Annotated in this window: 400 protein-coding genes, 3 tRNA genes, 6 pseudogenes and 2 riboswitches (1 of these 411 running past the window's edge); of the genes and pseudogenes, 204 read left to right on the top strand and 205 right to left on the bottom strand. The window is 61.5% G+C overall.

Translation table 11 applies throughout. The annotated features are described in order from the left end of the window. Positions 1–342 precede the first annotated feature (342 nt). The 4 genes from J7U39_RS27010 (at position 343) to J7U39_RS26995 (ending at position 5748) form a co-directional block, all read left to right on the top strand. Complete coding sequence (locus J7U39_RS27010) at positions 343–1290, top strand: ornithine cyclodeaminase family protein (RefSeq protein WP_210632840.1); 948 nt, start codon at positions 343–345, stop codon at positions 1288–1290. Continuing rightward, positions 1287–3752: an ATP-dependent helicase HrpB gene (gene hrpB / locus J7U39_RS27005; RefSeq protein ID WP_210632839.1), complete on the top strand. Its 2466-nt coding sequence runs from the start codon at positions 1287–1289 to the stop codon at positions 3750–3752. The genes J7U39_RS27010 and hrpB overlap by 4 nt, the downstream gene beginning before the upstream one ends. A gap of 21 nt (positions 3753–3773) precedes the next feature. Further along, positions 3774–5102, top strand: a complete 1329-nt coding sequence (locus tag J7U39_RS27000; RefSeq protein WP_210632838.1) for an ActS/PrrB/RegB family redox-sensitive histidine kinase — start codon at positions 3774–3776, stop codon at positions 5100–5102. 67 nt (positions 5103–5169) lie between these two features. Next, entirely contained in the window at positions 5170–5748 is a 579-nt protein-coding gene (locus J7U39_RS26995; RefSeq protein ID WP_210632837.1) for an ActR/PrrA/RegA family redox response regulator transcription factor, read from the top strand. Positions 5749–5760: 12 nt separating this feature from the next. Here J7U39_RS26995 and J7U39_RS26990 read toward each other — a convergent pair whose 3' ends face one another. Next, positions 5761–6255, bottom strand: a complete 495-nt coding sequence (locus tag J7U39_RS26990) for an MmcB family DNA repair protein (protein ID WP_011423458.1) — start codon at positions 6253–6255, stop codon at positions 5761–5763. A 179-nt stretch (positions 6256–6434) separates the two neighbouring features. Here J7U39_RS26990 and J7U39_RS26985 point away from each other — a divergent pair, with 179 nt between their 5' ends. Next, positions 6435–7118, top strand: coding sequence for a L,D-transpeptidase family protein (locus tag J7U39_RS26985; RefSeq protein ID WP_011423457.1), 684 nt, complete (start codon positions 6435–6437; stop codon positions 7116–7118). A gap of 69 nt (positions 7119–7187) precedes the next feature. On the opposite strand, the gene J7U39_RS26980 is transcribed toward J7U39_RS26985, so the two are convergent. From J7U39_RS26980 to hslV, 5 genes are all read right to left on the bottom strand, one after another. Beyond that, positions 7188–9359, bottom strand: coding sequence for a malate synthase G (locus tag J7U39_RS26980; protein ID WP_210632836.1), 2172 nt, complete (start codon positions 9357–9359; stop codon positions 7188–7190). Between the two features lie 85 nt (positions 9360–9444). Next, positions 9445–10857 carry a cytochrome P450 gene (locus J7U39_RS26975; protein ID WP_210632835.1) on the bottom strand — a complete coding sequence of 471 codons (1413 nt, stop codon included), beginning with the start codon at positions 10855–10857 and terminating at the stop codon, positions 9445–9447. 48 nt (positions 10858–10905) lie between these two features. Then, positions 10906–11853: a DUF1402 family protein gene (locus J7U39_RS26970; protein ID WP_210632834.1), complete on the bottom strand. Its 948-nt coding sequence runs from the start codon at positions 11851–11853 to the stop codon at positions 10906–10908. Positions 11854–12041: 188 nt separating this feature from the next. Next, positions 12042–13349 carry an ATP-dependent protease ATPase subunit HslU gene (gene hslU, locus J7U39_RS26965; protein WP_210632833.1) on the bottom strand — a complete coding sequence of 436 codons (1308 nt, stop codon included), beginning with the start codon at positions 13347–13349 and terminating at the stop codon, positions 12042–12044. Positions 13350–13449: 100 nt separating this feature from the next. Next, positions 13450–13977 (bottom strand): ATP-dependent protease subunit HslV, encoded by a 528-nt coding sequence (gene hslV, locus J7U39_RS26960; RefSeq protein ID WP_210632832.1) that lies wholly within the window; start codon positions 13975–13977, stop codon positions 13450–13452. A gap of 175 nt (positions 13978–14152) precedes the next feature. On the opposite strand from hslV, the gene hisB reads away from it, so the two are divergent. The 9 genes from hisB to coaA are packed head-to-tail and all read left to right on the top strand — an operon-like array spanning position 14153 to position 19584. Then, the gene (gene hisB, locus J7U39_RS26955; protein WP_210632831.1) at positions 14153–14761 is read left to right on the top strand and encodes an imidazoleglycerol-phosphate dehydratase HisB; all 609 of its coding nucleotides are present in this window, start codon (positions 14153–14155) and stop codon (positions 14759–14761) included. A gap of 21 nt (positions 14762–14782) precedes the next feature. Beyond that, positions 14783–15268, top strand: a complete 486-nt coding sequence (locus tag J7U39_RS26950; protein ID WP_210632830.1) for a DUF2628 domain-containing protein — start codon at positions 14783–14785, stop codon at positions 15266–15268. A gap of 2 nt (positions 15269–15270) precedes the next feature. After that, entirely contained in the window at positions 15271–15921 is a 651-nt protein-coding gene (hisH, locus tag J7U39_RS26945) for an imidazole glycerol phosphate synthase subunit HisH (protein ID WP_210632829.1), read from the top strand. Between the two features lie 52 nt (positions 15922–15973). Beyond that, positions 15974–16156, top strand: coding sequence for a hypothetical protein (locus J7U39_RS26940; protein ID WP_210632828.1), 183 nt, complete (start codon positions 15974–15976; stop codon positions 16154–16156). Beyond that, the gene (locus J7U39_RS26935) at positions 16153–16710 is read left to right on the top strand and encodes a hypothetical protein (protein WP_210632827.1); all 558 of its coding nucleotides are present in this window, start codon (positions 16153–16155) and stop codon (positions 16708–16710) included. The genes J7U39_RS26940 and J7U39_RS26935 overlap by 4 nt, the downstream gene beginning before the upstream one ends. A gap of 6 nt (positions 16711–16716) precedes the next feature. Beyond that, complete coding sequence (hisA, locus tag J7U39_RS26930; RefSeq protein ID WP_210632826.1) at positions 16717–17463, top strand: 1-(5-phosphoribosyl)-5-[(5-phosphoribosylamino)methylideneamino]imidazole-4-carboxamide isomerase; 747 nt, start codon at positions 16717–16719, stop codon at positions 17461–17463. Beyond that, positions 17464–18252 (top strand): imidazole glycerol phosphate synthase subunit HisF, encoded by a 789-nt coding sequence (gene hisF, locus J7U39_RS26925; RefSeq protein WP_184454375.1) that lies wholly within the window; start codon positions 17464–17466, stop codon positions 18250–18252. A 16-nt stretch (positions 18253–18268) separates the two neighbouring features. Then, complete coding sequence (locus J7U39_RS26920) at positions 18269–18592, top strand: phosphoribosyl-ATP diphosphatase (protein ID WP_085776452.1); 324 nt, start codon at positions 18269–18271, stop codon at positions 18590–18592. Beyond that, positions 18589–19584: a type I pantothenate kinase gene (gene coaA / locus J7U39_RS26915; RefSeq protein WP_210632825.1), complete on the top strand. Its 996-nt coding sequence runs from the start codon at positions 18589–18591 to the stop codon at positions 19582–19584. The genes J7U39_RS26920 and coaA overlap by 4 nt, the downstream gene beginning before the upstream one ends. Positions 19585–19598: 14 nt before the next feature. On the opposite strand, the gene J7U39_RS26910 is transcribed toward coaA, so the two are convergent. From J7U39_RS26910 to J7U39_RS26900, 3 genes are all read right to left on the bottom strand, one after another. After that, positions 19599–20210: an alpha-ketoglutarate-dependent dioxygenase AlkB gene (locus J7U39_RS26910; protein ID WP_210632824.1), complete on the bottom strand. Its 612-nt coding sequence runs from the start codon at positions 20208–20210 to the stop codon at positions 19599–19601. A 1-nt stretch (position 20211) separates the two neighbouring features. Next, positions 20212–20649: an alternative ribosome rescue aminoacyl-tRNA hydrolase ArfB gene (gene arfB / locus J7U39_RS26905; RefSeq protein ID WP_210632823.1), complete on the bottom strand. Its 438-nt coding sequence runs from the start codon at positions 20647–20649 to the stop codon at positions 20212–20214. Between the two features lie 160 nt (positions 20650–20809). Then, positions 20810–22420 carry a phosphoenolpyruvate carboxykinase gene (locus J7U39_RS26900; RefSeq protein WP_210632822.1) on the bottom strand — a complete coding sequence of 537 codons (1611 nt, stop codon included), beginning with the start codon at positions 22418–22420 and terminating at the stop codon, positions 20810–20812. A 338-nt stretch (positions 22421–22758) separates the two neighbouring features. Between J7U39_RS26900 and J7U39_RS26895 the strand changes: the two genes are divergently transcribed. The 12 genes from J7U39_RS26895 (at position 22759) to trxA (J7U39_RS26840) (ending at position 40373) form a co-directional block, all read left to right on the top strand. Further along, positions 22759–23496, top strand: a complete 738-nt coding sequence (locus tag J7U39_RS26895; protein ID WP_210633055.1) for a response regulator transcription factor — start codon at positions 22759–22761, stop codon at positions 23494–23496. A gap of 76 nt (positions 23497–23572) precedes the next feature. Further along, complete coding sequence (locus tag J7U39_RS26890) at positions 23573–25363, top strand: sensor histidine kinase (protein WP_210632821.1); 1791 nt, start codon at positions 23573–23575, stop codon at positions 25361–25363. Next, the gene (locus tag J7U39_RS26885; protein ID WP_210632820.1) at positions 25360–25812 is read left to right on the top strand and encodes a serine/threonine protein kinase; all 453 of its coding nucleotides are present in this window, start codon (positions 25360–25362) and stop codon (positions 25810–25812) included. Before J7U39_RS26890 ends, J7U39_RS26885 begins: the two co-directional genes overlap by 4 nt. A gap of 151 nt (positions 25813–25963) precedes the next feature. Continuing rightward, the gene (locus J7U39_RS26880) at positions 25964–26365 is read left to right on the top strand and encodes a PTS sugar transporter subunit IIA (RefSeq protein WP_011423437.1); all 402 of its coding nucleotides are present in this window, start codon (positions 25964–25966) and stop codon (positions 26363–26365) included. Between the two features lie 9 nt (positions 26366–26374). Next, entirely contained in the window at positions 26375–26650 is a 276-nt protein-coding gene (locus tag J7U39_RS26875; RefSeq protein ID WP_011423436.1) for an HPr family phosphocarrier protein, read from the top strand. 144 nt (positions 26651–26794) lie between these two features. Beyond that, positions 26795–28195: an adenosylhomocysteinase gene (ahcY, locus tag J7U39_RS26870; RefSeq protein WP_088391285.1), complete on the top strand. Its 1401-nt coding sequence runs from the start codon at positions 26795–26797 to the stop codon at positions 28193–28195. A 203-nt stretch (positions 28196–28398) separates the two neighbouring features. Further along, positions 28399–30984 (top strand): PAS domain-containing sensor histidine kinase, encoded by a 2586-nt coding sequence (locus J7U39_RS26865; protein WP_210632819.1) that lies wholly within the window; start codon positions 28399–28401, stop codon positions 30982–30984. Then, on the top strand, positions 30981–32495 hold the full coding sequence (gene tsaE, locus J7U39_RS26860; protein WP_210632818.1) for a tRNA (adenosine(37)-N6)-threonylcarbamoyltransferase complex ATPase subunit type 1 TsaE: 1515 nt from the start codon (positions 30981–30983) through the stop codon (positions 32493–32495). Before J7U39_RS26865 ends, tsaE begins: the two co-directional genes overlap by 4 nt. A 13-nt stretch (positions 32496–32508) precedes the next feature. Further along, entirely contained in the window at positions 32509–33240 is a 732-nt protein-coding gene (locus tag J7U39_RS26855; protein WP_210632817.1) for a nucleotidyltransferase family protein, read from the top strand. Between the two features lie 4 nt (positions 33241–33244). Next, the gene (gene addB, locus J7U39_RS26850) at positions 33245–36439 is read left to right on the top strand and encodes a double-strand break repair protein AddB (RefSeq protein WP_210632816.1); all 3195 of its coding nucleotides are present in this window, start codon (positions 33245–33247) and stop codon (positions 36437–36439) included. Continuing rightward, complete coding sequence (gene addA / locus J7U39_RS26845) at positions 36432–39977, top strand: double-strand break repair helicase AddA (protein ID WP_210632815.1); 3546 nt, start codon at positions 36432–36434, stop codon at positions 39975–39977. The genes addB and addA overlap by 8 nt, the downstream gene beginning before the upstream one ends. Positions 39978–40052: 75 nt before the next feature. Next, positions 40053–40373 (top strand): thioredoxin, encoded by a 321-nt coding sequence (trxA, locus tag J7U39_RS26840; protein WP_004672616.1) that lies wholly within the window; start codon positions 40053–40055, stop codon positions 40371–40373. Between the two features lie 58 nt (positions 40374–40431). Here trxA (J7U39_RS26840) and J7U39_RS26835 read toward each other — a convergent pair whose 3' ends face one another. The 10 genes from J7U39_RS26835 to J7U39_RS26790 all read right to left on the bottom strand — a co-directional run bounded on the left by J7U39_RS26835 (position 40432) and on the right by J7U39_RS26790 (position 50488). After that, positions 40432–41784, bottom strand: coding sequence for a folylpolyglutamate synthase/dihydrofolate synthase family protein (locus tag J7U39_RS26835; protein ID WP_210632814.1), 1353 nt, complete (start codon positions 41782–41784; stop codon positions 40432–40434). A 27-nt stretch (positions 41785–41811) separates the two neighbouring features. Further along, a complete protein-coding gene (gene accD, locus J7U39_RS26830) occupies positions 41812–42717 on the bottom strand; it encodes an acetyl-CoA carboxylase, carboxyltransferase subunit beta (protein ID WP_210632813.1) in 906 nt (301 codons plus the stop codon). Positions 42718–42756: 39 nt separating this feature from the next. Next, positions 42757–43596: a tryptophan synthase subunit alpha gene (trpA, locus tag J7U39_RS26825; protein ID WP_210632812.1), complete on the bottom strand. Its 840-nt coding sequence runs from the start codon at positions 43594–43596 to the stop codon at positions 42757–42759. A gap of 3 nt (positions 43597–43599) precedes the next feature. Further along, complete coding sequence (trpB, locus tag J7U39_RS26820) at positions 43600–44820, bottom strand: tryptophan synthase subunit beta (RefSeq protein ID WP_210632811.1); 1221 nt, start codon at positions 44818–44820, stop codon at positions 43600–43602. Positions 44821–44822: 2 nt separating this feature from the next. Then, positions 44823–45491: a phosphoribosylanthranilate isomerase gene (locus tag J7U39_RS26815; protein WP_210632810.1), complete on the bottom strand. Its 669-nt coding sequence runs from the start codon at positions 45489–45491 to the stop codon at positions 44823–44825. A 75-nt stretch (positions 45492–45566) separates the two neighbouring features. Next, a complete protein-coding gene (locus J7U39_RS26810; protein WP_210632809.1) occupies positions 45567–46325 on the bottom strand; it encodes a SprT family zinc-dependent metalloprotease in 759 nt (252 codons plus the stop codon). A 211-nt stretch (positions 46326–46536) separates the two neighbouring features. Next, the gene (locus J7U39_RS26805) at positions 46537–46971 is read right to left on the bottom strand and encodes a DUF2852 domain-containing protein (RefSeq protein WP_064800136.1); all 435 of its coding nucleotides are present in this window, start codon (positions 46969–46971) and stop codon (positions 46537–46539) included. 144 nt (positions 46972–47115) lie between these two features. After that, positions 47116–48393, bottom strand: a complete 1278-nt coding sequence (phaZ, locus tag J7U39_RS26800; RefSeq protein ID WP_210632808.1) for a polyhydroxyalkanoate depolymerase — start codon at positions 48391–48393, stop codon at positions 47116–47118. A gap of 203 nt (positions 48394–48596) precedes the next feature. Then, a complete protein-coding gene (locus J7U39_RS26795) occupies positions 48597–49439 on the bottom strand; it encodes a fumarylacetoacetate hydrolase family protein (RefSeq protein WP_210632807.1) in 843 nt (280 codons plus the stop codon). A 95-nt stretch (positions 49440–49534) separates the two neighbouring features. Beyond that, positions 49535–50488 carry a glutathione S-transferase family protein gene (locus tag J7U39_RS26790; RefSeq protein WP_210632806.1) on the bottom strand — a complete coding sequence of 318 codons (954 nt, stop codon included), beginning with the start codon at positions 50486–50488 and terminating at the stop codon, positions 49535–49537. Positions 50489–50766: 278 nt separating this feature from the next. Between J7U39_RS26790 and J7U39_RS26785 the strand changes: the two genes are divergently transcribed. Then, positions 50767–51051, top strand: a complete 285-nt coding sequence (locus J7U39_RS26785; protein ID WP_210632805.1) for a DUF2218 domain-containing protein — start codon at positions 50767–50769, stop codon at positions 51049–51051. Between the two features lie 36 nt (positions 51052–51087). Further along, complete coding sequence (locus J7U39_RS26780) at positions 51088–51687, top strand: nitroreductase family protein (protein WP_210632804.1); 600 nt, start codon at positions 51088–51090, stop codon at positions 51685–51687. A 68-nt stretch (positions 51688–51755) separates the two neighbouring features. Here the strand turns inward: J7U39_RS26780 and gyrB are convergent, their stop codons facing one another. From gyrB to J7U39_RS26755, 5 genes are all read right to left on the bottom strand, one after another. Continuing rightward, positions 51756–54191, bottom strand: coding sequence for a DNA topoisomerase (ATP-hydrolyzing) subunit B (gene gyrB / locus J7U39_RS26775; RefSeq protein WP_210632803.1), 2436 nt, complete (start codon positions 54189–54191; stop codon positions 51756–51758). 135 nt (positions 54192–54326) lie between these two features. Next, entirely contained in the window at positions 54327–54704 is a 378-nt protein-coding gene (locus J7U39_RS26770) for a helix-turn-helix transcriptional regulator (RefSeq protein ID WP_210632802.1), read from the bottom strand. Then, positions 54701–55270 carry a Smr/MutS family protein gene (locus tag J7U39_RS26765; RefSeq protein WP_210632801.1) on the bottom strand — a complete coding sequence of 190 codons (570 nt, stop codon included), beginning with the start codon at positions 55268–55270 and terminating at the stop codon, positions 54701–54703. Before J7U39_RS26765 ends, J7U39_RS26770 begins: the two co-directional genes overlap by 4 nt. Then, complete coding sequence (locus tag J7U39_RS26760) at positions 55270–56412, bottom strand: murein transglycosylase A (protein WP_210632800.1); 1143 nt, start codon at positions 56410–56412, stop codon at positions 55270–55272. The genes J7U39_RS26765 and J7U39_RS26760 overlap by 1 nt, the downstream gene beginning before the upstream one ends. Continuing rightward, positions 56405–57109 (bottom strand): Tim44/TimA family putative adaptor protein, encoded by a 705-nt coding sequence (locus J7U39_RS26755; protein WP_210632799.1) that lies wholly within the window; start codon positions 57107–57109, stop codon positions 56405–56407. The genes J7U39_RS26760 and J7U39_RS26755 overlap by 8 nt, the downstream gene beginning before the upstream one ends. 131 nt (positions 57110–57240) lie before the next feature. Between J7U39_RS26755 and J7U39_RS26750 the strand changes: the two genes are divergently transcribed. Both J7U39_RS26750 and secB read left to right on the top strand, forming a co-directional pair. After that, positions 57241–57747 carry an FxsA family protein gene (locus J7U39_RS26750; RefSeq protein ID WP_282615116.1) on the top strand — a complete coding sequence of 169 codons (507 nt, stop codon included), beginning with the start codon at positions 57241–57243 and terminating at the stop codon, positions 57745–57747. Between the two features lie 101 nt (positions 57748–57848). Then, positions 57849–58331 (top strand): protein-export chaperone SecB, encoded by a 483-nt coding sequence (secB, locus tag J7U39_RS26745; protein WP_011423412.1) that lies wholly within the window; start codon positions 57849–57851, stop codon positions 58329–58331. 52 nt (positions 58332–58383) lie between these two features. Here the strand turns inward: secB and dnaQ are convergent, their stop codons facing one another. The 5 genes from dnaQ to J7U39_RS26720 are packed head-to-tail and all read right to left on the bottom strand — an operon-like array spanning position 58384 to position 62013. Beyond that, on the bottom strand, positions 58384–59106 hold the full coding sequence (gene dnaQ, locus J7U39_RS26740) for a DNA polymerase III subunit epsilon (protein WP_210632797.1): 723 nt from the start codon (positions 59104–59106) through the stop codon (positions 58384–58386). After that, positions 59099–59710: a dephospho-CoA kinase gene (gene coaE / locus J7U39_RS26735; protein WP_210632796.1), complete on the bottom strand. Its 612-nt coding sequence runs from the start codon at positions 59708–59710 to the stop codon at positions 59099–59101. The genes dnaQ and coaE overlap by 8 nt, the downstream gene beginning before the upstream one ends. Beyond that, complete coding sequence (locus tag J7U39_RS26730) at positions 59710–60567, bottom strand: shikimate dehydrogenase (RefSeq protein WP_210632795.1); 858 nt, start codon at positions 60565–60567, stop codon at positions 59710–59712. The genes coaE and J7U39_RS26730 overlap by 1 nt, the downstream gene beginning before the upstream one ends. Then, the gene (locus J7U39_RS26725) at positions 60560–61159 is read right to left on the bottom strand and encodes a Maf-like protein (protein ID WP_210632794.1); all 600 of its coding nucleotides are present in this window, start codon (positions 61157–61159) and stop codon (positions 60560–60562) included. Before J7U39_RS26725 ends, J7U39_RS26730 begins: the two co-directional genes overlap by 8 nt. A 32-nt stretch (positions 61160–61191) precedes the next feature. Beyond that, positions 61192–62013, bottom strand: a complete 822-nt coding sequence (locus tag J7U39_RS26720; RefSeq protein WP_210632793.1) for a pyruvate, water dikinase regulatory protein — start codon at positions 62011–62013, stop codon at positions 61192–61194. A gap of 400 nt (positions 62014–62413) precedes the next feature. On the opposite strand from J7U39_RS26720, the gene hemE reads away from it, so the two are divergent. The 8 genes from hemE to J7U39_RS26680 all read left to right on the top strand — a co-directional run bounded on the left by hemE (position 62414) and on the right by J7U39_RS26680 (position 71200). Next, positions 62414–63457, top strand: coding sequence for a uroporphyrinogen decarboxylase (gene hemE, locus J7U39_RS26715; protein WP_210632792.1), 1044 nt, complete (start codon positions 62414–62416; stop codon positions 63455–63457). Between the two features lie 2 nt (positions 63458–63459). Next, entirely contained in the window at positions 63460–63996 is a 537-nt protein-coding gene (gene hemJ, locus J7U39_RS26710) for a protoporphyrinogen oxidase HemJ (protein WP_210633054.1), read from the top strand. Positions 63997–64196: 200 nt separating this feature from the next. Next, positions 64197–65462, top strand: a complete 1266-nt coding sequence (gene rho / locus J7U39_RS26705) for a transcription termination factor Rho (RefSeq protein ID WP_003589536.1) — start codon at positions 64197–64199, stop codon at positions 65460–65462. 101 nt (positions 65463–65563) lie between these two features. Then, the gene (mnmE, locus tag J7U39_RS26700; RefSeq protein WP_210632791.1) at positions 65564–66883 is read left to right on the top strand and encodes a tRNA uridine-5-carboxymethylaminomethyl(34) synthesis GTPase MnmE; all 1320 of its coding nucleotides are present in this window, start codon (positions 65564–65566) and stop codon (positions 66881–66883) included. A 69-nt stretch (positions 66884–66952) separates the two neighbouring features. Further along, positions 66953–68830, top strand: coding sequence for a tRNA uridine-5-carboxymethylaminomethyl(34) synthesis enzyme MnmG (mnmG, locus tag J7U39_RS26695; RefSeq protein ID WP_210632790.1), 1878 nt, complete (start codon positions 66953–66955; stop codon positions 68828–68830). Between the two features lie 24 nt (positions 68831–68854). Continuing rightward, a complete protein-coding gene (rsmG, locus tag J7U39_RS26690) occupies positions 68855–69472 on the top strand; it encodes a 16S rRNA (guanine(527)-N(7))-methyltransferase RsmG (protein ID WP_210632789.1) in 618 nt (205 codons plus the stop codon). Positions 69473–69491: 19 nt separating this feature from the next. Beyond that, positions 69492–70286: a ParA family protein gene (locus tag J7U39_RS26685; protein WP_210632788.1), complete on the top strand. Its 795-nt coding sequence runs from the start codon at positions 69492–69494 to the stop codon at positions 70284–70286. 32 nt (positions 70287–70318) lie between these two features. Next, positions 70319–71200, top strand: a complete 882-nt coding sequence (locus tag J7U39_RS26680) for a ParB/RepB/Spo0J family partition protein (RefSeq protein ID WP_210632787.1) — start codon at positions 70319–70321, stop codon at positions 71198–71200. Here the strand turns inward: J7U39_RS26680 and holA are convergent, their stop codons facing one another. From holA to leuS, 3 genes are read right to left on the bottom strand one after another with little or no spacing between them, the layout of a single operon-like run. Next, positions 71201–72241: a DNA polymerase III subunit delta gene (gene holA, locus J7U39_RS26675; RefSeq protein WP_210632786.1), complete on the bottom strand. Its 1041-nt coding sequence runs from the start codon at positions 72239–72241 to the stop codon at positions 71201–71203. A gap of 10 nt (positions 72242–72251) precedes the next feature. After that, positions 72252–72761 carry an LPS assembly lipoprotein LptE gene (gene lptE / locus J7U39_RS26670; protein ID WP_210632785.1) on the bottom strand — a complete coding sequence of 170 codons (510 nt, stop codon included), beginning with the start codon at positions 72759–72761 and terminating at the stop codon, positions 72252–72254. Beyond that, positions 72751–75381: a leucine--tRNA ligase gene (gene leuS / locus J7U39_RS26665; protein WP_210632784.1), complete on the bottom strand. Its 2631-nt coding sequence runs from the start codon at positions 75379–75381 to the stop codon at positions 72751–72753. Before leuS ends, lptE begins: the two co-directional genes overlap by 11 nt. 201 nt (positions 75382–75582) lie before the next feature. Here leuS and J7U39_RS26660 point away from each other — a divergent pair, with 201 nt between their 5' ends. Continuing rightward, positions 75583–76242, top strand: a complete 660-nt coding sequence (locus tag J7U39_RS26660; RefSeq protein WP_210633053.1) for a YggS family pyridoxal phosphate-dependent enzyme — start codon at positions 75583–75585, stop codon at positions 76240–76242. A gap of 81 nt (positions 76243–76323) precedes the next feature. After that, positions 76324–78234, top strand: a complete 1911-nt coding sequence (locus tag J7U39_RS26655; RefSeq protein WP_210632783.1) for a propionyl-CoA synthetase — start codon at positions 76324–76326, stop codon at positions 78232–78234. 90 nt (positions 78235–78324) lie between these two features. On the opposite strand, the gene J7U39_RS26650 is transcribed toward J7U39_RS26655, so the two are convergent. Next, entirely contained in the window at positions 78325–79026 is a 702-nt protein-coding gene (locus J7U39_RS26650; protein WP_210632782.1) for a DUF1013 domain-containing protein, read from the bottom strand. A 229-nt stretch (positions 79027–79255) separates the two neighbouring features. Between J7U39_RS26650 and acs the strand changes: the two genes are divergently transcribed. Beyond that, complete coding sequence (acs, locus tag J7U39_RS26645; RefSeq protein ID WP_210632781.1) at positions 79256–81211, top strand: acetate--CoA ligase; 1956 nt, start codon at positions 79256–79258, stop codon at positions 81209–81211. Positions 81212–81320: 109 nt separating this feature from the next. On the opposite strand, the gene J7U39_RS26640 is transcribed toward acs, so the two are convergent. Further along, on the bottom strand, positions 81321–81545 hold the full coding sequence (locus J7U39_RS26640) for a DUF1674 domain-containing protein (protein WP_064712464.1): 225 nt from the start codon (positions 81543–81545) through the stop codon (positions 81321–81323). A 109-nt stretch (positions 81546–81654) separates the two neighbouring features. On the opposite strand from J7U39_RS26640, the gene htpX reads away from it, so the two are divergent. The 4 genes from htpX (at position 81655) to purH (ending at position 87683) form a co-directional block, all read left to right on the top strand. Then, on the top strand, positions 81655–82611 hold the full coding sequence (gene htpX / locus J7U39_RS26635; RefSeq protein ID WP_210632780.1) for a zinc metalloprotease HtpX: 957 nt from the start codon (positions 81655–81657) through the stop codon (positions 82609–82611). After that, entirely contained in the window at positions 82602–83990 is a 1389-nt protein-coding gene (locus J7U39_RS26630) for an RsmB/NOP family class I SAM-dependent RNA methyltransferase (RefSeq protein WP_210632779.1), read from the top strand. Before htpX ends, J7U39_RS26630 begins: the two co-directional genes overlap by 10 nt. Before the next feature lie 200 nt (positions 83991–84190). Continuing rightward, complete coding sequence (locus tag J7U39_RS26625) at positions 84191–85864, top strand: heparinase II/III family protein (protein ID WP_210632778.1); 1674 nt, start codon at positions 84191–84193, stop codon at positions 85862–85864. Between the two features lie 202 nt (positions 85865–86066). Continuing rightward, a complete protein-coding gene (purH, locus tag J7U39_RS26620) occupies positions 86067–87683 on the top strand; it encodes a bifunctional phosphoribosylaminoimidazolecarboxamide formyltransferase/IMP cyclohydrolase (protein WP_210632777.1) in 1617 nt (538 codons plus the stop codon). 17 nt (positions 87684–87700) lie between these two features. Here the strand turns inward: purH and J7U39_RS26615 are convergent, their stop codons facing one another. From J7U39_RS26615 to J7U39_RS26605, 3 genes are read right to left on the bottom strand one after another with little or no spacing between them, the layout of a single operon-like run. Then, a complete protein-coding gene (locus J7U39_RS26615) occupies positions 87701–89089 on the bottom strand; it encodes an MFS transporter (protein ID WP_210632776.1) in 1389 nt (462 codons plus the stop codon). A 23-nt stretch (positions 89090–89112) separates the two neighbouring features. Continuing rightward, positions 89113–93888 (bottom strand): NAD-glutamate dehydrogenase, encoded by a 4776-nt coding sequence (locus tag J7U39_RS26610; protein WP_210632775.1) that lies wholly within the window; start codon positions 93886–93888, stop codon positions 89113–89115. Further along, positions 93848–94150 carry a hypothetical protein gene (locus J7U39_RS26605; RefSeq protein ID WP_210632774.1) on the bottom strand — a complete coding sequence of 101 codons (303 nt, stop codon included), beginning with the start codon at positions 94148–94150 and terminating at the stop codon, positions 93848–93850. Before J7U39_RS26605 ends, J7U39_RS26610 begins: the two co-directional genes overlap by 41 nt. 15 nt (positions 94151–94165) lie before the next feature. Between J7U39_RS26605 and pdxY the strand changes: the two genes are divergently transcribed. The 3 genes from pdxY to J7U39_RS26590 all read left to right on the top strand — a co-directional run bounded on the left by pdxY (position 94166) and on the right by J7U39_RS26590 (position 97464). Continuing rightward, entirely contained in the window at positions 94166–95041 is an 876-nt protein-coding gene (gene pdxY / locus J7U39_RS26600; protein ID WP_210632773.1) for a pyridoxal kinase PdxY, read from the top strand. A 71-nt stretch (positions 95042–95112) separates the two neighbouring features. Then, the gene (locus tag J7U39_RS26595) at positions 95113–95754 is read left to right on the top strand and encodes a carbonic anhydrase (protein WP_210632772.1); all 642 of its coding nucleotides are present in this window, start codon (positions 95113–95115) and stop codon (positions 95752–95754) included. Positions 95755–95844: 90 nt separating this feature from the next. Further along, positions 95845–97464, top strand: coding sequence for a GGDEF domain-containing protein (locus J7U39_RS26590; RefSeq protein ID WP_210632771.1), 1620 nt, complete (start codon positions 95845–95847; stop codon positions 97462–97464). Positions 97465–97516: 52 nt separating this feature from the next. On the opposite strand, the gene J7U39_RS26585 is transcribed toward J7U39_RS26590, so the two are convergent. The 3 genes and pseudogenes from J7U39_RS26585 to J7U39_RS32285 all read right to left on the bottom strand — a co-directional run. After that, entirely contained in the window at positions 97517–98341 is an 825-nt protein-coding gene (locus J7U39_RS26585) for a lytic murein transglycosylase (protein WP_210632770.1), read from the bottom strand. 170 nt (positions 98342–98511) lie between these two features. Further along, a complete protein-coding gene (locus tag J7U39_RS26580; protein ID WP_210632769.1) occupies positions 98512–99546 on the bottom strand; it encodes an aspartate-semialdehyde dehydrogenase in 1035 nt (344 codons plus the stop codon). Between the two features lie 110 nt (positions 99547–99656). Then, positions 99657–99860, bottom strand: a pseudogene (locus J7U39_RS32285) (hypothetical protein); the annotation flags it as partial. A gap of 96 nt (positions 99861–99956) precedes the next feature. Between J7U39_RS32285 and J7U39_RS26570 the strand changes: the two are divergent. From J7U39_RS26570 to J7U39_RS26550, 5 genes are all read left to right on the top strand, one after another. After that, positions 99957–101711, top strand: a complete 1755-nt coding sequence (locus J7U39_RS26570; RefSeq protein WP_210632768.1) for an alkaline phosphatase — start codon at positions 99957–99959, stop codon at positions 101709–101711. Positions 101712–101908: 197 nt separating this feature from the next. Next, complete coding sequence (locus J7U39_RS26565) at positions 101909–102370, top strand: hypothetical protein (protein ID WP_210632767.1); 462 nt, start codon at positions 101909–101911, stop codon at positions 102368–102370. 6 nt (positions 102371–102376) lie between these two features. Further along, positions 102377–103069: an ATP-binding cassette domain-containing protein gene (locus tag J7U39_RS26560; protein WP_210632766.1), complete on the top strand. Its 693-nt coding sequence runs from the start codon at positions 102377–102379 to the stop codon at positions 103067–103069. Continuing rightward, positions 103066–104334: an ABC transporter permease gene (locus J7U39_RS26555; protein WP_210632765.1), complete on the top strand. Its 1269-nt coding sequence runs from the start codon at positions 103066–103068 to the stop codon at positions 104332–104334. The genes J7U39_RS26560 and J7U39_RS26555 overlap by 4 nt, the downstream gene beginning before the upstream one ends. A 186-nt stretch (positions 104335–104520) precedes the next feature. After that, positions 104521–106407, top strand: a complete 1887-nt coding sequence (locus tag J7U39_RS26550; protein ID WP_210632764.1) for an MFS transporter — start codon at positions 104521–104523, stop codon at positions 106405–106407. A 39-nt stretch (positions 106408–106446) separates the two neighbouring features. Here the strand turns inward: J7U39_RS26550 and lpxE are convergent, their stop codons facing one another. Further along, positions 106447–107199 carry a phosphatase PAP2 family protein gene (lpxE, locus tag J7U39_RS26545; RefSeq protein WP_210632763.1) on the bottom strand — a complete coding sequence of 251 codons (753 nt, stop codon included), beginning with the start codon at positions 107197–107199 and terminating at the stop codon, positions 106447–106449. A 176-nt stretch (positions 107200–107375) separates the two neighbouring features. Further along, positions 107376–108488: a 3-isopropylmalate dehydrogenase gene (leuB, locus tag J7U39_RS26540; RefSeq protein WP_210632762.1), complete on the bottom strand. Its 1113-nt coding sequence runs from the start codon at positions 108486–108488 to the stop codon at positions 107376–107378. A 166-nt stretch (positions 108489–108654) separates the two neighbouring features. Here leuB and J7U39_RS26535 point away from each other — a divergent pair, with 166 nt between their 5' ends. Further along, positions 108655–109587, top strand: a complete 933-nt coding sequence (locus tag J7U39_RS26535) for a pyridoxal-phosphate dependent enzyme (RefSeq protein WP_210632761.1) — start codon at positions 108655–108657, stop codon at positions 109585–109587. Positions 109588–109689: 102 nt separating this feature from the next. Here J7U39_RS26535 and leuD read toward each other — a convergent pair whose 3' ends face one another. From leuD to J7U39_RS26520, 3 genes are all read right to left on the bottom strand, one after another. After that, positions 109690–110298 (bottom strand): 3-isopropylmalate dehydratase small subunit, encoded by a 609-nt coding sequence (gene leuD, locus J7U39_RS26530; protein ID WP_210632760.1) that lies wholly within the window; start codon positions 110296–110298, stop codon positions 109690–109692. A gap of 237 nt (positions 110299–110535) precedes the next feature. Next, positions 110536–110955, bottom strand: coding sequence for a glyoxalase/bleomycin resistance/extradiol dioxygenase family protein (locus J7U39_RS26525; protein ID WP_210632759.1), 420 nt, complete (start codon positions 110953–110955; stop codon positions 110536–110538). A gap of 106 nt (positions 110956–111061) precedes the next feature. Beyond that, complete coding sequence (locus tag J7U39_RS26520; RefSeq protein ID WP_064708240.1) at positions 111062–111295, bottom strand: hypothetical protein; 234 nt, start codon at positions 111293–111295, stop codon at positions 111062–111064. Positions 111296–111408: 113 nt separating this feature from the next. Between J7U39_RS26520 and J7U39_RS26515 the strand changes: the two genes are divergently transcribed. Together J7U39_RS26515 and J7U39_RS26510 are read left to right on the top strand one after the other, a co-directional pair. Further along, a complete protein-coding gene (locus J7U39_RS26515; RefSeq protein ID WP_210633052.1) occupies positions 111409–112314 on the top strand; it encodes a CoA ester lyase in 906 nt (301 codons plus the stop codon). Further along, positions 112314–112520 (top strand): DUF1737 domain-containing protein, encoded by a 207-nt coding sequence (locus J7U39_RS26510; protein ID WP_210632758.1) that lies wholly within the window; start codon positions 112314–112316, stop codon positions 112518–112520. The genes J7U39_RS26515 and J7U39_RS26510 overlap by 1 nt, the downstream gene beginning before the upstream one ends. A 23-nt stretch (positions 112521–112543) precedes the next feature. Here J7U39_RS26510 and J7U39_RS26505 read toward each other — a convergent pair whose 3' ends face one another. Next, positions 112544–112981, bottom strand: a complete 438-nt coding sequence (locus J7U39_RS26505) for a metallopeptidase family protein (RefSeq protein ID WP_210632757.1) — start codon at positions 112979–112981, stop codon at positions 112544–112546. 162 nt (positions 112982–113143) lie between these two features. Between J7U39_RS26505 and J7U39_RS31945 the strand changes: the two genes are divergently transcribed. From J7U39_RS31945 to bfr, 5 genes and pseudogenes are all read left to right on the top strand, one after another. Then, entirely contained in the window at positions 113144–114100 is a 957-nt protein-coding gene (locus tag J7U39_RS31945; protein ID WP_247241792.1) for a hypothetical protein, read from the top strand. After that, a complete protein-coding gene (locus J7U39_RS26500) occupies positions 114012–115559 on the top strand; it encodes a DNA polymerase Y family protein (protein ID WP_282615118.1) in 1548 nt (515 codons plus the stop codon). The genes J7U39_RS31945 and J7U39_RS26500 overlap by 89 nt, the downstream gene beginning before the upstream one ends. Continuing rightward, on the top strand, positions 115556–119008 hold the full coding sequence (locus J7U39_RS26495; protein ID WP_210632755.1) for an error-prone DNA polymerase: 3453 nt from the start codon (positions 115556–115558) through the stop codon (positions 119006–119008). Before J7U39_RS26500 ends, J7U39_RS26495 begins: the two co-directional genes overlap by 4 nt. A gap of 95 nt (positions 119009–119103) precedes the next feature. Beyond that, positions 119104–119503: pseudogene (locus J7U39_RS26490) on the top strand ((2Fe-2S)-binding protein). After that, positions 119469–119954 carry a bacterioferritin gene (bfr, locus tag J7U39_RS26485; protein ID WP_210632754.1) on the top strand — a complete coding sequence of 162 codons (486 nt, stop codon included), beginning with the start codon at positions 119469–119471 and terminating at the stop codon, positions 119952–119954. The pseudogene J7U39_RS26490 and the gene bfr overlap by 35 nt, the downstream one beginning before the upstream one ends. 81 nt (positions 119955–120035) lie before the next feature. Here the strand turns inward: bfr and J7U39_RS26480 are convergent, their stop codons facing one another. The 6 genes from J7U39_RS26480 to rsfS form a co-directional block, all read right to left on the bottom strand. Further along, a complete protein-coding gene (locus tag J7U39_RS26480) occupies positions 120036–120569 on the bottom strand; it encodes an RNA pyrophosphohydrolase (RefSeq protein ID WP_210632753.1) in 534 nt (177 codons plus the stop codon). Between the two features lie 25 nt (positions 120570–120594). After that, the gene (locus J7U39_RS26475) at positions 120595–121788 is read right to left on the bottom strand and encodes a divergent polysaccharide deacetylase family protein (RefSeq protein WP_210632752.1); all 1194 of its coding nucleotides are present in this window, start codon (positions 121786–121788) and stop codon (positions 120595–120597) included. Positions 121789–121864: 76 nt separating this feature from the next. Beyond that, a complete protein-coding gene (locus J7U39_RS26470) occupies positions 121865–123187 on the bottom strand; it encodes a S41 family peptidase (RefSeq protein WP_003543943.1) in 1323 nt (440 codons plus the stop codon). After that, on the bottom strand, positions 123177–124577 hold the full coding sequence (locus tag J7U39_RS26465) for a murein hydrolase activator EnvC (protein ID WP_210632751.1): 1401 nt from the start codon (positions 124575–124577) through the stop codon (positions 123177–123179). The genes J7U39_RS26470 and J7U39_RS26465 overlap by 11 nt, the downstream gene beginning before the upstream one ends. A 179-nt stretch (positions 124578–124756) precedes the next feature. Continuing rightward, positions 124757–125239, bottom strand: coding sequence for a 23S rRNA (pseudouridine(1915)-N(3))-methyltransferase RlmH (gene rlmH, locus J7U39_RS26460; protein WP_210632750.1), 483 nt, complete (start codon positions 125237–125239; stop codon positions 124757–124759). 117 nt (positions 125240–125356) lie between these two features. Then, positions 125357–125800, bottom strand: coding sequence for a ribosome silencing factor (gene rsfS, locus J7U39_RS26455; RefSeq protein WP_064696433.1), 444 nt, complete (start codon positions 125798–125800; stop codon positions 125357–125359). Positions 125801–126009: 209 nt separating this feature from the next. Between rsfS and J7U39_RS26450 the strand changes: the two genes are divergently transcribed. Beyond that, positions 126010–126387, top strand: coding sequence for a winged helix-turn-helix domain-containing protein (locus J7U39_RS26450; protein WP_210632749.1), 378 nt, complete (start codon positions 126010–126012; stop codon positions 126385–126387). On the opposite strand, the gene modC is transcribed toward J7U39_RS26450, so the two are convergent. The 7 genes from modC to obgE form a co-directional block, all read right to left on the bottom strand. Continuing rightward, on the bottom strand, positions 126388–127455 hold the full coding sequence (modC, locus tag J7U39_RS26445; RefSeq protein ID WP_210632748.1) for a molybdenum ABC transporter ATP-binding protein: 1068 nt from the start codon (positions 127453–127455) through the stop codon (positions 126388–126390). It abuts the gene before it with no gap. Beyond that, positions 127452–128153, bottom strand: coding sequence for a molybdate ABC transporter permease subunit (gene modB / locus J7U39_RS26440; RefSeq protein WP_210632747.1), 702 nt, complete (start codon positions 128151–128153; stop codon positions 127452–127454). The genes modC and modB overlap by 4 nt, the downstream gene beginning before the upstream one ends. A gap of 268 nt (positions 128154–128421) precedes the next feature. After that, on the bottom strand, positions 128422–129213 hold the full coding sequence (modA, locus tag J7U39_RS26435; RefSeq protein WP_210632746.1) for a molybdate ABC transporter substrate-binding protein: 792 nt from the start codon (positions 129211–129213) through the stop codon (positions 128422–128424). Between the two features lie 473 nt (positions 129214–129686). Continuing rightward, complete coding sequence (locus J7U39_RS26430; RefSeq protein WP_247241796.1) at positions 129687–130289, bottom strand: nicotinate-nucleotide adenylyltransferase; 603 nt, start codon at positions 130287–130289, stop codon at positions 129687–129689. Between the two features lie 37 nt (positions 130290–130326). After that, a complete protein-coding gene (locus tag J7U39_RS26425; protein WP_210632744.1) occupies positions 130327–131610 on the bottom strand; it encodes a glutamate-5-semialdehyde dehydrogenase in 1284 nt (427 codons plus the stop codon). After that, on the bottom strand, positions 131603–132772 hold the full coding sequence (gene proB / locus J7U39_RS26420) for a glutamate 5-kinase (protein ID WP_210632743.1): 1170 nt from the start codon (positions 132770–132772) through the stop codon (positions 131603–131605). The genes J7U39_RS26425 and proB overlap by 8 nt, the downstream gene beginning before the upstream one ends. Beyond that, positions 132759–133847: a GTPase ObgE gene (obgE, locus tag J7U39_RS26415; protein ID WP_210632742.1), complete on the bottom strand. Its 1089-nt coding sequence runs from the start codon at positions 133845–133847 to the stop codon at positions 132759–132761. Before obgE ends, proB begins: the two co-directional genes overlap by 14 nt. Positions 133848–133931: 84 nt before the next feature. On the opposite strand from obgE, the gene J7U39_RS26410 reads away from it, so the two are divergent. Further along, entirely contained in the window at positions 133932–134798 is an 867-nt protein-coding gene (locus J7U39_RS26410) for an endonuclease/exonuclease/phosphatase family protein (protein ID WP_210632741.1), read from the top strand. A gap of 95 nt (positions 134799–134893) precedes the next feature. Here the strand turns inward: J7U39_RS26410 and J7U39_RS26405 are convergent, their stop codons facing one another. The 4 genes from J7U39_RS26405 to rplU all read right to left on the bottom strand — a co-directional run bounded on the left by J7U39_RS26405 (position 134894) and on the right by rplU (position 136881). Further along, positions 134894–135481 carry a GNAT family N-acetyltransferase gene (locus J7U39_RS26405; RefSeq protein ID WP_210632740.1) on the bottom strand — a complete coding sequence of 196 codons (588 nt, stop codon included), beginning with the start codon at positions 135479–135481 and terminating at the stop codon, positions 134894–134896. Next, positions 135478–136134, bottom strand: coding sequence for a GNAT family protein (locus tag J7U39_RS26400; protein ID WP_210632739.1), 657 nt, complete (start codon positions 136132–136134; stop codon positions 135478–135480). Before J7U39_RS26400 ends, J7U39_RS26405 begins: the two co-directional genes overlap by 4 nt. A gap of 125 nt (positions 136135–136259) precedes the next feature. Further along, positions 136260–136529: a 50S ribosomal protein L27 gene (rpmA, locus tag J7U39_RS26395; RefSeq protein WP_004676172.1), complete on the bottom strand. Its 270-nt coding sequence runs from the start codon at positions 136527–136529 to the stop codon at positions 136260–136262. A gap of 34 nt (positions 136530–136563) precedes the next feature. Continuing rightward, entirely contained in the window at positions 136564–136881 is a 318-nt protein-coding gene (gene rplU / locus J7U39_RS26390) for a 50S ribosomal protein L21 (RefSeq protein WP_007824851.1), read from the bottom strand. A 302-nt stretch (positions 136882–137183) separates the two neighbouring features. Between rplU and J7U39_RS26385 the strand changes: the two genes are divergently transcribed. Continuing rightward, positions 137184–137273, top strand: a tRNA-Ser gene (locus J7U39_RS26385). A gap of 81 nt (positions 137274–137354) precedes the next feature. Here J7U39_RS26385 and J7U39_RS26380 read toward each other — a convergent pair. Then, entirely contained in the window at positions 137355–137969 is a 615-nt protein-coding gene (locus J7U39_RS26380) for a TetR/AcrR family transcriptional regulator (protein WP_210632738.1), read from the bottom strand. A gap of 95 nt (positions 137970–138064) precedes the next feature. On the opposite strand from J7U39_RS26380, the gene J7U39_RS26375 reads away from it, so the two are divergent. From J7U39_RS26375 to J7U39_RS26360, 4 genes are all read left to right on the top strand, one after another. Next, positions 138065–138793, top strand: a complete 729-nt coding sequence (locus J7U39_RS26375) for an NIPSNAP family protein (protein ID WP_210632737.1) — start codon at positions 138065–138067, stop codon at positions 138791–138793. A gap of 232 nt (positions 138794–139025) precedes the next feature. Further along, complete coding sequence (locus J7U39_RS26370) at positions 139026–140462, top strand: M81 family metallopeptidase (protein ID WP_210632736.1); 1437 nt, start codon at positions 139026–139028, stop codon at positions 140460–140462. 38 nt (positions 140463–140500) lie between these two features. Then, positions 140501–142285, top strand: a complete 1785-nt coding sequence (locus tag J7U39_RS26365; RefSeq protein WP_210632735.1) for a gamma-glutamyltransferase family protein — start codon at positions 140501–140503, stop codon at positions 142283–142285. Between the two features lie 248 nt (positions 142286–142533). Further along, a complete protein-coding gene (locus J7U39_RS26360; RefSeq protein ID WP_210632734.1) occupies positions 142534–143868 on the top strand; it encodes a glucoamylase family protein in 1335 nt (444 codons plus the stop codon). A 35-nt stretch (positions 143869–143903) separates the two neighbouring features. Here the strand turns inward: J7U39_RS26360 and J7U39_RS26355 are convergent, their stop codons facing one another. The 6 genes from J7U39_RS26355 to J7U39_RS26330 all read right to left on the bottom strand — a co-directional run bounded on the left by J7U39_RS26355 (position 143904) and on the right by J7U39_RS26330 (position 152266). Continuing rightward, entirely contained in the window at positions 143904–144941 is a 1038-nt protein-coding gene (locus tag J7U39_RS26355; protein ID WP_210632733.1) for an ABC transporter ATP-binding protein, read from the bottom strand. Continuing rightward, positions 144938–146605 (bottom strand): iron ABC transporter permease, encoded by a 1668-nt coding sequence (locus tag J7U39_RS26350; RefSeq protein WP_210632732.1) that lies wholly within the window; start codon positions 146603–146605, stop codon positions 144938–144940. Before J7U39_RS26350 ends, J7U39_RS26355 begins: the two co-directional genes overlap by 4 nt. A 104-nt stretch (positions 146606–146709) precedes the next feature. After that, positions 146710–147732: an iron ABC transporter substrate-binding protein gene (locus tag J7U39_RS26345; RefSeq protein WP_210632731.1), complete on the bottom strand. Its 1023-nt coding sequence runs from the start codon at positions 147730–147732 to the stop codon at positions 146710–146712. Between the two features lie 187 nt (positions 147733–147919). Then, on the bottom strand, positions 147920–149458 hold the full coding sequence (locus J7U39_RS26340; protein ID WP_210632730.1) for an aldehyde dehydrogenase family protein: 1539 nt from the start codon (positions 149456–149458) through the stop codon (positions 147920–147922). 45 nt (positions 149459–149503) lie between these two features. Beyond that, complete coding sequence (locus tag J7U39_RS26335; RefSeq protein WP_210632729.1) at positions 149504–150787, bottom strand: FAD-binding oxidoreductase; 1284 nt, start codon at positions 150785–150787, stop codon at positions 149504–149506. Between the two features lie 66 nt (positions 150788–150853). Then, positions 150854–152266: a VOC family protein gene (locus J7U39_RS26330; RefSeq protein WP_210632728.1), complete on the bottom strand. Its 1413-nt coding sequence runs from the start codon at positions 152264–152266 to the stop codon at positions 150854–150856. 101 nt (positions 152267–152367) lie between these two features. Here J7U39_RS26330 and J7U39_RS26325 point away from each other — a divergent pair, with 101 nt between their 5' ends. The 3 genes from J7U39_RS26325 to J7U39_RS26315 all read left to right on the top strand — a co-directional run bounded on the left by J7U39_RS26325 (position 152368) and on the right by J7U39_RS26315 (position 154905). Next, entirely contained in the window at positions 152368–153276 is a 909-nt protein-coding gene (locus J7U39_RS26325; protein ID WP_210632727.1) for a LysR family transcriptional regulator, read from the top strand. A gap of 68 nt (positions 153277–153344) precedes the next feature. Then, complete coding sequence (locus tag J7U39_RS26320; protein ID WP_075225001.1) at positions 153345–153581, top strand: Lrp/AsnC ligand binding domain-containing protein; 237 nt, start codon at positions 153345–153347, stop codon at positions 153579–153581. 145 nt (positions 153582–153726) lie between these two features. Continuing rightward, positions 153727–154905: a glycosyltransferase family 4 protein gene (locus tag J7U39_RS26315; RefSeq protein WP_210632726.1), complete on the top strand. Its 1179-nt coding sequence runs from the start codon at positions 153727–153729 to the stop codon at positions 154903–154905. A gap of 7 nt (positions 154906–154912) precedes the next feature. Here J7U39_RS26315 and J7U39_RS26310 read toward each other — a convergent pair whose 3' ends face one another. The 9 genes from J7U39_RS26310 to epmA form a co-directional block, all read right to left on the bottom strand. Continuing rightward, a complete protein-coding gene (locus J7U39_RS26310) occupies positions 154913–158224 on the bottom strand; it encodes an alpha/beta fold hydrolase (protein WP_210632725.1) in 3312 nt (1103 codons plus the stop codon). A gap of 192 nt (positions 158225–158416) precedes the next feature. After that, positions 158417–159595 carry a glycosyltransferase family 4 protein gene (locus tag J7U39_RS26305; protein ID WP_210632724.1) on the bottom strand — a complete coding sequence of 393 codons (1179 nt, stop codon included), beginning with the start codon at positions 159593–159595 and terminating at the stop codon, positions 158417–158419. A 42-nt stretch (positions 159596–159637) separates the two neighbouring features. After that, entirely contained in the window at positions 159638–162118 is a 2481-nt protein-coding gene (locus tag J7U39_RS26300) for a glycoside hydrolase family 2 protein (protein WP_210632723.1), read from the bottom strand. A 16-nt stretch (positions 162119–162134) separates the two neighbouring features. Next, positions 162135–163115, bottom strand: a complete 981-nt coding sequence (locus tag J7U39_RS26295; RefSeq protein WP_210632722.1) for a DUF1839 family protein — start codon at positions 163113–163115, stop codon at positions 162135–162137. Continuing rightward, entirely contained in the window at positions 163106–164014 is a 909-nt protein-coding gene (locus J7U39_RS26290) for an amino acid--[acyl-carrier-protein] ligase (protein ID WP_210632721.1), read from the bottom strand. The genes J7U39_RS26295 and J7U39_RS26290 overlap by 10 nt, the downstream gene beginning before the upstream one ends. 4 nt (positions 164015–164018) lie before the next feature. Continuing rightward, complete coding sequence (locus J7U39_RS26285) at positions 164019–165200, bottom strand: acyl-CoA dehydrogenase family protein (RefSeq protein ID WP_210632720.1); 1182 nt, start codon at positions 165198–165200, stop codon at positions 164019–164021. Next, positions 165200–165451, bottom strand: coding sequence for an acyl carrier protein (locus J7U39_RS26280; protein ID WP_210632719.1), 252 nt, complete (start codon positions 165449–165451; stop codon positions 165200–165202). The genes J7U39_RS26285 and J7U39_RS26280 overlap by 1 nt, the downstream gene beginning before the upstream one ends. Positions 165452–165713: 262 nt before the next feature. Continuing rightward, entirely contained in the window at positions 165714–166766 is a 1053-nt protein-coding gene (locus J7U39_RS26275) for a lysine-2,3-aminomutase-like protein (RefSeq protein WP_210632718.1), read from the bottom strand. Beyond that, entirely contained in the window at positions 166763–167824 is a 1062-nt protein-coding gene (gene epmA / locus J7U39_RS26270; RefSeq protein WP_210632717.1) for an EF-P lysine aminoacylase EpmA, read from the bottom strand. The genes J7U39_RS26275 and epmA overlap by 4 nt, the downstream gene beginning before the upstream one ends. Positions 167825–167970: 146 nt before the next feature. Between epmA and efp the strand changes: the two genes are divergently transcribed. Next, positions 167971–168540: an elongation factor P gene (gene efp, locus J7U39_RS26265; RefSeq protein WP_008528334.1), complete on the top strand. Its 570-nt coding sequence runs from the start codon at positions 167971–167973 to the stop codon at positions 168538–168540. A 173-nt stretch (positions 168541–168713) separates the two neighbouring features. Here efp and J7U39_RS26260 read toward each other — a convergent pair whose 3' ends face one another. Next, a complete protein-coding gene (locus tag J7U39_RS26260; protein ID WP_210632716.1) occupies positions 168714–169388 on the bottom strand; it encodes a GntR family transcriptional regulator in 675 nt (224 codons plus the stop codon). 145 nt (positions 169389–169533) lie between these two features. Between J7U39_RS26260 and J7U39_RS26255 the strand changes: the two genes are divergently transcribed. The 4 genes from J7U39_RS26255 to J7U39_RS26240 are packed head-to-tail and all read left to right on the top strand — an operon-like array spanning position 169534 to position 173270. After that, positions 169534–170460 carry a transporter substrate-binding domain-containing protein gene (locus J7U39_RS26255; protein ID WP_210633051.1) on the top strand — a complete coding sequence of 309 codons (927 nt, stop codon included), beginning with the start codon at positions 169534–169536 and terminating at the stop codon, positions 170458–170460. Between the two features lie 9 nt (positions 170461–170469). Beyond that, positions 170470–171213, top strand: coding sequence for an amino acid ABC transporter permease (locus J7U39_RS26250; protein WP_210632715.1), 744 nt, complete (start codon positions 170470–170472; stop codon positions 171211–171213). 3 nt (positions 171214–171216) lie between these two features. Further along, the gene (locus J7U39_RS26245; protein WP_210632714.1) at positions 171217–172017 is read left to right on the top strand and encodes an amino acid ABC transporter ATP-binding protein; all 801 of its coding nucleotides are present in this window, start codon (positions 171217–171219) and stop codon (positions 172015–172017) included. A gap of 56 nt (positions 172018–172073) precedes the next feature. Continuing rightward, positions 172074–173270: an FAD-dependent oxidoreductase gene (locus tag J7U39_RS26240; RefSeq protein WP_210632713.1), complete on the top strand. Its 1197-nt coding sequence runs from the start codon at positions 172074–172076 to the stop codon at positions 173268–173270. Between the two features lie 47 nt (positions 173271–173317). Here the strand turns inward: J7U39_RS26240 and J7U39_RS26235 are convergent, their stop codons facing one another. The 6 genes from J7U39_RS26235 to metA all read right to left on the bottom strand — a co-directional run bounded on the left by J7U39_RS26235 (position 173318) and on the right by metA (position 179314). Then, the gene (locus tag J7U39_RS26235) at positions 173318–174046 is read right to left on the bottom strand and encodes an SIS domain-containing protein (RefSeq protein WP_210632712.1); all 729 of its coding nucleotides are present in this window, start codon (positions 174044–174046) and stop codon (positions 173318–173320) included. A gap of 17 nt (positions 174047–174063) precedes the next feature. Then, positions 174064–175215 (bottom strand): N-acetylglucosamine-6-phosphate deacetylase, encoded by a 1152-nt coding sequence (gene nagA / locus J7U39_RS26230; protein WP_210632711.1) that lies wholly within the window; start codon positions 175213–175215, stop codon positions 174064–174066. Then, positions 175215–176246 carry an SIS domain-containing protein gene (locus J7U39_RS26225; RefSeq protein ID WP_210632710.1) on the bottom strand — a complete coding sequence of 344 codons (1032 nt, stop codon included), beginning with the start codon at positions 176244–176246 and terminating at the stop codon, positions 175215–175217. The genes nagA and J7U39_RS26225 overlap by 1 nt, the downstream gene beginning before the upstream one ends. Further along, the gene (locus J7U39_RS26220; RefSeq protein WP_210633050.1) at positions 176239–177015 is read right to left on the bottom strand and encodes a GntR family transcriptional regulator; all 777 of its coding nucleotides are present in this window, start codon (positions 177013–177015) and stop codon (positions 176239–176241) included. Before J7U39_RS26220 ends, J7U39_RS26225 begins: the two co-directional genes overlap by 8 nt. 234 nt (positions 177016–177249) lie before the next feature. Further along, entirely contained in the window at positions 177250–178272 is a 1023-nt protein-coding gene (locus J7U39_RS26215; RefSeq protein WP_210632709.1) for an aldose epimerase family protein, read from the bottom strand. A gap of 118 nt (positions 178273–178390) precedes the next feature. Next, positions 178391–179314, bottom strand: a complete 924-nt coding sequence (metA, locus tag J7U39_RS26210) for a homoserine O-succinyltransferase (protein ID WP_210632708.1) — start codon at positions 179312–179314, stop codon at positions 178391–178393. Positions 179315–179362: 48 nt separating this feature from the next. After that, positions 179363–179440: riboswitch (SAM riboswitch) on the bottom strand. A 153-nt stretch (positions 179441–179593) separates the two neighbouring features. On the opposite strand from metA, the gene J7U39_RS26205 reads away from it, so the two are divergent. Beyond that, positions 179594–181453, top strand: a complete 1860-nt coding sequence (locus J7U39_RS26205) for an ABC transporter ATP-binding protein/permease (RefSeq protein ID WP_210632707.1) — start codon at positions 179594–179596, stop codon at positions 181451–181453. Positions 181454–181516: 63 nt separating this feature from the next. Here the strand turns inward: J7U39_RS26205 and J7U39_RS26200 are convergent, their stop codons facing one another. The 3 genes from J7U39_RS26200 to J7U39_RS26190 form a co-directional block, all read right to left on the bottom strand. Further along, positions 181517–183337, bottom strand: a complete 1821-nt coding sequence (locus J7U39_RS26200; protein WP_210632706.1) for an ABC-F family ATP-binding cassette domain-containing protein — start codon at positions 183335–183337, stop codon at positions 181517–181519. Between the two features lie 3 nt (positions 183338–183340). Further along, the gene (locus J7U39_RS26195) at positions 183341–183991 is read right to left on the bottom strand and encodes a thiamine diphosphokinase (protein ID WP_210632705.1); all 651 of its coding nucleotides are present in this window, start codon (positions 183989–183991) and stop codon (positions 183341–183343) included. A gap of 66 nt (positions 183992–184057) precedes the next feature. Then, entirely contained in the window at positions 184058–184585 is a 528-nt protein-coding gene (locus tag J7U39_RS26190) for a MarR family winged helix-turn-helix transcriptional regulator (RefSeq protein ID WP_210632704.1), read from the bottom strand. Between the two features lie 114 nt (positions 184586–184699). Here J7U39_RS26190 and J7U39_RS26185 point away from each other — a divergent pair, with 114 nt between their 5' ends. Together J7U39_RS26185 and J7U39_RS26180 are read left to right on the top strand one after the other, a co-directional pair. Next, complete coding sequence (locus J7U39_RS26185) at positions 184700–186238, top strand: MDR family MFS transporter (RefSeq protein WP_210632703.1); 1539 nt, start codon at positions 184700–184702, stop codon at positions 186236–186238. A gap of 383 nt (positions 186239–186621) precedes the next feature. Continuing rightward, the gene (locus tag J7U39_RS26180) at positions 186622–188166 is read left to right on the top strand and encodes a M48 family metalloprotease (protein WP_210632702.1); all 1545 of its coding nucleotides are present in this window, start codon (positions 186622–186624) and stop codon (positions 188164–188166) included. 52 nt (positions 188167–188218) lie between these two features. Here J7U39_RS26180 and J7U39_RS26175 read toward each other — a convergent pair whose 3' ends face one another. The 5 genes from J7U39_RS26175 to J7U39_RS26155 all read right to left on the bottom strand — a co-directional run bounded on the left by J7U39_RS26175 (position 188219) and on the right by J7U39_RS26155 (position 194540). Next, positions 188219–189082, bottom strand: coding sequence for an RNA polymerase factor sigma-32 (locus J7U39_RS26175; protein ID WP_011427212.1), 864 nt, complete (start codon positions 189080–189082; stop codon positions 188219–188221). 373 nt (positions 189083–189455) lie between these two features. After that, positions 189456–190028: a CarD family transcriptional regulator gene (locus tag J7U39_RS26170; RefSeq protein ID WP_011427211.1), complete on the bottom strand. Its 573-nt coding sequence runs from the start codon at positions 190026–190028 to the stop codon at positions 189456–189458. A 393-nt stretch (positions 190029–190421) separates the two neighbouring features. Continuing rightward, the gene (fdxA, locus tag J7U39_RS26165; protein WP_210633049.1) at positions 190422–190760 is read right to left on the bottom strand and encodes a ferredoxin FdxA; all 339 of its coding nucleotides are present in this window, start codon (positions 190758–190760) and stop codon (positions 190422–190424) included. 190 nt (positions 190761–190950) lie between these two features. Continuing rightward, positions 190951–191355, bottom strand: coding sequence for an RNA-binding S4 domain-containing protein (locus J7U39_RS26160; RefSeq protein WP_210632701.1), 405 nt, complete (start codon positions 191353–191355; stop codon positions 190951–190953). Positions 191356–191357: 2 nt separating this feature from the next. Beyond that, on the bottom strand, positions 191358–194540 hold the full coding sequence (locus J7U39_RS26155) for a helicase-related protein (protein ID WP_210632700.1): 3183 nt from the start codon (positions 194538–194540) through the stop codon (positions 191358–191360). A gap of 797 nt (positions 194541–195337) precedes the next feature. Here J7U39_RS26155 and J7U39_RS26150 point away from each other — a divergent pair. After that, complete coding sequence (locus tag J7U39_RS26150) at positions 195338–195493, top strand: DUF3309 family protein (protein WP_003543790.1); 156 nt, start codon at positions 195338–195340, stop codon at positions 195491–195493. Between the two features lie 27 nt (positions 195494–195520). Next, the gene (locus J7U39_RS26145) at positions 195521–195781 is read left to right on the top strand and encodes a glycine zipper domain-containing protein (protein WP_009991900.1); all 261 of its coding nucleotides are present in this window, start codon (positions 195521–195523) and stop codon (positions 195779–195781) included. 378 nt (positions 195782–196159) lie between these two features. Here J7U39_RS26145 and J7U39_RS26140 read toward each other — a convergent pair whose 3' ends face one another. Both J7U39_RS26140 and J7U39_RS26135 read right to left on the bottom strand, forming a co-directional pair. Next, on the bottom strand, positions 196160–196885 hold the full coding sequence (locus tag J7U39_RS26140; protein ID WP_210632699.1) for a beta-ketoacyl-ACP reductase: 726 nt from the start codon (positions 196883–196885) through the stop codon (positions 196160–196162). 69 nt (positions 196886–196954) lie between these two features. Beyond that, positions 196955–198136 (bottom strand): acetyl-CoA C-acetyltransferase, encoded by a 1182-nt coding sequence (locus tag J7U39_RS26135; protein ID WP_210632698.1) that lies wholly within the window; start codon positions 198134–198136, stop codon positions 196955–196957. Positions 198137–198373: 237 nt separating this feature from the next. On the opposite strand from J7U39_RS26135, the gene phaR reads away from it, so the two are divergent. Next, positions 198374–198949, top strand: coding sequence for a polyhydroxyalkanoate synthesis repressor PhaR (gene phaR, locus J7U39_RS26130; RefSeq protein ID WP_210632697.1), 576 nt, complete (start codon positions 198374–198376; stop codon positions 198947–198949). Here phaR and J7U39_RS26125 read toward each other — a convergent pair. The 5 genes from J7U39_RS26125 to mtgA all read right to left on the bottom strand — a co-directional run bounded on the left by J7U39_RS26125 (position 198944) and on the right by mtgA (position 202052). Then, on the bottom strand, positions 198944–199351 hold the full coding sequence (locus J7U39_RS26125) for a hypothetical protein (RefSeq protein WP_210632696.1): 408 nt from the start codon (positions 199349–199351) through the stop codon (positions 198944–198946). The two genes, phaR and J7U39_RS26125, sit on opposite strands and share 6 nt — an antisense overlap. A gap of 141 nt (positions 199352–199492) precedes the next feature. Then, positions 199493–199678 carry a 50S ribosomal protein L32 gene (gene rpmF, locus J7U39_RS26120; RefSeq protein ID WP_003543812.1) on the bottom strand — a complete coding sequence of 62 codons (186 nt, stop codon included), beginning with the start codon at positions 199676–199678 and terminating at the stop codon, positions 199493–199495. 156 nt (positions 199679–199834) lie between these two features. Further along, positions 199835–200482, bottom strand: coding sequence for a glutathione S-transferase family protein (locus tag J7U39_RS26115; RefSeq protein WP_210632695.1), 648 nt, complete (start codon positions 200480–200482; stop codon positions 199835–199837). Positions 200483–200495: 13 nt separating this feature from the next. Then, a complete protein-coding gene (locus J7U39_RS26110; RefSeq protein ID WP_210632694.1) occupies positions 200496–201218 on the bottom strand; it encodes a DUF1868 domain-containing protein in 723 nt (240 codons plus the stop codon). A 96-nt stretch (positions 201219–201314) separates the two neighbouring features. Next, positions 201315–202052: a monofunctional biosynthetic peptidoglycan transglycosylase gene (gene mtgA, locus J7U39_RS26105; RefSeq protein WP_210632693.1), complete on the bottom strand. Its 738-nt coding sequence runs from the start codon at positions 202050–202052 to the stop codon at positions 201315–201317. Positions 202053–202186: 134 nt separating this feature from the next. Here mtgA and J7U39_RS26100 point away from each other — a divergent pair, with 134 nt between their 5' ends. Beyond that, the gene (locus J7U39_RS26100; RefSeq protein ID WP_210632692.1) at positions 202187–203104 is read left to right on the top strand and encodes a polyprenyl synthetase family protein; all 918 of its coding nucleotides are present in this window, start codon (positions 202187–202189) and stop codon (positions 203102–203104) included. Positions 203105–203112: 8 nt separating this feature from the next. On the opposite strand, the gene hisC (J7U39_RS26095) is transcribed toward J7U39_RS26100, so the two are convergent. From hisC (J7U39_RS26095) to J7U39_RS26080, 4 genes are all read right to left on the bottom strand, one after another. Next, a complete protein-coding gene (gene hisC / locus J7U39_RS26095; RefSeq protein WP_210632691.1) occupies positions 203113–204174 on the bottom strand; it encodes a histidinol-phosphate transaminase in 1062 nt (353 codons plus the stop codon). A gap of 16 nt (positions 204175–204190) precedes the next feature. Next, complete coding sequence (gene ispG / locus J7U39_RS26090) at positions 204191–205441, bottom strand: flavodoxin-dependent (E)-4-hydroxy-3-methylbut-2-enyl-diphosphate synthase (protein WP_210632690.1); 1251 nt, start codon at positions 205439–205441, stop codon at positions 204191–204193. Positions 205442–205537: 96 nt separating this feature from the next. Next, positions 205538–206731 (bottom strand): MFS transporter, encoded by a 1194-nt coding sequence (locus J7U39_RS26085; protein ID WP_210632689.1) that lies wholly within the window; start codon positions 206729–206731, stop codon positions 205538–205540. A gap of 63 nt (positions 206732–206794) precedes the next feature. Continuing rightward, the gene (locus J7U39_RS26080) at positions 206795–207571 is read right to left on the bottom strand and encodes a DeoR/GlpR family DNA-binding transcription regulator (RefSeq protein ID WP_210632688.1); all 777 of its coding nucleotides are present in this window, start codon (positions 207569–207571) and stop codon (positions 206795–206797) included. Between the two features lie 321 nt (positions 207572–207892). On the opposite strand from J7U39_RS26080, the gene J7U39_RS26075 reads away from it, so the two are divergent. The 3 genes from J7U39_RS26075 (at position 207893) to J7U39_RS26065 (ending at position 210314) form a co-directional block, all read left to right on the top strand. Beyond that, positions 207893–208666 carry an amino acid ABC transporter substrate-binding protein gene (locus J7U39_RS26075; RefSeq protein WP_210632687.1) on the top strand — a complete coding sequence of 258 codons (774 nt, stop codon included), beginning with the start codon at positions 207893–207895 and terminating at the stop codon, positions 208664–208666. 209 nt (positions 208667–208875) lie between these two features. Next, positions 208876–209556 (top strand): amino acid ABC transporter permease, encoded by a 681-nt coding sequence (locus tag J7U39_RS26070; RefSeq protein WP_210632686.1) that lies wholly within the window; start codon positions 208876–208878, stop codon positions 209554–209556. Then, positions 209553–210314 carry an amino acid ABC transporter ATP-binding protein gene (locus tag J7U39_RS26065; RefSeq protein ID WP_210632685.1) on the top strand — a complete coding sequence of 254 codons (762 nt, stop codon included), beginning with the start codon at positions 209553–209555 and terminating at the stop codon, positions 210312–210314. Before J7U39_RS26070 ends, J7U39_RS26065 begins: the two co-directional genes overlap by 4 nt. 154 nt (positions 210315–210468) lie before the next feature. Here the strand turns inward: J7U39_RS26065 and J7U39_RS26060 are convergent, their stop codons facing one another. The 3 genes from J7U39_RS26060 to J7U39_RS26050 all read right to left on the bottom strand — a co-directional run bounded on the left by J7U39_RS26060 (position 210469) and on the right by J7U39_RS26050 (position 215622). After that, on the bottom strand, positions 210469–211041 hold the full coding sequence (locus J7U39_RS26060; RefSeq protein ID WP_210632684.1) for an NAD(P)H-dependent oxidoreductase: 573 nt from the start codon (positions 211039–211041) through the stop codon (positions 210469–210471). A 188-nt stretch (positions 211042–211229) separates the two neighbouring features. Further along, positions 211230–214694, bottom strand: coding sequence for a pyruvate carboxylase (pyc, locus tag J7U39_RS26055; RefSeq protein ID WP_210632683.1), 3465 nt, complete (start codon positions 214692–214694; stop codon positions 211230–211232). A gap of 172 nt (positions 214695–214866) precedes the next feature. Next, positions 214867–215622 carry a LuxR family transcriptional regulator gene (locus J7U39_RS26050; protein WP_210632682.1) on the bottom strand — a complete coding sequence of 252 codons (756 nt, stop codon included), beginning with the start codon at positions 215620–215622 and terminating at the stop codon, positions 214867–214869. 385 nt (positions 215623–216007) lie between these two features. Here J7U39_RS26050 and J7U39_RS26045 point away from each other — a divergent pair, with 385 nt between their 5' ends. Continuing rightward, positions 216008–217771, top strand: coding sequence for a glucan ABC transporter ATP-binding protein/ permease (locus tag J7U39_RS26045; protein ID WP_210632681.1), 1764 nt, complete (start codon positions 216008–216010; stop codon positions 217769–217771). A gap of 264 nt (positions 217772–218035) precedes the next feature. Beyond that, a complete protein-coding gene (locus J7U39_RS26040; protein ID WP_210632680.1) occupies positions 218036–218389 on the top strand; it encodes a VOC family protein in 354 nt (117 codons plus the stop codon). 106 nt (positions 218390–218495) lie between these two features. On the opposite strand, the gene opgC is transcribed toward J7U39_RS26040, so the two are convergent. The 14 genes from opgC to J7U39_RS25970 all read right to left on the bottom strand — a co-directional run bounded on the left by opgC (position 218496) and on the right by J7U39_RS25970 (position 239627). After that, positions 218496–219752: an OpgC domain-containing protein gene (gene opgC, locus J7U39_RS26035; protein ID WP_210632679.1), complete on the bottom strand. Its 1257-nt coding sequence runs from the start codon at positions 219750–219752 to the stop codon at positions 218496–218498. Positions 219753–219854: 102 nt separating this feature from the next. Then, positions 219855–228374 (bottom strand): glucoamylase family protein, encoded by an 8520-nt coding sequence (locus J7U39_RS26030; protein WP_210632678.1) that lies wholly within the window; start codon positions 228372–228374, stop codon positions 219855–219857. A gap of 176 nt (positions 228375–228550) precedes the next feature. After that, positions 228551–228820 carry a hypothetical protein gene (locus tag J7U39_RS26025; RefSeq protein ID WP_210632677.1) on the bottom strand — a complete coding sequence of 90 codons (270 nt, stop codon included), beginning with the start codon at positions 228818–228820 and terminating at the stop codon, positions 228551–228553. A 7-nt stretch (positions 228821–228827) separates the two neighbouring features. Beyond that, a complete protein-coding gene (locus J7U39_RS26020) occupies positions 228828–228992 on the bottom strand; it encodes a hypothetical protein (RefSeq protein WP_020922541.1) in 165 nt (54 codons plus the stop codon). Positions 228993–229116: 124 nt separating this feature from the next. Beyond that, positions 229117–229308: a hypothetical protein gene (locus tag J7U39_RS26015; RefSeq protein ID WP_210632676.1), complete on the bottom strand. Its 192-nt coding sequence runs from the start codon at positions 229306–229308 to the stop codon at positions 229117–229119. A gap of 161 nt (positions 229309–229469) precedes the next feature. Beyond that, positions 229470–230219 carry an ABC transporter ATP-binding protein gene (locus J7U39_RS26010; RefSeq protein ID WP_210632675.1) on the bottom strand — a complete coding sequence of 250 codons (750 nt, stop codon included), beginning with the start codon at positions 230217–230219 and terminating at the stop codon, positions 229470–229472. Then, on the bottom strand, positions 230216–231049 hold the full coding sequence (locus tag J7U39_RS26005; protein ID WP_210632674.1) for an ABC transporter ATP-binding protein: 834 nt from the start codon (positions 231047–231049) through the stop codon (positions 230216–230218). Before J7U39_RS26005 ends, J7U39_RS26010 begins: the two co-directional genes overlap by 4 nt. Then, positions 231046–231981, bottom strand: a complete 936-nt coding sequence (locus J7U39_RS26000) for an ABC transporter permease (RefSeq protein ID WP_184454662.1) — start codon at positions 231979–231981, stop codon at positions 231046–231048. Before J7U39_RS26000 ends, J7U39_RS26005 begins: the two co-directional genes overlap by 4 nt. Beyond that, positions 231978–233045, bottom strand: coding sequence for an ABC transporter permease (locus J7U39_RS25995; RefSeq protein WP_210632673.1), 1068 nt, complete (start codon positions 233043–233045; stop codon positions 231978–231980). Before J7U39_RS25995 ends, J7U39_RS26000 begins: the two co-directional genes overlap by 4 nt. Positions 233046–233063: 18 nt before the next feature. Further along, a complete protein-coding gene (locus tag J7U39_RS25990) occupies positions 233064–234707 on the bottom strand; it encodes an ABC transporter substrate-binding protein (RefSeq protein ID WP_210632672.1) in 1644 nt (547 codons plus the stop codon). A 100-nt stretch (positions 234708–234807) separates the two neighbouring features. Continuing rightward, positions 234808–235866 carry a dipeptidase gene (locus J7U39_RS25985; protein WP_210632671.1) on the bottom strand — a complete coding sequence of 353 codons (1059 nt, stop codon included), beginning with the start codon at positions 235864–235866 and terminating at the stop codon, positions 234808–234810. A gap of 160 nt (positions 235867–236026) precedes the next feature. After that, complete coding sequence (locus J7U39_RS25980; protein ID WP_064805578.1) at positions 236027–237052, bottom strand: ABC transporter permease; 1026 nt, start codon at positions 237050–237052, stop codon at positions 236027–236029. Positions 237053–237086: 34 nt separating this feature from the next. Further along, positions 237087–238628, bottom strand: coding sequence for a sugar ABC transporter ATP-binding protein (locus J7U39_RS25975; RefSeq protein WP_210632670.1), 1542 nt, complete (start codon positions 238626–238628; stop codon positions 237087–237089). A 69-nt stretch (positions 238629–238697) separates the two neighbouring features. After that, positions 238698–239627, bottom strand: coding sequence for a sugar ABC transporter substrate-binding protein (locus J7U39_RS25970; protein ID WP_210632669.1), 930 nt, complete (start codon positions 239625–239627; stop codon positions 238698–238700). Between the two features lie 365 nt (positions 239628–239992). Between J7U39_RS25970 and J7U39_RS25965 the strand changes: the two genes are divergently transcribed. Beyond that, on the top strand, positions 239993–240490 hold the full coding sequence (locus J7U39_RS25965) for a DUF1993 domain-containing protein (protein WP_210632668.1): 498 nt from the start codon (positions 239993–239995) through the stop codon (positions 240488–240490). Positions 240491–240586: 96 nt separating this feature from the next. On the opposite strand, the gene J7U39_RS25960 is transcribed toward J7U39_RS25965, so the two are convergent. Both J7U39_RS25960 and galE read right to left on the bottom strand, forming a co-directional pair. Next, entirely contained in the window at positions 240587–242149 is a 1563-nt protein-coding gene (locus J7U39_RS25960) for an alkaline phosphatase family protein (RefSeq protein ID WP_210632667.1), read from the bottom strand. After that, positions 242127–243110 carry a UDP-glucose 4-epimerase GalE gene (gene galE, locus J7U39_RS25955; protein ID WP_210632666.1) on the bottom strand — a complete coding sequence of 328 codons (984 nt, stop codon included), beginning with the start codon at positions 243108–243110 and terminating at the stop codon, positions 242127–242129. Before galE ends, J7U39_RS25960 begins: the two co-directional genes overlap by 23 nt. Positions 243111–243355: 245 nt before the next feature. On the opposite strand from galE, the gene J7U39_RS25950 reads away from it, so the two are divergent. Further along, the gene (locus J7U39_RS25950; protein WP_210632665.1) at positions 243356–244000 is read left to right on the top strand and encodes a ThuA domain-containing protein; all 645 of its coding nucleotides are present in this window, start codon (positions 243356–243358) and stop codon (positions 243998–244000) included. Between the two features lie 63 nt (positions 244001–244063). Here J7U39_RS25950 and J7U39_RS25945 read toward each other — a convergent pair whose 3' ends face one another. The 3 genes from J7U39_RS25945 to J7U39_RS25935 form a co-directional block, all read right to left on the bottom strand. Next, positions 244064–244318, bottom strand: a complete 255-nt coding sequence (locus tag J7U39_RS25945) for a DUF2934 domain-containing protein (RefSeq protein WP_210632664.1) — start codon at positions 244316–244318, stop codon at positions 244064–244066. 221 nt (positions 244319–244539) lie between these two features. Beyond that, positions 244540–245952, bottom strand: a complete 1413-nt coding sequence (locus tag J7U39_RS25940; RefSeq protein WP_210633048.1) for an RtcB family protein — start codon at positions 245950–245952, stop codon at positions 244540–244542. Positions 245953–246538: 586 nt separating this feature from the next. Then, a complete protein-coding gene (locus J7U39_RS25935; RefSeq protein ID WP_210633036.1) occupies positions 246539–248092 on the bottom strand; it encodes a TROVE domain-containing protein in 1554 nt (517 codons plus the stop codon). 210 nt (positions 248093–248302) lie between these two features. Between J7U39_RS25935 and rtcR the strand changes: the two genes are divergently transcribed. Genes rtcR through J7U39_RS25920 form a run of 3 tightly spaced genes read left to right on the top strand, consistent with a single transcriptional unit; the run spans position 248303 to position 252028 of the window. After that, the gene (gene rtcR / locus J7U39_RS25930; RefSeq protein WP_210633035.1) at positions 248303–249949 is read left to right on the top strand and encodes an RNA repair transcriptional activator RtcR; all 1647 of its coding nucleotides are present in this window, start codon (positions 248303–248305) and stop codon (positions 249947–249949) included. Between the two features lie 45 nt (positions 249950–249994). Then, positions 249995–251431: a DUF6880 family protein gene (locus J7U39_RS25925; RefSeq protein WP_210633034.1), complete on the top strand. Its 1437-nt coding sequence runs from the start codon at positions 249995–249997 to the stop codon at positions 251429–251431. Between the two features lie 36 nt (positions 251432–251467). After that, positions 251468–252028, top strand: a complete 561-nt coding sequence (locus J7U39_RS25920; RefSeq protein ID WP_210633033.1) for a thioredoxin domain-containing protein — start codon at positions 251468–251470, stop codon at positions 252026–252028. A 53-nt stretch (positions 252029–252081) separates the two neighbouring features. On the opposite strand, the gene J7U39_RS25915 is transcribed toward J7U39_RS25920, so the two are convergent. Beyond that, a tRNA-Gly gene (locus tag J7U39_RS25915) sits at positions 252082–252156 on the bottom strand. A gap of 257 nt (positions 252157–252413) precedes the next feature. Between J7U39_RS25915 and J7U39_RS25910 the strand changes: the two genes are divergently transcribed. The 4 genes from J7U39_RS25910 (at position 252414) to J7U39_RS25895 (ending at position 254913) form a co-directional block, all read left to right on the top strand. Next, on the top strand, positions 252414–252923 hold the full coding sequence (locus tag J7U39_RS25910) for a prolyl-tRNA synthetase associated domain-containing protein (protein ID WP_210633032.1): 510 nt from the start codon (positions 252414–252416) through the stop codon (positions 252921–252923). A gap of 56 nt (positions 252924–252979) precedes the next feature. Then, the gene (gene trxA, locus J7U39_RS25905; protein ID WP_210633031.1) at positions 252980–253954 is read left to right on the top strand and encodes a thioredoxin; all 975 of its coding nucleotides are present in this window, start codon (positions 252980–252982) and stop codon (positions 253952–253954) included. Positions 253955–254028: 74 nt separating this feature from the next. Continuing rightward, positions 254029–254715 (top strand): LON peptidase substrate-binding domain-containing protein, encoded by a 687-nt coding sequence (locus J7U39_RS25900; RefSeq protein WP_176536246.1) that lies wholly within the window; start codon positions 254029–254031, stop codon positions 254713–254715. 9 nt (positions 254716–254724) lie between these two features. Further along, positions 254725–254913, top strand: coding sequence for a Trm112 family protein (locus J7U39_RS25895; RefSeq protein ID WP_003567459.1), 189 nt, complete (start codon positions 254725–254727; stop codon positions 254911–254913). 15 nt (positions 254914–254928) lie between these two features. Here J7U39_RS25895 and J7U39_RS25890 read toward each other — a convergent pair whose 3' ends face one another. Beyond that, a complete protein-coding gene (locus tag J7U39_RS25890; protein WP_210633030.1) occupies positions 254929–256143 on the bottom strand; it encodes a ubiquinone biosynthesis hydroxylase in 1215 nt (404 codons plus the stop codon). An 84-nt stretch (positions 256144–256227) separates the two neighbouring features. Here J7U39_RS25890 and tesB point away from each other — a divergent pair, with 84 nt between their 5' ends. From tesB to J7U39_RS25860, 6 genes are all read left to right on the top strand, one after another. Beyond that, on the top strand, positions 256228–257112 hold the full coding sequence (gene tesB / locus J7U39_RS25885; protein WP_210633029.1) for an acyl-CoA thioesterase II: 885 nt from the start codon (positions 256228–256230) through the stop codon (positions 257110–257112). 210 nt (positions 257113–257322) lie between these two features. Beyond that, positions 257323–257673, top strand: a complete 351-nt coding sequence (locus tag J7U39_RS25880) for a P-II family nitrogen regulator (RefSeq protein WP_003543684.1) — start codon at positions 257323–257325, stop codon at positions 257671–257673. Between the two features lie 25 nt (positions 257674–257698). Beyond that, entirely contained in the window at positions 257699–259123 is a 1425-nt protein-coding gene (locus J7U39_RS25875; protein ID WP_210633028.1) for an ammonium transporter, read from the top strand. A gap of 270 nt (positions 259124–259393) precedes the next feature. Continuing rightward, positions 259394–262063 carry a DNA translocase FtsK gene (locus J7U39_RS25870; protein ID WP_210633027.1) on the top strand — a complete coding sequence of 890 codons (2670 nt, stop codon included), beginning with the start codon at positions 259394–259396 and terminating at the stop codon, positions 262061–262063. A gap of 139 nt (positions 262064–262202) precedes the next feature. Continuing rightward, the gene (locus J7U39_RS25865) at positions 262203–262871 is read left to right on the top strand and encodes an outer membrane lipoprotein carrier protein LolA (protein WP_210633026.1); all 669 of its coding nucleotides are present in this window, start codon (positions 262203–262205) and stop codon (positions 262869–262871) included. Between the two features lie 151 nt (positions 262872–263022). Further along, complete coding sequence (locus J7U39_RS25860; RefSeq protein ID WP_210633025.1) at positions 263023–263826, top strand: exodeoxyribonuclease III; 804 nt, start codon at positions 263023–263025, stop codon at positions 263824–263826. Between the two features lie 6 nt (positions 263827–263832). On the opposite strand, the gene J7U39_RS25855 is transcribed toward J7U39_RS25860, so the two are convergent. Beyond that, the gene (locus J7U39_RS25855; RefSeq protein ID WP_210633024.1) at positions 263833–264288 is read right to left on the bottom strand and encodes a cyclic nucleotide-binding domain-containing protein; all 456 of its coding nucleotides are present in this window, start codon (positions 264286–264288) and stop codon (positions 263833–263835) included. 136 nt (positions 264289–264424) lie between these two features. Next, positions 264425–265108 (bottom strand): response regulator transcription factor, encoded by a 684-nt coding sequence (locus J7U39_RS25850; protein WP_210633023.1) that lies wholly within the window; start codon positions 265106–265108, stop codon positions 264425–264427. Positions 265109–265276: 168 nt separating this feature from the next. Here J7U39_RS25850 and J7U39_RS25845 point away from each other — a divergent pair, with 168 nt between their 5' ends. Both J7U39_RS25845 and J7U39_RS25840 read left to right on the top strand, forming a co-directional pair. Next, entirely contained in the window at positions 265277–265798 is a 522-nt protein-coding gene (locus J7U39_RS25845) for a L,D-transpeptidase (RefSeq protein WP_210633022.1), read from the top strand. Between the two features lie 131 nt (positions 265799–265929). Next, complete coding sequence (locus J7U39_RS25840; RefSeq protein ID WP_210633021.1) at positions 265930–266760, top strand: aldo/keto reductase; 831 nt, start codon at positions 265930–265932, stop codon at positions 266758–266760. 107 nt (positions 266761–266867) lie between these two features. Here the strand turns inward: J7U39_RS25840 and leuC are convergent, their stop codons facing one another. The 9 genes from leuC to ffh all read right to left on the bottom strand — a co-directional run bounded on the left by leuC (position 266868) and on the right by ffh (position 274797). Then, positions 266868–268277, bottom strand: coding sequence for a 3-isopropylmalate dehydratase large subunit (gene leuC / locus J7U39_RS25835; protein ID WP_210633020.1), 1410 nt, complete (start codon positions 268275–268277; stop codon positions 266868–266870). Between the two features lie 275 nt (positions 268278–268552). Further along, positions 268553–269371 (bottom strand): amino acid ABC transporter permease, encoded by an 819-nt coding sequence (locus J7U39_RS25830; protein ID WP_210633019.1) that lies wholly within the window; start codon positions 269369–269371, stop codon positions 268553–268555. 11 nt (positions 269372–269382) lie between these two features. Further along, positions 269383–270180 (bottom strand): basic amino acid ABC transporter substrate-binding protein, encoded by a 798-nt coding sequence (locus tag J7U39_RS25825; RefSeq protein ID WP_210633018.1) that lies wholly within the window; start codon positions 270178–270180, stop codon positions 269383–269385. A gap of 137 nt (positions 270181–270317) precedes the next feature. Then, positions 270318–270860, bottom strand: a complete 543-nt coding sequence (rplS, locus tag J7U39_RS25820) for a 50S ribosomal protein L19 (RefSeq protein ID WP_064805537.1) — start codon at positions 270858–270860, stop codon at positions 270318–270320. 210 nt (positions 270861–271070) lie between these two features. Then, positions 271071–271772, bottom strand: a complete 702-nt coding sequence (gene trmD / locus J7U39_RS25815; RefSeq protein ID WP_210633017.1) for a tRNA (guanosine(37)-N1)-methyltransferase TrmD — start codon at positions 271770–271772, stop codon at positions 271071–271073. Further along, positions 271772–272338, bottom strand: coding sequence for a ribosome maturation factor RimM (rimM, locus tag J7U39_RS25810; protein WP_210633016.1), 567 nt, complete (start codon positions 272336–272338; stop codon positions 271772–271774). Before rimM ends, trmD begins: the two co-directional genes overlap by 1 nt. A gap of 115 nt (positions 272339–272453) precedes the next feature. Next, the gene (gene rpsP / locus J7U39_RS25805) at positions 272454–272825 is read right to left on the bottom strand and encodes a 30S ribosomal protein S16 (protein ID WP_037116834.1); all 372 of its coding nucleotides are present in this window, start codon (positions 272823–272825) and stop codon (positions 272454–272456) included. A 48-nt stretch (positions 272826–272873) separates the two neighbouring features. Then, complete coding sequence (locus J7U39_RS25800) at positions 272874–273194, bottom strand: chorismate mutase (RefSeq protein WP_011427149.1); 321 nt, start codon at positions 273192–273194, stop codon at positions 272874–272876. 16 nt (positions 273195–273210) lie between these two features. Beyond that, the gene (gene ffh / locus J7U39_RS25795) at positions 273211–274797 is read right to left on the bottom strand and encodes a signal recognition particle protein (protein WP_210633015.1); all 1587 of its coding nucleotides are present in this window, start codon (positions 274795–274797) and stop codon (positions 273211–273213) included. 400 nt (positions 274798–275197) lie between these two features. Here ffh and J7U39_RS25790 point away from each other — a divergent pair, with 400 nt between their 5' ends. From J7U39_RS25790 to J7U39_RS25765, 6 genes are all read left to right on the top strand, one after another. Continuing rightward, positions 275198–275422 (top strand): hypothetical protein, encoded by a 225-nt coding sequence (locus J7U39_RS25790; RefSeq protein WP_042119085.1) that lies wholly within the window; start codon positions 275198–275200, stop codon positions 275420–275422. Between the two features lie 112 nt (positions 275423–275534). Then, positions 275535–276440, top strand: coding sequence for a diaminopimelate epimerase (gene dapF / locus J7U39_RS25785; protein WP_210633014.1), 906 nt, complete (start codon positions 275535–275537; stop codon positions 276438–276440). After that, complete coding sequence (gene mtaB / locus J7U39_RS25780; RefSeq protein WP_210633013.1) at positions 276437–277708, top strand: tRNA (N(6)-L-threonylcarbamoyladenosine(37)-C(2))-methylthiotransferase MtaB; 1272 nt, start codon at positions 276437–276439, stop codon at positions 277706–277708. Before dapF ends, mtaB begins: the two co-directional genes overlap by 4 nt. Positions 277709–277724: 16 nt before the next feature. Further along, positions 277725–279302, top strand: coding sequence for a signal recognition particle-docking protein FtsY (ftsY, locus tag J7U39_RS25775; protein ID WP_210633012.1), 1578 nt, complete (start codon positions 277725–277727; stop codon positions 279300–279302). 78 nt (positions 279303–279380) lie between these two features. Continuing rightward, positions 279381–280025 (top strand): septation protein A, encoded by a 645-nt coding sequence (locus J7U39_RS25770; RefSeq protein WP_210633011.1) that lies wholly within the window; start codon positions 279381–279383, stop codon positions 280023–280025. Further along, a complete protein-coding gene (locus tag J7U39_RS25765; RefSeq protein ID WP_210633010.1) occupies positions 280022–280609 on the top strand; it encodes a DUF2585 domain-containing protein in 588 nt (195 codons plus the stop codon). The genes J7U39_RS25770 and J7U39_RS25765 overlap by 4 nt, the downstream gene beginning before the upstream one ends. Positions 280610–280647: 38 nt before the next feature. Here the strand turns inward: J7U39_RS25765 and J7U39_RS25760 are convergent, their stop codons facing one another. From J7U39_RS25760 to ccmA, 13 genes are all read right to left on the bottom strand, one after another. After that, positions 280648–281544, bottom strand: coding sequence for a DUF4365 domain-containing protein (locus J7U39_RS25760; protein WP_247241795.1), 897 nt, complete (start codon positions 281542–281544; stop codon positions 280648–280650). A gap of 159 nt (positions 281545–281703) precedes the next feature. After that, on the bottom strand, positions 281704–282237 hold the full coding sequence (locus tag J7U39_RS25755; RefSeq protein WP_210633008.1) for an NADH-quinone oxidoreductase subunit B family protein: 534 nt from the start codon (positions 282235–282237) through the stop codon (positions 281704–281706). Positions 282238–282249: 12 nt separating this feature from the next. Beyond that, complete coding sequence (locus tag J7U39_RS25750; RefSeq protein ID WP_210633007.1) at positions 282250–283767, bottom strand: nickel-dependent hydrogenase large subunit; 1518 nt, start codon at positions 283765–283767, stop codon at positions 282250–282252. Between the two features lie 11 nt (positions 283768–283778). Then, positions 283779–285242: a hydrogenase 4 subunit F gene (locus J7U39_RS25745; RefSeq protein ID WP_210633006.1), complete on the bottom strand. Its 1464-nt coding sequence runs from the start codon at positions 285240–285242 to the stop codon at positions 283779–283781. Further along, the gene (locus J7U39_RS25740; protein WP_210633005.1) at positions 285239–285904 is read right to left on the bottom strand and encodes a hydrogenase-4 component E; all 666 of its coding nucleotides are present in this window, start codon (positions 285902–285904) and stop codon (positions 285239–285241) included. The genes J7U39_RS25745 and J7U39_RS25740 overlap by 4 nt, the downstream gene beginning before the upstream one ends. Beyond that, entirely contained in the window at positions 285904–286860 is a 957-nt protein-coding gene (locus J7U39_RS25735) for an NADH-quinone oxidoreductase subunit H (protein ID WP_210633004.1), read from the bottom strand. Before J7U39_RS25735 ends, J7U39_RS25740 begins: the two co-directional genes overlap by 1 nt. After that, positions 286851–288872 (bottom strand): hydrogenase 4 subunit B, encoded by a 2022-nt coding sequence (hyfB, locus tag J7U39_RS25730; protein WP_210633003.1) that lies wholly within the window; start codon positions 288870–288872, stop codon positions 286851–286853. The genes J7U39_RS25735 and hyfB overlap by 10 nt, the downstream gene beginning before the upstream one ends. After that, positions 288869–289165, bottom strand: coding sequence for a helix-turn-helix transcriptional regulator (locus J7U39_RS25725; RefSeq protein ID WP_210633047.1), 297 nt, complete (start codon positions 289163–289165; stop codon positions 288869–288871). The genes hyfB and J7U39_RS25725 overlap by 4 nt, the downstream gene beginning before the upstream one ends. A 268-nt stretch (positions 289166–289433) precedes the next feature. Then, entirely contained in the window at positions 289434–290042 is a 609-nt protein-coding gene (locus J7U39_RS25720) for a DsbE family thiol:disulfide interchange protein (RefSeq protein WP_210633002.1), read from the bottom strand. Next, positions 290039–290206, bottom strand: a complete 168-nt coding sequence (gene ccmD, locus J7U39_RS25715) for a heme exporter protein CcmD (RefSeq protein ID WP_210633001.1) — start codon at positions 290204–290206, stop codon at positions 290039–290041. Before ccmD ends, J7U39_RS25720 begins: the two co-directional genes overlap by 4 nt. A gap of 3 nt (positions 290207–290209) precedes the next feature. Beyond that, the gene (locus J7U39_RS25710; RefSeq protein WP_210633000.1) at positions 290210–290971 is read right to left on the bottom strand and encodes a heme ABC transporter permease; all 762 of its coding nucleotides are present in this window, start codon (positions 290969–290971) and stop codon (positions 290210–290212) included. Between the two features lie 47 nt (positions 290972–291018). Further along, positions 291019–291678 (bottom strand): heme exporter protein CcmB, encoded by a 660-nt coding sequence (gene ccmB, locus J7U39_RS25705; RefSeq protein WP_210632999.1) that lies wholly within the window; start codon positions 291676–291678, stop codon positions 291019–291021. Beyond that, entirely contained in the window at positions 291675–292319 is a 645-nt protein-coding gene (gene ccmA / locus J7U39_RS25700; protein ID WP_210632998.1) for a heme ABC exporter ATP-binding protein CcmA, read from the bottom strand. The genes ccmB and ccmA overlap by 4 nt, the downstream gene beginning before the upstream one ends. A 261-nt stretch (positions 292320–292580) precedes the next feature. Between ccmA and acnA the strand changes: the two genes are divergently transcribed. The 3 genes from acnA to J7U39_RS25685 all read left to right on the top strand — a co-directional run bounded on the left by acnA (position 292581) and on the right by J7U39_RS25685 (position 297072). After that, a complete protein-coding gene (gene acnA / locus J7U39_RS25695; RefSeq protein WP_210632997.1) occupies positions 292581–295271 on the top strand; it encodes an aconitate hydratase AcnA in 2691 nt (896 codons plus the stop codon). Between the two features lie 345 nt (positions 295272–295616). Continuing rightward, entirely contained in the window at positions 295617–296357 is a 741-nt protein-coding gene (locus J7U39_RS25690; RefSeq protein WP_210632996.1) for a thioredoxin family protein, read from the top strand. Between the two features lie 313 nt (positions 296358–296670). Next, entirely contained in the window at positions 296671–297072 is a 402-nt protein-coding gene (locus J7U39_RS25685; RefSeq protein WP_064805507.1) for a DUF2794 domain-containing protein, read from the top strand. Positions 297073–297078: 6 nt separating this feature from the next. On the opposite strand, the gene J7U39_RS25680 is transcribed toward J7U39_RS25685, so the two are convergent. The 4 genes from J7U39_RS25680 to J7U39_RS25665 form a co-directional block, all read right to left on the bottom strand. Continuing rightward, the gene (locus J7U39_RS25680) at positions 297079–297636 is read right to left on the bottom strand and encodes a GNAT family N-acetyltransferase (protein WP_210632995.1); all 558 of its coding nucleotides are present in this window, start codon (positions 297634–297636) and stop codon (positions 297079–297081) included. A 109-nt stretch (positions 297637–297745) separates the two neighbouring features. Further along, positions 297746–298474, bottom strand: a complete 729-nt coding sequence (locus tag J7U39_RS25675) for a Bax inhibitor-1/YccA family protein (protein ID WP_210632994.1) — start codon at positions 298472–298474, stop codon at positions 297746–297748. A 181-nt stretch (positions 298475–298655) separates the two neighbouring features. Next, on the bottom strand, positions 298656–301199 hold the full coding sequence (locus J7U39_RS25670) for an ABC transporter permease (RefSeq protein WP_210632993.1): 2544 nt from the start codon (positions 301197–301199) through the stop codon (positions 298656–298658). Next, positions 301196–301903 (bottom strand): ABC transporter ATP-binding protein, encoded by a 708-nt coding sequence (locus tag J7U39_RS25665; protein ID WP_064805499.1) that lies wholly within the window; start codon positions 301901–301903, stop codon positions 301196–301198. The genes J7U39_RS25670 and J7U39_RS25665 overlap by 4 nt, the downstream gene beginning before the upstream one ends. Positions 301904–301975: 72 nt before the next feature. Here J7U39_RS25665 and J7U39_RS25660 point away from each other — a divergent pair, with 72 nt between their 5' ends. Beyond that, entirely contained in the window at positions 301976–302620 is a 645-nt protein-coding gene (locus J7U39_RS25660; RefSeq protein WP_210632992.1) for an arylesterase, read from the top strand. A 68-nt stretch (positions 302621–302688) separates the two neighbouring features. After that, on the top strand, positions 302689–303282 hold the full coding sequence (gene thpR, locus J7U39_RS25655; RefSeq protein ID WP_210632991.1) for an RNA 2',3'-cyclic phosphodiesterase: 594 nt from the start codon (positions 302689–302691) through the stop codon (positions 303280–303282). Here thpR and J7U39_RS31940 read toward each other — a convergent pair. After that, positions 303189–303688, bottom strand: a pseudogene (locus J7U39_RS31940) (low molecular weight protein-tyrosine-phosphatase). The gene thpR and the pseudogene J7U39_RS31940 overlap by 94 nt on opposite strands. Positions 303689–303721: 33 nt before the next feature. On the opposite strand from J7U39_RS31940, the gene J7U39_RS25640 reads away from it, so the two are divergent. Both J7U39_RS25640 and J7U39_RS25635 read left to right on the top strand, forming a co-directional pair. Then, the gene (locus J7U39_RS25640; RefSeq protein WP_210632989.1) at positions 303722–304027 is read left to right on the top strand and encodes a 4a-hydroxytetrahydrobiopterin dehydratase; all 306 of its coding nucleotides are present in this window, start codon (positions 303722–303724) and stop codon (positions 304025–304027) included. Between the two features lie 66 nt (positions 304028–304093). Next, positions 304094–304486 (top strand): YkvA family protein, encoded by a 393-nt coding sequence (locus J7U39_RS25635; protein WP_210632988.1) that lies wholly within the window; start codon positions 304094–304096, stop codon positions 304484–304486. 15 nt (positions 304487–304501) lie between these two features. On the opposite strand, the gene J7U39_RS25630 is transcribed toward J7U39_RS25635, so the two are convergent. Then, positions 304502–305062, bottom strand: coding sequence for a sigma-70 family RNA polymerase sigma factor (locus J7U39_RS25630; protein ID WP_210632987.1), 561 nt, complete (start codon positions 305060–305062; stop codon positions 304502–304504). A 336-nt stretch (positions 305063–305398) separates the two neighbouring features. Between J7U39_RS25630 and J7U39_RS25625 the strand changes: the two genes are divergently transcribed. The 5 genes from J7U39_RS25625 (at position 305399) to J7U39_RS25605 (ending at position 310277) form a co-directional block, all read left to right on the top strand. Next, positions 305399–305908, top strand: coding sequence for an invasion associated locus B family protein (locus tag J7U39_RS25625; protein ID WP_064805485.1), 510 nt, complete (start codon positions 305399–305401; stop codon positions 305906–305908). A gap of 302 nt (positions 305909–306210) precedes the next feature. Then, a complete protein-coding gene (rlmN, locus tag J7U39_RS25620; RefSeq protein WP_210632986.1) occupies positions 306211–307440 on the top strand; it encodes a 23S rRNA (adenine(2503)-C(2))-methyltransferase RlmN in 1230 nt (409 codons plus the stop codon). Between the two features lie 93 nt (positions 307441–307533). Then, complete coding sequence (locus J7U39_RS25615) at positions 307534–308487, top strand: ABC transporter substrate-binding protein (RefSeq protein ID WP_210632985.1); 954 nt, start codon at positions 307534–307536, stop codon at positions 308485–308487. 120 nt (positions 308488–308607) lie between these two features. Continuing rightward, positions 308608–309486, top strand: a complete 879-nt coding sequence (locus J7U39_RS25610; RefSeq protein WP_210632984.1) for an ABC transporter permease — start codon at positions 308608–308610, stop codon at positions 309484–309486. Next, positions 309483–310277: an ABC transporter ATP-binding protein gene (locus tag J7U39_RS25605; protein WP_210632983.1), complete on the top strand. Its 795-nt coding sequence runs from the start codon at positions 309483–309485 to the stop codon at positions 310275–310277. The genes J7U39_RS25610 and J7U39_RS25605 overlap by 4 nt, the downstream gene beginning before the upstream one ends. A 25-nt stretch (positions 310278–310302) precedes the next feature. Here J7U39_RS25605 and J7U39_RS25600 read toward each other — a convergent pair whose 3' ends face one another. Beyond that, positions 310303–310944 carry a LysE family translocator gene (locus tag J7U39_RS25600; protein WP_210632982.1) on the bottom strand — a complete coding sequence of 214 codons (642 nt, stop codon included), beginning with the start codon at positions 310942–310944 and terminating at the stop codon, positions 310303–310305. A gap of 85 nt (positions 310945–311029) precedes the next feature. Beyond that, complete coding sequence (locus J7U39_RS25595) at positions 311030–311881, bottom strand: SDR family NAD(P)-dependent oxidoreductase (RefSeq protein ID WP_210632981.1); 852 nt, start codon at positions 311879–311881, stop codon at positions 311030–311032. Between the two features lie 177 nt (positions 311882–312058). Between J7U39_RS25595 and J7U39_RS25590 the strand changes: the two genes are divergently transcribed. The 4 genes from J7U39_RS25590 (at position 312059) to J7U39_RS25575 (ending at position 315550) form a co-directional block, all read left to right on the top strand. Then, the gene (locus J7U39_RS25590) at positions 312059–313282 is read left to right on the top strand and encodes an argininosuccinate synthase (RefSeq protein WP_210632980.1); all 1224 of its coding nucleotides are present in this window, start codon (positions 312059–312061) and stop codon (positions 313280–313282) included. A gap of 256 nt (positions 313283–313538) precedes the next feature. Next, positions 313539–314153, top strand: coding sequence for a TetR/AcrR family transcriptional regulator (locus tag J7U39_RS25585; protein WP_311043520.1), 615 nt, complete (start codon positions 313539–313541; stop codon positions 314151–314153). 44 nt (positions 314154–314197) lie between these two features. After that, positions 314198–314656 (top strand): cupin domain-containing protein, encoded by a 459-nt coding sequence (locus tag J7U39_RS25580; RefSeq protein ID WP_210632978.1) that lies wholly within the window; start codon positions 314198–314200, stop codon positions 314654–314656. Between the two features lie 252 nt (positions 314657–314908). Further along, a complete protein-coding gene (locus J7U39_RS25575; RefSeq protein WP_210632977.1) occupies positions 314909–315550 on the top strand; it encodes a LysE family translocator in 642 nt (213 codons plus the stop codon). A 6-nt stretch (positions 315551–315556) separates the two neighbouring features. On the opposite strand, the gene J7U39_RS25570 is transcribed toward J7U39_RS25575, so the two are convergent. Further along, positions 315557–315988 (bottom strand): hypothetical protein, encoded by a 432-nt coding sequence (locus J7U39_RS25570; RefSeq protein ID WP_210632976.1) that lies wholly within the window; start codon positions 315986–315988, stop codon positions 315557–315559. Positions 315989–316206: 218 nt separating this feature from the next. On the opposite strand from J7U39_RS25570, the gene J7U39_RS25565 reads away from it, so the two are divergent. From J7U39_RS25565 to ppa, 4 genes are all read left to right on the top strand, one after another. After that, positions 316207–318294, top strand: coding sequence for a M3 family metallopeptidase (locus tag J7U39_RS25565; RefSeq protein ID WP_210632975.1), 2088 nt, complete (start codon positions 316207–316209; stop codon positions 318292–318294). A gap of 159 nt (positions 318295–318453) precedes the next feature. Further along, entirely contained in the window at positions 318454–320274 is a 1821-nt protein-coding gene (gene typA, locus J7U39_RS25560) for a translational GTPase TypA (protein WP_085779724.1), read from the top strand. Positions 320275–320474: 200 nt separating this feature from the next. Beyond that, positions 320475–320981 (top strand): GNAT family N-acetyltransferase, encoded by a 507-nt coding sequence (locus J7U39_RS25555; RefSeq protein ID WP_011427107.1) that lies wholly within the window; start codon positions 320475–320477, stop codon positions 320979–320981. A gap of 147 nt (positions 320982–321128) precedes the next feature. Beyond that, positions 321129–321665 carry an inorganic diphosphatase gene (ppa, locus tag J7U39_RS25550; protein WP_210632974.1) on the top strand — a complete coding sequence of 179 codons (537 nt, stop codon included), beginning with the start codon at positions 321129–321131 and terminating at the stop codon, positions 321663–321665. A gap of 4 nt (positions 321666–321669) precedes the next feature. On the opposite strand, the gene J7U39_RS25545 is transcribed toward ppa, so the two are convergent. Then, the gene (locus tag J7U39_RS25545) at positions 321670–321981 is read right to left on the bottom strand and encodes a DUF167 domain-containing protein (RefSeq protein WP_210632973.1); all 312 of its coding nucleotides are present in this window, start codon (positions 321979–321981) and stop codon (positions 321670–321672) included. Further along, complete coding sequence (locus J7U39_RS25540; protein WP_011427104.1) at positions 321978–322268, bottom strand: YggT family protein; 291 nt, start codon at positions 322266–322268, stop codon at positions 321978–321980. The genes J7U39_RS25545 and J7U39_RS25540 overlap by 4 nt, the downstream gene beginning before the upstream one ends. Before the next feature lie 142 nt (positions 322269–322410). Here J7U39_RS25540 and J7U39_RS25535 point away from each other — a divergent pair, with 142 nt between their 5' ends. Beyond that, entirely contained in the window at positions 322411–323643 is a 1233-nt protein-coding gene (locus tag J7U39_RS25535; RefSeq protein WP_210632972.1) for an MFS transporter, read from the top strand. A 13-nt stretch (positions 323644–323656) separates the two neighbouring features. Here the strand turns inward: J7U39_RS25535 and J7U39_RS25530 are convergent, their stop codons facing one another. The 6 genes from J7U39_RS25530 to hemC form a co-directional block, all read right to left on the bottom strand. Further along, positions 323657–324409 carry a glutamine amidotransferase gene (locus J7U39_RS25530; protein WP_210633045.1) on the bottom strand — a complete coding sequence of 251 codons (753 nt, stop codon included), beginning with the start codon at positions 324407–324409 and terminating at the stop codon, positions 323657–323659. After that, a complete protein-coding gene (locus J7U39_RS25525; protein ID WP_085860640.1) occupies positions 324399–324884 on the bottom strand; it encodes a TerB family tellurite resistance protein in 486 nt (161 codons plus the stop codon). Before J7U39_RS25525 ends, J7U39_RS25530 begins: the two co-directional genes overlap by 11 nt. Before the next feature lie 17 nt (positions 324885–324901). Beyond that, positions 324902–326521, bottom strand: a complete 1620-nt coding sequence (locus J7U39_RS25520) for a heme biosynthesis protein HemY (protein WP_210632971.1) — start codon at positions 326519–326521, stop codon at positions 324902–324904. Positions 326522–326525: 4 nt separating this feature from the next. Beyond that, a complete protein-coding gene (locus J7U39_RS25515) occupies positions 326526–327794 on the bottom strand; it encodes a COG4223 family protein (RefSeq protein ID WP_210632970.1) in 1269 nt (422 codons plus the stop codon). Between the two features lie 423 nt (positions 327795–328217). Next, positions 328218–328925, bottom strand: a complete 708-nt coding sequence (locus J7U39_RS25510; RefSeq protein WP_210632969.1) for a uroporphyrinogen-III synthase — start codon at positions 328923–328925, stop codon at positions 328218–328220. Between the two features lie 7 nt (positions 328926–328932). Continuing rightward, positions 328933–329862, bottom strand: a complete 930-nt coding sequence (gene hemC / locus J7U39_RS25505; RefSeq protein ID WP_210632968.1) for a hydroxymethylbilane synthase — start codon at positions 329860–329862, stop codon at positions 328933–328935. A 72-nt stretch (positions 329863–329934) separates the two neighbouring features. Between hemC and tsaD the strand changes: the two genes are divergently transcribed. The 5 genes from tsaD to J7U39_RS25480 are packed head-to-tail and all read left to right on the top strand — an operon-like array spanning position 329935 to position 333400. Beyond that, entirely contained in the window at positions 329935–331032 is a 1098-nt protein-coding gene (tsaD, locus tag J7U39_RS25500) for a tRNA (adenosine(37)-N6)-threonylcarbamoyltransferase complex transferase subunit TsaD (RefSeq protein ID WP_210632967.1), read from the top strand. Further along, entirely contained in the window at positions 331029–332012 is a 984-nt protein-coding gene (locus J7U39_RS25495) for an NAD(P)H-dependent glycerol-3-phosphate dehydrogenase (RefSeq protein ID WP_210632966.1), read from the top strand. Before tsaD ends, J7U39_RS25495 begins: the two co-directional genes overlap by 4 nt. A gap of 10 nt (positions 332013–332022) precedes the next feature. Further along, complete coding sequence (locus J7U39_RS25490) at positions 332023–332316, top strand: YciI-like protein (RefSeq protein WP_210632965.1); 294 nt, start codon at positions 332023–332025, stop codon at positions 332314–332316. 2 nt (positions 332317–332318) lie between these two features. Further along, positions 332319–332750 (top strand): EVE domain-containing protein, encoded by a 432-nt coding sequence (locus J7U39_RS25485; protein WP_210632964.1) that lies wholly within the window; start codon positions 332319–332321, stop codon positions 332748–332750. Then, complete coding sequence (locus J7U39_RS25480; RefSeq protein ID WP_210632963.1) at positions 332747–333400, top strand: methyltransferase; 654 nt, start codon at positions 332747–332749, stop codon at positions 333398–333400. The genes J7U39_RS25485 and J7U39_RS25480 overlap by 4 nt, the downstream gene beginning before the upstream one ends. On the opposite strand, the gene J7U39_RS25475 is transcribed toward J7U39_RS25480, so the two are convergent. Further along, on the bottom strand, positions 333397–333909 hold the full coding sequence (locus J7U39_RS25475) for a hypothetical protein (protein ID WP_210632962.1): 513 nt from the start codon (positions 333907–333909) through the stop codon (positions 333397–333399). The two genes, J7U39_RS25480 and J7U39_RS25475, sit on opposite strands and share 4 nt — an antisense overlap. A gap of 410 nt (positions 333910–334319) precedes the next feature. Between J7U39_RS25475 and sdhC the strand changes: the two genes are divergently transcribed. The 20 genes and pseudogenes from sdhC (at position 334320) to J7U39_RS25380 (ending at position 352819) form a co-directional block, all read left to right on the top strand. Then, the gene (gene sdhC, locus J7U39_RS25470; protein WP_168296584.1) at positions 334320–334715 is read left to right on the top strand and encodes a succinate dehydrogenase, cytochrome b556 subunit; all 396 of its coding nucleotides are present in this window, start codon (positions 334320–334322) and stop codon (positions 334713–334715) included. A gap of 10 nt (positions 334716–334725) precedes the next feature. Next, positions 334726–335106: a succinate dehydrogenase, hydrophobic membrane anchor protein gene (sdhD, locus tag J7U39_RS25465; protein ID WP_210632961.1), complete on the top strand. Its 381-nt coding sequence runs from the start codon at positions 334726–334728 to the stop codon at positions 335104–335106. 7 nt (positions 335107–335113) lie between these two features. Beyond that, positions 335114–336955, top strand: coding sequence for a succinate dehydrogenase flavoprotein subunit (gene sdhA, locus J7U39_RS25460; RefSeq protein WP_210632960.1), 1842 nt, complete (start codon positions 335114–335116; stop codon positions 336953–336955). Between the two features lie 18 nt (positions 336956–336973). Next, positions 336974–337753 carry a succinate dehydrogenase iron-sulfur subunit gene (locus J7U39_RS25455; protein WP_210632959.1) on the top strand — a complete coding sequence of 260 codons (780 nt, stop codon included), beginning with the start codon at positions 336974–336976 and terminating at the stop codon, positions 337751–337753. A 5-nt stretch (positions 337754–337758) separates the two neighbouring features. Then, positions 337759–337935, top strand: a pseudogene (locus J7U39_RS31930) (nucleotidyltransferase domain-containing protein); the annotation flags it as partial. 49 nt (positions 337936–337984) lie between these two features. Then, positions 337985–338152 (top strand): hypothetical protein, encoded by a 168-nt coding sequence (locus tag J7U39_RS31925; protein WP_247241794.1) that lies wholly within the window; start codon positions 337985–337987, stop codon positions 338150–338152. Positions 338153–338287: 135 nt separating this feature from the next. Next, complete coding sequence (locus J7U39_RS25445; protein ID WP_088391343.1) at positions 338288–338803, top strand: protease inhibitor Inh/omp19 family protein; 516 nt, start codon at positions 338288–338290, stop codon at positions 338801–338803. Between the two features lie 63 nt (positions 338804–338866). Further along, positions 338867–340030, top strand: coding sequence for a cell division protein ZapE (zapE, locus tag J7U39_RS25440; RefSeq protein ID WP_210632958.1), 1164 nt, complete (start codon positions 338867–338869; stop codon positions 340028–340030). A 174-nt stretch (positions 340031–340204) separates the two neighbouring features. After that, positions 340205–341167: a malate dehydrogenase gene (gene mdh / locus J7U39_RS25435; protein WP_210632957.1), complete on the top strand. Its 963-nt coding sequence runs from the start codon at positions 340205–340207 to the stop codon at positions 341165–341167. 34 nt (positions 341168–341201) lie between these two features. Beyond that, complete coding sequence (gene sucC / locus J7U39_RS25430; RefSeq protein ID WP_097598164.1) at positions 341202–342395, top strand: ADP-forming succinate--CoA ligase subunit beta; 1194 nt, start codon at positions 341202–341204, stop codon at positions 342393–342395. Positions 342396–342414: 19 nt separating this feature from the next. Beyond that, a complete protein-coding gene (sucD, locus tag J7U39_RS25425) occupies positions 342415–343317 on the top strand; it encodes a succinate--CoA ligase subunit alpha (RefSeq protein ID WP_008528022.1) in 903 nt (300 codons plus the stop codon). Positions 343318–343484: 167 nt separating this feature from the next. Further along, entirely contained in the window at positions 343485–346469 is a 2985-nt protein-coding gene (locus J7U39_RS25420; protein ID WP_210632956.1) for a 2-oxoglutarate dehydrogenase E1 component, read from the top strand. Between the two features lie 15 nt (positions 346470–346484). Then, positions 346485–346793, top strand: coding sequence for a YciI family protein (locus J7U39_RS25415; protein WP_210632955.1), 309 nt, complete (start codon positions 346485–346487; stop codon positions 346791–346793). Positions 346794–346832: 39 nt separating this feature from the next. Next, on the top strand, positions 346833–348092 hold the full coding sequence (gene odhB, locus J7U39_RS25410; RefSeq protein WP_210632954.1) for a 2-oxoglutarate dehydrogenase complex dihydrolipoyllysine-residue succinyltransferase: 1260 nt from the start codon (positions 346833–346835) through the stop codon (positions 348090–348092). Between the two features lie 12 nt (positions 348093–348104). After that, positions 348105–348854 (top strand): DUF4241 domain-containing protein, encoded by a 750-nt coding sequence (locus J7U39_RS25405; RefSeq protein ID WP_210632953.1) that lies wholly within the window; start codon positions 348105–348107, stop codon positions 348852–348854. Continuing rightward, positions 348851–349381 carry a hypothetical protein gene (locus J7U39_RS25400; protein ID WP_210632952.1) on the top strand — a complete coding sequence of 177 codons (531 nt, stop codon included), beginning with the start codon at positions 348851–348853 and terminating at the stop codon, positions 349379–349381. The genes J7U39_RS25405 and J7U39_RS25400 overlap by 4 nt, the downstream gene beginning before the upstream one ends. Next, the gene (locus J7U39_RS25395; RefSeq protein ID WP_210632951.1) at positions 349378–350130 is read left to right on the top strand and encodes an SDR family oxidoreductase; all 753 of its coding nucleotides are present in this window, start codon (positions 349378–349380) and stop codon (positions 350128–350130) included. The genes J7U39_RS25400 and J7U39_RS25395 overlap by 4 nt, the downstream gene beginning before the upstream one ends. Before the next feature lie 20 nt (positions 350131–350150). Then, positions 350151–350789, top strand: a complete 639-nt coding sequence (locus tag J7U39_RS25390) for a LysE family transporter (RefSeq protein ID WP_210632950.1) — start codon at positions 350151–350153, stop codon at positions 350787–350789. Between the two features lie 26 nt (positions 350790–350815). Then, positions 350816–352222: a dihydrolipoyl dehydrogenase gene (gene lpdA, locus J7U39_RS25385; RefSeq protein ID WP_210632949.1), complete on the top strand. Its 1407-nt coding sequence runs from the start codon at positions 350816–350818 to the stop codon at positions 352220–352222. 96 nt (positions 352223–352318) lie between these two features. Beyond that, a complete protein-coding gene (locus J7U39_RS25380) occupies positions 352319–352819 on the top strand; it encodes a cytochrome b/b6 domain-containing protein (RefSeq protein WP_210632948.1) in 501 nt (166 codons plus the stop codon). Positions 352820–352831: 12 nt separating this feature from the next. On the opposite strand, the gene J7U39_RS25375 is transcribed toward J7U39_RS25380, so the two are convergent. Further along, positions 352832–353908, bottom strand: coding sequence for a TraB/GumN family protein (locus tag J7U39_RS25375; RefSeq protein WP_210633044.1), 1077 nt, complete (start codon positions 353906–353908; stop codon positions 352832–352834). 179 nt (positions 353909–354087) lie between these two features. After that, positions 354088–355023: a tyrosine recombinase XerC gene (locus J7U39_RS25370; protein WP_210632947.1), complete on the bottom strand. Its 936-nt coding sequence runs from the start codon at positions 355021–355023 to the stop codon at positions 354088–354090. Positions 355024–355162: 139 nt separating this feature from the next. On the opposite strand from J7U39_RS25370, the gene J7U39_RS25365 reads away from it, so the two are divergent. Both J7U39_RS25365 and J7U39_RS25360 read left to right on the top strand, forming a co-directional pair. Continuing rightward, positions 355163–356113: a GNAT family N-acetyltransferase gene (locus tag J7U39_RS25365; protein ID WP_210632946.1), complete on the top strand. Its 951-nt coding sequence runs from the start codon at positions 355163–355165 to the stop codon at positions 356111–356113. A 4-nt stretch (positions 356114–356117) separates the two neighbouring features. Further along, the gene (locus tag J7U39_RS25360) at positions 356118–356558 is read left to right on the top strand and encodes a GNAT family N-acetyltransferase (RefSeq protein WP_210632945.1); all 441 of its coding nucleotides are present in this window, start codon (positions 356118–356120) and stop codon (positions 356556–356558) included. 17 nt (positions 356559–356575) lie between these two features. Here J7U39_RS25360 and J7U39_RS25355 read toward each other — a convergent pair whose 3' ends face one another. Beyond that, positions 356576–357508, bottom strand: a complete 933-nt coding sequence (locus J7U39_RS25355; RefSeq protein WP_210632944.1) for a dihydrodipicolinate synthase family protein — start codon at positions 357506–357508, stop codon at positions 356576–356578. A 185-nt stretch (positions 357509–357693) separates the two neighbouring features. Here J7U39_RS25355 and J7U39_RS25350 point away from each other — a divergent pair, with 185 nt between their 5' ends. The 8 genes from J7U39_RS25350 (at position 357694) to J7U39_RS25315 (ending at position 365736) form a co-directional block, all read left to right on the top strand. Further along, entirely contained in the window at positions 357694–359910 is a 2217-nt protein-coding gene (locus J7U39_RS25350) for a primosomal protein N' (protein WP_210632943.1), read from the top strand. 79 nt (positions 359911–359989) lie between these two features. Next, on the top strand, positions 359990–360379 hold the full coding sequence (locus J7U39_RS25345) for a DUF4345 domain-containing protein (RefSeq protein WP_210632942.1): 390 nt from the start codon (positions 359990–359992) through the stop codon (positions 360377–360379). Positions 360380–360633: 254 nt separating this feature from the next. Then, positions 360634–361200 (top strand): F0F1 ATP synthase subunit delta, encoded by a 567-nt coding sequence (locus J7U39_RS25340; protein WP_210633043.1) that lies wholly within the window; start codon positions 360634–360636, stop codon positions 361198–361200. Then, complete coding sequence (gene atpA / locus J7U39_RS25335) at positions 361200–362729, top strand: F0F1 ATP synthase subunit alpha (protein WP_210632941.1); 1530 nt, start codon at positions 361200–361202, stop codon at positions 362727–362729. Before J7U39_RS25340 ends, atpA begins: the two co-directional genes overlap by 1 nt. A 26-nt stretch (positions 362730–362755) precedes the next feature. Further along, on the top strand, positions 362756–363640 hold the full coding sequence (locus J7U39_RS25330) for a F0F1 ATP synthase subunit gamma (protein WP_168296613.1): 885 nt from the start codon (positions 362756–362758) through the stop codon (positions 363638–363640). A 22-nt stretch (positions 363641–363662) separates the two neighbouring features. Then, entirely contained in the window at positions 363663–365090 is a 1428-nt protein-coding gene (gene atpD, locus J7U39_RS25325) for a F0F1 ATP synthase subunit beta (RefSeq protein ID WP_168296614.1), read from the top strand. Next, the gene (locus J7U39_RS25320; protein ID WP_210632940.1) at positions 365090–365329 is read left to right on the top strand and encodes a hypothetical protein; all 240 of its coding nucleotides are present in this window, start codon (positions 365090–365092) and stop codon (positions 365327–365329) included. The genes atpD and J7U39_RS25320 overlap by 1 nt, the downstream gene beginning before the upstream one ends. Continuing rightward, positions 365329–365736 carry a F0F1 ATP synthase subunit epsilon gene (locus tag J7U39_RS25315; protein WP_210632939.1) on the top strand — a complete coding sequence of 136 codons (408 nt, stop codon included), beginning with the start codon at positions 365329–365331 and terminating at the stop codon, positions 365734–365736. Before J7U39_RS25320 ends, J7U39_RS25315 begins: the two co-directional genes overlap by 1 nt. 289 nt (positions 365737–366025) lie before the next feature. Here J7U39_RS25315 and J7U39_RS25310 read toward each other — a convergent pair whose 3' ends face one another. The 6 genes and pseudogenes from J7U39_RS25310 to J7U39_RS32280 all read right to left on the bottom strand — a co-directional run. Then, positions 366026–366763 carry a sugar transferase gene (locus J7U39_RS25310; protein WP_210632938.1) on the bottom strand — a complete coding sequence of 246 codons (738 nt, stop codon included), beginning with the start codon at positions 366761–366763 and terminating at the stop codon, positions 366026–366028. Between the two features lie 167 nt (positions 366764–366930). Next, positions 366931–368150 (bottom strand): annotated as a pseudogene (locus J7U39_RS25305) (acyltransferase). A gap of 87 nt (positions 368151–368237) precedes the next feature. After that, the gene (locus J7U39_RS25300) at positions 368238–369248 is read right to left on the bottom strand and encodes an ABC transporter substrate-binding protein (protein ID WP_210632936.1); all 1011 of its coding nucleotides are present in this window, start codon (positions 369246–369248) and stop codon (positions 368238–368240) included. A gap of 69 nt (positions 369249–369317) precedes the next feature. Then, positions 369318–370130 carry an ABC transporter ATP-binding protein gene (locus J7U39_RS25295; RefSeq protein ID WP_210632935.1) on the bottom strand — a complete coding sequence of 271 codons (813 nt, stop codon included), beginning with the start codon at positions 370128–370130 and terminating at the stop codon, positions 369318–369320. Further along, positions 370127–370933, bottom strand: coding sequence for an ABC transporter permease (locus J7U39_RS25290; RefSeq protein WP_210632934.1), 807 nt, complete (start codon positions 370931–370933; stop codon positions 370127–370129). The genes J7U39_RS25295 and J7U39_RS25290 overlap by 4 nt, the downstream gene beginning before the upstream one ends. Positions 370934–370986: 53 nt before the next feature. Further along, positions 370987–371103: pseudogene (locus J7U39_RS32280) on the bottom strand (HMP/thiamine-binding protein); the annotation flags it as partial. Continuing rightward, positions 371094–371206, bottom strand: a riboswitch (TPP riboswitch). Its footprint overlaps the pseudogene before it by 10 nt. Before the next feature lie 335 nt (positions 371207–371541). Here J7U39_RS32280 and soxR point away from each other — a divergent pair. From soxR to J7U39_RS25245, 9 genes are all read left to right on the top strand, one after another. Continuing rightward, positions 371542–372012, top strand: a complete 471-nt coding sequence (soxR, locus tag J7U39_RS25285) for a redox-sensitive transcriptional activator SoxR (RefSeq protein WP_210632933.1) — start codon at positions 371542–371544, stop codon at positions 372010–372012. A gap of 123 nt (positions 372013–372135) precedes the next feature. Continuing rightward, a complete protein-coding gene (locus J7U39_RS25280; protein WP_210633042.1) occupies positions 372136–372906 on the top strand; it encodes an SDR family oxidoreductase in 771 nt (256 codons plus the stop codon). 103 nt (positions 372907–373009) lie between these two features. Next, complete coding sequence (locus tag J7U39_RS25275) at positions 373010–373348, top strand: metalloregulator ArsR/SmtB family transcription factor (protein ID WP_210632932.1); 339 nt, start codon at positions 373010–373012, stop codon at positions 373346–373348. Between the two features lie 78 nt (positions 373349–373426). Continuing rightward, the gene (locus J7U39_RS25270; protein ID WP_210632931.1) at positions 373427–374320 is read left to right on the top strand and encodes a LysR family transcriptional regulator; all 894 of its coding nucleotides are present in this window, start codon (positions 373427–373429) and stop codon (positions 374318–374320) included. Positions 374321–374454: 134 nt separating this feature from the next. Then, entirely contained in the window at positions 374455–374934 is a 480-nt protein-coding gene (locus J7U39_RS25265; RefSeq protein ID WP_210632930.1) for a formate dehydrogenase subunit gamma, read from the top strand. Next, on the top strand, positions 374931–376487 hold the full coding sequence (locus J7U39_RS25260) for an NADH-quinone oxidoreductase subunit NuoF (RefSeq protein ID WP_210632929.1): 1557 nt from the start codon (positions 374931–374933) through the stop codon (positions 376485–376487). Before J7U39_RS25265 ends, J7U39_RS25260 begins: the two co-directional genes overlap by 4 nt. A gap of 66 nt (positions 376488–376553) precedes the next feature. Next, positions 376554–379433 (top strand): formate dehydrogenase subunit alpha, encoded by a 2880-nt coding sequence (gene fdhF / locus J7U39_RS25255; RefSeq protein ID WP_210632928.1) that lies wholly within the window; start codon positions 376554–376556, stop codon positions 379431–379433. Between the two features lie 73 nt (positions 379434–379506). Continuing rightward, the gene (gene fdhD / locus J7U39_RS25250; RefSeq protein WP_210632927.1) at positions 379507–380331 is read left to right on the top strand and encodes a formate dehydrogenase accessory sulfurtransferase FdhD; all 825 of its coding nucleotides are present in this window, start codon (positions 379507–379509) and stop codon (positions 380329–380331) included. Further along, positions 380321–380566: a formate dehydrogenase subunit delta gene (locus J7U39_RS25245; RefSeq protein ID WP_184454821.1), complete on the top strand. Its 246-nt coding sequence runs from the start codon at positions 380321–380323 to the stop codon at positions 380564–380566. Before fdhD ends, J7U39_RS25245 begins: the two co-directional genes overlap by 11 nt. 257 nt (positions 380567–380823) lie before the next feature. Here the strand turns inward: J7U39_RS25245 and J7U39_RS25240 are convergent, their stop codons facing one another. From J7U39_RS25240 to rocF, 3 genes are all read right to left on the bottom strand, one after another. Next, positions 380824–381300 carry a chemotaxis protein CheW gene (locus J7U39_RS25240; protein ID WP_064707940.1) on the bottom strand — a complete coding sequence of 159 codons (477 nt, stop codon included), beginning with the start codon at positions 381298–381300 and terminating at the stop codon, positions 380824–380826. 198 nt (positions 381301–381498) lie between these two features. Then, a complete protein-coding gene (gene rocD, locus J7U39_RS25235) occupies positions 381499–382698 on the bottom strand; it encodes an ornithine--oxo-acid transaminase (RefSeq protein WP_210632926.1) in 1200 nt (399 codons plus the stop codon). A 22-nt stretch (positions 382699–382720) separates the two neighbouring features. Further along, positions 382721–383656, bottom strand: a complete 936-nt coding sequence (rocF, locus tag J7U39_RS25230) for an arginase (RefSeq protein ID WP_210632925.1) — start codon at positions 383654–383656, stop codon at positions 382721–382723. 122 nt (positions 383657–383778) lie between these two features. Between rocF and J7U39_RS25225 the strand changes: the two genes are divergently transcribed. Further along, positions 383779–384216: an Lrp/AsnC family transcriptional regulator gene (locus J7U39_RS25225; RefSeq protein WP_210633041.1), complete on the top strand. Its 438-nt coding sequence runs from the start codon at positions 383779–383781 to the stop codon at positions 384214–384216. Positions 384217–384222: 6 nt separating this feature from the next. Here the strand turns inward: J7U39_RS25225 and J7U39_RS25220 are convergent, their stop codons facing one another. The 3 genes from J7U39_RS25220 to J7U39_RS25210 all read right to left on the bottom strand — a co-directional run bounded on the left by J7U39_RS25220 (position 384223) and on the right by J7U39_RS25210 (position 393059). Continuing rightward, complete coding sequence (locus J7U39_RS25220) at positions 384223–390645, bottom strand: translocation/assembly module TamB domain-containing protein (protein WP_210632924.1); 6423 nt, start codon at positions 390643–390645, stop codon at positions 384223–384225. 61 nt (positions 390646–390706) lie between these two features. Then, complete coding sequence (locus J7U39_RS25215; RefSeq protein WP_210632923.1) at positions 390707–392635, bottom strand: autotransporter assembly complex family protein; 1929 nt, start codon at positions 392633–392635, stop codon at positions 390707–390709. A 166-nt stretch (positions 392636–392801) separates the two neighbouring features. Then, positions 392802–393059, bottom strand: coding sequence for a YMGG-like glycine zipper-containing protein (locus J7U39_RS25210; RefSeq protein WP_011427043.1), 258 nt, complete (start codon positions 393057–393059; stop codon positions 392802–392804). Positions 393060–393384: 325 nt separating this feature from the next. On the opposite strand from J7U39_RS25210, the gene hemA reads away from it, so the two are divergent. The 7 genes from hemA to ugpC all read left to right on the top strand — a co-directional run bounded on the left by hemA (position 393385) and on the right by ugpC (position 402206). Then, positions 393385–394599: a 5-aminolevulinate synthase gene (gene hemA / locus J7U39_RS25205; protein WP_210633040.1), complete on the top strand. Its 1215-nt coding sequence runs from the start codon at positions 393385–393387 to the stop codon at positions 394597–394599. 330 nt (positions 394600–394929) lie between these two features. Next, positions 394930–395907, top strand: a complete 978-nt coding sequence (locus J7U39_RS25200) for a LacI family DNA-binding transcriptional regulator (protein WP_210633039.1) — start codon at positions 394930–394932, stop codon at positions 395905–395907. Between the two features lie 54 nt (positions 395908–395961). Then, on the top strand, positions 395962–397200 hold the full coding sequence (locus tag J7U39_RS25195; protein WP_210632922.1) for a sugar ABC transporter substrate-binding protein: 1239 nt from the start codon (positions 395962–395964) through the stop codon (positions 397198–397200). Positions 397201–397273: 73 nt separating this feature from the next. After that, complete coding sequence (locus J7U39_RS25190) at positions 397274–398191, top strand: sugar ABC transporter permease (protein ID WP_210632921.1); 918 nt, start codon at positions 397274–397276, stop codon at positions 398189–398191. Further along, entirely contained in the window at positions 398188–399051 is an 864-nt protein-coding gene (locus J7U39_RS25185; RefSeq protein ID WP_210632920.1) for a carbohydrate ABC transporter permease, read from the top strand. Before J7U39_RS25190 ends, J7U39_RS25185 begins: the two co-directional genes overlap by 4 nt. A gap of 135 nt (positions 399052–399186) precedes the next feature. Continuing rightward, positions 399187–401109 carry a glycoside hydrolase family 127 protein gene (locus tag J7U39_RS25180; RefSeq protein ID WP_210632919.1) on the top strand — a complete coding sequence of 641 codons (1923 nt, stop codon included), beginning with the start codon at positions 399187–399189 and terminating at the stop codon, positions 401107–401109. Between the two features lie 11 nt (positions 401110–401120). Then, a complete protein-coding gene (ugpC, locus tag J7U39_RS25175; protein ID WP_210632918.1) occupies positions 401121–402206 on the top strand; it encodes a sn-glycerol-3-phosphate ABC transporter ATP-binding protein UgpC in 1086 nt (361 codons plus the stop codon). Between the two features lie 18 nt (positions 402207–402224). On the opposite strand, the gene dxr is transcribed toward ugpC, so the two are convergent. Beyond that, positions 402225–403415, bottom strand: coding sequence for a 1-deoxy-D-xylulose-5-phosphate reductoisomerase (gene dxr / locus J7U39_RS25170; RefSeq protein WP_210632917.1), 1191 nt, complete (start codon positions 403413–403415; stop codon positions 402225–402227). Between the two features lie 377 nt (positions 403416–403792). Between dxr and J7U39_RS25165 the strand changes: the two genes are divergently transcribed. Next, positions 403793–404443, top strand: coding sequence for a hypothetical protein (locus J7U39_RS25165; RefSeq protein WP_210632916.1), 651 nt, complete (start codon positions 403793–403795; stop codon positions 404441–404443). 60 nt (positions 404444–404503) lie between these two features. Then, positions 404504–404794: a BON domain-containing protein gene (locus J7U39_RS25160; protein ID WP_210632915.1), complete on the top strand. Its 291-nt coding sequence runs from the start codon at positions 404504–404506 to the stop codon at positions 404792–404794. Between the two features lie 75 nt (positions 404795–404869). On the opposite strand, the gene J7U39_RS25155 is transcribed toward J7U39_RS25160, so the two are convergent. Further along, positions 404870–405022 carry a hypothetical protein gene (locus J7U39_RS25155; protein ID WP_210632914.1) on the bottom strand — a complete coding sequence of 51 codons (153 nt, stop codon included), beginning with the start codon at positions 405020–405022 and terminating at the stop codon, positions 404870–404872. Between the two features lie 114 nt (positions 405023–405136). Next, positions 405137–405394 (bottom strand): hypothetical protein, encoded by a 258-nt coding sequence (locus tag J7U39_RS25150; protein WP_210632913.1) that lies wholly within the window; start codon positions 405392–405394, stop codon positions 405137–405139. 146 nt (positions 405395–405540) lie between these two features. Here J7U39_RS25150 and J7U39_RS25145 point away from each other — a divergent pair, with 146 nt between their 5' ends. Next, positions 405541–406065, top strand: a complete 525-nt coding sequence (locus tag J7U39_RS25145; protein ID WP_210632912.1) for a DUF2937 family protein — start codon at positions 405541–405543, stop codon at positions 406063–406065. Between the two features lie 92 nt (positions 406066–406157). Here J7U39_RS25145 and J7U39_RS25140 read toward each other — a convergent pair. Both J7U39_RS25140 and J7U39_RS25135 read right to left on the bottom strand, forming a co-directional pair. Then, positions 406158–406234 (bottom strand) — tRNA-Arg (locus tag J7U39_RS25140). A gap of 54 nt (positions 406235–406288) precedes the next feature. Continuing rightward, a complete protein-coding gene (locus J7U39_RS25135) occupies positions 406289–407452 on the bottom strand; it encodes a M20 aminoacylase family protein (protein WP_210632911.1) in 1164 nt (387 codons plus the stop codon). A 157-nt stretch (positions 407453–407609) separates the two neighbouring features. Here J7U39_RS25135 and J7U39_RS25130 point away from each other — a divergent pair, with 157 nt between their 5' ends. After that, on the top strand, positions 407610–408743 hold the full coding sequence (locus J7U39_RS25130; RefSeq protein ID WP_210632910.1) for a D-alanyl-D-alanine carboxypeptidase family protein: 1134 nt from the start codon (positions 407610–407612) through the stop codon (positions 408741–408743). Between the two features lie 29 nt (positions 408744–408772). Then, a complete protein-coding gene (locus tag J7U39_RS25125) occupies positions 408773–409948 on the top strand; it encodes a GTP-binding protein (RefSeq protein WP_210632909.1) in 1176 nt (391 codons plus the stop codon). Positions 409949–410008: 60 nt separating this feature from the next. Here J7U39_RS25125 and J7U39_RS25120 read toward each other — a convergent pair whose 3' ends face one another. The 5 genes from J7U39_RS25120 to J7U39_RS25100 all read right to left on the bottom strand — a co-directional run bounded on the left by J7U39_RS25120 (position 410009) and on the right by J7U39_RS25100 (position 413820). Further along, entirely contained in the window at positions 410009–410233 is a 225-nt protein-coding gene (locus tag J7U39_RS25120; protein ID WP_210632908.1) for a sulfurtransferase TusA family protein, read from the bottom strand. A gap of 5 nt (positions 410234–410238) precedes the next feature. Next, the gene (locus J7U39_RS25115) at positions 410239–411471 is read right to left on the bottom strand and encodes a murein L,D-transpeptidase family protein (RefSeq protein WP_210632907.1); all 1233 of its coding nucleotides are present in this window, start codon (positions 411469–411471) and stop codon (positions 410239–410241) included. Positions 411472–411667: 196 nt separating this feature from the next. Beyond that, the gene (locus J7U39_RS25110; protein ID WP_210632906.1) at positions 411668–412621 is read right to left on the bottom strand and encodes an acetyl-CoA carboxylase carboxyltransferase subunit alpha; all 954 of its coding nucleotides are present in this window, start codon (positions 412619–412621) and stop codon (positions 411668–411670) included. A 63-nt stretch (positions 412622–412684) separates the two neighbouring features. Then, complete coding sequence (gene xerD, locus J7U39_RS25105) at positions 412685–413638, bottom strand: site-specific tyrosine recombinase XerD (RefSeq protein WP_210632905.1); 954 nt, start codon at positions 413636–413638, stop codon at positions 412685–412687. A 5-nt stretch (positions 413639–413643) separates the two neighbouring features. After that, entirely contained in the window at positions 413644–413820 is a 177-nt protein-coding gene (locus J7U39_RS25100) for a hypothetical protein (protein WP_210632904.1), read from the bottom strand. A 148-nt stretch (positions 413821–413968) separates the two neighbouring features. Between J7U39_RS25100 and J7U39_RS25095 the strand changes: the two genes are divergently transcribed. From J7U39_RS25095 to J7U39_RS25085, 3 genes are read left to right on the top strand one after another with little or no spacing between them, the layout of a single operon-like run. After that, entirely contained in the window at positions 413969–414556 is a 588-nt protein-coding gene (locus J7U39_RS25095) for a shikimate kinase (protein ID WP_210632903.1), read from the top strand. Then, positions 414553–415686 carry a 3-dehydroquinate synthase gene (gene aroB, locus J7U39_RS25090; protein WP_210632902.1) on the top strand — a complete coding sequence of 378 codons (1134 nt, stop codon included), beginning with the start codon at positions 414553–414555 and terminating at the stop codon, positions 415684–415686. The genes J7U39_RS25095 and aroB overlap by 4 nt, the downstream gene beginning before the upstream one ends. Continuing rightward, on the top strand, positions 415683–416996 hold the full coding sequence (locus tag J7U39_RS25085) for an HlyC/CorC family transporter (protein WP_210632901.1): 1314 nt from the start codon (positions 415683–415685) through the stop codon (positions 416994–416996). Before aroB ends, J7U39_RS25085 begins: the two co-directional genes overlap by 4 nt. Positions 416997–417043: 47 nt before the next feature. Here the strand turns inward: J7U39_RS25085 and J7U39_RS25080 are convergent, their stop codons facing one another. After that, positions 417044–417328, bottom strand: a complete 285-nt coding sequence (locus J7U39_RS25080) for a BolA family transcriptional regulator (RefSeq protein WP_210632900.1) — start codon at positions 417326–417328, stop codon at positions 417044–417046. 102 nt (positions 417329–417430) lie between these two features. On the opposite strand from J7U39_RS25080, the gene J7U39_RS25075 reads away from it, so the two are divergent. The 5 genes from J7U39_RS25075 (at position 417431) to J7U39_RS25055 (ending at position 422940) form a co-directional block, all read left to right on the top strand. After that, positions 417431–418048 carry a J domain-containing protein gene (locus J7U39_RS25075; protein ID WP_210632899.1) on the top strand — a complete coding sequence of 206 codons (618 nt, stop codon included), beginning with the start codon at positions 417431–417433 and terminating at the stop codon, positions 418046–418048. Positions 418049–418357: 309 nt separating this feature from the next. Then, the gene (cobS, locus tag J7U39_RS25070) at positions 418358–419350 is read left to right on the top strand and encodes a cobaltochelatase subunit CobS (RefSeq protein WP_210632898.1); all 993 of its coding nucleotides are present in this window, start codon (positions 418358–418360) and stop codon (positions 419348–419350) included. Positions 419351–419363: 13 nt separating this feature from the next. After that, the gene (gene cobT / locus J7U39_RS25065) at positions 419364–421265 is read left to right on the top strand and encodes a cobaltochelatase subunit CobT (protein ID WP_210632897.1); all 1902 of its coding nucleotides are present in this window, start codon (positions 419364–419366) and stop codon (positions 421263–421265) included. A gap of 24 nt (positions 421266–421289) precedes the next feature. After that, on the top strand, positions 421290–422315 hold the full coding sequence (locus tag J7U39_RS25060) for an esterase-like activity of phytase family protein (RefSeq protein WP_210632896.1): 1026 nt from the start codon (positions 421290–421292) through the stop codon (positions 422313–422315). A 58-nt stretch (positions 422316–422373) separates the two neighbouring features. Beyond that, a complete protein-coding gene (locus tag J7U39_RS25055) occupies positions 422374–422940 on the top strand; it encodes an AAA family ATPase (protein ID WP_210632895.1) in 567 nt (188 codons plus the stop codon). A 9-nt stretch (positions 422941–422949) separates the two neighbouring features. Here the strand turns inward: J7U39_RS25055 and J7U39_RS25050 are convergent, their stop codons facing one another. Continuing rightward, positions 422950–423585, bottom strand: a complete 636-nt coding sequence (locus J7U39_RS25050; RefSeq protein ID WP_210632894.1) for a VUT family protein — start codon at positions 423583–423585, stop codon at positions 422950–422952. Positions 423586–423694: 109 nt separating this feature from the next. Continuing rightward, on the bottom strand, positions 423695–423994 hold the full coding sequence (gene rpmB / locus J7U39_RS25045) for a 50S ribosomal protein L28 (protein WP_003567078.1): 300 nt from the start codon (positions 423992–423994) through the stop codon (positions 423695–423697). 237 nt (positions 423995–424231) lie between these two features. On the opposite strand from rpmB, the gene J7U39_RS25040 reads away from it, so the two are divergent. Together J7U39_RS25040 and J7U39_RS25035 are read left to right on the top strand one after the other, a co-directional pair. Then, entirely contained in the window at positions 424232–425011 is a 780-nt protein-coding gene (locus tag J7U39_RS25040) for a DUF3108 domain-containing protein (RefSeq protein WP_210632893.1), read from the top strand. 30 nt (positions 425012–425041) lie between these two features. After that, positions 425042–425932: an EamA family transporter gene (locus J7U39_RS25035; protein ID WP_210632892.1), complete on the top strand. Its 891-nt coding sequence runs from the start codon at positions 425042–425044 to the stop codon at positions 425930–425932. 3 nt (positions 425933–425935) lie between these two features. Here the strand turns inward: J7U39_RS25035 and J7U39_RS25030 are convergent, their stop codons facing one another. Further along, positions 425936–426358, bottom strand: a complete 423-nt coding sequence (locus tag J7U39_RS25030) for a cupin domain-containing protein (RefSeq protein ID WP_210632891.1) — start codon at positions 426356–426358, stop codon at positions 425936–425938. Further along, positions 426358–427128 (bottom strand): hydroxyacylglutathione hydrolase, encoded by a 771-nt coding sequence (gloB, locus tag J7U39_RS25025; protein ID WP_210632890.1) that lies wholly within the window; start codon positions 427126–427128, stop codon positions 426358–426360. Before gloB ends, J7U39_RS25030 begins: the two co-directional genes overlap by 1 nt. A 53-nt stretch (positions 427129–427181) precedes the next feature. On the opposite strand from gloB, the gene J7U39_RS25020 reads away from it, so the two are divergent. From J7U39_RS25020 to J7U39_RS25005, 4 genes are all read left to right on the top strand, one after another. Continuing rightward, positions 427182–427958 carry a class I SAM-dependent methyltransferase gene (locus J7U39_RS25020; protein ID WP_210632889.1) on the top strand — a complete coding sequence of 259 codons (777 nt, stop codon included), beginning with the start codon at positions 427182–427184 and terminating at the stop codon, positions 427956–427958. Between the two features lie 110 nt (positions 427959–428068). Then, a complete protein-coding gene (gene hisC / locus J7U39_RS25015; RefSeq protein ID WP_210632888.1) occupies positions 428069–429178 on the top strand; it encodes a histidinol-phosphate transaminase in 1110 nt (369 codons plus the stop codon). Continuing rightward, positions 429175–430101, top strand: coding sequence for a prephenate/arogenate dehydrogenase family protein (locus J7U39_RS25010; RefSeq protein ID WP_210632887.1), 927 nt, complete (start codon positions 429175–429177; stop codon positions 430099–430101). The genes hisC (J7U39_RS25015) and J7U39_RS25010 overlap by 4 nt, the downstream gene beginning before the upstream one ends. A gap of 9 nt (positions 430102–430110) precedes the next feature. Then, a complete protein-coding gene (locus J7U39_RS25005) occupies positions 430111–430530 on the top strand; it encodes a GNAT family N-acetyltransferase (protein ID WP_210632886.1) in 420 nt (139 codons plus the stop codon). Between the two features lie 28 nt (positions 430531–430558). Here J7U39_RS25005 and J7U39_RS25000 read toward each other — a convergent pair whose 3' ends face one another. Then, entirely contained in the window at positions 430559–431575 is a 1017-nt protein-coding gene (locus tag J7U39_RS25000; RefSeq protein ID WP_210632885.1) for a DUF2125 domain-containing protein, read from the bottom strand. A gap of 49 nt (positions 431576–431624) precedes the next feature. Between J7U39_RS25000 and J7U39_RS24995 the strand changes: the two genes are divergently transcribed. Next, complete coding sequence (locus tag J7U39_RS24995) at positions 431625–432155, top strand: gamma-glutamylcyclotransferase (RefSeq protein WP_210632884.1); 531 nt, start codon at positions 431625–431627, stop codon at positions 432153–432155. On the opposite strand, the gene J7U39_RS24990 is transcribed toward J7U39_RS24995, so the two are convergent. The 3 genes from J7U39_RS24990 to J7U39_RS24980 all read right to left on the bottom strand — a co-directional run. Beyond that, a complete protein-coding gene (locus J7U39_RS24990; RefSeq protein WP_210632883.1) occupies positions 432156–432953 on the bottom strand; it encodes a 1-acyl-sn-glycerol-3-phosphate acyltransferase in 798 nt (265 codons plus the stop codon). It abuts the gene before it with no gap. An 87-nt stretch (positions 432954–433040) separates the two neighbouring features. Beyond that, positions 433041–433757, bottom strand: coding sequence for a YdcF family protein (locus J7U39_RS24985; RefSeq protein WP_210632882.1), 717 nt, complete (start codon positions 433755–433757; stop codon positions 433041–433043). A gap of 66 nt (positions 433758–433823) precedes the next feature. Continuing rightward, a protein-coding gene (locus J7U39_RS24980; RefSeq protein WP_210632881.1) for an ABC transporter permease crosses the window boundary here: on the bottom strand, positions 433824–433874 show its 3' portion. The gene runs 969 nt beyond the window's last position; the window shows 51 of its 1020 coding nt (coding positions 970–1020); the start codon falls outside the window, past its right edge — the gene reads right to left on this strand; the stop codon is at positions 433824–433826.

Below are 433874 nucleotides of genomic sequence, written 5' to 3'. Positions count from 1 at the left end.
AGAACGAAAGACTTCGTCGCCAGCAGCGCCGCCGCCCTCGTTCAGTGAGTGGGCTTATAGAACCTTCCCCTTTTCTAAGTCAACTGCCATTCCAAAAGTTTTTTGACATTTTTGTAACAGGCTGATTCGTAAAGGGTTTTTGGCTTGCCGTTCGAAATCGCGCAAATTTACTGCCGGATCTGGCAGTTCTGGGGATTCGTTTTCGCCGAACCTCGATAAATCGCTTCGACGGCGAAGCCATGACCTATATGGGAAGCCGCCAGATGAAATTCCAGGGCGCTTGCCTCCCACGCACGGCACTCGCTAGTTTGCCGGGGAGAAAACGATCCGCCGGAGTGAAAAATGCTTGTCCTCAACGAAGAACAGACGCGCGCAGCCCTGCCTTGGCGTGAGCTGATCGAAGCGATCGCCGCCATGTTTGCGAGCGAATGCGTGATGCCGGTGCGTCATCACCACGAGATGGACGTGCCCGGGGAAGAGAGTGCAACGCTGCTTCTGATGCCGGCCTGGGTTCCCGGTCGTTATGCCGGGGTGAAGGTGGTTTCGGTCTTTCCCGGCAATGCGCGGCGAAGCCTGCCGGCAATCTCAGGAACCTATCTTCTTTCCTCGGGCGCAACCGGCGAGATGCTGGCCGTGATCGACGGCGCCGAACTGACGGCGCGGCGGACAGCGGCGGCATCGGCGCTCGCCGCCCGTTATCTCGCCCGCCCGAATGCGGAGGAAATGCTCGTCTGCGGAACCGGGCGGCTGTCGCTCAACCTGATGCTCGCCCACGGCGTGACGCGGCCCATCCAGAGATACAGGATCTGGGGACGCAACGCGCAAGCGGCGGAGAAGATCGCGGCGGAAGCGCGGGCGCTGGGCCTCGATGCCGAGGCGGTGGCCGATAGGGAAGCGGCGGCGCGGACCGCCGACATCATTTCCTGCGCCACGCTTTCCAGCGCACCGCTCATATCGGGGGAATGGTTGAAGCCCGGCGCACATCTCGACCTCGTCGGCGCGTTCAAACCAAGCATGCGCGAAAGTGACGACGAAGCCATTCGCCGCGCTTCGGTCCATGTCGATACCCGCGCGGGCGCCACCAGCGAGGCCGGCGACATCGTTCAGCCGATGAAAAGTGGCCTGTTGGACATGAACGACATCCAATCGGAGCTTGCGGAACTCGTGAGCGGCGCCCATGGAGGGCGGAGCCATGACGAGGAAATCACGCTGTTCAAGTCGGTCGGCGCAGCACTCGAGGATCTCGCCGGCGCCATCCTTGCCTATCAGACGGTGGCGGGCCGCAAGTGACGATCAGTGCATCATTGCCGGAGCTTCCGGTTTCGCATGTCCTGCCCGCCGTCGCGGCGGCGCTGACCGAGCAGAGACGCGCCGTTCTTTCCGCTCCGCCAGGCGCCGGCAAGACGACGCTGGTGCCGCTCTACCTGCTCGATCAGGCCTGGCGCGGCGACGGCAAGATCATCCTGCTCGAACCGCGGCGGCTGGCGGCGCGAGCCGCAGCAAGCCGGATGGCGTCACTCATCGGCGAGCAGGTGGGCGAGACGATCGGCTACCGCATGCGCCTCGACAGCAGGATATCGGCGGCGACCCGGGTCGAGGTGGTGACCGAAGGGGTTTTCGCCCGAATGATCCTCGACGATCCAGAACTGACCGGCGTCTCGACCGTGCTTTTCGACGAATTCCATGAGCGGTCGCTCGATGCCGATTTCGGGCTGGCGCTGGCGCTCGACGTGCAATCAGCGCTCCGCGAGGATCTGCGCATCCTGGTGATGTCGGCGACGCTCGACGTGGAGCGTGTGGCCGCCTTGCTCGATCATCCGCCTGTCATCGAGAGCCTGGGGCGCAGCTTTCCGATCGATATCCGCTATCAACACCGGCCTGGCGGCGAGCGCATCGAGGATGCCGTCACGCGGGCGATTATCGAGGCACATGCCGACGAGGACGGCTCTATCCTCGCCTTCCTGCCCGGCCAGGCGGAAATCACGCGCACCGTGGAGCGCCTGCAGGGGCGATTCGGCCCTGAAACCTTGATTGCGCCTCTCTATGGCAATCTCAGTCAGAAGGAGCAGGATGCAGCGATCCGGCCAGCGCCGAAGGGGACGCGTAAGATCGTCCTCGCCACCTCGATCGCCGAAACCTCGATCACCATCGACGGCGTCCGAATCGTGATCGACAGCGGATTGCAGCGTCTGCCGGTCTTCGAAGCCTCGACCGGGATTACACGGCTCGAGACGGTGCGGGTGTCGCGGGCCTCCGCCGATCAGCGGGCCGGCCGCGCGGGACGAACGGAGCCTGGCATCGCCATTCGGCTTTGGCACCAGGGGCAGACGGCGGCACTGCCGGCTTTCACGCCGCCGCAGATCCTCTCCAGCGATCTCGCCGGCCTGGTGCTCGATCTCGCCCATTGGGGCGTCCAGGATCCGGCATCTCTTGCCTTCGTCGATCAGCCGCCGGAAACGACGCTTAAGGAGGCACGGGCGCTGCTCGGCCAGTTGGGAGCGCTCGACAAGGATGGCGCGTTGACCGTCCGCGGTAAGATGATGCGCAATCTCGCTCTGCCGCCGCGGCTTGCCGCCATGGTCGTTTCATCAGGCGAGTCGGGCCATGCCCGGGAGGCGGCGATGATTGCCCTGCTCCTGACCGAACAGGGGCTTGGCGGACCGAGCGTCGACATTGAGGACCGGCTGCGGCGCTTCAAGGCCGAGCGCGGCGAAAGAGCCGACGCCTCGCGGCGGCTGGCGGGGCGGCTGGCCGCCGGCCTCGATACCGTCACCACTGCCGCACCTGTACTGGCGGGTCAGCTGCTGCTGCATGCTTTCCCGGATCGGATCGCGCTTCAGCGCGGCGGGCGCGGGCGATTCGTCATGGCGAACGGGCGGGGAGCGGAACTGCCGGAAACCGAGAGGCTCGCCGGCAGCCAGATGCTCGTCATCGCCGATCTCACCGGGCGTGCGGCACAGGGGCGGATTCTGGCGGCGGCCGAAGTGACGCGTGCGGATATCGAGGCCGAACTGCCTGGCGAGATCAGAACCGATGACCAGACATTCTTCGACCGCCAAAGCCGGCAGGTGCGAGCGCGGCGGGCAACCCGGCTCGGCTCGATCGTCTTCGAAGAGACGCCGTTGCCGCGTCCCTCCGGGGCCGCCGTCACTCAGGCGCTGATGGAGGGCGTGCGCGAACTGGGGCTCGATCAGCTCGCCTTCTCGAAGGAAGCCCTGCAGCTTCGCGAACGGATCGGTTTCCTTTATCGGACGATCGGTGATCCCTGGCCCGATGTCAGCGACGATGCTCTGCTTTCCCGGCTGGAGGAATGGTTTGCTCCCTTCCAGGAAGACGCCCGAAGCCTCTCCGAGATTTCTGCGGCAGGGCTTTCGAACGGGCTGATGTCGCTGGTGCCGCACGAGCTGCAGCGCGATCTTAGCCGGCTTGCGCCGACGCATTTCGAGGCGCCGACCGGTCAAAGACATCCTATCCAATATGAGGGTGAGGAGCCGGTCTTGACGATCCGGGTGCAGGAGTTGTTCGGGCTCAAACAACATCCAGCGGTCGCCGGAGGCCGCCTGCCGCTGCTCCTGGAGCTGACGTCGCCGGCGCACCGGCCGATCCAGACGACGCGCGACCTGCCCGGCTTCTGGGCGGGCTCGTGGAAGGACGTACGCGCAGAGATGCGCGGGCGCTATCCCCGCCATCCCTGGCCGGAGCGGCCAGAAGAGGCGTTGCCGACGACACGGGCAAAACCACGTGGTACATGAGAGCCATCAAGGAGCCCCGGCATGATCGACAAGCCCGGCGTGATCGACAAGACGCAAAGCCATACGCTGGAAGACCGGCACAGCAGCCGCAGGCTGCGGCTGCAGACGCTGGTGCGGCTGCGCTGGCTTGCGGTCGGCGGCCAGGCGCTGACAGTGTTCATCGTCGCCTTCTGGCTGAAATTTCCCTTGCCGCTGATCGCCAGCTCTTCGCTGATCGCTGCGCTTGCCTGGGTGAATTTCTACCTGACGATCCGCTATCCGCCGACGCACCGGCTGGAGCCGCCCGCCGCCTTCGCGCTGCTCGGCTTCGACCTCCTGCAGCTCTGCGCGCTGCTCTTCATCACCGGGGGCCTCGCCAATCCCTTCGCCGCACTCGTCTGCGTGCCTGTTATCATCTCCTTTGCCTCACAGCCGATCCGCTACAGCACGGCGCTGATCGGCTTTGCGATGGCCTGCATTACCGTGCTTGCCTTTTCGCCTTTCCCGCTGCCCTGGTTCGACGGGGTCGAGATCAATGTCCATAACGTCATGCAGTTCGGCGTCTGGTGCTCGATCGCCTCGACGATGGCCTTTGCCGCCTTCTATGCCTATCGCGTCTCGATGGAAGCAAGCCAGCTTGCCGACGCGCTGGCCGCGACCGAACTGGTGCTGCAGCGGGAAAAGCATCTTTCGCAGCTTGACGGCCTGGCCGCGGCCGCCGCTCATGAACTCGGCACGCCGCTTGCCACGATCAGCGTCGTCGCCAAGGAAATGGAACGCGAGCTCAAGGACGATGATCGCTTCCGCGAGGATGTCATGCTGCTGCGGAGCCAGAGCGAACGCTGCCGTGATATTCTGCGGCGGCTGACGACGCTCTCCTCCGAAGGCGAGGCGCATATGCGCCGGCTACCGCTTTCCTCGATGATCGAAGAGGTCGTCGCGCCGCACCGGGAATTCGGCATCACGCTCGAGCTCATCGAAAAAAGCCCGCGCAAGAACGAGCCGGTCACCGACCGCAATGCCGGCATCATGTACGGGCTCGGAAACCTCATCGAAAATGCCGTCGATTATGCCAGGGAGAAGGTGACCATCACCGTCGAACACGATCACGACAAAGTGCTGATCGTCATCGAGGACGACGGCAATGGTTATTCGCCTGACATCCTAACGCGAATCGGCGAGCCCTATGTGACCAGGCGGCAGAAGGAAGATACGGCCGGCGGCCTCGGGCTCGGCCTTTTCATCGCCAAGACGCTGCTGGAGCGCTCGGGCGCATCGCTGGTTTTCGAGAACCGCGAGCCGGAAAGAGCCGGCGCGCGCATCCGCATCGAATGGCCGCGAATGCTGATCGACGCAAATTCGACAAAATGAGTTTGTGGGCATAAGTAGAATGAGAACGGTTGACCAGGATCAGGCGCAACCGCCGGGACCCGAGACGATGACAGAACAGACTCACGGAAATTTCGCCGCATCGGACGAAAACCATATCGGGCCCGACGCCAGCTTGCTGATCGTCGACGATGACGGGCCGTTCCTGCGCCGTCTTGCACGGGCGATGGAGACGCGCGGCTTCGAGGTGGAGACGGCCGACTCAGTGGCGGAAGGTGTTGCGAAATCGAAAAGCAGGCCGCCGAAATATGCGGTGGTCGACCTTCGCCTCGGCGACGGCAACGGGCTTGACGTCATCGAAGCGATCCGCCAGCGGCGCGACGATACCCGGATCATCGTGCTGACCGGCTACGGCAATATCGCAACAGCGGTGACGGCCGTAAAACTTGGAGCCGTCGATTATCTGGCCAAGCCCGCGGATGCCGACGATGTCTTTTCGGCGCTGACGCAACGGCCGGGTGAAAAAGCGGAACTTCCCGAGAATCCGATGTCGGCCGATCGGGTTCGCTGGGAACACATCCAGCGGGTCTATGAAATGTGCGAGCGCAATGTCTCGGAAACGGCACGCCGGCTCAACATGCATCGGCGAACGCTGCAGCGCATCCTTGCCAAACGCGCGCCGAAATAGACGAAACCTTCGTCAGACATCATCCACGGTGAACGGTTTTCCGTTCGCCCATTCGGCCATCATCAGCCTTTGCGCGGCGGCGCGCGAGAAACTGAGCGTGACGGATTTGCGCGTGGCTGGTGCCATGCGGTGTTCCGGCGCCTCGCGAATCATGTGGGCGCCATAGCCATCCGAGAGGAAGAGCCCGCATTCCTCCGGAAAGATGTCGAGCGGCACACCTTCATGTGTCGCAAAGAACAGGCGGTCGCAATGCAGTCTGTATTCCGGCCATTTGCGATCCACCCGGAAATCCTCGATCGATGTCTTGATTTCGATAATCCAGACTTCGCCCTTTTCCGAAAGCGTGATCAGATCGGCGCGGCGGCCGCTGGCGAGCGGCAGTTCGGGTAGCACGGCATGGCGCATTTCATGCAGCAATATCTGCGTCCCGCGCCGCACCATCATGGCCCTGTCCGATTGCCGGCCATCGATTAACGGATTGTTATTGTAAACGCTCAAAATCGTCATGGATAACCGTCGCAGAGCCGTGTGTGTTGTTGCAAAAAAACCATGCGCTTTTAATTTGCGCAGCAGACGAATTCGTCGCGCCACAGTAGCCTTGCAAAGCGCAAGTTAATCGAAAATAAACCATAATCAACGATGGTCGAAAGACTGTTCTCCTCGCCCAAAAACTTCAAGAGTTATCTATGCGCATCCGCAATGCATTCCCTGTATTTGGCCTGCTGACGACGCTCGCACTGGCCGGCTGCTCCACTAATTCCGAAAGCGCATCCGTCGACGACAAGGGTGCAGGCCCGACGGTACAGACAGCTCAAATCTTCAACGACGCCTATGGCGTGACGAAGGATGCCGGATACTCCCTGCCGGCGATCCCGATCGACAGGGTCAAGCCGCAGTTCCGCCGCCAGGTCGTCAGCTACCAAACCACCGAGCGTCCCGGCACCATCATCGTCAACACGCGCGAGCGTTTCCTCTATTACATCCTGCCGAACGGCAAGGCGATGCGCTACGGCATCGGCGTCGGCAAGCAGGGCTTCGCATGGGCCGGCACCGCCTATGTCGCCTGGAAGCAGGAATGGCCGACCTGGCACCCACCGAAGGAAATGGCTGAACGCCGCCCCGACGTCGCCAAATACGTCGAGGAGGGCATGGGCCCCGGTCTCAGCAATCCTCTCGGCGCGCGCGCCATGTATCTCTTCAACGACGACGGCAAGGACACCCTGTTCCGCCTGCACGGCACGCCGGAATGGGCTTCGATCGGCACCGCCGCTTCCTCGGGCTGCATTCGCCTGATGAACCAGGACGTCATCGACCTCTACAGCCGCGTCCGCCCCGGCAAGGGGACCTCCAAGGTCATCGTCATCCAGTAAGGTAGATACCGAATTCGGTGTAAAAAAGGCCGCCGGACTGTCGTCCCGGCGGCCTTTTCGTATTCTCGGTCACGCCGATTGCTTCGCCTTGAGCTCGAGACGGCGGCGGTGAAGCACCGGTTCCGTATAGCCGTTCGGTTGCTCCCTGCCCTTCAGGACGAGATCGAGGGCGGCCTGGAAGGCAATCGAATCATCGAAATTGCCGGCCATTGGGCGGTAGGCCGGATCGGATTCGTTCTGTCGGTCGACGATGGCAGCCATGCGTTTCATCGTTTCGACGATTTGAGCTTCGGTGACGACTTGGTGATGCAGCCAATTTGCCATGTGCTGGGCCGAAATGCGCAAGGTCGCGCGATCCTCCATCAGGCCGATATTGTTGATGTCGGGCACTTTCGAGCAGCCGACGCCCTGATCGATCCAGCGCACGACATAGCCGAGGATACCCTGAGCATTGTTGTCGAGCTCTCGCTGGATTTCCTCCGGCGTCCAGTTCGGCCGCACCGCAACCGGCACGGAGAGAATGTCGGAAAGTCTGGCGCGAGCACGGTCCTTCAGCCCCTGCTGGACCTTGGCGACGTTGACGCGGTGATAGTGGGTGGCATGCAGGGTTGCAGCCGTCGGCGAAGGCACCCAGGCGGTATTGGCGCCGGCCTTGGGATGGGCGATCTTCTGTTCCAGCATCGCCGCCATCAGGTCCGGCATCGCCCACATGCCCTTGCCGATCTGCGCATGGCCGGAAAGGCCGCATTCCAGGCCGATATCAACGTTCCAGTTCTCATAGGCCGATATCCACGCTGCCTGGCGCATATCGCCCTTGCGAATCATCGGACCGGCTTCCATCGAGGTGTGGATCTCATCGCCGGTGCGGTCGAGGAAACCGGTATTGATGAAGACGACGCGCTCGCGGGCGGCACGAATGCACTCCTTGAGGTTGACCGTCGTGCGCCGCTCCTCGTCCATGATGCCCATCTTGATGGTGTTGCGCGCCATGCCGAGCGCGTCTTCAACCCGAGAGAAAATCTCGACGGCGAAGGCGACCTCTTCTGGCCCATGCATCTTCGGCTTCACCACATATATGGAGCCGGTGCGGGAATTCTTCTTCCGGCCGGCGGGACCGATATCGTAAAGCGCGATCAGAGCAGTGATGACGGCATCCATGATGCCCTCAGGCACTTCGTTGCCGTCCTTGTCGAGGATCGCGGGATTGGTCATGAGGTGGCCGACATTGCGCACCAGCATCAACGAACGGCGATGTACTTCGAACGAAGTGCCATCCGGGCCGGTATAGTCCAGATCCGGGTTGAGCTTGCGGACGAAGGTCGTTCCGCCCTTTGCCACCTCTTCCTGCAGATCGCCCTTCATCAGGCCGAGCCAGTTGCGATAGACGATGACCTTATCCTCGGCGTCGACGGCGGCAATCGAATCCTCGCAGTCCATGATCGTGGTGATCGCCGATTCCAGCCAGACATCGGAAATATGGGCCGGATCGGCCTTACCGATCGCCGTTGTCGGATCGATGACGATATCGATATGAATGCCGTTGTTCTTCAGGAGAACATGGCTCGGCGCCGCGGCATCGCCGCGATAGCCGGCAAAATGCCCGCGGTCTCTGAGCATTGTCTGCTCGCCGTCGACCGATCTGATAACGAGCGTTCCGTCCTTAACGGCGAAGCTGCCGACATCCTTCCAGCTGCTGTCCTGTAGCGGCGCCGCCGTATCGAGGAAATCTCGCACCCAGGCGATGACCTTTTCGCCGCGCTTTGGATTATAGCCCTTGCCCTTCTCGGCGCCGTCGCTCTCGGGAATGGCGTCGGTGCCATAGAGCGCATCATAGAGCGAGCCCCAGCGAGCGTTTGCGGCGTTCAGGGCGTAGCGGGCGTTCATCACGGGAACGACGAGCTGCGGACCGGCGATGGAGGCGATCTCGGGATCGACGTTTCCGGTTGAGACCTGGAAGTCTGACCCTTCCGGCAGGAGGTAGCCGATGCTGCGGAGAAAGGACTGATATTCGTCCATATCCGACGGGGCGCCATGCTGGCGATACCAGTCATCAATCTTCGTCTGCAGCTCGTCGCGTTTGGCCAGCAGTGCGCGATTGCGTGGGGCGAGATCGTGGACGATTGCCGAAAAATCGGCAAAGAATCTGTCCACATCGATCGCCAGACCCGGCAGAACCTCCTGCATCAGGAAATCGTGAAGGACGGTTTCGATGGCAAGACCGTTCTTATCAATGCGGCTCATGCGATATTCTCCTTGGCAACGCCTGTGAATGCTGCCACTTTGCCCGCCTTTCATTCACAGTCAATTCTGCAATGGTTCGAAAGATTTATGCCGTTCGGGAAATTATGCGCGACGTCACGCGCATGGGAAGCCCGTTCTGCGGCTGAGTCGTCAGCTTCTGCACCGGCCAGGGATTGGTGGCTGCCGTCTGATCGAAACGGAAACGGTGCATCATGACCGCCAGTGCGATCACCGCCTCCTGCAGCGCGAAGGTCGCGCCGATGCAGACGCGCGGGCCGGCGCCGAACGGCAGAAACTGGAACCGGCCGATGCTGCCGCGGTTTTCCGGCAGGAAGCGCTCCGGCATATAGGCGCGCGGCTTTTCCCAATAAAGTTCGTGGCGATGCAGCGTCCAGGGCATGATGAGCACGGTGATGTCGGCCGGTATTTCGATCCTTTCGCCCTTGGCGTTTATCCAGAGATCATCAGCGATCGCGGCGCGGTTGATGGAAGGTGCGGGCGGATAGAGCCTGAGAGCCTCTTCGAAGGCCGCCCGTGTCACTGGCATCAGATCTAGCCATTCCACAGGTTCGGCTCCAGTCGCCAGGACGGCATCGATCTCCGTCTCCATCGCCTCGCGAATATGCGGGCTGTTGGCGACACAATAGAGCGTCCAGGCAAGCGCACGCGCGGTCGTCTCGTGACCGGCTCCGATGAAAGTCAGGATATTGTCCTCGATCTCCTCCTTGGTGAGGCCATCCGGACCGGCCTGTTCCAGGAGCAGCGTCAGAAAATCTTCCGGTGCGGCGGCGCGATCGGCCTTCATCTTCGCCAGACGCATATCCATGGTGTCGCGAACGATCGCCCTGAATTTCTCGAGCACCTTCTGGCCGCCAATGCGGGTGAGACGCGGCACCCAGGAGGGCGCGCGCAGCAGGTCCATCGGGTCGACGCGGCCCATGCGGTGGAGAAGCTGGTTGACGTCGTCGGCGAAATGGCCGCTCGACGAAATGATTTCGCCGGAAAAGAGCGTCTCGGCAAGAATCGCAAAGGTCAGATCAGTCATATCGGTGGCAATGTCGAAGTCCTGGCCATCCGCATCGACGTTCGCGTATTTGCGGACAAAATCTTCCGATTGCCGCAGCATCTGGCCGGCAAAACCTTTGGCGTGGCGCGGCGTGAAGACCGGCGCGACCGCCTTTCTCGATCGCTTCCAGACCTGGCCTTCCGCCGTCAACAACCCGTCACGCAGGATTGGCCGCAGCACCAGCTGGCGAATGTCGGACATGCGGTAATTGGCGGCATTGTCGACCAGTATGTGCTTGATCAAGCCGGGATCGTTGACGATCAGGGTGTGTTGCCCGAAGAAGCTCGTCTTGATCCAGGGCAGCGTGTAGGAGGGCTCGCCCCAGAGTTCGAGCGGGTTGCGCAGAATGATGCGGATGATATCAAGCCGGCTCGGCGGCACGGTGCGCGGCAGCGGTGCCGGCGGAACGAAGGGATCCGGACGCATGTCCATCGTCAAAGCCTTTCGGGGAAGAGCGACGCCTTCCCGGCAAGCTTGAAGCTAGAGCAGGCCCTTGAGTTCGTCCAGCTTGTCGTTGATCAGCCAGCCGTAATAATTCTCTTCGGGCCAAACGGTCGCGCCGGAAGAGCGGTTTTTCGCGGCCAGCGCCGCGGCACGCTGACGGGAATTGCCGACATTGTAAAGCGTCGCCGTCAGGCCGGGATTGCCGGAGATGTCCATGCCGGCAATCTCTTTGTAATCGTCGATCGATCTGCGGATCGAGGCGGCGACGAAAGCGAGCGAGATGTCGGGATCCATGATTGCCCTGTAGACGGCGCCGGCATTCTTCTCGTTCAGCTTCGGATAGCCGGAGACGCGGCTGACGAGATCGGAAAGCATCAGCGCCGTCAGGGGATTGACCTGGCCAAGGCCGAAGGTCTGGCCGGCGTAAAAGGGCTGAAAGAAGACCGCACTGAAGCGATTGTTGGGGAAGCTCTCGCCGCCGACGGTCTTGCCGCGGAAATCGCTTTCCCAGACATCTTCCCGGCAGGACCAGAGCGTGTAGGAATCACTCTTGCCCTTGCACCCGGCAAATTGGGGCCGAGCGACGAAATCGTCGACGCTCTCGCCGTCATAGGCGAAACGGAAACTTTCACCGGCGTAGGAGGCGGCCTTGACGTAATAGGCCTGCAGCCGGTCATAGGCGTCGACATTATAGGTATGTTCACCGACGATCGCGCCGATGACATGGATGGGATTGATGCCATAAGCGCTGGAGACCTTGCGGATCTTTGCCATCAGTTCGTGATCGGTCGCGAGAAGCTCATGGACCTTCTCATATTTCAGATCGAAGCTGCTCTTGGTGCCCTTGGTGCGGCGGACGGACGCTCCGGGAATATCGGGCTGCTCGGCATGGCGATTGCCCGCCGGCACCGTCTGCATGGCGAAAGCCGGCTTCGAATTCACCAGGGCAACGGCAATCAAAAGGCTTGTCAAAAGGCGTCGCACGATCCGCTATCCCGTCCGTTCATCGTCCTGTTCGCGATGCGGCTGACTGGACCAGAATCTTGGCCGAATAATGCCGTAGCGGAAAACAAAACGGGCCTTCACTAAAAAGGAAAAGGCCCGCTGTCGATAGTCGAGGTCAACAGAATGCGGCATTCACATCGGTAAAGCCATGCACCGGTGCGGCGATATCACAGAATGAAGCGGGACAGATCGGTATTCTGCGCGAGATCGCCGACATGTTCTCGCACATAGGCTGCATCGATCGTGATGGCTGCCCCGGCCCGATCGGGCGCATTGTAGGAAATATCGTCCAACACCCGCTCCATCACCGTCTGCAACCGGCGTGCGCCGATATTCTCGACCGAGGAGTTCAAGTGAACGGCGACATCGGCCAGCGCGTCGATCGCGTCCTCGGTGAAATCGAGGTTCAGATTTTCGGTTTCCATCAGCGCTCGATACTGGCGGATGAGGCTTGCTTCGGTCTCCGTCAGGATCCGGCGGAAGTCTTCCTTGTTCAGCGGACGCAGCTCGACGCGGATCGGCAGGCGGCCCTGCAGCTCCGGCAGAAGATCCGAGGGTTTGGAGACATGGAAGGCGCCGGAGGCGATGAAGAGGATATGGTCCGTCTTCACAGGGCCGTATTTGGTCGAAACCGTCGTGCCTTCGACGAGCGGCAGCAGGTCGCGCTGGACACCTTCGCGTGAAACGCCGGCGCCCATGCCGCCGTCGCGGGCGGCGATCTTGTCGATCTCGTCAAGGAAGACAATGCCGTCGTTCTCGGTGGAACGGACGGCCTCGCGCTGGATCACCTCGTTGTCGATCAGCTTGTCGGATTCATCGCGGATCAGATCGGTATAGGAGGCCTTGACCGTCGTGCGCACCTTCTTGGTGCGTCCGCCCATCGCCTTGCCGAACATTTCCGACAGGTTGAGCACGCCGATATTGCCGCCCGGCATGCCGGGTATTTCGAAGCCGCCCATGCCAGAACCGGCATCGGCCACCTCGATATCGATTTCCTTGTCATCGAGCTCGCCGTCCCTGAGCTTCTTGCGGAAACTTTCGCGGGTGGCGGGCGAAGCGGTGGTGCCGACCAGCGCATCGAGCACACGCTCCTCGGCGCTGACATGGGCCTTGGCCTGCACCTCGGCCCGCTTCTTCTCGCGCACTAGGCCGATGCCGACCTCGACCAGATCGCGGATGATCTGCTCGACATCACGGCCGACATAACCGACTTCGGTGAACTTGGTGGCTTCGACCTTGATGAAAGGGGCGCCGGCGAGTTTTGCCAGACGCCGGGAGATCTCCGTCTTACCGACACCGGTTGGGCCGATCATCAGGATGTTTTTCGGCATGACCTCGTCGCGCAGGCTCGGGTCGAGCTGCTGGCGACGCCAGCGGTTGCGCAGCGCGATCGCGACGGCGCGTTTGGCATCATGCTGGCCGATGATGTAGCGATCGAGCTCGGAAACGATCTCGCGGGGGGAAAAGGTCGTCATTGCGTATCATTCTCCTGGCGGTCCGGAGCCATCGGCCCGGCCGCAATTCGTTGTTTCGCCGCGGCAGGTCAGCCGCGGCGGCAGCCGAAAGGCCTGGTATTCAGCCTTCGACATCCAGCGATTCCACCACAATATTGTGGTTGGTGTAGACGCAGATGTCGGCGGCGATCTCGAGGGCGCGCCGGGCGACCTCTTCGGCCGATTTGTCGCTATCCATCAGTGCACGGGCGGCGGCGAAGGCAAAATTGCCACCAGAACCGATCGCCGTCGTGCCGTGTTCGGGCTCCAGAACATCGCCGTTGCCGGTGATTGCCAGCGTGATCGACTTGTCGGCGACGAGCATCATGGCTTCGAGATTACGCAGGTATTTGTCGGTACGCCAGTCCTTGGCGAGTTCGACGGCGGCGCGCATCAGCTGACCGGGATATTGTTCCAGCTTCTTTTCAAGCCTTTCGAGCAGGGTGAAGGCGTCAGCCGTGGCGCCGGCGAAACCGGCGATGACTTCGCCCTTGCCGATGCGCCGCACCTTGCGGGCATTGCCCTTCATGACGGTCTGGCCGAGGCTCACCTGGCCATCGCCCGCCATCACCACCTTGCCGCCTTTTCGAACTGTAATGATTGTTGTCATAAAACACCTGTCTGCCCATGAGGCGGGCCTTTACGCGAGACCGCATGCCGGTCCTTGTTGAACCCTATGTAAGCAGGCCTGAGCCGATTGCAAATGGGGGCTTTTCTCCTCCGCGGCTTCTGGATATTTGCCGATGCGCCTGATAAGGAACGGCCTTATTCCGATGGAGGGCCACATGGCCGAGACCGAAGCAAGCCGAACGGGCAGCGTTGCCCGCAAGACCAACGAGACGTCGATTTCCGTTTCCGTCAACCTGGACGGCACCGGCAAATCGAAGATTTCGACCGGCGTCGGCTTCTTCGACCATATGCTCGACCAACTTTCGCGGCATTCGCTCATCGACATGGACATCGAAGCCAAGGGCGACCTGCATATCGACGATCATCATACGGTCGAAGATACCGGCATTGCGATCGGCCAGGCGATCTCGAAAGCGCTCGGCGATCGGCGAGGCATCACACGCTATGCTTCGATCGATCTCGCCATGGACGAGACGATGACCAAGGCGGCGGTCGATCTTTCGGGTCGCCCGTTCCTCGTCTGGAATGTCGCCTTCAGCGCGCCGAAGATCGGCACCTTCGACACGGAACTCGTGCGCGAATTCTTCCAGGCGCTCGCCCAGAACGCCGGCATCACCTTGCATATTCTCAACCATTATGGCGCCAACAACCACCATATTGCCGAGACATGCTTCAAGGCGGTCGCCCGCGCATTGCGCACGGCGACAGAGATCGATCCGAGACAGGCGGGCCGTGTTCCCTCGACGAAGGGCACGCTCGTCTGAGCCCCTCAGGGAGCGGCGACAATGACCTCCAGCTATATTTTCCTGACACCGCCAGGCGGGGCGAGTGTAGCGACCGATGAGGTGCGCACGATTCGCGACGGTTTCACCTGGCTCGGCCTCCTGTTTCCATGGGCTTGGCTTCTGGTGCACCGGCTATGGCTGCATGCGGCTGCGGCTTTTCTCTTGCAGGGAATCGGCGGCGCACTGATGGACGAACCCGGTCTGGGGCCGGCGGGTGCGGCGATCATGCTGGGCGTGAATATAGTGGTCGCTCTCGAAGGCCAGAACTGTCGCATCCGCAATCTTGCCGCCAAGGGCTGGAACGAGGACGCCCTCATTGCAGCCGATAAGCTCGATATTGCCGAGCAGGTCTATTTTGCGGACAAGACGGTGCCTGCGGGCAGTGACGATACGGTCGCACCGGATTGGCAGAACAAGTCCGGTGCAAACAGGCTGCGTGGCCAAGCGACATCTCTTGGTCTCTTTGGTTTTGATGGAGGACGCTGACGATGCGCGTCGCGATTATCGACTACGGTTCCGGCAACCTTCGTTCGGCGACCAAGGCTTTCGAGCGGGCCGCGCGCGAGGCGGGCATCGATGCCCATATCGATCTCACCGATAAGGCGGAGGACGTTGCTGCGGCCGATCGTATCGTGTTGCCGGGCGTCGGCGCATACGCCGATTGCCGGCGCGGCCTGGATGCCGTGCCCGGAATGAGCGAGGTGCTGATCGAGGCTGTCGAGAATAAGGCGCGGCCTTTCCTCGGCATCTGTGTCGGCATGCAGCTCATGTCGTCGCGTGGCCTCGAGAAAACCGTAACACACGGCTTCGGCTGGATCCCAGGCGACGTCATCGAGATGACGCCTGACGATCCCTCGTTGAAGATTCCGCAAATCGGCTGGAACACGCTCGACCTGAAGCGCGAACATCCGCTGTTCGACGGCATTCCCACCGGGACGCAGGGGTTGCACGCCTATTTCGTGCATTCCTACCATCTTGCCGCCAAAAACCCCGAGGATGTCATTGCGACCGTCGATTACGGCGGGCCGATGACCGCCCTCGTCGGGCGCGACAACATGGTGGGCGCCCAGTTTCACCCGGAAAAGAGCCAGAAGCTCGGCCTCGCCCTGATCGCCAATTTCCTGCGCTGGAATCCGTAATACCTGCGCCTTATTTCCTCTTTATGGAAAGGGAGGAACAGGAGTGCGCTCGATGCCGGCTTCGCAGAAATCAGGCAAGGTGTTCTATATGCTGCGGCCCTCCAGGGAGGGTCTGCCTCCCTTCTCGGACATCCGGCTTCCCGACGGGACGATCATTCGTCGTGTCGACGAAGCCCTCCATAAAAGAGCGCTTTCCAACGCGGCCAAGGCATTGAAAGAAAGGCTGGACCGATGATCCACGAATTCCTTGCCGGCAACGAGAATTCGCAGCTGCGCGCCAATGGGATCAACGCCGGGGATATCACCGAAGCCGTGCTGGAATTCTATATCGAAGGCGAAGACGATCTGATCGGCCTGCTTGCCTACGCCCTTTACGAGCGGCAGAAGCGCGATTTCGTCGTCAGCTATCGCAAGCGGAATGCCGGTCGTTCGCCCAATGAGGCCGAGCTTGCCGCAGTTTCCAGCAACTATCTCTCCACCGACCTGCGCAACACTCTGCGCGATCGCGCCTCGCAGATTCTTTCGAGCTATGCCGAGACCTATGTGGAGGCGATGGAGCCAGATATCCGGCTCGCCGCCGTCAACAGCGACGCCCTGCGGCGGGTGCGCGAGATCGAGAAATCGGTGAAGAAGCGCCTCGGTTTCTGGCGCCAGGTGCGTGCCGGCTTCATCGTCATCCTGCTGCTTCTGCTGCTTTTGAGCGCGGCCGCCATTGCCGCTGTCTTTTTCCGCTCGGATATCGTAGATGCGTGGAATGCGCTGATGGCGGCGATCACTCTACGGACGTAAGACGACATGATTCTTTTTCCCGCGATCGATCTGAAGGGCGGCCAATGCGTTCGCCTGAAGCTCGGCGACATGCAGCAGGCGACGGTTTACAACACCGATCCGGCCGCCCAGGCGAAATCCTTCGAAGACCAGGGCTTCGAATGGTTGCATGTGGTCGATCTCGATGGCGCCTTCGCGGGGCATTCGGCCAATGGCGACGCCGTCGAGACGATCCTGAAGGCGACGAAAAATCCGGTGCAGCTCGGTGGCGGCATCCGCACGCTCGACCACATCGAAGCCTGGCTGTCGCGGGGGTTGCGGCGGGTCATCCTCGGCACCGTCGCCGTCAGAAATCCTCAGCTGGTCATCGAGGCCTGCCGGAAGTTTCCCAACCGCGTCGCCGTCGGCATCGATGCCAAGGGCGGCAAGGTGGCGGTCGAGGGTTGGGCTGAAGCTTCCGAACTCGGCATTATCGAGCTTGCCAGGAAATTCGAGGGCGCCGGCGTTGCCGCGATCATCTACACTGATATCGACCGCGACGGCATCCTGACCGGCATCAACTGGAGCTCGACGCTGGAACTCGCCGATGCCGTCTCCATTCCCGTCATCGCTTCGGGCGGCCTGGCCTCCATGGACGATATCAAGCGCATGCTGCAGCCCGACGCGCAGAAGCTGGAAGGAGCGATTTCCGGCCGGGCGCTTTACGACGGTCGCATCGACCCCAAGGAAGCGCTGGCGCTGATCAAGGCCAACAGGGCCAAGGAGACTGCGTAAATGACCCTCAAGGCTCGTGTCATTCCCTGCCTCGACGTCAAGGACGGCCGCGTCGTCAAGGGCGTCAATTTTCTCAATCTCGTTGATGCCGGCGATCCGGTCGAAGCGGCGAAGGCCTATGACGCGGCCGGCGCCGACGAGCTCTGTTTCCTCGACATCACCGCGTCCTCGGACAATCGCGAAACGATTTTCGATGTCGTGTCGCGCACGGCCGATCAATGTTTCATGCCGCTGACGGTCGGAGGCGGGGTCAGAACCATCGCCGACATCCGCAAGCTCTTGCTGTGCGGCGCCGACAAGGTGTCGATCAACTCGGCAGCTGTCAGCAATCCTGATTTCGTCGCCGAGGCGGCCGACAAGTTCGGTGACCAGTGCATCGTCGTCTCGATCGACGCCAAGCGCAGGCGCACGCAAGCGGTCGGCGGCGACAATCTCAGCGCCTGGGAAATCTATACGCATGGAGGCCGCAACGCGACCGGCATCGATGCCGTCGAATTCGCGCAGAAGATGGTGGCGCGCGGGGCCGGCGAACTGCTGGTCACCTCCATGGACCGCGACGGCACCAAGGTCGGCTACGACCTGGAGCTGACGCGGACGATCGCCGATGCGGTGCGTGTGCCGGTCATTGCGTCCGGCGGTGTCGGCGACCTCGACGATCTCGTCGCCGGGGTGAAGGAAGGCCATGCCAATGCCGTGCTGGCCGCATCGATCTTCCACTTCGGCACCTATACTGTCGGCGAGGCAAAACACTATATGTCGAAGTGCGGCATCGACATGCGTCTCGACTGAACCCTGAGAGCAGACAATGAGCGGATTTTCCCTTTCCGACCTCGAACGCATCGTCGAAGAGCGATCGAAAGCCTCACCGGAGCAGTCCTGGACAGCCAAACTCGTGGCCGCCGGCCAGCCGAAGGCGGCGAAGAAGCTCGGCGAGGAGGCCATCGAAGCGGTGATGGCGGCGGTGACAGGCGATCGCGACAATCTGACCTATGAGGCGGCCGACCTGCTCTATCACCTATTGGTCGTATTGAAGATTGCTGAAATACCGCTAGAGAATGTCATGGCCGAACTCGAGCGCAGAACCGCGCAGTCCGGTCTCAAGGAAAAGGCCAGCCGGCAGAGTTCATGAGTATCGCGACTGAGATTATCGGGGTGCCGGAGATATTGGATCACTTCCAGTCTGAATCCTATTCGCCCTACCATTTCTTCTCTTCCGGGCAATGGGCGAAATTCCGCGCCGACACGCCGCTGACGCTGACCGGCGACGAGGTCAAGCGGCTGCGTTCAATGGGCGACCCGATCGATCTCGACGAGGTCCGGCGCATCTACCTCTCGCTGTCGCGCCTGCTTTCGTCGCATGTCGAATCCTCGCAGATGCTGTTCGACCAGCGCAACCGCTTCCTCAGCATGTCGGATGTCACGAAAACGCCTTTCGTCATCGGCATCGCCGGCTCGGTCGCTGTGGGAAAATCGACCACAGCCCGTATCCTGAAGGAGCTCCTGGGGCGCTGGCCTTCCAGCCCGAAGGTCGATCTCATCACGACAGACGGCTTCCTCCACCCGAACGCGGTGCTGCAGCGGGAAAAGCTGATGCAGCGCAAGGGTTTCCCGGAAAGCTATGATACGGGCGCGATCCTGCGCTTCCTCTCGGCGATCAAGGCCGGGCGGCCCGATGTGAAGGCGCCGTGTTATTCGCATCTCGTCTATGACGTGCTGCCGGACGAATACAAGATCGTCGACCGTCCCGACATTCTGATCTTCGAAGGCATCAACGTGCTGCAATCGCGCGACCTGCCGGCCGACGGCAAGATCGTGCCGATGGTATCCGACTTCTTCGACTTCTCGATCTACATCGATGCCGCGGAAGACCAGATCCACAACTGGTATGTGACGCGCTTCATGCGGCTGCGTGAAACCGCCTTCCGCGATCCCAACTCCTATTTCCATCGCTACGCCTCGATCACCGATGCGGAAGCGCTTGAAATCGCCGAAGATCTCTGGAGGAACATCAACTTGAAGAACCTGCGCCAGAACATCCTGCCGACGCGGCCGCGCGCCGATCTCATCCTGAAAAAGGGCAAGGATCATCTGATCGAACAGGTCGCACTCAGAAAACTATAGCAGGCGATCAATTTTCACGAACGAACGCGGCGCAGCGTCAGATTGATGCGGCCGCCGTTCTTCAACAGCGTCGATGTCGCGGGGTAGATCCGGTCGACGCCATGATAACAAAGCCTCCCCTCACCGCCCAGCACGACCAGATCGCCGCTCGCAAGCTTGAAGGACAGCGTGCGATCATTGCGGTTGAGGCCGCCGACCCGGAAGAGGCAGCTGTTGCCGAGCGAGATCGAGACGACCGGCGCCTGCAAATCCCTCTCGTCCTTATCCTGATGCAGGCCCATGCGGGCGTCGTCGGAATAGAAATTGACGAGGCAAGCCTCCGGCGGCTTCTCATAACCCGAAACGTCATTCCAGATATCGAGCAATTGCTGCGGCATATAAGGCCAGGGCCCGCCGGTTGCCGGATGCGTCGGCTGATAACGATAGCCCCGCTCCTTGTCCGTCACCCAGCCGAGCGGCCCGCAATTGGTCATCCTGACCGACATCGGTTTGCCGGTGCCGGGCATGACGGGCACATAGAGCGGCGCCTCGGTGACCACGGCACGGATCACCTCGACCAATTCCTCCTGGCGCGCCCGGTCAAGATAGCCGGGCAGATACCGGATGCCGTTCAGGAGCTCGGGCATGTCATTCACCGCCGCCGGGCCGGCCGCGCATTTTTTTGACTTCCGAGCGGCCGGATTTTTCCTTCAGGCGGCGTTCGACCGAACCTTTGGTCGGCTTGGTCTTCTTGCGCGGCGGCGGCGGCGGCTTGGCTGCCTCCAGAATCAGTTCCTTCAGCCGCTCGCGGGCATCCTCGCGGTTGCGGTCCTGGCTGCGAAAGCGGCTCGCCTCGATCATCAGCACGCCCTCCTTCGACATGCGCCGACCGGAGAGCTTGATCGCGTTGGCCTTGACGCGATCATTGAGGGAAGGCGAATTGGCGATGTTGAAGAACAGCTGGACCGCGGTCGAAACCTTGTTGACGTTCTGCCCACCGGGGCCGCCCGCCAGAACGAATTGTTCCGTCAGCTCCCATCCCGCGATGGTGATCCTGTCATCGATGTAGAGCGCGTCACTGGCCATGCGGCGTTCTATCTCATATCGGCCGCCAATTGAAAATTGGCCCTCAACGAGAAAACCCGGCAATCCTGCAATACCGGGTTTCACGTGAATCAGAGATTTTGTTTAGCGCAATTCCGCGCGCAAAACCGCTGCACACTTTTGCTGGAATTGCTTGCGCTTCTTATTCGGCGGCCACCTTTACGCCCGGGGCCGCATCGCGAACGCCGCCGTCGACGTGACCTTCGAACTTGGCGAAGTTGGCAATGAACATCGAGACCAGCTTTTCGGCCTGCGCGTCGTAGGCTGCCTTATCGGCCCAGGTCGAGCGCGGATCGAGAATGCCACCGTCGACGCCATCGACGGAAACCGGCACGGCAAAGCCGAAGTTCGTGTCTGTGCGGAATTCGAGCTGGCCGAGTTTGCCGCTGAGGGCGGCAGCGAGAAGGGCACGCGTCGCCTTGATCGGCATGCGCTTTCCGGTGCCGTAGGCGCCGCCGGTCCAGCCGGTGTTGACGAGCCAGCACTCGACGCCGTGGCGGCTGATCAGCTCCTTGAGCAGGTTGCCGTATTCGGCCGGATGACGCGGCATGAAGGGCGCGCCGAAGCAGGTGGAGAAGGTCGCTTCCGGCTCGACGACACCCTTTTCGGTGCCGGCCACCTTGGCGGTGTACCCGGAGAGGAAGTGATACATCGCCTGATCGGGCGTCAGGCGCGCGATCGGCGGCATGACGCCGAAGGCATCGGCCGTCAGCATGATGATCGTCTTCGGATGCCCGGCCCGGCCGGTTTCCGAGGCATTCGGGATGAAATGCATCGGGTAGGCGCAACGGGTATTTTCAGTCAGCGAACCGTCATCGAAATCGGGTTCACGCCGTTCGTTGAGGACAACGTTTTCGAGCACGGTGCCGAAGCGCTGCGTCGTTGCGTAGATTTCCGGTTCGGCCTCAGCCGAAAGGCGGATGGTCTTGGCGTAGCAGCCGCCTTCGAAGTTGAAGATGCCGTTTTCGCTCCAGCCGTGTTCGTCGTCACCGATCAGCGTGCGGGCCGGATCGGCCGAAAGCGTCGTCTTGCCGGTGCCGGAAAGACCGAAGAAGACAGCCGCGTCACCGTCCGGACCGACATTGGCCGAGCAGTGCATCGGCATGGCACCCTTGGCCGGCAGCAGGTAGTTGAGCACGGTGAAGACCGACTTCTTCATTTCGCCGGCATAGGAGGTGCCGCCGATGAGAACGAGACCGTTGGTGAGATCGCAGGCGATCACCGTTTCCGAACGGCAGCCGTGACGGGCCGGATCGGCCTTGAAGCTCGGCAGGTCGATGATCGTCAGCTTCGGCACGAAGGTCGGCAGCGCCGCCTCCTCGGGGCGGATCAGCAGATTGCGGATGAACAGCGAATGCCAGGCGAATTCGGTGATGACTCGGGTCGGCAGGGCGTGGCCTTCCTCGGCGCCGCCGACGAGATCCTGAGCGAACAGATCCTTGCCCGCTGCATGCGCCAGCATATCGTCGCGCAGCAGGGCAAAATGCTCCGGCGAGAGGGGCTTGTTGTTGTCCCACCAGATTTGACCATCGGTATTGGTGTCGCGAACGACGAATTTGTCGCGCGGCGAACGGCCCGTATGCTGACCGGTGAGGGCCCGAAGCGCACCCTGAGCTGTCAGTTCGGCTTCACCCCGGCGGATCGCTTCTTCATAGAGCGCTGCGGCGGAAAAGTTATAGCGGACGCTGGCTGCGCCGCCCAATCCAACCGTTGCAAGCTCCGTTGCCGGGTTATGAACTCCGAACTTTTCCATGGCTAGTTCCCTTTGCTCAGGCTCGTTGCCGTTAAAACCAAGCGGGAAAATACGGGGAGAAATTTTAAAAGACAAGAGACAAAAATTGAGAAAATATAGTAATATCAAATAATTAATCGATTTAAATTTGTCTCATTCTTTTTAAATCGTTTGAAGAGCCGCGTTGAAACATTTCCACCTACAACTTTGAGATGCCGTGGAATTTTACAACAATCTTCCCCTTTATCTTTGCCACAATTTGTTCCACCTTTATCCTCCATAAGCGCATCCGGTCATTGAGACCGCCTGGGGACGACCAAAATCCGGGAGATTGCGCACTGATGACGGAGACCAATGCTATGGCGACAATCGCGCTCGTTGACGACGACCGCAACATCCTCACCTCGGTGTCGATCGCACTGGAGGCCGAAGGATATAAGGTCGAGACTTATACGGACGGTGCCTCGGCGCTCGACGGCCTTCTGGCGCGACCGCCACAGCTGGCGATCTTCGATATCAAGATGCCGCGCATGGACGGCATGGAACTGTTGCGCCGCCTGCGGCAGAAATCGGATATTCCGGTCATTTTCCTCACTTCCAAGGATGAGGAGATCGACGAACTGTTCGGCCTGAAGATGGGGGCGGACGATTTCATCACCAAGCCTTTCTCGCAGCGCCTGCTGGTGGAACGCGTCCGCGCCGTCCTGCGTCGGGCCTCGAGCCGCGAAGCCGCAGCCGCCGGCGGCACGAGCCCCAGCGGTGCGCCGAAGGCCGGCGCGGTGCAGCAGGCCCGCTCGCTGGAGCGCGGGCAGCTCGTCATGGACCAGGAGCGCCATACCTGCACCTGGAAGGGTGAGGCCGTGACGCTGACGGTGACCGAGTTCCTGATTCTGCATTCGCTGGCGCAGCGCCCCGGCGTCGTGAAAAGCCGCGACGCGCTGATGGATGCAGCCTATGATGAACAGGTCTATGTCGACGACCGGACCATCGACAGCCACATCAAGCGGCTGCGCAAGAAATTCAAGATGGTCGATACCGACTTTGATATGATTGAAACACTCTACGGAGTGGGATACCGCTTCCGCGAAGCAGCCTGAGCCCGAGCGGCACAGCTGGAAATGTTGAAGGTTGCCGGCCGGTTTATCCGGCCCAACCTTTCGAAAGGGCCTGTCATTGGCACAGTTGGTGCAGGAAAGGGATTTGGACGATGCGGAGGGCGTGAGCACCCGTCGCGTCCGAGGCCGCCGTTGGTCGCATCCCTTCACGCTGATCCGCCGCATCTTCGGCAATGCGGTGTTTTCGAGCCTGACGCGGCGCATCCTGTTCTTCAACCTCGTCGCGCTTGTGGTGCTCGTCGGCGGCATTCTCTATCTCAACCAGTTTCGCGAAGGCTTGATCGACGCCCGCGCCGAAAGCCTGTTGACGCAGGGTGAAATCATTGCCGGCGCCGTTTCGGCCTCCGCGTCAGTCGATACGAACTCGATCACCATCGATCCGCAAAAGCTGCTCGAACTGCAGGCCGGCCAGAGCATCACCCCGGTGCCGAACGACGAGGATCTGGAATTTCCGATTGATCCGGAAAAGGTCGCGCCGGTCCTGCGCCGACTGATCTCGCCAACACGCACACGCGCGCGCATCTTCGATGCCGACGCCAATCTGCTGCTCGATTCGCGCCACCTCTATTCGCGCGGCCAGGTGCTGCGCTTCGACCTGCCGCCGGTCGAAGAAGAGAAGCAGACCTGGAGCGATTGGTTTGCGACGTTGTTCAACAAGGCGCTGCAGCCGGGCAATCTGCCGCTCTACAAGGAAGCACCGGGCGGCGACGGCTCGATCTATCCCGAGGTGATGAACGCGCTGACCGGCGTGCGCGGCGCAGTCGTGCGCACCACCGAGAAAGGCGAGCTCATCGTTTCCGTCGCCGTTCCGATCCAGCGCTTCCGTGCCGTGCTCGGCGTGCTGCTGTTGTCGACGCAAGCCGGCGACATCGACAACATCGTTCATGCCGAACGGCTGGCGATCATGCGGGTTTTCGGTGTGGCGACGCTCGTCAACGTACTGCTGTCGCTGGTGCTCTCGTCGACGATCGCCAATCCGCTGCGCCGTCTTTCGGCCGCCGCCATCCGCGTTCGCCGCGGCGCCAAGACACGTGAGCAAATTCCGGACTTTTCCGCCCGCCAGGACGAAATCGGCAACCTCTCCATCGCCTTACGCGAGATGACGACGGCGCTCTATGACCGCATCGACGCGATCGAGAGCTTTGCCGCCGATGTCAGCCACGAGCTCAAGAACCCGCTGACCTCACTGCGCAGCGCCGTTGAAACACTGCCGCTCGCCAGGTCGGAGGATTCCAAGAAACGGCTGCTTGATGTCATCCAGCACGATGTCCGCCGCCTCGACCGCCTGATCAGCGATATATCAGACGCCTCGCGGCTCGATGCCGAACTCGCACGCGTCGATGCCGGCTCTGTCGACATGGAGGTGCTGCTGCGCGACCTGATCGACGTGTCCCGCCAGATCAGGGGAAGCAAGAAGCAGGTGGAGATCGAGTATACGGTGGAACGCAAGCCGAACATCAAAACCCGTTTCGTCGTGAACGGCCACGATCTGCGCATCGGCCAGATCGTCACCAACCTGATCGAGAATGCCCGCTCCTTCGTGCCCGAGAAGGGCGGCAAGATCACCGTGCGGCTGGTACGCACACGGTCACGCTGCGTCACCACCATCGAAGACAACGGCCCCGGCATTCAGGCGGAAAATATCGACCGCATCTTCGAGCGTTTCTACACGGACCGTCCGGAATCGGAAGGTTTCGGCCAGAATTCCGGCCTCGGCCTTTCGATCAGCCGCCAGATCGCCGAAGCCCACGGCGGTTCGCTGAGGGCGGAGAACATCACCGATGGCGAGAACGGGCGCGTGCTCGGCGCGCGCTTCATCCTCGCCCTTCCGCTCGATGCCGCCGCATGAGCGAGCCGGCTCCCACCATCCATGCGACGGCGATTGTCGTGGGCAGGACGGGGCTGCTGTTCAGCGGGCCCTCCGGCTGGGGAAAGTCGATGCTGGCATTCACCTGCATGACCGAAGCCCGCCGGCTGGGTCTTTTTACGGCGCTGGTCGCCGACGACCAGGTCCTCCTATCGGAAAAAGCCGGGTCGGTGATTGCCACCTGCCCGCCGTCGATCGCCGGGCTCATCGAACTTCGCGGCACCGGCATCGTCCGGCAGGATCACGTGTCCCCGGCAACCATGCACTATGCCGTGCTTCCGGGCAGCGCTTCCGGTGAAAACCGCGTCCCTGCGGAGGGCGAAATCGTCAGTCTTGCCCCTGGTTTTTCGCTTCCCGCATTGCGGTTGCTCACAAATGTTGCCTCACCGCTGGCGATCCTGATGGCGAAAGCGCCTGACATCGGATGCTGAAAGGCTTCCGGATTGATCAATCCGCCTTATATGTTTGCATTTTTATCTTGCACTTCGGCTTTTCATAGCCAAGATGTGCCGCCACCGGTGGACGAAATTGCTGCATTGCGATATCTCAGCCACCGTTTGCGTATATGGGAGCAGTAATATCATGATCGGACTTGTGCTTGTCACTCATGGCAAGCTGGCTGAAGAGTTTCGTCATGCTGTCGAGCACGTCGTCGGTCCTCAGAAATTTATCGAGACGGTCTGTATTGGCCCCGAAGACGATATGGACCAGAGACGGCAGGACATTCTGCAAGCCGTATCCGGCGCCGATGACGGCCATGGCGTCGTCATCTTGACCGACATGTTCGGTGGCACACCATCTAACCTCGCCATCTCGGTCATGAGTAGCGGCCACACCGAAGTCATTGCCGGCATGAACTTGCCGATGCTGATCAAGCTCGCCGGCGTCCGCGGCGAGAACAACATGGAGAAGGCGCTGGTGGAGGCTTCCGAAGCCGGGCGGAAATATATCAATGTCGCGAGCCGCGTGCTCAGCGGAAAATAACGGCGCTTCATGACATCGCTTTCCCGGGAACTCCTTATCATCAACAAGCGCGGCCTTCACGCTCGCGCTTCCGCCAAATTCGTGCAGATGGTCGAGAATTTCGATGCGGCCATCACCGTTTCCAAAGATGGAATGACGGTCGGCGGCACCTCAATCATGGGCCTCATGATGCTTGCCGCAAGCCCCGGGTCCAGCGTCGTCGTCTCGGCAAGCGGCAGCCAGGCTCAGGAAGCCTTGGAGGCCCTTGATCAGCTGATCCAGAACAAGTTCGGCGAAGAAATGTGAGCTCGGCCGAGTTCATATAAACATATAAAGACTTCTTTATATCCTTATTGCCATCCCAGGCGAAGCCTGCTAAACGGCTGATATGCCGTGCGCTTGCTTGCGCCTGCGCCAATTTTTGAGACGTTTTTCAGCCTGGAGACCTCTATGAGCACTGAAAAAGATTATGTCGTCGCCGATATCGGGCTTGCGGATTTCGGCCGCAAGGAAATTACGATCGCCGAAACCGAAATGCCGGGGCTGATGTCGTGCCGCGCCGAGTTCGGCGACGCAAAGCCGCTGAAGGGCGCACGCATCACCGGTTCGCTGCACATGACCATCCAGACGGCCGTGCTGATCGAAACCCTGGTTGCGCTCGGCGCCGAAGTCCGCTGGGCCTCGTGCAACATCTTCTCGACGCAGGACCATGCCGCAGCCGCGATCGCCGCCGCCGGCGTTCCGGTTTTCGCCATCAAGGGCGAGTCGCTCGAAGACTATTGGGTCTATACCGACAAGATCTTCCAGTGGGCCGATGGCGGCCTTTCCAACATGATCCTCGATGACGGCGGCGACGCCACCATGTACATCCTGCTCGGCGCCCGCGCCGAAGCCGGCGAGGACGTGCTCTCCAACCCGCATTCCGAAGAAGAGGAAATCCTCTTCGCCCAGATCAAAAAGCGCCTTGCCGCTTCCCCGGGCTGGTTCACCAAGCAGCGCGATGCCATCAAGGGCGTCACCGAGGAAACCACGACCGGCGTCAACCGCCTCTACCAGCTCAGCCAGAAGGGCCTGCTGCCCTTCCCGGCGATCAACGTCAACGACTCCGTCACCAAGTCGAAGTTCGACAACAAATACGGCTGCAAGGAATCGCTGGTCGACGGCATCCGCCGCGGCACCGACGTGATGATGGCCGGCAAGGTTGCCGTCGTCTGCGGTTACGGTGACGTCGGCAAGGGTTCCGCTGCGTCGCTCTCCGGCGCCGGCGCCCGCGTCAAGGTTACGGAAGCCGATCCGATCTGCGCTCTGCAGGCCGCCATGGACGGTTATGAAGTCGTGCTGCTCGAAGACGTCGTTTCGTCGGCCGATATCTTCATCACCACGACAGGCAACAAGGACGTCATCCGCATCGACCACATGCGGCAGATGAAGGACATGGCGATCGTCGGCAATATCGGCCATTTCGACAACGAAATCGAAGTCGCCGCGCTGCGTAACCTCAAGTGGACCAACGTCAAGCCGCAGGTCGACCTAATTGAGTTCCCCAAGGGCAACCGCATCATCCTTCTCTCCGAAGGCCGTCTGCTCAACCTCGGCAATGCGACCGGCCATCCGTCCTTCGTGATGTCGGCTTCCTTCACCAACCAGACGCTGGCGCAAATCGAGCTCTTCACAAAGCCCGGCCAGTACGAGAACAAGGTGTACATCCTGCCGAAGCATCTCGATGAGAAGGTCGCACGCCTTCACCTCGACAAGCTCGGCGTGAAGCTGACCCAGCTCAGCGAAGAGCAGGCCGCCTATATCGGCGTGAAGCCTCAGGGTCCGTTCAAGTCCGACCACTACAGATATTGATGGCACCATCAATATCCACAAGATGTAGAAGCCGCGGCATTGACAAATGCCGCGGCTTATTTTTTGGCCGCTCTCTTCCCGCCGATTCCCTTCCGAAGTATTGTTTTAAGACTTGATTCGGGACGCCGGACCCCGTCCGACCGCTCCGAAAATGGGATGTCTTGTCGTAATGCGGCACATTGAAGGACGGAGACATACCGCGGATGTCGGAAGTGAAAAACAGCCTGCCCGGTCAGGCGGATGACGGCGCTCGCGCCGGTCGCCGCCCGCTCTCGGCGGGCCGAGAATATAAATCTGCAACGGCACACGAGGCCGCAAAGCAAGAGCATGGATCATTGGCGCGCCTCCTGAAAACGTGCGCGGCCGGCACGGCGCTTGCCGCGCTGGCGCGGCCGGTTCTGGCACAGACCGAGCGGCAGGTGGCCGCCTCGGCTCACCTCTTCACCTCCTCGCAGGTCGTCGGCGTTTCCGTCGTCATCGGCGTCATCTCGGCGGCCCTGCTTTCAACGCTCTGGCTCGTACGCCAGCGCGGCAATCTGGAAAACGAGAGCCGCGAAATCCGCTCGGCGCTTTCCGATGCCCAGCAGCGCATTTCGCAATATCAGGCGCTGATCGCCGACAAGAACCGGCGGATCGTCATCTGGGACGGCAATACGCGCCCCGAGCTTCTCGGCCAGCTTCCGCCCGAGACCGGCGCGCCGCAGGACGGCGAATTCCTGGCCTTCGGCCTCTGGCTGAAATCGCATTCGGCCGCCGATCTGGAAAAGGCGATCGACCGGCTGCGCGACGGCGCGCAGAGCTTCGATATGGTGGTCGAAACCATCCGCGATGAAATCCTCGAGGCGCAGGGCCGGGTTTCCGGCGGACGCGCCTTCGTCCGCTTCGTGGCGCTCAACAATCTGCGCGCCGAGCTTGCCGAACTCAGGATCGAGCGCGACCGGCTGATGACCTCGATCTCGGCCTTCCAGACCATGCTCGACGCGATCGACATGCCGGCCTGGCAGCGCGACCCGGCGGGCCGCCTCACCTGGGTCAACCAAGCTTATGGCGACGCGGTCGAGGCACGCTCGCCGCAGCAGGCGATCAACGAAGGCCGCGAGATGCTGACGACCGTGGCGCGCGAACGCATTCGCGCGGTTACGACGCCGGAATCGCCTTTCCACGACACGATCTCGACCGTTGTGCGCGGCAATCGGACATTCTTCGACGTCGTCGACGTCAAGGTCCCGGGTGGCTCGGCCGGGATTGCGATTGACGTGTCTGATATAGAGGCCGTGCGCGCCGAGCTGGAACGGACGCTGAAGAGCCACGCCGAAACACTTGACCATCTCGCCACACCCGTCGCCATCTTCGACGGCGAGCGCCGGCTGCAATTCTACAACCAGGCCTTCGTCGCGCTCTGGGAGCTCGATATCGCCTTCCTCGAAAGCCGGCCTGATAATAGCGAGCTGCTCGAGCGGCTGCGCGCGGCCAAGAAGCTGCCGGACCAGCTCAACTGGAAAAGCTGGAAGGAAGCGGCCCTTTCCGTCTATCGCGCGCTCGACACGCAATCGGATCTCTGGCACCTGCCCAACGGCCAGACGCTGCGCGTCTTCGCCACCGCCCATCCGCAGGGCGGCGCCACCTGGGTATTCGAAAATCTGACCGAGCAGGTCGATCTCGAAACGCGCTACAACACATTGGTCAAGGTACAGGGCGAGACGATCGATCACCTTTCCGAAGGGGTGGCGGTATTCGGACCGGATGGACGTATCCGCCTGTCGAATCCGGCCTTCCGGGCGCTCTGGGGCATTACGGAAACCGAAGCCAAGCCCGGCACTCATATCCGCGCGCTGGGCGAGGCCTGCGCGCCGTCCTACGACCGGCCGGACGGCTGGAAGACCTTCGCGGAACTGATCACCAGCTTCGATGACGAACGCCGCTCGAGCCAGGGGACGCTGGAACTCTTCTCCGGCCTCGTGCTCGATTACGCCGTCATCCCGCTGCCGAACGCGCAGACCATGCTGACCTTCGTCAACATGACCGACAGCGTGCGGGCCGAGCGGGCTTTGACCGAGAAGAACGAGGCGTTGCGCAAAGCCGACGAATTGAAAAACGACTTCGTTCAGCATGTTTCCTATGAACTTCGCTCACCGCTGACCAATATCATCGGCTTTACCGATCTGCTGCGCACGCAGGGCGTCGGGCCGCTGAATGAACGGCAGGCCGAATATGTCGACCACATTTCGACCTCGTCCTCGGTTCTGCTGACGCTCGTCAACGATATCCTCGACCTTGCGACGGTCGATGCCGGCATCATGCGGCTCAACTATGCCGAGATTGATCTCAACGACCTGCTCGACGACGTCTCGATGCAGATCGCCGACCGGCTGCACGAAAGCGGCGTCGCGCTTGAAATCACCGCCTCCGCCTATCTCGGCTCGATCGTCGCCGATCCGCAGCGGCTGAAGCAGATCCTTCTGAAGCTTCTTGCCAATGCGGCGAATTTCTCGCCCGAGGGCACGTCGATCTCGCTGGAATGCCATCGCGAAGGCACGGATTTCGTCTTCTCCGTCCGCGATCGCGGCCCCGGCATTTCGCCCGACATGATCGCGACCGTGTTCGACCGGTTCGCGACGGGGGCTAAAAGCGGCAAACGCGGCGGCGCCGGCCTCGGTCTCTCGATCGTCGACAGCTTTGTCAGCCTTCATCATGGCGACGTGACGATCGACAGCGAGCCGGGCAAAGGCACGACGGTCGTCTGCCGTATCCCATCGGTCAACATACCGCATTCCGCCGCCGCCGAATGACGACCGATGATACGATCTCGCTGTTCCTGAAAGACGAAGCGGCCACGGTTCGCCTCGGCGAAGACCTGGCGCTTGGCCTGAAGGCCGGAGATTGCCTTGCCCTGTCGGGCGATCTCGGCGCCGGCAAATCCTCGCTTGCCCGTGCGATCCTGCGTGCCATTGCCGATGACGATGGGCTCGAAGTTCCGAGCCCCACCTTCACACTGGTGCAATCCTACGATCTGCGTATCCCGGTTTCGCACTTCGATCTCTATCGGCTCGGTGACCCCGGCGAATTGACGGAGCTCGGCTTCGACGAGGCCCTGCAGAACGGCATCTGTCTCGTCGAATGGCCGGAGATGGCCGCGAGCGAGTTGCCTGGCGAATGCATCACGTTGACGCTGACGCATGAAGGCAACGGCCGCCGGGCGACGATTAGCGCCGCCGGCGCACAGGCTTTGCGCATCCGGCGCGTCCTGGCGATCCGCAATTTCCTCGAAGACGCCGGCTATTCCAATGCCAAACGCCGCTTCCTGACCGGTGATGCCTCGCTTCGCGCTTACGAGGCGATCTATCGCGAGAACGCCGAGCGCCGCATCATCCTGATGGACTGGCGGCCGCATCCCGAGGGACCGCCGGTCCATGACGGCAAACCTTATCCCAAAGTCGCGCATCTGGCACAGAACGCCTATCCCTTCGTTGCGATTGCCGATGCGCTGCGCGAACGGGGTTTTGCGGCGCCGGAGATCTATAAGGTCGATTATCAGCAGGGGATCCTCTTGATCGAGGATCTCGGCACCGAAGGCGTGCTCGATGACGAGGGGCGGCCGATCATCGAGCGTTACCGGCAAAGCGTCGCCTGTCTTGCCCATCTTCATTCCATGCAATTTCCGCCAGACATACCGGTTTCCGCCACGCACACGCATCACATACCGGACTTCGATCGCACGGCGATGAAGATGGAAGTGCAGCTTGTGCTCGACTGGCACATAGCCTGGAAGCGCGGCACCGCCCCCTCGGATACCGAACGCAAGGAATATCTGGCGATCTGGGACGCCCTGATCGATGAACTTGCCACGGCCGAAAAGAACCTGCTGCTGCGCGATTTCCACTCGCCGAACATCATCTGGCGGCCGCAGGAGCCGGGCATCAAAAAGATCGGACTCATCGACTTCCAGGACGCCATGATCGGGCCCACAGCCTATGATCTTGCCTCGCTCGTCCAGGACGCGCGCGTCACGATCGAACCGCAGCTTTTCCGGCAGCTGATGGACGATTATCTGGCGCTTCGCCGCACACAGGGCGGCTTCGACGAAGCCGGATTCCTGAAAGCATGGGCGATCATGTCGGCGCAGCGCAATTGCAAGCTTGCCGGTCTCTGGGTGCGGCTGCTGCAGCGGGACGGCAAGCCCGGCTATCTCAAACATATGCCGCGCACACTTGCCTATCTGAATGTCGCGCTCGAGCACGAGGCGCTTGCCCCCTTGCGCGATTGGTGCACAAGGGCTGGAATAGGCCAGAGCGAATCATAAGTTCCGGATCAAGATGACCATCAGACAAGCCATGGTTCTGGCCGCGGGTCTCGGGACCCGCATGCGCCCGATCACCGATACGATTCCGAAGCCGCTGGTGAAGATCGACGGCAAGCCGATGATCGACTATTCGCTGGACGCGCTGGTTTCGGCCGGCGTCGAGCGGGCCGTCGTCAACGTTCATCATCATGCCGAGCAGATGCTCGACCATCTCGGCAAATATCGCGGCCTCGACATCATCATATCGGACGAGCGGGACGGACTGATGAATTCCGGCGGAGGACTGGCGAAGGGCCTGACGCTGCTTGAACGCGACGACATCTTCGTCATGAATGCCGATCTCTTCTGGATCGGAGAACAGCCGGGACGGCCGACGAACCTGCAGCGCTTAGCTGGATTCTTCGATGCAGAGCAAATGGACATGGCGCTGCTTTGCGTCAGGATCGAAGATACAACCGGTCACAACGGCAAGAATGATTTCAGCCTCGCTGCAGATGGCCGGCTGACGCGGTATCGCGACGATCCGTCCAATCCCGTCGTCTATGCCGGGGCGATCGCCATGAACCCGACGCTGTTTGATGATGCGCCGAAGGATGCCTTCAACCTCAATATCTATTTCGACAAGGCGATCGCGCGCCGACGTCTGTTCGGCATCGTGCTCGACGGCCATTGGCTGACTGTGGGAACGCCAGAGGCGATCGGCGAAGCGGAGGAAACAATCCGCCGACTGCGGGCGTTCGCGTGAGCTCATGGCGGACCGGCACCAGCCACGCATCCTGACGATCCCGGCGGGCCTGCCCTTCCTGAAAACGCTGGCGACGACGCTTTGCGACGGACGCCTGACGCCGCTCTTTCGGCATGAGTCCGATGATCCGCTGTCGCTCGCCAGGGTGACGATCTACCTGCCGACCCGGCGCGCCGTGCGCGTGCTGCGCTCAGAATTCGTCGACCTGCTCGGCGGCCGCTCGGCGATCCTGCCGGTGATCCGTCCTCTCGGCGAAACCGATGACGACAGCGGATATTTCGAAGAGGCGCTGCCGGCGACGATCGATCTCGCCCAGCCGCTGTCGAATACCGCCCGGCTCCTGGAACTGGCGCGGCTGATCCTTGCCTGGCGAAACAAGCTGCCGGAGATCGTCCGCCATATCCATTCCGACTCGCCGCTCGTTGCGCCGGCCAGCCCGGCAGATGCGATCTGGCTCGCCCGCAACCTCGCGGAGCTGATCGATTCCATCGAAACCGAGGATCTTGACTGGTCGGAACTGTCGAAACTCGACACTGGCGACTACGCCGCCTGGTGGCAGCTGACGGCGGAGTTCCTCCAGATCGCCAGCGCCTTTTGGCCGGAGCGGCTTTCCGAGCTCGGCAAGTCCTCGCCGGCGCGGCACAGGAACGCAATTCTGCGGGCCGAAGCAGCCAGGATTTCGGCGGCGAAGCCGGCCGGGCCGATTATCATTGCCGGTTCGACGGGTTCGGTTCCTGCCACGGCCGATCTCATCGCCGCCGTTGCCAATCTGCCCGAAGGCGTGATCGTCCTTCCCGGCCTCGATCTGTCCATGCCCGACAGGCATTGGCAAATGGTGGCGCCGGAACCGGCGCCAGGCCAGCATGCCAATCCGGCCAGCCGGAGCCATCCGCAATATGGCCTGTCCTTGCTGCTGAAAAGGCTGAGGCTGACACGAGCCGACGTCAGCCTCCTGGGGAGACCAGAGGCCGATCTTAACCGGCGCGCCGAAATCCTGTCGCGCGCGCTCGCCCCGGCAGAGGCGACCAGCGACTGGGGGGCCTGGAAGAGCTCGCTACCCGAGGGAGCGCTGACTTCGGCCTTCGGCGATGTTTCGCTGATCGAAGCCGCCAATGAGCGCGAGGAAGCAACCGCGATTGCCATCGCGCTCAGGCTTGCACTGGAAAGGCAGGGACAGGATGGCGAAAGCCGGGCTGCGCTGATTACGCCAGACCGCAATCTCGCCCGTCGGGTGATGGCCGAGCTCTCCCGCTTCGGGATTCTCGCCGACGATTCGGCCGGCACACCGCTTTCGGCGACCCCGCAGGGCACGCTGCTACAGCTGCTGCTGGAGGCGGCGCTTCGGCCGGGTGATCCGGTGGCGATCGTTTCGCTGCTCAAACATCCGCTGGCCCGCTTCGGCCTCGAACGCGACGCCTTGATTTCCGCGACCGAAGCGCTCGAACTGCTGGCGCTGCGCGGCGGGGTGGCGGAGGTGGATATCAACGCACTTGAATTGCTCCTGAGCCAGCAGCTCGGCGAACAGGTCCTCGACCGACACGCGCCGCAATGGCGCAAGACGCTGCCAGCCGAGGCCGTCGAGACCGCATCCGAACTTGCGCGCCGGGTCACCCGCGCAACCGAGCCTCTTGCTTCCGCGCTGGTCCGGCACCGGCCGGAGGAGCGCGGCAAGACAGCAAGTTTCACGCTGTCGGAATGGGCGGAGCGGACCGGCCGTTCGCTCGAAGCGGTCGCGGCAGATCCGCACGGCAATCTTGCCGATCTCTGGGCACACGAGGCAGGGGACGCCCTCGCCTCACTCCTCAGCGAAGTCATAGACACGGACGGCCAGATGGAGGCCGACGGACCGCAATGGATCGACATCATGGCAGCACTTGCCGCCGGCCATGCGGTGAAGCCGCGGGCGCTCAGCCATCCCCGCCTCTTCATCTTCGGCACGCTCGAAGCCCGCCTGCAGAGCGTCGACACGCTCATTCTCGGCGGGTTGAACGAAGGCTCCTGGCCAGGGCAGAGCGCGAACAATCCCTTCATTCCACGTATGATGAAGACGGAGATCGGGCTCGAACCGCCGGAGCGGCGCATCGGGCAGCTAGCGCATGATTTCGAGATGGCGAACGGCACCCGCCACCTGATCTATTCGAGAGCGCTGCGCCAAGGTTCGACGCCGACCGTCGCCTCACGCTGGCTGCAGCGGCTGCTGGCGCTCGGCGGAGGGACCTTTCAAGCGGCATTGAGGGAGCGCGGTAACCGGTACCTGCAATGGGCTGGTCTGATCGATCGGGGAGACGCCCAGGCACCGGCGCAGCGGCCCTCGCCGACACCGCCGCTGGCGCTGCAGCCGAAGTCCTATTCCTTCAGCGAGGTCGGACGGCTGCGCCGCGATCCCTATGCGATCTATGCCCGCCGCATCCTGCGGCTCGATCCGGTGGACGCGTTCAACCGCGACCCGGGAGCGGCCGAACGCGGAACGCTCTATCACACGATCATCGACCGGTTCGTCCGCGGGGCCCATGTGGCCGGCACGCCGGCGGCGGCAGCGGCGATGGAGCGGATCCTTAACGAGCTTTTCGACATGGAGAAGCTGCCACCGCATATCGATGCCGTCTGGCGGCCGCGCTTTCGCGAAGTGGCCCGTGCCTTCCTCGAATGGGAGGCCGGACGACGTCCCGGCATCCGCAGGACGCTGACGGAAGTACGCGGCGGCGTGGAGCTGGAGGCGATCAATATCCGGCTGAACGGCGTTGCGGACCGGATCGATATTACAGGACCGGGGGCGGCCGATATCATCGACTACAAGACCGGCTACAATCCCTCACCGACACAGGCACGCGCGCTTCTCGATCCGCAGCTCGCCCTGGAAGCGGCGGCTTTGAGCGCCGGCGCCTTCCGCGATGCCGGCAGTCTTGTGCCGCAGGATCTGCTCTATGTTCGCCTGCGACCGGGACGTCGCTTCCAGGTCGATACGGTGAACAACGAAAACGCGGCCCGCAGCGACAAGGCGAAATCGGCGATGGACCTTGCCGGAGAATCGATCGACCAGCTGATCAAGTTCGTCAGTTTGCTGCAGTCCGGCGAAAAGGGCTTTACCTCGCGGCTCATCCCGGCGCAGCAGTTTGATTTCGGCGGCGACTACGATCATCTCGCCCGCGTCTCCGAATGGTCCACGGCTGAGACTGAGGAAGGCGGCGGCGATGAGTGACGCTCTTCCGAATGACGACGATCCCGGCGCCTGGATCGGCTGGACCACGATTCAACAGGCGATCGCCTCCGACCCCCAGCGCTCGGCATGGGTTTCGGCCAATGCCGGTTCCGGCAAGACGCATGTCCTGACCCAGCGCGTCATTCGTCTGCTGCTTGCCGGCGCGCGGCCTTCCGCCATTCTCTGCCTGACCTATACCAAGGCCGCGGCCTCTGAAATGTCGAATCGCGTCTTCGAACGGCTGGCGGACTGGGTGGTGCTCGACGACGAAGAGCTCGGCCGGCGGATCATGCAGATCGAGGGGACGGCGCCCGATGCGCTGAAGCTCGCCGAGGCGCGCCGGCTGTTTGCCAAGGCGCTGGAAACGCCGGGCGGGTTGAAGATCCAGACGATCCATGCCTTTTGCGAAGCGCTGCTGCACCAATTCCCGCTGGAGGCCAATGTTGCCGGGCATTTTTCGGTCCTCGACGATCGCGCGGCGGCGGCGCTGCTTTCCGATGCACGCCGGGCGCTGCTGACGGCGACCGCGCCGGAAGAAGGCAGCGCCCTTGCCGAGGCTTTCGCCTATGTGCTCAATCTCGGCGACGAATCCGGGCTGGAGAACCTGCTCGCCGACATCATCGCCAACCGCAACGCCATTCGCCGCTTCACCGCGGCTGCCGAGCGACGCGGCGGCGTGGAGGCAGTGCTGCGCAACAGGCTCGGCCTTGCCGCCGGCGATACGGAAAGCCGGATCGCGGCGCAATATTGGCCGTTGCCGGAGCTTTCGGGCGGCATGCTGGAGCTTTATCTGTCGCTTGCCGACCAGAAAGGCGGCGCCAAGGCGCAGGAAGTTGCTTATGGCCTCAGGCTCGCCGGCCGGGAGCGCGATGACGCCAGGCGCGCCGAAATGCTGGAGAAAATCTTCCTGACGGCGAAGGGCGAGCCGAAATCGGAGACGCAGTTCCTGGTCAAGGCCATGCTTGCGGAAGCACCGCAACTGGCGCGCGCCATCGCCGTCGCCCGCGCGCATGTCGCGGCAAGCCGTGATCGGTTGAAAACGATGCGAATGTTCGGCGCCACGCAGGCCGCGCTGGTGCTCGCCGGTCGGCTGAACCATGATTACGAGGAGTTGAAGAAGCAACGCAGCCAACTGGATTTCGAAGACCTGATCACCCGCACCGCCGACCTGCTGACAAAGAGTGGCGTCGGTCCCTGGATCCATTACAAGCTCGACCGGGGTATCGATCATATCCTCGTCGACGAGGCACAGGATACCAGCCCGATCCAATGGAGCGTCATCCAGTCGCTCGCCGAGGATTTCTTTTCCGGCGAGAGCGCCCGGCCAGTCGTACGCACGCTCTTTGCCGTCGGCGACGAGAAGCAGTCGATCTACTCCTTTCAGGGGGCGCGGCCCGAGCGTTTTTCCGAAGAGAGCGACCGGACGCGGCGGCGGGTCTCCGACAGCGGGCAGAGCTTTTCCTCCGTACGGCTGCCGCTCTCCTTTCGCTCGACCGCCGACGTACTCGAGGCCGTCGACCAGATCTTCAGGATATCGGATAATGCGCGGGGTCTGAGCGCGGTCGGCGAACCGGTCGTGCATCGATCCAGCCGGATCGGACATCCTGGCGCCGTCGACCTCTGGGAGATGGTCGCGCCTGAGGCGGTGGTGAAGGAAGAGGATTGGACGGCGCCCTTCGATGCGACGCCGGAAAGTGCGCCGGCCGCAATCCTCGCGCGGCGGATCGCCCATGCGATCGGCACCCTCGTCGGCCGTGAAACGATCGTCGACAAAGGCAGGGAGCGGCTCATCGAAGCCGGCGACATCCTCGTTCTGGTGCGCAAGCGCGACGCCTTCGTCAATGCCTTGACCCGCGCCTTGAAGCGCCGCGGCGACATTCCCGTGGCCGGCGCCGACCGACTGACGCTGACCAGCCATATCGCCGTCCAGGATCTGCTGGCGCTCGGCCGTTTCCTGCTTCTGCCGGAGGACGACCTTTCGCTCGCTGCGGTGCTGAAGAGCCCGCTTTTCGATCTTTCCGAGGACGATATCTTTGCAATCGCCGGCCTGCGGGGCGACAACGAGAGCGTCTGGAGCCATCTCAAGAGGTTTGCGGCCGACGGCACCGAACGTTTCCGTGCCGCCGTCGAAAGGCTGGAGCTGTTTCTGCGGCAGTCGCGACATCTGTCGGTCCATGATTTCTATGCGCGGGTGCTGGGCAGCCATGGCGGGCGGCGGCAATTCCTTGCCCGTCTCGGCACCGAGGTCAGCGATATTCTCGACGAATTCCTGACCTTCACCCTCGACCACGAGAACTCCGGCCTACCCGGGCTGCAATCCTTCATCTCAATGCTGGAGCTTGAAGCGCCGGAGGTGAAGCGTGAGCAGGACAAGGGGCGCAACGAGGTCAGGATCATGACCGTGCATGCCTCCAAGGGTCTTGAAGCACCAATCGTCTTCCTCGTCGACGGCGGCTCCAAGCCCTTCACGCATACGCATCTGCCGAAACTTCGCCTGATCGAAACCGACCCCGACGAGCCGCCGCTGCCGGCCTGGGTTCCCGTCTCGGACCTCGCCAATTCGCTGACGCAAAACGATGCAACGCGGATCCAGATGCTGGCGGAAGAGGAGTATCGCCGGCTGCTTTATGTCGCCATGACGCGGGCTGCCGACCGGCTGGTCGTCTGCGGCTATCGTGGCGTTCGTGTCAATAACGATACCTGGCACACGATGATCTCCACTGCGCTCAGCGAAGGCCATCCGCATGTGGAGGCGGCCACCTTCTCCGGCCCTGACGGGGAATGGCCGGGTATCCGATGGCGCGTGCCGCGGGTGGAGCGGCGCTTCGAGCGTATCGAACGCAACGAGGCGCGCGACCGTCAGCAGGCGTTGCCGGAAGGCCTATTGCGGCCATTGCCACCACAGGCTGAGCTGCCCCGCCCCCTCAGCCCGTCCGGTATCGGGACGATCATCGACGAAGACGAGGGCAGCTTGTTTGTCGCTTCGCCGCTGTTCGGGGAGAAGGAGCGCAGCGATCGTTCACTGGAAAAGGGCAGACTGATCCATCGCATGCTGCAGGCGCTTCCAGAAATTCCGCTTCGAGAACGACCCGATGCCGCATGCCGTTATGCCGAACGGGCGGCGCGGTTCTGGCCGGAAGCGGAACGCCGCCGGCTCGTCGATTCGGTTCTGAAACTCATGGACGAACAGGCTTTGCAGCCGGTTCTCGGGGCAGAGGCCCAGCCGGAAGTTTCGATCATGGGAACATTGACGCTCGAAGACAGCCGCTATGCGGTCTCGGGCCGTACCGACCGGCTCGCCGTGCTTGCCGATCGCGTTGTCATTCTCGATTACAAGACCAATCGGGTGCCGCCTTCGACCGAGGAGGCGATCCCTTTCGCACATAAGGCTCAGCTCGCGATCTATCGTGAGATCCTGGCGCCGCTCTATCCCGGCAAACGCATCGACTGCATGCTCGTCTATACCGAGAATGCGTCGCTTTATACGCTGAGCGAAAAGGCGCTCGGTTTGGCGCTTGCAGGACTCAAGACAAAGTGAAATACCGGACATTGAAAATTTGGCGCCGCACCATCACATGTGGTTCAACATCTTCTTCGGTCAAAGGAGCAGCCTATGGCTACCGTGAAAGTCGATATCAATAACTTCCAGTCGGAAGTTCTGGAATCCGCAGAACCCGTCGTCGTCGATTTCTGGGCTGAATGGTGCGGTCCGTGCAAGATGATCGCTCCGAGCCTCGAGGAAATCTCCGTCGAGATGGAAGGCAAGGTAAAGGTCGCCAAACTCAATATCGATGAAAACCCGGAACTCGCCGCCCAATTCGGCGTGCGCTCCATTCCGACGCTCGCCATCTTCAAGGGCGGCGAAGTGGCCGATATTTCGGTCGGCGCCAAGCCGAAGACAGCTCTTTCGAACTGGATTTCGAACGCCGCCTGATCGATATCGTCTTTATATTGCATGAAAAGCCCGGCTTCGACCGGGCTTTTTCATTTGCTTATTTCGGAGGCGTGCCGTTGTCGGCAAGCACATCGCCGACGAGATAGAGAGAGCCGCCGATGAGGATGCGGGGCGGCAGTGCCGTCGGGTCGAGGGCCGATTTTATCGCTTCCAGCGCCTCGCCGACCGTCGACATCGGTTCGGCGACCAAACCGGCATCATAGGCGGCGTTCGACAATATCACCGGGTCGATCATCGCCTCGCTGCCGCGGATCGGCACGCAGAACACCTTCTCGACCAAGCCTGTAAAGGCCTTGAAATACCCGATCGGGTCCTTGGTGTTGATCATGCCGATGATCAGGAAAAGCGGCCGCGGCTGGCGCTCCTCGAAATTAGCCATGGCTTCGGCGATCACCTCACCCGCTCCGGGATTGTGCCCGCCATCGACCCAGATCTCGGCGCCGGCGGGCGCATGCGATAGCAGCCGGCCCTCGCTGAGGCGCTGCAGCCGGCCCGGCCATTCCACGAAATTCATCGCCTTTTCCATCATCGTCTCGGTGACGGGGAAGCCGGCGGCCTTGACAGCGCGGATGGCGGCGGCGGCATTGGCATATTGATGGCGACCGGGAAGGCGCGGCAGCGGCAGGTCGGCAAGCCCGTACTCGTCCTGATAGACCAGCCGTCCATATTCCTCATGCGCCATGAAATCCTGCCCGAAGACGGCGCTCGGGCAATGCAGTCGCTCGGCCGTCGACATCAGCACGTCGAGCGCCGCATCATATTCCTGATGGCCGATGACGACGGGCCGTCCGGGCTTCATGATGCCAGCCTTTTCAGCCGCGATCAGTTCCACCCTGTCGCCGAGATAAGGCTGGTGATCCAGCGAGATCGGCATGACGACGGACACAGCCGGATCGGAGATGACATTGGTGGCGTCGAAACGGCCGCCGAGACCGACTTCGATGATCGCGGCATCGGCCGGGTGTTCGGAAAACAGAATGAAGGTGACCGCCGTCAGGATTTCGAAGACGGTGATATGCTGCCCGGCATTGGCCTCGGCCACCCGTCGCAGAGCATCGGCGAAGACGGCGTCGTCGACAAGCTGCCCGCGCCCGCCCGCGACACCAATGCGATAGCGCTCGTGCCAATTGACGAGATGCGGCGAGGTGTGGACGTGGGCGCTGTAACCCCCCGCTTCCAGCAGAGCCCGGCTGAAGGCAGTGACCGAACCCTTGCCGTTGGTGCCAGCGACATGGATGACCGGCGGCAGTTTCCGGTGCGGATTGCCGAGTTGGTCGAGAAGACGGGTGATGCGATCGAGAGACAGATCGAAGCCCTTGGGATGCAATCCCATGAGTTTTTCGATCTCCTGCGCTGCCTCACTCACCGCGGTTTGGCCTCTGGGTATCAATTCGGCATCCCGCCTGCTTGCCTGATATCAGGCGCTCGCCGCCAAGGCGATCGCTCCACGAGTCACGTCGTTGGCTGCCGAGACGGGCTTCTTCGTCAGAATCTTCAGGATGCGCGCCAGCGTTTCCGGAATGTCATGACGTTTGACAACCATATCGACCATACCATGTTCCAGCAGATATTCGGAGGTCTGGAAGCCTTCCGGCAGCTTTTCACGCAGCGTCTGCTCGATCACCCGCTTGCCGGCAAAGCCGATTTCGGCGCCGGGCTCGGCCAGGTGAATATCGCCAAGCATGGCATAGGAGGCCGTGACGCCGCCTGTTGTCGGGTTGGTCAACACGACAATGTAGGGCTGGCCGGATTCCTTGAGCAAGTCGACGGCAACGGTCGTGCGCGGCAGCTGCATCAGCGAGAGAATGCCTTCCTGCATGCGCGCACCGCCGGAAGCCGGGAACATCACCAGCGGGCATTTTTCCGACGTCGCACGTTCGAAAGCCTTGACGATCGCCTCGCCGGCGGCGATGCCGAGCGAACCGCCGATGAAGTTGAATTCGTGCACGACGGCCACGAGTTTCACACCCTGCACCTTTCCGAGGCCGGCGAGGATCGTGTCCTCCTGCTCGGTCTTCAGGCGGCTGTCACGCAGACGATCGCTGTATTTCTTCGAATCGCGAAATTTCAGCGGGTCCTGGGCGACCTTCGGCTGCGGCAGCGATTCATATTCACCATTGTCGAAAAGGTCGGCAAGCCGGGCCTTGGCCGGCATCTTCATGTGATAGCCGGAAGCAGGGATCACCCACTTATTGCCTTCCAGGTCCTTGTGGAAGACCATCTCGCCCGTTTCCGGGCACTTGATCCAGAGATTCTCCGGCACTTCGCGACGGCCCAGCATGGAATTGATCCGCGGGCGAACGTAGTTGGTGATCCAGTTCAACTCGAATTCTCCTGGTTGAATAGCGCCAATGTGGGAAAACTATTCGGCAGCAACAAGGCGTGCCGAGCGTGTTCCCGAGGAAAGGCCGCGCACCAGCGTTGCGACCGCCTGAACCGTGTCCGCCGTCGCCTTGCCATCGCTGGTCAAGCTCGTCGCGACCTGGTTGACGATGGCGGTACCGACGACGACGCCATCGGCCGAGCCGCCGATGACCTTCGCATGTTCCGCCGTCTTGACGCCAAAACCGACGCAGACGGGCAGCTCCGTATGCTGCTTGATACGCTGGACGGCGCCGGAAACCAGCGACGGATCGGGCAGTGCCGAACCGGTGATGCCGTTCATCGAGACGTAGTAGACGAAGCCGGAGGTGTTCTTCAACACGGTGGGCAAGCGCTTTTCGTCGGTGGTCGGCGTCGCCAGGCGGATGAAGTTGATCCCCTTGCGGATCGCCGGAATGCAGAGTTCGTCATCCATCTCCGGCGGCAGGTCGACGACGATCAGGCCGTCGATACCGGCGGCCAGCGCATCGTCCAGGAACGTCTCGACGCCGTAGATGTAGATCGGATTGTAATAGCCCATCATGACGATCGGCGTCGCGTCGTTGCTCTTGCGGAAGTCTGCCGCCAGCTGCAGCGTCTTCTTCAGCGTCTGACCGCCTTTCAGCGCCCGCTGGCCGGCCAGCTGGATGGCCGGGCCGTCGGCCATCGGATCGGAAAAGGGCATGCCGAGCTCGATGATGTCGGAACCTGCTTCCGGCAGTGCCTTCATGATGCCGAGAGAGGTATCGTAATCAGGATCACCGCCCATGAAATAGGTCACAAGCGCCGGACGGCCCTCGGCCTTGAGCGCGGCAAAGCGTTTGTCCATGCGTGCGGTCATGTCTTACAGTCCCATTCCCAGAATCTTGCCGACGGTGAATATGTCCTTGTCGCCGCGGCCGGAGAGGTTCATCAGGATGATCTCGTCCTTGTTCATTGTCGGTGCGCGCTTGATGACCTCGGCAATCGCATGCGCCGCCTCGAGCGCCGGGATGATGCCTTCGAGGCGGGTCAGGGTCTGGAACGCCTCGAGCGCCTCGTGGTCCATGATCGGCACGTAGTCGACGCGGCCGATATCGCTCAGCCAGGAATGTTCGGGGCCGATGCCGGGATAATCGAGACCAGCCGAAATCGAATGACCTTCCTTGATCTGGCCGTCGCCATCCTGCAGCAGGTAGGTGCGGTTGCCGTGCAGCACGCCGGGAGACCCGGCGGTGATCGAAGCGCAATGTTCGTCGCCCTGGAGGCCCTTGCCGCCGGCTTCGACGCCGACGATCTTCACGGAGGGGTCATCGAGGAAGGGGTGGAAGATGCCGATCGCATTCGAGCCACCGCCGACGGCAGCGACGACGAGGTCCGGCAGGCGGCCTTCGGCGGCCAGCATCTGCTCTTTCGCTTCCGCGCCGATCACCGACTGGAAGTCCCGGACCATCTCCGGATAGGGATGCGGGCCGGCCGCCGTGCCGATCAGATAATAGGTATCCTCGACATTGGTGACCCAGTCGCGGAGCGCCTCGTTCATCGCGTCCTTCAGCGTGCCGCTGCCTGCCGTCACGGGCTTGACTTCGGCGCCGAGCAGCTTCATGCGGAAAACGTTCGGTGCCTGACGCTCGACGTCGGTGGCGCCCATGTAGACGACGCAGGGAAGCCCGAAGCGGGCGGCAACGGTGGCCGAAGCGACGCCGTGCTGGCCGGCGCCGGTTTCGGCGATGATACGGGTCTTGCCCATGCGTTTGGCGAGCAGGATCTGGCCGATGCAGTTGTTGATCTTGTGCGAACCGGTGTGGTTCAGTTCCTCGCGCTTGAAATAGATCTTCGCGCCGCCGAGTTCGGCAGTCAGCCGCTCGGCAAAATAGAGCGGGCTCGGCCGGCCGATATAGTGGGCGCCAAGATGCTTCAGTTCCGCCTGGAAGGCCGGATCGCTCTTCGCCTTGTTCCACTCGTCCTGCAGATCGAGAATCAAAGGCATCAACGTTTCGGCAACGAAACGACCCCCATAGATGCCGAAGCGGCCATCTTCATCTGGCCCGGAACGGAAGGAATTCGGTTTAGGCGTTTCGTTCACTATCAACTCCCTGAGGCCATGACAGGCGTATCCGCCTTTTCGACCGCATCGAAAAATTCATCGATCAACGCGACGCTCTTTACGCCGGGCTCGGTTTCGACACCCGAGGAGACGTCGATACCACGTGCCTTGGTCTTCACAAGCGCATCCGCGACATTGTCCTTGTTCAGCCCGCCGGACAGCATGTAGTCGATGCTGCCGTCGAGCCAGCCGAGAAGGCTCCAGTCGAAGGAAATCCCGTTGCCGCCAGGCAGTTCCGAACCCTTCGGCGCTTTCGCATCGAAGAGAAAACGGTCGGCGATGCCGATATAGGCTTCGACGCGCCTGAGATCGTCGGCCGTGCGCACGGAAAAGACTTTCATCACAGGCAAACCATAGAGCGCCTTGATGGTCAGCACATGTTCGGGACTCTCGTTGCCATGGAGCTGGAGGATGTCCGGCTTCAGCAGCGACACGATTTCGTCGAGATCGTCATTTGTGGGATCAACGACGACGGCGACGATCTTCGCCTTGCCGCGCGCCGGTTCGGCAAGTTTTGCCGCCACATCGGGCTCGACATAACGCGGGCTCTTTTCGAAGAAGATAAAACCGATATGGGTCGCGCCGCGTTTCAGCGCACGATCGATCGCTTCGGGCGTCTTCAAGCCACAGATCTTGATATCGGTTTTCATGGCAGCGAAGTGACACGAAATGCGGCAAGAGTCGAGCCAAATTGCATGGAAAGCTGTATTTAGCGGGGCTTGCGGCTAATCGAAATCGATGGCGTGCAGCTGACTGCCGTGCCGCTTCAGCCAGGATTTCGCTTCCTCCATGCCGGGGCAAAGCGTCTTGCAAAGCGCCCAGAAGCGGGGGCCGTGATTCATCTCCTTGAGATGAGCGACTTCATGGGCGGCGAGATAATCGATCACCGAAGGCGGCGCCATGACGATACGCCAGGAGAAACTCAAGTTTCCCTCCGACGAGCAGGAGCCCCATCGGCTGCGGGTATCTTTCATCGAGATCGAGCGGATCGGCGCCCGGATTGTCGCGGCATGCATCATCGCCAGCCTCTCAAGATCGGCGCGCGCCTCCTTCTTGAGGAAGGCCGCGATGCGCCGCCCGACATGCTCGGGCATGCCGCTGACGCGCAGCACAGGACTGCCATCCACGGAGACGACCTCCGTCAAGCCGCGCAGGCTGCCCGTGTGCTCGATGCGATGGGAAACACCGCGCAGGAGGATCTTGCCGCCGTTGCGTAAGCCGGTATCGGTCGAAAACTTGGCAAGCTTGGTGAGCAGCCATCCCTGGTGCCGATCGAGGAAGGCGTTCACCTCACGCGCCGCCAGACCTCTCGGCACCGTCATCTTCAAGGCCCGCCCGCCCGGCTCGATGCGAAGCGTGATCCGGGTTGCCTGATCGTGCTGCTTGATGGTCAGCGGCATGAGCCGGCCGGCGACATCGAGCGTCCGCGTTTCGGGCGGAGCTGGCTTTCGCGCCTTTGGCCGTGTCTTCAGAAGCGGAAACATGGGGGTTTTCTATACGATTCGCCGGGGAATCTAAACGATTTGCGGGGCAGGCGGACATGGAAAAACCGGCATCGCGAGATGCCGGTCATCATTTCATTGCCTAAAGCGCGGTCGCGATCTTCCAGCTTCGCTCCTTGCGCTTTAGGTCTTCGTTTACGCATGTCGTTGCCGCAAAACCGCTTCACACTTTTGCGCGACATGCTTTAGGCCTTCACGGCGTCTGGAACTCCGCGACCGGGCCGTTGTCGTCGCGCTTGGCGTTCTTGCGGTCACGCATGAAGCGGTCGAACTCTTCCTGGTCCTTGGCGCGGCGGAGTTCACGCAGATATTCGTCGAATTCCTCGCGCATTTCGTCGAGCTTGCGGCGCTCTTCCTCGATCCGGTCGAGCTCGGCCTTACGCCAGTCGTCGAAGGCGACATTGCCGGTCGAGAAATGCGGGCGGTGGCGGCCATGCGAACGGCGGCAGGAGGCAAAGAAACCATCGGTCGCCTGATTGACGTCGCGCTTGAAGCCGCGCAGACGATCGCCGAAGATGATATAGGCAAGCATGGCCAGACCCAGAGGCCAGAAAACCATGAAGCCGAGAATCATCAGGGCAATGGTAGCCGGAGTCCAATCCGGTCGAAGCAATGCTGACTGGTTCATCGTGCGGTATCCTCGCTTTCGGCGCCCGGCAAGATGCCGAACGCTGGAAATCGATGTGGTAACCGCAAGAACCGCCTTCAAGACGATTGCCGGCGAAATCGGACAAAGCCTTGAATCGGCGTTGCTAATTCAGACGTCGCTGAATCACGCTGTCCGTCCGCCCTTGATCACACGCGGCACCCGCGGCTTGACGGCGGCGCGGGAATGCTGGCGGACGAAATCGACGATGCGCGGCGCGATCTCGCGACGGAAGCGCGAGCCGTTGAAAACGCCGTAATGGCCGACATCCGGCTGAAGATAGTGCATGCGCATGTCTTCAGGAATGTTGACACAGATGGTCTGGGCCGCCCTGGTCTGGCCGACGCCTGAAATGTCGTCATTCTCGCCCTCGACGGTCAGCAGCGCGACGTTGCGGATCGCGGCCGGGTCGACGCGCTTGCCGCGATGCATCAACTCGCCCTTCGGCAGCGAATGCTTCATAAAGACCTGCTCGACCGTCTGCAGATAGAATTCGGCGGTCAGATCCATGACGGCGAGATATTCGTCGTAGAAATCGCGATGTTTTTCCGGCTCGCCGTCGTTCTTCACGAGATGCATGAAGAATTCCTTGTGGGCGACGAGGTGGCGATCGAGGTTCATCGACATGAAGCCCGACAGCTGCAGGAAGCCCGGATAGACAGGGCGCATGAAGCCCGGCTGCGGCCAAGGAACGTCCATGATGACATTGTCGGAAAACCACTGCAGCGACCGCTCCTGGGCGAGCTTGTTCACCGCCGTCGGGTTGATGCGCGTGTCGATCGGGCCGCCCATCAGCGTCATCGAGGACGGCGAGAGCGGATCGTTGGCTTCCTCCATTACCGCCGCTGCAGCGAGCACCGGAACGGAGGGTTGACAGACGGCGATGACATGGGTGTCGTGACCGAGGAAATGCAGCATCTCGATGACGTAATCGACATAATCGTCGAAATCGAACCTGCCTTCCGTCATCGGCACCATGCGGGCGTCGATCCAATCTGTGATGTAGACATCGGCGCTCGGCAGCAGCGCCTCGACCGTACCGCGCAAGAGCGTCGCATAGTGGCCGGACATCGGCGCGACGATCAGGATACGGGGATCGCTGGCCCGGCCGGGCGGAACGTTCCGTGCGAAATGCAGGAGATTGCAGAAGGATCTCGACCAGACGACCTCTTCGCGGACGGAAACCGTCTGCGCGCCGATCGTCGTCTGCTTCAACCCGAATTCCGGCTTTCCGTAGCGACGCGTCGTGCGCTCGAACATTTCGAGGCTTGCCGCCATCGCCCGGCCGAAGGGTGTGTGAGAGAACGGATTCAGCGGATTGGCATAGGCAAATCGCATGATGTCCGCTGCGGCGCGAAACGGCGCCATAGCGGCATGATTCAATTCATAAAGCTGATAGAACATAGAAGGCGCTGCCTTTCATCTATCGAAAAGATGACGTCGGTTGATAGACATCGAGCTCTTTCCGCACGCTGGCACGTAACGCAGACTAACAGGTTTCTGTTGCACAGCAACATGGACGTCCCGAAGCTGCACAGGAAATGCCGGAGAGTTGATCTCCGGCATCACGTAGACGGAAAACTTAAGGTTCCGCTGAAGTAGCGTCGTTAACGATCCGCAACGAAGCTCTGCTTCTGACTGCCGAGCCCTTCGATGCCAAGCTCGACGACATCGCCGTCCCTGAGGAAGCGCGGCGGCTTCATGCCCATGCCGACGCCGGGCGGTGTCCCCGTCGAGATGACATCGCCCGGATGCAGCGACATGAACTGGCTGAGATAGGAAACGACGTGGGCGACGCCATAAACCATGGTCTTGGACGAACCGTTCTGCATCGTCTGGCCGTTAACCTTCAACCACATGCCGAGGTTCTGGGGATCGGCGATCTCATCCTTGGTGACCAGCCAGGGGCCGATCGGGCCGAAAGTGTCGCAGGACTTGCCCTTGGTCCACTGGCCGGCGCGCTCGGTCTGGAAGGCGCGTTCGGACACGTCGTGGGACACACAGTAGCCGGCGACGTAGTCGAGCGCCTCGGCTTCACTGACATATTTCGCCGTTTTGCCGATGACGACGCCGAGCTCGACTTCCCAATCGGTCTTTTCGGAACCGCGCGGGATCAGCACGGTGTCGTTCGGGCCAACGATCGCCGAGGTCGCCTTCATGAAGATGACCGGCTCGGGCGGCACGGTGGCGCCGGTTTCGGCGGCATGGTCGGAGAAATTGAGGCCAATACAGATGAATTTGCCCGTGCCGGCTACGCAGGCTCCGATCCGGCCGGAGGCAAGTTCCGGCAGGCTCTTCGGATCGAGCGCGGCGATCCTTGCAAGGCCGGCCGGCGAGATTGCCTCGCCGCCGATGTCGGCGACATGCGCCGAGAGATCGCGGATCTTGCCATCGGCATCGAGAAGCGCCGGTTTTTCCCGACCTGCTTCGCCAACACGCATCAGCTTCATGGAATGCCTCCTCATCGAAAACGAATTTGCAGCCACCTATGAACGAATTATTCATCGGTGTCATTACGGCTTTGCCCGGAAGCGGTACGGCGTTACTAGAAAATTTCGGAGAGATCCGGACCGGCAGGAACGATTTTCGCCGGGTTCAGGCTTTCGACCGAGTAGTACCCGCGCTTGATGTGGTCGAGATTCACCGTGTCGGCAATGCCCGGCCAATCCAGCATGCGCCGGCAGAAGGTGCGCAGATTGGCATAGTCCGAAAGCCGGCGCAGATTGCATTTGAAGATGCCGTGATAGGCGACGTCGAAGCGCACCAGCGTCACGAAAAGGCGGATATCGCTTTCCGTGGGGTGATCCGCGAAGAGGAAAGACCTGCATTCGAATTTCGGCTCGATCCAATCGAGGCAGGAGAAGACATCGGCGAAGGCTTCCTCATAGGCGATCTGGGTCGTGGCAAAACCGGCGCGATAGACCCCGTTGTTGAGGGCGGGATAAATACGTTCGTTGAAAGCGTCGATCTCGGCGCGCCTTTCGATGGGATAAAGATCGATCGGATTTTTCGCCAGTTCACCGAAGCCGCTGTTCAGCATGCGCAGGATATCGGCAGATTCATTGTTGACGATGGTCTGCCTCTGCTTGTCCCAGAGAACCGGGACGGTGGCGCGGCCGGTGAAACCGGGCGCTGCCCTCGTGTAAATTTCATGCATGTAGCTCATGCCATTGACATGATCCCGCGTTGCACCGGGATAGTCGCCGAAGCGCCAGCCCTGCTTCGTCAGCACCGGTTCGACGACGGAGACGGAAATGACCTCTTCCAGGCCCTTGAGCTTACGGCCGACCAGGGTGCGCGAGGCCCAGGGGCAGATATAGGCGACGTAGAGATGGTAGCGGCCGAGGCTGGCTTCAAAACCGCCCTCGCCTGTCGGCCCGGCGCTGCCATCCGGCGTCACCCAATTGCGGAAACTCGAAACCTGCCTGACGAAGCCGCCTTTTTCATCCTTCGCCTGAACGGGCTGCCAGTCTTCCGTCCATTTTCCGTTCACCAGCATGCGCACTTCTCCAACCGATCGATTGAAGCAGTCCATTACCCTGCTTCGGCGCACGCGTAAGGCCGCTTTTATGGAGACAGTCCGTCCACGCAACTGCGACGATGCTGCGCTTGCCAAGCCGGCGAAGCAGGAAATATGACTTGGCTCTAAAGCGCGTCACGACCTTTCAGATTCGCTTGGCCCGCGCTTCAGGTCCTTGTTTTACGCATGTCGTTATCGCAAAACCGCTGCACATTTTGGTGCGACATGCTGTCGTCCAACACGAGATGGAGTTCGACATGCACCTCTCCAAGGCCGTCGTACGCACCGAACATGCGAGCCGGTACCTGCAGCAGCTCTGCAAACACTGGAGCCACAAGTTCAGCGTCGATTTCGATCCTCATAAGGGCCGGGTGCCGTTCAGCGATAGCGCCGAGGTGATATTCGCCGCCGACGATGCGGCGCTCACCATGACGCTTTCCGTTGCCGATCCCGACCAGCAGGCAGGGATGCAAAGCGTGATCGACGCTCATCTGAAGCGTTTCGCCTTCCGCGAGGAACTCGACATCGTCTGGACCGATTGACCTCAACGATTTTTATGTCCCAACCCTGGAACAAGCATGACGCAGAGCAATAACCGCGAATCCCAATATCCGATCGATCCGATGTTTCTCGACCGTTGGTCGCCGCGCGCCTTTACCGGCGAAATCATCGAGGAGGCACAGCTGCTCAGCCTGCTCGAAGCCGCCCATTGGGCGCCGTCCTCGTCCAACCAGCAGCCCTGGCGCTTCATCTATGCCCTCAAGGGCTCGGAGCATTGGGAGAAATTCGTCGCACTGCTTGTCGATGCCAATCAGGAATGGGCGAAGAACGCATCGGCGCTGATCTTCGTCGTCTCACGCAGCTTCACCGGCGTTGCCGGATCCGGCGAGGAAAAGCCGAGCTACACCCATTCCTTCGACGCCGGTGCAGCCTGGGGATATCTGGCGCTGCAGGCGCGCCTTTCCGGCTTCTATGCCCATGGCATGGGCGGCATCAAACATGAGGACATCAAAAAAACGTTCGATATCCCCGAGGGCTACCGGGTCGAAGCAGGCGTTGCCGTCGGCCGTCTGGCCGACAAGCGCGTCCTTTCAGAACGCAATCAGGCGCGCGAAATCCCGAGCCAGCGCAAGCCGCTCTCCGATCTCGCCTTTAACGGCCATTTCCTAGCCAACTGAGCGACATCAGAATAAGCGAAAGCCCCGCCGTCCTGCGACGGCGGGGCTTTTTGTTGAAGGCATATCGATCAGATATCGAGGTTTGCGACGCTTAGCGCATTGTCCTGGATGAATTCGCGCCGTGGCTCGACTTCGTCCCCCATCAGGCGGGCAAAGAGCCCATCGGCATCGGTGGCGTCGGCAACCTTGACCTGCAGCAGCGAACGGACATTCGGATCGAGCGTCGTTTCCCAGAGTTGCTCGGCATTCATCTCACCGAGACCCTTGTAGCGCTGCATGCTGAGACCCTTGCGGCCGCTGGCGAAGATCGCGTCGAGCAGGGCGCGCGGCCCTGAAATCTCGATGTCGCCTTCGCGCCGGTGCAGCGACGGCGGTGTCTGGTAGATTTCCTTGAGGCGCGCGGTCAGCTGGTCGATGTGACGGGCATCGGAGGAGCCGATCAACGCCATGTCGAGCACGACCACTTCCTTGACGCCGCGGACCATGCGCTCGAGGCGCAGGCCGCCATCGCTCGCCAGGTCGCCCTGCCAGCCGCGCTCAGTCTCTTCGGCGATGATGTCGAGGCGGCTTGCGACCTCGCTCGCCAATGCCTGCGCTCTTGCCTGATCGCTGACGAGCTCGGCATTGAGCGCGCCGGCGATCGCCGCCTGTTCGACGACGGCGCGATTGTAGCGCGAATGGAGATTGTCGAGCAAAGCGCGCATGCGCAGCGCATCGAGGATAACTTCGCGCAGGTCCTGGCCGGTGCGGACCTCGCCGCTGCCGAGCCTCAACGCTGCATCTTCGAGACCCTGGGCGATGAGATATTCCTCGAGCGCCTTCTCATCCTTCAGATACTGCACCGATTTGCCGCGTGCGACCTTATAGAGCGGTGGCTGGGCGATGTAGAGATGGCCGCGCTCGATCAGTTCCGGCATCTGGCGGAAGAAGAAGGTGAGCAGCAGGGTACGGATGTGGGCGCCGTCGACATCGGCGTCCGTCATGATGATGATCTTGTGATAACGCAGCTTTTCGGCGTTGAACTCGTCCTTGCCGATACCGGTGCCGAGCGCGGTAATCAGCGTGCCGATTTCCTGGCTGGAGAGCATCTTGTCGAAACGGGCCCGTTCCACATTCAGGATCTTGCCGCGCAGCGGCAGGATCGCCTGGTTTTCGCGCGACCGGCCCTGCTTGGCCGAGCCGCCGGCGGAATCGCCCTCGACCAGGAAGACTTCGGATTTGGCCGGGTCGCGTTCGGAGCAGTCGGCGAGCTTGCCCGGTAGCGAGGCGATATCGAGCGCACCCTTGCGGCGGGTCAATTCACGGGCCTTGCGGGCCGCTTCGCGCGCGGCTGCCGCCTCGACGACCTTGCCGACGAGGATCTTGGCTTCGCTCGGATGTTCTTCGAACCAGGTGTTCAGCGCCTCGTTGACGAGGCTTTCGACGACAGGGCGGACTTCCGAGGAAACAAGCTTGTCCTTTGTCTGCGACGAGAATTTCGGATCGGGCACCTTGACCGACAGAACTGCCGTCAGACCCTCGCGGCAGTCTTCCCCCTGCAGCGTCACCTTTTCCTTTTTGGTGATGCCGGAATTGTCGGCATAGGAAACCACCTGACGGGTCAAGGCCGCGCGGAAGCCGGCCATATGGGTGCCGCCGTCGCGCTGGGGAATGTTGTTGGTGAAGCAGAGCACGTTCTCGTGATAGCTGTCGTTCCACCACATCGCCACTTCGACGGTGATGCCGTCCTTTTCGCCGCGGATGGCGACCGGCTTGTCGACGAGCGGCTTCTTGGCGCGGTCGAGATAAGAGACGAAAGCCTCGAGGCCGCCATCATAGCGCATTTCCTCCTGCTTGATATCGGAATGACGCTTGTCGGCCAGGAGAATACGGACGCCGGAATTCAGAAAGGCGAGTTCACGCAGGCGGTGCTCCAGCGTCCCGTAATCGAATTCGGTCATGGTGAAGGTTTCGCTGCTCGGCATGAAGCTGACTTCCGTACCGGTCGAATCGGGGGCATCGCCCGTGACCTTCAGCGGAGCATCGGCGACGCCATGAGTGAAGCTCATTTCATGGATCTTGCCATGGCGGCGGATCTTCAGCTTCAGCCAGACCGAGAGCGCGTTGACGACGGAAACACCGACGCCGTGCAGACCGCCGGAGACCTTGTAGGAATTCTGGTCGAATTTGCCGCCGGCATGCAGCTGCGTCATGATGACTTCCGCTGCCGACACGCCTTCGCCGCTATGGATGTCGGTCGGGATGCCGCGGCCGTTGTCGGTGACCGTTACCGAACCATCCGGATTGAGAGTGACGGTGACGATGTCGGCATGACCGGCAAGCGCTTCGTCGATCGCGTTGTCGACAACTTCATAGACCATGTGGTGGAGGCCGGAGCCATCGTCAGTGTCGCCGATATACATGCCGGGGCGCTTGCGCACGGCGTCGAGGCCCTTCAGGACCTTGATGGAATCTGCGCCATATTCGCTGCTTACGCCGTTTTCCGTCGCGGATGTATCGCTCATTCTGTCGAGATTTTCCCTGTTGTCGTAAAGCGGCGGCGCGCCCTGCGAATCACCGGCTTTCTTCACTCTCGTATATAGGTTTTTTGAGCCCGGTTCCCAATGGCAAGTCCCCTGAACAAGCCATAAAACAGGGGATTATGACGCTTTTCCGTCGCCTTTGCCGTCATTTTCGAGAACAGCCGATAGCCGGCCTATCTCTGCACTGTCAAGGCTGCGGATCCGCCGGGCCAGCCGGTTGGCGAATTCGGTATATTCCGGCGGCAGGCCCGACGTGTCGATGACGACGCGGGGGTTGGAGGAACGGGCAAGCAGGAACAGTTCCTCGGCCTCGTCCCAGATGATGTTGAAATAGCCGGCGATGCGCTGCAGCAGGTCGAATGTCGGCAGGCCGCGCTTGCCATGTTCGAGCGCCGAGAGATAGGCGGGGGAGACGTTCAGCGCTTCGGCCATCTCCTTCTGCGAGACGCCCTTGCGGGCTCTCAGCCTGCGAACCGCCTCTCCGAAGGGAGTCATGGCTTTTCCCCATGCCGCCGCGACAGGCGAATATAGAGCGCGCCGTCGCCGCCATGATGCTGCGCGGCGGACTCGTAGGAGGAGATCAGGTAGCGGAATTCGGGCTTCGAGAACCACAGGGGGACGGCCCGCTTCAATGCACCTTCGCTGCCCAGGGAGCTGCCCTTGCCGGTGATGACAAGCACATGGCGCATGCCGCGCTCATGGGCGCGGATCAAAAAATCGAGGAGGATGACATGGGCCTCGCTCTGCACCAGGCCATGCAGATCGATGCGCGCCTCGAGCGCCAGACGGCCCTTGGCGATCTTGCGCTTGACCGGCCTTTCCAGCGGATGGTGCACCTTAGCCGGCTGTCTCGGCGTCGACGGTGGGGCCGGCTGTGCCGCCGTCGGCGAAACGGAGGTCTGCTTTTCGGCTGTCTGCCGTTCGGCTGCCGCTTCGGTTTCGGCAAGAAAAGCGTCAAGCTCGGTCAACTCGTTCGCCTTGCCGGGCATCGGCCGCGTGCTGCGGGCAACCTTGCCCCACAGAATCCTCTCATCGGCGCTGAGCTTGCGATCCCTGGCCATCAGTTGAAACGTCCGGCGGCGGCGTTGGGGATGAGGATGACGAAATCGGCATCGTTTCGGACGGTGCCGGCGCGTTCTCCGGCCAAGTCCCCCGAACCGGTAAAAATATCGCCGCGCGCAGGCCCGACGATCGCCGAGCCTGTATCGAGCGCCAGCATCAGCCGGCGGAAGGGGCGGCCATGATCAAGATGAGTGAGGCTGTCGGCGCGGATGAAAAAGGGGAAACCGAAGGTATGGATCAGCCGGTCGACCGCAAGCGAGCGCCCGGCGAGAAGCGGCACCTTGGCGGCGGCGATCGGACCGGCCTCAGTATCAGCGGTTCGCAGGCTGATAGCCCGCGAGGGCGTTTCGCGGAAGAAAATATAAGAGCGGTTATGCCATAGAACCTCATCCACCCGCTCGGAATTGCGGGCTAGCCAGGCGCGGATCGACTGCATGGAAATCTCGCCACGGTCGATTTCACCGCGGTCGATCAAGAGCTTGCCGATTGCCGAGAAGGGATGCCCTGCTTTTGCCGCGTAAGTGATACGGCCGATACGCCCGTCTCGATAACGCAGGCGCGCGGCGCCCTGCACGTGGACGAAGAAAACATCGACCTTCGATTTCGCCCAGGCGATTTCGAGGCCGCGGCCGTCGAGAAAGCCCTGATCGATCTCGCGGCGATCCGGATAAGCGCCAATGCGGCCGTCGTCATGCAGTCGGCCGAAAGCATAGGATCCATCCAATTCGGCCGGACGATTGCCGTCATCGAGATCGATCAGATCGTTCGGACGGCTGTAGAAGGGAAAACGGAAAACCTCGTTTGGCCGATCCGATACCTCGATCTCCGGCTCGTAAAAGGCGGTGACGAAACCGGACTTGCCGTCCTTGCGGCGGATCAGAAAGGGCAGGCAACGCGTTTCGAAAAAAGTGCGCGCCGCTGCCGGCGACGACGGCGTAAAATTTTCAGCGTCCATCAGAAGCGGAAGCAAGTCCTCCGCGCTCAGGCCGAGCGACCCGGTGCGGTAGGGTTTGACGTCGGTGATCTGCCGCCGGCAGTGTCGCATCACTTCAAAAAGGCCGGAGGGATCATCATCCTTCCAGCCTTCCAAACGATCGAAGCTGATGGCTTGCAGGACGAAGTCCGATGCCTGATCACTCATGTTCCGATTCGGTCGCCACAAGTTTCCAGTTCGGATCGCGCGAGCGGGTGTCGCGGGCGAAGGTCCAGAGGTCGTTGACCTCGGCGACGTTTTCGGCGTCGCCCTCGATCAGGACATCCGCCTTGTCGTAAGTCGCCGATATCAGCTGGCTGACGATGCGCACGGTGATCTGTGCTTCGCTGCCCTTCGTCTCGGCATGGGTGATTTCGGCCTTGTCGATACCGACGAAGGTGGACTTGACCTTCTCGCCCCGGGTTTCACGCTCGGCGATGGCCGCCTCGAACCCGTCATAGACCTCGCGGGACAAAAGGCTCTTCAGCGTTTTGCGGTCACCATCGGCATAGGCCATGACGACCATTTCGTAGGCCATGCGGGCGCCGTTCAGAAACTCCTTCGGGCTGAAGGAAGGATCGGCCTTGTTCAGGGCGCGCAGCGATTCGTTGAGCGGTGTCCCCGGTGCGGCAAAGGCGTCGATGGCGGAGAAGCGATCCTCATCGTCGGCTGTCGCATCACGGCGCGGGAGGGTCACGACCTTACCGGCATCAGCGGCCTCGGGCGGAGCCGCATCGCGCGGGCTATAGAGATCGCGCGGCGGCTTCTCATTGCCAGTGCGGCGCCCGAGCACGGAACGGAGCTGAAAGAAAATCAGCACCGCCGCCACCAGGAAGAATAATGTGATGAAGTCGTTCGAACTCATATCCTGTCGCAACCGCCGTTAACATCTCTGATTTGTACTCCCATATAGTCCGCCTATACAGATGATTCAAATCATGGCTGGCATCTTCGCCGGCGCCACGAGGAGACCGGTAAGCCCGGGACATGACGACCATGCGTTTTTCAATTCTGCCGGCTTTCATTCTGTTGCTACCGCTTGGCGAAATTGCCGGCTTCGTCGTCGTCGGTCGGGCGATCGGCCTGGCGCTGACGCTTGCGCTCGTCATGGCGAGCTTCCTCCTCGGCGTGGTCTTGCTGCGCCGGCAGGGGATCGGTATCCTGCGGCGCATGTCGAGCGAAGGACGGAACGGCGTCATGCCCGGACGCGATCTGCTGAAGCCGGCGATGACGGTCATTGCCGCGCTGCTCCTGATCATTCCCGGCTTCCTCACGGATATCATCGCCATCCTCATTCTCATTCCGCCGCTGCGGGATTTCGTCTGGCGATCGATCGCCAAACGCTTCGTCGTCGTCAACGCCAAGGGCGGCTTTGGCGCTGGCCCGAAACCTGGTTTCCGCGATCGCAACCCGAATTCAAAGGTGGTCGATCTCGACGAGGAGGACTATCATAGAGAGCCGAACCGGAACTCGCCATGGTCCGGCAAACATCTCGGTGACTGAGGCTTTGCCGGCGATAGGGTGCGGCTTGCGCCCAGGGTTGTAAGCCCCTCCCCGAAATGTTAGATGGCGGCACCATTCCCATGCCCTTCGAGGAAAAGCCAATGGCAGACGATAACAACAGCAACGGTGCGACGAACCCCACTCTTTCGATCCTTGCGCAATATACCAAGGACCTCTCCTTCGAAAATCCGGGTGCGCCGCGTTCTCTGCAGGCCCGCGACAAGGCGCCGACGATCAACATCAATGTGAACGTCAACGCCAACCCGCTTTCCGACACGGATTTCGATGTCGTGCTGTCGCTGAATGCCGAAGCCAAGGACGGCGACAAGACGGTGTTCCACACCGAACTCGTCTATGGCGGCGTCTTCCGCGTTGCCGGCTTCCCGCAGGAGCACATGCTGCCGGTACTCTTCATCGAGTGCCCGCGCATGCTCTTCCCCTTCGCCCGTCAGATCATCGCCGACGTGACCCGCAATGGCGGCTTCCCGCCGTTGATGATCGACCCAATCGACTTCACGCAGATGTTCGCTCAGCGCGTTGCCGAAGAACAGGCCCGCGCCAAGGTTCAGGCCGTTCCGAACTGATCGAATTCTTATGATTCTGACATGCGGATGCCCGGGCCGGTCCCGGGCATTTTCAATTCGAGCTGGCGTATTTCGCCCAGATGCCCTTTTCGCCGAGCTTGGCGACCAGCGCCTCATGCGCCTGTGCTTCGGACTGACTGAGGCGGGAGCCAAGCGGACGAGGGCGTTCGAGCGCCGCAGCAAACGCCATATCGTCTTCCATCGCCATTTCACCGCGGGCCGCCTGGCCGGGTTGACCCGATATGCTCAGGCCGAACGCTGCCTGTCTGCCGCCGATCATCTCGATATAGACTTCGGCCAATAGTTCGGAGTCGAGCAGCGCGCCGTGTTTGGTACGGTGCGAGTTGTCGATGCCGTAACGCCGGCAAAGGGCGTCGAGCGAGTTCGGTCCCATCGGGTGCTTGCGCCGCGCCATCGACAGCGTATCGACCACCTTGTCCGGCAAGATTGGCGGCAAACCAATGCGCGCGAATTCGGCATTGATGAAGCCCATATCGAAGGTCGCGTTATGAGCAATCCACTTGCCGTCGCCGAAGAAGGCGAGGATTTCGTCGGCCACCGCGGCGAAAGGCTTCTTGTCCTTCAGGAATTCATCGGTGATGCCGTGTACCGCAAGTGCATCCGGATGGACCTTCTGGTCTCCCGGATTGATGTAGATATGCAGCGTGTTGCCGGTCGGAAAATGGTTGAAGAGCTCGATACCGCCGATTTCGATGATACGGTCGGCGCGGTTATCGAGGCCGGTGGTTTCCGTATCGAAGATGATCTCACGCATTCCGGAAATCTCCCTTGGCAATCCGCATTTTCAGTTCGGCGATGATCTCAAGCACCTGCGCCCGCGTCTCGGCAATGCTGTGGCTGGTGTCGACCAGATAATCGGCGCGGCGTCGTTTTTCCGCATCCGGGGTCTGGCGAGCGAGAATCATATCGAATTTTTCTTCGGTCATGTCGTCGCGTGCAAGCACCCGCTGACGCTGAATCTGTGGATCGGTGCTGACGACGACGATGACATCCACTCTTTCCCAGGCGCCGGTTTCGAAGAGCAGCGGAATATCGAGCAGCACCATTTCAGCGCCGGCGGCCTGCTGTCGCGCCAGAAATTCCGTTTCCCGTTTGCGAACCAGCGGATGAACGATCGCTTCGAGACGTTTAAAGCCTTCGGGATCAAGCGCGAGCTGGCGGCCTAGCTCATGCCGGTCGACCGCTCCATCCGTCATCGTGCCGGGAAAAGCGGCGTTCACCAACGGCGCTGCCTCCCCGGAGTAGAGATCGTGGACCACAGCGTCGGAATCGTTCAAGGGGATTCCCGCTTCGGCAAAGAGTTTGCCGACCGTCGACTTGCCCATTCCGATTGAGCCCGTGAGTCCGATCTTCAGCATCAGTGCGCTTCCATGTCAGCAATGATCAGAGCTCGCAGTGCCGCATCAACCACAGGGCGCTCGCCGAACCATTTTTCGAAACCGGGAACAGCCTGGTGCAGCAGCATGCCGAGACCATCGACGACCGACAGTCCCTGCTCTTCCGCCTGTCTCAGGATCGGTGTCTTCAAGGGGACGTAGACGATATCGGTGACGACGGCATCTGCTGCAAGCGGCGCAAAATCGATCAACGGCGCCGCTTCGCCATCCATGCCGAGCGAGGTCGTGTTGATGAAGAGGCCAGCGCCATGCATGACGTCGGCAAGCGCGCCCACCGGATGGGCTCGAATTCTCGGGCCGAAGCGATCGGCCAGTTCGCGCGCGCGTTCGACGGTGCGGTTGACGACATGGATTTCCCTGAAGCCACGATCGCGGACCGCCTGAATGATCGCCCGGCTTGCGCCGCCGGCGCCGAAGACCACGGCCGTATCATGACGGTCCCAGCCGGGATGGCGCTCGTCGAGATTGGCGGTGAAGCCGCGGCCGTCGGTATTGGTGGCGTGCAGGAGGCCATTCTCCAACCAGAGCGTATTCGAGGCACCGAGCTCATGCGCCAGATCGTCCGGCTTGTCGGCGAGCCGGAAGGCAAGTTCCTTGTGGGGGATGGTGACATTGCCTCCGATAAAACCGGAACTGCCGTCCTTCAGCGAGGCAATGAAATACGGAAAGGCATCCGGCGCCACCTCGTGGGCGCAGTAGCTGCCCGGCAGGCCAAGTCTCTTCAGCCAGTATCCATGGATCAGCGGCGAGCGTGAATGCTTGACGGGAAAGCCCGTGACAAACGCGTTCGGCCCCAGTGTTTCACGTGAATCATCCATCGATCGTTCCGAATTCTCGCAATTTTCTCAGGAGCGGAAGCATCGGCAACCCCAGTATGGTGAAATAGTCGCCCTCGATCTTCTCGAAGAGTTGAATGCCCTCGCCTTCCAGCTGGTAGGCGCCGACGCTGGAGAGCGCACGTTCGCCGACCCGCGCCAAGTGCCTGGCGATGAAATCTTCCGTCAAGGGTCGCATCGTCAGTTCCGCATGGCCGACATACTCCCACAAAACGGCGCCGCCGCGGACGATAGCGATGGCGCTGTTCAGCCGATGGGTCGTGCCCGACAGGGCGCGAAGATGGTTCGCTGCGTCGGCCATGTCCTTCGGTTTGTGGAAAACGCGGTCGCCGAGCGACATCGTCTGATCCGAACCGATGACGAGGCTCTCGGGAAAACGGGTGCTGACGTCTTCGGCTTTAGCCTTGGCCAGGATGCAGGCGACGGTATCCGGCTTCGCAGCGGCTTTTTCCAGCGGCGCCTCAACCGCCCTTTCGTCGATCTCAGCGGGATGTGCCTCAAAGGAGAGACCGGCATTTTCCATCAGCATTCGCCGAAAAGGGCTTGACGATGCAAGGATGAGTTTCGGTGTCATGGATTCTCCCACTCCCGGCTTTTCGTCTGCGCTTAGCGCAGCTTCGGGCGGAGGGCAACAATGGCGGCCGCCGTTTCCTCGATTGAGCGGCGAGTAACGTCGATCAGCGGCCATCCGTGGCGGGCGCAGAGGGAGCGGGCATATTTCAGCTCCTCCGAGATCGTGGCTCGATCGGTATAGTGCTCCCGGTCGAAACCTTGCGTCGTCCCGAGCACGCGATTTTCCCGGACCTGGGAAATGCGGTCGGTGGTGGCGATCAGGCAGACGATCAGCGGTTTTGTTGCTGCGAGCAGGCTCTCCGGCAAGGGTACGCCGTAGACGATCGGAATATTCGCGGTCTTGATACCGCGATTGGCGAGATAGATGCTGGTCGGCGTCTTCGATGTCCGGCTGATCCCGATGATGACGACATCGGCATCATTGTAGTCATCCGGCATCTGGCCGTCGTCATGATCCATGGTGAAGTTCAACGCCTCGATGCGCGCGAAGTAACCGGCATTCATCACATGCTGGGCGCCGACCCGGCGGCGGGACGGGGCGCCGAGATAGATCTGGAACGCGTTCATGACCGGCTCCAAGACATTGACGGAAGCGACCCCCATCTCGACGCAGCGTTCGTCGATCAGGCTCGCCAGATCGCGGTCGACAATCGTGTAGAGCACGATCCCGGGCGCATCATCGATCGCCTGAAGAACCGGCAGCAGTTGTTTGCGATTGCGGATCAGCGGATAGACATGCTCGATCGGCTGAGCGGATCTGAACTGCGCCGAAGCGGCGCGGCCGGCGGAGATGAGAGTCTCTCCGGTCGAGTCAGAAATCAGGTGCAGATGAAAGAAGTTCGTTCTGTTCTCCACGTTATTTTCCGCTGCCTGTTGAAAAGACTGGATGATGGAGAGCTAAGGCGGCTAGGCTGCCTCGAGCAAGGGAAAACATGCCTGCTTATCCACATTTCGAATTTTGCTAACCGGTTTCGATCGCTCCTGTGGAGGCTGGGGATGAAATCAACTTGTCGTCCAGCCACCCACAGCCTATCCACAGGCGCGAAAAAACACGTCTCCCGGCAAGGATCTGGAATCGCTTTCGGATTCAGATTTTCCCCGGAAATTGACGGGAATGGAGAAATTCTTTCGAGTTTCTCTTCGAACACGCGACAAATGGCATCGGCAGTGGATGGATTTTAATCCTTGATAGACACCGACTCTAAGAAATAGAAACCTTTTAAAATATCTTTGATTTTTTATAGGGAAGACGCGCTTGAGCGATACGCGGCGAAAGATCATGAGGGTTCTCGACGGCGAATGCGTTTTCCCTCCTCCTCTCTGGCTGATGAGACAGGCTGGACGCTATCTGCCGGAATACAGGGAGACTCGGGCAAAGGCCGGCAGTTTCCTCGATCTCTGCTACACGCCCGATTACGCCGTCGAAGTGACCTTGCAGCCAATCCGCCGCTATGGCTTCGATGCAGCGATCCTATTTTCCGACATCCTCGTCATTCCCGACGCGATGAAGCGGAATGTTCGTTTCACTGAAGGTCACGGACCGGAGATGGATCCAATCGATGAAGCGGGCATCGGCAGATTGAGTGGCGACGACGTTGTCGATTATCTCAGACCGGTTCTGGAAACGGTGCGGCGGTTGCGGCACGAATTGCCTGAAGAAACGGCTCTGCTTGGTTTCTGCGGCGCGCCTTGGACGGTTGCGACGTACATGATCGCCGGCCATGGCACCGCGGATCAGGCCCCTGCCCGTCTCTTCGCCTACAAACATCCCCGCGCCTTCGAGCATCTGCTGATGCTGCTTGCCGACGTTTCGGCCGATTATCTGGTGGCGCAGATCGATGCCGGCGCCGATGCCGTGCAGATTTTCGATTCCTGGGCGGGTGTTCTCGGTGAGAAAGAGTTCGACGCCTTCGCTGTCAAGCCGGTTGCACGGATGATCGCCTCGATCAAGGCGCGACGGCCGCAGGCGCGCATTATCGCCTTCGCCAAGGGTGCGGGATACCAGCTGAAGACCTATCGCCAGAAGACTGGAACGGATGCGATCGGTCTAGACTGGTCCGTTCCGTTGGCCTTTGCCGCCGATCTTCAGAAGGATGGTCCGGTTCAGGGCAATCTCGATCCGATGCGCGTCGTTGCCGGCGGCCTGGCGCTGGAAGAGGGTATCGACGATATTCTTCATCATCTCGGCAATGGACCGCTGATCTTCAATCTCGGCCACGGCATCACGCCGCAAGCCGACCCCGAACAGGTGCGTTTGCTGGTCGAGCGCGTGCGGGGTTTACGGATGCCCCGGGCGTGACGATGGAAAAAGAGACGGACCGCAGAGCTGGCGCTTACGCCCGGCGCCGCGCGCATTTTGCCCTGTCCTTCTTCGCGCTGATGGCGGTCGGGCTTTTCGCCTGGAATCCCGACAACCTCTATCTCTGGATCAAGGCGCTTCATATCATCGCCGTCATCTCCTGGATGGCAGGGCTGTTCTATATGCCGCGGTTGTTCATCTATCATACGGAGGCCGAACCAGGCTCGGTGCAGTCGGAAACCTTCAAGGTGATGGAGCGCCGGCTGCTTCGCATCATCATGACGCCGGCGATGATGCTGACCTGGATCTTCGGTCTCTATCTCGCCTGGTCGGTCTACGGGTTCCAGGGCGGCTGGCTGCATGCGAAGATCGGTCTGGTGGTGCTGCTGACCGCGATCCATATGTTCTTCAGCAGCGCCGTGCGGGCGTTCGAGCGGGATGAAAATCGCCGTTCTGCGCGCTACTGGCGGTTCATGAACGAGGCGCCGACATTGCTGATGATCGCGATCGTGATCCTCGTCGTGGTGAAGCCGTTCTGACGAGAAATCCTCTCTCAGGTTAAATTTGCTTCATTTTAAGCAGCCCCCTTGCGGCGGCGATAACGAGTCGCTATTTTCCGCGCATCTCATCTACGTGGCATGTGTGTAGATTTCAGTCGTCTGCGAGCCCCTTTCGCAGTACCGAATACGACCCAACATCGCCTTTCCCCTTCGAAATTGAAAAGAGTATTGGTCACTTCATGGCTGAAATGAAGCTTCAGGAACTTAAGAGCAAATCCCCGACGGATCTTCTGGCTTTCGCCGAATCGCTCGAGGTCGAGAATGCAAGCACGATGCGTAAGCAGGAGCTGATGTTTGCGATCCTCAAAATGCTTGCCAGCCAGGATGTGGAAATCATCGGCGAAGGGGTCGTCGAGGTGCTGCAGGACGGTTTCGGCTTTCTGCGTTCGGCGAACGCAAACTACCTGCCCGGTCCCGACGACATCTACATCTCGCCGTCGCAGATCCGCCGTTTCTCGCTGAAAACCGGCGACACGGTCGAGGGACCGATCCGCGGGCCAAAGGAAGGCGAGCGTTATTTCGCGCTGCTGAAGGTCAACACCATCAATTTTGACGATCCGGAAAAGATTCGTCACAAGGTTCATTTCGACAACCTGACGCCGCTCTACCCGAACGAGCGCTTCAAGATGGAACTCGAGATCCCGACCTCCAAGGATCTGTCGCCGCGTGTGATCGACCTCGTGGCGCCGCTCGGCAAGGGCCAACGCGGACTGATCGTCGCGCCGCCGCGGACCGGCAAGACCGTGCTTCTCCAGAACATCGCGCACTCGATCACGGCCAACCATCCGGAATGTTATCTCATCGTTCTCCTGATCGACGAACGTCCCGAGGAAGTGACCGATATGCAGCGCTCGGTCCGCGGCGAGGTTATCTCCTCGACCTTCGACGAACCGGCGGTGCGTCACGTCCAGGTGGCCGAAATGGTCATCGAAAAAGCAAAGCGTCTGGTTGAGCACGGGCGCGATGTCGTCATCCTGCTCGATTCGATTACACGTCTGGGCCGCGCCTATAACACGGTCGTTCCCTCCTCCGGCAAGGTTCTGACAGGTGGCGTCGATGCCAACGCGCTGCAGCGGCCGAAGCGCTTCTTCGGCGCCGCGCGCAACATCGAGGAAGGCGGTTCTCTGACGATCATCGCTACCGCGTTGATCGATACGGGCAGCCGCATGGACGAAGTCATCTTTGAAGAGTTCAAGGGTACCGGCAACTCCGAAATCGTCCTTGACCGCAAGGTTGCCGATAAGCGCATCTTCCCGGCGATGGATATTCTGAAGTCCGGCACACGCAAGGAGGACCTTCTTGTTCCGCGCCAGGATCTGCAGAAGATCTTCGTTCTACGCCGTATTCTTGCGCCTATGGGCACCACCGATGCGATCGAATTCCTGATCGACAAACTCAAACAGACGAAAAACAATTCGGACTTCTTCGATTCGATGAATACCTGATCCTTAGCCGGATTCCGATTGTGAGAGCTGGCGCATCGTCTCGATGTCGCCAGCTTTTTGTTGGAGGGAATCGATTCGGACTCGAACTGAGAACCGGACGCATGGCCATGTTGAATGATACCATCTATGCGCTTTCGAGCGGTGCTCCGCCCTCGGGTGTTTCGGTCGTCCGCGTCAGCGGTCCGCTGACCAGAGATATATTGGCCCGGCTGGCGGGATCCGTGCCGGCGGACCGATCGGCTTCCTACAAAACGATTCGGACTCGTAACAGCCAGCCGATCGACAACGGCTTGGTGCTGTTTTTTCCCGCCCCGCACTCCTTCACCGGCGAGGATGTGGCCGAGTTGCAGATCCACGGCAGTAAGGCCGTGCTGGCGGCATTGTTCTCCGAACTCGGCGATATTCCAGGTGTTCGTATGGCCAACGAAGGCGAGTTTTCGCGGCGGGCCTTTGAAAACGGCAAGCTTGATCTTGTCGAGGTTGAGGGGCTCGCCGACCTGATCGGCGCCGAAACAGAAATGCAGCGTCGTCTCGCCGTGGAGCAGAGTGCCGGCGGTGTCTCGGCAATTTACGATTCGTGGGCGGAACGATTAACCCGGGCTCGGGCCTTGATCGAGGCTGAGTTTGATTTCCCCGACGAAGACGACGTTCCAGGCTCCGTCTCGGATATGGTCTGGACCGACATGAAGCGGCTTCGTGACGATATTGGCCTTCATCTCAAATCGGCCTCGGCGGGCGAAATCATCAGGGACGGCTTTAAAGTGGTGATCGCCGGCGCTCCGAATGCCGGAAAATCGAGCCTGCTGAACGCTCTGGCCCGGCGTGACGTCGCAATCGTCACGGACATTGCCGGAACGACCCGTGATGTGCTGCAAGTCGATCTCGATATTGACGGCTATCTTGTCAAACTCTATGACACCGCCGGTCTGCGCCAGGTGGACGACCGGGTGGAAATGGAGGGCGTGCGACGCGCGCGTGTTGCGCTTCGTGATGCCGATCTAGCGCTGCTGTTGGTCGACATGAGCAATCCGTTGATTCCCGGCGACTTGGAGCAGACTTTGCCCCATGTTACTGTCGGAACGAAGAAGGATCTCGTTGAAACTGGTTCGGATCGCTATGACCTGCAGATTTCGACGCTGACCGGTGACGGTCTGTCGGAGTTGCGCCAGCTGATCGGGGGCATTGTCGCCGAGCGTTTCAGTGGCCTGTCTCTGGCCATCCCCAGCCGGCAGCGGCACAAGGATTCGCTGACGAAATGTTTGGCGGCGCTCGACGCGGCAATCTCGGAGATTGACGCAGATCTTGAACTGCGCACCGAACAGCTTCGGCTTGCGGCTGAATACCTGGGGAGAATTACCGGGCGGGTGGATGTCGAACAGCTGCTCGACGTGATCTTCTCGGAGTTTTGCATCGGCAAGTGATTCACGTGAAACCTTTTCCGGCGGCGCCTCTCAGGTTCACGTGAAACCCTGCTGTTTTGGAGTTTTGATATGACCGATAGTGGCTATGATGTGATCGTCATCGGCGGCGGCCATGCAGGGGCCGAGGCAGCCAGTGCGGCTGCGCGCCTCGGTGCGAAAACTGCGCTGGTTACTCACAGACGAGACACGATCGGGGTCATGTCCTGCAATCCGGCGATCGGCGGGCTCGGAAAGGGACATCTGGTTCGTGAGATCGACGCGATGGATGGCCTGATGGGCCGGGTTGCCGATGTTGCCGGCATCCAGTTCAGAATGCTGAACCGCAAAAAGGGCGCCGCTGTGCGGGGTCCACGGACCCAGGCAGACCGAAAGCTTTACCGGCTGGCGATGCTCGCCGCAATCGAAGCAATGCCAGGCTTGGACATTATCGAGGGCGACGCATTTGATCTCGATGTGCTCGATGGCCGTGTTGCTGGCGTCATCATGAAAGACGGTCGACGGCTTCAGGCGCCGGCGGTGGTCTTGACAACCGGCACCTTCCTGCGCGGCCTTATTCATATCGGCGCTGCAAAGACGCCTGCTGGTCGTGTCGGCGAAGCTCCGTCGATCGGCCTGTCCGCCACCCTGGCGCGGTTGGGGCTGCGGCTGGGACGGTTGAAGACCGGAACGCCGGCCCGGCTTGATGGCAAGACGATCGACTGGGACTCCGTCGGCCGACAGGGTGCGGATGAGGAACTTGTGCCCTTTTCCCTCATGACGAATTCCATCACCACGCGGCAGGTTGAATGCGGCGTTACCAGGACGACCGAGGCGACACACCGCATCATTATCGAGAATATCAAGCGCTCGGCGATGTATTCCGGCCAGATCGAAGGCGTCGGGCCGCGCTACTGCCCGTCCATCGAAGATAAGCTGGTGAAATTCGGAGAACGCGACGGGCATCAGGTCTTTCTTGAGCCTGAGGGACTGGATGACGACACGGTTTATCCGAACGGCATTTCGACGTCGCTGCCGGCCGAAGTTCAAGCTGCTTTCATCAAGACCATTCCGGGCCTCGAATCTGCCAAGATACTGCAGCCGGGTTATGCCATCGAATATGACCATGTCGATCCAAGAGAGCTTACCCCATCGCTTGAGGTCAAGCGACTGAGAGGTCTGTTCCTCGCGGGCCAGATTAATGGCACCACCGGCTATGAGGAGGCCGCGGCCCAGGGACTGGCAGCTGGATTGAATGCCGCACTACGCAGTTCCGATTCGGAACCGTTCCATTTCAGCCGTACAAGCTCCTATATTGGCGTGATGATCGACGACCTGACGTCGCGTGGCGTTACGGAGCCGTATCGAATGTTTACCTCGCGTGCGGAATACCGCCTGACTTTGCGCGCCGACAACGCGGACGCGCGGCTGACACCGCTGGCAATGGAGCTTGGATGTGTGGGCGCCGAGCGCGCCGAGCGATTCACGGCCTATCAGGCCGAGATTGACGCTGGCCGCGCCCAACTGATGGCGCTGACGGTGACGCCCAACCAGGCGCGACGGGCGGGCCTGAACATCAACCTCGATGGCCAGCGCCGGACGGCCTACGATCTCTTGTCCTATCCGGCCTATGATTTCGCCGCACTTCGACAGGTTTGGCCGGAAGAATTGGGTGGGCTCCGGCCAAAAGTCATGGAGGCGTTGGAGATTGAGGCGGGTTACTCGGTTTACCTCGATCGGCAAGCGGCGGCGATTGCCGACCAGCAGCGCGACGAGGAGCGGCGGATACCGGCGGATTTCAATTATGACGCTCTCTCTGGGCTTTCGAATGAACTCAAGGCTAAGCTCAATGCTGCTCGCCCGTTCAACGTTGCCCAGGCGGCGATTGTCGAGGGCATGACCCCCGCCGCCATTGCGCTGTTGCTGGTGCACTTGCGTCGGCAGCAGGGATTCGAACGCCAAAGCGCCTGATACAAGATGTGAGAGTCTGTGAGAATGGAATTGAACGGTTTGCGTGTTTCACGTGAAACACAGGAACGACTTCAACATTTTGCGACACTGTTTCAAAAATGGGCCAAAACGATCAACTTGGTGGCGCCGTCGACGCTCGATGCACTGTGGCGCCGCCATATCGCTGATAGCAGTCAGATTTTTCAGATCTGCCCGCGGCCTGTCACCTGGGTCGATCTCGGCAGTGGCGGCGGCTTTCCCGGTGTGATTACCGCCATCTTCCTGGCAGAGCTGCAAGACGGTTGGGTGCATCTTGTCGAAAGCAACCACAAAAAGGCTGCGTTCTTGCGAACGGCGCTACGAGAGACGAATGCACGGGGAAGCGTACACGCCACTCGAATCGAAGACGCCTATGCGGAGATCGGCGACTGCGAAGCGATCTCAGCGCGAGCCCTTGCCGATCTTGATGGGTTGATCGCCTATACAGCCCCCTGGATGCTTGGCAAGGAAAATTGTCGGGGGTTTTTTCACAAAGGCCGGGATTACCTGAGAGAAATTGCCGAAGCCCGTGGTCGGTGGGAATTCGATCTGATAGAACATGAGAGCGCCGTCGAGCAGGAATCCGTGATTTTGGAAGTATCCAATCTCCGGCGCTTGGTTTAACAGATCGGATATTGCAGCAATGGCTGGCGAACGACATCGGATAATAACCATCGCAAATCAGAAAGGTGGCGTTGGCAAGACGACCACTGCAATCAATCTGGCAACGGCGCTGGCCGCCATCGGCGAGCGTGTCCTGATCATCGATCTGGATCCGCAGGGCAATGCCAGCACCGGGCTGGGTATCGACCGTCGTGATCGCAAGCTCTCCTCCTATGACCTGATGGTCGGCGAACGCGGGATCGGCGACGTGACGCTGGAGACAGCCGTTCCCAACCTCTTCATCGTTCCTTCGACCATGGATCTGCTCGGCATCGAGATGGAGATCTCGCAGCAGAGCGATCGGGTGTTTAGATTGCGGAAGGCACTGTCCTCTCCCGAGGCTATGGCATTCTCCTATATTCTTCTGGATTGCCCGCCCTCTTTCAATCTGCTGACGATGAATGCCATGGCGGCCGCCCATTCGGTGCTGGTGCCGCTGCAATGCGAATTCTTTGCGCTGGAGGGGCTGAGCCAGCTGCTCGAGACCGTCAGTCAGATTCGGCGGACAGTAAATCCGCGGCTGGACATCCAGGGCATCGTTTTGACGATGTTCGATGCGCGTAACAATTTGGCCCAGCAGGTGGTCAATGATGTGCGGACCCATCTCGGGGAAAAGGTTTATCATACGTTAATCCCCCGTAACGTCCGGGTGTCCGAGGCGCCATCCTACGGCAAGCCTGCTATTCTCTATGATCTGAAATGTGCGGGTAGCCAGGCCTATCTGCAACTGGCCTCCGAGGTCATTCAGCGTGAGCGCCAGAGACTGGCCGCGTAAGATCATTTCCGGGGTATAGGTGAGTGTAGAATATGAATGACGACGTATCGAAAAGACGACTGGGTCGCGGCCTTGCAGCACTGATTGGTGAAATGGATCAGCCTGTTCCGGTCGAAGCTGAACGCACCGTCAGCGCCGACCGGATGATTCCGATCGAATTCGTCAGCCGTAACCCACGCAACCCGCGCCGTTTCTTCGACGACACCGAACTGCACGACCTTGCGAGTTCCATCCGCCAGCACGGCATCGTTCAGCCGATCGTGGTGCGGACGATGTCGCAGGACCGATATGAAATCATTGCCGGTGAACGGCGCTGGCGTGCAGCTCAGCTCGCCGGCCTGATTGAAATCCCCGTCATTATTCGGGACGTTGACGACAAGACCGCGCTTGAGATTGCGATTGTCGAAAACGTGCAGCGAGCCGATCTCAATCCTCTCGAAGAGGCATTGGGCTATGAGCAGCTGATCGCCGAGTATGGCTATACCCAAAATGATCTTGGCGAGATCATCGGCAAAAGCCGCAGTCATGTCGCCAACTCGTTGCGTTTGCTGAAATTGCCCGATCCGGTTCGCGATCTTCTTGCTGCCGGCAGCCTTTCGGCCGGACATGCACGCGCGCTTGTTTCGACACCCGACCCGGCAAGCCTTGCCCGCACCATCGTCGCCAAGGGCATGTCGGTGCGTGATGCCGAGAAGTTGGCGCAGAACAATATCAAGGCGCAATCGGAGCCGCAGCAGCCGGCCTTGCGTCGTGATCAGAAGGATTCGGATACGCTGGCGCTCGAACGAACGCTTTCTGATGCCCTTGGGCTTGAGGTTTCAATCAATCACAAATCCGGCGGCGGCCAGATCAAGATTGCTTACAAGTCGCTGGAACAGCTCGAGGAAGTCTGCCGCCTGCTGGAAAGGCGATGATTACGCGGATCTGCGGCCGGATTGAAGGGTGGTGGAGAGAAGTGTTTGCATTGCAACGCTGTCTTCCAGCACCTGTCGCCGCCGACTCTGGAGGATCGCCGCTTGCAGGCGATTGGATTCACGCGCAATGTTTTCCGCCGACCAGTGGCGTAGTGCCTGCTCGATGATCGGCTTGCGACGAAAATGCAGATGCCGACCCATCGTCTGCATGACCTGAGGCGCCTGTACCCTTTTTTCTTCCATTTCAGCGCGCATCATGTCCAGAAGCTGGAATTGCTTCAGACAGGCCTGCAGCACCAGAAAGATCGCGGTTTTTGAACTGCTGATCTTTTGCATGGCATGTAGGAATCCGTGGAGATCACCGCCGAGGATAGCATCGACGGCGTCATCGACGGATATCGCGCTGGCGTCGCCAATTATTTCGGTTACGTGATGTTCCTCAACCGTGTTAAGGCCGCTGCAATAGAGGGCGAGCTTGCGCACTTCGTTACGAGAAGCGATGCGATCACCGCCGATCAGTGCAATCAGCGCCTGACGGGCCGCCGGGGTAATACCAAGCTTCTCCGCCCCGAGTTCAGCGTCGATCAAGCCGTTCAGAGCGCGGCTGTCGTCGGCGTAGGAGGGGATCGTCATGATGGATCGCATGGCTTCCGCAGTCTTGCGAAGCAGGGATCCTTTTTTCAGATCGCCGGCCTCGACGATCAGGTGGGCGGCTTCGAGCGGTTTTTCAGCCAGCACCGCCAGCGAGTCGACGAGGTATTTCTCGTTGGCGGCACCGCGGATCCAGATGAGTTTCTCGCCGCCGAACAGCCCGATAGACCGAACCTCGTCAAGCAACCGTCCGGGATCCTTTTGCAGATCGCCGATATCGAGTTTGGTCATCGAGAAAGGATCATCGAGCGCGACGCCGGTCTTGCCGGCGATCTGGCCGGCCCGTTCGGAAACCAGACCGCGGTCCGGCCCGTAAATAACGAAAATCCGGTAATTCCCCGCCGATTTCTGCAGGAAAGTCTCGAATTCATGGGACTTGATTTCAGCCACTGCCCCGCCCTCAGCGGCTGAGGGCGGCGGCGAGATCGGCTCCTACGAATTCCGCCGCCTGGTCGGCCGCGCGGTTTTCGGCATCGCGGATCGCCCTTTGCTTCGCGAATTCCTGCTCGGAGAAATCGACCAGAGCCGTCGTCTGGCGACTGCCGGCCTTGATCACGCGACCATCGGCTACCGAGCTCAGCGTATAGGTGACGGTGACGGTGACGCGACCGGCGCGGGAGGTATCGCCGGATTGACGCAGCAGTGTATCGGCGACGATCGATGTAGCGCGCATTTGGACGTGATATTGTGGATTTACCGCTTCGCCGGCGCCTCGCGATGCCAGGAAGATCAGGTGATTGCGCACCTGCTGCTCGACGCGACTTGCCGCATCGGAAAAGCCGACCGAGGACAGCTTTTCCGCAACACCCGAGTTCTCCGAATAAAGCGGCCGAACCTGGCAGGCCGCAAGAAAGGCCGAGGCGGCAAGGATCATGGCGATGCCGGCATTGCGGGTGATATCAGACGACAATGTTCACAATCCTTTGGGGAACCACGATGATCTTCTTCGGCGCCTGACCGTTCAGCACGTTCTTCACCGCATCCAGTTCCAGCACGGCGTTGGTGACGGCATTCTGATCTGCGTCGCGAGAAATTGTCAATTCAGCGCGCTTCTTGCCGTTGATCTGGACGGGCAGAATGACGTCATTTTCCATGACCAGCGCTTCCATGTAGCGCGGCCATTCCGTGCGGGCGAGCAGCCCGGCATTGCCGAGCGTGGCCCAGCATTCCTCGGCAAGATGCGGCGTCATCGGTGCGACGAGCTGGATCAGGATCTCGGCAGCGTCACGCACGGCGGCACGATAGGCGATATCGCCTTCACCCGCCGCAACCCTCGTCAGCGGCGCGGCGAGCGCATTGACGAGCTCATAGATACGGGCGACGGCCTTGTTGAACCAAAGCTTGTCGTAATCGTTCTGAACGGCCTTCAGCGTCTTGTGCGCCGCCTGCGAGACTGCCAGAGCCTCCCCTTCGCTTGCCGGTGCGGGGGCAACGCTCGACAGGCCGTTAGCGGCTTCGGAAATCAGACGCCACAGGCGCTGGGTGAAGCGATGGGCACCTTCGACCCCGGCCTCGGACCAGATGACGTCACGCTCCGGCGGCGAATCGGACAGAACGAAGAAGCGGGCAGTATCGGCGCCATAGGAGGCGATAATATCGTCCGGATCGACGACGTTCTTCTTCGACTTCGACATCTTCTCGATCGAGCCGATGGCGATCTCCTCGTCTGACGCCAGCAAGAAGGCACGGCGTTTACCGTCGATCTCCTCGATACGGATATCGGCGGGAGCCACCCACTCGCGGCTGGCGCCGGAACCGCGGCTATAGGTCTCATGGACCACCATGCCCTGGGTGAAAAGTCCCTTGAAGGGTTCGGTGGCGGCGACATGGCCGGTCTCGCGCATCGCGCGGGTGAAGAAACGGGAATAGAGCAGATGCAGGATCGCATGCTCGATGCCGCCGATATACTGGTCGACCGGCAGCCAGCGATTAGCCGCCTCAGGATCGGTCGGCTTGGCTTCCCATGGCGCGGTAAAGCGGGTGAAATACCAGCTTGAATCGACGAAGGTGTCCATCGTATCCGTCTCGCGGCGAGCGTCCTTGCCGCAGTTCGGGCAGGCGACATGACGCCAAGTCGGATGGCGGTCGAGCGGATTGCCGGGCTGGTCGAAGGTTACGTCCTCGGGCAGCTTGACCGGCAGATCCTTCTTCGGCACCGGCACAACCCCGCAGGCGTCGCAATGGATGACCGGGATCGGGCAGCCCCAGTAGCGCTGGCGCGAAATGCCCCAGTCGCGCAGGCGGAAATTGATCATCCGCTCGCCCTGCGGCGCATTGCCGAGGCAAGCCGCCGAAAGCCGGTCGGCGACGATATTGAAGGCTTCCTCCGTCGTCTTGCCGTCGAGGAAACGCGAATTGATCATCACGCCGTCGCCGTCATAAGCGGTGTCGCCGACGGAAAAGCTTGCGGCGTCACCATCCTTCGGCATGACGACCGGCACAACCGGCAGGCCATATTTCCGGGCAAAATCGAGGTCGCGCTGGTCTCCCGACGGGCAGCCGAAGATCGCGCCGGTACCGTAATCCATCAGCACGAAATTGGCGATGTAGACCGGCAGTTCCCAGGAGGGATCGAGCGGATGCCTGACCCGGATGCCGGTATCCATGCCCTTCTTTTCGGCGGTCTCGAGCGCGGCGAGCGAGGTGCCGGCGCGGCGGCACTCCTCGCAGAAGGCTTCGATCTCGACATTCTTCGCCGCCGCATCCTTGGCCAGCGGATGATCGGCGGCGATCGCCAGGAAGGAGGCGCCGAACAAGGTATCCGGCCGTGTCGTATAGACCGTGATTTCGGTCTCACCGGCGGGCGCCGTCTCCGGCACGATCTCCCACCGGACCGTCAAGCCTTCGGAACGGCCGATCCAGTTCTTCTGCATCAGGCGCACTTTTTCCGGCCACTGGTCGAGCGTATCCAGCGCGTCCAGCAGGTCCTGGCTGAAATCGGTGATCTTGAAGAACCACTGCGTCAGTTCGCGCTGTTCGACCAGCGCGCCGGAGCGCCAGCCGCGGCCGTCGATCACCTGTTCGTTGGCAAGAACGGTATTGTCGACCGGATCCCAGTTCACCTTCGACTGCTTGCGGTAGACCAGACCTTTTTCCAGGAAGTCCAGGAACAGATGCTGCTGGTGCTGGTAATAGTCAACGTCGCAGGTGGCGAATTCGCGGCTCCAGTCCAGCGACAGCCCCATGGCCTTCAACTGCGCCTTCATCGAAGCGATGTTCTGGTAGGTCCAGGACGCGGGGTGCACACCGCGCTCCATGGCGGCGTTTTCCGCCGGCATGCCGAAGGCGTCCCAACCCATCGGATGCAGCACGTTATAGCCCCGGGCACGCTTGTAACGGGCGACCACGTCGCCCATGGCGTAATTGCGGACATGGCCCATATGAATGCGCCCCGAGGGATAGGGGAACATTTCGAGGACATAATATTTTTCGCGCGGATCCGAATTGTCGGTCTCGAAGACCTTCTCTTCGTTCCATTTTTGCTGCCAGCGGGGCTCGGCGTCGCGCGGATTATAACGTTCGGTGGCCATGGTATTCAGAATTCCAGAAAATCAGGGGAGTTGGTCGAGACCTTCACCATGAAACCACCGTAGCGTCAAGTTTTGCAGGCGTTGCAAGCGTCCGATCTTCATGCCGCCGAAGCGATTTCGCCGGAGCGGGTCTTGGCAAGCACCGAATGGCTGGCTAGTTCATTGCCAATTCTTTTCACTGAGATATGTCGAGGCAGAATGATGGACCTTCAAGAGCGGTTGAATGACGTGCGGTCGCGGGTCGCGGCGGCGGAACGCCAGGCAGGCCGTCCGGCTGGTTCCGTTCAGCTCGTCGCCGTATCGAAAACGTTCGAGGCGGATGCGATCCGCCCGGCGATCGAGGCGGGGCAGCGGGTGTTCGGTGAGAACAGGGTACAGGAAAGCCAGGGCAAATGGCCTGATCTGAAGGCCGAGCATGCTGATATCGAATTGCACCTGATCGGGCCGCTGCAATCGAACAAGGCGGCGGATGCGGTGGCGCTTTTCGATGTCATCGAGACGGTGGACCGCGAAAAGATCGCCCGCGCCCTTACCGAAGAGATGAAGCGGCAAGGCAGGACGCCGCGGCTCTACGTCCAGGTCAATACCGGACTGGAGCCACAGAAGGCCGGCATCGCTCCCGAGGATACGCCTGGTTTCGTCGCCCTCTGCCGCGATGAGCTCGGCCTGGCCATCGACGGGTTGATGTGCATTCCGCCGGCCGACGAAAATCCCGGGCCGCATTTCGCCCTGCTGGCAAAGCTCGCACTGAAATGCGGCGTCGAAAAACTCTCCATGGGCATGTCGGGCGATTACGAGACGGCGATCGCCTTCGGCGCCACCAGCGTACGGGTGGGATCGGCGATTTTCGGCGCGCGCTGATACCTGCTTTCGTCGGGCTTTCCGTCCTCCCCGGCCCAGCCTAAATTGATATCGAGGCTTGCATGTCCTGGGGAGGAGCAGATGCAAAACGGCTATCATCAAGTCTATGCGGCCTGGAAAGGCGATCCCGAAGGCTTCTGGCGCGAAGCGGCCACCGATATCAACTGGTTCACGCCTCCGGAGCGGATATTTTCGCCCGATGACGGCGCCTATGGCCGCTGGTTCTCAGGTGCGGAAACCAACACCTGTCACAATTGTCTGGACCGGCATGTCATGGCGGGACGCGGGGGCGAGACGGCGATCCTGTTCGACAGCGCGATGAGCGGCGAGAAACGCCGCTTCACCTATGACGAGGCGCTTGCCGAGGTGAAGGCGATCGCCGCGACGCTGCTCGGGCTCGGCATCGGCAAAGGCGACCGCGTGATCCTTTATATGCCGATGGTGCCACAGGCGGTGTTTGCGATGCTCGCCTGCGCTCGCATCGGTGCGGTCCATTCGGTCGTTTTCGGCGGCTTTGCCGCCAGCGAGCTTGCCGCGCGCATCGACGACAGCGGCGCCAAGCTGGTGATCACCGCGAGCTGCGGCCTCGAGCCCGGCCGAGTCGTCGCCTATAAGCCGCTGGTCGATCAGGCGATCGAGCTTGCACGGATGAAACCGGAGCGCTGCCTGGTGCTGCAGCGGCCGCAGCTTCCGGCAGATCTCGTCAGCGGCCGCGATCAGGATTTCGAGGCGGCGGTGGCGCGCCATCGCGGCGCGGAGCTGGCCTGTGTTCCCGTCAAAGCGACCGATCCGCTCTATATCCTCTACACCTCCGGGACGACGGGCCAGCCGAAGGGCGTGGTGCGCGACAATGGCGGCCATATGGTCGCGCTCAACTGGTCGATGCGCAATATTTACGGGCTGAAGCCGGGAGAGGTCTTCTGGACGGCGTCCGATATCGGCTGGGTCGTCGGCCATTCCTACATCGTCTATGCACCGCTGATCGCGGGCGTGACCACGCTGATCTACGAGGGAAAGCCGGTCGGCACCCCGGATGCCGGCGTCTTCTGGCGGGTCGTCTCGGAATACAAGGTGCGTGTGCTCTTTACGGCACCGACCGCATTCCGCGCCATTCGGCGGGAGGATGGTGAGGGCGAACTGCTGCGACAATATCCAATGCCGGATTTCCGGGCACTATTTCTGGCCGGTGAGAGGGCGGACCCAGAGACACTGAAATGGGCGGAGCGCATGCTCGGCGTTCCGGTCATCGATCACTGGTGGCAGACGGAGACCGGCTGGCCGATCGCCGCCAACCCGCTTGGTCTTGGCGCCCTCCCCGTCAAGCATGGCTCACCGACATTGCCGATGCCCGGTTATGACATCGCGGTGCTCGACGATGCCGGTCACCCGGTCGAGTCGGGAACGCTCGGCAATATCGTCATAAAGCTGCCCTTGCCGCCGGGTTGCCTGCCGACCCTCTGGAACGCCGACGATCGCTTCCGGTCGGCTTACCTCGATGAATTTCCTGGCTACTACAAGACCGCCGATGCCGGCTATGTCGACGAGGACGGTTATCTTTTCATCATGTCGCGCACCGATGACATCATCAATTGCGCTGGTCACCGGCTTTCCACCGGGGCGATGGAGGAGGTCTGCGCGCGCCATCCCGATGTCGCCGAGTGCGCGGTCATCGGTGTGACCGATGCGGTGAAGGGTCAGGTGCCCTGTGGTTTCCTGGTGCTGAAACGCGATGTTTCCCGTGAAACGCCGGCGATCGAATCGGAGGTCGTGGCGATGATCCGCCAGTCGATCGGCCCGGTCGCGGCCTTCAAAACGGCCATCACCGTCAATCGCCTGCCGAAAACACGCTCCGGCAAAATCCTGCGCGGAACCATGCAGAAGATCGCTGACGGCATACCCTGGAAAATGCCGGCAACCATCGATGATCCGGCGATTCTGGAAGAGATCGCAGAGGCACTGCGCAAGCGTGGTTTTGGCTCCCTGCCGATGTAAGCCAGATATCGACGGGCCCGGTTCCGCACGTCGTTATCGCAATAAAAAACCCTGCCGGCCGGCAGGGTTTTTGCGGAGATGACCGATATCTCAGTACTGATCTTCGTCATCCTCGTCCTTCGGGGCCGAGCGCAGCGAGCTCAGCTTGCGGAAGACGGCGTCGGCGTCGATTTCCTTTTCCTCTTCGCGCTCGTAGTTCGGGGTCAGCCGTTCGGTCTCCTGCGCCGATTGCAGCGTTGCGCCAAGCTCCGCGGCGGTCGGCAGCGGACGACCCTTGGATGCCTTTTCCACTTCCATGTCGAGGTCGATCTGGCTGCAGAGGCCGAGCGTGACCGGATCCATCGGCGCCAGGTTGGCGGAGTTCCAGTGGGTGCGCTCGCGGATCTGCTCGATCGTCGATTTCGTCGTGCCGACCAGTCGGGAAATCTGCGCGTCCTTCAACTCGGGATGATTGCGCACCAGCCAGAGAATGGCGTTCGGGCGGTCCTGACGCTTGGAGACCGGCGTGTAACGCGGGCCGCGGCGCTTGGATTCCGGCACGCGCACCTTCGGTTCGGAAAGCTTCAGCTTGTGGTTCGGGTTGGCTTCGGCGCGGGCGATCTCGTCACGGGAGAGCTGTCCCGTCGAGATCGGGTCGAGACCCTTGATGCCCTGCGCGGCTTCGCCGTCAGCAATCGCCTTGACCTCGAGCGGATGCAGTTTGCAGAACTGCGCGATCTGATCGAAAGACAGCGCCGTGTTGTCGACAAGCCAGATGGCAGTCGCCTTCGGCATGAGCAATGTTTGAGCCATGGATATAGTCCTTCTATCGTCCGCGCCGGTCGCGGTCCGTGGATTGTCACCACAATGTCCGGGAAATATGGCGCTATATAACCGGACTGTCGCAGAATTGCAATTCTTCCGAAATCAAATGACCTTTGTCTAATTGCCGTGGCGATGCGAACTGCTATGAATTGCCGTGATTTGAAGTTCGGCCCTGCATAGCTGGCGGTCCGTCGCATGTCCCATGAGGAGGAGTTCCATGTCGGAGAAGATCTATCCGGTCACGAAGCCGGTGAAGGCGCGCGCCCTGATCGATAAGGAGAAGTACCTGAAATGGTACGATGAAAGCATTGAAAATCCGGACAAGTTCTGGGGCAAGCACGGCAAGCGGATCGACTGGTTCAAGCCTTACACGAAGGTCAAGAACACCTCCTTTACCGGCAAGGTCTCGATCAAATGGTTCGAAGACGGCCAGACGAACGTCTCCTACAATTGCATCGACCGCCATCTGAAGACGAATGGCGACCAGGTGGCGATCATCTGGGAAGGCGATAACCCTTACGTCGACAAGAAGATCACCTATAACGAGCTCTACGAGCATGTTTGCCGGACGGCGAACGTGTTGAAGAAGCATGGCGTCAAGAAGGGTGATCGCGTCACCATCTACATGCCAATGATCCCGGAAGCTGCCTATGCGATGCTCGCCTGTGCTCGCATCGGCGCGGTGCATTCCGTCGTCTTCGGCGGCTTCTCGCCGGAGGCGCTGGCAGGGCGCATCGTCGATTGCGAATCCACCTTCGTGATCACCTGCGACGAAGGTGTGCGCGGCGGCAAGCCGGTACCGCTGAAGGACAACACCGATACGGCGATCCATATCGCTGCCCGTCAGCACGTCACCGTCAGCAAGGTCCTCGTCGTTCGCCGCACCGGCGGCAAGACTGGCTGGGCGCCGGGACGCGACCTCTGGTTTCATCAGGAAATCGCCAGCGTGAAGGCGGAATGCCCGCCGGTGAAGATGAAGGCGGAAGATCCGCTGTTCATTCTCTACACGTCAGGTTCCACCGGCAAGCCGAAGGGCGTGCTGCATACGACCGGCGGTTATCTCGTCTATGCGGCGATGACGCATGAATATGTCTTCGACTACCACCACGGCGACATTTACTGGTGCACGGCCGATGTCGGCTGGGTCACAGGCCATTCCTATATCGTCTATGGGCCGCTGGCGAACTGCGCGACCACGCTGATGTTCGAGGGCGTGCCGAATTTCCCGGATCAGGGCCGTTTCTGGGAAGTGATCGACAAGCACAAGGTCAACATTTTCTATACCGCGCCGACGGCAATCCGCTCGCTGATGGGCGCGGGCGACGAATTCGTCACGCGCTCCTCCCGCTCGTCGCTGCGGCTGCTCGGCACGGTCGGCGAACCGATCAACCCGGAAGCCTGGGAGTGGTATTATAATGTCGTCGGCGACAAGCGCTGCCCGGTCATCGACACCTGGTGGCAGACGGAAACCGGCGGCCACATGATCACGCCGCTGCCGGGCGCCACCGACCTCAAGCCCGGTTCGGCGACGATGCCGTTCTTCGGCGTCAAGCCGCAGCTGGTCGACAATGAAGGCAAAGTGCTGGAAGGGGCTGCCGACGGCAATCTTTGCATCACCGACAGCTGGCCGGGCCAGATGCGCACCGTCTATGGCGACCACGACCGCTTCATCCAGACCTATTTCTCCACCTACAAGGGCAAGTATTTCACCGGTGACGGCTGCCGGCGCGACGAAGACGGCTATTACTGGATCACCGGCCGTGTCGACGACGTGCTCAACGTCTCCGGCCACCGGCTCGGAACGGCGGAGGTTGAGTCCGCCCTCGTCTCGCACAATCTGGTGTCGGAAGCGGCCGTCGTCGGCTATCCGCATTCAATCAAGGGTCAGGGCATTTATTGCTATGTGACCTTGATGGCCGGCCACGAAGGCACCGACACGCTTCGCCAGGAACTGGTGAAACATGTGCGCGCCGAAATCGGGCCGATCGCGGCGCCCGACAAGATCCAGTTCGCGCCCGGCCTGCCGAAGACCCGCTCCGGCAAGATCATGCGCCGCATCCTGCGCAAGATTGCCGAAGACGATTTCGGCGCTCTCGGCGATACCTCGACGCTCGCCGATCCCGCCGTCGTCGACGATCTGATCGCGAACCGGCAGAACAAGGTGACTGCCTGATATAAAGAGCCGCTCCGGCCATCCGAGTCCCGGGGCGGCTCACTTTGCTTTGGCTGGCTGAATTTGGACGGCCTGCATGAGGCCCGGATTTGGGCCCGACAATCCGGCCTTAAAAATCGATCGCCCGGCCATTGATCTCGTAATCGCCGAAGCGTGCAGGCTCGGCTCCGCCGCGGCCGCCGATCTCGGGTGGCAGATCCAGCGGCTTCTGGTTCTTGCGTCTTTCTTCAGCCTCGGCAAGCGCACGTCGGGCCGCCGGAGACAGTACCTTGCGCGGCGGCTCCGATCCCTCCACCGTCGGCGTCTGGCTATTGTCGTTGTCGGCTTCCTGCATGGCCTTCTCCTGCCGGAAATATTGAAAATGGCGGGTGAATAACCAAATCATAATGCGCGGTCGCCGGGAATGAAAGCTTGCGACGCCGTAATCGAGTTGGAGATTCGCAATGAACCTCGTTCGCACTGCCATGTTGCTTGCCTTCATGACGGCGCTTTTCATGTTCGTCGGTTTTCTGATCGGCGGTCGAGGCGGCATGATGATCGCCTTTCTCATTGCCGCCGGCATGAATTTCTTCTCTTATTGGAACTCCGATCGGATGGTGCTAGCGGCCTATCGCGCGCAGCAGATCGACGAACGCAATGCGCCGGAATTCTTTGCGATCGTGCGCGATCTCGCTCGTAATGCCGGTCTGCCGATGCCGAAGGTCTATCTATACGACAGCCCGCAGCCGAATGCCTTCGCCACCGGCCGCAATCCCGAAAATGCCGCCGTCGCCGCCTCGACCGGCCTGCTTTCCGCCTTGTCTCCCGAGGAGGTCGCCGGCGTGATGGCGCATGAGCTCGCCCATATCCGGAACCGCGACACGCTGACCATGACGATCACGGCAACGCTTGCCGGCGCGATCTCGATGCTCGGCAACTTCGCTTTCTTCTTCGGCGGCAACCGCGACAACAACAATAATCCCCTCGGTTTCATCGGCGTTCTCGTCGCGATGATCGTCGCACCGCTCGCCGCCATGCTGGTGCAGATGGCGATCAGCCGCACGCGTGAATATTCGGCCGACCGCCACGGCGCCGAAATCTGCGGCAATCCGCTCTGGCTTGCTTCCGCACTTGGAAAGATTGCCCGCGGCGCGGCTCGTGTGCCGAATGAGGATGCCGAGCGCAATCCGGCGACGGCGCATATGTTCATCATCAATCCGCTTTCCGGCGAACGCATGGACAATCTGTTTTCCACCCACCCGAACACGGAAAACCGCATTGCCGCGCTGCAGGAGATGGCGCAAAGCGGCATGAGTGTCTCGACGGGACCGGTGCGTGCTGCTAATCCGTCGCGCAAATCGCGCTCTGTTCCGAATACGGGTCGCGGTGGTTCGCAACCGCCAAAAGGTCCGTGGTCTTGAATTCAGACGGCACGAAAAAGCCATTCCGCCAACAGAAACCCTTCGCCGGCCGATCGGCGCCAGCCAAGCCGGGCCTGCAGACCCGGGCGGCGGCCGCAAAAATTCTGGCAGCCGTCGTCGACCGAAAGCTGTCGCTCGACGGCGCTCTCGATCATGAACACGGCAATCCGGCCTACAAGGCGCTTGGCGAAAGCGATCGCGCCCTCGTCCGCGCCATTCTCAACACGACGCTGCGCCACCTGCCGCGCATCGACGCCGCAATTGCCTCGCTGCTGGAATCGCCGCTGCCGGAGGGTGCGCGGGCCTTACACCATGTTCTGGCAATCGCGGCGGCGCAGATCCTTTATCTCGACGTGCCGGATCATTCGGCCGTCGATCTTGCCGTCGAGCAGGCCAACCTGGATCCACGCAATCGCCGCTTCGCAAAGCTGGTCAATGCGGTGCTGCGCCGGCTCGGCCGTGAAAAGGACGAGGTGCTGGAGAAGATCGGTAAGGTTCCGCCGATGCCGGGCTGGTTCCTCGCACGGCTGGAAAAGGCTTATGGCCGCGACGCGGCGCTGGCGATCGCGCAATCGCAGCTCGAACCTGCGGCGATCGATTTGACCGTCAAATCCGACGCCGAAGCCTGGGCGAAGAAGCTGAACGGCGTTGCCCTGCCGACGGGCGGCGTGCGGCTTGCCGCCTTTGACGGCGGAATTCCTTCACTCGAGGGCTTCGACGACGGTGCGTGGTGGGTGCAGGATGCGGCGGCAAGCATTCCGGCCAGGCTTTTCGGTGATCTGTCGGGCAAACGTGCCGCCGATCTCTGTGCTGCGCCTGGCGGCAAGACAGCGCAGCTCATCCTTGCCGGCGGCGCGGTGACCGCACTCGATCAGTCGGAAAGCCGGCTGAGACGGCTGCGGTCGAATCTCGACCGGCTTGGCCTCAACGCGGAAACGGTTGCGACGGATCTGACGACATTCAAGCCGACGGAAGGCTTCGATGCCATCCTGCTCGACGCCCCCTGCTCTTCCACCGGCACGACGCGCCGGCACCCTGACGTGCTGTGGACCAAGGGGCCGGATGATATTGCGAGGCTGGCGGCGCTGCAGGAGCGGCTGCTGCGTCATGCGCTGACCTTGCTGAAACCCGGAGGCACGCTGGTGTTTTCGAACTGCTCGCTCGATCCGGCCGAAGGCGAGGAGGTGGTCGCCCGCGTTGTTTCCAATACGGACGCGATCGAGCGTGTGCCGATCAGCGCGGGCGACTGGCCCGGTCTTGAAGCGGCGATCACGTCGCTCGGTGAATTCCGCACGCTTCCGACCATGCTGAAAATGCCGGACGGCATTGCCTCCGGCCTCGACGGCTTCTACGCGGTGATGCTGCGGCGAGCCGCCTGATTGCTTCAACCTCGTCGCCCGAAACCGTCTCATGCGCTGATTACACGCCCGCAGCACAGCTGTCGTTCTTTGCGTAGCGACGGAATTACGTGCAACAATTTTCGTATATTCGAAATTTGTAACGAATTAATTCATTGTGGGCGATGAAATCGGCTGCTTTTCACCTATTCTTAACCATGAGGGTCAATAGACAATAGAATATGCAGTCCGGTCGGCGTTTTGCGAGCATGTATGTTCGGGAGGCTTGGCGGCGCGCCTTGCGCCGCGTCGCGTTGCTGCGCCTGAAGCTCATTCGCCATTCGATCAAACCGCCCGAGCGCCTGATCGTCGCCCCGACCGATCTTCGCGGCATCGATTCACATGTGGCGGACGAAATTCTCAATGGACGTTTCCTCCTGGCCGGGCGCATGCTGGAAACGAACGGCAAATCGCCCTTCACCTTCACCCTGCCTTCGCGGCCCTTTGCGACCCGCCTGCACAGCTTCGGCTGGCTGCGGCACATGCGTGCGCACAAGACGGAACGCAGCGCGGCGGTTGCCCGAGCGATCGTCGACAGCTGGCTTTCCATCCATGCCGGCCGCATGGAAGGAATTGCCTGGGAGACCGACGTCACCGCCCAGCGCGTCATTGCCTGGCTGTCACATTCGCCTGTTGTGCTGCAGAACGCCGATCGCGGCTTTTATCGGCGCTTCATGAAGTCGCTCGCTTTCCAGGTCAGGTTCCTGCATCGCGTGGCGCCCTATACGCTTGGCGGTCTGGAGCTGTTCCGGCTACGCATCGCGCTCGCCATGGCCTCCGTCGCCATGCCGGCCCGCGCCTCCACGCTTCGGAGAGCGGCGCAGGCGCTCGACCGTCAATTCGATAGCCAGATTCTGCCGGATGGCGGCCACATCTCGCGCAACCCGCGCATCGGCTTGGAACTGTTGCTCGACCTGCTGCCGCTGCGGCAGACTTACGTCAATCTCGGCCATGACCTGCCGCAGAAGCTGATCTCCGGCATCGACCGCATGTATCCCGCTTTGCGGTTTTTCCGGCATCAGGACGGGGACCTGGCGCTTTTCAACGGCGCAACCTCGACGCTCGCCAATGAGCTGATGTCGGTGCTCAGATATGACGAGACCGCCGGCCAGCCGTTCAAGGCTTTGCCGCAGTCGCGCTATCAGCGGCTTTCCGGGGGCAAGACCGTCATAATCGCCGATACCGGGACGCCGCCTTCGGGCGGCGCAGTGCGCACCGCGCATGCCGGCAGCCTTTCATTCGAAATGTCGTCCGGCCGCCATCGCTTCATCGTCAATTCCGGCTCGCCGAAATTTGCCGGACACCGCTATGTGCAGATGGCGCGCACGACCGCGGCGCATTCGACCGTCATCCTCAACGACACCTCATCCAGCCGTTTTTCACGCTCGCCTTTCCTCGATCACGCAATCACCGAACCGGTGAAGACCGTCACCGTCGAACGTGTCGAAACGGAGGATGGGCGCGACAGCATCAAGCTCAGCCATGACGGTTATCTCAAGCTGTTCGGCGTGCTGCACGAGCGTGAGCTGACGCTCAATGCTGCGGGTTCGATGGTGACAGGCCACGACCGGCTCATCCGGCGTGAAGGATATGAAAGTGACGACCCCCTGAAGGCCGTCGCCCGTTTTCATATTCATCCTTCCATCGTTCTGCAGCAGAGCGATGGAGAATCCGTGCTGCTGATGGCGCCGGACGGCGAAAGCTGGCTGTTTTCCGCGCCCGGAAATGAAGTCCTGGTTTCCGAGGACATCTTCTTTGCCGACAGCTCCGGCATTTGTGGCTCGGACCAGATCGAGATCGATTTCGATCTGGCCGAGAAGACGGAGATCCGCTGGTTCCTCTCCCGTAAAGCTTAGACGGGACGGCCAACTGGCCAAAATTCAAATTCGGGACTAAATCGAAAGGCAGAGCATCAGCGCTGTTTGCGTGACGTCAAAGCTGTGCTAACGCGGCGACAGCAAGAAAACGTCCCTAAGGCAGATTTCGTCCGAAAGCCGCTTACACTTTTCGGCCTCATGCTCTAGCGGATATCTTCCGAAGCCCGAACGGAGAAGGTTCATGGCCGTCATTTCCAAAAAGATCCCCGCCCCGGACAAGGTCGAAATCAAGACCGCACTCCTCTCCGTGTTCGACAAGACCGGCATCGTCGAGCTCGCCCGGACATTGTCCGAAAGAGGCGTGCGGCTGCTGTCGACCGGCGGCACCTACAAGGCGATCGCCGCTGCCGGTCTGGTGGTCACCGACGTCTCCGAGATCACCGGCTTTCCCGAGATCATGGATGGGCGCGTCAAGACGCTGCATCCGATCGTGCATGGCGGCCTGCTGGCGATCCGCGATGACGGCGAACACCAGGAAGCGATGAAAAAGCACGGGATCGAGGGCATCGATCTGGCCGTCATCAACCTCTATCCTTTCGAAGAGGTACGCGCGGCCGGCGGCGATTATCCGACGACCGTCGAAAATATCGACATCGGCGGTCCGGCGATGATCCGTGCATCGGCCAAGAACCATGCCTATGTGACCATCCTGACAGACCCAGACGATTATGCCGAGTTCAAGGAGCAGCTTTCGGCGGATGACGGCAAGACCGCCTATGCCTTCCGCCAGCGCATGGCTGCCAAGGCCTATGCCCGAACCGCGGCCTATGATGCCACGATTTCCAACTGGTTTGCCGAAGCGCTGGCGATCGACACGCCGCGCCACCGCGTCATCGGCGGTGTGCTGAAGGAAGAGATGCGTTACGGCGAAAATCCGCACCAGAAGGCGGCCTTCTACGTCACGGGCGAGAAGCGCCCGGGCGTTTCGACGGCCGTCCTGCTGCAGGGCAAGCAGCTCTCCTATAACAATATCAACGACACCGATGCCGCCTATGAACTCGTCGCCGAATTCCTGCCGGAAAAGGCGCCCGCCTGCGCGATCATCAAACATGCCAATCCCTGCGGCGTCGCCACCGGCTCGAGCCTGGTGGAAGCCTATCAGCGGGCGCTTGCCTGCGATTCCGTTTCCGCATTCGGCGGCATCATCGCCCTCAACCGGATATTGGATGCCGAAACGGCGGAGGAGATCGTCAAGCTCTTCACCGAAGTGATCATCGCGCCCGATGTCACCGAGGAGGCCAGGGCTATCGTCGCTCGCAAGCCGAACCTGCGGCTGCTGTCGGCCGGTGGCCTGCCCGATCCGCGCGCCCCAGGACTGACGGCGAAGACCGTTTCCGGCGGCCTGCTCGTCCAGAGTCGCGACAACGGCATGATCGAGGATCTGGAGCTCAAGGTCGTCACCAAGCGTGCGCCGACGGCGCAGGAGCTTGATGATATGAAGTTTGCCTTCAAAGTCGGCAAACATGTCAAATCGAATGCCGTGGTCTATGCCAAGGATGGCCAGACGGCTGGAATCGGCGCCGGCCAGATGAGCCGGGTGGATTCCGCCCGCATTGCCGCGCTGAAAGCCGAAGAGGCCGCCAAGGCGCTTGGCCTCCCCTCGCCGATGACGCAAGGCTCGGCGGTTGCTTCCGAAGCCTTCCTGCCATTTGCCGATGGTCTTCTGTCGATGATCGCCGCAGGGGCGACAGCGGTCATTCAGCCGGGCGGTTCGATGCGAGACCAGGAGGTCATCGATGCCGCCAACGAACACGGCGTCGCGATGGTCTTCACCGGCATGCGCCATTTCCGGCACTGACACGTGCCGGAGAATTGTCAGGCTCGGTCGGCGGGATAAGGCGTGCGGACCAGCAGCACCAGCCCGCCAGCGAGAAACAGGATCAGCGTTGCCATTCCGAGCCGCGCTGAGCCGCTCATATAGGTCACCAGCGAGAAGAGCAGCGTCGCCATGAAACTGGTGGCGCGTCCCGAAAGCGCATAGAGGCCGAAGTAGCGGCCGGCTTCCTCAAGGCTGACGCTGCGCGCGAGATAAGAGCGCGACGAGGCCTGCACCGGCCCGAAGGCGAGCCCGATCAGCAGGCCGTAAAGGATATAGGCCTTTTCCGCGGCGGTGCCGAAGAGGCCGCCGGAATCGGCCGTCGGCAGCGCCATCAGGCCAAACAGGGTGTAGCCCGGCCCGGTGGAGATGATGCCGATGGTGGCGAGAAGCAGCATGGTGAGGCTGATGGCGACGGTCACTTTCGAACCGACGCCTTTGTCGATCCGGCCGGCGATCAGGCAGCCGAAGATCGCGACGACGTTCAGGATGATGCCGTAGAGGCCGATTTCGATCGTCGCCCAGCCGAACATGCCGGCGGCGAAAACGCCGCCGAGGATCAACAGGCCGTTGACGCCATCCTGATAGATCATGCGGGCAATCAGGAATTTCAGGGTGCCGCGGCGTTCCTTGAGTTCGCCGAGCGTGTTTCTCAGTTCCCGCAGGCCGGCGCGGATGGCGGTGCCGAAGGGCAGGCCTCTGCGAACATCGGGTGTGAAGAAGAACATCGGCAGGATAAAAATCAGGTACCAGACGGCTGAGATCGGCCCGGTGATGCGTGCGTCCTGGCCGGTCTTGGGATCGAGGCCGAAAAGCGGATCGAGGCCGAGAACGGTCTTGCCGCTTTCCGGGCTTGCCGCCAGAAGCGTAACGACGGCAATCAGCACGATCATGCCGCCGAGGTAACCGAGCCCCCAAGCGGTGTTGGAGAGTTTGCCGACCTCGTGCTTGCCGACCAGCCGCGGCATCATCGAATCGTTGAAGACGATCGAAAACTCGGCTGAAACCGAGGCGAGGATCATAAAGATCACGGGATAGAGGACAGGCGAACCGGGGGCTGCGAACCACAGGCCGAAGAGGCTGGCTATCTTGATGATGGCGAAGAAGCCGATCCACGGTTTGCGCGCGCCGGACTGGTCGGCGATCGAGCCGAGAACGGGCGAGAGCAGGGCAATGATCACAGACGAAATCGTCGCCATGTTGCTCCACGTCGTCTGCGCCGACACCGGGTCATCCGTCAGGCGGGAGACGAAATAGGGCCCGAAGATGAAGGTGGTGACCACAGTGAAGAAAGGCTGGGCCGCCCAATCGAAGAACATCCACGCCCAGATGCCCTTCTCCGTGGCTTTCGGCGGCTGCGTTCCTGTCCAGTCTATGCGATTCAACATCCGCTCCTTTTTCGCGGACTGTCTCACCTCGCCCGGTCGCGCGCAAGATCGGTCAGGATGCCTGCGGCAACAGTGATGCGCGCAAGATTGGGATCGCCACTATCGCTGAGGCTCGAAAGCTCCTCGACGATGCGGTTGATGCGGACGCGATCCTGCGCATGCCAGGCCTGGACGGGCAGCTTCTCCTTGCCGTGATCGGAAAGCGCCGAGATGACGATATCGCGCCGGGCGCTGGCGATCTGGTCGATGCTGCGCGCCAGCGCCAGATTTTCGTAATGGTCGGAGGTGAGGATCCGGCCGCCGGCTGCGAGCAACCGCGCGATCCGAAAGGTCTTAGACACGGCAAAATAATTTTCGGCCGCGCGCACCAGCGGCTCGCCGGTGCGCTCGGCAATCTGCATGATCTCCGGCACCAGCGCGAAGCTCTGGAGGTTGGCGATTTCGGCTGCCAGCTTTTCAGGCACGCCCGCTTCGGCATATTCCGACTGGCGCGCGGCAGCATCGCCGGCCGCCTGTTCGGCGAAAGCAGGCCTCAACTTCTTCAGAGCCGCCCGCAGCCGGCTAATCACCTCGGCCATATCGGCTTTGGTCATGGCGGTTTTCAACAGCAGGCGCGTGAGCACGATAAAGCTGTGGCTGATTTCCTCGTAAATGCGGTTCTGCACCCCGCCCGATATCTTGCCGTCGAGCGCGTCCGTTTCGGCCCAGAGCCGGTTAAGGTCGAAACCGTCGCGGGCAACAATTGCGGCGCGCACCACCTCCGGCGCCGAAGCCGCCGTTGCGTCCATCATGGCAATGGTGAAGCTCGGCCCGCCGCGGTTGATCGCTTCATTGGCAAGCACGGTCGCGATGATTTCGCGCCGCAGGCGGTGGCCGGCGATATCGCCGGCGTTCGACTTCTGCATTCTGACGGGAAAGTAATTCGACAGTGTCGCCGCAAAATAAGGGTCATCGGGCAGGTCGCTCGCGGCAAGCGCATCGAAGAGCACGATCTTAGCATAGGACAGCAGCACGCCGATTTCCGGCCGCGTCAGCGGCTTGCCGGCCGCATAACGTTCGGCAAGAGTTTGGTCGTCGGGCAAGGTCTCGACCTTGCGGTTCAGCTGACCGGCCCCCTCGAGCACGCTCATGAAGCGGCCGAGTTCCAGGCCGTTGGCCGTGCCCTTGCGCTCCGTCAGTGAGATCGCCAGCGACTGGAGATAGTTGTTGCGCAGGACCAGGGCCGCGACTTCACCGGTCATCGACGAAAGTAGCTGGTCGCGTTTTGCCCGCGTCAGCCGCCCGTCATGCAGGGCCGCCGCCAGCGCGATCTTGATGTTGACCTCGACGTCCGAGGTGTTGACGCCAGCCGAATTGTCGATGGCGTCGGAATTGCAGCGCCCGCCCTTCAGGCCGTAGGCGATGCGGCCTTTCTGGGTGACGCCGAGGTTTGCGCCCTCGCCGATCACCTTGGCGCCCACCTCCGCCGCGGTGATGCGGATCGGGTCATTGGCGCGGTCGCCGACTTCGGTATCGGTTTCGGACGGCGCTTTTACATAGGTGCCGATGCCGCCGAACCAGAGCAGGTCGACCGGGCTCTTCAGGATCGCCGTCATGATCTCGAAGGGCGTGGCCACGGCTTTGTCGATGCCGATCGCACTTACCGCTTCCGGCGTCAGCGTCACCGATTTCGCCGCGCGCGAAATGATCATCGCGCCCTTCGAAAGCACGTTTTTATCGAAGTCCTGCCAGCTCGAGCGCGGCAGGTTGAAGAGCCGTTGGCGCTCGGCCAGCGTCCTTTCCATATCGGGATCGGGGTCGATGATGATGTCGCGGTGATCGAAGGCGGCGACGAGCCGGATCTTCGGGGAGAGCAGCATGCCGTTGCCGAAGACGTCGCCCGACATGTCGCCGACGCCCGCGACGGTAAAGGGCGTCGTCTGGATGTCGATGTCCATTTCGCGGAAATGGCGTTTCACGGTTTCCCAGGCGCCCCGGGCGGTGATGCCCATCTTCTTGTGGTCGTAGCCGGCCGAGCCACCGGAGGCGAAGGCGTCGTCCAGCCAGAAGCCGGCTTCCTGCGCCAACGCATTGGCGGTGTCGGAGAAGGTCGCGGTGCCCTTGTCGGCGGCGACGACGAAATAGGGATCGTCGCCATCGAGCCTTACCGTATCCTTCGGCGGCACGACCTCGGCGCCGGAGATATTGTCGGTGATCGAAAGCAGCGTGCGAATATAGGTCTTGTAAGCCTCGCGGCCCGCATTGAAGATTTCGTCGCGGCTGCCGCCCACCGGAAGCCTTTTCGGGTAAAAGCCGCCTTTGGCGCCGACCGGGACGATGACGGCGTTCTTCACCTGCTGCGCCTTGACCAGGCCGAGCACCTCGGTGCGGTAGTCCTCGGCGCGGTCCGACCAGCGCAGACCACCGCGCGCTACCCGGCCGAAACGCAGGTGCACGCCTTCGACCTCGACGCCGTAGACGAACATCTCGCGGAAGGGTTTCGGTTGCGGCAAGCCGTCGACCAGATTCGGATCGAGCTTGAAGGCCAGCATGGCTTTCGGCGACCCGTCAGGGTTCTTCTGGAAATAGTTGGTGCGCAGCGTCGCGTCGACGATGTTGACGTAGCGGCGCAGGATACGGTCGTCGTCAAGGCTCGGCACGTCGGCAAGCTCGGCCTCGATCGCCTGATGCAGGTCGGCGATCTTCTTGAGACGGGCTTTGTCGGCAAGCTTGGGGTCGAGCGTGTCGTGGAACAGCCGGAAGATGGCGGCGGCCACACCAGGATATTTATCGAGCGTCGTTGCGATGTAATCCTGCGAATAGGCGATGCCGGCCTGGCGGAGATAACGGGCATAGGCGCGCAACACATTGGCTTCGCGCGCCGAGAGCCCTGCCGAAAGGATCAGCCGGTTGAAGCTGTCATTGTCGAGCGTGCCGGCGAAGGCGGCGACGAAGGCTTCCTCGAGCGCAGCGCCATAACGATGCAGGTCGATATCGCTGCCGCTGCGGGTTTCGAGTTCCATGTCGTGCAGCACCACGAGTTGGGTTGGGCCATCGGCGACCTGTACCCCAATGTCGAAGGTGCGTTCGCTGACGACATTGAAGCCGAGGTTCTCGAGAAGCGGCACGCGGCGCGACAAGGCCAGCTGGCCGCCGGCATGGAAGATCTTCAGCGAGAGCACGCGGCCCTCTTGTTCGTGGCGATGATAAAACTGGATGCGAAGCGGCTCGCCGGCGGCGCAGGCGCCGATATCGGCGAGGTCGGCCACGGTCTCTTCAGGGCTAAAGGAATCCTGGAAGGCCTGATCGACTGATAGTCTCGGCGACTTCGATCCGGCGAGCGCTTCGAAACGGTCGTCCCAGCGGGCGGTGATTTCGCGGATCGTCTGCTCAAGCTTTGCCTGCGGAATGCGTGGCGTCTTGCCGCCGGAGCGGCCGATGATGAAATGCACGCGGGCAACGCCGCCTTCGGGGAAAGCCGGATAATAGGCGGAGACACGGCCGTCATAGACCGTCTTCAGATAGGTGCCGATCCGCTCGCGCACGATCGAGTCATATTCCTCGCGCGGCACATAGACGATGACCGAGACGAAGCGGTCGAAATGGTCGATGCGCGGCAGGACGCGCACACGCGGCCGGTCGGCGAGATCGTTGATCTGCTCGGCAAAGCTGGCAAGCAATGTCGTGTCGATCTGGAAAAGATCATCGCGCGGATAGGATTCCAGCGTGTTGTCGAGCATGCGGCCGGAATGGCTCATCGGGTCGAAGCCGAAATGCTCTTTCACCTTCTCGATCTTGGAGCGCAGCAGCGGGATTTCCGAGGCGAGCGACGTATAGGCCGTCGAGGTGAAGAGGCCGACGATGCGCAGTTCGCCGGTGACGTTGCCCGCGGCGTCGAAACGCTTGACGCCGATATAATCCATATAGGCGCGGCGATGGACGATCGATTTCACGTTCGCCTTGGTCACGATCAGGAACTCGGGGCCGTCGAGGAAGGCGAGGATCTCCGGAGTCGTCGTCACGGCGTCCTTACCGGTGCGCAGCACGAGAACATCGGGGTTGGAGAGAATGCCGAGGCCCGCCCCCTTGTCCCGCTCGACCTTGGCGTCGGCACCCTTGCCGGAATAGATATATTCGCGCATGCCGAGGAAGGTGAAGTTCTCGTCGCGCAGCCAGCTCAGGAAGGCGATCGCCTCGGCGTGTTCAGCCTTTCTGCGGCCGGCGCCGTTGGCCGCAAGCTCGGCGATCACCCCGTCGAGCTTGGAAAGCATCGGCTTCCAGTCCGAAACCGACAGGCGGACCTGTTCGAGCACCATCTGGATACGTTTGACGAGATCGGCCGCCTGGTTGGAATTGAGCGGCGCGATATGAAGCTGGATATGGCTGACCCGCGTGGCGGGATCGCTCGGCTGGTCGGCGGAATAGAGCCCGGGAGCCTTGTCTCCTTCCATCACCAGGATGGGATGTACGGCCATGAAGAGATCGCGATGGGTGCTCGTCACTTCTCCCATGACCGATTCATAGAGAAAGGGCATATTCCGGTCGGTCACCGAAAGCACCGAGACGGCAATGCCGTCAGGCGTCACACCGCCGATGGTGTCGATGCTGACGCGCGGCGTCTTGGCGTTCCAGGCGGCAAGTTCTTTTGCCGAATGCACGGCAGAAAGCGCCAGCATTTCGGGCGTGTAGCGTTCGAGATCGTCATTGCTTGCCCGGCCGAAGAGAATTTCCGGATCGAGATGGGCCTCGCCCCTCTCCCTGGCGATCTTTCGCGCGCCCTCAATCTGTTTTTCTCGTTTGGGATTGTTTCTGGCAGCCATGGATCGCCTCCCGCAATAGACTGATTTTCTGCAAGCTAGCAGAAGATTCTTCGAAAAAATCTCTAAAATGGGGGCCAGCCGGATGGTTTTGATGCTTTTTTGACGCCGGAGATGGGGAAATGTCGGAGATTTTTCCGATTTCGTAGCCAAAACAAGCGTGAACGGCTCTCTTTTTGTTTTCTCTTCCGCCGCACTTTTCCACGCTCACGTGAAGAATGGTTGACAGCCCGGCGTCAAAAAGATCATCAAACGCCATCATCATTCGGACCTCGGTTTAATGTCGGAAAATGCAGCGGGCGCAGTCATCGTTATTTCCAGCCATGTCGTGCGTGGCTCGGTTGGCAATCGGGCGGCGGTGTTTGCGCTGGAGACGCTCGGCCATCCGGTCTGGGCACTGCCGACGATCGTTCTGCCCTGGCATCCCGGCCATGGCCGTTCGACGCGGCTGACATTTGCCGAAGCGGATTTCGATGCGGCGATCGACGATCTGATCCGCGCACCTTGGATCGGCGAAGTCAGGGCGGTGCTTTCGGGCTACTTCGGCAATGCCGCCCAGGCACGCTCGGTCGCTCGGCTGATCGCTGCGCTCCGGCAAAACAATCCCGAACTGCTTTATGTCTGCGATCCGGTCATGGGCGACCTCGGCGGCCTCTACGTGCCGGAAGCGACGGCCGAGGCCATTCGGGATCATCTCATTCCGCTCGCGTCGCTCGCAACGCCGAACCGGTACGAGCTCGCCTGGCTGTCGGGAGCAGCGCTCGATGACAACAGCGCAATCATGGAGGCGGCGCTGGCGCTTGGGCCGTCACGCATGCTCGTCACCTCGGCGGTCCCGATGATGGCGGGCGGTACCGGCAATCTTTACCTTTCCGGCCGCCACGCGCTTCTTGCCGAGCACCGCGTCGTCGAGAACCCGCCGAATGGTCTCGGTGACCTGCTGGCCGCCGTTTTCCTGTCGCGCCTGCTCTCCGGCCTCGAGGATGAAAAGGCGTTGCAGCTTGCCACCGCCAGCGTGTTCGAAGTGCTTGCGCGTGCGGTCAAGCGAGGCAGCAACGAGCTGATGCTGGCCAGCGATGCGCTCAGCCTGTCGACGCCGATGGCCATGGTGCAGATGCGCCGGCTCGTGCACCCGGTGCAGCGGCGGAAAAAATGACGCATTTGTCAATGTGCGCATTTTGCGGTGCGGCAGTTGATCTTGTCTTCCGCGCGCGCTAATCCAGAGGCATGCAGCGTTTTCCAAACACCCTTCTGAACGGTTATCGCAACTTTATGAACGGGCGTTATGCCGACGCCCGCGACAGGTATAGGCAACTTGCTGAAAACGGCCAGAACCCGAGCACGCTGGTCATTGCCTGTTCGGACTCACGTGCGGCTCCCGAGCTGATCTTCGATGCCGGCCCGGGCGAGCTTTTCGTCATCCGCAACGTTGCCAATATGGTGCCGCCCTACCAGCCGGACGGTCATTTCCATTCGACATCGGCCGCTCTTGAATTTGCCGTGCAGGCGCTGAAGGTCTCGGACATCGTCGTAATGGGCCATGGCCGTTGCGGCGGCATCCGCGCGGCACTCGATCCGAACGCCGAGCCGTTGTCGCCCGGCGATTTCATCGGTCGGTGGATGTCGCTGGTCAAACCCGCAGCCGAACAAATCCAGAGCAACGACGTGATGACCGAGGCTGAGCGACAGACGGCGCTGGAGCGTGTCTCCATCCGCAATTCGATCAACAATCTCAGAACCTTCCCGGAAATAAAGGCGCTCGAGGACGCAGGAAAAATGCACCTTCATGGCGCCTGGTTCGATATCTCGACCGGCGAGCTCTGGGTCATGGACGCTGAAACACGCGATTTCATCCGTCCCGAAATCTAGGAGCGGACCGGTTTATCAGTTTTTTAAGGATTGCTGTTAAGCTTCTAATCGGCTGCACACGACCGGCATTTGATTACGTGGCGATTGGCGATGAAGTTTGAAACCATCAAAAAGGTTATCCTGGCCGCCATCCTGCTGCCCTTCGTCTTCATGCTCATTGAAGGCGTTTTTGTCCTCCGAACTTCCATCTTGCAATACCGAGATCTCGAGAACGACCGGCGGTTCGCCGACGTACTTGCGCGCGGCGGGTCGATCGCGGCCACGGAAATCCTGAGCGAAATCGATGCCACTCGCCGCTATCTCGCGCATCCCAGCAGCGGGACTGCTGTCGACATGCAGCAAAGCCGGCTGACGCTGGATCGCGAACGCCATGCTTTCTATGCCAGCTTGCCGTCGCGCGATACGCTCGATCAAGGGCTTGCAGATGAATTGGCGGCCCTCAGCCTTGCCTATAGCCGCATCATCGCCGCGCGAAGCGCCGTCGACCAGGGCCGTTACTCCGGCAGCAACCCCGGCTCCATCTACTGGTATGCGGCTCTCAAGCAGCTTGCCGTCGTCGACGCACTTTCACCGCTGATCAGCGACCCGGTGCTGCTTGAAAAATCCAACCAGTTGATGGGCATCCTGCTCACCTACTACGGCGAAAGGTTGATCACCGGGATTGGCACCCGCTACCTCGATCAAGACGTTTCCGCCAGATTTCCGATTGAACTGTTCATTCAGGGCAAGACCATGCTCGGTGCCGGCATGGATCACATGGTCTTCCATTCCTCAGCGCCGGTCGTGCGCGACATCGTTGCCTATCTCGGTCGCAGCGACCAGATGAAGGCGAATGCGATCACCGACGCCATTCTCGCCGGCTCGCGGCCGTCGCGCGCAATGGGCGACGCCTGGGCGGCCGCACAGCGCGAACGCATGGCTTTCCTTCAGCAAAAGATGGTGGAGGCCGCGAGTGATATTCACGAGACTGGCGAACAGTTTTCTACCCTCTCGCACATACACCTGACGCAGATTCTGGCGCTGTGTGCAGGCCTGCTCATCCTCGCCACGCTGGTGATGGTACTGGCGGCAAGAGGGCTTCGGCTGATCGACAAGCTTACTCGGGACCGGGAAACGTTGGTGGGTGAGTTGCGTAACGCTGCTCAAACCGATCTTCTGACGGGGCTCTACAACAGGCGCGGCTTCGAGGTCGCCGCCTCGGCGCTCCTTACGCAGGCCGAGCACGGCTCGCACTGGATTTCCGTCGTTCTCTTCGATCTCGATCATTTCAAGAAGATCAATGATGTCCATGGCCATGACGCTGGCGACGCCGTGCTTCGGCACGTTGCCGGCGTTGCGCGCCAGAATTTTCGTTCCTTCGATCTCCTGGTGCGCCATGGGGGCGAGGAGTTCCTGGCTCTTTTACCGGATTCGACGCCCGACGAAGCCGCAATCGTCGCCGAGCGCGTGCGACGGGCGATCGAGACGGCGGAAATCCCGCTTGCGAGTGGCGATTTCCTCAAGGTCACGGCGAGCTTCGGATGCGCCGGCCGGGCAAACGACGCCGCCAACCGGAACTTCGAGGATCTGGTCAAACGCGCCGATCTCGCGCTCTACGCCGCCAAGGCTTCCGGCCGCAATTGCGTCGTGTCGGGGCCGGTCGTGCCGGCCCCGCCGCAGGAGGAGCGACGCAAGACGGCATCGGGCGGCAGTTTTGATTCCCGCATATGAAAAACGCCGCGTTCGCAGCGGCGTTTCCAAAAGCCTGGCTGTCAATGAAGGCTTATCTGCCGCCGTCGATCTGTTGGCCGATATAGGCGATCGCCTGCTGATAAACGCTGGCGGCGTTCCACCCCTGGATCGCAGCGAAATTCGGCTCTCCCGGCTGATAGCCGGCGCCGGCACGCCAGCCGTGGCCCTTGAGGAAATTTGCGGTCGAGGCCAGCGCATCGGCGCGGGAGCCGACCATGTCGACCCGGCCGTCGCCGTCGCCGTCGGCGCCGAAGCGCACGACGTTGCGTGGCAGAAACTGCGTCTGGCCGATTTCACCATGGGCGGCACCCTTGGCCTGCGGGCTCAGATAACCTTCGGAGACCAGCTGAAGCGCAGCATAGAGCTGATCGGTGAAATAGTCCGAACGACGGCAGTCATAGGCAAGGGTCGACACAGCCGACAGCGTATGCTGGTTGCCCATATAGCTGCCGAAACCGGTCTCCATGCCCCAGATTGCGATCAGCGGACCGGCGGGAACGCCGAAGCGGCGTTCGATCGAGGAAAAAAGGGCCTGGTTGGCCGCTTTCATCGACCGGCCGCGGGAAATGACGGCGGCACCGCCGCGCTTCTGCATGAAGGCATCGAAGGAGAGCTTGAAGCTTTTCTGGCCGCGATCGGCGGCGATCGTCGGCTTGTTGTAGTTGACGTTGGCGAAGGCGCGGCTGAGCACCGATTGGCTGACGCCATTGGCCGCTGCCGTCTGCTTGAAATCGGCGACCCAGGCGTCGAAGCCGGCGCTGGTATTGCCACATTGCAGTCCTTGCGCGAACGCCGGTACCGCGTGGAGGACGCCCATTGCCGCAGCGGCCGCCAGAAACAACTTTGTCATGCGCATTGAGAAACCCCGCTCTCGATCTGCATAGTTTTTAAGCGGGCAAGAGAATGCCAGCCACTCGCGATTTTGTCACGATCACCGTTTAGCGAGCGCTTATACAGTCGTATTTGCCCCGGAAAAAGCCCCACTCAACGAGCAGGGCTTTAACATCTTATGGTTTACAAATGGTATCAGGCTGCCTGCTTGCGCGGCTTGACCAGGCCGCGATTGACGAGCAGCTCGGCGATCTGGATGGCGTTCAGCGCCGCGCCCTTGCGCAGGTTGTCGGAGACCACCCACATATTGAGGCCGTTTTCGACCGTCGCGTCCTCGCGGATGCGCGAGATATAGGTCGCATCTTCGCCGGCGGATTCATAAGGCGTGATGTAACCGCCGTTCTCGCGCTTGTCGATGACGAGGCAGCCCGGGGCATCGCGCAGGATATCGCGGGCCTGGTCGGCGGTGATCTCGTTCTCGAATTCGATGTTGACCGATTCCGAATGACCGATGAAGACGGGCACACGCACCGCCGTGCAGGTCACCTTGATCTTCGGATCGAGCATCTTCTTCGTCTCGGCCAGCACCTTCCATTCTTCCTTGGTGTAGCCGTCTTCCATGAAGCTATCGATGTGCGGGATGACGTTGAAGGCGATGCGTTTGGTGAACTTCTTGTTCTCGATCGGATCGGCAACGAATACGGCGCGCGTCTGGTTGAAGAGCTCGTCCATGCCGTCCTTGCCGGCGCCGGAGACCGACTGATAGGTGGAGACGACGACACGCTTGATCTTGGCGAAGTCGTGCAGCGGCTTCAGCGCAACCACCAGCTGCGCGGTCGAGCAGTTCGGATTGGCAATGATGTTGCGCTTGGTGAACTGCGTGACGGCGTCCGGGTTCACTTCCGGCACGATTAGCGGCACGTCGGCGTCGTAACGCCAGGCCGAGGAATTGTCGATGACGACACAGCCCTGCTGGCCGATCTTGGGGGAGAATTTCTTCGAGACCTCGCCGCCGGCCGACATCAGGCAGATATCGGTATCGGAGAAATCGTAATTCTCCAGATTGGAGACCTTCAGCGTCCGGTCCCCGTAGGACACCTCAGTGCCCTGCGAACGCGAGGAGGCGAGCGCCACGACCTCATCGGCGGGGAAGCCGCGTTCGGAGAGGATGTTGAGCATCTCCCGGCCGACATTTCCGGTGGCTCCTGCAATTGCTACTTTGAAACCCATTTCTCAAGCTCTCTTTCTCTTCTCTCCTCTTGTCCGGTGAGGGGAAGGCGCGACGGATCGCGTCTTCCTGTCCCCAGCCGAGCCGGGGAGAGAGCGGCAGGCCAGAGACGTCAGACGGTTTTCGTCGTCGTTTTGGCCTTGGTTTTGGCAGAAACCGGAACGGCAATGTCCACCCCGGCAACCTGTGCCCGGTCATTGCATGCGGCAATGGCGTGTTCGTCGCGAACCATGGAGATTCCTTTTCCGCTGTTGCTCTTAGAAGGTTTTCCACAGGAGTCAAGGTTTTTGCGCTCGGAGGCGGAGGGCGAAAGCGGCCGCCGCGATGCTGCGACGTTTTGTCATGCCGCTGTCATCCCAGGGAGGTATCCCGGCTCGGTTGTCAATGTCTGCACCGAAAACGGGGGTTTTCCATGCGTACGCTTCTTGCCGCCTTTGCGGCCACCACCATCCTTGCGGGCGCCGCTCAGGCGACGACGGTCTATCCGCTCGATCGCGCCACGATCCTTGTCGGCTCGCCGTTCGATTTCAAGGTCGAGCTCAACAAGCAGGTCAAGCCTGAGGACGTGAAGATCACGGTCAACGGCCAGGATTACAAGAGCGTTCTCGGGGGCGAAGCGCAGTTCATCGAGCTGGAAAAGGGCAAGGAAGACAAGGCTCTCGGCTCCGCTCTGCTGTTGCGCGGCTTGAAGATTTCCGTTCCGGGCGACTACAAGATCGAAGTCGCTGCCGGCGACGAAACCAAGTCCGTCACCTGGAACGTTTACGAAACCGCTGCCCAGCCGAAGGCCAAGAATATCATCTTCATGCTCGGCGACGGGCTTTCCGTCGCGCATCGCACCGCCGCCCGCATCATGTCCAAGGGCATGACCGAAGGTAAGGCGAATGGCCGTCTGAACATGGACGATCTCGATCGCATGGCTTTCATCGGCACGTCGGCGACGAATGCCGTTGCCACGGACTCGGCCAACACCATGTCGGCCTTCATGACCGGCCATAAGACAGCCGTCAACGCGATCGGCGTCTACGCGGACCGTACACCATCTTCGCTCGACGATCCGCGTGTCGAAACTTTCGGCGAAGCCGTCCGCCGTACGACGAAGAAGTCGATCGGCATCGTTGCGACATCTGAAGTCGAAGACGCTACGCCGGCTGCTGTCGTTGCCCATACCCGCAACCGCGGCGACAAGGCCGACGTCGTCGGCATGCTGCTCGACGTCAAGCCGGAAGTCCTGCTGGGCGGCGGCTCGGCCTATTTCCTCGGCAAGGAGGTCGCCGGTTCCAAGCGCAAGGACAATCAGGATTACATCAAGCTGTTCCAGGATGCCGGCTACAAGCTTGCGACCGACAAGAACGAACTCGCCGCCAATGCGTCGGCTGAAGGCAATCTCCTCGGTCTCTTCCACACCGGCAATATGGACGTGACGCTCGACCGCGAATTCCTGAAGAAGGGCACTGTCGACAAGTTCCCGAACCAGCCGGGCCTCGTCGACATGACCAAGGCCGCGCTCGACCGCCTCTCCAAGAATCCGGATGGTTTCTTCCTGATGGTTGAAGGCTCCTCGATCGACAAGATGTCCCATCCGCTCGATTGGGATCGCGCCGTTGTCGATACCATCGAATTCGACCAGGCGATCGGCGTTGCCCGCGAATTCCAGAAGGCGCATCCGGACACGCTGATCGTCGTTACCGGCGACCACACGCATGGTGTTTCGATCATCGGAACCGTCGATGACGAGAAGCCGGGTACGGAAATGCGCGAAAAGGTTGGCACCTATGCCGAAGCCGGCTTCTCGAACTACAAGGACGAAAATGGCGACGGCTATCCCGACAAGATCGACGTCAGCCGCCGCCTGTTCCTGAGTGCCAACAATGGCCCCGATCACTACGAGACCTTCCGTCCGAAGCTCGACGGTCCCTTCGTTCCGGCTGTCCAGAACGAAAAGAAGGAATATGTCGCCAACGAGCAGTATAAGGATGTTCCCGGCGCCGTCTTCGTGCAGGGCAATCTTCCGAAGAGCAGCGAGAGCGGCGTTCATGCGGTCGACGACGTCGTCCTGCAGTCGGCCGGCCCGGGCGCTGAAGGCTTCCATGGCTACCTCGAACAGAGCGACGTCTACCGTGTGCTCGCCGACGCCTTCGCGCTCGGCGCCAAGCAGACGAACTGATCGGAAACCGATCCTGCGGGGCAGCTTGCCGGCCTTGCCTCTTTCGTCGATCATCTATCCCGGCCGCTTACAGCGCCGCGCGTCTTTCAGACGCGCAAAAGGACGCTGTAACACTTTGAAGCTAGCATCGTGCTTTCGAAAATCGTTCCGATTTCGGGCCGATGCTAGAGGCCGGGATTTGCTTCCTGGAGATCACCATGGATATATTCCCTTCGCTGCATCTCAGCCGCCGACGGTTGATCGCCGCCGCCATTGCGTTCCCTTTTACGGCGTCTGCTGGTCGCGCTGTCGAGCCATCGCTTTCCTTCGACGAGCTCTACGGCAAGTTCGGCGTGCTGGGCCTCGAATTCTCCGACAAGGTGAAGCGTCTTGCCGGCCAGGACATCAGCATGAAAGGCTTCATGGCGCCGCCACTGAAGGCCGAGGCGCAGTTCTTCGTGCTGACCGAGGTGCCAATGTCGCTCTGCCCCTTCTGCTCTTCGGATGCGGATTGGCCGGATAATATCGTCGTCGTGTATCTCGCGGAGAAGCAGACATTCGTGCAGCCGCGCCAGACGATCGAAGTGCGCGGCACGCTGGAATACGGTTCCTGGACGGATCCGGAAACCGGCTTCGTCAGTCTGTTGCGCATCCGCCAAGCCGAATATTCCGCTGTCTGAACCGATATGCTCGCTCTCGATATCGAAAACCTTGCCATCACCTTTCCAGGCCTGTCCTCGCCGGCGCTGGCAATCGGCCGCCTGTCGATCAAGGCCGGCAGCAGGGTCGCCATCACGGGAGCGTCCGGCTCCGGCAAGAGCACCTTCGTCAACATCATTGCCGGGCTGGAGCGGACACGCCAAGGCCGCATCCGCTGGAACCGCGAGGATATCGCCAGTTTTTCCGAAAGCGGGCGCGACCGGTTCCGCGCTGCCAATATCGGCCTGGTCATGCAGGAGTTCCATCTTTTCCCGGGCCTGTCGGCGCTGGAAAACGTGCTTCTGCCGGCGCGGCTTGCCAGGGCCGCCACAGCTGACGTCATGGAGCGGGCGCATGTGCTTTTGACCACTGTCGGTCTTTCCCGCCCGGGCCAGAAGATCGAAACAATGTCGCGCGGCGAGATGCAGCGCGTGGCGATCGGCCGGGCGCTGTTGCGCAAGCCCGGCGTCATCATCGCCGACGAACCGACCGCGAGCCTCGATGCCGAAAGCGGTGAGGCCGTCGGCGATCTCCTCCTCGATCTTGCCATTGCCGAGGGCAGCACGCTGATCGTCGTTTCGCACGATCAGCGCCTGGCAAGCCGGCTCGACCGGCGCATCACCTTCGGCTCGGGCCGGATCAGCGACGATTCCGCGGCAACGGCGGGAGAGGCTGCATGATCCGCTTCATCCTTTCCGATCTTCGCCGCCTCTGGGCGGGGTCGTTGGTGGTGGTGCTGCTGGTGGCGCTTGCGACGGCGCTCGGCGTCTCCGTTGTCCTGCAGGAGCGAGCGCTTCGCCTCGGCAGCGCCCGCGCCGCCGACAAGTTCGATCTCGTTATCGGCGCCGGCGGCAGCGAGACACAGCTCGTTTTATCCTCCGTCTTCCTGCAGCCCTCGCCCCTGCCGCTGATGCCGGGCGAGGTGCTGGCCAGGCTTGCCGCCGATCCCCGTGTCGACTGGGCGGCACCGATCGGCTTCGGCGACTCGTTCTCCGCCTATCCGATCGTCGGCACGACTGCGACCCTGGCGGACAGGCTGTCGGGCGGCTTTGCCGAGGGGAAGGTTTTCGCCCGCGAGGGAGAGGCGGTGATCGGCTCGGCCGTCAAGCTTTCGCTCGGCGGCGAGATCAAGCCGAGGCATGGCCTAGCGGAAGAAGGCGGCGAGACCCACACCGAACTCGTCTACCACGTTGCCGGCCGCCTGCGGTCGACGGGGACAGCCTGGGACCGAGCCATTCTCGTTCCGATCCAGGCCGTCTGGCATATCCATGGCCTTGGGGAGGAGGAACACGAGGAGCCTGGAGACGATCATGAGCCGGCGAGCGCCGATCACGACGCGCATGCGCATCAGGAACATCATGGCGAAATCGACCCGGCTGCCGTGCTCGACGAGAAATGGGCCGCGAATGCTCCCGGCCTTCCCGCCATCCTCGTCAAGCCGAAGACGATCGCCGATGCCTACAAGCTGCGGCAGGACTATCGCAGCGGCAATACCGTCGCCGTCTTCCCCGGCGAGGTGCTGACCAATCTTTATGCCACGCTCGGCGACGCCAAGCAGATCCTCGTCGCGGTCGCTTCCGGCGCGCAGGCTCTCGTCGCAGCCTCGCTGGTGTTGGTCACGGTCATCCATATCGGTCAGCGCCGCCGCCAGATCGGCGCATTGAGGGCCTTCGGCGCCCCACGAAGTGCGATCTTCGGCATCGTCTGGTTGGAATTCTTCGCGCTCGTGGCAGTTGGGATCGCGCTCGGATTCGGGCTTGGATTTGCCGCGGCGCTTGGCTTGTCCGGCATGTTCTCGCAAACGAGCGGCATCGCCATGCCCGTCGGCTTCGCCCGCGAAGATGGTGGGCTTGCAGGGGTGTTGCTCGCCTTTTCCGCACTGCTCGCCGCACTGCCGGCGGTGCTCGCCTACCGGCAATCGCCGGCGCAGGCGCTGAGGGCGTGAACAGAGCCAGCAGACGACTTCCCGCCCGCCAAAAGCGCTGCCATTAGACTAAAGTCATAATCCCAAAGCCTCTCTCTTTGCGGGCCATGTTTTCTGGCACACTCTCGTCAGGCGTGTCGCGGCCGGGGATTTGCTTTGAGGAGAGTAGGTCGCGCGCGTTGCTCATCACTCTGTGGAGGACAGACAATGGCAAATGTCGCAAGCATCGACGGCGCGAAGGCCGGTCCGATGACGGGCGAAGAGAAGAAGGTCATCTTCGCTTCTTCGCTCGGCACCGTTTTCGAATGGTACGATTTCTATCTTTACGGTTCGCTCGCCACCTATATCGGCGCGACCTATTTCACCCAATACCCCGAGGCAACGCGCAATATCTTCACGCTGCTCGCCTTTGCCGCCGGCTTCCTGGTGCGTCCCTTCGGCGCCCTGGTGTTCGGCCGTCTTGGCGATCTCGTCGGCCGCAAATACACCTTCCTGGTGACGATCCTGATCATGGGCATGTCGACTTTCCTCGTCGGTATCCTGCCGGGTGCGGCCACCATCGGCATCGCAGCCCCGATCATTCTCATCGGGTTGCGTCTGCTGCAGGGTCTGGCGCTCGGCGGTGAATATGGCGGCGCGGCAACCTATGTCGCCGAACATGCGCCGAATGGACGGCGCGGCTACTTCACCTCATGGATCCAGACGACGGCGACGCTCGGCCTGTTCCTGTCGCTGATCGTCATCATCCTGGTCCAGTCCCTGATGGGCCCGGTTCAATTCGCAGCCTGGGGTTGGCGCATTCCGTTCCTGGTCTCAGTCGTGCTGCTCGGCATTTCCGTCTGGATCCGTCTGAAGATGAACGAATCGCCTGCGTTCCAGCGCATGAAGGCGGAAGGCAAGGGCTCCAAGGCGCCGCTGACCGAAGCCTTCGGGCAATGGAAGAACGCCAAGATCGCGCTCATCGCCCTTCTCGGCGCCACCATGGGCCAGGCGGTCGTCTGGTATGGCGGCCAGTTCTATGCGCTGTTTTTCCTGCAGAACGTGCTCAAGGTCGATCTGTTCTCGGCCAATGTCATGGTCGCCATTGCGCTCTTCCTCGGCACGCCGTTCTTCGTCATCTTCGGCGGTCTTTCCGACAAGATCGGCCGCAAGCCGATCATCATGGCAGGCCTTCTCATCGCGGCGGTGACCTATAATCCGCTGTTCAAGGCGATGACCTGGACGGCGAACCCCGCACTTGCCGAAGCGCAGGCGTCGATCCGCGCAACGGTCACGGCCGATCCGTCGGATTGCAAATTCCAGTTCAACCCGACGGGCACGTCGAAATTCACCAGTTCCTGCGATGTGGCGACAGCATTCCTGACGAAGAACTCGGTGCCTTATGACGTCGTGCCTGGTCCCGCCGGACAGCCGGCGACGGTGAAGGTCGGTAACGGTACGATTACCAGCTTCGACGTTGTTGCTGCCGGCGACAAGGCGAAGGGCATGACCGCCGCCTTCGAAAAAGGCGTCAACATTGCGCTCCACGATGCCGGCTATCCGCTGAAGCGCGGGGCCGCCAAGGTGCCGGATAGCAAGCTCGATGCCTTCATCGCCGCCAATCCGGAACTGGCGCTCAACGCCGATGCGGTGCGCGCCGGCGACAAGGAAACCGTGCCGGCAGCCAAGCTGGTCGAAGGCAAGCTGCTAACGGCGGACGAGGCCAATGGCGTCACCGACATGGCAGTCTACAACATCGCCAATGGCGGCGCCTTCGCCATGACCGCTGACCCCACCCGGGTCAACTGGATCGGCACGATCGCCATCCTGTTCGTCCTCGTCATCTATGTGACGATGGTCTATGGCCCGATCGCGGCCCTCCTGGTCGAGCTCTTCCCGACCCGCATCCGCTACACCGGCATGTCGCTGCCCTATCATATCGGCAACGGCTGGTTCGGCGGCCTGCTGCCAGCGACGGCTTTCGCGATGAGCGCTGCCGCGGGTGATATCTATTACGGTCTTTGGTATCCGATCGTCTTTGCGGCGATCACGCTGGTGATCGGCCTGATCTTCCTGCCCGAAACGAAGAACAGGGATATCCACGCCATGGATTGAGGCGCTTTGCGCTAAGCATGCAGGCGAAAGGCCCGGCGCTCACAAGCCGCCGGGCTTTTCCATGTCCGGAAACAGGCGTTTGGCGAGAGGCCAGCCATCCGGCGCCAGCTTAAAAAGAAGTCCGCAGCGGGCATAGACGATGGCCGTCAGCAGCGAGAACCAGCCGCCGAATGCAAGGCCGGCGATGACGTCGCTTGGATAATGGGCGCCTACCATGACACGCGTCATGGCAAGCCAGATGGCGCAGGCGATGAAGAGAATGCGGTAGCGCGGAAACAGCAATGCAAAAGCGGCAAAGAAGGCGCCGACCGTCGTCGAATGGCCGGAGGGAAAGCTTTCGAAAGCGGCATGGCCCGAAAAGGGCGTGAAGGACAACATGCCGTAATCGTGGAAGTGATCGGGACGCGCCCTTCCAATCGCCCGTTTCAGGAGATTGGCAAGAAGCCCGGAGAAGACGACAGTTGTGAACAGATAGGCGCCGATCCAGCTGACATAAAGCGCCTGCGCCTTGGAGCGCGCGGTCTTTAAAAGCTTGTAACCCGCCCTGCCCTGAAAGAAGAGCAGAATGCTGATGCAGATCAGCCAGGCAGAATCGCCGAAGCCGGTCAGCAGCTGGCCGAGCTGCTTCACCGCCGCAGGGCGTTCGCTGGCGCCGACCGGGGCATCGAAGAGCAGCATGGAAAGAACCACGGCATTGATGGTGATGAAGAGGCAGGCCTGCCAGCGCAAGGGCGGCATGCCGACGCCGCCGCGGCGCCAGCGCCTATCAAGGGAAGCCCAAAATGCCCGCATCCTGTCGTCCGTTCGATTTTGCCGGGTTAAAATTCGGCGCAAAAATACACGAGATTGTGGCTGAGAATAGTCCGTGTCGGATAATTCGACCGACCCGGTTGCGGCTGCTCGTCCTTACATGAAAAAGCCCTCCGCATGGGTGATGCGAAGGGCTGAACTGTTTCACGTGAAATATATCAGGCAGAAAGCGCCTTGAACTCGGCGAGGATCGCATCGCCCATCTCGACAGTGCCGACCTGCCTTGCGCCATCGGCCATGATGTCGCCGGTGCGAATGCCCTTGTCGAGCACGTTGGCGATCGCCCTTTCCAGGTTGTCGGCTTCCTTCACCAAGTTGAAGGAATAACGCAGGCACATGGCGAAGGAGGCGATCATGGCGATCGGATTGGCGATGCCCTTGCCGGCGATATCCGGGGCCGAGCCGTGCACCGGCTCGTAGAGCGCCTTGCGTTTGCCGGTCTTGCCGTCAGGCGCGCCGAGCGAGGCCGACGGCAGCATGCCGAGGGACCCGGTCAGCATGGCGGCGACGTCGGAGAGCATGTCGCCGAAAAGATTGTCGGTGACGATGACGTCGAACTGCTTGGGCTGACGCACCAACTGCATGCCGCCGGCGTCGGCCAGCATGTGTTCGAGCTGGACGTCGGAATATTTCGCCTTGTGCGTTTCGGTCACGACCTGGTTCCAGAGCACGCCCGACTTCATGACGTTGCGCTTTTCCATGGAGCAGACGCGGTTCTGCCTTGTGCGGGCCATTTCGAAGGCGACGCCGGCGATGCGTTCGATCTCGTAGGTATCGTAGACCTGCGTGTCGATGCCGCGCTTCTGGCCGTTGCCGAGGTCGATGATCTCCTTCGGCTCGCCGAAATAGACGCCGCCTGTCAGCTCGCGGATGATCAGGATGTCGAGGCCTTCGACCAGTTCCGGCTTCAGCGACGAGGCCGAGGCGAGCGCCGGGTAGCAGATAGCAGGGCGCAGGTTTGCGAAGAGTTGCAGATCCTTGCGCAGGCGTAGCAGACCGGCTTCCGGGCGCACGTCGTAAGGCACGCTATCCCACTTCGGCCCGCCGACGGCGCCGAACAGAACGGCATCGGCGGCAAGCGCCTTCTGCATGTCGGCTTCCGAGATCGCCGCGCCATGGGCATCGTAGGCGCAACCGCCGACAAGACCTTCATCGGTGACGAAACCGGCATTCATTGCCTCGTTCATATAGGCGATGATCTTGCGGACCTCGCCCATGGCCTCGGGACCGATGCCGTCACCCGGCAGCAGGAAAAGATTGCGCGCTGTCATGAAACCCTCCTGGAAAAACAAGTTGCGGTTTCTTAGACCCCGGAAATGGGCATTTCAAGCGAGAGAAGCGGTGAATCGGTACGCTTCATTTCCGGTCGCGATGGTTGCTCCTGTGGCCGCAAACGGATTAGAACAGCCGTCACAGTTTCATTTCCTGGAGGTTCCCATGGCTTCAGCACCTCTCCATCTCGACACGCCTCTGGTTCGGACATCCCCTGGCTATAGCGCCAGCGGCAAGCCGCTCTGGCTGAAGCTCGACGCATTACAGCCTTCCGGCAGCTTCAAGCTGCGCGGTGTCGGCCGGCTGTGCCAGCACGAGGTGGAAGATGGTGCCCGCGAGATCTTCTGCGCCTCCGGCGGCAATGCCGGCATTGCTGCGGCTTATGCCGGCCGGGCGCTCGGCGTGCCGGTCACGATCGTCGTGCCGGAGACGACGGCGGCCGATGTGCGGCAGACGATTGCCGCAACCGGCGCCAATGTTCTCGTCCATGGTTCGGCTTTCGATGAAGCCAACGCTCATGCGGTCGAGCTCGCAGAGAGCCGTAAGGCGACCTATGTGCACCCTTTTGACCATCCGCTTCTGTGGGATGGTCATGCCACGCTGATCGACGAGGTGGTGGCGAAGGGCGTGACATTCGATTGTGTCGTCACCAGCGTCGGCGGCGGCGGGCTGCTGGCCGGCATTGTCGAGGGGCTGAAACGGAACGGGCTTTCCGACATTCCCGTCATCGCCGTCGAAACCGAAGGGGCGGCTTCGTTTCATGCCAGCCTCAAGGCCAATGAACGCATCTCGCTTCCAGCGATCACCTCGATTGCAACGTCGCTCGGCGCAAAGCAGGTGGCGCAGCATGTCTTCGAGCTGCCGAAGCAGCACCCGATCGAAAGCGTTGTCGTCAGCGACGCCGATGCCATCGCCGCCTGCCTGAAATTTGCCGATGCGCATCGCATCCTCGTCGAGCCGGCCTGCGGCGCCGCCCTTGCCGTTGCCGATGTGCGTGCCGGACTGCTTCAGCGTTTTGACAATCCGCTGATCGAGGTCTGCGGCGGAATCGGCGTGTCGCTGGAAAAACTGAGGGTCTGGAAAGAGAAGTTTTTCTGAGCTGCGCCAGTTACAGCGTCCTTTGCGCGCGTGAGATGCGCGCCGCTATAAAGAAAAAGCCGGGCAAAAGCCCGGCTTAATCGATCGGCAATTGGTCAGAGCTTAAGCGGCCCAAGGGTGCGACGCGACGTTCTTCTTTTCGAACTCGTCGATCGCCTTGCCCTTTTCCAGGGTCAGGCCGATATCGTCGAGGCCGTTCAGCAGGCAGTGGCGCTTGAACTCGTCGAGATCGAACTTGATCGAGCCGCCATCGGGGCCGGTGATCTCGAGGTTCTCGAGGTCGACCGTCAGGATGGCGTTGGAGCCGCGCGAGGCGTCGTCCATCAGCTTGTCGAGGTCTTCCTGGCTGACCTTGATCGGCAGGATGCCGTTCTTGAAGCAGTTGTTGTAGAAAATGTCGGCGAAGCTGGTGGAGATCACACAGCGAATGCCGAAATCGAGCAGCGCCCAGGGAGCGTGCTCGCGCGAGGAACCGCAGCCGAAATTGTCGCCGGCGACAAGGATCTTGGCATCGCGATAGGCTGGCTTGTTCAGCACGAAATCGGGATTTTCGGAGCCGTCTTCATTGTAGCGGGCTTCGGCGAAAAGGCCCTTGCCGAGACCCGTGCGCTTGATGGTCTTCAGATAGTCCTTCGGAATGATCATGTCGGTGTCGATGTTGACGACCGGCAGCGGCGCTGCAACGCCCGTGAGCTTCACGAATTTATCCATGACCCATGCTCCATTTCAGCAAATGTACTTTCCTGGATGTGCATCTAGTCCAGTTTTTTGCCGAAATGAAGGAGAATCTTTCTAAAGCGTACCGCGATCTTTCAGATTCGCTTGCTACGCTTTAGGTCTGGTCTGCCGCATGTCGTTCTCGCAAAACCGCTGCACACTATTGCGCGAACTGCTTTCAAATGGCGGCCACGCGACGTTTCGCGTGACCTGGCGACGGTACGCGTCCGGTTATTTGGCGGGCGCGTTCAAGCCCCAGAGCACGCCGAACGGGTCGCGAAGCTGGCCGTAGCGGTCACCCCAGAACATCAGTTCGACCGGCATGACGACTTCGGCGCCGGCGGCCACCGCACGATCCCACCAGAAATCGATATCGTCGATGACAAGCTGGATGGCAAAGCCTTCATGACCTTTGAAGGGATGGCCGTGTTCGGGATAGGCATCCGCCAGCATCAGGGAGCTGCCATTGATATAGAGATGAATATGCATCGTCCGGCCGCTTTCATCGACCGGTACCCGGTGGGCCTCTTCGGCGCCGAAGGCCTTCTTGTAGAATTCCGCGGCCTTCACCGCGCCGTCGACCGTCAGATAGGGCAGCAGGCCATTCTTCACCGGCGGTAACTTGGCCGGCTTGTTTTCCGTCGTATCCATGCACGTCCTCCATCGTTTTTGAGCGCCGGCAGAATGCCCGGCTGCTTCAAAGACGTATCACGGAAGCATGATGCGACAGTGTCGCCAATTTTTTTGAAAGCAGGCCTCAGAGATCGATGATCGTGCCGCGACCGTCGTTCCAGATGCGCATCTCCGGCTTGCCGTTGTTTGCCTTGGCGCGGACCGGAGCGGGCTTCATCTTCATCGAAAGCGCGCGTCCGACCATGAGCACGGTCAGGATGCCGCCGACAGCAAGCGTCACCGAGAAGGTGAGAAGCAGCATGGCGACAAAGAAGGTGGCGCCGGCCAGCATGAAGAAGATGGAGCGAATGTTCTGCATGGGTTTGAGACCTTTCTACAGAAAGGAATGTGGTCCTTCCTTTTCCTCTCTGCAAGGCAAGCATGGCTTTTTGTTGTCTTGCCGGGCTTTGCGAAGCTTGGCACTAATGGATGATGAACCAAACCAAACCTTTCCGCTCCGCAAGTCTGCGCCGCTCGGTGCTGAGCGTGCCAGCCATCAATCTCCGCGCGCTCGAAAAGAGCCGTTCCCTTGATTGTGATGCGGTTATTTTCGATCTGGAGGATTCCGTCGCGCCCGAGAACAAGGGCCATGCGCGGGAAAATCTGCGTGCTTTTTTTGCCGGACCGCCGCTCGAGGGCAAGGAAAGGATCATTCGCATCAATTCTTTGTCATCCGGATTCGGGGCGGCAGATCTCGATCTGGTCAAGGCGCTGTTGCCCGACGCCGTTCTCCTGCCGAAGGTGGACGCGCCTCGGGATATCACCGACATCGGCGATCTGCTTGCCGATGCGGATGCCCCGGAGGAGTTGCGCATCTGGGCCATGATCGAGACGCCGCGCGGCGTGCTGAATGCCGGAGCGATTGCTGAAGCCGGCTGCATGCTGGGGGCGCGGCTCGATTGCCTGGTCGTCGGCCTCAATGATCTGCGCAAGGAAACCGGCGTCCTGCCGCAGCCGGGGCGAAGCTTTCTCGTGCCTTGGCTGATGCAGGTCATTCTGGCGGTCAAGGCCTATGGGCTTGATGCGCTCGACAGTGTCTTCAACGATTTCCGGGATGACGAAGGTTTCGATGTCGAATGCGGGCAGGGGCGCGCCATGGGTTTTGCCGGCAAGATGCTGATCCATCCCGCGCAGATTGCGGCCGCCAACCGGCATTTCGGCCCGAGCCCCGAGGAGATTGCCGAAGCGCAGGCAATCATATCAGCCTTTGCCGATCCGGCTGCCCAAGGCCTGAACGTCATCAATGCGAACGGGCGGATGATCGAACGGCTGCATCTTGTCCAGGCCGAAGCTCTGGTTCATAAAGCTCGCCTGATTTCTGCAAGAAAGCCCGCCTGATGAAACTCTACCGCTTCCTGACCGGCCCCGACGACGCTTCCTTCTGCCACAAGGTCACCGCCGCCCTCAACAAGGGCTGGTCGCTGGAGGGCCCACCGACCTATGCCTTCAATGCCGCAACCGGCGCGATGCAATGCGGCCAGGCCGTCGTCAAGACTGTCGAAGGCAAGGATTACGATCCGGAGATGAAGCTCTCCGAGCAATAGCGCGTTCTGCCGAACGCACGGTTTCAGCGCTCGGCGGCTTCCTCGGCGCTGGCCTCGATCCGCTCCATATCCTCATCGCTCAGTCCGAAATGGTGGCCGATCTCGTGGATCAGGACGTGAGTGATGATATCGCCGAGCGTCTCGTCGTTTTCTGCCCAATAATCGAGGATGGGGCGACGGTAGAGGCGAATGCGGTTCGGCATTTCGCCGGTTTCCACGGTGAAACGCTCCGAAATTCCCCTGCCTTCGAAAAGGCCGAGCAGGTCGAAAGGCGTTTCCAGCGCCATATCCTCGAAAACGTCGTCATCGGGAAAATCCTCAATCTCGATCGTGAGATTGGTCGTCAGTTGGCGGAATTCATCCGGTAGATGGCTGTAAGCCTCCATGGCCAGCGACTCGAAAGTGCTGATCGTCGGCGCATGGCGGTCCCGCCAATCATCGCTCAGGTCTATGCGGGCCATGAATATTCCTTCCTTTGCGGGCCCATATAGAACCTTTGCCGCCGATTTTCGAGTGCGGAATCAAAGGCAGGAATAAATTCATAGAAAATGGTTGTTGACTCTTCTTCAGCTCTCTGGAATCCATAAGAACATAACAGGAACAATACGGACGGAGTAAACGCCATGGCGCAGAACGCCCTGGCGCGCGAGCGGCTTTTTGCGCTCCGCGAAACCATCGCCAAGCTGGAAGGAAAGCCTGCGCCGGCGCTTGCGGCAGCGGAGCGGGAAGCCCTGGCTTCGGGTGAGACCGGGCGGCAGGATGCGGAACGGAATGGACGCAGACAGCGCTTGTCGTTTGGGGTGGCATCGCTCGACGAAGCGATGGAGGGCGGGCTGCCGCTCGATGCGATAACGGAAATCCGTTCGGCGCTTTTCCGGGATGCGGGAGCCGCCAGTGGGTTCGCCCTTGCGGCCGCAACGCTGCTGCAGCGGGTGGAGGAGGAGGCGAGCGACTGTTCGCCAATACTCTGGATCGGCGATCCGGTCTCGACGATGGAGGCCGGCCTTCCCTATGCGGTGGGTCTGCAGGATTTCGGCCTGCGGCCTGAGCGTTTCCTGCAGGCTTTGCCGCGCAAGCTCGATGAGGCGCTCTGGCTTGCGGAAACCGCGCTGGAAAGCGGCGCCTTTTCGGTGGTCATCCTGGAGATCAGGGGCAATCCCGCGCATGTCGGTCTGACCGAGAGCCGGCGGCTCGGTCTTCGCGCCAAGGCGGCCGGCCGGCCGCTCTTCCTGCTTCGGCAGGCAGGAGAGGAGGAGGCGAGCAGCGCCGCCTTCCGGCTGCTTGCCGAGCCTGCGCCAGCCGGCATGCGGGCTCTGCCGGGTGGATCGAGACTTGCCGGCAGCATCGGCAATCCGGTTTTTCATCTCAGCCTGGAGAAGAGCCGCAACCCGGCTCCGCTCTCCCTTCTTCTGGAGTGGAACCCTCATGAACGTCAGTTTTTCCCCATCAACGAGCCAAGGCACGCTCTTACTCCAGACGAACGGTCAGCGTATCCTGGCGCTCAGCTTTCCGCACCTTTCGACGGACAGGATCGCCCGCAGAAAATGGGGCCTCTCCTGGCGTTCGAGAGGGCGTCCTGAGGCTGCGCCGATCGTCTGCGCCGGAAAGCACGAAAATGCCATGCGGCTGATGGCGCTGGACGAGGCCGCGGAGGCGCTTGGCCTGAAGAAGGGCCAGGGTGTCGCGGAAGCGCGCGCCATGCATCCGAAACTCGATATCGTCGAGGAGGATCCGGCCGCCGATGCGCGGCTGCTCGAAGCCATCGCCGACTGGTGCGACCGCTATACGCCGTTGGTGGCGATCGACGGACGGGACGGGCTGTTTCTCGACATTAGCGGCTGTGCCCATCTTTTCGGCGGCGAGAGAGCGCTGCTGAAGGATATTCTGCTCAGGCTTTTCCATATGGGGCTCGACGTCCGGGGTTCGATCTCCTCTTCGCCCGGCCTTTCCTCGGCCGTCGCTCGTTTTGGCAATGGCGGCGTCATCGAAGACGAGGAAATGGAGGATATGCTGGCGCCGCTGCCGGTCGCCGCGCTTCGGCTGAACGAAGACACCGTGGCATCGCTGAAGAAGCTCGGGCTGAAATATATCGGCGATGTCATGAATGCGCCGCGGGCGCCGTTGACCCGCCGTTTCGGGGCAAGCCTGCTATTGCGGCTCGATCAGGCGCTCGGACATGATGAGGAACCGGTTTCGCCGCGCCTGCCGGTTGCGAGCCTTTCGGCCGAGCGGCGGCTGGCCGAGCCGATCGGCACCGAAGAGGATATTCTCGTCCTTGCCGGCCAGATCGCCGTGTCGCTGAAACCCTCCCTGGAAGCCCGCGGCGCCGGCGGCCGCGTCTTCGAACTCGTGCTGTTTCGGGTCGATGGCCGGGTTTTCCGGATTTCGGTCGGCGCTTCACGGCCGCTCAGGGAGCCGAAGCGGATCGCGGATCTTTTTTCCCAGCGTCTGCAGGCAATTCATGACGATCTCGATGCCGGATATGGTTTCGAGATCCTGCGGCTGAATGTCGTGCGCCATGAGCCCTTCGAAGGAACGCAGGGCGATTTCGACGGCGGCCGGCAAAGAGAGATCTCGCTTGCAGCTTTCATCGACCGCGTCTCGGCTCGCCTTGGCGCAGACTGTCTCCAAAGCTTTCAGCTCCGTGAAAGCCATGTGCCGGAGCGTGCGGTTATCATAACCCCACTCATGGAGAGTTTTCCGGCGCATCGCAGGAGCGAGGGAAGCCGTCTTTCCGCCGCTCGCAGCGAGCGGCCTCTGAGGCTTTTTGCCCGACCGGAACCGGTGGAGGCCTTGCTCGCCGAAGTTCCGGAAGGGCCGCCGCAAAGTTTTCGGTGGCGCCGCTTGCAGCATCAGGTTCTGCGCAGCGAAGGCCCGGAACGGCTTGCAATGGAGTGGTGGATCGATGGCGCCGCCGCCAAAACGCGTGACTATTTCCGTGTCGAGGACAATGCCGGGCATCGTTTCTGGATTTACCGCGAAGGCTTTTACGGTGAAGAGCCGCCGCCGCGCTGGTTTATGCACGGGATTTTCGCATGAGCGCGGCGCCTGCATTTTTCGAGATCGGCGCCCGCACCAATTTCTCCTTTCTGGAGGGCGCTTCGAAACCTGAGGAAATGGTGGTGCAGGCCGCGGCGCTGAAACTTTCCGGTCTTGGAATCGCCGACCGGAATTCGGTTGCCGGTGTCGTCCGGGCGCATGCGCAGGCGCAGGAGATCGAAGAGAAATTCAGAAGAAGGCACGAGAAGAACCTCGACGGCAGAGAGGAAGAGAAGATTCTCGATCCAATCCGGATTCAGCCGGGCGCCCGTCTCGTTTTTTCAGACGGAACGCCTGATATCCTTGCTTATCCTGAGAACAGGCGAGGGTGGGCGCATCTCTGCCGTTTGCTGAGTGCGGGAAATTTGAGAGCGGAAAAGGGATCCTGCCTGCTTTACGAGGCGGATATCATGGAATGGGGGGACGAGATGATGCTGGCCCTCGTTCCCGGCCAGGCGGCTGCCGTCGAGCCTGTCGCCCAACAGGAATTGGAAGCCTGTCTCGCCCGGTTCCGGAACCGTTTCGGCAAGGCGTTTCACGTGGCGCTGGCGCCTGCCTATGATGGCCGCGACAGGCAGGTTTTCGCGGCACTTTCCGTAATCGCCGCCCGCCACCGCATTGCTGTCATCGCGACCAACCAGCCGCTCTATCACCATACGGATCGCCGACCCCTTTCCGATATCGTCATTTCGATCCGCGAGCATGTTCCGATCGCCGAAGCAGGTTTTCTTCTTGCTCCGAATGCCGAGCGTTATCTCAAGGGCCCACGTGAAATGGCCCGGCTGTTTCGCGATTATCCGGAGGCGATCGCCAATACCGGGACATTCTTCGGCAGGCTTTCGTTTTCGCTCAATGAGCTGAAACACAATTACCCGCCGGAAAACGATCCCGGCGAGACGCCTTATGAAACCCTCGAACGTCTGACGAAAGAGGGCGCTAAGAAGCGCTATCCGGATGGCGTTCCTGCTCAAATCCAGACCCAGATCGACTATGAACTCGATCTCATCCGGGAGAAGAAATACGAGCCTTATTTCCTGACGGTCCACAAGCTCATCCAGCATGCGCGTTATGAATTGAAGATTTTGTGCCAGGGCCGCGGTTCTGCAGCCAACTCGGTCATCTGCTATTGCCTCGAGATCACGGAAGTCGATCCGACCAAAAGCACACTGCTTTTCGACCGCTTCATCTCGATGGATCGCGACGAGCCGCCTGACATCGATGTGGATTTCGAGCATGACCGCCGCGAAGAAGTCATCCAGCACATCTACAGAAAATATACCAAGGAGCATGCCGGGCTGACGGCTGGCGTCACCACCTATCGCACTCGTTCCGCCGGCCGCGAGGTCTCCAAGGCCTTCGGGCTTTCGGAGGACGTCCAGGCGGCGATCAGCAGCCTGGTCTGGGGCTGGTCGGAGGATAATCTGTCGGAGCGGGATGCCAAGGCGGCTGGGCTCGATATTTCGGATCCGGTGACATCAAACGTTCTGCGCTATGCGTCCGAACTCCTCGGATTTCCGCGTCACCTAACCCAGCATGTCGGCGGCTTCGTCATCACCCGGGATCGGCTCGATGAAGTCGTGCCGATCATGAAGACGGCGATGCCGGATCGCTATATGATCGAATGGGACAAGGACGATCTCGACAACGTCAAGATCCTGAAGGTCGATGTTCTGGCTCTCGGAATGCTGACCTGTCTCAGAAAGGCTTTCTCGCTGCTCGAACTGCATTATGACGTGAAGAAAACCCTTGCCGATCTCGGCAACAGGGAACACGGAGACGAGGGCGTACCGGTTTATGACATGATGTGCCGGGCCGACACGCTGGGCGTCTTTCAGATCGAAAGCAGGGCGCAGATGAGCATGCTGCCCCGGCTGAAGCCGCGCCGATTCTATGATCTCGTGATTGAAGTGGCAATCGTCCGCCCGGGGCCGATTCAGGGCAATATGGTCCATCCCTACCTGACGCGGCGGGAGCAGTCGCATTCTCCAGGTTTCAAGATCGACTATCCGAAAGACGAGATGATCCCGATCCTCAAGCGGACGCTCGGCGTGCCACTGTTTCAGGAACAGGCGATGCAGATCGCGATTACGGCGGCGGGCTTCTCGCCTGCCAAGGCCGACCGCCTGCGCCGCTCGATGGCGACCTTCAAGCGGTTGGGAAAGGTCAACGCGTTCAAGGATGATCTGATTAATGGCATGACCCGCAGAGGCTATCCGAGGGACTTTGCCGAACGCTGCTTCAGCCAGATCGAAGGCTTCGGCGAATATGGCTTTCCGGAAAGCCATGCGGCTTCCTTCGCCCTGCTGGTCTATGCCTCGTCCTGGGTCAAGGCCTATTATCCAGACGTCTTTTGCGCTGCCATGCTCAATTCGCAGCCGATGGGCTTTTACGCGCCGGCGCAGCTCGTTCGTGATGCCAGGGAACACGGGGTCGAGGTCCGACCCGTCGACATCAACAGATCCAATTGGGATTGCCATCTCGAGGAGGCGGTATTCGACAGAAATGCCGTCGACAGGCGGCATGCCGATATGCGAGCCCTCATCAAGGCAAAGCGAGCCGTTCGCCTCGGCTTCCGGCAGGTCAAGGGTCTGTCCGAGAAGGCGTTGGAGAGCCTTCTTGCCAACAGGGGCGATGGTTATGGCTCGGTTCGTGATCTCTGGCTGCGGTCCGGCCTCGACAAAGCCGATATCGAAAGGCTGGCGGATGCCGATGCCTTCGGTTCGATCGGCCTGTCGAGGCGTGAGGCGCTTTGGGCTGCAAGGGCGCTGGATACGAAGTACGCTCCTGAAAAATTGCCTCTGTTCGATCGGGTGAACCATATCGATCTGCAGGTCGAACCGAAGACCAGCCTGCCTGATATGCCGCCAGGCGAGCAGGTGATCGAGGATTATCGTTATCTGTCATTGTCGCTGAAGGCGCATCCGGTGTCTTTCCTGCGGGAGGAATTCCGAAAGATGGGCATCACGCGCAATGTCGATCTCCTGACGGTGCCGAACGGAAAGAGAGTGACCATCGCCGGTCTGGTGCTGGTGCGCCAGCGCCCGGGTTCGGCCAAGGGTGTAATCTTCATGACGCTGGAGGATGAAACCGGTGTCGCCAACGCTATCGTCTGGAGCAAGATATTCGAAAAATACCGGGCGGTCGTCATGGGTGCCCGGCTCGTGAAAATCCGGGGCAGGCTGCAAAGCCATAGCGGCGTCATCCATACGGTCGTCGAGCATATGGAGGACATGACGCCGGCGCTTGGCATCCTGCAACGCGAGGCCCGACGTTTCGGTGCCTGCGAGCGCGCCGACGAGGTGCTGAGGCCAGGGGTTGATCCACGACAGAGAAGGCTTGCGAATGCGCGGGAAGGGGCGGAATTGGAAAGGGAGGCGGGCGCCGCGGGCCGCCATGCCGGTGTGGTGGAAACCGCCGAGGTCATGCCGCGCGGGCGGAACTTTCATTAGCAGTCGGATCGACCGGATCACCGGCATGCCTCATCGTGTGATCGCCGCACAGTTCCAGTCAATCTGCAACAGGCCGCGCCCATCGCTTCCAATCGATGCCGTCTGATTCGAATTTTTTCTTGACAGCCACCATCTTCTTTAGCAGAAAACACGATAGTCAATGTCATGTTTGGAAATGAAGACGTGCTTGTCTGCAGCTGCAATTACATAACCGACAAGGAAATCCGGGAGGTTATCACCAACCTTCTCGACGACGACTGTTGGCAGCTTATCGTGCCTGCGAAGGTCTACCACGCCATGGAAAAACGCGGCCGTTGCTGCGGCTGCTTCCCCAACGTGGTCGACATTATTATCCAGACGACCGAGGAATATCACGCCCGTCGCCACTCGACGGAGGCCGAGATATTTGATTTCATGTCGCGCTTGAAGCAGTTCCATGAGGAAAACAGGAGAGCGGACATTGAAAGGCGACAAAAAGGTCATCGAGCGGCTTAACGAGGCACTGTTCCTCGAACTCGGGGCGGTCAACCAATACTGGGTCCACTATCGTCTTCTCGAGGATTGGGGCTACACCAAGCTCGCCAAGAAGGAACGCGCCGAATCCATCGAAGAGATGCATCATGCCGACCGGCTCGTCGCCCGCATCATCTTCCTCGAAGGCCATCCCAATCTGCAGACCCTGGCCCCCCTGCGCATCGGCCAGAACGTCAAGGAAGTCCTCGAAGCCGATCTCGCCGGCGAGTACGACGCCCGCACGGCCTACAAGAAGTCGCGCGATATCTGTTATGAAGCCGGCGATTACGTCTCGATGAAGCTGTTCGAAGAGTTGCTGGCCGATGAAGAAGGCCATATCGACTTCCTCGAAACGCAGCTCGATCTGCTCGAAAAAATCGGCGAAAGCAAATACGGCCAGCTCAACGCCGATTCCGCTGACCAAGCCGAATAAGCTCCTACCAGGTGCCGGCCGCCTTAGGGCGGCCGGCACTCCCGTGCTCGCCGCGCCCAAGCCGGAAGCATCCGGGCATGATCAGTCTTCCGATTGCAACGCCGCCAGATGCTGGAACTCTGCGATCACCTGGTCATAGACGGCGCGTTTGAAAGGAACGATCAGGCCCGGCAGTGCATGCATCGGCTTCCATTCCCAGGCATCGAATTCGGGATCGTGGCCGCCGGGCGGCGGGTTGATAGCGATCTCGCTTTCGTCGCCGTCGAAGCGGAAGGCGAACCAGCGCTGCGTCTGACCGCGGAATTTTCCTTTCAGTCCGATGCCGATCAGCGCCGGCGGCAGATCATAATTGATCCAGTCCCGCGCTTCGGCGAGCAGCGTCACCGTCCTGATGCCGGTTTCTTCATAAAGCTCGCGATAGGCGGCATCCAACGGATTCTCGCCCTTGTCGATGCCCCCCTGGGGCATCTGCCAGAGCTGCGGCGAGCCGTCATATTCGGAATTGCCGTCGGGGATGCGCCGGCCGGCCCAGACCAGGCCATCGCGGTTCAGGATCATCACGCCGACGCATGGGCGATAGGGCAGATCCTCGGCTTTCACGGTCGCCTGGCTCATCTTCTTCTCCGTTGAGGTCATCATCTCAGGGGTTTCTGGGGTCGTTGGAAAGCGCTGCGACGCCGACGATCTCGATGCCGCGCATAGAAGCTTCCTCGCTCCACTTGGCAATGGCGTCGACGCTTTCGTCAAAAGCCGAGGCGACGCCGATCGCCTGGCCGTTCTTGCGAGCGATGCGTTCGAGCTCGTCGAGTTTCTGCAGGATGGCGTTGACGTCGAGCTGGCCGTCGAGCTGCAGATCGGCAAAGACATAGGGCAGTTCAGTCCCCTTGGCGACATCAGCCGTTTTCGACTGCGCCGACGTCCCGTCGTCGAGGAAGAGCAGGCCACGCTTGCCGATATCGCGCATGACCGGTTCCATGGCGGCAGGGTCGGAAAGGAAACGGCCGCCGAGATAGTTCATGATGCCGGTGTAGTTGGTGATCTCGCCCATCGCCTTGTGGAGGTTCTCGATGTTGCGGGCGACAGGCTTTGAGGTCAGCAGAGTCTCAGGGCCCGGATCGTTCGCCGGGTAATCAAACGGTTCCAGCGGCACCTGCAGAAGGATTTCATGGCCGCCGCGGCGAGCCTCCTGCATCCAGCGCTGGAGGCTGTTGCCGCTTGCGGCAAAGGCTAGCGTGATCTCCTCGGGTAATTCGGCGATGGCGCGCTGCGTTCCCGTCTGGCTAAGCCCGAGGCCGCTGACGACAATGGCGATGCGTACACCGCGGGCGCCGGACGCGGGACGGGCATACTGATCCATCGGCCGTCGGCCGTCGGGGCCGACGATCGGCAGCCTGCCATAGGCCGAATCCTCAAGCAGCGTCTCGTTCGGCAGCGCCGCCATGCGCGGATCCTGGCCGATCTGCATCGCATCGACCAATACCGGTCCGCCGCCGTCGCGGGGGCGGGGGCTGTATTTGGTGACGACGGAGCCGTCACCGGTGACCATCTGCTCGACATTGGCGCCCGAACGCGGTTCGGCGCGCGGCATGCCATCCGCCGCCTGGCCGGCCGGCTTTTGCGCTGGTTGGGGTGTGCCGGAGGAGGGCACTGCCGCCTGATCGGTTGCCGGCGGATTTTTGCGTTCGAGCCCGTCGCCGCGAAACGCCGTATAGAGCGAGAAGCCGCCTATCGCAAAAAGACACAGACTGGCGATGCGGCCGAGAAGCAGCACTCCCGGCCGCCGGCTGCCGGTTTTGCGGTTGCGCCCCAAAGGCGCATGCAGGTCCGTTCCCAATTTTCTCGCCCGCTCCAAACCGGGAAACAGCAGAAAGGGTCAAGGCCGGGCGAGTGCCCGGCCTTGCAATGATCGATTACTTGGCGACGACGGCCTTGTCCGGGTTCGGCGGGAAGGCCGGATCGGTCTTCTTGCCGCGCAGCAGGTCGAGCGCGTAGTTCAGCTGAACGTCATCCTTCGGGTCCGGCGGCACATAGGCAACGGAGCCCGAACCCTCGTCGGTTTCGCTCTGGCCCTTGATGTGGCCGCGCAGGCTGGATTCGCCTTCGGTCACCATCTTGCCCTGCAGTTCCTCCGGCAGCGGCTCCTCGACCTTGATGTCAGGGGTGATGCCGGTGCCCTGGATCGAGCGGCCCGACGGCGTGTAATAGAGCGCCGTGGTCAGGCGCAGCGCGCCGTTTTCGCCGAGCGGGATAATCGTCTGGACCGAACCCTTGCCGAAGGAGCGCGTACCGAGAACGGTGGCACGGCGCAGATCCTGAAGGGCGCCGGCGACGATTTCCGATGCAGACGCCGAACCGCCATTGATCAGCACGATGACCGGCTTGCCGTCCGTCAGATCGCCTGGCCCGGCATTGAAGCGGCGGGTTTCATCGGGATTGCGGCCGCGGGTCGAAACGACCTCGCCACGCTGCAGCAGGGCGTCGGAGACGTTGATCGCCTGGTCGAGCAGGCCGCCCGGGTTGAGGCGCAGGTCAAGGACATAACCCTTCAGCTTGTCGGCCGGAACGGTGTCCTTGATCTTCTTGATCGCCTTCTCCATGTCGGGATAGGTCTTTTCGGTGAAGGAGATGATGCGGAGATAACCGACATCGTCCTCGACGCGCGACTTGACGGCCTGGACGGCGACGACGTCACGGACGATCGTCAGTTCGATCGGCTTGTCGGCGCCCTTGCGGATCAGCGTCAGCTTGATCGGGGTGTTGACGGCGCCGCGCATCTTCTCGACGGCGTCTTCCAGCTTCAGGCCGCGAACGGACTGCCCGTCGATCTCGGAAATGTAGTCGCCGGCGAGAACACCGGCCTTGGCGGCGGGCGTGTCATCGATCGGGGTGATGACCTTGACGAGCTCGTCTTCCATCGTGACTTCGATGCCGAGGCCGCCGAATTCACCCTTGGTCTGGGTGCGCATGTCTTCGGCGTCCTTCGCATTCATGTAGCTCGAATGGGGGTCGAGCGAGGACAGCATGCCGTTGATGGCGTTTTCGATCAGCTTGTCTTCGGCCGGCGGCGTAACGTATTGCGCGCGCACCCGTTCGAAGACGTCGCCGAATACCGACAGTTCCTTGTATGTGGAGGATCCGGCTGCTTCTGCCGGCACACCTGCCGAATAAATGACGCTCATCGCGGTCGCACCCATCAATGCGCCGACCAGAACAAGAGAAGCCCTACGAATCATTGCGTGCCTTTCCAGTGTCCTTGGCGGTCCACCACGGTCGGGAATCGACCGGTTTACCGTCTTTTCGAAATTCAATGTAAAGCGTTGGCCGGTCCGTTTCCAGCGCCAATGCAGTTGCGCTTGCCACTCTTTTCGCTCCCATCACGGCGAGCGGCTCGCCGGAGAAAACGAATTTTCCCTGACGGGTATTGATCGTATCCATTCCCGAGAGAACCAGGTGGTAACCGTCGCCCGCGTCGAGAATGACCATCTGACCGTAACTGCGGAAAGCGCCGGCAAAAACCACCAGCCCGTCGGCCGGGGCCGTCACCACTGTTTCGGGGTTGGTGGCGACCGTCATTCCCATGGCTTCATGCCCGGTGCCATCGGCATCGCCGAACTGGCGCAGGATATCGCCTGCCACGGGCAGTTCCAATTTCGCCCTCAATTCTGCGAAGGGATATGCGGGCGCAATGCGGTTTTTATCGGGCACGCCGCTCTCGGCCAGCGCCTTCGCCTGAGCCCGCTGCTCGTCCGTCAAGAGCTTGCGGTTCTCCTCGGCTTGGCGAGCGGCGGTGGCCGCTTCGCGTACCGAGGCGATCTCGGATTCCATTGAGGCGACGAGGCCTTCGAGGCTGGTCGCCTTGCCCGCGAGTTCCTCGGACCGCTTCTTCTCGGCCTCCAGATCAGCGGCGTTGCTGCGGCTGAGCTTGTCGTTTTCGGCAAGCAGCAGGTCCATGCGCCGCTCTTCCTCAATGCTATCAGTCATCGTCGCTGTCAGCTGCGTCTTCTCGGCGGCGCTTGCCGTCTGCAGCGCGGCCAGGCTTCCGAGATCGGCGGCGAGCTTGTCGGTTTCCTTGCGAATGCCGGGCACGACGGCACCGAGCAGGATGGCGCTGCGCACGGAAGCAAGCGCGTCGTCGGGGGTGACGAGCAACGCCGGCGGCGGATTACGGCCCATGCGCTGAAGTGCTGCCAGCACCTCGGCCAGCAGTCCGCGGCGTTCATGCAGGGAACGGCGGATGCCATCCTCCTTGACGCCGAGGTCGGCAAGCTTCTTTTCGCTCTCGAGGATCTGTTTTTCCAGCCCCTTGCGGCGGGCGGCGGAATCGATCAGCGCCTGGCGAATGCTCTGCGTACTCTTTTCCAGATTGGCGATACTCTGCTGGAGTTCGCTCACCTTGTCGGAGGACAGGCTGATTGATTTCGACAGGGTTTCGAGTTCGGCGCGGGTCCGATCGCGTTTGGCGGCAAGTTCGGCGGCCGGATCGGGCGACGGCGCCTCGGCGGGCGGCGGGCTTGAAGCTTGCGCCGCTTCCGGGGCGGCATCCTGGGCCCGGACCGAAAACGGGCTTGTCGAGACGAGGATGACCGCAACACCGAAACCGGCCGCAAGTGCCGGCAGAATCATGCGGTGTCGCCTGGTTGGAGTCGTCGTCATGCGTGTCCGGGCACTCTCTCAAATCGCGCGGAGACTAAGCTGATTTGGCACGCTTTGCCAGAAAGTTTGCAGGAGAAAGCCTGCCTGCGCAAAACACGGCTGCGTGACAATGCGACGCGCAGCCAAAGCCCTGGACCGAGCCTGAACCGTCAGACGCGGTGATAGGGGTGGCCGGACAAGATGGTGACGGCGCGGTAGAGCTGCTCGGCGATCAGCGTGCGCACGAGTTGGTGCGGCCAGGTCATTTTGCCGAGGCACAGTGTGGCGTCGGCCCGATCGTAAAGGGCGGGATCGAGGCCGTCGGCTCCGCCGATCGCAATCGTCAGCTCGCGTTTTCCCTGGTCACGATAGGTGCCGAGCAGGTTTGCGAAGGCTTGGCTGTCGAGGGCCTTGCCGCGTTCATCGAGAAGAATGAGAACACTGCCCTCGGCCAGCGATTTCAGCAGCATCGCCGCCTCTTCGCGCTTGCGGGTCTCCGCATTGGAGGCGCGGCTTTCGCCAACTTCGGTAATACGGGTGAATTCGAGGGCGACCGCAGAGCCGGCCTTGGCAAAACGATCGAGGTAACGGGCCACGAGATCCTTTTCGGGGCCGGACTTCAGCCGTCCCACCGCAAAAAGACCAATTCGCATTTCCCCGCTCCTGCTCGTGACGGCATTTCAGGCACACGATACACCGCAGCCGGCTTCGCATGTTTCCCGGCCAGTCAAATGCCGCATCTCAGGCGCCGGGCGATGCCGGCCTGCCTGTCAGTGCCGTGTTTCCTCATCCATATCCGGAGCCGCCCACATCTTTTCGATGTTGTAGAACTCGCGGATTTCGGGACGGAACACATGCACGATGATGTCACCGGTGTCGATCAGGATCCAGTCGCCGCCTTCCTGACCTTCGACGCGGGCCGTACCGAAGCCTTCGTCCTTGAGATCGGTGAGCAGGTGATCCGAAATCGCCAGGACATGCCTGTTCGAGCGACCGGAGACGACGATCATGTAGTCTCCAAGCGCCGATTTTCCGGCAATGTCGATGGTGACGATATCTTCAGCTTTGGAGTCCTCAAGGCTGGTGAGGACGGCTTCTAAGGCGCGGGCAGCGGCATCGGCGCCACGTTCCGCACTCTTCGGGACAACGGCGAGCGTTTTTCCCTTGGCGTGTACTGTTGTCAGTTTTTTCCCTTTCCTGGAATGACAAACCATGCACAACACGAGATCCGATCACGACCGGATCATGGTTAAGATAGGCATCAATCCATTAATGTTTCAAGACGTGCTAAGGTACAGAGCCGCCGAAAATCCGATCTGGCGTCCGAATTGAAGAATATTGCCGCTCGGGCTGCTTGTGCGGTCGGTGTACAGTTTCCGTGCCGCGGCGTAAAGTGCCGCAAATTCCTCGATTTTTCGATTCAATGACCGACCCCGCCGCAAAAACACCTGTTCCCGTCCTGCGAATCAGCTTCCCGAATGAGCATCGTCTCGGTCACGGCAAGATGGAGCTGCTGGAGCATATCCGCGCGACCGGATCGATCTCGGCGGCCGGGCGGGCGATGGACATGTCCTATCGCCGAGCATGGCTGCTTGTCAGCGAGATGAACCGGATGTTCTCAGAACAGGTGGTGGAGCCGCAACGCGGCGGGCAGAAGGGCGGCGGCGCGGCATTGACACCGTTCGGCGAAGAATTGCTCGCGCGTTTTCGCCGGATGGAAAAGACGGTGCGGGAGAGCCTTGCCAAGGATCTCGCCTGGCTCGAAGCCAAGCGCAACCTGCCGCCTGGCGAGCACGGTTGATCAGCCTTCCAGGGCAACCGTCTTGATGATGGCGAAGACGGTCTTGCCAGGCCGGAGATCGAGGCGCTCGCAGGACAGTGCGGTGATACGCGAAAGAATGGCATTGCCGCCGCAATCGATCCGGATTTCGACCGTTCCGTCCTCGCCAGACGATATCGCCTCGATCCTGCCTTCGAGAATGTTCAGCGCGCTGAGGCCCTCGGGCCTGGCGGTCGCCAGCATGACGTCGCGCGACGGAATGCGGATGCGCACCGGTCTGCCGGGCGGAAGCACTCCGCTCGGAATATGCAGTTGGGAGGATTTCAGAGCGACGGTCGACAGGCGGTGACGCGCATCGAAGCTTTCGACGGTGCCTTCGAGCAGCGCGCCGGCCTCTTTCCGGTCGGCGGCCGCTGAGGGACGGCTCAATATGTCGACGGCCGGGCCGGTCGTTTCCACCTTGCCGTCGCTGAGGACGACGACCTGACTTGCGAGTCGTGCCACCTCGGCGATCGCATGGCTGACATAGACGATCGGAATTTCGGTTTCATCACGCAACCGCTCGAGATATGGCAGGATCTCGGCCTTGCGTGCCTCGTCGAGGGCGGCGAGCGGCTCGTCCATCAAGAGCAGGCGGGGTGAGGAGAGAAGGGCACGCCCGATCGCGACGCGCTGTTTTTCGCCGCCGGAAAGTTTTGCCGGGCTGCGTTCCAACAGCGGCTCGATGCCGAGCAGGTCGATAATATGATCGAAGCTCTCACGGCGTGCCGCCTTTGGGGCAAACCAGCGGCCGTAGGAAAGATTGGCTCGGACGCTCAAATGCGGAAACAGCCGTGCCTCCTGGAAGACATAACCGAAACGGCGGCGGTGTTTCGGGACGAAGATGCCAGCTGTCGTTTCGGTGAGGCGCTCGCCGTCAAGCACGACGCGACCTTCATCCGGCCGGGCGAGACCGGCGATGATGCGGATCAGTGAGGTCTTGCCGGAGCCGGAGCGGCCGAACAATACGGTTACACCGCCTTCGGAGGTAAAGGCGGCGTCGAGCGCGAACGCGCCGAGCCTTTGTTTTGCCTCGACAATCAGCGTCATTCCGGATCAATCCTTCGGCCGGCGAGACGAGCAAGGAACTCCGAGGCAAGCAGGGCGGCCATGGAAATGGCGACAGCGACCAGCGTCAGTCGCAGCGCGCCGGCATCACCGCCCGGCAATTGGGTGAAGGTGTAGATTGCTGCCGGCAGCGTCTGGGTCTCGCCCGGGATGTTGGAGACGAAGGTGATCGTCGCGCCGAACTCGCCCATCGCCTTGGCGAAGGAGAGGATCATGCCGACTGTGATGCCCGGGAGCGTCAACGGCAGGGTGATCGTCAGGAAAACCCAGGCAGGGCCGGCGCCGAGCGTTCCGGCCGCCTCTTCCAGCTTGCGGTCGACCGCTTCGATCGACAGGCGAATGCTGCGAACCATCAGCGGAAAGGCCATGACGGCACAGGCAAGTGCGGCGCCCGTCCAGCGGAAGGAGAAGATGATGCCGAAATAATGGTCGAGCAGGCTGCCGATCGGGCCGCGGCGACCGAAGAGGATGAGAAGAAGAAAACCGGTGACGACGGGCGGCAGGATCAGCGGCAGGTGAACGATGCCGTTCAGCAACGACTTGCCCCAGAAGCGGCCGCGGGCCAAGAGCAAGGCAACGAGAATGCCGAAGGGCAGGCTCGCCAGCATTGCGACGATCGAGACGCGCAGGCTGAGCAGGATTGCCGTCCATTCCTCGTCGCTCAAGCCGAATATGTTCAACTGCGGTCGTCTCCCTGGAAAATCAGACATCATTCGACGCCTGCCCTTCATCTGCCTGCCGGCACCTTCTCCCGCTCGCTGGGCGAAGGGGAATGGCCGCAACCTCTCCGTTCCTCGCCGGCCTCTCGCATGGCACGTCCCCTCGCCCCGTTTACGGGGAGAGGGTTAGGGTGAGGGGCAGCCGCGGCTTGGTGCCTAACCTGCTGTACATCAACCGATTGCAGATGCTCGGGACAAGCCCGAGCATGACGAAACATTAGTTGGCCGACTATTTCAGAATAGTGAAACCCTGCGCCGTGAGGAAAGCGGCTGCCTTGTCCGACTCCAGGAAGTCGAGATAGGCCGCTGCATCCGGGTTCTTGCTCTCGGCAAGAATTGCGACCGGATAGATGATCGGCGGGTGGGAGTCGGCCGGGAAGGTGCCGACGATCGCGACACCCTTATCGGCGGCCGCGTCGGTCTGGTAGACGATGCCGTAAGGCGCTTCGCCGCGGGAGACGAGGGCGAGGGCGGCGCGCACGCTTTCGGCGCCGGCGACCTTGGATTCGACCGATGCCCAGACACCGAGTTTTTCCAGCGCGGCCATGCCGTATTTGCCTGCTGGGACCGATTTCGGCTCACCCATGGCAAGCCTGCCGTCACCGAGCAAAGCGGCGAGATCGAAACCCTGTTTGATCTCGACCGGCTTTGCCTTGTCCTTTTCGGCCACGAGCACGAGCCGGTTTCCGAGCAGGTCCGAACGGCTGTCGGCTTTGATCAGCTTCCTCTCCGCGAGATAATCCATCCAATCGCGATCCGCCGAAATGAAGATATCGGCCGGGGCGGCGTTTTCGATCTGCTTGGCAAGTGCCCCGCTCGCCGCATAGGAGGCGACGGCTTCTTTGCCGCTCTCACTGGTCCAGGCGGCATTGGCGGCGTCGAGCGCGTTCTTCAAACTCGCCGCGGCAAAGACGGTCAGTTTTTCAGCGGCTGCGGCGGGCGCCGGCAGTGCTGCCGCGCCGAACCAAAGAGCCGCGATCGCGGCGGTTGCCAGTTTCGTCCATTGGCGGCGGTTCCGCATGCTTTCACTCCCCAGGATTCGAAATATTTCGACGAATATAACGATGCTCACTGTCTGGCTAGGGATATATTCAGAAAAACATAACCGTATCGACTGCCAATCGGCCTTACCTATTCAGGAGGTGCATGGCTTTCTGAGAACAAGACGTCCGCAGGCTGCAATCAACGGCGAATGGCGATCGGTCAGACAGAGTAACCGCAGGGCAAAGCGGCTGTACTGCAGGGCTTGCCGATTAAAGCGGCAGCTTTCGTTACCCGCAGTGTTGCATCGGTCGCATTGCTGCATTGCACAAAATGATATTCACCTACCGGCTGAATATGGTACAACACACCCATCGAAACGGCTTTCTCCTCCTCCCATAGCCGTTCGACAGGATCGGCAACACTCCTCCTCCCAAGTTGTCGGTCGAGTTTATAAGCCCGACGGATCTCCTCCCCCGTCGGGCTTTCTCGTTTCCGGGATTTTTCTGAAATTCAGCTACCGACCGGGACCGGCAAAGCGCCGTTGCGGATTGCCGTCGAGCTCAGGCCGGAGCGTGGCCCGTGGATGAAGGTCCAGGCTGGCGCCCGCTTCTTCCAGAGAACACGTGCGTCGTCTTCGTCGATGCGGGCGAAATCGAAGGTCCGCGTCATTTTCGAAGAGAGGTAGGAGAGCGTCGCCCCCGGCCGGTCGATCACCGCGATCGGGAAGGTGCGGGCGATCTCCTGCCATTTCTGCCATTTGTGAAATGTCTGCAGGCTATCGGCGCCCATGATCCAGATGAAATGCACATGGGGATTGCGAGCCTTGACGCGGGCCAGCGTATTGGCGGTGTAGCTGACGCCGAGCGCCTGCTCGAAAGCCGTGACCTTGATGCGCGGATCGGCGGCGACACGCTCGCTTTCGGCAATGCGCTCGGCAAGCGGCGCAAGAAGATTGCGGCTTTTCAGCGGGTTGCCGGGGGTCACCATCCACCAGAGCTGGTCGAGACCGAGCCGCTTGATGGCGATTTCGGCGACAAGTGCATGGCCCTCATGCGGCGGATTGAACGACCCGCCGAACAGGCCGACGACCATGCCGCGCTCGCTGTGCGGCATGCGGAGATAACGTCGGTCCAGCTTATCCGTCGTCACGTCAGGGTCGGGTCTGGCCGGCACCGCGCACCCGGTATTTGAAGGAGGTCAGTTGTTCGACGCCGACGGGGCCACGGGCATGCATCTTGCCGGTGGCGATGCCGATTTCCGCGCCCATGCCGAACTCGCCGCCGTCGGCGAACTGGGTCGAGGCATTGTGCAGCAGGATCGCCGAATCGACTTCGGTGAAGAAACGCTCGACCACGCCGGGGTCTTCGGCGATGACGGCCTCGGTATGGTTCGAGGAATATTTCTGGATATGGGCGATCGCCCCCGATATGCCGTCGACCACAGCGACTGAGATGATCGCGTCGAGATATTCGGTCGACCAGTCCTCCTCCGTCGCGGGCTTGAGGCCGGGCGCAACCTTCAGCACCGCCGCCGAAGCGCGGATCTCGCAGCCGACGTCAGTCAGCACCTCAAGCAGTGGCGTCAGATGCGTGCCGACCGCTGCAGCATCAACGAGCAGCGTCTCGGCCGCCCCGCAGATGCCGGTACGGCGCATCTTGGCGTTGACGACGATCTTCTTCGCCATCTCGAGATCGGCCGAGCCATCGACATAGATGTGGCACAGGCCTTCGAGATGCGCGAACACCGGCACCCGGGCCTCGTTCTGGACACGGGCCACCAGGCTCTTGCCGCCACGCGGCACGATGACGTCGATTGCCCCATCCAGGCCGCGCAGCATGGCGCCGACGGCGGCGCGGTCGGTGACCGGAACGAGCTGGATCGCATGCTCCGGAAGTCCCGCCGCCTTCAGGCCCTCGACCATGCAGGCGTGTATAGCCTGCGATGAACGGCGCGAATCCGAGCCGCAGCGCAGGATGACCGCATTGCCCGCCTTCAGGCAGAGCGCCCCGGCATCGGCGGTAACGTTCGGCCGGCTTTCGAAGATCACGCCAATGACGCCGAGCGGCGTGCGGACACGTTCGATCTTCAGGCCGTTCGGTCTGTCCCAGGCCGCGATGACTTCTCCGACCGGATCGGCAAGGGCGGCGATCGCACGGATTCCCTCGGCCATCTCGGCAATGCGCTTGTCGTTCAGCGTCAGCCGGTCGACGAAGGAGGCAAGCGTTTCGCTGCCTTCGATGTCCTTCAGGTCCTTGGCGTTTCCGGCCAGGATATGCGCCTTGTTCGCCAGGATCGCGTCGGCCATGGCGTTCAGGGCCTTGTTCTTCGCCTCGGCGGAGGCAAAGCCCAACGGTCGCGCGGCAGCCTTCGCCTTGCGGCCGATGTCATTCATCAGCACGTCAATGTCAGGGCCCGGCGCAACGGTATCAAGCATAGCTCGCGTCCTTCTTCTGCCTTTCCGATCTCGACCGGATCTGCGCGGTCATCACCATATCGTCGCGATGGACCATGGCAGCCCGTCCGGCATAACCGAGGATGGCTTCGATCTCCGCCGATTTGCGGCCGGCAATGCGGCGGGCGTCCTCGGCATCGTAGCTTGCCAGGCCGCGGGCGATCTCGCGGCCTGAAGGGCCGATGATCGCCACGGTGTCGCCGCGGCTGAAGAGGCCGGAAACGCTGCGCACGCCGGCGGGAAGCAGGCTCTTGCCGGCGCCGAGCGCCGTGACGGCGCCCTCATCGACATGCAGTTCGCCTGCCGGCTGCAATTGTCCGGCGATCCAGGTCTTGCGGGCGGTGACGGGCGTTCCGGAGGGGGCGAACCAGGAGGAGCGCGCGCCGTTTTCGATCGCCGACAGCGGGCTGTCGGTCTTGCCCGAGGCGATGATCATGGCGCAGCCCGAGGTGGTGGCGATCTTGCCGGCATCGATCTTGGTGCGCATGCCGCCGCGCGATAGCTCGGAGGCGGCGCCGCCGGCCATCGCCTCGATCTCCGGGGTGATTTCGGCAATCGTCTCCAGGAAACTCGCATTCGGATCGAGATGCGGCGGGGCGGTGTAGAGGCCGTCAATATCGGAGAGTAGGATGAGCAGGTCGGCGCCGGTCATCGTCGCCACGCGGGCGGCCAGCCGGTCGTTGTCTCCATAGCGGATTTCGCTGGTCGCGACCGTGTCGTTTTCGTTGATGATCGGCACGGCGCCGATCTTCAGCAACTGATTGATGGTGGCGCGCGCATTGAGATAGCGGCGGCGTTCCTCGGTATCGCCGAGCGTCAGCAGGATCTGGCCGGCAACGATCTCGTCGCGCGACAGGCTCTCCGACCAGGCGCGCGCCAGTGCGATCTGGCCGACGGCGGCGGCGGCCTGGCTTTCTTCCAGCTTCAGCGCGCCCGAGGGCAGGTCGAGCACCGAGCGGCCGAGCGCGATGGCCCCTGATGACACGACGAGCACGTCGATACCCTTGGCCTTCAGGCCAGATATATCGGCGCACATGGCATCCAGCCACGCCTTCTTCAGCCCGGCCTTGCGATCGACCAGCAGGGCAGAACCGATTTTGATGACGATGCGGCGGTAGCGGCCGAGCGGCTTACGGCTGGTCATCGACCCCATCCTCGTCCTTGCCCTCTTCTCCGACGACCATGTCGCGATGCCGGAGTTTCGGCGCCTTGGCCGGTTTCTCCTCGGTATTATTCTCGACGATGATGTCGCGCAGTGCACGCAGAACCTCGGTCATGCCCCTGCCTGTCACAGCCGAGATCTGGAAGGGGGTCTTGCCGCAGGCCTTGGCCAATTCCTTCGTCTTCTTCTTCAGTTCGGCCTCATTGAGCACGTCGATCTGCGACAGCGCCACGATCTCGGCCTTGTCGGCCAGATCGTTGCCATAGGCTTCGAGTTCATGTTTGACCGTCTTGTAGGCCTTGCCGACCTTTTCTTCCTGGGCGGAGACGAGGTGGAGCAGCACGCGGGTGCGCTCGACGTGGCCGAGAAAACGGTCGCCGATGCCGACACCTTCATGGGCGCCTTCGATCAGGCCCGGAATATCGGCAAGAATGAACTCCCGCTCGTCGACCGTGGCAACGCCGAGATTCGGATGCAGGGTAGTGAAGGGATAGTTGGCGATCTTCGGCCGGGCGCGGGTAACCGATGCCAGGAAGGTCGACTTGCCGGCATTGGGCAGGCCGACAAGGCCGGCATCGGCGATCAGCTTCAGCCGCAGCCAGAGGGTTTTTTCCTCGCCGGGCAGGCCGGGATTGGCCCAGTCGGGCGCCTGATTGACCGAGGTTTTGAAATGGGCATTGCCGAAGCCGCCATTGCCGCCATGGGCGAGACAGTAGCGCTGGCCTTCCTCGGTCAGGTCGCAGATCAGCGTTTCCCGGTCTTCCTCGAAGATCTGGGTTCCCACGGGAACCTTGAGCGTCACGTCGCTGCCGTTGGCGCCGGTGCGGTTGCGGCCCATGCCATGGGTGCCGATGGTCGCCTTGAAATGCTGCTGATAGCGGAAATCGATCAGCGTGTTGAGGCCGTTGACGGCCTCGACCCAGACGTCGCCGCCGCGTCCGCCGTCACCGCCATCGGGGCCGCCGAACTCGATGAATTTCTCGCGCCGGAAGGAAACGCTGCCCGCGCCACCATCCCCGGATCGGATATAGACCTTTGCTTCGTCGAGAAATTTCATTTTACTTCCAATATTCCGTGGCAGTTGGACGGCCCGTCTTGGCCCATTCGATATAGGCGGTTCCGACGGAGGTCAAAGATTATCGTGAATTTTGTGAGCTATAACATACAGTACGGCTTCGGTCTCGACGGCCGATACGATCTCAAGCGCATTGCCCGGAGCCTCGAAGGCGCCGATGTCATCGCGCTGCAGGAGGTGACCCGCGGCTTCTGGCGCAACGGTTTTGCCGACATGGTGGCTGATATCGCAGCCTTCTTTCCCGACCATTTCTGGGCGTATGGGCCGGCCTGCGACGTCCATATCGACGGGGGCGAAGGCGGTCTGCAGCCGGTACGAGGCACGCGTTTTCAGTTCGGCAATATGGTGCTGTCGCGCTGGCCGATCCTGTCGACGCGGACTCTGCTTCTGCCGCGCAGCCGAACCATCGCCAAGATCAACCTGCAGCGCGGCGCAACCGAGGCGCTGATCGCCATCCCGGGCGGCGCGATCCGCGTCTACTCCGTCCATCTCGACCATGTCTCGGCCGACGAGCGCATTCGCCAGCTGCAATTCTTGAACGTGCACATCAACGCATTCGTCCAGGAGGGCGGATCGCTGACGGGGGGTGGCGAGCTTGATCTGCCGGAGCTGCCGCTGCCCGAGGACTATATGATCATGGGCGATTTCAATATGGAGCCGGAATCGCCGGAATATTGTGCGCTTGCCGGCGCCGGCGGCGGATATTACGGCCGTGTCGCCAGGATCGGCACGCCGGTCGATGCCTTTGCGGCGCTCAAGGCTTACGGGCCTGAGAGCTACAGCTGGATGGATCCCGAAGATCACGGCAAACGCATGCATCTCGATTATTGCTTCGTCAGTTGCGGCCTGGGCGGCCGGTTGAAATCCGCGCGGATCGATACGCAATCCCTCGGCTCCGATCATTTTCCTGTGTGGGTCGAGATCGGCGATTGACGAAGACGCCGCCGAGCCGGCGGCGCCTCCTTTTTCGACTTCTGAGAGCATGATGTTGTCCGAAAACCGCTCACACTTTTCGGCATAATGCCGGGTTACGCAACCTTGCGCGGCTGCAGCGCGCCCGGCTGCAGCACGGTTTCGATGTGCGACACCATGGTGTTGCGGGCGAAACAATAGATTTCGCCGCAACCCGTCATGCGGAACCCGAGCTTCTCCTGCAGCCGCAGCGAAGCGGGGTTGTCGGCGAAGACACCGGAATGGACAGGCGTCTCCGGCATGCGGCGCGAGAAGCGCTCGATGATCGCCGCCACCGCCTCGCTCATATAGCCGCGCCGCCAGTAGTAGCGGTTCAGCCAGTAGCCGAGATGCCAGCGGCCGTGGCGCAGCTCGATCGAGACGGTGCCGATATGGACATCGTCCTTGCCTGTTATCGCGAGCGACCAGTCCGGCAGGGTGCCTGACGTGACCGGCATCAGCCAGTCCAGCGCATCCTGCCGGTCGAACGGCGCGGGCACGCGGGAAAGCATGCGCGTCACCGCGAAATCGGAGAGCGATTCCGCGATGGCGGGCGCATCGCTCAGCCGGTGGGGGCGGAGCGTCAGCCGAGTGGTCGGGATGACCGGCGCGGGGCCGGGCATCATCGACCTGGTGTCCGGCCTTTGCAGTGCCGACGTGCTCATGCGATGTTCCCCCAGCTTCGGAGTGACATCCAGGTCTTGCGGTCGAGCCTGTACCATTCCACAGGCACGTTGCTGCCGAGCGCCAGCGAGGCAGCAAGCCCCGAACCCTGGAACTGGAAACCGCACTTCTGGATGACACGCCGCGAGGCGACGTTCATCACCCGGCAGCGGGCGTCGATCTGGTCGACGTCCTGACGGGTTCTGAACACCATGTCGACGAGGGCGTGGCAGGCCTCGGTGGTGTAGCCCTGGTTCCAATAGGGCTCACCCAGCCAGTAACCGATCTCGACGGTCTTGCCGTCGGTATGCGGTTCGACGCCGCAGCATCCCATGAATGCGCCGTTTTCGGCTTTGGTGATCGCATAGACGCACTTGCCGATCTCGCCATTTCGCGAACGCCAAACAAAGTCGGCGGCATCATTGGCGGTATAGGGGTGCGGCATACGCGATACCATGGTGGCGACTTTGGCGTTATTGGCGAGATGGGCAAGGGCGTCGATGTCTTCTTCGTGGGGCGCGCGCATGACGAGCCTTTCCGATAACAAGACAGGGCAATCGGTCCTTAACCGCTCCGGCCTCAGCCGTTCCTTGGAAGACCGCTGGTCTTCCGGGGAAGACCGTGATTGGTCTACCCTTATCAATTCGCCTTGCATGTTCAGTCCTCCTGTTTGGACAAAGAAAAAGGGGAGATGGCGCCCCATCTCCCCTGTTTTCTGGACTGAACCTGGTACGGCCAGCCGGGTCGATGAGACGCCGGCTGTTTTTGAGCGCTACCGGCTTATTCCGCTGCTTCCGCTTTCGGCATGACAGACACGTAGACGCGACCGTTGGCCTTCGTTCGGTAGTCCACATTGCCGGCGGTAAGTGCAAAGATCGTGTGATCCTTGCCGAGGCCGACGTTGGAACCGGGATGCCACTGCGTACCGCGCTGACGCACGATGATGTTGCCTGCGATGACGGCTTCGCCGCCGAACTTCTTCACGCCAAGGCGCTTGGATTCGGAATCGCGACCGTTGCGCGAGGAACCGCCAGCTTTTTTATGTGCCATTGGAGTTCTCCTTTAAACCTGAAACCCGTTGATCTTACTTGGCAGCCACGATGTCCGTGATACGGACGACCGTGTGATGCTGACGATGGCCGCGCGAACGCTTCGAATTCTGACGACGGCGCTTCTTGAAGGCGATGACCTTCTTGCCGCGGGTCTGGTCGACGACTTCCGCCTTGACGGAGGCGCCGGCTACGAAGGGCGCACCGATCGCCGCGTCGGCGCCTTCGCCGATCACGAGGACTTCGGTGAATTCAATGGAGTCGCCAGCGGATGCTTCAAGCTTCTCGATGGTCAGCACGTCGTTGGCTGCCACACGGTACTGCTTACCGCCGGTCTTGATGACTGCGAACATTTTTTATCCTTTCATGTTCGTTCCGGCGCTCCCCGCAAATAGCAGGTGGCCGTCTTTTTATCAGTCGAAGTTAAGCAGGGATTTCAGGGAACTGGCCCGGAACTCTGGTCTGCCGGTGAAACCCCGCGCGAGCGCGAGGCGGGCAAGGGGCGGACTACTCCACTCCTATTGCGGATGCGGGATACGCGAGTGACAGAAAGGTGTCAAGGCAAAAGGATGGAAAAGCTTGAGATTTCGGCTTGCCAACCTGTCATATGCCCGTTATGAGAACGCCCGCGCCGAACAAGCGCCGACCAGACCGCGGAGAGGTGGCAGAGTGGTCGAATGCACCGCACTCGAAATGCGGCATACCTGCAAGGGTATCGTGGGTTCAAATCCCACCCTCTCCGCCACTCATTTTCTGTCCATGTCGGCTTCGCAGGTCTGATTTTTCAGGCGAAATCGGCGCGACTCTCCCCGATCCCATTTGTCGGTCAAGGCCGGCGGTAGTTCGCCGCCAGCAGTGTCGCCAATTCGGCGCGGCAGTCGCGGAGCGGGCCGACATCCTGGCTTGCCTTTGCCATCGTCATGGCGCCGGAATAGGCGGCAATGACAAGCGTTGCGATTGTCCGCGGATGGAGCCCGATGGCGCGCTTTTCCTCCAGATCTGCCGCAAACTTGGCGAAGAGCGCTTTGTGCCAGTCTCCGAACACGGCGCTGACAAGTGCGCGCATCTCTGCGTCGTGTTGGGAAACTTCCATTGCCATATTATTCAGCGGGCAACCGGAGACCCGGTCCTTTTGTGTCAGTTCACCGATGATGGCTTCAAAAATCAGGTCTATGGCCGTTGGCGCATCGGCGCATGTGCGCAGCGGTTCGATCCATGTCTGCCGAACGGCGGCAGCGACGCGATCGCGGATGACTGCAAGCCCGAGGTCACGCTTTGCAGGAAAATGATGCGCCAGTGCGCCGCCGGACACGGAGGCCCGCTCGCGCAGTTCCAGCATGCCGGTTGCGAGATAACCCTGCGTGACAAAGGCGTCATAGGCGGCATCGATGATCCTGCGGCGCACGCCCTCGGGATCATTGTTTCTTTTGGTTTCGATCATGGCGTCTCAATTCAGTCGGCGTGCATTCTAGCAGCTTGACAAAACAGGTCAATTGTCCTGTGATAAAACAGGATGATCGACCTGTCAGGAAAACCATGGACCCTCACCTCATATTCGAGCTTCGCCGCTACCGGCTCCTTCCCGAGCGCAGAGAGAGGTTGATTCGCCTGTTTGATCGCGAGTTCGTTGAGCCCCAGGAGGCGTTGGGCATCCGCGTCGACGGGGAGTTTCGCGATCTCGGCGATCCCGATTGCTTTGTGTGGGTGCGCTCCTTCAAGAACATGGAGGCCAGAACGGATGCGCTCGCATCCTTTTATTCGGGCCCCGTCTGGAAGGAGCATGGACCGGCCGCGAACGCGACGATGCTGAATTCGGACAATGTCCTGCTGCTGAAGCCGGCGGCCGGTGTGCTTCCATTTGCGCATAACCTGCCGAGGCAGAAAGAGGCGGAGCGCGCGGAAGCACAAGGGCTGATCGCCGTGAACATCTGCTCGCTCGCACCCGGAACGGGAGAAGATTTCTCGGAATTTTTCCGCGCCAGGGCGATGCCGGCCATGCTGGCGGCCGGTGCGCGGATCGAGGCGGTGTTCATGACCGAGCGAAGCAGGAACGGTTTCCCGCGCCTGCCGGTTCGCGAGGGGGAAACGGTGTTCGTCTGGTTTGAAGCGCACGCGGATCAAAGCGGTGCAGCCGCCTACCAGCAGCGGCTGCGGCAGAATCCGATCTGGACGGCGGAGATTTATCCATGGATGGACAGCCGGTGCTGGCGGAGTATCGATGTCGCACTGTTGACGCCGACGTCGCGGTCGCTTTGCGCCTGGTGAGCGATCTTGCCCGCACGCCGACGCAGTTCCTTCCAAGGGCAGTCATCGAACACTTATCTCATGATCGACCCGGGTCGATTTTGTCATGTAGTGCGGTTGATCGGTTTATTTTGCGAACTATCATCAGCACCGGATAACGGCGGCACACCTGCAGAAACCGCCTGTGTCTTCACCTTGATCTCATCGCCACCCATACCGTCCTGATCGCCCCCACTTTCAACCGAGGTTTCCCATGCGCATTGCCGTCGGTGGCATCCATATCGAATGCAGCACATACAATCCCGTTCTGAATGAGGAAAAGGACTTTCGGGTGTTGCGGGGGGAGGGGCTGCTGGAATCGCCCTATTTCGCTTTTCTGAAGGATTATGATGCCGAGTTCCTGCCGACGATCCATGCCCGCGCCATTGCCGGCGGGCCGGTTTCGCGCGCCACCTATGAAGGCTTCAAGCGCGAATTTCTCGAGCGGCTGAAGCCGCTGCTGCCGCTTGACGGTCTCTATCTTGCCATGCACGGCGCCATGTATGTCGAAGGCATGGAGGATGCCGAAGGCGACTGGATCAGTGCTGCCCGCGCACTGGTCGGCGAGGAATGCACCGTCTCGGCAAGCTACGACCTGCACGGCAACGTCACCCAGCGCATCATCGACGCGCTCGACATTTACTCCACCTATCGCACGGCGCCGCATATCGATGTCGAGGAGACGATGCGCCGCTCGGTCTCCATGCTGGTCAAGAGCTTGAAAACCGGCGTCAGGCCGTTCGTTCTCTGGGCGCCGATCCCGGTTGTCCTGCCCGGCGAGCGCACCAGCACGGTCGATGAGCCGGCAAAGAGCCTCTATGCCAGGCTGCCCGAGATCGATGTCATTGCCGGCGTCTGGGACGCATCGCTGATGGTCGGTTATATCTGGGCCGACGAACCGCGCGCCACGGCCGCCGCTATCATGACCGGCACCGACCGTGCCGTGCTCGAGCGTGAGGCAAGGAGGCTCGCCAAGGCCTATTGGGATGCCCGCGAAGACTTCGTCTTCGGCTGCGAGACCGGTTCCGTCGAGGAATGCGTCGCGAAAGCGATCGCCAGCCCGACCGCGCCTGTCGTGCTCGCCGAATCCGGCGACAACCCGACCGGCGGTGGCGTCGGCGACCGGGCCGATGTCCTGGCCGAGTTGATCACCAAGGGTGCTGACGGCGTCGTCTTTGCCGGCATCGCCGACAAGGCGGCGACCGAGGCCTGTTATGCCGCAGGTGTCGGTGCGCAGCTTGTCTTGAGCGTCGGCGCCTCGCTCGATTCCAAGGGCAGCAGGCCGGTCAATGCCCGATTCACCGTCAAATTCCTGCATGAGACCCGCGACCCCGCCGATCGGCAGGCAGTCGTTTCGATCGGCGGCATCGATCTCGTGCTCTCGGCCAAACGGCGGCCCTACCACAATATCGCCGATTTCACCCGGCTCGGCCTCGACCCGCATGGCGCCAGGATCATCGTCGTCAAATCGGGCTATCTCTCGCCGGAACTTGCGCCGATCGCCAACCCGAACCTGATGGCGCTGTCGGAGGGCGTGGTCGATCAGTTCGTCGAGCGCCTGCCGCGGCTGCGCAAGCAGCATCCGACCTACCCCTTCGACAAGGAATTTGCCTTCGAGCCGAAAGTCTTCCGTTCCGCACGCGCGCGCTAGCCCGATCCTAGGCATGGTCCCCAGAAAGGACAGCTGACATGACCGCATTCACGACCCGTCCCGAAATCCTCGGCACCTTCGGCGTCGTCACCTCGACGCACTGGATCGGCTCCGCTGTCGGCATGAGCATTCTCGAAAAGGGCGGCAATGCATTCGACGCCGCAATAGCGACGGGTTTCGTGCTGCAGGTCGTCGAGCCGCATCTGTGCGGGCCGGGCGGCGATCTGCCGGCGGTGATCTATTCGAAGAAAAAGGACAAGGTCGAAGTCATCTGTGCGCAAGGCCCCGCACCGGCCGGCGCCACGATCGAGCACTATACTGCGGAAGGCCTGACGCTGATCCCCGGCGACGGCCTGCTCGCAACGGTCATTCCCGGCGCCTTCGACGGTTGGATGCTGATGCTGCGCGATTACGGCACGATGAGCGTGCGCGACGTGCTGGAACCGGCGATCTACTACGCGAAGCATGGCCATCCCCTGCTGCCGCGCGTCTCGGCCACCATTAAGGGGCTGGCGACTTTCTTCGAGAAGGAATGGCCGACCTCTTACCAAACCTGGCTGCCTGGTGGCCGCGTGCCCGAGGCGCATGCGAACTTCCGCAATCCGGTGCTTGCTGCGACCTGGAAGCGCGTCATTGCCGAGGCCGAGGCGAAAAGCGGGCGGGAGGCGCAGGTGGAAGCGGCGCGCAACGCCTTTTATCGCGGCTTCATCGCCGAGAAGATCGATGAGTATATTAAGACCGCCGAGGTGATGGATGCGAGCGGAAGCCGCCACAGGGGCGTGCTGACGGCAGACGATATGGCGAACTGGTCGGCGACGGTCGAGGCGCCGCTGACCTATGATTATCACGGCTGGACGATTGCCAAGACAGGTCCGTGGGGTCAGGGGCCTGTCTTCCTGCAGACCCTGTCGATCCTGAAGGGCTTCGACCTCGCCGCATTGAGACCGGATGGCGCCGATTTCGTTCATACCGTCGTCGAGGCGATGAAACTCGCCTTTGCCGACCGCGAGGTTTATTACGGCGACCCGAATTTTTCCGAGATCCCTGTCGCGCATCTGCTGTCGGAGAGCTACGCTGCCGAACGCCGCAAACTCGTCGGTGCGGATGCCTCCTTGGATCTTCGCCCCGGCATCTTTCCGGGATTCGAAGCGCAGCATGACCTGACGATGAAGATGCTCGGCGCCGATTCGCAGACCGGCGCCGTCTACGAGCCGACCATGGCGCATCTGTCCGAAAAGCGCGGCGACACCGTGCATATCGACGTGATCGACCGTGACGGCAACATGGTCTCCGTCACGCCGTCCGGCGGCTGGCTGCAGTCTTCGCCAACCGTGCCCGGCGTCGGCTTCTGCCTCAATTCCCGCGCGCAGATGTTCTGGCTGAAGCCAGGCTTGCCGACATCGCTTGCTCCGGGAAAACGGCCGCGTACGACGCTGACGCCTTCCCTCGGCCTCTATGAAGGCCGCCCGACCCTTGCCTTCGGCACGCCGGGCGGCGACCAGCAGGAGCAATGGCAGCTTTCCTTCTTCCTGCGGCATATCCATCACCAGCTGAACCTGCAGGCGGTGATCGATCAGCCGCTCTTTCATACCGCTCATTTTCCGAGCTCCTTCTATCCGCGCAGCCGCGAACCCGGCAGCCTGATAGCGGAAGAGAGTTTCGGTCCGGATGTGCTCGCCGCGCTCGCCCGAAAGGGCCACAAGCTGACGATCACCGATCCTTGGACGATCGGCCGGCTGACGGCCGCACGACGCGATGCCGACGGGCTGATGCGCGCCGCAGCCACCCCGCGCCTGATGCAGGCCTATGCGGTCGGACGATAGCGGCCGCTTCCCGCAGCGCCCGCTGGCAACAAGTGTCGCCTGGGATAGACTGTGCCGGTGCGGTGCGCGGCGATGCTTTTGCTGCACCGCTTATATGACTTATGCTAGATATTATTTCACCGATAATTGTTAACGACCGATCACCTCCGTTTGTGCTCTCTTATCCCTACGAATCAAAAAGGTTTGATTTGCCCGGAGATGACGACCATGTTCAAGCATGGGGCGATGCAACAGTTGGGTGGGTGCCTATGCTGCAACGGATTGAAGACATTGATGCGGCCCTTATCGACAGGTTGCAGCATTCGGCATTCAAGTACTTCCTGAAATATTCCAATCCCGAAAATGGCCTGGTGGCCGATACCTCGATCGGCGGCGTGCCGGCAAGCATCGCGGCCGTCGGTTTTGCCCTTTCCTCCTATCCGGTTGCCGTCGAGCGTTGCTGGATCGGCCGCAAGGAAGCAGCCGAGCGCACGGTCAATACGCTGCGTTTCTTCGCCGAGGCGCGCCAGGGCGAAGAGCGCCATGCGACCGGCCATCGCGGCTTCTTTTATCATTTTCTCCAGATGGATAGCGGAAATCGCGCCTGGAACAGCGAGCTTTCGACCATCGATACCGCGCTGCTTATCGCCGGCGTGCTGACAGCAGCGCAATATTTCAATCGCGAAGACGACGAGACAGAGACGGAAATCCGTGAACTCGCAACCTTCATCTACGAACGGGTCGACTGGCGCTGGGCGCTGAACAAGGGCGACACGATTTCCATGGGCTGGAAGCCTTCGTCGGGCTTCCTGCGCTGGCGCTATCACGGTTTCGACGAGGCGATCATTCTTTATGCGCTGGCACTCGCCTCGCCGACGCATCCCGTTCCGCAGTCGAGCTACGACGCCTTCACATCCAGCTATTCCTGGATGACGTTCGGTGACCAGCCGTATCTCTATGCCGGACCGCTTTTCATTCATCTCTTCTCGCATGCCTGGATCGATTTCCGCGGCATCCAGGACAGACCGATGATGGAGCGCAACTGGGACTACTTCCGCAATACCCAGATCGTCATCAACATGCAGCGCGACTATGCCGAGCGCAATCCTGGCGGTTTCGTCGGCTACAACAGGAATGTCTGGGGCTTTACCGCCTGCGACGGCCCACCGCCGACCCGGCGCATGCGTGGCGGCCGGCAGCCGAAGGTCCTGGGTTATGCCGCGCGCGGCGCGCCGCTCGGGCCCGATGACGGCACGATCGCGCCATGGGCAGCACTCGCCTGCCTGCCCTACGACCGGCAGGCAGCCCTCGACGGCACCAAGGCGCTGCTGACCACCTATCCGAACCTGCTGTTGGAAGGCGGTTTCCCCGGCGGCTTCAATCCGACCGTACAGACAAAACGTCCGGAGGGCTGGGTCGACGACCGCACCGTCGGCATCGACCAGGGTCTTGTCGTCATGACCGTCGAAAACGCGCGTTCCGATTTCATCTGGAAGCTGATGCGGCAATCGCCGGTCATCCGCCTCGGGCTCGAGCGCGCCGGCTTTACCGGCGGCTGGCTCGAGGGCGTCGAGCCGCAAGAGTTGATGCGTAAAGTCGGTTAGCGCGCAACCCGGGTCGATTTCCGAAAAGGATTATCTCAGCGCTCGAAAACGTGCGCCTTGCCCGATATATCCAGGCGAACGAGATCGCCTGGCGAGGGAAGGGCGACACTCGAGGTCTTGATCCGGATCGGCGGCAGGGCAACGCCATCGAGCGAGACGGCGACCGTGCAGACCGCGCCACCGAATTCCACCTCGACAACCCGTCCGCCGTAGTCGCGATCGCTTTCATCGGCAATGACGCGGATCTGCTCGGGCCGCAGCATGATTTCCGCCTTGCCCTGGCGGCTGCCTTCGACGGCGACATGGCCGAGGGCGCAGTCGGCAAGGCCGTTGCGGATGATGGCCGGAAGCAGTACGGCATCGCCGAGGAACAGTGCCGTCTCGCGGTCCCTGGGATGCAGATACAGGGTTTGCGGCGTTCCCGCCTGGATCAGCCGCCCTTCCCTCAGGACCGCGACCTGATCGGCAAAACTCAGTGCCTCTTCCTGATCGTGCGTCACGAGAACGGCGGTAATGCCGGCCGCCTGCAGCACGCGCGCGACAGCCTTGCGCATGTTTTCACGCAAGCCGGTGTCGAGCGCCGAGAATGGTTCGTCGAGCAGCATCAGCCGCGGCTTGCGGCCGAGCGCGCGGGCGAGCGCCACGCGCTGCTGCTGACCGCCGGAAAGCTGGTGCGGGCGGCGCGCCAGCATGCCGCGGTCGAGCTCGACCATATCGAGCAGTTCGGCGATGCGCCGCTCACGATCGGCAGCACTCCGTTCGAAGCCGAAGCCGATATTTTCAGCCACGCTCAAGTGTGGAAACAGCGCGCCATCCTGCGAGACGATGCCGATGCCCCGCTTGTGAGCCGGCATCGCCGCGGGGCCATCGGCCAACACGTCGCCGTCCAGGGTCACCCTGCCGGTGTCGGCCAGCTCGAAGCCGGCGATGATGCGCAGCAGCGTCGTCTTGCCCGAGCCGGATGGCCCGATGACGGCGGTGCGGCTGCCGGCCTGGACATCGAGCGAAATATCCGTCAGCGCCTGGACGGGCCCGTAGCGCTTGCTGATGTTTTCGATCGTAAGCAGCGTCATTGGCCGGCCGTCCGTTTCGATTGCGTATAAAGCGTCAGGGTGAGCGGCAGCGACAGCACGACCATCATGCAGGCGTAAGGGGCGGCCGAAACGTAATCGATCTCGCTCGTCAGCGACCAGAATTTCGTCGCCAGAGTGTCGACGCCGCTGGGCGAGAGCATCAGCGTCGCCGTGAGTTCATTGGTAATGCCAAGTGCGGTCAAGGCGACGCTGGCAGCGGCTCCCGGTGCGGCAAGCCGCATGGTGATCTGCCGCACTGCCTGACCGGGGGTGCGGCCGAGGCCCATCGCGGCGCGCTCCAGCTCCACTGGCGCCTGAGCGATGCTGGCGCGTAAGCCGACCATGGCGCGGGGCAGGAAAAGCATCACATAGGCGACGAGCAGCGTTGCGAAAGTCTGATAGAGCGGCAGCACGAGACGCACGGTGATCGTCACCAGCGCCAGCGCCACGACGACGCCAGGCAGCGAGCCGACATAATAGTGGCAGGCTTCGAGCACGCGCTGGAAGCGGCCGGGCGCGCGCACGGAAAGCCAGGCCATGGGGGCTGCGGCAACCGTCGCCAGCACGCCGCCGGCAAGAGCGAGCGCCATCGTCTGCAGGAAAGCAGTGCCGACCTCGATGCGCCAGATCTCGCTGCCGCCGAGATAGAGCCAGCGGCCGAGCGTCATCAACGGCACGCCGAGCGCCAGCACCGCCAGGACGACAGGCAGCAGGATGGCCGGCACCACGAACCAGCCAAGACGCCGGCGATCGGCCGGACGCGGCGAGCCGGGGCCGACGCGGGCATAACGTTCGTTGCCGCGCAGCAGCACTTCGAGACCGAGCAGGAAAAGGCAGCAGGCGACGAGCACGCCGCCGAGCATGTTGGAGGCCGGGCTGTTGTAGGAGGATTGGAACTGGTCGACGATCGCGGTTGCGAAAGTATCGAACCGGATCATGACGAACAGGCCGTATTCCGACAGCAGATGCAGCGCAATCAGCAGCGAGCCGCCGCAAATGGCAAACCTCAACTGCGGCAGCACGGTGCGGAAGAAGACGCGCCAGGGATCGAGGCCAAGGGAGGCGGCGGTATCTTCGATGGCCGGATCGAGACGGCGCAGCGCTGCGGCGACCGGCAGATAAAGGAATGGATAGTAGGCGACAACAGAAACGAAGACGCCGCTCTCAAGGCCGCGCATGCCGGGAATGAGGCTGACCCAGGCGTAGCTGTGCACGAAGGCTGGCACTGCGAGCGGCGCGACTGCCAGCCAGGCCCAGAGTCTGGCGAACGGAATATCCGTTCGTTCGGTCAGCCAGGCAAGCGTCACGGCCAGCGCGATCGACAGCGGAATGGTCACCGATTCCAGGAGAACCGTATTGATGAGGAGTTCGCCGACACGTGGCCGGAAGACGAGCGTTTTCACCGTTTCCCAGCCGACATCGTAAGTGATCCAGCCGATGAAGCCGAGCGGCACGAGACTGAAGATCGCGATGACGGTCGCGAGAAGCATCACCGGCGCGTGCGGCATGCGCCGGCGCGGCAATAGCATTTGCGCGGCCTTCGGCGCGACCGGCGCCCTGTTGCCGGCTACGAAAAATCTGTTGTCCTGCAGCAAGGCCGATGCCTTCATACGCTGAAAAAGGAAGGCAACCGCCTTGGAAAGACAGTTGCCCGATCCCGTCATGCCCTAAGGTTTTCTTGAGCCAAAAGCAATAGTTTTGGCTACTGCAGGCCTGCGGCAGAAAGCCCGAAGCATTCCCCGCTTGAGTGCTGCGAAACGCAGAAAGCCTAGATCAGACCTGCCGCCGTCATCAGTTCCACGACCTTCTTGCTGTCCAGCGTCGAGGCTTCGACCTTCGGCGCATTGAGATCGGCAAGCGGAACGAGCTTGTCGTTGGAAAGGGAATCCTTGCCGACGGCATATTCATAGGAGGTGCCGTTCTTGAGAATCGCCTGGCCCGCCTTGCTGGTGACGAATTTCAGGAAAGCCTGCGCTTCCTTCATGTGCTGCGTGGACTTCAGGACGCCGCCGCCCGACACGCTGATGAAAGCGCCCGGATCCTGGTTCTTGAAGTAATGCATGCCGACATTCTTGCTGTTCTCGCCCGTCTTCGCCTGGTCGCCGAACCAGTAGTAGTGATAGATGACAGCGCCTTCGACTTCACCTGAATTGACCGCCTTCATGGCAACGCTGTTGCCCTTATAGGGCGTCGCATTGTCTTTGAGACCCTTCAGCCATGCCTTGGTGGCGTCTTCGCCCTTCAACTGCAGCAGGGCAGCGACGATAGCCTGGAAGTCGGCGCCGGCCGGCGCTGCACCCCAGCGGCCCTTCCAGGCGGGATCGGCGAGGTCGAGCAGCGACTTCGGCAACTTGTCTTCGCTGAGCTTGGTCTTATCATAGGCAAAAACCGTCGTGCGGGCGGCAATGCCGGTCCACATGCCGTCGGCCGGACGATACTGCTCCGGGACCCGATCCAGCGTCTCCTTTTCGACCGGGGCGAAGAGCCCGGCGCCGTCGACCAGCGTCATGGCCGGCGAATTCTCAGTCAGGAAAACGTCCGCCGGGGATGCGTCGCCTTCCTGAATGATCTGATTGGCGAACTGCATGTCGCCGCCCTGGCGCATGCTGACCTTGATGCCGGTCTCCTTGGTGAAGGCATCGATCCATTCGCGGCCCAGGCTTTCGTGCTGCGCATTGTATACGACCAGACCCTCATCCTGCGCATTGGCGCTGCCTGCGAGCGCGGTGGCGGAGAGGAACGACGCGGCGAGCGCCAGCACGTGGGAAAAACGGTTAAAAGCAATAGTCATGATGGCCTCCATTGGTAATGTCACCCTGCGGGTAAGAGGCGTATATTTTTCTTGACTGTCTATTTCAAGTTTCTTCGCCGAGAAAAAAGCATCACAATATCTTGACCTGATATTGCAGATCGCGTCGGAATAAATATCGATCGAGCCAAAGAAGGCGACGCTCGGCGTCGCCTTCTCGCAACAATGGCTATTCGACGTCGAATTTGACGCCCTGCGCAAGCGGCAGCGTGCTGCCGTAATTGATCGTGTTAGTGGCGCGGCGCATATAGGCCTTCCAGGCATCGGAGCCGGATTCGCGTCCGCCGCCGGTCTCCTTTTCACCGCCGAAGGCACCGCCGATTTCGGCGCCCGAAGGCCCGAGGTTGACGTTGGCAATGCCGCAATCCGAGCCCCGCGCGGAGACGAAGGTTTCCGCCTCGCGCATGTCGTTGGTGAAGATCGACGACGACAACCCCTGCGGCACGGCATTGTGGAGCGCCAGCACCGTGTCGAAATCGCTGTATTTCATCACATAGAGAATGGGCGCGAAGGTCTCGTGCTCGACCGGACCGGTCTGATCGGGCATTTCGACGAGCGCCGGGCGAACGTAGAAGGCATCGGCCGAACCATTGTCGACGCGTTCGCCGCCGGTCACCTTGCCGCCGGCCGATGCCGCCTCGCCAAGGGCTGCCTGCATCTTCTCGAAGGCCTGGCCGTCGATCAGCGGTCCCACAAGTGTGCCTGTTTCGAGCGGATTGCCGATGGTGACGGAGCCGTAGGCCTTCTGCAAGCGCGGCACAAGCTGGTCGTAGACGCTTTCATGGACGAAGAGACGGCGCAGCGTCGTGCAGCGCTGGCCGGCCGTTCCCATGGCGGAGAAGGCGACGCCGCGCAGCGTCAGGTCGAGATCGGCGCTCGGGCAGACGATGGCGGCATTGTTGCCTCCGAGTTCGAGAATAGCCCGGGCAAAACGCTGCGACAGGCGCGGACCGACGGCGCGGCCCATCGCCGTCGAGCCGGTGGCGGAAACGAGCGGGATCTTCGGATGGTCGACCAGCACCTCGCCGACCTCACGGCCGCCGATGATCAGGGTCGACAGATTGGCGGGCGCCTTGCCGCCTTCGGCGACGAAGCGCTTCAGCGCCTTTTCGAACAGCGCCTGCACGGCAAGCGCGGTCAACGGTGTCTTTTCCGACGGTTTCCAGACCGTGGAATTGCCGCAGACCATCGCCAGCGCCGCATTCCAAGACCAGACGGCGACCGGGAAGTTGAAGGCGGAAATGATGCCGATCGCGCCGAGCGGGTGCCAGCTTTCCATCATCCGGTGTTCGGAGCGCTCGGTAGCGATCGTCAGGCCATAGAGCTGACGCGACAGACCGACGGCGAAATCGCAGATGTCGATCATCTCCTGAACCTCGCCGAGGCCTTCGGAGGTGATCTTGCCGACTTCGATCGAGACAAGACGGCCGAGCGCCGTCTTGGCGCTGCGCAGCTCCTCGCCGAGCAGGCGGATCAACTCGCCGCGCTTCGGCGCCGGCACGGAACGCCATTCGAGGAAAGCCTTGTGCGCCTCTTCGATCGCCGCTTTCGTTTCGGAAACGGAATGTTCTTTGAGCTTGCCGATTTCCTTGCCGGTGACCGGCGAGGAGACAGACAGCGTGCCGCCCTGATAGCGGCCGGCGTCGACGCCGAGTTCGGCGAGCAGCTTGGCGGTTTCGGTGGCGAGATCGAGGACGGCGATGGTCATTGTCGTGTTTCCAATCTTATTGTTCTCAGAAGCGCTTGTCGGTTCTCAGAAGCGGGCATCGGCGAAATGGGCGACCTGAGCGCCGGCTTCGTACCATAGTTCCTTGAGCGCACGGAAGCTCGGCTCTGTGGGTGACGTCAGCGGCAGCGGCAGATCGGCCTCGGCAAGCCGGCCGAGAATATGTTCAGCCAATGTGCGGCCGAAGACCGTGCCGGGGGCTATGCCGCGGCCATTATAGCCTGAAAAGCCGATAACATTCGGGGCGAATTTGTGGAAGCGCGGCAGCGCATTGTCGGTCATGCCGATCTGGCCATACCATTCGCATTCGAATTCGACATCGCCGATCATGGGAAAGAGCCGCTTCAGGGCGCGCTTGGCCCAGCCCTTATGCACCGCAAGCCCGGTATTGCGCAGCGCGCCGACGCTGCCGAAAACGAGGCGTCCAGCCTGATCCATGCGGAAGGAGGAGAGAATGTCCTTGGTGTCCCATGCGCCTTCCCGCCCCGGCAGGATCGACCGACGCAGATTGTGGCCGAGCGGCACGGTGGCGAAATTGAAATAGGGCAGATAGACCTGCTCGTTGCGCACCTGCTCGAAGGGGCCGGTGCTGTAGGCATCGGTGGCGACGATGATCCAGTCCGCGCTGGCTTCGCCGCTTTCCGTGTTCACGGTCCAGAGACTGCCGCGACGCTCGGTTGCGATGACGGGGCTCGACGTATGGATGGTGACGCCCGCCTTGACGGCGGCATGGGCGAGGCCGCGCGCATAGGCAAGCGGCTGTAGTGTTCCGGCGCGAAGATCGAGCAGCGCCCCGGCATAGGCATCACTGCCGATGCGTTTGGCCGTTTCTGCCGCATCGAGCACTTTCACGGGCGCGCCACGCGCGGACCATTGCAGCGCGCGCGCCTCGATCTCCTTCAACCCGTCCGCGCCGACGGCGCAGTGCAGCGTGCCGTTACGCTCGAGTTCGCAGGCGATCGCGTGCTTGTCGATCAGTTCCATGACGAGCTTCGGCGCATTCCCGAGCAACTCGAGCAGGCGTTCGCCGTGAACTGGGCCGAGCACGCCCGGCAGGTCGTTGGGCATCACCCACATGCCGGCATTGATCAGACCGACATTGCGCCCCGCACCGCCGAAGCCGATCTCCTTCGCCTCCAGCAGAACCACCTTCGACCCGGCCTCGGCAAGATGCAAGGCGGCGGAAAGACCGGTATAGCCGCCACCGACGATGACGACGTCGGCCGATACCGCGCCTTGGAGAGGCGAGGTCGCCGGCGGTACGCCTGCGGTCTTTTCCCAGAGGCCATGGGAGCGCGGATCATTCAGCATGGCACACCCCGATCGGATGAAACCGGAGTACTCTAGCGCATAAGGACAGGTGTTGAAGCGGCGATTTCACGCAACGGTCCTCAGCTGCAGGGCCGCGAGCCCGAGCGCCCCCATCGCCGTCTCCAGCGATGCGGCCTGCCGCTCTGCATAAAGCGCCAGTTCATCCTGAACCGTCGCTCCGAGTGCAGTCTCGAAGGCGTCGCGGTTCGAGCGCGTCGCATAATTCTGCTGCTGGTCGGTGCCGAGATTCGACTGGAAGATGCCGGCCGCGCTGACGGGCAGGAAGTCTTCATAGACGATCGGCGCGAAGGCGAGATAGCCCTTGGCGAGAAGCGCTTCGGGATCGCGCGGCAAGGTCCCGGCGATCGCGGCGGCAATGCCCGCGGGCGTGGCGGAATAATGGAAGAAGGCGAGATCCTGGCTGCGCAGCTCATCCCAGCTGTCCGGCAACGCCTTGAAGCGCTCGGCCAGTTCCTGGTCGTAGGCGCCCGCCTTGGCGCCGCCGGCGCCGACCTGCACTTCACCGCGAACCGAAGCGAGCAGCTGGTCGTAGAGCGCCCGGCCTTTGGCCGTCAAAGCCACGCCGCGCTGTTCGATCTCGCCGAAGCGGGCGGTATGCGTGCCCTGGACCGCACCCTCATCACCTGAGAAGACGATCGTCTCCTCGAGCGCCTTGAAGCTCGTCTGCCGCAGCAGGATATCGCACTGCCGGCGCGGCGGCCCTTCGATGACTGCCTTCGGAGTGATGCCGCGTTCCGGCATGCGGGCCTGCACCGCATCGATATCGAGCGTGCGCGGCGTCAGGTGGTTGATGTGCGGCCCCTTGAAGCTGACGACGTCGGCAATCAGCCGATGCGCGTCGTGCAGGCGCTTGTAGGTTTCAGCGCTGACGGTCGCTTCGCCGTGCCAGCGGAAGGTTTCAAGCGCCTCAGCGACAAATTCGGTCGCTTCCGCCTCGGTCAGGCCACCCTTCTGCTCATGACGCTCGATCAGCGCGATGGCGCCCGGCGTATAGATGCGCCGCTTGGCGAGAATTGCCTCGGCTTCACGACGCAGACCTTCGTCCTCGATCAGCTCCAGGCGCAGCAGCGAGGTGAAGACGCGGAACGGATTGATGTTGAGCGCCGCCTCGTCGATCGGCCGGAAGCAAGTGGAATGAACCGGCACGCCGGCCACCGAAAGGTCGTAATAACCGACCGCCTGCATGCCCATGACGGCAAACAGCCGGCGGATGGTGAAAAGCTCTTCCGCCGTTCCGAGCCGGATGGCGCCGTGGCGCTCGACATCGATGCGATCAAGCTCGCCGGCGCGGGCCAAGCGTTCGCGCAGATCCGGATTGCTTTCGAGGTAGCCGGCATTCACATCCGCCACCAGCTCGATCAGCGCGCCGTATTGCGGAACCTCCGTCCGGTACATCTGCGACATCGCCTCGGTGAAGAGCGAACGGATACGGTCTGTGGAAACGAAGGTTTGCGGCATCTGAGGCTCCGGCTCATTCCGATTTTGCAGGATGAAACTCTTTACAAGCAGCGCAAAGGCGGAAATATCGACATTTTGGAAATAGCTCATTCTGAAACGGAATGATCATGCTCGCTTCAAGACGTTTTCTGCCGTCGATTTCACATCTCGCCGCCTTCGAGGCGGTTGCCCGCACAGGCAGCGTCACGGCGGCGGCGCGCGAACTCGACCTGACACAGAGCGCCGTCAGCCGCCAGGTCAGCGCGCTGGAGGAACAACTCGGAGTCGAGCTCTTCCTGCGTGAGCGCCAGACCATGCGGCTGACGCTGGCCGGCGACAGTTATGCCCGCGAGATTCGCGAGGCGCTGCGCCGGATCTCGAGCGCCTCGTTGAACCTGCGCGCCAATCCGCATGGCGGCACGCTCAATCTCGCCATCCTGCCGACCTTCGGCACGCGCTGGCTGGCGCCGCGCCTGGGCCGCTTTCTCAGCGCCAATCCCGGCGTGACCATCAATCTGGCGACCCGGCTTTCACCTTTCGATTTCCGGCTCGATTCAATCGACGCCGCGATCCATTTCGGCCACTCGCACTGGCCCGGCGCGGAACTGACCTTGCTGATGTCGGAGCGTACGGTGCCGGCCTGCAGTCCCGATTTTCTGAAACAGCACAGGATTTCGCGGCCAGAGGATCTGCTTGCCGTTCCGCTTCTGCATCTGACGACGCGCCCCGATGCCTGGGAACAATGGTTCGCCGGTAATGGTGTTTCGTTCGAAAGCGTGCACGGCATGCTCTTCGATCAGTTCGCCACCGCAGCGCAAGCGGCGACCGCCGGTCTCGGTGTCGCCCTGTTGCCGACATTCCTGATGCAGGAAGAACTCAGGCGCGGCGATCTCGTCGCCGCCGTCGACCGGGAGATGGAGAGCCGGGAGCGGTATTATCTCGCCTGTCCCAGCGAGCGCGCCGATTATGCGCCGCTTGCCGCCTTTCGCGGCTGGATCGTCGCGGAGGCGATGGCCGGACCGAACGTGTGAGGAACGGCTTGCATCGGCATGGCGCTTTCGACCATTATGCGGGCCAAACAACTTTGCAGGAAATTTCCATGAAGCCGATCTTCGTCCAGCTCCAATGCGCCCCCGGCAAGACCTATGAGGTCGCCGACGCCATCTACCAGACCGAGCTGGTCTCGGAGCTCTATTCCACAAGCGGCGATTACGACCTGCTGTTGAAGATCTATATCGAGGAAGGTCAGGATATCGGCAAGTTCATCAATGACAATATCGCCAATATTCCAGGCATCGTCCGGTCGCTGACAACGCTCACCTTCAAAGCCTTCTGAACGCCCGTCAGACACGATTAACCCTTTTCGCGAAGAATCGCTTCCGCAGGACGTTGCTGAAACCACGCCTTAACGTCGGAGATATCTGGTCGTTGCTATAAATCCGCGCCAACACGCGTTTGGCACGCGCAGCGATAGGTGGAAAATGGCGATCGTCCAGGCAGATAGGGGGCGCGAGAATCCGCAGCCGCAATCGGCTCCGCTGATCGTCCATGTCGTGCGCCAGTTCCTGCCCAATCGCGGCGGCCTGGAAGACGTCGTCGCCAATCTCAGCCGCCAGACCCGCCGGCGTGGCTATCGTGTCCGCGTCGTCACGCTGAACTCGCTGTTCACCGCGCCTGAAGATAAGCTGCCGGCTTGCGAGAATATCGACGGCATCGAGGTGGTGCGCATCCCGTGGTCCGGCAGCAGCCGTTATCCGTTGGCGCCGCAGGTTTTTCGTCATCTCGGCGACGCCGATCTCGTGCACGTCCATGCCATCGACTTCTTCTTCGATGCGCTCGCCTGGGGCCGGATGCTGCACGGCAAGCCGATGATCGTCACCACCCATGGCGGTTTCTTCCACACTCGGAAATACGCGGCGATCAAGAAGATATGGTTCCGCACTCTGACCCGCGCCTCGGCGAGGGCCTATTGCCGCGTGGTCTGCTGCAGCGCCTCCGATCTTAGGCAGTTTTCCGAGATTGTGCCGGATAGCGTGCTGATCGAGAACGGCGCCGATATCGGCAAGTTCGCCGACACCGCCTCACGCCTGGCAAGGCGTCGCATCGTCACCATCGGCCGGTTTTCGGTGAACAAGCGGCTGGACCATCTGCTTGACGTGATGGCTGTCCTGAAGGGCCGCGATCCGGAATGGCATCTCGACATCGTTGGGGCCGAATCCGACCGTAATCGGGTGGATATTGAAGGTGAGATCGAAAGCCGGGACCTGACCGGCCGCGTCACCCTGCATGTGTCGCCAGACAATGATGCCATCCGCCGCATCATCATCGCAGCCTCGCTCTTCGCATCCGCCTCGGAATATGAAGGTTTCGGGCTGGTCGCGCTGGAGGCGATGAGCGCCGGCCTGTTGCCGGTGCTGAACGCCAACGATGCCTTTCAAACGCTCGCCGGCCGGCATCCCGTCATCAGGCTTGCCGATTTCACCCGTCCGCAGACCGCCGCGGCCGCCATGGAATCAGCCTATGACGACCTTGCGGGCCGACAGGACGCCGTTCGCTCGCAGCTCCTCGACGCCGCTCGCGGCTATTCCTGGGATATCGTCGCCGGGCGCTACATCGATCTCTACAGATCGCTCGATATCGCTGCCGCGGAAAGCCTCTGATCCCCGCTTACGCTCTCGCGAGACGAACGATCTCGTCGAGTACGAATTTGCGCGATTGCGGCGGCGTCAGATTGTGGTCCGCATCCGGCAGCATCAGCAGCCGCACGTTCGGATAGCGGGAAAGCCTGGCGCCGCGCGGGCCGAAGTGGAAATAGACATGGTCGAGGCCGACGTCGCCTTCGCTGTAGATCAGCGTCAGCGGCACCTTGCGCTTGCCGAACAGCGCAAAGGACTGCCGGACCTCGCGGGCGATATGGCGCCGGTCGGGAAGCAGTTCGAGCAACGGCGCGACAAAGGGCGACAGCCGCCGGCCGCCGGCGATGACGATATTGCGCAGCGCCGACACCACGTCCACCTGCCCGCGCAGCAGCCGCTTCAGCGTGTCGAGCCGCGCCAGACGCTGGCCGTAATCGTCGAGGCTGCGGGGGACGGAGACGACATGCTCGCGGCGCACCGGCACCTTCGGATCCCAGTAATAGACGAAGGGATTGATCGAAACGACCGCCTTCAGCCGCTCGTCGGCGACGCCGGCGCGGAAGGCGACATAGCCGCCGCTGCACCGGCCGGCGACCATGACGGGGCCGGCAACGATGCTTTCGAGCAGATCGAGCGCGGCGATCGCATCGTCGGTCTGTGTCATCGAATAAAGCACCTGCTCCGGCGCATCCGGCCGCGGCGGGCTGTCGCCGACATTGGCGGAATCGAAGCGCAGCGACACGACGCCCTGCCGGGCGAGTTCGCGCGCCATGTCTACCGTCGTCCGCCCCCAGCCGGCATGCCGGTCATAGGCGGTCGACAGGAAGAGCACGGCATTGCCCTTGATCTCGCCGAGCGGCCGGCTGACGACACCGACCAGATGATCGTGACTTCCGAAACGCACCGGCGTTTCCAGGAAACCTTCGCCGGCAAGCGGCGTGGTTTCGATCGCTGCCGGCGAATGAGCGGCGGATGTCTCCGCGGTCGCTGTCTTCAGCCAAGCCGTCAGAAGCTCGACGACGGCCATGGGTGTCTTGGCGAAGAGCGGATTGGTGACGAGCTCGTCATAGCCGTCGAACACTTTCTGCTCGACATTGGCGCCAAGCGCCTGCAGCGCATCGGCAAATCCGGTATCCTCGGCCCTGACGGGGCGTTCGAGGATCAGGTAGCGTGGCGCCGCCAGGCCCTGCGGCGCGGCGATGTTGAGCTTGCCGAGCTCGGCGGCGATCTCTTCCGGCATGACAAGCCCGGCGATCTGCACCTTTGCAGCCTGCACGTGCTGCTGGCCGAGGCCGAGATCGGCGTCGATGATCTTCGACCACATGTTGAGTTCACGCATATAGGCGCGGCCGCTTAGCACTGGTGCCAGCATGACGAGGCTGTCGACGCCCTCGATCGAGGAGCCGATGCGCTGGGCAAGGGTCGCGCCGAGACCTTGGCCGATCAGGATGATGCGGTCGCAGCCGGTCAGCGATTTCAGCTTGGCGGCCGCCGCGCGGATCGAGTTTTCCCAGGTTTCCAGCCTTGCCGGCAGCGCTCCGAAATCGAGCGCATCGCCGGTGCCGCGGTAATCGAAGCGCAGGCTGGGTACGCCGATATCGGAGAAATGTTCGGCCGCGACGCGGAAGAACTTGCGGCTGCACATTTCCTCGAAGCCCCAGGGGCTGACGAAGAGCACCGCAGCCGAGCGCTTCCCGGCTTCAGGATTTTCCGGCATGAACAGCCCGATCGTGCCATCGAAGACAACGGGCAGGGCGGCGTTGCGGCCGGCACCTTCGGCCGGTTCGAGCGAAAGTTCGCCAGGCGCGACCTTGGCGCGATCGGGATCGCCGGGGCGCCCCGGCGCAATGAAGTCGATCACGCGACCCACCGGCCGCCGCAGCACCGACGGCATCTTTTCGACAATGGAACGCATCACCTCGACATCCTCAAGGGGCACGGCACGCAGCACGCGGAGTGCGGCGAAATGTGCGAGCGTGCCGGCGATGATCGCGGAGATAAGGCCGATCGGGCCATGGACGAATTCCAGCACTGAAATCGCCGCGCAGGCGCACAAGACGGAGGCGAGCGTCACCTTCGTCAGGCTTGCGTAGAGACCCGAAAGCTGGGACCCGAATCCTGTCTGTCTGATCATCATCACCGACATCGCAACGAACACGAGAATGCGTACGATTGCGGCCCCCTCGGCGGCGAGCCTAGGTACGATCAGTAAACAACCCCCTACCATGAGCAGGCCACCGATCACACTGATGTTGAGGCGGGAGCGGGCCTTGTCCATTGACAGCAGATAGAGGCTGAGGATCTGCATGAATGTGTAGGCGGGAGCGACGAGCGCGAGCAGCGCGACCACCGTGCCGCTGCGGCGGAAGGCTTCCCCGAACACCACGAGCACCAGTTCGCTGGAGATCGCGGCCAGCCCGAGGCTCATCGGCAGCACGATATAGGCCATGCTGCGGGTGACGGCGGCGAAGACCTCGACCGGCAAGGTCGAATCGTCGCTGCTGTGCCGCCGTTCGGAATAATAGGGCAGCAGGCTGCCGGTCATCTGGATCGGCAGTTGCAGCGCGATGTTGGCGATCGACAGACCGACGGCATAATAGCCGACCATTTCCACCGACCAGAACTGCTGCAGGAAGAGCAGTTCGAGCCGGTTGAGGAAAATGGAATCGATGATGAATTGGATCGACAGGATGATGGAGGAGGAGGCGAGATACTTGAGTGAAACCCCGCACCAGTCGCGCCGTGCAAGAAGGATCGGCAGTGTGGCGAAAAACAGCACGAGCTGGCCGAGCGCATAACCGACGAGAACGCCTTCGACTCCGTAGAGGACGGCGCCGGCGGCGACACCGGCGAGCTGCAAGGTAGAGACGGCGACGGTCAGTTTGAAGAAGCTGCCTAGCCTCTTTTCGCCGATCAGGTAGAATTTGACGAAAGACCCGATCGCCTGGACGAAAAACAGCACTCCGGTGACGAGCGCGACGGAAGGCGCGGTTTTCGCCCAGTGCATCTCCTCGGAGGTCAGGAAGAACAGGGCGTAGAGCGCCAGCAGCAGCACCGTCGAAAACATCATGAAGCTGACGAGGATGGCGGCAAAGCCTCGCCGGCGGCGCGCGTCATAGCCCTCCGCCGAAAGCTGCGGCAGGGTCTTCAGCAGCGTGATGCTGGAGCCGAGCTCGGCGATCGAGGCGCCCGTCATCACCAGCCATAGCGAGAAGGCGACGATGCCGTTGGCTTCCGGCCCAAGCAGGCGCGCGGTGATGATCGAGGAGACGAAACCCGTCAGCAGCAGCAGCATGCCTGCCGCCGCATTCATCACCGAATTTGCGATAATACCCTTCGACATCTGTCCATCCGCGGGGGTCAGCTTAAGGCGCGTCGCGATCTTTCAGATTCGCTCCTCGCGTTCCATGTTCTTGTCTTTACGCACGTCGTTATCGCAAAACCGCTGCACACCTTTGCGCAACATGTTTTGCACTCGCATGCCCGCCATCACTAATGCGAAAATGTTAAAATAAAGCGGAGTGGCGACCTCACCTTAGCTGACCTGCATCGCCGCCAGCTTCTTGAGCGCCTTTTCATAGCTGTTCTCCGAGAGGTAGCGCAGCAGGAACTCCCGCGCCTTCCCGGCCTTCTCTCGGGCGCGCTCGGGCGCACGGAAGATGTCGCCGAGATGGGCGGCCGCGATTTCAGGAGAGGGATCCGCCCAAACCGCGCCCGGCAGCCCCGCAAATTCAGGATGGGAATCGACGACGGGAATGAGGGGAGAGGCGACCAGCCAGCTGTTCTCGGGGTCGCAGAAATCTTCCGTGCCCGACCAGGCGGTTGATATCACAGGGGTGCGATACATGATCGCCTCGGCCACCGTCAGCCCGAAGCCTTCCGAGCGATGCAGCGAGAGATAGGCATTGGAGGAGCGGATGAGGCCGCTGATCTCGGTGTTCGAGAGCTTGTCGGTGACGATCCGGATACGACTATCGCCGGCGACCGACGCAATCACTTCGCGCAAGCCCTGATCCTTGCCGATATCGCCGCTCGCCTTCATCAGCAGAAAGGCGCTCGGGCATTCGGCGCTGAACAGTCTGAAAGCTTCGATCACCGCTTGAGGGTTCTTCCGATTGATCGAGGAGCCGGCGCTGAAGATGAAGCTGACGAGAAAGGCATCTTTCTCGATGCCGAACTTCTCCCGTATGCCCTCTGCGGCCGGCTTCTCGGTGACGGGATGCGGAACCACGATGACGGGCGCCGCCGTCAGCGGTGCAATCGTCCGCCTGGTGAATTCCGAGGGGACGAAGATGGCATTCATGTAACGCAACCCGTAGCGCCATTCCGCCGGCACGACTTCAAGCTCCCAGGCGAAATAGCCGATGTTGAAGGCGCGGGTGAAATTGGCGACGCCCATCTTCAGGATGGCGCGTGGCAGCATCGGCGGATTGAGATGCCAGATACGGCTTCCCGGCGGTTCGGCCGAAAGATGCGACGACACCAAGCCGGCAAAGGATTTTTCATCCGGATGCGTGCTGACGTCTGAGAGCGAAATCGCCCGTCCCGCTTGGGAAAGCGCCCCGGCACAGAGCCTTGCCGATTCACCGACCCCAACGGGCATCGAGAGATAGCCGACGATTTCGACCGGCTTGCGCGGGTTGAAGGCGAGACGCGACCGCGGGATCAGCCGCTGCAGGAGATGGGCGCGCAGATAGCGGTATATCGTTCTCAAATCACGATCTTTCCGGTGAGCTTGCGTTGTTCCCTACGAGCCTCAGCCCGCGAGCCCGACGCGACGCGAACTGCCTAGACTTCTGATTTCGCCCGTCGGCTGAACATCGCTCTCTGTGCCGGACAGCGCGGAGAGCTTCACGCGCCGTACGGGGCCGGGAGCAAGGTGGAACCAGTCGTCGTCAGCCCTGTAGCCTTCGACGTCGATATGCACCGATTGCGCCAGCCGGTCGGTCCTGAGGTCGACGACCCAGCTGTCGCCGTCTCTGCCGAGCGATGCCTCGATGCCGGCGTCGTGCAGTGCCTTTCCGCGTCCGCAGGGGAAATGAAAGCTTTCCGCGAGGATGGCGCCATCGGCGAGGGAGCGCAGGCGCGCCACACTTGCATCATGCGCAGGCGGGCCGAAACGGAAGGCATAGGTCGTATCGAAGAAGGCGCCGAACAGCGCGGTCGAGGCAAAGCGTTCCACGCTCCTTGCATCCAGTCTGAAAGCCATGTTGCCGCTGACGACCTGCTGTTTTCCATCACGCAGGCAGGCGATCTCGAGTTCCAGGTCAAGGTCGGTGTCCGTCTCGTTGACGACATGCACGTCGAGACCATTGGTCCCCTCATCGGTGAAGACTGCCTGAACCGGTCGGAAGGCCCGTCGCATCGCATACCAGACGGGTTTCGGCTCGCCGGTGGAGTCGATGACGCCCCAGCCGGGGCCGGGCAGCAGGTCCTGCAGCGTCCAGACGAGCGCTCCGTTGCAGCCGGAGCCCTTGCGCCGCCATTCGGCGAAGGTCTCTTCGATGACCTCGCTTGTCACGGCACGGGAAAAATCGAGATAGCGTTCCTGATCTTCGCGGCGCAGTCGGGCCGGGTCGCAATCGTAGAGAAGCTCTAGGTAAAAGTCGCGAACATCCTCGAAATCCCACGATGCGCCGCGGTCGCGGGGCACCCGCGCCTTCCACTGGGGGCTGTGGACGGCGGGCACGTCGAGATAGCGCTGCAGCGTCCTTTGCTGCGGCACATGCGCAAAGGCGAGGCTTTCGGAGGCAAAGCGCACATCGGCGCGGCGGGCATCGGCAATCGGCCGCATATAGGCGCCGACCCCGTAATAATGCGCAATGCCGGAATTGGGCGAAAACGGCATCGCTCCGCCATGGGGCGAATTCGGCACATAGGGCACGTCGGGACGCATGCGTGCGGCGATGGCCGGAATGATTTCGTCGGTCACCGGTCCACTCCAGAATTCCATGGGCAGGCCGAGCATCGCCGCCTGCTGATGGATCTCGCTGCCGCCGCAGAGAACGGCAAGGGAAGGCGACGCCTGGACGCCGTACAGGAATTCCTCGATCTCGGCATGCACATGGCCGAGAAAGGCCTTGTCGTTGCGCGGATAATCAAAATTGGCGAACATGAAATCCTGCCACACGAGCAGGCCGAGTTCGTCGCAGAGCGCAAAGAAATCCGGCGTCTCGTAAGCCATGGTGCCGCCGATGCGGATCATGTTCATGCCGGCTTGGCAGGCAAGCCGCAGGAATGGCTCGTAATCCACCCGCCCGCCCGGCAGCCGCGCAATATCGGCGGTCGTCCAGACCGCGCCGCGGCAGAAGACACGCTCGCCGTTGACGAGGAGCGCGAATTCTTCGCCATCCGCACCGCGGTCGACGTCGATGCGCCGGAAGCCGGTGCTGCCGAGCGAATATTCCTCGCCGTCGGAAACCAGAGTCAGATCATAGAGACGCGGCGTGCCGTGTGTATGCGGCCACCAGGGCTCGATGTCGGACAGCTTGAGGATAGCCGAGTAATGATTGGCGCCAATCTTCTCGAAGGGCTGTTCCATGCCGCCGCAGCGCAGCAGCATTGCCGGATCTTCGGCATTGTTATGCAGAGAAACGCTCAGCCGGCCGACGCCGCTCTCCTCCAGGACCGCGCGGATGGAGACATTGTCGATCGATACGGTATCGCGTTGCACCAGTGAAATCGGCCGCCACGGACCGACGGCATGAATATCGGGGCACCAGCCCGGCATATGGCCGAGCAGCGTCGTGCGGAAATTCTTCAGGCCCGCCGGCGTGATCATCTGCGGGCGCCAGCGCGCCCGCGGACCGGGTTCGGACAGTCTGGGGCCGAGCGCCCGAAAGCAGAGCGCCAGCTCGTCGCCACCCGAAAGCGTCACCGGGAGCTCATGCGCCGTGAACATGCTTTCGGAAAAGAGGATTTCCTGACCGTTGAGGAAGACATTGCAAATTGTGGCCAGCCCGCCGAAACGCAGGATGGCTTCGCCAGGCTCGGCATCAAAAAGCCGGCAGAGATACCAGGCGTCCTTCATATTCAACGGTTCGGGATTTTCCCGGTCGAAGAGCCCGGCTTTTTCAAGCGCTGCCGCAACGGTGCCAGGAACGGGCGCAGGAATGAACTGCGCGGAAAGATGAATATCGTGCGGTACGGCGCAGGCCCCCGGCTCCGTCAGGATCAGGTTCCAGCCTTCGGAAAGCACGCTTTCCCGAGCTCCGATGCTTGCCAAACGCCCCCGCATTGTCTGATCTCCGGCCTCAGATTCGCTCCGCAAGCGATGCCATCATGGAATCCCATGCATCGGCGGCCGGATCAAGTGCCGCCTGCAGCGGCTCGAACTTCCTGCGGGCGACAGCGCGGGCAAGCTGGAACTGTACGGATTTCGCCGCGTCGGAAATGCGCCGGGCATCCTCGGCGGCCACCGCGTATTCGGCTGAGGACAGCCAGGTCAGATAATCAGCGGCCAACTCGAAATTGGCGCCCACCTGACGGAGCGTGTTGAAGGCATATTTATGGAAGAAGCCGAACGGCCGCTCCGCCACCGCTTCCACCTGCTGCGGGAAGACGCGGGCGAAGGCGCGGATCGGGTTTTGGCGGGGGCGCCTGGAGAAGTGAAAGCCGGCAAGCCGCCGCGCGGTCGCGCGAAGATGCGCTTCGTCGGCAGGCCTTTCCGGAAACCGTGCAAATTCCGTATAGGGCAGGAACGGCGGATCGCTCTCCGTCAGCTGCAGCTGGAACAGCCCATCGAAATCCTCACCCTCGAGCTGGAAATAGCCGGCATTGTGAAAATATTCGACGCGCTTTGCCGCAACATCAAGCCGGTTGATCGCAACCGTCGTCTTGCCGTGCTCCTGCCGATAGGCGGTGCCGCGCGTATCCGGCATGTAGAAGGAATCCATCTCGACCAGGCAGAGACGCCCCCGCGCGATCTGCACTTCGACATGCCGTTCGACACGGTCGTAGATCGCAAGTTCGGTCGCGCGGATGCCGTAGAGCGCTTCGAGATCTTCGAGCGGTACCTTGAAGAAGGTGAATTGATCACCCTCAAAATCCTGTGCCAGGGTAAAACCCAGCATCGCCTCGGGCGCGACGCCTAAGGTGTTCAATACCTCGATCCAGAGATCGATATAACAATTGGTTTCCGGCCATGCACGCTCGCCGGCATGCAGCGCGTGCTGCCGATAGGTTTCCGGGCTGATTGCCGGGAAAACCGATCCCATCGAGCTCATCAGCCCCATAGCGTTTTCCGGACGCTGGCCGGCCATTGCTTTACGTCGAGGCCGTGATGGTGGAAGAGGGCGAGCGCGATGCGCTCCAGGCCGAAGCCGACGCAGGCGGTGTGCGCGACGCTGCCGTCTTCGAGATTGAGAGCCCACTTCAGGCCGAAAGAATCCTGATGGTAATTGAAGCTCATGCAGGCCGTCGGATTGGCGGTCGACGTGATCGGGATCAGCAGTTCGAACTTCAGGTTCTGGTCGCGCTGATTGTTGACCATCATCTTGCCCGCACGGCCGAAGAACGGGTCGTTGGCAACATCGATGGTCACATCGAGGCCGACCTGCTTCATCATCTCGACGCCGCGGTCCATCCATTTCTGGCGAAAATCGGTGACGTGCTGCTCCGTTCCCATGCAGACATATTCGCGCATGCGAAATAGCTGCTGGCGGGCAGGGTCCTTCGACGGCTCATGGCGGAAGCAGTAGGACTGCAGATCGAAGAGGCCTCCCGTTTTCGGCAGGTTGCCGCGCTTGGCAACCGTCGGATAGAGCGGATAGCAGGCAGCCGGCGTCAGCACGATATCGGTCGCCTTCTGATCCTTGGTCCAGTCGTCGCCGACCTCCATGCATTCAAGCAGGCTCATATGATCGAGCTCGCTGCCGCAGAAGCTGTGCACCGTGCCGGCAAGCTGCGGAAAGCTCTTCATATAGCCGCTCTTTTCGAAGAGCGCGCGGTTCATGCCCGGCGGGAAACGCATCGCCTCGGCGCCGTCGGCGCCGCCGAACGTATCGATCAGCCGTTCGAAGGCGGTGATGACATCTTCGAACTGGCCGCTGCGGCCATAGAGACCATCAACGCCGGTATCGATCAGCAGGCCGGACTCGAAGAGCCGGTCCAGGAACGAGGTCTGCATATCCATGACTTTACCCCAGTAGGCTAGTGTCCTGCTTGTGGACGAGAAGCATGCTCGACGTATTGCCGAGGATGCGGTCGTTCGAGATCATGAGCTGAGCGGAATGGGCGTCGCGCAGATGGCGTCCGAGGCTGAAGGGCGTGCCGTTCTTGTAGCCCATGATGCCGCAGATCAGCATCGCATGGTTGACGATCTCCAGGATCGTCTCGGAAGAGGCGATCTTGACGTTGTTCATCGCCACCGCAAATCCCATCGACGACAGCCTGTCCGGATCTGATTTGGCGTCTTCATAGGCCTTGAGGCCGGCAACGACGTTGGATTTCACCATTTGCAGGAGGTTCGAGACCTCGGCGAGGCGCAGCGCGCCCGGCGGCTGGGCGTCCGGCGCCTTGCGGGCAGCGGCGCGCACGAAGGCCTGGGCGCGCGCAACAGCATCGACCGCGATGCCGTACCAGACGCCGCTCCAGAGCAGATGCGAGGAAGCGAGCATGGATTGCGCCGCGATCTCGGCGAAAGGCTTCGGCAGGATCTGTCGCGCCGGCGCCCGGCCCTTGAAGAGGAAGCCGTCGGAACAGGTGCCGCGCATGCCGAGCGTATTCCAGGCATGCGTCTTCTCGAGCGTGTACTGGTCCTTGAGGAAGGCCGTCAGCACCTGATCGGAGGAGGCTGCCTGCGGATGGCTGCGCGAAGTGATGAGGATAGCGTCGGCGTGCGAGCCGTAGGAAATGACGGTCGCATCCTTTTCGAGGCTGCAGGTATCGCCGTCGACCTCGATCGCGCAAATGCTGTTGCGCAGGTTGCCGCCGATGCCGCCCTCGGTGGTGGCCGAGGCGATCAAGAGCTGGTCGGCCGCGATGCGGCGCATGAAGTCGCAGTGCCATTCGCTGTCGGCGCCGTGTTCCACGAGGCTCGACAGCTTGATGTGGTGCATGGCGAAGACCATGGCGCTTGCCGCACAGGCCTGGCCGAGCATCGAGCACAATTCGGCGATTTCGGTGGTCGAGGCCGATTCACCGCCGAGCTGGCGCGGCACCTGGATGCCGAGCAGCCTCTCGGCCTTCATCGCATCCACGGCTTCCCGGGGAAAGCGGCCTTCGACGTCGACGGCATCCGCGTGTTTGGCCGCGATTGCGGCGACGCGGGCAACCCGTGCGACAACACCGTCCTCTATGATCTTGACGGGGAAGTTCATCAGGCGACCTTCCGGCCGTCCTGGATGATATCGACCGTCTTGGCGATGGCCGCGATGCTCGCGAAGGACTTGCGGTTCAGAAGATTGTCGGGGAATTCGATATCGAATGCCTCTTCGATGCCGAGCATCAGCTGCACCGAGGCAAAGGACGTCAGACCCGCCGCATAAAGATCGGCGTCGTCGGCGACCTGGTCGATCGCTACAGGAAGCTTGCCGAATTTGGCTACGAGGTCGCGGATTGTCGTATTCATCCCATCACTCCAAGATTCTCATGATCCCGAACCGGCGTTCATCGCCTTGTCATGAGCGTTCTTTTAGTGCGGAAAACAGAACATTCCGCTAATTTGTTGGGTTAAAGATGATTGTTCCTCATAGTTAGGATTTTAGCGATCCTTCCTGCGAAAGCAGAAATACATATTTGATCTCAACGTCTTGATGAAATTTCATCGCCCATGTCCGATGTCGTTTCCGGCGTGACGAGTACAGAAATGACACGGAAAGTGGCGTTTCAGGTCAATCCGCCGGCGGATAGGAATGTTCGCCGCCGCGATAATCCGCGATGGAATAACATCCCTCGCCCGTTGCCCGAACGGTGCTTCCGCTGACGACGGCCTTGCCGTGACCGCCTGGGATATCGAGAATGTAGGTCGGCTGGCAGAGACCGGAAATCCGACCGCGCAGTGCCGCCACGATCCTCTGCCCCTCCTCGATCGTCAGCCTGAAATGGCTGGTGCCGGGCGCGAGATCGGGATGATGCAGGTAATAAGGCTTGACGCGCATCTCGACGAAAGCCTTCATCAGTTCGGCAAGAATTGCGGAATCGTCGTTGATACCCTTGAGCAGCACCGATTGGCTGACCATTGCGATGCCGGCATCGACGAGGCGCGCGCAGGCCGCCCGCGCTTCCATCGTCAACTCTCTGACATGGTTGGCGTGCAGTGCGACATAGACCGTCTTGCCGCTCGCCTTCAGCGCGGCGATGAGCGCCGCGTCGATTTTCTCCGGATCGACGACGGGAACGCGCGTATGGAAACGCACGATCTTCACATGCGCAATGCCTGCGAGCGCCTCCATGATGTCGCGGAGGCGGCGCGGTGAAAGCACCAGCGGGTCGCCGCCGGTCAGGATGACCTCCCAGATCTCCTGATGGCTCCCGATGTAATCGAAGGCCGCCTGCATCGCCGCGGCATCGAGCGTGCCCAAACCCTGCGGCCCGACCATTTCGCGGCGGAAGCAAAAGCGGCAATAGACCGGGCAGACATGCACGGCCTTCAGCAGCACCCGATCAGGATAACGGTGCACGATGCCATCGACCGGGCTGTAGGCGTGATCGCCGATTGGATCGGCGCGTTCTTCGGGCGCGACGATGAGTTCGGCCGCATCAGGCACGAATTGTCGGGCAATTGGATCATCAGGATCGGCGCGGTCGATCAGCCTGGTCATCGCCGGCGTCAGGGCAATGGCGTAACGCGCGGCCACCGCCTCGAGCGTTGCGCGATCGGCAGGCCCGGCAAGCCCGGCCTTCACCAGATCGTCGACGCTCTTCACCGGTTTGACGACATTCATCTTCCATACTCCGCAACCGGCGCCCAGAGCACCTGGTCGATGCGCGAAGCCCCCGTCGCCAGCATCACCAGCCGGTCGAAGCCGAGTGCGATGCCGCTTGCCTCGGGCATCAGCGACAGTGCCGAGAGGAAATCCTCGTCGATCGGATAGGTCTCGCCATAGATACGCGCCTTCTCGGCCATTTCGATCTCGAAGCGCCGGCGCTGTTCGGCAGCATTGGTGAGCTCGCCGAAGCCGTTGGCAAGCTCGACGCCGCAGGCATAGAGCTCGAAACGTTCGGCAACCCGGGGGTCGCGTGCCGAGGGACGCGCAAGTGCGGCCTCGGAGACAGGATATTCGTCGAGGATGGTGATGCGGCCGGAGCCGAGATGCGGCTCGATCTTTTCGACCAGCACCCGGCTGAACAGGTCGGCCCAGCCATCGTCATCGGCCACACGCATGCCGACGCGCCTGAGTTCGGCCGCCAGATGGTCGCGATCGGTCGAGCCGTCGGCGGCAACGGAGGCAAGAAGATCGATGCCGGCATGGCGCTCGAAGGCTTCGGCGACACTGATCCGCTCCGGCCCTGCGAAGGGATCGCTCTCGGCGCCGCGATAGGCGAGCATCGGCGTCTTCACCGTTTCAGCCGCGAGCGCGAGGATCCGCACGCAATCCATCATCAGGCTCTCATAGCTTTCACCGACCCGGTACCATTCGAGCATGGTGAATTCGGGATGGTGCAGCGGCCCGCGCTCGCGGTTGCGATAGACATGGGCGAAGCAGGAAATACGCTGCTCGCCCGCCGCAAGCAGCTTCTTGCAGGCGAATTCCGGCGAGGTGTGCAGGTAGAGCGGCGCCGTCTGACCGTCCGTCGTTATCGCTTGCGTCGCGAAGGCATGCAGATGCGCTTCGTTGCCAGGCGAGACCTGCAGCACCGCCGTGTCGACCTCGATGAAATCCTCACGCGCGAAAAACCCGCGCAACGACGCCTGAATCGCATTGCGCCCGATCAGGAACGGGCGGCGGTCGGCATGCACCGACGGGGTCCACCAGGGGGACGCTTTGGCCGAAAAGTTCATTCCAAGCTTTCTTCACCGGAGAAGCCGGTATGGGGTGGCTATTTCCCGGATTTTAGGTTAGTTGCGCCCCCAAAGAAAAACATTTGCGTCTTGGGGCGTCTCGACAGTCCTCTACGACGCCGAAAGCCGAGTTACAAGGAAGTCTTATGGTCAAGGTCATCGCCTCTTCGGTCCGCAAGGGCAACGTTCTCGACGTGGACGGCAAGCTCTACGTCGTTCTCACCGCCCAGAACTTTCATCCGGGCAAGGGCACGCCGGTCACTCAGGTCGACATGCGCCGCATCGTCGACGGCGTGAAGGTTTCCGAGCGCTGGCGCACTACCGAACAGGTCGAGCGCGCCTTCGTCGAAGACGTCAACTTCCAGTATCTCTATGAAGACGGCGAAGGCTTCCACTTCATGAACCCTGCCAACTACGACCAGGTGGTCGTCAGCCAGGAAACCATGGGCGACCAGAAGGCCTATCTCCAGGAAGGCATGACCTGCATCCTGTCGATCCATGAAGGCATTCCGCTGGCGCTCGAACTGCCGCGTCACGTCACGCTCGAGATCGTCGAGACCGAACCGGTCGTCAAGGGCCAGACGGCATCCTCGTCTTACAAGCCGGCCATGCTCTCCAACGGCATCCGCACCTCGGTCCCGCCGCATATCGACGCCGGCACCCGCGTCGTCATCGCGACGGAAGACAATTCCTACGTCGAACGCGCCAAGGACTGATCCTGGTTTTCATCCATTCAGGAGGCCGGCTCAAGCCGGCCTCTCACTGAAATGTGGAATGCAAGCAAGTATCGATGCCGCGTCCACTCGCAGCGCGCGATTGTTTCGGACGGCTCGTTTTGCCGAAAATATCTTGGTTCAGCTAAAGCTGCACCCAATTCCAAGAACCGAATTCAGATAACCTTTCGCACTTCGCTCTCGAAGCTCATGACGTGAGCCATCGCGATCTTTTCAGCCTCATCGGCATCCCCTCTGCATACCGCCTCGAGCATGAGGACCTGATCATGCAAGACGTCCTCCAGACGCGGTACCAGGGCCAGAAACCGTTTCATCGCGACATATAGAATTCTGAGCGACAGATTGTGGTAGTGATCCAGCGTATCGAACAGGAAAGAGTTCTTCGCCACTTTGTAGATGAAGCGGTGAACCCGTCGATCCAGGGCAAGGATGTCTTCCAGCGCCATCGGACCAATTGTTTGCTTAAGCTCATCGATCAACTGCCGCGCTTCCTGCCGCTCGAACTCGCGCAGCCTTTCGGCAGCTAGCCGGGTCGCCCAGGATTCGATCCGTGCCCGTGCCTCGTAGACGGCAGTAAGATCATTGATATCGATCTTGCTGACAAATGTGCCGCGCCGGGCGCTGACGACAACGAAACCATCATATTGCAGGCGCTGAATCGCCTCCCGGACCGGGGTTCGCCCGACTTCCATGCGTTTCATGAGGTCGGCTTCCCGCAGAAGCGTGCCCGGAGGAAGCAGTGTCGTGATGATGTCGTCGCGCAGCCGAATATAGGTCCGCTCCGCCAGCGTTGCTTCAGCCGCTTCGTAATCCACTTCGAATGCCGACATATTCAGCGTGTTCCTCTGTCCATTTCCGCATAGCTGGAGGCTGTTCCGCCTCGAAAAAAGGCGCTCAACGAATCTGCTTGACTTCGTATCATGTCTGCATATTGATAATATATCAGCAATATATAACCACAAAGAGGGGTTTCAAATGAAACATGCTGAATTGACAAAAAAATCGCAGGCGAACGGGATCATTGCCGTGGCGATCTTGAGTTTGGGGCTGTTTGCGACGGCTGCGCCATTCACTGCGAACGCCGACGATCTGGAGCTGGTGAAGCCGGGCACGCTCGTTGTTACGGTCCAGCCTTACATGCCCTATACGGCGGTCAAGGATGGGAAGCTCGTCGGCCTCGACAGCGACATCCTGACAGCCATAGCCGATAAGCTCGGCCTCAAGATCGAAATCAACGTCACCGACTTTCCAGGCATGCTGGCTTCCGTCCAGACACAGCGGGCTGATATAACCATCGGCGGAATCGCATGGTCCGACGTTCGACAGAAAGTCGGATTGTTCACGGACCCGCCGTATTATTCGCCGCCGGCCATGGCGGTAAGCGGCACGGCGAGCTTTCCCGATGTTGCGAGCCTGGAAGGCAAAAATCTCGGCACCGTCACCGGCTATGTCTGGGCGAAATCCATCGCCCAGGTGCCTAACGCATCACCCCATACGTTCCCGAGCGCCGACAGTGTGTTCCAGGATATTTCTGCCGGGCGCCTGGACGTCGGCTTTCTCGATCCACTGCTGATCACCTACCAACAGCAACAGCGCCCCGACATGAAGGTCCGCATCGAATATCTGAAACCGCCGACCGACGAACAGGTCGCCGCACACCCCGATTACAAGTATTTTCAAGCCTACATGACCGGATTCTACCTTCCCAAGCAGTCGCCGAAGCTGGCCAAGGCTGTTTCCGATCAGATTGACGATATGTACAAGGATGGGTCGCTTGCCGCTTTGATCACGAAATGGGGCGGCGATCCCCAGCAGTTCCTGGTTCCGTCGCCCGAAATGGCGGCCCAGCGGCGCGGCGTCGACCGTCCGGCCGACTGGACCCCGCCTTCCATCGCGAAGTGAGATCGAAGCATGACGGCGTTGTCATCCTTCACCGATATCTTCCAGGTTCCCTGGAATGACTATGTCGGAAACATCGCCGGGGGTCTGCTCAAGACCCTCGGCTATACCGTGGCCAGCTTCATCGGCGCGACGATCCTTGGTCTTGTCCTTGCGTTGATGAGACTCAACCGGCTGCGAACCGTCCGCGTTCCCGCGGCCTTCTATACCGAGCTTCTTAAAAACGTACCGCTCCTGGCGATCATCTTCCTCACTTACTTCGGCCTGCCTTCCGTAGGCATCAGGCTGGAGGTTTTCGAGGCTGGAGTGTTGAGCCTGGTGCTCTTCTACGCCGCCTACCTGTCCGAGATCTTTCGGGCGGCTATCGCTGGCGTACACCGAGGACAGCAAGAGGCGTCTCAAGCTCTCGGGCTGGGACGCGGCAAAACCTTCAGCCATGTCGTCCTGCCGCAAGCAGTGCGGCTGGCGCTCCCGGGCACCAATACGATGTTCGTCGACCTGATCAAGTCGACCTCGCTGCTTGTAACGATCTCCGCTGCCGAGTTGATGACGCAGGCACAGTTGATAGCCTCGGAAACATTCCGAGCGCTTGAAGTGTATCTGGTGATCTCGGGACTCTATTTCGTCATCTGCTACCCGCTGTCCCAATGCCTGCTTCTGCTGGAGCGCAAGATCCATGCCGGTGTGCCATTGTCATTGGCGAGAAGGCGTCGGCTCAAATTAGCCAGGACCTTTCTGGCCGAGGGAAAGGTCTGACCCATGACCACCACTGCTGCCAAATCTGCCTTTGTGTCAAATCAGCCGGCCGGTCGACCCGCCGTCAAGATCAGCGGATTGCGCAAGTCTTTCGACGGGCGCCTGGTGCTTGACCGCGTCGATCTCGAGGTTCCCACGGGCAAAATCGTGAGCATCATTGGCCAGAGCGGTGGAGGAAAGACCACCCTCATGCGCTGCGTCAATTTGCTTGAGCGTCCCGATCAGGGAACGATCACCGTCGGGGATGAGACGATCTTTGCCGATGGCGAGGTGGCCTGCCGCAACCTTGCCAAGCTTCGGCAACGTGTCGGCATGGTGTTTCAGCGCTTCAATCTGTTCCCGCATCTGCGCGCCGTGGAGAACGTCGTTCTCGCTCAGATGCATGCAGCCGGGAGCGGCGAAAGAGAAGCCGTGGAACGGGCCGTGAAACTTCTGACGAGAGTAGGCCTTGCCAAACGGGCGATGGCCTATCCGGAGCAGATGTCGGGCGGCGAGCAGCAGCGTGTGGCGATTGCCCGCGCTCTGGCGCTGGAGCCAACGGTGTTGCTGTTCGACGAGCCGACGTCGGCACTCGATCCTGAATCCACCGGCGAAGTGCTCCGCGTCATGCGCGAACTGGCCGCTGACGGCATGACGATGATCCTGGTCACCCACGAGCTGCCCTTTGCGAAGGAGGTATCGGATTGGGTCGTCTTCATCGATGGCGGTCTTATCATCGAGCAGGGAACCGCCGGAGATGTGTTTGACCGTCCAAGGGAAGCACGCACGGCTGCCTATGTCGCGCGTTACGCTTCCCCAGGTTAGCTCTTGGTCTGATCAGGCATCCAAGCCTCGTTTCTCTAAAGATAAATCCACATCTGATGAACAAGCTAACAACAGATATCGCCGTCATCGGCGGCGGCGTGATCGGCGTGACAACCGCTCTGCGGCTGCGTGCCGACGGTCGCGATGTCGTCCTGATCGAACCGAACAAACCCGGTTCGGGTGCGTCCTACGGCAATGCAGGAACGATCGCCGACTATGCAATCATTCCCGTCGGCACGCCCGCTGTCCTTAAAAACCTGGCCTCGCTGCTTCTCAATTCAGACAGCCCGTTGTCCATTCGCAAGGCGGCATTGCCCACGCTGTTTCCATGGCTGATGCGTTTTGCCTACGAATCCCTCCCTCACAGATACAGAGACAATACGCGCCGCATCGCCGACCTTCTATCCGACGCTTCATCGGAATGGCTCGACTTTGCAGCAGAGATCGGCGCATCCGATCTCCTGAGGGCGAAGGGATGCCTCTACCTCTACCAGACGCCCGAGGCCTTCAAGGCGGCCGCTTCGGATGTCAGGCTTCGCCGAAATTACGGGATCGCGCAGCAACTCCTCACTCCCGGCGAGGTGCAAAGCCTGGAGCCTCGACTGCCGCAGGCCCATGGCGGAGGGCTTTTCTTTCCGAAAGCGATAAACTTCACCGATCCCGGCGAACTCATGAGCGTGATGGACGCCGCCGCCAGACAAGCGGGCGTCGAGTTCGTACGGGACTCCGTGACGGCTATTTCGCGCGAGCGGAACGGAGTGAGGATGATGGCTCCAGCCCACAGCATTCACGCCCGAGCCGCGGTGATCGCTGCCGGCGCTCATTCCCGCGGCCTGGCTCTGCAGCTCGGAGAGCGGGTCCCCCTGGACACCGAGCGCGGCTATCATCTGGAATTCGATATGGAAACACCGCCGGTGGAAAGACCGGTGTGCCCGACGCATCATGGATTTTACTTTTGCCCGATGCGTGGCCGGCTGCGCGTCGCCGGCACCGTGGAACTCGGAGGTCTCACCGCGCCTTCGAACCCAAGGCGCCTCGAAGTGTTATTGGCAAACGCCCGCAGGATTTTCCCGACACTTGGTGAACCAAGCCGGAGCTGGATGGGCTTTCGCCCTTCCATGCCCGATTCCGTTCCCGTCATTCGGCCTTCAAGAGGAGGAAGGGACGTCGTGTTTGCTTTTGGACACGGGCATATCGGCTTGACGCTGGCACCGCGGACGGCCCGTATGGTCAGCTCAATCCTCGCCACTTGATCGCCTCACGAACCGTGCCTGCGACAGCAGCAGGCTCCTTTATCCTCTCAGAGATGCGGGTTGCGCGGCCGGTATTTCTTGACGAGCTTCTGGTTGATCTCGGCCGCGCCCGGCATGTTGGCGCTGAGATAGACCGGCGCATCGCCGGATTTCGCAAGCTCCGAGGCAACTTCGGCAAAGATCGCGTTGATGATGGTCACACCGACCGCCGTCGAGACCGGTCCGACCCTAAGTCCCGTTCCTTCGAGATCGACGACAGCGTCACCCGGCGGCAATCCGTTGTCGAGCACCACGTCGGCGACGTCGGCGAGCCGGCGGCGGCCATTGGCGATGGCCGAGGAATAGGCGATCGAGGTGATGGCGATCACCTTTGCGCCGATTTCGCGCGCATAATCGGCGGCCTCGATCGGCGCGGCGTTCACCCCCGAATTGGAAGCGATGATAATGACGTCGCCCGGCTGCATGCCGTAACGCTCCAGCATCGGCCGCACCAGACCCTGTGTGCGCTCATAGACCGAACTGATGACCGCCCCCTCGTGCAGCATCGCCGAGCCGACGAGCACCGGCACGGTGAAGGCGAGTCCGCCGGCACGATAGTGCACCTCTTCCGCCAGCATATGCGAATGGCCGGTGCCGAAGACATAGACACGTTTGTCGCCGCGGGCGGCATCGAGAATGACCGCCGCAGCCTGTGCCATCGGCTCGGCAAGCGTCTGCTTCAGCTCTTCCAGCCGGCCGATAAGGTTGGAGAAATAGGCATCGGTAATGTCGGTCATCCTACTTCTCCTTGAATTCATGCAACTTCGCCGGCAAGCCAGGTGGCGGCGACGGTGAGCGTATCGGTGAGGTGCACGAGATCGGCACGCGCGCCCGGTGAAAGATGGCCGCGATCGGCAAGTCTCAGGAAACGGGCGGGATAGAGGGTCGCCATGCGCAGCGCCTCGGCGAGCGCCAGGTCGAGATAGGTGATGCCGTAGCGGATTGCCGAAATCATGTCGACGTCGGAGCCTGCCAGCGTACCATCGGAAAGCACCAACTTCGAGCAGAAGCCGCCCCTTTCGCGCCGGACAGTGCGTCCGTTCAGCGTGAATGCGTCCTGCTGCGAGCCGACAAGCGACATCGCGTCGGTGACGAAGAACAACCTGCCTTCGCCGCGCTTGGCACGCAACGCCGTGCGCAGCGCCTTCGGATCGACGTGATGGCCGTCGGCAATAATGCCGCACCAGGTCGCGGGATGATCGATGGCCGCGCCGACGAGGCCGGGAGCACGGTGTCCCATTTGGCTCATGGCGTTGAAGAGATGCGTGACCCCGCGCGCTCCGGCATCGAAACGTTCCTCCGCCGCCTCGCTCGAACAATCGGAATGGCCGATGCTGACGGTGACGCCGGCTTCCGCAAGCTCGCGCACCTGGGCGACCGTCACCTGCTCGGCTGCGATGGTGACGAGCAGCGTGCCGATCGACTCACGTGCCCGGATGAAGGCCTTGACGTCGCGGTCCTCCACCGGCCGCATCAACTCGGCCAGATGCGCACCCTTGCGGGCCGGTGCCAGATGCGGGCCCTCGAGATGCAGACCGGCGACGCCGCGGTTCTTTTTCACAGCCTCCTTCGCCGCCTCGATGGCGGCATTGGTCGCCTCCGATGTATCGGTGATCAAGGTCGGCAGCAGCGACGTCGTGCCATAAGGCCGATGCCCGCCGGCGATGATCTCCATCGACGCCGGGGACGGCTCGTCGTTCAGCATTCGGCCGCCGCCGCCATTGACCTGCGCATCGATGAAGCCGGCCGACAGGACGCCGCCCTCAAGAGCGACCATCTCGCCATCGGGCAGGTCGTTTCTCGCGACGATCGCTTCGACGCGGCCGTCGGCAAGGACGAGTGCCTTGTCGTCATGGAAGCGCTCGCCGTCGAAGATCCGGGCGCCGACGAAGATCTTGCGTCCCATCAGACCGTCTCCGTCACCTTGAGCAGGTTGGCCGGCCGGTCGGGGTCGAAGCCCTTGCGGCGCGTCACCGATTCGATCAGTCGGTAATAGACGAGCAGCGACACCAGCGGATCGACGAGACCGTTGCCCGTCGTCGGCACGCGCAGATTGATGCCGGAGAGCGGCTGCGTGGAGAAGCCGACGGTGGTGGCGCCAAGCTTCTGCAGGCGCTCCAGCGCCTTGCCGTTATTGGCCAAAGCAGCATCGTCGGGCGCGAAGGCGACGATTGGAAAGCCCGGCTGCACCAGGCGCATCGGGCCATGCATCAGTTCAGCCAGCGAAAAGGCCTCGGCGTGCAGGCCCGAGGTTTCCTTGGCCTTCAACGCCGCTTCGAGCGCGATCGCGAAGGCCGGGCCGCGGCCGGCCGTATAGAGCGAGGTCGCATGGAGCAGCACCTCCTCGGCCGCCGCCGTGTCGATCCCGGCGGTCGCCGAAAGCGCCTCCGGCAGTTTTTCCAGCGCTGCCTGCAGGTCGGACGCGCCGCCGATCGCAGCCGTCACCCCGGTGAGCGCGGCGACGGAGGCGATGAAGGATTTCGTCGCCGCCACACTCTTTTCCGCGCCGGCGTTGAGGCCGAGAACGATATCCGCCTGCCTGGCAAGCGGGCTGTCGGTGACGTTGACGACGGCGATCGTCGTTGCGCCCCCCTTCTTCGCGGCCTCCTGCAGGGCGACGATGTCGGGGCTGGCGCCCGACTGCGAGACGGTGAAATGCACGCCGCCCTGCAGGTGGAGGGCAGCACCATAGACGGAAGCGATCGACGGGCCGACCGAGGCGACTGGGACGCCGCAGGTGATCTCAAAGAGATATTTGAAGAAGGTGGCGGCATGGTCCGAGGAGCCGCGCGCGGCCGTCGTCACCACGCTCGGACGGGCGGACGAAAACAGACGGGCGATCTCGGCAAAGACCGGCTTTTCCTTTTCGAGAAGCGTGGCCACCACTTCGGGTGATTCGCCTGCTTCCTGCAGCATCAGCGACTGGTTCTCACTCATGGTCATCTCCAATTCTCAATTCGGCAACGAAGTCATAGGCATCGCCGCGATAATGCGAGCGGGTGTATTCGACGACGCGCTGGTCTTCCAGGCGCGAGACACGTTCGATAAGAAGCGCCGGCGCGCCTGCCTTGACGTTCAGCATCGCAGCATAGGATGCATCGAGCGTGACGGCGGTCAACCGCTGCAGCGCGCGCACCGGCCGATGGCCATTCGCCGCCAGCGCGTCGTAGAGCGATCCTTCGCCGCCGGCATTCTTCCCCAGAAACTTGACCGGCACGACGGCGCGTTCGATCGCCAGCGGCAAGCCGTCAGCGAGGCGCAGCCGGTCGAGCCTCAGCACCGGCTCGTCGCCGCCGAGGCCGAGCAGGAAGGATTCTTCCGGCGACGGCGTGTTGATCTCTCGCGACAATATCCGCGCGGCCGGCAACCGGCCGCGCGAACGCATATCGGCGGAGAAGGAGGAAAGCCGCCAGAGCGACTGTTCCATGCGCTCGACCTTGCTCGATACGAAAGTACCGCTTCCGTGGCGCGATTCCAATGCGCCCGCCGCCATGAGGTCGCGATAGGCGGTGCGCACGGTGACGCGGCCGAGCTTGAGAGCCTCGGCAAGGTCACGCTCGCCCGGCAGCGCCGTGCCGGGCTTCAGCAAGCCTTCCTGAATGAGGCTGGTCAGCACCTGCGCCAGCCGCTTGTAGAGTGGGCCGGTCAGCGCGTCGTCGCGCAGGCTGCGTCTATTGAGTTCAGCTACTAGACTGGTTCTATCCATGGACACACAATAGAACCTATATAGAACCAATCGGCAAGCCTGAATCTGAGGGGCAGAAGAAAAACCCTCTCCGGCAATCCGAAGAGGGTTCAATAACGGTCAAATTTGACAGCCGTACGTCTCAGAGCATGTCCGCGCAAACGTGTGCGGCGGTTTTGCGATACCGACTTGCGTAAACAAAAACCTAAAGCGCGAGGAGCGAATCTGAAAGATCGTGACGCGCTTTAGAACGCTTCAGCTCTTGGTGAAGATGTAGTCCGTTTCCTGGCGTAGCACTTCGCCTGGACGCAGGACCGCATTCGGGAAGCCCTCATGGTTGATCGCATCCGGCCAGATCTGTGTCTCCAGGCAGAAGCCGGCGAACGGACCATATTTGCGCCCGCCGAGGCCGGGAGCCCCAGTGTTGAGCTTGAAGCCGGCATAGAACTGTACGCCCGGCTCGGTGCTGCGCACTTCCAGCGACACGCCGGAATAGAGGCTGCGGGCGAGTGCCACGGTCCGCTTGGCGGTGCGTTCGCGGGACAGGCAGAAATTGTGGTCGTACAATACCTGTTCACTGCCGACGAAACGCTTCATCGGGGCCATCTCGCGGAAATCGAATTCGGTTCCGGCAACGGGCCGGATTTCGCCGGTCGGCACCTGCTTCTCGTCGGTCGGCAGATAGTGATCGGCGGCGATCATGATGTCGTGGCCCAGTGCATCATCGCGGCCGTCGAGATTGAAATAGGCGTGCTGGCAGACATTGGCGAGCGTCGGCTGATCGCTGGTCGATTCATAGGTGATCGACAGTTCACCATTGCCGTGCACCCGGAACGTCGCCTGAATGGTGCAGTTGCCGGGATAACCGGCACGGCCGTCCGGATCGACGATCTTCATCACCAGGCGGTCGACCGCATGCTCGACGATCGTCCAGTTGCGCTTGCCGATATTGTCGCTGCCGCCGTGCAGATGTGTGACGCCGTTTTCATTCGGCTCGAGCTGATAGTCCTTGCCGTCGAGCGTAAAGGCGCCGCCGCCGACACGGTTGGCGCAGCGGCCGGGCGTCGCGCCGAAATAGGCCGAGTAGAGAGGATAGCTGTCGAAATCCTCGAAGCCGAGTTGCAGCGGCGCCTCATGACCCTCAAGGCGCAGATCCTGGATGACCGCACCCCAGGTGATGATCTTGGCCGTTAGGCCGCCGCCCCTGATGACGACGCGATAGACGGTCTCGCCCGCCTTCGTCTGCCCAAAAACTTCCCGCTCCAACTTATCCGACATGATCGACTGTCCGTTCCTTTGCGCGTCCGATAAAAACGCGCAGCGCTATAGGGTTCCGGACCGGAACCTGCCCGCATTTGTTCCAAACCGCAACCAGGCAGGTCAGAAAGAAATTCCATTAAAGATCCATGCCGATCTCTTCGACGTCATAGGGCGTCGTCTGGTAAATCTCGTTGATCCAGTTGCCGAACAAGAGGTGCGCGTGGCTGCGCCAGCGGTTCTGAGGCGCAAGTGCCGGATCATTATGCGGGAAGTAATTGTGCGGCATCTTGATCGGCACGCCGGCATCCACATCGCGGAAATACTCGTCCGAAAGTGAGGTGGAATCATATTCGACATGATTGAACATGTAGAGCCGCCGGCCCCTTTTCTCATGCACGAGGCAGACGCCCATCTCGCTCGATTCCATCAGAATTTCCAGGCTTTCGCATTTCTCGATGTCGGCGCGGCGCACCTCGGTCCAGCGCGACACCGGCACCTCGAAGTTGTCGGAAAAGCCGTTCAGATAGATGGAGGAAGGCTTCAGGTTCCGGTGCCGGTAGACGCCGAAGGCCTTTTCCTTCAGCTCGTATTTCGGAACGCCGTGGAAGTGATAGATCGCCGCCATCGCGCCCCAGCAGACGTTCATCGTCGAATGGACGTTGGTCTCCGTCCAATTGAAGATCTCCTGCATTTCTGCCCAATAGGTAACGTCCTCATAGGGGAGGAGCTCGATCGGGGCTCCGGTGATGATGAAGCCGTCGAACTTGCGCTGCTTCACCTCTTCCCAGGTCTGGTAGAAGGCGAGCAGGTGATCTTCGGATGTGTTCTTTGCCTTGTGGCCGCCGATGCGGATGAGTGACAGCTCCACCTGCAGCGGCGAAGCGCCGACGAGACGGGCCATCTGCAGTTCGGTCTTGATCTTGTTCGGCATCAGGTTGAGCAGGCCGATCTGCAACGGTCTTATATCCTGACGGATCGCCATCGTCTCGGTCAGCACCCGCACGCCTTCCTGAACCAGGGTTTCGAAGGCGGGCAGCGTATCGGGGATCTTGATGGGCATTGCGGTCAACTCGATCAAAAATAAAAAACCGGCGGCGAAAAAATCGCTACCGGTCCGCACGCGGCCCTTTAGCGACTTTTTTAACGTGGCTGCAAGCCGGCCGGCCAAATCACCACGGAGTGCCTTAATTAGTCCCAGTTGAGCCGCGAATCAACTCCGAATGCATGCGGGAGTGGCCCGTCAAGAATCATCACACTTTAATGACTGATAGAATCTGTTGATAGACCGGTAACGCCACCATGTTAATAATGACAGTATGGGCGGTGTTGGAAAAGCGTGATGGCAGACAAGATCGAAGGGAGGCCGGGCATCCGGAAGCAGGATAGGGTAGGGTATGATTTCAGCCTGACATATCGCCTCGGTGTGATGTTCTCAGCATTCTGGAATTCGCAAGTTCGCGGCAAGGTGCTGTTTCTGGCGACCGTGCTGATCCTCGTCATCCTGGCGACGGCCTATGGCCAGGTCATTCTCAATGAGTGGAACGCCCCTTTCTACGATTCGCTCGAGCGCCGCGACCTCGGCGAATTCTTCCACCAGCTCGAAATCTTCGCGATGATCGCCGGCACGCTGCTGCTGCTCAACGTGTTGCAGGCTTGGCTGAACCAGATGACCGCGCTTTATATGCGCGAAGGCCTGTCACGCGATCTCGTCGACCAGTGGCTGAAGCGTAAGCGGGCGCTGCGGCTCGCCTCCAGCGGCCTGATCGGCGTCAATCCGGATCAGCGCCTGCACGAGGATTCCCGCAACCTTGCCGAAAGCACGACCGGGCTCGTCCTCGGGCTGCTGCAATCGACCATTCTTCTGGTGAGCTTCATCGGCGTGCTCTGGGAGCTTTCGAGCGGCTTCATCTTCCACATCAGCGGCCACAGCTTCTCCATACCGGGCTATATGGTCTGGGCGGCGATTTTCTATGCAGCTTCCGCCTCGGTGTTGAGCCAGGTCGTCGGCCGCAAGCTGGTCAAGCTCAATGCCGACCGCTTCTCGAAGGAGGCCGAGCTTCGTTTCACGCTGATGCATGCCAACGAGAACATGCCGGCGATCACCGTCGCCCGCGGCGAGGAGAACGAACGCCGGCGTATCAATACCGACATCAGTTCGGTACTGAGGGTCGTCAAGCGGCTCGCCATGGCCAATACCAATCTCACCTGGGTTTCGGCCGGCTACGGCTGGCTGGTGATCGTCATTCCGATCATCGTTGCCGCACCCGCCTATTTTTCCGGCGGCCTCACCCTCGGCCAGCTGATGATGTCGGTCGGCGCCTTCAACCAGGTCAATACGGCGTTGCGCTGGTATGTCGCCAATTTCGGCCCGATCGCCGAATGGCGTGCCACGCTGATGCGCGTCACCGACTTCCGCCAGGCGTTGCTCGACATGGACGAGGGCTTTGGCGTGAAGGGAAGCATCGCCTATGAAGACACCGCCGCCGACAGGCTGACGCTGAAGGATGTGGTGATCAATGCCAAGATCGGCGAAGACATCGAGGAATGCGGCGGTTTTCGCCTGCGAGAAACCGATATCGTGATCAAGGCCGGCGAAAAAATCATGATCAACGGCGATCATAGCGTCAACCGCAAGCTGCTGTTCCAGGCCTTGGCCGGGCTCTGGCCGTGCGGCAGCGGCACGATGGGTCTGCCGCCGATCGACGACATGCTGTTCGTTCCGCAAATCGCCTATATTCCGGGCGGCACGTTGCGCGAGGCGTTGGCCTTCCCCGAAAGCGCCGATGCCTACGAGCAAGCTGCGGTCGAGGCGGCCCTTGAAAAGGCCGGCCTGCACTCTCTGATCGCAAGGCTCGATACCCGCGCCCGCTGGGACAAGCTGCTCGACGGCGATGAACAGAAGGCGATCGGCTTCGCGCGCCTGCTGCTGGTGCGCCCGCGCTGGATCATCTTCGACGAAGTGCTCGAGGGCATGGAGCCGGAATGGCAGGAAACGATGTGCAGCGTGCTGACTTCGATGCCCGAAATCGGCATGATCTATATCGGCCGCTCTGAAACTTATCTGGAGGCGTTGCAGCCCCGGGTGCTGCATCTGCAGGCTCTGCCCTCGAGATCCGAAGAGCCGCAGCAGCAGGTCGCCCAGACCACCGGCGCCAGCGCCAGTGCCGGCGCAGCCGCCGTCCCCGCGCCGGCGCTTTAGGACGCCCCCTTATCGGCAGGACCCCTGCCTACAACGTGACGCAAGCGGCTGAGTGCGAGAGTCTCAGCCCTCCAGTTCTTCCCGCAGCATTTCGAGCTCCAGCCATTCCTCTTCCATCTTGGTCAGGCTGACTCGCAGCTTCTCCATCTCGCCTGCAAGGCGGTTGAAGGCAACGGGGTCGCGCGTGAAGAGATTGGGATCGGCCATGACAAGTTCGCGCTTGGCGATCTCGGCCTCGGCCTTGGCCATTTCCTTCGGCAGATTGTCCAGCGCGAATTTCTGCTTGAAGGAAAGCTTGCCCTTCGAGGCTGCGCCGGAAGCTGTTGTCTCCTGGGTCTTCGGTTTCTCCGCCGCTTTCTCGGCTTTCCTGCGCTCGTCGAGTACGCCCTTGCGCTGCGCCAACATGTCCGTATAGCCGCCGGCATATTCGATCCATCGGCCGTCGGGCGCATCCGGCACGGCGGGCGCGATCGTCGAGGTTACGGTGCGGTCGAGAAAGTCACGATCGTGGCTGACGAGGATGACGGTGCCGGGAAAGCCGGCGACGATTTCCTGCAGGAGGTCGAGCGTCTCGATGTCGAGATCGTTGGTCGGTTCGTCAAGGATCAGGAGGTTTGCCGGGCGCGCCAGGATGCGCGCCAGCATCAGCCGGGCGCGCTCGCCGCCGGAGAGGCTCTTGATCGGTGTTCGCGCCTGCTCCGGCTGGAACAGGAATTCTTTCATGTAGCCGGTGACGTGGCGCTGCTCGCCATTGACGAGCAGGTTTTCGCCGCGCCCGTCGGTCAGGTAGTTTGCAAGCGTCTCCTCGGGCTTGAGGTCCTCGCGCTTCTGGTCGAGGGTGGCGATCTCCAGGTTGGTGCCCAGCTTCACCGTGCCGCCGTCCGGCGAAAGCTGGCCGGTCAGCATTTTCAAGAGCGTCGTCTTGCCGGCGCCGTTCGGCCCGACGAGACCGATGCAATCGCCGCGATGGACGCGGATCGAGAACGGTGTGACGATTGCCCGGTCGCCGAAGCTCTTGGTGATCTTCTCGGCCTCGATCACCAGCTTGCCGGATTCCTGCGCATCCGAAATCGTCGCCTGCACCGTGCCCTGCGGGCCCTTGTGGCCACGATATTGCGAACGCATCGTCTGCAGCTCGCCGAGACGGCGCATATTGCGCTTGCGCCGGGCCGTGACGCCGTAGCGCAGCCAGTGCTCCTCGCGCTCGATTGCCTTGCCGAGCTTGTGCTGCTCGAGCTCCTCGGCCTCCAGCACCTGGTCGCGCCAGGCTTCGAAATGCGCAAAGCCCCTGTCGAGCCGGCGCGAGGCGCCGCGATCGAGCCAGACGGTTGCCGTCGAAACTTTTTCGAGGAACCGCCGGTCGTGCGAGATCAGCACCAGGGCGCTGCGCGTCTTTTGCAACTCGCCTTCCAGCCATTCGATGGTCGGCAGGTCGAGATGGTTGGTCGGCTCGTCGAGCAGGAGAATGTCGGGCTCCGGCGCCAGCACGCGGGCAAGGGCGGCCCGTCGCGATTCACCGCCGGAAAGGGTATTTGGATCCTCCTCACCGGTGAGGCCGAGGTGGGACAGAAGATAGGTGACGCGATAGGGATCGTCGCCGGGTCCCAGACCAGCCTCGGCATAGGCCTGAACGGTGCTGAAACTGGCAAAGTCCGGCGCCTGTTCGAGATAGCGCACCGTCGAGGACGGATGACGGAAAACTTCGCCGGACTGCGCCTCGACCAGGCCGGCGGCGATCTTCAGCAGCGTCGATTTTCCCGAGCCGTTACGGCCGACGAGACAGATCTTGTCGCCGGGCTCGACCTGCAGGGAAGCGCCCGCCAGCAGCGGTGCGCCGCCGAAGCTCAGGAAGATATCGTCGAGTTTCAGAATGGGAGGGGCCAAAAATCAGACTCCGGAAAGATCATAGGGGCGGGCAAGCACGATCGCCCGGCCGCTCTCGAGCGAAAGGCGAACCTTGCCTTCCGCGACATTTGAAATGGTGCGCGACGAGCCGAAAGGCAGATGGAAATCGGTGAGCGGATAACGCGCATTCTCGATAGAAAGTCCGGTCAGCGGCCCAAATCCGGGCACGGAAAACAGGCTGCCTTTGGGAAGATCGAGCTCGATCGTGCCGGGAACCAGCGGCACTGCCTCTTCCTTGCCCGAGGTCAGCAGTACGTCGAAACCCTTTTCCGCCAAGCCGACAGCCGACAGCAGATGCTGAAGCGCATGATCGGAGCGTTCGCCGGCGAGCGCGCCGGCGAGGATCAGCCGCCGCGCGCCACGTGCGATCGCTTCCGATACGGCGATTTCGCCGTCCGTTGCCGCCTTCGCTGCGGGATAGGGCTGTTTCGGCACATCGAGAAAACCCGCTTCGAGCTCGGGGGGCGTCGAATCGAAATCGCCGACCCAGAGCTCAGGCATGACACCAAGCGCCATCGCATGCCGCATGCCGCCATCGGCCGCGATGAAGCGGCTGCCGCCGATCGCGTGGCGCAGGCGTTCCGTCAGGCTGAGTTCGCCGCCGAGCAGAATGGTGAAGGTGGATTGGCTCATGGGCACTGCCCTTAGCGCAAACGGGGGGGCGAGGGGAAGGGGCACCACCGACGGACGGCTTTCGCCTCAACCGGGCGTGTCCTTGTCGCGCGAGAGAAAGATTGCCTCGTAGCCACCGATGAAACGTTCGAACAGCGTCGCGAAACGCTCTATATCCTCGCGTGGCCAATCGGAGACGATCTCGGAGATAATGGCCATTTTCTGCGCATGGATCTCGGCAAGCAGCGCCTGGCCAGCGTCGGTGATGACGACGACGATCCGCCGCGCGTCGGCCTGGGAGGCTTCGCGCCGCAAGACGTTGCGTCCGACCATCTCGGCCACCACCCGGCTCGCGCGCGACGGGTCGATGCGCAGCATCTCCGCGATCAAGCCGACGGTGACCTCGCCGGGCGACCCAGCCCGGCGCACGGCGTCGAGCACGTCGAGGTGGGAGAGCTCAAGGCCCGGTGCGGCGCTCTGGATCGCCAGCCTGCCGATCAGCCGTCGGCCGGTCATCAGGCGCATGCGCGCCATGCTCCTGCCGATGCGAGGCAGGTTCTCATCGTCCGGCTCGGCCCGACTGTTGGACAGGATCTTCGTCAGCGTCTCATTCATGACCGAACCATAGCAGAGCGGAGGTCAAAATTGAATATGCCGGGGTCACTCATATGCCGTTGACAAATACATGCTGATAGCACATAAAATAGTTCGAACCCGGAAATATGCCTCATGGACATGCAACCCGCGCCTGCGCCGCTCGTGACGGACCCTCGTCGCCGGCTTATCCTCTTCTTCTTTCTGATGACCGCCTTGTTCATGGCGACGCTTGATAATCAGATCGTCTCCACGGCGTTGCCGACAATTGTCGGCGAGTTCGGCCATCTCGAGCGTTTCGGCTGGATCGGCTCGGCCTACCTGTTGGCGCTCAGCGCCGTCATGCCGCTCTACGGCAAGCTCGGCGATCTCTTCGGCCGCAAATATGTGATGATGACGGCGATCGGAATCTTCACCGTCGGCTCCGCAGTCTGCGGCCTGGCTGTCTCGATGAATACGCTGATCGCCGCTCGTGTGCTGCAGGGCCTCGGCGGTGGCGGCATCATGGTGTCGATCTTTGCCGTCAACGCCGATCTGTTCGAGCCGCGCGAGCGGGCGCGCTATCAAAGCTATTCCAGCCTCGTGCTGATGGCTTCAGGCGCGATCGGCCCGGTGCTCGGGGGGACGATGAGCGATCTCTTCGGCTGGCGCTCGATCTTCCTCGTCAACGTGCCGATCGGTTTCGTCGTGCTCACCGGGCTTGCCTTCATGCTGCCCTACCGCAAGCCGCATCGGCGCCCGAAGATCGATTATGCCGGCGCGCTGCTGATCGCGCTGACGACGACGAGCATCGTGCTTGCCACAGACAGCAGCGAATTGTTCGGCTCGATGATCTCACCACAGAGTATCGGGATCGTCGCCTTCGGCGCCGTCTGCGCCGTCACCTGGGTGTTCGTCGAGCGCCGCGCGCCGGAGCCGATCGTTCCGCTGCAGCTCTTCCGCAATTCAACCTTCAGCCTGCTGCTGGTAATATCGGTGATGGGCGGCGCCATCGCCATCGGCATGGTCAACTATCTCGCTCTCTTCCTGCAGACGACGACCGGCCTTTCGCCATCGGCCGCCGGCCTTCTCTTCATTCTGCTGACCGGGGGTCTCGTCTGCGGGTCGCTGTCGGCCGGGCGTATCATCTCGATGACCGGTCGCTACAAACCCTTCGCCATCGCAAGCCTCACCTGCAGCGCCATTGCCTTCGCGCTGATGTCGCAGGTCCATGCGGGAACGCCGATCGCCTTCATCGGCGCGATCATGATGCTGCATGGCATCGGCATCGGCCTTGCGCAGCAGGTCCCCGTCATCGGCGTGCAGAATGCCGCCCCCGCCCGCGACGTCGGCGCCGCCACCGGCTCGGTGACACTCTCGCGCATGGGCGGGGCCTCGATCGCCATATCAATCTATGGCGCGATCATCGCCTCCGGGCTCGGCAAGGTCGGCGCTCCCATTGCCGATGTTGCCGATATCGAACAGCTGACGCCGAAGATGATGGCCGCCCTTCCCGCAGCGAGCCGCCAGGCCGTCGCAGATGTCTATGCCGCCGCCTTCTCGCCCCTTTTCATGACTTCCTGCGCCATTGCCCTGATCGGCCTTGCTGCCGCAATGACGCTGAAGCCCGTGCAACTGCCGCGCACCGGCGAAACGAAGCGACCGCAATCGGCGGCGGCGGAAGCGGCGGAATAGACTACATAATGGGAATATGCACCAGCAGACGTTCTCTATCGCATAGATAGATCAAAAGTTGCGATTTTCTCGCAGGGCTGCCGTTATCCCACCTGTTGCTTCAATCATGCCGTTCTTTTTCCGCGCCTCTGACAAATCTATGACTGGTGACGGAACTTTCGCCATAATTTCATCCGAGCGAAGGGAGACCTCGATGCCTGAGGCTTGCTAAAATGCAACGGCGCCACAATTAAACAGAGTCTCGCTATGCAACCGATGCGTAAATCAGTTACAGCAACGACGTGTATCGGCCTAGCATGCGGCGCGAGATCAGGGGTGCGCACCTGTTGAGTTCCCCTTGCCAAGGCCGGTCTCCATCTGCGGCAAACCGGCAAAACAGCGACATGATGCAGAGAACCAGACTGGACAGCTTGACGACGTGGAAATCGCCCGCGCTTTCCAGTGATGTCATCTCTGCGACGCGGCGCTTCGCCCGCCGCCTGATGCTGCTTTCAACCGTCGGAATGGCGCTGAACGGGTGTCAGTCGCTGATCGAACAATCCTACCAGCCGAGCATCTCGCCTTCCTCCAATCCGCAGATCGTCGACGAGGTGCAGAAGAACGATCCGCGCGCGGCGATGGGTGCCCGCGAGCATCCGCGCATCGTGGCAAGCTACGGCGGCGAATACAAGGATGCCAAGACCGAGCGCCTCGTCGCCCGCATTGCCGGCGCGCTGACGGCGGTGTCGGAAAATCCGAGCCAGTCCTACCGTATCACCATCCTGAACTCGCCTGCGATCAACGCCTTCGCGCTGCCGGGCGGTTACCTCTACGTCACCCGCGGTCTGCTTGCCCTTGCCAACGACGCCTCGGAAGTCGCCGCTGTGCTGTCGCACGAAATGGGCCACGTGACAGCGAATCACGGTATCGAGCGGCAGAAGCGCGAAGAAGCCGAAGTCATTGCCAGCCGCGTCGTCGCCGAGGTCCTATCGAGCGACATCGCCGGCAAGCAGGCGCTTGCCCGGGGCAAGCTCAGGCTTGCCGCTTTCTCCCGCCAGCAGGAGCTGCAGGCCGATGTCATCGGCGTGCGCATGCTCGGCGAAGCCGGTTACGACCCCTATGCCGCCGCCCGTTTCCTCGATTCGATGGCGGCCTACAGCCGCTTCATGTCGGTCGACCCGGAAGCCGACCAGAGCCTCGACTTCCTCTCGAGCCATCCGAACTCCGCCCAGCGCATCGAGCTTGCCCGCACCCATGCGCGCGCCTTCGGCCAGGAAGGGAGGGTCGGCGACAAGGGTCGCGACTATTATCTCGATGGCATTGACGGCCTGCTCTATGGCGACAGTCCGGAAGAAGGCTACGTACGCGGCCAGACTTTCCTGCATGGCGGCCTCGGCATCCGCTTCGACGTACCGGAGGACTTCAAGATCGACAATAAGGTCGAAGCCGTGATGGCCACCGGCCCCAACGACATCGCCGTCCGCTTCGATGGCGTTGCCGACAACCAGAACCAGAGCCTCACAAACTATATCTCCAGCGGCTGGGTGACCGGTCTCGACCCATCGACCATTCAACAGATCACCGTCAATGGCATGGAAGCAGCCACCGCTCGCGCAAGTGCCGACCGCTGGGATTTCGATGTCACCGTCATCCGCAACAATGCGCAGATCTTCCGTTTCCTGACCGCCGTACCGAAGGGCAGCGACGCCCTCGAACCGACGGCCAATGTTCTGCGCGCCAGTTTCCGGCGCATGACACCGGCGGAGGCAGCCTCGCTGAAGCCGCTGCGCATTCGTGTCGTCACGGTCCGGCCAGGCGAGAACATCTCGACGCTTGCCGCGCGCATGATGGGCACCGATCGCAAGCTTGATCTCTTCAAGCTCATCAATGCCCTGCCGACGGGTGCGGCCGTTTCCCCTGGCGATCGCGTCAAAATCATCGCCGAATGAAAAAAGCCCGGCTTGCGCCGGGCCAGGCAGTGCTGCTGGAGGGTAAAGAAGTTCAGGCGTAGGCCGCCATATGCGGGTCGGCGCTGACCAGCGCGCTACGAAGCTTTTCCATCGCCCGGCTTTCGATCTGGCGCACGCGCTCCTTGGAAATGCCGAGATCGGCGCCCAGTTCTTCGAGCGTGGCGCCGTCTTCCGCCAGGCGCCGGGCGCTGATGATCTTCATCTCACGTTCGTTGAGATGTTTCAGCGCCGAAGCGAGCCAGACGCGGCGGCGCTCGCCGTCGATCATATTGGAAACTTGCTCGTCCGGCAGCGGATCGTCGCTGACGAGGAAATCCATCTTTTCCGCGCTCTCGGCATCGCCGGAGACGGAAGGCGCCTGCAGCGAAGCGTCGTTGCCGGAAAGCCTGGCATCCATGGTCTGGACATCGGCGAGGCTGACGCCGAGGGCAGCGGCGATTTCCTGATGAATGGATTGCAGAGTCAGTTGCGTATCGCCTCTCGCGAGCTTGGCGCGCAGACGGCGCAGATTGAAGAACAGCGCCTTCTGCGCCGAACTGGTGCCGCCGCGCACGATCGACCAGTTGCGCAGGATATAGTCCTGGATCGACGCCCTGATCCACCAGCTGGCATAGGTCGAAAAGCGCACGTCACGTTCCGGTTCGAAACGCGCGGCGGCTTCCAGCAGGCCCACATAGCCCTCTTGCACGAGGTCGCTCATCGGCAGACCGAAATTGCGGAACTTGCCAGCCATGGAGATAACCAGCCGCATATGCGCCATGGCGATTTGGTTGCGTGCACCGCGATCATCGTGATCTTTCCAGCGGGTGGCGAGATCATGCTCTTCCTGACGGGCGAGATAGGGGGCGGCCATCGCGATTTTGATCATGCGCCGATCTGCAGACATGTTCTTCATTTCGATCTCCCGAAAGGCCTTCGCCCTCAAAATGGACAATAAAACTCACATTCCGGAACATCGCTGTCCGGACTGAATGGGGTTCCGAATGCAAAAGGGCCTCACCCCTGGACTTTTCAGGGAGAGGCCCTATCTCTCATCACGTGCCGCTAAGACGGCTGGGTCGGACTTGTTTCTTCACGTTGCCGAACGGGCAATATTGAAAAGGCATGATCCGCTCCTCACCGAATATTGACGGAATAGCAGTTCGCCCGACGAGTTTGCGCCCGACGAGCAGTCCGCAATTACGTGTGGTAAACGCGTCAGTCGGGAAAAAGTTCCAATAAAAAACCCGGCGCGACGGCCGGGTTTTTTTGGGAGAGACAGGCTTGCCTTAAGCGGCTTCGTCCTGCGAATCGTCTTCTTCAATCGCCTTGCCGCGCTTCGGACCCTTGTTGAGATTGGTCTCGACGAGGCGGACGGCTTCGGTTTCCGACATCTTGTTGACAGCGGCGATTTCGCGCGCCATGCGATCGAGCGCTGCTTCGTAGAGCTGGCGCTCGGAATAGGACTGCTCGGGCTGGTTCTCTGCACGATAGAGATCACGCACGACTTCAGCGATGGAAATCAGATCACCGGAATTGATCTTGGCATCATATTCCTGGGCGCGGCGGGACCACATGGTGCGCTTGACGCGCGCCTTGCCCTGCACAACCTTCAACGCACGATCGACGAAATCCGTTTCCGAAAGCTTGCGCATTCCGATGCTCATCGCCTTCGCGACCGGAACTTTAAGGCGCATCTTGTCCTTTTCGAAATCGATAACGAAAAGTTCGAGCTTCATGCCGGCAACTTCTTGCTCTTCGATAGCGGTGATGGTACCGACGCCATGAGCGGGGTAGACGATCGATTCACCGGTCTTGAAGCCGTGACGTGCTGTAGAAGGCTTTTTCTGCTGAGTCGTCATTCTATTCAAAAACTCCCTGTTACGCTTCCGGCGGCGGCCGGAGCCGGGTCAGTCAGGCCCGGTTGAGACGGTTGCATCCGTCGGGTGACTTCACTCTGGTCCCATCAGGCAAAAGCAAGGACTTCTTGCGCGCGATCTGGGGACCCGGCGCTCAAAGCGTTGATATGTCACGGAAACCGCGTACGGATTGGTTTTGCTTTCGTGATGGTTTTGGGCATGCGTCATGCCACAAATGGAACAGTAGGCGAAACCTATCACAAAAATATGAGGAAATCAATAATTTGCTTCGTCTGAGTCATGCGGGCAACACAGATCACCCATATGCCAGACGCAGGATTTAAAACGTTTCACCGCTCAACGGCCCGCATCCGGCGACGAAATCGGACAGCCGTCTTAATCGCCGGAACCCGGCTTTTGGGAGAAATATTTCTCGAATTTTCCGGTCTGGCCGTCCATTTCCTTGGCCTCCGGCAACGGATCCTTCTTGACCGTGATATTCGGCCAAATGCTGGCATATTCGGTATTGATCTTCAGCCACTTGTCGAGGCCCGGCTCGGTATCCGGCTTGATCGCCTCGGCGGGACATTCCGGTTCGCAGACGCCGCAATCGATGCATTCGTCCGGATGGATGACGAGAAAATTCTCGCCTTCATAAAAGCAGTCGACAGGGCAGACTTCCACGCAATCGGTATATTTGCACTTGATGCAATTGTCGGTCACGACATAGGTCATGAAGAACTCCAGGATTTCAAGCGGATGGGGCCGGGCAACCTGGAACGTCGCGCCTATCCCCGTGCCGGGCGAAGCGTGGACAGGCTTGGCAGGCAAGCACGCTTCCGGCAGGTTGTCAGTGACCTATCGGCTTTAGCGCCGGATTTCAAGGGTAAACGATCTGCAAAGCCGCCGCCACAGACAGAGTTTTCTAATCCTCGTCCGACATCAGCCTGTCGATTGCACGTCTTTCCTTTTTGGTCGGACGGCCGGTACCCGCCCCCCGGGTCGCTTGCTCATACGGCGTGAGACGTTTTGTCTCATCCGGCGGCGGGGATTGGTCGTCGTAGAGCAGGCGGGCCTTCTCGTAGGGACCCCGCCGCTCCCCGGCGAGACGCACGATGAGAATGACATCGCGCCGCTCCAGCGTCAGTTCGACGCGGTCGCCCGGCTTGACCATCTGGCTCGGGTGACTGCAGCGCTCGCCGTTGATGCGCACGTGCCCCGACTGGACGTGACTCTGGGCCAGCGAGCGCGACTTCACCATGCGCGTGAAAAACAGCCACTTGTCGATGCGCTGGCGCGAACCGCTTGCCGGCTGTGTCTCCCCGCCCATGATTACTTCTTCATCTGTTCCTTGAGAGCTGCGAGCTTGGCGAAGGGAGAATCCGGATCGATCGGCTTCTCCTTGCGCGGCGGCTTGGCCTCGAAGCGCAGCGGCTGGGCGCCGCGATTGTTGTTGCGGTCGTTACGGTCATTGCGATCGTTCCGCTCGCCGCGGTCCTTCCGATCGCCACGGTCCTGACGATCACCGCGCGGCTGGTCCTTGCGCTCGCCCCTTGCTTGCTGCGGTCTGCCACCGTCACGGCCGCCACCGTCCTTGCCGCGGCCGTGGCGGTTGTCGCGCCCGTCGCCGCCGCGATTGCCTTCGCCGCCTTCACCGCCGTTCGGACGGCGATTGCGTTCGCCGCGCTCATGGTTCTGGCCGCCCCGGCGTTCGCCATGGCCGCCGCGTGCTTGGCGATGGTTGTCATTGCGGCCGCCGAGACGCCACAAAAGAACCGGCTTCGGTTCCGCCGGCTCGCCAGCTTCCCCGGAGGCGGCAGTCTCTGCCGAAGCGGTTGCCTCGGTCACTTCGGCCGCAGCGTTGCTGTCGTTCGCTTCTGTGGCGGGGACGTCGGCCGCCGTCGAAGCCGGCTCGGCTTGGGTCGGCTCGGAAACAGCCTCTTCCGTCGCTCCGTCGGCATCATCGTGATCGGCTTTTTCTGCCGCTTCTTCCGCGGATGTTTCCGCGGAGGCGGCAGGGGCTGAAGCCGCGTCCTGCGCCGCAAGATGGGCCGACGCCTCTTCCGCCTTCACGGCATCGGCGCGATAGCCGAGGCCCTTGAGGATCTCTTCCATGTCCTCGAGCGTCGCCCCGAGAATCGACAGCATCGCCGTCGTCGTCGTGAAACGGCGACCGTCATAGGCGCCCTCCGGACGATTGCTCTGACCGGGCTTCCATTGCAGCAGCGGACGGATGATATCGGCAAGCCGCTCCAGAATGTCGATGCGCACGGCGCGCTTGCCGAGGAAGCGGAAGCCGGCGAGCTTGTAGAACATCCGCTCGAAGCTCGGATCGGTGACGACCGAGGTGCGGCCGGCGGCAAGCACGGGGATGAGATCGCCGTAGCCCGGCTTGTCGAGACCGTCGTTCTTCAACGCCCAGAGCAGCGTGATCAGTTCGGCAGGTGCCGGCTTCAGAAGGGCCGGAACAAAGATATGATAGGCACCGAAACGCACGCCGTAGCGGCGCATGGAGGCGCGAGCCTCCTGATCCAGCGACTTCACCTCTTCGGTGACGTCGCGGCGGAAGAGCACGCCGAGATTTTCGACCAGCTGGAAGGCAAGTCCCTTGGCGAGGCCCTGCAGATCCTCGGCGCGCGACAGATCATCGAGCGGTTTCAATACCGTGCTGATGTGATGATTGACGAAACGTTCGATACGGGCGGCGACGTGATCGCGGGCATTGCCCGTCAACTGCTCGTCGGCGAGCAGGATCACGCGCGGCCGCATGACGTGATCGCTGCCGGAAAGCCGCGCCACGGGATCGCCGAGCCAACGGATCAAGCCATCCGAACCGATCGCCAGATCGCTATTGCCCGCGGCATGCAGCCGGGCCGCACGGGCCTCGAACTCGAGCGCGAGCGCCTTCTGCGACGCAGCCTGAACCGCCTTGGCATCCGGTCCATCCGTTCCCCCCACCGGGGTGAAACGGAATCCGCTCAACTGCCCTACATGATGTCCTTCAACGAAGACATCGCCATTCACACTGATTTCAGCTTCCAGCATCGCATTCTCTCTCAGGCGCTTCATGAGCACAGATGTCCTGCGATCAACAAAGCGTTTCGTCAACCTTTCATGTAACGCATCGGACAATCGATCTTCGATTTCCCGCGTCTTTTCCTGCCAATGTGTCGGATCGGCAAGCCAGCCGGGCCGATTCGAAACGTAGGTCCAGGTCCTTATCTGCGCGATTCGCGCCGAAAGCGTGTCAATTTCCCCATCAGTTCGATCCGAGCGATGAACCTGCTCCGCAAGAAACTGCTCGTTCACCGTGCCATAGCGCACGAGATCGGAAAAGAGGGTCGAAATAAGATCGGCATGTTGGGCCGGAGTGATACGCCGGTAGTCGGGCAGCGCGCAAGCCTCCCAGAGTTTTTCGACGCGGGCCGGCCTGTCGGCGAGGTCGATCACTTCGGGATAGCGCGAAAGCTGCTCGAGCGCCTGCTGATCGACCGCCGGCAGCGCCCGCGTCAGCCCGGGCACGCGCGGCCCGGCCTCCAGGCTGGCGCGCAGCGACTGAATTGAGGAGAAATCCATCTCCGTCGTGCGCCACTGCAGAACCTTGACGTTGTCGAATTCATGTCCCTCGATGCGCTGCACCACTTCCTCGTCGAAGGGCGAGACTTGGCCGGTGACACCGAAGGTGCCGTCCCGCACGTGCCGCCCGGCGCGGCCGGCGATCTGGCCGAGCTCGGCCGGATTGAGGTTGCGGAACTGGTAGCCGTCGAATTTCCGGTCCTGGGCGAAGGCGACGTGATCGACGTCGAGGTTGAGGCCCATGCCGATCGCATCGGTCGCCACCAGATATTCGACGTCGCCCGCCTGATAGAGCGCGACCTGCGCATTGCGGGTGCGCGGGCTCAGCGCCCCCAGCACGACCGCCGCGCCGCCGCGCTGCCGGCGGATGAGCTCGGCGATGGCATAGACCTCATCGGCGGAAAAGGCGACGATGGCCGAGCGCTGCGGCAGCCGGGTGATCTTCTTCTGCCCGGCGTAAAGGAGATGCGAAAGCCGTGGCCGCTCGACGATCGTGACGCCGGGCAGGATCTGCTGCAGGATCGGCCGCATTGTCCCCGCGCCCAGAAGCAGCGTCTCATCCCGGCCGCGAAGGTGCAGGATACGGTCGGTGAAGATATGGCCACGCTCGAGATCGCCGGCGAGCTGGACCTCGTCGATCGCGACAAAGGCGGCTTTGGTCTCCCGCGGCATCGCCTCGACCGTGCAAACGGAAAAACGCGCATTGGGCGGCGAAATCTTTTCTTCGCCCGTGACCAGAGCCACGTTCTGCAAGCCGACCTTCTCCACCACCCGCGTATAGACCTCGCGGGCCAAAAGCCTGAGTGGCAGGCCAATCACGCCGGTCCCATGTGCGACCATGCGCTCGATGGCATAATGGGTCTTGCCGGTATTGGTTGGTCCAAGCACCGCGGTCACACCGCGCCCGCTGAGAATCATCGGCTGCGAAGTCAGAGTCATGGTCCATGCAAGTGAGGCAGGCGCGCCCCGGGAAAAGTTTTGCCATCTCGATGGAGGCACAGAACACATGGACAGCTACTGCCGCAAACGCAAGGGCAGATTTCAAAATGCGTCGGGGATTGCGACTTTTGCGAGTCGTCCGGACGGTCCGCATTTCCGATTCGGAACAGCGTGAGAACGAATCAGAGACGAATCGCTGACTCCTGCTGATTCAGCTTTTGTTCACGGCTAAGTATTGATTTTGAATCACTTTTTCCTACTAAATGCTGAATCGCGGGACTCTCTCCGGTTCGCATTTTGTGACCCTGCCGGAGGTCTGTCATTCGCTTTTTGCCAAGGGAAAAATCCGCCGAAATTAACGTCTCGATCAAATCCGGAACGAATCGGCGACGAATCGCCGACTGCTCTGCTTTCCCCTTTCGTTCACGGCCATATCTGGTGGCGTCGTCATGTTCCGCCCGCTAGATGCGGGGCAGGCGGCAAGATCTCGTCACGTCGGTGTTAATCTTCCGGCGAGCAAATTCACACAGCCTTAAGCCTGACCCGCTTGCCCGTCGGACCGATCAAAAACGGAACGAATCACCGACGAATCGGAGACATCGTGATCTTCCTGCTTTGTTCGCCGCAACATGTTGTATTTCAATGTCTTTTTAACCATACGGGCGATTTGTCAGGGGTGACGGATCACAAACCATGAATCGCGTCGCATCCTAATTCGCGCGCCCAACCGGGAACAAAAATCGCCAATGCGTGTTTCTTGTCCATTCAGATTGCAGATGAAATGAAGGAAAAACACCATGCTTGGCACGATACTTCTCGTTATCCTCATTCTGCTCCTGATCGGAGCCCTGCCGAACTGGGGTTATAGCCGTGGCTGGGGCTATGGACCTTCCGGCGGTTTGGGGCTAGTTCTGGTCATTATCATTATCCTTGTACTAATGGGCCGCATCTAAAGCCCGACTAACCTGGGGAGTTACGACATGATGAAGAAGATTGTTCTTATCGGCGCGCTCGTGGGCGCTCTCGCATCCTGCACCGCGACCGAGCAGGGCACGGCGATCGGCGCCGGCACCGGTGCAGTCATCGGCGGTGCCGTCACCAACAGCTGGGGCGGTGCCGCAGTCGGCGCCGTTGCCGGCGGCCTGACCGGCGCTCTCATCGGCCAGTCGGTCGAACGCCGCGGCTACTGCATCTATCGCGATCGCTACGGCCGCCGCTACGAGGCGCGTTGCCGTTACTGATCGCATCACATATCGGACTCCCAACGGGCGCTTCTGCGCCCGTTTTTCTTTGCCGACACGTCCGTCAACGTGACGTTGATCGGTCATGAAAGTCAAATCCACCAACGCCCATTAGCTAGCCGCATATTTACCTCGTACGCGCAGGGCAGGCGCCATCGCCCGACAATTCCACCGTCGTCATTCTCGTCGCCGCGGCTTTCCTGACAACCGCGGTCTCATCTCTTGTCTTGGTAGCGGAGATCGCTCGCGGCAGCGAATGCCGGCCATGATTCGGGTTGATCGAGACCGGAACACCGGCAACCGCTTCTGCCCTCCCGAACAAAAGCAAAGGCGCGTTCTGCAACGCGCCTTTGCAAATCGACACACGTTCGTCCTATCTTAAACGAAGAATTGCCCGCCATTGGCCGTCAGCGTCGAACCGGTGATGAAACCAGCATCGTCGGAGACGAGGAAGGTAACGCAGCGGGCAATCTCTTCGGGCTCGCCGAGACGGCCGACCGGGATCTGCGGAATGATGCGTTCATTCAGTACCTTCTCCGGCACGGCAAGCACCATTTCCGTTCCGATATAACCGGGGCAGATGGCATTGACGGTGATGTTTTTCGCAGCCCCTTCCTGGGCAAGCGCCTTGGTAAAGCCGAGATCGCCGGCCTTGGCCGCCGAATAGTTCGCCTGGCCCATCTGGCCCTTCTGGCCGTTGATCGACGAGATATTGACGATGCGGCCGAAGCCGCGGTCGCGCATGCCGCTCCAGACCTGATGCGTCATGTTGAACAGACCGGTCAGGTTGGTGTTGATCACCTCGTGCCACTGCTGCGGCGTCATCTTGTGGAACATTGCGTCGCGGGTAATGCCGGCATTGTTGACGAGGATCTCGACCGGCCCGATCTCGCGTTCGACCTTGGTGATCCCTTCACCGCAGGCAGCGTAGTCCGAAACATCCCATTTGAATACCGCAACACCGGTGACGTCGTGGAAGGCATGAGCCTTCTCGTCATTGCCGGCGTAAGTGGCCGCAACCCTGTAGCCGGCATTTTTCAGCGCCATGGATATCGCTGCGCCGATGCCGCGTGTACCTCCGGTGACCAGAGCCACTCTGCTCATGTTCCGCTCCCCCTCTGTGTTTTCGCCCGCTCGTGGCGGCATTTCAATCAATGACGGATTGCATGCTATTTAAAGTGCTTCAAAGCACATGGCGACGCCCATGCCGCCGCCGATGCAAAGCGTGGCGAGGCCCTTCTTCGCGCCGCGGCGCTTCATCTCGAACAGCAGCGTGTTGAGAATGCGCGCCCCGGAGGCGCCGATCGGATGGCCGATCGCAATCGCCCCGCCATTGACGTTGACGATCGACGGATCCCAGCCGAGATCCTTGCTGACAGCGCAAGCCTGTGCCGCGAAGGCCTCGTTGGCCTCCACGAGATCGAGATCGTTCACAGACCAGCCGGCCTTTTCGAGCGCCTTGCGCGACGCGGGGATCGGACCGGTGCCCATGATCGACGGATCGACGCCGGCCGTTGCCCAGGAAACGATGCGGGCAAGCGGCTGAATGCCGCGCCGGGTCGCTTCCGCCTCACTCATCAGCACGGCGGCGGCAGCGCCGTCGTTGAGGCCGGAGGCATTGGCGGCGGTAACCGTGCCTTCCTTGTCGAAGGCGGGGCGAAGCTTGCCCATCGCCTCGAGCGTCGCGCCGTGGCGGATATATTCGTCGGAATCGACGGTCACGTCGCCCTTCCGTGTCTGGATGATGTAGGGAATGATCTCGTCGGTGAAGCGGCCGGCCTTCTGAGCCGCCTCTGCCTTGTTCTGCGAGGCGACGGCGAACTGATCCTGGTCGTCGCGCGACAGCTGCCACTGCCGTGCGACGTTCTCGGCGGTGATGCCCATATGGTAGCCGTGAAAAGCGTCGGTGAGGCCGTCCTTGATCATCGTGTCGACCATCTTCATGTCGCCCATCTTCGTGCCGCTGCGCAAATGCGCGGCATGCGGCGCCATCGACATGGATTCCTGGCCGCCGGCAACGATGATCCTGGCGTCGCCGGTGGCAATCTGCTGCATGCCGAGCGCGACTGCGCGCAGGCCCGAGCCGCAGAGCTGGTTGACGCCCCAGGCCGTCGTTTCCTTCGGAAGGCCGGCCTTGATCGCCGCCTGGCGGGCCGGGTTCTGGCCTTCGCCCGCGGCCAGCACCTGGCCGAGGATCACCTCATCCACCTCGCCGGCATCGACGCCGGCGCGCGCGAGCGCCCCCTTGATGACGGCCGCGCCGAGTTCATGCGCGGGGACCGTTGCAAAAGCGCCGTTGAACGAGCCGACGGCTGTCCGACCTGCGCTGGCGATGACGACGGATGAATTGCTCATGGGGAGGCTCCTCGTTTTTCGTCCCACTTACATAAGGGGAAACTGGCAAAGCTTTGAGCACAAGTCAAACGGGAAGACCGGCCGCCGCCATTTTCGGCGGCAGCAGTCAACGCCGATTCGTTTGATCTGCTAAAGGTTTGCCGCAACGCACAAAGAGATTGTCACCAGCCTTCTTTTGCGTTTACAGTCTGAAGTGGAGGAAGATCCATAAATCAGACGGGGGTTCAGGAGACTGATATGGCGAAGCATGAGGGTCAGATTGTCATCAAGAAATACGCCAATCGCCGCCTGTACAATACAGGCACCAGCACCTATGTGACGCTGGAAGATCTGGCGGAGATGGTAAAGAGGGGCGAAGACTTTACCGTCCAGGACGCAAAAAGCGGGGACGATATCACCCATTCGGTGCTGACGCAGATCATCTTCGAGCAGGAATCGAAAACCGGCAACACGCTGCTCCCGATCTCCTTCCTGCGCCAGCTGATCACCTATTATGGTGACCAGATGCAGATGGTCGTGCCGAGCTTCCTCGAACATTCGATGCGCGCCTTCAGCGAACAGCAGGCACAGATGCGCGAACAGGTAAACCGTGCCTTCGGCGAGACGCCGCTCGGCAAGAACCTGCAATTGCCGATGCAGATGGTCGAGGACCAGGTTCGCCGCAATACCGAGCTGTTTCAGCAGGCAATGCAGATGTTCTCGCCTTTCATGACACCGCCGGCGGCCAAGGAAAGCCGCAAAGCCGAAGCCAAGGATATCGACGAACTGAAGGAACAGCTCCGCGCCCTTCAGAACAAGCTCGACAACCTATAGTCCGATAGAGACATCCCGCCCGGCGCTTCGGATCGAAACGGCAAAACCCCCGATCACATCGATCAGAGCGATCGTCATCAAAATGAAGAACACCTGTGTCGCGGCGCCCTGGACGAGAAGAAACTCGACCAGGAAGGCGATGAAGACCAGCATCGACAAGATATGGTTCAAGAGGTTGCCGGGCCCGGTTCGCGTTGCTTTCAGGATTTCGAAGAACAGCACGATGAGCGCAACGACGATGAAGAGATCGCCGAGCGCCATGCTCCAGGTCGCACCCGAGAGCATCGACAGCACGATGATGTTATGCTGCAAGGCTGCGATGCCGCCGTCGCCCATCAAGCCGAGCATCGCCAGATTGTAAAGAATAAACGGAATAATCATCAGCGGCATTGCGGCTACCATCGGCAATCTCCCAGCGGAGAAAGAATACTGCCGCAAACCGTTGTCTCACCGCAAGTGATTGCAAATATTATCTTGCCGAAGTGCAAAAGGCCGGCGTGAAGCCGGCCTTGAGACTCGCGATCGGACGAGCCGGATCGGAAATTATGCGCTTTCCTTCGGAGTCAGAACCTGGCGGCCGCGATACATACCGGTCTTCAGGTCGATATGATGCGGGCGGCGCAGTTCGCCGGAATTCTTGTCTTCGACGTAGGTCGGGGCCTTCAGCGCGTCAGCCGAACGGCGCATGCCGCGCTTGGACGGGCTCGTTTTTCTCTTCGGTACAGCCATTTTTCTTACTCCACTTGCGGGCAAAACATTCCCACGGCCAGACTGGCGGCCGAAACGGACATGTCGCGATTTCGGAAATTTTGCGCGCTTATACATGCAAGGGGCGGCCTTGACCAGTCCCCATGCATATTTTTTGCGAAGCCGATGATTCGCGCCTCAGACCTCGTCTTCCGGCACGATCCAGGGCTCGGCGCGGGCCGCCTCTTCCCATTTCCGCCAGGCCGGATGCGCCTTCATCGTCTCCATATAGGCGAGCGTCTCCTCCCGGCTGACGAGGTCATAGATGTCGAACCGGTTGACGACGGGCGCAAACATCGCATCCACGCCGCTGAACGCACCAAAGAGAAACGGGCCGCCGGATTTCTGCAGAAGGTTTCGCCAGATCGTCTCGATACGGCTGACGTCGGCGTCGACGCCGTCAGGCAATGTGATCCCGCCCCTCGGTCGGCGAATATTCATCGGGCAGGCATTGCGCAGGGCTCGGAAGCCTGAAAGCATTTCCATCGAAACAGAGCGGGCGAGCGCCCGTTCGGCACGGTCGCGCGGCCAGAGGCCGGCGTCCGGATAAAGCTCGGCGGCATATTCGATGATCGCCAGCGATTCCCAGATCTTCAAACCGCCGTGCTGCAGGACTGGCACCCGGCCGCTCGGCGATATCGCCTTGATATTGGGATTGCCGCCCGCATCGTCGAAAGGGATCAGGATTTCTTCGAAGTCGACGCCGGCGCTCGTCAGCGCCATCCACGGCCGGAACGACCAGGAAGAATAATTCTTGTTGGCGATGTAGAGCGTCGGTCTGTCCATAGGCCTCTCCCATTCAGGCATCGAAATCGAAGATCAGCAGTTCGTGGAAATGGTTCATGTCCTCGAACACGCAGAACGCCGGCGGCGCAAGCTCGAAAACAGGGGCCTTGCGGCGGATATCCTCGGCCACCTCGTCGAGCATTGCCTGCCAGCGCGGCAAGGCTTCATCCTCCAGCCGCTCGATCACATAGGCGAAGGTCACATGGAATTTGTAATCCATATGGTTGGGCTGGCGATAGCCGAGAAGATCGGCAAGCGCGTTACGCCAGGCGCGCATGACCTTGCGGTCCTTCTCCGTCGCTCCGTCGACGAGCAGGCCCGACGGCCGAGCTTCGACGACGGCGACTTTGAAAGGCTCCGCCATCGAGAAACATTCGAGCCGCGCCGCCATGAGATCGGTCATATCGTCGATCGGCGTCTCGAGAGGGAGGTCTGCAGGCCAGCAGTCCTGCAGGCGCCTAGTCTCGATGACGCCTTCGAAAAGCGTCATGTGAAGGCTCGAGATCGGCGTGAAGAGAAATTGCGGCGCCTCGGGCATCGTTAGATATTTCTCGCGCGCCTCTATCAGTACCGCCCGGGTCCTTGACCCCTTCTCGATGTGGCAGACGATGGTGTTGCCGGCTTCCGGCAGGAAACCGCCGATCTTGCCATAGCGGCTGCCGAGATGGGCGGGCGGGCTTTGATTGTGCGACTTCGAGTAAAAGAGAAGTTCGGGAGAAAAGGTTGGGGCGGTCATGGGCGACTCGGGGGCTCTGATTGGACTGCATTCGCCCATATGGCAGAACCAAGAATGTCAGATGACGTTCACTGCTTCTAATGACAAGTTCTGATCTTATTCATAGATGCACTTGATGTAGTCGCCTGAGCCCTGCGCACGCCTCTCGATGACGCCGGCAAGCCGGCGAAGGCCTCGTCCGGGCTTGCCTGCTTTGCGGTCGATCGGGTTCGGGAGCGAGACAGCCAGCAGCGACGCCTGCCGCCGCGTCAGCTTCGAGGCCGGAACCTTGAAATGATGCTGGGCCGCCGCCTCGACGCCGTAGATGCCGGGACCCCATTCGGCGATGTTGAGATAGATTTCCATCAGCCGCCGCTTCGACAGGACGAAATCGGTGGAGACGGCGAGCGGAAGCTCCATCGCCTTGCGCACGAAGGAGCGGCTGTTCCAGAGAAAGAGGTTCTTGGCGGTCTGCATCGGGATGGTGCTGCCGCCGCGCGTTGCCTGGCCCTTCAGCGTATCCTCGACCAGCATGCGCATCTCCGCCCAGTCGACGCCGCCGTGGAAACAATATTGACCGTCTTCGGACATCATCACCGATTGCACCAGGACCGGAGCGACCTCGTCCAACGATACCCATCTGCGGTCATAGCCGCGCAGCAGCACCAGATCGCGCAGCATCAGCGTCGAGACGGGATGGATGAAGGGCAGCAGGTAGAGGAAGATCAGGGCGTAAGGAAGGATCACTATGGCCAGAACGGCAAGACCGACGCGTCTCAGCACGGGCCGATCTTCGAACCATCGCCGACGGGCCGGCATGTCGGCAATATCCTCTCTCTCCGGCGCTATATCCAATGTCCCAAGCCCATTTCGCTCCCTCTCGTTCTCATAACGCCTGTGAGGCGCTTATGCCAGAGCACATGGGAAATCTTGCTGCAGTCATCGACAATTCCGTTGCAAGCCCCGGTGCCCCATGCCAAACAGCGCCCATGGACGCGAACCGGGACACTTTCGAGACGAGGCTTAGGAACAACGCCCGCGAAATCGAGGCGCTGCTCGACGCATTGCTGTCGTCACCGGTCCCTCTTTCCGATGAAATCGCCAGGCCCGAGACCCTGCGCAGCGCCATGCATTATGCCGTGCTGAACGGCGGCAAGCGGCTGCGCCCATTCCTCGTTGCCGAAAGTGCCGCCCTGCTCGGCGGCAATGGGAAGGCCGCACTTCGTGTCGGCGCGGCGCTCGAATGCATTCACTGCTATTCCCTCGTGCATGACGATCTGCCGGCCATGGACGACGACGACCTGCGCCGCGGCAAGCCGACAGTCCATATCAAGTTCGATGAAGCCACCGCGATCCTTGCCGGCGACAGCCTGCTGACCTACGCCTTCGACATCGTCGCAGCGCCGGAGACCGCCCTTCCCGATACGAGCAAAGCAGCGCTGGTGCTGGCCCTTGCCCGCGCAGCCGGTCTCGGCGGCATGGCCGGCGGCCAGGCGCTCGACCTCGCGGCCGAGAAACAGGCCCCCGACGAGGCCGGCATCATACGCCTGCAGGCGATGAAAACAGGGGCGCTGATCCGCTTCGCCTGCGAGGCGGGCGCCATCATCGCAGGAAGCCCGCCCGAAGATCGCCGCCGCCTGCGCGCCTTCGGCGAAAAGATCGGCCTTGCCTTCCAGCTCGCCGACGACATTCTCGACCTGACCTCTGATGCTGAGACCATGGGCAAGGCGACCGGCAAGGATGCGGCCCGCGGCAAGGGAACGCTCGTGGGGCTTCATGGCATGGAATGGGCCGAGACCGAGCTCCGCCAGCACGTCAGCGATGCCGAAGACCTGCTCGCCCCCTATGGGGCACGCGCCTCGATCCTCACCGCCGCTGCGCATTTCATCGCCGACCGTAAGAGCTGAGCCGAAGGTCAGGCGGCCAATATCTCCTTGAGAGCGGCAACCAGCCGCGCGCATTCCTCGTCGGTGCCGATGCTGATGCGCAGGAACTCCGAAATGCGCGGCTCGGCGAAACGCCGGACGAGCACGCCACGCTCCCGCAGTTCGGCCAGAAGTGCACCGCCCGATCGGCTCTCGTGCATCGCGAAGAGGAAATTCGCCTGGGATGGCAGCACCTGGAAACTCAACGCTTCCAGTTGCCGGACAAGGGTTTCCCGGCTGGCGATGATTTTCCGCCGGCTTGTTTCGAACCACGCCTCGTCCTTGATCGCCGCCGTCGCCGCGACCTGGGCCAGGCGGTCGAGCGGATAGGAATTGAAGCTGTCCTTGACGCGCACCAGCGCCTCGATCAGGTCCCGGTGCCCCAGCGCGAAGCCGACGCGCAGACCTGCGAACGAACGAGATTTCGACAAGGTCTGGATGATCAGAAGGTTGGGATAACAAGAAATGAGCGGCACGGCGCTCTCGCCGCCGAAATCGACATAGGCCTCGTCTATCACGACGACCGCATCCGGATGAGCAGTAAGAAGCGCCTCGATCCCGGCCAGCGGCAGGCCGATACCAGTCGGCGCATTCGGATTGGGAATGATGATTGCGCCGCACGGTCTGTCGTAATCAGCAAGCCGAATCCGGAACTGATCGTCGAGCGGCATCTCGATCGCCTCCACACCATATAGCAGGCTATAGGTTGGATAGAAGCTATAGGTTATGTCGGGATAGAGAAGCGGCAACTCGTGTTTCAGCAGCGCCTGAAACGTATGGGCGAGAACCTCATCGGAGCCGTTGCCGACGAATACTTCTTCCGCTGTCAGGTTGAAACGGGCGGCGATCGCTTCGCGCAATTCCGTGGCGGAGGGATCGGGATAGAGCCGCAGACGATCGTCCGCCGCCTGCCTGATCGCTTCGATCGCCTTTGGGGACGGTCCGTAGGGATTCTCATTGGTATTGAGCTTGACCAGGCCGGGAATACGCGGCTGCTCGCCCGCGACATACGGCCGGAGCTTGCTGACGATATCAGACCAATACCGGCTCATTCGAACGCGCGGACCTTCATTCCGCTGCCGTCCGCTGGCCGAAACGCTTTTCGATATAATCGACGACAAGCGCCTCGAAGTCGGAGGCGATATTGGGACCGCGCAGTGTCAGCGCCTTCTTGCCGTCGATAAAAACGGGAGCGGCCGGCGTCTCGCCGGTACCGGGCAGCGAGATGCCGATATCGGCATGTTTGCTTTCGCCCGGTCCGTTGACGATGCAGCCCATCACGGCGACGTTCAGCGCCTCGACGCCTGGATATTTCTCGCGCCAGACTGGCATGTTCTTGCGGATGTCGTTCTGAATGTTCTGGGCGAGTTCCTGGAAGACGGTCGAGGTCGTGCGTCCGCAGCCGGGACAGGCGGCCACGACGGGCACGAACTGCCGGAAACCCATGACCTGCAGGATTTCCTGCGCCACCTGGACTTCGCGGGTGCGGTCGCCGTTCGGCTCGGGTGTCAGTGAGACGCGGATCGTATCGCCGATGCCGTGCTGCAGCACGAAGCCCATGGCAGCCGACGAAGCGACGATGCCCTTGCTGCCCATGCCGGCCTCGGTCAGCCCGAGATGCAGCGCGTGATCGGAACGTTCGGCGAGCATGGAATTGACCGCGATCAGGTCCTGCACCTGGCTGACCTTGGCCGACAGGATGATGCGGTTGCGTGGCAGGCCGATTTCCTCGGCAAGGGCGGCCGAAAGCAACGCCGACTGTACGATCGCCTCGCGCGTCACCTGCCGTGCCGACAGCGGCGACCCGGCCTCGGCATTTCGATCCATCAGCGCCGTCAGGAGATCCTGATCGAGCGAGCCCCAGTTGACGCCGATGCGCACCGGCTTGTCGTAGCGGATCGCCATCTCGATGATCTCGGCGAACTGCTTGTCCTTCTTGTCCTTGAAGCCGACATTACCGGGATTGATGCGGTATTTCGCCAGCGCCTCGGCGCAGGCTGGATGATCGGCAAGCAGCTTGTGGCCAATATAGTGGAAGTCGCCGATCAGCGGCACGTCCATGCCGAGCCGCAGCAGCCTTTCGCGGATTTTCGGCACGGCAGCCGCACTTTCGTCGCGATCGACGGTGATGCGCACCAGTTCGGAGCCCGCCCGGTGCAGGGCGGCGACCTGCGCAACGGTCGAATCGATATCGGCGGTATCCGTATTCGTCATCGATTGCACGACGATCGGCGCGCCGCCACCAACGATGACGCCGCCGACATCGACGGCGACGGAAGCGCGGCGCGGTTTTGGATCAAAATCGGCGGCTGAGGACATGAAGAGTTCTTGCACCCCTAAAAACAGTGCCTTTCAGGTGGATCATGACCGCTTTATTGTCAACCGCCCACTATATCACTTTTGTCTGGAGGTGGCTCAGTGGCCGCCTCCAGAGACCCCATCGGCATAATGGGCCAGTTTGGAGAATAGGAGAACGAACAACAGCAGCACCGGCAGCGCCATGAAGACAACGGCAAAACCGATATGCTCGGCGACGAAGCCGATCAACGACGGCGCTACCAGCATGCCGGAATAACCCATGGTCGTCACCACGGAGATGCCGATGCCGGGCTTGAGGCCGGGAATGTTGCCTGCGGCCGAGAAGGCGATCGGCACCATGTTTGATATGCCGATGCCGCAAAAGGCAAAGCCCAAAATGGCAAGCTCGGCATTGGGCGCCAGGCCGGCAAGCAGCATGCCGGCGATGGCAAAGAGCGTGCAGATGCGCAGGGTCTTGACGCTCCCGAGGCGGTCGCGCACGAGATCGCCGGCAAAGCGCATGGTCGCCATGGTCGCCGAAAAGGCTGCGAAACCAAGTCCTGAAAGCGCGACCGACGCCCCCATGTCCTGCCGGAGATAGAGCGCGCCCCAATCCAGGACGGCACCTTCCGGCACCATCGAGAACAGCGCCATCAATCCAAGGAGCCACGGCAGCGGCACCATCGGCAGCTTCGTCTTTTCTTTCTTGGCATCCGGATGCGGCGGATCCGCAAGGATCATCGGCCATGCCAGAGCAAGGAAGATCGCCGCCAACACCGTCGCCAGCTGCGCATGGCCGAGAATGCCGAGCTTGGTGATCACGATGCCGCCGAGTCCCGAACCGATGAGGCCGCCAAGGCTCCAGAAAGCATGGCAGGACGACATGATGGCGCGGCGCATGGATTTTTCGACGGACACCGCATTGGCGTTCATCGCCACATCCATGGCGCCGATGAAGCCGCCGAACAGGAAGAGCGAGATTGCCGCGGTAATCACGTTTGGCGCGAGCGTCAGAGCCAGGAGCAGCGGCAGCACGCAGACGGCGGTTGCCCGAACAACGATCCGCGAGCCATGCCTGGCGATCTGCGCGCCGGCGATCGGCATCATGACCAGCGAGCCAACGCCGAAGACGATGATCATCAGCCCGAGCTCGAACTTGCTCAGCCCGAGACGCTCGGCAAAATCCGGGATCTTCGGCGCCCAGCAGCCGACGACAAAGCCGTTCATGAGAAAGAGCAGGGAAACCGCTGCCCTGCTTCTGGTGATGAAGCCGCTGCGGACCCCCGACGGCGCATTCACATGACTGTCCATTTTCGGTCTTTCCTCGCTATCGGGCTTGGGAGCCCCCGTTTTTCTAAACTCCGTGACGACGGCTCAGTTCGTTTTTTCGGCGATAACGGTCCGGCAGCCGCGCTCGCGATAACCCGCAAGAACGCCGGGATCGGCATCGTGCTCGACGACCAGGCATTCGCAATGCGCAACCGGAAGGATGCTGTGGGGCGCAGCCGTGCCGAATTTCTCCGAGGTTACTGCCGCCATCACCTTTTTGCTTCTCGATGCCGCAAACCGCTTGAACTCCGCATCCTCGAAACCGAAGGTCGTGATGCCGGCCTCGAGATCGATGCCGCAGGCGCCGAGAATGCAGAGATCGGGCGAAATCTGCTCCATATCCCGCAAGGCCTTGGCGCCGAGCGCTCCACCCGTCTGCCGGTCCACCATGCCGCCGATCACGATGACGTTGACCGCAGGCTTGTCGATGAGCGCCGCGGCGATCACCGGCGCATTCGTCGCAGCCGTCAGTTCGAGTTCGGCAGGTAGAGCATTGGCAATCGCCAGATTGGTGCTCCCGGCATCGAAAAACACGCAGGAACCGGCAGCGATCTGCATTGCCGCAGCCCGCGCCAAGGCCTGCTTGCGGTCGGCAGCAAATCCCGTGCGCTGCGTCAGGCTTCCATGCGCCGGCGACACGGGCAAGGCGCCGCCATAGACCCGCTCGCAGAGGCCCGCCGCCGCCATCTCACGCAGGTCGCGCCGCACCGTATCCTCGGAGACGCCGAATTCGAGCGCAAGTTCCGCCGCCAGCACGCGGCCATTCAGCCGCAGCCGCTCGGAAATGACGCCTTGGCGCTCTCGCAATAAAAAATCCTGCATGTTCCTACCGGATCAATCGCTGAACTGACATAAACGTGCATAAACGCTTATGATCGTGCAGGCAATATGCGCGGTTACACGTTTCCTGACGCAGTGAAACAAAATTGAATCATCAAAGCGCGTCTTCGATTGGTCGCTGAGAGAAAGGTTGGAGCGTGACCGCGGCGACGCCACTTTCATGGAATTCGTGCGTGGAGGGCGACTCTTGAGAAAAATATTTGCAGTTGCTGCTTTTATTCGCAGTTTTCTACGCTTCCGGCGCCCTAGTTTTCTGCAAAGTATCGCTCATCCGATCGCAACCTCCCAAGGATGGACAGAACAATGAACTGGTTGAAAACCGTCGCCGCCGCTACCCTTATTCACGTCGCGGCCCTCCTGCCCGCCCATGCCGGCGAAAACCTCGCCGCCATCAAATCGGCCGGCGTCTTCAAGATCGGCACCGAGGGCACCTATGCGCCCTTCACCTATCATGACGAAAGCGGCAAGCTGGTCGGCTTCGACGTCGAGATCGGCGAAGCCATCGCCGCCAAGCTCGGTGTCAAGGCCGAGTTCGTCGAAGGCAAATGGGACGGCCTGATCGCCGGCCTCGACGCCAAGCGTTACGACACTGTCATCAATCAGGTCGGCATCACCGAAGCCCGCAAGCAGAAATACGATTTCTCCGAGCCCTATATCGCTTCCAAGGCCGTGCTGATCGTCCGCGACGGCGATGACAGCATCAAGACCTTCGCCGACCTGAAGGGCAAGAAATCAGCCCAGTCGCTGACCAGCAACTTCGGCAAGATCGCCACCGAATCCGGGGCCGAGCTCGTGGGCACGGACGGTTTCGACCAGTCGATCCAGCTTGTGCTGACCAAACGCGCCGATGCGACGATCAACGACAGCCTCTCCTTCCTCGACTTCAAGAAGCACAAGCCGGACGCGCCGGTAAAGATCGCCGCCCAGCAGGAAAATGCCGATTACTCCGGCGTCATCATCCGCAAGAACGAGCCGGAACTGCTGGAAGCGATTAATAAGGCGCTCGCCGATATCAAGGCCGACGGCACTTACAAGAAGATCGCCGACAAATATTTCGGCCAGGACGTCTCGAAGTAAGCTTCGTCTAAAAAACTCCCCTCCCTCCCCACAAGGGGGAGGGGCTTTGGCCGTGGGACCGCCTCACCTCAAAATAGAGGTCCCGACTTGCAGCACGGTGGTCATTTCATGCAGCGCGGGAGGCAGATTAAGTCCCTGCCCCTTGTGGGAAGGGGTTGGGGAGGGGTATTTCGAAGTATCACTGCTCAACCGACGAGAGGGAATATCCCTTGCCGCACTGGCTCGAACTGATGGCGGAATCGCTTCCCTCGCTCCTCTGGGCGGGATTGATCTTCACCATTCCGCTGACGCTGCTCTCCTTCGTCTTTGGTCTGATCCTCGGCCTGATCACGGCGATCGCCCGCCTTTTCGGCCCGACGCCCGTCGCGGCGATTGCCCGTTTCTATGTCTGGGTCATTCGCGGCACGCCGCTGCTCGTCCAGCTCTTCGTGATCTTTTATGGGCTGCCGAGCATCGGCATCCTGCTCGACGCCTTTCCTGCCGCGCTGATCGGCTTCACCCTGAATATCGGCGCCTACAGCTCAGAGATCATCCGCGCGGTCATCTCCTCCGTGCCGAAGGGCCAGTGGGAAGCGGCCTATTCGATCGGTATGAGCTGGCGCCAGGCGATGAGCCGGACGATCCTGCCACAGGCCGGCCGCGTCGCCGTGCCGCCTCTGTCGAACACCTTCATCTCGCTGGTCAAGGATACCTCGCTTGCGGCCGCCATCACCGTGCCGGAGCTCTTCCAGGCGGCACAACGCATCGTCGCCACCACCTACGAGCCGCTGATCCTCTATATCGAGGCGGCGCTGATCTATCTCGCCCTGAGCTCCGTCCTCTCGCAGCTGCAGGTGCGGCTGGAACGTCGTTTCGCACGTTATGGCGGCATGCTGGAGGCAAACGCATGATCGAGCTTTCCAACATCGAGAAGCGCTTCGGTGATGCCGTCATTCTGAAGGATATCAGCGTCCGCATTCCCGAGGGCAGCGTCACCGCGCTCGTCGGGCCGTCCGGCGGTGGCAAGAGCACGCTACTGCGCTGCATCAACCTGCTCGAGATCCCGACATCAGGCGCGATCCGCCTCGGCGAGGAAGAGCTTTCCTTCGCGCCCGGCAAACGCTTGGGCTGGCAGGCGATCCAGAAAATCCGCCGTCAGACCGGCATGGTCTTCCAGAATTTCCAGCTCTTTCCGCATCAGACCGCGATCGAAAACGTTATGGAAGGTCTGGTCACGGTGCTGAAGTGGCCGAAGGAGAAAGCGCGCGAACACGCCATGGAACTGCTGACCAAGGTCGGCATGGCGCACAAGACCGATGCCTGGCCTTCGACCTTATCGGGTGGTCAGCAGCAACGCGTGGCAATCGCCCGGGCCCTTGCGCCGTCGCCACGGGTGCTTCTCTGCGACGAGCCGACCTCGGCGCTCGATCCGGAACTCTCGGCGGAAGTGGTCGATGTGCTGGGCCAGCTTGCCCGCGAAGGCACGACGATGGTCATGGCCACCCACGATCTCCGGCTCGCCTCGAAAATCGCGAATGACGTCGTCTTCCTGGAGGCCGGGAGCGTGGTGGAAACGGGCAGCGCGAAAGCCATTTTCAGCGCGCCCAAGCGCGAACGCACCAAGCGCTTCATATCGACGATCAACGCTGCCCACACATATGACATCTAGTGCAATTCCGTTTCTCTTCGAATCAAGGAATTGTTCTATCTCTATGTTTTCACGCAATTCCGAATGCAAAACCGCTGCACACTTTTGCTGGAATTGCTCTTGTCTCACGTGAATCGTGATTCACGTGAGACGCTTTGATTTTAAGCCACCTGCCTCAGGCTGAGGTGACGACCGAACGCGCCGCCTTCAACGCATTGCCCCACCAGATGAGCTGATCGAGCTGGTTCTTCGCCGCCTCGTTGAGGTGCGGGTAATCGCCAAGGCTCTTGCCTTCCTTGAGCACGCTCAGATATTCGCTGAAAGCGATGTGCACGCCCGTTTTCACCGAGGCAGCGCCCATTTCCACGAAGATCAGCCTCAGATGCTCGACGGCCCGCGCACCGCCGACGCCGCCGTAGCCGACGAAGGCGACCGGCTTCTGGAGGAACTCGCCGAGATCGATAGCGTTCTTCAGAACCGCCGTCGGTGCATGATTGTACTCGGCGACGGTGAATATGTAGCCGTCGAATTCGCGCAGCTTCTTCTTCCAGCGCTCGGCGGTGTCGCTTTCCACCGTGGTGGCGCGCTCTTCGCCAAAGAAATGCATGGGATAGTCGAGAAGATCGAGAACCTCGACTTCGAGATCGGAGCGTTGGCCGACGAGCTCGGCGATCCATTTTGCCGGATGTTCGGCGAAACGGCCAATACGAGTGCTGCCGACGATGACGGCGATCTTCAATTTGCTCATGAAATTGTTTCCTGATTGATTTTGGGAGGGGCAGGCACGCAAGTCTACGAAAAAGCCTCCCGGCCGGGCAAGGCGAGGAGGCCGCTAGCCTTTCAAAAAGATCGACCTTTTAACAGACTAGCTCTACACAATCGGGTGATCAGCTCTGCCTGGCAGGGATTGGCGGACGAAACTTTCGTGTCGGTCGCTCATCCGCCGTAAACCACCAGCAGATCCTTCGCATCGATCTGGTCGCCGGCCTTGACCAGCACTTCGGCAATGGTGCCGTCCTTTTCCGCGTGGATCGCGGTTTCCATCTTCATCGCTTCGATGGAGACGAGCACGTCGCCGGCACTGACGGCCTGGCCCGGCGAGGCGAAGACGCGGCTGATGACGCCAGGCATCGGTGCGCCGACATGGGCGGCGTTGCCGATCTCGGCCTTGCGGCGCACGGCCGCCCCGGTCGCCCCATGGGCCCGGTCGGGCACCTTGATGCGGCGCGGCTGGCCGTTGAGCTCGAAGAAGACGGTGACCATGCCCTGGCTGTCGGTTGCGCTCATCGCCTGGTTGACGATGACGAGCGTCTTGCCCTTCTCGATGTCGGCGAACAGCTCCTCGCCGTCCGCCAACCCGTAGAAATAGGCTGGCGTCGGCAGCACGGAGACCGGACCGTAGGTATCCGAGGCAAGCGCAAAATCGGTGAAGACCTTCGGATACATCAGATAGGAAGCGAATTCGAAGTCGCTGACCTCGCGCTCCAGCTTCTTTTCGATGACCTTGCGTTCCGCATCGAGATCGGCTTCCTTGAGCAGTGAGCCCGGCCGCACCGTATAGGGTTTTTCGCCCTTCAATGCCTTCTTCTGCAGCGCTTCCGGCCATCCCGACGGCGGCTGGCCGAGATCACCCTTCAGCATCGACACCACCGATTCGGGGAACGAGACTTCGCGGTCGGGGCTGACGACATCGGCGACGGTCAGGTCCTGGGAGACCATCATCAGCGCCATGTCGCCAACGACCTTGGAGGACGGCGTCACCTTGACGATGTCGCCGAACATCTGGTTGGCGTCGGCATAGGCCTGCGCCACCTGATGCCAGCGGGTTTCCAGCCCCAGCGAGCGGGCCTGCTCCTTGAGGTTGGTGAACTGGCCACCCGGCATTTCATGGAGATAGACCTCCGATGCCGGCCCCTTGAGATCGCTTTCGAAGGCGGCATACTGGTTGCGCACCGCTTCCCAATAGAAGGAGATGCGGCGGATCCATTCCGGATCGAGGCCGGGATCGCGCTCGGAGCCGGAGAGCGCCTCGACGATCGAGCCGAGACAGGGCTGCGAGGTATTGCCGGAGAGCGCATCCATTGCCGCATCGACGGCATCGACCCCGGCTTCGACCGCGGCAAGGACGGTCGCCGCCGCAATGCCCGAAGTGTCATGCGTGTGGAAGTGGATCGGCAGACCGGTCGCCTCGCGCAGCGCCTTGAACAGAACCTTCGCCGCCGCAGGCTTCAACAGGCCCGCCATGTCCTTGAGCGCGATGATGTGAGCCCCGGCCTTTTCGAGCTCGACGGCAAGATCGGTATAGTACTTCAAGTCGTACTTCGGCCGCGCCGAGTTCAGGATGTCGCCGGTATAGCAGATCGCCGCCTCGCAGAGCTTGTTCTCTTCGGCAACCGCATCCATCGATACCCGCATATTCTCGACCCAATTCAGGCAGTCGAAGACGCGGAAGAGATCGATGCCGCCCTTGGCAGCCTGGCGGACGAAGTATTTGACGACATTGTCGGGATAGTTGGTGTAGCCGACACCATTGGCGCCGCGCAGCAGCATCTGCAGGAGCAGGTTGGGGGCGCCTTCGCGGATCAGCGCCAGGCGCTCCCACGGATCTTCCGTGAGGAATCGCATCGAGACGTCGAAGGTGGCGCCGCCCCAGCATTCGAGCGAGAGCAGGTTCGGCAGCGCATGTGCATAAGTGCCGGCGATGCGGGCGATGTCATAGGTGCGCATGCGCGTGGCAAGCAGCGACTGGTGGCCGTCGCGCATCGTCGTGTCGGTCAGAAGCACCCGCTTCTCGTTGCGCATCCACTCGCCGAATTTCTTCGGACCAAGCGTGTCGAGAAGCTGCTTCGTGCCGTCCTTCACGCCGTTGCCATTGGCATAGGGCACCACCGGCCGGGCGGCATTTTCCAGCGGCTTCGGCCTGTCCTTGGCCTCGGGATGGCCGTTGACGGTCACGTCGGCGAGATAGGTCAGGAGTTTCGTTGCGCGGTCCTGGCGCTTGACCTGCTGGAAGAGCTCCGGCGTCGTGTCGATGAAGCGGGTGGTGTAGCTGTTGTCGCGGAATTTCGGGTGGCCGATGATCGCTTCGAGGAAGGTCAGGTTGGTGGCCACGCCTCGGATGCGGAATTCGCGCAGCGCCCGATCCATGCGGGAAATGGCTTCCAGCGGGTTCGGCGCCCAGGCCGTGACCTTGACGAGCAGCGGATCGTAATAGCGGGTGATGATGGCGCCGGAATAGGAGGTGCCGCCGTCGAGGCGAATGCCGAAGCCGGAGGCCGAGCGATAGGCGGTGATGCGGCCGTAATCCGGAATGAAGTTATGTTCCGGATCTTCCGTCGTCACGCGGCACTGCAGGGCGTGACCGTTGAGACGGATGTCTTCCTGCTTCGGCACGCCGGATTGCGGCGTGCCGATCGCAAAGCCGTCGAGGATGTGGATCTGCGCCTTGACGATATCGATGCCGGTGACGACTTCGGTCACTGTATGCTCGACCTGGATGCGCGGATTGACTTCGATGAAGTAGAATTTGCCGGTATCGGCGTCCATCAGATATTCGACGGTGCCGGCGCCGATATAGTTCGTCGCCTCTGCGATCTTCAGCGAATAGGCGGCGAGTTCCTGGCGCTGCGCTTCGGTGAGATAGGGTGCGGGCGCGCGCTCGACGACCTTCTGATTGCGGCGCTGAACGGAACAGTCGCGCTCGAAGAGATGCACGACATTGCCGTGGGTGTCGCCGAGGATCTGGCTTTCGACGTGGCGGGCGCGCTCGACGAGCTTTTCCAGATAGACCTCATCCTTGCCGAAGGCGGCCATCGCTTCGCGCTTGGCTTCCGTCACTTCCTTGGCAAGATCGGCCTCGGAACGGATGACGCGCATGCCGCGACCGCCGCCGCCCCAGGAGGCCTTCAGCATGACGGGATAACCGATCTCGGCCGCCATCCTGGCGACTTCCTTCATATCGTCCGGCAGCGGTGCGGTCGCCGGCACGACCGGCACGCCGACGGAGATCGCCAGGTTGCGCGCTGCGACCTTGTTGCCGAGCTGGCGCATCGTATCGGCCTTCGGGCCGATGAAGATGATGCCGGCCTTGTTGCAGGCATCGACGAATTCCGGGCTTTCCGACAAGAGGCCGTAGCCCGGATGGATAGCATCGGCGCCCGAAAGCTTGGCGACGCGGATCACCTCGTCGATCGACAGATAACTTTCGATCGGTCCGAGATCGCGGGCCAGATGCGGACCGCGGCCGACCTGATAGCTCTCGTCCGCCTTGAAGCGGTGCAGTGCCAGCTTGTCCTCCTCCGCCCAGATCGCCACCGTTTTTATTCCAAGCTCGTTGGCCGCGCGGAACACGCGAATGGCTATTTCGGAGCGGTTGGCAACGAGTATCTTGGATATGAGCAAAACGGTCTCCTCCGTCGTTCAGACACGGGCATGCTGCACCCGCGAAGAAAATTCTTAACTTCTTGTCACGGGAAGTTCAATTTCTCTTGCGACTGCGAAACGCACTTTCTCGCCATGCCAGAGCTGTCGGCCCGCAGTAGGCGGCGATTTCAGCGAGATGGATGGAAAAAGCCTAGCTTATCAGACCGTGACGGAAGGCGAGCGCCACTGCCTGCTGCCTGTTCTTTGCCTTCAGCTTATCCTGCAGACCGTTCATGTACCAGTCGACCGTATGGTTTGAGATCTTCAGCATTTTGCTGATCTCCATCGAGGTCATGCCTTCGGCAAGATAGTGGAGGATTTCCATCTCGCGGCGCGTCAGCGGCGTCTCGGTCGGCAGCACCGTTTCCAGCGCCGCGGCCTCGCCTGAGAGGTCGAGCAATCGCCAGAAGCTCTTGCGCGCCACGGCCTCGAGCAGCGCGATTTCCACCGGCGACAAGTCGATCGGCTTGCCGCCGAGGCTGAGGCTGCCGAGAATGCCGTTGCGCCCATGAATCGGAAAGAGATAGCCGTCCTCCAATCCGTGACCGAAGGCATCGACCATCATCTGCTCCATGCGGCGCTGATGCGCATCACCGTCGAAGGCGGCCACGCTCTCCCGCCAGCGGAAAGGCCGTTGCGCATGCACGAGATAACGCACCATCGGATCGATCCGGACATATTTTTTTGCGGCATATATCTGTAGCCATTGTTCCGGCCAGCGGCCGGCAAGCGGCGCGGCGCGCAGTTCGATATTCCGCTGCGCCGGGTTTTGCTGCAAATGTCGCAGCAGACCGTAATACTCGAAACCGCAACCGTGGAGGACCTGCTCGAGTTCGGTGACGACGGCGTCCTGATTTGGGCACTCTTCCAGAATGACAAGCAATTGAATTAAAGAATTAATATTCACAAATAGCGCCCTTTGCCCGGACCTGAACCGCATCGAGGCCGTTGGCGGCTGTTCAGATTGGTCGCGTAACGGTCTTCTTCAAAAAAATGCAGTCTCTAATTTAATGCTGCGCTAAACATTGATTAAAATGCAAGCGCAAATTGTCGGGAGATATAATCATGGTGGAATTCCGGCGCCAGACCCCGCTGCCGAAAAATCTGAGGAGCCCGGAATACCCCTCTGTTCTGTCCTATTGAGGCAGCTTCAAATTCGTCGCAGCTTCGATCGTGTGATCAAGTTAACCACCCGGCGGGCTGAATCCCGAATACTCCGTTAATCGCCGGTTCAGGTAGCCTTTTGTAGCATCCCATCATTCCCGTTTTCGCAGATGCACAAGAGGTTAGACGTGTCGCTATTCAAGGTCTATGCAAGAGCTCTGCGCTATCTTGGCGCCTACAAGCTCCGCGTATCCCTGGTCGTTATTGCCAACATTGTTCTGGCGACCATCACCATTGCGGAACCGATCCTGTTCGGTCGCATCATCGATGCGATATCGGGGAAGGGCGAAGTCAAACCCATCCTCTTCATGTGGGCTGGTTTCGCCGTGTTCAATACCGTCGCCTTCGTTCTAGTCTCCCGCGAGGCCGACCGGCTTGCCCATGGCCGGCGGGCGACGCTGCTGACGGAAGCCTTCGGCCGCATTATTTCCATGCCGCTTGCCTGGCACCATCAGCGCGGCACCTCCAACGCGCTGCATACACTGCTGCGTGCCTGCGAGACGCTGTTTGGCCTCTGGCTGGAATTCATGCGCAACCACCTATCGACGGTCATTGCGCTGTCCCTGCTGGTGCCGACGGCAATGTCGATGGATTTGCGCCTTTCCGCCGTGCTGATCGTGCTTGGCATCGCCTATTGGCTGATCGGCCGCGTGGTCATGAGCCGCACCAAGGATGGCCAGGCTTCGGTCGAAAACCACTACCATACCGTCTTCTCGCATGTCAGCGATTCGATCAGCAACGTCTCCGTTCTGCATAGCTACAACCGTATCGAAGCGGAAACCAAGGCGTTGAAATCCTTCGCCGACCGGCTGCTCGAAGCGCAGTATCCGGTGCTCGACTGGTGGGCGCTCGCCAGCGCGCTGAACCGCATGGCTTCGACCATCGCGATGATGGTGGTTCTGATCATCGGCACGATGCTCGTCCAGTCCGGCGAGTTGCGCATCGGTGATGTCATTGCCTTCATCGGCTTTGCCAACCTGCTGATCGCCCGTCTCGACCTGATGCGCCAATTCGCGACGCAGATCTTCGAGGCCCGCTCCAAGCTCGAGGACTTCTACACGCTCGAAGACTCGGTGCGCGACCGTGAAGAGCCGGCCGGCAATAGCGAGATCAAGAACGTCAAGGGTGCGGTCGAATTCCGCGACGTCTCCTTCGGCTTCGGCAACAGCTCGCAGGGCCTGCACAACGTCTCCTTCTCGGTAAAGGCAGGCCAGACGGTCGCCATCGTCGGCCCGACCGGCGCCGGCAAGACGACGCTGGTCAACCTGCTGCAGCGCGTCTACGACCCGCAGGGCGGCCAGATTCTCGTCGACGGCACCGATATCACCAAGGTGACCCGGAAGTCACTGCGTCGCCATATCGCTACCGTCTTCCAGGATGCGGGCCTGCTGAATCGTTCGATCAGCGACAATATCCGCCTCGGCCGCGAAGGTGCGAGCGAGGAGGACATGCGCCGTGCGGCCGAAGCCGCCGCCGCCGCCGATTTCATCGAGACCCGTGAGGATCGTTACGACACCCATGTCGGCGAGCGTGGCAACAAGCTTTCCGGTGGTGAACGTCAGCGCATCGCGATTGCCCGCGCCATCCTCAAGGATGCGCCGATCCTGGTGCTCGATGAGGCGACCTCGGCGCTCGACGTCGAGACCGAAGCCCGCGTCAAGGCCGCGATCGACAATCTGCGGCAGAACCGCACCACCTTCATCATCGCCCACCGCCTCTCGACGGTCCGCGAAGCGGATATGGTGCTCTTCCTTGACGATGGCCGCGTCGCCGAACAGGGCAGCTTCGACGAGCTCAGCCACAGCAACGGCCGCTTCGCCGCCCTGCTGCGCGCCAGCGGCATCCTGACGGACGAAGAAGTCCGCAAGGCGCACACCACAGAAGCCGCCTGAGCGCTTCGAGTTAAAGGATAAGGCCGGAAGGGCAGACGCTCTTCCGGCCTTTTGTTTTTCTTGGGTAGCTTTCTGGGATAGCAGACACCCGCGTGGCCCCCTTTGTCCCGGCGGCCATCTCCCTGCCAAGCGAGATCGAGACGGAGGTCTCGGCCGTGCAGAGGAGGTCGTCACAAGGCACGACATGTCTGGCGGCCGGGCTGATTGATCGCATCGCCGATCCCCTCTAAGCTGTTGTCGCTAGCCGATACTCAGGAGAGCGGCATGAAAGTCCTGCGCATCGTTGCCAATATCCAGGCGCCCGACATCATGGCCGCCAAACGCTTCTATCAGGATATTCTCGGCCTTGATCTGATGATGGATCTCGGCTGGATCGTCACGTTCGGCGCGAATACTTCCATGAAAGTTCAGCTCAGTGTCGCCAGCCAAGGCGGCTCCGGGACTCCGGTGCCCGACCTCTCCATCGAGGTGGATGATCTCGATGCTGCTTTCGAGGCGATGTCTGCCGCCGGCGTTCCGATCGAATACGGTCCGGCCGACGAGCCCTGGGGCGTCAGGCGCTTCTACGTGCGCGATCCTTTCGACCGGCTGGTGAATATTCTAGTTCACAAAAGTTGAGCCGGCGGCATTACAGCGCCGCGCGTCTTTTCAACGCGCGAAAGGCGCTGCAATGCCGTGGTGCTTTTCGATGCCGATTTTGGGCCCCCGCTAAGCCCGCCGCTCTTCAATCAGATGGGGATTCCCATTTCCGATTGGTCCGGTGATAGGTATTCGCCGCTCCGCCAACTCGCACAGGCACAGGGACCGCGGCAATCTCCGTCACGAGCTTGCCCTTGATCTTGCCCAGCTGGCGCTTGTGCTCGAGGTAGTGGGCATAGGCGAATTGCGTCGCGATGCCCACGATCACGAAGAGCGGGCCGACCAGCGGATCCTTGTTGGTGATATAGAGCACGACCTGGCCGATCATGGCGAGGATCGTGCCGGCGACGAAGATGTTCAGCGAATGCCGGCCGAGGATCGTCAGCGGGTGTTCGGCTGGGCGCCGCAGGATGCGCGAGAACGCCGGGATGCTGATGATGAGATAGGTCAGCGCCAGCACATGCAGCAGCCGCGGCAGCGACAGGAAGGTCTTGTCGAAACCGGTGACGACGGTGGGCAGGCCGAGCGCCGCCAGCGAATTGCCGAAAATCCACAGATGGCCGGTTACCCAGATGAAGGACAGCAGGACATAGCCGGCGGCAGCCGCAAGCAGCAGCGGATGCCGCGGGATCGTGCCGCCGCGCTTGATATGCAGGATCGAAACAATTCCAATCGAAAACAGGAACTGCCAGGAGAGCGGATTGAGGAACCAGTAGCCCTCTATCAGCAAATTATGCGGCGCCACCTCGTAAATGCCGGCCAGCAGCCAGACCGTGCCGGAAACGGCGAGCGCCAGAAGCGGGCTTCGCTCGTTGAGGAGCAGGATGATCGGCACCATCAGCAACAATGCGCCATACATCGGCAGGATATTGTTGTAGCCGATTTGGTGACCGAGCAGCAGAAGCGCCGGGATGCCTTCCTTCAGGTTCATCAGAACCGCCAGGATGTTGATCTCGACCAGCAGCCCCGGCCGGTGGAACAGCCAGGCACCACAGATGAAGAGCGCCAGCGTCATGAAGGTGGTGATCATATGCGCGAGGTAGAGCGTGAAGGCGCGCCGCGCCGCCTTGATCGTCGTCTTGATGCGGTCGCCCGGCTTGAAGCGGGAACCATAGGCGAGGCCGACGGCGATGCCGGAGATCAGGACGAAGGCCTCGGCGGCATCGGAGAAACCGAAATTCTTCGTCGTCACATATTCGAAGATCTGTCCGGGAACATGATTGATGAAAATCATGATCAGGGCCAGGCCACGCAGCACGTCAAGCCTTGTATCGCGCGTCGTCGCAGCTGCGGATGAGGAACTGCGCTCGGTGCCGATGGCTTCGGTCGGCGTGCTTGCCATATGGGTTTCTCCTGTTATCCGATTTTGCAAACGCGACGGCGGCCAAAAGGGTTCCCTTTTGGCCGCCGCGAATCGCCGTGTTCCTCAGCGTGGAGAACGCTGTTATCCGAGCGGATATCCCTCTTCGGGATCGGTGACTTCGCTGCCGTTGATCGACAGAGTGTAGCCGCTGGCATTGGACACTTTTGAGACCGAAATGCGGTATTTGACGCCGCCCCGCTCCACCTCCGCCGCAAAACCGTCCCATTCCGACGGGAGCGACGGACGCACATGGAGCCGGCCGTCCTTCAACCGGATACCGAGAATGCCCTCAACGGCGGCGCGGTAGAGCCAGCCGGCCGATCCGGTATACCAGGTCCAGCCGCCGCGCGACGTATAAGGCTCATGCCCATAGACGTCGGCTGCCACGACATAGGGTTCGACCCGGTATTGTTCGGCCGAAGCCTTGTCGAGCGCATGCGTGATCGGATTGAGGATCTGGAAGCAGCGCAGCGCGTCGTCGCCCCGCTTCAGCTCCGCGAGCGCCATCACCACCCAGGTCGCGGCATGGGTATATTGCCCGCCGTTTTCGCGCACGCCCGGCGGATAGGCCTTGATGTAACCGGGATCCCTGGCGGAATTGACGAAAGGCGGCGTGAACAGCCGGATGATGCGCGCCTCCTCATCGACCAGTTGGTCGAGCACGGCATCCATCGCCTTTCCGGCACGGGCCAGGTCGCCTTCGCCGGACAGGACGCTCCAGGATTGGGCGATCGAGTCGATCCGGCATTCCGGGCTCTCCTTGGAGCCGAGCAGCGCACCGTCGTCGAATGTGCCGCGGCGATAGTAGCTGCCGTCCCAGGCCGCAGTTTCGAGCGCCTTCTTCAATTCGGCGAGATGGGCCGACCAGCGCTCCACCCGGGCCGTATCGCCGCGCTCCTCGGCATAGGGAATGAAGGCGCGCAGTGCACCGGCCAGGAACCAGCCGAGCCAGACGCTGGTGCCGCGCCCGCCGATGCCGACGCGATTCATGCCGTCGTTCCAGTCGCCGCCGAGGAACAGCGGCAGACCGTTCGCGCCCTTGCGGGCGATGGCGAGATCGAGCGCCAGGGCCGCATGTTCGTAGACGCTCGCCTTGTCCTCGGAAATTTCCGGCTTGTAGAAGGAGTCGTGCTGACCTTCGAGAAGAGCGGGTCCTTCCAGAAAGGCAAGCTCCTCGTCGAGCACGGTCTTGTCGCCGGTGACGGTGCAATAATGGTGGATCGCGTAGCTCAGCCAGACGACGTCGTCCGAAATCAAGGTGCGAACGCCCGCACCCGTTCCCGGCAGCCACCAATGCTGAACATCACCTTCGCGGAACTGCCGTGAGGCGGCATTCAGAATCTGACGCCGGGCGATCGAGGGTTCGTGCATCAGGAAGGCCAGCGTATCTTGCAACTGGTCGCGGAAACCGAAGGCGCCGCTTGCCTGGTAGAAGGCGGTGCGGGCCATGATGCGGCAGCCGAGGCTCTGATACGGCAGCCAGGTGTTGACGAGATTGTTCATCCCGCGATCCGGCGTCGAGATCTGCAGCCTGCCGGTGAAATCTCGCCAGAAGGCGCGGTTTGCCTCGACCGCATCGTCGAACGAAGACTTGCTTATATCGGCGATCAGGGCGCGCGCTTCTTCTTCCGTCGGCGTATCGCCGAGGAAGAAGGTGACGTCGCGCTCCTCGCCGGCCCCGAGTTCGATATCGATCGCCAGAGCCGCAGCCGGATCGCCATCCAGTTCGGTGACGCCCGAAAGCGGGGCTGCGGAGGTGACGGCCTGAGGCATCTGGATCGTGCCAGCCTTGCCGATAAATTCGCGCCGGCTTGCCGAGAAGCTTGAAAGCGTCTCGCTCGCCGCGAAGAAGGCGGTTCGGTTGGAAAAATCGATGCTGTAGGGATTGGTGGCAAACAGCGCCCCCGTCTCCTCGTCATGCTTCGACAGGATGAAGGGTGCGGTGCGTCCGGGATTGCTGCCGAGAACCCATTCGACGTAGCCATAGAGACGCAGCTTACGGCCGGTCGAACCGGTGTTGCGCAGGCGCAGGCGCTGCAGTTTCACCGGCTTCTCGCGGTCGATCGTCTGTGTCAGCTCGAGCGCGATCTCGTGCTGAACGGTGGAGAAGACCGAATAGCCGAGCCCGTGGCGGGCTTCGAAGCGGATATCCGGCCGGCGCGAAAGCGCTGCGAACGGAGTCATGACGGCGCCGCTTTCGAGATCGGCGAGATAGAAGGCCTCGCCCGATCGGTTGACCACCGCATCGTTCGACCAGGACGTCAGCTGATAATCGCGCGAATTGACGCTCCAGGTGAAACCTGCGCCTTCGGCCGACACGTGGAAACCGAACCTGTCGTTGGAGATGACGTTGATCCAGGGCTGGGGCGTCGCATGACCTCCGGGCAAGCGAACGACATATTCGCGGCCATCGCGGGCAAAGCCGCCAAATCCGTTCCAGAAGTCGAGGTCGCCTTCCTCCTCGATGGCAACGGCCGGCACCACGGGCGGCGACACCGGTGCGATGCGCTTGACCGGCGCCCTGTTGCGCTCGGCGCGCTCCATCTCCTGCAGTTCGTCCTTCGACGGTGCAAACAGGGCGACGGCGCGGTTGATCTGGTCGACTACCTTGCCGTTCTTCGCATGCAGGGTGACGCGGGAAGCGGCGATCAATGCCTTGTAAGTGTTCTCCTCCATCAGGTCCTTGCGAACCGCGAAAATATGCTGGCGCAAGCCGTCGGCCTGGCCCATGCGGCGTACGTTCTCGCACATGGCGTCGAGCGCGTGTTGCATGTCCTGCGCATAGGAAGAGGCGCGTTCGTTCATGATGACGAGATCGGCGGTGACGCCGCGCGAGCGCAGATATTCCTGCGCCAGCAGTGCCTCGCGGGCGATATCGAGATCCATGTCGTCGTTGACGCGCAGCGTGAAGATCGGAAAGTCGCCGGAGATCGCCAGCGGCCAGAGCGCCGATTGCGATTGCAGGCCGGCCTCGACCGTCGCCTCATCCTTGCGCAGCTGCATGTCGGGATAGACGAGGTAGCGCCCGAGATGTTGGAAGGCGGCCGCCTGCTGCGAGGTGACGCCGACATGGCGCATCTGCACTTGCGTGCGCGTCCAGGCCTGGACGAGCTCGTGGTTGAAGGCGTCGGGATGACGGTAGCGATTGACCGCCTTGTCGACCTCGTCGCGGCTTGGCGCGGCGATCGTCCAGAAGAAGACGCTGACCTTCTTGCCGGCCGGCACCCGCACGGTGCGGCGCAGCGACATCACCGCATCGAGCGTGAAACCGTCGCTGCCGGAAAGTGTGGCGCCCGGATCGAAGGCCGCCGCATCGGCGAGGCTGCGGCCGCGACCGATGAACTTGCGCCGGTCGGTTTCGAATTCGGTGTGACGGGTGTCGCCGGCATTGTCGACGATCAGATGTGCGAGGCTGATATTCGGCTCGTTCGGATCACGCTTGTTGCGTTCGGCGCGGATGACGTCGCCGCGCTTGCCGATCTCGGTCTTGACGAACATGCGGGCGAATGCCGGATGTGCGTTGTCGGTATCATCAGAGGTGATCACCGGTTCGAGATAGGACGTGACTTCGATGAAACGATCTTCCCCACCCATGTTGAGCAGGGTGACGCGACGGGCTTCGGCATCGTGCTCGGTCGCGATGATGCACTCCACCTCGCTCGTCAGATCGCCGACCGTCTTGGTGAACTGTGCCTTCTCGTCGGCGAATTCGACCTTGATCTTTTCGCCCTCGACACCCTTCGGCTCCGCTGTCGCCGACCACCATTCGTTGGTGGCGGTGTCGCGCAGGAAGATGAAGGTGCCCCAGCGGTCTTCGGTGGGATCGGCCTTCCAGCGGGAAACGGAAAGACCATTCCAGCGGGAATAACCGGCGCCCGTCGCCGTCAGCATCATGGAATAATGGCCGTTCGACAGAAACACGAGTTCGCGGTCGCGCGAAAGGGGATCGCTGATCTTCCTGATTTCCGGCCGCATGAGATCGTCCTGGATGCTGGCCGGCGTATCGGATTCATGCTTGCCGCTCATGACGGGAATGTCGCGCGGCGCCTTTTCCTGCAGCAGAAGCTCCGCCGCCTCGATCACTGGATCGGAGTGGAAGAGTTCGCGCAGATGGCCGTTGAAGGCGACGTTGGCGACGGCCGCGATCGACATGCCGTGATGGTGGGCATAATAATTGTAGACCACCGCGCATTTCTTGCCTTCCGGCACGCGCGTCGGCGTGAAATCGACCGCGTCGTGGAAGCCGAACTTGCCGAGCGCGCCGACCTTGCGCAGTCTCTGCAGGTTTTCGAGTGCGCCGGGCGGGTCGTACTGGCTGGCCAGCAGCGAAGCATAGGGGGCGATGACGGCATTGTGGCCGAGGCCTCGCTTGAGGCCGAGCGTCGGCACGCCGAAATTCGTGTACTGGTAATTGAGGTTATGGTCGCGGGCATTGAAGGCCGCTTCCGAAATGCCCCACGGGATGCCGAGCTTGCGGGCATAATTCATCTGCTCGACGACAACCAGATTGTTCGTCTGGTTGAGAATACCCCCGCCACGCTCCTGCATGACGAGCGGCGGCATCAGATATTCGAACATCGATCCGGACCAGGAGACCAGCGCGCCGCGTGATCCCACAGGCACGACCTGGCGGCCGAGACGGTACCAGTGTTCCGTCGGCAGATCGCCCTTGGCGATGCCGAAGAGGCTGGTCAGGCGGCATTCCGAGGCGAGAAGGTCATAGCAGGCCTGGTCGAGCTCGCCGCTTTCGACGCGATAGCCGATCGACAGCAGGCGTCGCTCCGGCCGGAACAGGAAGCCGAAATCCATTGAAAAGGCGAGATCGCGGGCCTTGTCGCGTAGCGCCACCAGGCGCGGCCTGAGCGCATCGACTTTGGAAAGGTCGAAGGTGCTGTCCGATATATGCGCCTCGCAGACCTTCACCAGCGATGCCGCCCATTGGGTGACTTCCTCGCTCTGCTTCGACTTGACCTCATGATCGAGATTGGCGGCGAGCTTCTCTATGTCGCGTGCGAGAACGGCAAGGTTGATGATGCGGATCGAGGCGAATTCGTGCTCGCGCTTGACGGCGGCAAGCGCATTCTGGAAGCCGACGATGCGTTCTTCCAGGCGTCGGCGCAGCGGGCGCACGGTCTTGCGGTCGTCCGGCAGGTCCGCCAGCACTTCGCCGAGGATGCCGGCCGTGTCGCCGACGCCGTCGAGATTGCCCTGCATGTGGGCCGATGGCGCCTCGGCCCAGTTGCGGCAGGCCGAAGAAATGGCGATCAGATGGCCGGCGAGATTGCCGCTGTCGACGGCAGAGACGTAACGCGGCCCGAGCGTCTGCAGCGTATCGGTGTGATACCAGTTGAACAGATGGCCGCGGAATTTCTCCATTTTGTCGATCGTAGCGATCGTCTGCTCCAGCCGTTCGAGCGTCTCCTCGAAAGAGAACCAGCCGAAATGCCGGCCGGAAACGACGGAGAGCAGGTAGACGCCAATATTGGTTGGCGAGGTGCGCGCCGCGACGATGACGTGCGGCGTTTCCTGGATATTGTCCGGCGGCAGATAATTCTGCTCGGGGGTGGTGAAGGTCTCGAAATAACGCCAGGTGCGCCTGGCGATCTTGCGCAGTTCGCTCGACACGGAATCGGCGACCTCGAGCCGATCCTCGGTCTCGGCCGACTGGCTGACATACCAGGCGACGACAGGCGAAAGGATCCATAAGAGCGCGAAGGGGATCCCGACGAGGAAGGCGTTGTCGCCGGGGAGCGCCGCAAATCCGAGCGCCAGCAGCGCCAGTACCGGCGCATGCCACATTTGCTTGTAATAAGAGGCGAGGGTGCCCTGCCCGCCGGCCTGGACGCTGGCGGCGGTCCGCCACTGCAGCATCAGCTTGCGGCTGACGAGCAGCCGGTAGAGCGAACGGCCGATCGCATCCGCCATCATCGCCGCCGAATCGGCGATGAAGACGATCCGCAATGCGACCTGCGCATTGGCGGCGGTGATATCCGACCAGACCGTATAGAGATGGGCGCGTGCGACGATATCGCTGGTGCGCGGGATGATGCCGTTGATGAGCGAAAGCGTCGGCGCCACGAACAGGCAGAAGATCAAGAGAATCTGCCAGACGAGCGCGCCGAGCGGACCCATGAAATACCAACCGAGAACGGAGGCGAAGAACCAGGCGATCGGCGTCAGCGAACGGCGCAGATTGTCGAACATCTTCCAGCGGCCGAGGGCCGTAACGCCGTATTTCGGATTGAACATATAGGGCAGGAGCTGCCAGTCGCCGCGCGCCCAGCGATGCTGGCGCGAGGTCTCCACCTCGTAGCGGATCGGGAAATCCTCGACCAATTCAAGATCGGTGACGAGCGCACAGCGCGCCATCGAGCCTTCGAGAAGGTCGTGGCTGAGCACCGAGTTCTCCTCGATCCGGCCCTTCAGCGAGGCTTCGAAAGCATCGACATGATAGAGACCCTTGCCGGTGAACGTGCCTTCGCCGGCAAGATCCTGATAGACGTCCGACACGGTGAAGACATAGGGGTCGAGACCGCGATTGATCGAGAAGACACGCTGGAAGACCGAGGCATCCTTGCCCGTCGTCAGCGACGGCGTGACACGCGGCTGCAGCACGCCGTAGCCGCTCTCGACGCGGCCGGTCTTCGGATTGATGACCGGGCGGTTGATCGGGTGATAGAGCTTGCCGACGAGCTTGGTGACGGCATCGCGCATCAGGCGCGTGTCGGCATCGAGCGTCATGACATATTGCACATTGGCCGGCACGGCGTTGGCGCCGGGCAGATAGGTCGTGTCCCGGTCGCCGCGCAGCAGCATGTTCAGCTCGTGCAGCTTGCCGCGCTTGCGCTCCCAGCCCATCCATACGCCTTCCGAGGGATTGTAGAGGCGACGGCGATGCAGCAGGTAGAAACGGGTTTTGCCGTCGTAGGCATAGCGGGCGGAAAGATTGGCGATCTCGCGTCTTGCGTAATCGAGAACCTCAAGATCGGCAGGCGTCTCCTCGACATCGCTGTCGGGCCAATCGCTGAGCATCGCGAAATAGATCTCTCCACGCGGATTGGCGAGATAATGAACCTCGAGATTGCGCACCTGATCGTCGACGCTGTCGCGGTTCGAGATCAGGCAGGGCACGACGAGCAGCGTGCGCGCATCCTCCGGAATGCCTTCCTTGAACTCGTAGCCGACGAGGCGGGCAGGCGTCACGAAGAAGGACAGCAGGGTATTAAAGAGACCGGTTGCGCCCTCCGAGGCCGGCAATGAGAACATGATCAGCAGGATTGCGATCTCGATTGCGCCCATCCCGGCACTTGCCATGAACCTGCCGACGATCGCCATGGCGATGATCGTCAGCAGCATGACGGGCAGCGCGATCGACAGCCAGTTGAACCGGCGCACGGCGCGCACGAAGTGCTGGGTGATCGTCGGGCGATAATTCGCCCGCGCCTCGAGCTTCGGCCGTTGCGCCCCTGACAGGAAGCCGCCGACATTCGGCTCATGCGGCCGCGGCTCGTCGGAGGCCTTGGCGGCCTCGGTCATGTCGAGCGCCAGCTGGGCGATTTGCATTTCGGTCAGCGGCGAGCGCTTGGCCAGTTTCTCGATCTGCTTGCGGTATTTGTTGCGCGAGCCGGAATCGAGGATGCCGTAATCCGAATGCTCCCAGAGCAGCTTGTCGACATGGCTGACCTGCTCGACCCAGACCGACCATTCGGTATCGTCGATCTCGCGCAGGCTGCGGATGATGTTGCCCATCGTCACGTTGCCGGAAGACAGACGGCTGTGTTCGGCGGTCGTCGCCTCTTCGGTATTGCGACCGAGCTCTTCCAGGCGTTCATCGAGCCAGGTGATTGCCAGGCTCGACGTTTGCGAGCCGTCACGCAGGCGATAGAGGAACTGCGTCGAGAAGGTATTGTCTTCGGCAAGCGGTTCCAGCGTTTTCAGATAGGCGGCAGCCTTGACCGGATCGGTCAGGCGCACCAATTCGTCGGCCGCCTCGTTGGCGCGGCGGCGCAGGCGGCGGCTCGCTTCGACACGGCTCGAAATGCGTCGAAGGTTTTCCACCAGCACATAGCGCACCAGCGAGGGCAGGGCCCAGAGTTCACCGATCCTCAGCGTCTCGCTGGTCTGGAAGCCGTCGACCAGCGCCGTCAGGCTTTCCTGCGAGATCGTGCTGTGGGTATGGGCGACGTAGAGCCAGGCAAGCACCAGCGTGCGCGGAATGTCGACGCCGCCGACACGCATGGTCGGCAGTTCGCGGTAGAAGCGGCGGGGAAAGTCGCGCCGTACCTCCTGGATCGCCTCTTCGACGATGTAGTGATTGTCCAGCAGCCATTCCGCCGCCGGCGTGATCGTCTCTCCGGCCTCGACGTCGGTTGCCGTGGTGCGGTAGACGCGCAGGATTTCCTTCTCGTTTTCCTTGTGGCGCGCGAAGAAATCAAAGGCGGCGAAAGCCGGCAGCTTGTCGACGCCGTTGACGGCGACCGCTTCGCCCATCGCCTTGATGTCCTCGATGGATAGATAGGTCGAGCGGATCGAATCATTGTGATCGATCTGCTTCGTATCGGAGTCGCGTGGAAGGCTCGGAGAAAGATTGGCAATAGACATGGGTTCGGTTCTGGATCCAAACAAAGTTATGGCTGTTTTGCTCAGCCTTTTGCACTGCTTATCATGACTGCTACATGAACGGGGCCCGATTCTTCGAAGATCGATGAAGCCGGGGTGAATGACGTCTGGGCCAAGCGATGTAACCGGGCGTAGCCTTGGTCCAGCGCGAAGGTCGATCAATACCCTCTCCGCAAAACCATGGCGAAAAGTTGGACATTCTCGCGATAATTCAAGTCAAGAATCGTGAGCCGAACGAGCCCGCGGGCTTGCGGCGCAAGGCTGAGCGCCGAGCATGTCGCCACCTTGAGGACTGGCAGGAGCTTTTCGATAAGAGGAAGGTTCGCCAGATCATCGTCTGGCCGCGCTTTGTTCGGGCTTGCCGCGAGCGCGGAACGCGCCGCATGGATGGGCGCACGCAGCCCCGGCATCGTGCCGAGGCCTATCATCCGCCGACTATCCGAGGACGCCGCAGACCATTGCCACCACGAACAGGAATGCCGCGGTGAAGATCGTCCCATGGAGCACCGTCTGAAGCCTGTGGCGCGTCGCGTGCGGCTTCTTGGTGGCTACCGAACCATAGTGGTTTACGTGAGTATGCGAAATACCCAGCTCTGCCATGTGTCGCCTCCGTTGTTCTCGTGCGGCCGGTTGTGCGGCTCGCTGTTATATTTCTTATTCCCTATCAGGTAGGTAGAGATAAATTTCCGTCCAGAGCGAGCGGAAGAGAAAATTCAACCGCTCTTCAGCAGAGCGTGCGCCATGCCCAGATCAAGGAGCGCTCGATGGCGTTCTCGTTCTGCTGCAGATCGGAGGTCTCTGTCCCGATCAGGCGCCGGTCCTGTTCCGCCGGCATGGAGACCGTGGTCTGTTCCTTGCGATCGGCTCTCACCGGAGGATCGAGGTAGCCCATGGTCATCCCACCGAGAAAGAACATGCTTCGACCTCCATGATCACGAAAGCTAACAATCGTTAACAGGATCATGACAGAAGCCGGGCTGCTGTCAATAGTCTAGTCGAATGGTCGTCTTTTAAGGGAACCTTATCCTTAACGCCGCCACCAGCCTTTTCTTTTCAATGGCTTGAAATGATTGCCCTTCAGGCTTTGACGAAGCCCCTGCTCGCGATCATCAAATTTTTCGTGTAATCCTCCTGGACCGAGCCCCGCGCCAGCTCTTCCGAGCTCAATCGTTCGACGACGGCGCCGTTGCGCATCACCGCGAGCCTTTCGCACATATGGGTGATGACGCCGAGGTCATGGCTCACCATGACGAAGGTGAGCTTGCGGTCGCGGCGGATCTGTTCGAGCAGGTTCAGTACCTCCGCCTGCACCGAGGCGTCGAGCGCCGACGTCGGCTCGTCGAGCAGCAGGATCGACGGTTGCACGATCAGCGCTCTGGCGATCGCCACACGCTGTCGCTGACCGCCGGAAAGCTGATGCGGATAGCGGAATCGGAAACCATTGCCGAGGCCGACTTCGTCGAGCGCGCGGGCAATGCGCTTGTCGCTGTCGGTAACGGCGTGGATCGCAAGCGGTTCGAGCAGCAGCCGGTCGATCGTCTGGCGCGGATGCAGCGAGCCGTAGGGATCCTGAAAGACCATCTGCACGCGCCGATAGAAGGCCTTGCTGCGCTTTGAACCTTTCAGCTCTTCGCCGTCGATGTGGATCGCGCCGCCGCTGATCGGCGCGAGTCCGGCAACGGCGCGCAGTAAGGTCGATTTTCCCGACCCGGATTCACCGACGAGGCCGAAGGATTCACCGCGTTCGACGCTGATGCTGACATCCTTCAGCGCATGAAAATCGTCGTAGACGACACTGAGATTGTCGACATGGAGGGCTGCGCTCATACCGCCCACTCCGGCTTGCGGTCGAGCACCGGCAGCGGATGGCGGTTCGCGCCGATCTCCGGCATGCAGTTCAGCAGCCCCCTGGTATAGGGATGCTGCGCATGTTTGAGATCGGCGGCCGCGAGCTCTTCGACGATCTTGCCGGCATACATGACGATGACCCGGTCGCAGAAGGAAGACACCAGTCTCAGATCATGGGAGACGAAGATCAGCCCCATGCCGCGCTCGGAGACCAGTCTGTCCATGATCCGGAGCACATCGAGCTGCACCGTCACGTCGAGCGCCGAAGTCGGCTCATCGGCAATCAGCAGTTCGGGTCCGGCGATCAGCATCATGGCGATCATGGCGCGCTGTCCCATGCCGCCCGAAACCTCGTGTGGGTGCAGGTCGAAGACGCGTTGAGGATCGCGGATCTGCACCGCTTCAAGCATGGCGAGCGCCCGTTCGCGCGCCTCCGCCTTGCCGATCTTCTCATGAGTGCGGAGCGTTTCGCAGATCTGCCGTCCGATCGTCATGACAGGGTCGAGCGAATATTTCGGATCCTGCAGGATCATGGCGATGCGCTTGCCGCGCAACCTGCGCCTTTCGCTGGCGGATGCCTTGAGGAGATCGATGCCGCTGAAATCGAGCCTGTCGGCTGTGACGATGCCGTGTTTCGGCGTCAGCCCCATGATCGCCCGGCCGGTCTGCGACTTGCCGGAGCCGGATTCGCCGACGATGCCGAGCCTTTCCCTGCCGAGCGTGAAGGAGACGCCGCGCACCGCTTCGATCAGGCTGGTGCGGGTGGGATAACTGACCTTGAGCCTGTCGACCGTCAGAAGCGTCGTCATTGGCCGCTCTCCTTCGGATCGAGCGCGTCGCGCAGGCCGTCGCCCAAGAGGTTGAAGCCGAGGCTGACGATGAGGATGGCGATGCCGGGCATGGCCGCGACCCACCACTGATCCAGAATGAAGCGCCGGCCAGAGGCGATCATCGCGCCCCATTCCGGCAGCGGCGGCTGTGCGCCGAGACCCAGAAAACCAAGACCGGCCGCCGTCAGAATGATGCCGGCCATATCGAGGGTCACGCGCACGATCAGCGAGGAAATGCAGAGCGGCATGACATGACGCACGATGATGCGGAACGGCGAGGCGCCCATCAGCTTCACTGCCGAGATATAGTCGGAACGCCGGACCGTCAGCGTCTCGGCCCGAGCGATGCGAGCATAAGGGGGCCAGGAGGTGATGGCGATGGCGATGACCGCGTTCTGGATGCCCGGGCCGAGAGCGGCGACGAAGGCGAGCGCCAATACCAGTTTCGGAAAGGCAAGAAAGATATCGGTGATGCGCATCAGCGTCGCATCCACCCAGCCGCCGGCATAGCCCGAGACCGTGCCGACGATCAGCCCGATCGGCGCGGAGATGATCGCGACGAGCGCGACGACGAACAAAGTCAATCGCGATCCATAGATCAGCCGTGAATAGATGTCGCGGCCCTGATCGTCTGTGCCGAGCAGATAGCCGGCCGTTCCCGGCGGCAGCAGGCGGGCATTGCGGAGATCGCCGACGACGGGGTTGTGTGTGGCGAGCAAATCCGCGAAAGCGGCGACGAGGAGCAGGGCGATGATGATCAGCAGGCCGACGACGGCGAGCCTGTTGGCCGTGAACTGCCGCCAGGTGACGTAAGCGCGGCCGAGACGGGCCTGCCTGCGCGATTGCGGCCGGTCGGAAAGCAACCATTCGCGGCGGCTCATCGCAGGAGAGGGGCTGGCAGGAGCCGTCATCGGTTTCGCGTCCTCGGATCGAGTGTCCGGTAGAGAAGATCGGACAGAAGATTGATGCCGATGAAGATCGTCCCGATGACGATCGTGCCGCCAAGGACGGCGTTCATATCGGCGTTCTGCAGCGAATTGGTGATGTAGAGCCCGATGCCCGGCCAGGAAAAGACGGTCTCGGTCAGCACCGATCCTTCGAGCAGGCCGGCATAGGAAAGCGCGATGACGGTGACGAGCGGCACGGCGGCGTTGCGCAGCGCATGGCCCCAGATCACCCGTGGTTCGGAAAGCCCCTTTGCGCGCGCAGCAACGATATATTCCTGCGAAAGCTCGTTCAGCATGAAGCTGCGGGTCATGCGGCTGATATAGGCGAGCGAGAAATAGCCGAGCAGCGAAGCGGGCAGGATGATGTGGCGGAAGACGTCATAGAAGACGTCCCATTGCCCCTGCCAGGCGCTGTCCAGAAGATAGAAGCCGGTGATCGGCGCGAACGTATATTCGAAGACGATGTCGATGCGGCCGGGGAAGGCCACCCAACGCAGCTGGGCATAGAAGATGACGAGCGAGATCAGCGCCAGCCAGAAAATCGGCACGGAGTAGCCGACGAGGCCGATGACGCGCACGACCTGGTCGGCGATGCTGCCGCGGCGCACGGCAGCGAGAACACCGAGCGGCACGCCGACGCAGGCGCCGATCAGCGTTCCCAACGTCGCGAGCTCGATCGTCGCCGGCATGACGCGGCGGATGTCGACCATGACAGGATTGGTCGTCAGCACCGAATTGCCGAAATCGCCGGACAGGATGCCTTTGATGTAGATGTAGAACTGCTGATAGAGCGGCAGGTTGAAACCCATCTCCTGGCGCACCCGCTCGACGACATGGGTGGGAGCGCGGTCGCCGAGGATGGCGAGCACGGGATCGATCGGCACGACGCGGCCGATGAAGAAGGTGACGGCCAGTAGGCCGAGATAGGTGGTGACGGCGGCGAACAGGAACCGTCCCAAAGCCTTGGCGAAGGCCCCGGCACGGCCCTTTCGGGGCCGCGCCTCTCGTGTGGTTTCGATGGTGCTCACGCCGCTAATCCCGCCGGATTATTCCTTGGCGATCGGACCGACGAAGTTGGTGTCGAAGCTCGGACCCAACTTGAAGTCCTTCAGATTCTTCCGGTAGCCGGCGACCTCGGTCTGCTGGAAAATGATGACGAAGGGGCTGTTGGCAAGGAACTTCTTCTGGACGTCCTGATACATTGCCGCGCGCTTGGCGCCGTCGCGTTCAAGGAGAGCTGCCTTTGTCTGCTTGTCGAGTTCCGGCGCCTCCCAGGTGTTGCGCCAGGCGAGCGTCTTGACTGTGCCGGCATCGGAGTTGTCCGGATTGCTGGTGAAGGTGTCGGCATTGGAGTTCGGATCGAAGTAATCCGAGCCCCAGTTGCCGATATAGATGTCATGGGTGCGGGCGCGATATTTGGTCAGCGTCTGCTTGCCGTCGCCGGGGATGATTTCCAGCTTGACGCCGGCCTGCGCCAGAGTCTGCTGCATGGATTCGGCAATACCTGTCACCGGCTGCGTATTGCGCACGTCCATCGTCACCGAGAAGCCGTCCGGAACGCCAGCCTTGGCAAGCAGCTCCTTGGCCTTGGCGACGTCAAGCTTGTAGGGGTTCTCGTCGAGCGCGCCGAGTTGGCCTTTCGGCAGGAAGGTCTGATGGATTTCGCCGATCCCCTTGATCAGGGTTGCGCCGATTGCATCATAGTCGACCAGATACTTAAAAGCCTCCTGAACCTCGGGTTTCTTCAGATTCTCGTTCTTGTTGTTCAGGCTGACGTAGTAGATTGTGCCTTTCGGTGCACTGGTCGTTGCGAGATCGGCATTCTTGGAAACGGCGTCGATGTCGCCCGGCTCGAGATTGCGGGCGATATCGATATCACCGGCTTCGAGTGCCAGCCGCTGGGCCGAACTTTCCTTCATATAGCGGTAGATGACGCGGTTGAGCTTCGGCTTATCGCCGTAATAGTTGTCGTTGCGCTCCAGCACGACGACTTCATTGGCGCGCCATTCGCGCAGCTTGAAGGCGCCGGAGCCGGCATAGCCGGTCTTCAACCATTCATTGCCGAAATCGTTGTCGTATTTGTGCTCGGCATCCGGCGTCACCGCCTTCACATGTTCCAGCACCAGCTTCTTGTCGACGACGGAGGCGACCGTCGCCGTCAGGCAGTTGAGCACGAAGCTCGGCGCATAGGCCTTGTCGACCGTGAAGACGAAGGTATTGGTGTCAGCGGCCTTGGCCTTTTCGGTGACATTGTCGCCAGTCAGGCCGAACTGGGTGAGGATGAAGGCCGGGCTCTTGTCGAGCTTGACGGCGCGCTCGAACGACCAGGCGACGTCTTCGGCGGTAATCGGATTTCCGGAGGCGAATTTGAGACCTGGCTTCAGCTTGAACGTATAGGTGAGGCCGTCATCCGAGACGCTCCAGCTCTCGGCAAGATCACCCTTCACCTTGGAGGTGTCGGCGAGATCGAGGCGGACGAGCAGGCTGTAGCTGTTGCTGGTGATCTCCGCCGTCGAAAGCTCGAAAGCTTCGCCGGGATCCATGGTGATGATGTCGTCGATGGCAAAACCCTCGACCAGCGTGTCCTTGGGCGTTTCGGCAAAGGCGACGGGTGCCGTCATCATTAGAAGCGAAAGGGCGGCTCCTGCGGAAAGCAGGCGAAAATTGCGGCTGAGCTTGGTGATCATCATGGTCTGTTCCCCTGTTCTTGATTGACTACGAAGCGTTTTGTCGGTCATATCCCATTAAAACTATTGTCCGTTTTCAGTGCGTCCAGAGCCGCGCAGCGCTTTAGGCGTCGTCCTCCCGCCAAGCTTGCGCCAGAATACGAAGCCAATTTTCACGGGCAAGTTTCGTCAGATCGGCCTCACCATATCCAACCTCCCGGAGAGCGGCAATCAGCTTCTGATTGCCGGCCGCGTCGCCGATTTCTTCCGGAATGGTTGCGCCGTCGAAGTCCGATCCGAGGCCAACGCAATCGATGCCGATGCGGTTCACCAGATAGTCGATGTGGCGGATCATATCGGCAAGCGGTGTGTCGCTGTCCGAGCGGCCGTCGGGACGCAGCATGGCGGTGGCATAGTTGATGCCGACGAGCCCGCGGCTTTCGCGGATCGCATCGAGCTGCCTATCCGTCAGGTTGCGCGCGACCGGCGTCAGTGCATGGGCGTTGGAATGGCTGGCGACCAGCGGCTGTTCCGTCGTTTTGGCCACGTCCCAGAAACCCTTCTCGGTGATATGGGCAAGGTCGATCAGGATGCCGAGGCGATTGCATTCCCGGACCAGCGCGAAGCCGGCATCGGTCAGGCCGGGGGCTGTGTCCGGCGACATCGGGAAGGCGAAGGGCACGCCGTAGCCGAAGACATTGTGCCGGCTCCAGACCGGCCCGAGCGACCGCAGACCCGCCGCATAGAACACTTCGAGCGCCGAAAGATCGGCGCCGATCGCCTCGCAGCCCTCCATATGCATGACGGCGGCAAAGATACCGTCCTCCATGGCGCTGCGGATGTCCTTCACCGTCCGGCAGAGCCGCCAGGCGCCTGCCTGATCGAGCCGCAGCGCAATCGCCGCCATTTCGGTGGCGATGGCGAGGGACGGCAGCGGATCGAGAGGGGCCGCCATCGGCGTGATGTAGCGGCCATCGGCATCCGGATCGGCGAACACAAGATCGCCCGAAGGAATGTAGATGGCGCAGAGGCCGCCGGAAAGACCGCCCTCTTTCGCCCGGCGCGCATCGATATGGCCGGTCGTCGTGCCATCTGCGAACTCCGCGATCGGGTCACTGCCGTCTTTTGAATGTGTCCAGAGTCGAAGGAGAACGTCGTTGTGGCCGTCAAATACGAATTGCATCTGTCTTCCTGCGCTGCCCGAGGCGGGCGTATGACGTGGCAGAATAGAAAAGCTGGCGGGATTCGCCACCTCTTTTTTTTGGTCATCGGCATCGTGGAGCATCACCAGAACGAAACGGGGGCCGAAGCCCCCGTCAAAACTCGGATCGTACTGGCGGAGCTCAATGCTTGCGGCGCTTCTTCTGCCTGTAGACGTCGATGACGACGGCCGCGACGATGATGAAGCCCTTGACGATCTCCTGATAATAAGCGTCGATCCTGAGGAAGGTGAAGCCCGAGGTCATGACGCCGAGAATAATGGTTCCGATGACGGTGCCGGTGATGCGCCCGACGCCGCCGGTGAGCGATGTGCCGCCGATGACGGTCGCAGCGATCGCGTCCAACTCATATCCGACGCCCATGCTTGCCTGCGCGGTTTCCGCGCGTGCCGCCGTGACGATGCCGGCGAGACCAGCGAGCAATCCAGCGATCACATAGACTTTGACGAGGTGCGCTTCGATGTTGATACCGGAAACGCGGGCCGCCTGAGGGTTCGCGCCGATGGCGTAGGTGAACTTTCCATAGCGGGTGTAGCGCAGCGCGATATGGAAGATCAGTGCAACGACGAGGAAGACGACAACCGGCCACGCCTTCGTTCCAATAAAATGAAACTGCTCGGTGATACCGGAAACCGGCTGCCCCTTCGTATACCACTTGGCAACACCTCTGGCGGAAACGAACATGCCAAGCGTTGCAATGAACGGCGGGATCTTCGTATAGGCGATGAGCGCGCCGTTCGCCAGACCCGCCGCCGCTCCGATCAGCAGGCCGATCATGATGGGCACGAGCGCCGGAAGATCGGTCAGCGAAGGGAAGACGGCCCGCCCCCAGGTGGAGGACTGGGCGAAACTGGTTGCGATCATCGCCGTCATGCCGACGACGGAGCCCGATGACAGATCGATACCGCCTGTTATGATGACCTGCGTGACGCCGACGGCGATAATGCCGATGACGGAGACCTGCAGGATCATGATTGTCAGGCGCTGCGAATTCATCAGGAAGCTTTGGCCGATGAACATCCAGCCGAGCGCTTCATAGATCAGCGCGATGCCGACAAGCACCAGGAAGATGCTGAGTTCCGGCGGCATACGCCGCCGTCTCTGCCGGGTTGCGAGCGGGGCCGTACCCTCTGCTGCCTTGGTACTCATATCAAACCTCCCTTAGGCGATCTCAAGCTGCGCATTACCGCGCAGCCAGCTCCATCACCTTGATCTGCGTTGCTTCATCGCGATTGAGGAAACCGGTCACCAGGCCCTCATGCATGACCATGATGCGGTCGCTCATGCCGAGAACCTCGGGCATTTCGGATGAGATCATGATAACCGCCACGCCGTTTCGCGCCATTTCCGTGACCAGCCGATGAATTTCCGCCTTGGCGCCGACATCGATGCCGCGCGTCGGCTCATCGAGAATCAGGATCTTCGGATGGGTGAGCAGCCAGCGCCCGATCAGCACTTTCTGCTGATTGCCGCCCGAAAGGTTTTCCACCCGCTCGTAAAGATTGGGGGTTTTCACGCGCAGCCTTTTCGCCATGTCTTCGCAGGTCGCCTCGAGTGCTCCCTGCTGCACGAAACCACCCTTGACAAATTTGTCCTGCAGGACGGCGATCTGCATGTTTTCCAGAATATCCAGGATCAACAGGCAGCCGGTGTCTTTGCGATCCTCCGTCAGGAATGCCATCTGGTGACGGATGGCCTCGGTCGGTGAGGAAATCGTCACCGGCTTGCCGAACAGTTCGATCGTGCCGGAGCTTGCCGGCGTCACGCCGAACAGCGTTTCGGCGACATTCGACCGTCCGGAGCCGACGAGGCCGGCCACACCGAGAATCTCGCCGGCCCTGACCTCGAAGGAAACATTGCGGAAGACGCCCTTGAGACAGAGGTCCTTGACGGAGAGCACGACCTCGCCGATCGGCACCTCTTCCTTCGGAAACATCTGAGTGATCTCGCGCCCGACCATCATGCGGATGATGTCGTCGCGGGTGACGTCGGTCGAGGCATGCGTGCCGATATATCGGCCATCGCGGAAGACGGAAAACTCGTCGGCGATCTCGAAAAGCTCGTTCATCTTGTGGGTGATGTAGACGATGCCGATGCCCTGGGACCTGAGATCGCGGATGATGCGGAAAAGATGCTCGACCTCACGCTCGGTCAGCGCCGAAGTGGGCTCGTCCATGATGAGGACGTCGGAATTATAGGAGACCGCCTTGGCGATCTCGACCATCTGCCGGTTGGCGACCGAGAGATGGCGGACTTCGATATCGGGATCGATATCAATATTGAGCCGGGCAAACAGTTCCTCGGTCATGCTGTGCATCACGCCATGGTCAATGAAACCGAAGCGGTTCTTCGGTTCGCGGCGGATCCAGATATTTTCAGCGACGGTCATGAACGGCATCAGGTTCAGCTCCTGATGGATCATGGCGATACCGTTCTCCAGCGCATCGAGCGGAGATTTCAGCTGGATCTCGACCCCTTTGAGGCGAATATCGCCTTTATCGGGCGTATAGATGCCGGCGAGAATCTTCATCAATGTCGATTTGCCGGCGCCGTTTTCGCCCATCAGCGCATGCACGGAGGCGCGCTTTAGCCGGAACTGCACGTCATCGAGTGCGACGACGCCGGGAAACTCCTTGCGAACGCCCTCGGCGCTCAAGAGAAACTCCGCATTCGGAACGGCGCCGCTCGCACGCACGGCTGCCATGGTTGTCGGACTGACGGCCATATCATCTCCTCCGGATACGGACAGGCTGAAAGGATGCGGGCAGAGCCCGCATCCCGCTTGGCACTTACCTCAGTTCTTGGTGACGAAGTCCTTGACGTTTTCGGGCGTGACGAGTTGGAAGGGAATGTAGACCTTCTTCTCGGTCTTTTCGCCCTTGGCAATCTTGAGCGCCGTATCGAGCGCGCCCTTGCCCTGGCCGGCCGCGTCCTGGAACACGGTCACATCGAGGTCACCTGCCTGCATGGCGGCAAGCGCGTCCTGCGTGGCGTCGACACCGCCGATAACGACCTTGCTCATGTCCTTGCCGGCTGCCTTCAGCGCCTGGATGGCGCCGATCGCCATTTCGTCGTTGTTGGAGATCACCGCGTCGAACTCGATGCCGCTCGAGAGCCAGTTGGTCATCAGGTCGGCGCCCTGGGTACGGTCCCAGTTGGCCGTCTGCTCTTCGACGATCTCAAGGCCCTTGCATTCATCGGTCTTGATGACGTCGTGGACATCCTGGGTGCGCATGCGGGCAGCTTGGTTGGAAAGCTCGCCCATGATGACGACGGCCTTGCCCTTACCACCGAGAATGCGGCAGATTTCCTTGGTTTCCAGCGTGCCGGATTCCTGCTCGTTGGAAGCGACGAAGGCCTGCTTTTCCGGAAGCGTGTCGACGTTGACCGGCTGGCGGTTGACGTAAACCAGTGGAATGCCGGCATCAGCCGCAAGCTTCGACATCGCCGTCGTCGCATCGGTATCGACAGGGTTGACGATGATTGCATCGACCTTGGAGGCGATGAAATTCTGGATCTGGCTCTGCTGCTTGGAAACGTCGTTCTGCGCGTCTTCGACCTGCAGCGTGACGCCATCAAGCGTTTTGGCATAATCGGTCATACCGTTGCGCAGAACGGTCAGGAAGTTGTCGTCGAACTTCGCCATCGACACGCCAACCGTCTCCGCGTGGGCGGCCGTCGACATGACGAGCGCCATCGCAGTGCCCAGGATAAACTTTTTCATTTTTACTTCCTCCACAAAGCGGTGCCCGGCTACACCCTCCTCACGCCGGAGCTCCGGGCATCTGCCCTGAAGCCGCAATTTGCTGCGCCGCCTCTCCCGCGGCGTTCCGAAAACGGAACAAACAAACCGTAAAATTTGTTATGCGGAATATTCATTCCATTTTCTGGGAACCACGTCAAGCCTCTCTTTAGCGGCACTCGGGATATTGATGGGGCAATGCATGGGAATTGCGCGGCACACGCGTTCGGCGGCATTGCGCACGAAGTGGGCAGCCTCCATCTATGGGAAGTCGAAGACAGGCTCACAGCTGCAGGCCCTTCGACATCCGCCGCGGCCGCCCATTGAAGATTTTGGAGACAGGACTGATGTCCATTTCGATCTATCGCCTTACCGTTCCGATGTTCCGGCGCGGCCTCGCCAGCCTGAAGACCTATCTCGACAAGGCTGAAGCCTATGCGAAGGAAAAGAATATCGATCCCGCCATACTCGTCTCCGCTCGGCTTGCGCCCGACATGCTGTCGCTCGCCGGCCAATATCAGCGGGCCAGCGACAGCGCCAAGTTCACGCTCGCTCGCCTGACCGCAACCGAAGCGCCGAAGTTCGAAGATAACGAGACGACGATCGAGCAGTTGCGCGAGCGCCTGGCAAAGACCGAGACCTATCTCGCCACCTTTTCGGCGCAAGCGCTGGAGGGCGCGGAAAGCCGCCAGATCACGCTGCCGGGCAAGAGCGGCATCGTGCTGCCGGGTGACGAATATATCACCACCTTCGCCCTGCCGAACTTCTACTTTCACGTCGCCACCGCCCACGCCATCCTGCGCAACCAGGGCGCACCGATCGGCAAGCGCGACTATCTCGGTTGATTCAAGGCAAATTCCAGCAAAGGCGCACAGCGGATCTTGCTGGGATTGCGTAAAAATAAGCGGGCGTTGCGGTCATTCGAAGAAGACGGAAATGCCCTACCGGGGTCGATGCGTCACCGGCCCCTTTTCCGTCAGCTCGGTATAGGCAAGCGTCTGGTCGAGATGCCGCGCTCTCAGCGAGAGCAACTTCTCGGCATATTGAAGCCGGATCGCCGCATAGGCCGGATCCGCCGCGACGTCGTCGAGTTCCATCGGATCATCGCTGAGATTGAAGAGCAGCGGCGGCAGTGCGGCAAAATGCACATATTTGAACCGATCGTCGCGGATCACGGCGAGATTGCATTGGTTCGGCCTCAGCCCGAAATGCCGTTCTGCCTCACCTTTGGCAATGTCGCGGAAATCGAATTCCCAGAATATCGCATCGCGCCAGCCTTCCGAGCGCCCGCCCATGATGAACGGCATCAGCGACCGGCCGTCGAGCCCGTTCTTTGCCTCGATGCCGAGCCTTTCGCAAAGCGTGGGAAAAATATCCGCAGCGCCGGTGAAATCGTCAACGATCCTGCCGGCCGCAACGTTTGCGGGATCGCGGATTATCAGCGGGATATGATAGCTGCCATCGAAGAAGCCGCCCTTGCCGAGCGTCCAATGATCTCCCGCCATCTCCGCATGGTCCGAGGTGAAGATGATCAGTGTATCGTCCCAGGCGCCTGCATCCTTCAGCGCTTGCCAGACCCTGCCGAGCTGCGCATCGACCTCTGAGATCATCCCGTAATAAATCGCCCGGATCGCCGCCAAGTCCTCGCCGCTCCAGGCGCTGAGCGGCCCCTGCGCCCCGTGAATGAAGCTGCCCTTGTCGGAGAGCTGCATGGCATAGGCGAGATAGGGATGAGCCCGCTGTTCTGCTTCGCGATTTTCCGCCCGCGCAAAGGCCGGTCCGTCATCCGGCTTGTACATCCGGTTGAACGGCGCCGGCACGGAAAATGGCGGGTGCGGGCGCAGGAAAGAGACATGCGCAAACCACGGCCGGTCCTGTTCGCCCATCCAGCGAATGAACTCGTCGGCCAGGAAGGCGGTCTGGGTCTCATCGCTGGAATAGGCTGGCGCCGCATCGGAAATTTCGCCGGCATCAGCACCGACGGGGATATGGATGTCGCGGCTGACGGCATTCAAATGGCCACGGGACCTGAGCCATGAGAGCCATTGCCGCTCATGTTCGGGCAGGAGTTGGCGAGCGGTAAAACCCGGCAACACGCCTTCATAGGTGGTCAGATGCGGGTCAGCCGTATCCATGCCGCGTGGATCGGGCGCCGTGTCGGTATAACCGAACAGCGTCGGGTCGTATCCCGCCCGCCGGGCCGCCAGCGCCAGATTGTCGAAGCGAGCGTCGAGCGGCGAACCATTGCGGCAGACCCGATGGTTCATCTGATAAAGGCCGGTATAGACCGTGGCCCGGGCCGGCGAGCAGGGGGCTGCCCCGGCATAATGCTGCCGGAAGAGCGTGCCTTCGCGCGCCAGTGCATCGATGTGAGGTGTTTTCACACAAGCATGACCGACCGCCGACAGGCAGTCGCCACGCCATTGGTCCGCGGTGATCAGCAGAACATTGGGCCGGCGGAGCTTCTCAAGGCTTTTTGGCTCAATGCTGGTTGGATTTTGCATGCCAATTCCAGGCGGAACGGATGATCTCGGACAGATCATACTGCGGCACCCAGCCGAGCACGTCGCGCGCCTTGTCGTTGTTGGCGACCAGCGTATGCGAATCCCCTTCGCGCCGGCCGATATATTCGACCGGGAAGGGCCGGTTCGACACGTCCTCGATCGCGCCCAGCAATTCCCTGACCGTCGTGCCCGTGCCGGTGCCGAGGTTGAGTGAGACGGAATCGCCGCCTTTCAGCAGATATTCGACGGCGCGCACATGCGCATCGGCAAGATCCAGCACATGGATGTAGTCGCGCACGCAGGTGCCATCGCGCGTCTCGTAGTCGCTGCCGAACACCTTGAAACCCTGGCGACGACCGAGTGCGGCGTCGATCGCCAAGGGAATCGCATGGGTTTCCGGCTGGTGCCATTCGCCGATCCGACCTTCGAAATCAGCACCGGCCGCATTGAAATAACGAAGCACCACTGAGCGCAGGCCCTTGTACTGGTCGTAATCGGCAAGCGCCTGTTCGACGATATATTTGGTTCGACCATAGGGATTGATCGGCACCTGCCGGTGCGTCTCGTCGAGCGGCACGCTCTGCGGCAGTCCATAGGTGGCGCAGGTGGAGGAGAAGACGAAGGCATTGATGCCGGCCGCCTGCGCCGCCGAAAGCAGCGTCAAAGTGCCAATGACGTTGTTTTCATAGAAGGAAACAGGATCCTTGACCGATTCCCCGACCTCGATCAGCGCGGCGAAGTGGAGGATGGCCGCCGGCTTGTGCTTGGCCATCACCTCGTCCAGCCGGGCACGATCGCGAATGTCGCCCTCTTCCGCCGGCCCCCATTTGACGAACTCGCGATGGCCGTTTGAAAAATTATCGAAGACGACAGGCCTATAGCCCTTGTTCGCCAGGTCGAGGCACGTATGCGAGCCGATATAACCGGCGCCGCCGACCACAAGAACCGTTTCACCTGCCATGCACCACCCTTAATGATCAGTGAGAGATGGAAGAAACCTAGACGAGATAGACGTCAATAAAAAGAAGGAACTGCGATTAGCAGGAGCTGACAATACGTCAAATGCCGAAACCGGCGGTTTGCGATTTGGCCGAAACGGCGAAGTCGATCAATTATTCGCGTGATTTGCACGACCGCCCGATTTAAGCGGCTTGTATCATCGGGCGATGATCACCGATCCGCAGCAATCAGCCAGGGAGAACGGGAATGAGGAAGGCATTGGTCGTCTGGGGCGGCTGGCCGGGCCACGAGCCGGAACAATGCGCCCATATTGTCGCCGATCTCCTGCGCGAGGACGATTTTGCCGTGGAGGTGACCGGCGATCTCGGGATATTCGGGTCTCCGACCCTGGCCAAGGCGGATCTGCTGGTGCCCATCATCACCGGCGGAACGCTGGAAAAGCCCCATGCTAGCGCCCTGGTCGAGGCCGTACGTGGAGGTCTCGGACTCGCCGGCCATCACGGCTCGCTCGCCACCTCCTTCAAGGAAAGCGCGCCTTTCCGCTACGTCTCCGGCGTCACCTGGGTCGCCCATCCCGGCAACATCATCGATTTCCGTGTCGCCGTCACCCGCCAGGACGATCCTGTCATGGAGGGCATTCCTGATTTCGACTACCGTTCGGAGCAATATTATCTGCATTATGATCCGACGGTCGAAATCCTTGCGACCACCACTTTCACCGGCGCCTACGATCCGGCGGCGCGCAATGTGGTGATGCCCGTCGTCTTCAAACGCCATTTCGGCGCCGGCCGCATCTTCTATTCCGCTCTCGGCCATGTCGCCGCCGAGTTCGACCATCCCTATATGCCGCTCATCCTGCGGCGCGGCCTCGGCTGGGCTGCCCGCCAATAGTATCAGGACGACACATCGCTGCACTCGGGCGGGGTGAGTGCTTCAATTTGACAGGAAAAGATTTTAACGCGCCGCTTTCAGCTGCAGGTCGTTCTCGACCGCGGCGACCGCCCCATCACAGACCCGCATCAGCCGCCCGGCCGCCTTCAGCTTCTCGATGAGATCGTTCCCATCGGGCGATGCCTTCGTCAATTCCAGTTGCTCGAATTCCTTGAGCGCTTGCGCCCAGTGGCTTTCCCCACGCCCATCCGGCCTGCCTTCCGATTCCCACAGCGAATAAGCGCGCTGGCTGACCCAGACGTCCCTATTGTGACTCATAACAAACCCCGGCCGAAAAATTGGAAGCAAATAACGATAGTCGACAAGGTGCCAAACCCGGCTTTAGGAGTCGTTACGACGCAGCGTTATTTTTTAGATAATACGAGGAAATGCCAATACTTAGGTCCTGATAAAGTAATATGAATCGACGACGGAATCGCCCCCACATATTGCTGCGGCCCTTGCCGATACGGCAAAGGCCGCAGCATTGTCGGAGGCAATCAGCGACGTTCCCGTTTGCGACGCCAGGGTGCATCCTTCTGCCAGTCGCCGGCCATGATGCTTCCATACGGAATGACCTCGTCGACCACCTCGGCCAGACCGTAATGCTCGATCTGGGCACGCACGTTGGCGGCGGACTTGTAGGCACTCGGCAGTTCCGAGGCGTCGGCAAAGCCCGAGAAGAAGCGAACGTCCAGGCCCGCGGTCTCCTTTTCCAGGATCTCCGCCAGATTGTTCGGGCTCAGGCCGCGGGCATCGGCGCCATATTCTTCCGCCAGGCGCCGCATATGGGCGCTGCGCGAAAAATTACGGCCGGCGCCATGCGGCGAGAATCCGAGGCCATGGGCGGCGTTGGAGCCGCGGACGATCAGGATCGGTTCCGCCATGTTGAGCGGAATGATCGTCAGATCGGTCGCATCCTCGGCCCATTTGTCGAAGGCCGGCGTCGCTCCCTTGCCGTGATAGAAGAGGCCGTCCGATTTCCGGAAAACGAAATTGTGCTCGTTCCAGAAACGATCGGCCGCCTTCGCCGAGAGTGCCTCTGCCGCCATGTCATGGACGATATAGTGGTTTTCCCTCGTCCACTGCCGGATGGTCTGCAGAGCCGACCAGTAGAGGTCGCCCTCTTCGGTGTCGGCGGGAATCCATGCATTGTCCCGCAGGGTTTCCGGCGAGATCTGCTCGCGGAAGCGGTTCGCGGCCTTCATGCCCTTGTCGTAGAGCCGGGCACCCGGCGCACGCGACCCATGATGGGTGACGAGTGCGGTCTCGCCGGTCGATCTCATCGTTCCGACATAGGCGAAGTGGTTGCCGTCGCCCTGCGTGCCGAAATGTTCGATGCCGACGCTCAGCGCTCCGTCGCGCAGAAACGGGTTCTGCTGGAAGGCAGATAGCGTCGCTTCGGAAGGCTTGATCTGCGCACCGCGCGGGCGGCCCCCGGGACCGAAATGCGTCACTGCATGCACCGCATCGAGAAGCGATTTCGGATCGACGTCCGGGAAGATCGAGATCGCCATGGAGCAGCAGATGTCAGCCGAGTGCATGCCCGGATGGATCGCCTCCGATGCCACGACGCCGCCAACCGGAATGGTGCCGATCGGCCCGGCCGGGCAAGCATCCGGCATGATTGCCGCAGCCCGGATGACCGGCGTGCGTGCAAGCGCCCGCATCGTCGCGTTGACCTTCTCGACATTGTCCTGCTCGAAGGGGTTATCGGCGCGGATATTGGAATAGATCTCGATATCGTTATCCGCCCTCAAGGCGAGCGTCGGCGCCGGTTGAAAGGCTTTTGCCGCTTCGAGGGCCTCTGCGGCCGAACCGCCTTGGCTCAAAATCCTGTTGGCCGCGTCGAGAGCCGGGCGAAACCACTTGCCCTGGCTCATGCCTGCGTCGATCAGATCCTGTCCGCTCATGATCTCGGTCATCTTCTCTTCTGCGTCTGCAGTCCTTCTTCTTCGTTGCGTTTCGGGTCTCGCCTGGGCGACGATTTCCCGGAGACCTTCTTTCCTGTCGTCGTGCCGGCATTCACCGGATATTTTTGCAGCGGCGACAAAGGTGGACGAAACCTGCGTGGCCCCGCCCGTGCCAGAGAGCGCCGCCAAGGACCGGAGTCGAACCGGTCGGGCCACCTCAACACGGAGGCTGTAGTTCCGTCCGGCATTCGCCGCTGCAATTTCGGTCATGGCGACAAGTCTTGAGGAAACATCTTGCGCATCCTCCTCCCTCTCGGATTCGGGCGGCAAGGCGGGCCTTGAACCCGCGCCCTTTCGGGTTACCGATGTAGTTTCCCCGGCATTCGCCATATGTTTTGTACGTCATTCCATTGGTCCGCGACGACGAGATATGGTGGAACACCCGCTCTATCCGCTGAGCTACGAGTCCTTGTTTTTTGGGGGACCCGACGGGATTCGAACCCGCGACCTGGAGAGTGACAGTCTGTAGTTCCATCCGGCATTCATCACGGTGCCTCGCGCCGTTCACTGGCGGCGCGAAGCAATTTCAAAGATCAGTCGCCTCGATCCTGCGAACCCAATCGCCCGAACCGGACTTGCCGGCTGCGAAACTGGTGATGGCTCCGTAGACGCCATCCGAGAAGCCGCCGATGTTCAGCACGTCCTCTGCCTTGGCCGGCGTCTGGACGTAAGGCTGGATGTCGAGGCAGACCAGCTTTGCAGCCGGGTTCAGCCTCTTGAGCCGCGCCCATTCGACCATCATCCCTGTCGCCTGGCCGTGCCCCCGCGCATCCATCCAGGACTGGTTGTCCGAGACGAAGAGCACGAGGTCCACCGCCGCCTTCTCCTTTGCGAGCAGCCGCAGCGGTGCAGAACAGTTCGTTCCGCCGCCGCCCACCGCCGCGAGCTTCGCCGCGTTGGTCATCACGCTGTCGCGCCCGTTCAGCTGGACGTTCACGACGTCCTGTTCGAAGGGGATGATACGCGTCTGCCGGTTGCGGCGCAGGAACGACGCAGCCACGAGTGCTGCGACATCGATGCAGCGGACGGCTGATGTCGCGCCCTTCCGGTAACCGGTGACGGGGGAAGACATGGAGCCGGAGACATCCGGGCAGACCACGACATTGCCGCCGATCGTCGGCACGCTGGAGATTGCCACCTCCATCGCATCCTGCAGAGCATCCGCAACGACAGCCGGAACCGACTGGTTCGCCATATGCCACGCGACCATCAACTGGTAGGGGAAGACGCGCGCCTTCCGCACCGCTTCCGGATCGGCGATCCGCGCAGCAAGCCGTTCGGCCATGCTATCCACCTCGAACACCCCGTTTCGGGCAAAGGTGTTGAGGTTCTGGCGCACCATCTGCCACGAGCCCTTCAAGGCGATTTCCGACCACTGCTCCTTGCTGAGACCCAGCGAGGTCAGCATCTGGAACGGCACGGGCGGCAGCGGCAAGCTGCTATCCCGCTTGAACGCTTCGAACGCTTTTACCTCAGCCGGCAATGCTGCGACATCATACGGCTTGCCGACTGCCCATGCGTAGAGCGCCTGACGCTCCGCGTCTCGCGGCTTTGGATGTACCATCCGGATCACATCAGGCAGCGACGGATCATTGCCGACCATCGCATGCAGGAACTGTTCCGTAGTTACCCGGTCGAACCAGGCCTGCACCATCTTCTTCGGCCGCGTCCCGAGCGATTTCCGGCCCGTCACACCCGACCGCATGACCTGCACGAAGCCGCGCAGCATCTTGCCGCTCTTCACGACACGCGGAAAAGCCCGCGCAAAGGCATCGCTTTCGAGGCCCGAAAGCATAGCCAGCAGCATGACCGGCATGTCCTTCATATGGCCTTTCTCCGCCGCATGGATCGCAAGCTTTGCCAGGAATTCTGGCTCGACCTCCGCCGCAAGCTGCCTCACGGCATCGAGCTGCTCTCCTGCATCTGCATAGAAAGTGTCGCTGAACGTTCCGGTAACGGCATATTGCGCCAGGGCTTCGCGCGGCGACAGGGCATAGGCTGCTGCGCCTTCGTGGTTGGTCGTCGTCGTGCCGGCGAGCAGCTTTCCGAAATAGGGTTTGAAAATTGCCTTGTTCACCATGGCAGCACCTCTTTGATTCGGTTCTGCCGAATACAATTCAAGTGGCGTGCCAATTTCTAAAATCCGCGACAAGCCCCCGCGAATGCGCTCATAAAGCTTTGATTTTTAATAGTAAAAATTAGCAGAGAATTTCTGCCCTGCAAATTGCCAAGTTCGAGAAAGCGGAATAGTCTATCTGATAATCTATAGCTTTATAATTTTGGATAAATGATGAAGCGCCGGGTCGCCATCAGCATTCTTGGAACGACCCTCGACGTGGGCCGGCGTGAAGACCGATGGACGCGCTGGCGGCCGAACGTCGGCCTTTGCCAACAGGCCGGTCTTTTCATCGATCGGCTGGAACTGATTCACGACAATCATTCCGACTGGCTGGCCAAGACCGTAATCAGGGATATCGAGACGATTTCGCCCGCGACGGAGGTTCGCCAGCGCATCATCAATCTGCGCGACCCCTGGGACTTTTCTGAAGTCTATACGAGCCTCAGGGATTTTGCCCGGGACTACAGTTTCGATCCCGAGGCCGAAGACTATCTCGTCAACATCACCACCGGCACCCATGTCGCCCAGATCTGCTGGTTCCTCCTGACCGAAGCGCGCATCATTCCCGGCAGGTTGCTGCAGCTTTCTCCGCCGCGCGAGCGCGAGCCGGGACAGGATTTCGCGGGAACCCATCGCATCATCGATCTTGATCTCTCGCGCTATGACGAAATCGCCAAGCGCTTCGCATCCGAACAGGCCGACGCCGCCTCGTTTCTGAAATCCGGCATTTCGACGCGAAATCCCGCCTTCAATCGCATGATCGACGAGATCGAGCGCGCTGTCATTCGCTCTACTGCCCCGGTCCTGCTGACCGGCCCGACCGGCGCAGGAAAATCCCAGCTTGCCAAGCGGATCTACGAACTCAAGAAGGCCGAGCGAAAAGTCAGCGGTCCCTTCGTCGAGGTTAACTGCGCAACGCTCCGCGGCGATCACGCCATGTCGGCGCTTTTCGGCCATGTCAAAGGCGCCTTCACCGGCGCCGCAGGCGAACGGCCTGGCCTCCTGAAGTCGGCGGACAAGGGCGTGCTCTTTCTCGACGAGATCGGTGAACTGGGCCTCGATGAACAGGCCATGTGCTTGCGGGCGATTGAGGAAAAGCGCTTTCTGCCAGTCGGTGCGGACCGCGAAGTTTCCGCCGACTTCCAGCTTCTGGCGGGCACCAATCGCGATCTCGGCGACGCCGTCCGTCGCGGCCGATTCCGCGAGGATCTCTTTGCCCGGCTCAATCTATGGACTTTCCAGCTGCCGGCCTTGCGCGAGCGCAGGGAGGATATCGAGCCCAATCTTGATTTCGAACTTCGGCGTTTCCTTGAGCGTGAAGGGCAGAACGTCACCTTCAACAAGGAAGCGCGAAGCCGCTATCTCACGTTTGCTACCGGCGCGGAGGCCCTCTGGAGCGCGAATTTCCGCGACTTGTCCGCTTCCGTCACGCGCATGGCAACGCTCGCGCCTCAAGGCCGAATCACGGTGGAGGTCGCCGACGACGAGATCCGACGCCTGAAGGCCGCCTGGCGCGGCTCATCGGGACGCCAATCCTCCGACGACATCCTGATCGATCTGCTCGGCGAAGACGCCACTGCCCGCCTCGATCGTTTCGACGCCGTTCAACTCGCCGCCGTCCTTCGCACCTGCCGGGAGCATGCCAGTGCCAGCGCCGCGGGCCGGGCGCTGTTTGCAAATTCGCGCCTGGAAAAGAAGAGCAGCAACGACGCCGATCGCCTTGCCAAATATCTGGCGCGCTTTGAACTGAAATTCGAAGATGTACGGAAACCGCATCGGGATTACCCCAGCGCCTCCCCGCCCGGCGCCTTGGACTGATGTGAACGCTGAGATACTGTCGGGCTGAAACGATAGAGTTGATCCATGGCAGCAAAGACGACACTCAACGCAAAGAATCTGGAGGCCCTCGGTGCGCAGCGTCTCGCCGAACTGCTGATCGAAATCAGCACCGGCAGCGCCGCCCACAAACGGCGGCTTCGAATGGAGCTTGCCGGCAATCATGGTGGTGCGGAAGTGGCCCGTGAGGTGCGGAAACGTCTCGCCAGCATTGCGCGAGCCCGCACCGTCATCGAATGGCATAAGGTGAAGGCTGTTAACGCCGACCTCGAAACGCAGCGGTCCGCGATCGTCACTGTCGTCGCTGCCGACGATCCGAAGGAAGCGTTCGATCTTATCTGGCAATTCCTTGCTGTCGCCGACACGATATTCGCGCGGTCCAACAGCGGCGACAGCGCGTTCATCGAGACGTTCCATCAGGCATGCGCCGATGCCGGCGTCATCGCCAGCTCCGCTTGTATCGGTATCGATGTCCTTGCCGACAGGATCTTTACTGCGCTGCAGGATAACGACTACGGCCAGTATGATCCGCTGATCGCCGAGATGGTTCCGGCGCTGGGCAAGGACGGCCTTGAACGTTTGAAGAGCCTCCTGGTGCGATGGTCGAACGAACCGGAGGAGAAGCCTGCCGACGCAGACCGGGAGATTTTCGGCTGGGGCGGCAAGGGGCCGATTTACAAGGACGAGATCTACACCAATCATCGGCAACGGAGGGCACGCATCGCTCTGCAGGAAATTGCCGATGCACAGAATGATGTCGATGCCTTCATCGCCCAGCAGCCGGAAGAGACATTAAGGGCGCCGATGGTCGCAGCCGAGATTGCCGACCGTTTGCTTTTAGCTGGACGTGCGGGGGAAGCATTGGAGATTTTGGACGCCACCGATCACAGGGAGCGGTTCGAACTGCCTTTTGAATGGCAGCACGCCCGCGTCAAAGCCCTCGACGTCCTGGGGCGGGGGGAGGAAGCGCGGTCCTACCAATGGCAATGCTTCGAGCAGTCGCTGAATGGCGAGCACCTTCGCGCTTTCCTGCGAAGGCTCGCCGACTTCGACGATATCGAGGCCGAGGACAAGGCATTCGCCTTTGCACACCGCTTTCCGGACGTTCATCGAGCCCTTGCCTTTTTTCTCACCTGGCCCGCACCTGCCGAGGCAGCAAAACTGATATCCGGGCGCCAGGCCGAATTGAACGGCGACCTCTACGAGCTGATGACACCAGCGGCCGAGATGCTGCAGGAGAAATTCCCGCTCGCAGCAACCGTGGTGCTACGGTCGATGATCGGCTTCGCCCTCGATGAAGGCCGATCCAGCCGCTACAGGCATGCCGCGCGCCATCTGGCGGAATGCGCGTCGCTCGCGCCTCATATCGACGATTTCGGCAGCGCCCGACCTCATGACACCTACGTCGCCGAATTGAAGCGTCAACATGGAAAAAAGCATGGTTTCTGGAGCTTGATCCGTTAGTTGCATACCCGATTCACGAACGGAAAGGACATCGTCATGACCGATGCTTCGTGGCACGCAGATCCCCTGAGTTGGGGCAACGGCCCACGCATCTTCGAAGCCTTCCTCGAACCGACGGACCCTTATTCCGCCAGGGCATTCAATAAGCTGGACACCCTTCTCGCTCAGGCGGGCAAAAACAGGATCACGGTGAAAATTCGCCTACAGTCGCAGCCTTGGCATATGTATTCCGGCGTGATCGTCCGCTGCATTATCGCAGCCTCGACCCTGGAAGGCGGCAAGGAGACGGCGAAGAAGGTCATGGCCGCCGTCGCCGCGCATCGGGAGGAATTCGAATTCGATCATCACGCCGGCGGCCCGAACATGGACGTCACGCCAAATCAGATCATCGAGCGTCTGGAGGGCTATAGCGGCGTGGAGCTGAAGGACGCCTTCGCAATCCCGGATCTCGACCGGGAGATCAAATGGCAGTGCAGATATGCCCGGCAAAACGGCGTCCACGTCTCGCCGACCTTCATGATCAACGGGCTGGTGCAGGCGGACGTGAGCAGTGGCGATGAGGTCGATACCTGGGTGAAGAAGGTACTGAGCCGATGACGCCGGCTATGCTGACGCCCGGAAAACCATAAGCACTGCTATTTCGGAGAAACTGGAGCGGGCGAAGGGATTCGAACCCTCGACCCCAACCTTGGCAAGGTTGTGCTCTACCCCTGAGCTACACCCGCTCAACCCGCATCGGTCCGGGGTAGTCGTTGGACCGTGGGCGCCGCCTCGTGGCGACGGGCGCTATATGGCCTAACGGATTTTCAAATGCAACAGGGAAATGACGCAGAGTCGAAGAAAAATTTTGGCGCCCGGCCAGGCGGCGGGGAAAGGCCGCAAAACTGGGGGCAGAGCGTCGGTTGCGAAGATTGCCAAACATTGTGGACGGACTTAATCAGGACGCCTCGACTTTCCTTATCCTCATTCGACGGATCGCCCGATGTCCGAAAATACCCCCAAGACAAGAGAAGAATTGTTCGCCTTCCTCGACGGACTAGGGATCGCTTACAAGACGGTCGATCATGCGCCGGTCTTTACCGTGGCCGAATCGGTTGCGCTGCGCGATGAAATCCCCGGCGGCCACACCAAGAATCTGTTCATCAGGGACAAGAAGGACCGGTATTTTCTGCTGACGGTGGAGGAGAATGCCGAGGTCGACCTCAAGCAGGTTCACACCATCATCGGCGGGTCCGGCAGGGTCTCCTTCGGCAGGGCGGAGAAGCTCATGGAGTATCTGGGAGTCATTCCGGGCGCGGTCACCGCCTTCGGCGCGATCAACGATACCGCAGGAAACGTCACCTTCGTGCTCGATGCCGATCTGATGGAAGAGGAGATCGTCAACTGCCATCCGCTCTCCAACGATGCGACGACATCGATTGCGAGCGGTGACCTCGTTCGTTTCATGGAAGCGACCGGACATAAGCCGCTTGTCTTGAAAGTGACGTCCTGACATACGATTTTAGCGCTACAATGATGCCGGCAGGATCGGCGCGGCGGGAGATACCTATGAGCGGCAGCAACAACCCCTATAACGGTTCCTTCGGAAATCAGATGTCGGCAACGGCAAGCTTCGGCGCTCAGCCGGAAGCGGCGGCTGCGGCCGGCAGCTACATCACCGACACGACGACTGCGAATTTCGGCAAGGACGTCATCGAGGCGTCACGCAAACAGCCGGTGCTGGTCGATTTCTGGGCGCCCTGGTGCGGTCCGTGCAAGCAGCTGACGCCAGTCCTGGAGAAGGTGGTCAATGAGGCCAAGGGCCGCGTTCGTCTGGTCAAGATGAATATCGACGACCATCCCTCGATTGCCGGCCAGCTCGGCATCCAGTCGATTCCGGCCGTCATCGCCTTCGTCAACGGCCGTCCGGCCGATGGCTTCATGGGCGCGGTGCCGGAAAGTCAGATCACTCAGTTCATCGACCGTATCGCCGGGCCTGCCGGTGCTGATGAGGCGGCCGAGATCGAAGCCGTGCTGACGGAGGCGGCGGAGCTGCTCACTGCCGGCAACATCAACGAGGCGGCGCAGCTTTACGGCGCGGTCATCCAGGCCGATCCCGAGAATGCCAAGGCGCTTGCCGGGATGGCCGAATGCATGATCGCCGCAAACCAGCATCAGCGGGCGCGCGAAACGCTGACTGATCTGCCGGAAGAGCTGGCGAAGGACGCCGGCATCCAGGCGGTGCTGAAGAAGCTCGATCAGATCGAGGAGGCGCGCAAGCTCGGCGATCCCGTGGCACTCGAGCATGAACTGGCCATCAATCCCGATCATCACGAGGCGCGGCTGAAGCTCGCCAAGATCCGCAATGTCGAAGGCCGGCGCGAGGAAGCCGCCGAACATCTGCTTCTCATCATGCGCAAGGATCGCGCCTTCGACGATGACGGCGCCCGCCGTCAACTGCTGCAGTTCTTCGAGGTCTGGGGTTTCAAGGATCCGGCGACGGTTGCCGCCCGGCGCAAGCTTTCGGCAATGCTGTTCTCTTAAGATGAATATCCGCCCTTGCGTTTTCGGGCGGGGGCACCACATTCTCGTCAGGACGGGCACGCCCGTCTACCAGAATGCGGGACGGTTTCATGCAAGTCGGTAATGCCAGATACCTGAAGCCGGGCGATCTGCCTGATGCGATCGCCGTCTTCCCCCTGACCGGGGCCCTCCTCCTGCCCGCCGGGCAGCTTCCCCTCAACATCTTCGAGCCGCGTTATCTGGCGATGCTGGATGCAGCACTTGCCGGAAACCGGCTGATCGGCATGGTCCAGCCGGCACTCGGCGAACATGAGGACAAGGGCGGCGAGCACAATCTTGCCGCCGTCGGCTGCCTCGGTCGCATCACCTCATTTGCCGAGACCGGCGACGGGCGCTATATCGTGTCGCTGACCGGCGTCTGCCGCTTCCGGCTCCTGGAGGAGAAGGTGACCAGCGATCCCTTCCGCACCTTCCGCATCGCGCCCTTCATTGCCGATCTCTCGGCTGAAAACGAGGAGGAGGCGGTCGACCGTACGGCGCTGCTGACCGCCTTCAAGGCATATCTCGATGCCAATAAGCTGGAGGCCGACTGGGAGAGCGTCGAGCGGGCCAGCAACCTGACGCTCGTCAATTCACTTGCCATGATGTCGCCGTTCGGGCCGGCTGAAAAGCAGGCGCTCCTGGAGGCGCCGGACCTGAAGACACGGGCCGAGACGCTGATCGCCATTACCGAAATCGTGCTGGCGCGGGTCTTCGGTGACTCCGATACGGTTCTGCAGTAGACTGAGGCCATGGACGAAAAACTGAGCCGCGTCGATCCGAAACTGCTGGAACTCCTGGTCTGTCCGCTCTCCAAGGGCCGGCTTTCCTATGATCGCGAACATAATGAGCTTGTCTCGGAAAAGGCGCAGCTTGCCTATCCGATCCGTGACGGCATTCCGATCATGCTGGTGTCCGAGGCCCGCCGCCTCGACGAATAGCCTCTCCGAATTCGGCTAAATCGTCTGACCGGCCAGCAGCCGCGGATTATCCTTTGCCGCTGTTCCGGCCGCCTGGCTGATGAAGAAGGATTTGAGACGCGGCAGCCGGTCGACGATGCCGAGACCAACGTCGCGGGCGATACGGATCGGCATTGCGTCGTTGGAGAAGAGCCGGTTCAGCACGTCGGTCGTCACTCCCATACGGAAGGTGTCGAAGCGCCGCCAGGTCTGGTAACGCTCGAGGATGTTGATCGAGCCGATATCGAGACCGAGGCGGTCGGCCTCGACAATCGTTTCGGCGAGCGCTGCCACGTCCTTGAAGCCGAGATTGAGCCCTTGCCCTGAGATCGGATGGATGCCATGCGCGGCGTCACCGGCCAGCGCCAGACGCGGAGCAACGAAGGAGCGGGCAAGCGTCAGGCCGAGCGGAAAGGCGCGTTTGTCGCCGATGACCTTCAGCGCCCCGAGTTTGTGGCCGAAGCGGCGTTCCAGTTCCTCCTCGAAGATCAGATCGTCGGCGGCAACCAGCCTGTCGGCATCATGCGTGCGTTCCGTCCAGACGAGCGAGGAGCGGTTGTTCCTGAGGGGCAGGATGGCGAAGGGGCCGGCCGGCAAAAAATGCTCCTCGGCACAGCCGTCATGCGGCCGCTCATGTTCGACGGTCGCGACAATGCCGGACTGGCCGTAGTCCCAGGTGACGGTCCTGATGCCGGCGAGATCGCGCAGCCTCGAGCGCACGCCGTCGCAGGCAACCACCAGCCGGGATTCCAGCGTGCTGCCGTCCGAAAGCGTGACGTCGGCATGGCTGTCGTGGGTTTTGAATTCGGTCGCCCCAAGCCCGTGGCGGATGTCGATGCCGAGCCGCTCGCAGAGGCCGCGCAGTGCTGCCACCATGGCAACGTTCGGGATCATGTGTGCGAAGGGCCGGCCTTCCTCCACTTCGCCGTCGAACGTCAGGAATACGGGACGGACCGGATCGGAGGTCCTGGAATCGGTGACGATCATCTTGGTGATCGGCTGCGCTTCCGGCTCTATCTCGTTCCAGATGCCGAAGACGTCGAGCATCTTTGAGGCCGCCGCGATGATGGCTGAGGCGCGCGTATCGTTTTTCCAGACATGCTCTGGGGCGGCCTCCACGACCGTGACGTTCAGATGGGGCGCTGCCTGCTTGACCGCGACCGCCGCGGAAAGGCCGACATACCCCGCGCCCACAACCAGCATATCCAGCATCGCGCCGCTCCCGTACCTTGTGCCTCAGATGTGATCTATATAGATCATCGCAACTTCACTTCCTACCGCCGGGAGGCATACAAAATGACGCGCGAGACGACCGAGCCCTCGGCGATGGAGAGGCTGCTTGCGACGCTCGATCTCGAGCCGATCGAGGTCGATATCTTCCGCGGCCGCAGTCCGCAGGTCGGCTGGCAGCGGGTCTTCGGCGGCCAAGTGATCGGCCAGGCGCTGATGGCGGCACAGCGTACCATCGGGTCCGAGCGCTTCGTCCATTCGCTGCACGCTTACTTCATGCGCCCCGGCGATCCCTCGGTGCCGATCATCTACCAGGTGGAACGCATCCGCGACGGATCGAGCTTCAATACCCGGCGGGTCGTCGCGATCCAGCACGGCAAAGCGATCTTCGCGCTGTCGGCTTCTTTCCAGTTGGAGGAAGCGGGCTTCGACCATCAGGTCGCCATGCCCGACGTGGCAATGCCCGAAGAGGTGCTCGGCGAACAGCAGATCAAGGAGCAATTTCTTGCGCATGCGCCGGAAGCGATCCGGAAATACTGGGAGCGCGAGCGGCCGATCGAGATCCGCCCCGTCTCGCTGACCCATTATTTTTCCGACAGGAAACTCGACCCCCGGCAGGATGTCTGGGTGCGCGCCACCGGTCCGATTCCCGATGACCGGCTCTATCAGGCTGCGGTGCTGGCCTATCTCTCTGACATGACACTGCTCGATACGTCGCTTTATGCGCACGGAACGTCTATCTTCGATCAGAGCCTGCAGGTCGCAAGTCTCGATCACTCCATGTGGTTCCACCGGCCGTGCAAGCTCGACGACTGGCTGCTTTATACGCAGGACAGCCCCTCGGCTTCGGGCGCCAGGGGATTGACTCGCGGCAGCCTGTTCACGCGAACAGGTGTGTTGATCGCATCCGTCGCGCAAGAAGGATTGATTCGGAAAAAGGCAAATGAATAAATAACGGGCATATTTGCAAATTTGCGCATTATTTGTGCGCTTATTGCTCGATCAATTGCCTGTTTATTGGTATTGCCAATTATAACATTTATTTTTCAATAAGTTAACTTCGGCTTCGAATCTGGCACGTCCTTTGAATGTATATCGCCGGTCGCTGTTCAGGAACGTCAGCGGCAAGGAGAGTCGGCTCCGCGCCGAGGATAACGAAGGATGGGAAACCAGATGAAAATTGTGATGGCTATTATCAAGCCGTTCAAGCTCGATGAGGTCCGCGAAGCGCTTACGGCGATCGGCATTCAGGGCCTGACCGTAACCGAAGTGAAGGGTTACGGACGTCAGAAGGGACATACCGAAATTTATCGCGGCACCGAATATGCGGTCAGCTTCCTGCCGAAGCTCAAGATCGAAATCGCGGTTGCATCGGAACTTGTCGACAGGGCGGTCGAAGCCATCGCGGCATCGGCCAAGACCGGCCAGATCGGTGACGGCAAGATTTTCGTCTATTCGATCGACCATGCCGTGCGCATCCGTACGGGCGAAACCGATTCAGAAGCGCTGTAAACGGCAGATCAAGGAGCCTTTTCCAATGTCAATCTCGAAGTTTTCTTCCACCTTTGCGCGGGTCGGCGCAGCATCGGCCGCGCTTCTTGCGCCGGCCGTCGCTTTTGCGCAGGAGACTGCCGCGCCAGCCGCTGCCGCCGCTGCTCCTGCCTTCACCATGGACAAGGGTGACAATACCTGGATGCTCGTCTCCTCGGCGCTCGTCCTTCTGATGACCATCCCCGGCCTTGCGCTTTTCTACGGCGGTCTCGTGCGCGCCAAAAACATGCTCTCCGTGCTGATGCAGGTCTTCATGATCACGGCTGTCGTGTCGCTGATCTGGGTGACCTACGGCTATTCGCTCGCCTTCACCGACGGCGGTTCGCTGAACAGCTTCATCGGCGGCTTCTCCAAGGCCTTCCTCGCCGGCGTCAACACCTCGTCGCTCGCCGAAACCTTCTCGAAGGGCGTCGCCATTCCCGAATACACCTTCATCGTCTTCCAGATGACCTTCGCCTGCATCACGCCCGGTCTGATCGTCGGCGCCTTCGCCGAACGCGTCAAGTTCTCGGCGGTCATGCTCTTCGTCGTGCTTTGGGTCACCTTCATCTACTTCCCGATGGCGCACATGGTCTGGTTCTGGGGCGGCCCGAGCTCCTACAGCGCACCGGCCGGCCTGATCTTCTCTTACGGCGCAATCGACTTCGCCGGCGGTACGGTCGTTCACATCAATGCCGGTATCGCCGGCCTTGTCGGCGCCATCATGCTCGGCAAGCGCACCGGCTATAAGAAGGAAATCATGGCCCCGCATTCGATGACGCTGACCATGGTCGGTGCCTCGCTGCTCTGGGTCGGCTGGTTCGGCTTCAACGCCGGCTCCAACCTCGAAGCCAATGGCTACGCATCGCTTGCCATGATCAACACCTTCGTCGCGACGGCCGCCGCCGCCGTGTCCTGGTGCATCGTCGAAAGCCTCGCCCGCGGCAAGGCCTCGATGCTCGGCGGCGCTTCGGGTGCCGTCGCCGGTCTCGTCGCCATCACGCCGGCGGCAGGTTTTGCCGGCCCGATGGGCTCGATCGTTCTCGGTCTCGTCGTCTCGCCGATCTGCTACTTCTTCGTCGACGTCGTGAAGAACAAGTTCAACTATGACGACAGCCTCGACGTCTTCGGCGTCCATTGCGTCGGCGGCATCATCGGCGCTCTCGGCACCGGCATCCTCGTCAATCCGGCGCTGGGCGGTGCAGGCATCGTCGACTATTCGACGGCTGATTTCGCCGCCACCTATGCCGGCACGGCAACCCAGGTCCTGAACCAGGCGAAGGGTGTTCTCACCACGCTTCTGTGGTCGGGCATCGGTTCGGCGATCCTCTACAAGATCGTCGACGTCGTCATCGGCCTGCGGGTCTCCGTCGAAGCCGAGCGCGAAGGTCTCGACCTCTCGACCCACGGCGAAGCCGCCTATCACTCGTAACATCGGCTTCGGGCGCCCCGCATGAGGGCGCCCCACACGGCCCGTCGCGGCCTACCTCGAGCTTTTCCGGGTTAGACCCGGAAAAGCTCGTAGACCGCATTTGGCCCGGACCTTCAAAGGTTCGGGCTTTTTTTTATCGGCCGGAATGCGTGCCGGTACTTGCATGGTTAACATCACTTTAACCCCGCTCTGGTTAGGTAGAGCGGACGCATTTGGCATGGCGAGGCTTCGGCGATTCGCCTGCCCTCAGGCATTGGACGGGTTAGACACATGGCAAGAAGCACGTCGCCGGCAATGGATGGCCGTCCGGATCGGTTCTCCTTCTCGGCATTCATGCTGCGGCAGATCCAGGCACTCATCGGCTTTGCGATCTTTCTGCTGCTGGCTTTCTCAGTTGCGGCGCTGGCGACATGGAATGTCGCCGATCCGAGCTATTCCTACGCCACCGCCAACCTGCCGACGAATGTTCTCGGCTACAGCGGTGCCGCCTTTGCCGATATCGTCATGCAGTTTCTGGGGCTTGCCAGTGTCGTGGCGATGCTGCCGATCGTTGCCTGGGCGCTGACGATGATCTCCGGTCGTCGCTTCGACCGCATTCCCGTCCGCATCGGCGCCTGGCTTGCCGGCTCGGTGCTTTCGTCCGCCGTCATCGGCTGTTTTCCGCCGCCGCTCACCTGGCCGATCCCGAACGGCATCGGCGGCGTCATCGGCGATATGATCCTGCGCTTTCCCGCACTCTTCGTCGGCGCTTATCCAACCGGCACCTTCGCCATGGTCGTCGGCTGCATTTTTGCTGTACCGACGGCCTGGATGATGCTCTTCGCATCAGGCCTCGTCGGCCGCAGCGCCGATGACGAAACCGAGGACGATTACGTCGAGACAACAAGCAAGGCGCGGGTGGTCGGAGACGAGGACGAGGAAGAGGACGAATCGCGCTGGGTTGCGTTCAGCGGCGCCATGACGCATGCATGGTTCATGAGCCAGGGCCGACTGCGCCGGCTCTTCGGCATAGGACCGCGCCAGCGGCGCCAGGGCGATTTCGAGTCGCCTTATGATTTCAACGACGATGAATTCGGCACACTGAACGAACCGGTCCGCCCCAAAGCGCCGGCCGTCCGCAGCGAGCGCCTGGAGCCATCGATGGAGCCGCGCTCGGCTTCGCCCCGCCGCGTCGTCGCCGCGCCGTCGCTTTCCATCGACGACGAGGATGAGGACGACGATCCGCCCTTCGATACCGACATGCCGCCGCGTCCGGCCGACATTCTGCCCGACGACGATGATGACGACTGGACGATCCGCGCGCCGGCAAAAGCCGCCGCCAAGCCGGAACCACGCGTCGTCCCGGCGATCACGCGTCCGAAGCCCGGTGCCCGGGTCGAACGGGAAGCGCAGGGTTCGTTCATTCGTCCCGAGGGTTTCCAGCTTCCCTCGATGCATTTGCTCGCCGAGCCCAGGAACGTGGTGCGCGATTCGACACTGTCGGCCGATGCGCTGGAGCAGAATGCCCGCATGCTCGAGGGTGTGCTGGAGGATTTCGGCGTCAAGGGCGAGATCATTCACGTCCGCCCAGGCCCGGTCGTCACGCTGTACGAACTGGAGCCGGCGCCCGGCATCAAATCGTCGCGCGTCATCGGCCTCGCCGACGACATCGCCCGCTCGATGAGCGCCATTGCCGCCCGCGTCGCCGTCGTGCCGGGCCGCAATGCGATCGGTATCGAATTGCCGAACCAGACGCGCGAGACCGTCTATCTCCGCGAATTGATCGCCTCCCGCGATTTCGACGGCAGCAAGGCCAAGCTCGCCATGGCGCTCGGCAAGACGATCGGCGGAGAAGCCGTCATCGCCGACCTCGCCAAGATGCCGCATCTGCTCGTCGCCGGCACCACCGGTTCGGGCAAATCGGTCGCTATCAACACGATGATCCTGTCGCTGCTCTACCGCATGACGCCGGAACAGTGCCGGCTGATCATGATCGACCCGAAGATGCTCGAACTCTCCGTCTATGACGGCATTCCGCATCTGCTTTCGCCTGTTGTCACCGATCCGAAGAAGGCCGTCGTCGCGCTCAAATGGACCGTGCGCGAGATGGAAGAACGCTACAAGAAGATGTCGAAGATCGGCGTGCGCAACATCGACGGCTTCAACACGCGCGTCGAACAGGCGCTGTCGAAGGGCGAGGTTATCTCCCGCACGGTGCAGACCGGCTTCGACCGCAATACCGGCGAGGCCATGTACGAGACCGAGGAATTCGACCTCAAGCCGATGCCCTATATCGTGGTCATCATCGACGAGATGGCCGATCTGATGATGGTCGCCGGCAAGGACATCGAAGGGGCGGTCCAGCGCCTGGCGCAGATGGCGCGTGCGGCCGGCATCCACGTGATCATGGCGACCCAGCGTCCATCGGTCGACGTCATTACCGGCACGATCAAGGCGAACTTTCCGACCCGCATCTCATTCCAGGTCACCTCGAAGATCGACAGCCGCACAATTCTTGGCGAACAGGGTGCCGAACAGCTGCTCGGCATGGGCGACATGCTCTATATGGCGGGCGGAGGGCGCATCCAGCGCGTCCACGGCCCGTTCGTTTCGGATGTCGAGGTGGAAGAGATCGTCTCCTACCTGAAGACGCAGGGCTCGCCGCAATATCTCGATGCGATCACCGCCGATGACGAAGAGGACGGCGATTACGGCGGCGGCGGTCCGGCCGGCACGTCGAACCTTTCGGATTCGGAAGATCCCTACGATCAGGCCGTCGCCATCGTGCTGCGCGACGGCAAGGCTTCGACTTCTTACGTTCAACGCCGGCTTGGTATCGGCTACAACCGCGCTGCGTCGCTGATCGAGCGCATGGAGAAGGAAGGCATCATCGGGCCGGCCAACCACGCCGGCAAACGAGAAATCCTCGTTCCGACCGAGGGCGACATCCTCGACCGCTGAGACAAGCGCCATATATTTCTGATGAGGCCCTTTTGGCGGAAACGCGGTGGCATCGATGTCGCTGCTTTTCGCGCGCCGATCGCAACGCCTTGAAGACGCCGCCTTTCGGCGGCATGCAGATCGCATTAAGGAGATTTAGATGCGTAACTCCGATTCCTTCCTCTCCGGCTTGGCGATGACGCGCCGCGATCTTCTCGGCGCTTTCGCCGTCGCTGCTGTGGCGAGCGCCGTCCCTCTCAGCGCCATCGCACAAGCGGCAGCGCCCGCTTCCGGCACCGCGCAGGCAATCGCCGATCATTTCTCCGGCGTCACGACGATGCAGGGCGAATTCGTCCAGTTCGGTCCGCGCGGCGAGCAGACCGGCGGCAAGTTCTTCATCCAGCGTCCCGGCAAGCTGCGCTTCAACTATGACGATCCGTCGCCAATGCGGGTGATCGCCGACGGCAAGAACGTCGCCATCGGCAATACTAAGCTCAAGACCTGGGATCTCTATCCGCTCTCGAAGACTCCGCTCAGCCTGCTCCTGGCGCAACATATCGACCTTTCGGCCGGCATGGTGAAGGGTGTGAAGGAGGAGTCGGACCTGACGACGATCGCGCTCGGCAACAATACCGTGTTCGGAAACTCGACGATCACCATGATGTTCGATCCGAAGACCTATGATCTGCGCCAGTGGACGATCACCGACAACCAGGGCAAGGATACGTCGGTGATGATCTTCAACGTCAAGACGGGTGTGCAGTTCGACGACCGGGTCTTCCGGGTGCCCTATGAGAGCATTCCGGGCACGGCAGCTTCTCGAGACTGAGGGTTTTCGGTTGATCGACTGGGGCTTTTGCACGCTGCCGGTTTCTTCCTGCCCGCCTTTGTTTTAAAGCCCTTTCATGAAAGTGCGTCGCGTCGAGCCACAGTTCTGTGGTTCGACTGGCATGCGAAGTTGACGCGAGAGGGCATGGGGCATGGGCTTTGCGATCACCACCTGGAACATCAATTCGGTACGTCTGCGCATGCCGATCGTGGAGCAGCTCGTGCTCAAACAGAGGCCTGACATTCTCTGCCTGCAGGAGACCAAGGTGCCGAACGAGCTCTTCCCGGCAGCACCTTTGCGGGCGATGGGCTACGATCACATCATCATGCACGGCCAGAAGGGGTATCACGGGGTCGCAATCGCCTCGCGCATTCCGCTGACGGAGGATCACCGGCAGGATTATTGCGGCGTCGGCGATGCCCGCCACATATCGGCGGTGTTCGAGCGCGGCAACCGCCGTGTCCGGCTGCACAATTTTTACGTCCCGGCCGGCGGCGACGAGCCCGATCGCATGATCAATCCGAAATTCGGCCACAAGCTCGATTTCATCGAGGAGATGAAGCTCTTGAAAGCGAATGGCGAGGCTAACACCTCCGCCATCCTGGTCGGTGACCTCAACATCGCTCCGCTGGAGCACGATGTCTGGTCGCACAAGCAACTGCTGAAAATCGTCAGCCATACGCCCGTCGAAACCGACGGGCTGCTCGAGGTGATGAAGCGCGGCGCTTGGCTCGATCTCATGCGCCAGCACGTGCCGGCAAGCGAGAAGCTTTATACCTGGTGGAGCTACCGCGCCAAGGACTGGGAGGCGGCCGATCGCGGCCGCCGGCTCGACCATATCTGGTCGTCATCGGATCTCGGGCCGCATCTCCAGCGGATCGAGATCCTGAAGGAGGCGCGCGGCTGGGATCGGCCGTCGGACCATGTGCCGGTGACAGCGCATTTCGACTTCTGACAAGGTTCAGCTGAATCGATGGAACTGGCTTGCCGCCTTGGCTGCAAGTTCGGCGAGGTTGTCGCGGATGCGGTTTTCGATCAGACGGGCCGCATCGGGATATTCCTCGAGCAGTCGATGGAAGAGGGCGCGAGTGATGCGGATGATGCTCGTGTCCTCGCGTGCGATTGCAGTGAACTTGCGCTCCACCAGGGTGACCAGCGCCAGTTCGGAAATCAGTGTTCCCTGCCCGGCGACCGCCTCCGCCCGCTGCATGCCGTCGCTGCTCATCGTGCTGAGTTCGAGGCTGCCGCTCAAGACGACATAAGCGCTTTCGGCCGGCGAGCCCTGGCGGAACAGCATCTGGCCGGCGGCGATCATGCGCCGGTCGGCGCCGAAGGCGATCAGCCGCAGCTGGTCCTCGCTCATGTCCTTGAACAGCGGAAGCTGGGAAAGCAGATGAATGTCGTCGGTCAGCGCCATGCCGGCTTTTCGCCTTAGAGCAACTCCGGCAAAAGTGCCTGGCGGATTTGCCAAGCAAAGCGTGAAACGCTCTTGCCGGGAATTGCGTGAAAACAAAGAGATAGAGCATCTCCGTGATTTGGGGAAACGGAATGCTCTAGGGTATGATCTTGTAGCCGCCGTTTTCCGTCACCAGAATTTCGGCGTTGGAGGGATCGCGCTCGATCTTCTGGCGCAGCCGGTAGACGTGGGTTTCCAGCGTGTGCGTCGTTACACCTGAGTTATAGCCCCAGACCTCTTCAAGAAGCACGTCGCGGGTGACGACCTTCTGCTCGGCACGGTAGAGATAGCGGATGATCGCCGCTTCCTTTTCCGTCAGGCGGATCTTCTGTCCGTTGTCGGTGGTAAGCAGTTTCTGACTCGGCTTGAAGAGATAGGGGCCGACGGTGAAGGTCGCGTCCTCGCTCTGCTCGTGCTGGCGCAATTGTACACGGATGCGCGCGAGCAGCACAGCGAAGCGGAAGGGCTTGGTGACGTAGTCGTTGGCGCCGGCTTCGAGGCCGAGGATCGTGTCCGAATCGGTATCGTGGCCGGTCAGCATGATGATCGGCGCCTTGAAGCCGCCCTTGCGCAAGAGCTTCACCGCTTCGCGGCCGTCCATGTCGGGCAGGCCGACATCCATGATCAAGAGGTCGACCGGCGTCGAACGGGCGGTCGCAACACCTTTGCCGGCGCTGGCTTCCTGCAGAACCGTGAATTCCTCATAAAGCGACAATTGCTCCGTCAAGGTCTGACGAAGGTCCTCGTCGTCATCCACCAGAAGAATGGTGCGTGCGGTCATGCCGTTGCATCCTCAAAGTTAAGTCCCCTAGTCCTACGCCAAATTGCAGCTTTGGCAAGGATCGGCCGGCGGGGCTGTTGCCGCGCAGCTTTTCATATGATTTCAATCAAGGCACCAGGCAATGCAAGACATGCGAGAAAAATGGAAAAAGCAAGGCGGAGCCGGGGCATGCGGCCATCAACGGTCATGGTGCGGCCCGCTCCAGGGAAGAAGAGCCGCGCCATCGTTCGGTTCGGCGCAATCACCGTCCCTGCCGCAATCGGCCGATCGGGCCGTACCATCCTGAAACGCGAGGGCGACGGCGCCACGCCAATCGCGGCGATGCGGCTGATTTCCGGTTTCCGGCGCGGTGAACAAAACGGTCAACTCATCACCTCGCTTCCCATTCGCCGCATCCGCGCAGACATGCTCTGGTGCGACCAGCCCGGCAACGCCAACTACAACCGCCTCGTGCGGGCGCCATTCGGGGCAAGTCATGAGGAGATGCGGCGCAGCGACGGTCTCTACGATATCTGCCTTGTCATGGACTGGAACATTTCCTCGCGGGCGCGCCATCGCGGTTCGGCGATCTTCTTCCATCTCATCAGGCCGGGCTACGAGCCGACGGCCGGCTGCGTGGCCGTAAGCCTGCGTGACATGCGCCGCCTTCTGCCCCACCTTCGAAAGGGAACGATTGTCCGGGTCCTCTGATTGTCTTCAAGCTGCCGCCACCTATATGGTTCCGGTGACCGGACGCTCCGGCTGAAATGCGTTCCGGGACGTCCGCAGGTGCGGGCGCAATCCATGCCTCGTCCAATTCTTCAAACTCGCGGAGATATATTGTGACCGCTCAACCCATCATCACTTTCCATGACGGACATTCCATTCCCCAGGTCGGTCTCGGCGTGTGGCAGACGCCGCAGGAGATTGCCGCGCCGACGGTACGCACTGCCATTGCCGCAGGCTATCGGCATATCGATACGGCTTCGGGTTACGATAATGAAGAGGGTGTGGGCGAAGGTATCCGCTCGTCGGGCCTCGACCGCAAGGATATCTTCGTCACCACCAAGCTCAGGAATACCGACCAGGGCTACGACAATGCGTTGCGGGCCTTCGACGGCAGTCTCAAGAAACTTGGCTCCGACTATGTCGACCTCTATCTCATTCACTGGCCGTCGCCGCATCGCGGCCTCTACACCGAGACCTGGAAGGCATTCGTGCGCATCCGCGAAGAGGGCCGCGCCCGCTCGATCGGCGTGTCGAATTTCTATCCCGAACATCTCGAGCGCATCATCGGCGAGACCGGCGTCGTTCCGGTCATCAATCAGATCGAGCTGCACCCCGACTTCCAGCAGAAGGCGGCGCAGGAGGCTCACAAGAAACTGAATATCGCCACCGAATCCTGGAGCCCGCTCGGCCAAGGCAAATTCATCTCGAACAAGGTCATCGGCGAGATCGCCAACAAGCATGGGAAGACGCCGGCCCAGGTCATCATCCGCTGGCATATCGATACCGGTCTCGTCGTCATCCCGAAATCGGTGACGCCGTCGCGCATCGAAGAAAACTTCCAGGTGTTCGATTTCAAGCTCGATGCCGACGACATGGCGGCGATCGCCAAACTCGACAGCGCCGGCGCCCGCATGGGGCCGGATCCGATGACAGCGGCTTTCTGATCGCCGTTGCTGAATACCGTCGATCGGCTGCCGACAGCGCCATATAAGAAGCCGCCCGATGCGCTGAGACGCACCGGGCGGCTTTATCTTTCATTCCGCCCGGCGGGTCAGTTCCATTCGCGGATATCGACGAAGTGCCCGGCGATCGCGGCGGCGGCTGCCATGGCCGGCGAGACGAGATGCGTGCGGCCCTTGAAGCCCTGACGGCCTTCGAAATTGCGGTTCGACGTCGAGGCGCAACGCTCGCCCGGCTTCAGCCGGTCGTCGTTCATGGCAAGGCACATGGAGCAGCCCGGCTCGCGCCAGTCAAAGCCGGCGGCCTTGAAGATCTTGTCGAGGCCTTCGGCTTCCGCCTGTTCCTTGACGAGGCCGGAGCCCGGAACGATCATCGCGTTGACGGTCGAGGCGACGGTCTTGCCCTCGACGACCTTGGCAGCGGCGCGCAGGTCTTCGATGCGGCCGTTGGTGCACGAGCCGATGAAGACGCGATCGACAGCGATGTCGGTCATCTTCGTGCCCGGCTTCAGGCCCATATAGTCAAGCGCACGCCACTTGGAGGCACGCTTGGTTTCGTCCTGGATTTCATCCGGGTTCGGCACGATGCCCTGGACGGAGACGACATCCTCAGGAGAAGAACCCCAGGAGACGATCGGCGGCAGTTCGGCGGCGTTCAGCTTGACGATTCGGTCGAAATGAGCGCCTTCGTCTGATTTCAGCGTCTTCCAATAGGCGATCGCCTGTTCCAGCGCTTCGCCCTTCGGCGCGCGCGGCTTGCCCTTGATATATTCGAAGGTGATTTCGTCAGGGGCAATGAGGCCGGCGCGGGCGCCGCCTTCGATCGACATGTTGCAGATCGTCATGCGGCCTTCCATCGACAGCGAACGGATCGCTTCGCCGGCATATTCGATGACGTAGCCGGTGCCGCCAGCGGTGCCGATCTCGCCGATGATGGCCAGAACGATATCCTTGGCGGTGACGCCTGCCGGCAGCTGGCCGTCGACCTGCACCAGCATGTTCTTGGCCTTCTTCTGGATCAGCGTCTGGGTGGCGAGAACGTGCTCGACCTCGGACGTGCCGATGCCGTGGGCGAGCGAGCCGAAGGCGCCATGGGTGGAGGTGTGGCTGTCGCCGCAGACGATCGTCATGCCCGGCAGGGTGAAGCCCTGTTCCGGCCCGATGATGTGGACGATGCCCTGGCGCTTATCGTTCTCGGAATAATATTCGACGTCGAACTCGGCGGCGTTCTTGGCGAGCTGCTCGACCTGGATGCGGCTTTCCTCGTTCTTGATGCCGAGATGGCGGTCGGCCGAGGTGGGAACGTTGTGGTCGACAACGGCGAGCGTCTTTTCCGGGGCGCGAACCTTGCGGCCGGACATGCGCAGGCCTTCGAAAGCCTGCGGCGAGGTGACTTCATGGACCAGATGGCGGTCGATGTAGAGAAGACAGGTGCCGTCTGCCTGCTCGTCGACCAGGTGGTCGTCCCAGATCTTGTCGTAGAGGGTACGCGGTGCGCTCATGGCGGTAAGTCCGTTTTTGGAAGCTTTGGAAAATCGGAAAAAGCGGATCAGGCTCCGCTGGCCGTCATTCGATCAACGAAGTCGGCTGTTGAGCGCACCGGAGACGCATGCGAAGAATCGCGCCGGCAGGCGATAATGATCCTGCAGCACGAAAATATGCGCGCCAATGCAACTGAACTTGGATTCCATGGCGCTGGATATAGCGATTTTTGATCGAAACGGCAATTCGAATCGTGAAGCGCATCCTTGGCGCGTCCGCATGGAGGCAAAGTGCTCTAGCGCCGCGGCATCTGCTTCATCTTCTTCTCGACCCGCCGCAGGAAAAGCGACAGGCCGATCGTCAGGATCAGGTAGATATAGGTGACGATCGAGTAGGTCTCGAAGAAGCGGAAGGAGCCGGAGGCGTAGACCTTGCCCATCTGCGTGATGTCGGCCACGCCGAGCACCGAAACGAGGGACGAATCCTTCACCATCGAGACGAAATCGTTGGAGAGCGGCGGGAGGATGACCCGGATCGCCTGCGGGAACACAACGAGCCGGAATCGGCGGTAGCGCGACAGGCCGAGCGACTTAGCCGCCTCGATCTGACCGATATCGACGGACTGGAAACCGGCGCGGAAGATCTCGGCAATGAAGGAGGAATAGCCGATCATCAACGCAATGATGGCGCGCCACATCAGCGACAGGTCGCGCACCAGAATCGGTTCCGTAACGCCTGATTTCACCAGGGGTGTGGTCATGAAGTTATAGGCCGCGACGAAACCGGGTGCGCCGACGAAGGCGATGTAGAAGAGCAGCACCAGGATCGGGATGCCGCGGATGATCTCGATGTAGAAACGGGCGACCTGACGCAGCACGATGCTGTCGGACAGGCCAAGCAGCGAGATACCGAGACCAAGCACTGTCGCCAGCATGAAGGCGACCAGTGTCACGAACACGGTAATGCCTGCGCCATTGACCACGGTCTGGAAGACCTGCGCATAAATATCGTTGGTGACGATGACGACTGCGAGGACGATGCCGATCAGGATAAGGAGGGCCAGCCACCAAGGGCGGTCTTCCTTCTCCTGTCGCGGGTATGGTTGTGGCGCCATTGCTCGGGGGATTATTCGCCCATTTTGTAGTCGAGGAACCACTTCTTGTTCAGCGCCTCGAAGGTGCCGTCAGCTTTCAGCGCTGCGATGGCGGCATTGACAGGGGCGACGAGATCAGAGCCCTTCGGGAAGATGAAGCCGAAATCCTCGGTGCCGAGCGGTTCGCCAACCACCTTCAGGGCGCCGTTCGAGGAATCGACATAACCCTTGGCGGCGACGCTGTCGGTGAGGACGAGATCGACGTCGCCGGTCTTCAGGGCCTGCACGGTTGCACCGAAGGTTTCGAATAGCTTGATGCGCGGGTTCTGTTCGTTGCCGTCGAGGATCTCATAGACGGCGGTGTAGAAAGGCGAGGTGCCGGGCTGAGCGCCGATCAGGCCGTCCTTGAATTCACCGAAGGACTTGGCGTCGGCGAAGCGCTTCTCATCACCGCGTACCAGCATGAATTGCTGCGAGCGCATATAGGGATCGGAGAAGTCGACCTTCTGCTTACGGTCGTCCTTGATGGTGATGCCGGTCATGCCGATGTTGTACTGGCCGTCGGAAACCGCCTGGATCATCGCGTCCCAGCTGGTGTTCTGATATTCGACCTTGAAGTTCAGCCGCTTGGCGATCTCGTTCATCGCATCATATTCCCAGCCGATCGCCTTGCCGGATTTCGGATCGACGAACTGCAGCGGCGGATAGGCATTCTCGGTGACGACGATGACGCTCTTGCCGCCGAGATCCGGCAGCTCGGCGGCCGATGCGGCTATAGGTGCAAGCACAAGGGCGGCGAAGCTTGCGAGAACGGTGCGACGAAACAGCATAGAACGGCTCCAAAATTGAACAGCAAAATTGTCACGGATGACCTGCCGAAGGCAAGGCCGCCGGTCATGCGCAAGCGCAAAAAATAGAAAAGGCGATCCGAAGACCGCCTTTCCAGAAACAGAATTTTGCGCAGATCTTATTCTGCGGCCTTCTCGGCTTCGGCCGCAGCAGCTGCTTCGGCAGCGGCCTTGGCTTCCGCAGCTTCTGCTGCTGCCTTTTCGGCGGCGAGTGCCTGGGCGGCTGCAACCTTCTCGGCTTCGATACGGGCTTTTTCCTCGGCGACAGCAGCGCGCTCGGCGTCGTTGAGCTTGCGGGCGCGAACGCCGGTGTCTTCAACGATACGAGCCGACTTGCCGCGACGGTCGCGGAGGTAATAGAGCTTGGCGCGACGGACCTTACCGCGGCGAACGACGTCGACGCTTTCGATCATCGGCGAGTAGACCGGGAATACGCGCTCGACGCCTTCGCCGTAGGAGATCTTGCGAACCGTGAAGTTTTCCTGCAGGCCGCCGCCGGAGCGGGCGATGCAAACGCCTTCATAGGCCTGGACGCGGGTACGGTTGCCTTCCGTGACCTTGACGTTGACGCGGACGGTGTCGCCCGGGGAGAATTCGGGGAGGGTGCGCTTGGCTTCGATCTTGGCGGCCTGTTCGGCCTCGAGCTGCTGGATGATGTTCATCGTCTCAACCTTTGGTTCTTCTGAAACAGCCAGAGCGCTCACACTGTCCTTCGGTCGATGCCTCCGGAGTTTGCCCTTGCGGACGGGAGCGGATTCGCCATTCTTTGTTTGCTGGCAGACGGGGCTAACCCCATTTCCGCGTGCGCCATTACACGAAAGGCCGGGGCTTGTCATCCCTCACACGACATTTTTGTGAAAAGGACGGCGAAATCAGCCGTTTTTCTCGGTTTTAGCGCGATCGAGCAGGTCCGGCCGCCGTTCCCGCGTCAGCCGCACCGCTTCCTGGTGGCGCCACTTCTCGATGGCACCGTGGTTGCCGGAGGTCAAGACGGAGGGAATTTCCCGGCCTTCCCACTCTTGTGGCCGGGTATAATGGGGATGTTCCAGCAGCCCGCCCTCGAAGCTTTCGTGCAAGCCGGAAAGATCGTTGCCCATGACGCCGGGCAGGATGCGGATGATCGCATCAAGCAGGATCAGCGCCGCCGGCTCGCCGCCCGACAGCACGTAATCGCCGATCGAGACCTCTTCCAGTCCGCGCGCCTCGATCACCCGTTGGTCGACGCCCTCGAAGCGACCGCAGACGATGATGACGCCGTCACCCGTCGCAAGCTCACGCACGCGCTGCTGCGTCAGCGGCCGGCCGCGCGGGCTCATCAGCAGGCGCGGCCGGGGATCATTTTCACCGGCACTGTCGATCGCGCGGGCGAGAACGTCAGCCTTCAGCACCATGCCGGCGCCGCCGCCGGCCGGGGTGTCGTCGACGGTGCGGTGTCTGTCGGTGGCGAAATCGCGGATCTGCACCAGATCCAGCGACCATTGCCCCCGCTCCATCGCCTTGCCGGCAAGCGAGAAGCCAAGATGTCCCGGAAACATTTCCGGATAAAGTGTCAGTACGCGTGCCCGGAAAGCCATTATTTCTTCTTTTTCGGCTTGCCGGCGGTGAACTGCGAAAGCTCGGGTTCGTCGACCAGTCCCGCCGCCAGCGGGTCGATCAGCAGCGTACCGGCTTCGAGATCGATTTCCAGTACGGAGGCTTCCGAGAAGGGAATGAGAACCGGGCGCTTGCCCGGGCCCTTGAGCTCCAGGAGATCGCCGGCGCCGAAATCGAAGACGCCGGAGACCGTTCCGTAGCTGACGCCCTTGTCATCAAGCGCTTCGAGCCCTTCGAGATCGGCATAGTAAAATTCGTCGTCCTCGAGCTCCTCGTCCGGCAGGTTGTCTCGCTCGATATAGAGTTCAAGTCCGTTCAGCGCTTCGGCGGCGTTGCGGTCGTTGATGCCACGGAAGCGGACGACGACGACGTTCTTCATCTCGCGGATCTCGAGGATTTCGAAGCTGCGTCCGTCCATGCTGTGCAGAAGGCCGTAATCGCCGAGCGCGGTCGGATCGGCCGTATAGGCCTTGGCGCGCACCTCGCCCCTGAGGCCCTGCGCGCCACCGATCGTCGCCATCAAAACCGGGTTTTCAAGCTTTGTCATGGGTTCCTTCATGTGAAGCCGAAAGACAGGTTTCTCATAAACGAAGTGCGGGCGATTGGAAACGAAAACGGGCGGCATGTCGCCATGCCGCCCGTCTAAGAAAGGAAGGTTGCGATTATTCCGCAGCGTCGGCGGCAGCAGCGGCGGCGTCGGCGGCCTTCTGAGCCTTTTCGGCGGCACGTTCCTGGGCGCGCTTGCCCGGCTTCGCCTTGACGGGGTTGTTCTTGGCTTCACGCTTGGCAACGCCGGCTTCGTCGAGGAAGCGCAGAACGCGGTCGGTCGGCTGGGCACCGTTGTCGAGCCAGTGCTTGATGCGCTCGGCGTTCAGCTGAACGCGCTTCTCATCGTCCTTGGCAAGCATCGGGTTCCAGGAGCCGAGGTTTTCGAGGAAGCGGCCGTCACGCGGGCTGCGCGCATCGGCGAGCACGACGTGGTAATAGGGACGCTTCTTGGAGCCACCGCGGGCGAGACGAATTTTCAGGGCCATGTTCTTTACTCCTTAGGCTGTTCTTGACCGCTTCGTAGGGCGGCAGGGTTATCGGGCTGCGGCGCTCTGTTCAGCGTGATCCGCAGCGATCTGCTCATGATGCCGGATGACTTCCTTGATGACGAAGTTCAGGAACTTCTCGGCGAAATCCGGATCCAGATTGGCGGCCTTCGCCAGCTGGCGAAGGCGTTCGATCTGGTATTCCTCGCGCGCCGGATCGGCCGGCGGCAGATTGTATTTGGCCTTCAGCACGCCGACCTCTTTGGTGCAGCGGAAGCGTTCGGCCAGCATGTGCACGAGAGCGGCATCGATATTGTCGATCGACTGACGATAGCTCGCGAGCTGGGCTTTGACGTCTGGATCAATCATGGGGCAAACGATCCTTTCACTTCTTCTTCGGCAAGCCGGGCAATCCCGGGAAACCACCGCCAAGACCCGGCAGCTTGGCGCCGCCGAGGCCCGGCAAACCACCCGGCAGGCCGCCGAGACCGGGCATACCCCCACCCGGCTTTCCAAGCCCCGCCGCTTCCGCCTGCTTCTGCAGGGCTTCGAGCTGGCGAGGATCGATATTCGAGAGATCGGGCATGCCGCCCCCCATGCCACCCAGGCCGCCGCCAAGCCCCATCTTGCCGGCAAGGCCGCCCATCATCTGCTTCATCAGGCCGCCTTTGCCCTTGCCGCCCATCATCTTCATCATATCAGCCATCTGGCGGTGCATCTTCAGAAGCTTGTTGATGGCGGCGGCATCGGTGCCGGAACCGGCGGCGATGCGCTTCTTGCGCGAATGCTTGAGCAGGTCGGGATTGGCGCGCTCGGCCTTGGTCATCGATTGGATGATGGCGATCTGGCGGCCGAAAAGCTTATCGTCGAGGCCGGCGGCGGCCATCTTGTCCTTCATGCCGGCCATGCCGGGCATCATGCCCATGATGCCGCCCATGCCGCCCATCTTCTGCATCTGGCGCAGCTGATCGGCGAGATCGTCGAGGTCGAACTTGCCCTTGGCCATCTTGGCGGCCATGGCGGCCGCCTTCTCGGCGTCGATGTTTTCGGCCGCGCGCTCGACGAGCGAAACGATGTCGCCCATGCCGAGGATGCGGTCGGCGATGCGGCGGGGATGGAACTCCTCGAGCTCGCTCATCTTCTCGCCGACGCCGATCAGCTTGATCGGCTTGCCGGTGACGGCGCGCATCGAAAGGGCAGCACCGCCACGGCCGTCGCCGTCCATGCGGGTCAGCACGAGGCCGGTGATGCCGACGCGTTCGTCGAAGTTGCGGGCGAGATTGACGGCGTCCTGACCGGTGAGGCTATCGGCGACCAGCAGGATTTCATGCGGGTTCGACTTTTTCTTGATGTCGGCCATTTCGACCATCAAGGGCTCGTCGATATGGGTGCGGCCGGCGGTATCGAGGATGACGACGTCGTGGCCACCGAGCTTGGCCGCCTGCACGGCGCGGGCGGCGATATCGGTCGGCGACTGGCCTGCGATGATCGGCAACGTGTCGATATTGGCCTGGGCGCCGAGCTGGCGAAGCTGCTCTTGCGCGGCGGGACGGCGCGTGTCGAGCGATGCCATCAGCACCTTTTTCTTGTCGCGCGTCGACAGACGATTGGCGATCTTGGCGGTCGTCGTCGTTTTGCCCGAGCCCTGCAGGCCGACCATCATGACCACGACGGGGGCCGGCGCATGCAGATCGATGCCCACACCTTCGCCACCCAGCATCTCGATCAGTTCGTCATGGACGATCTTGACGACCATCTGGCCGGGTTTGATCGACTTCAGGATCTCGGCGCCGACGGCCTTTTCACGCACGCGGTCGGTGAAGGAGCGCACGACGTCGAGCGCGACGTCGGCTTCCAGCAGCGCACGGCGAACCTCGCGCAGCGCTGCGGAAACATCGGCTTCCGAAAGCGCGCCACGGCCTGTCAGTCCATTCAGAATGGATCCAAGACGGTCCTGGAGGTTTTCAAACATCGGCTCTTCCTTGATACGTTTCGGGCGGGTTCGATATGCCCGGAAACGTCGTGCTTTTCCTTGACGAAAACAAGACGCAAAGCCAAAAAGCACCCGAGGGCGCATCGCGCTGTCGGGTGTTGACCTCCGGGATCTCGAAGTCCCGGTCGGCGGCTCGGAGTCATGTGGCTCGTCGCGGATTGGGCGCGATAAACAGGAAAGCGGCGGGAAAGTCAAGGCGAATGCGGGCAGATGGCCGCATGGCGGCTTTTCGGAAGCGGCGCCACATGGGGCAAGCGGTTAAATTCCCGCTCACAGTTCAAATTCGCTATTTAGGCGAGTTGCAAAATATTCTGCTTGTGATTCTATTTTCCACTTAAGTGCGTCCTGTAAAATGATTCGTGAATATCCTTGATGCCGGATGATCCGGCGGAGATATCGAATGATCAATGCTGATATTGAAAGTTGGGCGCTGGCACGGGCCCATCATATTGTTCTCAACGAAGGCCTTAGTCTTGCAAAAGCGGCACAGGATCTGGACCGCAAACGGTCCCGCTCGCTGGTCTATGAGCTGAGAAAGGTCATCACCGCCGCTATCGTCGAGGCGCATGCGGCGTCGTTCGAGCCCGACGGCGGACAGCGGTAGAAGCCGGACGGCCCGAGACCTCGGTCGGCTGCAAGGCCTGCATGGCACTCACCCACTGGTAATTCCCTCGCGTTTCCGCCATATACAGCGGAAAGACGGACGGAATGATACCATGAACGCAACGGTCGAATTCGCGAGGATGAATGGGCTTGGCAACAAGATCCTGGTCGTCGACATGCGCGGACGGACGGACAAGGTGACGCCTGCGGCGGCGGTCGCGCTCAATGCCGATCCTGAGACCGAGTTCGACCAGATCATGGCGATCCATGATCCGAAGGCCGACGGCACCGATGCCTTCATCGATATCCTGAATTCCGACGGCTCGAAGGCGCAGGCCTGCGGCAACGGCACACGCTGCGTCGTGCAGGCGCTTGCCGCCGAGACCGGAAAGAAGGCCTTCACCTTCCAGACGGTCGCCGGCATTCTCAATGCCGTCGAGCACGAGGACGGGACGATCTCCGTCGATATGGGCCGGCCGGTCTTCGATTGGAACAGGATTCCGCTGGCGGAAGAATTCCGCGACACCAGCCGCATCGAACTGCAAATCGGCCCGATCGACAATCCGGTGCTGCATTCGCCCTCGGCAATGTCGATGGGCAATCCGCACGCGATCTTCTGGGTGGACAGGGACGTGATGTCCTATGATCTCGCCCGCTTCGGGCCGTTACTCGAAAACCATCCGATGTTTCCCGAGCGCGCCAACATCACGCTGGCGCAGGTGACCTCGCCGACATCGGTGACGACGCGCACATGGGAGCGCGGTGCGGGACTGACGCTTGCCTGCGGTTCGGCCGCCTGTTCGGCCGCCGTCAGCGCGGCGCGCACCGGCCGCACCGGCCGCAAGGTCACGATCAACGTGGCAAGCGCCAAGCCGCCGGCGACACTTTCCATCGAATGGCGCGAGCGTGACGATCACGTCATCATGACGGGACCGGCGGAATGGGAATGGTCGGGCCGGGTCGATCCTTCGACCGGCCTCTGGTCGCGCGACGGCACCCGAGAGGTCGAGGCGCAGTGAGCGGCATCGAGGTCATTACCTTCGGCTGCCGCCTCAACACATATGAATCCGAAGTGATGAAGGCGCAGGCCCAGAAGGCCGGGCTCAACAACGCCATCCTGGTCAACACCTGCGCCGTAACCGGCGAGGCCGTGCGCCAGGCCCGCCAGGCGATCCGCCGGGCGCGGCGCGACAATCCGCATGCCCGCATCATCGTCACCGGCTGCGCCGCGCAGACGGAAAAACAAACCTTCGCTGCCATGGGGGAGGTCGATGCGGTGCTCGGCAACGAGGAGAAGCTGACGAGCGCCTCTTATCGCAGCCTGCCGGATTTCGGCGTTTCGGCCGAAGAGAAGCTCCGCGTCAACGATATCATGAGCGTCAAGGCGACGGCGCCGCAGATGGTAAGGCACATCGACGGCCACGTGCGCGCCTTCATTCAGGTGCAGAACGGCTGCGACCATCGCTGCACCTTCTGCATCATCCCCTATGGCCGCGGCAATTCCCGCTCCGTGCCGATGGGTGCGGTCGTCGATCAGGCGCGCAAACTCGCCGACAGCGGTTATCGCGAGATCGTGCTGACCGGCGTCGACGCCACCAGCTATGGCGCCGATCTGCCCGGCGCGCCGACGCTCGGCCTTCTGGCGAAGACGCTGCTGAAACAGCTCCCTGAAATCCGTCGTCTGCGGCTTTCCTCGATCGACAGCATCGAGGCCGACGCCCATCTGATGGACCTCATTGCCGACGAGCCGCGTTTCATGCCGCATCTGCATCTATCGCTGCAGCATGGCGACGACATGATCCTGAAGCGGATGAAGCGCCGGCACTCGCGCGCCGATGCGCTGCGTTTCATCGAGGAAGCGCGCCGCCTTCGCCCTGAAATGAGCTTCGGCGCCGATATGATCGCCGGTTTCCCCACGGAAACGGAAGAGATGTTCGCCAATACAGTGCGGCTCGCCGAAGAGGCTGGCATCGCGCACCTGCACGTTTTCCCCTACAGCCCGCGTCCCGGCACGCCGGCCGCCCGCATGCCGCAGCTCGACCGGTCGCTGGTCAAGGATCGCGCGGCAAGGCTGCGCGCCACTGGACAGAGGCTGCATCAATCCCATCTCGATGGCATGGTCGGAACCCGGCAGTGGCTGCTTGTTGAAAACAACGGCCTGGCCCATACGGAAAACTTCACGCTGGTCGCAGCCGCCGGCCTTCGTCCCGGCGAACTTGTGCCGGCGACGATCACCGGCCACAATGGCAAGCATCTCGACATGCAATTGACGGCCGCAGCGGCCTGACTTTCACGGAATTCCCATGGCGCTCAGTTTCATCAAAAAGGTCTTCACCTTCGGCAAGCCGGCTGAGGAACCCCTGCCTGAGACCGTGGAAAGGGAGCTCGAGCCACGCTCGCGCGACGAGGACCTGCCGATTGCGGAAGATCCTGTTCTTCCCGAGGAGATGGATACGGCCGGCGGGCCGGCTGCGGATGTCGGCGAGGGCGCCGAGGAAGAGCGTGACGATGCTGAGCCCGCGATCCTGCCGGCTCCGGACCAGCTGAGCGATATCGGCGTTGTTCCGCTGTCGCTGCTGGAAGCCGAGGCGGAAGCGGAGACGGAAGCCCAGCCGATGGCTGTGGACGTGGTGGAAACACCCCCCTCTGTCCTTGCGGGACATCTCCCCCACAATGGGCGAGATCGTTCGGAGCCGGAGGTGTCGGTTTCCGCGGAAGAGACAGCGGATGGCGCAGACCTGCTTCCAGAAGAGCCTGAACTCGATGTGGAGCAAGAGATCGCCGTTCAGCCGATCTCCCCCCCTGTGGGGGAGATGCCCGGCAGGGCAGAGGGGGGGATCACATCCGCCGAGCCTTCCGAGACGATTACGGAATGGCCGAAGGCTGAATCTCCCGTCCTCCCCAAAGGCTTCACCACCGGCCCTGCGATCATTGCACCGGAGCCCATTGCCCCGCAGCCGAAGCTCAGCTGGTTCCAGCGTCTGCGGAACGGGCTTGCGCGCACCTCCTCGCAGCTCACCGGCCAGATCACAGCGCTCTTCACCAAGCGCAAGCTCGACGACGAGACGCTGCAGGATCTCGAAGATCTGCTGATCCAGGCCGATCTCGGCGTCGAAACGGCGTTGCGCGTTACCGATACGCTGGCTTCCGAGCGCTATGGCAAGGATGTGACCGGCGAGGATGTCAGCCGGATTATGGCGTCCGAAATCGCCAAGGTTTTGACGCCGGTCGCCAAGCCGCTGCAGCTCGATCTCTCGCACAAGCCGCATGTCATCCTCGTCGTCGGCGTCAACGGTACCGGCAAGACGACGACGATCGGCAAGCTTGCGGCGAAGCTTTCGGGCGCCGGGCTGAAGGTGATGCTGGCCGCCGGCGATACATTCCGCGCGGCGGCGATCGAGCAGCTGAAGATCTGGGCTGAGCGAACCAATTCCGAATTCATCGGCACCAAGCTCGGCTCCGATGCCGCCGGTCTTGCCTATGATGCCTTCGAACAGGCGAAGGCGAAAAAATGCGACGTGCTGATCGTCGATACCGCCGGCCGGCTGCAGAACAAGGCCGAGCTGATGGCCGAGCTCGAAAAGATCGTGCGCGTGCTCGGCAAGCTCGATCCCGATGCGCCGCACACCGTACTGCAGACGCTCGACGCCACGACGGGGCAGAATGCGCTGAGCCAGGTCGAGATCTTCCGCAATGTCGCCGGCGTCAACGGGCTGATCATGACCAAGCTCGACGGCACGGCACGGGGCGGCATTCTCGTTGCGATCTCCGCCAAGCACAAGCTGCCGGTCTATTTCATCGGTGTCGGCGAGGGCGTGGAAGACCTGGAGCCGTTCGAGGCCGAGGATTTTGCCCATGCCATTGCCGGGCTCGGGCAATGATGCCACAGATATGCCGCCGAAAGCCTGCAAGGGACGGTCGGGAAACAGGTTTTCAGCAATAGCAGGTTCGAAGAACGCATGACCACCGAAAGCAATATCACCCCGTCCGCGGCCGACCGCCATCATCCGATACTGAAACTGGCGTTGGAACTCGGGCCGCTGATGATCTTCTTCTTCGCCAATCTGCGTGGCCAATGGCTGGTCGAAAAATTTCCCGCCCTTTCCGAACTGGGCGGGCCGCTGTTCGTCGCGACCGGGCTCTTCATGGCGGCGACGGTGATTTCGCTTGTAGTTTCGAAGATCGTGCTCGGCCATCTACCGATCATGCCCTTCGTCTCCGGCATCGTCGTCGTCATCTTCGGCTCGCTGTCGATCTGGCTGCAGAACGAGACCTTCATCAAGATGAAGCCGACCATCGTCAACACGCTCTTCGGGGTGGCGCTGCTCGGCGGGCTCGCCTTTGGCCGGTCGCTGCTCGGCTATGTCTTCAACGCCGCCTTCCAGCTCGATGCCGAAGGCTGGCGCAAACTCACGATCCGTTGGGGCATCTTCTTTCTGTTCCTCGCCGTGCTGAACGAAGTCGTCTGGCGCAACTTTTCCGACGATACCTGGGTCGCGTTCAAGGTCTGGGGCACGATGCCGATCACCATCATCTTCACGCTGGCGCAGATGCCGCTGGTGCTGAAACATAGCCTCAATCCCGAAACGGACGGTGAAAAGTGAGCGCTGCAGACGTCGAATACCGGATCAGGCATCAGACCTTATGGTTCGTCGCGTGCCTTGCGGTCCTGGTCGCCCAAGTCGTCGCCGAGCATCTGATGGGGCGCGTGCCGATCTGCGCCTGCGGCTATGTCAAGCTGTGGGAGGGCGGGGTCAATACCAGCGGCAACTCGCAGCATCTGTCGGATTGGTACACGCCGTCGCACATTATCCACGGCTTCCTGTTTTACGGACTGAGCTATCTGCTCCTGCGCCGTAAGCCGCTGATGGCGCGTCTGCTCCTGGCGCTCGTCATCGAGTCCGGCTGGGAACTGCTGGAAAACTCCCCTCTCATCATCGACCGCTACCGCACCGCGACGATCGCGCTCGATTATTACGGCGACAGCATCCTGAATTCGGCGATGGACACCGTCTTCATGTGCGTCGGCTTCTTCTTCGCCTGGCGGGCGCCGATAGCGTTGACCGTGGCCGTCGCCATCTTCTTCGAGATTTCCACCGGGTATATGATCCGGGATAATCTGACGCTGAATGTGCTGATGCTGATCTGGCCGGTTGAGGCGATCAAGATCTGGCAGGGTGGGGTTTAGGGGCAATAAAATCCCCTCCCCAATCTTTCCCGCTGCTCCTAATCCTGCCAATCGCGAGGATCGTGAGGTGTTCCCCGGCTGCGCCAAAACTCACTTTCCTCTTCTTCCGTGATGAAGTCCTGAGGTTCCGGGGCCGATGGCGCCTCATCCTCGGGATAGCCTGCAACCAGGAAATTCTCGGCCTCCAGATAGGCACGCGCTTCGGGCCGCAGTTCGACTTCCAGAATATGAACGGCAACCTCACCGGAATATTCCGAAATAGGTTCGGCATACGAATAGATCGCCCAGGGGAAAAGCCTGACCATGACGTCGTGGAGGTTGTGAGCTCGGAGACGATAATCGATCTGCACATCCGGCTCTGCCTCCTGGCCTTCACCGATGTAGATGCGGAGATTGCCAAAGATCGCAGTTGTATCGCCCCACTCGTCCCATACGAAAAACGTTGTCTGGTCTTGTATTTGCTCCATCAAAACGAGATCGAGCGCAAAGGCCGAGCGCATCAGGAATTCCGGATCGGTCGGTATCGCCTCCTCGAAACAGAGCCTGGCAGTGGCGTCGAGCAAGTTGGTTGCCGGGATGGCAATCGACCATTCCATCCTCACTTCCTCCCATAGCTGCTTCTCCATTCGCTGCCACAATATCAGTCCGGTTTCGGTGTCAACGATGATGACGCAAACGGGTAGCGAATGCCTCGCCCAACAGTCCAGATGGTGTTTTTCACCGCGATAGATGTAATGGCCTTCGGTTCTCTCCGCGCAGGACATCGGTCGGATCTGCAGCGGCAGAAGCCGGCCCGTTGGCCAACCGTTTTCGAGGATTTCAGCGCGAGCGTCGATACCGATGTTCGAATCCGTCTGCCTGCGGAAAGACCATCCGAAATCCCGGATGAAAACCTTCTCGACCAGGTCAATGGCAAGGCGTGTGGACGGATCCATTTGATGGATGTCCGGCTTTCGAGATTGTAACCGTCGCCGTGGCGGCTCCGGTGAAAAGGCCCTGCGCCGGACGGCAGCGAGAAGGCCGAGTGCCGCCGTGATCAGCATCCCAATTGCAACAAGTCCAGCCTGGAGAAGTCGAACCATTGAACCTCGCCGTCACGAAGCGCAGCCTCCTGTATCGACGTATTCAAGTAAAGAAAGAAGACCTCGGAGGATGTCCGTCGGCGACGGCGGGCAACCTGGAATATGAAGGTCGACGGGTATGACCTTGGAAACTCCGCCGACAACCGCATAACTGCCCGCAAAACAGCCACCGTCGCGGGCGCAACCACCGAGCGCAACCACCCACTTTGGAGCCGGTGTGGCGTTGTTTGTCCGTTCTAGTGCTTCGCGCATGTTCTTGGTTACGGGGCCGGTTACGAGCAGCACGTCGGCATGGCGCGGCGAGGCAACGAAACGCATGCCGAAACGCTCGATATCGTAGAAGGCATTGCTCAGCGCATGCATCTCCAACTCGCAGCCGTTACAGGAACCGGCATCGACTGCGCGGATTGATAGGCTGCGCCCAAGGCGCCGGCGCGCGGTTTTGTCGATAGCGGCGATGAGCTCTTCCATGGCCGCATCGGAGGGGGATGGCGCCGGTTCTGTCAGCGGCAGGCGGATCAGGTTTTCGAAAAGGAGTTTTCGCATGCGACCCTGCCTTCAAAGATCATGACCAGAATAGGAACAATTGAACGACTTGTTGCAGAGCGGGAAATCGGCAACGATATTGCCTTCGATCGCTGCCTCGATCAGCGGCCACTGAAACCAAGATGGATCGCGCAGATGGCAGCGTTCGACGACACCCTCCGGTGCAAGCCGAAGCCAGACCAGGACGTCACCACGAAAACCCTCGACAAGCGCCATGCCTTCCCGACGTTCACCGACGGAAGGGATCGCGTTGAGGATAGATCCGATCGGGAGACGATCGAGAATCTGCTCGATGAGCAACAGGCTCTCGTCGACCTCCCGAATACGGATCCAGACGCGGGCGTTAACGTCGCCGTCATTAAGCACCGGAACGCCGAAGACCAAATGATCATAGGGCGGGTAGAGCAAGACGTGCCGGGCATCGAAACCGCGCCCGGATGCGCGCCCGACGTAGCCGCCGGCCCCGTACGCGCGCGCCAATTCGGCGCGCAGCCTACCTGTGCCGACCGTCCGGTCCTGCAACGAGGCGGTGTTGTCGTAGAGCTCGACCAGGGCCGGAAACCGATGGCGGATTTCGAGAAGGAGGCTTCGCAAGCCGGCCGCTCCGCCGCCGTTCAGATCGCGGGTGACGCCGCCGGGGGCGATACGGTCGCGCATCAGGCGGTGACCGAAGGCGGCATCGGCTGCCCGCAACACACGCTCGCGCAGCACGCCGCAATGAGCCAGCATCAGAGGAAACGCGGCGTCGTTGCAGATGGCGCCGATGTCGCCAAAGTGGTTGGCGAGCCGTTCCAATTCCGCCATCAGAGCGCGCAACCAGATCGCCCGCGGCGGAACAACGATCCCCAATGCGGCCTCGACGGCACACGAAAAGGCATAGGCGTATGCGACGGTGCTGTCGCCGGACACTCTCCCGGCGAGCTGGGATCCGCGAATCGGATCCGCGCCCTCCATCAGCGCCTCTATCCCCTTGTGGACGTAACCGAGTCGCTCCTCAAGGCGGACGACCGTCTCGCCATTGGCTGCAAAGCGGAAATGTCCCGGCTCGATGATGCCGGCGTGCACCGGGCCAACCGCGATCTGGTGCAGACTGTCACCTTCGGCGGGCAAAAAGGCATAAGGACCGGCTTCCGGCAACGCGATCCCGCGTTCTCCGAGGGGATGGCGCAGATCCCAGCAGCCGTGATCGAGCCACGGCCGGCTATCCGGCAAATCCCGTGGGTCAAGCCCCGTGAGATCGCGGAGCGCCCGCTCCAGCCGCAAGGCCGGCGGATGCAATTGCGCGACGGAAGGATAGCCGCCCTCCTCCAGCTCTTCCAGACTGAGAACCCCGATTGCGCGGGTCGGTTCGTCGAGTAAGGCCATATGAACGGCACTCGCCTCGCCCCATAGACCGAGCAGGATCAGGCGCCCTTCGGATAGCGCCGATATGGCCGATGTCCATGTGACCGCATCGACGATGGCGCGTTGCCACGGAGCGTGGTGCGGTACGGAACGACCTTTCTCGAGGACATCACTGAGCGTCGACATCTCCCCTCGCATCATCGAAGAAGGTTGGCGATATGCTGGAACCAGGCAACCAGCTCTGACGGCAGATAGACGCCGGCGACAAGCACCAGCATGAGATGAGCATACATCGGCACATAGGATGCCTCGGCGGGCGCCGTGCTGCCGCGGGGCTGTCCGAACACCGCTCCCGTGAGCCGCAGCAGCAGTGCACCGAAAGCGACCAGCAATCCGAAGACGAGCGGAATGGCGAGCAGCGGTTGCTTTGCGAAAGCTGAACTGACGATCAGGAACTCGCTCATGAATATCCCCGCCGGCGGCACGCCGGCGATGGCGACAACGCCGGTCAGCAAGCCCCAGCCCAGCCCCGGATGCGTTTCGCTGAGGCCGCGGATGGCGGAGAGCCTTTGCGTTCCCTTGACCTGAGCGATATGGCCGACGGCGAAGAAGATCGCCGATTTCGTCAGCGAATGCATGACCATATGCAATAGTCCGGCGAAATTGGCGAATGCTCCGCCGAGGCCGAAAGCAAAGACGATGAGGCCCATGTGCTCGATCGAAGAATAGGCGAACAGGCGTTTGATGTCGCGGCGGCGGTAGAGCATGAATGCCGCGAAAATCAGCGAGGCGAGCCCCATCGTCATCATCAGCGGTCCAGGCGCAAGAGCTTCGGGATTGGCCGACAACAGCATCTTGAAGCGCAAGACCGCATAGAGCGCGACATTCAGGAGCAAGCCGGACAGGACCGCCGAGATCGGCGTCGGGCCCTCGGCATGGGCATCCGGCAGCCAGGCATGCAATGGCGCGAGACCGATCTTGGTGCCATATCCAAGCAGCAGAAATACGAAAGCGACGTTGAGAAGCGCCGGATCGAAGGCCGAGGCGTGCTCGATCAGAATGGTCCAGACCATGGCGTCATAGCCTTCGCCGACCACCGGCTGCGCCGCCAGGTAGATGAGAATGGTGCCGAAAAGCGCAAACGCGATGCCGACGCTTCCCAGAATGAAATATTTCCAGGCAGCTTCCAGTGCTTCGTGGGTACGGTAGATGCCGACCATCAGCACGGTGGTGAGCGTTGCAAGCTCGACGGCGACCCACATCAGGCCGATATTGTTGGACACGAATGCCAGATTCATGCCGAACATCATGATCTGATACATGGCATGGTAGAAACGAAGGTTTGCAGGCGTCAGCCGGCCGATATCCAGTTCATGCGCAATGTAGCTGGCACTGAAGATGCTGGTGGTAAAGCCCACGAAGCTGTTGAGGACGATGAAGACGATATTGAGATCGTCGACGAGCAGATATTGCCCCGGAGCCGGCCGTTCGGCCGGGAACAAGGAAAGCGCGGCGAGCAAGGTCAGCAGGCTTGCAAATACGTTCAGCCGTGCGGTCATCCGATAACCGGGCAAAAGCGCCAGGAGGGCAGCCGCAACGAGCGGTATCACAAGGACGGCTGTCACGGCATCGAAGGCCACGACGGAGGAGAACGCATTCATTTCCGCCGTCTCCCTTTGAAGTCATCCAGCGCGCGGACATCGACCGTGTCAAAGCGTTCGCGGATGCGAAACAGAAAAACGCCGATGACGATGAAGGCGATCAGGATCGAGAAGGCGACGCTGATCTCGACGACGAGCGGCATGCCCTTGGCGCCGGTCGCGGCGAGCACCAGCCCATTTTCGAGCGACATGAAGCCCACGACCTGACTGACCGCGTTGCGGCGGGTGACCATGATCAGCAATCCCAGCAGCAGGACGGATAATGCGAAGGCGAGGTCCTCGCGCGCCAAAGGATCCGCCTCCGGCGTCACCCGCAGCATTATAACCGTCGCCAAAGCGACGAGAGCGATGCCAGCGAGCATGGTGGAGCCGATGCCGACAACGGCCTCGATCTCGCGGTGGATGCCGAGTTGGCGGATCATGCGATGGAGTACGACGGGGATAACGATTGCCTTGAAGACGAGAGCGATCGCCGCCGTGACATAGAGATGCGGAGCATCCTGGACGAAGGCCTGCCAAGCGACCGACAGCGTCAATATCAGCGAATGCAGCGCGAAGACGTTGAGCAATGCGTAGAGACGGTCCTGATAGAGCATCATCATGCTGACCAAGACCAGGCCGCCGGCGAGCATATGGGCGATGTCGAAGACCGCACCGTTCATCAAAGGCTCCTTGAAACGAAGCGCAACAGAGTCGCGAGCAGGCCGAGCATCAGCGCGGCGCCAAGAAATTCCGGCACCCGGAAAACCCGCATCTTGGCGGTTGCCGTTTCGAACAGGGCGAGGAGAGCACCGCCGACTGCGAGCTTGGCAAGATAGGCAAGGATGCCAGCCAGATAGGCAGAAGGGCCTTCTCCCAATTCGGCGAGTTTCCACGGAACGAACATGCAGGCGATCAACGAGATGTAGAGTTCGAGCTTCAGGAAGGCCGCCAATTCGATAATTGCGAGGTGCCGTCCGGAATATTCGAGCACCATGGCCTCATGCACCATGGTCAGTTCCAGATGGGTAGCGGGATTATCAACGGGAATACGCGCGTTTTCGGCGATTGCGATCATGACGAGCGCGATCAAGGCGATCGCCAGCGAAACCCGCAGCCCCACCTGCGGTGACGTCATGAAGGCGGCGATGCTCGAAAGCTGGGTCGAGCCGGCGATCAGGGCGAGCGTGAAGATGATGAGCAGCATCGACGGTTCTGCCAGCGTTGCGATCATCACTTCGCGGCTCGATCCGATGCCGCCGAAGCTGGTGCCGACGTCCATGCCGGCGAGCGCCAGAAAGAAACGCGCGCTGCCAAGCAGTGCGATGATGGCGATCAGATCGGCCGTCCAGCTAAAGATGAGGCCAGTGGCGAAAGTCGGGATGACTGCAGCCGCGACCCAGGTCGCGGCGAAGATGAGGTAGGGCGTTATCCGGAACAGCCATGACGCATTCTCGGCCAGCACCACTTCCTTGCGCACGAGCCGCAGAATGTCGCGGTAGGGCTGGATCATGGAGGGCCCCCGCCGGCGCAGCAACCGCGCCTTGATCAGACGGATAAAACCGGTCAGCAGCGGCGCGATCAGCACGACGAGCGCCATCTGAACGGCCTGGACGAGGAGAGCGGAGATCATGACCATAGCGCCAGCACCAGAAGCAGGAAGACGAGCGCGAGGAAGACCAGGCTCAGATAGCGCCGGATCGTCAGGAATTGCAGATGGTTGAGCTTTTCGGCGGCAAACCCGACGGCGCCGACGATCGGCAGGTAGAGCCCTTCCCAAATCAGGTCATGCGCCTCGACGGCAAAACGCGCCGGCCGAAGATCCCCCGGCGGCGGCATGTCCACCCTTTCGCGGGCGCGGAAAACCACCGTCCCGAAAACGCGCCGAACCGGCTGGGCAAAGCTGCCTGCCGTGTATTGCGTCGCCGGGTTGATTTCGGGAAAGCCGCAATCCCAGGCGGGCGCCCGGCGCAGCGCCCGCGAGGCGAAACGGTGGATGAGATAGGCCGTCGACGACGCTGAGAAGAGGGTGAACAGGAATACCAGAAGACCATTATAGGTACTGCGGCTCTCGGCGATCGGCACAATCGACAGCCATGGAATATCCGTCTGCATCGGCACCTGTTCCCCGATCAGCGACAGCGTTACGGGCGCGAGCGCATCGATGACGATCCCCGGCAGGATCCCCGCCAGAAGACACAGCGCGGCCAGCACGCACATCGCCGCGAGCGAGAAGCGATCGACCTCCACCGCCTTCTCGGCCACAATGGTGCGAGGACGACCGAGAAAGGTCACGCCGAATGTCTTGACGAAACAGGCAGCCGCCAGGGCAGCCGATAAAGCCAGCATGCCGCCCACCGCCGGCACCAGAATCTTCAAGCCCCATTGCGGCAGAACCGGGCTCTGCAGCATAGCCTGGAACGACAGCCACTCGGAAACAAAGCCATTGAATGGCGGCAGGGCCGAGATCGCGACGCAGCCGACGAGGAAAACGACGCTCGTGACCGGCATGCGATGGATAAGGCCGCCGAGCTTGTCCATGCTCCGCTCACCGGTCGCCGTCAGCACCGCGCCGGCGCCGAAGAAGAGCAAGCTCTTGAAGAATGAATGGTTGAGGACATGAAATAGCGCGGCAGTCAGCGCTAATGCTGCCGCCAGCCCCATACCGTTCGCCTTGAAGGCAAGCGCCAGCCCGAGGCTGACGAAGATCACCCCGATATTTTCGATGGTGCTGTAGGCGAGCAATCGTTTGAGATCGCTCTCCATCAGCGCCTGCAGGATGCCGAGCACGGCGCTCCCGCTGCCGATGATCAGCACGACGATACCCGACCACCAGGTCGGCATGCCGAGCAGATCGAAGACCACCCGGATGAAACCATAGACCGCGACCTTGGTCATGACGCCGCTCATCAAGGCGGAAACATGGCTTGGGGCTGCTGGATGCGCCAGCGGCAACCAGACATGCAGCGGCACGAGACCAGCCTTGGAACCGGCGCCGAGCAGCAGCAGGACAAGCGCGAGGCCGGCCACAAACGGACTGTGCGCCGATAACCGCATGGCTGCGAAGCTATAATCGCCGGCAGATCCTGCAAGCAGGCCGAATGCGAGCAACAGGGCAAGCGAGCCGGCGCTCGCCATGACGATGTAGACGTAGCCGGCCTTCCGGTTATCGGCATCGCGATGGTGGGCCATCACCAGCGCCCAGGAAGCAAGCGACATGAACTCCCAGGAGATGAGGAAGGTGAAGGCATCGTCTGCCAGGATCACCAGGTTCATGCCGGAGAGGAAGGCGGGAAAGAACGGCAGCACGCGATGCGGCGCATGTTCGTGACGGCCGTAACCGAGGGCGTAGAGAGCCGAAAGGGCACTGCCGAGATTGACGACGATTATGAAGAAGGCAGCGAGCGCATCGAGCCGGAAATGGCTTCCCAGCCACGGAAGGCCGATAGGAAGGGCAAGCAACGATGCTTCGGCGGAAGGATGCCCTCCGACAAGATATGCGAGGGCAGTGACAAAGGCGATGGCGGAGAAAGCCAGGCTCACACCGTAGACAACTGGCGTCGACCGGCTCGAATGAGTGAGCAGTACCGCCAAAACCGCCGTCCCAAGCAATGCCGCCGCGCATAACAATAGGACTGAAACCGATGTCACGAGTTCGTCCTCGCTGTGGACAAGGACGCCAACCGTTCCGTGGTTGCGCTCTCTGAGGGCTTGGTCTTCGCTTTAAGCCTGACCCCGCGCCCGCCATCCGTGCTAACGGCTCCCTCGTTGATCACCTCGACACCTGCACTGTCCAGCGCCGCCAGCAGACGCATCAGGGTGTCGACATTCCCGCGCACCACATCGGCACTCGCCTCCATTCTCTGGATCGTCGGAACCGAAACTCCCGTCAGTTCGGCCAACTGCCGCTGGTCGATACCGAGAATGGCCCTGGCGGCCCGCATCTGAGCTGCAGTGATCACGATTAAACATCGCTTATCTTGCGCACACTCTGACAGTTGAGGTCCATGATGTGCCTATTGATGTCTGAAATCAACATTCTGATGTCTAAGCAGAGGTTTTGATATGAACCATCGCGAAAAGATTGATCGCCGGTGAATGGCGTGCGGCCGGTCCGTGGAGCCGGATCAATGATCACTGAAGGCGCGGGGCTGGAGGCATCGCCCTCGGCGGGCGTAATCGACAGCTAATCGTATGTTCGTAGGGAGAAACTTACGAAGCCGGCTTGCCCAGCGCCTTTTCCATCGCCGGATACAGGCCTTCCTTCAGGCTGATGTCGTCGAAGGGGCCGACGCGCTTGTAGAGGATGGTACCGTCGGCGCTGACGAGGTAACTTTCCGGGATGCCGTAGACGCCCCAGTCGATCGCCGCCTTGCCGTTTGGATCGACGCCGATCGCTTGATAGGGATTGCCGAGTTCGCCAAGAAAGCGCAGGGCGTTCTCGTTCTTGTCCTTGTAATTGATGGCGACGATGTTCAGCCGGCCGTCTTTGGCGAGTTCCTTGAGAATAGGGTGTTCGTTGCGGCAGGGGATGCACCAGGAGGCGAAGACGTTGACAAGCGTCAGCTTGCCGTTGATCGCGGCGTCGGTCAGCGCCGGCAGGTTGGTGCCGTCGAGTGGCGGAAGGTTCAGCGACGGCGCCTTGGTGCCGATTAGGGCGGACGGGATTTCGGCGATGTTTTTGCCGTGGAAATCCTGGTCATAGAGCATCTTCGCGGCCGTCGCCGCAATGCCGGCGAACACGATCAGCGGCAGAAGCGCCAGGGCGTAGCGGCCAAGTCCTCGGGGCTTGCCGGTCGTTTTTTCCTGTGCGTCGTTCATTCGCCGTCCTTTGGCCGCGCCGAGCGGCGGCGGATGCCGGCGGCTTCGAGCGCTGCCAGTTCCCGTCGGCGCGCCCGGCCGTCGGCCCAGGTCCACAGGATGACGGCGAGTGTCACCAATGCGGCGATGCCATAGGATGCATAGACATAGAAGGCGTGCGTCACGACCTATTCCTCCCGGCTGGCCATGCGGGCGGCAAGACGGCGCTGGGCGGCGACGCGGCGGCGCCAGATCTCGTTTCTCATGGCCATGAGGTGCAGGGTGAAGAAGAGCAGCGTGAAGGCGGTCGCCATGACGAAGAGCGGGCGCAGGAATTCCGGATCGATCGCCGGGCCATCGAGGCGTATCACGCTTGCCGGCTGATGCAGCGTGTTCCACCAGTCGACGGAAAACTTGATGATCGGGATGTTGACGAAGCCCACGAGGATCAGCACGGCGGAGACGCGTGCGGCCCTCGAGGGATCGTCGATGGCGCGGCTCAGCGCAATGAGGCCGAGATACATCAGAAAGAGGATGAAGACAGAGGTCAGTCTGGCATCCCAGACCCACCAGGTGCCCCACATCGGCTTGCCCCAGAGCGAGCCGGTGATGAGCGCCAGCAGCGTAAAGGCGGCGCCGAGCGGGGCTGCGGCCTTGGCGGAAACATCAGCGAGCGGGTGGCGCCACACCAGCGTGCCGATCGCCGAGAAGCTCATGATCGTATAGCACATCATCGACAGCCACGCGGCGGGCACATGGATATACATGATGCGCACCGTCTCGCCCTGCTGGTAATCGCCTTCGGTCGCGAAGCTCAGATAAAGACCGACCGCAAAACAGAGAACGGTAATGCTGGCCATCCAGGGAATGATGCGCGCGGCCAGCGCCAGAAACCGCGTCGGGTTGGCGAGATCGCTGATTTTGCTGATGGCAAGGCTGGTTTGGCTCATGAGCGCTTCCTTACCTTGATCCGGCTTTTCCCGCAATCGAAAGGCATTCAATCCGACGTGTTTCGCAGCGCCAAGGCGGCGGCGGCGGGGCCGATGACCGCAAAGAACAGCGTCAGTGCGATCAATATGAGGAAGGGCGGCAGGAATGGCGCAGGATCCTCGACCGCGGCATAGGTGGCGCTGACACCGAAGATCAGCACGGGGATCGTCAAAGGCAATACGAGGATCGAGACCAGCAGACCGCCGCGGGGCAGGGCAACGGCGACGGCAGCCCCGACGGCGCCAATGAAGGTGATCGCCGGCGATCCGACGAAGAGCGTCAGCATGGTGGCGCCGATCGCCGTCTCGTCCATGTTCATGAACAGGCCGAGCAGCGGCGAAGCGATGACCAGCGGCAGGCTGGTCGCGGTCCAGTGGGCGAAGCATTTGAGGAGCACGGTGAGCACAAGTGGCGTTTCCTGCATCAGCATCAGGTCGAGCGACCCATCGTCGCGCTCGGCCTGGAACAGCCGGTCGAGGCCGAGAAGGGCGGCAAGCAGCGCGCCGATCCAGACAATGGCGGGGCCGATGCGCGAGAGCAGCTTGAGATCGGGTCCGACGCCGAAGGGGATGACGGCGACGATGGTCAGGAAGAACAGCACGCCGATCAGCGCGCCGCCGCCGGCGCGGATGGAAAGTTTCAGGTCGCGGAGAAAGAGGGTGGTCATCCCCACACTCCCTGATCCACGCCGGCAAAGCCCGTCATCTTCAATTCCTGCACATTCTGGAGCCCCAGTGGCTGATGAGTTGCCGCCAGCACGATGCCGCCTTTTGCCAGATGCGCTTCGATCAATCCGGCAAACAGCCGGTCGGCGCTGGCGTCGAGGGCCGCGGTGGGCTCGTCGAGGATCCAGATGGGGCGGTGGGCGACGAGCAGCTTGGCGAAGGCGAAGCGGCGTTGCTGGCCGGCGGAGAGATAGCCGAAGGGAAGGTGGGTGATCCCTAAGAGGCCGACGGCTTCGGCGGCGTCATCGACAGGGAGGCCGGCGGCGCCCGGGCTGCTGAGGAAGGACTGCCAGAATTCCAAATTCTCCGCAACCGTAAGTTCATTCTTCATCGCATTTCGATGGCCGAGGTAATGGCTGACCTCGCCCGGATGGCGGCCTTGCGGGCTCTCTTTATCGCGGAAGATGACAGTTCCCTTTTCGGGCTTAAGAAGACCGGCGGCAACGCGCAGCAAAGTGGATTTTCCCGATCCATTTTTGCCGGTCAGAACGAGGGCTTCTCCGGCCGTCAAGTGAAAGGAAATGTTTACGAAAATGAGATCCTCACCGCGCCTTGCAGCCAGATTTTCGGCGGTGAGTTGCATGCGTCTGCTCTTTCTTCGTTGCGGCTTTCGGAAGGCTCAAAAAATGTCTGGTTTTGGCAGTGCTCGGGTATGGCAAGTTTTTAGGAAATTATCTATAAGACCGGCAACCACGCCAGCGGTCGGCGTGAATTTCATCCTTGCGCCGAACTTGGAGCATCTGCTCCACGTGCGGACAGCGGAAATGGCCGTACCCGCATCCTGATGTGCATTAAGTGCATAGGCGTTCGCACGACTGTGTTGGCTATCAGAACGGGGTTTCTCGTGTCTAAATCTCTTGACAGTTTCAATTGTCGTTCCACGCTTTCCGTTGGTGGAAAGGAGTATGTCTATTACAGCCTGCCCAAGGCTGAGGCAAACGGTCTGGCCGGCGTATCGAAGCTTCCCTATTCGATGAAGGTGCTGCTCGAAAATCTGCTGCGCTTCGAAGACGGCCAGTCGGTGACCAAGGAGCACATCCTCGCCGTCGCCGCGTGGCTGAACAACAAGGGCGCTGTCGAAAACGAAATCGCCTATCGCCCGGCGCGCGTGCTAATGCAGGACTTCACCGGCGTTCCCGCCGTCGTCGATCTTGCCGCGATGCGCGACGCGATGGTGTCGCTCGGCGGCGATCCCGAGAAGATCAATCCGCTTGTTCCTGTCGACCTCGTCATCGACCACTCCGTCATCGTCGACGAGTTCGGCACGCCGCAGGCTTTCGCCAAGAATGTCGAGCTGGAATATCAGCGCAACGGCGAGCGCTACCGCTTCCTGAAGTGGGGCCAGCAGGCATTCAAGAATTTCCGCGTCGTTCCTCCGGGCACCGGCATCTGTCACCAGGTCAATCTCGAATATCTCGGCCAGACCGTCTGGACCAAGGAAGAGGACGGCGAGACGATCGCCTATCCCGATACCTGCGTCGGCACCGACAGCCACACGACGATGATCAATGGTCTCGGCGTTCTCGGCTGGGGTGTGGGCGGTATCGAGGCTGAAGCCGCCATGCTCGGCCAGCCGGTTTCGATGCTCCTGCCTGAAGTCATCGGCTTCAAGCTGACCGGCAAGCTCAAGGAAGGCGTCACCGCGACCGACCTCGTTCTGACCGTCGTGCAGATGCTGCGCAAGAAGGGCGTCGTTTCCAAGTTCGTCGAATTCTTCGGCCCCGGCATGGACAACATGCCGCTCGCTGACCGCGCGACAATCGGCAACATGGGTCCGGAATACGGCGCCACCTGCGGCTTCTTCCCGGTTGACGGCGAAACCATCAACTACCTCACCATGTCCGGCCGCACGCATGACCGCATCGCCCTCGTCGAAGCCTATTCGAAGGCCCAGGGCATGTGGCGCGAAGGCGACGGTTCCGACCTCGTCTTCACCGACACGCTGGAACTCGACCTCGGCGACGTCGTGCCGTCGATGGCCGGCCCGAAGCGTCCGGAAGGCCGCATCGCGCTTGAAAACATCGCTTCCGGCTTTGCCGGCTCGATGGATGCCGACTACAAGAAGCCCGGCCAGCTTGCCAACCGCTATGCGGTCGAAGGCACCGATTTCGATCTCGGCCACGGCGACGTCGCGATTGCCGCCATCACCTCCTGCACCAACACCTCCAACCCGTCGGTGCTGATCGCGGCCGGCCTTCTCGCCCGCAACGCCGTTGCCAAGGGACTGAAGACCAAGCCGTGGGTCAAGACCTCGCTGGCTCCGGGATCGCAGGTGGTCGGTGAATATCTCGCCAAGTCAGGTCTGCAGGCCGATCTCGACAAGCTCGGCTTCAATCTCGTCGGCTTCGGCTGCACCACCTGCATCGGCAATTCCGGCCCGCTGCCGGCGCCGATCTCGAAGACGATCAACGACAAGGGTCTGATCGTTTCCGGCGTGCTCTCCGGCAACCGCAACTTCGAAGGCCGCATCTCGCCCGACGTCCAAGCGAACTATCTTGCTTCGCCACCGCTTGTCGTCGCCTATGCTCTCGCCGGCACGGTGCAGAAGGACCTGACCAAGGAGCCGATCGGCGAAGACCAGAACGGCAAGCCCGTCTACCTCAAGGATATCTGGCCGACCTCGCACGAGGTGCAGGAGTTCATCCAGAAATACGTCACCCGCGAACTCTACGAAAGCAAATATGCCGATGTCTTCAAGGGCGACATCAACTGGCAGGCGGTTCAGGTTCCGCCGGGCCAGACCTATGCCTGGGACGACAACTCGACCTATGTCCAGAACCCACCCTACTTCGTCGGCATGGGCAAGAAGGGCACCGGCGTTGCCGACATCAAGGGCGCCCGCGTCCTCGGCCTGTTCGGTGACAAGATCACCACCGACCACATCTCTCCGGCCGGCTCGATCAAGGCGGCATCGCCGGCCGGCGCCTACCTCATCGGCCATGACGTCGCGGTTGCCGACTTCAACCAGTACGGCACGCGGCGCGGCAACCATGAGGTGATGATGCGCGGCACCTTTGCCAATATCCGCATCCGCAACCATATGCTCGGCCCGAACGGCAAGGAAGGCGGCTACACCATCCACTACCCGTCGAAGGAAGAGACTTCGATCTACGACGCCGCCATGCAGTACAAGGCAGAAGGCGTTCCGCTCGTCATCTTCGCCGGTGTCGAATACGGCAACGGCTCCTCGCGCGACTGGGCTGCCAAGGGCACCAACCTGCTCGGCGTCAAGGCTGTCATCGCCCAGAGCTTCGAGCGCATCCATCGCTCGAACCTGGTCGGCATGGGCGTCATCCCCTTCGTCTTCGAAGAGGGCACGACCTGGCAGAGCCTCGGCCTCAAGGGTGATGAGCTCGTCACCATCGAGGGGCTGGACAAGATCAAGCCGCGCGAGAGGAAGATCGCCAAGATTACCTATGGCGACGGCACTGTGAAGGAAGTTCCGCTGCTGTCGCGTGTCGATACGCTCGACGAGGTGATCTACCTCAACAATGGCGGCATTCTGCAGACGGTCCTGCGTGATCTCGCTGCCTGATTTTCAGGGCATGATGCCGAAAAGTGTGAGCGGTTTTCGGACGACATCATGCTCTTCTTCTTTGATGTAGATCCGGATTCAGATTTTAGGCCGGTCGGCCTAAAATCACCCGGGTCTAGGAGAGTGGATTGATAATGGCCGCCGGAGAGCGTTTCCGGCGGCTTTTCTTTGCTGCAAGAGTCTTTGCCGGAGGCTCACGATGATTTGTTTCAGCTGCGTTCCGGCCGAGCTACGGTCTCACCCGTTCGTGATTTTTCGTTTGGACCCGGAAGGATTATTCGTACGTTCATATCTCAGAGCCTTCGGTTCCAAACGCCGCCGGCGCTGAAAAAGAGGTGCAGGTGAATGTCCCCCCGTTTCTTGATTCCGCTGATCGTCGGCGTTGCTCTTGCAGGCTCGCTGCAGGCCGAAGACGGCAAGCCCAAAGGCGTCGTCGAGCTTTTCACGTCGCAGGGCTGCTCCTCCTGTCCTCCCGCTGATGCCGCCTTTCGCAAGCTGGTGAATCAGGGCGATGTCATCGCGCTCGCCTATCACATCGACTACTGGAATTATCTCGGCTGGGCCGATACGCTGAGCTCGAAGGAAAATACCGAGCGGCAGTACGGCTATGCCAGGACGATGGGTCGCAGCAACGTCTATACGCCGCAGGCGATCGTCAATGGCCGTGGCCATTTGGCCGGCGCCGATCTCACCGGCATCAACAGCAAGATCGACACCTACAGCAGCGAAGGCAACGGGCTGACCATCCCCGTCAGCGCGGCAATGCGCGGCGACGAGCTGGAGATCAAAATCGGCGCAGGGCAGGGAAAGGCCAATGTCGTGATGGTCTATTTCGACAAGGAAAAGACGATCGACGTCGAAAAAGGCGAAAACAGCGGCAAGAAGATCTCCTATCTGCACAGCGTCACCAATGTCGAAACCGTAGGCATGTGGGACGGCAAGGCGACCAGTCTGACGCTGCCGGCGAGCGTCCTGCAGCGGCCGCAGCTCGAGGGCTGCGCGATTCTGCTGCAGTCGGCAACGGCCGACGGCGATCCAGCAGCGATTCTCGGGGCGACCGTGGTGATGGCGGGAAAAAATATCTGATATTTCATCCGATTACGGGTGAAATGCCGGGCGGCCCGGCCGAGCGTATTCGGGGCTGGGGTTAAGGTCGATACGCTCCGCCGGGCCCTTTGGCGCGCTGGCGCCAAACCGGGATGCATAAATCCCCTGCAAATGAGGCGCTGTTTTGACTGAAATGCGGCGCTGGGGAGAAAGCACTGCTTCGTCCCCAGCGAAAGGTGCCTGGACGTGCGGCGCTGCGGTAGGCCGAATGTGAGGGGCCGCGCTCTTGCAATTTGCGGCGGCTCGGGCAAACTGTCACTCTCCTGTCACAAGCGGAGGCCTTGGAGACCTGATGACAGATCAGCCGGATTTGCGACACGGCGAAAGCCGCTCCGTCGACAATAGTTCCTCGGTCGTCGTCGATCTCAGGGAGTACAAGCAAAGCAAGGACCCGCTTCCGGTGACCTTCCACCGGCGCGAGCTGGACGCGATCCTCTGGATCTACGGCCGCATGGTCGGCGAGGGGGAATGGCGCGATTATGCCATCGACCATCTGAAGGACAGAGCAGTCTTTTCCGTCTTCAAGCGCTCCGGCGAGATGCCGCTCTTCCGGATCGAAAAGAACCCGAAGCTTGCCGCCAAGCAGGGCGCCTATTCTGTCATCAACGTCAACGGCATGATCCTGAAGCGCGGGCACGAGCTGAATCAGGTCCTCAAGGTGTTCGACAAGGCCTTGAAGCTTGTCGATAAATAATTCTCATCAGCCCGCAAACAGCGTACCGGGATAAATGGAGGGATCCGGATCGGTCCTCATGCCCTCGCCGAGGCTGCGCTGCATGAGCATCGTGTCCAGCCAGCGGCCGTGCTTGTAGCCGGTACCCTTCATCAGTCCGACCTCCACAAAACCTGCCTTCAGATGAAGCGCGATCGAGGCCGGGCTCGCGCCGCCGATGACGGCTACCATCTGACGAAAGCCAAGCCCGGTGCAGCGGTCGATCAGCTCGGCGATCAGTGCCTTGCCGATGCCGCGGCCGCGGGCTTCGGGTGCCAGGTAGATCGAATCCTCCACCATCCAGCGATAGGCAGGGCGGGTGCGGAAGGCCGACGCATAAGCGTAGCCCAGGAGTTTCCCGTCAGCATCGGTTGCGGCGATATAGGGATATTGCTGGCTGACGATCGCGGAAAACCGCTGGGCCATTTCGGCCTCGGAGGGCGGCGCAATCTCGTAGCTTGCAACGCCATTGAGGACCGAGTCGCGATAGATCTCCGTAATGGCGGTGATGTCGGTTTGGGAGGCGTCGCGCAGGAGGAAGGACATCGGGCGGCAGGTCCGTCGGAAGGAGCAGGCTCCTCTAAAACCACCCCTGAGAAACCGGTGCAACAAAAAAGGCGGCCGAAGCCGCCTTTTCGATCTATCAATGCGCCTGTTATCTGCGGTTACCCATGAACTGCAGCAGGAACATGAACAGGTTGAGGAAGTCGAGGTATAGCGTCAGTGCGCCCATGATCGCCTTGCGACCGGCGACAGCGACGTCATCCGCTTCATAGTAGAGTTCCTTGATCCGCTGCGTGTCGTAGGCGGTGAGACCTGCGAAGATCAGCACGCCGATCACCGAGATCGCGAACTGCAGCGCGGATGAAGCCAGGAAGATGTTGACGAGCGAGGCGATGATCAGGCCGAAGAGACCCATGATCAGGAACGAACCCATCGCCGACAGGTCACGCTTCGCCGTATAGCCGTAAAGAGACAGCGCGCCGAAGGAGGCGGCGGTGACGAAGAAGGTCTGAACGACGCTCTGGCCTGTATAGACCAGGAAGACCGACGAGAGCGACAGCCCTACCAAGGCGGCGTAGATCCAGAAGGTGGTCTGGGCGGCGGACACGCTCATCTGATGAATGCGGAAGCTCAGGAAGAAGACGACCGCAAGGGGGGCAAGGATCACGACCCAGCGCAACGGCGACTGGAACAGAAGCGCGCCAAACTGGGTGAGCTGGCCGTCCTGGACCGCGAAGTTGAATCCGAGATATGCTGCCACGCCGGTGATCGCCAGGCCCAGCGCCATCAGATTGTAGACCTTGAGCATATATGCGCGCAGGCCTTGATCAATCATCTCGCCGGTCTGGACGCGGCTTTGATAGTTACGAAGATCAGCCATAGTTTCCTCTTACAAGCTCCGAAGGAGATACGGTGTCGGGGTTTTCGACCCGGGCGCCGCTGCGGAGCTCCAGCATGCCTGCAGACAATATGAGGCTTTCGCCCTTTGCAAACAAGGGGCTTGCAAAGGCGCGGCCGGTTAAATCGCCGTAACGTGAAGTCGTGTCGACCGTGCTATCCGTCTAAAGCTCACGCAGCACCGGTGCGGCCTTCTGCCCGAGGATGCGCCAGGTGCCGATGAGGCCGATGCCGACGGTGAGCACGAGCGCGGTGACGAGCGTCAGTCCCGCCACATCGGGCAGGAAGGCAGACGGCAGTCGCATGATGCGGGCGACGATGAACCAGGCGGCGATACCGCCGGCAAAGAGTGCGAAGATCGCGGTGGCCAGCCCGAGGATCAGATATTCGTAGCTGAAGGCGCGAATCAGCATAGCGCGCGTGGCGCCGAGCGTCTTCAGCACCACCGCGTCGTGAGTGCGCGCCCTGTTGCCGGCGGCGAGCGCCCCGGCAAGGACAAGAATAGAGGCGACGAGCGCCACCGATGCGGCGGCGCGGATCGCTGTCGAAAGCTGGGCGACGAGCTGGTTGACGATATCGATCGCATCCTTGACGCGCACGCTGGTGATCGTCGGATAGGTGTGGGTGACGGATTTCAGGATGGCAGCATCTTCGGCCGGTGTTGAGGAGGGATCGGTTAGCGTCGCCAGCCAGGCATGCGGGGCGCCGCGGAACGTGTTCGGCGAGAAGACCATGACGAAATTGATCGACAGCGATTCCCACTCGACACGGCGCAGATTGGCGATCTTTGCAGTGATGTTGCGGCCGAGCACGTTGACGGTGACGGTATCGCCGATCTTGAGGCCGAGTTCATGCGCTTCTTCCGAGGAGAAGGAGACGAGCGGCTCGCCGCTGTAATCCTTGTCCCACCAGCTGCCTTCGGCGAGCGCGGCATTTTCGGGCAGCGTGTCGGCGTAGGTGATGCCGCGATCGCCGTTCAGCACCCAGCGGCCGGCGGCCGGCACATTCATCTTGGTGACATCCTCACCATTGAAGGCGACGATCCGGCCGCGCAGCATCGGCACCTCCATCAGCTTGCCCCTTGGCGCTTGCGCCTGGACGAGATTGCGGAAGGCATCGACCTCGGCACTCTGGATATCGACGAAGAAGAAGTTGGGTGCCCCCTCGTTCATGCGGCCGGTCAGCTGCTGGCGCAGGTTGCCGTCGATCAAGGTCAGGGTCACCAGCAATGCCAGGCCGAGGCCGAGCGAGAGGACGACCGAGGGCGTCAGCGCTCCGGGGCGGTGGATGTTGCCAATCGCGAGCCTGAGCGCCGGCGAGTGAACGCGCGGGCTGCGGCGCGCGAGCCAGGCGATCAAGGCGGCGACGAGGCGCAGGACGACGAAGGCGAAGATGATTGCGCCGACGAAGACGACGGCGATAAAACGATCATAGGCGGTGAGGATGGCAAGGCTGGCAAGGGCCGCCATGAAGACGGCGGCAAGCAGGATATAAGGCCAGGACGGCAGCCGGCGGGCTTCGAAGCCCTGCTCTCGGAAGAGCGCCGTTGCCGGCACTTCGCGGGCATGACCAAGCGGCAGAATGGCGAAGGCGAGCGTCGTCAGGATGCCGAACAGCGTCGCGAGCAGCAGGGCGCCGGGATAGAGGGTCGGCGCGGTTGAGACCGGCAGGAATTGCGCCAGGAACTGTGCCGCAAAGATCGGCGACAGGGCGCCGATGACGAGGCCGGCCAAGATGCCGCCAAGGGCGATGATGGCGATCTGAAAGAGATAGATCAGAACGACGACGGCGGCTGGAGCGCCGAGGCATTTGAAGGTGGCGATGGTGGTGCGCTTGGAATCGAGGAAAGCACGCACGGCATTGGCGACGCCGACGCCGCCGACGATCAGCGCGGTGAGGCCGACCAGCGTCAGGAATTGCGAGAAACGGGTGATATTTTCGGTGAGGGAGGGTGCTGCGCGATCACTGGTACGGATCGCCCAGCCGGCGGAGGGAAACTCCTTGGAGGCGCGGGCCTGGATGCCCGACATGGCGCCCTTATCTTCCAACCGGATCTTATAGGCGTGTTCGACCAGACTTCCGGTCTGGATCAGCCCCGACGCTTCGAGCGCCTGGCGGCTGACGAGCAGACGCGGCGCAAAACCGAAGCCTTCCGACAGCGCGTCGGGCTCGGTCTTCACCGTGCCGGTAATGCTGAGCTTGACATTGCCGAGCAGCAATTCGTCGCCGACCGCAAGGCCTAGCCGATCGAGAAGCAGCGGGGCGGCGACCGCGCCATAGGTGCCCCCTTGGCTGGAGAGCAGGGCTGCAAGCGGATAGTCCGGTTCGGCGACGAACCTGCCGTAGAGCGGATAGGCGTCGTCGACGGCCTTGACCTCGACCAGCGCCTGGTCGGAACCGTCGGGCTTGCGGGCCATCGAGCGAAGGCCGGTTGAAACCGAAATGGTTCCCAGGCCCTGAAGGAAGCTCATTTCCTGAGATGTCGCCTGGCGATTGTTGAGCTCGAAGCGGACGTCGCCCGCCAGCAGCTCCTGCCCTTGCGAGGCGATCGTGTCAGTGATCGACTGCGAAACGGAATTGACGGCGGCGATCGCACCGGTGCCGAGCGCGATGCACGCCAGGAAGATGTAGAAGCCACGAATGCCACCGCGCAGCTCGCGGAGCGCCAGGCGAAAAGCGAGCGCGACGCGTGGCGTGACCGTGCTCATGCGATTGCCGCCTCGCTGCGGCGGGCGGCGCTGTCGCCCTCGATCCTGCCGGAACGGACGCGGATCTGGCGCGAGCAGCGGTTTGCAAGCGAGACGTCGTGGGTGACGAGAAGCAGGGTCATGCCGCGTTCGGCCTGTTTGGCGAAGAGAAGGTCGGCGATCTGTCGGCCCGTTTCGGTATCGAGATTGCCTGTGGGCTCGTCGGCGATCAGCAAGGCGGGCGAGGGAGCGAGCGCTCTGGCAATCGCCACGCGCTGCTGCTCGCCGCCGGAAAGCTGGCCGGGATAGTGGTTCAGCCGTTCGCCGAGGCCGACCGAACTCAGTTCGCGATGGGCGATTTCGAAGGCGTTGCTGATATTGGCGAGCTCCAGCGGCACCGCGACGTTTTCCAGCGCCGTCATGTTGGCGATCAGGTGGAAGGACTGGAAGACGATGCCGATGTTGCGGCCGCGGAAATCGGCGACCTCATCCTCACTCAGGGCATGGAGCGGCGTGTCGTTGATATTGATTTCGCCGCTGTCGAGCTTTTCCAGTCCGGCAAGCACCATCAGCAGGGTGGATTTGCCGGAACCGGAAGGTCCGACGATGCCAACGGATTCGCCGGCAGCGATATCGAGATCGATGCCCTTCAGAACATGGACGGAGGCGGCCGCACTGCCAAGGGTGAGATCGGCGCCCTTCAACTCGATGATGGTTTTTGCCAACAGAAATCGACCTATATTAATCTCTAACGCAATGGCCGCATCACGGCACCTCGCCAATCTAGGGAAGCCAGAATGAGATTTAAAGTTGCCGCGCTTCAATTCACCGTCATCGCGGTGTCGCTGATCTTTGCCGTTGGAGTCAATGCGCGGACGATCAATCTCGTCGGATTCGGGGACAGCCTGATGGCGGGTTATCAGCTGCCGCCCGGCAAGGGCTTTCCGGAAAAGCTGCAGGCGGCTTTGAAGGCCAAGGGGCTCGACGTTTCCATTGCCAATGCCGGGGTTTCGGGCGATACCACGACAGGTGGGCTTGCCCGGGTCGACTGGTCGGTCCCCGACGGCACCGATGGCGTTATCCTCGAGCTCGGCGCCAATGATGCGCTGCGCGGTATTCCGCCGGAAGAGAGCGAGAAAAACCTCGATCAGATGATTGCCCGGCTCAAGGCGCGCGGCATAGCGGTGCTGCTTGTCGGCATGATGGCGCCGCCGAACATGGGAGCGGATTATGCGGCGCGCTTCAATCCGATTTATCGGAAACTTTCCGACAAATATGGAGTTCCACTTTATGCCTTCTTCCTCGACGGGGTTGCGCTCGATGCGGGGCTGAAGCTCGATGACGGCATGCATCCAAACGCGAGAGGTGTCGACGTCATGGTCGAGAAAATGGAAGCTGATGTCACAAATTTCATCGATACGATTTCTTCTGTGAAGAATTAGGGGCTTGCACGGCCATTGATTGCGTGATTCCGTGTAAGCACCTGCAAAAGATTCGGGGAGTGCTCGTTATGCCGAGACTGTTTACCGCCCTCGAAATTCCGCGCAATGCGGCAATGAGCCTTTCATTGCTGCGCGGTGGCCTCCCCGGAGCACGATGGATCGATGTGGAAAATTACCACATCACGCTGCGCTTCATCGGTGATGTCGACGGCCGAACGGCCGATGAAATCGTTGAACGCCTCGACCGGATCGATCGGCCGGAATTTCAGTTCCGGCTCGAAGGCATCGGGTCCTTCGGCTCGAAGAAGCCGCATTCGGTCTGGGCGGGCGTTTCTCAGTCGCCTGAGATGTACGCCCTGCAGGCTGAGATCGAACGGATCTGCCAGCGCATCGGCCTGCCGCCGGATCCGCGCAAATTCACGCCGCACGTGACGCTGGCCCGGCTGAAATCCTCGCGGCTCGACGATGTCGTGCAATATCTGAGTGGGCGTGGCAACTTCCACACCGCGACCTTCACGGCGCCGCGTTTCGTGCTGCTTTCATCGCGCGAATCGGTCGGCGGCGGGCCCTATCTCACCGAGGAAGTGTTCCCGCTGCACGAAGTACGTTCGGGGACCAGCGTTTCGAGCAGGCTGCTGCAGCCGGTCAAGAGCTTGGTATAGAGCAGCTCGAAACCTTCCGGACCGCCATCATAGGGGTCGGCAATGTCCTCCCCGTTCCCAGCGCGATATCGCCGAACAGCTGGATGCTCGCCTCGGGAGGGGCGATCCTGTTGAGTTCCGCAACATTGTCGCGGTCCATGGCGACGATCAGATCGACACTGACGAAATCGATCGAACGGATGCGCCGGGCGCGTTGCCCTGCTATGTCGATGCCATGGTTGCGGGCAACAGCGATCGAACGGCAGTCGGGCGGTTCACCTTCATCTCAGCCGCCGGTGCCGGCGGAATCGATCGTGAAACGATCGGTCAGCCTCGCCTCGGCGGCAAGGTGGGTAAAAATTCCCTCCGCAAGCGGAGAACGGCATATATTGCCCATGCAAACGAAAAGGATGCTGATGTCTTTCATCGGTGACCTGCTGACAGATGAGAGGACCATGGCATGAAACAGGAAAGACTGGAACGGGCGGCGGCCGAGGCACGACTGGCTGAGCTTTCAGGCTGGGCGCTCAACGATGCGGCCTCTTCAATCTCGAAAACGTTCAAGTTTTCAAATTTCATCGAGGCCTTCGGCTTCATGACGCAGGCAGCGATTACGGCCGAGAAACTCAACCACCATCCCGAATGGTTCAACGTCTATTCCCGGGTGGATGTGACGCTGAACACGCATGATGCCGGCGGGCTGACGGAACTGGATTTCAAGCTCGCCAGGGCGATGGACAAGGCGGCGGCACGCGGTGCCGTTTGAAACGAGCGCTGATTGAAAGCCGAAGCGCCATCACCATATGTTCGCATGGACGAAAGGATGTCAGGAATGGACGAGGTCAAATTCGGGGAAATCCTGCTGCCGGGCGACGAGGACACCCAGAGCCGGCGGGAGGAAACCGTACGGCAGAAGTTCTGGCCGACCTTCCGCCGGGCCGTGCGCCAGATTCCCTTTTCGCGCGACGTCGTCGCAGGTTTCTACTGTGCGCTCGATCCGCAGACGCCGACCAAGGTGCGCGGCGTGCTGCTGGCCGCGCTGGCATACTTCGTCATGCCGATAGACATGATCCCGGATATTTTCGCTGTTATCGGCTTTTCTGACGACATCGCCGTGCTTTCCGCCGCCTTCGCCATGGTGCGCGGTCATATCCGGCCGAACCATTACGACGCAGCGGACCGCGTCCTTGCCGACCGGCCTGCGGATACGATGAAAACGATTTGAAGGCCGCGGCGCGGTTCACCTGAGTTCCTGCTCGAGCATCTTGCGAAGCTTTCCAAACGCAAGCCGAATACGTGATTTCACCGTGCCGAGCGGCAGCCCGGTCGCTTCGGCTATCTCAGAATGCGATTGGCCGAGAAAGAAGGCTGCACGCAGCATATCGCGCTGTTCTTCGGACAGTTGCTCGACAGCGGCGCGCAGCTTGGCATCGCGATCGCCATTGGCGATGATTTCATCGGCACCGATCTCAGCCGGTGGCAGCAGGGTCGGGTCCGTTTCGTCGAAAGTGCGGGTGCTGGTGCGGCGCCGCAGATCGATGCGGCGGTTGCGGGCGATGCGAAAAAGCCAGGTCGACAGAGAAGATCGCGTCGCATCGTAGAGATAGGCCTTGTGCCAGAGCACGATCATGATCTCCTGGACCAGCTCTTCGGCCTCGCCTGATGTCATCTTCTGGCGCATCAGCCAGCTCTTCAGGCGCGGCGCGAAATAGTCGAACAGGATAGAAAAGGCCTGCTGGTCGCGATCATCCGCGACGGCCTTTGCGAGGGCAGCGAAACGCTGTCTTTCCTCGGCATCCATGTCGTCTCACCAGCCCCCTGCGGCGAAAATTTCGTCCCGGATTTCCAAAGTCTTAATGAGGTACAGCGGATTTTTGAAAGGTCAAACTGTTGCCTGAATCTTTGTGTCTTAAGTTCAGCCGAACGGCCAGTCGGTGCCATCGGCGCACCGGCATCGCAGCCGATTTCGGCAAGGGGCAAAGGTGGTAGTCGAGCTGAAATGACACAGGCACATACAAATCGCAGCTATTGTTGACCATTTGGTAACCTGAATTAAGTCAAAATAAAGCAGATCGTGATTATGCGGCGCCCGCTATGATCGCTTCGGGCCTTGAATCGCAAGAACCGGCAGGAATCCATGTTTGTAAGAAGTATCGTATCCGCCCTCGCCCTCACCCTGACAATGGCCGGAGTGGCGGCAGCGCAGCAGGCCGCGCCGACCCGCATTCAGCAGTTCCAGGCATGGGGCGCCTATTCCTATAAGTCGGGCAATAGCACCGTGTGCTACGTGCTGTCCGTTCCAACGGCAAAGCAGCCAGCAAGCGTCGACCATGGCGACAATTTCTTCATCGTTTCGCAGCGGCCCGGCCAGAACATCTCCTACGAGCCGCAGGCGATGATGGGCTACACGGTGAAGGAAAATTCGAAGATCAATGTCGTCATCGACAACAAGACCTTCGTCATGTTTACCAAGGACAAGGCGGGCTGGGTCGAGAATGCTGCCCAGGAGCCGGCCCTCGTCGCGGCGATGAAGACCGGCCATTCGATGACCGTCAATGCGGTTTCGCGCAAAGGCACCGGCACGTCCTACAGCTATTCGCTGTCGGGCATCTCGGCTGCGCTCAAGCAGATCGAAAGCTGCAAGTAAGCGGGACTTTCAGTCACAAAGTTTCAAGAGCCGGCCTTGTGCCGGCTCTTGCCGTTTAGGTCTCTGCTGTATGCATGTCGTTTTTCCAAAACCGCTTCACACTTTTGAGCGACATGCATTAGTGACGCGCGGGCAAAATAATGCTAAAGGCCGCGCAAACAGCGGACAGATCGCGATATCAGTCGCCGTCCGCCATCAATTTCTGCCAATGTGCCGTCATGCCTCCGCAAGTCTTCCGGATCAGATCCCGAAGTCCGCGGCTTGCGGAACGGTTACGTGTTCGAATTCGGGGTCAGAAGCCTATGTCCGTCATGGATGCGATCGTCATCAACAAACCTCAGGCCGCGCGCCCGTCTTCCGGCGCCGAGAAGCCGTCGTTGATCGGGCTCTCCCGGGAGGAAATGGCGGCGGCGCTCCGGGAAAAAGGCGTGCCCGAAAAGCAGATCAAGATGCGCGTCTCGCAGCTCTGGAATTGGATCTATGTGCGCGGCGTCTCCGATTTCGACTATATGACCAATATCGCCAAGGATCTGCGTGAAATGCTGAAGACGCATTTCACCATCGCGCGTCCGGAAATCGTCGAGGAGCAGGTCTCGAACGACGGCACGCGCAAATGGCTGCTGCGTTTTCCCGCGCGGGGCGCGGGCCGCCCGGTCGAGATCGAGGCCGTCTACATTCCGGAAGAGGGCCGCGGCACGCTCTGCATCTCAAGCCAGGTCGGCTGCACGCTGACCTGTTCCTTCTGTCATACCGGTACACAGCGCCTGGTGCGCAACCTGACGGCGGAGGAAATTCTGTCGCAGTTGCTGCTCGCTCGCGACCGGCTCGGCGACTTCCCGGATCGTGAAGCGCCGCAAGGCACGATCATGCCTGCCGAGGGCCGCAAGGTCAGCAATATCGTCATGATGGGCATGGGCGAGCCGCTCTATAATTTCGACAGCGTCAAGCAAGCGCTGCTGATCGCCACGGATGGCGACGGCCTGTCGCTGTCCAAACGCCGCGTGACGCTTTCCACCTCCGGCGTCGTGCCGGAAATCTTCCGCACCGGCGAGGAGATCGGCGTCATGCTGGCGATCTCGCTGCATGCGGTGCGCGACGACCTGCGCGATATTCTGGTGCCGATCAACAAGAAGTACCCGCTGAAGGAACTGATCGACGCCTGCAAGGCCTATCCGGGCCTTTCCAATGCCCGGCGCATCACCTTCGAATATGTGATGCTGAAGGACGTCAACGACAGCCTCGAAGACGCGAAGGGTTTGATCAAGCTCCTGAAAGGCGTGCCGGCGAAGATCAACCTCATTCCGTTCAATCCCTGGCCCGGCACCAATTACCAGTGTTCGGATTGGGAGCAGATCGAAAAGTTCGCCGATTTCATCAATTCGGCCGGTTACGCTTCGCCGATCCGCACACCGCGCGGCCGCGACATCCTTGCCGCCTGCGGCCAGCTGAAATCGGAATCCGAACGCATGCGCAAGACCGAGCGCCTGGCCTTCGAGGCAATGATGATCGCCAATCACGGCGCCGACGACTGATCAGCAAGTTTGATCCTCGCTACAATTCTCCTGCATTGATTTAAGCATGCGCTTTTCCTAATAGTGCCGCCAAAATCATTCAGGAGGACATCCATGCGCCCGATTTTGCTCGCTCTTGCCGCCACTTTGGCCCTTTCCCTGCCCGCCAAGGCCGATAATGTGACCGTTGCCGTCACTGCGATCGTCGAGCATCCCGCGCTCGATGCCGCCCGCAAGGGCGTTCTCGACGTGCTGATGTCGGCGGGCTACAAGGAAGGCGAGAACCTGAAATTCATGTTCGAATCGGCGCAGGGCAATCCGGCGACGGCAGCCCAGATTGCCCGTCAGTTCGCCGGCGACGAGCCCAACGTGATCGTCCCCATTTCCACGCCGTCGGCCCAGGCCGTCGTCTCGGCGACGCGCGACATTCCTGTCGTCTTCACGGCCGTCTCCGATCCGCTCGGCGCCCAGCTCGTCAAGAACATGGACAAGCCGGGCGGCAACGTCACCGGCCTTTCCGACATGTCGCCCGTCGGCGAGCACCTGGCGCTGATCAAGGAAATCCTGCCGAAGGTGAAGACGATCGGCTATCTCTACAACTCCGGCGAGGCGAATTCGGTTTCGCTGCTCGCCGTGCTGAAGGCCGAAGCCGAAAAGGCCGGCCTGACGGTGGTCGAATCGGCCGCGACCAAATCGGCCGAGGTTCAGGGTGCCGCCCGCGCCCTCGTCGGCCGCGCCGATGCCATCTATATTCCGACCGACAACACGATCATCTCCGCGCTCGAGGGCGCCGTTGCGGTTGCCGAAGAGAGCAAGTTGCCGCTCTTCACCGCCGATACGGATTCGGTTTCGCGCGGTTCGATCGCCGCGCTCGGCTTCAATTATTACGACGTCGGCAAGCAGACGGGCGAGATCGTCGTGCGCGTCCTGAAGGGCGAAAACCCGGGCGACATCGCGGTCAAGACCGCCGCCGGCAGCGATCTCGTCGTCAACAAGGCGGCTGCGGCCAAGATGGGCGTCACCCTGCCCGAGAGCGTGCTTTCGCGCGCCAACAAGGTCATCGAATAAGCGCTCATCGTCGCATCAACCATTCACATTCAGCCGCTCCCGTTTGCACGGGGGCGGCTGAAGTATTGAAAGGCTGCGGTTTCGCGACGGGCGGAACGAAAACAAAAGGGGCTGAAAGCCTTGAGCCAAATCGCATTCTGGGGGGCCGTCGAGCTCGGCCTGGTCTATTCCTTCGTCGCCCTCGGCGTCTATCTCGCCTTCCGCGTCCTCGATTTTCCTGACCTCACGGTAGACGGTTCCTTTCCGCTCGGCGCGGCGGTTACCGCGGTGCTGATCATTGCCGGCGTCAATGCCTGGCTCGCGGCGCTGATTGCGATGGCGGCGGGTGCGGCGGCCGGCATGGTGACGGCGCTGCTCAACGTGCGCTTCAAGATCCTCAACCTGCTCGCCTCGATCCTGACGATGATCGCGCTGTTTTCGGTCAATCTGCGGGTGATGGGAAAACCGAACGTCGCCCTCATCAATGCCGATACGATGATCAGCCCGTTTTTCGGCCATGGCCTGCGTGATTTCTACGTGCGGCCGCTCTTCGTCGGCGTTCTGGTTATTGTCGCGCTGATCATTGTCTGGCGCTTCCTCGAAAGCGATGCCGGGCTTGCGATGCGCGCCACCGGCGCCAATGCCCGCATGGCCCGCGCCCAGGGCGTCGACACCAGCCGGCAGATCTATCTCGGCATGGCGATCTCGAACGCGCTGGTGGCGTTCGGTGGCGCCTTGTTTGCCCAAACCAACGGATTTGCCGACGTCACTTCGGGCGTCGGCACGATCGTCGTCGGTCTTGCCGCCGTCATCATCGGCGAGACGCTGCTCGGACGCCGGGGCCTGCTGATCGCCCTCGTCGGCTGCGTGCTCGGCTCGATCCTCTATCGCATCGCCATCCAGCTGGCGCTGTCGAGCGACGTCATCGGCCTGCAGGCCTCCGATCTCAATTTCGTGACGGCGGTGCTCGTCACCTTCGCGCTCATTCTCCCCCGTCTTCGCCGAGGTGCCGCATCGTGATCAGCGTCAAGGATATCAAGGTCGTCTTCGGACGCGGCACGCCGCTGCAGAAGCAGGCTCTGAACGGCGTCAGCCTGACCATCGAACAAGGCTCCTTCGTCACCGTCATCGGCTCCAACGGCGCCGGCAAATCGACGCTGCTCGGCGTGCTCGCCGGCGATGTCATCCCGAGTGAGGGACAGGTGCTGATCGGCAAGAGCGAGGTGACGCGCAAATCGACGGCAGCGCGCGCCGGCCTGGTGGCGCGCGTCTTCCAGGATCCGCTGACTGGCAGCTGCGGCTCGTTGTCGATCGAAGAGAATCTTGCTCTGGCGGCCCGGCGCGGCGAAAAGCGCGGGCTTGTGCCGGCGCTTGGCGGCAAACGTCGGGACTATTTCAAGGAGCGGATCGCCGAGCTTAATCTCGGGCTGGAAAATCGGCTGAAGGATCGCATGGATCTGCTCTCGGGCGGGCAGCGGCAGGCCGTGTCGCTCGTCATGGCGACACTTGCAGGCTCCGAGGTGCTCCTGCTCGACGAACATACGGCGGCGCTCGATCCCGGCATGGCTGAGTTCGTGATGAACCTCACGCAGAAGATCGTTGCCGAGCGCAAGCTGACGACGATGATGGTAACGCATTCCATGCGCCAAGCGCTGGATTACGGCCATCGCACGATCATGCTTCATGGCGGCGAGATCGTTCTCGACGTGGCGGGTGACAGCAGGAAGGACCTGCAGGTCGAAGATCTGATCGCCATGTTCCGCAAGATGCGCGGCCAGACACTCGATGATGACGCTTTGCTGATCGGCTGAGCCGATCGGCGAAGCCGATAGCGGCCTATCGCGCTTGGGTGAGCAGGATTTTGGCGGCGAAGACCGAGAAGACGCCGGCGAAGGTATAGTCCATGCCGCGCAGAACCTTCTTGTTGTTCTGCAGCCAGGACGCCAGCCAATCGGCGGCGAGGATCACGCTGGCATTGACCGGCATGCCGATCAGGATGAAGCAAAATCCGAGAAACAGCAGTTTCTGCGTAACGGCGGGATCGCCGGCGCTGACGAATTGCGGCAGGAAGGTCATGAAGAAAATGATGACCTTGGGGTTTAGAAGATTGACCCAGAAGCCGGATGAGATGTTGGCAAACGCGGTCCCCTTCTGCGTCTCGACCTTGGCGACCGTAAGTTTCGATCCGAAGCGGATCGCCTGTACTGCGAGCCAGAACAGATAGGCCGCGCCGCCGGTCTTCAGGATCAGGAAAGCCGTTGGTGAGGCAGTGATCAGCGCCGAGATGCCGAAGGCGACCAGCATGGTGTGGACGACGATGCCGAGGCTGGTGCCGACGATGACGAAGAGGGCAGACTTCTTTCCTTGGGCCAGCGCGCGGCTGATCGACAGCGTCATGTCGGGGCCGGGCGTCGCGGCAAGGAGGAGCGTCGCGGCGGCAAAGGCCAGAAGTGTTGGCAGGCTGGGCACGAAATCCATGGCACTCTCTGCAAGCCGGAAAAAACCTGACGATCTCTAATCCGGCTTTCAGAAAATTACCAATCAAACCTCCTGATGGCGACGATCACTTCTGCTCCAGGAAGGCCTTGAATTTGTCGGCATAGTCCTTGTGCCAGCGCGACAGCGGCGGGCGGTTCTCGATGATGTCGCCGGCCGCCCAGGCCATGCGGCGTTCATCGACCGGGCGGGTGACGTCGTTGTCCGGGCAGAGGATATAGAAATCGCCGCGTTCCAGGCTCTCGACCATGAAGTCGACGGTCTGTTCCGGTGTCCAGGCGCCAGCCGGCTTTTCCGCGCGGTCACCCTTGGTGAGGCCAGTGAAGACGAAGCCGGGGATCAGCAGGTGCGCCGAGATTTTTGACCCCGCGGTGTTGCGAAGCTCGTGTTCGAGCGCTTCGGTAAAGACTTTAACGCCAGCCTTGGAGATATTGTAGGCGGGATTGCCCGGTGGCGTGGTGATGCCCTGCTTGGAGCCGGTATTGATGATCAGGCCGGGCTCGCCATGGGACAGCATCTTCGGCCCGAAGACGCGTGTGCCGTTGACGACGCCCATCAGGTTGACGGCGAGGATATGGTCCCAATTGGCCTGCGGGCTGAAGATCGAGGTTTCCGGACCGATACCGGCATTGTTCATCAACACGTGGACGCGGCCAAAACGCTGGAGCACGGCGCGTTCAAGCGCCTCCAGGGAGTCGCGGCTGGCGACGTCGGTCTCGACCGCCATCACATCCTCTTCGCCGGCAATGGCCTTGAGTTCGTCGGCGGCGTTAGCCAGCCGGTCGCCGCCGAGATCGGCGATGACGACGCTCATGCCGCGCCCGGCAAAGTACTTCGCCGCCGCAAGCCCGATGCCGGAAGCGCCGCCGGTGATGACGGCAACATTGGACTTCTTGAAAATGTCTTGAATATTCGTCACGGGGACAGCCCCTCCTCGAGCGTTGTTCGCACGCAGCCGAATATGGGCGCCGCTTTCGCAGTGTCAAACGCTATCGGCGCCTCAGCGATCGCACTTGCCCTTGCGTCACGCGCCAATCTCGCTAAAAGTGCCGCGACACCGGGTTTTCGCCGGCCTTATGCAACGGACCTCATCATCATGGCATCATACAAAGACGTGAAGAAAGTCGTGCTCGCCTATTCCGGCGGCCTCGACACCTCGATCATCCTGAAGTGGCTGCAGACGGAACTCGGCGCCGAAGTCGTCACCTTCACCGCCGATCTCGGCCAGGGCGAGGAGCTGGAGCCGGCGCGCAAGAAGGCCGAGATGCTCGGCATCAAGGAGATCTACATCGAGGACGTCCGCGAGGAATTCGTCCGCGATTTCGTCTTCCCGATGTTCCGTGCCAACGCCGTTTACGAGGGCGTCTATCTGCTCGGCACCTCGATCGCCCGTCCGCTGATCTCAAAGCATCTGATCGATATCGCCCACAAGACCGGCGCCGATGCGATCGCCCACGGCGCGACCGGCAAGGGCAACGATCAGGTTCGCTTCGAGCTCTCCGCCTATGCCCTGAACCCCGACATCAAGATCATCGCGCCCTGGCGCGATTGGGCGTTCAAGAGCCGCACGGAGCTGCTGGCCTTTGCTGAACAGCACCAGATCCCGGTCGCCAAGGACAAGAAGGGTGAAGCTCCCTTCTCTGTCGACGCCAACCTTCTGCATTCATCTTCCGAGGGCAAGGTTCTCGAGGACCCTGCTCAGGAGGCACCGGAATATGTGCATATGCGCACGATCTCCCCGGAAGCAGCGCCCGACAAGGCGACGACAATCAAGGTCGGCTTCCGCAAGGGCGATGCCGTGTCGATCAACGGTGTCGAGATGTCGCCGGCGACGCTGCTCGCCACGCTCAACACCTACGGCCGCGACAACGGCATCGGCCGTCTCGATCTCGTCGAGAACCGCTTCGTCGGCATGAAGTCGCGCGGCGTTTACGAAACGCCCGGCGGCACGATCCTGCTCTCTGCGCATCGCGCTATTGAATCGATTACGCTCGACCGGGGTGCCGCCCATCTCAAGGATGAGATCATGCCGCGTTACGCCGAGCTGATCTATTACGGTTTCTGGTTCTCGCCGGAGCGCGAGATGCTGCAAGCGCTGATCGACAAGAGCCAGGAGCATGTCGAAGGCGAAGTGACGCTGAAGCTCTACAAGGGCAACGTCATGGTCATCGGCCGCGAGAGCGAAAAGTCCCTCTACTCCGACAAGCTCGTCACTTTCGAGGACGACCAGGGCGCCTACGATCAGAAGGACGCGGCCGGCTTCATCAAGCTCAACGCACTGCGCCTGCGCACGCTCGGAAAGCGCAACCTCGCGAAGTAATCGCGGAATTCGTCTTCGGACGGACATCGGCCCGCCGGCATCGCCGCGCGGGCTTTTTATTGAATGAGTGGCAAGCGCGCCAATACCTCTCGGGGCATCCAAGATGACCGGATTGCCCCAACGACGCTCATCAATCGTCGCTGTTCGCGCGCCATCGCCTGCGTCCAGGTCTTGCCGATACCCTCTCCGCCAACGGTCAACAACTCCAGTTGACATGATCGTAAAATGGTGTCACTAGCAGCGACATTAATACATCATGAGAGACATAATGTCCCAACAGTCGCCCACACGAAAGTACAGTTCCCCCTTACGGGAATCGCAGGCCCAGGAAACACGGGAGCGCATCCTGCGCGCCACCTCAGACCTTCTCAACGGCAATGCGTTCGCGGACATTTCCATGGACGATGTTGCGCGGTCTGCCGGAGTGGAGAGGCGAACGGTGTTTCGGCATTTTGCAACGAAGGAAGCGCTGTTCGACGCGTTCTGGGTCTACATTAACCAGAACATGAATGCGGCGACCCTGCCAACGACCCTGGAGGAGCTTCTTCGCTCGCCCCTCGACGCCTTTCCGCAGTTCGACAAGAACGAAGGTATCATTCGCGCCAGCCTTCATACGCCCACGGGTCACGCCATGCGGATGCGGACGGTCAAGACACGGCGCGTTGCGTTCCGGACGTGCCTCGAAGACGCCAATCTGGATATAAATTCCAAGAGCGCCCGCAAGGTCGAGGCGCTCTTCCACCTTCTCTACAGCGCCAGCGCCTGGGAAACGCTTAAAGACTACGGCGGATTGACGGGGAAGGACGCGGGACGGGTCGCGTCCTGGGCGATGCAGGCGCTGTTGAAGGCTGCCGAGACTGACGAGAACTGATCACACACATGCCGGCAAGAGCCGGCCCGACGATGGAGCCGATAATGGATCAAGCATTCAAGACACGAGAGACCGCGGACGTCCTTTGGGTCATTCGCGACAAGGTGCAGTTCATGGGCGAAGTGCCGGAGAAGGGCTTGTCGATCCTGGAGGTGACCGTGCCTCCCGGTTCCGGTACGCCGCCGCACAAGCACGAATCCGTGGAGATATTCCGGGTCCTGAGCGGTGAGATCACTTTCACGGTGTTCGACAGCGTACCTCCCTCGCAGATGGTCGCGCGGACCGGCGACGTTCTCACCCTGCGGTCCTTCCAGCCGCACAATTATGCCAACACCGGAAGCCTTCCCGCCCAGATGATCGCAGTCGTGGAAGATTCGATGAGCCACTTCTTCCGCGACATCGGCCAGAGCGAAGTTCCGCCGGATGGCCCCCCTTCGGCGGAGGAAATCGGCGCGGTATTGGCGGCGTGCCAGAGGCACGGAATTGAGGTCCTGGGCACCTGATGGGTGACCGGGCGACGTCGCATCCGTCGCCCGGCCGACGGCGACCCGTTGCGGAAGCGCCCCGGACGCGGCACCGGGCTCGAGCCCGGCCGATGCCAACCGGACGGTGATGACGACATGCAGATTGCGATTGGAGCGGTTCAGCTTCTCACGGAGCGCAGAACCGCTCTGACCTTTTCATGGCCGTGTCATCGCCCTTGACGGATGCCTGCCATCGCTTAGTCTGCTCCGGTCATTCTTCGGAGCATGTCCATGACGCAGTCCCTGCTCTTCGGCGCCTTTCTGGCGGCGCTGTTCTATGTGCTCATACCAGGCCCCGCCTTTCTGCAACTGCTCGGCATCGGCGCCGGGCAGGGGCGCAAGGCCGGCGCCTTGTTCATGATGGGGCATCTGGTCGGGGATCTCATCTGGTCGTCGCTGGCGCTGATTGCGATCGTCGGCGCCAAGACGATCGGAACCTTCGTCTTCGATCTGCTCGGGCTCGCCTGCGGTTTCTACCTCGCCTGGATCGGCTGGGGCGCCGTCAATGCCAAGCCAAAAGCGGATGGGCAGGCGCTTGTCGTGATCGAGCGGCCGTTCCGGCGTGGCCTGATTTTCGGGGTCACCAACCCGAAGGGGTACCCGGTGGCGCTTGCCACCTTCACGGCGCTGGTCGCGGGCTCGGCCGGTGCACTCGATTTCGAGGCGCTGCCGGTGCTTCTCGCTGTGTCCTTCCTGGGTTTCGTGACCGCCGACATCATCCTGATCGGCGTCATTGGCGCGGGTGCGGTGCGGCGCTTCTATCGCGCCCATGAGCGGCTGATCGTGCGCTCGTCCGGCGTCCTGTTCATGGGCTTTGCCGCCCAGGCGCTATGGCACGCCACGCCCGGTCTCATCGGTTGGCGCAAGGCCTAACTGCGATCATGCATTCAAGAAACTGACGATCGATTTCAGCGTCTGAACCTCATGAGGATCGCCGATCGACATGGCGACCTGCAGCTGGTTCTTGTAATAATCGAGGAAATTGAAACTCGTGCCGTCGGTGACGCCGGAGAGATCGATGATATTGCCTAGCGGATCGATCGCATGCATCGGCAGCGGTTCCGAAATCGCGGCGTAAGTGTTCTGGTCGATCAGGCCGCTATCGAAGCTTTGGCGGGCGTAGTTGCGCAGCTCGCCGGGGCTGACCGCGGTGAAATCCGGCCCTTGGTCGAGATTATCTTCGATGTGGAACGAGACCGGAGCCGGAGCCTTGGTCTCGATTTGAATATCGGCTGTCTTCGAATTTCTTGCGTTATTAGGGTTGTTTTTAAATAGCAAACTCTGAGAAGACCGCAGGGAAAAAATTTCCATGGCGCATGTCCCCTGGCAGGAAAGATCACCGGGAAACTAGCGCTTGTGGGTGATTCGCGTCAATCGTTAACAAACGGTTAATTTTCAACTGTGAAATCTTGCCCACCGGCTGACGTGCGTCAGATCGCCGAATGAGACAAAAGCCCATCGCGACGACATACCAATTCCGTGACGGCTCTCCTATATTGACCATCCCGCATACCAAAAGGAATTCTCCGATGGCTTCTCCCCACGATTTCAATCCGGCGCTCATCAACTGGGACGCTCTCCACGGCCTGCCACGGTTCGATGCCATCGATGACGGCGATTTTTCCGCCGCTTTCGACGCCGCACTCGCCGCGCACGAGCAGGAGATCGACGAGATTGCCGGAAACAGTGATGCGCCGACATTCGACAATACGGTGGTGGCGCTGGAGATTGCCGGCGATGCGCTGTCGCGCGTCTCGGCGTTGTTCTGGAACAAGGCCGGCGCCCATACCAACGAGGTCATCCAGGCGCTGGAGCGGGAGATCTCGCCGAAGCTGTCGCGCCACTATTCGAAGATCGGCATGAATGCCCCGCTTTTTGCCCGCATCGACACGCTCTGGGAGAAGCGCGAAAGCCTCGGCCTGACGCTCGAACAGACACGCGTGCTCGAACGCCATTGGAAGGGCTTCGTCAAGTCGGGCGCCAAGCTCGAAAAGGCCGAGCAGGAGAAACTTGCCGCGATCAACGAAAGGCTTGCCGGCCTCGGCACCCGATTCGGCCAGAACGTGCTGGCCGACGAAAAGGCCTGGGCGCTCATGCTTTCCGACGGCGCCGAGCTTGCCGGGCTGCCGGAATTCCTGCGCGACGCGATGGCGGCGGCGGCGCGCGATCGCGGCGAGGAGGGCAAATATGCTGTGACGCTGTCGCGCTCGATCATCGAGCCGTTCCTGACCTTTTCGGAGCGCCGAGATCTGCGCGAACAGGCTTTTAATGCGTGGGTGGCGCGCGGCGCGAACGGCGGGGAAACCGACAACCGCGCCGTCATCAAGGAAACGCTGGCGCTGCGCCATCAGGTGGCGAAGCTGCTCGGCTACGGCAATTTCGCCGAGCTGAAACTCGACAACACGATGGCGAAGACGGCAGATGCGGTGAACGGCCTTTTGAAAGCCGTCTGGGCGCGGGCGGTCAAACGTGCCGGCGAGGAAGAGATCGACATCGCGGCGCTGATCGCCGAGGAGGGCCGGAACCACGAGGTGATGCCCTGGGACTGGCGCCACTACGCCGAAAAGATCCGAGCCCGGAAGTTCGATTTTTCCGAGGCCGAGCTCAAGCCCTATCTGCAGCTCGAAAAGATCATCGACGCCTGCTTCGATGTGGCCGGCCGGCTGTTCGGCATTCGCGCGGTCGAGAAGAAGGGTGTCGCGGCCTATCACCCCGACGTCAGGGTGTTCGAAATCAGGGATCGGGACGACAGGCTGGTCGCCCTCTTCCTCGGCGACTATTTCGCTCGTAGTTCGAAACGCTCAGGCGCCTGGATGAGCTCACTGCAATCGCAGCACAAGCTGCAACTGAAGAACGGCCGCCGCGGCGAGTTGCCGATCATCTACAATGTCTGCAATTTCGCCAAACCCGCCGAGGGCAAGCCGGCGCTGCTGTCGCTCGACGACGCCCGCACGCTGTTTCATGAATTCGGCCATGCGCTGCACGGCATGCTTTCAAACGTCACCTATCCCTCGGTTTCCGGCACCGGCGTCTCGCGGGATTTCGTGGAGTTGCCCTCGCAGCTCTACGAGCATTGGCTGACGGTTCCCGCCATCCTCAAGGAATATGCCGTGCATTTCGAGACAGGCGAGCCGATGCCGCAGGCGCTCCTCGACAAGGTGCTGGCGGCCCGCACCTTCAATGCCGGTTTCAACACCGTCGAATTCACCTCGTCGGCGCTCGTCGATATGGCGTTTCACACGCGACAGGCCGTCGACGATCCGATGGCGGTGCAGGCGGAGGTGCTGGCCGAGATCGGCATGCCGAAGTCGATCGTCATGCGCCATGCCACACCGCACTTTCAGCACATCTTCTCCGGCGGTTATTCGGCCGGCTATTATTCCTACATGTGGTCGGAAGTTCTCGACGCCGATGCCTTCGCCGCCTTCGAGGAGACGGGCGACGCTTTCAACGGCGAGATGGCGCGCAAGCTCAAGGAAAATATCTATTCCACCGGCGGTTCGGTTGATCCCGAGGATGCCTATAAGGGCTTCCGCGGCAAGCTGCCGAGGCCGGATGCTATGCTGGTCAAAAAGGGACTCGCCACCTTCGAGGAATTGACAGGCAGCGACGCTTAAGACAGTTTGATGACAGAGAAGCGAGCGGCATGGCGGCAGCCATGCCGCAGCTTTCGCGCGCGACCCCCTTTCGCAATCGCGAAAAAACCGGTAAGAGCGCGCCAAACGTAAATGGCGCGTCCACTTGGCGTAGCGCCCCAGCCTCAGAGATTATGACATATGGCACTTCGCAACATCGCGATCATCGCGCACGTTGACCATGGCAAGACCACTCTCGTTGACGAGCTTCTGAAACAGTCCGGCTCCTTCCGCGAGAACCAGCGCGTCATGGAACGCGTGATGGATTCCAACGACATCGAAAAAGAGCGCGGCATCACCATTCTCGCCAAGGCGACCTCCATCGAATGGAAGGACACGCGCATCAACATCGTCGACACGCCCGGCCACGCCGACTTCGGTGGTGAAGTCGAGCGCATTCTCTCGATGGTGGACGGCGCGATCGTTCTCGTGGACGCTGCCGAGGGCCCGATGCCGCAGACCAAGTTCGTTGTCGGCAAGGCCCTGAAGGTCGGCCTGCGTCCGATCGTTGCCATCAACAAGATCGACCGTCCCGACGCCCGCGCCGACGAAGTCGTCAACGAAGTCTTCGACCTTTTCGCCGCCCTCGATGCGACCGACGAGCAGCTCGACTTCCCGATCCTTTACGGTTCCGGCCGCGCCGGCTGGATGAACTACGATCCGGCAGGCCCGAGCGACGAAGGCCTCGCACCGCTGCTCGACCTCGTCGTCAAGCACGTGCCCGAGCCGAAGGTTGAGGAAGGTCCGTTCCGGATGATCGGCACGATCCTCGAAGCCAACAACTTCCTCGGCCGCATCATCACCGGCCGCATCGCGTCCGGTTCGATCAAGCCGAACCAGGCCGTCAAGGTTCTCGGCCAGGACGGCAAGCTGATCGAACAGGGCCGTATTTCCAAGATCCTCGCCTTCCGCGGCATCGAGCGCCAGCCGATCGAGGAAGCGCATGCGGGCGACATCGTCGCCATTGCCGGCCTTTCCAAGGGTACGGTCGCCGACACCTTCTGCGATCCGTCGGTGACGGAAGCCCTGAAGGCGCAGCCGATCGACCCGCCGACCGTCACCATGTCCTTCATCGTCAATGACTCGCCGCTTGCCGGCACCGAAGGCGACAAGGTGACGAGCCGTGTCATCCGCGACCGCCTGTTCAAGGAAGCCGAAGGCAACGTCGCCCTCAAGATCGAGGAAAGCGCCGATAAAGATTCGTTCTTCGTCTCCGGCCGTGGCGAACTCCAGCTCGCCGTTCTGATCGAAAACATGCGCCGCGAAGGCTTCGAGCTTGCCGTTTCGCGTCCGCGCGTCGTCATGCACAAGGACGAGAGCGGCCAGCTCCTGGAGCCGATCGAGGAAGTTCTGATCGACGTCGATGAAGAACATTCCGGCGTCGTCGTGCAGAAGATGTCCGAGCGCAAGGCAGAGATGGTCGAGCTTCGCCCGTCGGGCGGCAACCGCGTCCGTCTGGTGTTTTACGCGCCGACCCGCGGCCTGATCGGCTATCAGTCGGAACTGCTGACGGATACGCGTGGTACGGCGATCATGAACCGCCTGTTCCACAGCTACCAGCCCTACAAGGGTGAGATCGGCGGCCGCGTCAACGGCGTGCTGCTCGCCAACGAAGCCGGTGAAGCCGTTGCTTACGCCCTGTTCAACCTGGAAGACCGCGGCCCGATGATCATCGACGCCGGCGAAAAGGTCTATATGGGCATGATCATCGGCATTCACACGCGTGACAACGACCTCGAAGTCAACGTGCTGAAGGGCAAGAAGCTGACCAACATCCGCGCCGCCGGCAAGGACGAAGCCGTCAAGCTGACCCCGCCGATCCGCATGACGCTGGAGCGCGCGCTCTCATGGATCCAGGAAGACGAACTCGTCGAGGTCACGCCGAAGTCCATTCGCCTGCGGAAGATGTATCTCGACGCCAACGACCGCAAACGGTTCGAAAAGACCAAGGCGGCTCTCTAAGAGCCCAGTCGTTCCCCCTTTCAAACCCCGGCCTTCGAGCCGGGGTTTTTTATTGTGCGCTGCGCTGATTCCGACTTGTGACAATCGTTAAAAAAGCGTTAAATTTTATCCGTCGTCCACATATCAAGTCTGTGGGCAATCGATCACGATGCGCTCGCCGCATATGGTTAATTGCCTGCGGCAGGACCAGAGTAAACGTTATGAAGACGTTGTCGATCGATGTCCGGCGGGCCGAACCGCACGATGCCCGAGCCATTTCGGAAACGCACAGGCTCGCCTGGCAACACACCTATGCGGGCATCATTCCGCATCGCGCGCTGACGCAGATGATCGAGCGACGCGGCGAAAATTGGTGGCGCAAGGCAACACGCGGACCCGCGACGTTGCTGGTTCTCGATGTGGCAGGGACAGTCGCCGGTTATGCGACGCTCGGTCTCAACCGTGCCCGCGCCCTGCCGCAGGAAGGTGAAATCTACGAGCTTTATCTTCGCCCCGAATATCAGGGAATCGGTCTCGGCCACATGCTGTTCGGCGAGGCGCGCCGGCTGTTGAAGTCGCTCGGCTGCAACGGGCTGGTCGTCTGGTGCCTTGAAGAAAACGAGGCCGCCAGCCGCTTCTACCGCCATCATGGCGGGACCGATTTCTGCGAAGGCATGGAAAATTTCGATCACAAGCAGTTGAAGAAGATCGGTTTCATCTGGAACTGATCGGCCTGCTCGAGCGTCGCACACCTCTCCTCTAAAGTTTTTGCGGCATCACGCCTGTGTCATCACGCATCGGTGATCTGCCGTGTTGCGTTGCGAGATGAAACTGATTATCTGGCTTCGAGCAATTCAACCCCGCGGGAGTATCCTATGCGCATCGACGCCATTTCAATCGGTAATAATCCACCTGAAGACGTCAACGTTATCGTCGAGGTTCCTGTTGGCGGTCATCCGATCAAGTATGAAATGGACAAGGATGCCGGCACGCTGGTCGTTGATCGTTTCCTCTACACGCCGATGACCTATCCGGGCAATTACGGTTTCGTACCACACACGCTGTCTGAAGATGGCGACCCGATCGACGTGCTGATCGCCAGCACCCGACCGCTGGTTCCGGGCTGCGTCATCAACGTGCGTCCGATCGGCGTCCTGAAGATGGAAGACAATTCCGGCAAGGACGAGAAGATCATTGCCGTGCCGTCGCCGAAGCTGACGCTGCGCTACGAGAAGGTGAAGGACTTTACCGATCTTCCGGAGATCACGCTGAAGCAGATCGAGCATTTCTTCGAGCACTACAAGGACCTGGAGCCCGGCAAGTGGGTGAAGATCTTCGGCTGGGGCGATTCCAAGGAAGCCGGCCAGCTCATCATCGAGGCCGTCGAGCGGGCCAAGAAGGCGAAGGGCTGAACCCTCAGCCCAATAACGCTTCGAGCTTTTTTACCAAATCCTCCGGGTCGCCCTCAATCCGGAGGATTTTTTTACGCGCCGTCTCGCCGGAGACGAGGCTGATGCTGGATTTCGGAATGCGCAGCGACCGGGCGATCAGAAGGATCAGCGCCTTGTTGGCCTTGCCCTTCTCGGGCACTGATGTGACGCGCGCCTTCAACAGGGTCTCGCCGTCGCCATCCGCTTCGACGCCATCGATCGCGTCACGCCCGCCATTCGGCGTCAACCGAACGGCCAGGCGCAGCTGATCGCCGGAAAATCTCCAGGGAGGGCTCAAGCGACCAGCGGGTATAGCGTAGTCCAAAGGAAGGTACGCAGGAAGAAGATGATCACCAGCAGGATGATCGGAGAAATATCGATGCCGCCGAGATTCGGAAGCAGACGGCGGATCGGCTTCAGCGCGGGTTCGGTGACATTGTAGAGGAACATGCCGACCGAATTGACGAACTGGTTGCTGGAATTGATGACGTTAAACGCATAGAGCCAGGAGAAAACGGCACTGGCAATCAGGATCCAGGTGTAAATATTCAAAACCAAATCAATGGTTTGAAACAAGGCAAACATCGTCGTCTCCAATTGGTTGTTGACAGACATGTAGACATTGGCGACTAAACGGGCAAGTGCCGTGTCGAAACGCATGGCAGATCATGTTTAACGGGCGGCCTCGCAGCCATTCCGGCGCGCCCGCTTCCTCGGACAGGGCCCCATGTCGTTTTCGCCTACCGGAGACCGTTTCGCCGCGTTTCGGCATTCGTCCTACACGCGTTTCTTCTTCGCGCGCTTTCTGCTTTCCTTCTCGCAACAGATCGTCAGCGTTGCCGTCGGCTGGCAGATGTACGACCAGACCGGCAAGGCGATCTATCTCGGCCTGATCGGGCTCGTACAGTTCCTGCCGTCGCTGCTGCTCATTCTCGTGACCGGTTCGATCGCCGATCGGCACAATCGCCGGGCCATCGCCGCTCTTTGCTCTCTGGTGAGCGCGCTCTGCACGCTGGCGCTGCTCGTCATGACGGCGACGGGAACCTTCGCGCCCTGGCCGGTCTTTGCGGTGCTTCTGATTTTCGGGATCGAGCGCGCCTTCATGTCGCCGGCGGTGCAGTCTCTCGCACCCAACCTCGTGCCCGAGCGCGCCCTTTCCAATGCGATCGCCTGGAATTCATCGTCCTGGCAGCTTGCGGCGATCACCGGGCCTGTAATCGGCGGCCTGCTCTATGGGGTCAGTGCGACGACCGCCTATACGGTGGCGGTCATCTTTTCCGTCCTCGGGGCGGCTCTCCTCTTCATGATCCCGAAGCCGGAACAGAAGACGACGGGTGAGGCGAAGAGCTGGGCGATGATCCTCGGCGGCTTCAGTTTCATCCGCGCCGAAAAAGTCGTGCTCGGCGCGATCTCGCTCGATCTCTTCGCCGTTCTGCTCGGCGGCGCCACGGCGCTGATGCCGATTTTCGCCCGCGATATTCTGACGCTTGGCCCTTGGGGCCTTGGACTGCTACGGGCAGCACCGGGGCTCGGCGCCATCGTCATGGCGATCTTCCTCGCCGCCTATCCGCTGAAACACCGCGCCGGCCTCTATATGTTCATCGGCGTCGCTCTGTTCGGTGTCGGCACCATCATCTTCGGCGCCTCGTCCAATACAGAAATTTCGATCGCAGCGCTGGCGCTGATGGGCGCGGCCGACATGGTGTCGGTCTATGTGCGCGAGAGCTTGATCGCGCTCTGGACGCCGGATCAGCTGCGCGGGCGGGTCAATGCGGTCAACATGGTCTTCGTCGGCGCTTCCAACGAACTTGGAGAGTTCAGGGCGGGCACGATGGCATCGGTCTTCGGCGCGGTGCCGGCAGTCGTCATCGGCGGGCTCGGAACACTGGCGGTCGCGGCGATCTGGGCTTCAAGTTTCCCGAAGCTGCGCAGGATCGACACGCTCGACGCGCCCGCCTGACCACTAAACGGGATTATGCTCGCAGAGCGATAGACGGTGTCGCCTTCGCCGACTTTCCCTCGAAGACGAGATCGAGGAATTCTGTCAGCCAGGCTCTCAGCGGCGCGTCGAACAGCATGCGGCCTTCGAGGTGTTCGCGGCCCTGCTGGGCGTTCGGCAGAATGAAGCGATGCGCGCCGTGCACGACCCAGCGATGCATCATCACTCGGGTGAGTTCGGCATGGAACTGCAGGCCCCAGGCGTTGCCGTCGTAATGGAAGGCCTGGTTCGGGTAGGCATCGCCTTCGGCGAGCAGATCGGCGCCGTGTGGCAGCTCGAAACCTTCGCGGTGAAAATGATAGACCATCTTCGGCCAGTGCATCAGCAGGCGGCCTTTCTCGGTCGGGTGCAGCGGGTACCAGCCGATCTCCGTCGAGCCGTCGGCATTCGGCTGTACCTTGCCGCCGAGATGACGCACCAGCATCTGGGCCCCGAGGCAGATACCGAGAAAAGGGCGTTTTTCCCGTAGCGGAACCTCGATCCAGTCGATCTCCTTCTTGACGAAGTCATCCGGATCGTTTGCGCTCATCGGTCCGCCGAAGACGACGGCGCCGGCATGGTCTGCGAGCGTCGTCGGAAGCGGATCACCGAGGACCGGGCGACGGACATCGAGGCAGTAGCCTTTTTCGACCAGCAATTGCCCGACACGGCCGGCACTAGACCGCTCCTGATGCAGGACGATAAGGATCGGGCGCCGGTCGCGGCCCGGATTTTGCTCAGTCGGCATCATCTTGCGCAACCTGGATATCCGTGACCCTGGCGGCCGCCTCCTGCCGCTTCTGAATGCGTTCGCGTGAGGAGACGCCGAGCAGATCGGCGATACGCCAGATGACATGGTCTTCCATCTCGCTGCGCTCGCCATCGGCGTAAACGATGTCCCAGAGAATGCCGATCAGCTCCAGCCGTTGCTCGGTATCGAGATGGCGTTTCAGGTCGGCGGTGAAGCGATAATAGTCGACGGCGGAGCTTTCGGCTTCGAGGCCGGCGGCCATCAAAGCATCGAGCTGCTTGCTGTCGAGCGAATACTGCTCCTTCAAGAGCTTGCGCAGCCGCTTCTTTTCACTAGCCTTGATCTGACCGTCGGCTTCCATCACCTGCATGCAGAGTGCTGCCACTGCGATGCGCGGGTCATCGGGGGCAAAACCTTTCTTTGGACGATCGGCGGTGAGCTTCTGGAAGAATGCCTGAAAGCGTTCGAACATGCGGGTTTCGTTCCGTGTCAGAAAAGGCGAAGCCGTGTCTTGGGTTCCGGTTCCGTCCTGGGATCGCGAACGCCGGGATCATCCGGCAATCCGCCGAAAAAGGGCTTTGTTTCGTTCGGTGCTGGCGCTTTGTCGCTGGCGGTGGATTCGGCCGGTTTCGGCTTTGCCGGTGCCGGTGACTGTGCCGGCGCCGGGCGCACGGCCTCGGCGATCGTCGCGGCGCGTTCCAGTTCGATGATGCGATGATCGTTGACCGGGCTCTCTGGCCTGACGTCACGCAGCGGCGGCAGGGTCTTCAGAGCCGTTTCGATCGAGGCGGGCGCCGACCCTTCTTCGAGCGGCCCCTCGATCTGACCGAAGGGCGCCTTCCATTCGAAGGCGTCGAGACGACCCGTGACCGGCGACACCGGCAGCCATTTGTCGGAGACGAAACCATCCGCCACCCAGGCGGGATCGCGCGGGGCTTTCAGTGCCTGGGCCAGCCAGTGGCGCACGCGGCCCTGGTCGCCGGTCTCGGCTTCCTCTATGTCGGCGAGCAGCAGAAAGGCGGCTTCTCGCGGTTCAATACGCGCCGCCGCTTCCGCCTTGGCGCGCGCCTTGGCGAATTCCTGCGCGTCGAGCGCCGCCTGGGCGACGACGAGAAGAGATTCGACATTGTTCGGGCGCATCGCTTCCAGGCGTTCGGCGCGCTTCAGCCGGTCGAGCGTGGAATCGCCGCTGCGGGCTCTGACATAGGTCTGGCCGATCTCGGGATGAGGCGCCGATTTCCACACCTGTTCGAGGATCGAAGCGGCCTTGCGCAGACCGCCTTCGCGGAACAGTGCCTTTGCGGCAATGAGAGCGGCCGGAACGAAATCGGCGGCGAACTTCAGCGCCTGCAGGGCGTCGTCGCGGGCGCCGGCCGGGTTGCCTTCCAGCTTCTCGGCGGCGCGTGCCGTCAGGAGCACGGCGTGCAGGCGGTTGGCCTCGGGTTTTTCGACGACGCGGGCGGCCTTCTGCTGTTCGAGCAGTCGGATCGCATCGTCCCAGCGGCCAGCCTGGCTGCGATATTCGAGGGTCGCCTGGGCGGCCCAAGGCAGATAAGGTGCATTGTCGGCGGCCTTTTCGGCGTATTGGCGGGCGGCCTCGTTGGCTCCGAGGCGGCGGGCTTCGAGATAGAGGCCGCGCAGGCCAAGCTCCCGCGTTTCCGGGTCGTTGGCCATGGCTTCGAACTTGGCGCGCGCCTCATCATGGCGGCCTTCGATCAGTGCGGCCTGGGCCTCGAGCAGATTGATCAGCGGCTCCTGATCGGCGCGGATGAGGCCACGCGAACGAGCCGCCATCTTGCGGGCGAGCAATGCATTGCCGGCGCCGGCAGCGATTAGGCCGGTCGACAGCGCCTGATAGCCGCGGTCGCGCTTGCGGGCGCGGAAATAGCGGGTCACCGAATGCGGCGAAGTCCAAATCAACCGGACGAACCACCACGCGATCATCACGGCGGCGATGAGGGCGATGATCGCGCTGACGGCGACGATCAGTTTCGTCTGGTAGATCTGGCCTTCCCAGATCAGCGAGATGTCGCCGGGACGATCGGCGAACCAGGAAAAGCCATAGGCGAGAAGCAGGACGAGCAGGGCGAAGATGACAAGCCTGGTCATGGTCTCACCCTTCCTTGCCGGCGCCGGCGACCGCCTTCGACAGCGCCCCGCCAACCAGCTCCTCGACACGGATGCGCGCCTCCAGAGACTGCTTGAAGGCAGCGGAGGCCTGCTTGCCGGCAGCCGGCAGATTGTTCCATTCGGCGGAAGCGCCGGGCAGATCGCCGTTCTTCACCTTGTCCTCCAGGCGGGCGGCGATCGCCTCAACGCTTTCGCCTTCGATATTGCCGACGGGTCGGACCGTCACCAGTGATTTTGCGCTCGCCATCAGCCGATCCGACCAGCTCTGGTTTGGATCCGGCTGATTGATCGATTCGATGATGGCGTTGGCAACGTCGGGAACCTGACGCATCAGCTCGGCGCGTGAGGGAACGCCGGTCTCGGCAAAAGCGCGCAGATCCGTAACGGCAGGATCGTCGGGTGCGACGCCAGCGAAGGTATCCAGCTCGGCCAGGAACGGCCCGCCGCGATCGATCGCTGCCTTCAGGGCGGCTGCCGCGATCGCCCGCGCGACGGCAACATCCTCGCGCGGCTCGTTGAGCTTCTTTTCGGCCTCGGCCAGGCGCTTGGCGATATCGGCATCGCTGCTCGTCTGCTGGTCGGAGGACTGGGCAAGCATCGAGCGCAGCTGATCGACCTGACTGCTGAGCTCCGCAACCTTCTGGTTGAGAGCCTCGACATTTGCCGGATCCGCCGATGGCCCCGCCGCGGAGTTCTTCGCAGCCGTTTCCAGCGCGGCGATCCGCGTCTCAAGCGCGCCGTCGCCCGTGTTTGCGGGATTGGCGGCAAGGTTGGCGACGGTCTGTTTCAAGCCGTCGATCTCGCCGGAGAGATCGGCCACCTCGGGCGAGGTGGTCTCAGGCGCGGAGGAACCCGGGAGGTAACCGGCATATTGAATGACGCCTGCGCCAAGCAGCGCCACGAGGCCGCCGAAAATGCCGGCGGCGATAAGACCGGAGGTGCCGGCGCCCCGCGGCGCGGGCTGTTCGGCAGGGGGCGTGAAGGAAGGTTCGGCGACTGCCGGCGTCTCCTCCTCCGGCTCCGATTCGGGCTTGCTTTCAGGTTGAGGCTGCGACGCCGCTTCGGTTTCCGGCGCCGGGCCAAGATCCGCAGGGGGGCTGTCGGCGTCGCCGGCATCGTTGTTCACCGGCTTTGTGGTATCGGCTTCGGAGGCGAAGTCCTGTGCATCGAGGTCGATCGTGACCGGCTCATCGGCGCTCTTCGAATGGCGTGGCGGGTTTCCCGATACCATGAGGTCCTCTTTATCCTGCATTGCAACGAAACTAGACAGTGATGCCAATTAAGGGAAGAGGTTAGATCAAATTTGGGCGGTTTGGGCCTTTCCTGGTCAGATTGAAGCATTCTGTTGGCTCAAACGGAGTCGGAGGGTCGACCGGCCGGCGCGCGTCGTAGCCAAGCTCCACGGCCAAGCCGGCCGGTCGATCAGCCGGCCCGTTTCAGCCAACCCTCCCGCAGATTTGCGTGGCAAATCTGCAAGACTTTGGAAGCGCCGGACGCACTTGTCGCTTCGCCACGGCGAAGCGGTGCGGCCGGTGGGCCGGGCATGTTTCCGCCAGGATCAGAGGCGATCGGCTCGGACGTACCTTGGGGTATGCCCGTCGCCAATCGCCTCTGCCCTGACGAAAACCTGCTCCGGCAGAATGCTTCAATCTGACCAGGAAAGGCTCAAAAGCCTTCAAAGCAGCGACAAAAGACTTTGCTCATCCGGCATGGATGAAATCGCCACAGTTTTTTTCAGGGACATCGGAATGGCCTGCGCCACCGTTTCGCTCAGGCAGAGAAGGCGGATTTCGCGGTGTCCCGACAGGGCTGATCGCAGCTCCGCCAGGCGAAAAAAATCTTCCACCGTCTGCCGGGAATAGAAGAGAACGGCGTTAGGGCGGCCGCCGGAAAAGACAGCTTCGATCTCGGCCGGGCTCGGAGCAACCGGCGTCATGCGATAGCATTCGGCGACCGAAAAGCGGATGCCGAGTTGGCGCAATCTTGTTTCGAAGGTTTCGGCGCGCGGCAGTCCGGCGAGGTAGAGCAACTCCTCCGCTCCCTGCGTGGCGATGAGATCGGCGAGATCGCGGCCGTTGCCTGCGGACGCGGCGACCGAACGGAAGCCGAGTCCGCGCGCCTCTTGCGCCGTCATCTCGCCGACCGCAAAAAGCGGGCGGACAAGATGCGGACGAAGTTTCTCGCCGAGCGCGGATGCGACCCTGACGGCTTCGGCGCTGGTCACCGCGATCGCGCCGCTGGTGGCTTCGAGCGCGGCCGCGGCTGCGGCACTGTCGTGCTGTGGCCGGCGCAGCGGCAGCAGCAGAGGCTCGTGGCCCATATCGCGCAGACGTTGTGCTGTTCTTGTCGCTGAATGCGCGGGGCGGGTGACAAGCACACGCATGGCTGCTTCAGTGCCAGTCGTCGAAGAAGGTGCTGCCGGCTCTTGCGCGCACATCCTGGCCGGCGCGGGTGCCGAGTGCGGCCGCATCGCGGCGGTGGCCGTCCGTCGTCACCGCATGCTGGCTGCGGCCGTCTGGCGTGAGGATCAGGCCGGAGAAGCGGATCAGGTCGCCCTCGCAGACGGCATAGCCGGCGATCGGCGTGCGGCAGGAGCCGTCGAGAGCAGCGAGGAAGGCGCGCTCGCAGGAGACGGTGTCGAAGGTCGCGGCATCGTTGACCGATGCCAGCAGCTCGTCGATCCTCGTATCGCCGATCCGGCTCTCGATGCAGATTGCCCCTTGGGCGGGCGCCGGCGGGAAGGCGTCGGGGTCGAGGATATCGGTCAGCGCTTCGACCTTGCCGAGGCGCTTGAGGCCGGCAAGCGCCAGCAGCGTCGCGTCCACCTGACCTTCTTCGAGCTTGCGCAGCCGGGTTTCGACCGAACCGCGGAAGACTATGACGTTGATGTCGGGTCGCATGCGGCGGATCAGCGCCTGGCGGCGCAGTGACGAGGAGCCGACGGTGGCGCCATGCGGCAGGTCGATCAGTTTGGGTGCGGTGCGGCCGATGACGGCGTCGCGGATATCCTCGCGCGGCAGAAAGGCGGACAGATGCAGGCCGTCCGGCAGGTGCGTCGGCATGTCCTTGGCGGAGTGCACGGCGAAATCCAGCTCGCCTGAGACGAGCTTCTGTTCGAGCTCCTCGGTGAAGAGGCCTTTGCCGCCGATTTCAGCCAGCGGCCGGTCGGTGATGCGATCGCCCTTGGTCGACAGCACGACGATCTCGAACATCTCTTCAGGCAGGTGATGCGCCGCCATCAGCCTGTCGCGGGCCTCATGCGCCTGGGCAAGCGCCAGCGGGCTGCCCCGCGTGCCGATCCGGAAAGGTTTTGTTTGCATCCGCTCTGTTCCGTTGTTACCGGAGTTCTCGTAAACGGGTTTCGGCCCCATCGCAATGAACGAACAGGCCTTATGGTTCCCTTTCTGCGCATCCTTGGCATCGAGACGAGCTGCGACGAGACCGCCGCGGCGATCGTCGAGCGCGATGCGGAGGGCCATTCCAGGATACTCTCCGACGTCGTGCTTTCCCAGCTCGACGAGCACAGCGCCTATGGCGGCGTCGTGCCGGAGATCGCCGCGCGCGCCCATGTCGAGGCGCTGGACGAGTTGATCGAGGAGGCGCTGAAGCGCGCCAATGTGTCGCTGGCTGATGTCGACGCCATCGCCGCCACGTCAGGCCCGGGGCTGATCGGCGGGCTGCTTGTGGGATTGATGACCGGCAAGGCGATTGCAAGGGCGGCCGGCAAGCCGCTCTATGCGGTCAACCATCTCGAAGGCCATGCGCTGACGGCGCGGCTGACCGACGGGCTTTCCTTTCCCTATCTGATGCTGCTCGTCTCCGGCGGCCATACCCAGCTCATCCTGGTGCGCGGCGTCGGAGATTATGAGCGCTGGGGCACGACGATCGACGACGCGCTCGGCGAAGCCTTCGACAAGACGGCAAAACTGCTCGGCCTGCCCTATCCCGGCGGCCCGGCAGTGGAACGCATGGCGCGGGACGGCAACGCCGATCGCTTCGATTTTCCGCGGCCACTGGTCGGCGACGCGCGGCTGGATTTCTCCTTCTCCGGTCTGAAGACGGCGGTGCGGCAGGCGGCGCAGGAGATCGCGCCGCTCAGCGATCAGGACGTGGCGGATATCTGCGCTTCGTTCCAGCGGGCGATTTCACGCACGCTGAAGGACCGCATCGGCCGCGGCCTGCAGCGTTTCAAGGCCGAGTTTCCGGTCAACCAGGAAAAACCGGCGCTCGTCGTTGCCGGCGGTGTCGCCGCCAATCTCGAACTGCGGGCGACGCTGCAGGGTCTTTGCGACAAGAACGGCTTCCGCTTCATCGCGCCGCCGCTGAGCCTCTGCACCGACAATGCCGTGATGATTGCCTGGGCAGGGCTGGAGCGGATGGCGACGGGTGCGGTCCCGGATGCACTCGACGTCCAGCCGCGCTCGCGCTGGCCGCTCGATGCCAATGCGGAAAGGCTGATCGGCTTTGGAAAGAGAGGAGCCAAGGCATGAGCGAAAGGATCGCCGTCGTCGGATCGGGCGCTTTCGGCACGGCGCTTGCCGCCGTCATCGCCCTTGCCGGTCGCAGCACAGTGACGCTCGTCGGGCGCAATCCATCGCTGATGGCCGATCTGAAGAGCGAACGTCTGCATGATGCCGTGCTGCCCGGCATTGTTCTGCCGGAATCGCTCGAATTTGCCGCCGAGGCGGAGGCGATCGCCGGCGCCTCCATCGTGCTTTTTGCGATGCCCTCGCAGGCGCAGGCGGATGCGGCGCGGCATTATGGCCCATATCTGTCGAAAGACGCCATTGTCGTCACCTGTGCCAAGGGCATCGAGCGGGCGACCGGCAAGCTGTTGACCGACATGCTGGAGCGGGAACTGCCGGACCATCCGATCGCGGTGCTCTCGGGTCCGGGCTTTGCTGCCGATATCGCCAAGGGCCTGCCGACGGCGATGGCAATCGCGGCGGCGGATATGGAGACTGCCGAGCGGCTCGCCCAGGCGATATCAGGTCGGACCTTCCGGCTCTATGCCTCCAGCGACCGCATCGGCGTGCAGCTCGGCGGTGCGCTCAAGAATGTGCTGGCGATCGCCTGCGGCATCGTCGAAGGCCGCGGCATCGGCGAATCCGCCCGTGCGGCGCTGATTGCCCGCGGGCTCGCGGAAATGTCACGCTTCGTCGTCGCCAAAGGCGGGAAGGCGGATACGGTGCGCGGGCTATCCGGTCTCGGCGATCTGGTGCTGACGGGAACGAGCCATCAATCGCGCAACCTGCGCTTCGGCATTGCGCTCGGGCGCGGGGAAAAGGCCGATCCGCTGCAGGGCGCGCTGGTGGAAGGCGCGCTTGCCGCCTCGGTCGCCTCGCGGCTTGCCGCGGAGCTTTCGATCAGCATGCCGATCACCGACGCCGTTTCCGCCATCATCGACGGCAGGCTCGATATATCGGACGCCATCGAGCAGTTGATGACGCGTCCAATCACCACCGAATAGGAGAATAGACATGCTTTTCGCCCTGCTCTGCAAGGACAAGCCGGGACATCTGAACGTTCGTTTGGAGACGCGGCCGACGCATCTTGCCTATCTCGACAAGCTCAATGCCGAAGGCAAGCTTTCCATGGCCGGGCCTTTCCTTGACGACGAGGGCAAAGCCTGCGGCAGCCTGGTGCTTGTCAAGGCGGAGACGGCGCAAGAGGCAAAGGCGCTGGCCGACGCCGACCCTTACGCCATGGCCGGTTTGTTCGAAAGCGTCGATATCAAGCCCTTCAACTGGGTCTTCAACAAGCCGGAGGCGTGAGCATGGCGCATTGGCTCTATAAATCCGAACCTGCCTCCTGGTCCTGGGAGCAGCAAAAGGCCGCCGGCGAAAAGGGCACGGAATGGACCGGCGTGCGCAACTATCTGGCGCGCAACAACATGCGGGCGATGCAGATCGGCGACAAAGGGTTCTTCTACCATTCCAATGACGGGCTGGAGATCGTCGGCATCGTCGAAGTCGCAGCGCTGTCGCATCCCGACCCCACCGCAAAAGGCGATCCGAAGTGGGATTGCGTCGATATCCGCGCCGTCATGGACATGCCGAAGCCGGTGACGTTGAAGGATATCAAGGCGAACGAGAAGCTCACCAAGATGTCGCTCGTCACCTCCATGCGCCTTTCCGTGCAGCCGGTCACCGACGATGAGTGGGCCGAAGTCTGCCGCATGGGCGGGCTCGACAATCCCCCGCGTTGAAAACCGATCCGGAAGCCTTCATCCGCGCCAATACCAGTCTGATGGCGCCGCCGCATGTGCCGGAAATTTCGCTCCATCTGGCCAGCGAGGCGCATGAGCTCTGGCTGAAGACGGAGGAAGAGCTGGAAGCGATCGGTCTGCCGCCGCCTTTCTGGGCTTTCGCCTGGGCGGGCGGGCAGGGACTGGCGCGCTACATTCTCGATTATCCGGAAATGGTGCGCGGCAAGCGCGTGCTGGATTTTGCCAGCGGCTCCGGCCTCGTCGGGATTGCGGCGATGATGGCCGGTGCGCGTGAGGTGACGGCCGCCGATATCGATCCCTGGGCGGAGACGGCGATCCGGCTGAACGCCAGGGCCAACGGCGTTTTTCTCGGATTTACCGGCGCCGATCTGATCGGACAGGATATCGCCGCCGATGTCGTGCTTGCCGGCGACGTCTTCTACGACCGTGTCTTCGCCGATGCGCTCGTTCCCTGGCTGACGAGGCTGACGGGGGAAGGCATATTGGTTCTGGTCGGCGATCCCGGGAGAAGCTATCTGCCACGGGAACAGCTGGAATTCTGTGCGGCCTATCAGGTGCCGGTGACGCGGGCGCTGGAGGACAGCGAAATCAAGAAGACGACGGTCTGGCGCTTCGGCTCAAGATCTTAAGGCCGGATCACGCAGACATTGGCCTCGTAGCTGCAGGGATCGTCCTGGACGCCGACGTCGATGACCTTCGCATTCGGCGCCTGGGGCGCGAGCCGTGCGCCCGGATAATACCCATAGCCATAGCCATTGCCGCCGACATAAGTCCCGCCATCGATCTGATAGGCATAGGAGCCGGCATAGGTGTCGCCGCTGCCGCCACCCGGCGGCTGGGGCGCGAAGATAACCAGGCTGCTGCGGGCAACGCGATTTGTCGCCGGGGACGAAAACTGCTTCAGGAACGGCATACGCTCCCTGCCGGGTCGGCGAATATAGGCGCTGTCGAAACGGATGCCGCGATCGCGCCAGCCGAGGCGTTGGCCGAGAAGCAAGCCATTGTGCAAGACGTGGCGGTGGCCAAGGAAGCGATGATCGGCAAAGCGATGATCGAAACGGCGCTCGCCGGCGGCGGCAGGCAAGGCGACAAGCGCGGAGAGCCCAAGCAGGGCGACTGCAGACAGACTGCGAAACATGGATGTCGGCCTCCGGAATTCCCGATCGTTAACAAATCGTTAATGCCAGATTGCGCCAAAAGCCGCTGCTTGTCCATGCGCCTGGAAGGAACGGCATAAATATTAAGCCGAGTTTCGTTGGGGCGGTTCAGCCTCTTCGCCGAGGCGCAGAACCGCCCTTAACCTTTTGTTCTTACGGAATTCCGGGTGGAAGGCCGCTTCGCACCTTTCTGGAGCTTCTCCCGCCCGCAAACTTCGCGGCAACCCGAATCGATTAAATTAATAGCGCACAGCGATTGTGCTTGTCGTCGGGCTTTCCGGTGAGTAAACGTCGCAATTGATGCAACGCACACAGAGAATTTTGTCATTCGTGTGGTTGACTGAGCATGCTCCGAAATCCGGGAGCGCAGAGAAGCCGCCGCGAGGTTCTGATGGCGAACGTGACAAATAACCGGCCCCTGTCGCCGCATTTGCAAGTCTACAAACTTATTCCCACCATGGTCATGTCCATCGTCCACCGCATCACCGGCGGTGCGCTCTATGTCGGCACGCTGCTGGTCGCCTGGTGGCTGATCGCGGCGGCAAGCGGCCAAGCGTCGTATGACTGGGCCAATTGGGTGCTCGGAAGCCTTCTCGGCAAGCTGGTGCTGCTCGGTTATACCTGGGCGCTGCTGCACCACATGCTCGGCGGTTTGCGCCATCTCATGTGGGATCTCGGCTACGGCTTCGAGAAGGAAGTCTCGACCAAACTCGCCATCGCCAACATCATCGGGTCGCTCTGTCTGACCGTGCTGGTCTGGGTGATCGGCTTCCTCATTCGCTTCTGAAGGTCCTCTCATGGATATGCGCACCCCCCTCGGCAAGGTTCGCGGGCTCGGCCCCGCCAAGGAAGGCACGAGCCATTTCTGGCGTCAGCGGCTGACCGCGGTCTCCAATATTCCGTTGATCCTCTTCTTCGTAATCTTCATGATCACCTATGCCGGCGCGCCCTATGCGGACGTGGTTCGCGCCCTGTCGAACCCCTTTGTCGCCGTTGTCATGGGATTGATGGTGATATCGGGCGTCATCCATATGAAGCTCGGCATGCAGGTCATCATCGAAGACTACGTGCATGGCGAATTCGGCAAGATCGCTCTGCTGATGCTGAACACCTTCTTTGCGATCGTGATCGCCAGCCTCTGTCTCTTCGCCATTCTGAAAATCGCATTCGTAGGATAAGCTCGATATGGCACCGACCTCACCCGCCCAGAATGGCAAAGCCTACAAATATGTCGACCACTCCTATGACGTGATCGTCGTCGGCGCCGGCGGCGCGGGTCTGCGCGCCACCCTCGGCATGGCCGAGCAGGGTTTCCGCACCGCCTGCATCACCAAGGTGTTCCCGACCCGCTCGCACACGGTTGCGGCCCAGGGCGGCATCGCCGCCTCGCTGCGCAACATGACACCGGATAGCTGGCAGTGGCATCTCTATGATACGGTCAAGGGTTCCGACTGGCTCGGCGACGTCGACGCCATGCAGTATCTCACCATGGAAGCGCCGAAGGCGGTCTATGAGCTCGAGCATTACGGCGTGCCGTTCTCGCGCAACGAGGAAGGCAAGATCTACCAGCGCCCCTTCGGCGGCCACATGCAGAATTACGGCGAAGGCCCGCCAGTCCAGCGCACCTGCGCCGTTGCCGACCGCACCGGCCACGCCATCCTGCATACGCTCTACGGTCAGTCGCTGCGCAACAATGCCGAATTCTTTATCGAATATTTCGCGCTCGACCTGATCATGTCTGAGGACGGCAGCCGCTGCACCGGTGTCGTCGCCTGGTGCCTCGATGACGGTACGATCCATCGCTTCGCCGCCAAGATGGTGGTGCTGGCGACCGGCGGCTACGGCCGCGCCTATTTCTCGGCAACCTCGGCCCACACCTGCACCGGCGACGGCGGCGGCATGGTGGCACGCGCCGGCCTGCCGCTGCAGGACATGGAATTCGTGCAGTTCCACCCGACCGGAATCTACGGTTCGGGCTGTCTGATCACGGAAGGCGCGCGCGGCGAAGGTGGTTACCTCGTCAACTCCGAGGGTGAACGCTTCATGGAGCGTTATGCGCCTTCGGCCAAGGATCTTGCCTCGCGCGATGTCGTTTCGCGCTGCATGACGCTGGAGATCCGCGAAGGCCGCGGCGTCGGCAAGAACAAGGATCACATCTTCCTGCATCTCGACCACCTCGATCCGGCCGTTCTGCATGAGCGCCTGCCGGGGATTTCCGAGAGCGCCAAGATCTTCGCCGGCGTCGACGTCACGCGCGAGCCCATCCCGGTTCTGCCGACCGTTCACTACAATATGGGCGGCATTCCCACCAATTACTGGGGCGAAGTGCTGAACGCCGATGGCGCCAATCCGGAGCGGATCATTCCCGGCCTGATGGCGGTCGGTGAAGCCGGCTGCGCCTCGGTGCACGGCGCCAACCGCCTCGGCTCCAACTCGCTGATCGACCTCGTGGTCTTCGGCCGCGCCGCCGCGATCCGCGCCGGCGAAGTCATCGACCGCGCGGCGCCCATCCCGCATCTCAACGTCGCGGCCTGCGACAAGATCATGGACCGCTTCGACGGCCTGCGTCACGCCAGCGGCGGCACGCCGACGGCTGTGCTGCGCGAGAAGATGCAGCGCGCCATGCAGGAAGATGCGGCCGTGTTCCGCACGCAGGAATCGCTGGAATCCGGTTGCCGGCGCATTTCGGCGATCTGGGGCGAGATGCAGGACATCAAGGTCACCGACCGTTCGATGGTCTGGAACTCCGACCTGGTGGAAACGCTCGAACTGCAGAACCTGATGGCCAACGCCATCACGACGATCTACGGCGCCGAGGCCCGCAAGGAGAGCCGCGGTTCGCACGCTCGCGAGGATTATACCGAGGGTGCATTCGCCGGCCGCGACGACGTCAACTGGCGTAAGCATACGCTTGCCTGGGTGAACGAGGCAGGCGACGTCAAGCTCGACTATCGCCCTGTTCACACCGAGCTCATCGCCGAAGGCATCGATCCGCATAAGATCGAGCCAAAAGCTCGCGTGTACTGATTTCAAGAGGAACCGGATATGGTTGAACTCGCTCTCCCCAAGAATTCTCAGATGCGCGAAGGCAAGGTCTGGCCGAAGCCGGCGGGTGCGACCAACACCCGCGAGTTCCGCGTCTACCGCTGGAGCCCGGACGATGGCCAGAACCCGTCGATCGACACCTTCTACATCGATGTCGACGATTGCGGCCCGATGGTGCTCGACGGTCTGCTCTACATCAAGAACAAGATCGACCCGACGCTGACCTTGCGCCGCTCCTGTCGCGAGGGCATCTGCGGTTCCTGCGCGATGAACATCGACGGCACCAACACGCTTGCCTGCACCAAGGGCCTCGACGATATTACCGGCGCGGTGAAGATCTATCCGCTACCGCATCTGCCCGTCGTCAAGGATCTGGTGCCCGATCTCAGTAACTTCTACGCCCAGCATCGCTCAATCGAGCCCTGGCTGAAGACGGTGTCGCCGTCTCCGGCCAAGGAATGGAAGCAGAGCCATGAGGACCGGCAGAAGCTCGACGGCCTTTATGAATGCATCCTCTGCGCCTGTTGCTCGACCTCCTGTCCGAGCTATTGGTGGAACGGCGACCGTTATCTCGGTCCGGCCGTTCTGCTGCAGGCCTATCGCTGGCTGATCGACTCCAGAGACGAGGCGACCGGCGAACGTCTCGACAATCTCGAGGACCCGTTCCGCCTCTACCGCTGCCATACGATCATGAACTGCGCGCAGACCTGCCCGAAGGGCCTCAACCCGGCCAAGGCGATCGCCGAAATCAAGAAGATGATGGTCGAGCGCCGGGTCTGATCGGCATGCATGCCACCGGCGGATTGGACGGCTTCGATCCCGCAGCCGTCGCGGAGATCAGGTCGCGGCTCGCCTCGGTTCGCGAGCAGGGCATCCGCATCGGTCTGGCGATCGAAAGCGGCAGCCGCGCCTGGGGCTTTCCGTCTCCCGACAGCGATTATGATTGCCGCTTTATCTATATTGCGGGCGGCGATTCTCGATCTCGTGCATGTTAAGAAGCGGACCCGTGAGATGGGTGAAGGTCTGCCGCCGGAGCCGGTGCGGTTATTTCTGCGCAGCTCGTTCGAGCACTATTCCGAGACATTGCGGGAGTTTGGCAGAAATCCTGACAGAGATGAGCGTGCGCAACACCTTGCTGACAAATTCTATGTGCAGGAAGTTTTGCAGCAGGGCAGTTGAACTGTATCGTTTTTCGGTTAGGTGTTGTCACGGGCAATTTCTGCAACCCGACTTGATTAACCAAAGCGAATTACGATAATCGAACTTGTCTCACGCCCGTTCTTTGCGGCGATAGCCGAATTCAGGAGTATGATGATGCAGTTGCGATATGCGATGACAGGTCTGGTGGTGGCTCTCGCGCTAGCCGGTTGTCAGCGTACGGCATATGATTACAGCTCCAACTCGAACGCCGGACCGGCGCCGTTGACGGCGCAGCCTGTCCCGTCCGTCCAGGGCGGTCAGCTTCCGCCGCCGACCGGCAGCTCGCAGTTCCCGGCCGCGCCGACGGCGACGGCACCGATGCCTGGGGCACAGTCCGGCGCCATGGCTGCGAATGCGCTCGACGTCACCAAGGAATCAATGGTCGGAAGCTGGCGCGTCAATGGCAGCTGCGATATGTTCCTGACGCTCACCAATCTCGGCAGCGGGTCGCGTGGCGGCACGCGCGGTTGCGTCGGCGAGCTGACTGCGATGGGCTCCTGGGAGGTCGCGGGCAAGCAGGTGCTGCTCAAGGATCGTTCGGGCAACCAGATCGGCAGCGTCTACAAGACAGCCGACAATCGCTTCCAGGGCCAGACGAATACCGGTCAGCAGATCAGCCTCAGCCGGTAAACCAACCGCGCGGTAAACGATCCGGCGGCGCGCCGCTGATGACTGACAGGCGGACGTGCCCTCATGCAGCCAATGCCAGATTATACGCTCAGCGTTTGCGAACAGCTTAAATCGCTGACGCTTGCCGGTGCGTTGCAGGTCGATTCCGCCCAGATGGACGTGGCCAAAAGCCTGGATCGGGTGCTTGCCGGGCTGAAGCAGTTGCGGCCGGCGGCCAAAGCGAGCGCGCTCGGCTGGCTGTTTGCCAAGAAGAAGAAAGCCGCCGACGGCATCAAGGGGCTTTACATTCACGGCAGCGTCGGACGCGGCAAGACCATGCTGATGGACATGTTCTTTGCCATGGCGCCGTGCAGGAAGAAGCGCAGGGCGCATTTCCACGAATTCATGGCGGATGTGCACAACCGTATCGCGGCACACCGGCTGAAGCTCAAGAACGGCGAGACGAAGCAGGCCGATCCGATGCCGCCGGTCGCCGCAGCCCTCTACGAGGAAGCGGAACTGCTCTGCTTCGATGAATTCACCGTCACCGACATTGCCGACGCGATGATCCTGTCGCGGTTGTTTTCCGAACTCTTCGCGCGGGGATGCGTGCTGGTCGCGACCTCGAATGTCGAGCCGGACAATCTCTACAAGGATGGGCTCAATCGCGGCCTGTTCCTGCCCTTCGTCGCTCTGCTCAAGCAGCATGTCGATGTCGTCACGCTGGATTCGCCGACCGACTACCGGATGGAGAAGCAGAATAGCCAACCGGTCTATCTCGTGCCGATCAGCGAACATAACGACATGGCGATGGAGGCGTCCTGGACGCAGGCGCTGCATGGGCGCAAGGCGAAGCCGCTCGATATTCCGATGAAGGGCCGCTCCATCCATGTGCCGCTTGCCGCCGACCGCATGGCGCGCTTCTCTTTCGCGGATCTCTGCGACAAGCCGCTCGGGGCCGCCGACTTCCTGGCCATCGCCGAACACTTCGATACGATCTTTCTCGATCACGTTCCCTTGCTCGGGCCGGAAAAGCGGAACCAGATCAAGCGTTTCATCATTCTGGTCGATACGCTCTATGATCATGCCGTGCGGCTTTACATATCCGCGGCGGCGTTGCCGGAGAACCTGCTCGTCCATCGCCGGGGCACCGAAGGCTTTGAATTCGATCGCACGGCGTCGCGACTGTTCGAGATGCGGAGCGCCGAATATCTTGCGCTGCACCATGAAAAGCGGGCCGCGGAGTAACAATCCAGTGACAAAACATCTTACGTTTACGTAAGAATTTTTGTATCTAAACGATTGAAAACGCTGCATCAAAATTAATGGATTGCCATTTTTAGCCTTTAGGTCTATGCGATTGCGTCATTGAGCGGCCTTGCAGCGTCGTTCGACGAATTTGATCGCAAAGGAAACAGCGAAATGGCGCGTAATAAGATCGCACTCATTGGTTCTGGCATGATTGGTGGCACGTTGGCGCATCTGGCCGGCCTGAAGGAACTGGGCGATATCGTCCTCTTCGACATTGCCGACGGCATTCCCCAGGGCAAGGGTCTCGACATCGCACAGTCCTCTCCGGTCGAAGGCTTCGACGCCAATCTGACCGGCGCCAGCGATTATTCGGCGATCGAGGGTGCCGACGTCTGCATCGTCACTGCCGGCGTTCCGCGCAAGCCGGGCATGAGCCGCGACGATCTTCTCGGCATCAACCTCAAGGTCATGGAGCAGGTCGGCGCCGGCATCAAGAAATACGCGCCGAACGCCTTCGTCATCTGCATCACCAACCCGCTCGACGCCATGGTCTGGGCGCTGCAGAAGTTTTCGGGTCTTCCCGCCAACAAGGTCGTCGGCATGGCCGGTGTTCTCGACTCCTCGCGCTTCCGTCTCTTCCTCGCCAGAGAATTCAACGTCTCCGTTCAGGATGTGACCGCCTTCGTTCTCGGCGGCCACGGCGATACGATGGTGCCGCTCGCCCGCTACTCCACGGTCGGCGGCATTCCGCTCACCGACCTCGTCACCATGGGCTGGGTCACCAAGGAGCGCCTCGAAGAGATCATCCAGCGCACCCGTGATGGCGGCGCCGAGATCGTCGGCCTGCTGAAGACAGGTTCCGCTTATTATGCGCCGGCTGCCTCGGCAATCGAAATGGCCGAATCCTACCTCAAGGACAAGAAGCGCGTCCTGCCTTGCGCCGCCCATCTGACCGGCCAGTACGGTGTCAAGGACATGTATGTCGGTGTACCCACCGTCATCGGCGCCGGCGGCGTCGAGCGCGTCATCGAGATCGACCTCAACAAGACCGAGAAGGAAGCCTTCGACAAGTCTGTCGGCGCCGTCGCCGGTCTTTGCGAGGCCTGCATCAACATCGCGCCTGCCCTGAAGTAATCGGCGCTGAAGTAATCGAAACAGGGATAGACCCATGAACATTCATGAATATCAGGCCAAGGCTCTGCTGAAGGGCTATGGCGCGCCGGTTGCCGAGGGTGTGGCAATTCTCAAGGTTGAAGAAGCCGAGGCGGCTGCCAAGTCGCTTCCCGGCCCGCTTTACGTGGTCAAGAGCCAGATCCATGCGGGCGGCCGCGGCAAGGGCAAGTTCAAGGAACTGTCGCCGGAAGCCAAGGGCGGCGTACGTCTCGCCAAGTCGATCGAAGACGTCGTTGCCAACGTCAAGGAGATGCTCGGCAACACGCTGGTGACCGCGCAGACCGGCGAAGCCGGCAAGCAGGTCAATCGCCTCTATATCGAGGACGGCGCCGACATCGAGCGCGAACTCTACTGCTCGCTGCTGGTCGACCGCTCGGTCGGCAAGGTCGCCTTCGTCGTCTCCACTGAAGGCGGCATGGACATCGAGGCCGTCGCCCACGATACGCCCGAGAAGATCCAGACGATCGCCATCGATCCGGAAGCCGGCGTGACGGCTGCCGACGTCGCCAAGATCTCCGCCGCTCTCAAGCTCGAAGGTGCTGCCGCAGAAGACGCCAAGTCGCTCTTCCCGCTGCTCTACAAGGCCTTCAACGAGAAGGACATGTCGCTTCTCGAAATCAATCCGCTGATCGTCATGAAGAATGGCCATCTGCGCGTTCTCGACGCCAAGATGTCCTTCGACGGCAATGCGCTCTTCCGTCACGACGACGTCCGGGCGCTGCGCGACGAGACCGAAGAAGATGCCAAGGAAATCGAGGCCTCCAAGTGGGACCTCGCTTACGTCGCGCTCGACGGCAATATCGGCTGCATGGTCAACGGCGCGGGCCTCGCCATGGCGACGATGGACATCATCAAGCTATACGGCAAGGAGCCGGCCAACTTCTGCGACGTCGGCGGCGGCGCCGGCAAGGAGAAGGTCGCTGCGGCGTTCAAGATCATCACCGCAGACCCGAAGGTCGAGGGCATTCTCGTCAACATCTTCGGCGGCATCATGAAGTGCGACGTCATCGCTGAAGGCGTCATTGCCGCGGTCAAGGAAGTCGGTCTCAAGGTTCCGCTCGTCGTGCGCCTTGAAGGCACCAATGTCGAGCTCGGCAAGAAGATCCTGAACGAGTCGGGTCTCGCGATCACGGCGGCTGACGACTTGGACGATGCGGCCAAGAAGATCGTCGCGGCGATCAACGGCTAATTTTGAGGGATCGGAAAGAATGTCTATTCTCGTCAATAAAGACACCAAGGTCCTCGTTCAGGGTCTGACCGGCAAGACCGGCACGTTCCACACCGAACAGGCGCTCGCTTATTACGGCACCCAGATGGTCGGCGGCATCCACCCGAAGAAGGGCGGCGAAACCTGGACCGGCGCGAAGGGCGAAAGCCTGCCGATCTTTGCAACCGTTGCCGAGGGCAAGGAAAAGACCGGCGCCGACGCCACCGTCATCTACGTTCCGCCGGCGGGCGCTGCCGATGCGATCATCGAAGCGATCGACGCCGAGATCCCGTTCATCACCTGCATCACCGAAGGCATTCCGGTCATGGACATGGTGCGCGTGAAGGCTCGCCTCGACCGCTCCAAGTCGCGCCTGCTTGGGCCGAACTGCCCGGGCATCCTGACGCCGGAAGAATGCAAGATCGGCATCATGCCGGGCTCGATCTTCCGCAAGGGTTCGGTCGGCATCGTGTCCCGCTCGGGCACGCTGACCTATGAGGCCGTCTTCCAGACCTCCAATGAAGGCCTCGGCCAGACGACGGCCGTCGGCATCGGCGGCGACCCGGTCAAGGGCACCGAGTTCATCGATGTGCTGGAGATGTTCCTCGCCGACGAAGCCACGACTTCGATCATCATGATCGGCGAAATCGGCGGCTCCGCCGAAGAAGACGCAGCCCAGTTCCTGAAGGATGAGGCCAAGAAGGGCCGCAAGAAACCGATGGCCGGCTTCATCGCAGGCCGCACGGCACCGAAGGGCCGCACCATGGGCCATGCCGGCGCCGTGGTATCCGGCGGCAAGGGCGACGCTGAATCGAAGATCGCGGCGATGGAATCGGCTGGCATCAAGGTGTCTCCGTCTCCGGCCCGCCTCGGCAAGACGCTGGTGGAAGTCCTGAAGGGCTGAAGCCACCTGTAGACCGGGCGGAGGAACGGCATCTGCGCCTTCCGCCCGGCTCGCATGCGAGAGCAGCAGATGCGCCGCGGACAGGCGGCGATCGGAATGCGGCAGCCGGCGATCGATCCGGCAAATTCATCAAGTCAGGAGGCGGACCGAAGCGTCCGCATATCACCATGGCACGGCAAGAAGCCAACGAGCAATTTCAGATCACCTCGTTTCTGGATGGCGCCAACGCGGCCTATATCGAGCAGCTCTATGCGCGCTACGAAGAGGATCCGGCGTCGGTCGACGATCAATGGCGCGCTTTCTTCAAGGCGCTGGAAGACGATCCTGCCGATGTGAAAAAGGCGGCCAAGGGAGCCTCCTGGCGCAGGAAGAACTGGCCTCTGGCAGCCGGCGGCGATCTGGTATCGGCGCTCGACGGCGACTGGGGCATCGTCGAGAAGGTGATCGAGACGAAGGTGAAGGCCAAGGCCGTAGCCGAGGGCAAGCCCGCCGACGGCACCGACGTGTTGCAGGCGACGCGCGATTCCGTCCGCGCCATCATGATGATCCGCGCCTACCGCATGCGCGGCCACCTGCATGCCAAGCTCGACCCGCTCGGAATCGCCGCCGCCGTCGACGATTTTCGCGAGCTGTCGCCGGAAAATTACGGCTTCACATCAGCCGATTACGATCGCAAGATCTTCATCGACAACGTGCTCGGCCTGGAGTACGCCACCATCCGCGAGATGATCGAGATCCTCGAGCGCACCTACTGCTCGACGCTCGGCGTCGAATTCATGCATATCTCCAACCCGGAAGAGAAGGCCTGGATCCAGGAACGCATCGAAGGCCCCGACAAGGGTGTGGCCTTCACGCCTGAGGGCAAGAAGGCGATCCTTTCCAAACTCGTCGAAGCCGAAGGCTACGAACAGTTCCTCGACGTCAAGTTCAAGGGCACCAAGCGCTTCGGCCTCGACGGCGGCGAATCGCTGATCCCGGCGCTGGAACAGATCCTGAAGCGCGGCGGTCATCTCGGCCTCAAGGAAGCCGTGTTCGGCATGGCCCATCGCGGCCGCCTCAACGTGCTCTCCCAGGTCATGGGCAAGCCGCACCGCGCCATCTTCCACGAATTCAAAGGCGGTTCCTACGCACCCGATGAAGTCGAAGGCTCCGGCGACGTCAAGTACCATCTCGGTGCATCCTCGGACCGCGAATTCGACGGCAACAAGGTACACGTGTCGCTGACGGCAAACCCGTCGCATCTCGAAATCGTCGATCCCGTCGTCATGGGCAAGGCTCGCGCCAAGCAGGACATGAGCGCCACGGTGTGGGAAGGCGACATCATTCCGCTTTCCGAACGCTCCAAGGTTCTGCCGCTGCTGATCCACGGCGATGCGGCCTTCGCCGGCCAGGGCGTCATTGCCGAAATCCTCGGTCTTTCCGGTCTGCGCGGCCACCGTGTTGCCGGCACCATGCACGTGATCATCAACAATCAGATCGGTTTCACGACGAACCCGGCCTTTTCGCGCTCGTCGCCCTATCCGTCCGACGTCGCCAAGATGATCGAAGCACCGATCCTGCACGTCAACGGCGACGATCCGGAAGCGGTCGTCTACGCAGCCAAGATCGCGACCGAATTCCGCATGAAGTTCCACAAGCCTGTGGTGCTCGACATGTTCTGCTATCGCCGCTACGGCCACAATGAAGGCGACGAGCCGTCCTTCACGCAGCCGAAGATGTACAAGGTCATTCGCGCCCATAAGACCGTGCTGCAGCTCTATGCGGCGCGCCTTGTCGCCGAGGGCCTGCTCACCGAAGGCGAAGTCGAGAAGATGAAGGCCGACTGGCGCGCGCATCTCGAGCAGGAGTTCGACGCCGGCCAGCACTACAAGCCTAATAAGGCCGACTGGCTGGATGGGGAGTGGTCGGGCCTGCGCACGGCCGACAACGCCGACGAACAGCGCCGCGGCAAGACCGCGGTGCCGATGAAGACGCTGAAGGAGATCGGCCGCAAGCTCTCGGAAATCCCGGCGGGCTTCAATGCGCACCGCACGATCCAGCGTTTCATGGAAAACCGGGCCAACATGATCGCCACCGGCGAAGGCCTCGACTGGGCGATGGCCGAAGCGCTCGCCTTTGGCGCGCTCTGCTTGGAAGGCCACAAGATCCGCCTGTCGGGTCAGGATTGCGAACGCGGCACCTTCTCGCAGCGTCATTCGGTTCTCTACGATCAGGAGACCGAGGAACGCTACATTCCGCTGGCCAATCTTTCGCCGACACAGGCCCGCTACGAAGTCATCAACTCGATGCTTTCGGAAGAGGCCGTGCTCGGTTTCGAATATGGCTACTCGCTCGCCCGCCCGAATGCGCTGACGCTCTGGGAAGCGCAGTTCGGCGATTTCGCCAACGGCGCGCAGGTCGTCTTCGACCAGTTCATCTCGTCGGGCGAACGCAAGTGGCTGCGCATGTCCGGACTCGTCTGCCTGCTGCCGCACGGCTATGAAGGCCAGGGTCCGGAGCACTCCTCGGCTCGCCTGGAGCGCTTCCTGCAGCTCTGCGCGGAAGACAACATGCAGGTCGCCAACGTCACGACGCCGGCGAACTACTTCCATATCCTGCGCCGGCAGCTGAAGCGCGACTTCCGTAAGCCGCTGATCCTGATGACGCCGAAGTCGCTGCTGCGTCACAAGCGGGCCGTTTCGACGCTTGCCGAACTGGCCGGCGAATCCGCCTTCCACCGCCTGCTGTGGGATGATGCCGAGGTTATCAAGGACGGCCCGATCAAGCTGCAGAAGGACAACAAGATCCGCCGTGTCGTCATGTGCTCCGGCAAGGTCTATTACGACCTTCTGGAAGAGCGTGAAAAGCGCGGTATCGACGACATCTATCTGCTGCGCGTCGAGCAGCTCTATCCGTTCCCGGCAAAGGCGCTGATCAACGAGCTGTCGCGCTTCCGCAATGCCGAGATGGTCTGGTGCCAGGAAGAGCCGAAGAACATGGGCGCATGGTCGTTCATCGACCCGTTCCTCGAGTGGGTACTTGCCCATATCGACGCCAAATATCAGCGCGTCCGCTATACCGGCCGTCCGGCCGCCGCCTCGCCGGCGACGGGCCTGATGTCCAAGCATCTATCGCAGCTTGCCGCATTCCTCGAGGATGCATTGGGCGGCTAAATCAAGGGGGGCGCAATGGCTTACTTCTTTTTGAGACTGCTGCCGCCGCGCCCCACTTTTCCGCATGACGGGACGGGGGAAGAAATGGCGGCGATGAAACGCCATGTCGAATATTGGCATCGGCAGGCCCTTGCGGGATCGGCAATTGTCGTCGGTCCGGTGTTCGAGGGTCAAGGCGCCTTCGGCATGGCAGTCGTCGAAGTGGAGGATCAGCCGGCGGCGCAAGCTCTTGTCGACGGCGATCCGATCATCGCTTCCGGTTTCGGTTTCCGTTTCGATGTCTTGCCGATGCCCTCGATCATTTTGCGGCCGCCCGCCGTCTGAAACGCATAAACGAAAACACACGAAATCAGGATTTGAACAATGGCCACAGAAATCCGCGTTCCAACTCTCGGTGAATCCGTCAGCGAGGCAACCGTCGGCACCTGGTTCAAGAAGGTCGGCGACGCCATCAAGGCCGACGAGCCGATTCTGGAGCTTGAAACCGACAAGGTGACCATCGAAGTTCCCGCGCCCGCCTCCGGTACGCTGTCGGAAATCGTCGCCGCCGCCGGCGAGACCGTCGGTCTCGGTGCACTGCTCGGCCAGATCGCCGAAGGCGCCGGTGCTGCCGCCGCCGCGCAGGCTGCCGCCGCACCGGTCGCCGCTCCCGCTCAGCCGGCCCCTGCTGCTGCTGCCGCACCGGTTGCCACCGCCGCATCCTCGTCGAGCGCTTCCGTCTCCACCATGCCGCCGGCACCGGCAGCTGCGAAGATGCTTGCCGAAAGCAATCTTTCCGCCGATCAGGTCGACGGCAGCGGCAAACGTGGTCAGGTGCTGAAGGGCGACGTCATTGCCGCCGTTGCCAAGGGCATTTCCGCTCCCGCCGCGGCACCGGCTGCAGCGCCTGCGGCTGCACGTGGCCCGTCGACGGTCGAGGATGCCTCGCGCGAAGAGCGCGTGAAGATGACGCGCCTGCGCCAGACGATCGCCAAGCGCCTCAAGGACGCCCAGAACACCGCCGCCATGCTGACCACCTATAACGAGGTGGACATGAAGGCAGTCATGGACCTGCGCAACAAGTACAAGGACATTTTCGAGAAGAAACACGGCGTCAAGCTCGGCTTCATGGGCTTCTTCACCAAGGCGGTGACGCATGCGCTGAAGGAGCTGCCGGCAGTCAATGCCGAAATCGACGGGACCGACGTCATCTACAAGAACTACTGCCATGTCGGCATGGCGGTCGGCACCGACAAGGGCCTCGTGGTTCCTGTTATCCGCGACGCCGACCAGATGTCGATCGCCGAAGTCGAGAAGGAACTCGGCCGTCTTGCCAAGGCGGCCCGTGACGGATCGCTTGCTATGGCCGACATGCAGGGAGGCACCTTCACCATCACCAACGGCGGCGTCTACGGCTCGCTGATGTCTTCACCGATCCTCAACGCGCCGCAGTCCGGCATTCTCGGCATGCACAAGATCCAGGAGCGGCCGGTTGCGATCGGCGGCCAGGTGGTCATCCGTCCGATGATGTATCTGGCGCTGTCCTACGATCATCGCATCGTCGACGGCAAGGAGGCTGTCACCTTCCTCGTCCGCGTCAAGGAGAGCCTCGAAGATCCGGAACGCCTGGTTCTCGATCTCTAAGGAGCGCTTTCGATGCGGAACCGGATATTGCGAGCGGCGCGGCTTCTTCTTTGCGCTGCCGCCGCGCATGCCCCGGTCCCCGCATCGGCCGCCGGCTGGGATGTCAGCAAGGCCAGCAGCAATTTCGGACTCGTGGCGCTTGATGCTGCCGAACTCTCCAGCCGGTCGATCGATGTGGTCCATATGGGCGATGTCGAGCTGACCTCGGGTCGCATCGTCGCCGCTGATCCGCTTGCCCAGCCGGATCGTGCGGCGCTTGCAAGAACGGTGGCGCCGGGCGACTATCCGGTGACGCTCTACCATGCCTTCGGGCGCATCGCGGCGGCCAGCATGCGGTTTGCCGAGGGCAGGCCCGATCACTGGGAACTGGCCGTCGTGCCCGGCCAAGACCCGGCGACACTGAAGGACGACGAGATCTTCGGCTATCCCGTCGATGCCGGCGTCGGCTGTTATATGGACGCCGATACGCTGGCGCTGATCGATGAGCGGGAAACGCAGGTCCAGGCGCAGAAGCCGGACGCCGATATCAATTATTACGATGACGTGCTGGCGTCGGAGCTTGACGCCAACAAGCGCCACTATGCATTGCACCAGCCGGTTGCCGGCAAGAAGGGCAATGTTGCGGTGTTTTGGAGCGGCTGGGGTGATGGTGTCTATCCTGTCTTCTGGGGCCTCGACAAGGACGGTTGCCCGCTGGTGCTGTTGACGGATTTTGGCATAATCCAGAATGCCGACGGGCGGAGAGAGCCGAAGGTGCAATGAGCGGGACGATCAGGATCATGGCAGGGCGGCGAGGTGCGGCTGCAATTGCGGCCGTGGCGGTTTTCGCCGTCCCGGTTGCCGGGTTCGCCGTCGACTGCAAACAGGAGCAGGCCGTCTACGTCGACCGTGACGGCGCCTATGAACTGCGCTTCGCGCCGCTGAACTCGGCGTCGGCGGCCGCCAGCAACCAGTTCAAGGTCAGCGCCCTCAAGACGGCCGTGGTGATGGAAGGCTATATCATGCCGTCGGAGGATCCGGTGCGCGCCATCGGCATCCTGATGTTCAACTGTCCGGAAGGCGATGTGACCGGCGCCGATCTCGATGCCTGCACGGTCTGGCAGGGCGCCGTCTATGGCATGGACGCCAAGGGCGAGATCGACAACCTGCTGCCGGAGGGCGCTGCTGCCGCCGAAAAGCTGGTGCTTCCCGGTCTTGGTCCCGCCATTCGCGAATCCAGCGCCTGGGGCGAGGGCAAGGCCTCGGTGGCGCCTTGGGACGTGCTGACATTCAAGGAGTGTGCGACATGAGCGATACACCTGTTGTTCTCGTCACCGGCGGAAGCCGGGGCATCGGCGCGGCGGTCTGCCGGCTTGCTGCGCGCGGGGGTTGGCGCGTCGCGGTGAATTACGCCACGAGCCATGAAGCGGCGGATGCCGTCGTTACCGCGATCATCGAAAGCGGCGGCGAGGCTGTGGCAATTAAGGGCGATGTCGGCAAGGCCGCGGATATCGCCGCGATGTTTTCGGCGGTTGATCGTCAGTTCGGGCGGCTCGACGGGCTGGTCAACAATGCCGGCATCGTCGATTATCCGCAACGAGTCGACGAGATGTCGGTCGAGCGGATCGAGCGCATGCTCCGCGTCAATGTGACCGGCTCGATCCTCTGCGCCGCCGAGGCCGTGCGCCGCATGTCGCGCCGACATGGTGGGCAGGGTGGGGCGATCGTCAACGTCTCCTCGATGGCGGCAGTCCTCGGTTCGGCGACGCAGTATGTCGATTATGCGGCATCGAAAGCGGCGATCGACACCTTCACCATCGGGCTTGCGCGCGAAGTTGCCGGGGAAGGGATTCGCGTCAATGCCGTCAGGCCCGGCATCATCGAAACCGATCTCCATGCATCGGGTGGCTTGCCGGACCGGGCGCGCGAAATGGCGCCATCGGTCCCGATGCAGCGGGCCGGCCTGCCGGAGGAGGTGGCGGATGCAATTCTCTATCTGCTTTCACCTTCAGCGTCCTATGTCACCGGATCGATCCTCAATGTGAGCGGCGGCCGTTAGAAAGACAGGGCGGAATCAATATGAGCTACATCTTCGAATTCCTCGGCCTGATGGCCGTCTTCTCTATTTTCATCGTCGTGCCGGGCGCCGATTTCGCTGTCATCCTGCGCCAAAGCATCATGCATGGGCGCCGCGCCGCCATCATGACCGGGCTCGGCATGGGCTTCTCGCTGCTCTTTCATATCAGCTACACGATCCTTGGCCTCGGCCTGATCGTCTCCAAGTCGCTGATGCTGTTTGCGATGATTAAATGGGCGGGTGTCGGCTATCTCGTCTATCTCGGCATCAAGTCGTTCCGCGAACCGGGATTCAATGTGCAGGAGATCGCCGTCACGGCCGACGAGCGCAAGTCGGCCTCGATGCTGTCATGCCTCGGCATGGGGTTCATCACCAATGCGCTGAACCCGAAGCCGGTGCTGTTCTTCCTGTCCTTGTTTTCGACGCTCGTCCACCACGACACGCCAGCACTGATCCAGTTCTCCTATGGTATCGGCATGGCGACGGCGCTGGTCGCCTGGTTTGCCGGCGTCTCCTATTTCTTCACGGTCAAGACGATCCGAGACCGCTTCATCGCCAGCGGCAAATGGTTCAACCGCATCACCGGAGCGGCACTCGTCGCCTTCGGCTTCCGCCTCGCGCTGTCGCGCGCAGCCGACTAAACGAAAAATCCAAAGGGAAAGAAGCAATGTCCTACGATGTGATCATTATCGGAACCGGTCCGGGCGGCTATGTCTGCGCCGTCAAGGCAGCCCAGCTCGGCCTCAAGGTCGCCGTCGTCGAAAAGCGCGCGACCTATGGCGGCACCTGTCTGAACGTCGGCTGCATTCCGTCGAAGGCGCTGCTGCATGCTTCCGAAATGTTCCATCAGGCCGGCCATGGATTAACCGCGCTTGGCATCGACGTGTCGGCGCCGACGCTCAACCTCGCCAATATGATGGCGCACAAGGATGCGACGGTGAAGTCGAATGTCGACGGCGTCGCCTTCCTGTTCAAAAAGAACAAGATCGACGCTTTCAAGGGTACCGGCAAGATCGTTTCGGCCGGCAAGGTTTCCATCACCGCCGAGGACGGGACCGCGCAGGAAATCGAAGGCAAGAACATCGTCATCGCGACCGGTTCGGATGTCGCCGGCATTCCGGGCGTGCAGGTCGAAATCGATGAAAAGACCATCATCTCGTCGACAGGCGGCATTGCGTTGGAAAAGGTGCCGGAAACGTTGATCGTCGTCGGCGGTGGCGTCATCGGCCTCGAACTCGGCTCGGTCTGGTCGCGTCTCGGCGCCAAGGTCACCGTCGTCGAATATCTCGACACCATTCTCGGCGGCATGGACGGCGAGGTCTCCAAGCAGTTCCAGCGCATGCTCGCCAAGCAGGGCATCGATTTCAACCTCAGCGCCAAGGTCACCGGCGTCGAAAAGGGCGATAAGGGCGCCAAGGTCACGTTCGAGCCGGTCAAGGGCGGCGACACGGTGACGCTCGACGCTGAAGTCGTGCTGATCGCCACCGGCCGCAAGCCCTATACCGCAGGTCTCGGCCTGGAAGAGGCAGGTGTTGTGCTCGACAATCGCGGCCGCGTCGAGATCGACGGCCACTTCAAGACCAATGTCGCCGGCATCTATGCGATCGGCGACGTGGTGAAGGGGCCGATGCTGGCGCACAAGGCCGAAGACGAGGGCGTGGCGCTTGCCGAAATCCTTGCCGGTCAGCATGGCCACGTCAATTATGAGGTCATCCCGAGCGTCGTTTATACCCAGCCGGAGATCGCTTCGGTCGGCAAGACTGAGGAGGAACTGAAGGCGGCAGGCATCGCCTACAAGGTCGGCAAGTTCCCGTTCACCGCAAACGGCCGCGCCCGTGCGATGCTGGCGACCGACGGCTTCGTCAAGATCCTCGCCGACAAGGAGACCGACCGCGTGCTCGGCGGCCATATCGTCGGCTTCGGCGCCGGCGAGATGATCCACGAGATCGCCGTGCTGATGGAATTCGGCGGCTCGTCGGAAGATCTCGGCCGCAGCTGCCATGCACATCCGACGATGTCTGAAGCCGTCAAGGAGGCTGCACTCGCGACCTTCTTCAAGCCGATCCATATGTAATCTTACATCTTCGTAATGAAGCGCGCAGCCGCTTGCCGAGAGGCAAGCGGCTGTTTTAGTTGATCGCAGAGTTCGACCATCCGGGGGAGATCAGCAATGCAGCAGCCGTCCATCCCGAGTTACAGTCTCAGCCAGCGTTTCCTCCACTGGGCGGTGGCGCTGCTGATCTTCTTCAATCTGCTGTTTCCCGACGGGATGAATATATGGCACCGGCTCGTTCGCAGGGGCGAGGTGCCGACGCCCGAGCAGATTGCCTCGGCCAATATCCATACCTATGTCGGCATCGCCATTCTGCTGCTTGCCGTCCTCAGGCTCTGTCTGCGCTTTATGCAGGGTGCGCCGCCTGAGGCTTCGCAGGAGCCGGCGATCGTTCGTCTCGGGGCAAAACTCGCCCATGCCGGGCTTTATATCCTGCTCTTCGCGATGCCGCTTTCGGGCATCGCCGCTTACTATTTCGGCATCAATCCCGCCGGCTTCGTTCACGCGGATGTCTTGAAGGTCATTCTTTGGGGGCTGATCGCGGCCCACGTCGCAGGCGGGCTCGTCCATCAGTTCTATTATAAAAGCAATGTGCTGCGCCGCATGACGCTCGGCTGACCGACAACGAGTTCAGTTCACGGCGGTAACGGTGAAGCCCTGCTTGCGCAGCAATTCGATGACGCCGCCCTCGCCGGGCAGATGCAGGGCACCGACGGCCATGAAGACGTTTCCGTCGTCGAGAATGGGTGCGGCGCGTTCTGCCATGACCTTGTTTCGATCGAGGATGACCCGCTGTTCGAAGGCGGCATAGTCGCTGCTTTCGCCTTCGGTCTCCGGTGTCACGGTCTTCAGCATCGGCATGGTCAGGCCGATATCGCCGGAGAGGTAGAGATCGGTCATCGTTTCGACCACATCATTCATCTTGGCTCCGAGTTCCAGCGTCTCGATCAGCGACTTCATATGGAATTCGACCGGCAGATCAGCCATGGCCTGGATCTGCTCGGCAAGGGTTTCCAGCCCCTTGACCTCCTTGCCCTCGGCAACGGCGTCGGTGGCGATTTTCTGGTCGAGAAACTGCACGCCCCTGGCCTTGCGGGCGAGTTCGCAGGCCGGAAGGGCAACGGCGCTGGAGATCATCCATGGCCGCATGCGGGAGACGGCGCTGAGCGGGATGCCGCGCTGCTTGAGGCCGGCCTCCAGGCGCTTGTAGTCCTCGGCAGAGAGCAGCTTGTCGATCGTCGTGCCGTCGGTGAACATCGTCAGTTCCGGCCGCGCGAGCAGGGCGGCGGTTGCCTTTCGTTCATCGAGGATCTCGTCGGATTCGATGATGATCGTGTTGGCTGCGTCGTGGGCCGCCTGGGCGCGCGGCGGCAGGGCGAGCACACGGGGATCGGTCACATGCATGCTGCCGAGCAGCCATGAAGGGGCAAGTCCGGGCTTTTCGATCTTCCAGAAGATGCCCTTGCCGTTCGGCGTTGCTTCGGCTTCCTTGACCGCCTCGGCGTATCGGGCGGGGTCGCTCTGCTGCAAGTCGACCATCAGATTGCGGCCGGTGCAGGCAGTGTCTTCGGCCGCCGCCGGCCTTGCGGCGAGGAGGGCGACAAACAGAGCCGCAACAAGCAGCATGTGGAAGGCCGCAATCAGCCAGAGCAGCAGATTGCCGGGTGCTAAGAGGAAAAAAGCCCGGCGGCTGATTGAAGTCGTCATCATGGTATTCCCCACATGCCCTATCGCTTCTGCTCTACGCTCAGCTTGCGCATAATCCTTTAAGAGAATGCGTTAACGAAAAATTAGCGCGTCGATTCAGGCCGGATTCATGGGCGCTGAGCTTGTCGACAATATGGGATGCCCTCGTCACAAGCGCTGCGCATTCTGGACGAGATCCATCAAGCGCGCGGATGGGCTCGATCATACACCTCAAGCAACCGCGATGCATCGACGCCGGTATAGACCTGCGTTGTCGAAAGGCTGGCGTGGCCGAGCAGTTCCTGGATGGTGCGCAGATCGCCGCCGCCAGCAAGCAGATGGGTGGCGAAGGAGTGGCGGAGCGCATGCGGCGTCGCCGTCTCCGGCAGGCCGAAGGCGCCGCGCAGCTTCTGCATGGCGCGCTGGATGATCGCCGCCTGCAGCTTGCCGCCGCGGGCGCCGCGAAACAGCGGCTCACCGCTTTCGAGATAATAGGGACAGAGGGCGCGATATTTTTCGACCGCATCGAAAACGACGGGCAGAAGCGGCACCAGCCGTGTCTTGTTGCCTTTGCCGGTGATGCGCAGCGCTGTGGCGCCCTTCGGCAGGTCGGCGGGAACGAGACCCAGCGCTTCGGAAATGCGCAGGCCACAGCCGTAGAGCAGAGTCATGACAGCCGCATCGCGCGCGGCGATCCAGGGTTCGTCATGCAGTTGGGCTTCATCGCTGACGATGGTGATCGCCTGCGTATCCGACAGGGGTTTGGGCAGCGACTTCGGCTGTTTCGGCGAACGGATCGCACCGGCGCCGGCGGCATTGACCAAGCCCTTCTTTTCCAGGTGACGCAACAGCGAACGAAGGCCGGCGAGATTGCGGCCGAGCGAACGGGCGCCGGAGCCTTGCCTGCGCCGGGCAGCCAGGAAGGCGCGGAAATCGGCGGGACGCAATTCCCTGATGTCGGCGAGGGTCGCCGGGCCGGCAAGATGACCGGTCAGGAAGGTCAGAAACTGGCGGGTGTCGCGCTCATATGCATCGAGCGTATGCTCGGAAAGGCGGCGTTCACGAGCGAGGTTTTCGAGCCACGCAGCGCGTTCCGCCATCAGGCGCGGGTCGGCGATTACAAGCAGTTCATTCACGTTGCTGGCCTTGAATTTGCCTTCAAGTCCGCCAATTTGAAGCAGGAACGGTTATGGAATTGCTAATGCCGGCCAAGCCTTTGTCATCCTTCGATCATATTGTACTGCGATAGCTTACAGCCCATAGACAGGATCTTTCATGGCACGGCGCGATTCCATGACGGCTTTCGGACAACTCGCGGAAGCGATCGCTCTCGTTTCACAGGGAAAGCCCGGTCACATCGTCGACACGCTGATTGCCGAACGCGGCCAGAGGATCGTGAAACATCCGCTCTGGCCGGTCATGCGACCGTTCGTATACACGCTTCTGCGCTACAACAAGGCGATCGAATTCGCCAATGCGGTGGCCAAGATGCCGGGGTTCCAGTCGTTCGAATATCTGAGCGACGTGCTGAAGCTCGACATCGGCGTCGCCAATGGCGAACGCATTCCTGATAGCGGCGGCTTCATCCTCGTCAGCAATCACCCCACAGGCATTGCCGACGGCGTAGCCGTTTTCGACCTCCTGAAAACGCGCCGACCCGATATGATGTTCTTTGCCAATCGCGATGCGATCCGCGTCAACCCGCGTTTTGCCGAGATGGTCATCCCCGTCGAATGGCGGGAGGAGCACAAGAGCAAGCTCAAGGCGCGCGAGACGCTACAATTGACGAACCACGCAGTACGGGAAGGCAAGGCGACGGTGCTCTTTCCATCGGGCCGCATCGCCTATTGGGCCAATGGCCGGCTCAATGAACGCCCCTGGAAGACGTCGGCGGTCGGGCTGGCGCGCAAATACAATCTGCCGATTCTCCCCGTCCACATGACGGCGCGCAATTCCGGCCTGTTCTACTGGCTGGCAAAGTGGTCGACGGAGCTTCGCGACATGACGGTTTTCCACGAACTCTTGAACAAACGCGGCGACCGTTTCGATTTCGTGATCGGCAATCTCATTCCCGCCGAACATCTCGACGGCGATGTCAACGAGGTGACGAAGGCGCTGGAGAAACATACGGTCCACGACATGGCCCGCGATGGGGACGCGACCTTCGTGCCGGTCGGCGGGCCGGCTGCGGCGATGCCGTGCGAGATGTCGGTTCTGGCCGTCTAGAATCGTGACGATCGATATTCGCATCTTCCATGATGGGTTGCCGGAGGCAATGGCGGGGCTTGCGCACCAAGCCCAACAGGAAGGCCATCTCCATATCGGCCGGCTTATCGATGACTGGGCAGCTGGCGGCATCCGCTTCACGCGTGACGGCGAAAGGCTGCTCGGCGCTTTTGAGGGCGAAACACTCGTTGCTGTCGGAGGCGTGACCATCGAACCCGCCCGGCCGGAAGCGCTGCGGATGCGGCGTTTCTACGTTCGCCCCGCAATGCGCGGTCGCGGCGTCGGGCGGATGCTTGCTCTGGCGCTTCTGGATCACGCGCGGCGCTTCTGCCGCTGTGTCACTGTCCATGCGGGAAATGATGGTGCGATGAGGTTTTGGGAGTCGCTCGAGTTTCGTCCCCTTGACCAGGATGGCTATACCCTTGTCCTAGACCTGCGCGGTTGAGGCGAGACCGCACACCATTATGCGCCGATCTCCTGGAGGCGGACGGCCTGGCGGGCCAAGAGCCGCTCGACATCGGCAATGTCGAGCGCCGAAAGCCTGGGCCCCGGCTTGCGCAAGGCGGCGGATTTGATCACGCCGCGCTTGGCAAGCACGTATTTGCGGCAGGCAAGACCGACGCCCTGCTGCTGTTCATAGCGAGCGAGCGGCAGATAGGCATCGAAGATTTCGTGGGCGCGCTCGGGATTGCCGGCGCTATAGGCTTCGACGACGCCGACCATCATCTCGGGATAACAGAAGCCGGTCATGGCGCCGTCGGCGCCGCGGCCCATCTCCTCCGGCAGGAAAAGCCCGCCATTGCCGCAGAGGATGGAGATGCGCCGCATGCCGCCCTTGTCGCTGGCTGCGCGAAGCGCGGTGATTTTCGACAGGCCCGGCCAATCCTCGTGTTTAAGCATGACGCAATTCGGCACCTCTCTGACGATGCGCTCGATGACCGCGGGTGCGATCGTCACATTGGTGGTAAGCGGATAGTCCTGCAGCGCGAAAGGCGTATCACCCAGGGTTTCACCAACCGACTGGTAGAAGGCGAAGACCTGATCGTCGGTCCTGATGGTCCAGGGCGGCGCAACCATGACGCCGGCGGCACCTTCGCCCATGACGACCTTGGCGAGCTCGCTCATCGGGGCAAGCCCGGGCGCCGACACGCCGACGACCACCGGCAGGCGTCCGTCAAGGCGCTTCAGTACACGCTCGACCACGATCCGCGATTCCTCGGCGGTCAGCTTCGGAGCCTCGCCGAGCTGGCCGAGCACCGTCAGGCCGGTGACGCCGGCGCCTTCATAAAACTCGACCATGCTGTCGATGCTTTGGAGATCAAGCGTGCCGTCGTCGGCAAAGGGAGTTACAGCGATAACGTAGACGCCTTTGGCATTCTCGCTCAGTCTGGCCATTCATGCTCTCCGATTCAGCTGTCGAACAATCTTCCGGCAAACTAGGCGGCCAATTGCTTGCCCGGCAACCTTTTCGTCAAGGCGCGGTTCATCTTGGCGAGCCTTCGTTATCCACATTGTCGCCAGTCGAGCCATCTCTTCTTTGCGGTTCCAATTCCATCGATTTGCGGGCATGGTCTCGCGCGATGAGCATAGATTCGTCCGATCTCTTTGGCACGCTTTTCGAAGCACCGCCCGTGAACCGAACGGTTCCGGTGCTGGTGCCGATGCCGGCGCCGAAACCCTATTCCTACTCGGTGCCGGAGGGCATGGCGGTCGAGCCCGGCTCGGTCGTGCAGGTACCGCTCGGGCCGCGGCAGGTGATCGGCGTCGTCTGGGACGGCGGCGAAGATGGCGTCGATCCGAAGAAGCTGCGGCCGATCAGCCATGTCTTCGATTGCCCGCCGCTTTCCAAGGAGATGCGGGATTTCATCGATTGGGTGGCGAGCTACACGCTCTCCCCGCCCGGCCTCGTGGCACGCATGGCGCTCAGGGCGCCGAATGCCTTCGAGCCTGAGCCGATGGTGGAGGGGCTGAAATTCGTCGGCGGCGAACCTGAGCGGATGACACCGGCGCGTGCTCGCGTGCTTGCGGCCGCTTTCGACGGCCTGTCATGGACGCGCAGCGGTCTGGCGCATGCGGCCGGCGTTTCGACGAGCGTCGTCGATGGGCTGATCACGCTCGGCATTTTCGAGACGGTGTTCCTGCCGCCGCCGCCCGTTGTGGCGATGCCGGATCCCGGCTTTGCCGCCGCACGCCTCGAAGGGCCGCAGAAAGAGGCGGCGGCGGAGATCGTCTCCGACGTCCGCAGGGGCGAATTTTCGGTGTCGCTGATCGACGGGGTGACCGGCTCCGGCAAGACCGAAGTCTATTTCGAGGCGATCGCCGAGACGCTGAAGCGCGGCAGGCAAGTGCTGATCTTGCTGCCGGAGATCGCGCTGACGGCGAGTTTCCTCGAGCGTTTTCAGGATCGCTTCGGGGCAAAGCCGGCCGAATGGCATTCCGACCTCGCCCCGCGCATGCGCGAAAAGGTCTGGCGCCAGGCGGTGACCGGGGAAGTGCGGGTCGTGGCCGGCGCCCGATCGGCGCTCTTCCTGCCTTTCGAAGACCTTGGTCTCATCATCGTCGACGAGGAGCATGATCCTGCCTACAAGCAGGAAGATCGGGTCTTCTATAATGCCCGCGACATGGCCGTGGTGCGCGGCCGTATCGGTGATTTTCCCGTCATCCTGGTGTCGGCGACGCCGTCGGTCGAAAGCCAGGTCAACGGGCAGAACGGCCGCTACAGCACCGTCCACCTGCCCACGCGTTTCGGCGACGCGGCGCTGCCCGATCTGCATCTCATCGATATGCGCAGGCACGCGCCGGAGCGCGGTGGCTTCCTGTCGCCGGTGCTGATCCGGGCGATCGGCAAGACCGTGGAGAGGCGCGAACAGGCGCTGCTTTTTCTCAATCGGCGCGGTTATGCACCGCTGACGCTCTGCCGGGTCTGCGGTCACCGCTTCCAATGCCCGCAATGTTCGAGCTGGCTGGTCGAGCATCGCTTCCGCAAGCAGCTGCAGTGCCATCAATGCGGCCATGCCGAGCGCACCCCGGAGGCCTGTCCGGAGTGCGGCACGCTCGACCATCTCGTCGCCTGCGGGCCTGGCGTCGAACGCATCGCCGAAGAGGTGGAGCGACATTTCCCAGAGGCGCGGACAATCGTTCTGTCCTCGGATATCATGGGCGGTGTGAAGCGGCTGCGGCTGGAGCTTGATGCAATCGCCAAGGGCGAGGCCGATATCGTCATCGGCACACAGCTCGTCGCCAAGGGGCATAATTTTCCGCTGATGACGCTGGTCGGCATCGTCGATGCCGATCTCGGCCTTGCCAATGGTGACCCGCGCGCGGCCGAGCGCACGTTTCAACTTCTGTCGCAGGTGACGGGCCGCGCCGGACGCACCGGTCTCAAAAGCCACGGGTTGCTGCAGACCTACCAGCCGCAGCATCCCGTGATGCAGGCGATTGTATCAGGCGATTCCGACGCCTTTTACGAGCGCGAGATCACCGAGCGCGAACGCGCCGCACTACCGCCCTTCGGCCGGCTGGCTTCGATCATCGTATCGGCAGAAACGCGCCACGACGCCGAGAACCATGCGCGCGGCATGCGCAACGCAGCACCCCAGGTCTCCGGCATCTCAGTGCTCGGCCCGGCGGAAGCGCCCCTCGCCTTGGTGCGCGGCCGCCACCGCTTCCGCCTTTTGGTCCACGGACGGCGCAACTCCGACATCCAGGCGTTTTTGCGGGCGATGCTGTCGCAGTCGCCGAAGGAGCGCGGATCAGTGCAGGTGCAGCTCGATATCGATCCCCAGAGCTTTCTGTAGATCGTTCCGCACGCTGCGTTTCCGGATGCGGCCGATCATGGCATAAACGCAGAATCAGCGGATGATTTGGGGTCGAGGCATGGAATTTGAGTTTCCCACGGAATTTGGCGAGCAGCTTGCCTTCGGCGCAGCCGCCTTCACGGCCATCGCCGGCTTCGTCATCATGTTTGCGCCCGGTCTTGCGATGAGGATCTTCGGCCTGGCGCCGCGCGGCGAGCGGCGTGAAGGTTTCAGCGAGGTCCGATCGACAGGCGGCTTCTATCTCGGTTTTGGTCTCGGTTCCGTCGTGCTGGCGCAGCCGCTGATTTATACGGCATTCGGCGCAGCGTTCGCCATGGCCGCGTTCGCCCGCATCGTCTCCATCCTGTCAGATAAGGGGAGTACTTATCTCAACTATTTACTTCTGGTTGTGCAAACAGTTATCGCGGCACTGCCGCTGCTGTATGTTTTCGGCTTCTTCCAAACATGATTTTCGCCGTCGGCGGCGGCTTGCGCGGCCCGCTTTCAGGCCATTGCGCAATTTTGCGAACAGAAATTCATGCGAAAGGCGTATTCGGGCATTACGCGTGTTGCGAGTCCGAACATCCTATGTTAGACGGACCCCGAATTTCGGAAGAAGCAAGAGGCTTCTCTTGTGATTTCTGGGGGAAATCAAAACGAATTCAAGATCATAGGTTCGGCGCCCGCCGAGAGCCGGATTTTGGATTGAAATCAGGGAAATTTGTGCCAGTGGCAGACACGTCCCAGCTTACTTCTGGTGTTGCCGAGCGCTATGCCTCGTCGCTTTTCGAGCTGGCGCTCGAACACGGCGCCGTCGACAGCGTAGCCGCCGATCTTGACCGTTTCCAGGCGATGCTGGATGAGAGCGCTGAACTGAAGCGCTTCGTCGCAAGCCCGGTTTTCTCCGCTGAAGATCAGCTGAAGGCGATTGTCGCCATCAGCGAGAGAGCCGGCATCAGCGGCTTCTTCGCCAATTTTCTGAAGGTCGTGGCGCGCAACCGCCGCCTGTTTGCCCTGCCGGGGATGATCAGGGCCTTCCGCCTCATCGCGGCGAATAATCGCGGTGAAATCTCCGCCGAGGTCACCTCGGCGCATGCGCTCTCCCAAGCGCAGGAAACCGAATTGAAGGCGGCACTCAAGAGCGTCACCGGCAAAGACGTGACGATGGCCGTCACGGTTGATCCGTCAATTCTTGGTGGTCTGATCGTGAAGGTCGGGTCCCGTCAGATTGATACGTCTCTTCGTACCAAACTCTCTACCCTTAAGCTCGCATTGAAAGAGGTTGGCTGATGGATATCCGCGCCGCGGAAATTTCCGCAATTCTCAAAGACCAGATCAAAAATTTCGGCAAAGAGGCGGAAGTCTCGGAAGTCGGCCAGGTTCTCTCCGTCGGTGACGGTATCGCTCGCGTTTACGGGCTGGACAATGTCCAGGCTGGTGAAATGGTCGAGTTCCCCGGCGGCATCCGCGGCATGGCCCTGAACCTTGAATCCGACAATGTCGGCGTCGTTATTTTCGGTAACGACCGCGACATCAAGGAAGGCGACACTGTCAAGCGGACCGGTGCCATCGTCGACGTTCCCGTTGGTCCCGAACTGCTCGGCCGTGTCGTCGACGCGCTCGGCAACCCGATCGACGGTAAAGGCCCGATCAATGCGACGCGCCGTTCGCGCGTCGACATCAAGGCTCCCGGCATCATCCCGCGCAAGTCGGTCCATGAGCCGATGTCGACCGGCCTCAAGGCCATCGATGCGCTGATTCCGGTCGGCCGCGGCCAGCGCGAACTCGTCATCGGCGACCGCCAGACCGGCAAGACCGCCATCCTTCTCGATGCCTTCCTCAACCAGAAGGCCATTCACGACAATGGTCCGGAGGGCGAAAAGCTTTACTGCGTTTACGTCGCTATCGGCCAGAAGCGTTCGACCGTCGCCCAGTTCGTCAAGGTGCTCGAAGAGCGCGGCGCGCTGAAATACTCGATCATCGTCGCCGCCACCGCTTCCGACCCGGCGCCGATGCAGTACCTGGCCCCGTTTGCCGGCTGCGCCATGGGCGAATATTTCCGCGACAACGGCATGCATGCGCTGATTGGTTACGACGACCTGTCGAAGCAGGCCGTGTCCTACCGCCAGATGTCGCTGTTGCTGCGTCGCCCGCCGGGCCGCGAAGCCTATCCGGGCGATGTTTTCTATCTGCACTCTCGCCTGCTCGAGCGCGCTGCGAAGATGAACGACGACATGGGTGCCGGTTCGCTGACCGCTCTTCCGGTCATCGAAACGCAGGGCAACGACGTTTCGGCCTTCATTCCGACCAACGTGATCTCGATCACCGACGGCCAGATCTTCCTTGAAACCGACCTGTTCTACCAGGGTATCCGTCCTGCCGTGAACGTCGGCCTGTCGGTTTCCCGCGTCGGTTCCTCGGCTCAGATCAAGGCGATGAAGCAGGTCGCAGGCTCGATCAAGGGCGAGCTCGCCCAGTACCGCGAAATGGCCGCCTTCGCCCAGTTCGGTTCGGATCTTGACGCTGCGACGCAGCGCCTGCTGAACCGTGGCGCTCGCCTGACCGAGCTCCTGAAGCAGCCGCAGTTCTCGCCGCTGAAGACGGAAGAGCAGGTCGCTGTGATCTTCGCAGGCGTCAATGGTTACCTCGACAAGCTGCCGGTCGCATCGGTCGGCAAGTTCGAACAGGGCCTGTTGTCCTATCTGCGTTCGGAAGGCTCCGCCATCCTCGACGCAATCCGCACGGAAAAGGCTATCAGCGACGACACCAGGGGCAAGCTCACCGCTGCTCTCGACAGCTTCGCCAAGTCTTTCCAGTAATCGGGCCAGGTTAGGACGGATAACGGATGCCTTCACTTAAGGATCTGAAAAATCGGATCGCCTCCGTCAAGGCGACGCAGAAGATCACCAAGGCGATGAAGATGGTCGCCGCGGCGAAGCTTCGGCGTGCGCAGGAGGCGGCCGAGGCCGCCCGGCCTTACTCGCAGCGTATGAACGCGGTCCTTGCGAATATCGCCAAGGCCGTTACCGATGCGGACGGGGCGCCGGTCTTGATGACCGGCACCGGCGAGGACCAGGTGCACCTGCTCGTGGTCTGCACGGCCGAACGCGGCCTGTGCGGCGGTTTCAACTCGCAGATTGCCCGCTTCGCCCGCGACCATGTCCGCAAATTGGTCGCCGAAGGCAAGACGGTGAAGATCTTCACGATCGGCAAGAAGGGTTATGACATTCTGCGCCGCGAATTCGCGTCACTGATTGTCGAGCGCAAGGAATTGCGCGAGGTCAAGAAGATCGGTTTCGAGAATGCCGACCAGATCGGCAAGCGGATCATCGAGATGTTCGAGGCCGGCGAATTCGACGTCTGCACGCTGTTCTATTCCGAGTTCAAGTCGGTGATAAGCCAGGTTCCGACCGCGCAGCAGCTCATCCCCGCCAAGGCCCCGGAAGCCGTCGTCGAGGATGAGGAGCATGCTGGCGCCGTCTACGAATACGAGCCGGATCCGGCGTCGATCCTCGACGATCTGATCCCGCGCAACATCTCGGTCCAGATCTTCCGCGCTCTCCTCGAGAATGTCGCGGGCGAAATGGGCGCCAAGATGAGCGCCATGGACAATGCGACGCGCAATGCTGGTGAGATGATCAACAAGCTGACGCTGAGCTACAACCGCCAGCGTCAGGCGCAGATCACCAAGGAACTGATTGAAATCATTTCGGGCGCGGAAGCGCTCTGAGTTAGGAAAAGAGGGTAAGAAAATGGCTGAGGCAGCTACCCGTTCTGTCGGCAAAGTCACCCAGGTTATCGGCGCCGTCGTCGACGTCGCTTTCGAAGGCGAACTGCCGGCGATCCTGAACGCGCTCGAAACCGATAACAACGGCAACCGCCTTGTTCTCGAAGTCGCTCAGCATCTGGGCGAAAACGAAGTCCGTACCATCGCCATGGACTCGAGCGAGGGTCTCGTCCGCGGCCAGCAGGTCGTCGATACCGGTGCCCCGATCTCGGTTCCTGTCGGCGATGAGACGCTTGGCCGCATTATGAACGTCATCGGCGAACCGGTCGACGAAGCAGGCCCGCTCAACACCGCCCACAAGCGCGCCATCCACCAGGACGCGCCGGCTTACGTCGAGCAGTCGACGGAAGCGCAGATCCTCGTTACCGGCATCAAGGTCGTCGACCTTCTCGCCCCTTACGCAAAGGGCGGCAAGATCGGCCTGTTCGGCGGCGCCGGCGTCGGCAAGACGGTTCTCATCATGGAACTGATCAACAACGTCGCCAAGGCGCACGGTGGTTACTCGGTCTTCGCAGGCGTGGGTGAGCGTACCCGCGAAGGCAACGACCTCTACCACGAAATGATCGAATCAGGCGTCAACAAGCATGGCGGTGGCGAGGGCTCGAAGGCTGCGCTCGTTTACGGCCAGATGAACGAACCGCCGGGCGCGCGTGCTCGCGTCGCTCTGACCGGTCTGACCGTCGCAGAACATTTCCGCGACCAGGGCCAGGACGTTCTGTTCTTCGTCGACAACATCTTCCGTTTCACGCAGGCGGGTTCCGAAGTGTCGGCTCTGCTCGGCCGTATTCCTTCGGCCGTGGGTTATCAGCCGACGCTCGCAACCGACATGGGTCAGATGCAGGAACGCATCACCACCACGACCACGGGCTCGATCACCTCGGTCCAGGCCATCTACGTTCCGGCCGACGACTTGACCGACCCGGCGCCGGCGACCTCGTTCGCCCACCTTGACGCAACGACGGTTCTGTCGCGTTCGATTGCTGAAAAGGGCATCTACCCGGCCGTCGACCCGCTCGACTCCACCTCGCGCATGCTCGACCCGTTGGTCGTCGGCGAAGAGCATTACGAAGTCGCCCGTAAGGTCCAGTCGACGCTGCAGCGATACAAGGCCCTGCAGGACATCATCGCCATTCTGGGCATGGATGAACTGTCCGAAGAGGACAAGGTTGCCGTCGCCCGTGCCCGCAAGATCGAGCGCTTCCTGTCGCAGCCGTTCTTCGTTGCCGAAGTCTTCACCGGCTCGCCGGGCAAGCTCGTTGCTCTCGAAGACACGATCAAGGGCTTCAAGGGCCTCGTTAACGGCGAATACGACAATCTGCCGGAAGCCGCCTTCTATATGGTCGGCTCGATCGATGAAGCCGTCGAGAAGGCCAAGAAGCTCGCCGCCGCTTGATGAGCGACGCTCAGGACGAGATATTCTGCTGCGACTCCCTCAAGCGAGTCGTGGCGGAGCTGCCAGAGCCGGCCGCGCCGACCGTCTACCGCGCCGATAACGGCGTGACGATGATGGTTGTCGGGCTGGTTCAGACCGAGGAAGGCCTCGGATATCTCGATCAGGCGATACTGCACTGCCCGTTCTGCGGGACCAAATTGCAAGCTGCAAAAGCCATAGCCGAGAAGGTAAGTCACTGATGGCTGACAATTTCAACTTTGAGCTCGTTTCGCCGGAGCGCCTGCTGCTGTCGGAGATGGTGACCGAAGTCGTCATTCCCGCAACCGAAGGCGAGATGACGGTTATGGCGCATCATGCGCCGACCATGACAACGATCAAGCCGGGTATCGTGAGCGTCCGCTCCGGCTCCGGCAGAAAGCAGGACTATGTGGTGTTCGGTGGTTTTGCCGATATCCTGCCGACAGGCTGCACATTGCTTGCCGAGTCCGCCGTTCCGGTTGAAGAGCTCAACAAGGATGAGCTGACCCGCCGCATCGAAGCTGCCAAGAAGGAACTCGAGGATGCCGTGCATCATGAGCACAAGTCCAAGCTTGAGCACTTCATCCTGGAACTGACGCATCTTAGCGGCATCGTCCAGCAGGATTGATCACAGCGACAGCATCAATGAAAGGCGGCCGCGAGGCCGCTTTTCTTGTTTCTGCCGTCTTTGAGCGCGACGATCGAAGCGCATCAACGAAAGTGAAGAGAGAGCAGGCGATCAAAGCCGCTTTTGCCGGTTTACGACGGTGAGGCGACACTTGCAGTGCCGCGCGACTTCAAAGCGCGCGCAAAAGCGCTGCGGCCCTTGATACGCCTATCGTGCTTTCTTTGTTTTACGACTGCATCTTCGTGGCCGCACATTGTGCGCGCGAGGCTTGGAACCGGGCAGACTCTCATTAGAAGCCGGTACCGCCGCGTAGCTCGATGACCAGCGTCTTGAACAGGATTTTCAGGTCGAGCAGCAGGCTGAAATTCCTGACGTAATAGATATCGCAGGCGATCCGGGCCCGGGCTTGCAGCGGCCGTGCCGTCGGTCCGCGCCAGCCCCGTGTCTGCGCGAGGCCGGTGATGCCGGGGCGCATGACGTGGCGATGGTGGTAGTTCGGCACCAATTCTTCGTAAAGCCTGCCGGCTGCGCGCATGTTGATGGCATGGCAGCGCGGACCGACCAGGGACATGTCGCCCCTGAGGACGTTCAGAAGTTGCGGCAGCTCGTCAATGTTTGTCCTGCGGAGCAGAGCGCCGATGCCGGTCACCCGCCTGTCGCCCTTGACGGTCTGCTGGATGCCGCTGGGATCGCAAGCGTCGGTGTGCATCGAGCGGAACTTGAAGACGGTGATCTTTCGGCCGTTCATGCCCCAACGGATCTGACGGAAGAATACGGGGCCGCCATCGTCGAGTTTGATGAAAATAGCGATTGCCAGGAAAAGCGGCGCCAGCACGAGGAGAGCGCTGGCCGCGATGACGATGTCGATCAGCCGCTTTACGGCCAATCGCAGAGCCGCCTTGCCTTCGACACCAGAAAAGCTGTCCGGCTGGCGAATGTTGGAGTTCGCTACAACCAGAGTCCGGATTTTGTTCTGACGCTGAGACGAATCGAAGCGTGAACTTATCTTCGAAGTAAAAGCATTCATTACTCAAAGCCCAGAAGTTTAGATGCGATACTGAACTGCGGGGAGACAGATACATGCTTACGTATGGTTTGTCATCATTATAAATAAGAAATCGGTAAGCATAAAGACGCCAAAAATGGGAGTATTTCGCGTTAACCTTAATGCCTCTAGTTGAGTGGCGTTCGAAATTATACTTCTAAAGGAGTAGCCCGATCAGGCGGCGCGATGTGAGGTGATTGCCGAAATCGATTACCGGTCGTTCCAACAGATAATAACTGAGGCTTGCCACCAGAAAAACGAGCGCCGCCGTCAGTGTGCAGGATTGCAGCCAACCGGTGACCACGTTCTCCGAGGAGGCCCCGAACGAGCCGGGGTCGAGTCTCTGGATCAATGTCAGGATGATCTCCTGCCAGATGTAAATGCCGAAGGAGATCTTGGCGACGTAGCGGACAGGAGCGTTATCAAGCAGCCTGCCCAGGCCCTGGGCACGGCTGAGCGAAACGAGCGCTGTTGCGACCGCCAGTGGAAAGACTGGAAATCCATAGGGGATGTCAAGCCAGCCGTAACCTTCGGCCGAGCCGCCAGGTGATATGAGGAGGCGGTAAGCGGCAACCGAAAGGGCCAGGAGTGCCGCGGCGTCGAACCAGGAAGAGCGCCTTGCGGACAACATCACTTCGATGCCGGCGGCAAAGGCACCGAGCGCGAAGACGGCAAAGAAACCGATCGGATTATAGTTGGGCATCCATTCCTTCGCCCCGCCCTGCAGGCCATATGCCCAGCCGCGCCCAATATCGTCGAGCGCAAAGAGCCTCAGGATTACCAGATGGGCAAGAAGGACGACGGCAATGACGCAGAGCCATACGGCGCGGGCGAAGAACGGACGTCGCCGCAGCAGGGGCAAGCGAAACAGCAGGAAAAAGGCGGCCGGCAGGAGCACATAGCTGGTGACCTCGAAGGGAATGGACCAGAGCGGCCCATCGGCTTCGACGGGAAAGAACGTGCGCCAATGCCACTGGCTCATGAACAGCAGTCCCGAGACATAGCGGACGACGAGCTCCGGCGTCAGCGGCAGGGCAAGCAGCGTCAGGCTGAGGATAAAGCCGACGCTGGCGGCGAACCAGAAGCCCGGAGTGATGCGCGCCAACCTGCGGATGGCGTAGTGCCCGAGGCTCGGCATGGCGCCGCCGGCGTCGAGAGCGTGCCAGAAAGGGCGGGCAAGCAGAAAGCCGCTGAGCACGAAGAAGATGGCGACGCCGAAATTGCCGAAGCGGAGGACGTTGGCCGTCGGCGCCAATTCATCCGGAATTCTGCGCATATCCAGCCGGAGCGCGAGATGATGCGCGAGCACCAACAAGCACGCCATCGCGCGCAGAAAGTCGGCTCCGACCAGTCTGTCCTGTGCTCGCATGTCGTTCCCGCCCCGCTCGATTCGGCTCAAGCCGCCCAAGCTCAAAGCATTGCCGCGGAAGGCCGCGTCGGCAAGGGCGGGTCGGGATCAGCCGAGGAGTTCGTTGGTGTAATAGGTGGAAAAGTCCGGCTTCTCCCTGAGCACGACGCCATTCGCATCAACCAGGATGCCGTTCTCAAGCAGGAAGCCGCCGATGGCATCGGCCTTTGCCGGGTCAAGGGTGCCGATCACGCCGGCCTCGGATCTCAGGAAATGGCCTTCGATCAATGCCTTCTGGGAAGCCTTTACCAGTTCCGTGTTCATCAGTGCGCCGTTGCTTCCCGATATCAGCAGTTCGCAGGCTTCGTCGGGATGGTCGATGGAGTAGACATAGCCTTGACGTGTGGCCTGGATGAAGGCGCGGGCGTGTTCTCGACTGGCCGAGAGATAGGCGTCGCTGGAAACGATGACCGTCGTCTGCTCGTCGGGAATGCCGTAATCGGAATAGTGGAAGCGGCTGATCTTCCGCTTCTCCAGCTCGGCGGCGATGCCTTCCCAGGTGTAGATCTCCAGCGTGAAGTCAATCGAGCCATTGTCCAGCGCCTCATAGGCGGAGGTGCCAAGGGTGACGGTCTTGACGTCGCCCTTGCCGCCGTCATTGCGGATCATCGCTGAGACCAGCGCGCTTTCCCAGGTGCCGCCGAAGCCGCCATAGGTCTTGCCGTCGAGATCTCTGGGACTCTTGATGTCGTCGCGCCCGCCCTTGAAGATCAGGCGTGCGGTTTCCGTCTGGACGACGCCGTAGACCATCTTCACGTCACCGCCGCCAGCGCGCTGCGTGAGAGCCTCGATCTCGCTGCTGATGCCGAAGTCGGCGACCCCGTTCGACACCAGCGTGCCGGCGCTGGTGTCGGTAAAGGGCAGAATCTCAACATCGAGGCCGGCGGCCGTGTAGAAGCCTTTCGCCTTGGCGACATAGATGCCGATGTGGTTGGTGTTGGGCGTCCAGTCGAGCGCGATACGAACCTTTGCGGGCGCCGATTGAGCGAAGGCGGCGCGGCCGGCGAGGCTTGTTGCGATAGCGGCGAGGATCGTCTGTCGACGGGTGAGAAGCAGCATGGTGACCTCCTCAGGTCTATTAGAGCAGGATCCCGAAAAGTGTGAGCGGTTTTCGGACGACATCGTGCTCTAACTCTTTAAATTGGAACAGGATTCAGATTGCAGGCCGACCGGCCTGAAATCATCCTGTTCTTGCGGATGAAGCAGGGTTTGCAGGATTTCAGTCTCGATTGCCTGGGCCGCGGGCGAACCGAGATCAGCGATGCTTCTCGGGCGGGGCAGGGAAACGCGGAATTCGCGGATGACGCGGGCCGGGCGGGCAGACAGCACGTAGATCCGGTCGGAGAGGAAAACGGCCTCGCGAACATCGTGGGTGATCAGCAGCGCCGTCCAGCGATGTTCGGTCCACATGTCTTGCAGCCACTCCTGGATCTGGATGCGAGTCAGCGCATCGAGCGCGCCGAAGGGCTCGTCGAGCAGCAGCATGTCCTGCTTCTGGATGACGGTGCGCAGCAGTGCAGCACGCTGGCGCATGCCGCCGGAAAGAGAGGCGGGGTAGTGATGCTCGAAGCCGGCCAGGCCAAACCGCTCGAAGAGGGGCGCGACAGCGGCGCGGGCGGCCCGCCGATTCATGCCCCTCACTTCCAGGCCGAGCACGGCATTGTCGATGATCCGGCGCCAGGGCATCAGCGCATCGCGTTGCGGCATGAAGGCAAAGGAATGCGGCGTCTGTTCCAGCGCCGCACCGTTGAAAAGCATGTTGCCGGAATCCGGCCGCAGCGCCTGAGTCAGCAGTCTCAGCACGGTCGATTTTCCCGAGCCGGATGGGCCGACGATCGAGACGAACTCGCCGTTTGCGACCGCGAGCGAAATGTCGTCCAGGACCTTCATGCCGTCGAAGGACTTCGAGATGTTGCGCAGCTCAAGCATCTGACCGGTCATCGGCGCCGTTCCTTGGATGGCTGCCAGGGCATGACGAAACGCTGGATAACCACCGTCAGCGCGAAGAGGCAGAGCGTCAACACAGCGCTGACGATCACGGCGGCGAGCACGAGATCGGGACGGAAATTGTTCTTGGCGTTGAGGATATAAATGCCGAGGCCGCTTGCAGCGCCGGCATATTCGGCAAAGATCGCGCCGACGACGGCATAGGTGATCGAGATTCGAAGGCCGGCGAAGAAATAGGGCAGCGACGAGGGAAGCCGCGCCAGGCGGAAAATGCGCCAGCGACTCGCCTTCATCGAATTCAAGAGCTCGGCGATGTCGCGATCGGTCGCCTCATAACCCTGAAGCAGGGCAACGAGCAGCGGAAAGAAAGTGACGAGCGCCACCAGCAATATCTTCGGCAAAAGGCCGAAACCGAACCAGAGAACGACGAGGGGTGCGATCGCCACCAGCGGCAGAGTCTGGCTGGCGATGAAGATCGGCAGCAGTGCCCGACGCATGAAGGGCATGAAATCCATCAGGATCGAAGAGGCGAAGGCGAAGGCGAGCGACAGGGCGAAGCCGCCGAGTGTCGCGCCGAGCGTCGGCCAGGTGTTTGATATCAGCCCCTCTCGGTTCAGCCAGCCCTGGATAAGAATACGCGAAGGCGCCGGCAGAATGGACGGTTTGATGCCGGAAAGATCCACATAGAGTTCCCATGCCGCCAGAAAGGCAAAGCCTGCGAGCAAGGCGGGCATTGTCCGGTACACGGCGAGACAGAGCGTCGCAAGGCGCGAATCCGATGGTCGTGGCGATGTCATCGGCGTTCGATTTCAGGCTTTCGTCTGGCCGTTAGCGCAAACCTGTCGAGGACATCGGTCTCGATGCGCAGCCTACCGCGATTGGGGGCGGTTGCCTTGACGGCATCGAGAGGGATGCCGGCGGAATTGCCGGACGTCGGGTAGAGTGACACTTGCGCGCCGGAACACATTTGGACCTCGCTCCGCTGGCATTACCCAGATCAGCTTAGAAGGGTCCGGAGGCTTGCGCCTCGCATCTCAGCCCCGGCGATACAGAGCTCCCCTGTCATTCGGCGAAAACTATCATCGGGGTTTTGTTGCCGCAACCGCAAAATTACAAACCCGTCCGGCCGGCCGGGACGGGGCGCAGATGAAAAAACACCCGGACGAGGTCCTGTCCGGGTGTTTTCCGAGGTTCCGTACCTGCCGGGAACGGAACCCGAGCGCTCGCCTCTCGGGCGGCTATATCGGCAGGGGCGATCGGTACCAGGGCGGACAAGCGCCGATGCCATCATTTCAGCTTCGTATCGACCGGATGATCTCGCTGTCGCTCCTTCCTGCGCCCTCGCGCTTTACGGCCGGGGGAGCAGGGGTTATAAAACCTCAACTAATATTGAGGTCAATGGGCGATGAATAGGATTTCTGCGACGCCGCTCGGCAGGCTTCTGACAGTCGGCGAAGTGGCGCAACGCAGTGGTCTTGCCGTCTCGGCACTGCATTTCTACGAAGCCAAGGGGCTGATTTCGAGTATCCGCACGCGCGGCAATCAGCGGCGATACGGACGCGATGTGCTTCGCCGGCTCGGCATCATCAAGGTGGCGCAACGTGTTGGCATACCGCTTTCGGAAATCCAGACGGCATTTGCCTCCCTGCCGCAGGGACGCACGCCGACGGTTGCCGACTGGCAGACGCTGTCGGCGCGCTGGAAGGATGAACTCGACGCGCGAATCAGGCGGCTGAGCCTGCTGCGAGACCGCCTGACCGGCTGCATCGGCTGCGGCTGCCTGTCGATCGAAAGCTGTCCGTTGCGCAATCCCTTCGATCGGCTCGGCGAGGAGGGGCCAGGCGCACGGCTGCTGGAGACCGAAATCGACATATGAGCTTTCAGGGAAAAGCTCTAGCCTCTGGCGGAAAGATGATGCCGCCTTTCTTTCGGCCGGCGCGCTCATATGTTAAGGGCGAATGGCGCAACAGGCGGCATTGTCCGCGAGGAGGACGGCTTCGTGTTCCATCCGAGACTATTCGAGAATCGCAATGTCATCGTGACCGGCGCCGGGCGGGGCATCGGCCTCGAAGTGGCCCGGCAGTTCTTGGACTGCGGCGCAAAGGTGATCGTCCATATCGGGCGCAAACCGGGACGCGAGCTGCCGGATTTTCTGCTGACGGCTGAATCCGAAAGACGGGCGCTGTTGCTGCACGCCGATTTCACCGCCGTTGGCGGCGCTGCGCAATTTGCCGAAAATGCGCTCGCCTTCTTCGACAAGGTGCATGTGCTCGTCAATAACGCCGGCACCATGCTCGGCCGTTTTCCGGCTGCCACACTGACCGACGCAGATTATGAGGCGATCGTGCGTTTGAACCAGACGTCGGTGGTGGCGCTGACGCGTGCGTTGCTACCGGCATTGAAGGCGGCGGAAGGCGCTGCCATCGTCAACACCGTTTCAATTTCCGCGCTGACCGGCGGCAGCCCCGGTTCTTCGATCTATTCCGCCTCGAAAGCCTTCATTTCAACCTATTCCAAGGCGCTTGCCCGCGAGCTTGCGCCGGATGGCATCCGCGTCAATTGTGTCTCGCCCGGAACGATCGAGACGGATTTCCATGAGCGCTATTCTTCCCGCGAAAAGCTGGAGCAGACGAGAAAGTCTATTCCCTTGCAGCGGCTGGGCACAGCGGAGGATTGCGCTCCGGCCTATCTGTTCCTGGCGGCACCCTCCCTCTCCGGATACATTACCGGCCAGGTCCTCGAGATCAATGGCGGCCAGCTTATCTGCTGATTTAGTTAGACCTTTTTTGACATTTGATCACTTTTGGCAAATTCGCGTGTGCGAATATGCTATTGGGCTGATCTGCCTTTTCGCTTCCCTTCCGAGATGTCGAATGCCATTGCCCAAGCCCGAGCCGGGAATGTCCGGTCAGGAATTGCACAAACTCGCTGGAAACGCTCGTGAGGCGAGCGATCTGCTGAAGGCGCTGGCGCACCAGACCCGACTTCTAATTCTTTGCATACTCGCGACCGAGGAGCGGACGGTGGGTGAAATCGAAAATATCCTCGGCATTCAGCAGGCGATGGTCTCGCAGCAGCTCGCGCGTTTGAGGCTCGAAGGCCTTGTCAATACGCGCCGTCAGGGCAGGCTCGTCAATTACCGTATCGGCAATACGAGCGTGCTTGCCTTCCTCGAATCGCTGTTCGATCTTTTTCCTGCAGAAAACAATTAGCACCCGCCCTTGCGGAGCACGGTTGCTGCGTCGAAGATAGGCTGATCCGGATGATTTCGCGCCGGATCGGGAGACCGGATGATCGACAAGCTGGAATTTTTCATCGCCCTTGCCAACGAAAAGCATTTCGGCCGCGCCGCCGAGGAGTGCGGGATCTCGCAACCGACACTTTCGGCCGCCATCCGGCAGCTTGAAGACCAGCTTGGTGTCATGCTGGTGCAGCGCGGCTCGCGTTTTCAAGGGCTGACGCCGGAGGGGCAGCGGGTGCTTGAATGGGCGCGGCGCATCGTCGGCGACGCCCGCACCATGCGCGAGGAAATGCGCGCCGCCCGCCGTGGTCTTTCCGGCCACATCCGCCTCGCTGCCATTCCGACCGCGCTCGCCATGCTTTCGCGCATCACTACGCCCTTTCAGGAACGACATCCCGGAGTGACCTTCTCGATCGTCTCGCGGAACTCGCTGCAGGTGCTGAGCATGCTGGAAAATCTCGAAATCGAGGCCGGCATCACCTACCTAGAAAATGAACCGCTTGGCCGCGTTACGACCGTGCCCCTCTATGCCGAGCGCTACAATCTGATCACGGCCGCAGGCAGCCCGCTTTCCGATCGCGACAACGTGACTTGGCGGGAAGTCGGCGATCTTCGGCTTTGTCTATTGACAGCTGACATGCAGAACCGCCGCATCATCAACCGGCATCTGACGGAAGCCGGCGCCACGGTGCATCCGACGCTCGAATCCAATTCGATGATCGTGCTGTTCTCGCATGTCAGGACCGGTCGCTGGGCGAGCATCATGCCGCGCAACGTCGCGAAATCCTTTGGTTTTCCCGTGGAAATCCGGATGATTCCGATCGTCGAGCCTGAGGCGCATCATCTGGTCGGTCTTGTCGCGCCTTATCGCGAGCCCTTCACCCCGCTCGTTTCGGCCCTATTGCACGAAGCGAGAGTGCTCGTGCGGGATGAGGAGCTTTGATAGAAAAAACCTATCATTCCACGAGATAGCTTTATTGATCGTCATCGGCTTCCCTGAGATGTTGTCTGCACGATGGCGCTCGGCTGGGGAGGCCTGCCATCCCGAAACGAGCAAGCCGCCGGGAGGGCTGCCTGATGACCATTCATATCGCCGGAGGCGATATCGCAGCGCGTACACGGACCATCGTCGCCGACCTGCGCTTCCTTGAGGGACCGCTGCTTCCCATTCTGCACGAGGTTCAGCGAGAATTCGGTTATGTGCCGCAGGAAGCCCTGCCTGTGATTGCGGAGGAATTGAACCTCTCGCGCGCCGAAGTGCACGGGGTGATGACATTCTATCACGATTATCGCGACCATCCCGCCGGCCGCCACGTGCTGAAGCTCTGTCGCGCCGAGGCCTGTCAGTCGACGGGCGGCGATGCGTTGGCTGAACGCGTCAAGGCGCTGCTGGGCATCGATTTTCATCAGACGACGCTCGACGGCGCCGTGACGCTGGAGCCGGTCTACTGTCTCGGCCTTTGTGCCTGCGCCCCGTCGGCGATGCTCGACGGCGAGGTTTATGGCCGGCTCGACGATCAGCTGGTGGCGGAACTCGTTGCGGAGGCACGTCGATGACAGTCAAGATCTATGTTCCGCGCGATGCCGCTGCGCTGGCGCTCGGGGCCGAAAAGGTGGCAAAGGCGATTGCCCAGGAGATCGCCGCCCGCGGCTTCGATGCAGAGATCGTGCGCAACGGCTCGCGCGGAATGTTCTGGCTGGAACCGCTGGTCGAGATCGAGGCCGCCGGGAGGCGCATCGGCTACGGGCCGGTGAAGGCAAGGGATGTGCCTGCTCTGTTTGACGCCGGAATGATGAACGGCGGCGGCCACCCGCTCTGTCTCGGGGGGGTTGAAGACCTCCCCTTCCTGAAGGAACAGACCCGCCTGACCTTCGCCCGCTGTGGCATCACCGACCCGCTTTCGCTTGGCGATTATGAGGCGCATGGCGGCCTTGCCGGCCTTCGCCGCGCCGTTTTGATGACGCCTGTCGAAATCGTCAAGGAAGTCACGGATTCCGGCCTGCGCGGACGCGGCGGTGCCGGTTTTCCCACGGGCATCAAGTGGAAGACGGTTCTCGATGCCAGCGGCGAACGCAAATATATCGTCTGCAACGCCGACGAAGGTGATAGCGGCACCTTCGCCGACAGGATGATCATGGAGGGCGATCCCTTCGTGCTGATCGAGGGCATGGCGATTGCAGGGTTTGCGACCGGCGCCACGAAGGGGTTCGTCTATACCCGTTCGGAATATCCGCATGCGATCGCCGTGATGAGCGAGGCCATCGGCATTGCCCGGCAGGCCGGCATTCTCGGGCCGTCAGTGCTTGGTTCGGGTCGCGCCTTCGATATCGAGGTGCGCACCGGCGCCGGCGCCTATGTCTGCGGTGAGGAAACGGCTCTCTTGAACAGTCTCGAAGGCAAGCGCGGCATCGTGCGCGCCAAGCCGCCGCTGCCGGCGCATAAGGGCTTGTTCGACTGTCCGACCGTCATCAACAATGTGATCTCACTTGCCTCGGTGCCTGTCATCCTGGAGAAGGGGGCCGCCTTCTACCGCGATTTCGGTATGGGCCGCTCGCGCGGCACCATTCCGCTGCAGATCGCCGGCAATGTCAGATATGGCGGCCTCTATGAGACCGCCTTCGGTCTTTCGCTCGGCGAGATCGTCGACAGGATCGGCGGCGGCACGAGGACCGGCCGACCGGTCAAGGCCGTGCAGGTCGGCGGACCATTGGGCGCCTATTTCCCGCGGGCTCTGTTCGATACGCCTTTCGACTACGAAGCCTTCGCCGCCAAGGACGGGCTCATCGGCCACGCCGGCGTCGTTGTCTTCGACGACACGGCCGATATGCTGAAGCAGGCGCGTTTCGCCATGGAATTCTGTGCCGTCGAAAGCTGCGGCAAATGCACGCCCTGCCGCATCGGTTCGACCCGCGGCGTCGAGACGGTCGACAAAATCGCGCGCGGCATCGAGCCGGAGAAGAACCGGGTGCTGCTTGGCGATCTCTGCAATACCATGAAATTCGGGTCGCTCTGTGCGCTCGGCGGTTTCACGCCCTATCCCGTGGTGAGCGCCATGACGCATTTCCCGGAAGATTTCGCGCCGGCGCCGGTCGTGGAGGCGGCTGAGTGATGATCTTCCAAGCTACAGTCGCATGCCGTGACTTGCTCAATTCCATTTCCGTACAGGAGGCCGACCATGTCTCTCATCCATGAAATCGACTACGGCACTCCCGCTTCGAAATCCGAAACCATGGTGAGGCTCACCATTGATGGGCAGCAGATCAGCGTGCCGGAGGGCACCTCCATCATGCGCGCATCGATGGAAGCCGGTATCGAGGTGCCGAAGCTCTGCGCTACTGACATGGTCGATGCCTTCGGCTCCTGCCGGCTCTGTCTCGTCGAGATCGAGGGCCGCGCCGGCACGCCAGCCTCCTGCACGACGCCGGTGGCGGCAAACATGGTGGTGCACACGCAGACGGGACGATTGAAGGATATCCGCCGCGGCGTGATGGAGCTTTATATTTCCGATCATCCGCTCGACTGTCTCACCTGCGCTGCCAATGGCGATTGCCAGTTGCAGGATATGGCCGGCGCTGTCGGCCTGCGCGACGTGCGCTACGGCTATGAGGGCGACAATCACGTCAAGGCGCGCGGCAACGGCGACATCAATCTGAAATGGATGCCGAAGGACGAGTCCAATCCCTATTTCACCTATGATCCCTCGAAATGCATCGTCTGTTCGCTCTGCGTACGCGCCTGCGAGGAAGTGCAGGGCACTTTCGCGCTGACGATCGAGGGGCGCGGTTTCGGTTCCCGCGTGTCACCCGGCATGCATGAGAATTTCATGGATTCCGAATGCGTTTCCTGCGGCGCCTGCGTCCAGGCCTGTCCGACGGCGACGCTGACGGAGAAATCGGTGATCGAGATCGGCCAGCCGGAGCATTCGGCCGTCACCACCTGCGCCTATTGCGGCGTCGGCTGCTCCTTCAAGGCGGAGATGCGCGGCGAGGAACTGGTGCGGATGGTGCCGTGGAAGGACGGACAGGCCAATCGCGGGCATTCGTGCGTCAAGGGCCGCTTCGCCTACGGTTATTCCACTCACAAAGACCGCATCCTCAACCCGATGATCCGCGAAAAGGTCAGCGATCCCTGGCGGGAGGTGAGCTGGGACGAGGCCTTCGCGCATGTGGCGTCGGAGTTCCGCCGCATCCAATATCAGTATGGCCGCGACGCGATCGGCGGCATCACCTCCTCGCGCTGCACCAATGAGGAAACCTATCTGGTGCAGAAGCTGGTCCGCGCCGGTTTCGGCAACAACAATGTCGATACCTGCGCCCGCGTCTGCCACTCGCCGACCGGCTACGGTCTCGGCCAGACATTCGGGACCTCGGCCGGCACGCAGAATTTCGACAGTGTCGAACAATCCGATGTCGTCGTCATCATCGGCGCCAACCCGACGGACGGCCATCCGGTGTTCGGGTCGCGGCTGAAGAAGCGGCTGCGCCAGGGGGCGAAGCTCATCGTCATCGATCCGCGCCGCACCGATATCGTCCGGTCGCCACATGTCGAGGCTTCCTACCACCTGCCGCTGAAGCCGGGCACCAATGTCGCAGTGATGACGGCGCTGGCGCATGTGATCGTCACCGAAGGGCTCTACGACGAGGCATTCATCCGCGAGCGCTGCGACTGGTCGGAATTCGAGGACTGGGCGGCTTTCGTCGCTGAGCCGCAGCATAGTCCCGAACAGACGGAGGCTTTCACTGGCGTTCCGGCGGCGGATCTGCGCGGTGCGGCAAGGCTCTATGCCAAGGGCGGCAATGGTGCGATCTATTACGGCCTCGGTGTCACCGAACACAGCCAGGGCTCGACCACGGTGATTGCGATCGCCAACCTGGCGATGGCGACCGGCAATATCGGCCGCCCGGGCGTGGGCGTGAATCCGCTGCGCGGCCAGAACAATGTGCAGGGTTCCTGCGACATGGGCTCCTTCCCGCACGAGCTGCCGGGCTACCGGCACATTTCCGACGATGCGACGCGCGATATCTTCGAAAAGCTCTGGGGCGTGAAGCTCAACAACGAGCCGGGTCTGCGCATTCCGAATATGCTGGATGCGGCGGTCGACGGCTCGTTCAAGGGCCTGTACGTCCAGGGCGAGGACATTCTCCAGTCCGATCCCGATACGAAACATGTCGCCGCAGGGCTGGCGGCGATGGAATGCGTCGTCGTGCAGGACCTGTTCCTCAACGAGACTGCCAACTACGCCCATGTCTTCCTGCCGGGCTCGACCTTCCTCGAGAAAGACGGCACCTTCACCAATGCCGAGCGGCGCATCAACCGCGTTCGCAAAGTGATGACGCCGCGCAACGGCTATGGCGACTGGGAGGTGACGCAGAAGCTTGCCCATACCATGGGACTCGACTGGAATTATGCCCATCCGTCGGAGATCATGGATGAAATTGCCGCGACGACGCCGAGTTTCGCGCTTGTTTCCTACGATTACCTCGACAAGATGGGTTCGGTGCAGTGGCCCTGCGACGAGAAGAACCCGCTCGGGTCGCCGATCATGCATGTCAACGGTTTCGTGCGCGGCAAGGGCAAGTTCATCCGCACTGAATATGTGGCGACCGACGAACGCACCGGCCCACGCTTCCCGCTGCTGCTCACCACTGGCCGCATTCTCAGCCAGTATAATGTCGGAGCGCAGACCCGGCGGACGGAGAATGTCGTCTGGCACGCGGAAGACCGGCTGGAGATCCACCCGCACGATGCCGAACAGCGCGGCGTCCGCGATGGCGACTGGGTGAAGCTCGCCAGCCGCTCCGGCGACACCACGCTCCGGGCGCTGATCACCGATCGTGTCGCGCCGGGCGTCGTCTATACGACCTTCCATCACCCCAATACGCAGGCCAACGTCGTCACCACCGACTTTTCCGACTGGGCGACCAACTGCCCGGAATACAAGGTGACGGCGGTGCAGGTCTCGCCGTCGAACGGGCCGAGCGACTGGCAGCTCGAATATGACGAGCAGGCGCGGCAATCGCGCCGCATCGCCGGCAAGCTCGAAGCGGCGGAGTGACGATGCAGGGGCGATTTGGTGTTGTCGGCAAGATCCTCCTTCCTCTCCTAGGGGAGAAGAGGAGGCGTCCGTGATGACTTTCGCCACCACCGCCCGTGCTCCCGAAACCGCCCGCCGCAACGGCGTCATGCACAGCGGTTCGCGCATGGTGCCCGAGGAAGTGCCGATCGCCTTTTCCTATGGCGGCAGTTCGCATGCGGTGATGATGGCGACACCCGCGGATCTTGAGGATTTCGCCGTCGGCTTCAGCCTGACGGAAGGAATTATCGCCAAGCCGGCGGAGATATCCGCCATCGAGATCGTCGAGGGCGAGCAGGGCGTTGACGTGCAGGTCAGCCTTGCCGACGACGTCGCCGATCGGCTGCGGGCGCGCCGCCGCAGCATGGCCGGCCCGGTCGGCTGCGGGCTCTGCGGCATCGAATCGATCGAACAGGCAGTGCGGCCGGTGCCCAACGTCTCGACATCGCCGTTGACGCTGTCTCACGCGGATATCGTTCGGGCCGTTTCGCTTCTGAACGAGGCGCAGCCGCTGCATCGGCAGACGCGGGCCGTACATGGCGCTGGATTCTATCTTCCCGGCGGCGGGCTCATTGCGGTCCGTGAAGATGTTGGCCGCCACAACGCGCTGGACAAACTCTGCGGCGCCGTCATCCGCGCCGACGAAAGCGGCGGAAACGGCGCGGTCGTCGTCACCAGCCGGCTGTCGGTCGAGATGGTGCAGAAGGCGGCGATCCTCGGCAGCCCCGCGCTCATCGCCATTTCAGCGCCGACAGCCCTTGCCATCCGCACGGCCGAAGAGGCCGGCATGACGCTCGTCGCGCTGGTGCGCGGCGAGGATTTCGAGATTTTCACACACCCGCACCGCATCTTGCCCGGAAGCATCGCCGATGTCGCATGATACCAAAACCAAGCTTGTCTATATGGCAAATCAGATCGCCACCTTTTTCAAGAGCCAGCCGCAAAACGAGGCCGCGCAAGGGGTCGCCACGCACATCAACAAATTCTGGGAGCCGCGCATGCGGCGGCAATTGTTTGAAATTCTCGAGAAAGAGGAGAACGGTCTGGATGCACTCGTGCTTCAGGCCGCTCCCATGATCCGCAAGCCGGAGGCGGAGGCAAACCAGGTCCGGTAATCCAAAGTGGCATCTGCCGGAGGGGAGGCAGCAGCAAGCTGCCTGGTCATGCGCCACTGCATACGTCATGAAATCTAATCGATTTAAAATATACGAAGTTCGAAGTGTTACAGCGTCCTTTGCGCGCCGGAAAATAACGCCGCCCGCCGCCAAGAGCACGATGATCACGACCAGACAAGCAAGTCTAGATTTCCGATGGCAAGCAATAAAAAACCGCCAAGAGCGGCGGTTTTCCGATATCCCATTGTTCTGGCAGATCAGGCGGCCAGTTCATCCGTCTCGTTTTCCTTGAACATCTTCGCGAGGTTCAGGAAGCAGATCATGCCGTTTTCCGAAGCGATGATGCCTTCGCAGAAAGCGCGGTCGAAGGAGGCGGTCACCTCGGGCACCGGCTGGACCTGGCTCGACGAGATGGTGAGAATGTCCGAGACGCGGTCGACGAGCATGCCGATGACCATGCTGTGAACTTCCGCGACCACGATGGCGCTGCGTTCGTTGGCAACGGTGCTCTTCATGCCGAGCTTATAGGCGAGATCAATGATCGGGATCACCGAACCGCGCAGGTTCATGACTCCGATGACATCGGCCGGCGAATGCGGGATCGGCGTCGAAGGCGCCCAGCCGCGGATTTCGCGAATGGTCGTAGTCTTGACGCAAAATTCCTGATCATGCAGGCGGAAGGCAATGATCTCGAGCGTATCGCCGCTGAAGCTAGTGGAATTGATCGTGGCCATTAGAATTCTTCCCAACTGTCGTAAGCCAAAGCAGAAGCGGGTGCGCCACCATTGGCGCCAACGAGCTTTGCCTTCACACCACGCGATGACTTTGCACTTGGCAAAGCATCGTTACGGTTAGCAACGACATTAACGGAAGAGTGTTGCCCAAATCTAAATCGGGAATGGAAGCGTGAAGCTTTTCCGCCCCGATCTATTTCAGCCGATCGTTTTTTCGATCCGCGAGACGGCCCAATCGACCTGCTCCCTCGTTATAACAAGTGGCGGAGCGAGGCGGATCGTGTGGTCATGGGTGTCCTTGGCGAGAAGGCCGCGCTCCTTCAGCGCATGGCAATATTGCCGCGCGCCGCCGGCTTCGGGCTCCAGCTCGATCGCCATCATCAGGCCACGACCGCGCACCTCCCTGACAATGTTGGAGCGGATCGACCTCAAGCCTTCGATGAAATAATCACCCATCGCGGCGGCATTGTCGATCATGCCTTCCTCCACGAGCACCTTGAGGGCCGTGCGCGCCACCGCGCAGGCGAGCGGATTGCCGCCGAAGGTCGAGCCGTGCTGGCCGGGCTTCAGCACGCCCAGCACCTCGGAATTGGAAAGGACGGCGGATACGGGATAGAAGCCGCCGGAAAGCGCCTTGCCGATCAGCGTGACATCGGCCTCTATGCTTTCGTGCTCCTCGGCCAGCAGCTTGCCGGTGCGGCCGAGACCGGTCTGGATCTCATCGAGGATCAGAGTCACGTTGTTATCAGTGCAGAGTTCCCGGATACGGGTAAAGTAACCGGCCGGCGGGATGATAACGCCGGCTTCGCCCTGAATCGGCTCGATCAGGGCTGCCACGGTATTGCCGTTGATCGCGGCCTTGAATGCCTCGGCATCGCCGAAGGGAATGATGCGGAAGCCAGGCGTGTAGGGGCCGAAGCCAGTGCGGGCGTCGGGATCTGTGGAGAAACTGATGATGCTCAGCGTGCGACCATGGAAATTGTCGGCGCAGACGATGATCTCCGCCTTGCCTTCAGGTACGCCCTTGACCTCATAACCCCACTTGCGCACCGCCTTGATGGCGGTCTCCACCGCTTCAGCGCCTGAATTCATCGGCAGGATCTTGTGCGAGCCCGTAAGTGCGGCAAGCTCCTCGTAGAGATGGGCGAGTTGGTCGTTGCGGAAGGCGCGGGAGGTGAGCGTCAATCTGCCGGCCTGCTCGATCATGGCGGCTAGGATTTTCGGGTGGCAATGGCCCTGATTGACGGCAGAATAGGCCGAGAGGCAATCGAGATAACGGTTGCCGTCGGTATCCCAGACATACACGCCTTCGCCGCGCGTGAGCACCACGTCGAGCGGCTTATAGTTGTGAGCGCCGAGCCGCTGTTCCGTGGCGATCAGTTTTTCCGAAGTGTTCATGGCGCTTCTCCCTCAGCCTTGTCTATGCGGCACGTGTCGGACGATCGAAGATGCGGCGGCCGAATAGGCTTGCCGTCAGTTCCACCAGGATGCGGGCGCTTTTGCCGCGATCATCGAGAAACGGATTGAGCTCGACGAGATCGAGCGACGAGACGAGGCCGCTGTCCGAAAGCATTTCCATGACAAGATGCGCCTCGCGGAAGGTCGCACCGCCGGGCACCGTCGTACCGACGCCGGGGGCGATGTCGGGATCGAGGAAATCGAGATCGAGGCTGACATGCAGCAGGCCGTTGGCCTTGGCGACAACAGCGAGAATCTCCCGCATGATAGCGCCGATGCCCTGCTCGTCGATGGCGCGCATATCGAAAACGTTGACGCCGTGTTCATGGATTTCCTCGCGCTCGCGCGCATCGACCGAACGGATACCGACCTGGAAGACATTCTTCGGGTCGACGAAGGGCCGGTTCTTCGGGAGGATTTCGGCGAACTCCGCCTCGCCGCAGAAGAAGGCAACGGGCATGCCGTGCATATTGCCGGAGGGCGACGTGGCCGGAGAGTTGAAATCGGCATGGGCATCGAGCCAGAGCACGAAGAGCGGGCGCTCCTTGCTGGCGGCATAACGCGCCATGCCGGAGACGCTGCCCATCGACAGGCTGTGATCGCCGCCGAGAATCAGCGGAAAGCGGCCGGCGGCGGCGACGTCATAGACGCTGCTTTCCAATGCGCGGGTGAAGGCACCGACAATCCTCAGATTGTGGGCTTTCGGATGATTCGGCAGATCCATCGCGGGCACGATGGAGAGATCGCCGATATCGGCGACGTCGTGGCCGAGATCAATTAGGGTCTGGTCGACGCCGGCAATCCGCAGCGCCGCCGGCCCCATGGCGGCGCCTCTGCGACCCGAACCTTCTTCCAAGGGTGCGCCGATGAGGGTGACAGATCGCGATCGCGCATTCATTCGATGGCTCCGTGTTGAGGCCTGTTTTGGCCGATAGTGGGATAAAGGGCTGGCGGCAAAAAGATGGAAAAGTGCCAGAAATGGATTATGATTGCGCAGATTGGCAAAGCTATTTTGACAAAGTGTTCGACGTGGACGATCTCGATACCGAACTTCTGAGTGCCCTTCGCCACAATGCCCGCATGTCCGTCTCGTCGCTGGCGGCGATGACCGGTGCATCGCGGGCAACGGTCGCCGCCCGTATCGACCGGCTGGTCGTCAGCGGCACCATCGTCGGCTTCACCATCCGCACCAGTCACGAGACGCGATCCGCCGGCGTGCGCGCTATCGTCATGATCGAGGTGCTCGGCAAGCTCGCCGACAGGGTGGCCGATCAGCTCAGGGGCCTGCCGCAGGTGCGCGCGCTTCACAGCACCAACGGCAAATGGGATTTCGTCGCCGAGCTGGAGGACCGCGATCTTGCCGCCTTTGACGAGACACTGCGTCGAATCAGGTTGATCAACGGCATCAATTCGACTGAGACCAACATTCTTCTCAAAACGAGCAAGACGGGTTTCTAAGCCGCTTCAATATTCCCGTTCATAGACGATGCCTGCTTCGCCGGCGCCATTGCCGCCGGCGGCTCCCCGCAATTTGACACCGCGGCCGACATCGAGATTGATGATGGCCTTGGCGCCGGCCGAGCCGCCCTGCTGCAATTCGAAATAGGTACGGTCGTTGAGATAACGGCCGACGCTGACACTCGTCTGGCCCTTCTCGTCGGTGCTGACGTCGAAATCGTCAACGCCGAGCTGGTTGCGCAGACCCTCGAAAAGCGAAGTGGAGCGGTTGCCGGCCAGCTGGCTGACCGCGTCGGCGAGCTGGGCGATCTGCACCGGCGACAGCTTCGACATCGACTGGCCGAAGATCAGCTGCGCCAGCACCTCGTCCTGCGGCAGCTGGGGCGAAGAGGAAAAGGTGATCGAAGGATCGGTGGCAAGGCCAGAGACATCGACCGTCAGGGTCGTCGTGCCGGAGGTGGAGGTCGCTTCCATGTCGAGCGCTGGCGTCAGGTCGCCGGCAAAGGTGATTTTGCTCTTGTCGGAGAAATTGAGGCGGCGATTGAGAATGGTCAGCCGTCCGCGGCGCATCGTAAAGCCGCCGGTGACGATGGGTGCTGCCGCCGTTCCGCGGATCGTCACGCGGCCTCCAAGCTCGGCATCGATGCCGCGGCCGCGCACGAAGATCTGCGAGGGCGCATCGATTTCGAGGTCGAGCGTGATAACGGAGGACTTTTCGCCCGGCTTTTGCTTGCCTTCATCGCGCAGCTGCGCCAGCACTGCTCGCGGTGCATTCTTATGCCGGATGTCGATTTCACGCAGCGAGGTCGGCAATCTCTCCGGGACGGTGATCGAGGTCTTGTCCAGCCGCAGCTTACCGCTCAGCGTCGCGCTCATGATCGGCCCGCGCAGGCCGACTGCCCCGTTGACGGTGGAGACGACGAGCGTTCCGTCGACATAGACGGCCTTGTCGAGCTTGATCGAAATGTCGGCGGGAAAGCCGCCGGCGGGCTGGATGCCGATGGTGCCGCTTGCCGAAATCGTGCCGCCGCCGCCAAGATTGCCGCTGAGGCGCGAGATGACGGCCTGGTTGCCATTGAAGGTGACGACGGCTGCGACATTGTTGATGGCAAGATTGCGCCTGACGTCGACGAGCTTGGCCCCTGATGTCGAGACAGTGCCGTTGATGATGGGTGCTGCGGCCGTTCCGCCAATCTTAAGATCGACGTTGGCGACGCCGTCGGCGACAAAGCCCTGCTGTGCGAGCGGCGCGCCAAGCACGGCGAAAGGAACATTGCCGTTGAAGCGCATGTCGATGGCGCGGTTGCCCGATATCACCACGCTGCCGCCGCCCTTCAGCGACATGCCGGCGTCGCCGGCCAGGCTGGTGTCGACCGTCAGCCTGTTGTCGGCAAGCTTGCCGGATGCCCCGATGCTGAACGGCGAAAGACCGGCGCCTTTCGTCTGGCTCGTCGCGGCATTCTTCCAGTCGACCTTGAAATCGACGGCGGGTGAGGACAGCGTGCCCGTCGCTTTGGCCGTCGCCGAGATGGTACCCTCGGCTCCGATGCCCGGAACAAAGCCGTTGGCGATGGCGGCCGGAACATTGGCAGCGTTCGCGGTGACGTCGATCGATCGGATCGTTGTGCCTGCAATGGACAAATTACCGGCGGCCTTCAGCGAAATGCCGCCGCCGCCGCTGAGGTCGGCATCGAAATCCAGTCGGTCGCCGGCATATTTTCCCGTCGCCGCCAAGGCAAGCCGGGAGAGGCCGGCGGCCTTGGTGTGGCTGGTCGCGGCATCTTTCCAGTTGAGCTTGAAATCGACGATCGGGTCTGCCGGCGTTCCCGATGTCTGGGCGCTCGCCGACAGTGTGCCTTCAGCACCAAGGCCGGGAACAAAGGCATTGGCGATATTTGCCGGCAGCGCCGGAATGTCGGCATTGATCGAAAGGTCGCGGATGGCCGTTCCCGCGATCGTCAAGCCACCCGCCGCCTTGGCCAACATGCCCTCCTTGCCGGCAAGGCTGGCATCGAAATCGACCCTGTCATTGGCGAACTTGCCGGAGGCCACGGCGCTCAAACCCGACAAGCCGCTGCTCCTGGTCTGCGCGGTGGCGGCGTTCTTCCAGTCGAGCTTGAAATCGACGGCGGGTCTTGGCAGCGCGCCTGAGGCGGATGCCGTTCCCGACACCATGCCCTCCGCGGCAAGACCCGGAACAAAGCCGTTGGCAAGGGCTGCTGGCAGATTGACGAGATCGGCCTTGACGTCGAGGTTGCGGACCGAGGCGCCCGATATCGCCACATTGCCCGCGGCATTCAGCGAGAGTCGGTCCTTGCCGCCAAGATTGGCGTTAAAGGCGAGCTTGTTGTCGACGAGGTGTCCCGATGCGGCAAGCGCGAGGCCGGAAAGATGCGCGCTTCTGGTGTGGCTGGTTGCGGCATCCGCCCAGTCGAGCTTGAAATCGGCCTTGGGTGCAGCGGGTGTTCCTGCTGCCGAGAGCGTGCCGGATATCATGCCGCCGGCCGCAAGATCGGGGACGAAGGCATTGGCGAGAGCGGCGGGGAGTTTGACGAATTCGGCATCGACTTTCATACTGTCGATCGTCGTACCAGCAAGAGCGACGTTGCCCATGGCCTTCAATGCGAGACCTTGATCGCCACCGGCGGCCGCGTTGAAATCCAGCTTGTTATCGGCAAATTTCCCCGATGCGGTAATGTCGAGAGCGGCAAGGCCGGCACGCTTCGTGTGGCTCGTCGCGGCGTCTTTCCAATTGAGGTCGAAATTGGCGGTCGGGGCGGAAAGCGAGCCCGCAGCCGAGAGCCTACCCGAGACCGTGCCTTCGGCAGCGAGATCGGCGACGAAGCTGTTTGCCAGGCTTGCCGGGACATTTGACAGTGTCGCATCGGCCGCGACCGCGCTGATCGTCGTGCCGGTAACGGCGGCATTGCCGTTCGCCTTCAGCGAGAGGTTGTTGGCGCCGGCAATCGCGGCGTCGAAATCAAGCTTGTTGTCGGTGAATTTTCCGGACGCGGTGACGCCAAGACCGGCGAGGCCGGCCCGTTTCGTGTGGCTCGTCGCGGCGTTTAGCCAATGGAGATCGAAATCGGCGGTCGGGGCTGCAAGCAGCCCGCTGGCCGCGACCGTTCCGGAGAGCGTGCCTTCTGCTGCGAGATCGGGAACGAAGCCGTTGGCAATAGCTGCCGGGATATTGTCCAGTGTTGCGTCGACCTTGACGTCACCGATCGTCGTCCCGGCGATATCCACGTTGCCGTTTGCCTTGAGCGAGAGCCTGTCGGCGCCGATGGCTGCGGCGCCGAAATCGAGCTTGTTGTCCACGAATTTGCCAGATGCGGTCACATCAAGAGCCGCGAGGCCGGCGCGCTTCGTGTGGCGCGTCGCGGCGCTTTTCCAGGCGATGTCGAAATTGGCGGTTGGAGCCTTAAGGGAACCGGAGGCGGTCACCTTTCCCGTGATCGCGCCTTCGGCGGCGAGATCGGAAACGAAACCATTGGCGACCTGCGCAGGCAGGTTGAGGATATCGGCGTTGATATCGAACACCGGCGCCGTCGGATCAGCGAGCGCGACGTCGCCGCGGGCCTTGAGCAACAGGCTGTCGGCACCGGCGATTGTCGCGTCGAAATCGAGCTTCTTGTCGACGAATTTACCGCTGGCAGTGATGCCGAGCGGTGTCAGGCCCGCGCCCTTAAGCTGCCCTGTCGTCGCATCCTTCCAGTCGAGTTTGAAATCGGCGATGGGTGCTGCCGGCGTTCCCGTCACGGCAATCGTTCCCGAGATCGTGCCGCCAGTCGAAAGATTCGGTACGAAACCGTCGACGAGTGACGCCGGCAGCTCCTTGATGACGGCATCGAGCTTCAGCGTCTCGCCGGCCGAACCGGTAACCGATACCGAGCCGGCGCCGGTCTTCAACGTCAGTCCGTCCAGATTGGCGACACCGCCGGTGACCGTGACCCGCGTCGGCGCAGCGAGCTCGATCGGAATGTTGCGGGGGCTTGCCGAGAGTCGATCGAGGTTGAAGCCGATATTGCCGGCGGCCATCTCACTCGTACCGTCCGCGATCACGGGATTGCCGTCATAGGTAGCATCGAGGTCGAATTTGGTGCGGTCTTGCTGTTTGGTAAAGCTGAGAGAAAGTTCGCCAAGTTTGTTCGCTCCGGCAGCCAGTTCCTCGGCCCTGACCGTGCCGTTTGCGGCAAGGGCGCTGAGATCGCTGACCGTGATGTCGATATCCGGCTTGACGATCGCCAGCGTATCGCGGCGGATCGAGGCGCCTGACGCAACGAGCTTGAGCGCGATCTTGCCGCCGTCGCTCTCGATGCCGAGCGACCCTTTGAGATCTCCTTCGGCTTTCTGTCCGCCAAGCGCAGCCAGCAAGCCGAGCTCGGGGAAATCGAAGGTCAACGCGCCCGAGGGTGCAAAGGAGGGCGAGAGCTCCAGATTGCCGGTCAGCCGGTTGCCGCCGATATCGGCGGTCAGTGCGGGAATGCTCGTCCTGCCGTTTTCAGAACGGACGTCGCCGCTGATGCCGATCGGCTGTCCGTCGATCGTGCCGGTGGCCGCAAATTTCCCCTGCGGCGCCTTGGGATCGGCGATACCCGACAGATCGACATTGAGGTTGGCGAGCATGCGATCGGCCATCTCAAGGCTGGGAGCCTTGAGATTGGCCGTCATGGAGATCGCCGGCAGTTCGCCTCCGACTCTCAGCGCGTAACCTGCTCCGCCACTCGCACCCGCAATCAGCTTGCCGATATCGGGCAGCCGACCTGAGAGATCGGCGTTCAACATCGAGCCGTCGAGCGCGACGTTGCCGGCGGCTTCAAGCGTGCCGGATTTCAGGACGAGGTTGGACAGCGCGAATTTCGACGGGATAGTGCCGGTCACCTGGCTTTCGAGCGTGATCGGCTGATCAAACCTGCTCGCCGCCGCGGCCGGCAGGGCCGCCGGCTCGACGCTCAGCTTGACATTGCCGGTCAGCGCTCGGTCCCCCAGCCGATAGGAACCGTTGAGGCTGCCGTTGATATTGGCGCTTTCGACGGTGGTGCCATTGAAGCCGATGTCTCCCGGCGAAATCTGGAGCGGCGCGGCGATCGTGATAGGGCCTTGAACTGCGCGGTTGAGGTTCGGTTCGGCAAAGGTTGCGTCGCCGGCCACGAGGCGCAGCTGAACGCTGCCGGAACGAGCGGCAAGATTGAAGGCGTCGCTCTTTGCCGTCAGCTTGACGTTGCCGATATCGGCCTGCGGCAGGGTTGCGCTGTCGAGCGAGCCGCTGAGGCTCAATCGGGCGGTCTGCGCGTCGCCTGTTAGAGCCAGGTTCAGACCCGATATCAGGAAGCGCGCTTCGCCTTCGGCGAGCGGCCAGCGGAAATCGACAGGGCCGGATGTGCCGAGCAGATTGGCGTTCAGGCTGTTGTTGCCGGTCGGGTCAAGCGCGCCCGATGCGGCGATGACAACGCTGCCGGTGGCGATATTGCCTGTCTGGATATCGATCTTGCCATGGTCGTCGAAGGTGGCGGCAAGGTCGATATTGGTCTGGCCGGCGAAAAGAGGCCGGAATGCCGCGGGAAGAAGCGAGCTCAGGTCACCGCCACCCTTGAGATCGAGATGGTGCAGCCCGTCTGCGCCAATCGCATGTCGGCCCTCGATTGCAGCGCGCTGTTGCCCGTCGAGCGCAGCCTGCATTTTGCCTATCCAGTCGGATATCGGTCCCTGGCCGTCGAGGCTGATGTTGACGGCAGGATTGCCAGGCAGGCCGAGGAAGCCCGCCAAAAGCCCACCCTTCGGCTCGGCAAGCTGCGCCTTCAGCCGCAGCCGGTTTTCGGCCGGAGCGTAGGCGATATCGGCGCTAAGCCGCGCATCCGGAACTGCGTGGCGGCTGACATTGACCATCGCTTCGCCGCCGTCGCCATCCGCCGTAAGGCTGCCTACGGCGGCGAGCGCGAAGGCGCGTCCCGCAAAAGCTTCGGCGAGTTTGATATCGGGCAGGGCCACATGATCGACATCGACCTTAACCGGAAGTGCGAAGCCGCCGGAATTTTCTGCGTTGGGCCGGGAGGGCAGGGTGCGCACCGGCTTGCGCAGCACGCTGATCGTCTCGATCTGGAAACGCTTGGCGTGGAATGTTCCCGTCAGCAGCGCCAGCGGGTTCCAGTCAATCGCCACGCCGTGAATTTCCGCAAAAACGCCCCTTGTGTCGGATAGGGAGATTTCGGCGGCGCGAAGCCCGCCGGTCAAAAGCCCCTCCGGTTCGCGCACCTCGATCGTCATGTCGCGGTTGGAAAGGGTGGAGGCGATCCTTTCGGTGACGATGCGGGCGCCAAAGGAAGTGAAGCCGAAGATCGCAAGTGCCGCGACAGCGAGAATCAAAATGGCGCCGACAGCAAAGCCTGTGACCCGCACGATCCAGTTGATGATTTTTGCCAGCGTTTGCATCGGCGCGGACTACCCCGTTTTCATGCGGCCCACAGATCGGAAGGAACCCGAATCGGCAATCCTAGAACGATTGGCCGATGCCGGCATAAATTCCATAATCTGTGCCATCTTCGTACTTGTTCAGCGGCACGGCAAAATCAAGCCGCAGCGGCCCGAAAGGTGTGGCATATCGTATTCCCGCGCCGGCGCCGGCGCGGATATCGGAAAAACCCGGAAAGGTGCTGTCCGATACGGTGCCGACGTCGATGAAGGGCACGAGGCCGATCGTATCGGTGATCCTGAAGCGGGCCTCCAGCGACCCGGTCACATAGGAGCGGCCGCCGGTGGCATCGCCGTTGTCGTTGTAAGGCGAGATTTCCTGAAAGCTGTATCCGCGCACCGAGCCGCCGCCGCCGGCGAAAAAGCGTTGCGTGGCAGGGATATCCTCGATCCCGCCGCCGCCGATCAGCACGCCGGCGGCGACCTTGCCTGCAAGCACGAGGCGATCTTCGGCGCCGAACGGAAGATAGCCGGAGATCGAACCCTCGAACGCCGCATAGGGGATGGCATTGAAGATCTCGTAGCCGGGCTTTGCCGACACCGTTGCGCGATAACCTTCGGTCGGATTGAACTTATCGTCGCGTGCGTCACGATCATATTGAAGCGGCAGGGCGATGGTCAGATAATCGTTGGTACCGAATGCGTCGTCATCACGCTCCCAGCTGACTTCGCCGCTCGCCGACACCGTGTCCTTCTCGGTCAGTTCATAGGAAAGGCCGAGCGAGGCGGTGACGAGCGTCGCATCATAAGCGTCCGGATTCTGGGTCTTGGCGACGATGCCGGCCTTCAGCGTGGCGGCCGGGAAGAAGGCGCCGGGCTTGGTGAAGAGGATGCCGGCCGAATAGTCGAGGCTGCCGACATCGGTGGTTTCACCGAGCCGCGAGACCGAGCCTTCGATCCTCAGCGTCTCGGCTTCGCCGAACAGGTTGCGGTGACCCCAATAACCCTGGATGCCGAGGCCGTCGGTGGTGGAATATTGCGCGCCGACGCCGAAATAGCGCCTCTTGCCTTCGGACACCTCGATCGTCATCGGCAGCGTGCCGTCCGGCGCCAGCGCATCGCCCTCATGAATGGTGACGCTCGAAAAGATGCCGAGGGCGCGCAGCCGCTCGCCGGCCTTCTTCAGCGTTTCCGGCGAATAGGGGTCCCCTTTGTTCAGCCGGGAATAACGCTGGATGAACGCAGGCCGCATGGTTTTTTCGCCGGTGACCCCGACATCGCCGATCGGGGCGACAGGCCCGCCTTCGGCAGCAAGCACGATGTCGACCGTGTCGCTCCTGTGATCGGCTACGACCTTGCGTTCGGTCAATTTGGCGAAGGGCCGGCCTTCGCTTTTCAACTGCTCGACTATTCTGTCGCCGGCCTTGATGATGGCGAGCGAGCCGGCCTCGGCGCCGGGGGCAAGGTCGTAGTCGGCGGGATTGCGATCCGCGGCGTCGCCGCCGAACTGCACCTCTCTGACCTTGAAAACAGGGCCTGGTGTTATATCGACTGTGACGGGGACCGGCCCGGAGCGGTCGAATGTCGGATTGGGCGGCAGGTCGTCGATATTTTTGCCGTCGATGGTGATCGTCACCACTCCGCCATACCGGGCCTTTTCATAGAGCGCAGCGACCAGTCGCTCGCGGTCGTCACGCGCCTTGACGACGATGCCGAGATCGCCGGAGACGGGCTGTTTCTGGTCGCTGACAAGGCGGGAGCTGTTTTCGAGCGCTTCCCTGAGATCCGGATCGGTGGTGTCGGCCTTGAGGTCGACGTGATAGCGCACCGGATCAGGCACCTGTTCGCTCTCATCCTCCTCCTTGCCGAAGATGGTGATGCCGAAAAGCTTGAAGGCGTAAGCATCGCCGATCAGGACCGGTGAGAAAGCAGCTGCCGCTGCGACCACCATCATGGTGCCTGTTCGCCGATACGCAAAACCTATTTTCGGACTTGTCCCTCTAATCCGCATCCGCTGCTTTTGGTTACGCCTACATGAAGCTTCGTTGCCCAGCCGTGAACAGCTTAGCGGCAAAATCGCGCAGGGTGTACCATTTTAAATTGCCCACGCGCTAATTCGGTACAAAAAATCCCGGATGTGTGGCCGGGATTTCCTGTTTTGCCGTTTGTCAGCGCCCTCAGCGCGGGCAAGCATCGATGTAACGGCGGCCGTAGCGGTCGCGATAGTAGCACTGGCCGGGCTGTTCCGCGACGCTGCCGATCAGGGCGCCCGACACGCCGCCGATGGCGGCTCCGACCGCAGCACCTCGGACATTCCCGGTCACTGCGCCGCCAATGACGGCGCCGGATGCAGCACCAATACCGGCACCCTGCTGGGTCGGCGTGCAGCTTGCGACTGACAGGCCGATCAATGCGAGTATGACAGCTTTTTTCATCTCTTTCTCCTGGGTTATCGCCCAATGGGCATAGGCCGTCCCTATTGTTTTTTTGGCACGCTAGCCCGAAAACTATGTCGGAAGAAAGGGTTGTCCACCAGTGCCGCGATTTTTTTGCAGGACGAGTGTCGTCGCGGGGCCTGTGGTTTTGCGATTTCCATCGCGCTGCGCCCTATCAAACTCACGGATGATTGCGCCCATATTTTTTATCTGGAATCATTCAAAAATCTGGGCCTTTTGCCGCAGTTGATGTTAAAGCAAAGGGTAAGCATTGACGCGCGGACGTCCGATCGGCAAGAACGGCCGCGTGATACTGGAGCATATGATGGATTTCGAAGCATTTTTCAAAAACGAGCTGGACGGGCTTCATGCCGAGGGCCGCTACCGCGTTTTTGCCGATCTCGAGCGTCACCGCGGCAATTTCCCGCGGGCGACGCGCCATACGGCCGATGGCGAGAAGGAAGTCACGGTCTGGTGCTCCAACGACTATCTCGGCATGGGCCAGAACCCGAAGGTGATCGAGGCGATGAAGGCCGCCATCGACCACTGTGGCGCGGGTGCGGGAGGCACCCGGAATATTTCTGGCACCAACCATTACCACGTCCTGCTCGAGCGTGAGCTTGCCGATCTGCACGGCAAGGAATCCGCACTGATCTTCACCTCCGGCTATGTCTCCAACTGGGCGGCGCTCGGCACGCTCGGCGCGAAAATCCCCGGCCTGATCATCTTCTCCGATGCGCTCAACCATGCCTCGATGATCGAAGGCATCCGCCATGCCAAGTGCGACAAGGTGATCTGGAAACACAATGACGTCGCCGATCTCGAAGCCAAGCTCGCCGCCGCCGATCCGCAGGCGCCGAAGCTGATCGCCTTCGAGAGCGTCTATTCGATGGATGGTGACATCGCCCCGATCAGGGAGATCTGCGATCTCGCCGACAAATACGGCGCGATGACCTATCTCGACGAGGTGCATGCGGTCGGCATGTACGGCCCGCGCGGCGGCGGCATTGCCGAGCGCGAGGGGCTGATGGACCGGCTGACGGTGATCGAGGGCACGCTCGGCAAGGCCTTCGGGGTGATGGGCGGCTATATCGCCGCCTCGGCGGCGCTGTGCGATTTCATCCGCTCGTTCGCCTCCGGCTTCATCTTCACCACGGCGCTGCCGCCGGCGCTCGCCGCCGGTGCGGTCGCCTCGATCCAGCACCTGAAGGTCAGCCAGTTCGAGCGCGCACGCCATCAGGACCGGGTGCGCAAGCTGCGCGCGCTGCTCGACCAGCGCGGCATTCCGCATATGCACAATCCCAGCCATATCGTGCCGGTGATGGTCGGCGATGCCGCCAAGTGCAAGTGGATCTCCGACCTGCTGCTCGACAATTGCGGCGTCTATGTCCAGCCGATCAACTATCCCACCGTGCCGAAGAAGACCGAGCGGCTGCGCATCACGCCGACACCGCTGCATTCCGACGCCGATATCGCCCATCTGGTCGACGCCCTGCATTCGCTTTGGTCGCGCTGCGCGCTGGCAAGGCACGTCGCCTGATCTAACGATCGCCTGGGTTCTCACGCGACGAATCAGAACCTCCCATCGGAGGTTCTGACGCCGATTGTTGTTCGTACTCATTAGCTGGATAAGATTATCAGCGCTGCCCTCTAGGGGCGAATGACGCAATGCGGTCCCATGGATTCGCATCGGCCGTTTCCACGCCTTCCTTCCTGCGATCCACGCCTCACTGCTCCGTCTCTCGAAATGCATGAGAAAACCTTTTCTCACTTGACAGAGGGATTGGTAAAAGCTTTTCTCAAACCAATTCAGAAGGAGGAAGGCCTGAACATATCGGGAGGAAAAAGGGGCAGGATCACCATCCATGAGGTGGCGTCGGCTGCCGGCGTGAGCATCTCGACGGCGTCGAAGGCGCTCAACGACACCGGTCGGATGGGAGCGGAAACACGCGAGCGGGTGAAGCGGATCGCCGGCGAAATCGGATATCGGCCGAATGCGCTGGCGAGAGGTCTTCTCAGCAAACGCAGTTTCACCATCGGGCTGCTGACGAACGACACTTACGGCCGTTTCACGCTGCCTGTGATGGCGGGCATTTCTGACGCTCTCGTCGATCATGGCGTTTCAGTTTTCCTGTGCGCCATCGAAGACGATCCGGCGCTCGCCCAGATCCATGTCGACGCGATGCTGGACAAGCAGGTCGACGGAATCATTGCAACCGGCAAGCGGCTGGACAAACGTCTGCCCGTCGACCTGTCGAATTTGCATGTGCCTGTCGTCTACGCCTTTACGGAGGGGACGCAGAACAGCGTTACGTTTCGTTCGGATGATGAACAGGGTGCGAGGCTGGCGGTGGAATGGCTCGCGACGATCGGGCGGCGGCGGATTGCCCATATCACCGGGCCGGAAGAGTTCTTTTCGGTGCGGGAGCGGGCCGGCGCCTATCATCAGGTAGCGGGCCACCGCGAGCCGGTGCTCTATGGCGTCTGGTCGGAAAGCTGGGGCCATGAGGCGGTCGAACAGCTCTGGAAGAGGCCGGGAGAAAAACCGGATGCGCTCTTCTGCGGCAACGACCAGATCGCCCGGGGTGCGGTGGATGCGCTGCGCGAGCGCGGCGTCAAGGTGCCGCAGGACGTCTCGGTGATCGGCTTCGACAATTGGGAGATTGTCGCGGCCCAGACGCGGCCGCCGCTGACGACGGTGGATATGGAGCTGAAGGAGTTGGGGCGGCAGGCCGGATTGACGGTGCTGGCGCTTGCGGAAGGACGGCCTGTCGAGCCGGGAGTGAGGAAGTTGCCCTGCCGGCTCGTCGTCCGGCGGTCATGCGGAGGTAGGACCCCCGAGGAATGATAATCAGGGAAATGAACAAGGCGCGAGGAGATGCGCCATATTGGGAGGAGTGTCATGATCAAGCGTCTATTGGCGGCGACCGGCATCGCTACCTTGTGCCTGGTGTCGGCTGCATCGGCTGCCGAGAACGTCGAAATGTGGGTCCGATCGGGGATTGGCGATGCCTTTAAGAAGGTCGTCGAAGCCTATAATTCCAGCCATGAGAACAAGGTCGTGATGACCGAAGTGCCGTTCTCCGAGCTGGTGCAGAAATATGCGACGGCAATCGCCGGCGGACAGGCGCCAGATGCCCTGTCGATGGACCTCATCTACAATCCTGCCTTTGCCGCGGCCGGACAGCTGGAAGACCTGACGGATTGGGCGAAGTCGCTTCCCTATTTCAACTCGCTTTCGCCGTCGCATGTCCGCCTCGGCACCTATCAGGACAAGATTTACGGGCTGCCGCTTTCCGTCGAAACATCGGTCTTCGCCTGGAACAAGGATCTCTACAAGAAGGCCGGTCTCGACCCGGAAAAGGCGCCTGATAACTGGGACGAAATCACCGCCAATGGGGAGAAGATCCGGGCTCTCGGTGACGATACCTACGGCTTCTATTTCTCCGGCGGCGGCTGTGGCGGCTGCATGATCTTCACCTTCACCCCGCTCACCTGGGGTGCCGGCGCCGATATCCTGTCGGCCGACGGCAAGAAAGCGACGCTCGATACGCCTCAGATGCGCAAGGCCGTCGATATCTACCGCAACATGGTCAAGAAGGACCTGGTGCCGGCGGGTGCGGCCAGCGACAACGGTACGAACTTCCTGACCTTCACCAATGGCAAGATCGGCCAGCAAAGCCTCGGTGCCTTCGCTATCGGCACACTGGTGACTCAGCATCCCGAGATCAATTTCGGCGTGACCCTCATTCCCGGCGTCGACGGCAAGCCGTCGTCCTTTGCCGGCGGCGACAACTTCGTCATTACCAAGGGCACGAAGAAGATCGACGCGGTGAAGGAGTTCCTTGAATATATCTATTCGATGGACGGCCAGAAGATCATGGCGAAATATGGCAGCCTACCGACACGCGGCGACATCGCCGACAAGGTGCTTGAGGGCCTCGACCCGCGAATGCAAGTCGGCCTCAAGGCGATCAGTGTCGCCAAGACCCCTTATACGCTGCAGTTCAACGACCTCATCAACAGCGCCAATGGTCCGTGGGCAAGCTTCACCAACGCGGCGATCTTCGGCGACGACGTCGACGGTGCGTTCTCCAGCGCCCAGTCGGAAATGCAGTCGATCATCGATAGCGGCCAATAACTCTCCCAAGGCCGCGGCCGGGGAGCGGTGGCAGCTTCCCGGCCAATTTCCATAGACAGATGCGGAGCGATTGATGACCGGTTCCGGTTCAGAGACCCTATTGCCTCGGCGCAAGCGTCGGCGCAGATCCAACTGGCGCGGCCTTGCCTACATCGCGCCGGCGATGGCGCTGGTCATCGTCTTCTTCGTCATGCCGGTTCTCTTCACTGGGTGGATGAGCCTTCATAACTGGCCGCTGATGGGAGCGTCGCGCTGGATCGGCTTCAACAATTATTTCCGCATGTTCAACGATACTCGTTTCATGGCGGCACTGAATTTCACCGCCTATTACACCGTGATCGTCACCATCGCGATCTTCGCCATCGCCTTTCCGCTGGCCATCTTCGTCGAGAGGGATAGGCAGTTCGTCAGCGCCTACCGCACGATCATCTTCCTGCCTGTTGTGGTCGGCCTTGCCACAGCCTCGCTGCTCTGGGTCTGGCTTGCCAATGTCGATAGCGGTTTCATCGGCCCGGCCTTGAAGGCACTCGGTCTTCTGGAAAAGAGCCCCAATCTGCTTGCGACCTTCGACACAGCCTTCCTGACTGTTGTGGTGATGGTCGTCTGGAAGATCGCCGGCTTCACCATGATCATTCTGCTGACCGGGCTGCAGGCCATTCCGTCCGAGCTGACGGAGGCAGCCCGCATCGACGGCGCCGGCCGCTGGCAACGTTTCCGGCATCTGACGCTGCCGCTGATGCGTAAGACGATCGCGCTGGCGTTGATCGTCTCGGTCACCGGCTCGATCCTCGCCTTCGACCAGTTCTACATCATGACGGCCGGTGGACCGCAGAACAAGATGATCTCGGTGGTCTATTACATCTTCAACCAGTCCTTCGTTTCGTTCAATCTCGGTTACGGCGCAGCGCTTTCGATCGCGCTTCTCGCCATCCTGGTCGCCATCAGCATCGTGCAGCTCTGGCTGCTTCGCGTCGGGGAGGAGCGTCCATGACGACGTCAAGGCAACGCCGCGCCCGCAAGGCCATCCGTACGAAATCGGCCTATCATCTCACCGGCATCGCCATCTCGATCTTTTTCCTGGCGCCCTTCGCGATCACGCTGCTCGCCTCCTTCCGGCCGGGTACCGAAGCCAGCCTGCCGCCCTTGCCGCCGTGGCCGACATCCGGCGTCAGCTTCGATGCCTATGCGCTGCTCGATACGTTCGGGGCCGGCATCTGGCAGCACATGATCAATTCGCTGTTCGTTTCGGTGGCGACCGTCGTGCTGACCGTCGTCGTCAGCCTGCTCGCCGGCTACGGTTTCTCGCGTTACCGGTTTCCGATGAAGAATGCACTCTTTGTGCTGATCATCGCCACGCTGATGATCCCGTTCCAGTCGATCCTGACGCCGCTCTTCATCATCCTGGCAAAACTCGGCCTCAACAATTCGCTGCTCGGGCTGACGCTCGTCTATGTGACGCTGCAGCTGCCCTTCTCCGTCTTCATGATGCGGAACGCCTTCGATGCTGTGCCGAAGGAGATCGAAGAGGCCGCCCGCATCGACGGCGCGCGCGACCTCAGGCTGCTGGCGCGCGTTCTGTTGCCGCTGGTACTTCCAGGCGTCGCGACGGTGGCGATCTTTGCCTTCCTCAATGCGTGGAACGAGTTTCTCGCCGCGCTCGTGCTGCTTTCCAGCAATGAGAAATACACCCTGCCGGTGCTGATGACGGCGGTCCGCGCCGGGCGGCTCGGCGCCATCAACTGGGGAGCGGTGCAGGCCGGTGTCGTCGTCATGACGATCCCCTGCCTGATCGTCTTCCTGCTCCTGCAACGCTACTACATGCGCGGGCTGATGGCCGGCGCGGTGAAATGACCTCGAACAGGATGATTTAAGGCCGGGTCGGTCCTTAAATTCGAATCCTGTTCTAAATTAGAGAGTTAGAGCATGATGTCGTCCGGAAAAACCGCTCACACTTTTCGGCATCATGCTCTAGGGAAAGTGGAGCCCATGACCAAGTCAAGCAACGACCGCCAGTTTCGCCCCGTCGCCGTTCCCGATGTCGAGCTCGGCGGCTTCTGGGGCAAGTGGCAGGATGCCGTCTGCAATTCGACCGCCGAGACCCTGCTCGACCGCTGCGTCGAAGCCGGGATGTTGAAGGCGATCGACGTCAGCCAGCCGAGCCCGGGCGTCGTCATTCCCATCCAGCCCTGGGGCGGGACGACGCAGATGTTCTGGGATTCCGACCTCGGCAAGTCGATCGAGACGATCGCCTATTCGCTTTATCGCCGGCCGAACCCGAAGCTCGAGGCGCGGGCCGACGAGATCATCGACATGTATGAAAGGATGCAGGACAAGGACGGCTATCTGAACGCCTGGTTCCAGCGCGTCGAGCCATCCCGCCGCTGGACCAACCTGCGGGACCATCACGAGCTCTATTGCGCCGGCCATCTCATGGAAGCCGCGGTCGCCTATTATCAGGCGACCGGCAAGCGGAAGCTGCTCGATATCATGTGCCGCTACGCCGATTACATGATCAAGGTTTTCGGTCATGGCGAGGGGCAGATACCAGGCTATTGCGGCCATGAGGAAGTCGAGCTGGCATTGGTCAAACTTGCCCGCGTGACCGGCGAGAAGAAATATCTCGACCTCTCGAAATTCTTCATCGACGAACGCGGCACCGAGCCGCACTTCTTCACGGCCGAGGCTGCTCGCGATGGCCGCAGCGCTGCCGACTTCCATCAGAAGACCTATGAATATGGCCAGGCGCACCTGCCGGTACGCCAACAGACGAAGGTCGTCGGCCATGCTGTGCGCGCCATGTATCTCTATTCCGGCATGGCCGATATCGCCACCGAATACAAGGACGACAGCCTGACAACGGCGCTGGAAACGCTCTGGGACGATCTGACCACCAAGCAGATGTACATCACCGGGGGCATCGGCCCGGCCGCGTCCAATGAAGGCTTCACCGATTATTACGACCTGCCCAATGATACAGCTTATGCGGAAACCTGCGCCTCTGTCGGTCTGGTCTTCTGGGCAAGCCGCATGCTCGGGCGCGGGCCGGACCGGCGCTATGCCGACGTCATGGAGCAGGCGCTCTATAACGGCGCGCTGCCGGGTCTTTCCACAGACGGCAAGACCTTCTTCTATGACAACCCGCTGGAAAGTGCCGGCAAGCACCACCGCTGGAAATGGCACCATTGCCCCTGCTGCCCGCCGAACATCGCCCGTCTGGTGACGTCGATCGGCTCATACATGTATGCAGTTGCCGATGATGAGATCGCCGTGCATCTCTACGGCGAAAGCACCGCCCGGCTGAAGCTTGCCAACGGCGCCGAGGTGGAGTTGGAACAGGCTACCAACTATCCGTGGGACGGCGCCGTCGCCTTCACTGCCAGGCTGAGAAAGCCGGCCCGGTTTGCGCTGTCGCTGCGCATTCCGGACTGGGCGGAGGGCGCAACCCTCAGCGTCAACGCGGCGATGCTCGACCTCGGTGCCCATGTCCGCGATGGATATGCGCGGATCGACCGCGAATGGGCGGACGGTGATAAGGTGGCCCTCTACCTGCCGCTGGCGCTTCGCCCGCAATATGCCAATCCGAAAGTGCGCCAGGATGCCGGCCGCGTCGCCTTGATGCGCGGTCCGCTCGTCTATTGCGTGGAAACAACGGACAATGGCAAAGATCTCAACGCCATCGTTCTGCCCCGCGAACTCCCGGCTGCCGAAACCGTCGTGCTGAAGGACCTCAATGATGCCGTCGCCCTCGATCTCAAGGTCGAGCGTGAGGAAACATCGAATTGGGGCAATTCGCTCTACCGCAAGGCGCCGGCCGAAAGGCGGGTCGCCACCGCACGCTTCGTGCCCTATCATCTCTGGGACAACCGCGCGCCTGGAGAGATGCTTGTCTGGGTCCAGGCGGACAAGTAGGTCGTTTGGGGATGACGAACGGTATGGGCAACAAGAGCGTCGTCCTTCAGGACGTGCGAAAGAGCTATGGCAATCTGCAGGTGGTGCACGGCATAGACCTGACGATCGAGGAGGGCGAATTCGTCGTTTTCGTCGGTCCGTCCGGCTGCGGAAAATCGACGTTGCTTCGCATGATCGCTGGCTTGGAGGATGTGACCGATGGGGAGATCGAGATCAAGGGACGGCTCGTCACCGATCTCGATCCATCCGAGCGCGGCATCGCCATGGTCTTTCAATCCTACGCGCTCTATCCGCATATGAGCGTGCGCGAGAACCTCGCCTTCGGACTGAAGATGGCGCGCACCAGTCCCGCCGAGATCGAGATGCGCGTCAAGGCAGCCTCGGCGATCCTGAAGATCGACCATCTGCTCGACCGGCGCCCCGGCCAGCTTTCCGGCGGCCAGCGCCAGCGTGTGGCGATCGGCCGGGCGATTGTGCGCGAGCCGGATGTTTTCCTGTTCGACGAACCACTCTCCAATCTCGATGCGGAACTGCGTGTTTCCATGCGCATCGAGATCGCCCGCCTTCATCGCGAGCTCGGCAACACGATGATCTATGTCACGCATGACCAGACCGAGGCGATGACGCTCGCCGACAAGATCGTCGTGCTGCGCGACGGCCGCGTCGAGCAGGCCGGGACACCGCGGGAAATCTACGAAAATCCTTCGAATACATTCGTGGCGGGCTTCATCGGCTCGCCGAGGATGAATCTGCTGAATGCCCGATGGGGCGAAGACGGTCTGGTCGACGTTGCCGGCGGGCGCGTCGAAAGCGGCCTGCTGCCGAAAGAAAGGCCGGCCGGTGCAGCCGTGACGCTCGGTCTGCGGCCGGAGCATCTGAAGGTGGCGCCCGAGCTCACTGGCAGCCTGAGGGCAAGGGTCGATTTTTCGGAGTATCTCGGCGGAACGGAGTATCTCTACTGCCAGCTCGGCGATGGCCAGTCGCTCACCGTCGAGCACCGGTCGCCGACCAGCATTGCGGCCGGCGAAGAGGTCAGCCTGCAGTTCGAGCCGTCGAATTGCCGATTGTTCGATGAGGGCGGTAATCGGCTGCGATAGCTGTAGCCGCCCGGACCCTCACCCGACGAGATCGAGTTTCATCAGCGCCGCCGCTCGCTGCCGGGCTTGCCGGTCGGCGTTGAAAACGTCGTCCATGCCGGCAGCCGGCGGCAGGCCGGCCAGGTCGTCCATGACCCTTTCGGTGACTTCGGCCATGGCGAGGAAGGAGAGGCGCCCATCGATGAAGGCCTCCAGCGCCACTTCCTTGGCGCCGTTCAGCACCGCGCCCTGAACGCCGCCGCGCGTCATCGCAAGACGCGCCAGCCGCAAGGCGGGGAACCGCACCTCATCCGGCGCCTCGAAATCAAGTCTCGCGAGCCTGGCGAAATCCAGCCGCTCGACCGGCAGGTTCGGCCGGCGCGGAAAAGACAGCGCATAGCCGATGGCGGTGCGCATGTCAGGTGCGCCGAGCTGGGCCAGCACCGAGCCGTCGGTATAACCGACCATGGAATGAATGATCGACTGCGGATGGAAGATCACCTCGATCTGCTCGGGCCTTAGCCCGAACAGATGGCGGGCCTCGATCATCTCCAGCGCCTTGTTGAACATCGAGGCGCTGTCGATCGAGATCTTCAAGCCCATCGACCAGTTCGGATGGGCGCGGGCGGTTTCCACCGTCACATCGGCCATCTCCTTCAAGGAGGCGGTACGGAAGGGGCCGCCCGAGGCGGTCAGGATGACACGCTCGACGGCATGGCGCTGGTTTTCTTCCAGCACCTGGAAAATCGCATTGTGCTCGCTGTCGACGGGAAGCAGCCTGCCGCCGCCGGCGCGGATCGCCCCGATGAAGAGATCGCCGGCCGAGACCAGACATTCCTTGTTGGCAAGGGCGATATCGGCGCCACGGCGTGCGGCTGCAAGCGTCGGCGCCAGACCTGCGGTGCCGACGATTGCCGCCATCACCCAGTCGGCTTCGCGGTCGGCTGCTTCCATGAGGCCGGATTTGCCCGACGCCACCGCGATGCCGCTGCCGGAAAGTTCGTTTTTAAGCGCTTCATAATGCCGGTCGTTTGCGGTCACCGCCAACCGCGCGCCGAAGGATCTGGCCTGCCGGGCGAGCAGCTGGACATTGCCGTTGCCTGTCAGAACGGAAATTTCGAAGTTCTCCCGCCCGCCCAGATGTTCGACAACATTGAGGGTATTACGGCCGATCGACCCGGTCGAGCCGAAGATGCTGAGGCGCCGCGGCGCGGTTTTGCCGGTCATCATTTGGAATTTCGCGAAAAATGTCTCTCGTGGGCTCAGGCTCTACTAGGGTTTGGAGGGTGCGGCAAGTGTGCGGTGCAGCAGATATCAGCCCTGTAGGGGTTTACAGAGCGGCAGCGGGATGGGATCCTTATGACATTCCTGAAGGGATGTGATTCCCCTGCGGCCTCTCGTCGGCGCATGGGTAATCGGGGCGCTGCGGCGGCTATTGAAAAACGGGCACTTGGCTGCCCTCGGCTTTTTCGGCCAACATTAAATCGAGGATTACATCGGGATGAACGGCTTGGCCGTGCTGCCCGTTCGCGTTCGCTGCGAGCACTTTGGTGCGGTATCGTGCCATTCGATGAGCCGGCACGTGTCAGGGCAAACGATCGGATCACATGACGATATTCAGAATAGCCATCATTCTTCTTGCCACCGTGCCTTCGCTGAGCGTGGCTGCAAAGGCGGACGACCTGCTGATCTGGTCGCCTGCCAAAGTGTCGGATCGATCGTACAAGGCGACAATGGGTTTTCGTCTGCCGGCGGAATGGGAAACGAGCGCTGGTGCCGACGTCGCATTGGCAGCGACAAAAGCCGGTGCGCCGCTGCCCGATTCCGAACAGGCCATGCTCTGGGGCAGGATCACCAAGACGAGCGTCACGCCGGCAGGCCAATCGCAGCAGGGGGCCAGGGTCAGCGTCGATACGCTGCGCGGCAGCGGCGCGCTGACACTCAGCCGCTCGCGCAGCTGGATTCTCTCGGATTCGCTCGACATGCAATCGAGCCGCTCCGTCAGCGTCCGTTACGATCCGGTCGACGCCAGGGAGACTTCGGTGACGGCGTCACAGGCGCTGAAGCTGATCCATCCCTGGACTGGAACCTCGCTTTCGGCCGGCGCGGGCGTCAGCAATGCGAGCGGCGACTTCTCGAGCACGGTGGCGGTCAACCAGGCGATCCTGCCGAACCTCAACCTCGATGCCTCGGTCAGCAATCCGTTTTCTCCCGATGAGGCCGGCAGCGTCAATCTCCGTTATCGCGTCAGCTGGTAACGCAGGAAACCAAACGAGGCCGATGGCGTTTCTTCTTCAGGTCTTTCGGAGGAACGGAATATGGTTTTCAAAGAGCCGACATTTCACGGGCTTGCGCCCGAAGTGGAAGCGGAGATCGCCAATCGCGCATCTCTCGAGGCCGCCGTCGCCAATGCTTTGGCAATTGCCGGCGGCATCGATGCGTCGGATGTGAAAGTGACGATGGAGGAAGATCAGGTCGTGTTGACAGGCACCGTCGGTACTGTCGGGGAGATCGAGCGGGCAACCGCCGTCGCCAGGGCAGTCGAAGGCGTGACTGCGGTGCAGAACCGAATCCTGCTCGGCGGGTCTGCTGTGGGAGAGCCGCACTGACACTGTCGAAACTTGCCCGCGCTTGCGAGCGCCGGCCTTGCCGACGCTATCACGGCGTTACGCCGGCTTGGCCGGTTAACCGGCGAATCGCTCGACGAGGAAGGATGAGCCGGCCGAGCGATCGGTCTTCGCTGTTGTCACCGGTCCCTGCGGGTGATAGGCGATGGCGAGCAGCAGAGCGCTGACGGCGACATAGGCGATTGCCAAAAGAGTCATCTTGATACGCATGATGAGTTCTCCCGTTTTCGCGATAAACGCGGCCGATGTTGCGAAGTTCCTCTTGGCGAAATCAAAGGAAAAGCCCGACCCCAATGCCCGGGCTTTTCATGCATAGACACTGCCTTATCGGCAGATCCGGGTCTCCTTGATGATCGTATGGCCGTGACGGCGGATTCTTTCCGTCTTGGTGAAGCAATCCTCGGAGACGCGGCGCATCATGTGATGGCGGTAGTAGGGGCGGTAGCGATAATAGGGCCCTTCCGAATCGCTATAATAAGGACGCGGGTTATCCGTGGTGATAGTGACACTTGCCGCCTGGGACGGCATGGCGGAAAGGACGGACGCTGCAGCGAGCGTGCAAGCAAGAATGAGCTGTTTCATGACGAGCCTCTCTTTCTGAGTTGGTCATAGTTTCAACTCGCCGGAAGCGCCGCCGGTTCAATCACATAGCGTTACCGATTGTGTCGAAGGCAGAAACCTTTGCGGCCGCGGATCGTTAGCGCAGGAAACAGCCGGAGGCCACGATCGTGGGACAGATTGCAAGGATCATCGCCATTGCCGCCGGACTTGCCGGCGGCACGGTCTTTTCGCAGGCGCCGGAATTTGCGCAGCAATATCGCCAGCGGATCGGCGGGGCGATCGATGAACTGCGTATCATCGTCGAGGACTTCAACCGCCAAGCCGCCCAGCATCAGCTCGACCGCGAGCAGGCGCTGAACGCCTATGCCCAATCTTCCGACGATTTCCTGCGCGACCGCGGCGTCTCGATGCAGAGCACGATTACCCGTTACGAAGCACTGCAGTCGCAGCAACTGAAACTCGGCACCGCCGCCCCGGTCGCCAAGCCCTTCGTGCTGCTGAGGAATGCGGATGATGTGGTTTTCGCCAATACCTGGCGCGACTTCGTGCCTGGAGTGCCGATGAGCTTTGCCGGCCTCGTCTGGGGCGTAATCGGTTTTGCCGGCGGATGGGTGGTGGCGGCGCTGCCGGGGCTAGGGGCACGGCGGATCATAAGGAGACGAGGAGCCTATCGTCAGGTACCGCGAGCTTAATACGGGGCAAAGCCGTTCGGCGGTGATCTACAAGACGAGATCAGTCATTCCACCCATTCCCGCAGTGGCCATATGGCTCAGCGCTTGAAAAATGGTGATCCCGGCGCGATTCGAACGCGCGACCCCCAGATTAGGAATCTGGTGCTCTATCCTGCTGAGCTACGGGACCACTTGGATGCCATGCATACAAAAGGCTTGGCGCGAAGCCAAGTCTTAATTCTTATCAGAGACCCAAGCGTTGTTCGGCAAGGCGGACCCAGTAGGAGATGCCGTGGGCTATGGCTTCGTCGTTGAAGTCGTAGGCCGGGTTGTGGAGGCCGGCGCTGTCGCCGTTGCCGATGAAGATGAAGGCGCCAGGGCGGGCGTTCAGCATATAGGAAAAATCCTCGCCGCCCATCATCGGATCGATTTCGGCATTGACGTTCGCCTCACCGGCAATGGCGCTGGCGATGGCGACGGCATGCTCGGTCTCATCGGGATGGTTGATGGTGACGGGGTAGTTGCGATTGAAGCTGATCTCGGCCTCGGCGCCATGGGCTGCGACCAGGCCTTCGATAATCTGCCGGAAGCGCGTTTCGGCAAGTGTGCGCATGTCGGCGTCCAGCGTGCGGACTGTGCCGGCGAAGGTCGCGTCATTGGGGATGACGTTATGGGCAAAACCGGCATTGAACTTGGTCACCGAGACGACGACCGAGCTGATCGGATCGGCGGTGCGCGAGGCGATCATCTGCAGGTTGGCGACGATCTGGGCGGCGATGGCGATCGGGTCGATCGTCCGGTGCGGCTGGGCGGCGTGGCCGCCGCGGCCCTTGATGGTGACGGTGAATTCGTCGGTCGCCGCCATGATGGCGCCCTTGCGGATCGCAAACTGTCCCACAGGCAGGCCCGGCAGGTTGTGCATGCCGTAGACCTCTTCGATTTCGAAGCGCTCCATCATGCCATCCTTGACCATCAGATTGCCGCCGCCGCCGCCTTCTTCGGCGGGCTGGAAGATGACGGCGACATTGCCGTTGAAATTGCGGGTTTCGGCGAGATATTTCGCGGCGCCGAGCAACATGGCGGTATGGCCGTCATGGCCGCAGGCATGCATCTTGCCGGGTGTCTTCGAGGCCCAGGGCTTGCCGGTGACTTCGGTAAGCGGCAGGGCATCCATGTCGGCGCGCAGGCCGATCGTGCGGCGGCCTGCGCCGTTGCCTTTGATCAGGCCGACGACCCCGGTGCGGCCGATGCCGGTGACGATATCGTCGACCCCGAATTCCTTGAGTTTTTCAGCGACGAAAGCGGCCGTGTTTTCCACTGCGAAAAGAAGCTCGGGCCGGGCGTGGATATGGCGGCGCCATTCGGCGACTTCGTCCTGCAATTCCGCGGCTCTGTTCAAAATCGGCATATTGGCGTTCCTGTTATCAAATCCCGACAATCACTCGTCGCTTCAAAAGGGCGTGAGGCCCATGCAAATACTTCGTCAATGACCTTTGCCATGTCATAGCCATATAGGCTAGATAGATGAAGGTTGCGAGATTTTCCGGACATCTGAAGGACGAACCGTGTCGACGAGCCACTTCCGTTTGTTTGCCGCCATGCGGCCGTTTCGTTTCATGATTGCCGCGACTGCCGCTTTTGTCGCCTCGGTTTCGCTCGTTCAGGCCAATCCGCATATTCTCGTCGACGTGCAGACAGGCCGCGTACTCGAACACGAAGAAGCCTTCCGCAAGTGGTATCCGGCCTCGCTCACCAAGCTGATGACCGTCTATACCGTCTTCGATGCGATCCGCGCCGGTCAAATCAGCCTCGATACGCCCATCGTCATGAGCAAACGCGCCGCCGCCCAACCGGCCGCCAAGATGTATTTCAAGCCGGGCCAGAAGCTGACGCTCGACAGTGCCTTGAAGATCCTGATGGTGAAGTCAGCCAACGACATTGCGGTTGCGGTCGCAGAAGCCATTGGCGGTACGCAGGAAGGTTTCGTGACCCGGATGAACGGCGAGGCACTGAAGCTCGGCATGACGGATTCGCACTTCGTCAATCCGAACGGTCTGCCCGGCAAAGGCCAGTACACCACGGCGCGCGACCTTGCGGTGCTGACGGTGGCGCTGCGCCGCGAGTTTCCGCAATATGCCAGCTATTTCGCGCTTGAAGGATTCACCACCGGCCAGCAGAACGTCCCGAACCTCAACATGCTGATCGGCCGTTTCGCTGGCGCCGACGGCATGAAGACCGGTTTCATCTGCGCCTCGGGCTTCAACCAGATTGGTTCGGCGACGCGCAACGGCCGCACGCTTGTTTCCGTCGTGCTCGGCACGGACAGTCTCGCGGCGCGTGCCGATGCGACGGCGAACCTGTTGCAGAAGGGCTTTACGACGCAGTTTCCCGGCAGCGACACGCTCGGTTCGTTGAAGCCCTACGGGCCGGGACAAGACCAAGTGACCGACATCACCGCCGATATCTGCAGCGCCAAGGGCGCCAAGATACGCAGCGAAACGCGCGACGAGGTCGGCCGCATGAAGGTGCACTCGCCCTATATTCTGGAAATGGACCACGACCCGCAATTCGTCTTCGCCGGGCTCATTCCGGGGCAGGACCCGCAGCCGCCGCAGCAGCCGGAAAAGGTGGCGACCGGCGATACGGCTGGCGGCATCGCCAACGTGCCGGTGCCGCTGCCGCGCCCGACCGCGTTCTAAGACAAGATGGCTTCCAAGGTAAGGCAGATATGAGCGCGTTCAACGACAGGATTCCGGTCACCATTTTGACCGGCTTTCTCGGCGCCGGCAAATCGACGCTGCTGAACCGTATCCTCAAAGACCCCGACATGAAGGATGCGGCTGTCATCATCAATGAGTTCGGTGATGTCGGCATCGACCATCTGCTGGTCGAAAGTTCCGGCGATTCGATCATCGAATTGTCCGATGGCTGTCTCTGCTGCACCGTGCGCGGCGAGCTTGTCGATACACTGGCGAACCTGATGGACGCCGTGCAGACGGGCCGCGTCAAGCCGGTGAAGCGCGTCGTCATCGAAACGACTGGCCTTGCCGATCCGGCGCCCGTCATGCAGGCGATCATGGGCAATCCGGTCATTGCCACAAATTTCGAACTCGACGGCGTCGTGACGGTCGTCGATGCGGTCAACGGACTGCAGACGCTCGACAATCACGAGGAAGCACGCAAGCAGGCGGCCGTCGCAGACCGGCTGATCGTCTCGAAGACATCGATGGCCGGCGCAACGGCGGAGCTGGAACAGCGCTTGCGGACGCTCAATCCGCGCGCGGCGATGATGGATGCCGACGGCGCCGAGGCCGGCAGCGCCGCCGTGTTGGTGAACGGGCTCTATGATCCGGCGACGAAGATCGCCGATGTCGGCCGCTGGCTGCGGGATGAGGATGCGCATGAGGCGCATCACCACGCTCACGGCCACGGTCAGGCTCACGATGGCGATCACCGTCACCACCACCATGGCCGCCGCCATGATCACGGCCATGCGGGTCAGGATCCGCACGACGTCAATCGTCACGATGCTTCTATCCGGTCTTTCTCCATCGTCGAAGAGAAGCCGATCGATCCAATGGCGCTCGAAATGTTCGTCGATCTCTTGCGCTCGGCTCATGGCGAAAAGCTGCTGCGGATGAAGGCGATCGTCTCCGTCTCCGACCGGCCGGAACGGCCGTTGGTGCTGCACGGCGTCCAGAGTATCTTCCACCCGCCGGTGCGGCTGCCGGCGTGGCCGGATCCGCAAGACCGGCGCACCCGTATGGTGCTGATCACCAAGGACCTGTCTGAGGCCTTCGTGAAGGATCTCTTTGACGCCTTCCTCGGCAAGCCGCGGATCGACACACCGGATCGTCAGGCGCTGTCCGACAATCCACTCGCCATTCCGGGTTTGCGAATCTAATAGCGCGCCGCGTCGTTCCTATCGCGTCCGATTCTCAGGCCGATGCGCTGGCGACATGTTTTACCGCTTGCGGATCAGGAAGCGATGACCGCTCTCAGTCTTTTCCGTCTCGATCAGGTCGTGGCCGTCCTCATTGCAGAAATGCGGCATGTCGATCACCGCCAGCGGATCGCTGGTGTCGACGAGGATGAGCGTGCCGCTTGCCAGGGCGGCAAGCTTCTTGCGTGTCTTCATCACGGGCAATGGGCATTTCAGGCCGCGAAGATCATAGAGAACGGGGTTCAAGCCGTTCAGTTCCGCGCCCAGAATTTCCAGAACGGCTTCTTTGCCGCGGCTTCTGCCGTCTCCTGCGGTTCGGGCGCGGGCGCGGCATAAGCGAGCGGATTTTGCATCGGCACCGGCACGACCGCAGGTGTCGCGGCGGCGACGCTCGTTGCCTGCGGCTGGGCCGGCGTTGCGGGTGTGGCGCCGGCCGCGGAGTTGGCGGTGAGGCTCTGCGTCGTGCGCTTGGCCATCAGCTCTTCGAGTTCGGCGACCTTGACCATGCGGCCGGCTTCGAGCGAGGTGCCAGTCGGGGCATAAGCCAGTTCTCGGCCCTTGCGCGTCTTGGCGACCACGGCTTTGCGCTCGGCTTCGGACGGGTCGTACCAGGCCATGCCGTCATATTTGCTCATCGCCTTGGCATATTCGGCGTCATAGGTCTTGCCGTAGGAGGCAAGGGCTGCTGTCAGTGCCGGCGGCGTCGACATGGCAGGGCATTTGCCGGCGGCATTGAAGGCCCCGCCATCGGTTGCCTGCTGGTTGAAGACGTATTTCTTCTCGCAGACATTGACCTCGGGCGGGCGCTTCGTCACTTCGAAATTGTCGTAGCCGACCTTCAGCATCTTCCAGAAGTCATTGTTCGGGTCGAGACGATGCTTGACCATGTTTTCCGCCGTCATGCGGAACGGAAACGCCTGCAGCTGCACCGTCGACTGGCCGCCCTTGAAAGCGTCGCGGGCAAAGGCGTAGATCTCCAGCACCTGCTGGTCGGTCATCGAATAGCAGCCCGAGGACGAGCAGGCGCCATGGATCATCAGATCGGAGCCGGTGCGGCCGTTCACCGCGTCGTAGCGGTTCGGGAAGCCGGTGTTGATCGCCAGATAATATTTGGAATTCGGGTTCAGGTTGGCGCGTGTCAGCTCGTAGAAGCCTTCCGGCGCCTGCCGGTCGCCGGTCTTGACCTTCGGACCGAGGCGGCCGGACCAGGCGCAGATCTTATAATCGGCGATCTTGTCGAAACGGTTGTCGGTCTTCGCTTTCCAGATCTCCATTGCACCTTCTTCCTTGAAGATGCGGATCATGATGGGCGAATTGCGGTCCATGCCCTTGGCGGCCATGGCGTTGAGGATATGGGGAGGAAGCGGCTGCTCGACCTTGTTCTTGACCTTGGAGAGATCGACCTGCGCGGTTTCCAACGCGTCATTGCAGCCGGTGAGAGCCAGCGCCATGAGGGAAACATAGGCAAAATGACGTATGCGCATCCAAACTAGCCCATAAAGATAGTGCGACCCGGTCCGCCTATGGAGTTCGGGCATTGGAAGGAATCATAGGCGGCTTATACTTTATAAAACCTTACCAGCCTATGACGTGCCTCGAACATCCCCGCAAGCGCGAATGTTACAGATAATATCAATGTGGCCAAGATTTGGCCCCAATCGCTGAAAAGCGCAACTTGCCTTAGAGGTTGCGCCCCATATTGAGGAATTTCTGACGCCGCTCATTGCGCAGCTGTTCGCCGGAACGCGATGCCATTTCGCCGAGCGCATTGGCAATCACGTCGCCGGTTGCGGCGATGACGCTGTCGGGGTCGCGATGGGCGCCGCCGAGCGGCTCGGAAATGATGCCGTCGATGACGCCGAGCGATTTCAGGTCTTCGGCGGTGATCTTCATGTTGGTGGCCGCTTCTCGGGCGCGGGTGGAATCGCGCCAGAGGATGGAGGCCGCCCCTTCCGGCGAAATGACGCTGTAGATCGAATGCTCGAGCATATAGACCCTGTTGCCGGTGGCAATCGCGATCGCGCCGCCCGAGCCGCCCTCGCCGATGACGACGGAAACGAGGGGAACCTTGACGCCGAGACACATTTCCGTCGAACGGGCGATCGCCTCGGCCTGGCCGCGCTCCTCGGCGCCGACACCGGGATAGGCGCCGGCCGTATCCACCAGCGAAATCACAGGCAGGCCGAAACGGTCGGCCATTTCAAGAATGCGGATCGCCTTGCGGTAGCCTTCAGGGCGTGGGCTGCCGAAATTGTGCTTCAGGCGCGTCTTGGTGTCGTTGCCCTTTTCCTGGCCGATGACGGCGACGGGCTGGCCGCGAAAGCGGGCGAGGCCCGCCTGGATGGCGGCGTCCTCGGAAAACTTGCGGTCGCCGGCAAGCGGGGTGAATTCCTGAAACAGCGTCTTGGCGTAATCGATAAAATGCGGGCGCTGCGGGTGGCGGGCGACCTGCGTCTTCTGCCAGGCATTGAGCTTGGAATAGATTTCGACGATCGCCTCGCGGACGCGAACCTCCAGCCTTCCGATTTCATCGGTGGTGTCGATGCTCTCGTCTTCCGTTGCGAGCTTCTTCAGCTCGATGATCTTGCCTTCGAGGTCGGAGATCGGCTTTTCGAAGTCGAGATAATTGTGCATGAGGTGCGTTTCCGTTCCTTGTGCCGCGGGGCGTTTTCCTGGCTCCGCCCCTTGTCGCCGGTCCTATTCGTGCTTTTTCGCCTGTTTGGCAAGGGGGTGATGCGTCTGGACGAGCTGCTGCAGCCGCTCTTCGAGGACATGTGTGTAGATCTGTGTGGTCGAAATGTCCGAATGGCCGAGGAGTTCCTGCACGACACGCAGATCGGCTCCGTTGGCAAGCAGGTGGCTGGCAAAGGCGTGGCGCATGACGTGCGGCGAGATCAGCGACGGCGTCAGGCCGGCGCGGATCGCCAGGTTCTTGAGGTCGCGTGCGAAGACCTGGCGCGGCAGATATCCCTCCTTGGAGGCGGCGGGAAACAGCCAGGCGCTTTCCAGCGGCTCCTTCGCCGCGGCGGTTTCGGCCGCCAGCAGGCGCCCATACGACTTCAGGGCTGCGATCGCCGAATGCGACAGCGGCACCAGCCGCTCCTTGTTGCCCTTGCCGCGGATCATCAGGAAGCGGCCCTCCTGGTCGAGCACGCGGGCGGGAAGCGAGACGAGTTCGCTGACGCGCATGCCGGTGGCATAGAGCAGCTCCAGCAGCGCCAGCATGCGCAGGCGCTGCAACTGGCCGGGGGCCGGATCGTCGGCCTCGGCCTGCGCTTGGGACAGCAGGCGGCCGACCTCCTCGACCCCCATCGTCTTCGGCAGCGGACGCCCCTTCTTCGGCGCGTCGAGAACACCGGTGGGGTCGTCGGTCCGCAGGCCCTCGGCATAGAGGAACTTGTAGAATTGCCGCATGGCGGCAAGCCGGCGTGCCTGCGAGGAAGGCTTGAAGCCCTGGCGCGCCAGCGAGGCGAGATAGGCGGCCAGGTCGGTCGAGGCGGCTTCGGTCAACCTTATGCTGCGGCCATTCAGGAAAGCGCTGACATCGTCGAGGTCGCGCTGGTAGGATTGCAGGGTGTTGGCGGCAGCGCCACGTTCGGCGCTCATCATTTCCAGGAAGGATTCCACGTGGACGCGGCTTAGATCCATCATCTCACTCACTTCCCTGTCGTGTTGATCGTGCCCGTCGCCGGCGGGTTGACCCGCTCGGAGGGAATACGGATCGTCACGTCGCGCTGCTGCGGCTCGACGAAGGTCACGAGCGCCCACATCGCTCCGTAAACCGTCCCGGCGAGGATCGCGCAGAAGAACAGGAAACGGAACAGGGTCGGCATCCGGCAACTCCTTCATGCTCTGCTTCTGTTATAAGAAGCGTATTCGCAAGTGCAAGAAGCGCTATTCAAGCCATGATTCCCTTGTCCGCGACTTGACGCTCCACCTGCATTTGTCGATACGGTTTGCAAACAAAGTGTGAATGGACCGATGAGTGAACCGCTGCTGACCGTTGCTGACAGCCTGAAAGACAGAGCTCGCGCTGCGCTCGGTTCACGCAATCTGGTCCTCGTCGGGCTGATGGGCGCCGGCAAATCCTCCGTCGGGCGCATCGTCGCCAGCCAACTCGGCATTCCCTTCATCGACAGCGATCATGAAATCGAGCGGGTGTCGCGCATGACGATCGCCGAACTTTTCGCAGCCTATGGCGAAGAAGAGTTCCGGGCGTTGGAAACGCGGGTGATGAAACGGCTCCTCAAGGGTGGACCACGTGTCGTCTCCACCGGCGGCGGCGCCTTCATCAACGACCGCACGCGCAGGCATATCAAGAAGGGCGGCCTTTCGATCTGGCTGAAGGCGGACCTCGACGTGCTTTGGGAGCGGGTCAACAAGCGTGACACGCGGCCACTGCTCAAGACCGAAAATCCGAAGCAGACCCTCGAAAACCTGATGAACGCGCGTTATCCGATCTATGCGCAGGCAGATCTCACCGTACTCTCGCGTGATGTGCGCAAGGAAATCATGGCAGACGAGGTGCTGAAGGCCGTGGTCGAACAGAAAGAAAGTGCAGCATCATGAATGCGATAAGCTCCACCTCATCAGTCCAGACGGTGCATGTGCCGCTCGGCGAGCGCGCCTATGACATCCTGATCGGGCCGGGGCTGATTGGGCGGGCCGGCGCCGAGATCGCCTCGCGTCTCAAGGCCCGCAAGGCGGCGATCATCACCGACGAGAATGTCGCACCGCTCTATCTCGAGACCCTCGCCGCAAGCCTGAATGCGGCAGGTATTGTCTCGGCCGAGGTCGTGCTGCCGGCCGGCGAAAAGACGAAGAGCTTCGAACACCTCATCGATGTCTGCGACAATGTGCTCGAAGCCCGCGTCGAGCGCAACGACTGCGTGATCGCGCTCGGCGGCGGTGTGATCGGTGATCTCTCTGGCTTTGCGGCCGGCATCGTCCGCCGCGGCGTGCGCTTCGTGCAGGTGCCGACTTCGCTGCTGGCGCAGGTCGATTCCTCCGTCGGCGGCAAGACCGGCATCAATTCCCCTCGCCATGGCAAGAATCTGATCGGCGTCTTCCATCAGCCGGACCTGGTTCTGGCCGATACGGAGGTGCTGAATACACTGAGCGAGCGAGAATTCCGCGCAGGTTACGCCGAGATCGCAAAGTATGGGCTGATCGACAAACCGGATTTTTTCGCCTGGCTGGAAGCGAACTGGAAGTCGGTGTTTACAGGCGGCTCCGCCCGCATTGAGGCAATCGCTGCCAGCTGCCAGGCGAAAGCCGATGTCGTCGTTGCCGACGAGCGGGAGACCGGCCAGCGGGCGCTGCTCAATCTCGGCCATACGTTCGGCCATGCGCTGGAAGCGGCGACCGCCTATGACAGCCGCCGCCTCGTGCACGGTGAAGGCGTGTCGATCGGCATGGTGCTGGCGCATGAGTTTTCCGCACGAATGAATCTTGCGAGTCCCGACGATGCACGGCGCGTCGAGCGGCATCTGAAGGAGGTCGGCTTGCCGACTACCATGGCCGAAATTCCTGGCGAGCTGCCGCCGGCGGAATCGCTGATGGAGGCGATCGCACAGGACAAGAAGGTCAAGAGCGGCAAGCTCACCTTCATCCTGACGCGCGGTATCGGCCAGTCCTTCGTCGCCGACGATGTTCCGGCATCCGAAGTGCTCAGTTTTCTCAGGGAAAAACATCCTTGACGACGATCGAAGGCGTTCTGACATTTGTCGCGGCCTATTGGCCGGAGATCCTTTCGATCATGGCGCTCGTACTGATGTCCGCCTTCTGTTCCGGCACGGAGACTGCGCTCACCGCCGTTTCGCGCAGCCGTATCCACACGCTTGAGGTCAACGGCGACGAACGCGCCGGCCTCGTCCGTCAGCTGATCGAACGGCGCGACCGGCTGATCGGTACGCTGCTGATCGGCAACAATCTTGCCAACATCCTCTCCTCCTCGATCGCCACCAGCCTCTTCCTCGGGCTGTTCGGCAGTTCGGGCGTGGCGCTGGCGACGCTCGCCATGACCATCATCCTCGTCATCTTCGCCGAAGTGCTGCCGAAGAGCTGGGCGATCTCGGCGCCGGAACGCTTCGCGCTTGCCGTCGCATTTCCCACGAGACTCTTCGTCGCCATCGTCGGCCCGGTGTCCTCCTTCGTCAACGCGCTTGTGCGGCGGATCCTGGCGCTGTTCGGCATCAATCTTTCGCGGGAAGTTTCGATGCTGACGGCGCATGAGGAGCTGCGCGGCGCCGTCGATCTCCTGCACCGCGAGGGATCGGTAGTGAAGGCCGACCGCGACCGCCTCGGCGGCGTGCTTGACCTCAGCCAGCTGGAACTCTCCGACATCATGGTCCATCGCACCAAGATGCGGGCGATCAATGCCGACGATCCGCCGGAAGCGGTGGTGCGCGCCATTCTCGAAAGCCCCTATACGCGCATGCCGCTGTGGCGCGGCACGATCGACAACATCATCGGCGTCGTCCACGCCAAGGATCTCTTGCGGGCGCTTGCCGAACCGCACATGGAGCCGCAGAATCTCGATATCGTGAAGATCGCGCAGAAGCCCTGGTTCGTGCCGGACAGCACCAATCTCGAGGACCAGCTCAACGCCTTCCTGCGACGCAAGCAGCATTTCGCCGTCGTCGTCGACGAATATGGCGAGGTTCAGGGCATCGTCACGCTGGAGGATATTCTCGAGGAAATCGTCGGCGACATTTCCGACGAGCACGATATCGAGATGCAGGGCGTGCGCCAGGAGGCGGACGGCTCGGTCGTCGTCGATGGCAGTGTGCCGATCCGCGATCTCAACCGCGCGCTCGACTGGAACCTGCCCGACGAGGAGGCGACGACCATCGCCGGCCTCGTCATCCATGAATCGATGACCATCCCGGAAGAGCGTCAGGCCTTCACCTTCTACGGCAAACGTTTCGTCGTCATGAAGCGGGAGAAAAACCGCATCACCAAGCTGCGCATCCGCCCCGCGCAGGAAGACGATACGAAACCGGTGTGATCCGGTTGGATTGCCTGCGCCTTATACCCATATAGGCTGCTGGGCCGCTACCAGCGGGTGGGTTCACCCGGTGCCGCCGGTTCGACGGCCAGCGCGTGCAGGCCGGCATCGAGCTCCGGTTTCAACAGGTCGGTGATCGCCCGGTGGCGCGCCAGGCGGGAGAGGCCGGCAAATTTTGCCGAAACGATCCTCACCCGCATGTGGGTTTCGCCGGTGCCTGTGATGTCAGGCTGGTGGCCGGCATGCAGATGGCTTTCGTCGATGACGCTCAAGCGTTCGGGTGCGAAGGCTTCGACAAGTTTTTCTTCGATGCGGGATCGCAGGGTCATCATCCGGTCTTGCTGCTTCGCGAAAAGGGTTCCCACCAAGCCAGCAACATTCCCATTTGTCAATTCTTGTTGTCGCCTCGCGACAGCCTCATAATTAGCGCCGCCATGAGACTTGATTCCAAATATTTCGATCGCATCCGCACACGCCGCAAACGCGAGCAGGAGGCAGAGCAGGCGCCGCCTACCTGCCAGTGGGACGGCTGCGACAAAAAAGGCTCGCATCGCGCTCCGGTAGGGCGCAATGCGGAAGGCCAGTTCTTTTTGTTCTGCTTCGAGCACGTCAAGGAATACAACAAGGGCTACAATTATTTCTCCGGCCTTTCGGACGGCGAGATCGCGCGCTACCAGAAAGAGGCGATCACCGGCCATCGGCCGACATGGACCGTCGGCGTCAACAAGGCGGCGAAGGACAGTCCGCTGCATTCCGAGGTACGCTCCGGCGCCTATACACGCGTTCGCGATCCCTTCGGCTTCGTCAAGGAAGGCGGCAAGGGCAACGGCCCGCGCTTTCCCCAGGCACGCAAGCTGAAATCGCTCGAAAGCAAAGCCTTCGACACGATGGGTCTGCATGCCAACGCGACGTCGGCAGAGATCAAGAGCCGCTACAAGGAGCTGGTCAAGAAGCACCATCCGGATGCCAATGGCGGTGACCGCGGCTCGGAAGAGCGCTTCCGCGCTGTCATCCAGGCCTATCAATTGTTGAAGCAGAACGGTTTTTGTTAATTCCCGTCCTTGCTCTTGGGCTTCAATCGGGTATGGTCCAAATCGGCTGAGGCCGCAGGCAAACGCGGCTCCTATCTGCGTGTTTTCCCGACATCGCCTCGGCCGACCTTCCGGACGCGGCGTTTCTTGTCCGGGACTCTTTCAAGAATGCTCGCACGCGGTCATCATCCCGCCGAGGTTTCGTTTCAGTCCCGGAGAAGTATCGCCGACGTTCCGACCTGGACGGGCGCGGAATAAAATCGCGGCGTCACGGTTGCGACATGGCCTGAGACAGTTTGGCCGGGTGGCTTCACCCGCCTTGGAGACATGATGAGCAAGATCGACCTCGATATTTCAGAACTGCCCGACACCACCGTTTCGGTCCGCGAGACCTTCGGCATCGATTCCGACATCCGCGTTCCCGCCTACAGCAAGGGTGACGCCTATGTGCCGGATCTCGATCCCGACTACCTGTTCGACCGCGAGACGACGCTCGCCATTCTCGCAGGCTTCGCGCATAACCGTCGCGTGATGATCTCCGGCTACCACGGCACGGGCAAATCCTCGCATATCGAACAGGTGGCGGCGCGCATCAACTGGCCTTGCGTGCGCATCAACCTCGACAGCCATGTCAGCCGTATCGATCTGGTCGGCAAGGACGCGATCGTCGTCAAGGACGGGCTGCAGGTCACGGAGTTCAAGGACGGCATCCTGCCCTGGGCCTATCAACACAATGTCGCGCTCGTCTTCGACGAATATGATGCCGGCCGTCCCGACGTGATGTTCGTCATCCAGCGCGTGCTGGAATCGTCCGGCCGCCTGACGCTGCTCGACCAGAGTCGCGTCATCCGGCCGCACCCCGCTTTCCGCCTGTTTGCCACTGCCAATACGATCGGCCTCGGTGACACCACAGGCCTCTATCACGGCACGCAGCAGATCAACCAGGCGCAGATGGACCGCTGGTCGATCGTGACGACGTTGAACTACCTGCCGCATGATCACGAAGTGAACATCGTCGCCGCCAAGGTGAAGAGCTTCGGCAAGGACAGGGAAGGGCGCGATATCGTCTCGAAGATGGTTCGCGTTGCCGATCTCACGCGCGCCGCCTTCATGAACGGCGATCTTTCGACCGTCATGAGCCCGCGCACGGTCATCACCTGGGCCGAGAATGCCGAAATCTTTGGCGACCTCGCCTTTGCCTTCCGCGTCACCTTCCTTAACAAGTGCGACGAGCTGGAGCGCCCGCTGGTCGCCGAGCACTATCAGCGCGCCTTCGGCGTGGAGCTGAAGGAAAGCGCCGCCAACATCGTCCTCGGAGCCTGAGGCCCGACCGACCATGGCAGCTCGCGGTGACAATTCGAAAGCAAAGCCCGGTGCGCCCGTCGACGTCGAGCCGTTGCGCCGGGCGATATCCGGTTGCGTCCGCTCGATCGCCGGCGACGGCGATGTGGAGGTGACCTTCGCCAATGAACGGCCTGGTATGACCGGCGAGCGCATCCGGCTGCCGGAGCTTTCCAAGCGGCCGACGGCGCATGAGCTGGCGGTCACCCGCGGGCTCGGCGATTCCATGGCGTTGCGCCTCGCCTGCCATGACGAGAAGATGCATACGACCATGGCGCCGCAGGGCTCGGACGCCCGGGCGATCTTCGATGCGGTCGAGCAGGCGCGTGTCGAATCGATCGGCACGCTGCGCATGGAGGGCGTGGCGGCGAACCTGCGCTCCATGACGGAAGAGAAATATGCCAAGGCGAATTTCACCGGTATCGAGCGCCAGGAAGACGCGCCGATCGGCGAAGCCGTCGCCATGATGGTGCGCGAGAAGCTGACCGGCCAACGTCCGCCTGAAACCGCCGGCAAGGTGCTCGATCTCTGGCGCGGTTTCATCGAAGACAAGGCGGGGGCTGAACTCGCTAACCTGTCGGGCGCGATCAACGACCAGCAAGCCTTCGCCAAGGTCGTCCGCAACATGCTGTCGGTGATGGAGATGGCCGAGGAGTATGGCGACGACGACAGCGAAGCCGACAATGACGATCAGTCGGAGCAGGAAGAACAGCCGAGCGGCGACGAGCAGGATCAGGACGAAGTCGACGAGGATGCCGGCACCGATGCCGCCCCCGTCGAGGACAGCGAAGTCTCCGACGAGCAGATGGAGGACGGCGAGACTGAAGGCGCCGAAATCTCCGACGACGACATGATGGAAGAGGGCGAGGACGATTCGGAAACGCCGGGCGAGACCCGGCGTCCGAACACGCCTTTTGCCGATTTCAACGAAAAGGTCGATTATCACGTCTATACCGAAGAGTTCGACGAGATCATCACCGCCGAGGAACTCTGCGACGCCGCCGAGCTGGAGCGCCTGCGCGCCTTCCTCGACAAGCAGCTGGCGCATCTGCAGGGCGCGGTCGGGCGTCTTGCCAACCGGCTGCAGCGCCGCTTGATGGCGCAGCAGAACCGCTCCTGGGATTTCGATCTGGAGGAGGGTTATCTGGATACGGCCCGGTTGCAGCGCATCATCATCGATCCGATGCAGCCGCTCTCCTTCAAGATGGAGCGCGACACGCAGTTCCGCGACACTGTCGTCACGCTGCTCATCGACAATTCCGGTTCCATGCGCGGTCGGCCGATCACCGTGGCTGCCACCTGCGCCGACATTCTCGCCCGGACGCTGGAACGCTGCGGCGTCAAGGTCGAGATTCTCGGCTTTACGACAAAGGCCTGGAAGGGCGGGCAGGCGCGTGAAACCTGGCTCGCCGGCGGCAAACCGCAGACGCCCGGTCGTCTCAACGACCTGCGTCACATCATCTACAAGTCGGCCGACGCACCCTGGCGGCGCGCACGCGCCAATCTCGGGCTGATGATGCGCGAAGGGCTGCTCAAGGAAAACATTGACGGCGAGGCGCTGATCTGGGCGCATAACCGCCTGCTCGCCCGCCGCGAGCAGCGCCGCATTCTGATGATGATCTCGGACGGGGCGCCGGTCGACGATTCGACGCTGTCGGTCAATCCGGGCAATTATCTCGAACGGCATCTGCGCGCCGTCATCGAGCAGATCGAGACGCGCTCGCCTGTCGAAATGCTGGCGATCGGCATCGGTCATGACGTGACACGCTACTATCGCCGAGCCGTGACGATCGTCGATGCGGACGAGCTTGCCGGGGCGATGACCGAACAGCTTGCCTCACTCTTCGAAGATCAATCCGCCCAGCCGCGCGGCGGCCGGTTGCGCCGTGCCGGCTGACGCTCCTGCAAGGAAACACGTGGAATGATGGTCAAGCGCCTCTGCCGCGCGGCATCGGTCTCGCTGTGCCTCGCAGGGGGCGCTCCCGCGGCGATGGCCGGCGACGAAATCCCCGTCATTAGCCGGCAAATTACCGATTTCAGGATCGGATCGTCGCAGACGAAGTTCGGATCGCTGGAATTTCTCGGTGGGCTGGAGATGGTTTCCAGCCGCGCGCTGTTCGGGTCGCTTTCCTCAATCCGTTTCCGGCCGGACCAGAAACACTTCGTCGTCGTGCTCGATACCGGCCAGTGGCTGACCGGCAGCATCGAGCGCGATGCCGGGGGCAGGCTTTCGGGCCTTTCTCAGGTCGAGATTACCCCGATGAAGAACCGCGCCGGCCGCAGCCTCGAGGGCAAGGGCTATATGGATGCCGAGGGCCTGGCGCTCGACGGCGACCGCATTTTGGTCTCTTTCGAGCAAGATCATCGCGTCGACGCCTATCCCGATCCCGGCTTTGCGGAATCGCGCGCGATCGCGACCCTGCCGATCCTCATCCCGCGCACGATGCTGAGCGATAATCGCGGTATCGAAACCATTGCCGTGGCGCCCGCCTCCAGTCCGTTGAAGGGCGGCATGGTCATTGTCTCCGAGCGCGGTCTCGATAGCGAGGGCAACCGGATGGCGGCCATTCTCAGCGGCCCGCTGAAAGGGGTGTTCTCGATCAAACGCGACGGCAGCTTCGACGTTACCGACGGCGCCTTCCTGCCGGACGGCGACCTGCTGCTCCTGGAGCGGCGGTTCAATATGGCCGAAGGCATCGGCATGCGGCTTCGACGCATCAAAGGCGCCGATATCCGGCCGGGGGCCGTCGTCGATGGCGAATTGCTGATCGAAGGCAATTTCAACTCACAGATTGACAATATGGAAGGACTTGACGTGTTCCAGGCCGCCGACGGCACGGTCAATATCATTATGGTGTCGGACGACAACCACTCGATCCTGCAGCGCAATCTGATGCTGGAATTCCGGCTCTCCGATCGCCACGTGCTCAGCGCGGCGTCAGATTGACGTCACATGCATCGGCTATCCCATGGTCGCATCGAGAGCAGTTTTCGGAGGGACAGTCGTGGTGCATGTTCATATCATGGGTGCCTCCGGTTCCGGCACGACATCGCTCGGCCATACGCTTGCCGAACGGCTTGATATCGCCCATCTCGATACCGATGATTTCTTTTGGCTGCCGACCGATCCGCCATTCACGACGCCGCGCGACGCCGAAGAACGCATAAGACTGCTTCTTGCCGAGGCGGCACGGCATGACGGCTGGATCCTCTCCGGATCGGCGCTGAAATGGGCGAGGCAGATCGAGCCGTTCTATGATCTGATCGTGTTCCTCAGGATTGAGCCGGAGCTGCGGATGGCGCGCATCCGTGCGCGGGAGATTGCCCGCTACGGAGACAGGATCGGGCCCGGCGGCGATATGGAAATCAAGAGCGGGGAATTCATGGAATGGGCGGCAAGTTACGACACGGCTGGCCCGGAACGTCGCAGCCTCGCGGCGCATGAGCAATGGTTGGAAACGCAGACGGCCCCGGTCCTGCGGCTCGATTCGTCACGAGAGATCGATGATCTGGTTGCAGAGGTTCTGCTGCATCCCGCCATCGCCACCGGCGCGGTCCGGCAGCGTCGTTGAACCCATCGTTTAGCCGACGCGCACAGGCTGCATCGGCCGCAACACGTTCATGAGCGCGCCATAGGGCAGCAGCATGACGAGGCCCACGATCATCTTGACGGCGAAATCGCCGAGCGCCCAGGAAATCCAGCGCGGGGCCTCAGTGGAAAATACACCGAGGATCGGGGCCAGCTCGAGCGCGAACGGCTCGTTCGGACCGAGGAAGACGAAAAACGCGGCGAAGGACAGCGAGAAGAACATCACCGTATCAAGCGCCGAGCCGATCAGCGAGCCCAAGAGCGGCGCGCGCCACCAGGCCTGGCGGCGAAGGCGGTTGAAGACGGCGATATCGAGCAGCTGGCCGGCGAGATAGGCCGAGCCGGAAGCGATGGCGATACGCGGCACTGACGTAAAGAAGGAGAGCGTCACGCCGACGACGAAGCCGGCAAAGACGACCTTGCGGGCTGCCTGCGGGCCGAACTGGCGGTTGGTCAGGTCGGTGATCAGGAAGGCGACCGGATAGGAGAAGGCGCCCCAGGTCAGGATGTCGGCCAGGTTGATGCCGGCGACTTCGGCGTTCAGCGGAAACTGAACGAGGAAGTTGGAAGCGACGACGACAAGCGTCATCAGGGCGACATAGGCAATCGTATAGCGCGTCTTCAGCATTTTTTTATCCTGGGTGATGCCACCAGTTGGAGTGCTCAGGCAAAGCAAAAGGCCTGACCGGGTTTATCCGTCCAAGCCTTTCGAAGCCGTATGAAAGAAGGGCAGAAGCTTAGGCAGCAACAGCCGCTTCGGCGGTCTTCTTGACGATCTGACGGCGCAGCAGGCGCGCGCGCATCGACAGTTCGTTTTCGCTTGCCTTGATCAGGAAGGCATCGAGGCCGCCACGATGCTCGACGGAGCGAAGGGCAGCAGCCGAAACGCGAAGACGATAACGCTGGTTGAGAGCGTCGGAAATCAGCGTTACCTGGCACAGGTTCGGCAGGAACCGGCGCTTGGTCTTGTTGTTGGCATGGCTGACATTGTTACCAGTCAGGACGGCCTTGCCGGTCAATTCGCACACGCGGGACATTGAACACCTATTCTTGTTTTCTCGGGCCATCGAATTGCCATCCCCGGCAAAACCGGGCTCGCAATCCAACAGCCATGATTGGAAAGTTGCGGTTCTATAGTCAGAGAGGCTGCGCGCGTCAAGCCAAACCTTGGCCTTTCCCGCAATTCCGTCAAAAAGCTGCTGTTTTCTTCCCTTCAAGGCAGGAGTATAGAACTCCCGACAGGGCTGCCGGCGCGGCAAGACAAGGCTTCATTCATGGCTCATTCGGGCAGACGCATTTTCATTTCGGCTATCGCCGCACTGCTTGCCATACCGGCATCGGCGGCCGAGGTCCAGCATCAGACGGTCTATCGGGTGACGCTTGCCGGCCTGCCGATCGCGCGCGCCGCGTTCCTGACGCAGATCGAGGACGATCACTCTTACAAGATCGCCGGCGATATCAAATCCGCCGGCCTTGCTGATCTCGTCAAGACCATCTCGGCTAAGACCAGCGTCACCGGCGTCGTCCGTAATGATCGGCTGCAGGCGCTGAAATATTCGCTCTATTACAAGAGCGGCAAGAAGGCCCGCGTCTACGAGGTCAGCTACCGCAACGGCGACATCATATCGGCGACGACGACGCCGCCGCCGAAAAGGCCGAAGAACTGGATTGACGTCACGCCGGGCGACATGCGTTCGGTGCTCGATCCGATCTCCGGCCTTGTTTTCACCGGGGACACCAAGGTCTGCGCGCAGACGCTGCCGATCTTCGACGGCGAGACGCGCATGGACCTGGTGCTTTCGCCGAAAGGCGACGAGGATTTCAAGACCGATGGCTTCAAGGGCAAGGCGGTCGTCTGCGGCGTGCGTTTCGTGCCGCGCTCAGGCTACAAGAAGGGCCGCAAGGACATCGACTATCTCAGCAAGAGCGACCGCATGGAAATCTGGTTTGCCAAGTCGGACGCGGCAAATGTATATGCTCCTGTTTATGTGCGCATTCCGACCGAATATGGAATGGTGACGATCACTGCCGTCAAATACGGCAGCGTCGGCTGACGGAGCTTTCGCCTCCGTGAAGGAGGACAGGTGAAATTTCGCGCGACGCTGATTGGTTTTACGGCCATTCTGATGTGGTCGTTCCTGGCGCTGTTGACGGCCGGCTCCGGCAAGATGCCGCCCTTCCAGCTGTCGGCCGTCTGCTTTGCGATCGGCAGCATTCCCGGCCTCGTCATGCTTGTCCTCAACCCGGCGCGGCTGGCGTTGCTGAAGCAGCCGCCAAAGGTCTGGATAACAGGTATTGCAGGCTTGTTCGGCTATCATTTCCTCTATTTTACGGCGCTCAGGAACGCGCCGGCGGTGGAGGCGGGACTGATCGCCTATCTCTGGCCGTTGTTGATCGTGGTCGGCTCGGCGCTGCTGCCGGGCGAACGGTTGCGCTGGTATCACGTGGCGGGCGCGCTCGCCGGGCTTTGCGGCACCTTCCTGATCGTCGGCCGCAACGGCATCGATTTCGACGGCGCCTACGCGGTCGGTTATGGGGCGGCCTTCCTCTGCGCCTTCACATGGTCGGGCTATTCGCTGCTGACCAGGCGTTTTGAAGCCGTTTCCACCGATGTCGTTACCGGCTTTTGCCTTGTCACTTCCGTCCTGTCGCTCTTCTGCCATCTCGGCCTGGAGGCAACCGTCTGGCCGGCGACGATGTTCGAATGGGTTGCCGTCATCGGGCTCGGGCTCCTGCCCGTGGGGGCTGCCTTCTACGCCTGGGATTATGGCGTCAAGAACGGTGATATCCAGATTCTCGGTGCGGCAAGTTATGCCGCGCCGCTGCTGTCGACGCTCATCCTGACGCTGTTCGGATTTGCCGAGCCGAGCTGGCGCATTGCTCTCGCCTGCCTGCTCGTCACCGGTGGAGCGGTGCTCGCTGCCCAGGAACTGGTCCGCCGCAAGATTCCGGCGCAGCCTGCGGCAGCCGAGTAGCCCTCAGTCGCCAGGTTTCCAATCCGCCGGCGCCATCTCGAAGCTCGAAAATTCGAAGCCGGGCGAAACAGTGCAGCCGACCAGGGTGAAATCGCCGAGCGATTCGGCCGATTGCCACCAATTGGCGGGAATGATTGCCTGCGGCCGCTCGCCGGCAGGAAGGTTTGTTCCGAGCGTCAGCGTCTCGCTTGCCATCCCGTCCTGCGAGCGGTGCAGCGCCAGCGGCGCACCGGCGTAATAATGCCAGACCTCGACCGCGTCATGGACGCGATGCCAGTGCGAACGCTGTCCCTTTGTCAGCAGATAATAGATCGCCGTCGAATGGCCGCGCTCTCCACCCGCCGTGTCGCGGAATGTCTGCACGTACCAGCCGCCTTCGGGATGCGGCTGCATGCCGAGCTCGCGAATGATCCCCTCAGGCGACATCAGAAATTGTCCTTGCGCTTGCGGATCTCGGCAAAGACCTCCTCATTCGTCTTGCCTTCCATGATCAGATTGCGGCGGATCGCCGGATCGGCGGCGCGCAGAAACGGATTGGTTTCCTTCTCCAGCCCGAGCGTCGTCGGGACGGTGAATTTGCCCTCGGCGCGCAAGGCTTCGATCTCGGCGGCGCGGCTCTTCAGGCGCTCATTGTCGGGATCGACCGTCAGCGCGAAGCGGGCGTTGGACAATGTATATTCGTGGCCGAAATAGACGGCGGTCTCGTCCGGCAGCACGGCGAGCTTCTGCAGGGAATGCCACATGTCGGCGGCGGGGCGTTCGAAAAGGCGGCCGCAGCCGAGGGCAAACAGCGTGTCGGCGGCAAAGAGCAGCTTGTCGTCGACGAAGTGATAGCAGATGTGACCGGCAGTGTGACCGGGGGTCTCGATGACCTTGACCGTGTGATCGCCGAAAAGGAAGCTGTCGCCATCGGCCATCGTCCGGTCGAGACCGGGAATGGCGATAGCCTCGTTGATCGGGCCGATGATCTCGCAGCCGAATTGCTCCTTCAGCGCCAGGTTGGCGGCGACGTGATCGGTGTGGTGATGGGTGGTGAAGATGTGGGTGATCTTCCAGCCGCGCCGTGTCGCCGCTTCCAGGATCGGCGCCTCCTCCGGCGCGTCGATCGCCGCGGTATATCCCGTCTCCGGATCGTGTACGAGCACGCCGAAATTGTCGGTGCGGCAGAGAAAAACGTCTAATTCCAAAGGTTTCATCTTCAAACAATCCCTTGTCCCACGACTCTCGCGGGAATGTAGAGAGTCCGGCCTTGAAGTCCAACCGCCCGCTGATAACATTTATCGCAATGCACGCGGATATCGTCGACCTACGCCAGTTCTATCACTCCGACCTCGGGCGTCTTGCCGAGCAGTCGATCGCCATGGCGCTCTCGTCGCTGTGGGTGCGCCTGCCGCAGGAGCGTCTCGTCGGTCTCGGTTATGCCGTGCCTTTCCTCGATCGCTTCCAGGCCGATACCGAACGCACCTTCGCCTTCATGCCGGCCGGACAGGGCGCGGTGAACTGGCCGATGGGCTCGCTGTCGTCGACGACGCTGATTTTCGATGAGGAACTGCCGCTGCCGGATTCCTCGATCGACCGAGTGCTGATGGTGCATTCTCTCGAGTTCGCGGAAAGTCCGCGCGAGACGCTGAAGGAGCTCTGGCGGGTGCTGGCGCCGGGCGGACGGCTTGTCATCGTGGTGCCGAACCGGCGCGGGGTCTGGGCCCGCATGGAACACACGCCCTTCGGTTCGGGCCGGCCCTATTCCCGCGGTCAGCTGACGCATCTGCTGCGCGAGACGAATTTCACGCCAGGTGCGACCGCCGAAGCGTTGTTCTTTCCGCCCTCGAAACTCAGGACCATCCTGCGCCTACGCCGCGCCTTCGAGCGGATCGGCCGCACCTTATGGCCGGCTTTTTCGGGTGTCATCATCGTCGAGGCGCAGAAGCGGCTCTATCAGGGGTTGCCGGTGGCCGCCCGCGCTTCCCGCCGCGTCTTCGTGCCTGTTCTCGCGCCGCACGGCGTGCCGACTGCACGCAACGGATGAAGTTAATTCCGTCATTCTCCTTACACTTGTGTCACGCCCATACCTCTCGACAACAATCACATTCCGCTTTAATGCCACTTGGTCATTTTCCGGAAATCCAAGGTCGACCCATGAGCGTTGAGATCAGCAAGCCCGTTCCGCGTCCCGGTATTCTCGATATCGCATCCTATGTGCCGGGCAAGGAACATGCGCCGGGTGTCGCCCGCGTTTACAAGCTCTCCTCCAACGAAACGCCGCTCGGCGCCAGCCCGAAGGCGATCGAGGCCGTCAAGGCAGCTGCCGACAATCTGGGACGTTATCCCGACGGGCAGGCGATCGAACTGCGCGAAGCGATCGCCGCTGTGCATGGCCTCAATCCGGCAAACATCCTTTGCGGCAATGGTTCCGACGAGCTGCTCGGCCTGCTGTGCCATGTCTATCTGGGCGCCGGCGATGAAGGCATCATCACCGAGCATGGCTTCCTCGTCTACAAGATCCAGATCATGGGCACGGGCGCCACGCCCATCGTCGTCAAGGAGAAGGACTATACGGTCGACGTCGACGCGATCCTGGCGGCGGTGACGGAAAGGACGAAGATCGTCTTCATCGCCAATCCAGGCAACCCCACCGGTACATACGTTCCCGTCAGCGAAATCCGCCGTCTGCAGGCCGGGCTGCCGAAACACGTCGTCCTTGTGCTCGATGCGGCCTATGCCGAATATGTGCGCCGCAACGATTATGAAGCCGGCATAGAGGTCGTGTCTTCCAGCTCCAACGTGGTGATGACCCGCACCTTTTCGAAAGCCTATGGTCTTGCGGCTTTGCGCGTCGGCTGGATGTATGCGCCCGCCGAGATCGTCGATGCCGTGAACCGTGTCCGCGCTCCGTTCAACCTGAATGCGGCCGCGATCGCCGCTGGTGCCGCGGCCATCCGCGACCAGGCCTTCGTCCAGCAGGCCGTCTCTTTCAACCAGATGTGGGTGGAGACGCTCACCGAGGCCCTCGAAGCGATCGGGCTGAACGTGACGCCCTCCGTCGCCAATTTCGTCCTCATTCATTTTCCTGACGTCGACGGCAGGCGCGCGGCCGATGCCGACGAGCTCCTGACGAGCCGCGGCTACATCCTGCGCGCCGTGCGCAGTTACGGCTTTTCCAATGCGCTGCGGATGAGCATCGGTCCTGAAGAGGCCAATCGCGGCGTCATGGCCACGCTGCGTGAGTTCATGGGACGGCAGGCATGAGTGTGCTGTTCGATCGCATCGCGCTGATCGGCATCGGGCTGATTGGCTCCTCGCTTGCCCACGACATCCGGCGGCTCGGGCTTACCAAAGAGATCGTCGTCGCAACGCGCAGTGCCGAGACGTTGAAGCGCGCCGAAGAGCTCGGCCTCGGCGACCGCTATACGACCTCTTCGGCCGATGCTGTTCGAGATGCCGACCTCATCATCGTTTCGGTGCCGGTCGGCGCTTCGGAAGGCGTAGCGAAGGAAATCGCCGGCAATCTCAAGTCCGGCGCTATCGTCACCGATGTCGGCTCCACCAAAGCGTCTGTGATCGCGCAAATGCAGCCGCATATGCCTGACGACGTGCATTTCATCCCCGGCCATCCGCTGGCCGGCACGGAAAAATCCGGCCCGGATGCCGGTTTCCCCGGCCTCTTCGAAGGCCGTTGGTGCATCTTCACGCCGGTTCCGGGTACCGACGAGACGGCGCTGAAGCGGCTGCGCGGCTTCTGGGAAGCGGTCGGATCGAAGGTCGACGAGATGGATGCGGAGCATCACGACAAGGTGCTCGCGATCGTTTCGCATCTGCCGCACATCATCGCCTACAACATCGTCGGCACCGCCGACGATCTGGAGACGGTGACGGAGTCCGAGGTCATCAAATATTCGGCATCCGGCTTTCGCGATTTCACCCGTCTCGCCGCTTCCGACCCGACGATGTGGCGCGACGTCTGCCTGCACAATCGTGATGCCATCCTCGAAATGCTGGCGCGCTTCTCGGAGGATCTCGCCTATCTGCAGCGCGCGATCCGCTGGGGCGAGGGCGACAAGATCTTCGAACTCTTCACCCGCACGCGCGCCATCCGTCGCTCGATCATCCAGGCTGGCCAGGATGTCGACGCGCCCGATTTCGGCCGCCCCCACGCGCTTGATAAGAAGTAGCGGCTAGCGATGGCGGAGGTGGCGAGCGCGAGCCAGGCGGAGGTCGACTGGTTGACGCGCGAGGATGCCACTGCAGGCAAGGCATGGGTCTCGCGATGCGTGGCGTTCGGTGAATATCTCGTCGCCAGGCAGGCCGGGGAGATCGTCGGCTTCCTGCGTTTCTCCCGCTTCTGGGGCAGGATTCCCTATATGGAAATGATCCGCGTCCTGCCCGAATACCGCCGGTCGGGCATCGGCACCGCGTTGTTTCTTGCTTGGGAAGGAGCGATGCGCGGTGAGGGCGCTCGCCTGCTGATGACGTCGAGCGAATGCGACGAGAGCCGGCCGCAGGACTGGCATCGCCGCAATGGATTTGCCGAAATCGGCGCGATCGAGCTGCCTGGCCTGCAATCGGTGCCTGAGGTGTTTTTCACGAAGCGGATCGATTAGGGCCTTCCAGCACTCTGACCCGGAAGTCTTAGATCGGCGGGATCTGGCCGAGCGGAATGAAGCCGCTGACGGTGGCATTGCCGCGGTCGACGACGAGATCGACCGAGACCTTGTCTCTGCCGCCGGCCAGCGCCTTCAGCATCTTCGTCGCCGTGTTGACGGTCGAGGCAATATCCGGGAAGGCCTGTTTCAGGCTGTCGCCCCAGGGGCCGAGCCGTTCGATTTCCAGCTTGAATTTTCCGGAGAGAAAGCCCTGCTCGTCGAAGGAAAAGGGGCCGGTGAGCGTCATCACCTTACCGTCGCCGATATCGGCAACGATGCGACGCAGTTCGCCGGCTGAACCATTGAGGCCGTTCGGGTCGCTGCCGTCGATCAGGCCGGCTTTTCCGGCAATCGTGAGATCGATACTGGCGGAGAGTTTCGGGAAGAGCTGCGGCCAATCCTTGATCGCCGTGTTCGCATCCTGCACCGAGATTGCACCGTCGAGATCGGCGCCGTTTTGGCGCAGGTGAATTTCGGTGCGAGCTGCATCGAAGCTGATGGTCTGACCGGTATAGGAGGAAACCGCCGTCGCCTTAAGACCCTCGATGACGGTGGAGCTGTGATCAACGCCCTGCAGCTTGGTCGTCAGGCTCGCCTGCAGATTCGCCCATTGGGCAGAGACCGAAAGGCCGTTTGTGGTGCGGATTTCGGCCGGCGAATCGAGCTCCCAGACGATATGGCTCGGCGCATAGACCTGTGCGGCGGAGCGCAATGCGCCAAAGGTGGCGGAGACGCCGTTGACATTGTCGTCGACATCGACCTTGGAGCAGAACAGACCGATGCGGAAAGGATAGCCGCGGAATTCGATATCGGAGCATTCGCCGGTGACGCCTGCCTGATCGCGCGGCGCGATTGCTTTCAGCACCGTCGCTTTCAAAGCCGATGCGGCATAAAACCAGCCGCCGGTATAAAGCGCGATCACCAGGAGGATGCCTCCGCCCAGCAACGAGAATTTCTTGCTGTTGCCGGTTTGGCTGCTGCCGGATCGGCTTGACGCTGCCATGATGTTCTCCAATGGTGAATCGCAAAGTGATTCCGGTCTGGCGTGCGATATGGACGAATTTTGGGTGTTTGGCTACGGCTCGCTGATGTGGAATCCGGGCTTCGAGTTCCTGGAGCGGGCAGAAGCTCTGGTGCATGGTTACAGGCGTTCGCTATGCGTCCGATCCTTCGTTCATCGCGGCACGCGCGACAATCCGGGCCTGGTGCTCGGTCTCGACAGGGGCGGAGCTTGCCGCGGCATGGCGTTCCGTGTTTCGGCGCACAAATGGGGCGAGGTAATCGATTATCTCCGCGCCCGCGAACTCGTCACCAATGTCTATCTGGAGCGCCGGGTTCGGCTGCAGTTTGCCGGCGGCCGCCGAACGGAAGCGGTGACCTACATCGCTGATCGCGACCACGAGCAATATGCCGGCACGCTCGACGCGGTTGCGGCCGCGCGGGTGGTGAACGAAGCCAGGGGGCAGTCAGGCCCGAACGATGCCTATGTCTTCAACACACTTGCGCACCTGAAACAGATGGGCATTCGCGACCCGTGGCTGGAGCAGGTCGGCAACGAGGTGGAGCGGCTGCGGGCCGGCTGATCAGACCGTCGCCGCCTTCACTTTGCGCAGCTCGGCCAGCCGAGCGATCGCTGTCGGCGGCAACGGCAGATGCGGATTGCGTTCGATGGTATCGATGAGGAGCTCGTCGCTCGCCCGCTCCGTGACCTCGATCAGCTGAGCGAAGAAAGCATCCGGATCCATTCCCGGCATGATCGGCGGCAGGATCCTGACCTTGAAATGGCCGGGATAACGACGGACGCTCCGCCGCGGCCAGAAGAGGCCGGGATGCATCGCAACCGGCACGACGGGAATGCCAAGATCGCGGTACATGCGGGCGATGCCGTATTTATAGACCGGCTCCGCACCCGGCGGGCGGCGGGTGCCCTCAGGATAGATGATCAGCTGGCGGCCGGTCGAAAGCTCTTCCCTAGTGCGTTTCAGCACCTCTACCATCACTTTGCCGCGGGCGCCGCGATCGACCGGGATCATGCGCTGCTTCTTCGCATACCAGCCAAAGAGCGGAATCCACATCAGCTCGCGCTTCAGGATGTAGACCGGATCCTTGAGGTTGGGCAGCAGCGCATAGGTGTCCCAGAAGGACTGGTGCTTCGGCGCCAGGATAAAACTGCCCTCAGGCAGGTTCTGCAACCCCTCGATCTCGAAGGTCGTCCCGACGATCATGCGCATCAGCCAATGGTTGGAGCGCGCCCAATTCTTTGGAATCGCGTAGGCCGTCAGGCGCGGCACCACGAAATAATAGGGCGAGAGCACGATCATCCGGATGATGAGATTGGCATAGAAGATCGTGTTGAAGAGGACGGAACGCAGGGCGATCATGAAATTATCCCGAGGCATGCTCATGCGACCGGCCTACACGATATTGCCCGTCATAAAAAGCGTTTGATGCCGCCGTGATGCAAAAGCTCAGTCTGAGGGGGATACGGCTGCCGAGCGCAGTCCGGTATGGCGGCCGAAGCCGGTGATGTTGCGGGCGCCTGTTAACAGCACCTTTGCATATTCGGCGAGCATGACGCGCATTGCGTTCGGGTCGGTAAACCAGTTGCGGGTCTTCAAATCCGAATTGACCACCGGATAGGGGATGAATTCGATGTCCGGATCGACATAGGAGAGTTCTGCGAGGCTGCGCGGCATATGATAATTGTTGGTGACGACGAGAATGCTTCTGTATCCCCTGGCGTGGATCCAGTTGGAGGTTTCCTCGGCGTTGCCGATCGTGTCTATCGCATCATGGCCGATATCAACGCAGCAGGAGAAAAGATCGGCCGAGCCTTGCGTCATCTTGCGAATCTGCGCTGGCGTGGTCGTCGGGTGGACGCCCGAGATCAGCAGTCGTTTGCCTGCCCCCTTCTGCAGCAATTCCACGGCCTGGTCGATGCGCTGGTAGCCGCCTGTCAGCACGACGATCGCATCCGCCTTCGGCTCGACCGGGGGCCTGAGCGTTGTCACGGAATCGGCAAACCGCAGAAAGCCGCCGAACACCAGAGCGATCGCCAGAACGCAGCCAAAGCCACCCCAGCGCAGCAGGCGGCGGATTGGACCACGCCGCGGCGGCAGGCCCGCCGGACGATCAAGCTCCGGGTCCTGCCGAATCGGATTGCGTGTCGTATCGCCCATGGTCATGAATCGTGATTATACGCTGATTGCGGCGCGGAACAGACGCTTTCACGATAAAACGGCATGGCACGATCAACTTGCGATGCCGTCGGTGCGTGTCGGATCCGAACGCAATGTATCGAT

This window comes from Rhizobium sp. NLR16a (genome assembly GCF_017948245.1).
Classification (GTDB): domain Bacteria; phylum Pseudomonadota; class Alphaproteobacteria; order Rhizobiales; family Rhizobiaceae; genus Rhizobium.
Note: the sequence above shows the minus strand (reverse complement) of the source record. Positions and strands in the feature narration are given on the sequence as shown.

What these genes read in the sequence shown, in the direction of transcription:
- J7U39_RS25985 (WP_210632671.1), bottom strand. Translation starts at nt 235,866, where the DNA reads ATGCAATTCGTATTTGACGGCCACAACGACGTTCTCCTTCGACTCTGG.
- J7U39_RS25405 (WP_210632953.1), top strand. Translation starts at nt 348,105, where the DNA reads ATGCGGAACCGGATATTGCGAGCGGCGCGGCTTCTTCTTTGCGCTGCC.
- rlmN (WP_210632986.1), top strand. Translation starts at nt 306,211, where the DNA reads ATGTCCGTCATGGATGCGATCGTCATCAACAAACCTCAGGCCGCGCGC.
- J7U39_RS25350 (WP_210632943.1), top strand. Translation starts at nt 357,694, where the DNA reads ATGAGCATAGATTCGTCCGATCTCTTTGGCACGCTTTTCGAAGCACCG.
- J7U39_RS26975 (WP_210632835.1), bottom strand. Translation starts at nt 10,857, where the DNA reads ATGGACATGCGTCCGGATCCCTTCGTTCCGCCGGCACCGCTGCCGCGC.
- J7U39_RS26220 (WP_210633050.1), bottom strand. Translation starts at nt 177,015, where the DNA reads ATGGATAGAACCAGTCTAGTAGCTGAACTCAATAGACGCAGCCTGCGC.
- J7U39_RS25920 (WP_210633033.1), top strand. Translation starts at nt 251,468, where the DNA reads ATGACCGATGCTTCGTGGCACGCAGATCCCCTGAGTTGGGGCAACGGC.
- J7U39_RS26585 (WP_210632770.1), bottom strand. Translation starts at nt 98,341, where the DNA reads ATGCGCATGACAAAGTTGTTTCTGGCGGCCGCTGCGGCAATGGGCGTC.
- J7U39_RS25900 (WP_176536246.1), top strand. Translation starts at nt 254,029, where the DNA reads ATGCGGGACGGTTTCATGCAAGTCGGTAATGCCAGATACCTGAAGCCG.
- zapE (WP_210632958.1), top strand. Translation starts at nt 338,867, where the DNA reads ATGCAGCCAATGCCAGATTATACGCTCAGCGTTTGCGAACAGCTTAAA.
- fdhF (WP_210632928.1), top strand. Translation starts at nt 376,554, where the DNA reads ATGTCTCTCATCCATGAAATCGACTACGGCACTCCCGCTTCGAAATCC.
- J7U39_RS26510 (WP_210632758.1), top strand. Translation starts at nt 112,314, where the DNA reads ATGAAACTCTACCGCTTCCTGACCGGCCCCGACGACGCTTCCTTCTGC.
- J7U39_RS26935 (WP_210632827.1), top strand. Translation starts at nt 16,153, where the DNA reads ATGATCCACGAATTCCTTGCCGGCAACGAGAATTCGCAGCTGCGCGCC.
- J7U39_RS26015 (WP_210632676.1), bottom strand. Translation starts at nt 229,308, where the DNA reads ATGTTCTTTCTCGGTGGGATGACCATGGGCTACCTCGATCCTCCGGTG.
- J7U39_RS26815 (WP_210632810.1), bottom strand. Translation starts at nt 45,491, where the DNA reads ATGAAAACCGATATCAAGATCTGTGGCTTGAAGACGCCCGAAGCGATC.
- J7U39_RS25380 (WP_210632948.1), top strand. Translation starts at nt 352,319, where the DNA reads ATGCAGCAGCCGTCCATCCCGAGTTACAGTCTCAGCCAGCGTTTCCTC.
- J7U39_RS26565 (WP_210632767.1), top strand. Translation starts at nt 101,909, where the DNA reads ATGGATATATTCCCTTCGCTGCATCTCAGCCGCCGACGGTTGATCGCC.
- J7U39_RS26470 (WP_003543943.1), bottom strand. Translation starts at nt 123,187, where the DNA reads ATGATTCGTAGGGCTTCTCTTGTTCTGGTCGGCGCATTGATGGGTGCG.
- J7U39_RS26525 (WP_210632759.1), bottom strand. Translation starts at nt 110,955, where the DNA reads ATGGATACGACGGAAAACAAGCCGGCCAAGTTACCGCCGGTGAAGAAT.
- J7U39_RS26795 (WP_210632807.1), bottom strand. Translation starts at nt 49,439, where the DNA reads ATGAAGCTGATGCGTGTTGGCGAAGCAGGTCGGGAAAAACCGGCGCTT.
- atpD (WP_168296614.1), top strand. Translation starts at nt 363,663, where the DNA reads ATGGCTGAGGCAGCTACCCGTTCTGTCGGCAAAGTCACCCAGGTTATC.
- J7U39_RS26330 (WP_210632728.1), bottom strand. Translation starts at nt 152,266, where the DNA reads ATGCCGCAAACCTTCGTTTCCACAGACCGTATCCGTTCGCTCTTCACC.
- J7U39_RS25555 (WP_011427107.1), top strand. Translation starts at nt 320,475, where the DNA reads ATGAAGACGTTGTCGATCGATGTCCGGCGGGCCGAACCGCACGATGCC.
- thpR (WP_210632991.1), top strand. Translation starts at nt 302,689, where the DNA reads ATGCCGAGACTGTTTACCGCCCTCGAAATTCCGCGCAATGCGGCAATG.
- odhB (WP_210632954.1), top strand. Translation starts at nt 346,833, where the DNA reads ATGGCCACAGAAATCCGCGTTCCAACTCTCGGTGAATCCGTCAGCGAG.
- J7U39_RS25375 (WP_210633044.1), bottom strand. Translation starts at nt 353,908, where the DNA reads ATGACGACTTCAATCAGCCGCCGGGCTTTTTTCCTCTTAGCACCCGGC.
- J7U39_RS26505 (WP_210632757.1), bottom strand. Translation starts at nt 112,981, where the DNA reads ATGGCCCGCATAGACCTGAGCGATGATTGGCGGGACCGCCATGCGCCG.
- J7U39_RS26335 (WP_210632729.1), bottom strand. Translation starts at nt 150,787, where the DNA reads ATGCTGAATGATCCGCGCTCCCATGGCCTCTGGGAAAAGACCGCAGGC.
- J7U39_RS25980 (WP_064805578.1), bottom strand. Translation starts at nt 237,052, where the DNA reads ATGAGTACCAAGGCAGCAGAGGGTACGGCCCCGCTCGCAACCCGGCAG.
- J7U39_RS26610 (WP_210632775.1), bottom strand. Translation starts at nt 93,888, where the DNA reads ATGGCTGCCAGAAACAATCCCAAACGAGAAAAACAGATTGAGGGCGCG.
- J7U39_RS25640 (WP_210632989.1), top strand. Translation starts at nt 303,722, where the DNA reads ATGAAACAGGAAAGACTGGAACGGGCGGCGGCCGAGGCACGACTGGCT.
- J7U39_RS26100 (WP_210632692.1), top strand. Translation starts at nt 202,187, where the DNA reads ATGGACGCGAACCGGGACACTTTCGAGACGAGGCTTAGGAACAACGCC.
- htpX (WP_210632780.1), top strand. Translation starts at nt 81,655, where the DNA reads ATGAACCTCGTTCGCACTGCCATGTTGCTTGCCTTCATGACGGCGCTT.
- addA (WP_210632815.1), top strand. Translation starts at nt 36,432, where the DNA reads ATGAGTGACGCTCTTCCGAATGACGACGATCCCGGCGCCTGGATCGGC.
- J7U39_RS25910 (WP_210633032.1), top strand. Translation starts at nt 252,414, where the DNA reads ATGTCCGAAAATACCCCCAAGACAAGAGAAGAATTGTTCGCCTTCCTC.
- J7U39_RS25865 (WP_210633026.1), top strand. Translation starts at nt 262,203, where the DNA reads ATGCGTAACTCCGATTCCTTCCTCTCCGGCTTGGCGATGACGCGCCGC.
- J7U39_RS26430 (WP_247241796.1), bottom strand. Translation starts at nt 130,289, where the DNA reads ATGCCGCACAGCGAGCGCGGCATGGTCGTCGGCCTGTTCGGCGGGTCG.
- J7U39_RS25275 (WP_210632932.1), top strand. Translation starts at nt 373,010, where the DNA reads ATGCCATTGCCCAAGCCCGAGCCGGGAATGTCCGGTCAGGAATTGCAC.
- J7U39_RS25155 (WP_210632914.1), bottom strand. Translation starts at nt 405,022, where the DNA reads ATGCGTATCAAGATGACTCTTTTGGCAATCGCCTATGTCGCCGTCAGC.
- rlmH (WP_210632750.1), bottom strand. Translation starts at nt 125,239, where the DNA reads ATGCGAATTGGTCTTTTTGCGGTGGGACGGCTGAAGTCCGGCCCCGAA.
- J7U39_RS26285 (WP_210632720.1), bottom strand. Translation starts at nt 165,200, where the DNA reads ATGAACTTCCCCGTCAAGATCATAGAGGACGGTGTTGTCGCACGGGTT.
- hisC (WP_210632691.1), bottom strand. Translation starts at nt 204,174, where the DNA reads ATGAGCCGGTATTGGTCTGATATCGTCAGCAAGCTCCGGCCGTATGTC.
- hisC (WP_210632888.1), top strand. Translation starts at nt 428,069, where the DNA reads ATGAGCGTTGAGATCAGCAAGCCCGTTCCGCGTCCCGGTATTCTCGAT.
- sdhD (WP_210632961.1), top strand. Translation starts at nt 334,726, where the DNA reads ATGGATATGCGCACCCCCCTCGGCAAGGTTCGCGGGCTCGGCCCCGCC.
- J7U39_RS26750 (WP_282615116.1), top strand. Translation starts at nt 57,241, where the DNA reads ATGCGTTTTTCAATTCTGCCGGCTTTCATTCTGTTGCTACCGCTTGGC.
- modA (WP_210632746.1), bottom strand. Translation starts at nt 129,213, where the DNA reads ATGCGGAACCGCCGCCAATGGACGAAACTGGCAACCGCCGCGATCGCG.
- J7U39_RS25355 (WP_210632944.1), bottom strand. Translation starts at nt 357,508, where the DNA reads ATGGCCAGACTGAGCGAGAATGCCAAAGGCGTCTACGTTATCGCTGTA.
- J7U39_RS25965 (WP_210632668.1), top strand. Translation starts at nt 239,993, where the DNA reads ATGTCCATTTCGATCTATCGCCTTACCGTTCCGATGTTCCGGCGCGGC.
- rpsP (WP_037116834.1), bottom strand. Translation starts at nt 272,825, where the DNA reads ATGGCCCTGAAAATTCGTCTCGCCCGCGGTGGCTCCAAGAAGCGTCCC.
- J7U39_RS26515 (WP_210633052.1), top strand. Translation starts at nt 111,409, where the DNA reads ATGAACCAAACCAAACCTTTCCGCTCCGCAAGTCTGCGCCGCTCGGTG.
- J7U39_RS25710 (WP_210633000.1), bottom strand. Translation starts at nt 290,971, where the DNA reads ATGAGCCAAACCAGCCTTGCCATCAGCAAAATCAGCGATCTCGCCAAC.
- J7U39_RS26950 (WP_210632830.1), top strand. Translation starts at nt 14,783, where the DNA reads ATGACCTCCAGCTATATTTTCCTGACACCGCCAGGCGGGGCGAGTGTA.
- J7U39_RS25570 (WP_210632976.1), bottom strand. Translation starts at nt 315,988, where the DNA reads ATGGAAATTTTTTCCCTGCGGTCTTCTCAGAGTTTGCTATTTAAAAAC.
- hemA (WP_210633040.1), top strand. Translation starts at nt 393,385, where the DNA reads ATGGATTTCGAAGCATTTTTCAAAAACGAGCTGGACGGGCTTCATGCC.
- J7U39_RS26340 (WP_210632730.1), bottom strand. Translation starts at nt 149,458, where the DNA reads ATGACCATCGCCGTCCTCGATCTCGCCACCGAAACCGCCAAGCTGCTC.
- J7U39_RS25740 (WP_210633005.1), bottom strand. Translation starts at nt 285,904, where the DNA reads ATGAACGGTGCGGTCTTCGACATCGCCCATATGCTCGCCGGCGGCCTG.
- J7U39_RS26355 (WP_210632733.1), bottom strand. Translation starts at nt 144,941, where the DNA reads ATGACGCTGCTTACGATCGAAAACATCAGCAAGCGCTACGGGCCCGTC.
- J7U39_RS26155 (WP_210632700.1), bottom strand. Translation starts at nt 194,540, where the DNA reads ATGACTCTGACTTCGCAGCCGATGATTCTCAGCGGGCGCGGTGTGACC.
- lpxE (WP_210632763.1), bottom strand. Translation starts at nt 107,199, where the DNA reads ATGCGGGCATTTTGGGCTTCCCTTGATAGGCGCTGGCGCCGCGGCGGC.
- mdh (WP_210632957.1), top strand. Translation starts at nt 340,205, where the DNA reads ATGGCGCGTAATAAGATCGCACTCATTGGTTCTGGCATGATTGGTGGC.
- ccmB (WP_210632999.1), bottom strand. Translation starts at nt 291,678, where the DNA reads ATGACCACCCTCTTTCTCCGCGACCTGAAACTTTCCATCCGCGCCGGC.
- J7U39_RS25395 (WP_210632951.1), top strand. Translation starts at nt 349,378, where the DNA reads ATGAGCGATACACCTGTTGTTCTCGTCACCGGCGGAAGCCGGGGCATC.
- sucC (WP_097598164.1), top strand. Translation starts at nt 341,202, where the DNA reads ATGAACATTCATGAATATCAGGCCAAGGCTCTGCTGAAGGGCTATGGC.
- mnmE (WP_210632791.1), top strand. Translation starts at nt 65,564, where the DNA reads ATGGCCATGTTGAATGATACCATCTATGCGCTTTCGAGCGGTGCTCCG.
- galE (WP_210632666.1), bottom strand. Translation starts at nt 243,110, where the DNA reads ATGGCAGGTGAAACGGTTCTTGTGGTCGGCGGCGCCGGTTATATCGGC.
- rsmG (WP_210632789.1), top strand. Translation starts at nt 68,855, where the DNA reads ATGGAATTGAACGGTTTGCGTGTTTCACGTGAAACACAGGAACGACTT.
- J7U39_RS25850 (WP_210633023.1), bottom strand. Translation starts at nt 265,108, where the DNA reads ATGACCGCACGCACCATTCTTCTGGTGGATGACGACGAGGACCTTCGT.
- J7U39_RS25300 (WP_210632936.1), bottom strand. Translation starts at nt 369,248, where the DNA reads ATGCTGCTTCTCACCCGTCGACAGACGATCCTCGCCGCTATCGCAACA.
- J7U39_RS26790 (WP_210632806.1), bottom strand. Translation starts at nt 50,488, where the DNA reads ATGCTGGTGAACGGAAAATGGACGGAAGACTGGCAGCCCGTTCAGGCG.
- J7U39_RS25690 (WP_210632996.1), top strand. Translation starts at nt 295,617, where the DNA reads ATGTCCCCCCGTTTCTTGATTCCGCTGATCGTCGGCGTTGCTCTTGCA.
- J7U39_RS26275 (WP_210632718.1), bottom strand. Translation starts at nt 166,766, where the DNA reads ATGAATGTCGTCAAACCGGTGAAGAGCGTCGACGATCTGGTGAAGGCC.
- J7U39_RS25860 (WP_210633025.1), top strand. Translation starts at nt 263,023, where the DNA reads ATGGGCTTTGCGATCACCACCTGGAACATCAATTCGGTACGTCTGCGC.
- J7U39_RS25115 (WP_210632907.1), bottom strand. Translation starts at nt 411,471, where the DNA reads ATGCGCATACGTCATTTTGCCTATGTTTCCCTCATGGCGCTGGCTCTC.
- pdxY (WP_210632773.1), top strand. Translation starts at nt 94,166, where the DNA reads ATGTCGGAAAATGCAGCGGGCGCAGTCATCGTTATTTCCAGCCATGTC.
- J7U39_RS25210 (WP_011427043.1), bottom strand. Translation starts at nt 393,059, where the DNA reads ATGAAAAAAGCTGTCATACTCGCATTGATCGGCCTGTCAGTCGCAAGC.
- J7U39_RS25925 (WP_210633034.1), top strand. Translation starts at nt 249,995, where the DNA reads ATGGCAGCAAAGACGACACTCAACGCAAAGAATCTGGAGGCCCTCGGT.
- J7U39_RS26450 (WP_210632749.1), top strand. Translation starts at nt 126,010, where the DNA reads ATGACCGACCCCGCCGCAAAAACACCTGTTCCCGTCCTGCGAATCAGC.
- hemC (WP_210632968.1), bottom strand. Translation starts at nt 329,862, where the DNA reads ATGCAAACAAAACCTTTCCGGATCGGCACGCGGGGCAGCCCGCTGGCG.
- gloB (WP_210632890.1), bottom strand. Translation starts at nt 427,128, where the DNA reads ATGAAACCTTTGGAATTAGACGTTTTTCTCTGCCGCACCGACAATTTC.
- J7U39_RS26625 (WP_210632778.1), top strand. Translation starts at nt 84,191, where the DNA reads ATGCAGTCCGGTCGGCGTTTTGCGAGCATGTATGTTCGGGAGGCTTGG.
- trxA (WP_210633031.1), top strand. Translation starts at nt 252,980, where the DNA reads ATGAGCGGCAGCAACAACCCCTATAACGGTTCCTTCGGAAATCAGATG.
- J7U39_RS26650 (WP_210632782.1), bottom strand. Translation starts at nt 79,026, where the DNA reads ATGGCTCAAACATTGCTCATGCCGAAGGCGACTGCCATCTGGCTTGTC.
- hisF (WP_184454375.1), top strand. Translation starts at nt 17,464, where the DNA reads ATGACCCTCAAGGCTCGTGTCATTCCCTGCCTCGACGTCAAGGACGGC.
- J7U39_RS26325 (WP_210632727.1), top strand. Translation starts at nt 152,368, where the DNA reads ATGATCATGCTCGCTTCAAGACGTTTTCTGCCGTCGATTTCACATCTC.
- J7U39_RS25345 (WP_210632942.1), top strand. Translation starts at nt 359,990, where the DNA reads ATGGAATTTGAGTTTCCCACGGAATTTGGCGAGCAGCTTGCCTTCGGC.
- cobS (WP_210632898.1), top strand. Translation starts at nt 418,358, where the DNA reads ATGAGCAAGATCGACCTCGATATTTCAGAACTGCCCGACACCACCGTT.
- J7U39_RS25310 (WP_210632938.1), bottom strand. Translation starts at nt 366,763, where the DNA reads ATGAATGCTTTTACTTCGAAGATAAGTTCACGCTTCGATTCGTCTCAG.
- J7U39_RS26365 (WP_210632735.1), top strand. Translation starts at nt 140,501, where the DNA reads ATGACCGCATTCACGACCCGTCCCGAAATCCTCGGCACCTTCGGCGTC.
- J7U39_RS26730 (WP_210632795.1), bottom strand. Translation starts at nt 60,567, where the DNA reads ATGGATGATTCACGTGAAACACTGGGGCCGAACGCGTTTGTCACGGGC.
- J7U39_RS25660 (WP_210632992.1), top strand. Translation starts at nt 301,976, where the DNA reads ATGAGATTTAAAGTTGCCGCGCTTCAATTCACCGTCATCGCGGTGTCG.
- J7U39_RS26060 (WP_210632684.1), bottom strand. Translation starts at nt 211,041, where the DNA reads ATGAGCAAATTGAAGATCGCCGTCATCGTCGGCAGCACTCGTATTGGC.
- J7U39_RS25735 (WP_210633004.1), bottom strand. Translation starts at nt 286,860, where the DNA reads ATGGTCATGATCTCCGCTCTCCTCGTCCAGGCCGTTCAGATGGCGCTC.
- J7U39_RS26000 (WP_184454662.1), bottom strand. Translation starts at nt 231,981, where the DNA reads ATGACGGCTCCTGCCAGCCCCTCTCCTGCGATGAGCCGCCGCGAATGG.
- J7U39_RS25770 (WP_210633011.1), top strand. Translation starts at nt 279,381, where the DNA reads ATGACCACCGAAAGCAATATCACCCCGTCCGCGGCCGACCGCCATCAT.
- J7U39_RS25875 (WP_210633028.1), top strand. Translation starts at nt 257,699, where the DNA reads ATGTCAATCTCGAAGTTTTCTTCCACCTTTGCGCGGGTCGGCGCAGCA.
- J7U39_RS25725 (WP_210633047.1), bottom strand. Translation starts at nt 289,165, where the DNA reads ATGCGGGCCGCCAGGGCCATTCTCGGTATCGACCAGCGGCAGTTGGCC.
- hisB (WP_210632831.1), top strand. Translation starts at nt 14,153, where the DNA reads ATGGCCGAGACCGAAGCAAGCCGAACGGGCAGCGTTGCCCGCAAGACC.
- J7U39_RS26215 (WP_210632709.1), bottom strand. Translation starts at nt 178,272, where the DNA reads ATGTCGGATAAGTTGGAGCGGGAAGTTTTTGGGCAGACGAAGGCGGGC.
- J7U39_RS26150 (WP_003543790.1), top strand. Translation starts at nt 195,338, where the DNA reads ATGCTTGGCACGATACTTCTCGTTATCCTCATTCTGCTCCTGATCGGA.
- J7U39_RS26260 (WP_210632716.1), bottom strand. Translation starts at nt 169,388, where the DNA reads ATGTCGGCATTCGAAGTGGATTACGAAGCGGCTGAAGCAACGCTGGCG.
- J7U39_RS26380 (WP_210632738.1), bottom strand. Translation starts at nt 137,969, where the DNA reads ATGATCGAAACCAAAAGAAACAATGATCCCGAGGGCGTGCGCCGCAGG.
- sdhC (WP_168296584.1), top strand. Translation starts at nt 334,320, where the DNA reads ATGGCGAACGTGACAAATAACCGGCCCCTGTCGCCGCATTTGCAAGTC.
- J7U39_RS25745 (WP_210633006.1), bottom strand. Translation starts at nt 285,242, where the DNA reads ATGAATGCGTTCTCCTCCGTCGTGGCCTTCGATGCCGTGACAGCCGTC.
- ffh (WP_210633015.1), bottom strand. Translation starts at nt 274,797, where the DNA reads ATGTTTGAAAACCTCCAGGACCGTCTTGGATCCATTCTGAATGGACTG.
- J7U39_RS26725 (WP_210632794.1), bottom strand. Translation starts at nt 61,159, where the DNA reads ATGACACCGAAACTCATCCTTGCATCGTCAAGCCCTTTTCGGCGAATG.
- J7U39_RS25100 (WP_210632904.1), bottom strand. Translation starts at nt 413,820, where the DNA reads ATGCCGACCCTGTTCCGTTTCCTGTTCTTCTGCGCGATCCTCGCCGGG.
- rplS (WP_064805537.1), bottom strand. Translation starts at nt 270,860, where the DNA reads ATGAACATCATCCAGCAGCTCGAGGCCGAACAGGCCGCCAAGATCGAA.
- rho (WP_003589536.1), top strand. Translation starts at nt 64,197, where the DNA reads ATGGCTGAAATGAAGCTTCAGGAACTTAAGAGCAAATCCCCGACGGAT.
- xerD (WP_210632905.1), bottom strand. Translation starts at nt 413,638, where the DNA reads ATGATGGATCTAAGCCGCGTCCACGTGGAATCCTTCCTGGAAATGATG.
- J7U39_RS25455 (WP_210632959.1), top strand. Translation starts at nt 336,974, where the DNA reads ATGGTTGAACTCGCTCTCCCCAAGAATTCTCAGATGCGCGAAGGCAAG.
- J7U39_RS25075 (WP_210632899.1), top strand. Translation starts at nt 417,431, where the DNA reads ATGAGACTTGATTCCAAATATTTCGATCGCATCCGCACACGCCGCAAA.
- J7U39_RS25240 (WP_064707940.1), bottom strand. Translation starts at nt 381,300, where the DNA reads ATGGCCACGATCAATTCCACTAGCTTCAGCGGCGATACGCTCGAGATC.
- secB (WP_011423412.1), top strand. Translation starts at nt 57,849, where the DNA reads ATGGCAGACGATAACAACAGCAACGGTGCGACGAACCCCACTCTTTCG.
- J7U39_RS26880 (WP_011423437.1), top strand. Translation starts at nt 25,964, where the DNA reads ATGATCGGACTTGTGCTTGTCACTCATGGCAAGCTGGCTGAAGAGTTT.
- leuC (WP_210633020.1), bottom strand. Translation starts at nt 268,277, where the DNA reads ATGAGCGCACCGCGTACCCTCTACGACAAGATCTGGGACGACCACCTG.
- J7U39_RS25415 (WP_210632955.1), top strand. Translation starts at nt 346,485, where the DNA reads ATGGCTTACTTCTTTTTGAGACTGCTGCCGCCGCGCCCCACTTTTCCG.
- J7U39_RS26990 (WP_011423458.1), bottom strand. Translation starts at nt 6,255, where the DNA reads ATGACGATTTTGAGCGTTTACAATAACAATCCGTTAATCGATGGCCGG.
- J7U39_RS25245 (WP_184454821.1), top strand. Translation starts at nt 380,321, where the DNA reads ATGTCGCATGATACCAAAACCAAGCTTGTCTATATGGCAAATCAGATC.
- J7U39_RS26040 (WP_210632680.1), top strand. Translation starts at nt 218,036, where the DNA reads ATGAAAGTCCTGCGCATCGTTGCCAATATCCAGGCGCCCGACATCATG.
- J7U39_RS25535 (WP_210632972.1), top strand. Translation starts at nt 322,411, where the DNA reads ATGTCGTTTTCGCCTACCGGAGACCGTTTCGCCGCGTTTCGGCATTCG.
- J7U39_RS25475 (WP_210632962.1), bottom strand. Translation starts at nt 333,909, where the DNA reads ATGTTTCGCAGTCTGTCTGCAGTCGCCCTGCTTGGGCTCTCCGCGCTT.
- rsfS (WP_064696433.1), bottom strand. Translation starts at nt 125,800, where the DNA reads ATGGTTTGTCATTCCAGGAAAGGGAAAAAACTGACAACAGTACACGCC.
- J7U39_RS26570 (WP_210632768.1), top strand. Translation starts at nt 99,957, where the DNA reads ATGCGTACGCTTCTTGCCGCCTTTGCGGCCACCACCATCCTTGCGGGC.
- J7U39_RS25160 (WP_210632915.1), top strand. Translation starts at nt 404,504, where the DNA reads ATGGTTTTCAAAGAGCCGACATTTCACGGGCTTGCGCCCGAAGTGGAA.
- J7U39_RS26080 (WP_210632688.1), bottom strand. Translation starts at nt 207,571, where the DNA reads ATGCAGGATTTTTTATTGCGAGAGCGCCAAGGCGTCATTTCCGAGCGG.
- J7U39_RS26660 (WP_210633053.1), top strand. Translation starts at nt 75,583, where the DNA reads ATGGACCTTCAAGAGCGGTTGAATGACGTGCGGTCGCGGGTCGCGGCG.
- J7U39_RS26280 (WP_210632719.1), bottom strand. Translation starts at nt 165,451, where the DNA reads ATGAATACGACAATCCGCGACCTCGTAGCCAAATTCGGCAAGCTTCCT.
- J7U39_RS27010 (WP_210632840.1), top strand. Translation starts at nt 343, where the DNA reads ATGCTTGTCCTCAACGAAGAACAGACGCGCGCAGCCCTGCCTTGGCGT.
- J7U39_RS26465 (WP_210632751.1), bottom strand. Translation starts at nt 124,577, where the DNA reads ATGATTCTGCCGGCACTTGCGGCCGGTTTCGGTGTTGCGGTCATCCTC.
- J7U39_RS26770 (WP_210632802.1), bottom strand. Translation starts at nt 54,704, where the DNA reads ATGACTCCCTTCGGAGAGGCGGTTCGCAGGCTGAGAGCCCGCAAGGGC.
- J7U39_RS25575 (WP_210632977.1), top strand. Translation starts at nt 314,909, where the DNA reads ATGACGCAGTCCCTGCTCTTCGGCGCCTTTCTGGCGGCGCTGTTCTAT.
- J7U39_RS26680 (WP_210632787.1), top strand. Translation starts at nt 70,319, where the DNA reads ATGAATGACGACGTATCGAAAAGACGACTGGGTCGCGGCCTTGCAGCA.
- J7U39_RS25565 (WP_210632975.1), top strand. Translation starts at nt 316,207, where the DNA reads ATGGCTTCTCCCCACGATTTCAATCCGGCGCTCATCAACTGGGACGCT.
- J7U39_RS25680 (WP_210632995.1), bottom strand. Translation starts at nt 297,636, where the DNA reads ATGTCCTTCCTCCTGCGCGACGCCTCCCAAACCGACATCACCGCCATT.
- J7U39_RS25720 (WP_210633002.1), bottom strand. Translation starts at nt 290,042, where the DNA reads ATGAACGACGCACAGGAAAAAACGACCGGCAAGCCCCGAGGACTTGGC.
- J7U39_RS26250 (WP_210632715.1), top strand. Translation starts at nt 170,470, where the DNA reads ATGACGGCGTTGTCATCCTTCACCGATATCTTCCAGGTTCCCTGGAAT.
- J7U39_RS25935 (WP_210633036.1), bottom strand. Translation starts at nt 248,092, where the DNA reads ATGGTGAACAAGGCAATTTTCAAACCCTATTTCGGAAAGCTGCTCGCC.
- J7U39_RS26020 (WP_020922541.1), bottom strand. Translation starts at nt 228,992, where the DNA reads ATGGCAGAGCTGGGTATTTCGCATACTCACGTAAACCACTATGGTTCG.
- J7U39_RS26805 (WP_064800136.1), bottom strand. Translation starts at nt 46,971, where the DNA reads ATGAACCAGTCAGCATTGCTTCGACCGGATTGGACTCCGGCTACCATT.
- J7U39_RS26140 (WP_210632699.1), bottom strand. Translation starts at nt 196,885, where the DNA reads ATGAGCAGAGTGGCTCTGGTCACCGGAGGTACACGCGGCATCGGCGCA.
- dxr (WP_210632917.1), bottom strand. Translation starts at nt 403,415, where the DNA reads ATGATGACCGGCAAAACCGCGCCGCGGCGCCTCAGCATCTTCGGCTCG.
- J7U39_RS26085 (WP_210632689.1), bottom strand. Translation starts at nt 206,731, where the DNA reads ATGGACAGTCATGTGAATGCGCCGTCGGGGGTCCGCAGCGGCTTCATC.
- ugpC (WP_210632918.1), top strand. Translation starts at nt 401,121, where the DNA reads ATGACGAACGGTATGGGCAACAAGAGCGTCGTCCTTCAGGACGTGCGA.
- J7U39_RS24985 (WP_210632882.1), bottom strand. Translation starts at nt 433,757, where the DNA reads ATGACCATGGGCGATACGACACGCAATCCGATTCGGCAGGACCCGGAG.
- J7U39_RS26225 (WP_210632710.1), bottom strand. Translation starts at nt 176,246, where the DNA reads ATGAGTGAGAACCAGTCGCTGATGCTGCAGGAAGCAGGCGAATCACCC.
- J7U39_RS26115 (WP_210632695.1), bottom strand. Translation starts at nt 200,482, where the DNA reads ATGGACAGACCGACGCTCTACATCGCCAACAAGAATTATTCTTCCTGG.
- rimM (WP_210633016.1), bottom strand. Translation starts at nt 272,338, where the DNA reads ATGACAAAGCTTGAAAACCCGGTTTTGATGGCGACGATCGGTGGCGCG.
- J7U39_RS25390 (WP_210632950.1), top strand. Translation starts at nt 350,151, where the DNA reads ATGAGCTACATCTTCGAATTCCTCGGCCTGATGGCCGTCTTCTCTATT.
- J7U39_RS25095 (WP_210632903.1), top strand. Translation starts at nt 413,969, where the DNA reads ATGAGTGAACCGCTGCTGACCGTTGCTGACAGCCTGAAAGACAGAGCT.
- J7U39_RS26290 (WP_210632721.1), bottom strand. Translation starts at nt 164,014, where the DNA reads ATGGATATGCAGACCTCGTTCCTGGACCGGCTCTTCGAGTCCGGCCTG.
- cobT (WP_210632897.1), top strand. Translation starts at nt 419,364, where the DNA reads ATGGCAGCTCGCGGTGACAATTCGAAAGCAAAGCCCGGTGCGCCCGTC.
- tesB (WP_210633029.1), top strand. Translation starts at nt 256,228, where the DNA reads ATGACGCGCGAGACGACCGAGCCCTCGGCGATGGAGAGGCTGCTTGCG.
- J7U39_RS26875 (WP_011423436.1), top strand. Translation starts at nt 26,375, where the DNA reads ATGACATCGCTTTCCCGGGAACTCCTTATCATCAACAAGCGCGGCCTT.
- phaZ (WP_210632808.1), bottom strand. Translation starts at nt 48,393, where the DNA reads ATGTTCTATCAGCTTTATGAATTGAATCATGCCGCTATGGCGCCGTTT.
- J7U39_RS26995 (WP_210632837.1), top strand. Translation starts at nt 5,170, where the DNA reads ATGACAGAACAGACTCACGGAAATTTCGCCGCATCGGACGAAAACCAT.
- typA (WP_085779724.1), top strand. Translation starts at nt 318,454, where the DNA reads ATGGCACTTCGCAACATCGCGATCATCGCGCACGTTGACCATGGCAAG.
- J7U39_RS26005 (WP_210632674.1), bottom strand. Translation starts at nt 231,049, where the DNA reads ATGACGACGCTTCTGACGGTCGACAGGCTCAAGGTCAGTTATCCCACC.
- J7U39_RS25260 (WP_210632929.1), top strand. Translation starts at nt 374,931, where the DNA reads ATGACAGTCAAGATCTATGTTCCGCGCGATGCCGCTGCGCTGGCGCTC.
- J7U39_RS25755 (WP_210633008.1), bottom strand. Translation starts at nt 282,237, where the DNA reads ATGCGAAAACTCCTTTTCGAAAACCTGATCCGCCTGCCGCTGACAGAA.
- hisH (WP_210632829.1), top strand. Translation starts at nt 15,271, where the DNA reads ATGCGCGTCGCGATTATCGACTACGGTTCCGGCAACCTTCGTTCGGCG.
- J7U39_RS26555 (WP_210632765.1), top strand. Translation starts at nt 103,066, where the DNA reads ATGATCCGCTTCATCCTTTCCGATCTTCGCCGCCTCTGGGCGGGGTCG.
- J7U39_RS26655 (WP_210632783.1), top strand. Translation starts at nt 76,324, where the DNA reads ATGCAAAACGGCTATCATCAAGTCTATGCGGCCTGGAAAGGCGATCCC.
- J7U39_RS25615 (WP_210632985.1), top strand. Translation starts at nt 307,534, where the DNA reads ATGCGCCCGATTTTGCTCGCTCTTGCCGCCACTTTGGCCCTTTCCCTG.
- J7U39_RS25790 (WP_042119085.1), top strand. Translation starts at nt 275,198, where the DNA reads ATGATCCGGCGGAGATATCGAATGATCAATGCTGATATTGAAAGTTGG.
- proB (WP_210632743.1), bottom strand. Translation starts at nt 132,772, where the DNA reads ATGACCAGCCGTAAGCCGCTCGGCCGCTACCGCCGCATCGTCATCAAA.
- nagA (WP_210632711.1), bottom strand. Translation starts at nt 175,215, where the DNA reads ATGGGACGCAAGATCTTCGTCGGCGCCCGGATCTTCGACGGCGAGCGC.
- J7U39_RS25675 (WP_210632994.1), bottom strand. Translation starts at nt 298,474, where the DNA reads ATGGCTGATCTTCGTAACTATCAAAGCCGCGTCCAGACCGGCGAGATG.
- J7U39_RS25295 (WP_210632935.1), bottom strand. Translation starts at nt 370,130, where the DNA reads ATGACCGGTCAGATGCTTGAGCTGCGCAACATCTCGAAGTCCTTCGAC.
- J7U39_RS25870 (WP_210633027.1), top strand. Translation starts at nt 259,394, where the DNA reads ATGGCAAGAAGCACGTCGCCGGCAATGGATGGCCGTCCGGATCGGTTC.
- hslV (WP_210632832.1), bottom strand. Translation starts at nt 13,977, where the DNA reads ATGACAACAATCATTACAGTTCGAAAAGGCGGCAAGGTGGTGATGGCG.
- J7U39_RS26065 (WP_210632685.1), top strand. Translation starts at nt 209,553, where the DNA reads ATGATCGAGCTTTCCAACATCGAGAAGCGCTTCGGTGATGCCGTCATT.
- purH (WP_210632777.1), top strand. Translation starts at nt 86,067, where the DNA reads ATGGCCGTCATTTCCAAAAAGATCCCCGCCCCGGACAAGGTCGAAATC.
- J7U39_RS25970 (WP_210632669.1), bottom strand. Translation starts at nt 239,627, where the DNA reads ATGAAAAAGTTTATCCTGGGCACTGCGATGGCGCTCGTCATGTCGACG.
- hslU (WP_210632833.1), bottom strand. Translation starts at nt 13,349, where the DNA reads ATGACGACCTTTTCCCCCCGCGAGATCGTTTCCGAGCTCGATCGCTAC.
- leuD (WP_210632760.1), bottom strand. Translation starts at nt 110,298, where the DNA reads ATGGATAAATTCGTGAAGCTCACGGGCGTTGCAGCGCCGCTGCCGGTC.
- J7U39_RS26295 (WP_210632722.1), bottom strand. Translation starts at nt 163,115, where the DNA reads ATGGGGCTGATGAGCTCGATGGGATCGGTTTTCCCGGCAATCAGCCCG.
- J7U39_RS26685 (WP_210632788.1), top strand. Translation starts at nt 69,492, where the DNA reads ATGGCTGGCGAACGACATCGGATAATAACCATCGCAAATCAGAAAGGT.
- J7U39_RS25185 (WP_210632920.1), top strand. Translation starts at nt 398,188, where the DNA reads ATGACGACGTCAAGGCAACGCCGCGCCCGCAAGGCCATCCGTACGAAA.
- J7U39_RS25540 (WP_011427104.1), bottom strand. Translation starts at nt 322,268, where the DNA reads ATGTTTGCCTTGTTTCAAACCATTGATTTGGTTTTGAATATTTACACC.
- J7U39_RS25635 (WP_210632988.1), top strand. Translation starts at nt 304,094, where the DNA reads ATGGACGAGGTCAAATTCGGGGAAATCCTGCTGCCGGGCGACGAGGAC.
- J7U39_RS25855 (WP_210633024.1), bottom strand. Translation starts at nt 264,288, where the DNA reads ATGGCGCTGACCGACGACATTCATCTGCTTTCCCAGCTTCCGCTGTTC.
- J7U39_RS25990 (WP_210632672.1), bottom strand. Translation starts at nt 234,707, where the DNA reads ATGATGATCACCAAGCTCAGCCGCAATTTTCGCCTGCTTTCCGCAGGA.
- J7U39_RS25495 (WP_210632966.1), top strand. Translation starts at nt 331,029, where the DNA reads ATGAGCGAAAGGATCGCCGTCGTCGGATCGGGCGCTTTCGGCACGGCG.
- J7U39_RS27000 (WP_210632838.1), top strand. Translation starts at nt 3,774, where the DNA reads ATGATCGACAAGCCCGGCGTGATCGACAAGACGCAAAGCCATACGCTG.
- aroB (WP_210632902.1), top strand. Translation starts at nt 414,553, where the DNA reads ATGAATGCGATAAGCTCCACCTCATCAGTCCAGACGGTGCATGTGCCG.
- J7U39_RS26185 (WP_210632703.1), top strand. Translation starts at nt 184,700, where the DNA reads ATGGACATGCAACCCGCGCCTGCGCCGCTCGTGACGGACCCTCGTCGC.
- J7U39_RS25960 (WP_210632667.1), bottom strand. Translation starts at nt 242,149, where the DNA reads ATGCAAAATCCAACCAGCATTGAGCCAAAAAGCCTTGAGAAGCTCCGC.
- rpmB (WP_003567078.1), bottom strand. Translation starts at nt 423,994, where the DNA reads ATGTCCCGCGTGTGCGAATTGACCGGCAAGGCCGTCCTGACTGGTAAC.
- J7U39_RS26030 (WP_210632678.1), bottom strand. Translation starts at nt 228,374, where the DNA reads ATGTCTATTGCCAATCTTTCTCCGAGCCTTCCACGCGACTCCGATACG.
- J7U39_RS26180 (WP_210632702.1), top strand. Translation starts at nt 186,622, where the DNA reads ATGATGCAGAGAACCAGACTGGACAGCTTGACGACGTGGAAATCGCCC.
- ahcY (WP_088391285.1), top strand. Translation starts at nt 26,795, where the DNA reads ATGAGCACTGAAAAAGATTATGTCGTCGCCGATATCGGGCTTGCGGAT.
- J7U39_RS26010 (WP_210632675.1), bottom strand. Translation starts at nt 230,219, where the DNA reads ATGAGCGCAGCCCTCCATGTCGACAATCTCAGTGTCGTCTACGACGAT.
- modC (WP_210632748.1), bottom strand. Translation starts at nt 127,455, where the DNA reads ATGACGCTGATTGTCGAGGCAAAACAAAGGCTCGGCGCGTTCGCGCTC.
- J7U39_RS25825 (WP_210633018.1), bottom strand. Translation starts at nt 270,180, where the DNA reads ATGCTGTTTCGTCGCACCGTTCTCGCAAGCTTCGCCGCCCTTGTGCTT.
- J7U39_RS25590 (WP_210632980.1), top strand. Translation starts at nt 312,059, where the DNA reads ATGGCATCATACAAAGACGTGAAGAAAGTCGTGCTCGCCTATTCCGGC.
- metA (WP_210632708.1), bottom strand. Translation starts at nt 179,314, where the DNA reads ATGCCCATCAAGATCCCCGATACGCTGCCCGCCTTCGAAACCCTGGTT.
- J7U39_RS25060 (WP_210632896.1), top strand. Translation starts at nt 421,290, where the DNA reads ATGATGGTCAAGCGCCTCTGCCGCGCGGCATCGGTCTCGCTGTGCCTC.
- J7U39_RS26580 (WP_210632769.1), bottom strand. Translation starts at nt 99,546, where the DNA reads ATGGGTTTCAAAGTAGCAATTGCAGGAGCCACCGGAAATGTCGGCCGG.
- J7U39_RS26535 (WP_210632761.1), top strand. Translation starts at nt 108,655, where the DNA reads ATGGCTTCAGCACCTCTCCATCTCGACACGCCTCTGGTTCGGACATCC.
- J7U39_RS25950 (WP_210632665.1), top strand. Translation starts at nt 243,356, where the DNA reads ATGAGGAAGGCATTGGTCGTCTGGGGCGGCTGGCCGGGCCACGAGCCG.
- ftsY (WP_210633012.1), top strand. Translation starts at nt 277,725, where the DNA reads ATGGCGCTCAGTTTCATCAAAAAGGTCTTCACCTTCGGCAAGCCGGCT.
- J7U39_RS25400 (WP_210632952.1), top strand. Translation starts at nt 348,851, where the DNA reads ATGAGCGGGACGATCAGGATCATGGCAGGGCGGCGAGGTGCGGCTGCA.
- J7U39_RS26910 (WP_210632824.1), bottom strand. Translation starts at nt 20,210, where the DNA reads ATGCCCGAGCTCCTGAACGGCATCCGGTATCTGCCCGGCTATCTTGAC.
- J7U39_RS25135 (WP_210632911.1), bottom strand. Translation starts at nt 407,452, where the DNA reads ATGCCGATTTTGAACAGAGCCGCGGAATTGCAGGACGAAGTCGCCGAA.
- J7U39_RS26240 (WP_210632713.1), top strand. Translation starts at nt 172,074, where the DNA reads ATGAACAAGCTAACAACAGATATCGCCGTCATCGGCGGCGGCGTGATC.
- J7U39_RS31925 (WP_247241794.1), top strand. Translation starts at nt 337,985, where the DNA reads ATGGGTGAAGGTCTGCCGCCGGAGCCGGTGCGGTTATTTCTGCGCAGC.
- sdhA (WP_210632960.1), top strand. Translation starts at nt 335,114, where the DNA reads ATGGCACCGACCTCACCCGCCCAGAATGGCAAAGCCTACAAATATGTC.
- J7U39_RS25290 (WP_210632934.1), bottom strand. Translation starts at nt 370,933, where the DNA reads ATGACATCGCCACGACCATCGGATTCGCGCCTTGCGACGCTCTGTCTC.
- J7U39_RS26370 (WP_210632736.1), top strand. Translation starts at nt 139,026, where the DNA reads ATGCGCATTGCCGTCGGTGGCATCCATATCGAATGCAGCACATACAAT.
- J7U39_RS25525 (WP_085860640.1), bottom strand. Translation starts at nt 324,884, where the DNA reads ATGTTCGAACGCTTTCAGGCATTCTTCCAGAAGCTCACCGCCGATCGT.
- J7U39_RS26595 (WP_210632772.1), top strand. Translation starts at nt 95,113, where the DNA reads ATGCAGCGTTTTCCAAACACCCTTCTGAACGGTTATCGCAACTTTATG.
- J7U39_RS26300 (WP_210632723.1), bottom strand. Translation starts at nt 162,118, where the DNA reads ATGCGGGGGCGTTTGGCAAGCATCGGAGCTCGGGAAAGCGTGCTTTCC.
- J7U39_RS25040 (WP_210632893.1), top strand. Translation starts at nt 424,232, where the DNA reads ATGGCTCATTCGGGCAGACGCATTTTCATTTCGGCTATCGCCGCACTG.
- J7U39_RS24990 (WP_210632883.1), bottom strand. Translation starts at nt 432,953, where the DNA reads ATGATCGCCCTGCGTTCCGTCCTCTTCAACACGATCTTCTATGCCAAT.
- J7U39_RS26320 (WP_075225001.1), top strand. Translation starts at nt 153,345, where the DNA reads ATGAAGCCGATCTTCGTCCAGCTCCAATGCGCCCCCGGCAAGACCTAT.
- rplU (WP_007824851.1), bottom strand. Translation starts at nt 136,881, where the DNA reads ATGTTCGCAGTCATCAAGACCGGCGGTAAGCAGTACCGTGTGGCAGCC.
- ccmA (WP_210632998.1), bottom strand. Translation starts at nt 292,319, where the DNA reads ATGCAACTCACCGCCGAAAATCTGGCTGCAAGGCGCGGTGAGGATCTC.
- J7U39_RS25000 (WP_210632885.1), bottom strand. Translation starts at nt 431,575, where the DNA reads ATGGCAGCGTCAAGCCGATCCGGCAGCAGCCAAACCGGCAACAGCAAG.
- acs (WP_210632781.1), top strand. Translation starts at nt 79,256, where the DNA reads ATGTCGGAGAAGATCTATCCGGTCACGAAGCCGGTGAAGGCGCGCGCC.
- J7U39_RS25600 (WP_210632982.1), bottom strand. Translation starts at nt 310,944, where the DNA reads ATGGATTTCGTGCCCAGCCTGCCAACACTTCTGGCCTTTGCCGCCGCG.
- rtcR (WP_210633035.1), top strand. Translation starts at nt 248,303, where the DNA reads ATGAAGCGCCGGGTCGCCATCAGCATTCTTGGAACGACCCTCGACGTG.
- J7U39_RS26615 (WP_210632776.1), bottom strand. Translation starts at nt 89,089, where the DNA reads ATGTTGAATCGCATAGACTGGACAGGAACGCAGCCGCCGAAAGCCACG.
- J7U39_RS26780 (WP_210632804.1), top strand. Translation starts at nt 51,088, where the DNA reads ATGACGCAGAGCAATAACCGCGAATCCCAATATCCGATCGATCCGATG.
- J7U39_RS26900 (WP_210632822.1), bottom strand. Translation starts at nt 22,420, where the DNA reads ATGGAAAAGTTCGGAGTTCATAACCCGGCAACGGAGCTTGCAACGGTT.
- J7U39_RS26135 (WP_210632698.1), bottom strand. Translation starts at nt 198,136, where the DNA reads ATGAGCAATTCATCCGTCGTCATCGCCAGCGCAGGTCGGACAGCCGTC.
- tsaD (WP_210632967.1), top strand. Translation starts at nt 329,935, where the DNA reads ATGGTTCCCTTTCTGCGCATCCTTGGCATCGAGACGAGCTGCGACGAG.
- J7U39_RS26315 (WP_210632726.1), top strand. Translation starts at nt 153,727, where the DNA reads ATGGCGATCGTCCAGGCAGATAGGGGGCGCGAGAATCCGCAGCCGCAA.
- J7U39_RS25890 (WP_210633030.1), bottom strand. Translation starts at nt 256,143, where the DNA reads ATGCTGGATATGCTGGTTGTGGGCGCGGGGTATGTCGGCCTTTCCGCG.
- J7U39_RS26345 (WP_210632731.1), bottom strand. Translation starts at nt 147,732, where the DNA reads ATGACTATTGCTTTTAACCGTTTTTCCCACGTGCTGGCGCTCGCCGCG.
- J7U39_RS26205 (WP_210632707.1), top strand. Translation starts at nt 179,594, where the DNA reads ATGGCAGACAAGATCGAAGGGAGGCCGGGCATCCGGAAGCAGGATAGG.
- trxA (WP_004672616.1), top strand. Translation starts at nt 40,053, where the DNA reads ATGGCTACCGTGAAAGTCGATATCAATAACTTCCAGTCGGAAGTTCTG.
- trmD (WP_210633017.1), bottom strand. Translation starts at nt 271,772, where the DNA reads ATGGCTTTCCGGGCACGCGTACTGACACTTTATCCGGAAATGTTTCCG.
- J7U39_RS26855 (WP_210632817.1), top strand. Translation starts at nt 32,509, where the DNA reads ATGACCATCAGACAAGCCATGGTTCTGGCCGCGGGTCTCGGGACCCGC.
- J7U39_RS26640 (WP_064712464.1), bottom strand. Translation starts at nt 81,545, where the DNA reads ATGCAGGAAGCCGACAACGACAATAGCCAGACGCCGACGGTGGAGGGA.
- J7U39_RS31945 (WP_247241792.1), top strand. Translation starts at nt 113,144, where the DNA reads ATGGCGCAGAACGCCCTGGCGCGCGAGCGGCTTTTTGCGCTCCGCGAA.
- J7U39_RS26235 (WP_210632712.1), bottom strand. Translation starts at nt 174,046, where the DNA reads ATGACCGACATTACCGATGCCTATTTCTCCAACCTTATCGGCCGGCTG.
- opgC (WP_210632679.1), bottom strand. Translation starts at nt 219,752, where the DNA reads ATGGCAAGCACGCCGACCGAAGCCATCGGCACCGAGCGCAGTTCCTCA.
- J7U39_RS25180 (WP_210632919.1), top strand. Translation starts at nt 399,187, where the DNA reads ATGACCAAGTCAAGCAACGACCGCCAGTTTCGCCCCGTCGCCGTTCCC.
- lpdA (WP_210632949.1), top strand. Translation starts at nt 350,816, where the DNA reads ATGTCCTACGATGTGATCATTATCGGAACCGGTCCGGGCGGCTATGTC.
- J7U39_RS25270 (WP_210632931.1), top strand. Translation starts at nt 373,427, where the DNA reads ATGATCGACAAGCTGGAATTTTTCATCGCCCTTGCCAACGAAAAGCAT.
- J7U39_RS25945 (WP_210632664.1), bottom strand. Translation starts at nt 244,318, where the DNA reads ATGAGTCACAATAGGGACGTCTGGGTCAGCCAGCGCGCTTATTCGCTG.
- rocD (WP_210632926.1), bottom strand. Translation starts at nt 382,698, where the DNA reads ATGAACACTTCGGAAAAACTGATCGCCACGGAACAGCGGCTCGGCGCT.
- J7U39_RS25940 (WP_210633048.1), bottom strand. Translation starts at nt 245,952, where the DNA reads ATGAGCGGACAGGATCTGATCGACGCAGGCATGAGCCAGGGCAAGTGG.
- J7U39_RS26590 (WP_210632771.1), top strand. Translation starts at nt 95,845, where the DNA reads ATGAAGTTTGAAACCATCAAAAAGGTTATCCTGGCCGCCATCCTGCTG.
- J7U39_RS25420 (WP_210632956.1), top strand. Translation starts at nt 343,485, where the DNA reads ATGGCACGGCAAGAAGCCAACGAGCAATTTCAGATCACCTCGTTTCTG.
- J7U39_RS26550 (WP_210632764.1), top strand. Translation starts at nt 104,521, where the DNA reads ATGGCAAATGTCGCAAGCATCGACGGCGCGAAGGCCGGTCCGATGACG.
- J7U39_RS26980 (WP_210632836.1), bottom strand. Translation starts at nt 9,359, where the DNA reads ATGAGCCGCATTGATAAGAACGGTCTTGCCATCGAAACCGTCCTTCAC.
- J7U39_RS25365 (WP_210632946.1), top strand. Translation starts at nt 355,163, where the DNA reads ATGGCACGGCGCGATTCCATGACGGCTTTCGGACAACTCGCGGAAGCG.
- J7U39_RS25050 (WP_210632894.1), bottom strand. Translation starts at nt 423,585, where the DNA reads ATGCTGAAGACGCGCTATACGATTGCCTATGTCGCCCTGATGACGCTT.
- J7U39_RS25445 (WP_088391343.1), top strand. Translation starts at nt 338,288, where the DNA reads ATGCAGTTGCGATATGCGATGACAGGTCTGGTGGTGGCTCTCGCGCTA.
- J7U39_RS25630 (WP_210632987.1), bottom strand. Translation starts at nt 305,062, where the DNA reads ATGGATGCCGAGGAAAGACAGCGTTTCGCTGCCCTCGCAAAGGCCGTC.
- J7U39_RS26920 (WP_085776452.1), top strand. Translation starts at nt 18,269, where the DNA reads ATGAGCGGATTTTCCCTTTCCGACCTCGAACGCATCGTCGAAGAGCGA.
- J7U39_RS26785 (WP_210632805.1), top strand. Translation starts at nt 50,767, where the DNA reads ATGCACCTCTCCAAGGCCGTCGTACGCACCGAACATGCGAGCCGGTAC.
- fdhD (WP_210632927.1), top strand. Translation starts at nt 379,507, where the DNA reads ATGACTTTCGCCACCACCGCCCGTGCTCCCGAAACCGCCCGCCGCAAC.
- fdxA (WP_210633049.1), bottom strand. Translation starts at nt 190,760, where the DNA reads ATGACCTATGTCGTGACCGACAATTGCATCAAGTGCAAATATACCGAT.
- J7U39_RS26810 (WP_210632809.1), bottom strand. Translation starts at nt 46,325, where the DNA reads ATGTTTCCGCTTCTGAAGACACGGCCAAAGGCGCGAAAGCCAGCTCCG.
- J7U39_RS25215 (WP_210632923.1), bottom strand. Translation starts at nt 392,635, where the DNA reads ATGCGGATTAGAGGGACAAGTCCGAAAATAGGTTTTGCGTATCGGCGA.
- J7U39_RS26495 (WP_210632755.1), top strand. Translation starts at nt 115,556, where the DNA reads ATGAGCGCGGCGCCTGCATTTTTCGAGATCGGCGCCCGCACCAATTTC.
- J7U39_RS26405 (WP_210632740.1), bottom strand. Translation starts at nt 135,481, where the DNA reads ATGAGCACGTCGGCACTGCAAAGGCCGGACACCAGGTCGATGATGCCC.
- J7U39_RS25110 (WP_210632906.1), bottom strand. Translation starts at nt 412,621, where the DNA reads ATGCACAATTATCTCGACTTCGAAAAGCCGATCTCCGACCTCGAAGGC.
- atpA (WP_210632941.1), top strand. Translation starts at nt 361,200, where the DNA reads ATGGATATCCGCGCCGCGGAAATTTCCGCAATTCTCAAAGACCAGATC.
- J7U39_RS25520 (WP_210632971.1), bottom strand. Translation starts at nt 326,521, where the DNA reads ATGACCAGGCTTGTCATCTTCGCCCTGCTCGTCCTGCTTCTCGCCTAT.
- efp (WP_008528334.1), top strand. Translation starts at nt 167,971, where the DNA reads ATGGTCAAGGTCATCGCCTCTTCGGTCCGCAAGGGCAACGTTCTCGAC.
- J7U39_RS25150 (WP_210632913.1), bottom strand. Translation starts at nt 405,394, where the DNA reads ATGAAACAGCTCATTCTTGCTTGCACGCTCGCTGCAGCGTCCGTCCTT.
- J7U39_RS25320 (WP_210632940.1), top strand. Translation starts at nt 365,090, where the DNA reads ATGAGCGACGCTCAGGACGAGATATTCTGCTGCGACTCCCTCAAGCGA.
- J7U39_RS26025 (WP_210632677.1), bottom strand. Translation starts at nt 228,820, where the DNA reads ATGATAGGCCTCGGCACGATGCCGGGGCTGCGTGCGCCCATCCATGCG.
- J7U39_RS26520 (WP_064708240.1), bottom strand. Translation starts at nt 111,295, where the DNA reads ATGCAGAACATTCGCTCCATCTTCTTCATGCTGGCCGGCGCCACCTTC.
- J7U39_RS25490 (WP_210632965.1), top strand. Translation starts at nt 332,023, where the DNA reads ATGCTTTTCGCCCTGCTCTGCAAGGACAAGCCGGGACATCTGAACGTT.
- J7U39_RS25800 (WP_011427149.1), bottom strand. Translation starts at nt 273,194, where the DNA reads ATGATTGATCCAGACGTCAAAGCCCAGCTCGCGAGCTATCGTCAGTCG.
- leuS (WP_210632784.1), bottom strand. Translation starts at nt 75,381, where the DNA reads ATGGCCACCGAACGTTATAATCCGCGCGACGCCGAGCCCCGCTGGCAG.
- J7U39_RS26160 (WP_210632701.1), bottom strand. Translation starts at nt 191,355, where the DNA reads ATGGGCGGGGAGACACAGCCGGCAAGCGGTTCGCGCCAGCGCATCGAC.
- hisA (WP_210632826.1), top strand. Translation starts at nt 16,717, where the DNA reads ATGATTCTTTTTCCCGCGATCGATCTGAAGGGCGGCCAATGCGTTCGC.
- rpmF (WP_003543812.1), bottom strand. Translation starts at nt 199,678, where the DNA reads ATGGCTGTACCGAAGAGAAAAACGAGCCCGTCCAAGCGCGGCATGCGC.
- J7U39_RS26145 (WP_009991900.1), top strand. Translation starts at nt 195,521, where the DNA reads ATGATGAAGAAGATTGTTCTTATCGGCGCGCTCGTGGGCGCTCTCGCA.
- dapF (WP_210633014.1), top strand. Translation starts at nt 275,535, where the DNA reads ATGAACGCAACGGTCGAATTCGCGAGGATGAATGGGCTTGGCAACAAG.
- J7U39_RS25265 (WP_210632930.1), top strand. Translation starts at nt 374,455, where the DNA reads ATGACCATTCATATCGCCGGAGGCGATATCGCAGCGCGTACACGGACC.
- J7U39_RS25485 (WP_210632964.1), top strand. Translation starts at nt 332,319, where the DNA reads ATGGCGCATTGGCTCTATAAATCCGAACCTGCCTCCTGGTCCTGGGAG.
- J7U39_RS26605 (WP_210632774.1), bottom strand. Translation starts at nt 94,150, where the DNA reads ATGATGATGGCGTTTGATGATCTTTTTGACGCCGGGCTGTCAACCATT.
- J7U39_RS26110 (WP_210632694.1), bottom strand. Translation starts at nt 201,218, where the DNA reads ATGACCGCCCCAACCTTTTCTCCCGAACTTCTCTTTTACTCGAAGTCG.
- J7U39_RS25510 (WP_210632969.1), bottom strand. Translation starts at nt 328,925, where the DNA reads ATGCGTGTGCTTGTCACCCGCCCCGCGCATTCAGCGACAAGAACAGCA.
- J7U39_RS26350 (WP_210632732.1), bottom strand. Translation starts at nt 146,605, where the DNA reads ATGACGGGATCGGGCAACTGTCTTTCCAAGGCGGTTGCCTTCCTTTTT.
- ispG (WP_210632690.1), bottom strand. Translation starts at nt 205,441, where the DNA reads ATGTCCTCAGCCGCCGATTTTGATCCAAAACCGCGCCGCGCTTCCGTC.
- J7U39_RS26425 (WP_210632744.1), bottom strand. Translation starts at nt 131,610, where the DNA reads ATGCTTGATACCGTTGCGCCGGGCCCTGACATTGACGTGCTGATGAAT.
- J7U39_RS25760 (WP_247241795.1), bottom strand. Translation starts at nt 281,544, where the DNA reads ATGGATCCGTCCACACGCCTTGCCATTGACCTGGTCGAGAAGGTTTTC.
- J7U39_RS26765 (WP_210632801.1), bottom strand. Translation starts at nt 55,270, where the DNA reads ATGGCCAGGGATCGCAAGCTCAGCGCCGATGAGAGGATTCTGTGGGGC.
- J7U39_RS25530 (WP_210633045.1), bottom strand. Translation starts at nt 324,409, where the DNA reads ATGCCGACTGAGCAAAATCCGGGCCGCGACCGGCGCCCGATCCTTATC.
- J7U39_RS25080 (WP_210632900.1), bottom strand. Translation starts at nt 417,328, where the DNA reads ATGATGACCCTGCGATCCCGCATCGAAGAAAAACTTGTCGAAGCCTTC.
- J7U39_RS25880 (WP_003543684.1), top strand. Translation starts at nt 257,323, where the DNA reads ATGGGAAACCAGATGAAAATTGTGATGGCTATTATCAAGCCGTTCAAG.
- J7U39_RS25670 (WP_210632993.1), bottom strand. Translation starts at nt 301,199, where the DNA reads ATGAGCACGGTCACGCCACGCGTCGCGCTCGCTTTTCGCCTGGCGCTC.
- J7U39_RS26175 (WP_011427212.1), bottom strand. Translation starts at nt 189,082, where the DNA reads ATGAAGAACATGTCTGCAGATCGGCGCATGATCAAAATCGCGATGGCC.
- sucD (WP_008528022.1), top strand. Translation starts at nt 342,415, where the DNA reads ATGTCTATTCTCGTCAATAAAGACACCAAGGTCCTCGTTCAGGGTCTG.
- J7U39_RS25585 (WP_311043520.1), top strand. Translation starts at nt 313,539, where the DNA reads ATGAGAGACATAATGTCCCAACAGTCGCCCACACGAAAGTACAGTTCC.
- J7U39_RS26255 (WP_210633051.1), top strand. Translation starts at nt 169,534, where the DNA reads ATGAAACATGCTGAATTGACAAAAAAATCGCAGGCGAACGGGATCATT.
- addB (WP_210632816.1), top strand. Translation starts at nt 33,245, where the DNA reads ATGGCGGACCGGCACCAGCCACGCATCCTGACGATCCCGGCGGGCCTG.
- arfB (WP_210632823.1), bottom strand. Translation starts at nt 20,649, where the DNA reads ATGGCCAGTGACGCGCTCTACATCGATGACAGGATCACCATCGCGGGA.
- soxR (WP_210632933.1), top strand. Translation starts at nt 371,542, where the DNA reads ATGAATAGGATTTCTGCGACGCCGCTCGGCAGGCTTCTGACAGTCGGC.
- mnmG (WP_210632790.1), top strand. Translation starts at nt 66,953, where the DNA reads ATGACCGATAGTGGCTATGATGTGATCGTCATCGGCGGCGGCCATGCA.
- J7U39_RS26985 (WP_011423457.1), top strand. Translation starts at nt 6,435, where the DNA reads ATGCGCATCCGCAATGCATTCCCTGTATTTGGCCTGCTGACGACGCTC.
- leuB (WP_210632762.1), bottom strand. Translation starts at nt 108,488, where the DNA reads ATGACAGCGCGCAATCTTTTCCTGCTGCCGGGTGACGGCATCGGTCCC.
- hemJ (WP_210633054.1), top strand. Translation starts at nt 63,460, where the DNA reads ATGGAAAAAGAGACGGACCGCAGAGCTGGCGCTTACGCCCGGCGCCGC.
- J7U39_RS26125 (WP_210632696.1), bottom strand. Translation starts at nt 199,351, where the DNA reads ATGGTAGCCGCAATGCCGCTGATGATTATTCCGTTTATTCTTTACAAT.
- J7U39_RS26360 (WP_210632734.1), top strand. Translation starts at nt 142,534, where the DNA reads ATGCTGCAACGGATTGAAGACATTGATGCGGCCCTTATCGACAGGTTG.
- J7U39_RS25030 (WP_210632891.1), bottom strand. Translation starts at nt 426,358, where the DNA reads ATGTCGCCTGAGGGGATCATTCGCGAGCTCGGCATGCAGCCGCATCCC.
- J7U39_RS26755 (WP_210632799.1), bottom strand. Translation starts at nt 57,109, where the DNA reads ATGAGTTCGAACGACTTCATCACATTATTCTTCCTGGTGGCGGCGGTG.
- J7U39_RS25005 (WP_210632886.1), top strand. Translation starts at nt 430,111, where the DNA reads ATGGCGGAGGTGGCGAGCGCGAGCCAGGCGGAGGTCGACTGGTTGACG.
- J7U39_RS26375 (WP_210632737.1), top strand. Translation starts at nt 138,065, where the DNA reads ATGGACCCTCACCTCATATTCGAGCTTCGCCGCTACCGGCTCCTTCCC.
- J7U39_RS25010 (WP_210632887.1), top strand. Translation starts at nt 429,175, where the DNA reads ATGAGTGTGCTGTTCGATCGCATCGCGCTGATCGGCATCGGGCTGATT.
- J7U39_RS25220 (WP_210632924.1), bottom strand. Translation starts at nt 390,645, where the DNA reads ATGCAAACGCTGGCAAAAATCATCAACTGGATCGTGCGGGTCACAGGC.
- J7U39_RS26560 (WP_210632766.1), top strand. Translation starts at nt 102,377, where the DNA reads ATGCTCGCTCTCGATATCGAAAACCTTGCCATCACCTTTCCAGGCCTG.
- phaR (WP_210632697.1), top strand. Translation starts at nt 198,374, where the DNA reads ATGGCGAAGCATGAGGGTCAGATTGTCATCAAGAAATACGCCAATCGC.
- J7U39_RS26170 (WP_011427211.1), bottom strand. Translation starts at nt 190,028, where the DNA reads ATGACGACTCAGCAGAAAAAGCCTTCTACAGCACGTCACGGCTTCAAG.
- coaA (WP_210632825.1), top strand. Translation starts at nt 18,589, where the DNA reads ATGAGTATCGCGACTGAGATTATCGGGGTGCCGGAGATATTGGATCAC.
- J7U39_RS26310 (WP_210632725.1), bottom strand. Translation starts at nt 158,224, where the DNA reads ATGTCGAAGGGTATTATCGCAAATTCGGTGATGAATGCGGCGGCAGGC.
- gyrB (WP_210632803.1), bottom strand. Translation starts at nt 54,191, where the DNA reads ATGAGCGATACATCCGCGACGGAAAACGGCGTAAGCAGCGAATATGGC.
- ppa (WP_210632974.1), top strand. Translation starts at nt 321,129, where the DNA reads ATGCGCATCGACGCCATTTCAATCGGTAATAATCCACCTGAAGACGTC.
- J7U39_RS25845 (WP_210633022.1), top strand. Translation starts at nt 265,277, where the DNA reads ATGCGGCCATCAACGGTCATGGTGCGGCCCGCTCCAGGGAAGAAGAGC.
- J7U39_RS25330 (WP_168296613.1), top strand. Translation starts at nt 362,756, where the DNA reads ATGCCTTCACTTAAGGATCTGAAAAATCGGATCGCCTCCGTCAAGGCG.
- J7U39_RS25975 (WP_210632670.1), bottom strand. Translation starts at nt 238,628, where the DNA reads ATGGCCGTCAGTCCGACAACCATGGCAGCCGTGCGTGCGAGCGGCGCC.
- J7U39_RS26940 (WP_210632828.1), top strand. Translation starts at nt 15,974, where the DNA reads ATGCCGGCTTCGCAGAAATCAGGCAAGGTGTTCTATATGCTGCGGCCC.
- J7U39_RS25515 (WP_210632970.1), bottom strand. Translation starts at nt 327,794, where the DNA reads ATGCAGGATAAAGAGGACCTCATGGTATCGGGAAACCCGCCACGCCAT.
- J7U39_RS26865 (WP_210632819.1), top strand. Translation starts at nt 28,399, where the DNA reads ATGTCGGAAGTGAAAAACAGCCTGCCCGGTCAGGCGGATGACGGCGCT.
- epmA (WP_210632717.1), bottom strand. Translation starts at nt 167,824, where the DNA reads ATGAACTTTTCGGCCAAAGCGTCCCCCTGGTGGACCCCGTCGGTGCAT.
- J7U39_RS26760 (WP_210632800.1), bottom strand. Translation starts at nt 56,412, where the DNA reads ATGAGTGATCAGGCATCGGACTTCGTCCTGCAAGCCATCAGCTTCGAT.
- J7U39_RS25165 (WP_210632916.1), top strand. Translation starts at nt 403,793, where the DNA reads ATGACGATATTCAGAATAGCCATCATTCTTCTTGCCACCGTGCCTTCG.
- J7U39_RS25750 (WP_210633007.1), bottom strand. Translation starts at nt 283,767, where the DNA reads ATGTCGACGCTCAGTGATGTCCTCGAGAAAGGTCGTTCCGTACCGCAC.
- J7U39_RS25895 (WP_003567459.1), top strand. Translation starts at nt 254,725, where the DNA reads ATGGACGAAAAACTGAGCCGCGTCGATCCGAAACTGCTGGAACTCCTG.
- J7U39_RS26400 (WP_210632739.1), bottom strand. Translation starts at nt 136,134, where the DNA reads ATGCAAGGCGAATTGATAAGGGTAGACCAATCACGGTCTTCCCCGGAA.
- J7U39_RS24995 (WP_210632884.1), top strand. Translation starts at nt 431,625, where the DNA reads ATGGACGAATTTTGGGTGTTTGGCTACGGCTCGCTGATGTGGAATCCG.
- J7U39_RS26245 (WP_210632714.1), top strand. Translation starts at nt 171,217, where the DNA reads ATGACCACCACTGCTGCCAAATCTGCCTTTGTGTCAAATCAGCCGGCC.
- J7U39_RS26885 (WP_210632820.1), top strand. Translation starts at nt 25,360, where the DNA reads ATGAGCGAGCCGGCTCCCACCATCCATGCGACGGCGATTGTCGTGGGC.
- J7U39_RS26195 (WP_210632705.1), bottom strand. Translation starts at nt 183,991, where the DNA reads ATGAGCCAATCCACCTTCACCATTCTGCTCGGCGGCGAACTCAGCCTG.
- J7U39_RS25830 (WP_210633019.1), bottom strand. Translation starts at nt 269,371, where the DNA reads ATGGCGCCACAACCATACCCGCGACAGGAGAAGGAAGACCGCCCTTGG.
- J7U39_RS25580 (WP_210632978.1), top strand. Translation starts at nt 314,198, where the DNA reads ATGGATCAAGCATTCAAGACACGAGAGACCGCGGACGTCCTTTGGGTC.
- J7U39_RS25125 (WP_210632909.1), top strand. Translation starts at nt 408,773, where the DNA reads ATGAGCGCGTTCAACGACAGGATTCCGGTCACCATTTTGACCGGCTTT.
- dnaQ (WP_210632797.1), bottom strand. Translation starts at nt 59,106, where the DNA reads ATGCGTGAGATCATCTTCGATACGGAAACCACCGGCCTCGATAACCGC.
- J7U39_RS25625 (WP_064805485.1), top strand. Translation starts at nt 305,399, where the DNA reads ATGTTTGTAAGAAGTATCGTATCCGCCCTCGCCCTCACCCTGACAATG.
- J7U39_RS26190 (WP_210632704.1), bottom strand. Translation starts at nt 184,585, where the DNA reads ATGAATGAGACGCTGACGAAGATCCTGTCCAACAGTCGGGCCGAGCCG.
- rocF (WP_210632925.1), bottom strand. Translation starts at nt 383,656, where the DNA reads ATGAATGCGCGATCGCGATCTGTCACCCTCATCGGCGCACCCTTGGAA.
- J7U39_RS25685 (WP_064805507.1), top strand. Translation starts at nt 296,671, where the DNA reads ATGACAGATCAGCCGGATTTGCGACACGGCGAAAGCCGCTCCGTCGAC.
- rpmA (WP_004676172.1), bottom strand. Translation starts at nt 136,529, where the DNA reads ATGGCACATAAAAAAGCTGGCGGTTCCTCGCGCAACGGTCGCGATTCC.
- obgE (WP_210632742.1), bottom strand. Translation starts at nt 133,847, where the DNA reads ATGAAATTTCTCGACGAAGCAAAGGTCTATATCCGATCCGGGGATGGT.
- coaE (WP_210632796.1), bottom strand. Translation starts at nt 59,710, where the DNA reads ATGCTGAAGATCGGACTCACGGGCTCAATCGGAATGGGCAAGTCGACG.
- J7U39_RS25195 (WP_210632922.1), top strand. Translation starts at nt 395,962, where the DNA reads ATGATCAAGCGTCTATTGGCGGCGACCGGCATCGCTACCTTGTGCCTG.
- trpA (WP_210632812.1), bottom strand. Translation starts at nt 43,596, where the DNA reads ATGACCGCACGCATGGACAAACGCTTTGCCGCGCTCAAGGCCGAGGGC.
- J7U39_RS26480 (WP_210632753.1), bottom strand. Translation starts at nt 120,569, where the DNA reads ATGAGCCAGGCGACCGTGAAAGCCGAGGATCTGCCCTATCGCCCATGC.
- J7U39_RS26895 (WP_210633055.1), top strand. Translation starts at nt 22,759, where the DNA reads ATGGCGACAATCGCGCTCGTTGACGACGACCGCAACATCCTCACCTCG.
- J7U39_RS26075 (WP_210632687.1), top strand. Translation starts at nt 207,893, where the DNA reads ATGAACTGGTTGAAAACCGTCGCCGCCGCTACCCTTATTCACGTCGCG.
- J7U39_RS25190 (WP_210632921.1), top strand. Translation starts at nt 397,274, where the DNA reads ATGACCGGTTCCGGTTCAGAGACCCTATTGCCTCGGCGCAAGCGTCGG.
- J7U39_RS25315 (WP_210632939.1), top strand. Translation starts at nt 365,329, where the DNA reads ATGGCTGACAATTTCAACTTTGAGCTCGTTTCGCCGGAGCGCCTGCTG.
- tsaE (WP_210632818.1), top strand. Translation starts at nt 30,981, where the DNA reads ATGACGACCGATGATACGATCTCGCTGTTCCTGAAAGACGAAGCGGCC.